The 337,367-nt window shown below is 66.4% G+C and carries 290 protein-coding genes, 5 tRNA genes, 1 other RNA gene, 1 pseudogene and 1 riboswitch (1 of these 298 only partly in view); of the genes and pseudogenes, 161 read left to right on the top strand and 136 right to left on the bottom strand.

Going from position 1 to position 337,367, the window contains the following annotated elements:
- The 12 genes from D9V32_RS05435 to nusB all read left to right on the top strand — a co-directional run.
- The coding region (locus D9V32_RS05435) for a ribosomal protein uS4 family protein (RefSeq protein ID WP_484197684.1) at positions 1–245 on the top strand (245 nt) is incomplete at its 5' end.
- Positions 246–429: 184 nt separating this feature from the next.
- Positions 430–633 carry a hypothetical protein gene (locus D9V32_RS05430; protein WP_121647871.1) on the top strand — a complete coding sequence of 68 codons (204 nt, stop codon included), beginning with the start codon at positions 430–432 and terminating at the stop codon, positions 631–633.
- Positions 634–675: 42 nt separating this feature from the next.
- Positions 676–3,336 (top strand): alanine--tRNA ligase, encoded by a 2,661-nt coding sequence (gene alaS, locus D9V32_RS05425; RefSeq protein WP_121647870.1) that lies wholly within the window; start codon positions 676–678, stop codon positions 3,334–3,336.
- Positions 3,333–3,812, top strand: coding sequence for a Holliday junction resolvase RuvX (gene ruvX, locus D9V32_RS05420; protein ID WP_121647869.1), 480 nt, complete (start codon positions 3,333–3,335; stop codon positions 3,810–3,812). Before alaS ends, ruvX begins: the two co-directional genes overlap by 4 nt.
- Before the next feature lie 2 nt (positions 3,813–3,814).
- A complete protein-coding gene (gene mltG / locus D9V32_RS05415; protein ID WP_183086188.1) occupies positions 3,815–5,239 on the top strand; it encodes an endolytic transglycosylase MltG in 1,425 nt (474 codons plus the stop codon).
- Positions 5,239–6,108 carry a shikimate dehydrogenase family protein gene (locus D9V32_RS05410; RefSeq protein ID WP_121647867.1) on the top strand — a complete coding sequence of 290 codons (870 nt, stop codon included), beginning with the start codon at positions 5,239–5,241 and terminating at the stop codon, positions 6,106–6,108. The genes mltG and D9V32_RS05410 overlap by 1 nt, the downstream gene beginning before the upstream one ends.
- Positions 6,109–6,196: 88 nt before the next feature.
- The gene (gene aroC / locus D9V32_RS05405) at positions 6,197–7,417 is read left to right on the top strand and encodes a chorismate synthase (RefSeq protein WP_121647866.1); all 1,221 of its coding nucleotides are present in this window, start codon (positions 6,197–6,199) and stop codon (positions 7,415–7,417) included.
- Positions 7,410–7,943 carry a shikimate kinase gene (locus tag D9V32_RS05400; RefSeq protein WP_245982065.1) on the top strand — a complete coding sequence of 178 codons (534 nt, stop codon included), beginning with the start codon at positions 7,410–7,412 and terminating at the stop codon, positions 7,941–7,943. Before aroC ends, D9V32_RS05400 begins: the two co-directional genes overlap by 8 nt.
- Positions 7,940–9,025 (top strand): 3-dehydroquinate synthase, encoded by a 1,086-nt coding sequence (gene aroB / locus D9V32_RS05395; protein ID WP_121647865.1) that lies wholly within the window; start codon positions 7,940–7,942, stop codon positions 9,023–9,025. Before D9V32_RS05400 ends, aroB begins: the two co-directional genes overlap by 4 nt.
- 19 nt (positions 9,026–9,044) lie before the next feature.
- On the top strand, positions 9,045–9,488 hold the full coding sequence (gene aroQ, locus D9V32_RS05390) for a type II 3-dehydroquinate dehydratase (RefSeq protein ID WP_121647864.1): 444 nt from the start codon (positions 9,045–9,047) through the stop codon (positions 9,486–9,488).
- A 106-nt stretch (positions 9,489–9,594) separates the two neighbouring features.
- The gene (gene efp, locus D9V32_RS05385) at positions 9,595–10,158 is read left to right on the top strand and encodes an elongation factor P (protein WP_030143464.1); all 564 of its coding nucleotides are present in this window, start codon (positions 9,595–9,597) and stop codon (positions 10,156–10,158) included.
- A gap of 2 nt (positions 10,159–10,160) precedes the next feature.
- Entirely contained in the window at positions 10,161–10,580 is a 420-nt protein-coding gene (gene nusB / locus D9V32_RS05380) for a transcription antitermination factor NusB (RefSeq protein WP_030143465.1), read from the top strand.
- Between the two features lie 75 nt (positions 10,581–10,655).
- Here the strand turns inward: nusB and D9V32_RS05375 are convergent, their stop codons facing one another.
- The gene (locus D9V32_RS05375) at positions 10,656–11,858 is read right to left on the bottom strand and encodes an aminotransferase class V-fold PLP-dependent enzyme (protein WP_121647863.1); all 1,203 of its coding nucleotides are present in this window, start codon (positions 11,856–11,858) and stop codon (positions 10,656–10,658) included.
- Between the two features lie 135 nt (positions 11,859–11,993).
- On the opposite strand from D9V32_RS05375, the gene D9V32_RS05370 reads away from it, so the two are divergent.
- On the top strand, positions 11,994–12,842 hold the full coding sequence (locus D9V32_RS05370) for a polysaccharide deacetylase family protein (RefSeq protein ID WP_121647895.1): 849 nt from the start codon (positions 11,994–11,996) through the stop codon (positions 12,840–12,842).
- 195 nt (positions 12,843–13,037) lie between these two features.
- Here D9V32_RS05370 and D9V32_RS05365 read toward each other — a convergent pair whose 3' ends face one another.
- Positions 13,038–13,952 carry an AraC family transcriptional regulator gene (locus D9V32_RS05365; RefSeq protein WP_121647862.1) on the bottom strand — a complete coding sequence of 305 codons (915 nt, stop codon included), beginning with the start codon at positions 13,950–13,952 and terminating at the stop codon, positions 13,038–13,040.
- A complete protein-coding gene (locus D9V32_RS05360) occupies positions 13,936–14,853 on the bottom strand; it encodes a 3-methyladenine DNA glycosylase (protein WP_121647861.1) in 918 nt (305 codons plus the stop codon). The genes D9V32_RS05365 and D9V32_RS05360 overlap by 17 nt, the downstream gene beginning before the upstream one ends.
- 177 nt (positions 14,854–15,030) lie before the next feature.
- On the opposite strand from D9V32_RS05360, the gene pyrR reads away from it, so the two are divergent.
- The 41 genes and pseudogenes from pyrR (at position 15,031) to D9V32_RS05160 (ending at position 65,764) form a co-directional block, all read left to right on the top strand.
- Positions 15,031–15,567, top strand: coding sequence for a bifunctional pyr operon transcriptional regulator/uracil phosphoribosyltransferase PyrR (gene pyrR / locus D9V32_RS05355; RefSeq protein WP_121647860.1), 537 nt, complete (start codon positions 15,031–15,033; stop codon positions 15,565–15,567).
- Positions 15,567–16,523, top strand: a complete 957-nt coding sequence (locus tag D9V32_RS05350; protein WP_121647859.1) for an aspartate carbamoyltransferase catalytic subunit — start codon at positions 15,567–15,569, stop codon at positions 16,521–16,523. The genes pyrR and D9V32_RS05350 overlap by 1 nt, the downstream gene beginning before the upstream one ends.
- The gene (locus tag D9V32_RS05345; protein WP_121647858.1) at positions 16,520–17,890 is read left to right on the top strand and encodes a dihydroorotase; all 1,371 of its coding nucleotides are present in this window, start codon (positions 16,520–16,522) and stop codon (positions 17,888–17,890) included. The genes D9V32_RS05350 and D9V32_RS05345 overlap by 4 nt, the downstream gene beginning before the upstream one ends.
- Positions 17,883–18,407, top strand: a complete 525-nt coding sequence (locus D9V32_RS05340) for a PH-like domain-containing protein (protein WP_121647857.1) — start codon at positions 17,883–17,885, stop codon at positions 18,405–18,407. Before D9V32_RS05345 ends, D9V32_RS05340 begins: the two co-directional genes overlap by 8 nt.
- Positions 18,404–19,561, top strand: coding sequence for a glutamine-hydrolyzing carbamoyl-phosphate synthase small subunit (gene carA / locus D9V32_RS05335; protein WP_121647856.1), 1,158 nt, complete (start codon positions 18,404–18,406; stop codon positions 19,559–19,561). The genes D9V32_RS05340 and carA overlap by 4 nt, the downstream gene beginning before the upstream one ends.
- Entirely contained in the window at positions 19,561–22,872 is a 3,312-nt protein-coding gene (gene carB, locus D9V32_RS05330) for a carbamoyl-phosphate synthase large subunit (RefSeq protein WP_121647855.1), read from the top strand. Before carA ends, carB begins: the two co-directional genes overlap by 1 nt.
- Positions 22,869–23,765, top strand: a complete 897-nt coding sequence (gene pyrF / locus D9V32_RS05325; protein ID WP_281272124.1) for an orotidine-5'-phosphate decarboxylase — start codon at positions 22,869–22,871, stop codon at positions 23,763–23,765. Before carB ends, pyrF begins: the two co-directional genes overlap by 4 nt.
- A gap of 54 nt (positions 23,766–23,819) precedes the next feature.
- Positions 23,820–24,749, top strand: coding sequence for a guanylate kinase (gene gmk / locus D9V32_RS05320; RefSeq protein ID WP_121647854.1), 930 nt, complete (start codon positions 23,820–23,822; stop codon positions 24,747–24,749).
- Between the two features lie 67 nt (positions 24,750–24,816).
- Positions 24,817–25,074 (top strand): DNA-directed RNA polymerase subunit omega, encoded by a 258-nt coding sequence (gene rpoZ, locus D9V32_RS05315; RefSeq protein ID WP_030143478.1) that lies wholly within the window; start codon positions 24,817–24,819, stop codon positions 25,072–25,074.
- 10 nt (positions 25,075–25,084) lie between these two features.
- Positions 25,085–26,287, top strand: coding sequence for a bifunctional phosphopantothenoylcysteine decarboxylase/phosphopantothenate--cysteine ligase CoaBC (gene coaBC / locus D9V32_RS05310; RefSeq protein WP_121647853.1), 1,203 nt, complete (start codon positions 25,085–25,087; stop codon positions 26,285–26,287).
- A 50-nt stretch (positions 26,288–26,337) separates the two neighbouring features.
- Positions 26,338–27,531: a methionine adenosyltransferase gene (gene metK, locus D9V32_RS05305; RefSeq protein ID WP_121647852.1), complete on the top strand. Its 1,194-nt coding sequence runs from the start codon at positions 26,338–26,340 to the stop codon at positions 27,529–27,531.
- Entirely contained in the window at positions 27,532–29,535 is a 2,004-nt protein-coding gene (locus D9V32_RS05300; RefSeq protein WP_121647851.1) for a primosomal protein N' family DNA-binding protein, read from the top strand.
- A 48-nt stretch (positions 29,536–29,583) separates the two neighbouring features.
- Positions 29,584–30,564, top strand: coding sequence for a methionyl-tRNA formyltransferase (gene fmt, locus D9V32_RS05295; protein WP_121647850.1), 981 nt, complete (start codon positions 29,584–29,586; stop codon positions 30,562–30,564).
- Positions 30,561–32,189: an RsmB/NOP family class I SAM-dependent RNA methyltransferase gene (locus D9V32_RS05290; protein ID WP_121647849.1), complete on the top strand. Its 1,629-nt coding sequence runs from the start codon at positions 30,561–30,563 to the stop codon at positions 32,187–32,189. The genes fmt and D9V32_RS05290 overlap by 4 nt, the downstream gene beginning before the upstream one ends.
- Positions 32,190–32,298: 109 nt before the next feature.
- Positions 32,299–35,118 (top strand): PT domain-containing protein, encoded by a 2,820-nt coding sequence (locus D9V32_RS16565; RefSeq protein WP_183086186.1) that lies wholly within the window; start codon positions 32,299–32,301, stop codon positions 35,116–35,118.
- Between the two features lie 401 nt (positions 35,119–35,519).
- The gene (locus tag D9V32_RS05280) at positions 35,520–36,602 is read left to right on the top strand and encodes a BMP family lipoprotein (RefSeq protein WP_121647848.1); all 1,083 of its coding nucleotides are present in this window, start codon (positions 35,520–35,522) and stop codon (positions 36,600–36,602) included.
- Between the two features lie 127 nt (positions 36,603–36,729).
- Complete coding sequence (locus D9V32_RS05275) at positions 36,730–38,265, top strand: ABC transporter ATP-binding protein (protein ID WP_121647847.1); 1,536 nt, start codon at positions 36,730–36,732, stop codon at positions 38,263–38,265.
- On the top strand, positions 38,262–39,716 hold the full coding sequence (locus D9V32_RS05270; protein ID WP_245982063.1) for an ABC transporter permease: 1,455 nt from the start codon (positions 38,262–38,264) through the stop codon (positions 39,714–39,716). The genes D9V32_RS05275 and D9V32_RS05270 overlap by 4 nt, the downstream gene beginning before the upstream one ends.
- A complete protein-coding gene (locus tag D9V32_RS05265) occupies positions 39,713–41,044 on the top strand; it encodes an ABC transporter permease (RefSeq protein ID WP_121647845.1) in 1,332 nt (443 codons plus the stop codon). Before D9V32_RS05270 ends, D9V32_RS05265 begins: the two co-directional genes overlap by 4 nt.
- 2 nt (positions 41,045–41,046) lie before the next feature.
- Entirely contained in the window at positions 41,047–41,454 is a 408-nt protein-coding gene (locus tag D9V32_RS05260) for a cytidine deaminase (protein WP_121647844.1), read from the top strand.
- A 111-nt stretch (positions 41,455–41,565) separates the two neighbouring features.
- Positions 41,566–42,870 (top strand): thymidine phosphorylase, encoded by a 1,305-nt coding sequence (locus tag D9V32_RS05255; protein ID WP_121647843.1) that lies wholly within the window; start codon positions 41,566–41,568, stop codon positions 42,868–42,870.
- A gap of 57 nt (positions 42,871–42,927) precedes the next feature.
- Positions 42,928–43,695, top strand: a pseudogene (locus D9V32_RS16610) (serine/threonine-protein kinase); the annotation flags it as partial.
- A 166-nt stretch (positions 43,696–43,861) separates the two neighbouring features.
- Complete coding sequence (locus D9V32_RS16605; protein ID WP_342772567.1) at positions 43,862–44,698, top strand: FtsK/SpoIIIE domain-containing protein; 837 nt, start codon at positions 43,862–43,864, stop codon at positions 44,696–44,698.
- A complete protein-coding gene (gene eccCb, locus D9V32_RS05245) occupies positions 44,626–45,801 on the top strand; it encodes a type VII secretion protein EccCb (protein WP_342772568.1) in 1,176 nt (391 codons plus the stop codon). The genes D9V32_RS16605 and eccCb overlap by 73 nt, the downstream gene beginning before the upstream one ends.
- A gap of 67 nt (positions 45,802–45,868) precedes the next feature.
- Entirely contained in the window at positions 45,869–46,987 is a 1,119-nt protein-coding gene (locus D9V32_RS05240) for an adenosine deaminase (protein WP_121647840.1), read from the top strand.
- A gap of 120 nt (positions 46,988–47,107) precedes the next feature.
- Positions 47,108–47,770, top strand: a complete 663-nt coding sequence (gene rpe / locus D9V32_RS05235) for a ribulose-phosphate 3-epimerase (RefSeq protein ID WP_121647839.1) — start codon at positions 47,108–47,110, stop codon at positions 47,768–47,770.
- Between the two features lie 130 nt (positions 47,771–47,900).
- Positions 47,901–48,164: a phosphoribosyl-ATP diphosphatase gene (locus D9V32_RS05230; RefSeq protein ID WP_121647893.1), complete on the top strand. Its 264-nt coding sequence runs from the start codon at positions 47,901–47,903 to the stop codon at positions 48,162–48,164.
- A 49-nt stretch (positions 48,165–48,213) separates the two neighbouring features.
- Positions 48,214–49,053 carry an ATP phosphoribosyltransferase gene (gene hisG, locus D9V32_RS05225; RefSeq protein WP_121647838.1) on the top strand — a complete coding sequence of 280 codons (840 nt, stop codon included), beginning with the start codon at positions 48,214–48,216 and terminating at the stop codon, positions 49,051–49,053.
- Positions 49,054–49,062: 9 nt separating this feature from the next.
- Entirely contained in the window at positions 49,063–49,827 is a 765-nt protein-coding gene (gene hisF, locus D9V32_RS05220; protein ID WP_121647837.1) for an imidazole glycerol phosphate synthase subunit HisF, read from the top strand.
- A complete protein-coding gene (hisI, locus tag D9V32_RS05215; protein WP_121647836.1) occupies positions 49,824–50,213 on the top strand; it encodes a phosphoribosyl-AMP cyclohydrolase in 390 nt (129 codons plus the stop codon). The genes hisF and hisI overlap by 4 nt, the downstream gene beginning before the upstream one ends.
- A 62-nt stretch (positions 50,214–50,275) precedes the next feature.
- Positions 50,276–51,814 carry an anthranilate synthase component I gene (locus D9V32_RS05210; protein WP_121647835.1) on the top strand — a complete coding sequence of 513 codons (1,539 nt, stop codon included), beginning with the start codon at positions 50,276–50,278 and terminating at the stop codon, positions 51,812–51,814.
- A complete protein-coding gene (locus D9V32_RS05205) occupies positions 51,811–52,539 on the top strand; it encodes a Trp biosynthesis-associated membrane protein (RefSeq protein WP_121647834.1) in 729 nt (242 codons plus the stop codon). Before D9V32_RS05210 ends, D9V32_RS05205 begins: the two co-directional genes overlap by 4 nt.
- Positions 52,540–52,626: 87 nt before the next feature.
- Positions 52,627–52,857: a DUF6704 family protein gene (locus D9V32_RS05200; RefSeq protein ID WP_121647833.1), complete on the top strand. Its 231-nt coding sequence runs from the start codon at positions 52,627–52,629 to the stop codon at positions 52,855–52,857.
- A gap of 2 nt (positions 52,858–52,859) precedes the next feature.
- Positions 52,860–53,630 carry an indole-3-glycerol phosphate synthase TrpC gene (gene trpC / locus D9V32_RS05195; protein WP_121647832.1) on the top strand — a complete coding sequence of 257 codons (771 nt, stop codon included), beginning with the start codon at positions 52,860–52,862 and terminating at the stop codon, positions 53,628–53,630.
- 5 nt (positions 53,631–53,635) lie between these two features.
- Positions 53,636–54,850 carry a tryptophan synthase subunit beta gene (gene trpB, locus D9V32_RS05190; protein WP_121647831.1) on the top strand — a complete coding sequence of 405 codons (1,215 nt, stop codon included), beginning with the start codon at positions 53,636–53,638 and terminating at the stop codon, positions 54,848–54,850.
- A complete protein-coding gene (gene trpA / locus D9V32_RS05185) occupies positions 54,847–55,635 on the top strand; it encodes a tryptophan synthase subunit alpha (protein ID WP_121647830.1) in 789 nt (262 codons plus the stop codon). Before trpB ends, trpA begins: the two co-directional genes overlap by 4 nt.
- 54 nt (positions 55,636–55,689) lie before the next feature.
- Entirely contained in the window at positions 55,690–56,649 is a 960-nt protein-coding gene (gene lgt / locus D9V32_RS05180) for a prolipoprotein diacylglyceryl transferase (protein ID WP_121647892.1), read from the top strand.
- A 113-nt stretch (positions 56,650–56,762) separates the two neighbouring features.
- On the top strand, positions 56,763–61,610 hold the full coding sequence (gene gltB / locus D9V32_RS05175; RefSeq protein ID WP_245982061.1) for a glutamate synthase large subunit: 4,848 nt from the start codon (positions 56,763–56,765) through the stop codon (positions 61,608–61,610).
- Positions 61,603–63,060 (top strand): glutamate synthase subunit beta, encoded by a 1,458-nt coding sequence (locus tag D9V32_RS05170; RefSeq protein WP_121647829.1) that lies wholly within the window; start codon positions 61,603–61,605, stop codon positions 63,058–63,060. The genes gltB and D9V32_RS05170 overlap by 8 nt, the downstream gene beginning before the upstream one ends.
- A 47-nt stretch (positions 63,061–63,107) precedes the next feature.
- A complete protein-coding gene (pyk, locus tag D9V32_RS05165; protein ID WP_121647828.1) occupies positions 63,108–64,550 on the top strand; it encodes a pyruvate kinase in 1,443 nt (480 codons plus the stop codon).
- A gap of 104 nt (positions 64,551–64,654) precedes the next feature.
- Positions 64,655–65,764 carry an N-formylglutamate amidohydrolase gene (locus tag D9V32_RS05160; protein WP_121647827.1) on the top strand — a complete coding sequence of 370 codons (1,110 nt, stop codon included), beginning with the start codon at positions 64,655–64,657 and terminating at the stop codon, positions 65,762–65,764.
- A 61-nt stretch (positions 65,765–65,825) separates the two neighbouring features.
- On the opposite strand, the gene D9V32_RS05155 is transcribed toward D9V32_RS05160, so the two are convergent.
- The 4 genes from D9V32_RS05155 to D9V32_RS05140 all read right to left on the bottom strand — a co-directional run bounded on the left by D9V32_RS05155 (position 65,826) and on the right by D9V32_RS05140 (position 71,560).
- Entirely contained in the window at positions 65,826–68,693 is a 2,868-nt protein-coding gene (locus D9V32_RS05155) for an ABC transporter permease (protein ID WP_183086185.1), read from the bottom strand.
- 46 nt (positions 68,694–68,739) lie between these two features.
- Positions 68,740–69,465 (bottom strand): ABC transporter ATP-binding protein, encoded by a 726-nt coding sequence (locus tag D9V32_RS05150; RefSeq protein ID WP_121647825.1) that lies wholly within the window; start codon positions 69,463–69,465, stop codon positions 68,740–68,742.
- Positions 69,462–70,067, bottom strand: coding sequence for a PadR family transcriptional regulator (locus D9V32_RS05145; RefSeq protein WP_121647824.1), 606 nt, complete (start codon positions 70,065–70,067; stop codon positions 69,462–69,464). The genes D9V32_RS05150 and D9V32_RS05145 overlap by 4 nt, the downstream gene beginning before the upstream one ends.
- Before the next feature lie 131 nt (positions 70,068–70,198).
- Positions 70,199–71,560, bottom strand: coding sequence for an anaerobic C4-dicarboxylate transporter (locus D9V32_RS05140; RefSeq protein ID WP_121647823.1), 1,362 nt, complete (start codon positions 71,558–71,560; stop codon positions 70,199–70,201).
- A gap of 255 nt (positions 71,561–71,815) precedes the next feature.
- Here D9V32_RS05140 and D9V32_RS05135 point away from each other — a divergent pair, with 255 nt between their 5' ends.
- The 12 genes from D9V32_RS05135 to D9V32_RS05080 all read left to right on the top strand — a co-directional run bounded on the left by D9V32_RS05135 (position 71,816) and on the right by D9V32_RS05080 (position 89,296).
- The gene (locus tag D9V32_RS05135) at positions 71,816–74,491 is read left to right on the top strand and encodes a helix-turn-helix transcriptional regulator (RefSeq protein WP_147440396.1); all 2,676 of its coding nucleotides are present in this window, start codon (positions 71,816–71,818) and stop codon (positions 74,489–74,491) included.
- Positions 74,488–77,154, top strand: a complete 2,667-nt coding sequence (locus D9V32_RS05130; RefSeq protein WP_121647821.1) for a helix-turn-helix transcriptional regulator — start codon at positions 74,488–74,490, stop codon at positions 77,152–77,154. Before D9V32_RS05135 ends, D9V32_RS05130 begins: the two co-directional genes overlap by 4 nt.
- A gap of 273 nt (positions 77,155–77,427) precedes the next feature.
- Complete coding sequence (locus D9V32_RS16560; RefSeq protein ID WP_121647820.1) at positions 77,428–80,691, top strand: hypothetical protein; 3,264 nt, start codon at positions 77,428–77,430, stop codon at positions 80,689–80,691.
- Positions 80,692–80,781: 90 nt separating this feature from the next.
- A complete protein-coding gene (locus D9V32_RS05120) occupies positions 80,782–81,372 on the top strand; it encodes an alternate-type signal peptide domain-containing protein (RefSeq protein ID WP_121647819.1) in 591 nt (196 codons plus the stop codon).
- Between the two features lie 71 nt (positions 81,373–81,443).
- Complete coding sequence (locus D9V32_RS05115; RefSeq protein ID WP_121647818.1) at positions 81,444–82,205, top strand: hypothetical protein; 762 nt, start codon at positions 81,444–81,446, stop codon at positions 82,203–82,205.
- A gap of 2 nt (positions 82,206–82,207) precedes the next feature.
- A complete protein-coding gene (locus tag D9V32_RS05110; protein ID WP_121647817.1) occupies positions 82,208–82,798 on the top strand; it encodes a signal peptidase I in 591 nt (196 codons plus the stop codon).
- Positions 82,795–83,589: a hypothetical protein gene (locus D9V32_RS16195; RefSeq protein ID WP_121647816.1), complete on the top strand. Its 795-nt coding sequence runs from the start codon at positions 82,795–82,797 to the stop codon at positions 83,587–83,589. Before D9V32_RS05110 ends, D9V32_RS16195 begins: the two co-directional genes overlap by 4 nt.
- 206 nt (positions 83,590–83,795) lie before the next feature.
- Positions 83,796–84,923: a serine hydrolase domain-containing protein gene (locus D9V32_RS05100; protein ID WP_121647815.1), complete on the top strand. Its 1,128-nt coding sequence runs from the start codon at positions 83,796–83,798 to the stop codon at positions 84,921–84,923.
- 37 nt (positions 84,924–84,960) lie between these two features.
- Entirely contained in the window at positions 84,961–85,563 is a 603-nt protein-coding gene (locus D9V32_RS05095; protein ID WP_121647814.1) for a TetR/AcrR family transcriptional regulator, read from the top strand.
- Between the two features lie 227 nt (positions 85,564–85,790).
- Positions 85,791–87,197 (top strand): C40 family peptidase, encoded by a 1,407-nt coding sequence (locus D9V32_RS05090; RefSeq protein WP_121647813.1) that lies wholly within the window; start codon positions 85,791–85,793, stop codon positions 87,195–87,197.
- Between the two features lie 108 nt (positions 87,198–87,305).
- Positions 87,306–88,553 carry a pyridoxal phosphate-dependent aminotransferase gene (locus tag D9V32_RS05085; protein ID WP_121647812.1) on the top strand — a complete coding sequence of 416 codons (1,248 nt, stop codon included), beginning with the start codon at positions 87,306–87,308 and terminating at the stop codon, positions 88,551–88,553.
- A gap of 185 nt (positions 88,554–88,738) precedes the next feature.
- Positions 88,739–89,296 (top strand): hypothetical protein, encoded by a 558-nt coding sequence (locus D9V32_RS05080; protein ID WP_121647811.1) that lies wholly within the window; start codon positions 88,739–88,741, stop codon positions 89,294–89,296.
- Here the strand turns inward: D9V32_RS05080 and D9V32_RS05075 are convergent.
- The 4 genes from D9V32_RS05075 to D9V32_RS05060 form a co-directional block, all read right to left on the bottom strand.
- On the bottom strand, positions 89,293–92,646 hold the full coding sequence (locus tag D9V32_RS05075; RefSeq protein ID WP_121647810.1) for an ATP-binding protein: 3,354 nt from the start codon (positions 92,644–92,646) through the stop codon (positions 89,293–89,295). The two genes, D9V32_RS05080 and D9V32_RS05075, sit on opposite strands and share 4 nt — an antisense overlap.
- Positions 92,643–93,398, bottom strand: a complete 756-nt coding sequence (locus D9V32_RS05070; RefSeq protein WP_121647809.1) for a DUF4194 domain-containing protein — start codon at positions 93,396–93,398, stop codon at positions 92,643–92,645. Before D9V32_RS05070 ends, D9V32_RS05075 begins: the two co-directional genes overlap by 4 nt.
- Complete coding sequence (locus tag D9V32_RS05065; RefSeq protein ID WP_121647808.1) at positions 93,395–94,948, bottom strand: DUF3375 family protein; 1,554 nt, start codon at positions 94,946–94,948, stop codon at positions 93,395–93,397. Before D9V32_RS05065 ends, D9V32_RS05070 begins: the two co-directional genes overlap by 4 nt.
- Positions 94,949–95,058: 110 nt before the next feature.
- Positions 95,059–95,421, bottom strand: a complete 363-nt coding sequence (locus D9V32_RS05060) for a hypothetical protein (RefSeq protein WP_121647807.1) — start codon at positions 95,419–95,421, stop codon at positions 95,059–95,061.
- A 93-nt stretch (positions 95,422–95,514) separates the two neighbouring features.
- On the opposite strand from D9V32_RS05060, the gene cmtR reads away from it, so the two are divergent.
- Positions 95,515–95,889, top strand: a complete 375-nt coding sequence (gene cmtR, locus D9V32_RS05055) for a Cd(II)/Pb(II)-sensing metalloregulatory transcriptional regulator CmtR (protein WP_121647806.1) — start codon at positions 95,515–95,517, stop codon at positions 95,887–95,889.
- Positions 95,890–95,891: 2 nt separating this feature from the next.
- Complete coding sequence (locus tag D9V32_RS05050; protein ID WP_425461995.1) at positions 95,892–97,940, top strand: heavy metal translocating P-type ATPase; 2,049 nt, start codon at positions 95,892–95,894, stop codon at positions 97,938–97,940.
- A gap of 103 nt (positions 97,941–98,043) precedes the next feature.
- Here D9V32_RS05050 and D9V32_RS05045 read toward each other — a convergent pair whose 3' ends face one another.
- Together D9V32_RS05045 and D9V32_RS05040 are read right to left on the bottom strand one after the other, a co-directional pair.
- Positions 98,044–98,997 carry an alpha/beta hydrolase gene (locus D9V32_RS05045; protein WP_121647805.1) on the bottom strand — a complete coding sequence of 318 codons (954 nt, stop codon included), beginning with the start codon at positions 98,995–98,997 and terminating at the stop codon, positions 98,044–98,046.
- A 36-nt stretch (positions 98,998–99,033) separates the two neighbouring features.
- Positions 99,034–99,465, bottom strand: a complete 432-nt coding sequence (locus D9V32_RS05040; RefSeq protein WP_121647804.1) for a YybH family protein — start codon at positions 99,463–99,465, stop codon at positions 99,034–99,036.
- A gap of 130 nt (positions 99,466–99,595) precedes the next feature.
- Here D9V32_RS05040 and D9V32_RS05035 point away from each other — a divergent pair, with 130 nt between their 5' ends.
- Together D9V32_RS05035 and D9V32_RS05030 are read left to right on the top strand one after the other, a co-directional pair.
- Positions 99,596–100,423 (top strand): MerR family transcriptional regulator, encoded by an 828-nt coding sequence (locus D9V32_RS05035; RefSeq protein ID WP_121647803.1) that lies wholly within the window; start codon positions 99,596–99,598, stop codon positions 100,421–100,423.
- 230 nt (positions 100,424–100,653) lie between these two features.
- Positions 100,654–101,214, top strand: a complete 561-nt coding sequence (locus D9V32_RS05030) for an HdeD family acid-resistance protein (RefSeq protein ID WP_121647802.1) — start codon at positions 100,654–100,656, stop codon at positions 101,212–101,214.
- Positions 101,215–101,287: 73 nt separating this feature from the next.
- Here the strand turns inward: D9V32_RS05030 and D9V32_RS05025 are convergent, their stop codons facing one another.
- The gene (locus D9V32_RS05025; RefSeq protein WP_121647801.1) at positions 101,288–102,055 is read right to left on the bottom strand and encodes an SDR family oxidoreductase; all 768 of its coding nucleotides are present in this window, start codon (positions 102,053–102,055) and stop codon (positions 101,288–101,290) included.
- 202 nt (positions 102,056–102,257) lie between these two features.
- Here D9V32_RS05025 and D9V32_RS05020 point away from each other — a divergent pair, with 202 nt between their 5' ends.
- The 6 genes from D9V32_RS05020 (at position 102,258) to D9V32_RS04995 (ending at position 107,374) form a co-directional block, all read left to right on the top strand.
- The gene (locus D9V32_RS05020) at positions 102,258–102,728 is read left to right on the top strand and encodes an NfeD family protein (protein WP_121647800.1); all 471 of its coding nucleotides are present in this window, start codon (positions 102,258–102,260) and stop codon (positions 102,726–102,728) included.
- Between the two features lie 44 nt (positions 102,729–102,772).
- Positions 102,773–103,798 (top strand): SPFH domain-containing protein, encoded by a 1,026-nt coding sequence (locus D9V32_RS05015; protein WP_121647799.1) that lies wholly within the window; start codon positions 102,773–102,775, stop codon positions 103,796–103,798.
- Complete coding sequence (locus tag D9V32_RS05010; RefSeq protein ID WP_183086184.1) at positions 103,791–104,573, top strand: glycerophosphodiester phosphodiesterase family protein; 783 nt, start codon at positions 103,791–103,793, stop codon at positions 104,571–104,573. Before D9V32_RS05015 ends, D9V32_RS05010 begins: the two co-directional genes overlap by 8 nt.
- A gap of 252 nt (positions 104,574–104,825) precedes the next feature.
- Positions 104,826–105,191 (top strand): RNA polymerase-binding protein RbpA, encoded by a 366-nt coding sequence (locus tag D9V32_RS05005; protein WP_121647797.1) that lies wholly within the window; start codon positions 104,826–104,828, stop codon positions 105,189–105,191.
- A 140-nt stretch (positions 105,192–105,331) separates the two neighbouring features.
- Entirely contained in the window at positions 105,332–106,495 is a 1,164-nt protein-coding gene (locus D9V32_RS05000; protein ID WP_121647796.1) for an NAD(P)/FAD-dependent oxidoreductase, read from the top strand.
- A gap of 15 nt (positions 106,496–106,510) precedes the next feature.
- Entirely contained in the window at positions 106,511–107,374 is an 864-nt protein-coding gene (locus D9V32_RS04995; protein ID WP_121647795.1) for an RNA polymerase sigma-70 factor, read from the top strand.
- Here the strand turns inward: D9V32_RS04995 and D9V32_RS16365 are convergent.
- The 4 genes from D9V32_RS16365 to D9V32_RS04975 form a co-directional block, all read right to left on the bottom strand.
- Positions 107,371–107,937: a type II toxin-antitoxin system PemK/MazF family toxin gene (locus tag D9V32_RS16365; RefSeq protein WP_121647794.1), complete on the bottom strand. Its 567-nt coding sequence runs from the start codon at positions 107,935–107,937 to the stop codon at positions 107,371–107,373. The genes D9V32_RS04995 and D9V32_RS16365 overlap by 4 nt on opposite strands.
- Before the next feature lie 219 nt (positions 107,938–108,156).
- Positions 108,157–109,416, bottom strand: coding sequence for an ammonium transporter (locus D9V32_RS04985; protein WP_121647793.1), 1,260 nt, complete (start codon positions 109,414–109,416; stop codon positions 108,157–108,159).
- A 171-nt stretch (positions 109,417–109,587) separates the two neighbouring features.
- Entirely contained in the window at positions 109,588–110,619 is a 1,032-nt protein-coding gene (locus D9V32_RS04980; RefSeq protein ID WP_121647792.1) for an NADP-dependent oxidoreductase, read from the bottom strand.
- A gap of 11 nt (positions 110,620–110,630) precedes the next feature.
- Entirely contained in the window at positions 110,631–111,023 is a 393-nt protein-coding gene (locus D9V32_RS04975) for a DUF1304 domain-containing protein (RefSeq protein ID WP_121647791.1), read from the bottom strand.
- An 87-nt stretch (positions 111,024–111,110) separates the two neighbouring features.
- Between D9V32_RS04975 and D9V32_RS04970 the strand changes: the two genes are divergently transcribed.
- Positions 111,111–111,716, top strand: coding sequence for a TetR/AcrR family transcriptional regulator (locus tag D9V32_RS04970; RefSeq protein WP_121647790.1), 606 nt, complete (start codon positions 111,111–111,113; stop codon positions 111,714–111,716).
- Between the two features lie 75 nt (positions 111,717–111,791).
- Here D9V32_RS04970 and zapE read toward each other — a convergent pair whose 3' ends face one another.
- A complete protein-coding gene (gene zapE / locus D9V32_RS04965; RefSeq protein ID WP_121647789.1) occupies positions 111,792–112,841 on the bottom strand; it encodes a cell division protein ZapE in 1,050 nt (349 codons plus the stop codon).
- A 156-nt stretch (positions 112,842–112,997) separates the two neighbouring features.
- On the opposite strand from zapE, the gene D9V32_RS04960 reads away from it, so the two are divergent.
- From D9V32_RS04960 to D9V32_RS04950, 3 genes are read left to right on the top strand one after another with little or no spacing between them, the layout of a single operon-like run.
- Positions 112,998–113,921, top strand: coding sequence for a sulfurtransferase (locus tag D9V32_RS04960; protein WP_121647788.1), 924 nt, complete (start codon positions 112,998–113,000; stop codon positions 113,919–113,921).
- A 42-nt stretch (positions 113,922–113,963) separates the two neighbouring features.
- On the top strand, positions 113,964–114,407 hold the full coding sequence (locus D9V32_RS04955) for a SufE family protein (protein WP_121647787.1): 444 nt from the start codon (positions 113,964–113,966) through the stop codon (positions 114,405–114,407).
- The gene (locus tag D9V32_RS04950; protein ID WP_121647786.1) at positions 114,400–115,122 is read left to right on the top strand and encodes a dihydrofolate reductase family protein; all 723 of its coding nucleotides are present in this window, start codon (positions 114,400–114,402) and stop codon (positions 115,120–115,122) included. Before D9V32_RS04955 ends, D9V32_RS04950 begins: the two co-directional genes overlap by 8 nt.
- Before the next feature lie 94 nt (positions 115,123–115,216).
- Here the strand turns inward: D9V32_RS04950 and D9V32_RS04945 are convergent, their stop codons facing one another.
- Positions 115,217–116,398 (bottom strand): alpha/beta hydrolase family protein, encoded by a 1,182-nt coding sequence (locus tag D9V32_RS04945; protein ID WP_121647785.1) that lies wholly within the window; start codon positions 116,396–116,398, stop codon positions 115,217–115,219.
- Between the two features lie 25 nt (positions 116,399–116,423).
- On the opposite strand from D9V32_RS04945, the gene D9V32_RS04940 reads away from it, so the two are divergent.
- From D9V32_RS04940 to D9V32_RS04905, 8 genes are all read left to right on the top strand, one after another.
- Complete coding sequence (locus D9V32_RS04940; RefSeq protein ID WP_121647784.1) at positions 116,424–117,041, top strand: DUF3000 domain-containing protein; 618 nt, start codon at positions 116,424–116,426, stop codon at positions 117,039–117,041.
- Between the two features lie 112 nt (positions 117,042–117,153).
- Positions 117,154–118,395, top strand: a complete 1,242-nt coding sequence (locus D9V32_RS04935; protein WP_425461999.1) for an HRDC domain-containing protein — start codon at positions 117,154–117,156, stop codon at positions 118,393–118,395.
- A gap of 74 nt (positions 118,396–118,469) precedes the next feature.
- Positions 118,470–119,666: a thiolase family protein gene (locus D9V32_RS04930; RefSeq protein ID WP_121647782.1), complete on the top strand. Its 1,197-nt coding sequence runs from the start codon at positions 118,470–118,472 to the stop codon at positions 119,664–119,666.
- A gap of 3 nt (positions 119,667–119,669) precedes the next feature.
- Entirely contained in the window at positions 119,670–121,802 is a 2,133-nt protein-coding gene (locus D9V32_RS04925) for a 3-hydroxyacyl-CoA dehydrogenase NAD-binding domain-containing protein (RefSeq protein ID WP_121647781.1), read from the top strand.
- Positions 121,803–121,988: 186 nt separating this feature from the next.
- The gene (locus D9V32_RS04920; RefSeq protein ID WP_121647780.1) at positions 121,989–123,143 is read left to right on the top strand and encodes an LLM class flavin-dependent oxidoreductase; all 1,155 of its coding nucleotides are present in this window, start codon (positions 121,989–121,991) and stop codon (positions 123,141–123,143) included.
- The gene (locus D9V32_RS04915; RefSeq protein WP_121647779.1) at positions 123,133–124,461 is read left to right on the top strand and encodes an LLM class flavin-dependent oxidoreductase; all 1,329 of its coding nucleotides are present in this window, start codon (positions 123,133–123,135) and stop codon (positions 124,459–124,461) included. Before D9V32_RS04920 ends, D9V32_RS04915 begins: the two co-directional genes overlap by 11 nt.
- 67 nt (positions 124,462–124,528) lie before the next feature.
- Positions 124,529–125,614, top strand: coding sequence for an FAD/NAD(P)-binding protein (locus D9V32_RS04910; protein ID WP_147440395.1), 1,086 nt, complete (start codon positions 124,529–124,531; stop codon positions 125,612–125,614).
- Positions 125,615–125,713: 99 nt separating this feature from the next.
- A complete protein-coding gene (locus D9V32_RS04905) occupies positions 125,714–126,226 on the top strand; it encodes an NUDIX domain-containing protein (protein ID WP_183086183.1) in 513 nt (170 codons plus the stop codon).
- Positions 126,227–126,294: 68 nt separating this feature from the next.
- Here D9V32_RS04905 and dxs read toward each other — a convergent pair whose 3' ends face one another.
- From dxs to dut, 5 genes are all read right to left on the bottom strand, one after another.
- Positions 126,295–128,250, bottom strand: coding sequence for a 1-deoxy-D-xylulose-5-phosphate synthase (gene dxs, locus D9V32_RS04900; RefSeq protein ID WP_121647776.1), 1,956 nt, complete (start codon positions 128,248–128,250; stop codon positions 126,295–126,297).
- A gap of 176 nt (positions 128,251–128,426) precedes the next feature.
- Complete coding sequence (gene acnA / locus D9V32_RS04895) at positions 128,427–131,177, bottom strand: aconitate hydratase AcnA (RefSeq protein WP_121647775.1); 2,751 nt, start codon at positions 131,175–131,177, stop codon at positions 128,427–128,429.
- Between the two features lie 250 nt (positions 131,178–131,427).
- A complete protein-coding gene (locus tag D9V32_RS04890; protein WP_121647774.1) occupies positions 131,428–132,201 on the bottom strand; it encodes a DUF3159 domain-containing protein in 774 nt (257 codons plus the stop codon).
- 95 nt (positions 132,202–132,296) lie between these two features.
- Positions 132,297–132,977: a DUF3710 domain-containing protein gene (locus tag D9V32_RS04885; protein WP_121647773.1), complete on the bottom strand. Its 681-nt coding sequence runs from the start codon at positions 132,975–132,977 to the stop codon at positions 132,297–132,299.
- Positions 132,974–133,432, bottom strand: a complete 459-nt coding sequence (gene dut / locus D9V32_RS04880; protein ID WP_183086181.1) for a dUTP diphosphatase — start codon at positions 133,430–133,432, stop codon at positions 132,974–132,976. Before dut ends, D9V32_RS04885 begins: the two co-directional genes overlap by 4 nt.
- A 37-nt stretch (positions 133,433–133,469) precedes the next feature.
- Here dut and D9V32_RS04875 point away from each other — a divergent pair, with 37 nt between their 5' ends.
- Positions 133,470–133,928 carry a DUF3093 domain-containing protein gene (locus tag D9V32_RS04875; protein ID WP_121647771.1) on the top strand — a complete coding sequence of 153 codons (459 nt, stop codon included), beginning with the start codon at positions 133,470–133,472 and terminating at the stop codon, positions 133,926–133,928.
- A 221-nt stretch (positions 133,929–134,149) separates the two neighbouring features.
- Here D9V32_RS04875 and D9V32_RS04870 read toward each other — a convergent pair whose 3' ends face one another.
- Positions 134,150–134,443: a DUF4193 domain-containing protein gene (locus D9V32_RS04870; protein ID WP_030143580.1), complete on the bottom strand. Its 294-nt coding sequence runs from the start codon at positions 134,441–134,443 to the stop codon at positions 134,150–134,152.
- Between the two features lie 201 nt (positions 134,444–134,644).
- Between D9V32_RS04870 and sepH the strand changes: the two genes are divergently transcribed.
- Entirely contained in the window at positions 134,645–135,856 is a 1,212-nt protein-coding gene (gene sepH, locus D9V32_RS04865) for a septation protein SepH (RefSeq protein ID WP_121647770.1), read from the top strand.
- 233 nt (positions 135,857–136,089) lie between these two features.
- Complete coding sequence (locus D9V32_RS04860; RefSeq protein WP_183086180.1) at positions 136,090–138,660, top strand: PT domain-containing protein; 2,571 nt, start codon at positions 136,090–136,092, stop codon at positions 138,658–138,660.
- A gap of 96 nt (positions 138,661–138,756) precedes the next feature.
- Here D9V32_RS04860 and D9V32_RS04855 read toward each other — a convergent pair whose 3' ends face one another.
- The 6 genes from D9V32_RS04855 to D9V32_RS04830 all read right to left on the bottom strand — a co-directional run bounded on the left by D9V32_RS04855 (position 138,757) and on the right by D9V32_RS04830 (position 145,997).
- Positions 138,757–139,770, bottom strand: a complete 1,014-nt coding sequence (locus D9V32_RS04855; RefSeq protein WP_121647769.1) for a LacI family DNA-binding transcriptional regulator — start codon at positions 139,768–139,770, stop codon at positions 138,757–138,759.
- A gap of 13 nt (positions 139,771–139,783) precedes the next feature.
- Positions 139,784–141,265, bottom strand: a complete 1,482-nt coding sequence (locus D9V32_RS04850; RefSeq protein WP_121647768.1) for a GH1 family beta-glucosidase — start codon at positions 141,263–141,265, stop codon at positions 139,784–139,786.
- Positions 141,266–141,289: 24 nt separating this feature from the next.
- Entirely contained in the window at positions 141,290–142,180 is an 891-nt protein-coding gene (locus D9V32_RS04845; protein ID WP_121647767.1) for a carbohydrate ABC transporter permease, read from the bottom strand.
- Positions 142,177–143,250, bottom strand: coding sequence for a carbohydrate ABC transporter permease (locus D9V32_RS04840; protein WP_425461998.1), 1,074 nt, complete (start codon positions 143,248–143,250; stop codon positions 142,177–142,179). The genes D9V32_RS04845 and D9V32_RS04840 overlap by 4 nt, the downstream gene beginning before the upstream one ends.
- 80 nt (positions 143,251–143,330) lie before the next feature.
- A complete protein-coding gene (locus tag D9V32_RS04835; RefSeq protein ID WP_121647889.1) occupies positions 143,331–144,605 on the bottom strand; it encodes an ABC transporter substrate-binding protein in 1,275 nt (424 codons plus the stop codon).
- A gap of 219 nt (positions 144,606–144,824) precedes the next feature.
- Positions 144,825–145,997 (bottom strand): alkaline phosphatase family protein, encoded by a 1,173-nt coding sequence (locus D9V32_RS04830; protein WP_245982059.1) that lies wholly within the window; start codon positions 145,995–145,997, stop codon positions 144,825–144,827.
- Between the two features lie 89 nt (positions 145,998–146,086).
- Here D9V32_RS04830 and D9V32_RS04825 point away from each other — a divergent pair, with 89 nt between their 5' ends.
- Positions 146,087–148,768: a DNA gyrase/topoisomerase IV subunit A gene (locus D9V32_RS04825; protein ID WP_121647764.1), complete on the top strand. Its 2,682-nt coding sequence runs from the start codon at positions 146,087–146,089 to the stop codon at positions 148,766–148,768.
- A gap of 107 nt (positions 148,769–148,875) precedes the next feature.
- Here D9V32_RS04825 and D9V32_RS04820 read toward each other — a convergent pair whose 3' ends face one another.
- Complete coding sequence (locus tag D9V32_RS04820) at positions 148,876–150,957, bottom strand: DNA gyrase/topoisomerase IV subunit B (protein WP_121647763.1); 2,082 nt, start codon at positions 150,955–150,957, stop codon at positions 148,876–148,878.
- Between the two features lie 173 nt (positions 150,958–151,130).
- Between D9V32_RS04820 and D9V32_RS04815 the strand changes: the two genes are divergently transcribed.
- Complete coding sequence (locus D9V32_RS04815; protein ID WP_121647762.1) at positions 151,131–151,355, top strand: DUF7455 domain-containing protein; 225 nt, start codon at positions 151,131–151,133, stop codon at positions 151,353–151,355.
- A gap of 136 nt (positions 151,356–151,491) precedes the next feature.
- On the opposite strand, the gene D9V32_RS04810 is transcribed toward D9V32_RS04815, so the two are convergent.
- The 9 genes from D9V32_RS04810 to D9V32_RS04770 form a co-directional block, all read right to left on the bottom strand.
- A complete protein-coding gene (locus D9V32_RS04810; protein WP_121647761.1) occupies positions 151,492–151,968 on the bottom strand; it encodes a hypothetical protein in 477 nt (158 codons plus the stop codon).
- Positions 151,969–152,351: 383 nt separating this feature from the next.
- On the bottom strand, positions 152,352–152,777 hold the full coding sequence (locus D9V32_RS04805) for a peptidase inhibitor family I36 protein (protein ID WP_121647760.1): 426 nt from the start codon (positions 152,775–152,777) through the stop codon (positions 152,352–152,354).
- A gap of 111 nt (positions 152,778–152,888) precedes the next feature.
- On the bottom strand, positions 152,889–153,701 hold the full coding sequence (locus tag D9V32_RS04800; protein ID WP_147440394.1) for a hypothetical protein: 813 nt from the start codon (positions 153,699–153,701) through the stop codon (positions 152,889–152,891).
- Positions 153,702–153,748: 47 nt separating this feature from the next.
- Entirely contained in the window at positions 153,749–154,108 is a 360-nt protein-coding gene (locus tag D9V32_RS16635; protein WP_425461997.1) for a peptidase inhibitor family I36 protein, read from the bottom strand.
- 223 nt (positions 154,109–154,331) lie between these two features.
- The gene (locus D9V32_RS04790; RefSeq protein WP_121647757.1) at positions 154,332–155,051 is read right to left on the bottom strand and encodes a type 1 glutamine amidotransferase; all 720 of its coding nucleotides are present in this window, start codon (positions 155,049–155,051) and stop codon (positions 154,332–154,334) included.
- Positions 155,048–156,358 carry a Mur ligase family protein gene (locus D9V32_RS04785; RefSeq protein ID WP_147440393.1) on the bottom strand — a complete coding sequence of 437 codons (1,311 nt, stop codon included), beginning with the start codon at positions 156,356–156,358 and terminating at the stop codon, positions 155,048–155,050. The genes D9V32_RS04790 and D9V32_RS04785 overlap by 4 nt, the downstream gene beginning before the upstream one ends.
- Complete coding sequence (locus tag D9V32_RS04780) at positions 156,342–157,565, bottom strand: RNA polymerase sigma factor (protein WP_121647755.1); 1,224 nt, start codon at positions 157,563–157,565, stop codon at positions 156,342–156,344. The genes D9V32_RS04785 and D9V32_RS04780 overlap by 17 nt, the downstream gene beginning before the upstream one ends.
- A gap of 300 nt (positions 157,566–157,865) precedes the next feature.
- A complete protein-coding gene (locus D9V32_RS04775) occupies positions 157,866–159,200 on the bottom strand; it encodes an MFS transporter (protein ID WP_121647754.1) in 1,335 nt (444 codons plus the stop codon).
- 111 nt (positions 159,201–159,311) lie between these two features.
- Positions 159,312–160,250, bottom strand: coding sequence for a proteasome assembly chaperone family protein (locus D9V32_RS04770; RefSeq protein WP_121647753.1), 939 nt, complete (start codon positions 160,248–160,250; stop codon positions 159,312–159,314).
- Between the two features lie 142 nt (positions 160,251–160,392).
- Between D9V32_RS04770 and D9V32_RS04765 the strand changes: the two genes are divergently transcribed.
- The 4 genes from D9V32_RS04765 (at position 160,393) to D9V32_RS04750 (ending at position 165,629) form a co-directional block, all read left to right on the top strand.
- Positions 160,393–161,889 (top strand): leucyl aminopeptidase, encoded by a 1,497-nt coding sequence (locus tag D9V32_RS04765; RefSeq protein WP_121647752.1) that lies wholly within the window; start codon positions 160,393–160,395, stop codon positions 161,887–161,889.
- A 92-nt stretch (positions 161,890–161,981) separates the two neighbouring features.
- Complete coding sequence (lpdA, locus tag D9V32_RS04760; protein WP_121647751.1) at positions 161,982–163,355, top strand: dihydrolipoyl dehydrogenase; 1,374 nt, start codon at positions 161,982–161,984, stop codon at positions 163,353–163,355.
- Positions 163,356–163,407: 52 nt separating this feature from the next.
- Positions 163,408–164,811, top strand: a complete 1,404-nt coding sequence (gene sucB / locus D9V32_RS04755; protein WP_121647750.1) for a 2-oxoglutarate dehydrogenase, E2 component, dihydrolipoamide succinyltransferase — start codon at positions 163,408–163,410, stop codon at positions 164,809–164,811.
- Positions 164,812–164,921: 110 nt separating this feature from the next.
- Complete coding sequence (locus D9V32_RS04750) at positions 164,922–165,629, top strand: DUF4191 domain-containing protein (RefSeq protein WP_121647749.1); 708 nt, start codon at positions 164,922–164,924, stop codon at positions 165,627–165,629.
- A 241-nt stretch (positions 165,630–165,870) separates the two neighbouring features.
- Here D9V32_RS04750 and D9V32_RS04745 read toward each other — a convergent pair whose 3' ends face one another.
- Together D9V32_RS04745 and D9V32_RS04740 are read right to left on the bottom strand one after the other, a co-directional pair.
- The gene (locus D9V32_RS04745; protein ID WP_147440392.1) at positions 165,871–166,203 is read right to left on the bottom strand and encodes a hypothetical protein; all 333 of its coding nucleotides are present in this window, start codon (positions 166,201–166,203) and stop codon (positions 165,871–165,873) included.
- Positions 166,204–166,441: 238 nt separating this feature from the next.
- The gene (locus D9V32_RS04740) at positions 166,442–166,879 is read right to left on the bottom strand and encodes an RDD family protein (RefSeq protein ID WP_121647747.1); all 438 of its coding nucleotides are present in this window, start codon (positions 166,877–166,879) and stop codon (positions 166,442–166,444) included.
- Positions 166,880–167,017: 138 nt separating this feature from the next.
- Between D9V32_RS04740 and glnA the strand changes: the two genes are divergently transcribed.
- The 3 genes from glnA to D9V32_RS04725 all read left to right on the top strand — a co-directional run bounded on the left by glnA (position 167,018) and on the right by D9V32_RS04725 (position 171,534).
- A complete protein-coding gene (gene glnA / locus D9V32_RS04735) occupies positions 167,018–168,442 on the top strand; it encodes a type I glutamate--ammonia ligase (protein WP_121647746.1) in 1,425 nt (474 codons plus the stop codon).
- 130 nt (positions 168,443–168,572) lie between these two features.
- A complete protein-coding gene (locus D9V32_RS04730; protein WP_245982058.1) occupies positions 168,573–169,238 on the top strand; it encodes a TIGR00645 family protein in 666 nt (221 codons plus the stop codon).
- Between the two features lie 166 nt (positions 169,239–169,404).
- Positions 169,405–171,534, top strand: coding sequence for an APC family permease (locus D9V32_RS04725; protein ID WP_245982057.1), 2,130 nt, complete (start codon positions 169,405–169,407; stop codon positions 171,532–171,534).
- Positions 171,535–171,587: 53 nt separating this feature from the next.
- Here D9V32_RS04725 and D9V32_RS04720 read toward each other — a convergent pair whose 3' ends face one another.
- From D9V32_RS04720 to D9V32_RS04700, 5 genes are all read right to left on the bottom strand, one after another.
- Positions 171,588–174,155, bottom strand: coding sequence for a DEAD/DEAH box helicase (locus D9V32_RS04720; RefSeq protein ID WP_121647745.1), 2,568 nt, complete (start codon positions 174,153–174,155; stop codon positions 171,588–171,590).
- 122 nt (positions 174,156–174,277) lie between these two features.
- Entirely contained in the window at positions 174,278–175,591 is a 1,314-nt protein-coding gene (locus tag D9V32_RS04715; RefSeq protein ID WP_121647744.1) for a cutinase family protein, read from the bottom strand.
- Between the two features lie 253 nt (positions 175,592–175,844).
- Positions 175,845–178,850, bottom strand: coding sequence for a bifunctional [glutamine synthetase] adenylyltransferase/[glutamine synthetase]-adenylyl-L-tyrosine phosphorylase (locus D9V32_RS04710; protein ID WP_121647743.1), 3,006 nt, complete (start codon positions 178,848–178,850; stop codon positions 175,845–175,847).
- Between the two features lie 2 nt (positions 178,851–178,852).
- On the bottom strand, positions 178,853–180,208 hold the full coding sequence (locus tag D9V32_RS04705; RefSeq protein ID WP_121647742.1) for a glutamine synthetase family protein: 1,356 nt from the start codon (positions 180,206–180,208) through the stop codon (positions 178,853–178,855).
- Positions 180,209–180,326: 118 nt separating this feature from the next.
- Positions 180,327–180,512: an SPOR domain-containing protein gene (locus tag D9V32_RS04700; RefSeq protein ID WP_121647741.1), complete on the bottom strand. Its 186-nt coding sequence runs from the start codon at positions 180,510–180,512 to the stop codon at positions 180,327–180,329.
- Between the two features lie 33 nt (positions 180,513–180,545).
- Between D9V32_RS04700 and map the strand changes: the two genes are divergently transcribed.
- Together map and ppgK are read left to right on the top strand one after the other, a co-directional pair.
- Positions 180,546–181,421, top strand: coding sequence for a type I methionyl aminopeptidase (map, locus tag D9V32_RS04695; RefSeq protein WP_121647740.1), 876 nt, complete (start codon positions 180,546–180,548; stop codon positions 181,419–181,421).
- A complete protein-coding gene (gene ppgK, locus D9V32_RS04690; RefSeq protein WP_121647739.1) occupies positions 181,418–182,173 on the top strand; it encodes a polyphosphate--glucose phosphotransferase in 756 nt (251 codons plus the stop codon). The genes map and ppgK overlap by 4 nt, the downstream gene beginning before the upstream one ends.
- Before the next feature lie 57 nt (positions 182,174–182,230).
- Here the strand turns inward: ppgK and rnpB are convergent.
- From rnpB to D9V32_RS04675, 3 genes are all read right to left on the bottom strand, one after another.
- Positions 182,231–182,592: RNase P RNA component class A (gene rnpB, locus D9V32_RS04685), an RNA gene on the bottom strand.
- 82 nt (positions 182,593–182,674) lie between these two features.
- Positions 182,675–183,430, bottom strand: coding sequence for a zinc ribbon domain-containing protein (locus D9V32_RS04680; protein WP_121647738.1), 756 nt, complete (start codon positions 183,428–183,430; stop codon positions 182,675–182,677).
- Positions 183,431–183,467: 37 nt separating this feature from the next.
- Positions 183,468–184,286, bottom strand: a complete 819-nt coding sequence (locus tag D9V32_RS04675) for a Nif3-like dinuclear metal center hexameric protein (protein ID WP_121647737.1) — start codon at positions 184,284–184,286, stop codon at positions 183,468–183,470.
- Between the two features lie 195 nt (positions 184,287–184,481).
- Between D9V32_RS04675 and D9V32_RS04670 the strand changes: the two genes are divergently transcribed.
- From D9V32_RS04670 to D9V32_RS04660, 3 genes are all read left to right on the top strand, one after another.
- Positions 184,482–184,919 (top strand): acyl-CoA thioesterase, encoded by a 438-nt coding sequence (locus tag D9V32_RS04670; protein ID WP_121647736.1) that lies wholly within the window; start codon positions 184,482–184,484, stop codon positions 184,917–184,919.
- Positions 184,920–185,087: 168 nt separating this feature from the next.
- Positions 185,088–186,677: a GH39 family glycosyl hydrolase gene (locus D9V32_RS04665; protein ID WP_121647735.1), complete on the top strand. Its 1,590-nt coding sequence runs from the start codon at positions 185,088–185,090 to the stop codon at positions 186,675–186,677.
- Between the two features lie 83 nt (positions 186,678–186,760).
- Complete coding sequence (locus D9V32_RS04660; protein ID WP_121647734.1) at positions 186,761–187,996, top strand: ROK family transcriptional regulator; 1,236 nt, start codon at positions 186,761–186,763, stop codon at positions 187,994–187,996.
- Between the two features lie 85 nt (positions 187,997–188,081).
- Here D9V32_RS04660 and D9V32_RS04655 read toward each other — a convergent pair whose 3' ends face one another.
- Positions 188,082–189,410 carry an enolase C-terminal domain-like protein gene (locus D9V32_RS04655; protein WP_121647733.1) on the bottom strand — a complete coding sequence of 443 codons (1,329 nt, stop codon included), beginning with the start codon at positions 189,408–189,410 and terminating at the stop codon, positions 188,082–188,084.
- A 167-nt stretch (positions 189,411–189,577) separates the two neighbouring features.
- On the opposite strand from D9V32_RS04655, the gene D9V32_RS04650 reads away from it, so the two are divergent.
- From D9V32_RS04650 to D9V32_RS04630, 5 genes are read left to right on the top strand one after another with little or no spacing between them, the layout of a single operon-like run.
- On the top strand, positions 189,578–190,966 hold the full coding sequence (locus tag D9V32_RS04650; protein ID WP_183086179.1) for an ABC transporter substrate-binding protein: 1,389 nt from the start codon (positions 189,578–189,580) through the stop codon (positions 190,964–190,966).
- Positions 190,967–190,969: 3 nt separating this feature from the next.
- The gene (locus D9V32_RS04645) at positions 190,970–192,007 is read left to right on the top strand and encodes a carbohydrate ABC transporter permease (RefSeq protein ID WP_121647732.1); all 1,038 of its coding nucleotides are present in this window, start codon (positions 190,970–190,972) and stop codon (positions 192,005–192,007) included.
- On the top strand, positions 192,007–192,909 hold the full coding sequence (locus tag D9V32_RS04640; RefSeq protein ID WP_220700652.1) for a carbohydrate ABC transporter permease: 903 nt from the start codon (positions 192,007–192,009) through the stop codon (positions 192,907–192,909). The genes D9V32_RS04645 and D9V32_RS04640 overlap by 1 nt, the downstream gene beginning before the upstream one ends.
- Before the next feature lie 8 nt (positions 192,910–192,917).
- On the top strand, positions 192,918–193,787 hold the full coding sequence (locus D9V32_RS04635; protein ID WP_121647731.1) for an NAD-dependent epimerase/dehydratase family protein: 870 nt from the start codon (positions 192,918–192,920) through the stop codon (positions 193,785–193,787).
- Positions 193,780–194,679, top strand: a complete 900-nt coding sequence (locus D9V32_RS04630; RefSeq protein WP_147440391.1) for an aldose epimerase family protein — start codon at positions 193,780–193,782, stop codon at positions 194,677–194,679. The genes D9V32_RS04635 and D9V32_RS04630 overlap by 8 nt, the downstream gene beginning before the upstream one ends.
- Positions 194,680–194,759: 80 nt before the next feature.
- On the opposite strand, the gene D9V32_RS04625 is transcribed toward D9V32_RS04630, so the two are convergent.
- The 3 genes from D9V32_RS04625 to D9V32_RS04615 all read right to left on the bottom strand — a co-directional run bounded on the left by D9V32_RS04625 (position 194,760) and on the right by D9V32_RS04615 (position 196,598).
- Positions 194,760–195,356 (bottom strand): short chain dehydrogenase, encoded by a 597-nt coding sequence (locus tag D9V32_RS04625; RefSeq protein ID WP_121647729.1) that lies wholly within the window; start codon positions 195,354–195,356, stop codon positions 194,760–194,762.
- A gap of 95 nt (positions 195,357–195,451) precedes the next feature.
- The gene (locus D9V32_RS04620) at positions 195,452–196,144 is read right to left on the bottom strand and encodes a YceI family protein (RefSeq protein WP_121647728.1); all 693 of its coding nucleotides are present in this window, start codon (positions 196,142–196,144) and stop codon (positions 195,452–195,454) included.
- Between the two features lie 76 nt (positions 196,145–196,220).
- On the bottom strand, positions 196,221–196,598 hold the full coding sequence (locus tag D9V32_RS04615) for a winged helix-turn-helix transcriptional regulator (RefSeq protein WP_121647727.1): 378 nt from the start codon (positions 196,596–196,598) through the stop codon (positions 196,221–196,223).
- Between the two features lie 126 nt (positions 196,599–196,724).
- Here D9V32_RS04615 and D9V32_RS04610 point away from each other — a divergent pair, with 126 nt between their 5' ends.
- Positions 196,725–197,369 (top strand): NAD(P)-dependent oxidoreductase, encoded by a 645-nt coding sequence (locus D9V32_RS04610; RefSeq protein ID WP_121647726.1) that lies wholly within the window; start codon positions 196,725–196,727, stop codon positions 197,367–197,369.
- A gap of 77 nt (positions 197,370–197,446) precedes the next feature.
- Here D9V32_RS04610 and D9V32_RS04605 read toward each other — a convergent pair whose 3' ends face one another.
- Complete coding sequence (locus D9V32_RS04605; protein ID WP_121647725.1) at positions 197,447–198,097, bottom strand: TetR/AcrR family transcriptional regulator; 651 nt, start codon at positions 198,095–198,097, stop codon at positions 197,447–197,449.
- Between the two features lie 130 nt (positions 198,098–198,227).
- On the opposite strand from D9V32_RS04605, the gene D9V32_RS04600 reads away from it, so the two are divergent.
- Genes D9V32_RS04600 through D9V32_RS04585 form a run of 4 tightly spaced genes read left to right on the top strand, consistent with a single transcriptional unit; the run spans position 198,228 to position 204,579 of the window.
- Positions 198,228–199,559 (top strand): extracellular solute-binding protein, encoded by a 1,332-nt coding sequence (locus tag D9V32_RS04600; RefSeq protein WP_121647724.1) that lies wholly within the window; start codon positions 198,228–198,230, stop codon positions 199,557–199,559.
- The gene (locus D9V32_RS04595) at positions 199,556–200,503 is read left to right on the top strand and encodes a carbohydrate ABC transporter permease (RefSeq protein WP_121647723.1); all 948 of its coding nucleotides are present in this window, start codon (positions 199,556–199,558) and stop codon (positions 200,501–200,503) included. Before D9V32_RS04600 ends, D9V32_RS04595 begins: the two co-directional genes overlap by 4 nt.
- A complete protein-coding gene (locus D9V32_RS04590; RefSeq protein WP_121647722.1) occupies positions 200,500–201,453 on the top strand; it encodes a carbohydrate ABC transporter permease in 954 nt (317 codons plus the stop codon). Before D9V32_RS04595 ends, D9V32_RS04590 begins: the two co-directional genes overlap by 4 nt.
- Before the next feature lie 48 nt (positions 201,454–201,501).
- Positions 201,502–204,579, top strand: coding sequence for a glycoside hydrolase family 2 TIM barrel-domain containing protein (locus D9V32_RS04585; RefSeq protein WP_121647721.1), 3,078 nt, complete (start codon positions 201,502–201,504; stop codon positions 204,577–204,579).
- 175 nt (positions 204,580–204,754) lie between these two features.
- Here the strand turns inward: D9V32_RS04585 and D9V32_RS04580 are convergent.
- Positions 204,755–204,827, bottom strand: a tRNA-Val gene (locus tag D9V32_RS04580).
- A 142-nt stretch (positions 204,828–204,969) separates the two neighbouring features.
- Positions 204,970–205,425: a peroxiredoxin gene (locus tag D9V32_RS04575; RefSeq protein ID WP_121647720.1), complete on the bottom strand. Its 456-nt coding sequence runs from the start codon at positions 205,423–205,425 to the stop codon at positions 204,970–204,972.
- A 195-nt stretch (positions 205,426–205,620) separates the two neighbouring features.
- Here D9V32_RS04575 and aceE point away from each other — a divergent pair, with 195 nt between their 5' ends.
- Both aceE and D9V32_RS04565 read left to right on the top strand, forming a co-directional pair.
- Entirely contained in the window at positions 205,621–208,347 is a 2,727-nt protein-coding gene (gene aceE, locus D9V32_RS04570; RefSeq protein WP_121647719.1) for a pyruvate dehydrogenase (acetyl-transferring), homodimeric type, read from the top strand.
- A 14-nt stretch (positions 208,348–208,361) separates the two neighbouring features.
- Positions 208,362–209,561, top strand: coding sequence for a PucR family transcriptional regulator (locus tag D9V32_RS04565; protein WP_121647718.1), 1,200 nt, complete (start codon positions 208,362–208,364; stop codon positions 209,559–209,561).
- Here D9V32_RS04565 and D9V32_RS04560 read toward each other — a convergent pair.
- Complete coding sequence (locus tag D9V32_RS04560; RefSeq protein WP_183086178.1) at positions 209,558–210,232, bottom strand: NAD(P)H-dependent oxidoreductase; 675 nt, start codon at positions 210,230–210,232, stop codon at positions 209,558–209,560. The two genes, D9V32_RS04565 and D9V32_RS04560, sit on opposite strands and share 4 nt — an antisense overlap.
- Before the next feature lie 86 nt (positions 210,233–210,318).
- Positions 210,319–211,611 carry an MFS transporter gene (locus tag D9V32_RS04555; protein WP_342772565.1) on the bottom strand — a complete coding sequence of 431 codons (1,293 nt, stop codon included), beginning with the start codon at positions 211,609–211,611 and terminating at the stop codon, positions 210,319–210,321.
- Positions 211,612–211,694: 83 nt separating this feature from the next.
- On the opposite strand from D9V32_RS04555, the gene D9V32_RS04550 reads away from it, so the two are divergent.
- The 5 genes from D9V32_RS04550 to D9V32_RS04530 all read left to right on the top strand — a co-directional run bounded on the left by D9V32_RS04550 (position 211,695) and on the right by D9V32_RS04530 (position 215,936).
- A complete protein-coding gene (locus tag D9V32_RS04550; RefSeq protein WP_121647715.1) occupies positions 211,695–212,261 on the top strand; it encodes a TetR/AcrR family transcriptional regulator in 567 nt (188 codons plus the stop codon).
- Positions 212,262–212,338: 77 nt separating this feature from the next.
- Complete coding sequence (locus tag D9V32_RS04545) at positions 212,339–213,274, top strand: ACP S-malonyltransferase (protein ID WP_121647714.1); 936 nt, start codon at positions 212,339–212,341, stop codon at positions 213,272–213,274.
- Complete coding sequence (locus D9V32_RS04540) at positions 213,271–214,275, top strand: beta-ketoacyl-ACP synthase III (RefSeq protein WP_121647713.1); 1,005 nt, start codon at positions 213,271–213,273, stop codon at positions 214,273–214,275. The genes D9V32_RS04545 and D9V32_RS04540 overlap by 4 nt, the downstream gene beginning before the upstream one ends.
- A gap of 80 nt (positions 214,276–214,355) precedes the next feature.
- Positions 214,356–214,604, top strand: coding sequence for an acyl carrier protein (locus tag D9V32_RS04535; RefSeq protein WP_030143644.1), 249 nt, complete (start codon positions 214,356–214,358; stop codon positions 214,602–214,604).
- 90 nt (positions 214,605–214,694) lie between these two features.
- Positions 214,695–215,936 carry a beta-ketoacyl-[acyl-carrier-protein] synthase family protein gene (locus D9V32_RS04530; protein WP_121647712.1) on the top strand — a complete coding sequence of 414 codons (1,242 nt, stop codon included), beginning with the start codon at positions 214,695–214,697 and terminating at the stop codon, positions 215,934–215,936.
- Positions 215,937–215,996: 60 nt separating this feature from the next.
- On the opposite strand, the gene D9V32_RS04525 is transcribed toward D9V32_RS04530, so the two are convergent.
- Entirely contained in the window at positions 215,997–216,476 is a 480-nt protein-coding gene (locus tag D9V32_RS04525) for a DUF3145 domain-containing protein (RefSeq protein ID WP_121647711.1), read from the bottom strand.
- 210 nt (positions 216,477–216,686) lie between these two features.
- On the opposite strand from D9V32_RS04525, the gene D9V32_RS04520 reads away from it, so the two are divergent.
- On the top strand, positions 216,687–217,280 hold the full coding sequence (locus D9V32_RS04520; RefSeq protein WP_121647710.1) for a PadR family transcriptional regulator: 594 nt from the start codon (positions 216,687–216,689) through the stop codon (positions 217,278–217,280).
- A gap of 46 nt (positions 217,281–217,326) precedes the next feature.
- Here D9V32_RS04520 and D9V32_RS04515 read toward each other — a convergent pair whose 3' ends face one another.
- The 4 genes from D9V32_RS04515 to D9V32_RS04500 all read right to left on the bottom strand — a co-directional run bounded on the left by D9V32_RS04515 (position 217,327) and on the right by D9V32_RS04500 (position 220,575).
- Positions 217,327–217,986: a hypothetical protein gene (locus D9V32_RS04515; protein WP_121647709.1), complete on the bottom strand. Its 660-nt coding sequence runs from the start codon at positions 217,984–217,986 to the stop codon at positions 217,327–217,329.
- Between the two features lie 109 nt (positions 217,987–218,095).
- Positions 218,096–218,169, bottom strand: a tRNA-Ile gene (locus D9V32_RS04510).
- Between the two features lie 74 nt (positions 218,170–218,243).
- Positions 218,244–219,500: a glycosyltransferase gene (locus D9V32_RS04505; protein ID WP_245982054.1), complete on the bottom strand. Its 1,257-nt coding sequence runs from the start codon at positions 219,498–219,500 to the stop codon at positions 218,244–218,246.
- Positions 219,501–219,648: 148 nt separating this feature from the next.
- Positions 219,649–220,575, bottom strand: coding sequence for a DMT family transporter (locus D9V32_RS04500; protein WP_245982052.1), 927 nt, complete (start codon positions 220,573–220,575; stop codon positions 219,649–219,651).
- 43 nt (positions 220,576–220,618) lie between these two features.
- On the opposite strand from D9V32_RS04500, the gene def reads away from it, so the two are divergent.
- A complete protein-coding gene (gene def, locus D9V32_RS04495; RefSeq protein WP_121647707.1) occupies positions 220,619–221,185 on the top strand; it encodes a peptide deformylase in 567 nt (188 codons plus the stop codon).
- A gap of 87 nt (positions 221,186–221,272) precedes the next feature.
- Here the strand turns inward: def and D9V32_RS16555 are convergent, their stop codons facing one another.
- Together D9V32_RS16555 and D9V32_RS04490 are read right to left on the bottom strand one after the other, a co-directional pair.
- Positions 221,273–221,398 (bottom strand): hypothetical protein, encoded by a 126-nt coding sequence (locus D9V32_RS16555; protein WP_281272123.1) that lies wholly within the window; start codon positions 221,396–221,398, stop codon positions 221,273–221,275.
- A 53-nt stretch (positions 221,399–221,451) separates the two neighbouring features.
- Positions 221,452–221,526: transfer RNA gene (locus tag D9V32_RS04490), tRNA-Asn, on the bottom strand.
- 204 nt (positions 221,527–221,730) lie between these two features.
- Between D9V32_RS04490 and D9V32_RS04485 the strand changes: the two genes are divergently transcribed.
- Positions 221,731–222,846, top strand: coding sequence for a magnesium and cobalt transport protein CorA (locus D9V32_RS04485; protein ID WP_121647706.1), 1,116 nt, complete (start codon positions 221,731–221,733; stop codon positions 222,844–222,846).
- A 69-nt stretch (positions 222,847–222,915) separates the two neighbouring features.
- Here the strand turns inward: D9V32_RS04485 and D9V32_RS04480 are convergent.
- The 5 genes from D9V32_RS04480 to dusB form a co-directional block, all read right to left on the bottom strand.
- Positions 222,916–222,987 (bottom strand) — tRNA-Asn (locus tag D9V32_RS04480).
- Between the two features lie 81 nt (positions 222,988–223,068).
- Positions 223,069–223,794, bottom strand: a complete 726-nt coding sequence (locus tag D9V32_RS04475; RefSeq protein WP_121647705.1) for an ATP-binding cassette domain-containing protein — start codon at positions 223,792–223,794, stop codon at positions 223,069–223,071.
- 3 nt (positions 223,795–223,797) lie between these two features.
- Positions 223,798–225,771, bottom strand: a complete 1,974-nt coding sequence (dnaG, locus tag D9V32_RS04470) for a DNA primase (RefSeq protein ID WP_121647704.1) — start codon at positions 225,769–225,771, stop codon at positions 223,798–223,800.
- Positions 225,772–225,886: 115 nt separating this feature from the next.
- Entirely contained in the window at positions 225,887–227,125 is a 1,239-nt protein-coding gene (locus tag D9V32_RS04465; protein WP_245982048.1) for a deoxyguanosinetriphosphate triphosphohydrolase, read from the bottom strand.
- Complete coding sequence (gene dusB / locus D9V32_RS04460) at positions 227,118–228,272, bottom strand: tRNA dihydrouridine synthase DusB (RefSeq protein ID WP_121647702.1); 1,155 nt, start codon at positions 228,270–228,272, stop codon at positions 227,118–227,120. The genes D9V32_RS04465 and dusB overlap by 8 nt, the downstream gene beginning before the upstream one ends.
- Positions 228,273–228,404: 132 nt before the next feature.
- Between dusB and cyoE the strand changes: the two genes are divergently transcribed.
- On the top strand, positions 228,405–229,358 hold the full coding sequence (gene cyoE / locus D9V32_RS04455) for a heme o synthase (RefSeq protein ID WP_183086177.1): 954 nt from the start codon (positions 228,405–228,407) through the stop codon (positions 229,356–229,358).
- A gap of 57 nt (positions 229,359–229,415) precedes the next feature.
- On the opposite strand, the gene D9V32_RS04450 is transcribed toward cyoE, so the two are convergent.
- A complete protein-coding gene (locus D9V32_RS04450; RefSeq protein ID WP_121647700.1) occupies positions 229,416–230,222 on the bottom strand; it encodes an isoprenyl transferase in 807 nt (268 codons plus the stop codon).
- Complete coding sequence (gene recO / locus D9V32_RS04445; RefSeq protein ID WP_121647699.1) at positions 230,219–231,013, bottom strand: DNA repair protein RecO; 795 nt, start codon at positions 231,011–231,013, stop codon at positions 230,219–230,221. Before recO ends, D9V32_RS04450 begins: the two co-directional genes overlap by 4 nt.
- Before the next feature lie 138 nt (positions 231,014–231,151).
- On the opposite strand from recO, the gene D9V32_RS04440 reads away from it, so the two are divergent.
- Positions 231,152–231,907 (top strand): trimeric intracellular cation channel family protein, encoded by a 756-nt coding sequence (locus tag D9V32_RS04440; protein ID WP_245982046.1) that lies wholly within the window; start codon positions 231,152–231,154, stop codon positions 231,905–231,907.
- Here the strand turns inward: D9V32_RS04440 and D9V32_RS04435 are convergent.
- The 15 genes from D9V32_RS04435 to hrcA all read right to left on the bottom strand — a co-directional run bounded on the left by D9V32_RS04435 (position 231,904) and on the right by hrcA (position 247,598).
- Positions 231,904–233,484, bottom strand: a complete 1,581-nt coding sequence (locus tag D9V32_RS04435; RefSeq protein WP_147440390.1) for an SIR2 family protein — start codon at positions 233,482–233,484, stop codon at positions 231,904–231,906. The two genes, D9V32_RS04440 and D9V32_RS04435, sit on opposite strands and share 4 nt — an antisense overlap.
- Before the next feature lie 111 nt (positions 233,485–233,595).
- A complete protein-coding gene (locus D9V32_RS16185; protein ID WP_183086176.1) occupies positions 233,596–233,760 on the bottom strand; it encodes a hypothetical protein in 165 nt (54 codons plus the stop codon).
- 181 nt (positions 233,761–233,941) lie between these two features.
- Complete coding sequence (leuA, locus tag D9V32_RS04430; protein ID WP_121647696.1) at positions 233,942–235,702, bottom strand: 2-isopropylmalate synthase; 1,761 nt, start codon at positions 235,700–235,702, stop codon at positions 233,942–233,944.
- A 199-nt stretch (positions 235,703–235,901) separates the two neighbouring features.
- On the bottom strand, positions 235,902–237,368 hold the full coding sequence (locus D9V32_RS04425) for an ABC transporter permease (RefSeq protein WP_245982044.1): 1,467 nt from the start codon (positions 237,366–237,368) through the stop codon (positions 235,902–235,904).
- The gene (locus tag D9V32_RS04420) at positions 237,365–238,126 is read right to left on the bottom strand and encodes an ABC transporter ATP-binding protein (RefSeq protein ID WP_121647695.1); all 762 of its coding nucleotides are present in this window, start codon (positions 238,124–238,126) and stop codon (positions 237,365–237,367) included. Before D9V32_RS04420 ends, D9V32_RS04425 begins: the two co-directional genes overlap by 4 nt.
- Before the next feature lie 142 nt (positions 238,127–238,268).
- The gene (locus D9V32_RS04415) at positions 238,269–238,958 is read right to left on the bottom strand and encodes a response regulator (RefSeq protein WP_121647694.1); all 690 of its coding nucleotides are present in this window, start codon (positions 238,956–238,958) and stop codon (positions 238,269–238,271) included.
- Positions 238,955–240,223 (bottom strand): sensor histidine kinase, encoded by a 1,269-nt coding sequence (locus D9V32_RS04410; protein WP_183086175.1) that lies wholly within the window; start codon positions 240,221–240,223, stop codon positions 238,955–238,957. Before D9V32_RS04410 ends, D9V32_RS04415 begins: the two co-directional genes overlap by 4 nt.
- A gap of 65 nt (positions 240,224–240,288) precedes the next feature.
- On the bottom strand, positions 240,289–241,218 hold the full coding sequence (gene era / locus D9V32_RS04405; RefSeq protein WP_121647692.1) for a GTPase Era: 930 nt from the start codon (positions 241,216–241,218) through the stop codon (positions 240,289–240,291).
- Between the two features lie 58 nt (positions 241,219–241,276).
- A complete protein-coding gene (locus D9V32_RS04400; protein ID WP_121647691.1) occupies positions 241,277–242,602 on the bottom strand; it encodes a hemolysin family protein in 1,326 nt (441 codons plus the stop codon).
- A gap of 51 nt (positions 242,603–242,653) precedes the next feature.
- A complete protein-coding gene (ybeY, locus tag D9V32_RS04395; protein ID WP_121647690.1) occupies positions 242,654–243,115 on the bottom strand; it encodes an rRNA maturation RNase YbeY in 462 nt (153 codons plus the stop codon).
- Positions 243,112–244,134, bottom strand: a complete 1,023-nt coding sequence (locus D9V32_RS04390; RefSeq protein WP_121647882.1) for a PhoH family protein — start codon at positions 244,132–244,134, stop codon at positions 243,112–243,114. Before D9V32_RS04390 ends, ybeY begins: the two co-directional genes overlap by 4 nt.
- A gap of 88 nt (positions 244,135–244,222) precedes the next feature.
- On the bottom strand, positions 244,223–244,576 hold the full coding sequence (locus D9V32_RS04385) for a histidine triad nucleotide-binding protein (protein ID WP_121647689.1): 354 nt from the start codon (positions 244,574–244,576) through the stop codon (positions 244,223–244,225).
- A gap of 58 nt (positions 244,577–244,634) precedes the next feature.
- Positions 244,635–245,378, bottom strand: coding sequence for a 16S rRNA (uracil(1498)-N(3))-methyltransferase (locus D9V32_RS04380; RefSeq protein ID WP_121647688.1), 744 nt, complete (start codon positions 245,376–245,378; stop codon positions 244,635–244,637).
- 2 nt (positions 245,379–245,380) lie between these two features.
- On the bottom strand, positions 245,381–246,481 hold the full coding sequence (dnaJ, locus tag D9V32_RS04375) for a molecular chaperone DnaJ (RefSeq protein ID WP_121647687.1): 1,101 nt from the start codon (positions 246,479–246,481) through the stop codon (positions 245,381–245,383).
- 94 nt (positions 246,482–246,575) lie between these two features.
- Entirely contained in the window at positions 246,576–247,598 is a 1,023-nt protein-coding gene (gene hrcA, locus D9V32_RS04370) for a heat-inducible transcriptional repressor HrcA (protein WP_121647686.1), read from the bottom strand.
- 233 nt (positions 247,599–247,831) lie between these two features.
- Here hrcA and D9V32_RS04365 point away from each other — a divergent pair, with 233 nt between their 5' ends.
- On the top strand, positions 247,832–248,782 hold the full coding sequence (locus D9V32_RS04365; protein WP_121647685.1) for a DUF4870 domain-containing protein: 951 nt from the start codon (positions 247,832–247,834) through the stop codon (positions 248,780–248,782).
- Positions 248,783–248,851: 69 nt separating this feature from the next.
- On the opposite strand, the gene D9V32_RS04360 is transcribed toward D9V32_RS04365, so the two are convergent.
- The 6 genes from D9V32_RS04360 to D9V32_RS04335 are packed head-to-tail and all read right to left on the bottom strand — an operon-like array spanning position 248,852 to position 254,754.
- Entirely contained in the window at positions 248,852–249,838 is a 987-nt protein-coding gene (locus D9V32_RS04360; protein WP_121647684.1) for an LLM class flavin-dependent oxidoreductase, read from the bottom strand.
- Complete coding sequence (add, locus tag D9V32_RS04355; RefSeq protein ID WP_121647683.1) at positions 249,835–250,869, bottom strand: adenosine deaminase; 1,035 nt, start codon at positions 250,867–250,869, stop codon at positions 249,835–249,837. Before add ends, D9V32_RS04360 begins: the two co-directional genes overlap by 4 nt.
- Positions 250,866–251,660: an amino acid ABC transporter ATP-binding protein gene (locus D9V32_RS04350; RefSeq protein ID WP_121647682.1), complete on the bottom strand. Its 795-nt coding sequence runs from the start codon at positions 251,658–251,660 to the stop codon at positions 250,866–250,868. The genes add and D9V32_RS04350 overlap by 4 nt, the downstream gene beginning before the upstream one ends.
- Complete coding sequence (locus D9V32_RS04345) at positions 251,657–252,574, bottom strand: amino acid ABC transporter permease (protein WP_220700651.1); 918 nt, start codon at positions 252,572–252,574, stop codon at positions 251,657–251,659. The genes D9V32_RS04350 and D9V32_RS04345 overlap by 4 nt, the downstream gene beginning before the upstream one ends.
- A 3-nt stretch (positions 252,575–252,577) precedes the next feature.
- Positions 252,578–253,861, bottom strand: coding sequence for an LLM class flavin-dependent oxidoreductase (locus D9V32_RS04340; protein WP_121647681.1), 1,284 nt, complete (start codon positions 253,859–253,861; stop codon positions 252,578–252,580).
- A 2-nt stretch (positions 253,862–253,863) separates the two neighbouring features.
- A complete protein-coding gene (locus tag D9V32_RS04335) occupies positions 253,864–254,754 on the bottom strand; it encodes an ABC transporter substrate-binding protein (RefSeq protein WP_121647680.1) in 891 nt (296 codons plus the stop codon).
- A gap of 189 nt (positions 254,755–254,943) precedes the next feature.
- On the opposite strand from D9V32_RS04335, the gene D9V32_RS04330 reads away from it, so the two are divergent.
- The 4 genes from D9V32_RS04330 (at position 254,944) to D9V32_RS04315 (ending at position 260,073) form a co-directional block, all read left to right on the top strand.
- Positions 254,944–256,128 (top strand): LLM class flavin-dependent oxidoreductase, encoded by a 1,185-nt coding sequence (locus D9V32_RS04330; RefSeq protein ID WP_121647679.1) that lies wholly within the window; start codon positions 254,944–254,946, stop codon positions 256,126–256,128.
- Positions 256,129–256,353: 225 nt separating this feature from the next.
- On the top strand, positions 256,354–257,391 hold the full coding sequence (locus D9V32_RS04325; RefSeq protein WP_121647678.1) for a substrate-binding domain-containing protein: 1,038 nt from the start codon (positions 256,354–256,356) through the stop codon (positions 257,389–257,391).
- Between the two features lie 76 nt (positions 257,392–257,467).
- Positions 257,468–258,991, top strand: coding sequence for a sugar ABC transporter ATP-binding protein (locus tag D9V32_RS04320; protein WP_121647677.1), 1,524 nt, complete (start codon positions 257,468–257,470; stop codon positions 258,989–258,991).
- Positions 258,992–259,041: 50 nt separating this feature from the next.
- Positions 259,042–260,073: an ABC transporter permease gene (locus D9V32_RS04315; protein WP_220700650.1), complete on the top strand. Its 1,032-nt coding sequence runs from the start codon at positions 259,042–259,044 to the stop codon at positions 260,071–260,073.
- Positions 260,074–260,150: 77 nt separating this feature from the next.
- Here the strand turns inward: D9V32_RS04315 and hemW are convergent, their stop codons facing one another.
- The 3 genes from hemW to lepA form a co-directional block, all read right to left on the bottom strand.
- Complete coding sequence (hemW, locus tag D9V32_RS04310) at positions 260,151–261,374, bottom strand: radical SAM family heme chaperone HemW (RefSeq protein ID WP_121647879.1); 1,224 nt, start codon at positions 261,372–261,374, stop codon at positions 260,151–260,153.
- A complete protein-coding gene (locus D9V32_RS04305; RefSeq protein WP_121647676.1) occupies positions 261,371–262,024 on the bottom strand; it encodes a DUF1990 domain-containing protein in 654 nt (217 codons plus the stop codon). The genes hemW and D9V32_RS04305 overlap by 4 nt, the downstream gene beginning before the upstream one ends.
- A gap of 121 nt (positions 262,025–262,145) precedes the next feature.
- Positions 262,146–264,002, bottom strand: coding sequence for a translation elongation factor 4 (lepA, locus tag D9V32_RS04300; protein WP_121647675.1), 1,857 nt, complete (start codon positions 264,000–264,002; stop codon positions 262,146–262,148).
- A 324-nt stretch (positions 264,003–264,326) separates the two neighbouring features.
- Here lepA and rpsT point away from each other — a divergent pair, with 324 nt between their 5' ends.
- Entirely contained in the window at positions 264,327–264,596 is a 270-nt protein-coding gene (gene rpsT, locus D9V32_RS04295) for a 30S ribosomal protein S20 (RefSeq protein ID WP_121647674.1), read from the top strand.
- A gap of 117 nt (positions 264,597–264,713) precedes the next feature.
- Here the strand turns inward: rpsT and holA are convergent, their stop codons facing one another.
- Positions 264,714–265,754 carry a DNA polymerase III subunit delta gene (gene holA / locus D9V32_RS04290; RefSeq protein WP_121647673.1) on the bottom strand — a complete coding sequence of 347 codons (1,041 nt, stop codon included), beginning with the start codon at positions 265,752–265,754 and terminating at the stop codon, positions 264,714–264,716.
- Positions 265,755–265,940: 186 nt separating this feature from the next.
- On the opposite strand from holA, the gene D9V32_RS04285 reads away from it, so the two are divergent.
- The 3 genes from D9V32_RS04285 to D9V32_RS04275 all read left to right on the top strand — a co-directional run bounded on the left by D9V32_RS04285 (position 265,941) and on the right by D9V32_RS04275 (position 270,418).
- Complete coding sequence (locus tag D9V32_RS04285) at positions 265,941–268,274, top strand: sensor histidine kinase (RefSeq protein WP_121647672.1); 2,334 nt, start codon at positions 265,941–265,943, stop codon at positions 268,272–268,274.
- Positions 268,271–268,951 (top strand): response regulator transcription factor, encoded by a 681-nt coding sequence (locus D9V32_RS04280; protein WP_121647671.1) that lies wholly within the window; start codon positions 268,271–268,273, stop codon positions 268,949–268,951. Before D9V32_RS04285 ends, D9V32_RS04280 begins: the two co-directional genes overlap by 4 nt.
- Before the next feature lie 183 nt (positions 268,952–269,134).
- Complete coding sequence (locus D9V32_RS04275; protein ID WP_121647670.1) at positions 269,135–270,418, top strand: thioester domain-containing protein; 1,284 nt, start codon at positions 269,135–269,137, stop codon at positions 270,416–270,418.
- 64 nt (positions 270,419–270,482) lie between these two features.
- Here the strand turns inward: D9V32_RS04275 and D9V32_RS04270 are convergent, their stop codons facing one another.
- The 5 genes from D9V32_RS04270 to D9V32_RS04250 all read right to left on the bottom strand — a co-directional run bounded on the left by D9V32_RS04270 (position 270,483) and on the right by D9V32_RS04250 (position 275,535).
- On the bottom strand, positions 270,483–271,448 hold the full coding sequence (locus tag D9V32_RS04270) for a linear amide C-N hydrolase (RefSeq protein WP_121647669.1): 966 nt from the start codon (positions 271,446–271,448) through the stop codon (positions 270,483–270,485).
- Between the two features lie 45 nt (positions 271,449–271,493).
- On the bottom strand, positions 271,494–272,597 hold the full coding sequence (locus D9V32_RS04265) for a baeRF11 domain-containing protein (protein ID WP_220700649.1): 1,104 nt from the start codon (positions 272,595–272,597) through the stop codon (positions 271,494–271,496).
- Between the two features lie 157 nt (positions 272,598–272,754).
- Positions 272,755–273,759: a hypothetical protein gene (locus D9V32_RS04260; protein WP_121647668.1), complete on the bottom strand. Its 1,005-nt coding sequence runs from the start codon at positions 273,757–273,759 to the stop codon at positions 272,755–272,757.
- Positions 273,747–274,904 carry a sensor histidine kinase gene (locus D9V32_RS04255; protein ID WP_183086173.1) on the bottom strand — a complete coding sequence of 386 codons (1,158 nt, stop codon included), beginning with the start codon at positions 274,902–274,904 and terminating at the stop codon, positions 273,747–273,749. The genes D9V32_RS04260 and D9V32_RS04255 overlap by 13 nt, the downstream gene beginning before the upstream one ends.
- Positions 274,888–275,535, bottom strand: coding sequence for a response regulator transcription factor (locus D9V32_RS04250; RefSeq protein ID WP_220700648.1), 648 nt, complete (start codon positions 275,533–275,535; stop codon positions 274,888–274,890). Before D9V32_RS04250 ends, D9V32_RS04255 begins: the two co-directional genes overlap by 17 nt.
- A gap of 343 nt (positions 275,536–275,878) precedes the next feature.
- Between D9V32_RS04250 and D9V32_RS04245 the strand changes: the two genes are divergently transcribed.
- Together D9V32_RS04245 and D9V32_RS04240 are read left to right on the top strand one after the other, a co-directional pair.
- Positions 275,879–276,280, top strand: coding sequence for an SHOCT domain-containing protein (locus D9V32_RS04245; protein WP_121647666.1), 402 nt, complete (start codon positions 275,879–275,881; stop codon positions 276,278–276,280).
- 4 nt (positions 276,281–276,284) lie between these two features.
- Positions 276,285–277,358, top strand: coding sequence for a DUF998 domain-containing protein (locus D9V32_RS04240; protein ID WP_121647665.1), 1,074 nt, complete (start codon positions 276,285–276,287; stop codon positions 277,356–277,358).
- 1 nt (position 277,359) lies between these two features.
- On the opposite strand, the gene D9V32_RS04235 is transcribed toward D9V32_RS04240, so the two are convergent.
- The 8 genes from D9V32_RS04235 to D9V32_RS04200 all read right to left on the bottom strand — a co-directional run bounded on the left by D9V32_RS04235 (position 277,360) and on the right by D9V32_RS04200 (position 290,960).
- Positions 277,360–279,966: a ComEC/Rec2 family competence protein gene (locus D9V32_RS04235; protein ID WP_121647664.1), complete on the bottom strand. Its 2,607-nt coding sequence runs from the start codon at positions 279,964–279,966 to the stop codon at positions 277,360–277,362.
- Positions 279,963–280,799 (bottom strand): ComEA family DNA-binding protein, encoded by an 837-nt coding sequence (locus D9V32_RS16435; protein ID WP_121647663.1) that lies wholly within the window; start codon positions 280,797–280,799, stop codon positions 279,963–279,965. The genes D9V32_RS04235 and D9V32_RS16435 overlap by 4 nt, the downstream gene beginning before the upstream one ends.
- A 143-nt stretch (positions 280,800–280,942) precedes the next feature.
- Positions 280,943–283,453, bottom strand: coding sequence for a leucine--tRNA ligase (gene leuS, locus D9V32_RS04225; RefSeq protein ID WP_121647662.1), 2,511 nt, complete (start codon positions 283,451–283,453; stop codon positions 280,943–280,945).
- Between the two features lie 171 nt (positions 283,454–283,624).
- Positions 283,625–285,064, bottom strand: a complete 1,440-nt coding sequence (locus D9V32_RS04220; protein WP_121647661.1) for an anthranilate synthase component I family protein — start codon at positions 285,062–285,064, stop codon at positions 283,625–283,627.
- Between the two features lie 43 nt (positions 285,065–285,107).
- Positions 285,108–286,835 carry a thiol reductant ABC exporter subunit CydC gene (gene cydC / locus D9V32_RS04215; RefSeq protein WP_121647660.1) on the bottom strand — a complete coding sequence of 576 codons (1,728 nt, stop codon included), beginning with the start codon at positions 286,833–286,835 and terminating at the stop codon, positions 285,108–285,110.
- Positions 286,832–288,511, bottom strand: coding sequence for a thiol reductant ABC exporter subunit CydD (cydD, locus tag D9V32_RS04210; protein WP_121647659.1), 1,680 nt, complete (start codon positions 288,509–288,511; stop codon positions 286,832–286,834). Before cydD ends, cydC begins: the two co-directional genes overlap by 4 nt.
- A 13-nt stretch (positions 288,512–288,524) precedes the next feature.
- The gene (gene cydB, locus D9V32_RS04205) at positions 288,525–289,535 is read right to left on the bottom strand and encodes a cytochrome d ubiquinol oxidase subunit II (RefSeq protein WP_121647658.1); all 1,011 of its coding nucleotides are present in this window, start codon (positions 289,533–289,535) and stop codon (positions 288,525–288,527) included.
- 15 nt (positions 289,536–289,550) lie between these two features.
- A complete protein-coding gene (locus D9V32_RS04200) occupies positions 289,551–290,960 on the bottom strand; it encodes a cytochrome ubiquinol oxidase subunit I (protein ID WP_121647657.1) in 1,410 nt (469 codons plus the stop codon).
- A 253-nt stretch (positions 290,961–291,213) separates the two neighbouring features.
- Here D9V32_RS04200 and D9V32_RS04195 point away from each other — a divergent pair, with 253 nt between their 5' ends.
- The 3 genes from D9V32_RS04195 (at position 291,214) to D9V32_RS04185 (ending at position 294,102) form a co-directional block, all read left to right on the top strand.
- Positions 291,214–291,879: a DedA family protein gene (locus D9V32_RS04195; RefSeq protein WP_121647656.1), complete on the top strand. Its 666-nt coding sequence runs from the start codon at positions 291,214–291,216 to the stop codon at positions 291,877–291,879.
- A 60-nt stretch (positions 291,880–291,939) separates the two neighbouring features.
- The gene (locus D9V32_RS04190) at positions 291,940–292,971 is read left to right on the top strand and encodes an App1 family protein phosphatidate phosphatase (protein ID WP_121647876.1); all 1,032 of its coding nucleotides are present in this window, start codon (positions 291,940–291,942) and stop codon (positions 292,969–292,971) included.
- Positions 292,972–293,058: 87 nt separating this feature from the next.
- Entirely contained in the window at positions 293,059–294,102 is a 1,044-nt protein-coding gene (locus D9V32_RS04185; RefSeq protein WP_121647655.1) for an FUSC family protein, read from the top strand.
- Here the strand turns inward: D9V32_RS04185 and D9V32_RS16180 are convergent.
- On the bottom strand, positions 294,099–295,094 hold the full coding sequence (locus tag D9V32_RS16180) for a helix-turn-helix domain-containing protein (RefSeq protein WP_183086172.1): 996 nt from the start codon (positions 295,092–295,094) through the stop codon (positions 294,099–294,101). The two genes, D9V32_RS04185 and D9V32_RS16180, sit on opposite strands and share 4 nt — an antisense overlap.
- A 588-nt stretch (positions 295,095–295,682) precedes the next feature.
- A complete protein-coding gene (locus tag D9V32_RS04175; RefSeq protein WP_121647653.1) occupies positions 295,683–296,072 on the bottom strand; it encodes a YchJ family protein in 390 nt (129 codons plus the stop codon).
- A 75-nt stretch (positions 296,073–296,147) separates the two neighbouring features.
- Here D9V32_RS04175 and D9V32_RS04170 point away from each other — a divergent pair, with 75 nt between their 5' ends.
- Together D9V32_RS04170 and pnuC are read left to right on the top strand one after the other, a co-directional pair.
- A complete protein-coding gene (locus D9V32_RS04170) occupies positions 296,148–296,867 on the top strand; it encodes an SOS response-associated peptidase (RefSeq protein ID WP_121647652.1) in 720 nt (239 codons plus the stop codon).
- 74 nt (positions 296,868–296,941) lie between these two features.
- Positions 296,942–297,070, top strand: a riboswitch (FMN riboswitch).
- A 70-nt stretch (positions 297,071–297,140) separates the two neighbouring features.
- Positions 297,141–297,836, top strand: coding sequence for a nicotinamide riboside transporter PnuC (pnuC, locus tag D9V32_RS04165; protein WP_121647651.1), 696 nt, complete (start codon positions 297,141–297,143; stop codon positions 297,834–297,836).
- Positions 297,837–297,845: 9 nt separating this feature from the next.
- Here the strand turns inward: pnuC and D9V32_RS04160 are convergent, their stop codons facing one another.
- On the bottom strand, positions 297,846–298,175 hold the full coding sequence (locus tag D9V32_RS04160; protein WP_121647650.1) for a thioredoxin family protein: 330 nt from the start codon (positions 298,173–298,175) through the stop codon (positions 297,846–297,848).
- Between the two features lie 120 nt (positions 298,176–298,295).
- On the opposite strand from D9V32_RS04160, the gene D9V32_RS04155 reads away from it, so the two are divergent.
- The 8 genes from D9V32_RS04155 (at position 298,296) to D9V32_RS04120 (ending at position 308,180) form a co-directional block, all read left to right on the top strand.
- Positions 298,296–299,279 (top strand): diaminopimelate dehydrogenase, encoded by a 984-nt coding sequence (locus D9V32_RS04155; protein WP_121647649.1) that lies wholly within the window; start codon positions 298,296–298,298, stop codon positions 299,277–299,279.
- 296 nt (positions 299,280–299,575) lie between these two features.
- Positions 299,576–299,665: a K(+)-transporting ATPase subunit F gene (gene kdpF, locus D9V32_RS04150; protein WP_121647648.1), complete on the top strand. Its 90-nt coding sequence runs from the start codon at positions 299,576–299,578 to the stop codon at positions 299,663–299,665.
- A complete protein-coding gene (gene kdpA, locus D9V32_RS04145) occupies positions 299,665–301,326 on the top strand; it encodes a potassium-transporting ATPase subunit KdpA (protein WP_121647647.1) in 1,662 nt (553 codons plus the stop codon). Before kdpF ends, kdpA begins: the two co-directional genes overlap by 1 nt.
- The gene (kdpB, locus tag D9V32_RS04140; RefSeq protein WP_121647646.1) at positions 301,326–303,458 is read left to right on the top strand and encodes a potassium-transporting ATPase subunit KdpB; all 2,133 of its coding nucleotides are present in this window, start codon (positions 301,326–301,328) and stop codon (positions 303,456–303,458) included. The genes kdpA and kdpB overlap by 1 nt, the downstream gene beginning before the upstream one ends.
- Before the next feature lie 27 nt (positions 303,459–303,485).
- Positions 303,486–304,073, top strand: coding sequence for a potassium-transporting ATPase subunit KdpC (gene kdpC, locus D9V32_RS04135; RefSeq protein ID WP_121647645.1), 588 nt, complete (start codon positions 303,486–303,488; stop codon positions 304,071–304,073).
- The gene (locus D9V32_RS04130) at positions 304,074–306,599 is read left to right on the top strand and encodes a DUF4118 domain-containing protein (RefSeq protein ID WP_121647644.1); all 2,526 of its coding nucleotides are present in this window, start codon (positions 304,074–304,076) and stop codon (positions 306,597–306,599) included.
- A gap of 64 nt (positions 306,600–306,663) precedes the next feature.
- Complete coding sequence (locus tag D9V32_RS04125; protein ID WP_121647643.1) at positions 306,664–307,353, top strand: response regulator; 690 nt, start codon at positions 306,664–306,666, stop codon at positions 307,351–307,353.
- 83 nt (positions 307,354–307,436) lie between these two features.
- A complete protein-coding gene (locus tag D9V32_RS04120; protein WP_121647642.1) occupies positions 307,437–308,180 on the top strand; it encodes a TetR/AcrR family transcriptional regulator in 744 nt (247 codons plus the stop codon).
- 86 nt (positions 308,181–308,266) lie between these two features.
- Here D9V32_RS04120 and D9V32_RS04115 read toward each other — a convergent pair whose 3' ends face one another.
- From D9V32_RS04115 to D9V32_RS04105, 3 genes are all read right to left on the bottom strand, one after another.
- Positions 308,267–309,271 carry a sugar phosphate isomerase/epimerase family protein gene (locus D9V32_RS04115; RefSeq protein WP_121647641.1) on the bottom strand — a complete coding sequence of 335 codons (1,005 nt, stop codon included), beginning with the start codon at positions 309,269–309,271 and terminating at the stop codon, positions 308,267–308,269.
- Between the two features lie 33 nt (positions 309,272–309,304).
- Positions 309,305–310,444 (bottom strand): Gfo/Idh/MocA family protein, encoded by a 1,140-nt coding sequence (locus tag D9V32_RS04110; RefSeq protein WP_121647875.1) that lies wholly within the window; start codon positions 310,442–310,444, stop codon positions 309,305–309,307.
- Between the two features lie 102 nt (positions 310,445–310,546).
- Entirely contained in the window at positions 310,547–311,623 is a 1,077-nt protein-coding gene (locus D9V32_RS04105; RefSeq protein ID WP_121647640.1) for a substrate-binding domain-containing protein, read from the bottom strand.
- Between the two features lie 288 nt (positions 311,624–311,911).
- Between D9V32_RS04105 and D9V32_RS04100 the strand changes: the two genes are divergently transcribed.
- Together D9V32_RS04100 and D9V32_RS04095 are read left to right on the top strand one after the other, a co-directional pair.
- Positions 311,912–313,435, top strand: a complete 1,524-nt coding sequence (locus D9V32_RS04100; RefSeq protein ID WP_121647639.1) for a sugar ABC transporter ATP-binding protein — start codon at positions 311,912–311,914, stop codon at positions 313,433–313,435.
- A gap of 50 nt (positions 313,436–313,485) precedes the next feature.
- Entirely contained in the window at positions 313,486–314,553 is a 1,068-nt protein-coding gene (locus D9V32_RS04095; protein ID WP_121647638.1) for an ABC transporter permease, read from the top strand.
- Between the two features lie 70 nt (positions 314,554–314,623).
- Here the strand turns inward: D9V32_RS04095 and D9V32_RS04090 are convergent, their stop codons facing one another.
- Positions 314,624–315,010, bottom strand: coding sequence for a winged helix-turn-helix transcriptional regulator (locus D9V32_RS04090; protein WP_121647637.1), 387 nt, complete (start codon positions 315,008–315,010; stop codon positions 314,624–314,626).
- Between the two features lie 109 nt (positions 315,011–315,119).
- On the opposite strand from D9V32_RS04090, the gene D9V32_RS04085 reads away from it, so the two are divergent.
- Complete coding sequence (locus D9V32_RS04085) at positions 315,120–315,509, top strand: nuclear transport factor 2 family protein (RefSeq protein ID WP_121647636.1); 390 nt, start codon at positions 315,120–315,122, stop codon at positions 315,507–315,509.
- Between the two features lie 16 nt (positions 315,510–315,525).
- On the opposite strand, the gene D9V32_RS04080 is transcribed toward D9V32_RS04085, so the two are convergent.
- Positions 315,526–316,590, bottom strand: coding sequence for an alpha/beta hydrolase (locus D9V32_RS04080; protein ID WP_245982042.1), 1,065 nt, complete (start codon positions 316,588–316,590; stop codon positions 315,526–315,528).
- Positions 316,591–316,802: 212 nt separating this feature from the next.
- Between D9V32_RS04080 and D9V32_RS04075 the strand changes: the two genes are divergently transcribed.
- Positions 316,803–318,374 (top strand): MFS transporter, encoded by a 1,572-nt coding sequence (locus tag D9V32_RS04075; protein WP_245982040.1) that lies wholly within the window; start codon positions 316,803–316,805, stop codon positions 318,372–318,374.
- Between the two features lie 72 nt (positions 318,375–318,446).
- On the opposite strand, the gene D9V32_RS04070 is transcribed toward D9V32_RS04075, so the two are convergent.
- Positions 318,447–318,935 carry an Lrp/AsnC family transcriptional regulator gene (locus D9V32_RS04070; RefSeq protein ID WP_121647634.1) on the bottom strand — a complete coding sequence of 163 codons (489 nt, stop codon included), beginning with the start codon at positions 318,933–318,935 and terminating at the stop codon, positions 318,447–318,449.
- 62 nt (positions 318,936–318,997) lie between these two features.
- Between D9V32_RS04070 and D9V32_RS04065 the strand changes: the two genes are divergently transcribed.
- Complete coding sequence (locus D9V32_RS04065; protein WP_220700647.1) at positions 318,998–319,867, top strand: AzlC family ABC transporter permease; 870 nt, start codon at positions 318,998–319,000, stop codon at positions 319,865–319,867.
- Positions 319,864–320,196, top strand: a complete 333-nt coding sequence (locus D9V32_RS04060; RefSeq protein WP_121647632.1) for a branched-chain amino acid transporter permease — start codon at positions 319,864–319,866, stop codon at positions 320,194–320,196. Before D9V32_RS04065 ends, D9V32_RS04060 begins: the two co-directional genes overlap by 4 nt.
- Positions 320,197–320,221: 25 nt before the next feature.
- On the opposite strand, the gene D9V32_RS04055 is transcribed toward D9V32_RS04060, so the two are convergent.
- Together D9V32_RS04055 and D9V32_RS04050 are read right to left on the bottom strand one after the other, a co-directional pair.
- The gene (locus tag D9V32_RS04055) at positions 320,222–321,052 is read right to left on the bottom strand and encodes a phosphatase PAP2 family protein (RefSeq protein ID WP_121647631.1); all 831 of its coding nucleotides are present in this window, start codon (positions 321,050–321,052) and stop codon (positions 320,222–320,224) included.
- 121 nt (positions 321,053–321,173) lie between these two features.
- Positions 321,174–321,929 carry an SDR family NAD(P)-dependent oxidoreductase gene (locus D9V32_RS04050; RefSeq protein WP_121647630.1) on the bottom strand — a complete coding sequence of 252 codons (756 nt, stop codon included), beginning with the start codon at positions 321,927–321,929 and terminating at the stop codon, positions 321,174–321,176.
- 250 nt (positions 321,930–322,179) lie between these two features.
- Here D9V32_RS04050 and D9V32_RS04045 point away from each other — a divergent pair, with 250 nt between their 5' ends.
- Genes D9V32_RS04045 through D9V32_RS04035 form a run of 3 tightly spaced genes read left to right on the top strand, consistent with a single transcriptional unit; the run spans position 322,180 to position 324,547 of the window.
- Positions 322,180–323,040, top strand: a complete 861-nt coding sequence (locus D9V32_RS04045; RefSeq protein WP_121647629.1) for an aldo/keto reductase — start codon at positions 322,180–322,182, stop codon at positions 323,038–323,040.
- A 12-nt stretch (positions 323,041–323,052) separates the two neighbouring features.
- Positions 323,053–323,721 carry a TetR/AcrR family transcriptional regulator gene (locus tag D9V32_RS04040; RefSeq protein WP_121647628.1) on the top strand — a complete coding sequence of 223 codons (669 nt, stop codon included), beginning with the start codon at positions 323,053–323,055 and terminating at the stop codon, positions 323,719–323,721.
- Positions 323,699–324,547, top strand: a complete 849-nt coding sequence (locus tag D9V32_RS04035; protein ID WP_121647627.1) for an oxidoreductase — start codon at positions 323,699–323,701, stop codon at positions 324,545–324,547. Before D9V32_RS04040 ends, D9V32_RS04035 begins: the two co-directional genes overlap by 23 nt.
- Positions 324,548–324,653: 106 nt before the next feature.
- On the opposite strand, the gene D9V32_RS04030 is transcribed toward D9V32_RS04035, so the two are convergent.
- Positions 324,654–325,679 (bottom strand): LysR family transcriptional regulator, encoded by a 1,026-nt coding sequence (locus D9V32_RS04030; protein ID WP_121647626.1) that lies wholly within the window; start codon positions 325,677–325,679, stop codon positions 324,654–324,656.
- Positions 325,680–325,753: 74 nt separating this feature from the next.
- On the opposite strand from D9V32_RS04030, the gene D9V32_RS04025 reads away from it, so the two are divergent.
- A complete protein-coding gene (locus D9V32_RS04025; RefSeq protein ID WP_121647625.1) occupies positions 325,754–326,590 on the top strand; it encodes an aldo/keto reductase in 837 nt (278 codons plus the stop codon).
- Between the two features lie 267 nt (positions 326,591–326,857).
- Here D9V32_RS04025 and D9V32_RS04020 read toward each other — a convergent pair whose 3' ends face one another.
- The 11 genes from D9V32_RS04020 to D9V32_RS03970 form a co-directional block, all read right to left on the bottom strand.
- Positions 326,858–329,173, bottom strand: coding sequence for an Ig-like domain repeat protein (locus D9V32_RS04020; RefSeq protein WP_121647624.1), 2,316 nt, complete (start codon positions 329,171–329,173; stop codon positions 326,858–326,860).
- A gap of 385 nt (positions 329,174–329,558) precedes the next feature.
- A tRNA-Ala gene (locus tag D9V32_RS04015) sits at positions 329,559–329,634 on the bottom strand.
- Positions 329,635–329,726: 92 nt separating this feature from the next.
- Positions 329,727–331,166: a GH1 family beta-glucosidase gene (locus D9V32_RS04010; protein ID WP_121647623.1), complete on the bottom strand. Its 1,440-nt coding sequence runs from the start codon at positions 331,164–331,166 to the stop codon at positions 329,727–329,729.
- Complete coding sequence (locus D9V32_RS04005) at positions 331,153–331,530, bottom strand: tautomerase family protein (RefSeq protein WP_121647622.1); 378 nt, start codon at positions 331,528–331,530, stop codon at positions 331,153–331,155. The genes D9V32_RS04010 and D9V32_RS04005 overlap by 14 nt, the downstream gene beginning before the upstream one ends.
- A gap of 54 nt (positions 331,531–331,584) precedes the next feature.
- The gene (locus D9V32_RS04000) at positions 331,585–332,547 is read right to left on the bottom strand and encodes an aldo/keto reductase (RefSeq protein WP_121647621.1); all 963 of its coding nucleotides are present in this window, start codon (positions 332,545–332,547) and stop codon (positions 331,585–331,587) included.
- Entirely contained in the window at positions 332,540–333,310 is a 771-nt protein-coding gene (locus D9V32_RS03995) for a VOC family protein (RefSeq protein WP_121647620.1), read from the bottom strand. Before D9V32_RS03995 ends, D9V32_RS04000 begins: the two co-directional genes overlap by 8 nt.
- Positions 333,311–333,404: 94 nt before the next feature.
- Positions 333,405–334,649, bottom strand: a complete 1,245-nt coding sequence (locus tag D9V32_RS03990; RefSeq protein ID WP_121647619.1) for an ROK family transcriptional regulator — start codon at positions 334,647–334,649, stop codon at positions 333,405–333,407.
- Entirely contained in the window at positions 334,646–335,098 is a 453-nt protein-coding gene (locus D9V32_RS03985) for a type 1 periplasmic-binding domain-containing protein (protein ID WP_147440388.1), read from the bottom strand. Before D9V32_RS03985 ends, D9V32_RS03990 begins: the two co-directional genes overlap by 4 nt.
- A gap of 79 nt (positions 335,099–335,177) precedes the next feature.
- Positions 335,178–335,966 carry a carbohydrate ABC transporter permease gene (locus D9V32_RS03980; protein WP_121647617.1) on the bottom strand — a complete coding sequence of 263 codons (789 nt, stop codon included), beginning with the start codon at positions 335,964–335,966 and terminating at the stop codon, positions 335,178–335,180.
- Complete coding sequence (locus tag D9V32_RS03975) at positions 335,959–336,981, bottom strand: carbohydrate ABC transporter permease (protein ID WP_245982035.1); 1,023 nt, start codon at positions 336,979–336,981, stop codon at positions 335,959–335,961. Before D9V32_RS03975 ends, D9V32_RS03980 begins: the two co-directional genes overlap by 8 nt.
- Positions 336,981–337,367 carry the 3' portion of an ABC transporter substrate-binding protein gene (locus D9V32_RS03970; protein ID WP_121647616.1) on the bottom strand. The gene runs 987 nt beyond the window's last position, so 387 of the gene's 1,374 nt are visible here — the last part of the coding sequence; the start codon falls outside the window, past its right edge — the gene reads right to left on this strand; the stop codon is at positions 336,981–336,983. The genes D9V32_RS03975 and D9V32_RS03970 overlap by 1 nt, the downstream gene beginning before the upstream one ends.

Here is a 337,367-nt window from a genome sequence, read left to right as displayed (position 1 = left end):
TGGACCGCCCGTCCTTCCGCGTGAAGCCGGGTCAGACCATCCACGTCAAGGAGAAGTCCGAGGCTCTTGAGGTCTTCCAGGTTGCTGCCGCTGGCGGTCACCAGGATGTCCTGCCCAAGGTTCCGGCCTACCTGGACGTAGAGATCGACAAGCTGCAGGCTCGCCTGGAGCGTCGTCCGAAGCGCGCTGAGGTCCCCGTGACCTGTGAAGTACAGCTCGTTGTTGAGTACTACGCAGCCCGCTAACTAGTACCCATACACCTCTTGCGGGGTCACGGTTTACCGTGGCCCCGCTTTTGGTACCCGGGATTTCTTCCCGCAATCTCTACACACGGACGCGACGTGCAGCGTTTGATCCGCGTATTGCCATCTCCGCGCACTAAGATTGTGGGGTGGTTGCCCACTCACCCTCATGATTTCGGAGATTCAAGTGAAAAACTTCCTCATTTTTCTCGCGGGCATTGCCGCGGGATTTGTTGTCGCCCACGAGGTGAACAAGACCACCCGCGGTCGTCGGTTCTTTACCGAGCTCGACGGCCGGATGCGCGAGTTCGGTGACATTGTCGCCGACTCGTACAAGCTGCGCGAGGCCGAGCTTCGCGAGGACAGCGACGTCAGTACCACCACCAAATAAGTCGTCGGACCCTTCCCACCCCAACGACAGTAGAACGGACCCATGAAAACCGCCGAAATTCGCAAGCGCTGGCTCAACTTCTTCGCCGAGCGCGGCCACACCGTAGTTCCCTCCGCCTCGCTGATCAGCGACGATCCGACGCTGATGTTCACGGTGGCCGGCATGGTTCCGTTTGTGCCCTACTTCACCGGGCTGATTCCCGCCCCGTTTGACCGCGCCACGAGCGTGCAGAAGTGCATCCGCACCTCGGACATCGAGGAGGTCGGCAAGACCCCGCGTCACGGCACCTTCTTCCAGATGAACGGCAACTTCTCCTTCGGCGACTACTTCAAGAAGGACGCCATCACGTTCGCCTGGGAGTTCCTGACCGGCAGCGAGGAGGATGGCAAGCTCGGCTTTGACCCGAAGGACCTCTGGGTCACCGTATACAAGGACGACGACGAGGCCATCCAGTACTGGACCGAGATCGCCGGCCTGCCCGCCGAGCGCATCCAGCGTCTCGACGCCGACACCAACTACTGGTCCACCGGCCAGCCCGGCCCCGCCGGCCCCTGCTCGGAGATCTTCTTCGACCGCGGCCCGGCCTACGGTATCGACGGCGGCCCCGCCACCGACGACGACCGCTACGTCGAGATCTGGAACCTCGTGTTCATGCAGTACCTGGTTTCGGACGTCAAGTCCAAGACCGAGTTCACCATCAAGGGTGAGCTGCCCAAGAAGAACATCGACACCGGCATGGGCTTGGAGCGCGTCGCGTTCATCAAGCAGGGCGTCGAGAACATGTACGAGATCGACGAGGTGCGTCCGGTTCTGGACCGCGCCGCCGAGCTCTCGGGCCGCGCCTACGGCGTGAACCACGAGGACGACGTGCGCCTGCGCGTCATTGCCGATCACGTGCGCTCCTCCCTGATGCTGATTACCGATGGCGTGACGCCGTCGAACGAGGGCCGCGGTTACATCCTGCGTCGCCTCCTGCGTCGCGTGGTACGCGCCATGCGTCTGCTGGGCTACGAGGCCGCGAGCTTCCCCGAGCTGTTCGCGGTGTCCCGCGATGCGATGAAGGCCTCCTACCCGGAGATCGAGACCGACTGGTCGCGCATCTCCCGCGTCGCCTTCGCTGAGGAGGAGACCTTCCTCCGCACCCTCGCCGGCGGTACCGAAATCCTCGACGCCGCACTCACCGAGACCAAGGCGGCCGGAAACACCACCCTGAGTGGCAAGACCGCGTTCCTGCTGCACGACACCTTCGGGTTCCCGATCGATCTGACCCTCGAAATCGCCGAGGAGGCCGGCCTCCGCGTGGACCGCGCGGTGTTCGACCAGGCGATGAGCGAGCAGCGCTCGCGCGCCAAGGCCGATGCCAAGAACAAGAAGGGCCACCTGGCCGATCTCTCCGTGTACAGTGACTTCCGCGCGCAGGGCGAGACCGACTTCCGCGGCTATGACGAGCTGATCACCGGCTCGAAGGTCATCGGCGTCATCGTCGGCGGTGCCTCGGTACCCGCCGCGAAGGCCGGCGAGACCGCCGAACTGATCCTCGCCGAGACCACCCTGTACGCCGAATCCGGTGGTCAGGACTCGGACCAGGGCCGCATCGTGGGCTCGAGCTTCGAGGCCGAGGTCCTGGATGTCCAGCGTCCGGTCAAGGGTCTCGTGAGCCACACCGTACTGATCGATCAGGGCACCGTCGCCGTCGGGGACGAGGCCACCACGATCGTGGATGCCGACTACCGCCAGAGTGCCGCTCGCGCCCACTCCAGCACGCACCTCGTGCACGCCGCGCTGCGCCAGACCCTCGGCCAGGACGCCCACCAGTCGGGTTCGTACAACAAGGCCGGCTACATGCGTCTCGACTTCTCCTGGAACCAGGCCCTCTCGGCCGAGACCAAGAGCGAGATCGAGGACATCGCCAACGACGCGATCCTCGGTAACCACGAGGTCATCACCCGCGTGCTCGGCCTCGACGAGGCGCGCGAGCTCGGTGCGATGGCGCTGTTCGGCGAGAAGTACGGCGACCGCGTCCGCATGGTGGACATCAACGGTGCCTGGTCGCGCGAGCTGTGTGCGGGAACGCACGTGCGTTCCTCGGCCGAAATCGGTCTGGTGAGCCTCATCAGCGAGTCCTCGGTCGGCTCGACCAACCGCCGTGTCGAGGCCCTTGTGGGCCGCGAGGCGTTCCGTGAGCTGGCCGCCGAGCGTGCGCTCGTGCAGCAGATCACGGGCAGCCTGAAGACCCCGCGGGAGCAGCTGCCGGAGAAGATCCAGGAGCTCGTCACCGGTCTGAAGGCTGCCGAGAAGAAGATCGCCGGTTTCGAGGCCAAGGCCCTCGCCGAGAAGATCCCCGCACTGATCGAGACCGCCCAGGTTGCCGGTCAGGTTCGCGTGATCGCCCAGAACCTCGGTTCGGTCGCCTCGGGCGACGATGTGCGTTCGCTCGTGACCGGTGTGCGTGAGCGCCTGGGTGCCGAGGCCGCCGTGGTGGCCCTGGCCGCCGAGGTCTCCGGCCGTCCGGTCATCATCGTGGGCACCAACCAGGCCGCTCGCGACGCCGGTGTGGCTGCCGGTGCGCTGGTCAAGCTCGCGAGTGGCGTGCTCGGCGGCGGTGGCGGCGGAAAGCCGGACCTCGCGCAGGGCGGTGGTCAGGACGTCTCGGCGATCCCCGCCGCACTGACCGCGATCACCGAGCAGATCGGACGCGCGTGACCCACGAGGGTTTCCGCCGCGGTGTGCGGCTCGGTATTGACGTGGGCAAGGCCCGCATTGGGGTAGCCCGCAGCGACCGCGACGGTCTGTTGGCTACCCCGGTCGAAACCGTGGCACGCGCCGAGGATGGCAGTGACATCGCGAAGATTCGCGAGCACATTGCCGAGCTGGAACCGCTTGAAATCGTGGTGGGGTTGCCGCTCTCGCTGAGCGGCGACCGCACCCCCTCGACCGAAGACGCCGTGGGATTTGCCGAGGCGCTCGCGCGCCTCGGCACCCCGGTGCGCCTGGTCGATGAGCGCCTCTCCACCGTCACCGCCCACGCGGCGATGCGCGGGGTGGGACGCTCCCAAAAGAAGTCGCGCGGGGTGATCGATCAGGTTGCGGCCGTGATCATCCTGCAGCACGCCCTGGATACCGAGCGCGGACGGGGCAGCGCCCCCGGAGAACCGGTGCTCGTCAACGAAGGAGCCTGACGGTGACCGACCCCCAGAACCACAAGTTCCCCGAGCGGCTCGTGCCGGGCGATCAGCCCGAGCACGAGGCCGCCGCGGGGCAGCCCCCCATTTCCCCCGGAGAACACGAGACGGGCGACCACCTCAGTGCCGCCTTCTCCGAGCTCACCGGCGAGCTCAACCGCGATGCGATCGCGGAGCACGAACGGGCCCTCCTCCAGCCCGAACCCATTCTTCCCGCGCCCACCAGCCGGCGTGAGGCTCGCGAGCAGGCACAGATTGCCGAGACCCGGGCGCAGAGACGCGCCGAGGCCGAGGCCGCCCTGGCTCGCCATACCGAAACCGCGAAGAGCACCGCAAAGAGCTCCGCAAAGCCGCGCCGCCGCGGCCGGCGCGCCCTGATCATCACCTCGATTAGCGTCGTGGTGGTGGCCGCCCTGGTGGGCATCGGCGCGGTCACGCTGGGCCCGGTGATCGGGCCCCTGATCGATCGGTTCTCCTCGTTGGACGTCAAGGACTATGACGGTGACGGCACCGGCCAGGTCACCGTGACCATCGCCGATGGTGACAACGGTACCGCGATCGCGCGCACGCTCTACAAGTCCGGCGTGACCGCCTCGGTGGACGCCTTCTATCAGCTCCTGGTGCGGGGCGGAAACGAGCCGGTCTTCCACCCGGGTCTCTACTCGATGCGCAAGGAAATGAGCGCGGTTTCCGCGCTTGCGGCGCTGCAGAACCCGGGAAACCGCCTCGAGGGTGGGCTGCTCGTTCGCGAGGGCGATACCGGACACACGATCCTGCCCGGCCTGGCGGATGCCCTCAAGGTGCCGCTGGCCGAGGTTGAGGCCGCCGCCGCAAACCCGGCGTCATTCGGCCTTCCCGCCGACGCGCCGACCCTCGAGGGCTGGTTGTCTCCGCGCACCTACACGTTCCCCGCGGGCACCACGCCGACGAAGGCCCTGCAGACCATGGTGGATCGCACCAAGCGGTCGCTGAACGAGGCGGGTGTGCCCGCCGATCAGTATGAGCGCGTTCTCACCATCGCCTCGATCATTCAGCGCGAGGCGCGGCAGCCGCAGGACTTCGCAAAGGTTTCGCGGGTCATTCAGAATCGCCTCGCCGCAAACATGAAGCTGCAGATGGACTCCACCGCGCAGTACGGTACCGGGCAGAAGGACGGCTCGGTCTGGTCCTCGGCCGAGTCACTGCGGGATCAGAACGACTGGAACACCTATGAGCGCCAGGGGCTGCCGATCGGTCCGATCAGCAACCCGGGTGACGATGCGATCGTCGCCGCGGTATCCCCGGCCGAGGGCGACTGGCTGTTCTTCGTGACGATCAACCTCGATACCGGCGAAACCGTGTTCACCACGAACGATGCCGACCACACCGCGGCGGTCAAGCAGCTGCGCGACTGGTGTTCGGCAAACCCGGGGAGGGGCTGCTAGTGGCCCCCGTCAACCTCGCGGTATTTGGCGCGCCGATCGAGCACTCCCGCTCGCCCGAGCTGCACCGCGCGGCCTACGCCCGGCTGGGGCTCGATGACTGGGCCTACGGCCGCCGCGAGGTGCACGAGGCAGAGCTTGCCGAGATCGTGCACGCGCGGGATGAGAGCTGGCGTGGTCTCTCGCTCACGATGCCGCTCAAGGGTGAGGCGTTTCGCCTGGCCGGTGTCCGCGATGACGAGTCGATTCTCACCGGTGCGGTCAACACGCTGCTCTTTCTGCCCGGCGAGGACCCCCGCGGGTACAACACGGATATCGCGGGCATTGCGCACGCGGTGCGCGGGGTCGTAGGGGAGTCAGTGCTGCCCCAGGGCGGCGTCGACATCCTCGGTGCCGGTGCCACCGCCGCGAGTGCGCTGGTAGCCTCCGCCCGGCTGGGAGCCACCCACGTGCGCGTGTTTGCCCGTACGCCGGAGAAGGCCGCACACCTCGAGCCGATCGCGACCCACCTCGGAATCGACCTCACGGTGGCGGGGTTTGACGCCTTCGCGGCCTCCGCTCGCACGAACCTGGTGATCTCCACGCTCCCGGGCGGGGCGGAATCCGGGATCATGTTCCCCGCGGAACTGCGCGCGAGAACCGTGCTGTTTGACGTCGCGTATTCGCCCTGGCCCAGCGCGCTCGCGAGCGAGTGGGTCGCCGAAGGCGGTATCGTGGTGAGTGGACTGGAGATGCTGGTCCGTCAGGCGCTCGTCCAGGTTCGGATTTTTGTGGGACACGATCCCGCCCTCCCGCTGCCGGATGAGCCCGCGGTCCTCGCCGAGATGTATGCGGCGGTGGGGCTGCGGATACCCGTGGCGCCCACCCCCTAGCCAGCGGTTTTTCGCCGGAGTGCACACCCGTGCCCCGGCCCAAGATGTTGATGCGCGGCCCCCGCGCGACTATGGAAAGATAGGTGCCATGCTTCGTTGGCTCACCGCCGGAGAGTCTCACGGCCCGGAACTGATCGCAATCGTTGAGGGACTGCCCGCCGGCGTCCCCGTCTCGATGGACGCCATTCGGGCGGACCTCGCCCGCCGCAAGCTCGGCTATGGACGTGGCTCCCGGATGAAGTTTGAGGCCGACGAGCTGCACGTTTCCGGTGGCGTTCGTCACGGGTTCACCCTGGGTGGCCCGGTTGCGCTGCGCGTGGGGAACACCGAGTGGCCCAAGTGGACCGAGGTCATGAGCCCCGAGCCGGTCGAGCTCTCCGACATGTCGCGGGGTCGCGGTGCACCGCTGACCCGCCCGCGCCCCGGTCACGCCGACCTGGTGGGCATGCAGAAGTACAACTTTGACGAGGCGCGCCCGATCCTTGAGCGCGCGAGTGCCCGCGAGACCGCGGCCCGCGTGGCCCTCGGTGCCGTGGCTAAGTCGTTCCTGAACGAGCTGGGTGTTGAGCTGGTCTCACACACCATCGCGATCGGTCCGATCCGGGTTCCGGACGGCACCGCCCTGCCCCTGCCGGGCGATGTTGATGCGCTGGACGCCGATCCGCTGCGCTGCTTCGACGCCGAGACCTCGGCGAAGATGGTCGCCGAGGTGGATGACACCAAGAAGAACGGCGACACCATCGGTGGCGTTGTTGAGGTGCTCGCCTACAACCTGCCGCCCGGGCTGGGCTCGCACGTGCACTGGGACCGTCGCCTCGACGCCCAGCTGGCACAGGCCATCATGGGTATTCAGGCCATCAAGGGTGTGGAGATCGGTGACGGTTTCGAAACCACCCGTCGGCGCGGTTCCGCGGCCCACGATGAGCTGTTCATCGAGGACGGCGTGATCGTGCGCTCGAGCGACCGCGCGGGCGGCATCGAGGGTGGCATGAGCACCGGTACCGTGCTGCGCGTGCGCGCCGGCATGAAGCCGATCGCGACCGTGCCGCACTCGCTGCGCACCGTCGACACCGCGACCGGCGAGGCCGCCGGGGCCCACCACCAGCGTTCGGACGTCTGTGCCGTGCCCGCCGCCGGCGTGGTGGCCGAGGCCATGGTCGCACTCGTGCTCGCCAACTCGGTGCTGGAGAAGTTCGGTGGCGACTCGATCGTTGAGACCCGCCGCAACCTCGACGCCTACCGCGCACACCTGGCCGCGAACCTGCACACCGCCGACGCCTCGAACGCGGAGCTCGCCGAAGGTGAGTAGCGAGCAGTCCGTGCCGGGGGATGAGCAGCGTCCGCTGACCATCGCAATGGTGGGGCCGATGGGTTCGGGCAAGACGAAGATCGGTCGCCGCCTGGCGCGCGATCTGGATCGTCCGTTCATCGATACCGATCAGCGCATCGTCGCCCAGCACGGCGAGATCGCCGCAATCTTTGCCCGCGTGGGCGAGGAGGGTTTCCGCGCGATCGAGCGCGAGGTCGTGGCCCAGGCCCTGAGTGAGCCCGCCGTGGTGTCGCTTGGCGGAGGTTCGGTACTGGATGCCGACACCCGGGCGACCCTGCGCGAGCTTCCCACGATCTACCTGACCGTTTCCGAGCGCGTGGTGCGCGGCCGTCTGCGCGGGGGCAAGCGCCCGCTGGTGCAGAACGACCCCGACGCCTGGTCACGCATTTTCAACGAGCGTCGGGCCCTGTATGAGGAGGTTGCGAGCATCCGCTTCGATACTTCCGCCGGACACATCACCGCCCTGGGTGGCAAGATCGCCGCCTGGGCTAAGGAGAACTCATGAGCACGTCCGAACCCACCGTGATTCCCGTTTCGTCGCCGCAGGGTGACTACTCGGTGTTCATCGGGCGCGACATTTACGCCGGCATCCCCGCGGTGCTGGGTGATGGCGTGCAGAAGGTCCTGATCGTGCACCCGCCGACCCTGGGGGCCCGCGCGGCCGAGTTGCGCGAAACCCTGGCCGCTAACTACCAGGTTCTGCTGGCCGAGGTGCCGGATGCCGAGGCCGCGAAGCGTGTCGAGGTGGCGGCGTTCTGCTGGCAGATCCTCGGCCAGGCAGACTTTGCCCGCACCGATGCCGTGATCGGTTTCGGCGGCGGCGCGATCACCGACCTCGCCGGTTTCGTGGCGGCCACCTGGCTGCGCGGCGTGAAGCTCATCTCGCTGCCCACCAGCGTTCTCGCCATGGTGGATGCCGCGGTGGGGGGCAAGACCGGAATCAACACCAACGAGGGGAAAAACCTGGTGGGTGTGTTCCACGCACCCTCGGCCGTCTTCGCGGACCTCGCGGTGCTCGATACCCTGCCGCGTAACGAGATCCTGACCGGCTTTGCCGAGATCGTCAAGGCCGGGTTTATCTACTACCCGGAGATCCTCGACATCATCGAGGCTGACGTGTTTGCCGCGACGAACCCCGAGACCGCCGAGTTCCGCCGGGTTATCGAGCTGTCGATCGACATGAAGGCGCGCGTTGTGGGAGAGGACTTCCGTGAGGCGGGCCTGCGCGAAATCCTCAACTACGGCCACACCCTGGGTCACGCCATCGAGCATGCCGAGCGCTACCAGTGGCGTCACGGTGCCGCGGTGGCGGTGGGCATGGTTTTCGCCGCTGAGCTTTCGCGTTTGGCCGGCCGCCTGTCGGATGAGGCCGTGGACCGCACCCGTCGCATCCTTGACTCGCTGGATCTGCCGACCACCTACCCGGTGGGCCGCTGGGCCACGCTGCTGGCCACCATGCAGCGCGATAAGAAGGTGCGTGCTGGCATGCTGCGCTTCATCGTGCTGGATGACATCGGCAAGCCCAGCGTACTGACCGCACCGGAAACCTCGCTGCTGTTCGCCGCATATCAGGAGATCGGGTCCTAGGATCCGGTAGTCTGCGATCATGACGCGCATTCTTGTCCTCAATGGCCCCAACCTCAACCGCCTGGGCTCCCGCCAGCCCGAGGTGTACGGTTCGGGTACCCTCGCCGACCTCGAACGCATCCTGAATGAGGATGCGCCCGAGGGCGTCGAGATCGATCTGCGGCAGAGCAACTACGAGGGTCAGCTCGTCGAGTGGATTCACGAGGCCGTCGATACCGGTACCCCGGTGATCCTCAATGCGGGTGCCCTCACGCACTACAGCTTTGCGCTGCGCGATGCCATCGCGCTGCTGAAGGAGCCCGGAGTGCCGCTGATCGAGGTGCACATTTCGAACGTGCACGCGCGCGATGAGTTCCGTCACACCAGCGTGATTTCGGCCGTTTCGACCGGTGTGATCGCCGGTTTTGGTTTCGATTCGTACCGCCTGGCCCTCGTCCAGCTGACCGCGTTCTCGGGCCGCTAGGCGAGCCAGCGCGCGCCGTTCTTTGAAGGTTCATGGCGCGTCTACTAAGATGGGTGGGTCGGTCGCACCCGATCGTACCTTTTTTAACTGAACGGAACCGCTTTTCATGGCATCTACCGCTGACATCAAGAACGGCGTTGTCCTCAAGATTGACGGACAGCTCTGGACCGTAATCGACTTCCAGCACGTCAAGCCGGGCAAGGGTGGCGCGTTTGTGCGCACCAAGATGAAGAACGTCGTCTCCGGCAAGACCGTTGACAAGACCTACAACGCCGGCACCAAGATCGAGCTCGAGAGCGTCGACCGCCGCGACTTCACCTACCTGTACGCCGATGGCGACGCCTATGTCTTCATGGACGCCACCGACTACGACCAGATCAACGTTCCCGCCGCCGTCGTGGGCGACGCAGCGAACTTCCTGCTCGAGAACCAGGCCGTCACCATCGCCCTGAACAACGGCAACCCGCTGTACGTTGACCTCCCCGCCTCCGTGGTGATCACCATCACCCACACCGACCCGGGCCTGCAGGGCGACCGTTCCACCGGTGGCACCAAGCCGGCAACCATCGAGACCGGATACGAGATCCAGGTCCCGCTGTTTGTTGAGAGCGGCACCCGCGTCAAGGTAGACACCCGCACCGGTGACTACCTGGGCCGCGTGAACGACTAGTAGTGAGCGCCAGAACTAAAGCCCGCAAGCGGGCACTCGATATGCTGTACGGCGCGGACGTCCGCGATCAGCCGATCCACGTGATCCTGACCGCCGAGGCCGCGCGCGCCGCGCACGAACCCGCGCGTGAAGCATCGTGGCTGTACGCTCGCGAGATCGTGGACGGCGTGTTTGATCACGCCGCCGAAATTGACGAGCAGCTGGAAACCTACGCGCAGGGCTGGACCCTCGCCCGGATGCCCGTGGTGGATCGTGCGATCCTCCGCATCGGCGTCTGGGAGATGCTGTTCAACCCGCAGGTGCCGGTCGCCGTGGCGATCGACGAGGCCGTGGAGGCCGCCAAGCAGTTCTCGACGGATGACTCCGCCGGGTTCGTGAACGGCCTGCTGGGCAAGATCGCCCAGGCAAACGCCGTCAGCTAGCACCCCGTACACAAGCGGCGGGTGACACGTGAAAACGTGTCACCCGCCGCTTGTTGTTGATGGGGGAGGCTAGCGTTAGCGTGACCACTCCACCAGCAGCGGAATCGCCCGCTCGATGAGGGCGTCGAGGTCGGCCGGGGTCGTATACAGGTGGATCGAGAGGCGCACGTAGCCGACGCCGCGGAAGCTGGTGAAGGAGCACTCGATGCCGGTGGCGGCATACAGGCGTTCGCGCAGGCCGTCGGCCTCCTCGCGGGTGGCCCCGAGCGTGCCAGGCAGGCGTACGAGACGCATCGAGGGGGCGGGTGAGGCCACCCGCGGTCGTGCCGCGCCCTCGACAACGGGCTGCATCGCGGCGGCGACGATCTCCGCGGCGGCCTCGGCCCCGGTCTCCATCGCGGCGCGGGCCTGATCCCAGCCGAAGGTGTGTTCGATCCACTCCGCGGCGATCGGTGCGGCCAGGTACGGCGTGATGTCGAGGGTGCCCTGCATGTCGAAGCGTTCGGGATAGGGGAGTTCCGAGTGCCAGGAGTCGATCAGCGGCCAGAGGTCGTCACGGTCCTCGGCGGTCGTGACCAGCAGTGCTGAGCCGCGCGGGGCCGCGGGCCACTTGTGCAGGTTGCCGAACCACCAGTCGCCACCGGCGACCCGGGCGGCATCCGCGATGAGGCCGGGGGCGTGTGCGCCATCCACCAGCACGCGGGCGCCGTGCCGATGGGCGAGGGCGGTGATCGCGGCGGTGGGGAAGAGTCGGGCCGTGGCGGAGGAGATCTGATCCACCACGATCAGGCGGGTGCGCGGACCGATCGCCGCGGCAAACGCCGCCAGGACGTCCGCATCGCCGGCGTCCAGCGCGATCGCGACGGTGGTCACGCGTGCCCCCGTCCGCCGCGCCAGGCGGTGGGCGCCGAGCGTCACGGCACCATAGCCGTGATCGGTGACCAGGATCTCATCACCCGGCGAGAGCCGGAGCGCGTTGAACACCACCGTGGCCCCGGCCGAGGCATTGGGCACAAACACGGTGTCACCCGGGTCGGCCCCCACGAAACCGGCCACGCGTTCCCGCGCCTCCCGGGTGCGTGCGGGCAGATGCGGGAACCAGCCCACGGCACTCTGATCCGCCTCCACCTGCAGGGCCCGCTGCGCGGTGATTACCGGGTCGGCAACCGCGCCGAACGAGCCATGATTGAGCGGTACCACCCCGGGGGCGAAGGTCCACGCATCGCGGGCGAGGGAGCCGTCACGAAGGGTGAGGGCGGTGAAAATGGGCTGGGTCACGGTGACTCCCGAGTATGACGGCGATCGCGCGGGTCCGCGACTCATCTTCGACGATGGTAGTGCACCCGCGACACGATAACTGAGGATTTCCTTGAGATGACGGAGAGTCGAATCGTGGCCGCCTACGCTCATACCATGCGAACCACTTCCGCCCTGTCCGTTGCCGGGGTCCTTGCCGCGGTGCTTCTGGTCACCGGCGGTTGCGCGGTACATCCCGATGGCTGGGATGCCTCACCCTCCGCCTCCGCGAGCACTCCGTCCTCGCACGGTGCATCACACTCACCGTCGCAGTCTCCGAGCGGTTCGCCGTCGGGGGATCCCTCGGGCTTGCCGAGCGCACAGCTCCCGCTGCCCACGACGAAGGTGCCGCTGCCGCCGGGAACCCTGACCGGGCTGCCGAAGGGCGGAAACTACCTCGCCTGGACCGTGGATGACGGCGCCGATCCCGAGGTGGTGGACGCCTATGTGGACTTCGCAAAGCGCACCGGCACCCGACTGACATTCTTCATCAACGGGCAGTATCCGTCCTGGACCAGGGTCGCCGACAAGCTGCGACCGCTGGTGCAGTCCGGCCAGATCCAGATCGGCAACCACACCTGGGATCACCCGGCACTCACCAAGATCAGCGACCAGCAGATCAGGGATGAGCTCACGAAAAACGACGAGTTCATCGAAAAGACCTTCGGCGTGAGTGCCAAACCCTACTACCGCCCGCCGTTCGGCTTCCACAATGCGCACACCGACGCCGTGGCCGCGAGCATCGGCTACACGGTGCCCGTGCTCTGGTACGGCTCGCTTTCGGACTCGGGACTGATCACGCCCGACCAGGTGGTGAGCTTCGCAAACCAGTGGTTCCTCCCCGGCCACATCGTGATCGGCCACGCCAACCATGCGCCCGTCACTCAGGTATTCGACCAGCTGGAGAAGATCGTGCAGGAGCGAGGACTCCGTACCGTCACGCTGCGCGATATCTATCAGAGCTAGCGCCGGCATCGGGACAGGGGCCTGAGAGCGGGCATCCGCGGCGATGCCGCTCGGGTGGGATGCCCGCCCGTTCTAGGGCTGTGAACCTCACTATCCTGTCTAGCGGCCACCGGCACCGCCCCGCCCGGTCGTTGCGCGAATCGGCAGCGTCCCTGCGCGAAGTGACCGTTCGGTGTGCGCTGGAGGTGGCACCCGCTAGTCGCGTAGCGCCCGAAACAGGGCCGACTCCGAACCGAAGCCGGTCGCGTGGGCAACCTCGGCCATGCTCAGCGCGGGGTTTGCGAGCCGCAGCGCGCGGGCTTCGCGCACGCGTACGCCGCGCACGATGCCGCTGACGGTCTCGCCGCGGCGGGTGAACTCGGCCTGCAGGGTGCGGGGCGCGACCCCGAGACGCCGCGCGATCTCCGCCGTGCGCAGTGCCTGCGAGTGATACTCGACGGTGATCAGCTCGATCGCGCGGGCATACGGATCACGCGAGTCGGGAGCATCGCCGCTGATCATGCGCACCAGCGAGCGGGTGACCTCCTCGGCGATCAGGCGCAGTGGGGCGGTGTGCGCGGCCTGCTCGGGATCCACCGCGAACAGCCCCGTCGTAAACGCGAGGATCGGAGCGATGAGCGAGGGATCCAGCGGTGGAACGCAGTCGCTCTGTGCGGCGGCCGGGATGTCCGCCACCAGCCCCGCGGGGAGGCTGATGTAGAGCACCTCATTATCGGTGTCCAGTACGTCGATCCAGAGCGGCTCGGTACCCGGGGGAACGTAGTAGAGCCCCGGCTCGCGGGCGAGCACCACGCCGTCCGTGCGAATGCTCATCCGGCCGCCCAGAATGACGATGATCGCCGCGCGGTCCACCGACTGGGAGTCCCGCGGCCACTCCATCCGAATGGCGGGCATTGCGACGCGCACAAAGCTCAGCTGCGGAAACTGGGCGAGACGCAGCCGAAGCGGTGCGTTGTCATCCAGCTCATGCAGCACAATGTTTGCCGCACGCAGGTAGTTGGCCAGCGCGGTGTTGGCCGCGAGAGCCCGCGAGCCGTGCACGGTCAGACGAGCGGCGAAGAAATCCAGCTCATCAAACGTGCGGGCCCACGCCTCACGCCGACCCGACACGCACGCCCCCGTCGGTGGCCCGCGCCGCCGCGATCACCGCGAGGACCCGCTCGCGCATCGCGTTCGAACGCTCGGTGAAACCGCGCTGGGCGCGCACGTACTCGGCCTTGCCCGCATCGGTTTCGATGGCTACGGCCGCATGCCCGTAGGAGGACACGTCATACGGCGAGGCCTGCATGTCCAGGGTGCGGATATCCCGAGCCAACTCAAACGCGTCGAGCAGCAGTTCGCCCGGCACGAGCGGGCCAAGCTTCGCGATCCACTTGTACAGGTCCATCCCGGCGTGTAGGCACCCGGCCTGCTCCATCTCCGGCTGGTTTTCACGGGTGAGGGAGAGCCGGTTGAGCGGCTCGGCCTCCGGGGTAAAGAACCGGTAGGCGTCAAAGTGTGAGCAGCCCACCCGGTGAGACTCCACCACGGCGTCGGTTTCGGCAGGGGTGAGGCGCAGCGGCACGGCCGAGTGGCGAATCTCCTCGGGATCCTGCTTATAAACCATGGCCCACTCGTGCAGCCCGAAGCAGTCGAAGCGCGCGGCGCGCTCCTGCGTGCGGGTCAGCAGGAACTCGACAAAGTCGATCAGGCGCGCGCGATCACGCAGCAGTGAGGCGGTGTCCACCGTGATCGAGCCATCCCCGAGGCGCACATAGCGGGTGGGGAGCTCGCGATTCTCGGGCCACTCGATCGACACGCCCACGCCCGGATGCCAGCGACGCAGGATGCTCGGCTTGATCGGGTAGTAGGTGAACAGGAAGTCCTCGATCGCGTGCTTTTCGCCGCTCTGCCTGCGCGCACGCCACCCCTCGGTGAGGGCATCCGCGCGCAGCTCATGAGCGCGCTCGCGCTCGGTCTGCGCGCCGGGAGCGAGGCGCGCCGGTGCGGAGGCATCGAAAACGGTGGGCATCCCTCGAGTCTACGCCGCCACCGGGGGCATAGCGCGCGCGATGCCGGGGGAGTGGACGATGTTCCACCGCGCCTGGCCGGGTGTGCGCTGCGAGAGATGCCGCGCGGTGCTAGGGTAGAAACGTTGTACACCAGTCAACCTTTAAGATCGTCCAGAGAGGCGAAGAAGGGAGGCCTCATGAGTGCACGAATCGTGCTCCAGCAGGCTGACATTTCCCGGGCGCTTACCCGTATCGCACACGAGATCCTCGAATCCAACCGTGGCGCGGGTGACCTCGTTCTGCTCGGTATTCCCACCCGCGGCGTGTACCTCGCAGCCCGCCTCGCGGCGCTGCTTGAGGAGTTCTCCGGGCAGGAGGTTCCGGTCGGTTCGCTCGATATCACCATGTATCGCGACGACCTGGGCCGCATCCCGACGCGCTCGCCTCGCCCCACCAGCATTCCCGCCGGCGGCATCGATGGCAAGACCGTGATCCTCGCCGATGACGTGCTCTACTCGGGCCGTACCATCCGCGCCGCCCTCGACGCCCTCGGCGACATCGGTCGTCCCCGCGCCGTGCGCCTGGCCACCCTGGTCGATCGCGGCCACCGCGAACTGCCCATCCGGCCCGACTTCGTGGGCAAGAACCTGCCCAGCTCGAAGTCCGAGCGGATCAACGTCGAGCTCGTCGAGATTGACGGCGAAGACCGCGTGACCATCGGGGAGACCCTCTAGTGCGTCACCTCCTGGACACCCGCACCCTCTCCCGCGCCGATGCCCTCAACATCCTGGATGTCGCCGAGGACATGGCCGACACCCAGCTGCGCGAGGTCAAGAAGCTGCCCACGCTGCGCGGCAAGACAGTGGTGAACCTCTTCTTCGAGGACTCCACCCGCACGCGCATCTCGTTCGAGGCCGCGGCCAAGCGCCTGAGCGCCGACGTCATCAACTTCTCCGCCAAGGGCTCCTCGGTCTCCAAGGGCGAAAGCCTGAAGGACACCGCCCAGACCCTCGCCGCAATCGGTGCCGACGCCGTGGTCATCCGTCACGGGGCCTCCGGGGCTCCGCACACCCTGGCCGCCTCCGGCTGGATCGACGCGGGCATCCTGAACGCCGGCGACGGCACCCACGAACACCCCACCCAGGCGCTGCTGGACGCCTTCACCATGCGCCGCCGCATCCACGGTGCCGGTGCCTCCCGCGGCCGCGACCTCGACGGCGTGCACGTCGTGATCGTCGGCGACATCCTGCACTCGCGGGTTGCGCGCTCAAACGTCTGGCTGCTCGCTAGCCTCGGCGCGCAGGTCACCCTAGTGGCGCCTCCCACGCTTCTCCCGGTGGGAATCGAGGGCTGGCCGGCCACCGTTTCCTACGATCTGGACGTCGTCCTGGCCGAAAACCCGGACGTCGTGATGATGCTGCGCATCCAGGGTGAGCGCATGCACGACGCATTCTTCCCCAATAGTCGAGAATATTCCCGGCGTTGGGGGCTGGACGATGAGCGTCTGGCCCGCCTCACAGGCGATAGCATTGTGATGCACCCCGGTCCGATGAACCGCGGCCTGGAGATCTCCTCCGGCGCCGCAGACTCGCCGCGTTCGACGGTGCTTGAGCAGGTGTCGAGCGGTGTGTCCGTCCGGATGGCCGCCCTGTACCTGCTGCTCTCGGGAGAACGCGAGGACCAGCGATGATCACCCCCACTCCCACTACTTCGAAGGACACCGCCGTGCAGAACGAGACCTACCTGATCCGTGGCGCGCGCCTGTCCTCCGGCGACACCACCGACCTCATCCTGGAAAACGGCGTCATCGCCGAACTCGGTATCGGCCTGAGCCGCGCCGGTGCCACCACGGTCGAGGCCGAGGGCCTGATCGCACTGCCCGGACTGGTAGACCTGCATACCCACCTCCGCGAGCCCGGCTTCGAGCACAGCGAGACCGTCCTGACCGGCACCCGCGCCGCCGCCTCCGGTGGCTACACCACGGTGTTTGCGATGGCCAACACCTCCCCGGTGGCCGACACCGCCGGCGTGGTGGAGCAGGAGCTCTCCCTCGGCGAGCAGGCCGGATACGCCCGCGTCCAGCCGATCGGTGCGGTCACCGTGGGCCTCGCCGGCGAGCGTCTCGCCGAGCTGGGTGCGATGGCCGAGTCGCGTGCCAAGGTGCGCGTCTTCTCGGACGACGGCCTCTGCGTCTCCGACCCGCAGCTCATGCGCCGCGCGCTCGAATATGTCAAGGCGTTCGACGGCGTCATCGCCCAGCACGCCCAGGACCCCAAGCTCACCCCCGGCGCACAGATGAACGAGGGTTCGGTCTCGGCCGAGCTGGGACTGACCGGCTGGCCGGCCATGGCCGAGGAGTCGATCATCGCCCGCGACGTTCTGATCGCCGAGCACGTGGGTTCACGCCTGCACATCTGCCACCTCTCCACCGCCGGTTCGGTCGAGGTGATCCGCTGGGCCAAGGCCCGCGGCATCAACGTCACCGCCGAGGTCACCCCGCACCACCTGCTGCTCACCGAGGAGCTCGTGCGCTCCTACGATGCGCGCTACAAGGTCAACCCGCCGCTGCGCCGCGCGGAAGACGTGCTGGCACTGCGCGAAGCCCTGGCCGATGGAACCATCGACATCGTCGCCACCGACCACGCACCGCACCCGGCCGAGGCCAAGGAGTGCGCGTGGGCCGAGGCCGCCAACGGCATGGTGGGCCTCGAATCCGCGCTCAGCGTGGTGCACGAGTCCATGGTTGAGACCGGCCTGATCGGCTGGGTCGACGTCGAGCGCGTCATGTCCCGCACCCCCGCCCAGATCGGCCGCATCTCCGGCCAGGGCCTCGCGATTGCGGTGGGCAACCCCGCCGAGATCACCCTCTACGACCCCGCCGCCCGGTCCGACTTCGCCGTCGAAGACCTGCGCGGGCGCTCGATCAACTCCCCATACCTCGGCACCAGCCTTCCCGGCCGGGTCGAGGCCACCTTCCACCGCGGATACGCCACGGTGTTCGGTGGGGAGCTGGTACCGCTCGAAAGAATCCAGGAACTGGTGGCGGCACATGCCTAACCCTCTCGTCCCCACGCTGATCATCATCGCCTTCCTCATCGGCCTGTTTGTGCTGATGTGGCTGGGCTGGCGAAAGCGATCGCGACGAGACGGGGGAATCACCCTGAACAGCGTGATTCCCGATAACCTCACCGAGCTCGCCGCCGCCGACGCGTTCTACGTGGCCTCCACCCGGCCCGGCGCCCCGCTGGAAAGACTCGCCCTGAGCGGCCTGTCCTTCCGCGCCCGCGCCCGGATCACCGTGAATGCGGAGGGAATCCTCCTGGCCGCGCGAGGTGAAACCCCCGTGTTTTTCGCCCCGGACACCGTGTACGGCGCACAGACCGCCACCTGGACGATCGACCGAGTGGTCGAACGCGACGGTCTGATCGTGATCGCCTGGCGCTCACCCGAACAGGACGTAGACAGCTACGTGCGGGTGATTGACCAGACCGACCACGCCAACATTTTGGCCGCGATCGCGAAGATCGCCGCCGCCCCCACTCCCACCCCCACCGAGAGCGAGATTTCAGCATGACCAACACCGCATTCGGCTCCGCCGAACCGGCCGTCCTCGTCCTAGAAGACGGCACCCGCTTTGAGGGTGCCGCCTATGGCAAGACGGGCACCACCCTCGGCGAGGTTGTTTTCACCACCGGCATGTCCGGGTACCAGGAAACCCTGACCGACCCGTCCTACGCCGGTCAGATCGTCGTGATGACCGCCCCGCACATCGGCATCACCGGCGTCAACAAGACCGACATGGAATCGGATCGGATCTGGGTCTCCGGATACGTCGTCCGCGACCCTTCCCGTCGCGTCTCCAACTTCCGCTCGGAGGGCACCCTCGACGACAACCTGGTCGAGGATGACGTCGTCGGAATCTCCGGCATCGACACCCGCGCCCTGACCCGCCACATCCGCTCGGCCGGATCGATGCGCGGCGGAATCTTCTCCGGTGCCGACTACTCGAGCGACGCCGAGGCTCTCGTGGCCGCGGTGAACGCGGGGGAGCAGATGGCCGGCCTCAGCCTCTCGGCCACCGTCTCGACCACCGAGAACTACACCCTGCCCGCCACCACCGAGCGCATTGGCTCGATCGCCGTGCTCGACCTCGGTGTGAAGCGCGCGACCCTCGGCTACCTCGCCGACCAGGGCTTCGACGTCATCGTCGTCCCGCAGAACATCACCCCCGATGGCCTGCTGGCCCTGAAGACCGACGCCTTCTTCTTCTCCAACGGACCCGGCGACCCCGCCGCGGCCTCCGGCCAGGTCGAGGTGCTGCGTGCGGGTCTGCGTGCCGGCCTGCCCTACTTCGGTATCTGCTTCGGCAACCAGCTGCTCGGTCGAGCCCTCGGCTTCGACACCTACAAGCTGCCCTTCGGCCACCGCGGCATCAACCAGCCCGTGCTCGACAAGGCTACCGGCAAGGTCGAGATCACCTCGCAGAACCACGGATTTGCCGTGGACCTGCCCATCGAGGGCTCGCACGAGTCTCCCGAGGGCTTCGGCAAGGTCGAGGTCAGCCACTACAGCCTGAACGACAACGTCGTGGAGGGCCTGCGCTGCCTGGACATCCCGGCCTTCAGCGTTCAGTACCACCCGGAGTCTGCGGCCGGCCCGCACGACGCCCACTATCTTTTTGCACGTTTCCGCGAGGTTGTTCTCGCCGGTAAGGGAGAGTCCAAGTAATGCCCAAGCGCGACGATATTAACTCCGTCCTCGTCATCGGCTCCGGCCCGATCGTTATCGGTCAGGCCTGTGAGTTCGACTACTCCGGCACCCAGGCGTGCCGCGTGCTGCGCGCCGAGGGAATCCGGGTGATCCTGGTCAACTCGAACCCCGCCACGATCATGACCGACCCCGACTTCGCCGACGCCACCTACGTCGAGCCGATCACCCCCGAGGTCATCGAATCGATCATCGCCAAGGAGCGCCCCGACGCCATCCTGCCCACCCTCGGTGGCCAGACCGCGCTGAACGCCGCCATTCAGCTCGACGAGCTGGGCATCCTGGAGAAGTACAACGTCGAGCTGATCGGCGCCAAGATCGAGGCCATCCAGAAGGGTGAGGACCGCCAGCTCTTCAAGGAGCTCGTGATCGAGGCCGGTGCCGACGTCGCCCGCTCGCACATCGCCCACACCGTGGAAGACGCCATCGAGTACGCCAAGGACCTGGGTTACCCCCTGGTTGTGCGTCCGTCCTTCACCATGGGAGGCCTCGGCTCGGGCTTCGCGTACACCGAAGAGGAGCTCATCCGCATCACCACCGACGGTCTGCAGTCGAGCCCGACCACCGAGGTCCTCCTGGAGGAGTCCATCCTCGGCTGGAAGGAGTACGAGCTCGAGCTCATGCGTGACGGCAGCGACAACACCGTTGTGGTCTGCTCGATCGAGAACGTCGACCCCGTGGGTGTGCACACCGGTGACTCCATCACCGTGGCCCCGGCCCTGACCCTCACCGACCGTGAGTACCAGCGCATGCGCGACATCGGTATCGACATCATCCGCTCCGTGGGCGTGGACACCGGTGGCTGCAACGTGCAGTTCGCCATCGACCCCTCCAACGGCCGCATCATCGTCATCGAGATGAACCCGCGTGTCTCCCGCTCCTCGGCCCTGGCCTCGAAGGCCACCGGCTTCCCGATCGCCAAGATCGCCGCGAAGCTCGCCATCGGCTACCGCCTGGACGAGATCCCCAACGACATCACCAAGGTGACCCCGGCGAGCTTCGAGCCGACCCTCGACTACGTCGTGGTCAAGGTTCCCCGCTTCGCATTCGAGAAGTTCCCGGCCGCCGACGCCACCCTGACCACCACCATGAAGTCGGTGGGTGAGGCCATGGCCATCGGCCGCAACTACACCACCGCCCTGCAGAAGGCGCTGCGCTCGCTCGAGAAGCGCGGCTCCTCCTTCCACTGGGGTACCGAGACCCGCTCGGCCGAGGAGCTGCTGACCGTGTCGGCCACCCCGACCGATGGCCGCATCGTCACCCTGCAGCAGGCACTGCGCGCCGGCGCCACCGTGGAGCAGGCCTTCGAGGCCACCGGCATGGACCCCTGGTTCATCGACCAGATCGCCCTGATCAACGACGTCGCCGACTTCGTTGCCGGTGCGGACGAGCTGACCGAGTCCGTCCTGGCCCAGGCCAAGGACCACGGCTTCAGCGACGCCCAGATCGCCGAGCTGCGCGGCCTCACCGAGGCCGAGGTTCGCGGAATCCGCCACGGTTTCGGTCTGCGCCCGGTCTTCAAGACCGTCGACACCTGCGCCGGCGAATTCCCCGCCCTCACCCCGTACCACTACTCGAGCTACGACTTCGAGACCGAGGTGGCACCGTCCGACCGCAAGAAGGTTGTGATCCTCGGATCCGGCCCGAACCGCATCGGCCAGGGTGTGGAGTTTGACTACTCCTGCGTACACTCCTCCTTCGCGCTGCACGATGCTGGTTTTGAAACCATCATGATCAACTGCAACCCCGAGACCGTGTCCACCGACTACGACACCTCGGACCGCCTGTACTTCGAGCCGCTGACCCTTGAGGATGTCCTCGAGGTCATCCACGCCGAGAGCCAGTCCGGCGAGCTCGTGGGTGTCGTCGTGCAGCTCGGCGGCCAGACCGCGCTGGGCCTCGCCCAGGGTCTCAAGGACGCCGGTGTACCGATCCTCGGCACCACCCCGGAGAACATCGACCTCGCCGAGCAGCGTGGCGAGTTCGCCCGCATCCTCGACGAGGGTGGCCTGCTGGCTCCCCGTAACGGCATCGCCCACAACGTGGAGGAGGCCATCGAGGTCGCCGAGAACATCGGCTACCCGGTGCTCGTGCGCCCGAGCTTCGTGCTCGGTGGCCGTGGCATGGAAATCGTCTACTCGACCGACGCCGTGCGCGACTACTTCGTGCGCCAGGAGGGCCAGGCCCTCATCGGCCCCGACCACCCCCTGCTGGTGGACCGCTTCCTCGACGACGCGATCGAGATCGATGTGGACGCTCTCTACGACGGCAATCGCCTCTACATCGGTGGCGTCATGGAGCACCTCGAGGAGGCCGGTATCCACTCTGGTGACTCGTGCTGCACCCTGCCCCCGGTGACCCTGGGCCGCGCCCAGATCGACCGCGTCCGCGAGGCCACCGAAGCCATCGCCAAGGGCGTGGGCGTCCGCGGCCTGCTGAACGTTCAGTTCGCCATCAGCGCCGGTATCCTCTATGTCCTCGAGGCAAACCCCCGCGCCTCGCGCACCGTACCTTTCGTCTCCAAGGCGCTCGGTATCCCGCTGGCAAAGGCCGCCTCGCTGCTCATGGTGGGCAAGACCATCGATGAGCTGGTCGAGGAGGGCATGCTGCCCGAGGTCGACGGCTCGCGCGTTCCGCTGGACTCCCCGGTCGCCGTGAAGGAGGCCGTGCTGCCCTTCAAGCGCTTCCGCACCAAGGAGGGCAAGGTCGTGGACTCCCTGCTCGGCCCGGAGATGCGCTCGACCGGTGAGGTCATGGGTATCGACCGCGACTTCCCGCGTGCCTTCGCCAAGAGCCAGGCCGCTGCCTCCAGCGCCATTCCGCTGAGCGGCACCGTGTTCGTCTCGGTGACCGATGAGGACAAGCGTGCGATCGTGCTGCCCGCCCTGCGCCTGCAGGAGCTCGGCTACGAGCTGCTCGCCACCGAGGGAACCGCCGAGATCCTGGTCCGCAACGGCATCCAGGCCCGCACCGTGCGCAAGCACAGCGAGGGCTCGGTAGACGGCGACCCCACCATCGTGGACCTGATCAACGCCCGCAAGATCGACGTTGTGATCAACACCCCCTCCGGTTCCAGCGCCCGCGCCGACGGCTACGAGATCCGCGCCGCCACGGTGGCCGCGGACAAGCCGCTGTTCACCACCATCGCCGAGCTGTCCGCCGCGGTGTCCTCGATCGAGGCCATCCGCAACGGCTTCGAGGTGCGTTCGCTGCAGGACTACGCGATCGATCGCGCCGAGCGCCTCGCGGCCTCGGCTCCGGCCTCCGCGTGAGCGCGGCCGTGACCCCCGGTGGCGAGGGTAACCTCGCCGCCGGGGGCTTCGGCCAGCGTCTGGCGGATGTGTTCGCCAGCCGCGGCCGCCTGTGCGTCGGCATCGACCCGCACTCGTTCCTCCTGGAGCAGTGGGGCCTCGCCGACAGCGCCGCGGGCGTGCGTGAGTTCGGCCTGCGGGTGGTCGAGGCCACCGTGCAGGGTGGTGCCGGCATCGTCAAGCCGCAGGTCGCGTTTTTCGAGCGCTTCGGGTCCGCCGGCTACGCGGCTCTTGAGGAGGTCATTCAGACCGCGCGTTCCGCGGGCATTCTGGTGATCGCCGACTGCAAGCGCGGAGACGTCGGCACCTCGGTTGAGGCCTACGGTCAGTCGTGGATGGCCGAGGGCTCACCGCTCGAATCCGATGCGATGACCATTAGTGCATTCCAGGGTGTCGGATCGATTTCGAAGCCCATGGAACTCGCCCGCGAGCGCGGTAAGGGCCTCTTCGTGCTGGCCGCCACCTCGAACCCCGAGGGGCGCGCGATCCAGCGCGCCCGCGTGGGGGATGACGGACCGCGCGTCTCCCGGCAGATCGTGGATGAGGTTGCAGCCTGGAACGCCGCCGAGAGCGGCCCTTATGGCGGTGTGGGCCTCGTTGTGGGCGCCACCCTGAACCTCGCCGACTTTGACCTCGCCTTTGATGTGGCCCCCGAGCCCGCACTTCCGATCCTCGCCCCGGGGTTCGGAGCGCAGGGCGCACGCCTCGCCGACACCCGCGCCATCTATGGACCGCTGGCACCCGGTGTGATTGTTTCGGCGTCGCGCAGCGTTCTTGGTGCTGGACCAGGTAACATCACGGGAGCAATTGTTTCTATGACCCAGGAAATCGCCGTGGAGTATGACCGTGCCTAGTACGACCCCGCATCGGCCTCGCCGAGTAGCCCACCGCTCGAACGTGGTACCCGCATGAGCGCCGCCGAGAACGCCGCGGTCACCCGCGACCTGCCCGAGGTAGACCGCGTCGCGGCCTCCCGTGCGGCCGTTGCCGCGCGTCGTGCCCGCGCCGCGGTCAAGGCGGAGATCGCGGCCGGTGCCCGTCGCCCGCTCGACGTGCTCGCGCGCGCCACCGAGGAGACCGAGGGTGTCGAGGGGCGCCTGCGCATCACCGACTTCCTGCTGGCGATTCCGGCCATTGGCCGCACCAAGCTCGGCCGCATCCTGGAGGAGCTGAGCATTTCCCCGGCAAAGCGCCTGGGCGGCCTCGGCCGTCACCAGCGCGTGCGCCTGGAGGAGTTCCTGCACGCCCGCGAGTCGATCGGACGCCACCCGGTGAGCCGTCTGCTCGTGATCGCCGGCCCCACCGCCGTCGGTAAGGGCACCGTGGTGCGCCACATTCGCGAAAACTACCCGCAGGTTCAGTTGTCAATTTCGGCCACGACCCGCGACCCGCGTCCGGGCGAAACCCACGGTGTGGACTACTACTTCGTGGACAACGCCGAGTTCGACTCGCTGATCGAGCGCGGCGAACTCCTCGAATACGCCACCGTGCACGGCACCCACCGCTACGGCACCCCGCGCGGCCCGGTACGCGAGGCCCTGTCTCGCGGCACCAGCGTGATCCTGGAGATCGACATTCAGGGCGCACGCCTCGTGAAGGCCGCCATGCCCGAGGCTGCACTGGTGTTTTTGCAGCCGCCGAGCTGGGACGAACTGGTGCGCCGACTGACCGGTCGAGGCACCGAATCCGCGGAGGAACAGGCGCGCCGGCTCGAGACCGCCCGCACCGAATTAGCCGCGGCGGACGAGTTCGATTATCAAATTGTCAACGGTGAAGTCGCCGAAGCGGCGGCCGAGGTCGTAGACTTGATTCAGCTTCGCGGTGTCGCCGCGCGCTGATCCGCGCCCGCCGCACCGTTCACCACCGCGCTAACCCCGCGTAAACCACACGAGGAGTGTGAACCACATGGTTGAAAAGCCCAAGGGAATTATCGATCCGTCGATCGACGACCTGCTCACCAAGGTCGAGTCCAAGTACGCTCTGGTGATCTTCGCCTCCAAGCGCGCCCGCCAGATCAACGACTACTACACCGATCTGCACGAGGGCTCGCTGTTTGACAACGTTGGTCCGCTGGTTGACTCCACCATGGAGGACAAGCCGCTGTCGATCGCGATGCACGAGATCAACGAGGACAAGCTCACGATCAAGCCGATCGCCGAGTAATCACCTCCCAATGACCTCCGCGCTCAACATTGTTGTCGGGGTAACGGGCGGCATCGCTGCGTATAAGGCAGTCGGTGTCGTCCGTTTGTTGGTTCGTGCGGGGCACCGTGTTCAGGTCATCGCGACCGAGCACGCGCTGAACTTCGTGGGTGCACCCACCTGGGAGGCAATCTCGCGCCAGCCGCTGGCCACCGATCTGTACACCGACGTGTCCGAGGTGCGCCACGTGGCCCTGGGCCAGCGTGCCGACCTCGTGATCATCGCTCCGGCCACCGCCAACACCCTCGCAAAGCTGGCTGCAGGCATCGCGGATGACCTCCTGGGCAACACCATTCTGGCGACCCGTGCGCCCGTGCTGGTGGCCCCGGCGATGCACACCGAGATGTGGCAGAACCCGGCGACGGTCGCCAACATCGCGACCCTGCGCGAGCGTGGGATTCACATCGTGGGCCCCGAGAGCGGTCAGCTGACCGGCACCGACAGCGGCCCCGGCCGGATGAGCGAACCGGAGGACATCGTGGACGCCGGGCTCGGCCTCGTGCCCGATGCCGCCGGTGACCTGCGCGGAAAGCGCATCCTGATCACCGCGGGCGGCACCCGCGAACCCCTGGACCCGGTGCGGTACCTGGGTAATCGCTCGAGTGGTAAGCAGGGCATCGCGCTGGCCACCGCCGCGCACCTGCGCGGCGCGGAGGTGGAACTCATCACCGCGAGCGTTGATGAGACCCTGCCGAACCACGTGCCCGGCCACGGCGTGCAGACCGCCGCCGAGCTTCAGCGCGCGGTGCACGAGGCGCTGCCGCGGGTGGACATCGTGATCATGGCCGCCGCCGTGGCGGATTACCGCCCGGTGCAGGTCAGCGAAACAAAGATCAAAAAGGAGGAGCGTGGAGACACGCTCACCCTCGAGCTCGAAAAGAACCCGGACATCCTGGCGGGCCTGCCGGCGCTGTCTCGTCCCGAGCAGATCATCGTTGGATTTGCCGCCGAAACCTCGCGTGACCGGGAACACCTGCTCGAGCTTGGCCGAGCCAAGCTCGCGCGCAAGGGCTGTGACTTCCTCTGCCTGAACGCCGTGGGCTGGAACGACGGCTTCGGCGCCGACCGTAACACGGTCATCATTCTGGATGCCACCGGCACTATAGTTGGTGAGGCCTCCGGTACGAAGCGTGAGGTGGCCGATGCCATCCTCACCGCCGTCACCGCCGGCTAACATCCACTCGCGATTTTTATAGTCTCGCAGCACCTTTGAGGAGTACCACCATGACCGATTTGCGCCTGTTTACCTCCGAATCCGTGACCGAGGGTCACCCGGACAAGATCTGTGACCAGATCTCCGACTCCATCCTGGACGCCCTCATCACCGAGGATCCCACCGCCCGCGTGGCCGTGGAAACCCTCGTCACCACCGGCCTGGTTCAGGTCGCCGGTGAGGTCACCACCTCCGCCTACGTGGAGATTCCCGCCATCGTCCGCGACGTCATTCTGGGAATCGGCTACAACAGCTCCGAGACCGGCTTTGACGGCGCCTCCTGCGGCGTGAACGTCTCTATCGGCGCGCAGTCTCCGGACATCGCCCAGGGCGTCGACACCGCATTCGAAACCCGCGAGGGCACCAGTGCCGACGCACTCGACCTGCAGGGTGCCGGCGACCAGGGCATCATGTTCGGTTTCGCCACCACCGAAACCCCGCAGTACATGCCGCTGCCCAGCTGGATCTCGCACCGCCTCGCCGAGCGCCTCTCCGAGGTGCGCAAGAGCGGCGAGCTCGACTACCTGCGCCCCGACGGTAAGACCCAGGTCACCATCGGCTACGAGGGCATCATCCCGCGCACCGTCGAGACCGTTGTGCTCTCGACCCAGCACCGCGACGAGGTCACCACCGAGCGTCTGCGCCGCGAGGTGGAGGCCCTGGTCATCGACCCGGTGCTCGCCGAACTCGACCTCGACACCTCGGGTCGCAACACCCTGATCAACCCCACCGGTCGTTTTGTGATCGGTGGCCCGATGGGCGATGCCGGCCTCACCGGCCGCAAGATCATCATCGACACCTACGGCGGAGCCTCCCGCCACGGTGGTGGTGCGTTCTCGGGTAAGGACCCGTCGAAGGTGGACCGCTCGGCCGCCTACGCGATGCGCTGGGTCGCGAAGAACGCCGTGGCCGCCGGCTTCGCCGAGAAGCTTGAGGTTCAGGTTGCCTACGCCATCGGTAAGGCGGCACCCGTGGGTCTGTACGTTGAGACCTTCGGCACCAACACCATCCCCGAGGAGCGCATCGTTTCGGCGATCCGCGACGTCTTTGACCTGCGCCCCGGCGCGATCGTGCGTGACCTCGACCTGCTGCGCCCGATCTACCGCCAGACCGCGGCCTACGGTCACTTCGGCCGCGAGCTCCCGGACTTCACCTGGGAGAAGCTTGACCGGGTCAGCGACCTGCGAAGCGCCGCCGGAATCTAAATGACCTCGGCCAGCATCGCCAGGGTGCTGATCGACTCGCCCCTGCCCCAACTCGACCACCCGTTCGACTTCCGGATTCCGCCGGAACTCGCGGGGGTCGCGCTGCCCGGCGTGCGGGTCGTGGTGCCCTGGCGATCGCTGAAGAACGGTGCGGCCGGCTACATCGTCGAGGTCACGAGTGACGCGGAGTTCTCCGGGAAGCTCAGTGACCTTGGCGAGGTCGTGTCACCCGCGCGGGTGCTCACCCCCGAGGTGTGGGCGCTCGCGCGGCGCGCCGCCGACCGCGCCGCTGGTTCAGCCAACGGGATTCTCCGGTTGGCGATTCCTGGCCGCCAGGTGCGGGTGGAGCGCGCGTGGATCGCCGAGCATGAGGAGCGCGGCGCCGACGTGGCACCGGAAACCCCGCAGGTGAGTGCCGTGCCGATCACCGGGTACCCGGACACTCTGGCGGCTGCCCTGGCCGCGCACGAGCGCATCGCGCTGGATGCCCTGCCGGGTGTGCTGCCCGGCCCGCAGGAGGCTCCCGTGGGACGCTGGGCCATTACCCTGGCCGAGGCGGCGCTGGATCGCTATGCGGCGGGGGAGAGCGCGATCCTCGTGGTACCCGACTATCGGGATCTCGATCAGCTCCTGCTCGCCCTCGAGGACCGCGTACCGATCGTCGACATTCTGCGGATGGATGCGAAGCAGCCGAACCCCGACCGCTACCGCGCCTTTCTCGCGGCGCTCGAACCGCGCCCGCGGATCATCATCGGCAATCGCTCGGCGGTTTACGCGCCGGCTCACAACCTGGGGCTGATCGCCCTCTGGAACGACGGCGATCCGCTGCACGCCGAGCCGCTCGCTCCCTATGTGCACGCCCGGGACGCGGCGCTCATTCGTCAGGAGCAGTCCGGTGCCGCGCTGGTGTTTGCCTCGCACTCGCGCAGCGTCGAAACGCAGCGCCTCGTGGAGATGGGCTTTGTGCGGCCGCTGGATCCCCAGCCGCGCCAGCGCCCCAAGATCATCGTGACCGAGCAGCAGGACCAGGGGGAGGGCCCGGCCGCCGCCGTGCGCATCCCCTCCGCCGCCTGGCGTACCATCGCCGAGTCTGTGAAGGAGGGGCCGGTGCTGGTGCAGGTGGCGCGCCCGGGATACGCCCCGATGCTCTCCTGCAAGCGCTGCGGTGACGCCGCCCGCTGTACCGCCTGCCATGGCCCGCTCGGGATTCCCGCGCGTGGTGCCGCCCCCGCCTGTACGCTCTGTGGGCACCTGGCCGCCGGATGGGTCTGCGCGACCTGCGAGGGCACCGAGTTTCGCCTGGTGACCCGCGGAACCGGACGCACCGCCGAGGAGCTCGGCCGCGCGTTTCCCGCCACCACGGTGATCGTGGCCGACGGGGAGAAGACCGTGCTGACGGTGCCCGATCGCCCCGCCCTGATCGTGGCCACCCGCGGTGCCGAACCCATCGCTCACGGCGGATATCGCGCCGTGCTCCTGCTGGATGGCGACCGCATGCTCGCCGCCGAATCCCTGAGCATTGCCTCGGACTGCCTGCGCTGGTGGTCGCACGCGGCGGCCCTCGCCGCCCCCGGTGCCACCGTGCTGCTGGTGGGCGTGGGTGGGGAGCTCGCGCGCGCGTTTGCGACCTGGAATCAGGCGGAGTTTGCGAGCGCCGAGCTCATCGACCGCAAGGCCCTGCGTTTTCCTCCGGCCGTACGCCTCGCGACGATCACCGGGCAGGATGACGCGATCCGCGATGTCCTCACGAGCCTTCAGGGCCTGCCTCCCGGAGACATCCTGGGGCCCGTCCCGGTGATTCAGGAGGAGACGGGGCGGCCCAGCGGGGAGTCTCGCGCTGTGGTGCGATTCGACTTTGCCGCGGGCACCCGGGTGGCCACCGAGCTGCGCGCCGCGGTGATCGAGTACGCGACAAAACGCCGTGCCCCGCGCGCGGGTGCGCGTCCGGCCCGCCCGGCCCCTACACTTAAGGTTCGGTTTGATGACCCGGAGATCCGCCTGTAGCGGCCCCGCATCACACCCCGCAGCGCAACTAGACCAGGAGTTTCAACCGTGAAGATCATTTTCGCCGGCACCCCCGAGGTGGCCCTGCCGAGCCTTGAGGCTCTGCTCGCGGGCCCACACGAGGTGGTGCACGTCGTGACGCGGCCGGATGCTCCGCTGGGCCGCAAGCGCGTGCTCACCCCCTCGCCCGTGGCGGCCCGCGCCGAGGAGGCCGGCGTGCCGACCACCCGCGCCGCGCGGCTCGGTGGCGAAACCGGTGAGGCCCTGGCCGCGATCGAGGCCGACCTCGGCGTCGTTGTGGCCTTTGGCGGTCTCATTCGCGAACCCCTGCTCTCCTCCCCGAAGCACGGCTGGATCAACCTGCACTTCTCGAAGCTGCCCGCCTGGCGCGGGGCCGCGCCCGTGCAGCACGCGCTGATCAACGGTGACACCGAAATCGGCACCGATATTTTCCGTCTCGTTGCCGAGCTGGATGCGGGGGAGATCATCGCGAGCGAAACGCACGCGGTGGCCCCCGACATCACCGCGGGCGAGCTCCTTGCCGCGCTGGCCGAGAGCGGTGCCGCGCTGCTGGCACGCACCGTGGACGCCATCGCCGGCGGCAGCGCCGTCTCCGCCGTGCAGGTGGGGGAGCCCTCCTTCGCCGGCAAGCTCGGCCTGGAGGACGCCTTCCTCGCCTTCGATGCACCCGCAGCCTCGATCTACGGCCGCTACCGCGGCGTGACCCCGGAGCCCGGTGCCTTCACCCTGGTGGACGGCGCGCGCTTCAAGATTCTGCGTGCTGCCCGCGCCGACCTGGCCGCCCAGCCGGAACCGATCGCGCTGGCCGCGGGCGAGATTCGCCTGGTGGGCAAGCGCGTGCTCGTAGGGTGCGCCGATGGCGCGCTTGAGCTCGTTCGGGTTCAGCCCGCGGGCAAGCAGGCCATGGATGCCGGCTCCTGGTGGCGCGGCCTTGGCGCGAGCCCAACGCCCCGGGCCGCGCTTACCACCGACACTTCTGCAACTTCTACCGAGGGGGAAACCCGATGAGCGAGTACGACGGACGCCCAGGCGGCACCCCCGAGGGCCGTGGCCCCGAGCGACGCGGCCCCCGCGGTAACGGCCCCGCCCGCCGTGGACCGGGAAGCGGATCACCCGAGCGCTCGGGCAACGGTAGCGGCGACCGCCGCGGTTCCGCGGGCGAACGCTCTGGCAACGGTGAGCGCCGCGCACCCCGCGGTGGCGGTCAGCGTCGCCCCGGCCATGCCCCGTCACGGGATGATCGCGCCGGGGACGCCGTCCAGCCCGCCCGCCGGGTGGCCTACGACGTGATCGTGGCCGTGCGCGCCGATGACGCGTACGCCAACCTGCTGCTGCCCACCGCGATCCGCCGGGCCGCGCTGTCCTCCGCGGACGCGGGCCTCGCCACCGAGCTCTGCTACGGCAGCCTGCGCCTGCGCGGCTACTACGACCGCGTGATCGAGCTGGCCGCCAACCGCGCCGCCGATCAGATCGACCCCGAAATCCTCGACGTCCTACGCCTCGGCGTCCACCAGATCCTCGGCACCCGCGTGGCCGCGCACGCGGCCGTGAACGAGTCGGTGTCGCTGGCCCGCGAGGTGGGATCGCGCTCCTCCACCGGTTTTGTGAACGGCGTGCTGCGCGCGATCACCCGTGCCGAGCCCGAGGAGTGGCGCGAGCGCGTCGCGGCCTCGGCAAAGACCGAGGATGAGCGCCTGAGCCTGCTGCACTCGCACCCCGAGTGGATCGTGCGCTCGCTGCGTCAGTCGCTGCGTGCCGAGGGCCGCGGCGACGAGCTCGAGGCCGCCCTCGCGGCCGACAACGAGGCCCCGAAGGTGACCTACATCGCCCTGCCCGAGCGGGCCGAGCGCCCGGCCGTGGCCGAGGCATCCGCCTACTCTCCGCTCGCGTTTACGCTCGGCGGGGGAGACCCCGAGGCCGTGATTCGCGCGGCGAGCGGCCTGATTCGCGTGCAGGATGAGGGCTCGCAGCTCGCGGCCCTCGCACTGAGCCGTGCCCGGGCGATTGAGCCCGGTGAGGCCTGGAGCGACCTGTGTGCCGGCCCCGGTGGCAAGGCCGTACTGCTCGCGGCGGAGGCCCTGAACTCGGGTGCGACGCTGCTGGCCAACGAGGTGGTCCCGGCCCGCGCGGAGCTCGTGCGCCGCGCGCTGGCGGTACTGCCCGAGGAGGTCGAGGTCAGCCGTTCGGATGCCCGCGACTGGGGCGAGCGACACCCACAGGCCTTCACCCGCACGCTGGTGGACGCGCCCTGCACCGGCCTCGGCGCGCTGCGTCGCCGGCCCGAGGCGCGCTGGCGCAAGACCCCGAAGGACCTTGCCGAGCTCGGCGTGATCCAGCTCGATCTCGTGCACTCGGCGGTTGCCGGCACCGCGCCCGGCGGGCTGCTCGCCTACGTGACCTGCTCGCCGCACATCGCCGAGACCCGCGGTGTCGTGACCGAGATTCTGCGCCGTCACCCGCACGTTACCCTGCTCGACACCCAGGCGATCCTGGCCGAAATCACCGAGAGCCCGCTGGATCTCGGCGAAGGCCTGATCGTGGGCGAGGGCTCCACCGTGCAGCTCTGGCCGCACCGCCACGGCACCGACGCGATGTTCATCGCGCTGCTGCGGGTGGGGGAGCGGGCGAGCTAGCGTTCGGGCCCCGGCGCGGAGAAAGCACGCGCAAACTGTTCCGGGTCGATTAACTAGGTAAGGTTAGGCTATGCTTAACCGTCCCCCGTTATTTGACCCGGAAGCTACCGTGCCAATTTCTCGTACACTCTCCGCGTGGAGCGCCGCCGGCGTGTCCCTCGCACTGATCGCCGGCGGGGTGGGTGCCGTCCCGGCACTCGCCGCACCCGACGACATCACCCCCGTTTCCACCGCCACCCTCGAGTGGGGGGTCAACGCGGTTTCCCAGGGCACCAGCAACAGCGGTGCCTGCTCGTACTTTGTCGCCGGCATCGCCAACGGCACCGACGCCGACTATCGCTCGGTGGAGGGCAACGTGACCCTCCTCAAGCGCGGTGCCAGCGATGAGGCGCTCCGGGTCACCCGCGAGAACCGCTGCCTGCCGATGATGGGGGAGGACTCCCGTCAGCGCGCGCTGTTTACCGCCGGAACCGGGCAGTACAACGCCACCACCGGTGAAGCGCACATCGCCTGGACCGGTGCCTTCACCGTGTACTCCTACGGCGGCCTGGTGCCCTGGTACGTCAAGGATCCGGTACTCGATGTTGATGCCGCCGGTCACGGTGTGATCCGGGCAACCCTCGGCGGTTCGGCCGGAGACCCGGGCGGATCGGGCGCGATCACCCCGCTGACTCCGGTGAAGAACGCGACCATCCTTGAGCTGGACAACGTCAGCATCGCGGGCAATACGATCACCTCGACCCCGCGCTATGCGGGCGTCGACTACTTCCCGCTCAACGACCCCAAGAACCCGGCCTCCGGTCGCAGTGCCACCTCGGCGATTTCGCCCGCCACCAAAGCTGGAAATCCCACCGGGTGGGGTGCCTGGCCCACCGACATGGTGGACTTCCACTACCGCTCGGGTCTGACCACCTACTGGCACTCCAGTGGTGGATCGGGCGATGCGAAGAAGGTCCCCTACGGCGTGACGCTGCACCTCGCCGGCGGGCTGCCCGACTATGCGGACATCCAGCCGATTCGTATCACCCAGCAGCCGCGTGACGTGCAGGCGCTCACCGGCGACACCGTGACGCTGACGGCCGCCGCGACCACCAACGTCCCGATGACCTACCGGTGGCAGTCCGCCCCGAGCTGGCTGGGACCCTGGACCGACCTTGAGGGGGCTACCGAGCCGACCCTCGTGCTCCCCGATCTCAAGAAGGGGAACAAGACGTCCTATCGCCTGCAGGTGAGCGCCGGTAAGCTCACCGCCAATACGCGCGAAGCGACCGTGGAGGTGCAGGATCCCGTGGCCCCGGTCGAAGACCTCACGCCCCGGGAGCGCGTGGTCTATGCCGGCCAACGTGCGTTCGTTACCTCGGGCTTCTCGGGATACCCGACGCCCACCTACACCCCGCAGCTCAGCCGTGATGGTGGTGCCACCTGGGTCAACGTCCTTCCCGGCGATGGTCTGCTCGATTCGCGCGCGATGATCGTCGAGGCCGTGCCCGCCGACTGGGATGGCACGCGCTACCGCACCATCGCAAGCAACGGCGTCGGGCCGGGAGTTGCGAGCAGCGTGGGTGGGTTCACGGTACTGCCGGTTCCGGCTACCCCGACCCTGCGCCTGAACGTGGAGTCGCACCCGGTCGGTTCGACCTTTGACGTCACCAAGCTTCACAACATCGACGTGGTTGGTGCGGGCTTTGGTGCCCCCACCGGCGAGCTGGTCTTTGGCATCGTGCCGACGGCCGAGTGGAACGCCCGTGGAGCCGACTACCTCGCCACGAACGCGATCAACCGGGTCGAGATTGGCCCCGGTTGGAACATCACCAACGGCTACTTCGATCGCACCCTTCGCCCCGCGGCGAACTCCCTGACGCCCGGAGTGGACTACTCGGCCGTGCTTCTGAGCGCGACCGCGGGAGATCGCAGCCTGGACGCCGCGATTGCCCTCCCCACCGGCCCGATCACCGCGCCGGTCGTGACGACTCAGCCCAGGAGCGTCGTGGCTCCGGTTACCCCGGCCTCCGGCGCGGCCGAGGCCGTGTTTACCGCGGGGATTACCTCCTCGCCGCTGCCCACGCTGAACTGGCAGCGCAGCGTGAACGGGGGAGCGTGGGTCGACCTCGCGGCCTCCGGCCCGCAGCTGCGCGTGGCGTACACCGCCGCGAACTCCGGCGACCGCTACCGGGTGGCCGCGCGCGTGGGATCCGAGCCCACCGTGTACTCCGAGCCCGCAACCCTGACCGTGGGTAACGCCGCGGCGATCACCGGGCAGCCCGCGGCACCGACCGGCACCGTAAAGGCTGGCGATGAGGTGGCGCTCACCGTTGCTGCCCAGGGAGATGGCCTCACCTACCGCTGGGAGCGCCGTGCGCCCGAGCTGCGCCTGCGCGGCCTGGCATCGCTGTGGTCGGCCATCCCCGGCGCCGATTCCGCCACGCTGCGCTTCACCGCGTCGCAGGCGGATTCCGGAGCGAGCTTCCGCGCCGTCGTGTCCGGCACTGTCCCGGTGCTTCCGGGTGGCGACGAGTTCTCGGTGACCACCGCGCCCGTGCTGATCACCGTGGGTGCGGTCGTGGATCCGGGTACTCCGTCGGAGAAGCCGAGTGAGCAGCCGACCGAGAAGCCCACCGAGAAGCCGACCGAGAAGCCCACCGAGCAGCCGACCGAGAAGCCCACCGAGAAGCCGAGTGAGCAGCCGACCGAGCCGGGTACCCCGACCGATCCGTCGAGCCCGGAAACGAGCCCCACTGAGACGTCGAGCCCCGCTGAGACGTCGGTTCCCGGTGCGACAGCGGAGGGCACCTCATCGGCACAGCCCGGTTCCGACGGGGGTCTCGCCCACACCGGAGCCGCTCCCGTACTGCCGCTTCTGGGAGCAGGTGTGCTGCTCGCGCTGGGTGCACTGATCGCGGCTCGCGCACGCCGTCGCAGCGAGGCGTAACCACCCCGCCTGACCGCGCGATTGAGCCACCGTGCTCGTGTGTGACATCGAAAAACGCATCGCCCCCGGAATCATGATTCCGGGGGCGATGCGTGTTTAGGGTGGCAGCTGAACCAATCCCGAGTGCGGGCTAGGCGAACGCTGATAATTTCCCAAACACCTGTGAGTGTCCCCCAAGAGGACGACACGCCGAGGAGGGTCAGATTTTATCGAGGGTGGGACGTTATGCGTTTTACGCTCAAAACTCCCGAGAATTCGCCGGTTGTCCACTCACCGTCCATAGCACGGATGTAACACTTATGTTTCGGGCTCGGAGATAGGGTCCACTATGCGCGAAACATTAGGTAACGTTTGGCACAGACCCTCGCGATCGGCGAGGACGCATTCTGGAGGTCTAATCCGTGACTATTTCCGTTCGTAAGGCGGCAGCCGCAGGTATTGCCGGACTGGGAGCAATCGTGCTTCTCGCCGGTTGTGGCCAGGCGCCCAGCAAGCCTGCTGAGGGCGGCGCAGCCGACAGCAAGTTCCTGCCCTGCATCGTTTCCGACTCCGGTGGGTTCGACGACAAGTCGTTCAACCAGTCGAGCTTTGAGGGCCTGACCGAGGCCGCTAAGAAGCTGGGGGTGAAGTACAAGGACGTACAGTCGGACAAGGACGACGACTACGCACCCAACATGACCAGCCTGGTAGACCAGAACTGCTCGATCATCTTCAGCGTTGGCTTCAAGCTCTCGGACGCCACCAAGGTTGCCGCGACCGCCAACCCGAAGACCCACTTCGTAACCCTCGACGACAACCAGGTTGACCTGCCCAACGTCAAGCACATGATCTACAACACCGCCGAGGCCTCCTTCCTCGCCGGCTACACCGCCGCCAGCTACTCGAAGACCGGCGTTGTCGGCACCTTCGGTGGTATGCAGCTCCCGACCGTGACCATCTTCATGGATGGCTTCGCCGACGGCGTGAAGTACTTCAACGAGCAGAAGGGCAAGGACGTTCAGGTCCGCGGCTGGGACGTTGACGCACAGAACGGTTCGTTCACCGGTGACTTCAAGGCCAACGACACCGCCAAGCAGGTTGCCGCCGGTCTGATCGAGCAGAACGCCGACGTCATCATGCCCGTGGGTGGCCCGGTCTTCGAGTCCGCCATCACCGCGATCAAGGACTCCAAGAAGGACGTCGTCATGATCGGTGTCGACGCCGACCTGTACGAGACCGCTCCCGCCGCCAAGGAACTGTACCTGACCTCGGTTCTGAAGCAGATGAAGTCCGGTACCGACTCCATCGTGACCGAGGCTGGCAAGGGCAAGTTCGACGCCACCGCCTACATCGGCACCCTGGCAAACGACGGCGTTGGCCTGGCACCGTTCCACGACTACGACAGCAAGGTTGACCCCAAGCTGAAGGAAGAGCTGGAAACCATCAAGAAGGGCATCATCGACGGTTCGATCCCCGTCGTCTCGCCCTCCTCGCCGAAGAAGTAATTTCGGCACGTAGTACAGCCGCGTCCGGGGGAGCGAAACACCATTCGTTCCCCCGGGCGCGTGCCCCGTTATTCGGCCAGACCCCGGCCAATTTCGCCTAGTACCTCGCTGTACTGAGAAGGACAGAATGAAACTCGAACTTCGCGGGATCACCAAGAGATTTGGTAACTTCACCGCAAACGACCGGATCAACCTCGTGGTTGAGCCCGGCCAGATCCACTGCTTGCTCGGCGAAAACGGCGCCGGCAAGTCCACCCTCATGAACGTACTGTACGGCCTGTACCAGGCCGACGGTGGCGAAATTCTCCTGGACGATGAGGTTCAGGAATTTGCCGGTCCCGGTGACGCCATGCGTGCCGGCATCGGCATGGTGCACCAGCACTTCATGCTGGTACCCGTCTTCACCGTCGCCGAAAACGTGATCCTCGGTCACGAGCAGGCCGGTTTCGCCGGTGTGCTCAAGATGAAGGAGGCGCGTCAGCGCGTCCGCGATATCTCCGCTCGCTTCGGGTTCGATGTGGACCCCGACGCACGCGTGGGTGACCTGCCCGTGGGTGTGCAGCAGCGCGTGGAGATCATCAAGGCGCTGTCTCAGGATGCCCGCGTCCTGGTCTTCGACGAGCCGACCGCCGTGCTGACCCCGCAGGAAACCGACGAGCTCATGGCCATCATGCAGCAGCTGCGCGCCGAGGGCCGCTCGATCGTCTTCATCACCCACAAGCTGCGCGAGGTGCGCGAGGTCGCCGATGCGATCACCGTGATTCGCCTCGGCAAGATCGTGGGCGAAGCAGAACCGACCGCGAGTAACGCCGACCTGGCCGCCCTCATGGTGGGCCGCTCGGTGGACCTCACCGTGCACAAGGAACCGGCTCAGCCCGGTGCCGAGGTGCTGCGCGTCGAGGGTCTCACCGTGCTCGATGAAAACGGCCTCAAGGTGGTCAACGACGTGTCCTTCAATCTGCGTGAGGGCGAGATTCTCGCCATCGCCGGGGTGCAGGGCAACGGCCAGACCGAGCTCACCGAGGCGCTCCTCGGCCTGCAGAACAAGGTGTCCGGAAGCATCACGCTGAACGGCGCCGAGATCCTGGGCCGCAGCGTGCGCACGATCCTGGATGCCGGAGTGGGCTTCGTTCCCGAGGACCGCAACCGCGACGGCCTGATCGCCGAGTTCAGCATCGCCGAAAACCTGATGCTTGACCGCTCGACCGGTGAGCCCTTCGTCAAGGCCGGCAACGTGCAGCGCGCGTTCCGCGATGAGTTCGCCACCGAGAAGCGCACCGAGTTCGACATCCGCTCGGGCGGTATTAACTCCCTCGCGAGCGAGCTCTCCGGTGGAAACCAGCAGAAGGTTGTGCTCGCTCGCGAGCTGAGCCGCGACCTCAAGCTGTTTGTGGCCGCGCAGCCAACCCGCGGTATCGACGTGGGTTCGATCGAGTTCGTGCACAAGCGCATGGTGGCCACCCGCGATGCGGGCGTGCCCGTGATCGTGGTTTCTACCGAACTGGACGAGGTGGTCGCGCTCGCCGACCGCATCGCCGTCATGTACCGGGGTGAGATCGTGGGCATCGTGCCCTCGAACACCCCGCGTGAGGTTCTCGGCCTGATGATGGCCGGCGAACGCCACACCGAAGCCCCCGAGGCCGCCCACGAGGTGACCGCGTGAACGAGGAGCCCATGAACCCCGAAAACGAGGCGGAGCAGCCCGCTACCCGCGCCGAGCGTCGCCGCCAGGAGGCCGAGCACGCGCACGAGATTGAGGAGGCCGTGGTGGCCGCCCTCGAGACCGAGCCGGTGCCCAGCGAGGCCGTATCGGCGCCCGTAGGTGGCGCTCCGGTTGCCGCCGCCGCCGCGACCGCAACCGCAACGAAGACCGCGGCACCGGCCGAGGCGACGCCCGGCGAGGAGGAGCCCGCCTCCAACCGCGTGCTGCGCGAGATCATGAACGGCCCGGTCGTTCTCTCGTTCCTGGCCGTGCTGATTGCCTTCATCATTGGCGGCATCATGATCGCACTGACCAATGATGAGGTACAGGAAACCGCCGGGTACTTCTTCGCTCAGCCCGGAGACTTCTTCGGTGCCGTGTGGACCGCCGTGTCCGGTGCCTATGGCTCGCTCTTCCAGGGCGCGGTCTACAACTTCGGTAAGGACGACTTCGCCACGGGCATTCGCCCGCTGACCGATACCCTCACCTACGCAACACCGCTGATCGCGGCCGGTCTCGGCGTGGGGCTCGCGTTCCGCGTGGGCCTGTTCAACATCGGTGGCCGCGGCCAGATGCTGGTGGCCGCCGCGGCCGCCGGCTGGGTGGGTTTCTCCTTCCCGATGCCGATGTGGATCCACCTCCCCGTCGCGATCCTCGCGGGTCTCGCCGCCGGTGCGATCTGGGGCGGTATCGTCGGCTTCCTGAAGGCGCGCACCGGCGCGCACGAGGTGATCCTGACGATCATGCTGAACTACATCGCGTTCTACCTGATCTCCTTCATGCTGCGCACCCCGGGCCTGCTGCAGGCACCCGGTTCGGTCAACCCGAAGTCGCCGGCCATCCTGGAATCCGCGGTGCTGCCGCTGATTCTCGGCCCGAACTACAAGCTGCACCTGGGCTTCATCATCGTCGCCGTCGCAACCGCCGGTGTCTGGTGGCTGCTCAACCGCTCGAGCACCGGTTTCCGATTCCGCGCGGTGGGTACCAACCCCAACGCCGCCCTGGTCGCCGGTGTCAACGTGAAGAACACCTACGTGTGGGCCATGGCTCTCGCCGGTGGTCTGGTTGGTCTTGCCGGTGTGATGCAGATCCTCGGCACCACGCCGGACGGTATGACCTCCGGTATCGACGCCGGTATCGGCTTCGACGCCATTACCGTGGCTCTCCTCGGACGCTCGCGCCCGTGGGGCATCTTCGCCGCCGGCATCCTGTTCGGTGCGTTCAAGGCCGGTGGTTTTGCGATGCAGGCCTCCGAGGGTGTCTCGGTGGACATCGTGGGCGTCGTACAGTCGCTCATCGTGCTGTTCATCGCCGCGCCCCCGCTGATCCGCGCCATCTTCTTCATTCCCGCACCGGACGGCAAGCTGACCCGTCGCCCGCTGCGACGTAACTCTAAGGCGGTCTCGGCATGAGCGAGCAGCAGAGCAACACCCAGACCGTAACCCCAGCGGCGGATGCCGCGATAAGTGAGGTGCTGGAAAAGAAGGAACTGCGTAGCTGGAAGGCTGCGATTGCGCTGGCGCTGTTCAGCGTGGTCTCGATCATCCTGTTCGTGGTGTTCCCGCGTCACGGCCAGACCGGTTTCCGCTGGTCCGGTGCTGACGACCTGATCACGCTGCCCACCTGGCACGTCGATGCCGCGACCACCGGCACCGTCGTCACCATCCTGCTCGTGCTCCTCACCGCCCTGGTGGTGTGGGTCACCCTGCAGACCGGCCGTCTGGCTCCGCGCACCCGCCGCCTGATCACGACCGCCGCGGTCATCGTCTTCGCCCTGGCATTCATGGTGGCCTTCCTCGCCTGGGCGATGGTGGGCAACAACGTTCCGGTGACCGGCCTCCTGCTGGGTACCGTGAGCCTCAGCGTGCCACTGATCTTCGGTGCCATGGGTGGCGTAATCTCCGAGCGTGTGGGCGTGGTCAACGTCGCGATCGAGGGCCAGCTGCTCGCCGGAGCATTCTGCTCGGCGATGGTTGCCTCGCTGACCGGCAGCCCCTGGGCGGGCCTCGTGGCCGCAATGGTCGCCGGTGTGCTGGTGAGCTTCGTGCTCGCTGCCTTCGCGATCAAGTACCTCGTTGACCAGGTCATCGTGGGTGTGGTGCTGAACGTGCTCGTCACCGGCCTCACCTCGTTCCTGTACTCCTCGGTACTGACCAAGGACGCCGAAACCCTCAACACCGCGCCGCGTCTGTCGCCGGTCGCGATCCCGGGTCTCAGCGAGATTCCCGTGATCGGCCCGGTGCTGTTCAACCAGTCGGCCCTCGTCTACGTCATGTACGTGGTTGTTGCGCTGGTCTTCCTCGGTCTGTTCAAGACTCGCTGGGGCCTGCGCCTGCGCGCCGTGGGTGAGCACCCCAAGGCCGCCGACACCGTGGGTATCAACGTGGCCCGCACCCGCTTCTGGAACGTCTCGCTCGCCGGTGCCATCGCCGGTCTGGGTGGTGCCTACTTCACCCTGGTGTCGGTGGGCTCGTTCCAGAAGGAGATGGTGGCCGGTGCCGGATTCATCGCCCTCGCTGCGGTGATCTTCGGTCGGTGGGACCCGATCCGCGCTACCCTGGCCGCCCTGCTGTTCGGTTTCGCATCGAACCTGCAGAACGTCCTCGCGGCCGTCGGTTCGCCGGTGCCGAGCGAGTTCATGCTCATGCTGCCCTACCTGGTCACCATCCTCGCGGTGGCCGGCCTGGTCGGTCAGTCCGTCGGCCCGGCGGCGTCCGGCAAGCCCTACATCAAGGGATAGTGATGTCTGACGCCATCGATTGGGATGCCCTGCACGCGCACGCCGTGGCCGCCATGGAGCGCTCCTACAGCCCGTACTCGAAGTTCCCGGTGGGCGCCGCGGCGATCACCGACAGCGGCCGGATCGTCTCCGGCTGCAACATCGAGAACGCCAGCTACGGGGTGACCCTGTGCGCCGAGTGTTCGCTCGTTTCCGACCTCATCATGGGCGGTGGCGGCAAGCTCGTCGCCTTCGCCTGCGTGGACGGAAACGGCGCCGTGCTGATGCCGTGTGGCCGCTGCCGCCAGCTGCTCTTTGAGCACTCGGCCGAGGGCATGCTGCTGAACACCCTCTCCGGCATTCGTACCATCGACGAGGTTCTGCCCGACGCCTTCGGCCCGCGCACCCTCGTGGAGTACGCCGGCGAGTAGCCATCACCACCACAATTTCACAGTGCCTCACAGCGGCGACCCGACACGATCGGGCCGCCGCTGTGTGGCATCCAGTCCCCGGAAAAACCCGGAACACACAAAGGAGTGAGCATGACCATCCCCAACGCCGTCGAGGCCTTTGACGCCGTAGACCTCATCCGTCAGAAGCGCGATGCGGGCACGCTGGACACCGCGCAGATCGACTGGCTGATCGACGCCTTCACCCGCGGCTACGTGGGTCAGGAGCAGATGGCCGCGATGGCCATGGCCATTTTCCTGAACGGCATGGACCGCCGCGAGATCCGCGACCTTACCCACGCGATGATCAACTCGGGTGAGCGGATGAGCTTTGAGGGACTGGGCAAGGTCACCACCGATAAGCATTCGACCGGTGGGGTGGGGGACAAGATCACCCTGCCGCTGATGCCGCTCGTGGCCAGCTTCGGTGTGGCCGTACCCCAGCTCTCCGGCCGTGGCCTCGGCCACACCGGCGGTACCCTCGACAAGCTCGAGGCGATCCCCGGCTGGCGTGCCGATCTCGAACCCGAGGAGATGACCCGCCTGCTGCGCGAGGTGGGCGGCGTGATCTGCGCGGCCGGCGCGGATCTCGCGCCCGCCGATAAGAAGCTCTACGCGCTGCGCGACATCACCGGCACGGTGGACTCCATCCCGCTGATCGCCTCGAGCATCATGTCGAAGAAGATTGCCGAGGGCACCGCCTCGCTGGTTCTCGACGTCAAGTTCGGTGGCGGTGCCTTCATGCGCGACTTCGATCGTGCCCGCGAGCTCGCCCAGACCATGGTGGATCTCGGCCGCGACTCGGGCGTCAACACAACCGCGCTGCTCACCCGGATGGACACCCCGCTGGGCCTCGCGATCGGCAACGCCAACGAGGTGCGGGAGTCCCTTGAGGTGCTGGCCGGTGGCGGCCCCGCCGACATCGTGGAGCTCACCGTCGCACTCGCCAAGGAAATGCTTGCCCTGGCCGGACAGCCGGACGCCGACGTGGAGGCCGCGCTGCGCGACGGCCGCGCGATGGACACCTGGCGTGCGTTCGTGGCGGGTCAGGGTGGCGATCCCGATGCCGCGCTCCCGGTTGCCCGCGAAACCCACACAGTGTACGCCGAAACCGCGGGTGTGCTGACCCGACAGGACGCCCTGCCCTTCGGCATTGCCGCCTGGCGGCTCGGTGCCGGTCGCGCGCGGGCACAGGATCCCGTGCAGCACGCCGCCGGCGTCGACCTGCACGCAAAGCCGGGGGACACCGTGCGGGTGGGCGACCCGCTGTTCACCCTCGCGGCCGATGAGCCCGCGCGCTTTGAGCGCGCGCTCGAGGCCGTCGAGGGTGCGTTTGAGATCTCCGCGGACGCCGCGGGCTGGACCCCACCCGCGCTAATCGCCGAGAAGATCGGCTAGCCCAGACACCCTTTCCTCGGCCTGTTTTTGGGCTCGGAGCACCGCCCGCGACGCTTGATGCGACGCGGGCGGATGCGTTTAACGGCGTATGGCGGCGACCGGCTTCGCTGCCGTGGAAAGATTGCGGCTGCAGCCCGCGCAGCGCATTTCCGGGGAGCCAGGATAAGGCTTCGGAGTTTGTGCTCCTCACCTTCGAAGGAGAATCTGGTGTCAACCCGCACTCCGAGTAGCCCTCCGGTAATACCCGGCTATAGTTATGTTCGCCCGCTAGGCTCCGGCGGTTTTGCCGAGGTATTCCTCTATGAGCAGGACATGCCACACCGGGTAGTCGCGGTGAAGGTGTTGAACGGTGTGGGCCACACCGATTCCACCCGACGCCAGTTCGAGGCCGAGGCCGACGTGATGGCGCGCCTCAGCGTGCACCCGTCGATCGTCTCGATCTATCAGGCGAGTATCTCCGCCGATGGCCGGGCGTACATCGCGATGGAGTACTGCCCGGACTCGATGCGCTCGCGCATGCGCGGCAGCACCCCGCTCACGCTCGAACAGATCCTCGATGCCGGGGTTCGCCTCGCGGGCGCGCTCGAGACCGCGCATCGCAGCGGTGTGCTGCACCGGGATCTCAAGCCGTCGAACGTGCTGGTCACGACGCTCGGGCGACCGGTACTCGCCGATTTTGGCATCGCCGAGGTGCGCGGGGCGGTGGATCCGGGCACTCAGATCGCGCTGTCCTATCCCTGGGCAGCCCCCGAGGTGGTGGACACCCGGGTTTCCGGTACCGTCAGGAGTGAGATTTGGTCGCTCGCGGCGACCATCTACACCTTCGCGGCCGGCCGGTCACCCTTCGAGGCCGCCGACCGGGCGGGGAATACCCGGGAAAAGCTCGCTGCTCGCCTCACAGCGGCTCGAGGAGCACCGCCTCAAGGGGCTCGACACCTATCTCTCGTACCGTGTCGGTCTGCGCACCTTCTCCGCGGCCGAGTCCCGCAGCGTGCTCGGTGTTCCCGACGCCTACCACCTGCCGAGCGAACCCGGCGGGGGATACCTCAAGGCGAACACCGACGAGATGGTGCAGTTTCGGGCGGCCTACGTGTCCGGCCCGCCCAAGGCGATCAAGCGTCAGGTCGAGACCGCCGCCGACGGCTCCCCGGCCGCGCCGGTGCGCATCAGCGCATTCACCGCGGCGCCGGTACTGATCGAGGAGCCCGAGGAGGTGGAGGGAATTGAGGAGGCCGTCCCCGCCGAGGGCGCGGCCGAGGGTGCGCCGCCCGAAAAGCGCAGCACGTTTGATCTCGCGGTCGAGCGGATGTCGCAGAGCGGCATGAGCGCGCACCAGGTGTGGCTCCCGCCGCTCGAAATTCCGCCCACCCTCGACGAACTCATGGGCGAACTCGTGGTCAGTTACGAGCTCGGGCTGCACTCGCCGAGCTGGCGTGCGGTGCACCCGCTGACGGTGCCGCTCGGCATCGTCGACGTCCCGCTCGAACAGCGTCGAGACACCCTCACCGTGGATCTCTCCGGCGCGGCCGGGCACCTCGCGATCGTCGGCGGACCGCTCTCGGGCAAGAGCACGCTCGCACGCACCCTGGTGGCCGCGCTCTCGCTGCGCCATACGCCGCTCGAGGTGCAGTTCTTCGTGATCGACTTCGGCGGGAGCTTCTCCGGCATGCGCGACCTCCCGCACATTGCCGGCCTCGCGACCCGCACCGAGGCCGATATCGTGCGGCCGGCGGGGCCGATGACGGCTACGGCGACATCTTTCTCATCATCGACGGAATCGGCACCGTACGCAGCGACTTCGAATCACTCGAAACCCCGATCCAGCTGATCGCCGCCCGCGGCCTCAGCTACGGCGTGCACGTGGTGATCACCGCGGGGCGTTGGCTTGAGGTGCGCCCGAACCTGAAGGACCTCCTGGGCTCGCGAATCGAGCTACGACTCGGCGACGCGGCCAATTCCGAGGTGGATCGGAAGGCCGCCGGAAACGTCAACGCGGACCGCCCTGGCCGAGGTCTCGCCCCCTCGGCGCTGCAGATGCTCACGGCACTGCCGCGGGTGGATGGCGACCCGGATTCGGGCAGCCTCAGCTCCGGCGTCGACGACCTCGTGAACAAGACGGCCTCGGCCTGGGTGCGCGAACCCGGCCCCAAGCTGCGCCTACTTCCCGAACTGCTGCCGATGGAGCAGCTGCACCAGCACCCCGCAACACACCCCGCCCTGCTGCAGCTGAGCGTGGACGAGGCCTCGCTCGAACCCTTCGGCCTCGACCCACGGGCCGAACCGCACCTCTTCCTCTACGGCGACTCCGGTTCGGGAAAGTCGACGATGCTGCGCGGCTACATTCGCGAGATCGTCCGGCGCTATCGGCCGGGGGAGGCGCGGATCTTCATGATCGACTATCGTCGGGCAAACCTCGGCGAGATTCCCGAAGAATACCTCGGGGCGTATATGACCGGTCACGAGCAGACGATGGCCTCGATCTCGCAGCTGGTCGAGTTCTTCCGAGGCCGGCTTCCAGGACCCGACGTGACCGCCGACCAGCTGCGCGCCCGCAGCTGGTGGAGCGGCTCGGAGGGCTTCGTGCTGATCGACGACTACGACCTGGTCGCAACCTCCCAGGGCAACCCCGCGGCCCCGCTCTCGCAGCTGCTCGCCCAGGCGGCGGACGTCGGGCTGCACGTGATCGTGACGCGGCGCTCCGGCGGAGCCTCCCGCGCGGCCTACGATCCCGTGCTGCAGGGCATGACCGACCTCGGCGTCACCGGCATCCTGCTGAGCGGAAACCCCGAGGAGGGCCAGCTGATCGGCAAGATCAAGGCGATGCCCGCCGTGCCGGGCCACGCACAGGTCATCAGTAGGGAGCGCGGATACTTCATCGCGCAGCTCGCGCACTCGGCGACCCTCCACGAAATGGAGAGCGGCACCGACTAGCGTCATACGCACCGGGACCGGCGGGTCTCGGTGCGTGCGCGCGGGGGAGCGCAACTAGACTGAGCGGGTGACTAAGACTACTGTTCCCTCCCTCGACGGCGTCGACCTGGCCCGTCTGCCCAAGGTTTCGCTGCACGATCACCTCGACGGCGGCCTGCGGCCCCAGACCATCATCGATCTCGCCCGCGAGATCGACCTCGAACTCCCCGCCGACAACGCCGATGACCTCGCACAGTGGTTCCTCGACCAGTGCAACGCCGGCAACCTGGTTGACTACCTCAAGACCTTCGACCTCTCGACCGCGGTCATGCAGAGCGAGGCCGGTCTGCGCCGCGTCGCGCACGAGTTCGTGCTCGACCTCGCCGAGGACGGCGTCATCTACGCCGAGATCCGCTGGGCACCCGAGCAGCACCTGACCCGCGGCCTGAGCCTCGACCAGGTCGTGGAGGCCGTTCAGGCCGGCCTGGAAGACGGCGTCACCGAGGTGCGCGAGTCCGGTCGCGACATCGAGGTCGGTCAGCTGATCACCGCGATGCGTCACGCCGACCGCGCCCTCGAAATCGCCGAGCTCGCCGTGCGTCACCGCGACCGCGGAGTATCCGGATTCGACATCGCCGGTGCCGAGGATGGTTTCCTGCCCTCGCGTCACCGCGAGGCCTTCGACTACCTGGCCAAGAACTTCTTCCCGGTCACCGTTCACGCCGGTGAGGCCGCCGGCCTCGAGTCGATCACCTCGGCCATCTTCGACGGCCGCGCCCTGCGCCTCGGTCACGGCGTGCGCCTCGCCGAGGACGTCACGGTCGAGCGCAGCGATGACGACGAGGTCTACGTCAACATCGGTCGCCTGTCCGAGTGGGTCCGGGACCGCGAGATCGTGCTCGAACTGAGCCCCTCCTCGAACATGCAGACCGGTGCCGTGGCCGCCTGGGGTGACGAGCTCGAGGACCACCCGTTCGACATGCTGCACCAGCTCGGCTTCCGCGTCACCGTGAACGTCGACAACCGCACCATGAGCGGCACGAGCCTTACCCGTGAGCTCGGTCTGCTGGTGGAGACCTTCGGCTACGATCTCGAGGACCTCGAGACCTTCCAGCTCAACGCCGCTGCCGGCGCCTTCCTCCCGCTGGAGGACCGCGAGTACCTGGTCGAGCAGATCCAGGCCGGCTTCGACGCCGTTCGCGAGTAGTTCCCCGCACCACGCTTGGCCGCCGTCACACCCGTGACGGCGGCCGTTGCCGTTTCCACCCGGAGTGTGGCACCGGCAGGGTTGACGGGAACCACCCGGCGCTGACGATAGGCTGGATTCATGACAGTCCGGATCAACCCGAGTATTCTTTCCGCCGATTTTGTGAACATGCAGGCGGACCTTGAGCGCATTGCCAACGCCGACTTCGTGCACGTCGACGTGATGGACAACCACTTCGTGCCGAACCTCACCTTTGGGCCCCAGATGGTCCGCCGCATCCAGGACGTTTCGCCGGTGCCGCTCGACATCCACCTGATGATCAGCGACGCCGACCGCACCGCCCCCGAGTACGCCGAGATCGGTGCCGCCTCGGTCACCTTCCATGCGGAGGCCGCCGAAAACCCGATCACCCTCGCGCGTCGCCTGCGAGACATCGGATCGCGGGCGGGCATCGCGCTGAAGCCCGGCACCCCGATCGAGCCCTACCTTGAGCACCTGGACGAATTTGACCAGATTCTCATTATGACCGTCGAGCCCGGTTTCGGTGGTCAGTCGTTCATGGCCGACATGATGCCGAAGCTTGCCGCACTCTCGGCCGAGGCGAAGCGCCGCGGTTCGAACGTCTGGCTCCAGGTGGACGGCGGCATCGCCGAGTCGACCATCGCGCAGGCCGCCGAGGCCGGCGCCGACACCTTCGTGGCGGGCTCCGCCGTGTACGGTGCCGACAGCCCCGCGCTCGCTATTGACGCGCTGCGCGACCTCGCCGCCGCCCACCGCCACTAGCGGGAGGCCGATCCTCGATCGGCACCGAGCAATACCGGCACACTAACGTGCGTGAAATCCGGGCATATTCCCGCCGGAAACCGGGCTCCGCGGTCTTCGCGGGGCCCGGTCACCTAGTAGTGTGAACCTCGTGAAGAATTTCGACACCCTGTTTACCGAACTGACCCAGAAGGCGCTGGAGCGCCCCGAGGGTTCAGGAACGGTGGCCGAACTCGACCGTGGCATCCACGGCATCGGCAAGAAGATCGTGGAGGAGGCGGCCGAGGTATGGATGGCCGCCGAGTTCCAGAGCAATGATGACGCCGCTGAGGAGATCTCGCAGCTGCTCTACCACCTGCAGGTGATGATGATCGCCAAGGGCCTGACCCTGGAGGACGTGTATCGACATCTGTGAAGCCCCCGCTTCACCCTCGATACCCACTTTCAATCAAAAGGTTCCCCCAATGCTGAGAATTGCCATCCCCAATAAGGGATCGCTGTCCGAGACCGCCACCCTGATGCTCGCCGAGGCCGGCTACGCGACCCGTCGCGACCCCAAGGAGCTGCACCTCGTCGACGCCGAAAACGACGTTGAGTTCTTCTTCCTGCGCCCCCGCGACATCGCGACCTACGTGGGCTCCGGTGCCCTCGACGTCGGCGTCACCGGCCGCGACCTGCTGCTCGACTCGGGCTCGGACGCCCGCGAAATTGAGCCGCTGAACTTCGGCGACTCCACCTTCCGTTTTGCCGGCCCCGCCGGGAAGTTCAGCGAGCTGAGCGACCTCGAGGGCGTACGCGTGGCTACCAGCTACCCCGGCCTCGTGGGCGACTTCCTCGCCCAGCACGGCGTCACCGCCCACCTCGTGAAGCTTGACGGCGCGGTGGAGTCCGCGGTGCAGCTCGGCGTGGCCGACGCGGTGGCCGACGTGGTCTCGACCGGTGCCACCCTGCGCAAGGCCGGCCTCGACATCTTCGGCCCCGTGATTCTCGAATCCACCGCCGTGCTCATCCGCTCCGAGATCGAGCAGCCTGGTCTCGCGACCCTGCGCCGCCGCCTCGAGGGCGTACAGGTGGCCCGTCAGTACGTGCTGATGGACTACGACCTGCCGCTGTCGCTGCTGGATGAGGCCACCGCCATCGCCGGTGGACGTCAGTCGCCGACGGTCTCGCCGCTTCGCGAGCCCGAGTGGGTCGCCGTGCGCGTCATGGTGCCCAAGCGTCGCACCAACCAGATCATGGATGCCCTCTATGAGCTCGGTGCGCGCGCCATCCTGGTCAGCGCGATCCACGCCGCTCGTCTGTAGGGGAGCATCATGTCTCTTGCTACCCGCGTAATCCCGTGTCTCGACGTGGCGAACGGCCGCGTCGTCAAGGGCGTGAACTTCCAGAACCTGCGTGACCAGGGCGACCCGGTTGAGCTGGCGGCAAACTACGCCGCCCAGGGTGCGGATGAGATCACCTTCCTCGACGTCACCGCCACGGTGGACGGCCGGGCCACCACCTATGACGTGGTCACCCGCACCGCCGAACAGGTGTTTGTCCCGCTGACCGTGGGCGGTGGTGTGCGCTCCGCCGAGGATGTCGCCCGCCTGCTCGGCTGCGGTGCCGACAAGATTGGCGTCAACAGCGCGGCCATTGCCCGTCCCGAACTGATCGGCGAGATCGCCGATCGTTTCGGCGCGCAGGTCGTGGTGCTGTCCCTCGACATCAGCCGCGACGCATCGGCTCCCTCCGGATTCGTGGTCACCACCCACGGCGGCCGAACCAAGACCGAACTCGATGCGCTGGCCTGGGCCAGCGAGGCCATCGAGCGCGGCGCCGGGGAGCTGCTGGTTAACTCGATCGACGCCGACGGCACCCGCGATGGCTTTGATCTTGAGCTGATTCGCGCGATTCGCAAGATCTCCCACGTTCCGGTGATCGCCTCCGGTGGCGCCGGTGAGCTCGCCCACTTTGCCCCCGCCGTGCAGGCCGGGGCCGATGCGGTGCTGGCCGCCAGCGTGTTCCACACCGGTCTGCTGACGATCGATCAGGTGAAGGGCGCTCTCGCGGCCGAGGGAATCGAGGTGCGGCGATGAGCGGCGTCGTGACGCTGAACACGTCGAGCCCCGAGGCCGTCGCGGCGAGCGTGACCTACGACGAGCACGGACTCGCCCCGGCGATCATTCAGGAGGTGGGCACTGAGCGGGTGCTCATGCTCGGATACGTCAACGCGGAGGCGCTGCGGCGCACCCTGACCGAGGGGAGGGTCACCTTCTGGTCGCGATCGCGCCAGGAGTTCTGGCGAAAGGGAGACACCTCCGGCCACGCGCAGTATGTCCGGGATGTCAGCGTTGACTGCGACGCAGACACCCTGCTCATTCGCGTCGTGCAGATCGGAGCCGCCTGTCACACCGGCTCTCACTCGTGTTTTGATGAGCGCACGGTACCGGCGATTTCGGGTCAGGTTCCCGAACGCCCCTAGCCACGTGCACAAACGCCCGCTAGCCTCAAACACAGGCGCGGCGCGAACCCTCGGGAGTTTTGATGAGTAACAGTATGTCCGGCACCACCACCCGTGCCGACTTCGATGCGCTGAGTGCGGCCGGCGCGCACCGGGTCATTCCGGTGGCGCGGGAGATCTTTGCCGATGGGGAAACCCCGGTCGGAATCTACCGCAAACTCGCGGCCGATCGCCCCGGCAGCTTCCTGCTGGAATCCGCCGAGCAGGGCGGCATCTGGTCGCGCTACTCGTTTATCGGCGTCGACTCCTTCGGCGTCCTGACCGAGCGTGAGGGCGCAAGCCACTGGATCGACTACGACCTCTCGGTCGAGCGCGCGTTTGGCGACAACCTGCCCGCGGCGCCGCTCGATGCGGTCGACGCCTTCTACCAGCGCTGGGCCGGCCCCCGCATCGAGGGCTTCGCGCCGCTCACCGGTGGCCTCGTCGGGTTCATCGGCTGGGAGGCCATCCGTCAGATCGAGAACCTGCCGGATGCCCCGCCGCGCGAAATCCCGGTGCCGGACCAGGCACTCAGCTTTGTCGAGAGCCTCGCGGTGTGTGATCACCGCTCGGCCACCGTGCGCCTGATCGTCAACGTCCTGCTGGATGATGACCGAGACGGCGATGCGCGCTGGGCGGCCGCACAGGCCAAGCTGGATGCGCTGCAGTCCGGGCTCGCTCAGCCCGCCGAGGCCTGGCTCGCCGAGGCCGACTTCAGCCTGGTGGCGGAGCCCACCCACCGCACCGACCCGCAGGACTACCTGGACGGCGTGCTCGCCTCCCAGGAGTACATTCGCGCGGGCGACATCTTCCAGGTGGTGCTCTCGCAGCGCTTCGACCTGGAGTGCAGCGCAAACCCGGTGGACGTCTACCGGGTGCTGCGCGCGCTCAACCCGAGCCCGTACATGTACCTGTTTGCGCTGGAGGACGCCGATGGTCGCGCCTTCCACGTCGTGGGCTCCTCGCCCGAGGCGCTGGTGAAGTCGGAGGAGGGCCACCTCATCACGCATCCGATCGCCGGATCGCGTCCGCGCGGTCGCACCCCGGAACAGGATGCCGAGCTCGCCGACGAACTCCTCGCGGATGACAAGGAGCGTGCCGAGCACCTGATGCTCGTGGACCTCTCCCGCAACGACCTCGCCAAGGTCTGCACTCCGGGTACCGTCGAGGTGACCGAGTTCATGCGGATCGAGCGTTTTAGCCACATCATGCACCTGGTGTCCTCGGTCGAGGGCACCCTCCGGCCGGAGGCGAGCCCGGTGGATATCTTCCGCGCCACGTTCCCGGCGGGCACGCTCTCGGGGGCCCCGAAGCCGCGCGCCCTGGAGATCATCGACGAACTTGAGCCCGCCCAGCGCGGTGTCTACGGGGGAGTCGTGGGCTACTTCGGCCTCTCCGGAGACACCGACCTCGCCATCGCGATCCGCACCGCCACCATCGTGGACGGCGTGGCACACGTGCAGGCTGGTGGCGGACTCGTCGCCGACTCGGTACCCGAACTCGAGGCGGCCGAGAGCCGAAACAAGGCCGCGGCACCGCTGCGTGCGGTCGCCATTGCCAACACCCTTGCAAGGATTTCATGACTAGCGCAACACCGAACGACCACGCCGAGACTCCGCAGGATGCCGAGGTGACTGCTGCTGACGCAGCGACCGCTGATGCATCGGGCGCCGAGGCGGCGACCGCACTCCGCACCAAGCGTGCACGCGGGTTGAAGAACCGGGCGTTGCTGCTCCTGCTGGTCGCCGGCGGGCTGGGCCTGCTGGCCTGGACCCAGACCTGGGTCACCCTCACCGTCCTGATCCCGAGTGGCGGAAGCCGCAGCCTCGAGGTTGCCGGTTCCGTCGCGGCCCCGGCGCTCACCGCCCTCGCGCTGTCGCTGTTAGCCCTGGCCGGCGCGCTGTCGATCGCCGGCTACGTGTTCCGACTGATCATGGGTGCCCTCGCGGTCATCCTCGGCCTGTGCATCGCGCTGGAGACCTCGATGGTGCTGCTGAACCCCGGGGCTTCCGCGGGGGCCGCCGTGACCGAGGCCACCGGTATCGCCGGTGCCAACTCGATCGCGACCGTGACCACCTCCTCGACCGTCACGTTCTGGCCGTACCTGGCCCTGCTGGGTGCCGCCCTCGCGGTGTTCACCGGTTTCCTGGTGATTCTCACCGCGAAGCACTGGCCCGGTGCCGCCGGCCGTAAGTACCAGGTCACCCCGCGCGTGCGCATCGACGAGGACGGCGAAATGCCCGACGCGGTGGACAGCTGGGATGATCTGACCCGCGGGGATGACCCCACGGCTCCGGCCGCCCGCTAGCCCGCATTGATTTTGGCACCCGCGTGGGTGCACAAGCCCCCGGCGATCCCCGATAGGATGGATCCGCCCATTCGTTTAAGGAGTTTCATGAGCACCGACATTTCCGATCCCGGACACGGACACTCGCCCGCCGCCTGGACGGCCGTCATCATCATGCTGGCAGCATTCACCCTCGGCACCGTCGCCTTCTGGTTTGAGCAGGCCTGGCTCGTCTGGGCCTCCGCCGGCCTGATCGCCGTGGGTGCGCTCGTAGGCTGGATCCTGTCGAAGGCCGGTTGGGGCGTCAAGGGCCCCAAGTACGTCGCCAAGAGCCACTAGGCATGCTCGCCGACCTGATGGCGGGCGCGGCGGCGGATGCCGTCGAACGTGAGCGGCTAAAGCCGCTCGAGCAGGTGCGCGCCGAGGCGCTCGCCCGCCCGGCCGCGATCGATGCCCTCGCCGCCCTGGCCCCGAGCGATCGGGTGAAGATCATCGCCGAGGTCAAGCGCGCGAGCCCCTCGCGCGGTGACCTCGCCGAGATCCGTGATCCCGCGCAGCTGGCGGTCTCCTATGAGGCCGGCGGCGCGAGCACCATCAGCGTGCTCACCGAGGGGCGGAAGTTCAAGGGGTCGCTCGCCGACCTCGAGGAGGTTCGCCGTTCGGTCGCCCTGCCAGTGCTGCGCAAGGACTTCATCTCGAGCCCGTACCAGGTGTACGAGGCCCGTGCGGCGGGTGCCGATCTGGTGCTGCTGATCGTTGCCGCACTGGATGATGCCGAGCTCGCCTCGCTGAACGCGCTCATCACCGAGCTGGGCATGACCGCCCTGGTGGAAACGCACAGCGAGGAGGAGCTGCACCGTGCGCTCGCGCTGGGCGCACAGCTGGTCGGCGTCAACGCGCGCAACCTTTCCACGTTCGAACTCGATCGTGACCTCTTCGGAACCCTCGCCCCGCAGATTCCCGCGGGTGTCATCCGGGTGGCAGAATCGGCCGTGCTCTCGCCGGCCGATGTCCGTCACTACCGCGATGCGGGGGCCGACGTGGTCCTGATCGGCGAGGCGCTCGTCACCGGAGACCCGGTCGCGACCCTCACTGAATACCTGGCGGTTTAACCCCTATGACGGATCTTCGTTCCGAAACCGGACCGTACTTCGGTGCGTTCGGTGGTCGCTATTCCCCCGAGTCGCTGATCGCGGCCCTCGATGAGCTCACCGAGGCGTGGGAGAGCGCCCGGAACGACGAGGCCTTCCTCGACGAGTTCCGTGCTCTGCTGCGCGACTATGTGGGTCGTCCCTCGATCATCACCGAGGTGCCCCGGTTCGCCGAGCACGCCGGTGGTGCCCGCATCATCCTGAAGCGCGAGGATCTGAACCACACCGGTTCGCACAAGATCAACAATGCGCTCGGTCAGGTGCTGCTCACCAAGCGCATCGGCAAGACCCGCGTGATCGCCGAGACCGGTGCCGGTCAGCACGGTGTGGCCACGGCCACCGCCGCGGCGCTGTTTGGTCTCGACTGCGTGATCTACATGGGCGAGGTCGACACCGAGCGCCAGGCGCTGAACGTCGCCCGGATGCGCCTGCTGGGTGCCGAGGTTGTTCCGGTGAAGACCGGTTCGCGCACCCTGAAGGACGCCATCAACGATGCGATGCGTGACTGGGTGACAAACGTCGAAAACACCAACTACATCTTCGGAACCGTGGCGGGCCCGCACCCGTTCCCGGCGCTCGTGCGCGACCTCCAGAAGGTCATCGGCGAGGAGGCGCGCCAGCAGGTCCTCGACCTGACCGGCACGCTGCCCACCGCCGTGACCGCCTGCGTGGGCGGGGGATCGAACGCGATGGGTATCTTCCACGCGTTCCTCGACGATGAAGACGTTGCGCTGTATGGCTTCGAGGCCGCCGGTGAGGGCGTCGACACCCCGCGGCATGCGGCAACGATTACCAAGGGTCGCCCGGGTGTTTTGCACGGCGCGCGCTCGTACCTGCTCCAGGATGAGGACGGCCAGACCATCGAGTCGCACTCGATCTCTGCCGGTCTCGACTATCCCGGTGTCGGCCCCGAGCACTCGTGGCTGGCCGATCTCGGCCGCGCGCAGTACCGCCCGATCACCGATGCCGAGGCGATGGAGGCCTTCCGCCTGCTGAGCCGCACCGAGGGCATCATCCCGGCGATCGAGTCCTCGCACGCGCTGGCCGGCACGCTCAAGCTCGGCCGTGAGCTCGGCCCGGATGCCACCATCCTGGTGAGCCTCTCCGGTCGTGGCGACAAGGACATGGAAACCGCGGGTCGCTACTTCGACCTGATCGACGAGGGAGCCACGCAGCTGTGACCCAGGTACACGACACCCTCGCGGCCCTGCGCCGCGACGGCTCCGGGGCCCTGATCGGATACCTTCCGGTTGGATTCCCCGATTTCCAGACCAGCGTGGACGCCGCGGTTGCCATCGCCGAAAACGGCGTGGACATCATCGAGCTCGGCGTCCCCTATTCGGACCCGGTGATGGACGGCGCGGCCATCCAGGCCGCCACCGTGCAGGCGCTGGCCGGCGGGTTCAAGCTGGCCCACGTCTTTGAGGCGGTGCGCCAGATCCGCGCCCGTGTGGACGTCCCCGTGCTGCTCATGACCTACTGGAACCCCGTGATTCAGTACGGTCCCGAGCGCTTTGCCGACGATCTCCTGGCCGCCGGTGGTGCCGGACTCATCACCCCGGACCTCATCCCGGATGAGGGGGCCGACTGGCTCGCCGCCTCGGACCGCACCGGCCTGGAGCGCATCTTCCTCGCGGCCCCGAGCTCGAGCGATGAGCGCCTGAAGACGGTGTCCGATCTCAGCCGCGGCTTCGTGTACACGGTCTCCACGATGGGCATCACCGGTGCCCGCAGCGAGATGGATGGCGCGGCGCGCGCACTGACCACCCGACTGCGTGCGGCGGGGGAGAACTTCGCCTGTGTGGGCCTCGGTATCTCGAGCGCCGAGCAGGTTCGCGACGTGCTGAGCTACGCTGATGGCGCGATCGTGGGTTCGGCCCTGGTTTCGGCTCTTGCCGAGGGTGGCGTTCCCGCCGTGGCCGCAAAGGCCGCGGAACTCGCCACCGGTAAGAGCGAGTCGAAGTAGAATTATCCGCGCCGCCAGGCGTATCTGAAGAAAGGCGTGACCCGGGTGATTTCCCTGAGTATCCCCAGCCCCGAGATTAACTCGTTTAATATCGGGCCCGTAACCATCTACTTCTATGCCCTGTGCATCATGGTGGGTATTATCGCGGCCGCGTTCCTCGTGAACCGTCGCCTGACCAAGATGGGTGCCGAGCCCTGGGTCGTGCTGGATCTGATTCTGCTGACCGTGCCCCTCGGCATCATCGGCGCACGAATCTTCCACGTGCTCACCCACCCGAACGACTACTTCTACCCCGGAGCGAACCTCTGGGAGGTCTTCGACATTCGAAGCGGTGGTATCGCGATCTTCGGTGCGCTGATCGGTGGTGCCGTGGGTGCCTGGCTCGGCTGCCGCTGGCGCGGACTGCGCTTCTGGGCGTTCGCCGACGCGCTGGCCCCCGGTCTGCTGCTCGCACAGGCATTCGGTCGCTTCGGCAACTACTTTAACCAGGAGCTCTTCGGCACCCCCACCGACCTGCCCTGGGGCCTCGAGATTGACTCCACCAACGCCGCCTGGCCGCTCGGCCTGCCCGCGGGTACCCTCTTCCACCCGACCTTCCTCTACGAGGTCATCTGGAACCTCCTGGGCGTGGCCCTGCTGCTGTGGCTGACCCGCAAGATTGCCATTGGCTGGGGCAAGCTCTTCGGCGTGTACCTCATCTGGTACGGTGCCGGCCGCGTGGTGTGGGAGTCGATTCGCATCGACCCGAGCGAAATTTTCCTCGGAGTTCGGGTAAATGTTTGGGCCGCTCTGCTCGCTCTGATCGTGGGAATTGTCCTGATCATCGTGCAGAACAAGCGCCACACCGGTCTGATCCCCTCGCCGTATGTGCCGGGTCGTGGCTGGAAGGACGCTGAAGCTGGAGTAGGATCTTCACACACCGATGTGGAGTATGTGGATACCACTGATCCCTCGGTTCCGGCAACGGCGCCGGTTGCTGAATCGGCCACAAGCCGGGACGGCGCAACCTCCTAACCCGCTCGGGTTCAGCCAAAACATACCCAGTTTTACCGCTTCGGCCCGGGACAGGTTAGACCTGCCCCGGGCCAATGGCGTCCCATCCCCTAAACTCTCCGTGAGGGTGATCCATGACGCAACACAGTCCCTATCAAAGTTTCTCCGCTGTTCCCCCGCAGCAGGGTCTCTACAACCCGGCCCAGGAAAAAGACGCCTGCGGCCTGGCCGCCGTCGCCACGCTGCGTGGCACCGCCGGTCACGACATCATCGCGCTGGCCCTGCAGGCGCTGCGTAACCTCGAGCACCGCGGTGCGATCGGCTCCGATGCCGGCACCGGTGACGGTGCGGGTCTGCTGAGCCAGGTGCCCGACGCCTTCCTGCGCGAGGTCACCGAATTCTCTCTCCCCGAGGCGGGGGAGTATGCGGTCGGTATGGCATTCCTGCCGCTGAACGCCGATGAGCGCGCCGCCCAGAAGGCCGCGATCGAGAAGATCGCCGCCGAGGAGGAGCTTGACGTCCTCGGCTGGCGCGAGGTTCCCACCGACCCCGAACACCTCGGTACGCTCGCCCGCGAGGCCATGCCCGCGTTTGAGCAGCTGTTTGTGCGCGTCCAGACCGAGATCGCTCACCACGCTCCCGAGCCGCAGCTGCACGAGCACTCGCCGATCGAGCCGGGCGCTCCCGAGGAGGTGCAGGAAACCCACAACCGTGCCGACCACGCTCCGATCGAGCCCGGCGCCCCCGAGAAGGACTTTACAAACCTCTCTGCAGTCAGCACCGCAACATCCTCGATCCCCACGATCGTCAGTTCCACCCCCTCGTCGAGCGCCTCGATCCCCACTCCCGCGCGCTCCGAGGATACTTCCACCGCGGCCCCCACGGCCGCCGCGCGTCCCGCCCGCCCGGATCCCCTTCTGCTGGATCGGCTGGCCTACCGACTGCGCCGTCGCGCCGAACACGAACTCGGCGCCTACTTCGCCTCGCTGTCGAGCCGCACCCTGGTCTACAAGGGCATGGTGACCACGCTCCAGCTCGAGCCGTTCTACCCCGATCTCTCGGATGAGCGCTTTGCCTCGAAGCTCGCCCTCGTGCACTCGCGCTACTCCACGAACACGTTCCCGTCCTGGCCGCTCGCGCAGCCGCTGCGCATGCTCGCGCACAACGGCGAGATCAACACCGTCGAGGGCAACCGCAACTGGATGCGTGCGCGCCAGTCGCAGCTCGCCAGCGACCTGCTGGGCGACCTCTCGCCCCTGCTGCCCATCTGCACCCCCGGTGCCAGTGACTCCGCATCGCTCGATGAGGTGTTTGAGCTGCTGACCCTGTCGGGCCGCTCGATCACGCACGCGATGACGATGCTGGTGCCCGAGGCCTGGGAGAAGAAGGCCGGGCTGGACGACAACCTGCGCGCGTTCTACGAGTTCTCCGCGCTGCAGATGGAGCCCTGGGACGGCCCCGCCGCCCTGACCTTCACCGACGGCACCCAGGTGGGCGCCACCCTCGACCGCAACGGTCTGCGTCCGGGCCGCTGGCTCGAGACCACCGACGGACTCGTGGTGCTCGGTTCCGAGATCGGCATCCTGCCGATCGAACCCGAGCGCGTGGCCCGCAAGGGTCGCCTGCGTCCCGGCCAGATGTTCGTGGTGGACACCGCCGAGGGCCGCATCATCGAGGACGCCGAGGTCAAGAAGGGTCTCGCCGAGGCCGAGCCGTGGGCCAAGTGGCTCGAGACCGAGCAGATCGGTCTCGAAGACCTGCCCGAGCGCGAGCACATCGTGCACACTGCCGCTTCGATCACCCGCCGTCAGCGCACGTTCGGGTACACCGAGGAGGAGGTGCGCATCCTGCTCGCCCCGATGGGACAGCACGGTGCGGAGCCCCTCGGCGCGATGGGATCGGACACCCCGATCGCCGTGCTCTCGGACCGCCCGCGCCTGGTGTTTGACTACTTCACCCAGCGCTTTGCCCAGGTGACCAACCCGCCGCTGGATGCCATCCGCGAGGAGCGGGTCACCTCGCTCTCGATCGGCCTGGGCCCCGAGCACAACCTGCTCGAGGACGCCCCCGCGCACGCCCGCCGCGTGATCCTGAAGTTCCCGGTGATCAACAACGATGAGCTGGCCAAGATCCAGCACATCGAGCCCGAGGACCTCTCGAGCGCGCCCGCCGAGCTCGCGGTGACCATCCGTGGCCTCTACCGCTTCGACCGCGGCGAGCACGCCCTGCGTGACCGCCTCGAGGAGATTCGGGACGAGGTCGACATCGCGCTTGCCCGCGGTGCCGAGTTCCTCGTGCTGAGCGACCGCGAGTCCACCAAGGACCTCGCGCCGATCCCGTCGCTGCTGCTGCTCTCGACCGTGCACCACCACCTGGTGCAGCGCGAGAACCGCATGCGCGTGGGCCTGATCGTCGAGGCTGGCGACGTGCGCGAGGTGCACCACGTGGCCCTGCTGATCGGCTATGGCGCGACCGCGGTCAACCCGTACCTCGCGATGGAGACCTGCGAGCACCTGACCCGCACCGGTGTGATCACCGGGATCACCCCGGAGCAGGCCGTCAGCAACGTGATCTATGCCCTGGGCAAGGGTGTGCTGAAGATCATGTCGAAGATGGGTATCTCGACCGTGTCGAGCTACGCCGGCGCGCAGGCGTTTGAGGCCGTGGGTCTCTCGCAGGAACTGGTGGACGGCTACTTCGGTGGTACCGTCAGCACCCTCGGCGGCGTAGACCTCGGCGTGCTCGCGGCGGAGACCATGTCTCGGCACACGAGCGCCTACCCGGACAACTCCGCCGAGCGGGTGCACGAGCGCCTAAACACCGGTGGCGAGTACCAGTGGCGTCGCGACGGTGCCCCGCACCTGTTCAACCCGGAGACCGTGTTCAAGCTGCAGCACGCCACCCGCACCCGCCGCTACGACATTTTCCGCGAGTACACCGCCCTGGTGGACGAGCAGAACGAGAAGCTGATGACCCTGCGCGGTCTGTTCCGCCTCGAGGGCCACGGGCGCACCCCGGTGCCGCTGGATGAGGTGGAGTCGGTAGCCGACATCGTGAAGCGCTTCTCGACCGGCGCGATGAGCTACGGCTCGATCTCCAAGGAGGCGCACGAGACCCTGGCGATCGCAATGAACCGCCTCGGCGCGAAGTCGAACACCGGCGAGGGTGGCGAGGACACCGAGCGTCTGCTCGACCCCGAGCGTCGCTCCTCGATCAAGCAGGTGGCCTCCGGCCGCTTCGGTGTGACCAGCATGTACCTGACCCACGCCGACGACATCCAGATCAAGCTCGCCCAGGGTGCCAAGCCCGGCGAGGGTGGTCAGCTGCCGCCGACCAAGGTGTACCCCTGGGTCGCCCGCACCCGTCACGCGACCCCGGGCGTCGGGCTCATCTCGCCGCCCCCGCACCACGACATCTACTCGATCGAGGACCTCAAGCAGCTCATCTTCGACCTGAAGCGCGCGAACCCGAGCGCCCGCATCCACACCAAGCTGGTCAGCCAGGCCGGTATCGGTGCGGTGGCCGCGGGTGTGGCGAAGGCGCTGTCGGACGTGATCCTCGTCTCGGGGCACGACGGTGGTACCGGTGCCTCCCCGATGAACTCGCTCAAGCACGCGGGTACCCCGTGGGAGCTCGGCCTCGCCGAAACCCAGCAGACCCTGATCCTGAACAACATGCGTGACCGCGTGGTGGTCCAGGTGGATGGCCAGCTGAAGACCGGCCGCGACGTCATCATCGGCGCGCTGCTCGGTGCCGAGGAGTTCGGTTTCGCGACCGCGCCGCTCGTGGTTTCGGGCTGCATCATGATGCGCGTCTGCCACCTCGACACCTGCCCGGTGGGTGTGGCCACGCAGAACCCCGTGCTGCGCGAGCGCTTCAACGGCAAGCCTGAGTTTGTGGTGAACTTCTTCGAGTTCATCGCCGAGGAGGTGCGCGAGTACCTCGCCGCCCTGGGCTTCCGCACGCTGGATGAGGCTATCGGCCGGGTGGATCTGATCCACGCCGGAGACGCCGCCGCACACTGGAAGGCACGGGGACTCAACCTCGAGCCGCTGCTCTACCGCCCCGAGACCGATCAGGCCCTGCGCGGAATCCGCACCCAGGACCACGAGCTCGAAGAGCACTTCGACAACCAGCTGATCGAGCACGCCCGTGCGGCGCTCGAGCACGGCGAGCCGGTGGCCATTGATCTGCCGATCAACAACACCGACCGCGCCGTGGGTACGATGCTGGGCCACGAGGTCACCCGCCGTTTCGGTGAGGCCGGGCTGCCGGAATCAACCGTCGAGGTGACGCTGCGCGGCACCGCCGGGCAGTCGCTCGGTGCGTTCATGCCCGCCGGTATCGCGCTGCGCCTGGAGGGCGAGGCCAACGACTACGTGGGTAAGGGGCTCTCGGGTGGTCTGATCACCCTGCGTCCGCCGCGTGAGGCCAGCTACCGTGCGGAGGAGTCGGTGATCGCCGGCAACGTGATCGGATACGGTGCTACCTCGGGCCAGATCTTCCTGCGTGGCATCGTCGGTGAGCGCTTCCTGGTGCGTAACTCCGGGGCCACCGCGGTGGCCGAGGGCGTGGGCGACCACGCACTGGAGTACATGACCGGCGGCGAGGCCCTGATTCTCGGCCCGACCGGCCACAACGTGGGTGCGGGTATGTCCGGTGGTGTCGCGTACATCTACCGGTTGAACCCGGAGGCGGTGAACCCCGACGCACGCCGTACCGGCGAACTCGGCATTCACCCGCTCGAGCCCGCCGATCAGGAGCGCCTGAACACGCTGCTCCGTCGCCACTTCGAGGCCACCGGCTCGCCGGTAGCCGAGGCGATCCTTGCGGACTTCGAGTCCGCATCCCGTGAATTTTCTAAGCTCGTACCGCGCGATTTCGCCGCGGTGCAGGCCACCCGTGCGGCGGCCGAGACCGAGGGTCTCGACCTGGACGGCGACGTGGTCTGGGAGCGCATCCTGGAGGTGACCCGTGGCTAACCCGCGCGGATTTATGGAGACCACGCAGCGCGAAACCGCTGCCCGCCGCCCCGTTTCGGTGCGCATCATGGACTGGAAGGAGGTCTACGACAAGCGCGATGGCGCGGTCGTGGCCCGCCAGGCCGGACGCTGCATGGACTGCGGTGTGCCGTTCTGCCACCAGGGCTGCCCGCTCGGCAACATCATCCCCGAGTGGAACGACCTGGTGCGCCGGGGCGAGGGCCACGCGGCCATCGAGCGCCTGCACGCGACCAACAACTTCCCGGAGTTCACCGGAAAGCTCTGCCCGGCTCCCTGTGAGAGTGCCTGCGTGCTCGGTATCAACCAGCCCGCCGTCACGATCAAGGAGGTCGAGGCCTCGATCATCCAGGATGCCTGGGACAACGATTGGGTGCAGCCCCAGCCGCCCGAGCGCATCACCGGCAAGACCGTGGCCGTGGTCGGGTCGGGCCCCGCGGGTCTCGCCGCCGCCCAGCAGCTGACCCGCGCCGGTCACACCGTGGCCGTGTACGAGCGTGAGGACCGCATCGGCGGCCTGCTGCGCTACGGCATCCCGGACTTCAAGATGGAAAAGGGCGACATCGACCGCCGCCTGGACCAGATGCGCGCCGAGGGCACCCGCTTCCGCGCGGGCGTCAACATCGGGGTGGATCTCACCTGGGAGGCCCTGCGCAAGCGCTTTGACGCCGTGGTCGTGGCCACCGGTGCCACCGTCCCGCGCGATCTGCCGATCCCGGGCCGCGAATTCTCCGGCGTGCACTTCGCGATGGACTACCTGGTGCCGGCGAACCGCGCGGTGGCGGGGGAGACTCCGGAGAACCTGATCGATGCCCGTGGCAAGCACGTGGTCATCCTCGGTGGTGGCGACACCGGTGCCGACTGCATCGGTACCGCGCACCGTCAGGGTGCCGCATCCGTGACGACGCTGGCCATCGGCAAGCAGCCGGGCATCACCCGCGGTGACGCTCAGCCGTGGCCGACCATGCCCACGCTGTTTGAGTACCAGAGCGCACACGAGGAGGGTGGCGAGCGCGAGTATCTGGTCTCCACCGTCGAGTTCCTGTCCGATGAAGATGGGAATGTGTGCAGCATTCGGGTCGCGGAGACGGAGTTTGTGGATGGACGGCGCGTCCCGAAGGCCGGAACCGAGCGTGAAATCCCGGCTGACCTGGTTTTCCTTGCCCTGGGCTTCACCGGGACAGAGGGCGACACGGTACGCGACCAGCTCGGCCTTCCGATTGCCACACAGGGTAACCTGGAGCGAGACAATGATTACCGGACCAACCAGCCCGGGGTCTTCGTTGCCGGTGACGCCGGCCGCGGTCAGTCGCTCATCGTATGGGCGATTGCCGAGGGTCGTGCGGCTGCCGCTGCGGTAGATCGCTACCTGGAAGGCACCAGTTCTCTGCCAGCTCCGGTGCACGCTCATGAGCGCGCACTCTCGCTGTAATCACCCCTGCCGCGGCATGTGCCGCAGAAGTTTGGAGCTCTATACCCATGAGACGCGCAAAAATTGTCGCGACACTTGGTCCGGCCACGAACACGTATGAGAACATTCGCGCGATCCTTGAGGCTGGCGTCAACGTCGCTCGGATGAACCTCAGCCACGGTGACTACTCGGTCCACGAGGCCGTGTACACCAACGTGCGCAAGGCCGCAGCGGATCTCGGTCACCCCACCGCCGTTCTTGTGGACCTTCAGGGCCCCAAGATTCGTCTGGGCAAGTTCGAGGGTGGTCCGTACGACCTCGCCGAGGGCGATGTGTTCAAGATCACGACCGACGACATCATCGGCAACAAGGACATCTCGTCCACCACGTTCAAGGGCCTGCCCGCGGACGTCAAGGTGGGCGACCCGCTGCTGATCGATGACGGCAAGGTTGGCCTCCAGGTCACCGCCGTTGACGGCAACACCGTCACCACCGTCGTGACCGTGCCCGGCCCGGTCTCGAACAACAAGGGCATCAACCTGCCCGGCGTTGCCGTGAACGTTCCCGCACTGAGCGAGAAGGACGAGGCGGACCTCCGCTGGGGCCTGAACCTCGGTACCGACTTCATCGCCCTGTCCTTTGTGCGTGACGCAGCCGACATCGTGCGCGTTCACGAGATCATGGACGAGGAGGGTCGCCGCGTTCCGGTGATCGCCAAGATCGAGAAGCCGCAGGCCGTGGACAACCTCGAGGAGATCATTGAGGCCTTTGACGGCATCATGGTTGCCCGTGGTGACCTCGGTGTCGAGCTTCCGCTCGAGGCCGTGCCGATCGTGCAGAAGCGCGCCATCGAGCTGTGCCGTCGCGCCGCCAAGCCGGTTATCGTCGCAACCCAGATGCTGGAGTCGATGATTTCGAGCCCGCGTCCGACCCGCGCCGAAACCTCCGACGTCGCAAACGCCGTCCTCGACGGTGCCGACGCGGTCATGCTCTCGGGCGAGACCAGCGTGGGTGCCTTCCCCGTGATCACCGTGGCCACCATGGCACGCATCGTGGAGTCCACCGAGGAGCACGGCCTGGAGCGCATTCCCGCTCTCGGCAGCAAGCCCCGCACCCAGGGTGGCGCCATCACGGCCGCCGCCGCCGAGGTGGGCGAGTTTGTTGACGCGAAGTTCCTCTGTGTGTTCACCGAGACCGGCGACTCCGTTCGCCGCACCTCGCGTCTGCGCAGCCGCATCCCCGTACTCGGCTTCACCCCGCTGGAGTCGACCCTGCGTCGCATGCAGCTGAACTGGGGTGTTGAGGGTCGTCTGATCGAGACCGTCACCCACACCGACGCCATGTTCGGCCAGGTGGACGACGCTCTGCTGGGCGAGGAAATCGCCGAGCAGGGTGACAAGGTTGTCGTCATCTCCGGTTCGCCCCCCGGAATCTCCGGTTCGACCAACGACCTGCGCATTCACCGCGTCGGCGATGCGGCGAACCAGATCGTTCCGGCGTACGAGAAGTAGCACGCCAACACCGCGGCCCCGGGGTTTTCCTCCGGGGCCGCGGTGTTTTTGCACCCCCGCCAGGGGGCTATTTTTGTGGGCGCGATCTCGGTAGTGTGCGGGCTATGACCTCCCGTGACGCCGCGCCCGTTCTCATTCCCGAAGGCACCGTATACACCGCCGAAGACATCACGTTCTGGGCGAATCCCGAGCGCCGTAGCCTCGATCAGGCGATCGCCGAGGCCGATGTGCTGGTGAGCTGCCCGCACTCGGGAGCGGCGATTCCGGCGGAGATCTCACCGTATCTGGCACCTGAGTTTACCCGGCGGTTGCAGTATGACTTTTCGGATGTGGCAACCTCGGCGATCGTGCGGCGCTGGGCGGAGATCGACCCGCGCATCGTGTACGTCGAGAACCCGCATCCGCGCCTCATCCGCGATCCGAATCGGGCGAAGCCCGAGGATCCCGCCGCGCTGCTGGCCGAGGCCATCGAGCGGGTGCGCGCGGCCGGGCCATATCAGCGGGTGGACCTCACCGGAGTGGACGCTATTCGCCCGGTGACGTTCTCGTTCTATCCGCTGCTGCGGGTGCCCGACACCGCGGCCGAGCTGAGTGAACTCACCCACACGTTTGCCCGGGTGGCAGAGCAGGGCCTCGGCGTATACGAGCGCACCCGGGACGACCTTACCGAGCGCTTTATCGCGGCCGCGTACGCGCGGGCCGCTCGTGAGGGCCAGGCACGCTTCACCCGGCTGTCGTTTCACGACACGATGAACACCACGACCACCCGGGAGGGGGCGGTGAACGTGGCACGTGAGGCGAAGGATCGCCTGCCCCGAATCGTGGCGCTGTCTAACCGGGGTGATCACGCGGGTAACCCGCGGCCCGAGGGGCCGGTCACCATGGATCCGGTGCGCATCCGCGTGCTCGCCGCCGCCCATCGCGAGGCCTTTGCCACCGAGCTGCCCGAAGACGTGGCGCTGAACCAGCCCTACCTCGGCAGCCAGGAGATCATCGCCGCGGGGGAGCGCTTTACCCGGGAGTATGACGCGCCGGATGCCGGCGTCCATCTCGACGCCGTACAGGCGGAGTTTCTGCGCGAATTCCTGCTCGGTAACGCCGCGGTATCCGTTCTACACGAGCCCGGCGAGGGCTGGATTACCGAGGATCCCGACCACATTGACGCCGTGGCACACGCCTGCCGCGACGCCTGGGACCGCTACCGCAGCGCCTAGCCCCGGGGACGACAGAACGTCCCCGCTCGCGGTGCGCGAGCGGGGACGTTCTGTGAGTCGCTTAGACCAGCGTCTGCCTCCGGGTCAGGGGCAGTGATCCGCGGGTGAGGAGCCAGGCGGCGAGTGCTCCCGCAAGGGGAACCACCGCGAGCAGGACACCAAACTGTACCCAGGGCACGACGAGCACGGCATCACGCGTGAGCGTAAAGATGAGGACCGCCGGTATCGCGCCCGCAATGAGTCCCAGTGCGGTGCCAAGGGTGGCCGTGAGGAGCGTCTGTGCGGCCGACACCGAGCGGCGGAGGCGGGTCGACGCACCCACCCCGGCGAGCGTCGCCTGGTCGGCGCGTCCATCGGCCAGGGCGAGGCCCGCGGTGATTCCCGCGGCGCTCAGTGTAATCAGGGCCGAGGCGAGAACGATCCACCACAGAACCTGCTGCAGGAAGGCGTTCGGCCCGCCTTCGATCCAGAGACTCGCGCCCTCGGCGAGCTGCTCAACCGCGGCCGTCATCCGGTCGCTCTCGGCCGTGGTCGGCATCTCCGCGAAGGTGAGGAGCTGGGTCACCGGAACCACCGTCATCCCGAGTTTCTTCGCGGTCTCGGGCGAGATGACGCCGTAGTAGGGAATGTCGACGTCGGGTTCCGCGACGCTCGCGGGGATAACATCTCCCGTGGAGATGTTCGGCTGGTATCCGGTGTAGAGTCCCGGGAATGCGGTTTCGCCGGCGATGGCCTCGACCTCATTGGTGTAGCGCACGATCGTTGCCGTGTTCTGCGCTCCGAGCATCGCCGGGCTGCTGAGCACGATCCCACCGTTACGCAGGGTCTCCTTCGCCTGGGCACCCGGTTCGCGGCCAAGAAGCGCGGCGAGATCGGACTCGTCGCCCACCGCGATCGCGGGCAGTCGGTTGATGGATCCGGGTCCGTGTGCCCCCGCACCCTGGCAGCGCCAGTCGGTGAGGTCCTTGGGAGAGCCGTCTCGTGCGATCTCGCAGCGATTTTCGTCTGGCCAGTACACGCTGAAGTTTTCGCAGGCGGTGGGATTGCCGCCGGCCTCTGCCTGGGCGGCAAAGGCGCAGGCGCGGTCGGGTTCGGGCCCGTAGAGCGTGTGAGAGGTGGGTGGGATGGCCACCGAGGCGGTCACTGCGGTGAGCACGCGCTCGGGGTCAACGCGGGTAACCCGGTCGATTTCATGGGTGGTGGGGGAGTACCGGTACTGTACGAGCTCGAGCGCCGCCTGATTCATATGCGCGTTCCAGTTGTAATTGCGCCGATCCTTCTCGGAGTTGCTCGCCATCGTCACCATGACGAGACTCGCGAGCATCGCGGCGGCCAGTACGGCCGCGACGGCGGGTGTCGCCCGGCCTCGGTTGCGCCCGGCGTCGCGAGCGGCCAGCCGCAGCGGTAGTGGCAGTCCGGCGGCACGCCGGGAGATCGCGTCGATCAGCGGTCCGGTCAGCACGATGAGCGAGGTTGCGAGTGCGAGTGCGCCGCCGATGCTGAGCGCCCACCAGAGTGAGCTGACGGCAGAGTCCTGGGGGAAGGGAGACAGCGTCAGCGTCAGCGCGACCATGCCTCCGAACAGCAGCAGGGCGATGATTCCGAAAATGACGCCGGCGATCAGCGCGCGACGGGTGGGGCCGGCCACCGTGCGCCCACCCTTTAGGGCGGCCAACGTGGCCTGCTTGGCGACCTGGCGGGCGGGGACGGAGGCCGCGACGAGCCCGGCCAGAAGCCCCACGATCACGACGAAGAGTGAGACCGGCCAGGCGATCTGCAGCGAGGCGAAGCGAGCGCTTCCCTCGGCCTGCGAGCCGAGGACCACGGCGACCCCGGCGGCCGTGCCCAGGGTTGCGCCGATGATTCCGCCAAGTAGGCCGAGCCAGATGCCGCTCGCGGTGACGACCTGTCGCAGGCTTGCGCTCTCGGCGCCGGAGGCCGAGAGCAGCGCGAGCTCGCGCTGCTGCCGGCGTGCACCCATGGCGAATGCCGCGCCCGCAAGCAGGCAGACCTCAAAGAGTGCGAGCACGCCCACCACGGCAATGAGGCCGGCAATCGAGAGGATTGTGACCAGGCGGTTGTCCTCGCTCAGGGTGGCTATCTCATCGCTGATCTCACCTCCCGTGGGCGGATTGATCAGGAGATCGCGGGAGGTGACCATGACGCCCTGTGCGTTGAGCGGGGCGGTATCACTCCAGGTGAGGGGGCGATCACCGACCAGGTAGACGGTGGTATCTGCGGGGTCGGTCCGGATCTCCGCGGGGACCTGATCCGGGGAGACAAAGAGTACCCGGGAGGAGTCATCCCGAGTCGCGGTGCGCAGGGTTCCCGTGACAACGACCGAGCCCAGCTGAGTCGAGAGCGTATCGCCGATTTTCCAGCCGCCGCTCTCGAGCAGCCCCGGGGAGACCAGCACCTCGTCGGTTCGTGCGGGTGCCCTGCCTTCGAGGAGCGTGTATTTGCCCGTGAAGGCTGGATTGAGGGGGTCCGTGGCGACGGTGGTCACGCTGACCGTCACGTCGTTTCGGGACATCGTGAGCGAGTACAGGTTCCAGGGGATTGCCGTGTATCCGGCCGGGGCGGCATCGATGGGGGGCGTGCGCTGGAAGTTTGGATCGTCGTCACCCGTGACTCCGGTGCCGCCCAGGTCTCCACGCGTGCCCTGATAGGCGTGTGCGTTGTTGACGTAGAACGGTGTCAGCCGGCCCTGGGTGGTGCCGAGCTCGGTGCGCGCCGTTTCCGCTCCCGAGGGGAAGGCACTCAGCGCCACGGTGCCCCCGAGAGCCACCCCGATGATGGGCAGCGCAATGAGGGCCACAATGAGGGCCGACCGGCCGCGATGCGCGCCGATGTCTCGACGGGCGATGCGGAGGCTCAACCGGGCGCGGCGAAGCCACCCACCCCGGGTGGGTTTCAAATCGAGTGACATGCTAGCGTGCCCCTCCGATGCGCTGAGTTCTGTGGATTCGCATGATCTAGGCGCTCCGCTCTGCAAGCAGGACCGCGGGGTCGCGCTGGGCGGCGGCCTGGTCGACGATGCGGCCATCCCGCAGGAAAACCACACGATCCGCCCAGCCCGCGTGGCGGGCCTCATGGGTCACCATGATCACCGCGGAACCAGCCTCCGCGCGCGAGCGCAGCACCTCGAGTACCTCGTCGCCGGTGGTGGAGTCGAGGGCCCCGGTGGGCTCATCGGCGAGGATCAGGCGTCGCTGACCCACGATGGCGCGGGCAATGGCCACGCGCTGCTGCTGACCGCCGGACATCTGGTCGAGGTAGCGGTCGGCGAGGTTGTCAATGCCCACCTGGCGCAGCGCGTCGTGCGCCTGGCGCTGGGCCTTGCGCAACGAGATGCCGTCGAGTTCACGGGGGAGGGCGACGTTCTCGAGTGCGGTGAGGGTGGGAATGAGGTTGAAGTCTTGGAACACATAGCCCACGGCGCGTCGGCGCAGTCGAGCGAGCTCGTTGATGCTGAGTCCACCGAGCGGGGTGCCCTCCACGAAGATCTCGCCCTCGGTGGCCTTATCGAGGCCCCCGGCGAGGGTGAGGAGGGATGACTTACCGGAGCCGGAGGGCCCCATCACGGCGACAAACTCGCCGGCGCTCACGGTGAGGCTGACGTTACGAAGCGCGGCGACCGAGTTGGCACCGGTGCCGTAGTGCCGGGACACCCCGGCGAGCTGCAGGATCTCGGTGCTCACCGCGCAACCTCCGCGGTCTCGGAGACGGAGGCGTGCGTCTGCGACCGCGTGGCGCGAACGATGGCGGCCCGCTTACTCAGCCAGCCCTCGCAGTGGTCGAGCCAGCGCACCTCGGCCTCGGTTTCGAAGATCAGGGCGTCGAGTACCAGGAGCCAGGCGGTGGAGTCTTCCGGGGCGTTCGCATCGGTGAGCTCGGCCGCGGCGGTGCGGCGCTGATGGGTATAGCCCTGCAGCACGGTGAGCGAGGCGGCACGCTGGGTCTGAATGATCGCGGTGACGTCGACCTCGGGCAGGGTCAGTGCGAGCGCGAGCTTGATTGCGAGCTCGTTGCGCGGCGGGTTCTGTCGAACAACCGGGGCGGCAAACCAGCTGGTGACCTCCGCGTGACCCGCATCGGTGAGGCGGTAAACCACGTGCCCATCGCCGTCGTCGCCATCGTTGATCACGAGCCCGTCGCGCTCCAGGCGGTCGAGCGTGGTGTACACCTGGCCGATGTTGAGTGGCCAGGTGGAGCCGGTGCGCTCCTCGAATTCGCCGCGGAGTTGATAACCATAGCGTGGACCCTCGCTCAGCAGAGCGAGGAGGGAGTGACGAATCGACATGTGATCCTCCAACCGGGCGCGAGCGCCGCGAGACAAACACGGCAGCCACTGCATACCGCGTATGTCTAAACATAGCTACTCGGTATGCAGTGGCGCAAGTGTTATGTCACCCTCGGTCGGAATGCGGGCCACTACCCCCAGAGCAGACCAAAAATCGCACCGGCGATAATGGTGAATCCGGCGAGCACCAGGGTGGGGACGAAGAATGAGTGGTCCACGAGTTTGGTACCGAGCTTGGTTGAACCGGTGTAGTCGAAGTTCGCCGCCGCGATCTGCGAGCCGTTGGTGGGAAGCAGGTAGATGCCGGCGAAGGCACCCGCCCACATGCCCGACAGGAGGCCGAGTGGAATTCCCGCGGCCAAACCAATGGGAACCACCGTTCTCGTGGCGGTGGACTGACTGGTGGTGAGCACACACACCAGGAAGATGCCGAGGGCGAAGATCCACGGCCAGTTGCCCACCCAGCCGCCGACGGTATCGGCGATGATCTGCTGGTGTGCGCCGAGGAAGGTGTCGGTGAGCCAGGCCAGACCGAACAGCGCGATCGCCGAAACCATACCGGCCTTGAATACGGTCATGGTCGGGATGTCCGCGACCTTCGGGCGAGCGATCAGCAGGATGATGGTACCCACGACAAACATCACGATCTCGATGATCGGGGTCATTGCGAGCGGTACCTCACCGGGCACGCCGTTCACGAGTCCCGGAACGACCGGTCGCAGATCCTTGAAGAGACCGAAGACCACGATCACGAGCACGCCACCGAGGAACACCAGCGCCGCGTTTCGGCCCTTCGTGGTGGGGGCGACATCCGCGTGGGTGAGCGCTCCGTCAGACTTTGGAGCCTCGAACTTTCCGGCCTTGATGTGAGCCTGGATTTCCGGGTCATCGGCGATATCCTTGCCGAGGCGAGAAACCACAAACGAGGCCAGCACGATGCCCACCACGGCGGCAGGGAAGGTGACCTTCACGATGTCGATGAGTTCGTAACCGTAGGCCGGGGCATCGGTGAGCGTCACCATCGCGGCCATCGCCGCCGACACCGGGCTACAGGCGAGCGCCACACCGGTGGCCACCACCGAGAGTGAGAGCGGCCGAGAGGGGCGAATGTTGTTCTTATAGGAGAGATCCTGGATGACCGGTAGCAGCGGGTACAGGATATTCGAGGTGCCGGCCCCCGCCGAAAACAGGAACGATACGAGCGGCGCCACCAGCGTGATCTGTTTCGGGCTGCGGGAGATGAGCTTTGCCGCGACGCCGACCATCCAATCGATACCGCCGGCCGCCTGCATCATCGAGGATGCCAGCACGACCGAGAGCACGATGAGCAGCGCATCGACCGGGGGAGACCCCACCGGTTCTCGGAAGACAAAGACCAGGACGGCGACGCCGGTGCCACCCCAGAGGCCGAGGCCCACGCCGCTCGATCGGGTACCCATGATGATGGCCCCGAGGACCACCAGCAGTTCTAAAACAAACGTGACGGCTTCCATAATCGAACCGGTTCCCTCCCCGAACGCACACCCAAAATGGGTGATTCTGCGCTCAGCATATACAGCGAGGCCCCCGCATGGCGCGGGGTAAATCAACCCAGAACGGGGAGGTGTGGGATATCGCGTTTGGGCCTAGTGTAGGTGGCGACCATCCCATTTTTGGCGGAACCACCCCTCCCGTCACTAAGGAGGTCAACCCGAACGCGGCCTTCCTTTACCCCAATCGAGGGAGGGCGCACACCCGAAGGATCACCGATGCGAACCCTTTCACCGCTTCGACTGCATTTCAGCTGGGACGCCCAAGCAGCCGATGTTGCCACCCATTTCGACACCACCCACACCGTACCCGCCGTCGTTCTTATCGGTCCAGCCGGGTGCGGAAAGTCCGCTATTGGCGGGCTCGTCACCGAGATGCTCGCCGATCGATTCGACATCGTCAACGTGCGCGGCGTCACGTTCGGAACCGAGAACGCCTACTTTGCGTTGGCGCACCTGATAACCGGCCCGCTCCAGGAGACGGACTCGCCGGTCGCGGTGCTGCGTCGCCTTGATGATTCCCTGCGGGCGCGCACGACCGGCCGCCCGGTCCTCGTGTACGTCCAGAACTTCGACCTCCTCGACCCGCAGAGCGCCGCGGTCCTCGCCACGCTCATGGGCGCGGGGGAGCACGCGTCCCTCATCACCTGCCACGAGGTGGAGGCTCAGCCCTCACTGATGGGGCCGATCGCCGCCGGGCTGATCGAACCTATCGAGGTGGCACCGCTCGGCACGCGCGTGGTGCTCGGCGCGCTCGAGAACGCCCTCGGCGGCACCGTACCGTTTCCGGTAGCCGAGCGTCTCAACCGGGCCGCCGGAGGAAACCCCACCCGGTTGCGTGTACTGGTGGAACAGACGCTGAGTGTCGACGCACTGACAAATCGCGATGGCGTGTGGGTTCTTGGCCGCGACGGCGTGCCCGAAACCTCGGTGCACGGGACGGGCGTACCGCTCACCAGCGTGTATGAGCTGCTGTCGGAACCCGAGCGAGAGGCGGCCGATCTGCTGGCCGTGTTTGATCGCATCCCCGCGCCGCTCATGATCGAACTGGTGGAGTGCGATGCCCTCACGTCCCTGGAGAAGGCCGGTGTTGTCACCTCGGGTGGTAATCCGCTCGCCTTTCAGCTGGTGACCAGCGCGATTACCGCGGCGTTTGCCGAGGTGCTTGCACCGGAGCGATTTCGCAGCATCTGGAATACGTTTCGTGACCGAGTGCGTGCGGCCGCGGGTGCGTTCGAACCCACCGCCGTCATGCGGGCCACCCGTGCGGGTATTCGGGTGGAACCCGCCGATACCTTTGCGGCGGCTCGGGCGGCCACTGGCCACCTGATGCCGCGGGTGAGTGAGCTCATGCTTGATCAGCTCGAACCGGGGTACCCCGGGGCGCTGCAGGTGCGCGCCGACAATGCGCGCCAGCGCGGCGATCTCGCGGCCGCCGAGGCGTTTGCCCTCGAGGAACAGCGCACGGCGATCTCGGTCGAGGCCCGGGCCAATACGTTCGCCTTCCTGTTCATCATCGCGCTCGAGGACCGGATGGATCTTGAACTCTCGGAGAGCCGTTTGTCCGCGATGGACGACTGGGTGCTGGGTGAGGCGCAGTCGTCCACGTATGCCCGTGGCCTGGCGCTGCTGTGCCGCCTCGTGATGTGTGCGCAGCGCGGGAACTGGCGGGAGATCATTGAACTCTCGCAGGGGCCCGACTTCCTGGTTGGACACGCTGATGTTCGCACCGTCAACGCGATGTTTGTGGCGGAGGCTCTGTGTACCACCGGGCGTCAGGTTGAGGGGATCGCGCTGGCGCGGCGGGTCTTTGCCGAGAGTATGACGATGCAGCCGCATCAGCTGCGAGGCGCGTCGATCATGGCGATGTGGCGCATCCACCTGCTGCGCGGCGAGTGGTTCGAGTGTCAGCAGCTCGCGCGCGAGCACCGCAACCGGTATCCGGAGCGCACGGACCACTCGGTGGCGATGGAGGAGCTCGCGGATGCCTACATCGTGCTGCTGCAGGGGCGAAACGAACGGGCCGAACGGCCGACACGTGCCGCTCGTGGCCTGTTTGCCCACCTTGACGGGGCCGCGGGATCCCGGGTGGGAGAGGTTTTCGGGCCGGCGGTGCCGAACGGCGCGTCGGGTGCCGCCCCGGAGGACGCCGCCGCCGAGGAGGGCGGTGAGCTTCCCCGTCCGATCCGGTTTATCGGGCAGGTGCTGATCTCGCGAGAGCACTACGATCGGGTTCCGCTGGCCGATGCCGTTGCCGGCCACATCCGCGTGGCGGATGAGTTTCACCTGCGCGGTGAGTACGGGTTTGAGCTCTTCGCGATCGCGAATCTGCTGCGGGTACTGCTCCGCCAGGACGCCCATGTGCTCGTGCGTGAGCGCGATCTCGTGCAGCGTGCGCGGCGCGTGATCCGGCGGGCGTTGACACACAACGACGGCCCCCTGGCCAGCGTGTGCGCCGCCTTCTCGGCGGCCCTGGCTAAGGACGGCCCCGCGGCGGCCAGCACCGGGCTGAGGCTCGGGGAGGCCCTGGGCCTTGGCGGGTTCATCCTTCGTGAGGATTCTGCGGGAGCCCCGGAAACCCGGGCCTCGGAGGGCTCGTCGAGCGAACCGGATGGGCTGTCTGAGCGGGAGCGTACGGTGTTCATCGCCCTGCGGGATGGGCTTCGAAACCGCGAGATTGGGATGCGTTTGGGGATCTCCGCACGCACGGCGGAGGGCTATGTTCAACGCCTCTACCGTCGCCTCGGTGTGCGTTCGCGAACCGAGTTGTTCGCGCTGTATCCGCCGAGCGAGGGTGCGCTGCCGATCGATCTCTTTGGTGGGGTGGGTGCGGATCCCGAGATGCCAACGGGGGCCGGTAGCGTCACACCGATTCGGCCGGAGCGTACGGGATGATTCGCCCGATTCGTCCGGAGGAGGCGCTGCCGCGCGGTGCGACGATCGTCCGCGATCGCGCCGTGGCGGCCCTCGGTATGCGCGCGGGCGCCGGAATCTGCCTGGTCTCTCCGGGCGGCATCGGCCTCCCGGATCTTGCCCGCGACGTGTGCGCGGCCGCGGATCTAAAAAACAGCGTGCGCGTTATCGGTAATGGGCGGATGACCGCGGTGCCACTCGGCGCGTTGGCCCCGTACCTCGGTCCGCTCGCGGGGGCGGCGGAACCAAACCTGCTCACGGCCCTCGGCGGCTTTCGCGGGGAGCTGCTGCGCCGCGCCGATACGCACGGCATCGCGATCGTGGTGGAGCAGGCCGAGCTGCTGGACCCGGCGAGCGCCGCCCTGCTGGCACAGGTGTCCGCGGAGCCGGAGATCAGCCTGATCATCCTGACCCCGGATACGGCCTGGTTGCCGAGGGACCTCCGAACCCTGCTGATCGAGGGCCAGCTGGTGGCGATCGAAAACTCCCCACTCAGCACGAGTGAGGTGGCCGAGTACGCGACCGCGCGGCTCGGGGGAATCGTGCCCTGGATCGTGGCGGACACCCTCGTACGGGTGGGGGGCGCGTTGCCGCAGACACTCGATGCCGCGCTTCAGGAGAGCGTGCGTGTGGGTGCTCTGGTGTGCCTGGATGGCGTCTGGCGGTTTACGTCCGAGCCGCGGCTGGGCTCCACCAGCGTGTGGCAGCTGCGCGGGTTGATCGCGCAGTTTGGTGCCAACGAGTCGGACGCCCTGGTGGCCACCGCCCTCGCGCACGCAATACCCACTCCCGTGCTGGTTTCCCTGTTCGGTAGTGGTGCGGTTGCGACCCTGCGCGGCACTGGTTTGCTCGTTCCCACCGTCCGGACCGAGCCCAGCGAGAGCGGCGTGGAGACCCTCACGATCTCCTCGGCGCTGGTGGCCGTGGTGCTTCGTGAATCGGCGTCGCTTACCGTGAGCCGCGCGCTATGGCGTCGGGTGTACCCGCTGCTGCCGCTTCCGGATGACGCGGGAACCACCCTGCGCTATGCTCAGTGGGCGCTGGAGTGCGGGGGTGAGATGGATTCCCAGGGCCTCACCGTGCTGGCTACCCTCGCAAACCGTGCCGATCGGCCAGCGCTTGCGCTGCACGCGGTGGCCCTTGACTCGACCCGTCCGCGGCCGGCCGCGATTCAGGTTCAGCGTGCCCGCGCACACTTCTATCTCGGTGAGATTGGCTCGGCGTTTCAGGTGGTTGAGGAGGCCCTCGAGGGGGAGTGCTCACCGGCCGATCTGCAGAGATTCACGAGCCTCCTGGCACACATCTACAGCACGACCGGGGTGGGGCGCTCCGAGGTTGATGCGGCGATCGCACGGTGGGCGGCCGCGGGGGAGGACAACGGGTACTACTCCGTTCTTGCGGCCCGGGCTACCGGGCTGACGCGTCCGCTACACGCGGTTTTTGGCGGTGACTATCGCGCCGCGCAGGCGCTCTCCCTGCCGCTACTCGACCTGACCGGTCAGATCGCCGCTGAGTCGCTCCTGCTGGACCTGATCATCGGCGAGATCGTGGCGATCAACGGAGATCTTGCGGGCGGAATCGCTCGGCTTGAGGGGTCCCTCGCGCGTATCCTGCGCGCACCCGACCTCGCCAATTACGGCGCGTTTGTCGTGACCCGTCTGGTGCTGCTCCAGTGTTTTGCGGCCGACTGGGATCGCATCAACAGTGTGCTCGAACAGGTGACCGGGGAGACCAACGGTTGGATGGTTCGTCAGGCGATCGTGGTCGAACTGATGCGGGCAACCCAGGGGCTGCAGGAGGCCGATCTCGAGGCCGCGATGATCCATGCCCGCGCGGGGGTGGCTCTCGCACGCGAGCGGGATCCCGAGCGCATTCGTCCGGTGGTGCTGGCCTATGCCGCCTACCTCTCGGTGATTCGCGGGGAACACGATGCGGCCGAGGCCTACCTGACCGAGTTTGCGACCCTCGACTATGACGGTGCACCCATCGTGGACGGTGTCGCCCGCTCCTACGTGGCCTTTGCGCGGTGCACACTGGCCGGCGACGGCAATTTCGAACCCCTCTGGGACACCGCTCGGGCGGCGGATCGACTCGGTCACTATCCCGCACGCGTGCAGGCGCTGCTCATGCTTCTACGAGTGGGGGAGTCCGCGGCCGTACCCGAACTGCGCGAGCTCACCGAGGGGGCGGCTGATCCGGTGGGCCGCATGGCTCACCTGATCTCGGTGGGGTTGACGACGGGCCGTGCCGAGGACCACCTGGTTGCCGCAGAGCTGGGGATCGAGCTGGGCCAGCACTACCTGGCGGCGGCCGCCCTCACCCGCAGCTTTCTCGAACTGCGCGCACGGCCCGACCGGGTGCTGCATCGCCGTGCACTCGGTGTGCTTGCGCTCCTGCCACCGGGTGCCCGCCTCCTCGACCCGATGCTCGACGAGATGAGGGAAACCACCGTGCTGACCGAGCGTGAGCGCGATATTGCCCGCCTCGTGGCCCGCGGGATGACGAGCCGCGAGATTGCCCGGCACCTCTCGCTGTCGGATCGCACGGTGGATGGGCACGTGCAGCGGGTGCTGATCAAGCTGGGGCTCAATTCACGCGAGCGTCTGCAGGACGCGATCGGCGATATACCGGCCACCGCGGGCTAGCGTCGCGACAGAAACGGCGGGGCGTCTTCACGTAGTTGAAGACGCCCCGCCGTTTTGTTTGCGTAGGTTCAGGCCCCCTTAAGGGGGTCTACGTGGGCGGGGTACGTAGTGATCCACGTAGTTCCGAGCACAAAAACGCTGTTTTCCACGTAGGTTCCTGAATTTTTACCGTATTAATCGCGTAGCAATACGCATGGCGCCGGGCGAATCGGCTTTTTAGAGTCGACCCAGATGTGCACTCCCCGCACACACGAATCTCGTAAGGATCGTTCGGTGAAGAACTCGAAACTCAGGCTCACGACCGCTATCACGGTCGCGTTCGCCCTGCTCGTGGGCGGCGGTGCGTCGCTCGGCGCCTACGCCGCTTCCGGCGTGAGCGCGCCCGATGCGTCCCCGAGCGCGGACGCCACTGCGGAGGCCCAGGACGCCGCACTCGCCACCTCATCCGTCGTCGCCGACGATGAGACCACCGCGGGCGCGAAGGCACCGACGGTCGCTGAGGTCGAGGGTGAGGCTCCCGCTGCGGCCGAGACCCCCGCTGGCGAGGGTGCCCCCAAAGCCCCCGCTTCACAGCAGCCCACACCGACCGTCGAGACCCAGGCGCCGGCGGCACCGAAGCCGACCGTCGAGACCCAGGCGCCGGCGGCACCGAAGCCGACCGAATCCGGGGCAGCCGTGCCGCAGGTAGCGGAGACTGAGGAGCCCGACTCCCGGGTGGCCACGGATCCCGCTGCGCACGGCGGCGCTCTCGACGCCGGGGCCACCGGACTCGAGGCTCAGGCTGCCCAGTCGGCGGTCGCCGCGGCACTGCCCCCAGGCGTTCGCTCTCGAATTAGCGTCCAGGTAGGTGGAACCCGGGGCGTCGGCGATGCCGTTGGCCCGCAGGCCGGCGTCAGGTTGAAACTCGTCACAAACACTAGGGTTAGGTGGTTTATCTCCTCCCAGGATCGCCCCACCGACACGAGTCTCGGCACCTGGGCAACCTGTGTTTCAAACGCTCAGGGCGTGTGCACGATAGACGTTCCCGCGACCTTCTCGGTACCCAGCGATCAATTTCCCTGGATCCGGGTGGATTCAACCCCGGCGGGTGTGTTTGTGATCGATCCGCTCCGAATCGAAAGCCCGAGTTCACTACTTCCCGCGGACACCACGGGGTATGCCTTCCAGCTTCGGAGTGCAGATTTTGTGTCGGGTGCTGAGACCGTCTATCCCCGCACCTCGCAGATCTCACCCGACTCGCGTTACGGCAGCATCGGCAGTCTGCAGACGAGCCTGGTGAACCCGCCGTTGGCTGCTAAGTGCGGCCTCAACATTGGGTTGCTTGTTGACCTCTCCTCCTCGCTCAACAACGAGCAGAAGGCTCTCCGAACGGCAACCAGCGGATTTGTGACCGCTCTGACCGGCACACCGAGCAAGATTGGAGTGTGGACCTTCGGGACACTATCGCCAGTCAACACCTCCAATAACGCCCATATTCCACTGACCAGCGTGGCCACCGCGGCCTCGGCGAAGACCATTACCGATCGGGTGGCGGGTTTCACCGTTCCCTCGACCGGGCAGGGAACGAACTGGGACGCCGGGCTCCGCGAAATCGCGTCCGCGGCAAATAACCTCGACCTCGTCTTGGTTCTGACCGACGGCGCACCCACGTACCGTCTCTCCGGCGGTGCCGCCGTCGGGTCTGGTAACAGCACAACGTTTGCCGAGATTGAAGCCGCCGTAGCCTCGGCCAACGCGGTCAAAGCCAAAAACACCCGAATCGTTGCACTGGGAATTGGCGGGGGCTTCGACGCATCTCTGCCGCAGAACCTGCAGACGATCAGCGGCACGGTTTCCGGGTCGGACTACCTCACGGTCACCGACTACACCGCCCTGCAAAAGCAGCTTAAGGACATCGCCGGCGCACAGTGTGATGGCACCGTAAACGTGACCAAGCAGGTCACCGCGGTGCAGGGTACCAGCGGAACGGCCGCCAACGGATGGACGATGTCCGTGGACGACGCCGAAGCAAAGAAGGTATCACCCGCCTCCGGGATCACCAGCGGAAATGGTTCGGCAACCTTCCGAGTCGCCGACCTCGGTGCCAACGGCACCCGTGCGATCACGATCAAGGAGACCCAGCAGACCGGATACGAACTGCAGAAGCAGGGTGCCGCAAACGCGGTCTGCACCCGTGCCGACACCGGCGCGAACGTGGCCGTGACCAACGCGGAACCGAACGGCTTCACCGTCTCGGCAATTGCCAACACCTCGGTGAACTGCACGATCATCAACTACCAGATCCAGCAGGCCTCGGTGAAGGTGACGAAGACGTGGAAGGTCAACGGCACCACGTTCGAAAACGGCTCGCAGCCCTTCGGCGCCGCGACCTACGTCATCGACGGCGGAACGCCCTCCGGCGAATTCGGAACAATCCGCACGGGATTCCGCGCGGGACAGAACATCTCGCTGACCGAGCCCGCCCCCACGGGCACCCCCAGCGGGTGCACGTACCAGGGCGTGACCGGTAATGGTTCGAAGACCCTCGTGGCCGGCCTCAACACCTTCGAGCTCGTCAACTCCTACACCTGCGTGACCACCCTGACCCTCAATAAGAAGGTCGTGGGCGGAACCGCCGCACCCGGCGACTTCACCCTGACCGCGACGCCGGGAGGCTCGGTCAAGACCGGCAACACGGTAAACGTGGCCCCGGGCAAGATCGTGCTCTCCGAGAGTGGCGGCCCGGTCCAGTACCGTGCCGCGGTAAAGCCCGGGGTCACCCTGGTACCGAACGCCGTCGGCTCATGGGAGTGCGTGGACTCCACCACCGGAACCGCGGTAGCCATTACCGACCGCGACAACGGCGCTAACGGCCAGGTTGAGGTGCGCTACGGCAACAAGATCAGCTGCACGGTGACGAACGAGGCCGCCCTTCTCGTGCTGCAGAAGTTCGTGCAGAACGGTCTCGATACGACGGCTGTTCCGGCTGACTGGACCCTCACCGCGACTCCGGTACCCCAGGAGGGTGCCCCCACCGTGCCGAACGTCTCGACACCGGGTTCCACCACGGGAACGTCCAAGCTGATCGCCTCAAACCGCGCGTACAAGCTGACCGAGTCCAGCACTAAGCACGCCGGTACCTACCTGCGACTCTCGCTCACCTGTAGCACGGACGGCGTCACCTACGTCGCGCCGGTGAATGACACCGTGACGGTATCCGCCGGTCAGCAGGTCACCTGCAGGTTTGTCAACGCGGCGAAGCCCGCGCTCAGCATCCAGAAGATCGGATGGGACCCGGTGGCCGTCACCAAGGATATCGGCCCCAAGCCGACCACCCGGGTCGACACCTCCCAGCCCAGCCCCTCCGACCGGATCGTGCAGTGGACCTACCTGGTCACCAACTCCGGAGCGATCGGGGTGGACGGTGTCACCGTCGTGGATAACCGCCTCGCGATTGATGCCGTAACCTGCCCCACCGCGAACCTCCGCAACGGAACGTACTTCCTCGAAGCCAAACAGTCAATGACCTGCTGGGCCTCGGGAAGACTCACCCCCTAGTTTTCTTACCCGGAACACCCGAAACCCGTTTGACCTGAAACACCCGAAACACCACCCAAACTCTGCATCACCCTAAACAAAGGAACGAACATGAAATTCTCAACCCGTGGAATCGTGGCCGGCGCGCTCGGCCTGGGCCTCCTCGCCGGTGGCAGCACCTTCGCCCTCTGGAACGCCAATACCGTGGTCGACGCCGGACAGATTGAAGCCGGTAACCTCGGCGTGCAGGCCGTCGACAACGTCCTGTGGGTAGATGCCTCGCCCGAGCACGCATCGCCGGTGACCATCGACCCGGCCGACTTCCGTACCGTCCCGGGTGACAAGCTCGAGCGCACCCAGGACCTGACGGTCACCCTGGTGGGAGACAACCTCAAGGCCGATCTGCTGGTGACCTCCTCCGCGCTGACCTTCACCGGCCTGCCCACCCCGGCACCGGCCGCGGCAATTACCGGCACCTACACCCTCATCGGTAAGAACGGTGCCGCAGTTTCGACGCCGACCGCCCTCGGTCAGCCGACCACCCTCACCGTGGACAGGGCTGCGGCGAAGGACTCCACCGCTACCTCGGCCACCTACACCGTGCGGATCAACCTGGGCTTCGCGGATGTTGACGGACTCGTGTTCGCCAACGCCAAGGCAGCCCTCGGCGACGTTACCTACAAGGTCACCCAGGTCCGCTAACAAGCTCCACCCGCTTCGGCGGGGCACTCCCACCCCGCCGAAGCACCCTCCCCCTTGAAAGGCCATGACCCATGAAACGCACTCTCGCCGCCGCCGTTGCCCTGGCTGTTGGGGCCACGCTGGGCACCGCAGGCGCCGCTACCCTGGCGTTGTGGTCACAGCAGACCTCCGTCAGCGACAGCCTCACCATCGGCTACTCGGCCTTCGCCGTGAGCAACCCCGACGGACAGTTCAGCGTCAAGGCCCCGGCACCCCGGGCTACCGTGAGCTGGAACTCGCACACCGCCGCCGAGGGCGACCCAATCGCCGCCCTCAAAACCCGCGCCACCTCCACCGCGGTGATCCGCATCGACGGCACCTCGCAGGGAAACCGCGGACTCTCGTACACCATGCGTGCCCCCACGCTGACGGGCAGCGATACCTCGCTGTTGAGCACGGCCACAGTGCGCATCGTCGCCTCCGCGAGCGCTGCGGGCTGCGTCACCGCACTCGCAGCCGACTCCGGCACCCTCTACAGCGGTACCCTCTCCGGTGCCAGCTTCGTCTCGCGTCAGCTTGTCTCCTCCGCATACAGCACCGCGGAGTGGTCGGCACCGCTGACCGAGTACCTGTGCCTGAAGTTCACCCGGCCGGCCGACACCGAATCGGTGTACACCAACACCGGCACCGCCACCGGAACGTTTGTGAACCCCGAAACCGGTGCTGTCGAGCCGCTCTCCGCCACGAGCGACTGGAGCGCACCGATCGGCTTCGCAACCACCGCCTATGAGGGCCAGTTCGCGCTGAACTTCACCTACGGCCTCTTCCGCGGCACGTTCGTCCCGGGAAGCTGATCATGACCACCCTGACCGAGCCCGAAGCCCCCGCCGCCACCGCGGCGACGGGGGAGGGCAGCACGCCCGGGCGCGGTCTCGGCCGCCAAATCTGGTGGTGGGTGTGCACGCTCGTGGTGATCGTACTGGCCGTGATCAGCGCACTCGTCACCGTCATCCCACTGATTTTCGGAGCGGTCCCGCTCACCGTGTTGACCGGGTCGATGCGGCCCGGGATCCAACCCGGAGACGTGGTGGTGTCGGCCCCGGCCTCCCCGCACGACCTGCGATTGGGTGACATCGTCACCTTCCAGCCCGAGTCGGATGACCCGACACTCATCACCCACCGCATCATCGCGCTCAGCGACGGAGACGCCGGCGTCCAACTCATCACCCGCGGTGATGCCAACTCGGCCGATGACCCACAAATCCTCGCCGAACAGGTGCGCGGCCGCATGCTCTACGTCGTGCCGAAGGTCGGATACGTCACCAACATGGTCAGCGGAGACCTCCGCGGCCCGCTCGTCACCATCGCCGGATTTGGCCTCGTCGGATACGCGGTCTTTACGTTTGTGCGCCGTCCCCGAGGCGCGTCTGAAAGGAACACACCATGAATCGCAGGTCCATCGTCGCAGCCCTCACCGGGGCCCTGGCGTTCGCGGTGCTGACCCCGGCGCTGCCCGCCTTCGCCGCGGACGAAATCGGGCTCGCCTGGGACGGCAACTCTGGCTATGCCAGCCAGCTGGACCGCCCGGTCTTCCAGACCCCGCGCGTCGTACCGGGGGACTCCGGCCAGCGCTCGTTCGTGGTGCGCAACCAGGGTGAATCCGCCGGCACGCTCGTTGCGGAGATCGTCAACGTTCGCCTCACCGGCAACCCCGAGGACGAGTACTACCGCGACTTCACCGTGAACGCCTACTCCGCGGCCGAGCTCTATGGCAAGGACACCCGCATCCTCACCGCGAACCTGCAAAAGGGTGCCAGTACCACCATCTCGCTCGGCTACGACTTCCCGGTGGAAGCCACCTCGGGCAACTACCCCAGCGGATCAGACAGTGCGGTGTCCGTAGCGTTTGATGTGCGGCTCACGATCTCGGGATCAAAGGTGCCCGACAATCCCACCAGCTCACCGACGCCGCCGGTGTCCCCCTCGCCGACGCCGCCGGTGTCCCCGTCGCCCACCCCGCCGGTGTCACCCTCGGCAACCCCAACGCCCTCACACACCCCGGGTGATCCGAGCGAGCCCCCGGTTGCGCCGCCCGTGACCCAGCCCAAGCCCCCGATCCTGGTGCACACCGGTGCCGGTGGTTGGGCAATGTGGGTCGCCATCGGTGGGCTTCTCGCGGCAACGGGCCTGTTCATCCGTCGAAGCGCGCAGCGAAAGAACGCCGAGAACGGATCATAAGACCACCACACCCGTCCCGTGGTCGTCATGGGTCCCGGGACGGGTGTGGATGTGAGTGCAGGGTGTCTGGCTTCGGGGCCGGACACCCTGTCGTTTTAAGACATCGAGGCAAATGCCGGAACGGGAATCGATGCGGGTTTAGGCTGGGCAGATACGCGCGTCTCGCCGCCACAAGCGGGTGCCGCGCCCGCAGCTCAGGGAGACACATGGCCACCGCCACAACACACACATCCTCGATCGCCCCCGACCCCGCACGCATCACCGCGATCCTCGCCGAAACCATGCGGGATCCAGCGCTCCACGGCGTGCCGGGCAGGATTCCCGGATCGGCGCTCGCACTCGCCGGTCGCACCGCCGGCGGCGAGCGGGTCGACTTCCTGCACGGAACCACCGCCCTTGCGGACATTCCGAACGCAATCTCCGCACCGCTCGGGCCCGAACACCGCTTCGACTTCGCCTCGCTGTCCAAGCTGTTCGTCTCGGTGGCCGCACTCAGCGTGGTTGACTCCGGCCTCATCGATCCGCACGCGCCGCTACGAGAAATTGCACCGGTTGCCTCGGGCCCCGGATCGGAACGGCTCACCCTGCTTAACCTGCTCGCTCATGATTCGGGGCTGCCCGCAAACACCCCGTTCTGGCACACCGATCCCACGCCCGAGGCACTGTGGAATAACGTACTCACGATGCCGCTCGTTCGTGAACCCGGGGCCGCACACGAATACTCGTGCATCGGATACAACATCCTGGGGTACATTCTCGAGACGGCAACAGGCCAGGGGTTGGCTGAAATTATGTCCACCCGAGTCCTCACTCCGCTGGGTACCCGCAACACCGGATACGGCCCGATCGATCCCGCCCGGGCGGTTGCCACCGAGGTGCAGGGGGAGCGCGGCCTCGTTCAGGGCAGCGTGCACGATGAGCTCTGTTTTGCCCTGGGGCGACCGAGCGGAAACTCCGGTCTCTTCGGCACTGCGGAGGATGCCCTCGCGCTGGGGCTCATGATCGTGGAGGGTGGCCGGGGTGCCCGGGGTCGGGTGCTGAGCCCCGACTCCGTCTCGCTGCTCGGTACCCCGCGGATCTTCGGGGAGAACGCCGCCGGCAGGTTTGGTCAGGCCGCCGGGTTCCGGGTCCGCGATGCCGAGTTTATGGGCGCGGTCCCGGGCCTCGGACACACCGGTTTCACCGGAACCATGCTCGTGGTTGACCCCGAACACGGCAGTGCGGTGGCGCTCCTCACCAACCGAGTGCACCCCGGACGCGCCCGAGCCAACGTGTTCCCCCTGCAGCGAATGGTCAGTGAACTCGTGTGCCTGCCCGGGGGAGAGGTGGAGTAAGCGGAGGGGGAGGTCCACCGTGCGCTAGACTGAGGGGATGACCGCCGAAACCCCGCAGCCCCGCCCGCTCCGCGCCGATGCCGAACGCAATCGCGCCATCCTGCTTTCGGTGGCGGGCGAGCTCTTTGCGGAGAACGGCACCGGGGGTTCCCTCGAGGATGTGGCGCGGCGAGCGGGCGTCGGAATCGGCACGCTCTACCGTCGATTTCCCACCCGCGACGATCTGATCGTCGCGCTGTATGCCGAGCAGCTCGCGCACTTCGCGGTCATCCTCGGTGACGCGGTGCGATTCGCCGATCAGGACGCCGATCGCGCATTCCGCGCCTTCGTGCACTACAGCATCGAGCTGCAGTCCGCGGATCGCGGGTTCTCCGACGTCATTCTGGACGGATATGACGCCCCGCGCGTCTTCCGTGACGAGCACGCTGCGATCCACGCGGGCATCGCCGAGCTCTTCCGTATTGCGCGCACAGCCGGCGCGCTGCGCCGCGATGTGTCTGATGCCGACTTCCCGCTGGTGCTGCGTGCCACCGCCCACCTGGGCGGCGCGCCGGAGCGCTCCGATGAATTGGCGCGGCTCGCGGGCCTTTTGATTTCAGCCCTGACCGGGGATTCCGCAACTCCGCTTCCGGAGCGCTAGTAATCAACCCCAGGAGGGGCACGTCCGCTTATTCTCGTATGGTGACACGCCGTCACTCGCCGCGGCAGCAGAATCTTTGTGGCCGTGTCGGAAAATCGGTGTTAGCCTGACGAAGCGGCGACTCCGCCGCGAACCGTTTACACCCCTCCGTTCCTGGGGGATGTGGCGGGGCGGCCTCCGCATAGCGCCGGCCGCCGTGAACCTTTTTGGGGAAGTGAATCACGGTTATGGGTTTTACCAAACGCTGTGCAACGGTGGGTCTCGCCTTTGCACTCACCCTCGGTGGGGTGGGGCTCGCGACTCCGGCACTCGCCGATCCCGGCGCACCGAGCGCGCCCTCCTGGGCTGATGTTGCCGCCGCGCGAAACGATGTCGCACAGTCCGAGGCCGAGGCCACACGAATTCAGGGTGTGCTGCAGCAGCTGAGCGACGCCGCCGATTCGGCAAACATCGCGACCCAGCAGGCGGGCGAAAAGCTTCAGGTCGCCCGACAGAAGGTCGACGAGGCTCAGGCGCGGCTTGATGATCTCGCCTCCCGACTTGCGGCCGCGAAATCCGATGATGAGCGTGCACGCCACGGCCTCGGTGCCGTGATCGCGCAGTTCGCGCGGGCCGGCGGAGGCAGCGGCGTGAGCGCCGCACTCCTGAGCGGCGCCGGCAGCGGCGACGACCTGCTGTATGAGCTGGGCACCATGGAGAAGCTCTCCGGCACCCAGGCGGCACTGCTGGATCGAGCAAAGCAGACGAGCAACCTCGTTGAGTCGATCGAAAAGCAGGCGCAGACCGCTAAGGACGAGCACGTCACCGCGCAGAAGGCGGCCGATGCCGCATACACCGCGGCCACCGAGCGTGCCGCAGTCGCACAGAAAGCCGTAGACGACGCCACGGTACAGTCGGCCACGCTCAACGCTCAGCTCGCGTTCCTACAGGATCGCAGCGCCAACCTCGACACCGCGTACGCGGCTGCCCAGGCCGAGGCCGCACGCTTGCGCGCCCTCGCCGAGCAGGAAGCCGCCACACGGCCGCCCGTCGTAGCCCCTCCCGTAACGCCACCCGCCACGGGCGGCGGTAACACCGGCGGCGGCAACAGCGGTAACGGCAACACTGGTGGCAACAACGGCGGCGGCAATAACGGTGGTGGCAACGGGGGAACCGTGACCCCGCCCGTGGTCAAGCCTCCCGTGGTGAAGCCGCCGGTCACCCAGCCGGGTACCGGCGGAGGCTCCCCGGTCGGTCCGGCCAGCGCCGCGGCCAGCGCCGTGAACTTTGCTTACGCGCAGCTCGGCAAGTGGTACGTGTTCGCCGGTGAGGGCCCCGACGTGTGGGACTGCTCGGGCCTCACGATGATTGCCTACCGACAGGCCGGCATCAACATCGGCTATCACACCGTGGGTGCGCAGTACCGCCAGATGACCGCCGTCGGCCGTCTCGTGCCGCGCTCGAATGGCCTGGTTCCCGGCGACCTGCTGTTCTACTCGCCGGGTGGAAACACCAACAGTCAGATCATGTACCACATGTCCATTTACGTGGGTAACGGCCAGATGATCGAGGCCCCCGAGCCCGGCAAGAAGGTTCAGCTGGTACCGGTTCGTACGCGCAACCTCGTGCCGAACGTCGGGCGCCCGGCCGGATAGGCACTCGGCACATCATTCAATTCGCGACGCCGGATTGGGAATATCGTTTTGAACACGAAACGGTTCCCGATTCGGCGTCGCGGCCGTGTACGGGCGTATAGTGGCAGTGTGTCTGATCCAGTAAAGCCGACGCGTACGCCGCGTCCCATCCTGCAATCTGCCAAGTTGGCAAACGTCCTCTACGACATCCGCGGCCCGGTGCACGAGCACGCCGCCCGACTGGAGGCCGACGGACACAAGATCCTGCGGTTGAACATCGGCAACCCGGCACCGTTTGGTTTCGAGGCGCCCAGCGCGATCGTGCGCGACATGATCGCAACCCTTCCCGCCGCGAGCGGATACTCCGATTCCCGTGGAATCCTCTCCGCCCGCCGCGCGATCTTCAACCACTACCAGGTGCGCACAAACTTCCCCACGTTTGACGTCAACGACATCTACCTGGGCAACGGAGTATCCGAGCTCATCACGATGACCCTGCAGGCGTTCCTGAACCCCGGTGACGAGCTGCTGATTCCCTCGCCGGACTACCCGCTGTGGACCGCCTCGGCGACCCTGGCCGGTGGCAACGTCGTGCACTACAACGCGCTCGAGGATCAGGGCTGGGAGCCCGATATCGAGGACATCGAGTCGAAGATCACCGACCGCACCCGCGGCATCGTGGTCATCAACCCGAACAACCCCACCGGAGCGGTGTACTCCAAGGAGGTGCTCACCAAGCTTGCAGACGTCGCACGCCGTCACGACCTGGTGATCTTCGCCGACGAGATCTACGACCGCATCCTCTATGACGAGGCCGAGCACATCTCCATTGCCACCCTGGCACACGATGTTCTCTGCCTGACCTTCAACGGCCTCTCGAAGACGTACCGCATTGCGGGCTACCGTTCGGGCTGGGTCATCATCACCGGCCCGCGTGACCGCGCGGCCTCGTTCATCGAGGGCATCTCGCTGCTCTCGAGCATGCGGCTGTGCGCCAACGTGCCCGCGCAGTTCGCGATCCAGGCCGCGCTCGGCGGGTATCAGAGCATCGATCCGATGCTCAAGCCCGGTGGCCGCCTCTATGAGCAGCGCCGCGTTGCGGTCGACATGCTGAACGCCATCCCCGGTGTCTCGGTGGTCGCGCCGCAGGGTGCGCTCTATGCGTTCCCGCGTCTCGACCCCGAGGTGCACCACATTCATGACGACGAGAAGTTCGTTCAGGATCTCCTGCTCAAGGAGCACATTCTTGTGGTGCAGGGCACCGGCTTCCACTACCCGCATCACGACCACTTCCGCGTGGTGACGCTGCCGGGCGTGGGAGACCTCGAGGTTGCGCTGGAGCGTCTGGGCAACTTCCTGTCCTCGTATCGCCAGTAGTTCTCCTCTTGCTAGTAGCCGCCAGCACGGTGAAGCGCGTGCCCGCCCGGACTTTTTTCCGGGCGGGCACGCCGCATTTCGCGGCATTGGGCCGGGGGAGTGCTCGCTGTTAGGGTTGAAGGTGCGCCCGGGCCCATCCGGGCGTTTTTGTGTGTGCGGCATCCGCACCCCTCCGGAGGTTTCCCGTGACCGATTCTCGTTTCCCCGCGCCGCGCGCGGGAATGCTCGTGCAGCCCGAACCCGACACCCCGATTCGGCCGCGCTCATTCTTCGCCTTTCCCGAGCCGGATACTCCGGCACACGATGGTTCGAACACCGCTTCATCACCCGACGGGCTTCCTGAGCCGGACACCCCGTCGGATGCCACCGCCGCCGAGCTCGACTCCCTGCGCGAGAGCATCCATCGCGACATAGACCCGCACATTCAGCTTCTCCTGCGCCCCCACGAGCACCAGGTCATTCTCGACCTCATACAGGTTCCCTACCCGCTGCGCGGTTCCGGCCTTGCCAACCGCGCACTGCACGCGCTGTGTTCCCGCGCCGATGCCGCCGGATGGGAGCTCGCCCTCGAACCCCACCCCGCCTTCGGCAGCGACACCGAACGCCTCGCCCGCTGGTACGGCACCCACGGTTTTCGCCTCGAGGAGCCGGGCATGACCGCCTGGATGCATCGACCCCCACGCACCCGAAACGGGTGCGCGCCGAAGCGCACACCCGTCTCGGTCCGTTCCGGACTCGGCTAAGCCGCGTCGGCACCACCGGTCGACGCGATCTCGGCCACGAAGGACAGCCCGCTGGCGTTGTTCTTCGTCATCGAGAGCATGCGATCCATATACGGTTCGAGCGCGGTGACCTTGTCGAGCGGTGCACCCACGATCAGCTGGAAGCCGAGGCCCTGCCAGGCGGCCACCGCGCGGCCGGCAAACTCGGCATCGGACTTCACAAAGCCCTCATCGAGGAACACCGGGGCAAAGCGTGGCCGGGTGCGTGACTCATCACCCAGCTGGAAGCGAAGCGCCGCGCCCACGATGAACGCCACGAGCTCCTGCGACTCACCACCACTCTTTCCGCCGAGAGAGGAGTAGGTGCTGACCTCGACGCCCTCGACCGTCTGACGGACCGCGGTGATTTCGACGTGGCGACGCACGTCGAGGAGGTCGTCCCGCTGGCCATCGGCGCCGTCGCGCAGGAGGTCCATGAACGCCCGCAGCCGGGTGAAGCGCTCCTGTGCCGCGGCGTCATCCAGCGGATCACTCGATCCGGCCGAGAGATCGCGCAGTTCGCGTCGGAACCGCGTGACATCCTCACCGTGCAGCCGGCGCAGGGCGATCTTGAGGCGATCGCGACCGGCGCCAAACGGCAGGGTCGAGAGAATGTCGTTGACAGGATCGAGCCGCTCTTCAATGGCCTCGATCGCGCCATCGAATGCGCCGCCGAGGGGCACGAGGTCCTGTCCGCTCCACTCGGAGAGCCGGCGGGTCCACTCCTGACGACGATCGTGCAGGCCCGTGGTAATGATGGTGTCCAGGATGTCCCGGTAGCCCTCGGCGGAGTCGACCCCGGTGCCGAGGTTGGGGTCGGGCCAGCGATCCTGGTAAATCCTAAACGCGGTTTCCAGCGCGGAGGTCGCCGTGGCGGCCGCCTCTCGGGCCTGCGCGGACTGCGCCCGCAGGCGTTCGCCCAGGCGACGCACCCCGGAATCAAACGCGGCTAAATCGGTGCCGCCTCCCACATTCGCGAGCTCGGCATCCAGACGCTCGGCGTGTTCGGGTGCGAGCTCCGCGCTGCTCACGCGCTCCCAGGCCTCGGCGAGGGCGTCCTCACGATCGACCAGCCGTTCGTGTTCGGCCGCGAGCTTCGTCCCCGCGTCCTCAGCGAGGAAGCGCTCACGCTGGGCCGCATCGCGTTCGACACGCAGGCGGGTCTCCTCATCGCCCAGGCTGCGCAGCACGTCACTGTCGGCGAGGACGCGCTCACGCTCGGCCGCGAGATCGGCGAGGGCGGTATCCACCGCGGCCACGTCGATCGTGGACCAGCGTGCATCACGCACCACACGGTGCGCGTCACGGTGCGCGCGCAGAACGGTCAGTGCCGCACGCTCGGCGGAAATCTCGCCGACGAGATCGGCGAGGCGGGCATCAAGCACCGCAACCTCGGCTTCGATCTGCGAGAGCCGCGCGGTGTTCGAGAACCCGATGATCGGGCGCACGCTGTTGTCTCCGTGCGCACCGCGGTTGCCATCCCGGGTCTGGCCGCTCGGGGCTACCCGGCGGCCGCTGCCCCGAAGCTCGCTCACCGACTCGACACACAGGGCGTCGGTGTGGGCGGCGCGAACGCGATCCTGGACCCAGTGGGCGTAGGGCGAGTCCTGGAAGACAAGCTTGCCGGAGATCATCTCCGGATTTCCCTCCAGCTCGGTGAAGGGTGCCGCGGCCACGCCCTCGAAAACGATGCGGGTCGACAGCTCGACGTCATCGATGCTGCGGGAGAAGGCGTCCAGGTGCTCCTCGTTCACCACGAGAATGCGCGAGATCGGCCCCAGGGTCACCTCGGCGGCGGTGCGCCAGCGCTCCTCGCCGGAGGCGAGATCCATCAGCTCGGCCACGAAGGGCAGATCCTCGGGGTTTAGCCCGCTCGCCTCCGCGAGTGCGAGCCGCGCCTGGTGCAGGTGCGGCGGAACCAGGCCGGTGCGTCCGCTCAGCGAGGTGACCTCATCACGCAGTGCACGGCGATCCGATTCGAGCGGGTACTGGTCGCGCCCGAGGGCGTTGATGCGGTCCTCATGCTCCTGCTCGCGCTCCGTATACGCGGCGAGGAATGTATCGGCGGCATCCTGAGCGGCGGTGAACTCCACCGCGGAATCGGGAGCATCGCCCAGGGTGGAGACGCGGCCGGCGAAGGCGTCCCGCTCGAGGGCCACCTGTTCGCGACGGTGCTCGAGGGCGGTGCGCTGCTGACCGAGATCCTCGAGGATATCGCCGCCATTTTCGCGCTGCTGGCGCTGGATCGTGGCGAGGCGCGAGGCCAGGCCATCCTCAAACTCACGCGCCGTCGCAATGCGTTCGCGGGCCGTGCGGCGGTCCGCCGCGTTGACGGTGGTGGCGGTTTCGAGGAGCTCACGCTCGGTGCGCACCCGCCACAGGTTGAACGCCGTGGCGCCCTCCTGATTGACCCCGAACGTGTCGATCGTGGCCTCCTCGATGCGCGCATTGGAGAGGTCGCGCATCAGGGCAGGCACCTGGGCCAGTACCGTGGATTTCTGATCCTCGGTCACCATCGCCTCATAGGATTTTTCGAGGTCGGCGAAGTGTGCGAGGGCGGTATCCGCGGCCTCAAACGTGGTCGGGCGCTCCAGCACCATCGACTTATATAGCCCATCCACCGTGCGCACCTGCTGGCCGGCCTGGATGCGCGCGAGCAGGCGCAGCGCCTTCGAGCCGTCGCCGCCGGCACCGATGCCGAGGCGGGTGTGCAGCTTCTGGGCAAACTCCAGATACGTTCCACACACCTGGATGCCGGGGGCGACGCCGCGCAGCGCGCGACGGTCGAAACGGCTCTCGGCGATGGTTTCGAGGGTGCGCAGATCAAACTCGCTGTCAAGCACTGCCATCTTCATCGACACGCTCGCGGATGCCGAGGCACCGCGCGGCACAAAGTACGTGCGCAGCACGGTGAAGCGGCGCGCGTTGTCGTCCACGAAGGTCATCGCGATCGCGCCCCAGGTGGACGAGCTCTCGCCGCGCAGCACGCGATCGAGCATGGCCCCGGTCTCCGGATCCCGGCGGGAGTCGGTCTTGCCCAGGAGATACGAGAGCAGGTTGCGCTGGTCCGCGCCGCGGGCACGGCCGGTGGTGGCGTCGTTCGAGGCGCCGTTGAACGCGGTGTCCGACGGCATCATCAGGGCGAGGTAGGCGTCGAGTAGCGTGCTCTTTCCACTGCCCGATGCGCCCGAGAGCAGGGTTGCGGTGGGGGAGAGGGGAATCGCGTGATGCCCCTGGAACCCGCCCCAGTTGACCACCTGGAACAGCTCGGCACGCCACTGCGTGGTGCCCTCGGTGGCGCCGTCAATGTGGAACAGGGGTGCGTCGCTCACTTGGTGCTCTCCTCGGCGTCTTCGTCTTCTTCGTTATCGTCGGCGATTTTCTCCGCGGACGCATCGCTTTCGGCGTCCGTGACGACGGTCGGCTCCTCTCCGAGCCCCTCCGGTTCGCCGCCGCGCGAGCGGAACCACTCCAGCAGCTCGGTGAGGCGCTCGAGCGGCAGCAGCACCTCGATCACCGGCGCGATCCGGAAGCGGTCGGGATCATCGGTCCGCAGCAGAATCTGGGCCCGTACCATCGACTCGACCGCCTTATCCGCCTTGCGGGCGTCGCCGGACTGATCGGTCGAGTAGGCCGGACGGAACTGTGCGATCCGGCCGAGCATCTCCTCGCGGCCCACGTGCACGCTGTCGCGACCATTGCCCCGCTCGCTCCGGAACCGTCCGCGCAGGAACACCAGGAGGATCGTCTCCTCGCGGGTGTAGGCGGTATCGCGCAACAGCGTCGGGAAGCGCCCACCCTCCTCGGGCTGGGCCTGACGCTTGAACGCCACCTCGGCCGGGTGATCGATGTGGAGGTCGAGGAACAGGTCGTTGAGGCGGGAGCGCAGCACGGTCTCCGAGGCGAGCAGCGTCTTCCACTCGCGCGGGTGGTCGGCGGCGCTCAGGTAGCGGCCGCGCAGCAGCGTCACAAGCGCCCGGCGCTGGGCCAGGTCGAGTCGCCCCTCATCGCCCTCGAACAGCGAGACGGTTCCCTCGGGGTCAACCTCGGGTACGCCATCCTCGATCACGGTTTCTCGGGTCATGCGTGGGTGTCCTTCTGCGCGGTGCGGGCGGGGGAGTTGCCGGTTTCGGCGTGTTCGAATATCTGTTCGATATGGTCGAGTGCGTCCCGGGCGGCGGCATCCACGCGTACGCGGGGCACGCGGAAGGCACGGCCGGTCTGGTCTGGTCGCACGGTGTGGAACTCATCGTAGGCATCCGGATCGACGGCGATCTCGGCCTGAGTGAGCAGGTGCAGCAGGCCGAAGATCTCTACCGGGCGCCGGAGATCCGGGCTCAGCGTATTGAAGAGATCGCCGAGTGCCGCATCGCCCTCCGTGGCCTGCGCCGCCGTGGTGATGGCGGTACGCACCTCGTCGAGGTACGGGCCGCCCTGGGTGCGAATGATGTCAAACTCGGGGGCGGCCGGAGCCTCCTCGCCGCGATCTTCGAGCGGGGGCGGCGGGGCGGCGGCGAGGGGATCCCAGAGCCGATCGCGCAGGTGTGGGGTGTGCGGTACCTCGGGGAGGAGCTCGACGGGAACGCTGGCCCGCGGGCCCGCGGTGTGCATCCAGGTTTCGAGTTCGCGGCCGAGGGCGCGCAGTACCGCATCGAGTTCGCGGTCGCGCACGTGGTCGTGATTTTCGATGTGTTCACGCAGCGTGGCGGTGAGGCGGCGGCGCTGGGAGAGCACGTCGTCGATGCCGGTGCGCAGGATGGCGACGGTTCCGCGGAAATCGCGTCGCGCGGTCGATCCGAGGCCCGCGGCAAACGGGTGGTCGAGGATGACCTGAATATTCTGGCGCAGGGCGCTCAGGAGTTCCTCGTTGCGCAGCAGGGTAAAGGCACCCTCGAAGGCGCGGCCCTCGGCGGTGGCCCCCATCAGCTCGTCCGTCTTTGCGAGGTACTCGTCGAGCACCTCGCCAATCGGGCGCTCCTCGGCGCGGAAATCGCTGATGATCTGGCGGTGCATGGCCGCCACGGACTCCTCGACGCGCTTGAAGTCGCTCGGGAGCTGGCCGATGAGGTCGATCAGGTTCTGATACCCCTCGTACATGCGTTCGTTTCCGGCCGCGGGCACCTCACCGCCGGCGCGCAGGCGATCGCGCTCGGCGGTGAGTTCGGCGATGCGGTCATCGAGTCGCTGGATGCGCGTGCTCGGGTCGGGGTCAGCCTCGGTGGCCCAGTGCTGCACCGAGTCGAGGATGGTGGTGAGGCGGGACTCACTGATCAGTGCGCGATCCTTCGCGAGGGAGTCCACGAGCGCGAGCGCCTCGAGTGCGTGCGAGGTGAGGGAGTAGCGCTCCTCGCCCTCGGCGTCGCTCGAACGAAACAGCCAGCGATCATTCATCCACTGCACGCACAGTGAGCGCCCGGTGCCCTGCGGCACCTCCTCGCCGAGGGCCACGAGCTCCTGGAGAAGCGTATCCACCTGGACGTGCAGGCGTTCCGCGTGGATGCTCTGGCGCTCGCGGCTGAACGTGGAGCGGAAGATCGTGAGCACGAGGGGTGCCCACTTGCGGTCCAGGAGCCTGAGTGTGGGCTTATCAAAGGACTCGCGAACCCGCGCTAGCTCTCGCAGTACGTCACTCACCCGTGTCGTTCCTCCCGTGCTTTTCGGCTCACGCGTCGCGTGGGCGAACCTCCATTGTCTCGCACGTTACCGATTCGACACGATCTCGCCACCCGGTGGCGCTGGTAAACCTAGCGTCGAACGCGTCGGGTCAGCTCTCGTCGCGTCAGGAAGGAGGGCAGGTGGAGGCCGCGAGCGGTCACCCAGAGGCCAGCGATGAGGCCGAGGAGGGATCCGCCCCACACCACGATGCTCATGCGCTTCGTCAGCTTGTAGTGGCGATTTTCCCCGATCGCATGTACGGGCCCGCGCTGCGCGAGTGATGCGCCCAGGATGGGTGCGGAGGTGGCCGGGCGAGCGTGCGAGGCGGATGCCTGCTGGGCAATCGTCGACTGCGCGTGTGCCGGCAGTGCCGGAAACTGTGGGGCCAGGACCAGGGCGGCACCGAGGGTCAGAGCGGAGAAATATGAGCTGATGTGGCGTCGGGTTTTCACGGCGTCCTTCACTGTGTGGATGCACATACACTACACACTGGTGTGACCGTCAACAACTCGCCAATAGGTCAGCCTGTGCTGTATAGTCAGTGCATGCTGACATTAGCCTCTCGCCTCGACGTCATGAACCGCCTGGGCCGCGCCATGGCCGACCCGACTCGCTCACGCATCCTGCTCGAACTCATGTCCGGACCCGGGTATCCCGGCAAGCTCGCGGTGGATCTTGGCCTCACCCGCACAAACGTCTCAAACCATCTCGCATGCCTTCGGGGCTGCGGCATCGTGGTGGCGGTACCCGAGGGGCGCGCGACGCGCTACGAGATCTCCGACTCCCATATCGCGAGCGCTCTTGCGAGCCTGTTCGAGGTCGTGCTCGCGGTGGATGAGGGCCAGCCCTGCACGGATGCCGGCTGCACCGAGCCGGGGTGCTGCTCGGAACCCGGCTGCTGCCAGGCCGAGGAGTTCTAGCGGTGGCCGATGCCTGCTGCGGCGGAGATCGCTCCACCGATGTGCCGCTCCTCGACGTCTCGGGAGGCGAGTCGGCGCAGGATCGTTCGGCGTTCCGCGCCGAACGCGAAGCCCCCGTCGCCTGGTGGCGTGACAGTGCTGTTCAGCTACCCATCGCTTCGGGTCTCTGCCTTCTCTCCGGGTGGGCGCTTGCACTCTTCGGAGCCGAGGTGGCCGCACTCATCCTGCATGGTTTCTCCCTCTTCTTGGGGGCATACACGTTTGTGCCCGGGGCGCTGCGAAGGCTCGCGCGTGGCCGCCTGACGGTTGGTCTTCTGATGACGATCGCCGCCGTGGGGGCGGTGCTGCTCGGCCACATCGCGGAGGCCGCCGCACTCGCCTTCCTCTTTTCCCTCGCCGAAGCGCTTGAGGATCGTGCGATGGATCGCGCGCGCCACGGTCTCGGTGCACTGCTCGACCTTCTCCCGCGTACGGCACGGATATTACGCGATGGAATGGAACGCGACGTTCCAATCGAGGAAGTCCTCGTGGGTGACGAGCTTGTCGTTCGCCCGGGGGATCGCGTCCCGACGGACGGCGTTCTCCGGCAGGGGAGCGGCGGTATTGATGTGTCTGCAATCACCGGCGAGTCGATCCCGGTGGCCGTTGCTCCCGGGGACACGATCGCGGCCGGTTCGATCAACGGCGGTGCGGTACTTCGAATCGAGGCCACGGCGGCGGGCACGCACAACTCACTCACCGAGATCGTCGAGCTGGTCACCGCCGCCCAGGAGCGCCGGGGTGAGCGCGCGCGAATTGCCGACCGCATCGCCCGCCCACTGGTGCCGGCCGTGCTGATTCTCTCCGCGCTGGTGATCGTCTTCGGTTTCATCGTGGGGGAGCCGCTGTTCTGGACCGAGCGCGCGCTCGTTGTCCTGGTGGCGGCCTCGCCCTGCGCCCTCGCGATCGCCGTGCCGGTCACCGTAATCTCGGCGATCGGTGCTGCCAGCAAGCTCGGACTGATCGTCACCTCCGGGGCCGCGTTCGAGCGACTCGGTGTCGTGCGGCGCGTGGTTTTTGACAAGACCGGCACCCTGACGCGAAATCGTCCCGAGGTTGTGCGCATCGAGTCCGCCCGCACGGAGGAGATCCTGCCGCTCGCCGCGGCGCTCGAGGCGCACAGTACCCATCCGCTCGCCCGGTCCGTCATCGAGGCATTCGAACACGCGTTCGAACACTCGTTCAGTGCGCCGGAATCTCGCGAATCCGCAGCCGACGCGGCGGAGCGGAGCCGCAAGGCCGCGCCCACCCTCACGGTTGCCGACGTGGTTGAGGAGCCCGGCCATGGTATCGCCGGACGCGTTGACGGCAGGAGCGTGCGGGTCGGCAGCGCCCGCTGGCTCCTGGGGCCGGAGGCGAGGCGAGTCGATTTCTCCGATGCAGCGACCCGGGCCACGGCGAGCGATCTCGCACGCGGGGGTATGAGCGTGATCGTCATCGAGGTGGACGGCCTCGTGGCCGGTATCCTCGGCATCCGCGACGAGCTTCGGCCCGAGGCGGCGGAGACCGTCGCGCGGCTGCGGGGGAGCGGCATCGAGGTCGCGCTCCTCACCGGCGACGGCGAGCACACGGCGCGCGCCCTGGCCGACGAGGCCGGGATTACCGACGTGCGATTCCAGCAGCTTCCGGTGGACAAGGCGAACGCGATCGAGGGTTTCCGTCGCGATGCGGTCACGGCCATGGTTGGAGACGGCATCAACGATGCACCGGCACTCGCTACGGCCGACGTGGGGATCGCGATGGGCGAGACGGGTTCGGCGGCGGCGCTCGAATCCGCGGACGTCGCCTTCGTTGGCGCCGATCTGCGACAGATCCCGCGGGCGCTGCTGCACGCAAGGCGCAGCGTGCGCATCATGACCGGCAACATTCTGCTGGCGCTCGCGATCATCGTGGTGCTCGTGCCGCTCGCGCTGGGTGGTGTGCTGGGGTTGGCGGCCGTGGTGCTCGTGCACGAGGTGGCCGAGGTGCTTGTGATTCTCAACGGGCTGCGTGCCGCACGCGTGCGGCGCTGAGGGGCAAGAGGATACCCACGCCGTGAAAGTAATCATTGGTTCACTGGATAGTGAACCAATGATTACTGACCCGGTTCCGGAGGAATTTGTCGGCGTGGTCGGGTTAGATATTCGTGATGGCGCGGACCCGATCTGCCATGGCTCGGCGGGCGATGTCGGAGTCGGGGACGAAGCGTTCGAAGCCGTGTGGTGCTCCGGGGTGGACGTGGAGTTCGATCGGTACGCCGTGCCGGGCCAGCCGGGCCGCGTAGGAGATGTCTTCGTCGCGGAAGATGTCGAGGTCGCCGACCTCGATGTAGGCGGGGGCGAGGCCGGCGAAGTCGGTGAGGCGTGCCGGTGCGGCTATTGGTGACACGTCTTCGGTGCTGATCTCGTTGCCGAGGAGCGTTGCCCAGCCGGTGTAGTTGTTGTCGTACCCCCAGGTGAGGAGATCGTCCGGGATGACGCCGGGGGTGGTGTTACGGTCGTCAAGCATTGGGTAAATCAGGATTTGCTTCGCGATCGGTATGTTCCGGTCGCGGGCGAGGATTGCGGCACCCGCGGTGGGGCCACCCCCTCCGCTATCGCCCATGAGCGCGATCCGGCCGGGGTTCACGCCGAGGTAGGGCGCGTGTTCGCGGAGCCAGATCAGCGCACTGTAGACGTCTTCGGCCATCGCCGTACTGGTCGGTGCCTCGGGGGCGAGACGGAGATCGACGGACAGGAACGGGATGCCGCTGTGGGCGACGTACCACGCGACGACTTCGTCGTACAGGTCGACGCTGCCCCCGAGCATCCCTCCACCGTGTACGTACACGACGGCAGGCCCCGGGGTTTTTCCGGTCTTGGCGTACCAGCGCAGCAGCAGCGTGGTCTCACCGTCGAACGTCTCGGTGGCGAAGTCGGTGGTGGTCACGTCGGTGACGATGGGGGAGAGGGTGGCCATGTATGCCTGACCGGCGTTTGCCGAAGCGCGGACGGCCTGCCAGTCTCCGCGCACGGGGCGTGGGGCATCCGCAGATCCCCGCTTTAGTTCGGCCAGTGCGGGTGCAAGCTCGGGGTCAATTTCATATTTCATGATCGGATCTTTCGATGTCTGGGGCGTTGTTCGGTCTCAGGCGGTGGTGATGATGCCATCCCACGCTCCGCCCGCGGGCACCGAGGCGTGCTGATGGATGAGCACCCACCCGCTGTCCCGACGCTCGAAGCAGTCGGTTTGGCGGGAGATGACCTGCCGACTGGAGCCGTCCTTGAGCGCGAGGGCGGTGCGTTGCACGGTGCACACGATGCCCATATCGCCGTTGATCGAGGCATCCAGCTCGAGGATGTCGACCGTGCAGGATTCGAATGTCGCGAACGTGTCATCGAACAGCTTCTGTGCCGGTGCGATGCCGCGGGAGGCGAACGGGACGATATCGAACCACAGTGCGTCGGACGCCCAGTGTCGGGTGCTCTGCGCCCCGCTCATCGACGTGGCCATCTCGTCGACGATGCCGATCAAGGCGTCTTTGTCCTGCTGCGCACTTGCGCGCTCTGTCGTGGTCATGGTGTTGTTCCTTCCATTCGGCAGTCCGAGTGACCGCCTCTGAAACGAGTCTCGGGTGTGCCATCAGGGGAGATGCAAGAGGCATTTTTCTGCTGGTATCTCCCCTTGGGGGAGGTGACATACTCGAGGTATGACGGCTTCCTTGGCGATCGGGGACTTCTCCCGCGCAACGCACCTGAATATTAAGACGCTGCGCCATTACCACCGGATCGGGCTCCTCGTCCCCGCCCATGTGGACCCGGACACCGCCCACCGGCGATATGACACCGACCAGATTCCGACCGCCCAGGTCATCCGCCGACTCCGCATGCTCGACATGCCGCTGGAAGAGATCCACCGCCTGATCACGACAAGCGATCTGACCACCCGGAACCGACTCATCACAGACCACCTCGCACACCTGGAGGCGGAGCTCGCCCGCACACAGGACGCGGTGGCGTCGCTGCGGGACCTGATCGAACCAGCCCGCGGCAATCAGCCGGTGAGCATTGGACATCGGCGTCAGCCTGCCACGCCGGCCGCCGCGATCAGCGCAGTGATCGATGTCGTGGATGTGACGGGCTGGTATCAGGGTGCCCTCGGCGAGCTGCACGCCCTGCTCGCCGTCCAGAATATCCCGCCCGCCGGGCCTGGAGGCGCGATCTACTCCACCGACCTGTTCACCCACGGCCGCGGCGAGGCCATCGTGTTTGTGCCCTGCGATGGCGAACTGAGACCGACCGGACGAGTCGTGCCCCTTATGGTGCCGGAGACAGACCTCGCCGTAGCTGAGCACCGCGGCCCGCACACCGGCGAGATCGATCACATCTACGGCGAACTCGGCGCGTACATCGGTGATCACGCGATCGGGGTCGACGGTCCCATCCGCGAGTACTACCTCGTCGGCGCACACGAGACCGCCGACGAGAACCGGTGGCGCACCGAGATTGGCTGGCCCATCTTTCACACCGGAGCGTGAGTCAGCCGACCCAGCTGACCCAGCTGCCCGGCAGGGGGAGCTGTCCGTGATCGACGTATGTGCAACTTTCGCACATCAAATACCCATTACTTGACATAATGCACATTATCGGTTGTTTTATACAGTATCTCGAAATCGCCTCGATTCCGCGGAATCACGCCACACCAACTCCGATTGCGGGAGAATGAAAGCGTACATACACCGCCGCATGTAACCGAGAGGATCCGATCATGACCGACAGACTCGTCATCGACACCCGCGCACTGCCCGAACGCGCGGTGAATGGAATTCGTGTTGGGCTCGGCGTCACCGGAATTATCGGCGTCCTGGTCGGAATCCTGATTCTCGCACAGCCCGGTGCCGCGCTGATTGCCGTCGGATGGCTTTTTGGCCTGTACTTCATCGTGGCCGGGATTGTCCGCCTGGCTGCCTCGGCCATGGCCACCAACTCGGACACCGCATATCGCATTTCCGGTGGGATCCTCGGTCTGCTCCTCGTCGCCAGCGGTATCTACACGCTGGGAAATCCGGTGTTCGGTGCCTCCGTGCTCGCCGCCGTCATCGGAATTGCCTGGATTATTGAGGGCATTGCCGCACTCACCGTGCGCAGCAACGATCGCTCCAAGTGGTTCGGCATCCTCTATGGCGTCCTGAGCATCGTGGCCGGCATCGTGGTGCTGTTCATCCCACTCACCACGGCCGCATTCCTGCTGGTCTTCGCCGCGGTGTTCATTATTATCGGCGGCATCGTGCAGATCGTCCAGGCGTTCCTCTTTGGTCGCCATCGCTAGCACTCCCCCAAAATGCACAAAAATCCCGCATTCACTATGAATGCGGGATTTTTATTGCGTTTATGCGGGCTGGCTACTCGCCCGAGCCGAAGCTGCCGGTGTCGCCCACGAGGCGGGTGTTGTCGGCGGGTACGGGCTCGACGGCGGCCAGGGCCACCTCGGCGGCGAACTCGGCCACGTTGTAGAGCTTGCCGGCCTGCTCGCGACGCTCGGCGATGGCACCCGGGTTCAGGCGGTCAAGCAGGGTCGCGGTGATGGTGCCCTCGATCATGTCGCCGGACACCACGACGAAGCCGATACCGGCCTCGGCCAGGGCGGGGATCTGCTCGCGCAGGGCATCCTCGCCGGCGCGCTTGGACAGCGCGACGGGCTCATACTCGGGCATGGTCGGGGTCTGGCGGATGAAGTGTGCCTGGTGGCTGGTCACGAAGACGACGCGCGAACCCTCGCCGAGCAGCGACTTGGCGCTCTCCAGCACGTTGAGCTGGGCGTCGCGGTTGAGCAGCAGGGCGTAGTTCTCGGCCATACCGGACTCCATACCACCCGAGGCGTTCAGCACCAGGATGTCCAGCGAGCCGTACTCGGCGCGGATGGTGTCCATCATGCCGGCGACCGATGCGGGATCGGTGAGGTCGGCACCCACGGTGATGGCGGTGCCACCGGCCGCGCGGATCTGCTCGGCGAGCTTGACCGCACGAGCCTCCTTGTTACGGAAGTTAATCACCACGCGTGCACCGGCCTCGGCAAAGTAGCGAACCGTGTCCGCGCCGACCCCGCGAGAGGAACCGGTGACGAGGACGTTTTTGCCGGCGAGGCTGCCCGGGGCGAGGATTTCAGACACTGTGCGTTGCTCCTTGAGGGGTGCGAAAAACGGAAGGGGCCAACGGGCCCGGAGTCGACTCTAGCAAAGACGACATCTCCCCCAGGGCGTACACACGCGCAAATAGCGGCCAACTGCCGCACTAATTCACGGTTCCCGGCCCGTGAACTGGTAGGTTGTGAGCAAGAGTTTTCGCCCACACCCCGAAAGGTATTGGACGACCATGGAGATGATCACCCCGTACATCTGGATCGCCTGGCTTGCGCTGATCCTGATTTTTATCATCATTGAGATGCTGACCCTCGAGTTCACCTTCCTGATGCTCGCGATCGGTAGCTTTGTCGGCTTGCTCAGCGGCATTCTGCAGGTTGAGTGGTGGGGTCAGATCATCATCGCCGGCCTCGCTGGCATGCTGCTCATTTTGCTGGTGCGCCCTCCCCTGCTGCGCGCCCTGCAGCGCGGTGCAGACCCCACCAAGACCAACCTCGAGGCCGTTCTTGGCCTCGGTGGCGTGGTTCTGGAAACGGTCAGTGCCGGCACCGGTCTGGTGAAACTCGCCAACGGAGAAACGTGGACCGCTCGCACGGTCGCCGATGGCCCGGGCACCGCCCTGGAGCCGGGCACCTCCGTTACCGTGGCGCTGATCGAGGGCGCCACCGCCCTCGTGCGCCCAGACGCGACTCCCCCCGCTTAGGGATACGCCACCCTGGCGTATCCGAAGAGAACAAGAGGAACATCGTGAACGACGACGTATCAATCGGTGCCATAGTCGGCATCATCGCCCTGATCGCTCTGGTGATCTTTGTCCTGGTGGTGATCGCCCGCGCCGTGCGGATTATCCCGCAGGCAAGCTCGGGCGTGGTCGAACGCCTCGGCCGCTACCACAAGACCCTGGAGCCGGGCCTCAACATCCTGGTCCCCTTCATCGACCGCCTGCGCCCGCTGATCGACATGCGCGAGCAGGTCGTCTCCTTCCCGCCGCAGCCCGTCATCACCGAGGACAACCTGGTTGTCTCGATCGACACCGTGGTGTACTTCCAGGTGACCGACGCCCGCGCTGCGACCTATGAGATCGCCAACTACCTGGGCGCGGTCGAGCAGCTCACCACCACGACCCTGCGTAACGTTGTGGGTGGTCTGAACCTCGAGGAGGCCCTGACCAGCCGCGACAACATCAACGGCCAGCTGCGCATCGTCCTCGACGAGGCCACCGGCAAGTGGGGCATCCGCGTGGGACGCGTGGAGCTCAAGGCCATTGACCCGCCCCTGTCGATCCAGGACTCCATGGAGAAGCAGATGCGTGCCGAGCGGGACAAGCGTGCCGCGATTCTGACCGCCGAGGGCACCAAGCAGTCGGCGATCCTCGAGGCCGAGGGTCTGCGTCAGTCCGAGATCCTGCGCGCCGAGGGTGAGGCGCAGGCCGCCGTGCTCCGTGCAAACGGTGAGGCCGAGGCGATCCAGACCGTGTTCGCCTCGATCCACGCCGGTAACCCGGACAACAAGCTGCTCGCCTACCAGTACCTGCAGACCCTGCCGAAGCTGGCAGACGGCTCGGCAAACAAGTTGTGGATCGTGCCCTCCGAGCTCACCGAGGCCCTCAAGGGCATCGGCGGTGCCTTCACCCCGAAGAGCAACCCCGAGCCGGATGCGCCGAGTGCGCCCGGTGCTCAGCCCGCTGCGGCCCAGGCCGCCGGAGTAGACGTGGCCGCAATCGCCGCGGCACTCGGCTACACGAAGAACGAGGCTGACAAGTCGGGTGAGTAAACCCTCCCCCGCCTACTTCGCGACGGCCAGACCGCGGGTGCTTGCGCACCGCGGCCTGGCCGTCGCTTCTGGCGTGGCCGAAAACACCGCCGAAGCCTTCGCCGCCGCGCTCAGGGCGGGCGCGACCCACATCGAGTCGGACCTGCGCGCCACGGCCGACGGCGTTGCCATTCTTCACCACGATGCCACCTTCAGGCGCGCCCGAGACGGTCGACGAGGCCGAGTCTCGGCGCTGACCCTTGCCCAGTTGCGCGACCCCGCCGAGGGCCCCGTGCACCGCATCCTGACGCTGGAGGAGGCCCTCACGGAGTTTCCCGAGGTGCCGTTCAACCTGGACCTGAAATCCGCCGACGTCGTGGAACCCGCCGTGCGGATGATCCGCAACATGGATGCACGCACGCGTATTCTGCTGACCTCGTTTGGGGAGTCCCGCCGGCGCGCGGCCGTGGACGCGCTCTCCCCCATCGCCTCCTCGCTCAGCCTTCCGAGGGTGCTGCGCCTCCTGGCCGCCCACGCCCTCGGCCTTACCGGCGCATTCGATCGCGCGATCGCGTCCGCCCAGGCGGTCCAGATGCCCTATCGGGTCGGGCCCCTGCACCTGGTTACTCCGCGGCTCCTCACAAAGCTACATGCGCGCGGTATTGAGGCCCACGTGTGGCCCGTGAATTCCGTTGCCGAGATGCGCACGGTCATGGCGTTGGGGGTTGACGGCGTGGTCACCGACCGCACCGATTTGACCGGCCCGCTGGCCCGCGAACCGCGCTCCGAGTACTAGCCGGCCCGGTTTCGAGGTCGGCATTTTGCGCCGCGAGTGACCCCGGCCCCGCCAATCCCATCGCCTCGACGGCGTCATACCCTGCGTGTTCTCAGGCTTGCGCGAAAATTGCCTCGGACCGGGCACATTATTTCGGCCACGACGCTGTTGCTGGACACCGAGTACGAGTAAGGTGTGGGGAACCGATCGACGTTCATAGTTTTTTCAGGCTAGACCGGTATAAATGGCAAGCACGCGAGAGGAGACCACACAATGGCAGATCGCAGTTTGCGCGGAATGCGCCTCGGGGCCCAGAGCCTTCAGAGCGAAGAGGGAGTTGTATTCTCAGATCGAGAACGATACATCTACCTCTGCCCTAAGTGCGGGCATGAAACAGCACTGGTGTTTGCGGCCGAGGCCGAGGCACCCGACACCTGGGAGTGCCGCAACTGCGGCGAGGCCGCGGTGTTGATGGTGGGCACCGAGCCCATCGAACTCGAGCCCAGCGAGGCCAAGCAGGCACGTACCCACTGGGACATGCTGCTCGAGCGACGCTCACGCGAGGAGCTTCAGGTGCTCCTCGACGAACGACTGGACTACCTCCGCGAACGTCGCGGACAGAAGAAGGTCGGCGCGTAGCCTCGCATCCGGTTCACGAAACGAATTCATGGGGATGTCCTCTCGGACATCCCCATTTTTTGTGCCCGCGCGCGCAGAGTGTCACACTTCTGGCTCGAGCGGTGTCTCATGGTTAAACAGTTCTTAACGATGGGATCTTCATGTCGGTACCAACACGGGTGCTCATTCTGGGAGCCGGCTATGCCGGGCTCATGGCCGCGAACAGGATCGCCGGTCGGTTCGGTGAGGCCGAGCACGTCACGATCACCCTGCTGAATCCGGTGGCCGATTTTGTCGAGCGGATACGACTCCACGAGCTTGCGGCGGGGACCCGAGAAACCGCAGTCGTGCCGATGTCGTCGCTGCTTCACGAGCGGGTAGACCCGTTCCGAGGAACTGCCGCGCGCATCGATGCCGAACGCCGACTCGTGTATCTCACCGAGGGTGGCGAACCCCTCGCCTACGATGTTCTGCTCTACGGCGTGGGAAGCGTCCAGGGAGGCGAGAGTCGCCCGGATGGTGCCCTGACCCTGCGGGACCCCGCGGAGGCGCGGCGCGTACGCGAGCGGCTCTCTTCGCTCGCCGCTGGTTCGTGTGTAACGGTCATCGGGGCGGGCCTCACCGGGATTGAGTTGTCCACGGAGATCGCCGAACGCCACCCGCACCTGCGGGTACGCATCCTCACCCGCGGCACCGCCGGTGACGACCTCTCCCCCGCGGGAAAACGTTCGCTACTGAGGAGAATGCGCGCGCTGGGAATCGAACTCGCCGAACACACCGAGGTGTGGGCAATCGATGATCGGCTCCTCACCCTCGCCGACGGCCGCACCCTTCCCTCCGCGTGCACGGTGTGGACGGCGGGATTCTCGGTTCCCGATCTCGCCCGCGCGAGTGGGCTTCCCGTCGATGAGAGCGGCAGACTGCTGGTTGACCAGACGCTCACCTGCACGCAGTACCCGACGGTGTTCGGCGCCGGCGACGCCGTACGCGCACCACGGGAGGTGGCCGGTCAGCTGCGGATGAGCTGCGCCGCGGCACTGCCCATGGGAGCTCACGCGGCGGACAGCATCATCGCCCGTATGACCAGGCACGAACCGACCGCCCTCTCGGCGGGCTTTGTCCTGCGCTGTGTGAGCCTGGGGCGACGCGCGGGTCTCATCCAGGGTGTGTACGCCGATGACCGCGTGCGCCGGATCGTTCTGCGGTGCCGCACCGCTGCCCTGCTGAAGGAGCGCGTGTGTCAAATGACGCTCTCCTGGATTCGAGGTGAGCGGCGTCGCAGCGGCTCCTTCACCTGGCCCGCGGGCCCCGGCACAACGCGGTAGCGTAGCAGCGTAGATATCGCCGAGGTTTTTGCCGAGCACCGTTCGCTCCTCTTCACCATCGCCTACGAGATCACCGGTTCGGCCAGTGACGCCGAGGACGTCGTGCAGGAGAGCTTTCTGCGGTGCCGCGAGCTCGATCCGGAGAGCCTCCGCAACCCTCGCGCATACCTTGCGCAGACGGTCACCCGGCAGGCACTGAACGCCCTGCGGTCGGCGCAGCGCCGCCGGGAAGACTATGTGGGACCGTGGCTCCCCGAACCGCTGCTGACCGCGCCGGACATCGCCCAGAACGTGATCCTCAGCGAATCGCTCTCCTTCGCGATGCTGGTGGTGTTGGAAACACTCTCACCGGAAGAGCGCGCGGTATTTGTGCTGCGTGAGGTATTCGACTTTTCCTATCCGGAGATCGCCGAGGCAACCGAACGCTCCCTCGCGGCGGTACGCCAGATCAGCAGTCGGGCGCGCGCCCACGTGCGCGCACGCCAGCCGCGCTTCGACGTGGACGCGAAGCGGAAACACGACGTGGCCGAACGTTCCCTCATGGCACTCCAGGGCGGTGATGTGCAGTCGCTCATGGATGTGCTCGCCCCGGGTGCCGTGCTGCTCTCGGACGGCGGCGGACGGGTGAGCGCCGCTCGTAAACCCGTGTTGGGTGCCGACAACATCGTGCGCTTCCTGCTGGGCATCGCCCAAAACCCGTTGCCGGACATGCGAATCGAGCGGGCGGTGGTCAACGATATGCCCGCCGTTATCGTTCTCAGCGGCGACCGGGTGGACCTCGTGGTGCTGGTGGAGTCCCGGGATGAGCGGGTCAGCGCCGTCTATCTGGTGCGCAACCCCGACAAGCTCGGGGCGGTGTCACGCCGAGACCGTGGCTAGCGCCAGCCATAGCGCTTGCGGAGCGCCGAGGCTACGACATTGAAGTTCTTGTGGTCGAGGCTCGACGCCTCGCGGCGCATACCTCCGGGCTTCAACCGGAAGACGCGGTCCAGGTTGGCCCAGCTGGGGCGTCCCTGACTGTCCCACGGGCCGGCCCCGATCGGCACAAAGTCAGACTGCCCGGAGTGCGCCTTCGAGGTCAGCTGAATCGCAAGCACATCTCCCCCGCCGAGGGTTGCCACCACGAGTACCGGGCGATCCTTACCTCGGCCGTCGTTTTCCTCAAACGGGACCCAGGTCCAGACAATCTCACCCGGATCGGCATCGCCGTCACGGTTGGGAGCATAGGTCATCGTGACGTTGCCCACCCGGTGAGCGTCGACCTCTCGGGTCGCCTGCGGGCCGGTCTGACCGGGGCTCGGAGCCTCGGTGCCGGGGCGTGAGCCACCACCCGGTTTACTCGCTCCGGGTTTCCCCGCACCCGGACGTGTGGGCTGGCCGGGCTTACTCGGGCCGGACAGGACGGACAGGATCTCGCGCAGGATCCGGAGGAACGTATTCACGCTCCTACGCTAGTGCACAGCTCTTCCGAGCAACAGGATCCCCGTTCGCGTGCCGCTCACGCACCCACGGATACGGCAGCGGGGCGTCTCGGCGCGCGGCTGGTGCCCCGCGAATACACCGAAGGGCCGGATCTGCTTCAGCAGATCCGGCCCTTCGGATGGTGGGAGAAGTGTCGCGCCGGGCCCTCCCCTTGAAGACCCGGCGCGAGTCTGGGGAACCTACAGGCTGTGAGCCGAGGTTGCGGTGGTGACGGGGTTCAGCGCGTAGCCGTCCTCCCCGTGAACCACGTTGTCGACGCCGGCGATCTCGTCCTCGTTGGTGACGCGGAATCCGATGGTCTTCTGGATGATCCAGCCGATCACAAAGGCCATCACGAAGGAGTAGATCAGGACCGCGAAGACCGCGATGGTCTGCACGACCAGCTGGCGGAAGTCGCCGCCGACGAACAGGCCGGTACCGGTGGCGAAGAAGCCGAGGTACAGGGTACCGATGAGGCCACCGACGAGGTGGATTCCAACGACGTCGAGGGAGTCATCAACACCGATCAGGAACTTCAGCTCGATGGCGACGGCACAGACGGCGCCGGTGATGAGGCCGAGGATCAGGGCCCAACCGGGGGTGAGGTTTGCGCAGGCCGGGGTGATGGCCACGAGGCCGGCAACGGCGCCCGATGCGGCACCAACCGAGGTGGGCTTGCCGTGACGGATCTTCTCGATGATGAGCCAACCGATGATGGCGGCCGCGGTGGCACCGAGGGTGTTGATGGTGATCAGACCGACGTTCTTCAGGCCGTTCAGCCACTCGGCACCGGCGTTGAATCCGAACCAGCCGAACCAGAGCAGCGAGGCACCGATGAGGGTCAGCGGAACGTTGTGCGGCTTCATGATGCCGGGCTTGAATCCGACGCGCTTGCCGAGGATCAGGGCGAGGGCCAGGGCTGCGGCACCGGCGTTGATGTGAACGTCGGTTCCACCGGCATAGTCGATAACCTCGATGCCGGACTCCTTACCGAACAGCGCGGTGCCGAGGTTCTGGATCCATCCACCACCCCAGATCCAGGCGGTCACCGGGAAGTACACCACGGTTGCCCAGATACCGGCAAAGATCATCCAGGAGCCGAAGCGAGCCCGATCGGCGATTGCACCGGAGATCAGGGCCACCGTGATGATTGCGAACGTGGCACCGAACGCGACGCCGATGAGGTTTTCGTTGGCGTGGGGGGCCGAGGCGAGCCCGCTCAGGCCGAAGTCGTTGAGTGGGTTACCGGCGAACTGTCCGGGGTTGTCCACGTGGGTCATGTTGTAGCCGTAGAGAATCCAGAGCCCGCCGATCAAGCCCATCGAGCCGAAGCTCAGCATGAGCATGCTGACGACGCTGGTGATCTTTACGAGGCCGCCGTAGAAAAAGGCGACGCCGGGGGTCATCACGAGCACGAGTGCCGTGGCAATGATGCCCCAGGCGAGGGATCCGGTGTCCATAAGCTTTCCTAACCGTCTGGGCCCCCATCGGGAGTGGAGGCCGTGCGATTAGTTTGGCGAGTTCTCGTTTCCGGAACCGGCGCCGTTTCGTTTCGAACGTGTTACACGACAACGCCACCGGTAAACAAAATGTTTCGTCACCGATGGCGTCGTCGAGTAAAACGGGTGTGGCTAGGCGTCTACGCGCACCACCATCTTGCCGATGTTCGCACCGCGCAGCAGGTCAATAAACGCCTGCGGGGTGTTCTCAATGCCCGCAACCACGGTCTCGTCGTAGACGATCTCGCCGGCGGCGAACCACTCCCCCATTGCCTGGGCAAATGCGGGTGCCGCTGCGACGTGATCACCGAGGGTGAAGCCGCGCAGGGTGATGCTCTGTGTGATGATGCGGCTCATGTTTCGGGGGCCCACGGCGGGCTCAGTGGTGTTGTACTCGGCGATAGCGCCGCACAGCGCGGCACGTCCACCGCGTCGGAATGCGCCGATTGCCGCCTCAAGGTGTTCACCGCCCACATTGTCGAAGTAGACGTCGATACCCTCGGGGGCGGCCGCGGCGAGCTGCTCCGCCACGGGGGCGTCATCGGTGTAGTTGAACGCCGCATCGAAGCCGTATCGTTCGGTGAGGAGTGCGACCTTTGCGGCCGTGCCAGCGGATCCGATCACCCGTGATGCACCCATGAGGCGCGCGATCTGTCCGGCGGCGGTGCCCACCGCACCGGCGGCACCGGAGATGAAGACCACATCGCCGGGCTTGATCGATGCGATATCGCGCAGGCCCACAAACGCGGTGAGGCCGGTCATGCCGAGGATGCCGAGCGAGGTGGACAGCGGGACGCCGGGGATCTCCGCGGCGCGGCGGAACGAGGCGGCTGGGCCCTGTGCCACCGAGCGCCAGCCAAAGTCGTGGCTGACCGCGGTGCCCACGGGCAGCTCGGGAGCGTTGGATTCAACGACGTGCCCGACGGCTCCGCCGGTGAGTGCCTCGTTCAGCTCAAAGGGCGCGACATACGACTCCCCGAGGTTCATCCGTCCCCGCATGTAGGGGTCCACCGAGACGAAGCGGTTGGCGACGCGCACCTCTCCCTCGGCCAGCGGCGGCAGGGTGCGCTCAACGCGACGGAAGGTGTCGGCGGTGGGCCATCCCACGGGGCGCTCGGCCAGGTGGAATTCGATGGTGGTGGCGGGGATGGGCGTGGTGTTCATGTGTACTGCCTTTAGCGAATTACGAGAGCGATGATGGTGAAGATGAGTCCGAGCAGCGGCAGGGTTCCCTGCGTGATTGCCGCGCGGGCCTTGGAGCGGTCCGACAGAAGAAGGACCATGGCCGCCGCGAACATCGAACCGATGCCCACGAAAATGAGGGCGAGGCCTACGGCTTCGCCACCGGCGAAGACGAAGGCGATGCCCACATAGACCACGATCGCGAGGAACAGGTTGTAGAACCCCTGGTTGAACGCCAACGGCTTGGTAATCTCGGCAACCTCGGCACTCTCGATGCCGAAGGTGGCGCGTACGCGCGGCGTGGTCCAGCGCAGGGACTCCATCACGAAGATGTAGCAGTGCAGGATGGCCGCGAGGCCGGCGAAGATCAGTCCGGTGATGAGCATGATGTGGGGTTCCTCACGATGGATAACAGGGTTCGTGAAATCAGCGTACAATATTTCTGAACCGATCGTTTCAGAAAGTGGAAAATAATGGCCCGATCCCGTGAATTCGACACCGCGGCCGCCGTGCGCGCCGCCCGCGACCTGTTTTGGGCGGTGGGATACGACGTCGCCTCCATCAGCGACCTCGAACGCGTCACGGGGCTGTCCCGCTCGAGCATCTACCAGGCCTTCGGCAATAAGCGCGGGCTGTTTGATGCCGCGGTCGAGGACTACCTCGAAGACATCGTGGGGCCCCGCCTCGCTCCCCTGCTGGACGGCCAGGCCGACGGCGTGCGCCGCTACATCGACCAGATGGGTGCCTCCCTCGGGGCCATGGAGGCCGGGGATCCCCGCTTCGGCTGCATGCTCGTGCGGGCCGGTGCCGGCCTCGGCAGCCGCGATGCGGACGCCGCCGCGGTCGTCGCGGGCTACCGCCGCCGAGTCGAGGGGGCAATAGCGACGGCCCTGGGAGTGGATGCACGTGCCGCGGACATCGCGGCGGATGTCACACACCGGGCCACCGTCGTGACCGGGCTGATCGTGAGCACGATGCTACTCGCACCGGTAGATCTCGAGGGTGCGCTCGCCATTCTTGCGGCCGCGAGGGTGGAGGCGACGCCCCCGCGGGCGATGCGCGCCTCGGTCGCCGCATAGGTGGCCGCAGGGCCCGCACCAAAAAAAAGTGGCCGGGAGCGATAATTCGCTCCCGGCCGCTTTCGGCGTACTCCGCTACCGCTGGACGCCCGCCGCGTGGGTCAGCGCGATCATGCGCGAGATCGCACGCTGATACTTCTTGCGATAGCCGCCCTCGAGCATGCCGTCGCCGAAGATCTGATCGAGCGCGATGCCGGTGGCCACGATCGGCACCTGTGCGTCATAGACACGGTCGATGAAGGCCACGATCTGCAGCGCGCGAGTCTGATCGGTGAGTTCGTGCACGTCGCGCAGGCCGAGGCGGGAAATGCCCTCGATCAGGCCCGCATAGCGTGACGGATGCACGGTCTGCAGGTGGGCGAGCAGCGCATCGAAGGTGTCATCGGAAACCTCGGCATTATCCGCGAGCCCGGCGGTGAGGGCCGCCGAGTATTCCGCGCCGGAGGTCACGATGCAGGAACCGGTGACCGCGCGGCGACGGTAATCGGTGCCGTCGATACGCAGGGTGCGGAAGTGCGCCGACATCGCCTGGATTTCGCGCAGGAAGTCCGCGGCGGCAAACCGACCCTCACCGAGGGCACCCGGCGGGGTGTTCGAGGTCGCGGCTATGCGGGTGCCGGAGGCCACCAGTTCGCCGAGCAGCCGGGTCATCAGCATAGTGTCGCCCGGGTCGTCGAGCTCAAACTCGTCGATGCAGATGAGCGTGGCACCGGTCAGGGCCTGCACCGCCTGCTGATATCCGAGGGCGCCCACCAGGGAGGTGTACTCGATAAACGTGCCAAAGTACTTGCGCGGTCCCGGCGCACGGTGCCACAGCGAGGCGAGAAGGTGGGTCTTACCCACACCGAATCCGCCGTCGAGATAGATGCCCGGCTGCCCCACCGGTGCCTTCTTCTTACGGCCAAAGAGGCCGCCCCCGCGCTGAATGCCGAAGGAGTCCGCGAACTCGGTCAGGATCGTCACGGCCTCCGCCTGGCTGGCGAAGTCCGGGTCCGGACGGTAGGACTCAAAGGTCGCATTAGCGAACTGCGGCGGCGGCGTCAGGCCCGCGATAATCGCGTGGGCGTCGCTGCTCGGGGTGCGTTCGGTCAGGCTGACGCGGCGCTGCGTGGATGCTGCGGTCATGGGTGGGCTACCTCGTGTGTCGGATTCTTGCGCCACCCTGATGACAAGCGGAGAAAAGGTGCGTACATTCAAAAGGTGGGGCTTCGGCTCCTAGCCTAACCCCACGAAGCTATCCGTCCGGACCGGCCCGCGCCGGTTCACAGCCGAGGGGACCCCGTGACATTCGCATTTGATACCTCCGATCCGAAGTTTGCCGACTACGCCCACCCGGGCAAACTGGTCTCCACCTCCTGGCTGGCCGAACGCCTCGATGAGCCCGGCCTGGTCGTGGTCGAATCCGATGAGGACGTCCTCCTGTACACGGTCGGGCACATCCCCGGCGCCGTGAAGGTCGACTGGCACACTGAGCTCAACGATCCCGTCGTGCGCGACTACCTGGATGGCGAGGGTTTTGCCGAGCTCCTGTCCCGCAAGGGCATCTCCCGGGATGACACCGTCATCATCTACGGCGATAAGAGCAACTGGTGGGCCGCCTACGCCCTCTGGGTCTTCACCCTGTTTGGCCACCCCGATGTTCGCCTGCTGGATGGCGGCCGCGATAAGTGGATCGCCGAGGGCCGCGAGCTCACCACCGAGGTGCCCGAGCGCATCGAGACCCGCTATCCGATCATCGAACGCGATGACCACACCGAGCGTGCCTTCCGCGATGACGTCATCGCCCACCTGGGCAGCCCGCTGATCGACATCCGCTCACCCCAGGAGTACACCGGTGAGCGGGTTACCCACCCGGACTACCCGGAGGAGGGCGTCCTGCGCGGCGGTCACATCCCCACCGCCCACAACGTGCCCTGGGCCCGCGCCGTGGGTTCCGATGGTGGCTACCTGGCCCGGGGAGAGCTCGAGGCTATCTATCGCGGCGAGCTGGGCCTCGCCCCCACCGAGTCGGTCATCACCTACTGCCGGATCGGTGAGCGCTCCAGCCACACCTGGTTCGCCCTGCGCTACCTGCTCGGTTTCCAGGCGGTCCGCAACTACGACGGCTCCTGGACCGAGTGGGGCAACGCCGTGCGCGTACCGATCGTGCAGGGCACCGAGCGCGGCACCCGACCCGCCCGCGGTGAGCGGCAGACCGCGCACTAACCCCGCGGTGCGGCGGGCGCGCGACTGGCATAATGGATTCCCATGACCGATAACGCGCTGCCCGCCGCGCTCGCCGAGATCAGCGAGGACTTCCTCGACCTCGACGAAAACTCGCGGCTCGAACTCCTGCTGGACTTCTCCCGAGAACTTCCCGCCCTTCCCGAACGCTATAGCGATCACCCGGAGGAGCTGGAGCGCGTGGCCGAGTGCCAGTCCCCCGTATTCATTCGCGTCGAACTCGATGCGGATCAGCGTGTTCAGATGTTCGCGACCGCACCGCAGGAGGCACCAACCACCCGCGGGTTTGCCAGCATCCTGGTGCAGGGTCTCTCGGGGCTGAGTATCGAGGAGGCCCTGGCCGTGCCGAGCGACTACTCACAGCGTCTCGGGCTCGCTCGCGCCGTCTCGCCCCTGCGTCTGGCGGGCATGACCGGCATGATCCGTCGTGCCCAGCGTCAGATCCGCGTGCTGGCCGGGCATGAGTAGTCTCACCGAGCTGCTGCCCGCCAGCGGGGAACGCATCGACCCGGCGCTGCCCGAAGCCCGGGAGTGGATCGCCCGGCGCTACGCGCTCGCCGGGGACACCTGGACCGCCGTCAACATGATCACCACCATGAACGGTTCTGCCGCGGGTGAGGACGGCACGAGCGACACCATTTCAAACCGGGTGGATCGCACCATCCTCTCGGTGATTCGCGATCAGGCCGACGCCGTGCTCGTGGGGGCCCAGAGCCTCCGCGCCGAGGGCTACACGATTCCGCGACGCGCGATGCTCGCCGTACTGACCCGTAGCGGCGACCTCGGCGATGTGCCGGACAACGAGGGCGCACGCGAGCGCCTGATCGTCCTGTGCCCCCAGGCGTCGGTGCCCAAGGTGACGGCGCGGATGGACGGCCGCGTACACGCCGTGATCGGTATCAACGCCGCGGACCCGAGCCCCGCACAGATTCTGCAGACCCTCGCCGAGCACGGGCTCACCCGGGTGATCTGCGAGGGCGGCCCGACCGTGACCGGAAGTTTCCTCGCCGCGGGAGCGATCGATGAGATCTTCCTGACCGCTGCCCCCAGCGTCGTATTGCCCCCGCAGCCGGTGTTTGGACAGGCCGAAAAGCTCGTCACTCGCTACACGCTGCACGGTCTCATGCTGGACGATGAGGGCACGCTCTACCAGCGGTTCCGGCCTCGGCCGGCCGTGGACTAGGCCCGAAGCCGGTGCGGCCGAAAAGCGAGAGGGGCGTGTCACCATCAACGGTGACGCGCCCCTCTCGCGTTCCTGGCGCTGCTTGGCTGCGGTTTTACGGGTGCTGGCGATCGAGCCAGTCACGCACGCGGGTTTCCCAGCGTTCGCGATCGAAGTTCCAGAGCTTGGTGTGACGCGCGACCGAGAAGATCTCCAGGTCGACGGTGTCGGGGCGCTCGGCGGCGAGTGCCTGCGCGGCGTTCGCGGGCACCACATCGTCATCGGTACTCTGCAGGATCAGTGTGGGGATGCGCAGCTCGGCGGCCCGCGCGACGAGGTTCAGATCGTCGAGGCGCACGGGGGCTTCCAGGCCGGTGATGCGGCGTGCCCAGTTCGCGCCGATCAGGTGGACCGCGAAGTCGCGCACTGCGCGTGGCAGCCGGCGCTCGCGCGCCTGGAAGCTCAGCACGTCATGCCAGTTGATCACCGGGGAATCCAGCAGGAGCGCGTGGACGTCGCCGTGGTGTTCGCCGTTGAGGACGGTCTGCAGCGCAATCGCGCCACCCATCGACCACCCCATCAGCACGATCCGGGCATCGCTGCGGGCGCGCACCCAACCGAGGGCAGCATCGACATCGGCCCACTCGGTTTGACCGAGGCCATAGCGACGGTCGGTACTGAAGGGTGCATCGCCGTCGTTGCGATAGGTGAGTAGGAGCACGTGGTACCCCGCGGCGTGGGCGGTCGGCACCGCACGCAGGCCCTCGCCGCGACGGGTACCGCGGCCGTGCACCACCACGAGCCAGGGGGCATCCGCACTGGCGTCGGCCGAGGGGATCAGCCAGGCCGGTGCGATACCGCCCTCCACGGGAATTGCGACGTTCTCCCACTGTTCCACCACGGCTGCGGGCTCGGCATCGACCCAGCCGGTGAACCGGCCGTGCCCGTGACCCACCACTCCGCGCAAATCCTGGACGGGGAGCTCGCGGGTAACGGTCTTCTCCCCCACCTCGAGCACCTCGCCGATCCGAATCAGACGCTCGGGGCGGCCGTACCAGATTCCGTACTGCCCGGGCAGTACGGTGAAGTCCGTGCGACCGAGCACGATGGTGCCCGCGACCTCGTTGATGCCGAGCACCGGGGTATCCGGAGCATCCGGGCCGGGTGGGGTTAACACCTCGCGGGCCATGATGGCCGAGACGGCGGCGATCCCGGCGGCAACGACGGCGGTGGTGGCCGCAACGGCGGTCAGGGGCAGGAGAAACGCGCGGCGTTCGGCGCGGCGTGAAGGATTCATAGCCAACTAACTCTAGTCTGCAAACGTGACTGATTCGGTAACGGATGATCTCGTCCCGGCGGACTTTGTCCGGGCCCGCGACGCCATCCGGAGTGTGAGCCTACGCCCCGAACTGCGGGTACAGGAGATTGCCGCGCCGGAGCGTCTTGCGCCGTATGCGCTGGCGCTGGCCGCGGATGTGCTTCCCGCCGCGCAACGGGGCGGATTCGAGGCCCACGCCTCCGACTCCGAACACGGCGCTGGCCGCTTTGTCCTCTTGTACGATCCCTCCGCCCCCGAAGCCTGGGGAGGGGCCTTCCGAATCATCTGCTTCGCTCAGGCCCCACTCGAGCCCGAGCTCGGAGTGGACCCGTTCATGGCCGGCGTCGCCTGGTCTTGGCTCATGGATGCCCTGGAGGCCCGGGACGCGCAATTTGGCGCGGCGAGCGGTACCGCCACTAAGGTAATCTCGACGGGTTTTGGTGAGCTTGCGAGTGCCGGAGACGGCACCCAGCTCGAACTGCGCGCCTCTTGGACGCCACACAACGCCGAACTCGGCGCCCACGTAGAAGGCTGGGGAGATCTGCTGTGCCTGCTGGCCGGCCTGCCCCCCACCGAAGAAGGAGTGACCATGATTGGCCGTCACAGAGGAACTCGTGGCTGAGCGATCCAGACGAGCATCCGCTCCCGCGGGAAACACCGCGCCCGGATCGGCCACCACCCCCGAGGTTGCGGCCACGCCCACATCCGGTGCGGGTGCCGCACCGGTGGTCTCGGTGTCCGCCACGGCCGCCGCAATCGCTGCAGTGGGCTCGGCGGAGGCCGGCTCGCGCCGCGTCATCGACACCCCGCGCGCCTATGCCGAATCACTGAGTCTCCTGGCCGCCGGTCACGGCCCCGTTGCCGTGGATGCCGAGCGGGCCTCGGGCTACCGCTACTCGCAGCGCGCCTACCTGATTCAGGTGTTCCGCCGCGACGCGGGCATGTTCCTCTACGACCCCATCGCCCTGGGCTCGCTGCACGAGCTTCAGGCCGTGATCGGGGATGCCGAGTGGGTGCTGCACGCCGCGAGTCAGGATCTCGCCTGCCTGCGCGAGGTGGGGCTCGACCCCTCCCAGATTTTTGATACCGAGCTTGCCGCGCGCCTGCTCGGCATGCCCCGCGTGGGTCTCGGTTCCGTGGTGGAGAACCTGCTGGGGATACACCTGGCGAAGGAGCACTCGGCGGCCGACTGGTCGACCCGTCCGCTCCCCCAGTCCTGGCTCGAATACGCGGCGCTCGATGTGGAACTTCTCGTCGATCTGCGTGACGAGGTTGAGAAGCTGCTCATCGCGGCGGGAAAGACCGAGATTGCGCGGCAGGAGTTTGCGGCCGAGCTGAACAAGCCCGCCCCCGCCGCCAAGATTGATCCGTGGCGCAAGCTCTCGGGAGCACCTAGTGCGCGCAATAGGCAGATTCTTGCCGTGGCGCGTGAGCTGTGGACGGCCCGCGACACCCTCGCTCGTCGACGTGACGTGGCACCCGGCCGCCTGGTACCCGATGCCGCCCTGCAGGCGGCGGTCAAGGCCAACCCGAAGACCCGCGCGCAACTCGCCGGGATGCGGGCGTTCACCGGGCGGGCGAGCCGCACCGAGCTGAACACCTGGTGGTCCGCGATCGAGCGCGGGCAGAACGAAACCGATCTGCCGCCGTTGCGCATCCACACCGATACCCTGCCGCCCATTCGGGCCTGGGCCGAGAAGAACCCCGAGGCGGATCACCGCCTGCGGGTCACTCGACCGCGCGTCGTGGCCCACGCCGAGGCACGAGAGATGCCGGTGGAGAACCTGCTGACCCCGGAACTGCTGCGCCGAATCGCCTGGCACCCGCCGGTTCCGCTGACCACCGAGGCCGTGGCGGATCAGCTCGCGGCCCTCGGCGCCCGCCCGTGGCAGGTTGAGGAAACCGCACAGCTAATCCGGGATGCCTTTGTAGAAGCTCCCCAAATTGTGCTGGAAGACGACGGCGGGGCTTCGTAGGAAATCACACAGGGGTAGCAGCCTCCCAGACGCCTTCCCTAGGATCGAATCAATCGATTCCTCTAGGAGGCAGTGTGGCCAAGAAAAACGACGTTTACTTCGTCGATGGAACGCGAACCCCGTTCGGACGTGCCGGTGAAAAGGGCATGTACTGGAACACCCGGGCCGATGATCTCGTGGTGAAGGCCATGATCGGTCTGCTTGAACGAAACCCCGGGGTTCCCGGGGAACGCATTGACGATGTTGCGATCGCGGCCACCACCCAGCAGGGCGACCAGGGGCTCACCCTGGGGCGCACCGCGGCGCTGCTCGCGGGCCTGCCGACCACGGTACCCGGCTATGCGATTGACCGCATGTGTGCGGGTGCCATGACCGCCGTCACCGCGCTGGGCGCGGGGGTGGCCTTCGGTGCCTACGATCTGGCGATCGCCGGCGGTGTGGAGCACATGGGGCGTCACCCGATGGGCTTCAATGCCGATCCCAACCCGCGCTTCCTCGCGGAGAAGATCGTGAGCCCGGACGCCCTCAACATGGGTATCACCGCGGAAAACCTGCACGATCGCTTCCCGAAGCTCACCAAGGAGCGTGCCGACCGCTTTGGCATGCGCAGCCAGCAGAAGGTAGCCGCCGCCTACGCAAACGGCAAGATTCAGCCGGACCTGGTACCGATTGCGCTGCGCAGTGACGCGGGCTGGGGCCTCGCCGACACCGATCAGGGTATGCGTCCCGAAACCACCCTCGAGGGCCTCGCCTCGCTGAAGACGCCGTTCCGCCCGCACGGCCGTGTGACCGCCGGCAACTCCTCCCCCCTCACCGACGGTGCCACCGTGAGCCTGCTCGCGGGCTCCGAGGCCGTGCATCAGCTGAAGCTCACCCCGAAGATGCGCATGGTGAGTTTTGCATACGCCGGTGTTGAGCCCGAAGTGATGGGGCTCGGCCCGATCCCGTCCACCGAGAAGGCTCTGGCCAAGGCCGGCCTCAGGATCGAGGACATCGGCCTGTTCGAGCTGAACGAGGCGTTTGCCGTGCAGGTGCTCAGCTTCCTCGACCACTACGGTATCGGCGATGACGACCCGCGGGTCAACGCCTGGGGTGGGGCCATCGCGCTCGGTCACCCGCTGGCCGCCTCCGGTGTGCGCCTGATGATTCAGCTCGCCGCGCAGTTCGCCGAAAACCCCGGCGTGCGCTACGGCCTCACCGCTATGTGTGTGGGCCTCGGCCAGGGCGGCACCGTGATCTGGGAAAACCCGAACTGGAACGGAAAGAAGTAGATTATGACCGACTACTCCACCCTTGACTTTTCCCCGCTGCTCGAAGCGTCTCAGGACGAGGTGATCACGCACAGCTTTGTGCGCGATGTCACCCTGCCCTCGGGGAAGACGCTCGCGCTCATTACGCTCGACAACGGCCGCGATCACACCCGCCCCAACACCTTCGGTCCGGCCACGCTGCTCGAACTCGGCGGTGTCCTGGACGCCCTGACCCTGCGCGCGAGTGCCGGTGAGATTGCCGGTGTCGCAATCACCGGTAAGCCGTTCATTCTGGCGGCGGGTGCCGATCTCTCGAAGGTGGGCGATCTCAACAGCCGCGAGGTTGCGAGCCTGCTCCCCCGCCTCGGTCACCACGTGTTTGGCAAGCTACACACGCTCGGTGTGCCCACGTTTACGTTCATCAACGGCCTGGCGCTCGGCGGCGGGCTGGAGATCGCACTGAACTGTGACTACCGCACGGTGGATGCGAGCGCGGCCGGCATCGGTCTGCCCGAGGTCTTCCTGGGCCTCATCCCGGGATGGGGCGGCTCCTGGCTGCTGCCGAACCTGATCGGCATCGAGAACGCCCTCACGGTGATCATTGAGAATCCCTTGAAGATGAACCGCATGCTGCGGCCGGCCCAGGTCATTGAGCTCGGTGTCGCGGATGTCAGCTTTGGCTCGGCCACGTTCATCGAGTCCTCCCTCGCGTGGGCATCGGGCGTGATCGAGGGCACCACAAAGGTCGCCCGCCCGCACACCCCCGGAAAGCTGGAACGCCTCGCGAAGTGGGACATCGCGCTCGGTATTGCGCGCAAGACCCTGGAGTCAAAGATCGGTACCGAGCCGGTGGCTCCCTATCTTGCCCTCGACCTCATCAAGGCGGCGAAGTCGGTCTCTCGCGAGGAGGGCTTTGCACTCGAGGACGAGGCGCTCACGACCCTCATCGCGGGCGATCAGTTCCGAGCATCGATCTACGCCTTCAACCTGGTGCAGAAGCGCGCCAAGCGCCCGGCCGGTGCGCCAGATAAGGAGCTCGCCCGCCCGGTACGCAAGGTCGGCGTGATCGGTGCCGGCCTGATGGCCAGCCAGTTTGCGCTCCTGTTCCTGCGCCGCCTGCGAGTGCCGGTGGTCATCACCGACCTCGACCAGGCACGGGTCGACAGGGGTGTGGAGCACATCCGCGCCGAGATTCGAACCCTCGCTGAGAAGGGGCGAATTGGTGCCGACGAGGCGAACCGCCTGGGCGCCCTGATCCACGGCACGACCGATCGCTCCGAGTTCGCCGACTGCGACTGGGTGATCGAGGCCGTATTCGAGGAGCTCGAGATTAAGCAGAACGTCTTTGCCGACTTCGAGCAGATCGTCCGCGAGGACGCCATCCTCGCGACCAACACCTCCTCGCTCTCGGTTGAGCAGATCGGGGCGAAGCTCGCTCACCCCGGGCGCCTCGTGGGCTTCCACTTCTTCAACCCGGTAGCGGTGATGCCGCTGATCGAGGTGGTCAAGGCTCCGGCTACCGACGATGCCACGCTGTCCACCGCAATGGTGACCGCGAAAAACCTGCGTAAGAACGCGGTCATCACCCGCGACACCCCGGGCTTCGTGGTCAACCGCGTACTCGCCGTGCTGCTGGGTGAATCCATGCGTGCGGTGGATGCCGGAACGAGCTTTGCCACCGTCGACGCCGCGCTCGCGCCCCTGGGCCTCCCGATGGCTCCGTCGGCCCTGCTGGATCTCGTGGGGCTCAAGGTGGGTGCCCACGTGCTCGACACGCACCACAACGCCTTCCCCGAGCGCTTCTACCGCTCGGAGAACTTGCACAAGCTGGCCGACTATGGCACCCTGCTTGAGCGAGACGGCAAGGGCAAGGTGAAGGGCTTCGACAGGGGCGCGCTGAAGCTCGTGAGCGGCGGCAAGAATCCCGTGACCGAGGCGGAGATCCTGCGCCGGGTGCAGGACGGCCTGGCGAACGAGATCCACCTGATGCTCGAAGACGACGTCGTGCACGGTGCCGAGGACATCGATCTGTGCCTGATCCTGGGTGCGGGTTGGCCGTTCATCGATGGCGGCATCACCCCCTACCTGGACCGTGTGGGGGCGAGCGAACGCGCGTTTGGTGCGACGTTCCACACACCGCAGATCCGCGGGCTGTAGCCCGTTCCGCCTCGGCACCTCGTAGCCGCCAACGCGCCCCCGAACGCACCTGCGTTCGGGGGCGCGTTGTGTTCGCGTATCGTCAATGTTGGCGAACGTCCAGCACGTGACGTCACATGAATTAGCGTGCCGTCATCCGCGTTCACCGACCTGCCAAACGCGAGTGGATGGGCCTAGCGTAGGCCCATGACCGCTCCCACCCCCACCCCAACGGGCCGCCCTCCGTTTGTCGCCGGCCTGGTTCTCGACACCGGTGCGCCGCTCGCGCCCGGCACCCCGTCAGATACGCGTTTTGACCGCTCCTACTGGGCGGGTCTCGTACACGCCGCCGAAGCCGGAGGGTTTGACCAGGTGGTGATCGCCGGCGCGCCCTCGGCGGCAAACGGCGGGTTCGATCCGCTCCTCCTGGCCTCCTCGCTGGCACCGCTGACCACCCGCATCGCACTCGTCCCGGAGATCGTAACCGGCGTGCGCGAACCGTTCCATATCGCGGCGGCGGTGCAGACACTCGACCATCTGAGCCGTGGCCGGGCCGGTTGGCTCGTGTCTCCGGGCCCCGCGGGCGCGGGCGGCTATCTGGAGGACCTCGCTGACGCTCGGGAGACCGTCGAGGCCGCACGAGCGCTGTTTGACAGCTGGGAAGACGACGCCGAGATCCGGGACGTTGCCACCGGTCGCTATATCGATCGCGAGCGGGTGCACGACGTCGAGTACGCCGGCACGCGGTTCAGCATTCACGGTGCCTCCTATGTGCCCAGATCGCCCCAGGGCAGCCCGCCGGTCTTTGTACGAATCTCGGCGCTGCCGAGCGCGGGGGCGACGGGCGCGCGCGAGGCACGCGCCGAGCGAGAGTTTGCCCGGGCCAGCGCGGACACCATCATTGTGGACGCCACGGGTCTGAACGTCGCCGGCTTGGACGCCACCGGCGTGGACGTTGCCGAGCCGGAAGCGAGCGCCGGCCACCGGGGTGCCGCCGGTGTGGTGGAGGCCCTGATTGCCGACCTGCGGGGAGCGGCCGATGCGTCCGCGCCTACGGCGGCCCCGCGCATCCTGGTGGAGGTGACTCCCCCGCATGATCCCGCAGACCTCGTTGCGTTTGCCGAGACCGTGGCGGGCTGGTACCGGATCGGAGCGGCCGGCGTGCTGCTGCGCCCGTCGCTCCTGCCCGCAAGCCCGGCGGACCTGGAAACCCGCCTCCTGACCGAACTCTGGGCACAGGGACTCCCCGCGCCACAGACCGGCGATCAGGTGCGGCTGCGCGCCCTGCTCGGCCTGGCATCGGCAACCAATCGATTTGCCGCAGCACGAAACGAAAAGGCAGGTGTCTCGCTTGAGCGCTAGTCCCACTCCCCGCCGCCAGGTTCACCTCGCCGGCCACTTCCCCGGCGTCAACCACACCACGGTGTGGTCCGATCCCACCGCGGGCAGCCAGGTAGATTTCGACTCCTTTGAGCACCTGGCCCGCACCGCCGAGCGCGGCCTACTCGACTACGTGTTCCTCGCCGAGGGGCTGCGTCTACGCGAGCACAAGGGAGCGATTCACGACCTCGACGTGGTGGGCCGTCCGGCCTCACCGGCGCTACTGGCCGCGCTCTCGGCGGTCACCGAGCGCATCGGCCTCGTGGCCACCGTCAACTCGACGTTTAACGATCCGGCTGACCTCGCCCGCCAGTTTGGCACCCTGGATGCCCTCTCGAGCGGCCGTGCGGGCTGGAACGTCGTGACGAGCTCGGAGGAGTTCTTCGGGGCGAACTTCCGTCGTGGCGGGTTCCTGCAGAAGGGTGACCGCTACGATCGCGCCTCGGAGGTGCTGCGTGCCGCCGCGGCGCTGTGGCGGGCTGCGCCGGGTTCCGAGGTCTCGCTGCGCGGGGCGCACCTGCGTCTGGATCACGTGGCCGCCGTACACCCGGGCCCGCAGGGAGCCCCGGTGATCGTGCAGGCGGGCGACTCCCCCGACGGACGCGACTTCGCCGCGGCCCACGCCGAGGTGATCTTCTCCCCGCATGCGGATCAGGATGCCGCCGCCCGGTACGCCGCCGACCTGACGACCCGCCTGGAGCGTGTGGGTCGTGGGCGGGAATCCCTGCGCATCCTGCCCGGTGCCACGTTTGTGCTGGGCGACACGGAGGCGGAGGCCCGGGAGCGATCCCGCGAGGTGGCGTGGGCGCAGGTAAGCCCGCAGACCGCGATCGCGACCGTGGAGCGCATCTGGGGCCTCGACCTCACTGACTACGATCCGGAGGGGCCACTCCCAAGCGGCGAGCCCGCGGAGGATGAGCTGCGCCGCGGTCAGGCCCCCGACGTCGGGCAGCGCCGTCAGATCGCGGCGGCCTGGCGTGCCCGCGCCGAAGCGGAGGACCTGAACCTGCGCGAAACGGTGATCGCGACCACCTCGCGACACACCCTGGTGGGCACGCCCGGTGCGGTTGCCGAACGCATCGCGGCCAACGTGGCGACCGGGGCTGTCGACGGCTACGTCCTGGTCCCACACCTACAGCCCCACGGGCTCGATGAGTTTGTGGACCGGGTCATTCCCGAACTGCAGGAGCGCGGCGTGTATCGCACGGAATATCCGGAGGGGCGCACGCTGCGAGACATTCTGGACCTCCCCACACCCCCGCTGCTGAGCGGCGAGCCCTGGGCGACGGTGTCCCGCTAACCAGCGGCGTAGAGTCCGCATCGCATCGCATCGCATCGCATCGCATCGCATCGACGAAAGGTACCCGGTGTCTCCGTCTCCACACACCCCGCGCGCCCCTCATGAGTTCACATCCGCGCCGGCAGAGGGGTACGGCTCCCGACTCGTGGACGTCGAGATCCCGCCCGCGGACATCGTGTTGGTGGACGTCGAGATCCCGCCCGCGGACATCGTGTTGGTGGGCGCGGGGCCACGGGGCATCATGATTCTCGAGCGGATCCTCGCCTGGCACGCGGCGCATCATCCCGCACCGCTGCGCATCACCCTGGTCGACCCGTTCCCACCCGGGGCGGGTCGCCTGTGGCGCGAGAGAGACCTGCTCGATCAGGCCGTGACGGAGTGCGCCGCGGCAATCACCGTGTTTACCGATTCTTCCTGCCACATTCGTGGGCCGATTCGGCCCGGGCCGAGTCTCTCCGAGTGGGCTGCCGGCACCCGCAATTCCGCCCCCAGGCTGGGCCCGGAGGCCGAGGACCCGACCGTTCAGGAACTCGCCTCCCTGACCGGTCGCAGCGTCCCGAGCCGCCGCCTCGTGGGGCGATACCTGACCTGGTCATATCGAGAAATCCTGACCAGAGCGCATCCACGCGCCCGGGTGCGCTGGGTGCGTGGTGAGGCGGTGGCACTCGCTGCGGCACCGGAAATCCCGGGACGACTGCCGCGGCGGCACCGCGTGGAGCTTCTGGACGGCCGCGCAATCGACACCACGACGGTGCTGTTCGCCGTGGGCAGCCTCGGGTCCAACTCTCGGCCAGCGCGTGATGGGCATTCCGTGCCCGGCTCTCACTCCGTTCGGGATGCACTTCTTCGGCAGCTTCTTGACGCCGGATTTGCCCGGCCGAGCGCAGCGCTACCGGGCACCTCGCAAAGAACGACGCTAGTCGCCAGCGCCGCCGGACACCTCCTGGGCCCGTTCGCTGACTCCCTGTTCGCCGCGGGACAGGTGGCCGAGGCACTCCCGATGGATCCCCTCGTCCGCCCCCACACTGACTCTCCGGCGCTCAGGTACGTGGATGCGGTGGCTGAGGCGGTTTTGGCTTCGCTCACCGCCACCCCGGCAGAGTCCCTGGGTGGCATTCGTTCCACACGCCCCGCGGCATCGCTCCACGTCTGATGGACGCCGTGCGACTAACCTCGGGGCATGGACACCTCCTCGCCCCGCCCGATCCTTCCACGCCGAGTCGCGCGACGAACGGTATATGACAATCCCTGGATGACGGTGATCGAAGACCGGGTTCGGTTTACAGATGAGCCTGTTGGGGTCTACGGAATCATCGAGAAGCCCGATTTTTCCCTGGTGGTCCCGGTCCGAAATGATTTGCTCTGCCTGATCCGTCAGTACCGGTATCCCACCGCCCGGTGGGGCTATGAGTTTCCCCAGGGTGCCGTTCATGCCGTCGCCGTAGACGCGGAAGGCATGCCTGAGCCCTCGGCCGTTGCGCTCCTGGAACTGCGCGAGGAGGCGGGGCTGTACGCCTCAGAGCCGACACCGCTGGGGTCGCTGCACGAATCCTCGGGCCTCACCTCGGCCATGTGCCACATCTTTGTCGCCGAGGTCACCGAAGAAGCTGAGCCTGCGCCCGAGGCGACCGAAACAATCTCCGGACGCACCTGGGTCTCGGTGGCGGAGTTCTGGGAACACGTGGCCGCCGGGGAGATCACGGACGCGGTCTCCATCGCCGCACTGGGCCTCTATCAGGCACGGGTCCAGGCCCGGGCAGAATAAATCTGCCCCTCACAAAAACCGCGGCCCACACTCACCGTGAGTGAGTGTGGGCCGCGGTGCTGGAGGGCCTATGCGCCGGTTACCGCGTCGAAACCCGGGCTGGTAGCCGGGTGCGGGTCCTCGCCGTCCGGCCGGGCAACGGGAATGCGGCTGCCGAGAACCTGGGCGACGACGTCGCGGGCGATCTGCTGGCCGGTGAGGCCGGCGTCGGTCAGGACCTGCTCGCGCGAGGCGTGATCGATGAAGACGTCGGGCAGGCCGAGTTCGTCCACGGCGGTGTCCACGCCGGCCTCGCGCAGGCGCTGACGGATACGCGTGCCGATACCGCCCACGCGCACGCCGTCCTCGAGGGTGATAACCAGGCGGTGGGTTCGAGCGAGCTCGACCACGTCATCGTTTACCGGCACGACCCAGCGCGGGTCAACCACGGTGGCGCCAATGCCCTGCGCCCGCAGGCGCTCGGCGACGTCCAGCGCAATGGAGGCCATCGAACCGACGGCGACGATCAGGACGTCCTCGCGGTCACCCTCGGCCAGCACGTCCACGCCGCCCTTGGTGCGGCGCAGGGCCGCGATGTCCTCGGGGGCGGAGCCCTTGGGGAATCGGATCACGGTGGGGGCGTCATCAACGGCTACGGCCTCGGCCAGCTCCTCACGCACGCGGATGGCGTCACGCGGGGCGGCGATACGAATGCCGGGAACCACCTGCAGGATCGAGAGGTCCCACATGCCGTGGTGCGAGGGGCCGTCAGGCCCGGTCACGCCCGCGCGGTCCAGCACGAAGGTTACGCCCGCCTTATGCAGGGCAACGTCCATCAGGATCTGGTCAAACGCACGGTTCACAAACGTTGCGTACATTGCGACCACCGGGTGCAGGCCGGCATATGCGAGGCCCGCCGCGGAGGTGACCGCGTGCTGCTCGGCAATGCCCACGTCGTGGACGCGGGTGGGGAATCGCTCGGCGAAGGCGTGCAGACCGGTGGGTCGCAGCATCGCCGCGGTGATCGCCACGACCTTCTTGTTGCGGGTGCCCTCATCGAGCAGGGCATCGCTGAAGACGCTCGTCCAGCTGCGCTGCGAGCTGGTGCTCAGCGCGAGACCGGTCGCCGGATCGATCTTGCCCACGGCGTGGAACTGATCGGCCTGGTCATCGAGGGCGGGCTGATAGCCGCGTCCCTTCTCGGTGATGGCGTGAACGATCACCGGGGCACCGTAGTTTTTGGCCTGGGTGAGCGCCTCCTCCATCGCGTGCAGGTCGTGTCCGTCAATCGGACCGATGTACTTGATGTCGAGGTTGGAGTACAGCGCCTCGTTGTTGCTGGCGCGGGAGAGGAACCCGTGGGTTCCGCCGCGCACGCCGCGATACAGCGCGCGACCGGGCGAACCCAGCGCCGAGAAGAAGCGCTCACTGCTGCGACGCAGCGAACGGTAGCTCTTGCGGGTACGCACATCGTTCAGATAGCGGGCCATGCCGCCAATGGTCGGCGCGTAGGAGCGGCCATTGTCGTTGACCACGATGACCATGCGACGGGAGTTGTCGTCGGTCATGTTGTTGAGGGCTTCCCAGGTCATTCCGCCGGTCAGGGAGCCGTCGCCAACCACCGCAACAACGGTGCGGTCGGACTGACCGGTCATTTCAAAACCGCGCGAGATGCCATCCGCCCAGCTCAGCGAGCTCGAGGCGTGCGAGGACTCCACGATGTCGTGATCCGACTCGGAGCGCTGCGGGTAGCCGGCCAGGCCCCCACGCTCGCGCAGCTTACTGAAGTCCTGACGGCCGGTCAGAAGCTTGTGCACGTACGACTGGTGCCCGGTGTCGAACACGATCGGGTCATTCGGTGAGTCGAAGACGCGGTGGATCGCGAGGGTGAGCTCAACAACGCCGAGGTTGGGGCCGAGGTGGCCGCCGGTGAGGGCAACCTTGTTGATCAGGAACTCCCGGATTTCCAGGGCTAGAACCTTCAGCTGTGACTCGGTGAGACCATCGAGATCGCGGGGGGATGCAATCGTCTCAAGAATCGTCATGGTACTCCTTCGCTGTCTGCCGACACGGGGGCGGCGGCGTGGATCGGACAGCGTCCGAGGCACAGACATAGTTTAGGCGATTCCCTCCAATTGTGAGAGGGAGACGCGCGCCGAAAACGAAGCCGGTCCCGGAAGCAGCGCGAGGCTGCATCCGAGACCGGCTCAGAAACTACTGATTAGCCAACGAGGCTGCGCAGCACGTACTGCAGGATTCCACCGTTGCGGTAGTAGTCTGCCTCACCCGGGGTGTCGATGCGAACCACGGCGTCGAACTCAACCACGGCCTTGCCCGCGGCCGAGAACTCACTCGGGACGGCGGTGACGCGGACGGTCTTCGGGGTGGTGCCACTGTTGAGCTCCTCGATACCGGCGATCGAAACGATCTCGGTACCGTCAAGGCCCAGCGATTCGGCGGTCTCGCCGACCGGGAACTGCAGCGGGACAACACCCATACCGATCAGGTTCGAACGGTGGATACGCTCGAAGCTCTCGGTGATGACGGCCTTCACGCCGAGCAGCGAGGTGCCCTTGGCGGCCCAGTCGCGGCTGGATCCCGAACCGTACTCCTTGCCACCGAAGATCACCAGTGGGGTGCCGGCGGCCTGGTAGTTCTGCGAGGCGTCGTAGATGAAGGACTGCGGGCCACCCTCCTGGGTGAAGTCGCGGGTGTAGCCACCCTCAACGTCGTTCAGGAGCTGGTTGCGCAGACGGATGTTCGCGAAGGTACCGCGAATCATGACCTCGTGGTTTCCACGGCGCGAACCGTAGGAGTTGAAGTTTCCACGCGAGACACCGTGCTCGGTCAGGTAGCGACCGGCCGGGGTGTCGGCCTTGATGGCACCGGCGGGGCTGATGTGGTCGGTCGTGACCGAGTCGCCCAGCTTTGCGAGTACGCGAGCGCCCACGATGTCGGACACCGGGGTGGTCTCCATCGTCATGCCCTCGAAGTACGGGGGGCGACGCACGTAGGTGGACTCATCGTCCCACTCGAAGGTCGCGCCATCCGGGGTGGGCAGCGAACGCCAGCGCTCGTCACCCTCGAAGACACCCGAGTACTGCTTGTTGAACATGTCGGTGTCGATGGACTCATCGATGACCTTCTGGACCTCTTCAGCGGCGGGCCAGATGTCCTTCAGGAACACCGGGTTGCCGTTCTGGTCGTCGCCCAGGGAGTCGTTCTCGAAGTCGAAGCTCATCGAACCGGCCAGTGCGTAGGCGATGACCAGCGGCGGGGAGGCCAGGTAGTTCATCTTGACGTCGGGGTTGATGCGGCCCTCGAAGTTACGGTTACCCGAGAGCACGGCGGTGACGGCGAGGTCATTCTGGTTGACGCCGGCCGAGATCTCCTCGAGCAGCGGACCGGAGTTACCGATGCAGGTGGTGCAGCCGTAACCCACGAGGTAGAAACCGAGGTCTTCGAGGGACTCGGTCAGACCGGCCTTGTCGTAGTAGTCGGTGACAACCTTCGAACCCGGTGCCAGGGTGGTCTTGACCCACGGCTTGGCCTTCAGACCCAGCTTGCTGGCGTTGCGCGCCAGGAGTCCGGCGGCCATCATGACCGAGGGGTTCGAGGTGTTGGTGCAGGAGGTGATCGCGGCAATCGCGACGGCACCGTGGTCGATGGTGAAGGACTCGCCATCGGCGAGGGTCACGGTGGTGGGCTTGGAGGCCGCCGCCGGTGCCGGGCTGGTCAGCGCGGTGGCGAGCAGCTCGTCGGTGCTGAGCTCGGCCGGCTGTGCGTATACCGGCAGGTCGTTCTCGAACTGAGCCTTGGCGGCCGAGAGCTCGATGCGGTCCTGGGGGCGCTTCGGGCCGGCGATCGAGGGCACCACGGTGGCCAGGTCGAGCTCCATGTACTCGGAGTACACGGGCTCGTGGTCGGCGTTGTGCCACAGACCCTGGATCTTCGAGTAGGCCTCCACCAGGGCAACCTGCTCCTCGCTGCGGCCGGTGAGGCGCAGGTAGTCGAGGGTCACGTCATCGATCGGGAAGACAGCGGCGGTCGAGCCGAACTCGGGGCTCATGTTACCGATGGTCGCGCGGTTTGCCAGCGGAACCTGGGCCACCGAGGGGCCGTAGAACTCCACAAACTTGCCCACGACACCCTGCTTGCGCAGCATCTCGGTGATGGTGAGCACCACGTCGGTGGCGGTCACGCCGGCGGGGATCGCGCCGTTGAGCTTGAAGCCGACCACCTTGGGGATCAGCATCGACACGGGCTGGCCGAGCATTGCGGCCTCGGCCTCGATGCCACCTACGCCCCAGCCGAGCACGCCCAGGCCGTTGACCATGGTGGTGTGCGAGTCAGTACCCACGCAGGAGTCCGGGTAGGCCTGGAGTGCGCCGCCGACCTCGCGGGTCATGGTGACGCGGGCCAGGTGCTCGATGTTGACCTGGTGCACGATTCCGGTGCCCGGGGGCACCACCTTGAAGTCGTTGAACGCGGTCTGGCCCCAGCGCAGGAACTGGTAGCGCTCACCGTTGCGCTCGTACTCGATCTCGACGTTGCGCTCGAAGGCGTCCGACTGACCGAAGAGGTCGGCGATGACGGAGTGGTCGATGACCATCTCGGCCGGTGCCAGCGGGTTGATCTTGGTGGGGTCGCCACCGAGGGCGGAGACGGCCTCGCGCATGGTGGCGAGGTCGACGATGCAGGGCACGCCGGTGAAGTCCTGCATGACCACGCGGGCCGGGCTGAACTGGATCTCGGTGTTGGGCTCCTCAGTGGGGTTCCACGATCCGAGGGCCTCGATCTGGGACTTGGTGACGTTGGCACCATCCTCGGTGCGCAGGAGGTTCTCCAGGAGGACCTTCAGACCAAACGGGAGCTTCTCATGTCCCGGGACGGTGTCGAGGCGGAAGATCTCATAGTCGGTTCCCCCGACGGTGAGGTTCTGCTTCGCACCAAAGCTATTGACGGTAGACACTACGCGTTCTCCTCTGGCTAGACAGGCGCGCCCGCACCTGCGTTCACGGACCCTTCTCCCCCGCCGCAACAGCCGGGGTGGAGGCGCCTCTGCTCGCATGTTCGCTACGTCGCGACTAAGGCTGTCCTTATTTATCTTGATGTCGAGATAATTCTATCAGTATTCCGACGCGGTGTCGCTCACATCCGTGCGCGGCGTGTGGGCAAAAGACCGCGACGCCCGCCGGAAACCGGGCGGGCGTCGCAACTTGTTAGCGGCTATTTGCCGAGGATTCCTCGGCCGTTTGTCCACGTCGATAGACCGAGCGCACCACCAGCCAGGTCAGGACGAGAACTGGCGCGTAGAGCGGGAGCCCCATGGCGATCCGGGTCAGCCCCAGGGCCGCCACGTTTCCGGCGAAATAGAACGGCAGCTGTACCGCGAGACGGGCAACGAACATGCCCACCCAGGCCAGCGTCAGCCAGGTGAAGACACGGCGCTTGAGGCGATCATGACGCCAGGCAACGCCATCGCCCATCAGGTAGCCGGCGAGTACGCCGATCAGCGGCCAACCGACCGCGACCGAGATCAGCAGACCCAGAGCGTATCCCGAGTTCACATAGAACCCCAGGACGAAGTTGTCCTCGGCACGGCCGGTGGTGAGGGCCAGCACGGCCGAGGCGACCACACCCACCAGTCCGCCGATGGCCGCGGTGACCGGGGTCTTCCCGATGATGCGCGCGATGGTTGCGATCACCGCGAGCCCCACGGCCACGCCCGCGGCCCAGGGCAGGCTCTGGGTCAGGGTGAAGACGATCACAAACAGGAGCCCGGGCACGACGGCCTCGATGATGCCCCGCACGCCGCCGATGGCGCCGAGCAGCGCGGCACCGGTGTTTCCCCCGCCTGAGGCGAGGGCACCGAGCGAGGACTTCGCGGCAACCTGCGCCAGCGTCTCACCCAGCTTCGGCGAGATTTCCTCCTCGGCCGGCGTCGCGGCGGAATCCTGAGATTCGGGCGGGGTGGGTGGTTCGGGCGTTGCCATCAAAACTCCTCGGGCGGTGGTGCTAAACGAAAAACGCGGCGGCCTCGGTATCGCTACCCAGGCCGCCGCACGGTGGATCGATCGACCCGCGGGACCTACTCGGTTCCCGGAGCCACCGGCATCTTGAGTGCCAGCAGGTCGCGCGGGGGCATCGGCGTGCCTCCACGCACAACCACGACGCTGCGGAAGAGATCGTCAATCGCGTCGATGGCCTCGGTGTTACCCGCCTCGGCACCGGCGCCGGCGATAACGCCGCGCAGGAACCAGCGCGGGCCATCTACGCCCACGAACCGGGCGGCGCGGGCGCCACCGGGGTTTTCGGCGGTGACCTGGCCGGGCAGGGTCGCGAACAGCTCGGGGCCGAGGGCGGTAGTCACCTCGCGGACCTCGCCGCCCTGGCTCTTCAGCCCGGCGGTGATCTGCTCCCGGGTCTCGTGCCACAGACCGGCGCTGCGCGGTGCGGCGAATGCCTGTACCTGCAGGGTCGATCCGGCATAGTCGAGCCCGACGGCGATGATGCGCTGGGTGGATTCCTCAACCTCGAGACGGAGGTTCAGGCCCTCACGCGGCAGAATCTTCACGCCACCGAGGTCGATGTAGGGGCGAACCGGGTTCGCCTCGCTCTCGTCATACGGGCCGGCTTCCACCCGGTCGGCGGGGGCGGACTTGGCGTCCACGGCCTCCTCGATGACGTCTTCCGCGATGATCTCCTGGCTATCGGTGGTGGTGTCCACGATGTCCGAGGTTTCGTCGGCGTTCTTCTTTTTCCTGATCATGCCTGTGCTCCTGTCTGAGGAAGACCATACCCGGTCGACCCGAATCCTGTCTCGCCGCGTTCGCTCTCGGGTAACACATCCACGGGAATGAAGCGTGCCTGGGCGACCGGCATGATGATGATCTGGGCGATCCGGTCGCCCACCGCGATACTGTATGACGCCTGCGAATCGGTGTTCAAGAGAATCACCTTAATCTCGCCGCGGTAGCCCGCATCGATTGTTCCCGGGGAGTTGACAACCGTGATGCCGTGCTTGGCCGCAAGGCCGCTGCGCGGGACCACAAAGGCCGCGTGTCCCTCCGGGAGGGCAATGGAAACGCCGGTACCCACGAGCGCCCGCTGGCCCGGGGCCAGCGTGACTGCCTCGGCGGACACCAGGTCGGCACCCGCATCGCCCGGTTGCGCATAACGCGGGGCTTCTCGGGCGATAATAGGAACATCAACACTTTCGGTCACAGATCGAGGGTAATGCACATCGATGAATGATTGAGACATGACCCAGTATCACGAACGACTTTTCCCCGCCCCCACGGTCTTTCTGGCCACCGCCCTGGTGATCCCCGCGAGCATCCTGGTGTTCTTCCCGATCTCGATTGTGGTCGGCTTCGTGGTCGCCGCGGTCCTGTATCTGGGCTCAACGGCCCTGTTCCTGATCATGGCACCCACAGTGTCGATCGAGGACGGCGTGCTGCGCGCGGGCCGCGCCCGCATTCCCGTGGATCAGCTGGGAACGCCGGAGGTATTCGTTGGCGAGGCCGCGCGCGCCGAGCGGGGGCCGAACCTGAACGCACGGGCCTACCTGCTGCTCAACGCCTGGGCCCACCAGGCCGTGCGCGTGCCGGTGCTCGACGAGGGCGACCCCACGCCGTACTGGCTCATCTCGACCCGCCGGGCCGCCGAGCTCGCGGCGGCAATCACCAGCGCGGCCGAGGAGCGGGCGGCGAACGTTTAGTTCACGTTTGCGGGGTTTTTTCGCTTTTCATTGCGATGCGACACCGAGAACGTCATATTGCGTCTTCACATGATGCTTCGTATGTAATTTCGTAACTCGACCGCAAGACCGAGAAAAACGATCAATTACGAGGAAACGGCCGCTGCGAATGATTCGCAGCGGCCGTTTTGTGCGCCAGGCCCGGCCCGAGTGGGGCCGGGTTCACCCCGAAGGGATGAGGCCTAGGCGGCACACTCCACGCATACCGGGCCGAGCTTGGTCTCGTGATCAATCTGGGAGCGGAACTTCACCAGGAAGCAGCTCACACAGGTAAATTCATCTGCCTGCGGGGGCAGAACGACCACATCGAGGTCGAGGTCCGAGAGGTCGGCACCGGGCAGTTCAAAACCACCGGGGTTGTCCGCGTCCTCGTCACCAACGGCGCCCGAGAGCTTGTCCGGCACACGCTCCTTAAGCGCTTCGATCGATTCGGAATCGTCGTCGCTTTTGCGGGGTGCGTCGTAATCCGTTGCCATGTTCTTCCACTTCTCTTCGCCTAAACCGATCAGGATCGGCGGCGATAGTTTGCAACAATCCGCGAGCAATAGCAAACCGAGCACCGGCTTTTCCCAGGCTTTTATCGGGATCACGCGCCGCGCCCGCGAGTTTACGCGAATAGTTCGGCATCCATGGCACCATGGTTCTCAGGATTTACGACGCCGAAAGAGGCAGTGCACATGCAGGATTTGAAGGTAGTTGGCATCGAGGATGGCGTCCTCATCGCCGCGACGGAAAACGGAGATCGTTACCGCCTGGAGATCGACGAGGAGCTGCAATCTCAGCTTCGCCGCATGAAGGCCCCGCTCGCCGCCACACCAAAGATTCGCCCCCGCGAGGTGCAGGCACACATTCGAGCCGGGCTCTCCGCGGAGGAAATTGCCGAGCTCACCGGCGCCGATGCGGAGTACGTCCGCCGATTTGAAGGTCCGATTCTCGCTGAGCGCGAACACATGGTTGCCGCGGCCCTGAGCGTGCCCGTGGTAGCCGCCTCCGTCCCCGGTACCGAGGAGGGCGAGGCCAACTTCGGTACGGCCATTCGCGCCCGGCTGGAGTCCCTCGAGGCCGAGGGCGAGCGCTGGACCAGCTGGAAGGACGCCGAGGAGGGCTGGATCGTGAAGCTCTCCTTCACCGCACAGCGGGTCGAGCACGATGCTCGCTGGAGTTTTGATCCCAAGCGACACGTGCTGAGCCCGCACAACAGCGAGGCCGTGACCCTGTCCAAGCAGGGCGATATTGCCGCACCCCTGATTCCCCGCCTGCGTGCGGTTGAGCCCTCGGCTGATCCGAGCGAAGCCCGCTTCAGCACCGATGCGTTCGAGACCGGAGTTATCGCGCCGGCGGCGCCACAGACGTCCCCGGAAACGGCCCCTGAGAGCTCTCTCCCAACCCTTTCCCGTCGAAACGAACCCGCGCACGCGGTGGAGTCTTCCCGGCGCGGTGTCAACGCCGCAGCGGATGCCGCCATCAACCGCGCGGAGGATCGCGGCGATGAGGGCAACCAGCACACCGCCGATCTCCTGCAGGCACTGCGCAAGCGTCGCGGTGAGCGCGAGAACCGCGCCGAACGCGAGTCTCGACTCGAGCAGGATCAGCGTCGGGTAGAGCCCGCGGAAGACGCGGACACCGGCTTTGGTCTGCGCCCGGTCGATGTGCCGCTGGAAAACTTCGAAACCCTGACCGGCGAGGTCCCGGTTCAGGACTCCCCCGAAGCCCACCTCTCCCCCGTGCGTCCGGTAGCGGACCCCGAGGACACTCGTGCCTTCACCCCGGCCGAGACCGAGAGCGCACACGCGGATAACTCCACCGGGGCCATCCGCAACCGTCGCGGACGAAAGGCGATGCCCTCCTGGGATGAGATCGTCTTCGGTGCCCGCACCGAGGAAGACTAGCACCGAGGAAAACTAGCACCGAGGAAAACTAGTACCGAGGAATCCTCAAGGGCTCCGATCCCAAACACACAGCCCGTCCCGTGCCGCCGCACGGGACGGGTTTTTTGCGTGCTCCCCCATTCACGGGTCACAAAAATTTACTTGTTGACAGGTAAGTAAGTAAATCGGTAGCGTACGGGAATCGACGCCGATGTCGATGTTTCACCCCCGTGAAAACGTTCAAAGGAGAACACATGAGCCGACGATTGTTGCGCCGTTTTTCCGGCGGCCACCCGGCCACCGCAACTACCGCCATCATCGCGCTTGCCGCCGCAGGAACAATCCTTGCGGCTCCCCCGGCCCAGGCTGCATCGCCGGATTTCGGACCCAACGTCACGATTTTTGACGAGAATTGGAGTACCGAAGACATCAACGCCGCGCTTCAGGCGGCATCTCACGAGGACGAGTTCAGCCTCAAACGCCATCAGTTCTTCTTCGCCCCGGGCACGTACGGCAGCGCTGGCGACCCGGGACCAAGAGACATCATCAATTCCGATCTGGGGTACTACCAGTCCGTGTCAGGTCTTGGCGCCTCACCCGATGATGTCCGCATCAACGGGGCCATTCACGTGGAGCCCGTCGTCACCTGCCCGGGCAGCCCGTGGGACTGCCAGCAGCCCGGATCGCTCACACGCTTTTGGCGTTCGATGAGCAACCTGTCGTTCAACCCGATTCAGGAGCCAGTGGGCGAAGACATCACGCGGCCATTCCCCGCAGGGGTTACCGACCCCGGAAGCATGCGTTTCGCGGTATCGCAGGCCGCACCACTGCGCCGGATACACGTTGAGGGTGACCTCACGGTATTCGGCCGTTTTGGAGAGTATGCCAGTGGTGGGTATCTCGCCGACAGCAAGATTGATGGCACGGTATTTACCGGCTCTCAGCAGCAGTGGTTCACCCGCAACTCCAGCGTGGGCGCGTGGGATGGTGGCGTCTGGAACAACGTGATGTCGGGCGTGACCAACGCGCCCGCAACCAACTTTGGAACGCCCAAGGGCGCAGGCGTCGGCGTCGACACCACGATCGACAAGACCCCGATCTCTCGTGAGATTCCATTCCTGTACCTCGATGGCGACGAGTACCGCGTGTTCGTCCCCAAGGCTCACACCAACACCACCGGCGTGAACTGGTCGGTGGGTGCCGATGCCGGTGACTCGCTGAACATCGACACCTTCTACATCGCCAAGAAGGGCGACACGGCGGCATCGATCAACTCGGCCCTCGCCGCCGGCAAGAACCTGCTGCTCACCCCCGAGGTGTACTTTCTCGACGCACCGCTGAAGGTCACCCGCGCAAACACCGTCGTGCTCGGGCTCGGATATGCCTCGCTGGTTCCGCGCGACGGTACCGCAGCAATCGAGATCGGCGACGTTGCCGGAGTGAAGCTCGCGGGTATCACCGTGGACGCCCACACCAAGAACTCCGATGTTCTCGTGCAGGTGGGCCCGCGCGACGCCACCGCGGCCGATGCCGCGAACCCCACCACCCTCTCGGACGTGTTCATCCGCGTGGGTGGACCGTGGGCGGGCAACGCCACCACGTCGATCGAGGTGAACTCCCCCAACACCCTGCTGGACCACATCTGGGCCTGGCGTGCCGACCACGGTGACGGCGTTGACTGGCACACAAACGTGGGCGACCACGGCGTCATCGTGAACGGTGACAACGTGACCGCGACCGGTCTGTTCGTGGAGCACTACGGCAAGAACCAGGTGATCTGGAACGGCAACAACGGCCGGACGATCTTCTACCAGAGCGAACTCCCCTATGACCCGCCCACCCAGGCGGACTACATGGACGGCGATCGTAAGGGCTTCTCGTCCTACCGCGTGGCCGATTCGGTCACCTCGCACCTCGCCCAGGGTCTCGGCGTCTACTCGTTCTTCGATGACACCCGCAACAACGGAAACGAGATCTTCGCCGAGAGCAGCATCGAGGCACCGCGCAATCCAAACGTGCGCTTTGAATCGCTGACCTCGGTGTACCTCAACGGAACCGGCGGAATCAACCACGTCATCAACGACCAGGGCAGCATCGTCAAGGCGGGACCCGGATTCCAGACCGCGCAGATCGTGTCCTACCCGCCGGCGGACACCACCGCACCGCGCCTCAGCGTGAGCGCCAACCCCTCCCGCCCGGGCCCGGACGGTTTCTACACGTCGAAGGTCACCCTCACCGTGACGGCGACCGACGACTTCCTCCCGGCACCGACCGTGCAGTACCGGTTCCTGAACGACACCGCACGGGCAGCCGGGGAGACGGAGTGGCTGACCGCCCAGGGACCGATCGTCCTGGGCAACGGTTCCCACTCGGTCGAGATCCGTGCCGTGGATGGTTCGGGCAATGTCTCGGACGTGGTGAGCTGGTCCGGCCTGGTCCGAGTCCCGACCGACGACGGTGGCGAGCTGCCGACGTCTTCGCCCTCCCCCTCGTCGAGCGTCCCCACGAGCCCGACTCCGACCCCGTCAAACAGTGTCCCCACCGATGGTGGGACGCCCACGACGGAGCCGACCTCGGGTACTTCGGAGCCGACGGTAGAGCCCACCTCGGGCACTACCGAGCCGACCGTCGAGCCGACCTCGGGCACCACCGGTCCCACGGACTCGCCCTCGGGCTCGCCGACGGTGATCGCGACCGACGATCCCGATGGTGAACTCCCCGGCACCGGGTCCAACGGCGTTCCGGCGCTGCTGGCCGCCCTGATGCTGCTGGCCGCCGGGCTCGCGGTGGGTGCCGCACGGCGCGCACGTGCACTGCGCAGCTAACGCCGTGTAGCTACACATTCGCGGCATCAGTCCAGCCGCGGTAACACCACAGCCGGGGTGGAATCAGATTCCACCCCGGCTGTGCTGGCGCGTGTACTAGGCCGATTCCCGGATGACCAGCTCGGCCGGAACGACCGTGCCCTTCTCGGGTGACTCCCCGGCCAGAATCTCGAGGAGACGCTGCGCAATCATCTCGCCCTGCAGCGCCGAGGGCTGACGCACCGTCGTGAGGGTGGGGCTCACCTGGGTGGCCACTGAGGAGTCATCGAAGCCCACCAGTGGGACGTCCTCGGGCACCCGGATTCCCGCTCGGCTGAGCGCCCTCAGGGCACCGCGTGCCATGAGATCGCTCGCGACAAAGAGGGCGTCAAACTCTCCACGCGCCAGGAGACGCTCCATCGCGAGTTCGCCGCCGCGCTCCGAGAAGTCACCCTCCTCAACCAGGCTCTCCGGCAGCCCCGCGGCGGTGAGCTCCTGACGGTAGCCGGTGAGACGATCTCGCCCCGCGGGCATGTCCTGCGGCCCCGAGATTGCGGCGATGCGTGTGGCCCCGCGCCCGATCAGGTAGCGGGTGGCCATCCGGCCGCCCTCGGTGTTGTCGATGTCGACAAAGTAATCTTCGCTGGTGTCGTGGGTGCGATTGGGGCGCCCGCCGAAAACCACGGGAAGCGAATCGGCGATGCGATTCACGAACTCATCGCCCGAGTGGTGAGAAATGATGATTGCGCCATCGACGTTTCCGCCACGCAGATAGGCGGTGGTGCGATCGCCGGCGGTGTCCGAGGCGATGAAGATGTTGAGCACATAGCCGGCCTCGGTGAGTTTGTGGTGCACGCCGGAGACCACCGTGGCGAAGAAGGGATCCCCGAAGAAGCGGCTGGTGTCCTCGGGAACCACCAGCGCGATGGCCCGGGTTTGCCGGCGTACGAGGCTGCGTGCCGCCTGATTGGGCACATAGGAGAGCTGCGCGATGGCACTCTCCACCGCCTCCAGGGTGGCCGGACTGACCGCGGTGGACCCGTTGATCACCCGGGAGACGGTGGAGCGCGAGACTCCGGAGAGGGCGGCAACCGCTTCGAGCGTGACCGGTGATTGTGCGGGGCCCACCACGGTGCCTCCTAGATCAGTGCGTGGGAAGGTACAGCGGGACGCCGGTGTACCTCGGAACCGCCAGGGTGCGGTTGCGAATGATACGACGATACTCCAATGCGCTGTCCTTCAACACGCGTTCCTGAGTGTCGTAGTCGACCCGCACGATTCCGAAGCGCTTGTGGTATCCCCACGCCCACTCGTAGTTGTCCATCAGCGACCAGTAGAAGTATCCCCGCACATCCACTCCCGCGTCGGCGGCGTCGAGCACGGCGCCCAGGTGCGAGCGCAGAAACGCGCTGCGCTCCACGTCGTGCACGCGGGTTACGCCGTCTTCGACCGAAACCTCATCGTCGTAGGCGGCACCGTTTTCGGTAACGAAGAGCGCGGTTCCCGCCTCACGTGCGTAATCGGCCCAGACACGGTTCAGCACGCGGGTCAGTCCCTCGGGCTGCACCTCCCACCCCTGCCCGGTTCGTGCCAGACCGCGCTCATACGGGTGGATGTCGGCCGGTGCCGGCCAGGGGGCGCGGATGGCACGCTCGGTGGGGGCCTCCAGCTCGATCGGCGGCACCGCCGGAGCGGTGCCCGCCACGTACTCACCCTGGTAGTAGTTCACACCGAGGGTGTCGATCGGGGCGGCGATCGTCTCGAGGTCTCCGTCGTGGATCGCCGCCTCGAGGCGGGCAAAGGCCGTCGGCTCCTCGGCGCGGATGTCCTCGATAATGTCGGCCGGATAGGCCCCGCGGAACAGCGGATCCAGGAACCAGCGGTTGAACTGTCCATCCAGCTTACGTGCGGCATTCCGGTCGGCCACTGAGGAGGAATCCACCGGGTCGGCCACGGTCAGATTGAGCGTAATACCGAGGTTCAGGGATTCGTCCCGGGCGCGCAGCTCGCGCACCACCTGGCCGTGTGCCAGCAGGAGGTGGTGCGCGGCCAGAAGGCCCTCGCCCACGTCCTGATGTCCGGGCGCGTGCGCTCCCGCAATGTGGCTGAGGAAGGATGAGCACCAGGGTTCATTCAGGGTCGCCCACACGTTAACCCGGTCACCCAGGACATCGTGAACGGAGAGGGCGTACTCGGTGAAGCGATCCACCGACTCGCGCGAGGTCCACCCTCCCCGTTCCTGCAGCGCCTGCGGCATATCCCAGTGATACAGGGTCAGCCAGGGCAGAATGTTCGCCTCCAGCAGCTCATCGGTCAGCCTGCTGTAGAAATCGAGCCCCGCGGGGTTCACAGAACCCGCGTCGGGGCGCACCCGCGACCACGAGGTCGAGAACCGGTACGACTCGAGGCCAAGCTCCCGCATCAACGCCACGTCCTCGCGATACCGGTGATAGTGATCGCAGGCCACATCGCCGTTATCGGCATTGATGACCGCCCCGGGAACCCGAGCAAAGGCGTCCCAGATGGATGCGGTGCGCCCGTCCTCGAAGGCCGCACCCTCGATCTGGAAGGCGGCAGTGGCCGCCCCAAACACGAAGTTTTCGGGGAATGAACGTGGAGTTGACATGGTGTTTTCTTTCTCGAGAAGGGACTAACCCTTGACCGCGCCGGCCATGATGCCACTCACCAGCTGCTTGCCCGTAAAGACAAACAGGATCAGCAGCGGAATGGTCGAGAGCAGCACGCCGGCGAGCACGATCGAATAGTCCACAAAGTGATTCGACTGTAGCAGCGACAGGGCTACCGGAAGGGTCGGGTTTTGACGGTCCAGCACGATGAACGGCCAGAAGAAGTTGTTCCAGGCGGAGATGAATGTGAACAGCGCCAGCATTGCCGCAGCTGGGCGAGCGGCCGGCAGGCCCACGGTGAGGAACGTTCGGAACGAGCTCGCGCCATCCACCCGCGCGGCTTCGAGGAGCTCGTCGGGCACGGCCTGACGAAGATACTGGGTCATCCAGAACACCCCGAACGCGCTGGTGAGCGCGGGAACGATGATCGCCCCGATCGATCCCGTCCAGCCCAGGTCGCTGAACAGGATGTACAGCGGCACGACGCCGAGCTGGGTGGGTACCGCCATGGTGCCGATCACGAAGATCAGCAGAATGTTGCCCCCGCGGAAGCGGAGCTTCGCGAAGGCCCAGCCGGCCAGGGTGGAGAAGAACACGACCGAGAGTGCGATCAGCGCCGAGCTGTAGAACGAGTTCCACAGCGCCTTCCAGAAGTTCACCGCGGGATCGTTGATCACGGTGAGTGCGTTGTCGATGAAGTTGCCGCCGGGGATCCAGGAGGGGTTACGAACGCTCTGCGCGTCCCCGGAGCCGATCAGGAACGACCACCAGAACGGGAAGAGGCTGCCGGCGATCATGGCGCCGAGTACGCCGTACACGATCCAGCCCGGGCGGGATCCGCGCACCGCCCGTCGTCGACGGGGCGAGCGTACGGGGGTGCCGGAACCGGCGGACACTACGGGTGATGCGGTCATCGCTTGACCTCCGAATCGGTGGGCTGAGACGCCCGAGGGGCGGTCGAGGCGGCGAGATCACGCGCGATGATGCGGCGTTCGCGGCGAGTGGGCGGGCGGTGTCCACCCTCGTCTCGCACCAGGCTGCGGGTCACAAACAGGTTGATGACACCGATGAGCAAAATGATGATGAACAGGATCCACGCGAGCGCGGCGGCGCGGCCGAAGTTCCACTCCCCCCACCCGATGTTGTAGAGGTAGAGCGAAATCGTGAGCCACTGATTATTGGCACCGCCGGTGCCGAACTGGTCGTACATGCGTGGCTCATCAAAGATCTGTAGGCCACCGATGGTGGACGTGATGATCACGAAGATCAGCGTCGGCTTGAGGCTCGGCAGCGTGATCGAGAAGAACTGCCGGATCGGGCCGGCACCGTCCACGGTGGCTGCTTCGTAGTAGTCGCGAGACACGGCCTGCATGGCGGCGAGCAGGATCAGAATGTTGTATCCGGTCCAGCGGAAGTTCACCATCGTGGCGATCGCAATGTGGCTGAAGAAGGCGTTTGAGTGCCAGGGAATCGGCTCGAGGCCGATGGTCTGAATCAGGGTGTTGATGATGCCGTAGCGGTCACCAAACATGTTGCTGAAGATCAGGGCGACGGCCACCGGAGCCATCACGTAGGGCACCAGGACGCCCATCCGCCAGAAGGTCTTGGCGCGAATGTTTTTGTCCAGGAGCGACGCGATGAATACCGCAACGATGAGCTGCGGCACGCTCGAGAGCAGGAAGATGCTGAAGGTGTTGCGCAGCGCGATCCAGAACTTCGGCTGGCTGAGCACGTAGGCGTACTGTTCGAACCCGATGAACTCGCCGGAGTTACGCACGAGATCCCACTCCATGAAGGAGATGACCCCGGTGAACGCGATCGGGAAGAGGCCGACAACGGCAAACAGGATGAAAAACGGCGAGATGTAGAGATAGGGGGAAAGCTTGAGATCCCAGCGCGAGAATGCCCCGCCAAAACCGACGCGACGGGTGCCGCGGCGGCGGGATTGGGCGCCGTGTGGCGCGGTAGTAGTAGAGGACACGATGCTCCTAGGCCTGGGGATGGGTAGACGCGAACGCTGCGGGGTGGGGTGCGTGGCTACACGCACCCCACCCCGCATCCGCGCTACTTGAGGGCCTTGACCTCGGAGACCCACTGCTTCCAGGAGGTGTCGGCGTCCTGCGTGCCCTCCTCGACCCGGGTCAGTGCCTTCTGCATGGCGTCATTGATCTGGAAGTACTTCTCGCCCTTGAACGGGGAGACCGAGACCGCCTTGGCACGCTCGGAGAAGATCGACCCGATCGGGGCGTTGTTGAAGTACGCGTTGGTGGCCTCCAGGAGGGTCGCATCGGTCAGCGCCTCGTTCTGGCTCGGGAAGTTCCCCGAGTTGCCGAAGGCCTTGATCTGCTGCTCCGGAGCGGTCAGCCAATCGGCGAGTTCCTGAGCGGCGGCGACGTTCTTGCCCTTGGCGGGGACGGTCAGGTACGAGCCACCCCAGTTTCCGCCGCCACCGGGGAACACGTTTGCGATGTCCCAGCCGGTGACGTTCTTCGCGTTACCCTCGATTACTCCGAGCATCCATCCCGGGCAGAGCATGGTCGCGAAGGCACCGTCTGCGAGTCCGGCGTTCCAGTCGTCCGACCACTGGCCGAGCTTGGCCGACTGTGTCTTGCTCGCGGCCAGGACCTCGTCGTAGATCTTCTTGACGTCGGCGTTATCGGTGGCGATCACGTCGCCGTTCTTCGGGTTCTCATAGGCCGCCTCGACCTGGTTGATCATGCCCTGGTAGGTGCCGCCCGCGGAGTCGAAGAATGCCTTACCGGTCCTGGTGCTGTACTCGTTGCCGATTTCGAAGTACTTGTCCCAGCCGCCGGTGAGCAGCGCGGTAACCTCGGCCCGGTCGGTGGGCAGGCCGGCGGCGGCGAACAGATCGCTGCGGTAGCAGATGGCCTCGGGGCCGATGTCGGTGCCGTAGCCGATGAGGTTCTTGTTTGCATCGGTTGCGGCGTCGACCTTCCACCCGAGCCAGCGGTCGTGCAGCTTCTCCGGTACCGGGGCCAGCATGTCCGAGTACTTCATCACCTCGGGCAGCCAGTCGACCTCGATCGCCTCGATGTCCGCGAGGCCGGACTTGCCGAGCTTTTGGAAGTAGTTGGCACGCGCGTCATTGCTGGTTGCCGCGCGGTTGTGCACAACCTTGACGTTCGGGTGCGCGGCGCTGTACTCCTTCAGCAGCGCCTCGGTGTAGCCGAAATCATTGAAGGTGGCAACGGTCAGGGTCACCTCTCCGTCACCGCCGCCCGCGTTGTTGTCCGAGCCTGAGCAGCCCGCCAGGACGAGCGCCGCTGCCGAGGCGAGGGCTACCGCACTCGCGCCCTTTCGGAAAGCACTGATGTTCACAATCACTCCTTTGTGTTGGTGGGGTGAGCGAGGTTCCGCTCGGATTGGTGCGCGTGGGAGCGCTCCCAATCAATGCTCGCCACACTATGGGAACGCTCCCATGCGCGTCAAGTTTTTCGCGGAGAACGTCAGTGTGCCGCGAAATTGCGGGGGTTTTACGGCGTGGCGAACACCGCTGAACCAGATGCGGTCAGCGGTGCGGTGGTGCGCGGGTGAGGGCTAGCCGCGACCGGGTGGTGCCCAGGCACCGAGGGTGATCCAGGGCACCAGCACCTCGTCCTCGGTGAGCGAGCCGTGCTGGCCCACCATGCCGCGAGAACTCTGATCCGAGGGGCGCGAGTCGTAGTAGGCAATGCGCTTGCGTGCGGCCACCAGAACGTCACCGATCCGCGGTTCCACCTCCGGATCAACCGGGCCAAACAGGCCGGCCTCGATGGCCTCGTCGCGGGTGAGTACCCAGGAGCGCTCCCCCTCGGTTTCGCGCCAGCGGGCGACGGTCGCGGCCCGGCGCTCGGCGCCGGCATCCTCGGTGAAGTACAGGTGTCGCATGCGCGGTTCCCCGCCGATCAGCCCAATGCCCGCGATGAGCTCCGGGTCGCGATCGAACAGGATGTGGGCGTGCTCGGGAACGTCCACGATCCCGTGATCCGCGGTCAGCGCGATGCCGACCTTCGGGCCCACGCGGCCATGCAGCTTTCGCACCTCGGTATCGAGATCCTCGAGGGCGGCGAGCCAGCGATCGTGGGCCACACCGTAGCGGTGCGCGATCTGATCCAGCTCGGGGACGTACAGGTACACGAGAGCCCCGGGGGTCGCGGCCAGGCTCGCGGCCCGGTCGAAGCGTTCGGCAATCCGATCGGCGGGCACGTATGTGGCGCCGCGAAGGATGGCCCGGGTCATGCCGCTCTCGGCATAGCGGCCGGTCCCCACGGCCGCGGGGTGCAGACCCTCGCGGCGCGCACGTTCAAACAGCGGCTCGACCCGCTGCCAGATCTCGGGTTGCATGTGATCGTCCCACCCGGTGAGCCCGTTGACGATGCGGCCCCGCTCAATATCGCGCATCTCGTAGCCCACGAGACCGTGCTGACCGGGCCAGGCGCCGGTGGTGATCGCGGTGAGCCCCGCGGCCGTGGTGCTCGGAAACACCGACTGCAGCGTCGGGAACTTCATCGCCGTGAGAAAACGGGCGTAGGGCTTGGCCGCACGCAGCTGCTGGGCGCCGAGGCCGTCGACCACAATCAGGATCGTGGACTCCACCGGGCGCAGGGGGATTCCCGGGAGTGTCCGGGGGGTCTGCAGGGCCGTTTCTGGGCGCAGAGAAGCGAGCAGATTCGGCAGGATATCGGCTTGGCTGCGGGAATCGTCGGTGCGTGTCGGTAACATTGAGACCATCGGGATAAGTCTGCCATATCCGGTACGATTCACCCGATACCCCGTCCGCCCTCGCGCCACCCTTCCGCGCGGCCATCCGAAACTCAGGAATGACCCGAAAAGACACCTCTGCGGCCAGCCCCGCTCCCGCCGAACGCATCCTCGACGTTGACGTCACCGAGGAAATGGAGGGCTCCTTCCTCGAGTATGCCTACTCGGTGATCTACTCGCGCGCCCTGCCGGACGCACGGGACGGTCTGAAGCCGGTGCAGCGCCGCATCCTGTACCAAATGGCAGATATGGGCCTGCGTCCGGATCGCAACCACGTGAAGTCTGCCCGCGTGGTGGGCGAGGTGATGGGAAAGCTGCACCCGCACGGTGACGCCCCCATCTACGACGCCCTGGTGCGCCTGGCGCAGCCGTTCACCATGCGGCTGCCCCTGATCGACGGCCACGGGAACTTCGGCTCCCTGGATGACGGCCCCGCGGCACCGCGTTACACCGAGGCGCGCCTCGACGCCACCGCCCTGGCAATGACCGAGAACCTCGACGAAGACGTCGTGGACTTCATTCCCAACTACGATGGCGCGCTCATGCAGCCGGATGTCCTGCCCGCCGCGTACCCGAACCTGCTGGTCAATGGCGGTAGCGGTATCGCCGTGGGTATGGCTACCAACATGGCCCCGCACAACCTGATCGAGGTGGTGGGTGCCGCCCGTCACCTGCTGGAAAACCCAAAGGCCACCCTCGAGGACCTGATGGCGTACGTGCCCGGTCCGGACCTCCCCACCGGCGGCACCATCGTGGGTCTCGCCGGTATCAAGGATGCCTACGCCACCGGACGCGGCGCCTTTAAGACCCGCGCTCGCGTGAGTATCGAGAACCTCACGCCGCGCAAGAAGGGCATCGTCGTCACGGAGCTCCCCTATCTGGTGGGCCCCGAGCGCGTGATCGAGAAGATCAAGGACGGCGTCAACAATAAGAAGCTCTCGGGCATTTCGGACGTCACCGACCTCACCGACCGCACCAACGGACTGCGTCTGGTCATCGGTATCAAGACCGGGTTCAGCCCCGAGGCCGTGCTCGAGCAGCTCTACCGGTTCACCCCGCTGGAGGATGGCTTCAGCATCAACAACGTGGCCCTGGTTAACGGTGGCCCGCGCACCCTCGGGCTGCGCGAGCTGCTGCAGGTCTACGTTGATCACCGCATTCAGGTGGTCACCCGTCGGTCGAAGTACCGCCTCGCGCGCCGTAAGGAACGCCTGCACCTGGTGGAGGGTCTGCTCGTCGCGATCCTCGACATCGACGAGGTCATTCAGGTTATTCGCGCCAGTGATGACTCCGAGATCGCGCGCAAGAAGCTGCAGGAGGTCTTTGACCTCTCGAAGATCCAGGCCGAGTACATCCTTGAGCTGCGTCTGCGCCGCCTCACGCGGTTCTCCCGCATGGAGCTTGAGACCGAGCGCGATGAGCTGCGTGCGCAGATCGCCGAGCTGGAGAAGCTGCTGGGCAGCACCCGTCGCATCCGCACCCAGGTTTCGAAGGAGCTTGAGGCGGTCTCCGATAAGTTCGGTACGCCGCGGCGCACGATGCTCACCGAGGCCGCCCCGAGCATTGCGGGTAACTCGCGTAAGAAGGCCGGCGTGGTTCTCGAGGTGGCCGATGTTGCCTGCACGATCTTCCTGAGCGCCACCGGCCGTGCCCTGCGCGTGGATCGCCCGGCGGGCGAGGACACCACCATCACCGCGCCGCCGCGCCGCGCCAAGCACGATGCCATCATGTCGGTGCTCGAGACCACGAGCCGCACCGAAATCGGTGCGGTCACGAACCTCGGTCGTCTGATCCGTTTCTCCCCCATCGATCTGCCGGCCGTGCCGTCGGCCTCGATCCACCTCACCGCGGGTGTGAAGATCTCCGACTACATCGGGCTCACGAACAAGAAGGAGCGCGTGCTCGCGCTCGTGGATCTGGGCAGTGAGCGCCCCGTCGCCCTGGGTACCGCGCTCGGCGTGGTCAAGCGGGTCACCGCAAACGCCTGGCCGAACAAGCCGGAGTTTGAGGTTGTCGCGCTGAAGCCCGGCGATGAGGTTGTGGGTGTGACCCAGGCCGCCGAGGACGACGAACTGATCTTCGTGACCTCGGATGCCAAGCTGCTGCACTTTGTGGCCTCGTCCGTTCGCCCGCAGGGTGCACCCGCCGGAGGTATGGCCGGTGTTGCGCTCGTGGGTAATGCACGGGTGCTGTTCTTTGGCGCGGCGCCGCACGCCGAGGAGATCATGGTCACCACGATCTCGGTGGCCGAGGGCACGATTCCGGGCACCGACCCCGGCCGCGCGAAGACCTCGACGTTTGCCGACTTCCCCGCGAAGGGCCGCGCCACCGGTGGTGTGCGCGCCCATGCCTTCCTGAAGGGCGAGTCTCACCTCGAGCGTGCGTGGGTGGGCCCCGGCCCGGTACGGGCACTGTCGAGCGAGGGGTCGGCTCGTCCGCTGCCCGAGCCGGTGGGGCGTCGCGATGCCTCCGGCGCCGCGCTGGAGCAGGTGGTCACCTATCTGGGTCGGGCCATCCAGCCGGATTCCGGTTCGGGTGCCGCCGCTGAGGCTCCCGGTACGGATTCTGGTCCGCAGGACGGACCCGCCGGCGCACCGGTTTTCGAGGATTCCGACGTGATTCGCATCCCGGCGCGTGCCTCGAAGGCTCCAGCGAAGCCGCTGGGCCTCGATGATGACGGTGTGCTCGCGGTGGAAACCGTGGAGTCCGTGGCCCTGGATCTGGACCTCGATATCGAGTAGCGCGTTACCGACGCGCACCGGGTAGCGAAAGGCCCCGATTCCCTTCTGGGAAGCGGGGCCTTTTGCCGGGACTGGTTTCAGCCGAGTGGGTGGCGGCCTTGCGCGGGCTAGACGTCGATGCGGTCGCGGCTGAGGTCGGCCGAGTGCTCCACGATGAAGTCCTTACGCGGGGCAACGTCGCTGCCCATGAGGAGCTCGAACACCTTCGAGGCGCGTTCGGCATCGCCCATGCGCACGCGGCGCAGCGTGCGACCGGAGCGCTCCATGGTGGTCTCCGCGAGCTGATCGGCATCCATCTCGCCGAGGCCCTTGTACCGCTGAGGGTCCTGATAGCGCTTGCCCTGAGCCTTGAGCGAAGACAGCAGGTCGTGGAGCTCCTGCTCGGAGTAGGTGTAGATCGTCTCGTTGGGTTTGGAGCCGGGGTTGATCTGCACCACGCGGTGCAGCGGGGGCACGGCGGCGTAGACGCGGCCGGCATCGATCATGGGGCGCATGTAGCGGAAGAAGAGCGTGAGCAGCAGGGTGCGAATGTGGGCGCCGTCGACGTCGGCGTCGCTCATGATGATGACCTTGCCGTAGCGTGCGGCGTCGAGGTCGAAGCTGCGGCCGGAGCCGGCGCCGATGACCTGGATGATGGCCGCGCACTCGGCATTGGAGAGCATGTCGGACACCGAGGACTTCTGCACGTTGAGGATTTTGCCTCGGATGGGCAGCAGTGCCTGGTGCTCGCTGTCTCGGGCGTTCTTGGCGGTGCCGAGCGCGGAGTCGCCCTCGACGATGAAGAGCTCGGAGGTTTCGACGTCGTTGCTCCGGCAGTCGACCAGCTTGGCGGGCAGAGAGGAGGACTCGAGGGCGTTCTTTCGGCGCTGAGTCTCCTTGTGGGTGCGTGCGGAGATGCGCGACTTCATCTCGGCGACGACCTTGTCGAGCACGAGGGAGGTCTGGGTTTTGTCGTCGCGCTTGGTGGAGGCGAAGCGCTCCTTGAGCTGACCGGTGACCACGGAGGCCACGATGGCGCGCACCGCGGGGGTACCGAGGATCTCCTTGGTCTGGCCCTCGAACTGCGGCTCGGCGAGGCGGACGGTGAGGACGGCCGTGAGACCGGCCAGGACGTCGTCCTTATCGAGCTTGTCGTTGCCCACCTTGAGGCGGCGGGCGTTGGCCTCCACCTGGGCGCGTAGGAAGCGCAGCAGGCCCTGGTCGAAGCCGGTCTGGTGCGAGCCGCCCTTGGGGGTCGAGATGATGTTGACGAAGCTGCGCATGACGGTTTCGTAGCCGGTACCCCAGCGCAGGGCGATGTCGACCGTGCACTCACGCTCAACCTCGGTGGGGACCATGGCACCGCCGTCGGTCAGCACGGGAACGGTCTCGGTGAATGTCGAGGTGCCGGTGAGGCGCCACACATCGGTGATGGCGGCGTCCGGGGCGAGGTGATCCACAAACTCGGAGATGCCACCGTCGTACTCGAAGGCGTGGTGGGCAGCCTCTTCCCCACGGGCGTCTTCGATGATGATGCCGAGACCGGGGATGAGGAAGGCCGTCTGCTTGGCGCGACCGATGAGGTCGTCCATCTGGAAGTCGGCACCCTTGGTGAAGATCTGCTGATCGGCCCAGTAGCGCACGCGCGTACCGGTCTTGGCCTTGGCAACCTTGCCCACCGCACGCAGCGCGGGCTCACCGAACTCGGTGAACGGCGTAAACGGGGCATCGGGGGTGGGTGCGCCCTCGTCTTCGAAGACACCGGGCACGCCGCGCTTGAAGGACATCTGCCAGGTCTTGCCGCCGCGGTCTACCTGGACGTCAAGGCGGGCGCTCAGGGCGTTGACCACCGAGGCACCCACACCGTGCAGACCACCGGATGCGGCGTACGAGCCGGAACCGAACTTTCCACCGGCGTGCAGCTTGGTAAAGACAACCTCGACACCGCTGAGCCCGGTCTTGGGCTCGATGTCTACCGGGATGCCACGGGCGGTGTCTCGCACCTCGACCGAGCCATCCTGGTGCAGGAGAATGTTGATCTTGGTGCCAAAGCCGGCGAGGGCCTCATCCACCGAGTTGTCGATGATCTCCCAGAGGCAGTGCATGAGGCCGCGGGAGTCGGTGGAGCCGATATACATACCGGGTCGCTTCCGCACCGCCTCGAGGCCTTCGAGAACGGAGAGGTGGCGCGCGGAGTATTCGGTGGTCACAGGGATAAATTCTACCGAAAACCCCCGACATTCCGCGCAATCGACACGTTGAGGGGTTCCTGAGCGTACGCGCCTAGCGAAATTGCCCCGGATCGGAATGAATTTACCCGGTGACGTGGTTGGATAAGACGTGAGGCCGAACGATTGGCCTCCTCACCGGTCAGGAGGAAGAAATGACACAGATCACCGAAAGCGCTCCGAGCGTGGTGGACGCCCCGGCACTGACCGCGGCCGATCGTTGCGACAGCTGCGGCGCACAGGCCTACGTCCGGGTCACCCTTGCAAGTGGCGAGCTCATGTTCTGCGCTCACCACGGTAAGAAGTACCAGGAAAAGCTCAGCGCCGTTGCCTCGAACTGGCACGACGAGAGCGCCCGCCTCAGCGAGGCCCGCGCCTAGGGCTCGCCCTGCACTCGCCGGCACCGCTGCAACGGTTCCGCCGCGAGTCCCCAATCCACGCGTCGCCGCCCGGGTTTCCGGGCGGCGACGCTTTGGTGTGGGCGGCCGAGTGGCCGGGGCCGCTGCCCTGCGGCGCTCAGTACCCCTCGGTGATGATCGTGCGGGCCTTTTCCACGATCTCGCGCGCCTCCGCCTGGTGGCGCAGCAGCGCGCCCTCGTTGCGCGCGATGAAGCGTGACTGGACCTCGGCCTCGAAGTCCACGATTCTCTGCATCGTGCCGAGCCGTTCCTTGCAGGCGGTGTCAATGATGGCCTGCCGAATCAAGACTTCGGCGTCACCGTCAAAATCAATGATCGGAGACAGCGTCGCCCGGTCCGGATCCGGCACGAGCCCGGCCTCGGTGATGCACCCGGCCCACTTCTCCCACTCGTCCCGATACACGCCACTGGCTAGCAGCGCCCGATACGACTCGTCCATGCCACGATCCACCAGGGACAACTCCGTCTCGGTATAGATGCCCATGGAGGGGAGCTTCTCGCTCTGGGTCTCGCCCGAGCAGCGTTTCTCCGCGCGGTCCCATTCGGGCCCAAGCTGCGCTATTGCGTCACCCATCTCGTCATATCCAGCGTCGGGGAGGTTATAGCCTCGGCTCTCTGCAACGCGCGGGGCCCACACTCCATACGTGCGGGTATCGTGTAGTGGATAATCCGCCGGATTTTGTTCGGCGAGCGGCGACGGAAACCCGCGTTCGGCCAGGCATCGTGCAACAAGAACCCTGTTTGCGTGGGACACTGTCCAGTACTCCTGCCAGGACATCGCGTACCTTTCAAGCGGCAGGACAAAAGTTCCGTTTTCCCAATCAAGAACAACCGGTTCAACAACGGCGGCTCTGTTCGCGACAACACAACCGCTGAGTATTGTGAGGACTGCTACCGCGCCAAAGACGTGTCCGAGCCCCGCAGCAGTCCGCGTTTTCCCGCGGCGCGGGCGGGCCTTCATCGCGTGTAGAACCAAACCGAGTTGATCGAATCGTTTCGGACGTCCGGCCAGTTGAAGAACCCCGCGCTGCCGGATTTCTGTACAAACAGTCGACCTGTGAAATTTGGTTCACTCCACCATCCGATATCGCGGGGGCCGTTGTTTGCGACGGAAGAAATCACGTTGTGGAATCCCCGCAGAGGCCCGGTGCTTCGGCTCCAACTGCCAAACGCTCCCTGGAACTGTCTGTCGGTCCAGGCGCAGGCGAGCCTGCCGTTGCACTGCGCGATCGAGGCGTTTGCCGGCGGGGCGGAAACCGGGATAGCCGTGTAGAGTGCGCCCGCGGTGAGCCCGGTCACGATCAGCGCGATGATCCGATTCATCCGCGGTCGGCGAAGCGGCGGTCCAGCTCCGGCGGTGGGGGCGGCGATACCGTGCGGCATGGTGTCTTCCTTTCGGTTGGGTGCCGAAAGCACACCATCGAAGGCTGACGACCCACCCCAGTAACGCCCGTAATGCGCTGGGATCTCGGAACACTATCTCAGCGTTCGCGGCTAATACCCCGCTGCGATGATCGCCCGGGCCTTTTCCACGATCTCGCGCGCCTCCGCCTGGTGGCGCAGCAGCGCGCCCTCGTTGCGCGCGATGAAGCGTGACTGGACCTCGGCCTCGACGTCCACAATCTTCTGCATGGTTCCGAGCTGTTGCTTACAGGTGGTGTCGATAATGGCCTGCCGAATCAGCACCTCCGGGTCGCCCTCGAAATCGCTGATCGGAGACAGCGTCGCCCGATCCGGGTCCGGTACGAGCCCCTCAGCCGTGATGCATTCGGCCCACTTCTCCCACTCGTCCCGATACACGCCACTGGCCAGCAGCGCCTGATAGGACTCGTCCATGCCACGATCCACCAGGGAAAACTCCATCTGGGTGTAGACACCCATTGTAGGAAGTCGGGCACCCTGCGTTTCACCCGAACAGCGCTTCGATGCACGCTCCCACTCTGGCCCCAGCAGCTCCCGTCGCTCCGCCAAGACGTCACCGTAGAACGATGCGGGAGGATCGTAGCCGCGATTTTCAGCAACCCGTGGTGCCCATACCCCGTACGTACGTGTGTCGTCCGGCGGCAGAAGCGTCCAATCGACCTCGGCAACGGGTGAGGGATAACCTCGGTCTGCAAGACAGCGGGCAATCATAACCGCGTTGGCCTGAAAAACCGTCCACTGGTCCTGCCAACTCATTGCGAACTTCTCCAGCGGAAGCGTGAAGATTCCGTTCTCCCAGTCAAGAACGACCTTCTCGACCACGGGCGGCTTTGCCGAGGAAATGCACCCGCTGAGCAGACTCGTGATCGCTAGGGCAACTGACACGCGCATTAGCCGACTAGTCGAGCCGAAGCGTCGCGAGATTCTCATGCTTAGTAGAATCGGACAGAGTTAAAAGAGTCATTTCTTACGTCGGGCCAGCCAAAATAGCCCGCGCTCCCGGCAGCCTGCATGAACACTCGTCCACGATAGTTTGGCTGGCTCCACCAACCAATTTTCACGTCACTGTTGTTCGCGACCGATGAGATTACATTGTGGAATCCCAGTAGCGGTCCTGTGGTGTGTCGCCAGTGTCCAAAAGCACCGCTGAATTGCCTATCGGTCCATGCACACGCGAGCCTGCCGTTGCACTGCGCGATCGAAGCGTTTGCCGGCGGGGCGGAAACCGGGATAGCCGTGTAGAGTGCGCCCGCGGTGAGCCCGGTCACGATCAGTGCGACGATCCGGTTCATGCGCGGCCGGCGAAGCGGCGGGCCAGCTCCATCGGTGGGAGCGGCGATCCTGTGCGGCATGGTGTCTTCCTTTCGGTTGGGTGCCGAAAGCACACCATCGAAGGCTGGCGACCCGCCCCAGTAACGCCCGTAATCCGCTGGGAGCTCAGAGTGACGCACCGGCGCACAAAAACGCCGTCCGGCGGAAATCAAGGTTCCCACCGGACGGCATTTAAGAGCGAAGCTAGCGCGGAAGCTTACCGATCAGGATCTCGCGGGCGAGATCGATGGTCTGGTCCAGCTCATCGTGCTTCTCGTTCTTCACGTAGGTGTCACCGGTACGGGCAACAGCCAGGGAAATGAGGTGATCGGCGAAGACCGGGTTCAGCACCAGCGCGGGGCCGTGCAGGTGCGTGCCATAGGCGTTGCCCACCACCGCGCCTTCCAGGCCGCCGCCATTACCAAAACCGTTGCGCACCGCACCGATGGGTGCCACGCCCTGGGCGAGGGTGGTCACGGCCGAGTGGTTCTCGGTACCGATCAGCAGACCGAACTGCCCGTCGATACCAAACGCCTCGGTCACGATTCGGGCGGCGGTGGCATCGACGGTGACGTCGAACACCCCCACGCCCTCAATCACGGTGTCCGCATCGAGTTTGATCGAGTTACCCAGCAGGTGGAACCCGGCACCGGCGGCCAGGAAGACCACACCCGCCTTTGCCCACTCGCGCAGCTGCTCGGCGATCTTCGCAAACTCCGGAGCCAGGGCGCGCTGGGCGCTCGAGGAGCCGGTGCCCACCACCACGATGTCCGGCAAAATGCCGAGGGCATCGCCCTGGTTATAGGTACGCTGCTCAACCTCGATGCCGGCGAGCTCCAGGCGGTGTGCAAGCGCACGCCGGTTCCCGGTGTCGCCGTTCAGGGCGAGGTCATTGGAGAAGAGTTCAAGAATGGAGACGGTCACGAGGCCGCACCTGCTTCCAGGTCCTTATAACCCAGGTACTTCCGGGTTGCCATCATCTGGTCGTAGTCGAGGAAGAACGTGTGTCGTCCGCTCGCCGGGCGGGGCCCATCGAGCACCGCCTGCACGGCCTCGGTAACGTCCGGAATGATGCGGTCAAAGGTCTTGCCCTCATAGGCCAGGCGGGTCGCGACAAACGCGCCCTTCGGGCCCGAGATGACGTCCACATGCTTGATCTTCGAGAGGTCGGCGTTGTACAGCCAGGAGGGATCGTAAGACGACTCATCGTAGGCAAACAGCACCGAATCCGGCTCGTAGGTGAGCGAGTCGAGGTTCAGCTGAAGCGACGCGAGGTTCTTCAGCATCAGGATCTCGACCTCGCGGTCACCCACGGTCATGATCTCGCCACGGCCGTAGACGGTCTTACCCGCCTGGACGGCCTTCAGCGCCACGGTGACATCGAAGCGCTCACCCAGGGTGTGCGCGGCGAGGGTCAGCGTGGCCGCGACGTCAACCGCGTAGTGCAGTCCACGGCTCGGCATGGTGATCGGGTAGTCGACCCCGCCGAAGCGAATGACCGCCTCGTTGCCCGCGGCCGAGACAACCTCGGCCACCGGGTGTGCACCGTTAGCCGATGCCTCGATCTCCGAGTAGTCACGCGCTGAAGCCTGACCGTGCGGGGCGGAGGCCAACGCCTCGGGGGTCGAACCGAAGTACTCCACCCGGTGCTTGCCGCCCTGCTCGAGCTCGGTACCGAGCTTCGCCAGGAAGTTGTCATCACGGTTCAGCGCCACGTAGCCATCCACCGCATGAGCGATGTTCCGGAACATGGTGGCCACCCGATCGGGCTCGCCGAAGCGATAGATCTGGTCAACCAGGAGGTTCAGAATCACCGCGGCGCGCGGACGCAGCTGCTCCGCGATCACCACACCGTAGCCCTCGTCGATCTCGAGGATTGCGATATCGGCGTCCAGACGACCGGTCAGCGAGGTCTCCTTGAGCAGTGCCGAGGCAATGCCCTGGGGCATGTTGGCACCACTGGGGTTCGTGAACACCCTGAGGCCGTGTGCGCGCACAACGTCGGTCATGATGTTGGTGGTGGTGGACTTCCCGTTAGAACCCAGGATGAACACCACGCCGTGCGGGAGGCCTGCGGCCACATCACGCATGACGTTGGGGGCGAGCTTCTGCACCACGACACCCGGCAGCGCGCTACCGCCCCCGCGCAGACGGGTCGCGAAACGCGCGGCCCGTCCGGCGAGAATCGGCAGGACGTACTTCACGCCGCCCGGCTTACTCAAGGTAGTCACGCAGCGACTGCGAACGAGACGGGTGGCGCAGCTTGGCCATCGTCTTCGACTCAATCTGACGGATCCGCTCGCGGGTCACACCGAAGGTGTCACCGATCTGGTCGAGCGTCTTCGGCATACCATCGCCCAGACCGAAGCGCATCCGGATCACGCCGGCCTCACGCTCGGAGAGGGAGTCCAGCAGCGACTCGAGCTGCTTCTGCAGCATCGTGAAGCCCACGGCGTCGGCGGGAACAACGGCCTCGGTGTCCTCAATGAGGTCACCAAACTCGCTGTCGCCGTCTTCACCCAGCGGTGTGTGCAGCGAGATGGGCTCGCGGCCGTACTTCTGCACCTCGATGACCTTCTCCGGGGTCATGTCGAGTTCCTTCGACAGCTCCTCGGGGGTGGGTTCGCGGCCGAGGTCCTGCAGCATCTGGCGCTGAACGCGGGCCAGCTTGTTGATGACCTCAACCATGTGCACGGGGATACGGATCGTACGAGCCTGGTCGGCCATCGCGCGGGTGATCGCCTGACGAATCCACCAGGTGGCATACGTCGAGAACTTGAAGCCCTTGGTGTAGTCGAACTTTTCGACCGCACGGATGAGGCCGAGGTTACCCTCCTGGATGAGATCCAGGAACTGCATTCCACGACCGGTGTAGCGCTTTGCGAGCGACACCACCAGACGGAGGTTTGCACCGAGCAGGTGGCTCTTGGCACGCTGGCCGTCCTTAGCCACCCACATCAGCTCGCGCTTGAGCTGCGGGGTCATGCCGTCGGCCTCGTTCGCGAGCTTGTCCTCCGCGAACAGGCCGGCCTCGATACGCATCGCAAGCTCGACCTCCTCAGCGGCGTTCAGCAGCGCGACCTTACCGATCTGCTTGAGGTAGTCCTTGACCGGGTCGGCCGTGGCTCCGGTAATGGCGGCCGAGTAGACGGGAACCTCGTCCTCGTCGTCCTGAGACGAGAGCACCAGGGCGTCCTGGGGAAGGTTCTCGGGAATATCCGACTTCTTATCGGTTTCTTCCTCCTCAGCACCCTCCTCAATATCGGGTGCGTCGAGAACCTCGTCGACGGCATCCTTCTTCGCGGCGCGCTTGGTCGCCGGCTTCTTTGCCGGTTCGGCCGCGGCGGCCTTCCTTACGGGTGTTTTCCGAGTCGCCGCTGCGGGCGCTGCAGTTTTCGCTTCGGTCTCTTCCGAAGCCTGCACTTTCTTGGTTGCCATGGAGGCACCTTTCAGTCTCAGGACCGGGTATGTGGAATCCCCCACCCGCTCCTAAGCCACGATAGTTTTCGGACATTACTAGGACCCATGTCAAGTCCTCACGCGATGCGCAGCAATTAAGCCACCTCACGTTCGGTCAAGAACGGGTCCTTACCCTCCATTATGCCATGCTTTGACACACACTTTTGCCACGGGGGCTTGCGCCACGGGCGAAACATGGGGTAGACGTGAAAGGGATTCCCCCGACATCACTAAAAAGAACCGAAATTACGCGGCTTTTATTCCCCAGATGGCCCGAAACTAGGCGTCATGATCGTCGCGACCATCTTTCTTGCGCAGACGTGCAACAAGCGCCACCCATACCGGTCCGACTTCGATTCCATCCTCGGAGAGCACGCTGCGTGTGCGTCGACGAGCCCGGAACAGCATGATCACACCGAACGCGATCACCACGAACTGAATGATCATCGCAAACCGGAACGAGTGCAGCGAGTACACCGCCGAGGGCGGCCCGCCATGGCCGCCCACGAAGTCGAGGATCACACCCATCAGGAACATGATCACGAAGCTCGCGCTGAACCCGCCGACGTTCACCAGCCCGTTAGCGGAACCCAGCACACGCGAGGGGTTGTAGGTGCGCGCGAAGTCGAACCCGATCAGCGAGCCCGGGCCACCCGCGCCCATGGCAACCAGCATGATGATGACGAGCCACAGCGGCGGCTCCCCCGGCCACAGAAGTACCGCGGCCCAGGCGATCGCGATGGCGAAGACCAGACCGAGCACGATATTGCTCCGGCGGTAGGGGTATCGGGCACTCAGAAGACCGAGAACCGGGCCGATCGCGATACCGGAGAAGACCACAACCAGCAGCATGGCGGCCGCGAAACCCTCGGTATAGCCCAGTCCATAAACCATGAACGGGATGCCCCACAGGAGGGAAAACACGGTGCCGGGAGACTGGGTGGTGAAGTGCGACCAGAACCCCAGCTGGGTTCCCGGTCGGCGCAGCGCCAGACCGAGCTCGCGCACCGACTGGCCCCAGGTACCCACGGGCGGCGGCACCGGAGCGTCGCGCGGGCGGTCGCGCACGGTAGCCAGCACGAGTACCAGGGCCAACACACACAGCGCGGCCGCACTCAGGAACGCCGGGCTCCAGCCGAAACGGTGCAGCACCCAGGCAAAGGGCAGGGCGGAGAGCACCTGGCCCAGCTGCCCAATATTGCCGATCCACTGCGAGAGCTGCGGCACCCACTTGCCCGTAAACCAGGACGAGATGAGGCGCAGTACCGATACAAAGATTGCCGCATCACCGGCGCCCACCAGGATGCGGCCGAGCACCGCCACACCCAGCTGATCGGCCAGCGCGAGGATGACCTGACCCGCCGTCAGGAAGATCAGACCGAAGATGATGAGAACGCGTGGCCCCAGGCGGTCGATGAGCACGCCAACCGGAACCTGCATCCCCGCATAGATGACGAGCTGCATGACGGCGAGCGTGGAAAAGGCCGCGGCGGTTGCGTCGAAGCGTTCTACGGCGGAAACCCCGGCCACACCCATGGTGGCGCGCTGCAGGACGGCAACCATGTAGGCCAGGGCGCCGATCCAAAAGACAATCCAGGATGTGCGCGTATTCACTACGCCAGCATATCGGGCGTCTCGTATCGATTCGATGCGCCCCGCCCGGCAAAAGACCGGGGGCCGCAACGAATAGTTTTCGCTGCGGCCCCGCGTCTCAATACTCGCGCGCTACTCGGTCGGGGTGTCCCGATCGAAGGGATCGCCGTCCTCCGGACGGGCGGCGAGGAAGCGTTCGAGCTCGGCGGCGATCTCATCGGCCGAGGGCAGGGAGCCGTCCATCGCGACGAACGGCGATGCGGGGTGATTCGATTCCATGTAGGAGTCGTAGCGCTCCTCGAGCGTGGCGACCAGGCGGCGCAGCTCATCGTTGCCCGCAACCTGCTCGTTCAGTCGTTCCACGAACTCGCGGGCGGCATCGCGCAAACCATCGGTGGGCAGGATCAGCCCGGTTGCGGCCCCGATGTACTCGATCGCGGCGGTCAGGGCCTCGGGGTACTGGGTGTCACTCAGATAGTGCGGGGTGAGCAGGGCGAGGCCGGCCACCGCGAGACCGTGCTCGGCGAGGCGGAACTCCAACAGGTGCAGCACGTTCGCCGGGAGCTGGGTCTGCGGGCGCCACACGGTCAGGGACTCGATGAGGTCTGCCCGCGTACCGCTCACGGTCACGCCGATCGGGCGGGTGTGCGGCACGGGCATCGGGACCGCGTGCATCCAGGTGGTGCGGGCGATCGCAAACGTATCGATAAATCCGGTGATTTCGCGAACGAATCCCTCCCATTTAAAGTCGGGCTCATAGCCGCTCAGCAGGAGGAAGGGTTGCGAGAGTTCGTCGTGCACGAGGGTCAGTTCGAGGCGCGGCGCAACGTAGTCCGAGAGGTGATCCTCGTCGAACACCGCGAGCGGGCGGCGCGCGCGATAGTCGAGCAGGGTGTCGTTATCGAAGACCGCAACGGTGCGGGCGTCGAGGTTTTCACGCACATAATCGATGAACTGCGACGAGGCGTTGCCCGCATCCGAGTAACCCGTGAGCGCAACAACCAGATCGAGCCCGTGCGGGACCTCTGCGGGGTCAATCAGTAGGGAGGAGAGTCGGTCGGAGGATGCCATGGATCAACTCTACGGCCGAGATCCGGAAGGAACCTCCGTTTTTAGCGTCGGGCGCTTTGCCAGTAGCGAACAGTGCACAAACGCCACATCCACGCCACGCCATGACGGGCAAAACCCGGGGCGGTGGGCATAGCATGGAACCATGACCGTTCCCGTTCTGAATATCTCCTCCACCCCGGCCGTTTCGGCCACCGGTACCGTCCTCGTTCTGGGGGCCATCGGCTCCGGAACCGATGTGCGTCTCTTCGCGCCCGAGGGCTTTGACGCCGTTGCCGAACTGATCGCCCCGCTCGGTATCACCGGTGCCGCGGATCGCCTCGTGCGTCTGCCCGCCGTGGCTGGCACCGCCGATTCGATCGCCATCATCGGTCTCGGCGGCGAGCCGACCACCGACCGCCTGCGCTCCGCAGCCGGTTCGGCTGTGCGCCAGCTCGCCGGTACCGAGAGCGTGACCATTGCGTTCCCGGTCACCACGACCACGGACCTCGAGGCCGTGACCGAGGGTGCCGCCCTGGGTGCCTACTCCTTCATCGACTACCGCGGCGCCACCCAGGCCGAGCAGAAGCCGAACGTGAAGAACGTCACCGTCTCCTCCGAGCTGGGCGACTCTGCCGAGCGCGATGCGATCATCGCCCGTGCGGGCGCCGTGGCCGAGGCCGTCGCCCTCACCAAGGATCTCGTCAACACCCCCGCCAACGACATGTACCCCGAGAGCATGGTTGCCGCCGCCGTTCAGGCCGGCGAGAACCTGCCGCTCGAGTTCACCGTGTGGGACGACGAGGCGCTGCGCACCGATGGCTTCGGTGGCCTGAGCGGAGTTGGCCAGGGGTCGACCCGCGGCCCGCGCCTGCTGAAGATCAGCTACTCCCCCGAGGGCGCCCAGAAGCACCTCGCCCTCGTGGGTAAGGGCATCACCTTCGACACCGGTGGACTCTCGCTGAAGCCCGCGAACTCGATGCTCGGCATGAAGTTTGACATGGCCGGCGCCGCGGCCGTACTCGGCACCCTGACCGCCGCCGCGGAGCTTGGCCTCCCCATTCGCCTGACCGGCTGGCTCTGCCTCGCCGAGAACATGCCCTCCGGTTCGGCCATCCGCCCCGGCGACGTCATCACCATTCGTGGCGGTCGCACCGTCGAGGTCACCAACACCGACGCCGAGGGCCGCCTGGTCCTCGCCGACGGCCTGGTTGCCGCCGGTGAGGAACAGCCCGACGCAATCGTCGACATCGCCACCCTGACCGGAGCCGCCCTGGTCGCCCTCGGAGACCGCTACATGGGTGTACTGGGTGATGACGACCTCGTCCAGGATGTCCTCTCCGCATCCACCGCCGTGGGTGAGCCCGCCTGGGCGATGCCGATGCCCGCCGAACTGCGCGGCATCCTGAACTCTCAGGTTGCGGACATCATGAACGCAAACGTGAGCAACCGCAACGGCGGCATGCTCGTAGCTGCGCACTTCCTGAAGGAATTTGCGACCCCGCGGGCCGATGCTCCAGACACCACGATCCCCTGGGCACACCTGGATATCGCGGGTCCCGCCGACAACGGCGGCGGCGCGTACGGATTTACCGGTGCCGGCGCAACCGCCTCGGGCGTGCGTCTGCTGCTTTCGCTTGCCGAAGAATATTCGCGTAGGTAGTAAGGTTCTTATGGTGGCCTTTACCACCTCGGCGAGCCACACAATGGTCTCGCACAAACAGCTCAATTCAAGACTCATGAGGGAGTAGCTCAGTGACGGAGCAGAATTTTGACATCGTCGTACTCGGCGGTGGAAGTGGAGGCTACGCGGCGGCCCTGCGCGCAAGCGAGCTCGGCTTCTCGGTGGCACTGATTGAGAAGGACAAGGTCGGTGGCACCTGCCTGCACCGCGGCTGCATCCCGACCAAGGCGCTGCTGCACGCGGCCGAGGTCGCCGATGTAACCCGCGAGGCCGCGCAGTTCGGTATTTCCGCAACCCTGAACGGTGTGGACATGGCCGGCGTGACCGCCTACCGCGAGAACATCATCTCGAAGAAGTACAAGGGCCTCCAGGGCCTGGTGAAGGCTCGCAAGATCACCACGATCGAGGGTGAAGGCCGCCTGACCGCTCCCAACACCGTGCAGGTCGGCGACCAGACCATCGTGGGTAAGCACGTCGTGCTGGCCACCGGTTCCTACAGCCGTTCTCTGCCGGGCCTGGAAATCGGTGGTCGCGTGATGACCTCCGAGCAGGCACTCGAGCTGCCGTTCGTCCCGGGATCCGTCGCGATCCTCGGCGGCGGCGTGATCGGCGTGGAGTTTGCGAGCGTCTGGAAGTCCTTCGGCTCCGACGTGACCATCATCGAGGGCCTGCCCCACCTGGTTCCGAACGAGGACGAGGCAATCTCGAAGGGCCTCGAGCGGGCATTCCGCAAGCGCGGCATCAACTACTCGCTGGGCATTCGCTTCCAGAGCGTTACCCAGCACGAGAACGGTGTTGTTGTCACCCTGGAAGATGGCAAGACCATCGAAGCCGAGATCCTGCTGGTCGCCGTGGGCCGTGGCCCCGCCACCGCAAACCTCGGTTTCGAAGAGGTTGGTGTCACCATCGATCGCGGCTTCGTGATCACCAACGAGCGCCTGCAGACGAACATCCCGAACCTCTGGGCCGTGGGTGACATCGTTCCGGGCCTGCAGCTCGCACACCGTGGTTTCCAGCAGGGAATCTTTGTCGCCGAGGAGATCGCCGGTCTGAACCCGGTCATCATTGAGGACGTCAACATCCCCAAGGTCACCTACAGCGAGCCCGAGGTTGCCTCGGTTGGCCTGACCGAGGCAAAGGCCAAGGAGCAGTACGGCGCCGACTCCATCACGAGCTACGACTACAACCTCGCCGGTAACGGCAAGAGCGAGATCCTCGGTACCGCGGGTAACGTCAAGGTTGTTCGCGTGAACGACGGCCCCGTGGTCGGCGTGCACATGATCGGTGCCCGCGTGGGCGAACTGATCGGTGAGGCACAGCTCATTGTCAACTGGGAAGCACACCCGGAGGACATCGCGCCGCTGATCCACGCGCACCCCACCCAGAATGAGGCACTGGGCGAGGCGTTCCTGTACCTCGCTGGCAAGCCGCTGCACACCCTGTAGTACGCACCGATACATCCGCACACACAATTTTAGGTTTTAAGGAGACAAGGTCATGAGTGAATCCGTGGTCCTGCCGGCCCTGGGCGAAAGCGTCACCGAGGGCACCGTTACGCGTTGGCTGAAGAACGTTGGCGATCAGGTAGAGGTAGACGAGCCGCTGCTCGAGGTTTCGACCGACAAGGTTGACACTGAGATCCCCTCGCCGATTGCCGGCGTTATTGAGGAGATCCTCGTTGAGGAAGACGAAACCGTCGAGGTTGGCGCCGTCCTGGTAAAGATTGGCGATGGCTCGGGTGCAGCTGCTCCCGCCACCCCCGCCGCAGAGGCACCGGCCGCCGAGGCACCGGCCGCCGAGGCACCGGCTGCCGCCGCACCGGCCGCGCCGGCTCCCGCCGCAGCCCCCGTGGCCGCGGCTCCGGTAGCTCCGGTTGCTGCCGCACCGGTCGCCGCCGCACCCGTGGCACCGCCGCCCACCGCTGCCGTCACCCCGGTATCGGTTCCCGCAGCAGCCCCGGTTGCTCCGGCTGCCGCCGCTCCGGCAGCTCCCGCCGCACCCGCCGGTGGCAACGGCTACGTCACCCCGCTGGTTCGCCGCCTGGCACAGCAGCAGGGTGTTGACCTCGCTACCGTCGTCGGCACCGGCGTCGGTGGACGCATCCGCAAGGAAGACGTCCTGAGCGCGGGCACCTCGGCTCCGGCCGCATCGGCCGCGGCCGCTGCCCCGGTTGTTGAGATCTCGCCGCTGCGTGGCACCACCGCAAAGATGAGCCGTCTGCGCAAGGTTGTGGCCGAGCGCGCCGTTGCTTCGCTGCAGCAGACCGCCCAGCTGACCACCGTTGTTGAGGTTGACGTCACCAACGTTGCCATCCTCCGCGACAAGTTCAAGGGTGAGTTCCTGGAGAAGACCGGCGCGAAGCTCTCGTTCCTGCCGTTCTTCGCCCTGGCTGCCGCCGAGGCACTGCGTCAGTACCCCGTCATCAACGCCACCGTTGACGGCGACAGCATCGTCTACCCTGCCACCGAGAACATCTCGATCGCCGTGGACACCGAGCGTGGCCTGCTGACTCCGGTCGTGCGCGACGCCGGTGAGCTCTCGCTGGCCGACCTGGCCACCGAGATCGGTGACCTGGCCGCCCGCACCCGCGACAACAAGCTGACCCCGGACGAGCTCTCGGGCGGTACCTTCACGCTGACCAACACCGGTTCGCGTGGCGCACTGTTCGACACCCCGCTGGTGTTCCTGCCGCAGAGTGCCATTCTCGGCACCGGTGTCGTCTTCAAGAAGCCGGCCGTGATCTCCAACGGTGGTGTCGACTCGATCGCCATCCGTTCGAGCGTCTACCTGGCTCTCTCGTACGACCACCGCATTGTTGATGGCGCGGATGCAGCTCGCTTCCTCACCACCATCAAGGCACGCCTGGAGGCCGGAAACTTCGAGGGTAACCTCGGAATCTAAGGCATTCCACACCGGTAAAGGCCGGGGCTTCCACACGGAGGCCCCGGCCTTTACCGTTTCGTGCGCTGATGGCGTACACGCGGGGGCGCAACAACCGGTATCCTGGAGTCATGGCACGTAAGGAAAAGCCCGCAAAGGCGCAGAAGGAACCCGGCCGCTTCAAACAGATGTGGCAGGTCTTCCAGATGACCCGCCGCTACGACTCCACCGTCGTCTGGTTGATGGCCCTCGGACTCATCGGCGGTATCGCCGTCGGTCTGGTCATGGCCCTGTGGCTCGCCGGTGGCAGCGTATTTGGTCTCGTTCTCTGGCTGATCGCCGGTCTGTTCGCCGGTGTACTCATCGCCATGATCATCCTGGGTCGACGCGCCGAGCGCGCCGCCTACGGGCAGATCGAGGGCCAGCCCGGTGCCGTGGGCGCGATTTTTCGGAGCTCGCTCCCCCGCGGATGGCGCGGCGAGGAGATGCCGGTGCACGTGAATCCCCGCACCCAGGATGCCGTCTACCGCGCCGTTGGTCGCGGCGGTATCGCCCTGGTAGCCGAGGGCCCGCAGTCTCGCACCAAGCGTCTGCTGGATGACGAGCGCCGCAAGGTGTCGCGCATTCTGCCGAACGTTCCGATCAACACCTACTTTGTGGGCCCGGATCCGGACTCGGTGCCGCTGCACCAGGTTCCGAAGACCCTGCGTAAGGTAAAGAAGAACCTCACCAAGCCCGAGGTTATCGCCGTGAGCAACCGCCTGGCCTCGCTCGGAAACAACCTGCCGATCCCCAAGGGCGTTGACCCCTTCAAGGTTCGCCCGCAGCGCGCCCGCTAACCCCCTTCGTCACAAAACCGCCTCCCGGACTATCCGGGGGGCGGTTTTGCGTGCGCGTAGTGTATGTCGAAATTCGGAGGCAGTTAGGACGGATTTGCCTCCACCGAACTCGAGTGCACACGGCGCTCATTCACAACGTGAAAACGGTTTCGCCAAACCTCAGTCATTGAAAACCGTCACCACGAAGCGCCCAGAGACGGATTTTCATCGGACTGGATCTTGCAGCGTAAACGAGAGCGACCTAAAGCAAAGCATGGGCTTTCACAATTTCAGTCAACGCAACGGATCCGATCCAGGTGGAGAAAATGAGAGCAATCAAATTGAGCACCAAGGCAGTGGAGGAAAATGCGTTGAGCTGGTAACTCTTGCCCCACGGAAACGAAAGCATCAAGGTGATGAATGAGACCCCAAAGAGCACGAACGTCATTACGTTCGATGTTATGAACTCATACGCACTCGAGAATTGATCCCCGGTAAACGCAAAGCGTATTGCAATTCCGAAAGTGAGTGCAATGGCAACGAGCAGCAGGGCAACGTAGGATGCCTCACAGCGAGCGAGCTTATCCGTAAACACGTTCGGAGTATGTTTATGAAAGTCGCAATCTGTGCAGCCGCAGGTGGGGACTTTATCGAGATCGTTTTTCGTCATAAGAAAGCAATTTACAGGGAATCAGTCGCAGACATTTCACCTGTATCTGCACTCTTTAATAGAACTGCGTTTCTAACCTGTTGGGCATGAGGCCAACTCAAACCGTGTAAAAACGTTTGTGGGCCGAGGCTGCTCCCGGAGCCTCGCCCGAAGCTTTTAAGGGCTAGCCGCGGGTACGAATGAGTACGGTGCCGGCGACCTTATCGTGGAAGCCGCGCTGATCCGAGTCCCACACCAGGGCGGGAACCACCAGGAGCAGCAGCAGGGTGCGCAGCGCGGGCTTGCCGAAGCCGATCCAGCCGCCCTCGCCGAGACGCACGAGGTGCAGGCCCATGATGCGGTGGCCGATGCTGCCGCTCAGCGTGGGAATCGCGAGGAGCTGCAGGACTCCGAAGGCGACGTGCGTCCACAGCGTGCCCGGCGGAACGCCGAACGGGAGCAGGACCGCCGTGGCGATTGCCCAGTCGATGCAGAGCGCTGCAAATCGCCTTCCGACACGCGCGATACTCCGCGGGCCCTGTTTTGGGAGCCCCAATCGCTCACCGGGGTACTTACTGGGTTCGAGTTCACCAAAGGTGGTGGGCCGTTTTTCACCTGACACACCTCAAGTTTACGGTGGGTAGACTCGTAACATGCCCGAAACATGGGTGACACCATCGGGAAATGACCTGTTTGTACGCTCGAACCAGGATGTTCCCCCTGCCATCCCCCTCTGAACCAAATTTTGGAGCTCACGTATATGTTTACTGATTCAGCCGAGGTGCTTGCGTTTATCAAGGACACGGACGTCAAGTTCGTGGACATTCGATTCACCGACCTTCCCGGTGTCCAGCAGCACTTCAACATTCCGGCCGCGACCGTCGACGAAGACTTCTTCGCCATTGGCCAGCTCTTCGACGGCTCGTCGATCCGTGGTTTCGCGAACATCCACGAGTCGGACATGCAGCTGATTCCGGATGTCACCACCGCCTACATCGACCCGTTCCGCAAGGAGCGCACCCTGATCCTGGTGTTCGACATCTACAACCCGCGCAACGGTGAGCGCTACTCGAAGGACCCGCGTCAGATTGCCCGCAAGGCCGAGGACTACCTCGCCTCCACCGGCATCGCCGACACCGCCTTCTTCGCCCCCGAGGCCGAGTTCTACATCTTCGACGACATTCGTTACGAGTCGAAGCCGCAGGGTTCGTTCTACTCGCTGGACTCCGATGAGGCCGCCTGGAACTCCGGTCGCAAGGAGGAGGGTGGAAACCTCGGTAACAAGACCCCCTTCAAGGGCGGCTACTTCCCCGTCAGCCCGGTAGACAAGCACGCCGACCTGCGCGACGACATCTGCCTCAAGCTGATCGACGCCGGCCTGATCCTCGAGCGTTCGCACCACGAGGTCGGCACCGCCGGCCAGGGCGAGATCAACTACCGCTTCGACACCATGGTCCACTCGGCCGATGACATCCTGAAGTTCAAGTACATCGTCAAGAACACCGCCGAGCAGTGGGGCAAGACAGCAACCTTCATGCCGAAGCCGATCTTCGGTGACAACGGTTCGGGTATGCACACCCACCAGTCGCTGTGGCTGAACGGCGAGCCGCTGTTCTACGACGAGAACGGCTACGGCGGTCTCTCGGACACCGCTCGCTGGTACATCGGTGGTCTGCTGAAGCACGCCGGCGCAGTGCTGGCCTTCACCAACCCGACCGTCAACTCCTACAAGCGTCTGGTTCCGGGTTACGAGGCTCCGGTCAACCTGGTGTACTCGGCCGGTAACCGCTCGGCCGCGATCCGCATCCCGATCACCGGTACCAACCCCAAGGCAAAGCGCATCGAGTTCCGCGCACCCGACGCCTCGGGTAACCCCTACCTGGCCTTCGCCGCCCAGCTGATGGCGGGTCTCGACGGAATCAAGAACCGTATCGAGCCGATGGCCCCCGTGGACAAGGACCTCTACGAGCTGCCCCCGGAGGAGGCCAAGGAGATCCCCCAGGTTCCCGCGAACCTGGAGGCAGCCCTGACCGCCCTCGAGGAGGACCACGAGTTCCTGCTCGCCGGTAACGTCTTCACCCAGGAGCTCATCGAGACCTGGATCGGCTACAAGCGCAAGGTCGAGATCGAGGCGCTGGCACTTCGTCCGCACCCCTACGAGTTCGAGCTGTACTACGGCGTGTAATCCGTCCGCCTCAGCGCTGAAACCCCCGGAGAGCCCAGCTCTTCGGGGGTTTCGTGTGTCTGCGCACCCAGACCATTGCCCCTAAGATAAGTCTGATCGATTCACGATCCCCGACCCGAGGAGTTTTTCCGTGACCGACCATACCGTCACTCCCCCGCGCCCAACCACCAAGCGTAATCCGGCCGGCATCAACACCATGTCGTACCTTATTTTCGCGAGCCGCTGGATCCAGGCACCGCTCTACCTCGGCCTCATCATCGCCCAGATTGTCTACGTCTACGTCTTCGGTGTCGAGCTGTGGCACCTCATTCAGCACGTCATCACCGATGGCTCGCACATCGACTCGAACCTCATCATGCTCAGCGTGCTGGGCCTGATCGACGTGGTCATGGTGGCGAACCTGCTGATCATGGTCATCATCGGTGGCTACGAAATCTTCGTCTCGCGGATGCGCCTTGACGGGCACCCGGACGAGCCGGACTGGCTCTCCCACGTCAACGCCAACATGCTGAAGCTCAAGCTGGCAGTGGCGATCATCAGCATCTCCTCGATCCACCTGCTCAAGACCTTCATCGAGATCGGAAAGCTCTCGACCGACGGTCGCGGGCTGGGTGATACCGAGAGCGCGATCCTCTGGCAGGTGCTCATTCACCTCGCCTTTATCGTCTCGGCCATCGCCCTCGCGGTGATCGACAAGATGCAGCACTCCTATCAGGCCGCGCTGTCGCACTCCCCGGAGGCCGTGGCGCTTAACACCCCGGCGGACGCTCGTATTCCCGCGGAAAACCGCGGCTAAACACATTCACCCGCGCCTTTCGACGCGAAACCCCCAGCGGCCCGCTTTCTTCGACCTTGCCGAGAAGAAAGCGGGCCGTTGCGCATGCCGCGGTTTCCGGGTGCATAATGTACGAGGTAATCTTCCGGCGCACCCGTCGGAGGACGTTTTTATTGGGGAGCACAGCGTGCATAACGAAGTTTCGCCGGGCGATCAACGCTCAGCTAAACGCATCCTGCTCGGCGATCCACTGCCGACGGACAAACTCGAGGGCCAACTGCTCTCAAAGCGACTGGCCCTGCCCATCTTCGCCAGCGATGCCCTCTCCTCGGTGGCGTACGCCCCGCAGGAACTGCTCATGATCCTGATGATCGGTGGCCTCGCGTTTCTCTCGCTCGCCCCCTGGATCGCCGCCTGCGTGGTCATCCTGCTGCTCGTGGTGATGCTCAGCTATCGCCAGCTCATCAAGGCCTACCCCTCGGGAGGTGGCGACTACGAGGTGGCCCGCAAGAACCTCGGTGAGACCGCCGGCCTGACCGTGGCCGCCGCCCTGCTGGTGGACTACGCGCTCACCGTTGCGGTATCGATCGCGTCGGGCGTGGACAACATCATCTCGGCCCTGCCCTTCCTCAACGAGTGGCGCGTCGAAATGGCCATCGGCTTCGTCGTGATCCTGGTCGCGGTCAACCTGCGTGGCGTCTCCGAATCGAGCAAGCTGTTTGCGCTGCCGACCTATATCTTTGCCGGCTCGGTGTTCCTCATGATCGTGGTGGGCTTCACCCGCATGCTCCTGGGAGATGCCCCGGTGGCCGAGTCTGCGTCCTACACCGTGCAGGGTGAGAGCCTGACTCAGGCCGCGATGGTCCTGCTCGTCCTGCGCGCCTTCGCCAGCGGTTGTAGCGCCCTCACCGGCGTCGAGGCCATCTCGAACGGTGTCCAGGCGTTCCGCCTGCCGAAGATCCAGAACGCCCAGAAGACCCTGGTGGCCATGGGCGGCATCGCGATCGTCCTGTTCGCCGGCCTGACCGCCCTCGCGCTCACCACCGGAGTGCACTACGCCGAGAAGCCCTGCGATCTGCAGGGCTTTGCCGATTGTGCCTCGACCCCGCAGCGCTCGCTCATCGCCCAGGTGGCCTCGGCCACGTTTGGCGACGGCAGCTTCCTGTTCTTCCTGGTGCAGGCCGCAACCGCCCTCGTGCTGCTCCTCGCGGCAAACACCGCGTTCAACGGCTTCCCGATGCTCGGCTCGGTCCTGGCTCGTGACGGGTACGCACCCAAGGCTCTGAACACCCGCGGTGACCGCCTGATTTACTCGAACGGCGTCATCATCCTGGGCCTCGTCGCGATCGGCATCCTGCTGGTCTTCCAGGCGAACCTCACCCAGCTGATTCAGCTCTACGTGATCGGTGTGTTCCTCTCCTTCACCCTCGGCCAGATCGGCATGGTCAGGCATTGGCTGCGCGTGCGTCGCGAAAACGGTAAGACGCCGGGATCGATGTCCGGCCTGCTGATCAATGGCCTGGGCGCGTCCCTGACCCTGATCGTGCTGCTCATCGTAACCGTCACCAAGTTCACCCACGGTGCCTGGGTCGTCTTCGTGATCATGCCCATCCTGGGCCTCCTCATGGCCGGCGTGCACCGCTACTACCGCGACGTGGCCGAGGAGATCCGGGTGGATCCCGAGGTGCGCTTCGGTTCCGATGGCGACCTCGCCGTGGTCCTGGTCGGCCGCCTCGATAAGCCGACGCTCAAGGCACTCGACTATGCGCGAGCCGCCAAGCACGATCGCCTGATCGCTCTGCACGCCTCGATTGATCCCGAGCGCAGCGCAAAGCTCAAGGCCGAGTGGGACGCCCTGGATCTCGGCATCGAGATCTCCTGCATTCCCTCGCCGTACCGAGACGTCGCCATTCCGGTGTCGAAGTTCATCAAGCGCGACCGCGCCGAAAACGGCCCCGAGGTCATCACCGTGTACATGCCCACCTACATCGTGGGTCACTGGTGGGAGCGCCTGCTGCACAACCACCGGTCGCGGCAGATCCAGCAGCGCCTCCTGCTCGTGCACGGCGTGACCGTGAGCCTCGTGCCCTGGTTGCTCGACTCCTCGGAGATGATCTACGGCCGCCGCTCACGGCCGCTGCCCGGCGACGCCCGTCGCGGCCTCCCGCAGCGCCCGCAGCCGGTCCGACCGGCGGGTGCTCGGGTGTCCAACGGCGCAATGCGTCTGCCCGAGGGTGCGACGCCTCCGCCGCGCGAACCGGGGGCCGACACGGTGGCGAACACCACGGTACCCGACCCCGATTCACCCACGAAGTAAACGCGAAACCCGGTGCCCTGAGAAATCAGGGCACCGGGTTTTCTGCTGAGCGATTAGCGGCCGAGGACGGGGCCCACGGCGGTGACCCGCACCACGGCCTCGCCGGCCTCTACGGACTCGGCCAGCAGGATCTCGGCGGAGATCCCCCAGTCGCCATCGCCCTCGGGGTCCTCGAACACCTGACGTACGCGCCAGACGCCATCGGTCTCAGCGGGGCTCTGGTCCACGGTCAGGAGCTGCGGCCCGCGGGCGCTCGGGCCATCGCCCAGCGAGTCGTAGTCCTCGTAGTAGGCGTCGATGGCCTCCCGCCAGGCGTCGGCGTCGAAGCCGCTCGAGCCGTCCAGCTCACCGAGCTCCTCGAAGCGATCGCGTGCGGCCAGCTGCACCCGGCGAAACATCTCGTTGCGGATGAGCACCAGGAAGGCACGCGGGTTCGAGAGGATGTTGCGCGGTGCCGGTGGCAGCGCCTGAGCAGAGGCGGCGTGCTTCTCGGGGTCCGGGTGGGCGAGTTCCTCCCACTCGTCGAGCAGGCTGGAGTCGACCTGGCGTACCAGCTCGCCGAGCCACTCGATGATGTCGCGCAGCTCCTCGCTCTTGGCCTCCTCGGGAACGCTCTGGTTGATCGCGCGGTAGGCATCGGAGAGATAGCGCAGCACGAGGCCCTCGGAGCGCGCGATCTTGTAGTAGCTGACGTACTCGGTGAAGGTCATCGCGCGCTCGTAGAGGTCACGCACCACCGACTTCGGCCGCAGCTCGAAGTCGCGCGCCCAGGGGCGCTCCTTCGCATACATTTCGAAGGCAGCATCAAGCAGCTCGGCGAGCGGCTTCGGGTGGGTGACCTCCTCGAGGAGCTCCATCCGCTCGTCGTACTCGATACCCTCGGACTTCATCGAGTTCACGGCCTCGCCGCGGGCAAGGAACTGCTGCTGGTTGATGATGGGGCGCGGGTCATCCAGCGTGGACTCGATGACCGAGATCACGTCGAGCGCGTGGGTGGGTACTTCGGGGTCAAGCAGTTCGAGCGCGGCGATCGCGAAGGGTGAGAGCGGCTGGTTGAGCGCGAAGTTCGCCTGGAGATCCACGGTGAGGCGGTACTGGATGGTGCCGTCCTCCTCGGTGAACCGCTCGATGATTCCCGCCGAGACCAGGGTGCGGTAGATCTCGATGGCGCGACGTGCGAGCTCGTACTGACGGGCGCGCGGTTCGTGATTGTCAAACACCAGGGAGCGCACGCGGGCAAAAGCATCCCGGCCGTGGGCCACCACGTTGAGGATCATCGAGTGGGTGATCTCCATGTGGCTCACGAGCGTCTCGGGCTGCGCCTCGATAATGCGCTCGAAGCTCGCCTCACCCCAGGACACAAATCCCTGTGGCGCCTTTTTACGAATGATCTTGCGCTTCTTCTTGGGGTCGTCGCCGGCCTTCTGAATGAGCTTGAGGTTTTCGATCTCGTGCTCGGGGGCCTCGAGCACCACGTCACCCGCGGTATCGAAACCGGCACGGCCGGCGCGGCCAGCGATCTGGTGGAACTCGCGGGCCTGCAGTTGGCGCATCTTCACGCCGTCATACTTGGTCAACCCGGACAGCAGGACGGTGCGAATGGGCACGTTGATGCCCACACCGAGGGTGTCGGTACCGCAGATCACCCGAAGCAGACCGCGCTGGGCAAGCTGCTCAACGAGGCGTCGGTAGCGCGGCAGCATACCCGCGTGGTGCACACCGATGCCCATCCGGACCAGGCGAGACAGGGTCTTACCGAAGCCGGTGGTGAAGCGGAAGTCGCCGATGGCCTCGGCGATCTCGTCGCGCTGCTCGCGGCTCACGATCTTGACGCTGGTGAGCGACTGCGCGCGCTCGGCGGCCGCGGCCTGAGCGAAGTGCACCACGTAGATGGGCGAGCGGCCGGTGTGCAGCAGCTCCTCGATGGTCTCCTGCACCGGGGTCTGCACGTAGCTGTAGTGCAGCGGAACCGGGCGCGTGGCACCGGTGACCTCGACGGTGTCGCGGCCGGTGCGGCGGGTGAGGTCCTTCTTGAGTTCGGTCACGTCACCCAGCGTCGCTGAGAGCAGCAGGAACTGGGTGTTCGGCAGGGTCAGCAGCGGAACCTGCCAGGCCCATCCGCGGTCACGGTCGCCGTAGAAGTGGAACTCGTCCATGACGACCTGGCCGATGTCGGCGTCCGAGCCCTCGCGCAGCGCCTGGTTCGCCAGGATCTCGGCGGTGCAGCAGATGATGGGCGCATCCGGGTTTACCGCGGAGTCACCGGTGACCATACCCACGTTTTCGGCGCCGAAAGCCTCGACCAGCGCGAAGAACTTCTCGCTCACGAGGGCCTTGATCGGTGCGGTGTAGTAGGTGCGTTCACCCGCCGCGAGAGCGGCGAAGTGCGCCCCCATGGCGACGAGGGACTTCCCCGAGCCGGTCGGGGTGGAGAGAATGACGTTTGCCCCGGAGACGAGCTCCATGAGCGCCTCCTCCTGCGCGGGATACGGGGTAATGCCGCCGGTGGTGGCCCAGTCGAGGAAGGACTCGAAGACGTCATCGGCACTGGCCTTCGCCTCGTAGAGCGCATCGACGCGCTCGGTGAGGCCGGGCCGGGAGGGTACTGCGGAGGAGGACATGCCCCCATTCTCCCAGAACCCGCGGATTGCCCGCACGCGCCGTACCGGGCGCGCGCGACACCGACGCGCATCCGCGTGAGATACGCGCGGTTCGCGAGGGGTCCTCGGCACCTACGGAGTGCCTAGCAGGCGTCTCCGCGGGTTTCCGGGTGCCGATCGTCGATGATCAGTGGCGCGGCACCTGCGCTCTCGGCGACCGGATCGCCCCGGCACCCCCGAATCTGGTCGTTCTGGGTGGGCAGGGTGGGTGCGGCATCGTTCTGCGCGAAGATGCGCACCGTCTTGCTCAGGATGATCTGGCCGATCCCGTGACCGGTCATCCGGACGCTCACGGTGTGATCCCCTGGCTCGGTGAAGGTGAGTACCAGACCGGGCCCGGAGTCGGCCGCGTCGAAGAATCCGTCGCCATCAACGTTGTACTCGTAGTGCACCAGGTCCCCCGGCACGCCCGCGTTCGCACCGAAGAGCATCGGTACGCCCGCGACGCCAGCCGCGGCCGAAGCAAGCGACGGCGTGGCCGCGGGGTTGGGGCCGGGGCGCTGTGCCTCGCCCCAGAGCTTCGCGGCGAGGCCGGCGAGCTCCTGTCCCTTGACGGAGCCCTCCTCGCCCTCGAGATAGTTGAGGTGTGGTTCCGGGGCCGCCATCAGTGCGCCGAGCCCAAAGAGCCAGCTGTAGCTGCACACGGGATCGCCAATATGGCAGAGCGCCGACTTATAGCCGGCGAAGTCGTAGAAGGTGTCGACGTCGGCGCGGGTGTTCTCGCCCATCCACCAGCGAATGATGCCCTGACCCGTGGTCTGTCGTTCGTTCCCCGCAGCGCCCGGCTGCTGGTAGGGATCACCGAAGGTCATCACGGCACTGACCAGCCCGGGCATGGTCTGGGCGAGCGTGCGCGCGGCCATCGCGCCCTGGGAGTAACCCACCGCAATGTACCGAGTGTGGCACCCCTCCGGTTGGGTGGCGGCAAAGGCGTCGATGACCTTCTGGGCATAGTGCGCGCCATGGGTGGCGGAGGTCATCATGTCACCAAAGATGGACGGCCGCGCCTCGATCGGCACCGCCGTGTACCCCTCGGTTTCGGTTCCCCCCACCCCGAGAACCGGGACATCGGCGACCGAGAAGCCCGCCGGCCAGCTACCGGAGCGTGGGCTCCGCCCAAATGCGTCAACCAGGCGGGCGAGGGTCGGGCCCTCCCAGCCATTCGTCTCCACATCGGTACCCGGATAGCGCGTGCTCGCCCCGGCAAGGGTCGTGGTGCCCGGCACCACGTTCTCCTCGCCGCTGCCGCGGAAGGCGAGAATCGCTACCGGGGTGCAGGCCTCGGTGGGGCGCAGAGTGTATGCGGAAACCGGCACGGCAGCCGCGGCCACCGGAGCGAAAATTGCGGGCAAATTGAGCGCACCGAAGAGCACGACGGCCACCGTTGCGAGCCGCATCGCCGCAAGAGCAAACCGACTCCTGCGGAGCGCCCCGCCTACCCCCAGGTTTGGGGTGCCTCCGTTTTTCCCAATATTGGGATGCGGGGCTCCACTCGGGCGCGTCACATCTCGCGGGCTCGCCAAAAACACTCGTGGCGCTGCGGACGGGTGCGGGGGGAGCACGAGGGTGGTCTTTCTGCTGGAAGATGCGTTCGGGCGCACTGCGCCAGGAGGCACAGCCGGTGTTGCAGGGTGAAGAAATTAAAGCTGACTAGGTATTTTCCCCTACCGAATCGTAGAAGAGGTGTTCAAAAACGACTCGGGATCGGCGGGTGATGCGCAGATAGTCCTGTTCCAACTCTCCCGCCGCACCGCCCGGATACTCCAGTATTCGGGCGATTCCTTCGAGCTGATCGCGATCTCGCGGCAGAACGTCGGTGGTGCGATTCAACCACAGTGTCATGGCCGAGCGCACCCTGGATGCGAACAGCCAGGCCTCCCTGAGCTGCTCCGCGTCATCGGTCGACACAAAACCGTGCGCCTCGGCGGCGCTCAGCGCATCGAGCGTGCTCGTGGTGCGCAGCTCGGGAATCTCCGCGGCGTACTCGAGCTGTACGAGCTGGGTGAACCACTCGACGTCACTGAGTGACCCTCGCCCGAGCTTGACGTGGCGGGTGGGGTCCGCACCCTTGGGAAGACGCTCCCCCTCGACCCGGGCCTTGATTCGACGCACCTCGCGCAGTTCGGTCTCGGCGATACCCGTCGGATAGCGGACGGTGTCGGCAAGCGCGGTGAAGTCGGCGCAGAGATCGGCATCCCCGGCGATCGGGCGGGCCCGCAGCAGCGCCTGTGCCTCCCAGGTGAGGGACCATCGGGCGTAATACGCGCGATACGAGTCCAGGGAGCGCACCAGGGCACCATTTCGACCCTCCGGGCGGAGGTCGAGATCGAGATCGAGCGGCAGCCGGGCATCCGTGCTGAGGCGCGACATTTCGCTCGCGATTCGACCCGCCGCGCGCGCGGCGCGCTCGGGATCGAGTGCCGCGGCGCGATAGACGTAGATGACGTCGGCATCGGAGCCGAAGCCCAGCTCTCCCCCGCCGAGGCGGCCCATCCCGATGATCGCGAACTCCAGCTGGGTGGCATCGAGCCCCTCGCCGCGGCGCGCGACATCGAGCAGACCCTCGATCGTGACCTCGGTAATGGAGGTCAGCCCGCCCGCGACCGTGCGTACGTCACACACGCCGAGCACGGAGGCGAGGGCCAGTCGCAGAATCTCACGCCGGCGCACACGCAACACCGCGCGGGACGCCGGTTCGGGTTGCTCGTTTCGGCTGAGGATCGCCTGCACCTCGGCCCGCAGTGCCTCGCGGGGCCGCGGGCGCATCAGGTCATCGGATTCCAGCCAGGCGGCCGCCTCGGGGAAGCGATCAAGGAGCTCACCGATGAAGCGTGATCCACTGAGAACGCGGGTGAGTCGTTCGGCGACACCCGAGGAGTCGCGCACCATGCGCAGGAACCAGTGTGTGCCACCGAGCGCGTCGCTCAGGCGGCGGAAGGCGAGCAGACCGTAGTCGGGGTCGGCGCCGTCGGCGAGCCAGCGCAGCAGCACGGGCAGCAGGTTGCGCTGGATCGCCGCACTGCGAGAGATACCGTTTGTGAGGGCCGCAATGTGCCCGAGGGCACCCACGGGATCACGGAAGCCGATGGCCGCGAGACGCGCACCCGCGGCGGCCGGCGACAGCCGCGCCTCCTCGGCGCTGAGCTCGGCCACGGCCGCGAGCAGCGGCCGGTAGAACAGCCGCTCGTGCAGCTGACGGACGCGCTGCTTGGTGGCCTCCCAGCGGCGCACCAGGTCGCCCCCGGAGGCCGCGAGGCGCGAGCCACGCGCCAGGATGCGCAGGGCGTCCTCCTCGCGCGGCATCAGGTGCGTGCGACGCATGTGTTGCAGTTGAAGTCGGTGTTCCAGGACGCGCAGCAGCCGGTAGTCCGACATAAACTCGCCGGATTCCTCGCGACCGATGTACCCCGCATCGGCGAGGGCACGCAGGGCCGCTACCGTGCCGCCCACGCGGACGCTCGCATCGGTGGCGCCGTGCACGAGCTGCAGCAGCTGCACGGTGAACTCGATATCGCGCAGGCCGCCCGGGCCCAGCTTGAGCTGGAACCCGACGTCCTCCGAGGGGATATTCGCGGTCACGCGCTCGCGCATGCGCTGCACGGACTCCACAAAGTTCTCCCGGGCCGAGCTCTCCCAGATCAGCGGATCGATGACCTCGTGATAGCGGGCACCGAGTTCGGCGTCTCCGGCCAGATAGCGATGCTTGAGCAGCGCCTGGAACTCCCAGCTCTTCGCCCAGCGCTCGTAGTAGGCCAGGTGGGAGTCGAGCGTGCGGACGAGCGCGCCCTGCTTGCCCTCGGGGCGCAGGTTGGGGTCGACCTCCCAGAGCGCGGGTTCGAGGGCGCTCTCGGAGATGCTGCGCATCACGATGGTGGCCAGGCGGGTGGCGATCACGATGGCCCGGTGGTTATCGATCTCCGATTCCGGCTGCGCTTCGGCGACGTAGATGACGTCAACGTCACTCACGTAGTTGAGTTCCCCGGCACCGGCCTTTCCCATCCCGATGATGGCGAGGCGGGTGGCCCGCACGTCATCCCGGGGAAAGCGGGGTAGCTCACCGGCAGGATCGGAGGCTACCGCGCGGGCGATGGCCAGCGCGGCCGAGAGCGCGGCACTGGCGGCATCCGAGAGGGCGGCGGCCACGGCATCCAGTACGTCACGGGGGTCCTCGGCGAGGGTGTCCACCGCGACGATGCGCAGCACCTCACGTCGATACGCGATGCGCAGGGCCGACACCGCCTCCCGCTCGGGGAGGGCGGAAAAGCCGTCCTCTGCGCGCACCGCCTCGTGGAGACGGCGCAGCATCTCGGGGGCGGTGGGAACCCGCAGCGCCGGTTCGGCAAGCACCCCGAATTCCTCAGGGTGCCGCAGCAGGAAGTCCGTGAGGCCACGGGACACACCCACCGTGCGGATCACCGCGCCGCGCCACTCCGGGTCTGCGGCGATCGCGCCGAGGACTGCGGGGTGGGTTTCCCCAAGACGCAGCAGCGTCTGCAGCGCCTCATCGGGATCCGCGGCCGCGGCGAACTCCTCAAGCGCCTCCGGCGTGACCGGCCAACCGAGCTCACCCAGCCGACCGAGGAGGTCACGTGCGGAGGTGAGACTCGAAAAGCCGATCCGTGCGAGCTGGCTGAGGCCGGTTGCCGGACGCGCCACCGCTACAGAATTTCGATGTTCTTAGCGAGCTCGTACGGGGTCACCTGAGCGCGGTACTCGTCCCACTCCTGGCGCTTATTGGCCAGGACGTAGTTGAACACCTGCTCGCCGAGGGTTTCCGCGACGAGTTCGGAGCGCTCCATCAGCGTGATCGCACTGTCGAGGCTCGAGGGCAGCGGGTTGTAGCCCAGCGCGCGGCGCTCGGCATCCGAGAGCGACCACACGTCATCCTCGGCCTCCGGCGGCAGCTCGTAGCCCTCCTCGATTCCCTTGAGACCCGCGGCCAGCAGCAGCGAGTAGGCCAGGTAGGGGTTCGCCGCGGAGTCGATTGCGCGGTACTCAACCCGGGCGCTCTGGCCCTTGTTGGGCTTGTACAGCGGCACGCGCACGAGGGCCGAGCGGTTGTTGTGGCCCCAGCAGGCGTAGCTCGGTGCCTCGGCCAGGTTGTTGCCGCTCACGCCACCCCACAGACGCTTATAGGAGTTCACAAACTGGTTGGTCACGGCGGTGATTTCGGGCGCGTGGTGCAGCAGGCCGGCGATGAACTGGCGACCCACCTTGCTCAGCTGATACTGGGCGCCGGCCTCGAAGAACGCGTTGGTGTCGCCCTCAAACAGCGACATGTGGGTGTGCATGCCCGATCCGGGCTGGTTCGACATCGGCTTGGGCATGAACGTGGCGTACACACCCTGCTCGATCGCGACCTCCTTGACAACGGTGCGGAAGGTCATGATGTTGTCGGCGGTGGCGAGGGCGTCCGCGTAGCGGAGGTCGATCTCGTTCTGACCGGGGCCGGCCTCGTGGTGGCTGAACTCCACCGAGATGCCGAGGTCTTCGAGCATCCGGACCGAGCGGCGACGGAAGTCGTGCGCGGTGCCACCGGGCACGTTGTCGAAGTAGCCGGCCGAATCGACCGGAATCGGGCCCTCGGGGCCGATCTGTGCCGACTTCAGCAGGTAGAACTCGATCTCCGGGTGGGTATAGAAGGTAAACCCGCGATCGGCGGCGTGCGCGAGGGCGCGCTTCAGCACGTTGCGCGGGTCGGTGTCGGCGGGCTGGCCATCCGGTGTGGTGATGTCGCAGAACATGCGCGCGGTGGGGTCCTGCTCGCCACGCCAGGGCAGGATCTGGAACGTCGAGGGGTCCGGGTGGGCGAGCAGGTCGGATTCGAAGCGTCGCGACATGCCCTCGATTGCGGAGCCATCAAAGCCCAGGCCCTCGGTGAAGGCACCCTCGACCTCGGCCGGTGCGATGGCCACGGATTTCAGCGTACCCACGACGTCGGTGAACCAGAGGCGCACAAACTTTACGCCGCGCTCTTCGATCGTTCGCAGTACAAAATCGCGCTGCTTATCCATGGGCTCCTCTTTCCTGCGACCAGGCGCACTTACTGTCTCTAGGCTACTGGGTCACGCCGTGCGCGTGGAATGCCTCGGCGGGTGTTTTGCCGAGCCGAAACACGCTGTTTACATCGGGTCAGTCGTTCTCGGCGTCCTCACGTGCCCAGCGCTCGGCGTTGGCCCGGAGCTTATCCATCGCGTGGGCAGCTTCCTCCTGGGTTTCAAAGGGGCCCACACGATCGGCGGCGGGCGAGACGAATCCCTGCTCCACCGCGCCGGTGCGCGTGTTGTACCAATACTGGGTTGCCGGGTCGGTCGCCATTGTTCCTCCTAGATCAGGGCCTAGACTGATCCTATGCCTCAGGACTCCCACGGAAACCTTATTCCCGGTATCGTCTCGCCGCAGCGCTCGGTGCCCGCACATATTCCACGGCCCGAATACGTCGGGAAAACCGCCCCGGCGACGTTTACGGGGTCTGATGTTTACTCCCCCGAGGACGTCGAGCGCATTCGTCGCTCGGGCCGTCTGGCCGCCGACGCGATCGCCCTGGTTGAGGAGCACGCCGTACCCGGCGTCACGACCGACCGGCTCGATCAGATCGCGCACGACTTCCTGATCGCCCACAACGCCTACCCCTCGACGCTGGGCTACCGCGGCTACCCGAAGTCACTCTGCAGCTCCCTCAACGAGGTGGTCTGCCACGGCATCCCGGATGACACCGTGCTGCGCGACGGCGACATCCTCAACATCGACATCACCGCCTACCTGGACGGCTTCCACGGCGACACCAACCGCACCCTGCTCGTGGGCAACGTTGCCGAGGAGACCCGCCTGCTGGTCGAGCGCACCGAGGAGGCCCTGCGCCGCGGCATTCGCGCGGTGGCACCGGGCCGCGAGGTCAACGTGATCGGCCGCACCATCGAGGCCTACGCCAAGCGCTTCGGCTACGGCGTGGTGCGCGACTACACCGGCCACGGTGTGGGGGCCGCGTTCCACTCCGGGCTGATCATCCCCCACTACGACTCAGCGCCGCGCTACGCGGATGTCATGGTGCCCGGCATGGTCTTCACGATCGAACCGATGCTGACCCTCGGCGGTATCGAGTGGGATCTCTGGGCAGATGACTGGACGGTCACGACCCGAGATAAGAGCCTCACCGCCCAGTTCGAACACACGCTTGTGGTCACCGAAACCGGTGCCGACATCCTGACCCTGCCGAGCGCAAAATGAGCGCCGCGCACGCCGTCGGAATCGACATTGGCGGAACCGGAATTAAGGGCGGCATCGTCGATCTGGCATCGGGCGAGCTGATCAGTGACCGGGTCAAGATCCTCACCCCCGAGGGCGGCCGGCCCGACGACATCATCGAGACCGTGGCCGAAATCATCTCGCGTCTGGGCGCGGATGCCGCATCCGGCCCCCTCGGCGTCGCATTCCCCGCAATCGTGCGCGGGGGTAAGACGATGTCGGCCGCAAACGTCTCCAAGGAGTGGATCGGGCTCGACGCCCACGCCCGCTTCGGTGAGGCCCTCGGTCGCCCACTCACCTTCGTGAACGACGCCGATGCCGCCGGCTTCGCCGAATCGGAGTTCGGGGCCGCACGCGGTGAGAAGGGCCTCAGCCTCGTCATCACCCTCGGCACGGGTATCGGCGCCGGTGCCGTGTTTGATGGCGCGCTGATCCCGAACTTCGAACTCGGCCACCTCGAAATCGACGGCCACGATGCCGAAACGCGCGCCTCCTATCGCGCCAAGGAGCGCGACGACCTCGACTGGGCGGAATGGGCCGAGCGCCTGCAGCGCTACTTCGAGACGCTGGAGTTCCTCTTCTCCCCCGACCGCATCATCGTCGGCGGCGGCGTCTCCAAGCACCACGAGGAGTTCCTGCCGCTGCTGAAGCTGGACACCCCGATCATGCCCGCGGTGCACCGCAATAAGGCCGGCATTCTGGGGGCCGCGGCCTTTGCAGCCCGCGCGCACTAGAACCGCATAAACGCCGCGGCCCCACCGGAAGGTGGGGCCGCGGCGTTTTAAGTGATGGGAATGGGCCGACTATTACGCCGGGTTCTGTCCCGAGGGCAAGCCCTCGTGGGCGACCATCTATCTAGGCCCGCCGTTGCCGACGGGCTCAAGCAATCTACCCGGAAACGGGACGAGCAGCCCCATGGTTTCCTGTCTGATCTTGCTCCAAGCGAGGTTTACCAAGCCGGCCGGGTCACCCCGGTCGCTGGTGGGCTCTTACCCCACCGTTTCACCCTTACCCCCGGAAAACCGGTGGCGGTCTATTCTCTGTTGCACTGTCTCGCGGGTTACCCCGGGTGGATGTTATCCACCGCCTTGCTCTGTGGAGCCCGGACGTTCCTCGTCATCGTTACCGATGCCGCGATCGCCTTGCCGACCCATTCGTTGCCAGTCTAGCGCGGCACCCCGCGACGGCCGATTCGAGGTCGGCGCGGCGCGGCGCACCCGAGGGCGAGAACCGAACTAGGAGGCCTGCGGACCCCAGAGGCCAGACTCCTCGGTGCGTACCATGATGGCCGAGCACTCGGGGCACTGCAGCACCTCGTCGAGGCCGGCGTTACGCACGGCCTCAAGCTCATTGCCGGTGGAGGCGATCTTGCAGGCACCACAGGCACCCAGGCGGAACAGGGCGGCACCCACGCCACCGCGCACACGCACCCGGTCGTACAGGGCGAGCAGCGGCTCGTCGATACCGACCACGAGGTTGCCACGCAGGTTCTCCTGCTCGGATACTGCTTCGGCGATAACCTCGAGTGACTCATCGCGGCTGGCCTCGACGGTCTCGATCTGGCCGGAGATGACCGACTCGGCCTCCCGGCTGGCATCCAGCACGCCCTGGGCCGCTTCCACGGCCTCCATGCTGATTAGCTGCGCCTCGTCCAGGACGCTGCGACGAACGCGCAGCGACTCGAGCTCGGCCTGAATGCCGCTGAGAGCCTGCGGGTTACTGCTGCCGGACTCGATCAGCGCGTTGTCGCGTGCGATGCGGGCATCCACGACGGCGGAGTCTGCCTCGAGGCGATCCAGCTCAACCCGTACGTCCTCAAAGGTGCCAAGGTCGCGCGCAAGGGTACCGCGGGCGGCATCCCGGTCAGCCTCGAGGGAAGCGAGCGCGGCCAGTTCGGGCAGGCTGTTACGACGGTGACCGAGCTTGATGATCTCGGCGTCGATGGTCTGCAGTTCGAGCAGTTTGGCTTGCGCGGCGGCGGTGGCTTTCACGGGTTCTCTTTCGCTGGTGAACGGGGTGTGGGACGCGTCACTGGGTGACGACGAAGTCCCAGGGGTCAGTACGGAGGTCGCTCACGGTCACCGTGAGCTCGGGGAGGGCGGCGCGGAGCTGGGCGGCAGCGGCGTCAAGCCACAGCCACTCGCTCGCCCAGTGCGAGGTATCGATGAGGGCGGGGCCGGAGCCCAGCAGCGCCTGCTCGCGTGCCTCGGATGCCGGATGGTGGCGCAGATCGCTGGTGATGTAGAGGTCGGCGCCGCGCACGGCGGGCTCCCCCAGCAGCGAGTCGCCCGCGCCGGCGCACAGCGCCACGGTACGGATCTCACGATCGTACTCGCCGCTGGCCCGGATTCCCGTGGCGGTGGCGGGCAGGATCTCGGCGAGCTCGCGTGCGATCTGGCCGAGAGTCTTCGGCTCGGGCAGCGTGCCCACGCGGCCAATGCCGCGTTCCGGGGTTTCTCCCGGGAGAATCGGCGCGGTACGGGTCAGGCCGAGGCGATCCGCCAGGATCTGCGAGGTACCGGCCTCGACGACGTCGGCGTTCGTGTGGGCGGCCAGGAGCCCGGCACCACCACGAATCAGCGTGTGAATCACCGCTCCCTTATAGCGGTCGGCGGCCACGGAGGTGACGCCGCGCAGCAGGAGCGGGTGGTGCGTGATCAGCAGCTGGGCGCCTACGGCAAGCGTTTCGGCGGCGGTTTCGACCACCGGGTCCACCGCGAGATGTACCGCAGACACGGCCTCGCGGGGGTCGCCGGCGATCAGGCCCGAGGCATCCCAGGAGGATGCGCCACTGGCCGGCCAGAGGGATTCGGCCACGTCGAGGATGTGCTGCAGTGTGTAGGTCACGTCTCCAGGATACGGCCTCACGGGCATCCCCCGCTCCGACCATGCCGAGAACCCGGGCGAGTGCCCTCCTCGCGCGTTCGACACACCCGCGGTTTTGCGCACTGCGAACCACTCAGCACGCGGGTTTAGGATTGGTGGACGTAGCGACCAGCGCCGTTCCCTGCTTCCCGTACCCCCGAACCGGAAGGAGGAGCAATGAGCTCCGATCACGAAATCAATTTCCGCACCCGCAAGTGGGTGCGTCCCGAAGATCTCAACGCGAACGGCACCCTGTTTGGCGGCAGCCTGCTGCGCTGGATCGATGAGGAGGCCGCGATCTACGCGATCCTCCAGCTGGGCAACCACCGCGTCGTCACCAAGTTGATCTCGGAGATCAACTTTGTGAGCTCCGCCCGCCAGGGCGACATCATCGAGATGGGTCTGCGCGCCACGCATTTCGGCCGCACCTCGCTGACCATGCGCGCCGAGGTGCGCAACATGTTTACCCGCCAGTCGATCCTCACCATCGAAAAGATCGTGTTTGTGAACCTGGATGAGACGGGCACCCCGGTGCCGCACGGCTATGACACGATCACGCTGAACCGCGATCGCCTTCCGCACGGGATCAGCCCCGCGGATATCGTCACCGTCTAGCGGCACCCTCCCGTGTGGCCTCCGAAGCCTGGCTTCGGAGGCCACACGTGTTTTCGAGGTTCGGGAGATAGTAAATCCTTTTGATTTACTATAAAGTGGCATCAGAGCCCGAGCCCGGTATCCGGCGCTCGCCCGCACCGTCCACATCACCGTCGAAAGGACCCCCGCGTGACATCCCCCCTGATCCTCTCCGGCAACGCCGCCGCCCCGGGAACCCCGCTGCCCCACTACTGGAGCACCGTCGTCGGTGCCGGCCGTGCCAACGAGGGCCTCCGCGCCGACTGGCAGCGCCAGCTCGCCGAGGCGCGAGACTCGGCAGACTTTAGATACATCCGATTCCACGGTCTGTTCCACGACGACATGTTCGTCTACACCGAGCGCGAGGATGGCACCCCGGTCTTCAACTTCCAGTACGTCGATGCGCTGGTCGACGCCCTGCTCGAGATTGGCATTCGCCCGTTCGTTGAACTGGGATTCAGCCCGCGCGCACTCGCCCGCGAAACCGAAACGGTGTTCTGGTGGGGTGCGCACGGCGCACCGCCCACCGACACCGCCCGCTGGGCCGAGCTCGTGGATCGCCTCCTGCGCCACTGGATTCGACGCTACGGCCTCGCCGAGGTGCGCACCTGGTACTTCGAGGTCTGGAACGAACCCAACCTCTGGGGCTTCTTCCACGGCACCCGCTCCGAATACTTCGACCTGTATCGGGTGACCGCGGAGACCATCAGGGCGATCGACTCCGAGCTGCGCGTCGGCGGCCCCGCCACGTCCAACTTCGTACCCGACACCCGTTTTGACGGCGAAAAGGAGGACTTTGGCGCGCAGATCGTTGCCGGGCGTGACGACCTCGACACACTGGACTGGCGGCCGGTCTGGCTCGACGCCTTCCTCGATTACTGCGTTGCCCACAACCTCCCGGTCGACTTCGTCTCTACCCACCCCTACCCCACCGACTGGGCACTCGACGAGCACGGGCAGGGCGAAAAGCTTACCCGCGGGGTCGACGCGACACCGACCGACCTGGCGACCATCCGCCGCATCGTGGACGAGAGCGCGTATCCACAGGCCGAGATCCACCTCACCGAGTGGAGCTCCTCCTCCTCGCCGCGGGACCACACCCACGACACGGTGCCGGCGGCAACGTTCGTGGTACGCACGATCCTGCACTCGCTCGGCACGGTCGACTCGCTCGCCTACTGGGCCTTCACCGACGTGTTCGAGGAGGGCGGTGCCGGGGACGAACTCTTCCACGGCGGATTCGGCATGTTCACACTGCCGGGCATTCCGAAGCCCACCATGCACGCCTATCGCCTGCTCAACGGCCTGGGCGACGAGCTGATCGAACGCACCGACGGCACGCTCCTCAGCCGCGATTCAACATCCGGGCTCCTGAGTGCGATCGTCTACCACTATCCGAGTGAGCAGCCCAAGTCGATTCCCGCCTCGTTTGATTCCCGCGAGGTGGCCGACGCCAACGGCCGCATCGGCGCGCCCCGCACCCTGAACGTGCGCCTCGAGGGACTCACCCCGGGTGCCCGGTTCGAGATCGAAACACTCGACCTTGAGCACGGAAACGCGATCGGCGAGTGGCGCAGGCTCGGTGAGCCCGCAGCCCCCACCCGCGAGGAACTCGCACTCATCAATCGCGGCGCGCGTGCCACCGCGATGAACACGGTTTCTGCCGATGAGAGTGGTATTCTCGCGAGTGAATTAGAGGTTTCCCCCTGGGCAATTGTTGCACTGAGACAACTACCCTAGGTTCGCGTTCGACGTGTGGGTGGCGACAGAGCCGCCGCCACCCACACACCCCGCACTCTCTCCCGGAAGGACCCCCGCCACACATGGCCAGACCCCCGCACCCCACCGAACAGTCGCCGGTCTCCGCGCGCCGCGGCACCAACCTGCCGCGGCTGAAGAACTTTAACGAGTCGGTGGTTTTGGATTCGCTACGCCGCGCCCCGGACGGGCTCAGCCGGGTGGAGCTGGCGAGCACGAGCGGGCTGTCGGCACAGACGGTGTCGAACATCTGCCGCAGACTGATAGATCAGGGCGTGATCCTGGACGAGGGCACCGTGGTGCCCTCGGCCGCGGGCGTGGGTGGCAAGCGCCGCACGCTGCTCCACCTCAACCCCGACGCCTACTTCGCGATCGGCGTGCACCTTGACCCCGCGGTCGCGACCGTCGCGATCCTGAACGTGACCGGCTCCGTGCTCGCCGAGCGTCGGCACCCGATGCACGATGTGAGCGAGCCCGATCGTGTGCTCGCCGATATCGCCCGCCTGGTGGAGGAACTCATCACCAACTCGGGTGTTCCGCGCGACCGGATCCTGGGTCTCGGCGTGGCCGCCCCCGGCCCGATCGACCTGGAATCCGGCGTCATCATCGATCCCCCGCAGCTGCGCGGCTGGGGGCGGGTTCCGGTGCGCGAGCGCCTGGCCGAGCTCACCGGCCTGCCGGTCATCCTGGATAAGGACGTGACCGCCGCGGTGATCGCCGAGCGCTGGGCGGCCGGGCCGGCGGCGGCCGACGCCGATACGTTCGTGTTTTTCTACATCGGTACGGGATCGGGAATGGGGCTCGTGGTCAATGACACCGTGCTGCGCGGGGTCTCCGGAAACGCCGGCGAGGTCGGTGGCCTGGACGCCTCCTGCACGACGCGTGACCTGGCCGAGGAGGGCGTGCGCCGGGGTGTGCTCACCGGGCTGACCCTGCCGGTCTCCCCCACCGAGGCCGAGGATGCCCTGGCCGAGCTGGTGCGCATCGCCCACGATGGCGATGCCGAGGCCCGCGACATCATTGACGGCTGGGCGCGCCGCGTGGGCCGCGGCGTCGCGGCCGCCGCCACCCTGGTGGACGCTCCGCTGATCATCTTCGGCGGCCCCGCCTGGACCCTGCTGGCCGAGCGCTTCCTGCCCATCGTGCGCGACATCGTGGATGCCTCGCCGTTTGTCGAGAAGACCCGCGAGACCGTGGTCACGACCAGTGCCCTCGGCGACGCGGTGGGGGCGATCGGTGCCGCGTCGCTCGTGCTCGACACCCTGCTGTCCGTCCAGCCGCAGTCGCTCGTGCTGCAGTAGCGGCCCTCCCGCGCGCTTCACGAAACGGCCCCGAGTCAGGTGAACACCTGATTCGGGGCCGTTTCGTGTCCCGGTGGAGCCTGCGCTACGGACGTTGCGCGGCACCGTCCGTAGCGCGCAGCAGCGCCCAGCGGTCATGCTGTCCGGGGGCGGTGACCGGGTATTTGCGAGCGGCCGCCTCATTAAAGTCCACGCCCAGTCCGGGCTCTGTGCTCGGGTACAGGACGCCTTCGCGTGCCACCGGAGCGCCCGGGAACACTTCGAGGGTTGCCTCCCGGAACCCGGCGGCCTCCTGTACGCCAAACGCGTGCGAGGAGACGTTCATGGCCACGTTTGCCGCCTGGCCGAGCGGGCTGACATCCCCGGGGCCGTGCGGTGCCGAGCGCACGCCAAACAGTTCGGCGGCCGCCAAAATTTTGCGCGTGGTCGTCAGGCCGCCCAGGGTGGGGATCCGCAGCCGCGCGAAGTCGATGGAGCGGGTCGTAAACAGGCGGGTGTACTGCGAGGCCTCGGTATAGAGCTCACCCACCGCGAGCGGAGTGGACCCGGCCAGGCGCATCTCGGCAAAGTGATCAGCATCCTCGGGGGCGAGCAGGTCCTCCACGAAGAACAGGCGCGCGGGTTCAATCTCGGCCATGAAGCGTCGTGCCTGCGCCGGGGTCAGCCGCTCGTGCGAGTCGTGCAGCAGCTCGACGCCATCGCCGACCAGCTCGCGAATTTCGGCGAGGACGCGCGGCACGTGGTGCAGGTAGGAGAGTGAGTCCCAGCGATCCTCCCGCAGGTGGCGGCGGCGCTCCTCGGCCGCGTCCTTGGCCGCGGTGCCGTAGGTGTCGGTTCCGGGCACGGCCACCTGAACGCGCACGTGGCGATAGCCGCGCTCGGTCGCCGCGATCACCTTATCGGCGATCTCCCGGGCGGTGAAGCCGTCGACGTGCGTGTAAGCGGAGGCACCATCACGGGCGCGGCCTCCGAAGAGGTCGTGCAGGGGCAGGCCCGCGCGCTTCCCGGCGATATCCCAGAGCGCAACGTCGATCCCGGCCAGGGCATTGTTGGCAATGGAGCCGCCGCGCCAGTAGCCGCCGTTGAGCAGCAGGCGGTGGATGTCTTCGATGTCGGCGGCCGGGCGGCCGATAATCATCGGGGCCAGGTAGTCATTAACGACGGAGGCGATCGCGAGGGTGCGCTGGGGGTCACTCGAGCAGCCCAGGCCGTACAGCCCGGGCACGTTCGTTTCAACCCGCACGATGACGTAGGGGCACCCCTGCGGGGCGGTGAGGAAGGTGGTTACGCCGGTAATGCGCACGGTGTCATCGGCATCGATGAGGCCGGTATCCCAGGGGGCGCGGGCGAGGACCACGCCGTCCTCGGGTTCGGGGGCGGTGAGGGCGAAGGGGAGATCGGGCGAAGTCGTCATTGTCTAGCATTCCGTTTCGGGGTTGTGGCTGCTCTGCCAGGGGTCGAGGAAACGAGTCTCACACGGATTTTCGAATCCGCGTTGACACAGTCTATCAAATTGATTTAGATTCGTCATGTGTTCACCAACGAGGGTGAACATCGACCCCCAGCGAAAGGCACCACACAGTGAAAAGACATCGGAGTCTCACACGAACAGCGGCTCTAGCCACCACACTCGCCCTCGGCCTGACCCTCACCGCTTGCGCCTCGGGTGGCGGCGATGCGGGCTCGGGTGACGACAAGCCCCTCACCCTCTGGACCTTCAAGCAGACCCACGCCACCGCGCTCGAAAAGACCGCCGAGGACTTCAAGGCAAAGACCGGCATCACCGTCAAGGTCCAGGCCATCACCCCGGATGACGCGTTTGTCACCAAGACCCAGGCCGCCGCCAAGACCGGCGACTTCCCCGACCTCCTCGAGGTACACTCGCGCGGCGAAGACTTCACCTTCGGCGCCGCCGGCCTGCTGGAAAACCTGGCCGACAAGATCACCCCCGAGTGGGACAAGAACTACCTCGAATCGGTGCGCAACGAGGGCACCGTCACCGCGGCGGACTTCAAGTCCTCGCAGGAAACCGGCTCAAAGATCGCCGGTGTCGAGGAGGGCCAGCGCCTGAGCGTACCGCTCACCATCGGCACCTTCGGCATCGTCTACGCCAACAAGGAGCGCCTGGCCGCCGCCGGCATCACCGAGGCACCCAAGACCTGGGAAGACTTCATCGCCGCGCTCGACGCGGTCAAGAAGACAAACCCCGACAACGGTGGCGTGACCATCGGCCTCAAGTCCCCCTCGACGGGCCTGGAATGGCTCATGCAGCCGATGGGCTTCGGCGAGCTGGGCAAGGAGCCGTTCGAGGCGCTGTTCAAGGACGATAAGTCCAAGAACTGGAGCTCGGCAAACGGCACCAAGGTGCTCTCCGAGTACAACAAGATCACGCCGTACTGGATGCCGGGATCGCAGACCCTCGACATCGATCAGGCCGACCTCAGCTTCGCGCAGGGTAAGTCCTCCTTCCTGGTGGGCGGCACGTTCACCCTGTCGTTCCTGCACCAGAACGGTTTTGACACCGACAACCTGATGACCTTCCCGGTACCGCCGCCCGCCGACGGTGCCGTCACGGACCTCGCCCTGGCACCGTTCTCGCTGACCGGCCTCTCGCTGTCCTCCGCCAGCAAGAACAAGGACGCCGCCCTGAAGTTCATCGAGTTCGTCTCCGAGCCCGAAAACGCGAAGAAGTTCTCCACCAATGCTCTGGACCTCGCACCGGTGGATCTCGGCGCTGACCCCTCCACCGAGGTCGGCCCCGTGCTCGGCGCGATGATGGCCGCGTTCGGCGAGGCCGGACCGAACACCTACAACCCCGGAGACACCTCCTACCGCCCCAACCAGTACGACCCGGGTGACGTCGGCGCCCTGCTGATGAACATGACCCCGCTCGCCCAGACCGACCCGGCACAGACCGGGGCAAAGATGGCGGAGCTCATCGACTCCTACTGGGCCACCCAGAAGGGCTAAACAATGACCAGCCACGTTACTCCCGACTCCGCCGTGCGCGGGGTCGGGAGTGACGGGGATCGTCTCGATCCCCGCCACTCCCCCACGCCGCCGCCCGCCGCGGCGACCCCCGCACCGCGCCCGACGAAGCGGGCACGCATCCGCTACAACCGCACCGAATCCCGCTGGGGATACGCGTTTGTGGCGCCCGCCCTGATCCTCTTTGCGATCATGGGCATTTACACCATCGGCTACGGACTCGCCCTGAGCTTCGCGCGCTGGAACGGCTTCAGCCCGAACTGGGAGTGGGTCGGATTCCAAAACTTCACCGATCTGCTGTTCGGGAGCAAGACATACGCTCCGCGCGTCCAGGCGGCGGCGCTCAACACCCTCTGGGTGTGCATCGCCGTCCCCGTGCTCACCATCGCGGTGAGCTTCCCGCTAGCGATCATCCTGAACTCCGCCAAGCGATTCCAGGGGATTCTGCGCTCGGTTTACTTTGTTCCCTACGTCACCACGGGCATCGCGGTATACCTCGCCTGGCAGTACATTCTCGAACCCAACGGCGCCATCAATGCGCTGCTGAAGGCGCTCGGGCTCGGTTCGCTCAGCCAACCGCAGGGGTTCCTCGGCAACCCGGATACCGCGCTGCCCACCCTGATCATCGTGCTCGTGTGGTCGGCCGTACCGGTCGCGATGCTGCTCTACCTGACCGGGCTGCAGTCGCTTGACACCTCGGTATTTGAGGCGGCAACGCTCGACGGCGCAGGCTGGTGGCGCACGAACACCGCCATCGTGTGGCCGCTGCTGCGCGCCACCACCGGCATCGTGTTCCTGCTGAACCTGCGTGACGCCCTGCAGGGCTTCCAGATCTTCCTGATCATGACCAACGGCGGCCCCGGCAACCACACAAACGTGCTGGGCCTCGAAACGTATCGCCTCGCATTCCTCTCCGAACTCGCCCCCACCCTGGGTCTTGCGAGCGCCCTCGGCTGGATGCTGTTCCTCGCGGCACTCGCGATCGCCCTGATCAACCAACGACTCGAGAAGAGGGCCCAGTAGTGGTAGACCTCGCCCCCGCGCCCACCGCGCGCCGCGCCCCCGCCGCCTCACCGTATGCGCCAAAACCCTGGTACACCCGGGTGTTCTCACTCAGCGGCAAGACCGTGGTGGGGCTCATCCTCGCGCTGTATGCGGTGGTCAGCCTCTACCCGTTCGCCTACATGGTCTCGGCCGCGTTCAAGACCACCGACGAGGTGAACGCGGGCAACAACCTGATTCCCGCCAATCCGACCTTCGACACCCTGATCGATACCTGGAACCGACTGCACTTCTTCGACTACTTCCTGAACAGCCTGCTGGTCACCGGTGCCACCACCCTCGGCGTCATCGTGATCTACTCCTGCGCAGCCTACGCATTCTCCGTGCTGCGTTTCCGCGGCAAGACGCTGCTGTTCCGCCTGTTCCTGGTGCTGCTGTTTGTGCCCGGTGTGGTGACGCTGCTGCCGGTCGTGATGCTGGAAAACGAGATGGGGATTCTCGGCACCCACCTGGGACTGATCCTGCCTTTTATTAACGGTTCGGCACCCCTGGCCATTCTGCTGCTCACCAACGCGTTTAACGCCGTCCCCGGCGATCTGCGCGAGGCCGCCCGCGTGGACGGTGCCGGGGAGCTGCGAATCTTCTCGCGAATCTACCTGCCGCTCGCGCGGCCGGCCCTGATCACGATCGCGCTGCTGACCGCCATCCCCACCTGGAACGAGTATCAGCTGACCCGCGTCTCGCTGAACGACCCCACCCGCTACACCCTTCCCATTGCCCTACAAAGCCTGCAACAGGGCGACACGGTTCAGTACAACACGCTCATGGCCGCGGCCCTGATCGTGGTGATTCCGATCATCATCCTGTTCTTCAGTCTGCAGCGCTACTTCGTAAACGGCCTCGTTGGGGCCGTGAAAGGTTAGGAACCTTCGTGACAACTCCCACTCCCACCCTCGTTATTACCGGTGCCGCCGGCGGAATCGGCGGCCCGGTTGCCCGGGCGGCCCTCGACGCCGGTTATCGGGTCGTCGCGGCCGATCGTGCCCCGTTTGACCTGCCCGGTGCCGCGGCCACCGTGGTGGGCGATCTGCGCGAGCAGGGCGTCGTAGACGAGCTGTTCGACGCCGCCGGCGATGACGTATTTGCGGTGCTGCACCTCGCGGCGATTCCGTCGCCGGGCCAGTTTGACGATCATGACACCCTGGTTCGAAACGTTTCCTCTGCCTACCGGGTACTCGGGACCGCCGGGGAGCGCGGGGTACGCCGAATCGTTGCCGTGTCGAGCGCCTCGGCCGTGGGCTTTGCCTGGGCCGACCGCGACCTCACGCCGGCGTACCTGCCGGTGGATGAGGACCACCCCATCGTGGTGGTCGACACCTACGGACTCTCCAAGGTGTTTATGGAGCAGATCGCGGCTTTTACCGAGCGTCGCTGGCACGTGCCGACGATCACCCTCCGCTTCCCCTTCGTCGGCACCGGCGATCGGCTGCAGGTTCGGCTGGACGAGATGGCGCAGTCGCCGGCCACGGGCAGCCGTGACCTGTGGGCCTGGGTGGACACCCGGGACGCCGTGACCTCGATTCTGCGTTCCGCCGAGGTGCCCTCCGCGGGTGCCGTCGTGCTCAACGTCTCCGCACCGGACACCATGTCCCCCTGGCCCACCCGCGAGATCGTGGCGGCGGCGTTCCCCGGGCTCGAGGTGCCGGATACGGTGGCCGAGTACGGCGGGCTGTACGACACGTCCCGCGCGGCGGAGCTCCTGGGCCTGACCGACTACCACGGCTGGCGCACCGGTGCCTAGCGCACCGGCCGAGCGGGTGAGGGAAACCCCGGCACACCTCGCGGCGCTCGTGCCCGCAGCGCTCGGACATCTCGCGCTGACCGGCACGGCGCTCACCGCGAGCGTCGATCCGGTCGGCGCGCGGCTAGATTCGCTGGTGTTTAGCCGCGGTGATCGCGAACCGGTCGAGGTGCTCTTCCGCCGCGAGGCGGAACCCGATCGTGAGGAGGACGCCCCCGGCTCCAACGGGCAGTGGCACCGCCGCTATCTGGGTGGCTGGCACACCCTCGTGCCGCACTCCGGTGACGAGCGGGTCGTGGACGGTATCGCCCAGCCCTTCCATGGCGAGGCCGCCTGGCGTACCTGGGAGGTGCTGTCGGTTTCACCCGCGAGCGTTCGGCTGGGGCTGACCCTCGACAGCGTCCCGATTCGGCTTGAGCGAGAGTTCGGCATTACCGGCTCCACGCTTGTTATCACCCAGCGCGTGAACTCCCTGGGTGTTCGGCCTCAGCCCATCAGCTGGGCGGAACACCCGGCGTTCGCACCGCCGCTGGTGGGGCCCGGGCTCACCGTGACGCTCGGCGATACCCCGCTTCCGCTCCACATACCCGCACCGCCCGCGGCTCACGGAGCCTTTGCCGCGTACGCGACCGGGGGCCGCGGCATCGCGGAGCTCGATAACCCCGAGGCCGGCCTTCGGGCAACCCTCACCTGGGATGCCGAACTCTTCCCCTACGCATTTGTCTGGCAGGAGCACCGACTCTCCCAGGGCTCGCCCTGGCATGGGCACACCGACGTCCTGGCCCTGGAGCCCTCGGTAAGGCCCTACGATCCCGAGGATGAGCGTCTGGGCCCCCTGGTCATCCAGCTGGGTGAGACGGTGGAAACCACGTTTGCGCTGAGCCTCAACTGAGCACTCTCACAACAGAAGCCGGTCGACCTCCCTCGGGAGATCGACCGGCTTCGGCGTTACGCCCGGGGGCGTTCGGCTGTCTACCAGCCCGCGCGCAGTACCCGGCCGGTCTCCTGGCCGGACACCGCGCGCAGAATGCTCTGGGCAACCTGTGCCGCGGGTGCTATCGGATAGCCGGCGAACGGACCGTCATACTGCGGCTCATCACTCACGAGTGAGGGGCTGACCACGTTGATGCGGATGCCGCGCGGCAGCTCGGGCGCGGCACCGGCCACGAACCCGTTAACCGCGGAGTTGATGGCCGAAGCGGCGGCTGAACCGGGCACCGGGTGATCGCTCAGCAGGCCACTCACCAGGGTGAACGAACCACCGTCCACCAGGTGGGCGGTGCCGCGCTGAACCACCTCCACCTGGCCCAGGAACTTGCTGGCCAGACCGGCCTCGAAGTCTTCCCGGCTCAGGTCGGCCAGCGGCGCGAAGGGCACGGCGCCGGCGAGCACCACGATGGCCTCGAAGGGTTCATGCGTCGAAAACAGTGCGTCCAGGGTTTCCGGGCGGGTGATGTCCACCGCGGGTTCCGAGCCGCGGCTCACCCCGAGGACGTCGTAGCGCCTGCTCAGCGTCGCCACAGCAGCGCGCCCAATTTCACCGGTTGCCCCGATCACCAAAACAGTCATGATTCTTCCCTCCCGTTGCCGCACGAAGTCGTGCACGTGGTGACTATAACCGCGGGAGAGCACCGATATTCCGAGTGTGACCGCGTGTTTCGGCCCTAACCGTGGGACAGCTGCAGCAGGAACTCGACGCTACCCGCGGGTTCCACCTTCACGAATCCGAGGCTCGGGGCCTCCATACCAAAGTCGGCAAAGGTGATCGGAATGGATCCGGCGATCTTCGCGGTGCTGCCGTCGAGCCCCGCGGTTACGGTGGCGGTCACGTCTCGCGTCTTTCCGGCGAGTTCCAGCGTGCCGGTCACCTGCACCGAGTGTTCCCCGGTCGTGGCGTTCGTCGGCAGTGCCACGGGCGAGGTCAGCGTGAAGGTGGCGGTGGGGTGGGCATCGGCAAGCACCACGTTGTTGCGGAAGTAGTTGTCACGCTGGGCGGAATCGGTGGCAATGGAGCTCACATCGACGTTCACTGTTCCGGCGGTGATGCCGGTGCCGGTGACCTCGACAGATCCGGTGACCTCCGAGGTGCGTCCGGTCACGGTCACGTCGGTGCCGTTCAGAACCTCCTTCACCCGGTATCCGGCGGTGGAATCCTTGGCGACGTTCCAGGTACCCGCGAGCTGATCGGGCGTCAGGGTCGAACCGCCGAGGGCGCCGATCGCGGCCGTGGGTTCGGCGGAGGGTTTCGCGGCAATGTTGTCGCGGTAGAAGGTGGGGCCGACGGCGAAGGCCACACCGCCGAGCACGAGTGCCCCGCCGACAATCGAGGCGAGGATGATGGCGGACTTCTTTTTCACGAGGACTCCCGGGTCGAAACGGTGGTGATACCTGATCGTGCCCGATCTTGATGTCGGTGAGCTGTGAAAACGCCGACTATGCGACGTTCACCGCGGCGTCGTCATAGACGTCACGGGCACCCTCGATGTCCGCCATGTACTCCCGCGCCCAGTCTTCCAGGGCGCGCAGCGGTTCACGCAGGGTCTGGCCAACCGGCGTCAGGGCGTATTCAACCCGTGGCGGCATTTCTGCAAAGACGGTGCGTCGCACGAGCCCGTCGCGTTCGAGCCCCCGCAGCGTCTGGGTGAGCATCTTCTGGGAAACCCCGTCTACCCGGCGCGCGATCTCGCCAAAGCGCTGTGGCCCCTCACCGAGTGCGCCCACGATCAGCACGGTCCAGCGATCTCCGATGCGGTCGAGTAGCTTTCGGGTCGGGCAGTTTCGGTTGTACGGGTCATACGGAAGATGCGTCATCTTTTGTCTCTTTCGGCGGAAAAGTCATGGTTACCGCAAAGTGCCTACTTCCCAAGGTCGCTTTACTCTCCTATCGTAACTAATGCGGGGCTGACCACGGTGCCCGCACAGCGAAAGGACATCCTCATGACTCAGATCACCATCCTTGGCGGCACCGGATACGCCGGCGGCCACATCGCACGCGAGGCGGCAACCCGCGGCCTGACCGTGCGCGCACTCTCCCGCAGCCTTCCCGAGGCACCCGCCCCGGATATCGAGTACGTCGCGGCCGACGTGCAGGATGATGCAGCGCTGGACGCCGCGATCGCCGGCACCGAGACACTCGTAGTTGCCCTCTCCCCGCGCGGAGACCAGGCGGGCACCATCGCCCCGCTGATCGCCCGCATCGCGGAGAAGGCCGATGCCGCGGGCGTTCGCCTCGGCGTCATCGGCGGGGCAGGCTCGCTGCTGGTTGCCCCCGGCGGAATCCGCGTGGTTGACACCCCGGAGTTCCCGGATGCCGTGAAGCCCGAGGCCTTCGAGATGGGCGAGGTTCTCGAAAACCTGCGCCGCTCGCCCGAGTCGCTGAACTGGTTCTACGTGAGCCCCGCCGGCGGATTTGGAGCCTGGGCCGAGGGCGAAAAGACCGGCACGTTCCGCGTGGGCGGCGACGTCCTCCTCGCCGATGCCGAGGGAAAGTCCGAAATCTCCGGCGCCGACTTCGCCCAGGCCGTCGTGGACGAGGTCACGACCCCGACCCACAACCGCGCCCGCTTCACCGTGGCCTACTAGGCCGCAGGGTTACGAATGCCGCGATTCGGGAATGGTCCCGGATCGCGGCATTTGTGTTGGGCGCATGCACCCCGGCCTTACTCCGCCTGGCCGGCCAATGAGCGACCGGAGTACGGGCGCAGTCCCTCAGGCATGCCCTCATCGGTAAACAACAGCGCAAGATAGCGCCCCAGAACATCCGGGACACTCACCCCGGGAGCACCCAGCAGCCACTGCTGCTGGGTGCCATCCCAGAGGGCGACGAGCGCGGAAGCGGCACCGGATGGGTCGACGCCCGGGCGAAGCTCCCCGGCATCGGCGTGGCCCTGGAGAATCTGTGCGTAGAGAGTGTGCACACGCTCAAGGCGCTCCTGAAAGTACTCGCGAGCCGGATGATCCTGAGTGGTCGCTTCTCCAAGGAGCACCGAATACAGCTCAACGGGACCGCGGTTCGATTCGTTTTCTCGGGCAAGGCCCACCACCATGGATGAGATGTCTCCGGAAATCACGAGATCATCGGCGCGCACATCACGTTCGATCAGGACGGCACGCAGGAGTGCCTCCTTGGTGGGAAAATGATGCAGCAGACTTGACTGCCCCATTCCGGCACGATCGGCGATTTCCTGAAGGGTGCCCGCCCGGTATCCGCGCATCCGGAAGACCCACTCGGTCGCAGCGAGAATTTGGCTGCGTCTCTCGACACTCTTCGCGTAGGGGCCACGTGGACCACGCTTCTTCGGGACAGTCATGCGGTCATTTTAGCGCGAAGTTCAATTTTGCTTTACGAAAACCGTGCGCTTACTCGAATTTAATGTTAGCCTCGATTCGTTCCCGGCCGGAACAACCCGAACCGGCCGCCCACAGTGAAGTGGAGAAACTATGGTTGAACTCACCCGAAGGCACCTCGTTGCGCTCGGCTTCGCCGGATTGGGCACCGCACTACTCAGCGGTTGCACCACACCCGGTCAGCTCGGACGCGGCGGTGCCCTCAATCCCTCCTCCCCCGAGGTCGTTACCCTGAACTACTGGACCTGGCTCAAGGATATGCAGCCGGTCGCCGATATCTGGAACCGCAACAACCCACACATTCAGGTGCGCGTCACACCGATCCCACAGGGAAATAACGGCGGATACCAGAAAATGTATGCGGCCCTCGCGGCCGGGGGCGGGCCGGATCTTGGCCAGGTGGAGTACCGCAACATCCCCGAGTTCCTGCTCGCGGGCGGCCTCACCAACATCGCGGACGCCGGCGCGCTGGCGCTCAAGCCCCGCTACGATCCGACGCTCTGGCAACAGGTCAGCTTCCTCGACGGTGTCTACGCGCTCCCCCAGGACTCCGGACCGATGGCCCTGTACTATCACCGACCGCTGCTCGAATCCGTGGGGGCAACACCACCCAAAACCTGGGAGGAGTGGGCGGAGATCGCCGTCGAACTGCGCCAAAAAAGGGCCTGGATGGACTGCTTCTCCCTCTCCGATGCCGGCCCCTTCATCTCCTATGCGACCCAGGCAGGTGCCCGCTGGGTCACGCCGGAGCGTGATGGCTGGCGGGTGAATCTCCTCGATGAACCCACGCTCACCGTGGCACGGTTCTTCGACCGGGCACTCGATCGAAAGCTCCTGCTCACCGAGTATGGGCCATTCTCGCCACCCTGGTTCGCCGCGGCCGCCGCCGACCGTATCGCGAGCGTCACGAGCGCGAGCTGGGCCGACGCGATCATCGCCGATATTCAGGGCGGTGCCGGCAAGTGGGGCGTCGCCCCCATGCCGCGCTGGGGACACACCGGCTACGGATCGAGCGCGCTCGGCGGCTCGACGGTGGGCGTCCTCGCGCACGGGAAGCATCCGCGCGAGGCAGTAGAGTTCGCCGCCTGGCTCACCTCGGAGCGCGCGGGCATCGACGCCGAAATCTCCCGCGGCATCGGCTGGTCACCAACCCCCGACTACATCGGTGCCGCACGCAGCAAGCCCGCTCCCTTCTTCGGCGGGCAACGCTATAACGAGGAGATCATGATTCCGGCTGCGGCCGATCAGAACCCCGACTGGAGCTGGTGGCCAATCACCCAGCAGTCATTCAACATTTTGGCCGATGAGTTTCGCAAGAAAGCCGCCGGGCAGAGCCTCGTTGATGGGCTGCGCTCGGCGGAGAGGCTGATTATCCGGGCGATGCGCAACAAGGGCCTCACCGTACACACGGGGGCGGCATCATGAGCGTCAACGGAACCGCCGCGCCACGTATCGTACGAACCCGGACCCGCACCCTGCCCCGCCTCGGACGCCCCACGAGCCGCGCGCCCTGGCTTCTCCTCGGCCCGTTCCTCGCGTTGTTTGTGCTGACCTTCGCCCTGCCGATCATCATGGCCGTGGTGAGTAGCTTCCAGCGGGTCGAGCGAGCCGGGCTCTTCGGCGAAGCCGGGGAGAGCACCGTGTTTGCGGGCTTCTCGAACTATGCACAGGCGCTCGAAGACTCAAACTTCATCACCTCGATCGGCCGGATGCTGCTGTTCGGCATCGTCCAGGTGCCGGTCATGATCGCGCTGTGTACGCTCCTGGCCCTGCTGCTCGAATCGGCATCTGCACGCTGGCCCGGGCTCTTTCGTGCCGCATACTTCCTGCCGTACGGCATCCCCGGAGTGATCGCGACGATTCTCTGGTCGTTCCTCTACACGCCCGGGCTCAGCCCGCTGCTCGACGCGGCACAGGTGGTCGGGGTCGAGATCAACCCGCTCGGCTCCGAGCTCGTACTCTGGTCGATCGCAAACATCGTCACCTGGACATACACCGGGTACAACATGCTCATCGTGATTGCCCAGTTGAAGTCGATCCCCGGGGAACTCTATGAGGCTGCCCGGCTGGACGGCGCGGGCCCGGTACGAATTGCCCGCAGCATTCAGCTGCCGCTGATCCGGCCCGCGCTGATGCTCACCACCGTGTTTTCGATCATCGGGACGCTGCAGCTCTTCGCCGAGCCCCAGGTTCTCGCGAACTCCTCCACCGCGATCGATAGCGGGTACACCCCGAACCTCGCCGCGTACACAAACGCGTTCGCCTATAACAACTACGGCGTTGCCGCGGCCCAGGCGGTCCTGATCGCCGTGATCGCGTTTACCCTCTCCTTTACCTTCCTTCGCCTCTCGAATCGAGGTTCGCGATGACCACCACACCACAGACGCCCACGGCTCAGCTCAGCACGCCGCACCCGGCCAGCCACGACCCCGCCGCCGGCGCTCGCCGAAGCCGTGCGCGCGCCGGAGGTTCGCCGGGGGCCACGAATCCGGCCCGGCAGGTTCTGGTTACCGGCATCCTCGTGGTCGTGGCCCTGTACTTCCTGGTGCCCGTCTACTGGGTCATCGTGGCCGCGAGCAAATCCAGCAGCGACCTCTTCGCCACACCCGGATTCCTGTTTTCCGGGCAGGTGCAGCTCTGGCAGAACATCCAGCAGGTCTTTACCGCCGGGGACGGGATCTTCGGCCGCTGGCTACTGAACTCCGTACTGTACGCCGGGGTGGGCGCGCTGATCGCGACCTACCTCGCCGCGGCCGGCGGCTACGCCCTCGCAAAGTATGCGTTCCGCGGGCGCGACACGATCTTTGGGGTCATCCTCGGCGGTGTCCTGGTGCCCGGCACCGCGACCGCCCTGCCGCTCTTCCTGCTCTTCAGCTCGCTGGGGCTCGCGAACACCTACTGGGCGGTGCTGCTGCCCTCGCTGGTGTCCCCGTTCGGACTCTTTCTCTGCCAGGTGTACGCCCGCACCACGATCGATGACGGCCTGCTCGAGGCCGCCCGCCTCGACGGGGCGGGCGAACTGCGTATCTTCCACACGGTGGGGCTGCGCATCCTGACGCCCGCACTCGTGACGGTGTTCCTGTTTCAGCTGGTCGGAATTTGGAACAACTACTTCCTGCCGCTCGTGATGCTCTCCGACGAGAAGCTCTACCCGGTCACGCTCGGGCTGCAGAACTGGAACAGCCAGGTGAGCCGCCTGCCGGAGTTTTACGAGCTCACCACCGCGGGGGTACTGGTGTCGATCATCCCCCTCGCGATAGCCATGATTATCCTCCAGCGCTTCTGGCGCGGGGGCCTCACCGAGGGCTCCATCAAGTAGCTCGCCGCCCGCACACCACATCGATCCACAACACACCAAGGAGTTCCCATGACACTCGCTTCGGCGCACCCCGTCCCGATCCCGGGCCGCGATCTCGTCTCGAGTCGCGCCCCCTCCGGGGGTGCCGTACGCCCGGCACGCGCGTGGTTGCGCTCCGATGCACCGACGCTCAGCCTCAACGGCGAGTGGGCGTTCAGGCTGTTGCCCGCGGCGGACCCGCGGGGAGAGGCGGTGTCGAGCTTCGCGCAGCCGGAGACCGACACCTCGGGGTGGGGACGCATCTCGGTGCCCTCGAGCTGGGTCCTCGGCGAGCGCGCTCAGGGCTCTCCGATCTACACCAACGTGCAGTATCCGTTCCCGCTTGATCCGCCCCACGTACCCGACGAGAATCCGACCGGCGACTACCGGCTCGATGTCGAGTTGCCGGCGGAGTTTCTGGACGAGGCGCGTACCGAGGCGATCGTGCTGCGCTTTGATGGCGTGGAGTCTCTGGCGCGGGTGTGGTGGAACGGGCACGAGGTGGGTCACTTCTCGGGCTCTCGCCTCGCGCATGAGCTCGACATCACGGAGCTGGTAACCGCCGGACGCAACGTCCTCGCCGTGCGCGTGCACCAGTGGTCGGCCGCGAGCTACCTGGAGGATCAGGATCAGTGGTGGCTGCCCGGAATCTTCCGCGACGTCACGGTTACCGCGCGTCCGCGGGGCGGCATCGAAGATCTCTGGCTGCGCACCTCGTGGTCGGCGGGTATCGGCACGCTGCGCCCCGAGGTTGTGGCGAGCGCGGAGTCGTTCCCCCTGCGTCTGAGCATCGAGGAGCTCGGGATTACCGCGGAGTGGGGTACCCCGCAGGATGTGCGCCCGCTGAGTATCCCGGCCGAGGCGTGGTCGGCGGAGTCTCCGAGGCTGTACACGGCCGTAGTCAGCGCGCGGGGAGAGACGATTACCCAGCGCATCGGGTTCCGCAGCGTTGAGATTCGCAGCGACCAGCTGCTCGCCAATGGCCGACGCCTGGTGTTTCGCGGGATGAACCGCCACGAGGCGCATCCGGATCGCGGGCGGGTATTCGATGAGGCGCACGCTCGCGCGGATCTCATTCGGATGAAGCGGTTCAACGTGAATGCCATCCGCACGAGCCACTATCCCCCGCATCCGCGCCTGCTCGATCTCGCGGATGAGCTGGGGCTCTGGGTGATGCTGGAGAACGACCTCGAAACCCACGGGTTTGAAGTGGCCGGGTGGCAACATAACCCGAGCGATGATCCGGCCTGGCGCGAGGCTTACCTCGATCGTATCGAACGAATGTTCGAACGCGATAAGAATCACGCGAGTATCGTGATGTGGTCGCTGGGCAATGAGGCCGGCACGGGCGCGAATCTCGCCGAAACCGCGGCCTGGCTGCACCATCGCGATCCGGCGCGGCCCGTGCACTACGAGGGCGACTATGCGGGGCGCTACACGGACGTCTACTCGCGCATGTACGCCTCGGTGCCCGAAACCGAGTCGATCGGCGCCGATGTCACGTCGGAGCTACTGGGGTGCACCCCGATCGAGGCGGCTCGGCAGCGCACAAAGCCGTTCCTGCACTGCGAGTACGTGCACGCGATGGGTAACGGCCCGGGGGCGATCGATCAGTACGATGCCCTGGCGGATCGCTATCCGCGCCTGCACGGCGGTTTCGTGTGGGAGTGGCGCGATCATGGCCTGCGCACGCGCACGCCGGCGGGCACGGAGTATTTCGGCTACGGCGGGGACTTCGGTGAGGAGGTGCACGATGGCAACTTCGTGATGGACGGCATGATCTCCTCGGACGACGTCCCCTGCCCCGGGCTGTACGAGTTTGCGGCGGTGATGGCACCGGTACGCATCCGGATCGGGGAGGAGGGGGAAACACTGACCCTCACCAACCGTCGCCACACGCTGGACACCGCGGACATCGTGCTGCGCTGGTCCCTCACCGAGCAGGGAATCGAACGGGCCGCGGGGACCTGGCCGATTCCCCCGGTGAGCGCGGGCACCACCTGGGCGGCGATCGCGCCTCCGGAACTCAGCGCGGCACTCGGTGCGACACTGGCGCGCGCCGGCAGCTCGACCGAGCGCTGGCTCACGGTCACCGCCGAGCTCGGCGCAGATACCCCCTGGGCACCCGCGGGGCACATCCTGGCCACCGCGCAGCAGCGCCTCGACGGCGTGATCACCCCCGAACCGCCTGCGGCCCCGATCCGTGACTGGACCCCCGGCCTACCCGAAGCGCACGCGCTGGGAATCGCCACGCTCGCGGATGGAGCACTTCAGAGCCTCGCCGGGGCGCCCGTATCGGGCCCCACGCTCTCGCTGTTCCGTGCGCCCACCGATAATGACCGCGGAAGCGCCCAGGGCAGCCTGGACGTTGCGGACCCCGTCCTCAATCGTGGTCTGGGCGTGGATGCACCCCCGCACGCCGATACCTGGGCGGCGCACCGATTGCACCTGCTGCGCGCTCGCCGCGTGGAGGGTGAACACGCACCGCGCGCGCTGCGCGTTCTTGAGCGCTACGCGGCCCCGGCCTCACCCGAGGCCATGAGGATGCACACGCGCTGGGAGGAGGTGCCGGGTGAGCCCGAAGCCGTCCTGCTCAGCGTGGATATCGCGCCGGATTCGGGATGGGATCTCACGCTCCCGCGAATCGGCATCCGGCTCGAGCTTCCGGGGGATGTCGATCACGCCCGCTGGTTTGGCACCGGCCCGCACGAGTCCTATCCGGATTCGCGCAGTGCTGCCCGGGTGGGCACGTTTGAGGCACCCCTCGACGAGCTAACCGTGCGCTACGCCCGCCCCCAGGAGAGCGGACACCGCGCGGAACTGCGCACACTTGAACTGCGGCGCGGCGGCACCCCCTGGCTCTCACTGACCGCGATACCGGATTCGGCGGGCCGGCTCCCCGGGTTCGGTCTGTCTCGCTGGAGCGCCGAAGAGCTTGCGCGGGCCGCGCACTGGCACGAACTACCGCCCTCGAATCGCGTGTTCCTCACACTCGACGCGGCGCACTCCGGGGTGGGCTCACGAATCTGCGGGCCGGATATCTGGCCCGCCTACGCGGTGCGGGCCGAGGCGCGCACCATCCGGGTGGTGCTGCGCCCGGCCACATAGACTCCGCACGCCGCCGAGCTGGGCATACCCGTCCACTCGGTGGCGTGCGGATCGCAGGGGGAACCAGAACGGCCGTCATCGTTTCATTCCGGTGGCGGCCGTTCGCCCGGGCGGAAACCGGGCGTGATGAAAACAAAAAACCGCCACCCAATTTCTTGGGTGGCGGTTATATTTGTGGGCCCTACCGGGATCGAACCGATGACATCCACGGTGTAAACGTGGCGCTCTACCAGCTGAGCTAAAGGCCCTTCGTCGCCGTAGCAACAAGATTTACAATAGCAGGATCACGCGGGGCAGAACCAATTCGGCGCGCAGCCCGAGCGCGTCGCCCCGGAATTCCGGGGATTTTGAGCCCGGTCGAAGATCGCCTCTCTTGCGTGTCGTGGGACGCTAGAGGAGGCTCAGCGCCTCACGGTACCGCTCGATCGCGCGCGGCTCCCCCGCGGCGGTCATGAAGGCGTCGCGGATCACGCCGTCGATGCCGATCACGAAGGTGGCCCGTTCGGCCACCCCGCGGGACTGATCAAACACCCCGTACGCCGCCGCGACGTCGCCATGCGGCCAGAAGTCGGACAGCAGCGAGAACGCGTAACCGGCGTTATCGCCCCAGGTGCGCAGCGCCCACTTGGAATCCACCGTGACAATGAGCACCTCGGCGTCGTGGGCGGCAAAATCGGCGGCGTTATCGCGCAGCGCATCGAGTTCACCGGTGCAGATCCCCGAGAACGCGAGGGGTACGAATACCAGCACCACGGGGCGTCGATCCCGGAAGTCACTCAACCGAATCTGCTCGCCGTACTGATTCGGCAGCTCGAAGTCGGGTGCGGGCGAATCAATTTTGCGCATCTTTTTCCCTTGTTCACCGCGGATTCACTAGGTTCAGCCTAGCCGAGCATAAAAAACCCGTCCCGCGAATCACGGAAATGCCCTCCGGGTCGCTAGGCTTGGAGGAAACGTGCACAACCTTTGTATCCCAAATGCTGCGCGCGCTTAAACCCACCATATGTTCGGCACGATCTGCCATGAAAAGAAAGGTCGACGGTGACTGTAAACGACCAGGACCCGTACTCCGTCAACAACTTTGACGTCGATCCGGAAGAAACCGCCGAGTGGCAGGAGTCCCTCGACCAGCTCGTCCACACCCAGGGCCCCGCCCGCGGTCGTGACATGATGATGAGCCTGCTCAAGCGCTCCCGCGACCTCCAGCTGGGTGTCCCGATGGTTCCGACCACGGACTACATCAACACGATCGCACCCGCGAACGAGCCGGAATACCCGGGTGACGAGGCCATCGAGCGTCGCTACCGCGCGTGGAACCGCTGGAACGCCGCGATGACCGTGCACCGGGCACAGCGTCCCGGCGTCGGTGTCGGTGGACACATCTCCACCTACGCGGGTGCCGCAACGCTGTACGAGGTGGGCTTCAACCACTTCTTCCGCGGCCAGGACCACCCCGGCGGCGGAGACCAGATCTTCTTCCAGGGTCACGCCTCCCCCGGCGCGTACGCACGTGCGTTCCTCGAGGGTCGCCTCACGACCAATCAGCTGGATGGCTTCCGTCAGGAGAAGTCGCACGCCGGTGGGGGCCTCAGCTCCTACCCGCACCCGCGTCTGATGCCGGACTTCTGGCAGTTCCCGACCGTGTCGATGGGCCTCGGCCCGATCAACGCGATCTACCAGGCACAGGCCAACAAGTACCTCACCAACCGCGGCATCAAGGACGCAGCAGACCAGCAGGTCTGGGCCTTCCTCGGCGACGGCGAGATGGACGAGGTCGAGAGCCGCGGTCAGCTGCAGGTCGCGGCGAACGAGGGCCTCGACAACCTCAACTTCGTGATCAACTGCAACCTTCAGCGCCTCGACGGCCCGGTTCGCGGTAACGGCAAGATCATGCAGGAGCTCGAGAGCTTCTTCCGTGGTGCCGGATGGAACGTCATCAAGGTTGTCTGGGGTCGCGAGTGGGATGACCTCCTCGCTCGTGACGGCGAGGGTGCCCTCGTCAACCTCATGAACGAGACCCCCGACGGCGACTACCAGACCTACAAGGCCGAGTCCGGTGCGTTTGTGCGCGAGCACTTCTTCGGTCGCGACCCGCGTACCGCCGCCCTGGTGGAAAACTACTCGGACGACCAGATCTGGGGCCTCAAGCGCGGTGGCCACGACTACCGCAAGGTCTACGCAGCCTTCAAGGCCGCGAGCGAGCACAAGGGCCAGCCCACCGTGATCCTCACCAAGACCGTCAAGGGTTACGGCCTCGGCCCGACCTTCGAGGGCCGCAACGCGACCCACCAGATGAAGAAGCTGACGCTCGAAGACCTCAAGCTCTTCCGCGACGCCATGCAGATCCCGATCACCGACGCGGTGCTCGAGGAGAACCCGTACCAGCCGCCGTACTTCCACCCCGGTGAGAACGACGAGGCCATCGAGTACCTGCACGAGCGTCGTCGCGCCCTCGGCGGATACCTGCCCGAGCGTCGCAGCAAGTACACCCAGCTGAACCTCCCCGAGGACGATGCCTACCGCATCGCCAAGAAGGGTTCCGGCAAGCAGGAGATCGCCACCACCATGGCGTTCGTTCGACTGCTCAAGGATCTGCTGCGCGCCAAGGACTTCGGCAACCGCATCGTCCCGATCATCCCGGATGAGGCCCGTACCTTCGGTATGGACGCCTTCTTCCCGTCGGCAAAGATCTACAACCCCAACGGCCAGCACTACACCTCCGTGGACCGCGAGCTGCTGCTCGCCTACAAGGAGTCCCCGCAGGGTCAGATCGTGCACGTGGGCATCAACGAGGCCGGCGCGCTGGCCGCGTTCACCGGGCTGGGTACCACCTACGCCGTCAACGGTGAGCCGCTGATTCCGTTCTACGTGTTCTACTCGATGTTCGGATTCCAGCGCACCGCCGACGCCATCTGGGCCGCCGGCGACGCGATGGCTCGCGGATTCATCGTGGGTGCCACCGCCGGACGCACCACGCTGACCGGTGAGGGTCTCCAGCACGCGGACGGCCACTCGCCGCTGCTCGCCTCGACCAACCCCGCCGTGGTGTCGTATGACCCCGCCTACGGATATGAGATCGGACACATCGTGCGCGATGGTCTCGAGCGCATGTACGGCGGAAAGCACGTTGACCCCAACGTCATGTACTACATCACCGTGTACAACGAGCCCTACGTACAGCCGGCCGAGCCGGAGAACCTGGACGTCGATGGCCTGCTGAAGGGTATCTACAAGCTGCGTCAGGGCGGCGAAGGCGGAGTCAAGGCTCAGCTTCTCGCCTCCGGTGTGGCACTGCCCTGGGCCCTCGAGGCTCAGGACCTGCTCGCCACCGACTGGGGTGTGTCCGCCGATGTCTGGTCGGTCACCTCGTGGTCCGAGCTGCGTCGCGATGGTCTGGCCGCGGAGGAGCACAACTTCCTCTACCCGAACGAGGAGCCGAAGGTTCCCTACCTGACCGAGAAGCTCTCCGGAGCCGAGGGTCCGTTCGTGGCCACCAGCGACTACATGCACGCCGTCGCCGACCAGATCCGTCAGTTCGTCCCGGGTGACTACGCCACCCTGGGTGCCGACGACTTCGGCTTCTCGGACACCCGTGCGGCAGCGCGTCGCTACTTCAAGATCGACAGCCACTCGCTGGTTGTTCGCACCCTGGAGCAGCTGGCCAAGCAGGGCAAGATCGACCGTGCCCTCGTGGGCCAGGCGATCGAGCGCTACCGTCTGCTGGACGTAACCGCTGGCACCACCGGCAACGCCGGCGGCGACGCCTAAGCGGCCAACACCAGATGAAGGAGCGTACCAAGGCAGAGACCCTGGCCTGGCTGCGTCGGATTTCCGGCGAGCTGGCCACGGTCACCCTCGGCAAGCTTGAAGAGGACCTGCCCTGGTACGCGGAGATGCCGCCCGGGCGACGATCGGCCGTTGGCCTCGTCGCCCAGGCGGGCATCACCTCCTTCATCTCCTGGTACGACGATCCCCGGTCTACCCCGTGGATCGCGGCCGACGTGTTCGGGGCGGCTCCGCGTGAGCTGCTGCGATCCGTCAGCCTGCAGCAGACGCTGCAACTGATTCGCATCACCGTCGAGGTGGTGGAGGATCGCGTGAAGAGCGGCGGACAGGGCCTCCGCGAGGCCATCCTGCTGTACTCCCGCGAAATCGCCTTTGCCGCGGCCGACGTCTACGCCCGCGCCGCCGAGGCGCGCGGCCTCTGGGACGCCCGCCTCGAAGCCCTCGTGGTGGACTCCATCCTCGCCGGCGAGGCCGATGACGAGCTGCCCAGCCGCATCGCCGCCCTCGGCTGGCACGGCCACGGTGAGGTCGCCGTCCTGGTGGGTACGACTCCCCCGCAGCTCGACGTCGATCACCTCCGCCGCGCCGCGCGCCACATGGCCGCCGACGTTCTCATCGGCGTGCAGGGCGGCCGTCTCGTGCTCGTGATCGGGCGCTCCACGCCGCGCGATCAGATTCCGGATGAGGAAACCATCGGCACCTCTCCGGCCAAAACATTCTTTGAAATCGCGGGCCAGCTGGCCCCGATGTTTGGTACCGGCCACCTGGTGCTCGGCCCCGAGGTGGGCACCCTCGTCGAGGCTTCCCGCAGCGCCCGCGCCGCGCTGGCCGGCTTCGCCGTGGCGCGCTCCTGGCGTAACGCCCCGCGCCCCGTCGCGGCGGATGACCTCCTGCCCGAGCGCGCCCTCGCCGGCGACCCCATCGCCCGGCAGACCCTCATCGAGAAGGTGTACCGCCCGCTGCAGGCGCACTCAAACGAACTGGTTCTCACGCTCTGGTGCTACCTCGATAACGGCCGATCCCTTGAAGCCACCGCCCGCGAGCTGTTTGTGCACCCCAACACCGTGCGCTATCGCCTCAAGCGCGTCTCCGAGGTCATCGGCTGGGACGCCACCGGCGCGCGCGAGGCACTCATCCTGCAGTCCGCGCTCATACTCGGCTCCATCGGCGAGCCCGAGCCCCGGCGCAAGCGCTAGTTCTCGTTCTCGTTCTCGTTCTGACTCAAAGGCTTTCGCAAGTGCGCCGAGTCGCGCAGTCGCGCGTACCGCTGCTCAATGCGCCGAAGAACGCGCTCACGTGATTGCGCGCCTCGCTGAGCCGACCGGTCAATGACGATCGAGGAGAATCGGCGGATACCGATCAGTCGGAACGTTCCCCGCCCGAGGATGCGCGTGGCCGGTTGCCCAAACCATGCCCGATACAGGGGCGTGGGAGTGTGCAGCACCTGAATCACGCTCACGCCGCGCAGTCTTGTGAGCAGACGTGTGGGGAGCGAACCGGGCTTTTCCTCCTCGAATGCATACCCCTTGGTGAGTACGCGATCAAGGAAACCCTTTGTGAGGGCGGGCATTGCCATCCACCACACGGGGAAGATCAGCACGAGATGATCGGCGGCATCCAGCCGGGCCTGCAGGGCAAGCACATCGGCGCGGGGTGCGGCCCTGGTGCGCCAGGCCCGCAAATCCTCGGCGTTCAGCACCGGATCGAAGCCCTCGCGGTGGAGATCGAGCACGTCGGTGGTGTGCCCGCCACGGTGCAGGCCGGCGAGTACGCGGTCAAGCGCGGCGGCCGCCAGGCTGCGCTCGTGAGGAACGTTTCGGCCGGAATCGGCACCGTACGGGTGATCAAAAATGATGAGCGCGTGCACGGGCAATCTCCTCGAATCGTGGTGGTCCTCGCCAGTATGCCCCACGGATTCAGAATCCGTGGGGCAGTGACGCAGAAAGACGGGGGCTAGTGCCCGGGCGCGGGCTCCACGTCTGCCCGCGGGCACACCGCGGGTGCCAGCACCACCGCGACCGCCACCACGGCGAGCACCACGATCATGGCCGAGCGCAGGCCATAGTGCTCGCCAAGGAAGCCGAGCATCGGCGGGCCCACGAGGAACGCGATGTACCCGGTCGTGGCCACGGCGCTCACGCGGCGTGCGGGGTCTTCCCCGGGCTCACCCGTGTCGCCGGCCGCGGAGATGGTGAGCGGGAAGCCCAGTGACGCACCGAGGCCCCAGAAGAAGACGGCGATACCGGCCACCACGGGGTTGTCCACAAACACCACAATGGCGATGCCGAGGGCTCCGGCAACGGCGCTCGCGCGCACCACCGCCACGCGGCCGAAGCGGTCAATCACGGCGCCGCCGGCGAACCGGCCGATGGTCATCGCCAGGGCGAAACCGGCAAACACCAGCGAACCCCAGGCCGGGTCATAGCCGTGGCCATCCACCATGAGCAGCGGCAGCCAGTCGTTCGCGGCGCCCTCCGCGAGGGCCATCGCGAGCACGATGGCGCCGATGATGAGCAGGCGGGAGTCCTTCCACAGCGGTCGGCGTACCGGGTAAACGGTCGCGATGCTGCCGGTCTCGGTGGTGCCACGCTGACGGCCGAAGCCGCTCGGTACGTAGCGAATGCCCCAGGCGATGGGGATCAGGCAGATCGCGGCGATGATCGCCATGTGCGCGGGCACGGGGAAGTCGATCGCGGTAAAGAGGATGCCGAGGCTCGCGCCGACCACGGTACCGAGCGAGAACGCGCCGTGCAGGTAGGGCAGGAAGGAACGGCCGGAGAGCCGCTCGACCTCCGCACCCTCGACGTTCATCGCGATCTCCGCGAGCCCCTGACCCGCACCGAATACCGCGAGGCCGATAAACGCGCCGATACCGCTACCGAGCAGCACGCCACCGCCGATGAGCGCGACTCCCCCGACGATGAGCAGCAGGCCCAGCAGGGTGACGGGCTTGGTGCCCAATCGTCGCACGAGCGGAGCCGAACCGAGGATACCCGCCATCGAGCCGATCGACAGGCCAAAGAGAATGAGCCCCATCTGCGCGGTGGAGGCCTCCAGCTGATCGCGTACCGCGGGGGTGCGAGTGATCCAGGAGGCGAGGGAAATACCGGGGATGAAGAAGAAGGCGAGGAGGGCGAGGCGGCGGCGGGCCAGGTCGCGCGAAACGGGCGCGACCGAGGTCGTGGCGGAGGTCATCGAGGGATCCTTGTGGGGCGAGGCGGCGGGGTGACGGCGGCTGTGGCGCACCGGACACCGTGAGGTGTACAAGCGTACACCTATCGGACACGTGCGGTAAAGTGTCCGAGAAGACCACGATCAAAGGACCATGGATGGCCGTCGCCCACCGCCCGAAAGATCCCCAGCGCCGCGAGAAGATCATCGCCGCCACCCTGGACGTGATCGCCGAGCACGGCATCTCCGGCACCACCCACCGTCGTATCGCCGCGGCCGCCGAGGTGCCCCTCGGTTCGATGACCTACTACTTCACCGGCTTGGAGGAACTCCTCACCGAGGCGTTCATGCTGCTCGCGACCACCACGTCGGCGCGCTACGTCGAAATCCTCGATGCGGCCACCACCCGGGCTGAGGCGCGCGAGGCCATGGTCGAGATCATTACGGGCGACATCTGGGAGACCCCGCGCACGCTGACCCTCAGCTACGAGCTCTACGCGTTCAGCATCAAGAATGAGCGCGTACGCGAGGTGATTCGGCACTGGATGTCGCAGAGTCGCGTGGCCATCGGCCGCCACTTTGACCCGATGACCACCTATGCGCTCGACGCCGCGATCGAGGGTCTCACCATCCACCGCTCATTCCAGCCCGAAATTACGTTGGATATGGTGCGCGAGATCGTGGATCGGCTCACCCGAAACGATGCTCCCACGGCGAGCCTGTAGGACTCCACCAAACAAATTTCGATTTTTTATGAGAGAGTCAACACCGAAAGCGGCCCAACCCTTGGCAAGATAGAGGGGTGATTGTACTTGTGTGTCCCGGACAGGGATCTCAGACCCCCGGCTTCCTGACCCCCTGGCTCGAGCTCCCCGGCGCTCGCGAGCAGCTGGAGCGCTACTCCGCAGCCTCCGGCGTCGACCTGATCGAGCACGGCACCGTCTCGGACGCCGACACGATCCGCGACACCGCCATCGCCCAGCCGCTGATCGTGGCCGCGAGCCTGCTGGCCCTCAGCGCCCTGCGCGACGCCGCACCGGATGCCGCCATCGGTGGCGTCGCCGGCCACTCCGTGGGTGAGATTGCCGCCGCAGCCGCCACCGGCGTTCTGAGCGACACCGACGCCCTGACCTTCGTGGCCGCCCGTGCGCGCGCCATGGCCGCCGCGGCCGCCGTCGTGCCCACCGGCATGAGCGCGGTCCTCGGTGGTGGCGATGAGGTTGTCGAGACCGCTGCCGCCGCCGTTGGGCTCTCCCCCGCCAACTACAACGGTGGCGGACAGATCGTCGTCGCCGGAGAGTTTGACGGCCTCGAGGCCCTCGCCGCGACCCCGCCCGCCGGTGCACGCGTGATTCCGCTGCAGGTGGCCGGCGCATTCCACACCCGCTACATGGAATCCGCCCGCGAGACCCTGAAGTCCGTGGCCGCCGAGGTCACCCCGGCAGACCCCACCCTGCCGCTGTGGACGAACAACGACGGCCGCCAGGTCACCTCCGGTCAGGAGTTCCTCGACCTCCTGGTCACCCAGGTCGCCTCCCCGGTACGCTGGGATCGCTGCATGGAATCCTTCGCCGAGGCCGGTATCACCGGCCTGATCGAGCTGGCCCCCGCCGGCGCCCTGGTGGGTCTTGCCCGCCGCGGCCTGAAGGGCGTCCCCACCGTAGCGATCAAGTCCCCGAGCGATATTGCCGCAGCCGTCGAGCTGCTCACCGCACACGCGGAAGGAAACGCATCATGACCCGTCCCCAGCTTCGTCAGTCCACCGGAGTCCCCTTCACCCGCATCCTCGGCATGGGTGCGGCCCGCGGTGACCTCGTTGTCCCCAACTCGGAGATCATCGAGCCGATCAACTCCTCGGATGAGTGGATCCAGCAGCGCACCGGCGTGATCACCCGTCACCGCGCCTCCGCCGATGTCCTCGCGATCGACCTCGCCACCGAGGCCGCGATGGAGGCCGTTGCGAACGCCGGCATTGAGCCGAGCCAGGTTGACCTCGTCATCATCGCGACGATCAGCAACGTGCAGCAGACCCCCTCGATGGCCACCGTCGTCGCCGACCGCATCGGGGCAAACCCCGCCGCGGCCTACGACTTCAACGCCGCCTGCGCCGGTTACGCCTACGCCGTAGCCCAGGCCGACGCCCTCATCCGTGCCGGTGCCGCACACTACGCCGTAGTCGTGGGTGCCGAGAAGCTTTCGGACATCATCGACCCCACCGACCGCAGCATCTCGTTCCTGCTGGGTGACGGTGCCGGTGCGGCCGTGATCGGCCCCTCGGAGTACCCCGGCATCGCCGCAACCGTCTGGGGTTCGGACGGCGCAAACGCCGACAAGGTGGGCATGAACGCCACCCTGATCGAGTACCGCGACGGCAAGGCACCCTGGCCGACCCTGCGCCAGGAGGGCCCCTCGGTCTTCCGCTGGGCCGTCTGGGAAATGGCCAAGGTTGCCCGCGAGGCCCTCGAGGTTGCCGGCATCACCGCCGATGACCTCGCCGCCTTCATCCCGCACCAGGCAAACATGCGCATCGTGGATGAGTTCGCGAAGCAGCTCAAGCTTCCGGAGTCGGTGATTATCGCCCGCGATATCGCCACCACCGGTAACACCTCGGCCGCCTCTATCCCGCTGGCGGCTCACCGCCTGCTGCAGGAAAACCCGCAGCTTTCCGGCGGATACGCCCTGCAGATCGGTTTCGGAGCCGGTCTCGCGTTTGGCGCACAGGTGGTCGTACTTCCGTAGCCGTCGGCACGTTATTGCCGCAAACCCGTGTGATTCGAATACACTGTACGACGGTCACTCGATATTCAAGGAGAAAAATAATGGCACTGTCCACCGAAGAAGTACTCGCCGGCCTGGCTGAGCTGGTCAACGACGAGACCGGTATCGCCGCCGATCAGGTGGCTCTGGAGAAGTCGTTCACCGACGACCTCGACATCGACTCGATCTCGATGATGACCATCGTGGTCAACGCCGAGGAGAAGTTCGACGTGAAGATTCCGGACGACGAGGTCAAGAACCTGAAGACCGTCGGCGACGCCGTCAGCTTCATCGTTTCCGCTCAGGCGTAAGTCCCTCGGGAATTGCTCAGGCCCGGCCACAGGCCGGGCCTGATCTGCCCACACCCCCCTTTCTTTTATTCTGACGAAAGAGTTCATCGAATGACCAAGCGAATCGTCATCACCGGTATCGGCATCACCAGCCCGCTCGGTGGCACCACCGACGAAACCTGGACCAACCTTCTGGCCGGCGCATCCGGAGCCTCCCCCCTCGAGCAGGAGTGGGTTGAGCAGCTCGGACTTCCGGTCACCTTCGCCGCTCAGGCCGCTACCAAGTCCGCCGACGTTCTTGCCCGCCAGGAAGTTAAGCGCCTGGACCCCTCGAGCCAGTTTGCCCTGACCGCCGCGCGTGAGGCGTGGGCGGATGCCGGCACCCCCGAGGTTGACCCCGAGCGTCTGCTCGTCGACTGGGCCACCGGAATCGGTGGCGTCTGGACCCTGCTTGACGCCTGGGACACCCTGCGCGAAAAGGGCCCGCGTCGCGTGCTCCCCATGACCGTTCCGATGCTGATGCCCAACGGCCCCGCCGCCGCCATCGGCATGGACCTCGGCGCCCGCGGCGGCGAGCGTACCGTCGTGTCGGCCTGCGCCTCGAGCACCGAGTCCCTGGCCAACGCCTATGACCACCTGCAGCAGGGTCTCGCCGACGTCGTGATCGCCGGTGGATCCGAGGCCGCGATTCACCCGCTGCCCCTGGCCTCGTTTGCCGCAATGCAGGCGCTGTCCAAGCGCAACGATGACCCGAAGATTGCCTCGCGCCCCTACGACGTCGACCGTGACGGATTCGTGCTGGGCGAGGGTGCAGCCGCCCTCATCGTCGAGACCCTGGAGCACGCCCTCGCGCGCGGCGCCAAGATCTACGCCGAGCTGCTGGGTGGCGCCGTCACCTCCGACGCGTACCACATCACCGCTCCGGACCCCGAGGGTACCGCAGCAGCGCGCGCAATGCGTGCCGCGGTCGAGAACGCCGGTTACTCGCTGGATGAGGTGGGCCACATCAACGCCCACGCCACCTCGACCCCGGTCGGCGACATCGCCGAGTACAACGCGCTGCTCGCCGTCTTCGGCGACCGTCTCTCGGAGATTCCGGTCACCGCGACCAAGGCGTCCACCGGTCACCTCCTCGGCGGTGCCGGCGCGATCGAGGCCGCGTTCACCGCGAAGGCCCTGGCCGAGAAGGTCATCCCGCCGACCATCAACCTGGACAACCAGGACCCGGCGATCCCGCTCGACGTCGTGACCGAGCCGCGCCCGCTGGGCGATGAGCCCGTGCTCGCGATCTCGAACTCGTTCGGCTTCGGCGGACACAACGCCGTGGTGGCCCTGCGTACCTACGTGGCGTAGTCTCCCCCACACAAGAGTGCGGCCCCGATCACTGATCGGGGCCGCACTCTTTTTTCCGCCCTAGCCAACGCGGTGCAGCCAGGTGACGCGCCCCTGCTCCCCCGCATCGCGGAAGACGTCGAGCTCCCGATCCCAGGAGGATCCGAGAAGCTGCTCGATGCGCTCGTGGAGGCGATGGGGCTGATCCACGGCCTCGGCGAGGGCGAGTCGCAGTCGGTTTTCACTGACCACCACGTTGCCACCGGCATCGATCTGTGCGGTGTACATGCCCTGGTCGGGTGTGAACATCCAGCGGTGGCCGTCGCAACTGGGGGTGGCATCCTCGGTGACCTCAAAGCGCATCTGATCCCAGGCGTGGAGGGCGGAGGCGAGGCGTGCCCCGGTACCGGGTGCGCCGCTCCAGGAGAACTCCGCGCGCAGCGCACCACGCTGCACTGGCTGATCCGACCAGTCGAGGCCGAGCGCACGACCAATAACGCCTCCGACCGCCCACTCGATGTGGGCGCGGAAGGCGCGCGGCGCGGAGTGGATGAATACCATCCCCCGGCCCTCTATTCCTTTGTTTTGCCCGGACACGAGATTCCCTTCGTTTGTGGTGATGCGTCTTCCCCAACGCACCCAAACGGGATTTCCTGTGCCCACCGGACCCAACAGTGCCATTATGTGCAGATCCCCGCGAAAGCCGCAAGCATTTTCGTATGGCCTTCCCTATACTCGGTAGAAGATAACCGTAACGAGGGAGGGAGCCAGATGTCCGTTCGGGGTTCGCTGATCGCCATTCTGACCCTCGGTCCGGCCTATGGCCTCCAGATTCGCGATGAGCTGATCGCTCGCGCCCCGCACCGCGCGGGCATCAACGTGGGCCAGATCTACGGCACGCTGGATCGCCTCCTCACCGGTGGCCTCGTGCGGTCCGCGGGCCTCACCGATGACGCACTCCCGCTGTACTCGCTCAGCCCCAGCGGCTGGGACGCCGCCGCCGAGTGGATGCGCAGCCCCGAGCGCCCAGACAACCCGGACTGGGCAGACATGCTCGACCAGCTTCTCGTCACCGCCTCCCTCCCGGACAGCGAGGACAGCGTCCGTGCTCTCCTGGTCGCCTATCGCGCCGCGTGGAGTGCCTGGGCGGACACCGATGATACCGCCGATACCGCGGCCAAGACCGAGCGAGCCTCCCTCTTTGTCACCGCGGCCCGAACGGCGCAGACCGCGGCCGCCCTGGACTGGCTTACCCGCGTGGGCCCCGAACTGGCCTCGGGCCGTGCGCTGGTGCGCAGCGCCCGCCCAGCACGTCCGCGCCGTGGACGCAAGCCCGCGAGCACACTCCACGCAGACTCCGAGTAGCGGCACACCGGAGCCGAGCGGATCGCGCCACGGGGATCAGACGGGTCTAGCTGGCCACACAGTATTCGCGCGCGGCCTGCTGGGCGGGTGCCGAAGCGGTGGCGGGAAGGGTGAGCGCGCAGTCGATGATTCCGAGGTCGTCGGTCCCCCAGGTCGCATACGAGACCGGATAGGTCTTGCCCGGTTCGTTCTGACAGGTGACGGTGAAGCTGTGGTACTCGCGGCTCTGCGCGTAGTAGCCCAACAACCCCGGGGTCTGCGCGGTGCCCGCGAGGATCTCGGCGAAATTCGTTCGGTTGGGTGTTCCCGATTCGCGCACCGGAATGGGCGACTGATCGGATATCGCATCGTGCACCTCATTCATGTTCACCCAGCTCACCTCGTCACTCCAGATCAGGGCGGACTCGGTTGACTCCTCCCGGAGGTGCTCACGCACTCCGGGCGCACTGAAGCCGTCCACGAGCACGAGCGTGGGCTCATCGACGCTCGTGCCCTCGGGCGTCACGGTGGGGTCGGCACAGCGAGCGCCGACATCCGAGGCCACGGTGGCAATCACCTCGGGCAATGAGAGTTCCGCACTTTTCGCATCACCGTTGGTGGCCGTGCACCCGGTGAGAACGAGCGCGAGCGCTCCCAGTGTCACGGCGAGTGGGGCGAGGACGGATGAGCGCGGAGTTACCGAACGTTCGGCACGGGAGGGGAGCATCCCCTCAGCGTAGTGGCACCTCGGCTGCGGGGGCGCGCACCACCCTCGTACTGGGGGCACGTCCGTGCTGGCAGCCTCAGGAAACCGGAGGCACGCTGAACGGAAAAAGTAGGGCGGGCGGGACTTGAACCCGCGATCGTTCGGTTATGAGCCGAATGCCTTAACCAGCTTGGCTACCGCCCCAGGTTGCGTCCCCGAGGGAACACAACGGTCCCATCCTATCGCTCGGATACCCGGCGACACGACGAGCGAATCGGCTAGTCGGCCGACTGCTCCGCACCGATTTCGGTGACCGGGTCCACGACGTCCTCGCCGAGGTACAGGGCCTCGAACGTGTTGAGGGTGCGGTCGATGTCGTGCGGGGCGATCAGGCGCAGCGAGGCGTTCTTGAAGGCGTCCAGCTTGTCAGCGTCCGCGGTGAGAACATCGGTGAGCTTCTCGGCGAGGTCGGCCACGTTTCCAGGCTCGAACAGGTGACCGTTCTCACCGTCGTGCACGAGGTGCGGCAGCGCCATCGCGTTGGCCGCCACCACCGGCAGCGCGGTGGACATGGCCTCCATCGTCGCGATGGACTGCAGCTCGGCAATCGAGGGCATCGCGAACACTGTGGCGTCGGTGTAGGCCTGACGCAGCTCCTCGTCGGTCACGTAACCGGCGAAGTGCACGCGATCGCCAAGGCCCAGCTGCTCGACGAGCTCCTGCAGGGCCTTCTTCTGGTCTCCGCCACCGATGATAGTGAGCTTGGCGTCGAGGGCCGGATCGAGGCTTGCGACGGCGCGAATCAGCACGTCGATCTGCTTCTCACCGGTGATGCGCCCCACAAACAGGATGCGGTTCTCGGTGCGCGGGGCAAAGCTCGGTGTGTAGCGCGAGGAGTCGATACCGCAGGAAATGGCGTGAACATCGCGGATCGCGGTGTTGCGCTCGAGGAAGTCGGCGGCACGGCGGGTCGGGGTCGTCACCGACTCCGCACGGCCCAGCGCGCGCTCTGCCAGGCGCCAGGCCCAGGCGATGAGCTGCTTCTGGAATGCCTGCGGCACCATCGTGAACTCAAGCATGTTCTCGGGCATGACGTGGTTGGTTGCGACGATACGGATGCCGCGCTTCTGCGCCTGCACCGAGAGGCCGCGGCCGATCACGAAGAACGACTGCGAGTGCACCACATCGGGCTTCAGCTCGTCGAGGATGCGCGCCGCGTTGCGGTTGATCGTCCACGGCAGGGCAAAACGCAGCCAGTCGTGCGGGTACCAGCGGAAGCTAAACAGCCGGTGCACGGTCATGGTCTGACCCTCGTGGGGCTCCTGCCAGGTGCCGTGCCGGTAGGACGCGGCCGGGGCGACGACGTGCACGTCGTGCCCACGAGCAACCAGGCCGGCGGCGAGGCGTTCGGTGAATCGCGCCGCTCCGTTCACGTCGGGCGAGAACGTGTCGGTGCCGATCACGATACGCAGCGGCCGCCTTGCCGGAGTCGTCTCGGCGGGGAGCTCGGGACGGTTTTCGGTTGAGTCGGTCAAGTTTGAAATGCCTCCGTGATTGCCGGTGCTAGCCCGGACTGCTGAGGCGAAACTACCGCCTCGGGTCGCTCCATTCTACCCGGAGCCATACAGAATCTGAGCGTATTGCGCGCATGTAGCCGCCACAGATCACTCGCTGGGATGATTTTTAATCGGTGACCTGCGGGTGATGCCGGGCGAGTTGGAACACTCCCCACACCGCGATGGCACCGGCCACGACGAATCCAATGATGGCCCAGGGCGGCGCGCCATCCGCCTCGCCCAGAACGATCACGGCGATCGCGACGGCCACCATCGGGTCCACCACGGTGAGACCGGCGATGACGAGATCCGGCGGGCCGGAGGCGTAGGCGTTCTGAACGAAGTAGGCACCGAGTCCGGTGCCGGCGAGCAGACCCACGACGCAGAGGATGGTGAGCCAGTCGAAGTCCTGCTGCTGAACCCGGCTGATCACAACCTTCGCGAGGGTCGCGACAAAACCGTAAACGACGCCCGCGGAGATGATGTAGAAGAGCGCACGGGCACGGGTGCGGAAGATCGCAAACATCGTGCCGAGGAGCGCAAGCACCACGGCCAGCGTGATCAGGATCGTGATCAGCTTCTCGTTCGTTACGGGCTTTTCCCCGCTGACCGAGGCCGCAATCCCGACGAAGAGGCCGATTCCGAGCACACAGGCGGCAATCGCGATGATGCCCGCGCGGGTCATCTTCACCCTGGTGACCCGGGAGTTCACGATCGCCGTGACAACGAGCGCGATGGCACCGAGCGGCTGCACCAAAATCAACGGTGAGAACGCGAGCGACACCAGCTGGAAAACGATCGCGAGCCCCAGCATGAGCGTGCCGATCACCCAGGACGGGCGCATCAGGAGCAGCTTGAGCTGACCGAAGTTGAGCCCATTCTTCCCGGTGCCCTCGGTGGCGTCATCCACCTTGTTGACGCCGCGGTGCTGGAACTGCGCACCGAGCGACAGGAACACGGCACCCACGATCGCGATCGGAACACCGATCATCTGCGTCGGGTTTTGGAAGGTCTCCAAACTGACCTCGGTCAGGAAATCTTGTACGGGGCTCACCCAATCAGCCTAGCGCGCCGCGTGGCATAGATAGGGTAGTGCCATGGCTATTCTTCCCATTTGCATCAAGGGCGAGCCGGTGCTGCACACCCCCGCCGCCCCGGTGACCGAGTTTGACGAGGCTCTGCGTACCCTCGTCCAGGACATGTACGAGACGATGGATGCGGCACCCGGCGTGGGTCTTGCCGCCCCCCAGGTGGGCGTGGGCCTGCGACTCTTCGTCTACAGCTACGAGACACCCGAGGGCGAGCCGTGGCGCGGCGTCGCGATCAACCCGACCCTGCTGATCTCCCCCGCCGAGCCCGGCGAACCGGATGAGGACATCGAGTCCGAGGGCTGCCTCTCGTTCCCCGGTGAGCGTTTCCCGCTGCGACGCGCCGAGCGGGCCGTCCTGACCGCGGTGGATCTCGATCAGAACCCCGTGCACCTCGACGTCACCGGCTGGCGCGCACGCATCCTGCAGCACGAATACGACCACCTCGACGGCTACCTGTACGTGGACCGTCTCGGCCCCGGCGACTGGAAGACCCAGGATCGCCTCACCCGAAAGTACCGCTGGGGTGTTCCCGGCCTCAGCTGGACGCCGGGCGAAGACGACATCGACGCCTAGCCCTCCCCCAACACAAAACGCCCGCGCGCTTGGTGGCTTTTCGAAGCCATCGAGCGCGCGGGCGTTTTCGCGTAGTGGTGACGGGGGCTAGGTCAGGGTGTTCACGAGCCATACGACTCCGACCAGCGCAATCAGCCCGATCAGCGTGTATCGCACGGCCCCGCGGGCCACCCGGGCGGCGCGACGGGTGCGCTCTTTTTCGTAGTCGCTCATCTGTTCCTCCCGGATAGCAAAATACGCGCCGGGATGACCCGGCGCGTATTTGTTGGCTCCCCGACTTGGATTCGAACCAAGGACCTGCCGGTTAACAGCCGGCTGCTCTGCCGCTGAGCTATCGAGGATTACGGCGTCCGCCCGGAGGCGGTGTTTGCTACGTGCATTACTGTACTACACGCTCGATGCGCGCTTCAATTCGGACGCTCATCATGGCGTGTCTCCGGTGTTTCCGCGGGTGCCACCCGGCGGGATGCACGGGCCAGAACGCGGCTAAGCTGGCCGAGGAGAATGCAGACACTCCGCCCATCGGATTCACGAGCGAGGTACCCATGTCAAATCGCGACAGCGAGGAGCCTTCGCGGCGCCGCAACCCCCTCTTTCACCGGCGCAACACCCCGGCACAGCCCACCGCCGCACCCTCATCGCGGCGCACCCGGTACGTGGTGGATGGCCTTCTGCGCCCCACTCCCGAGGACGTCACCGTGGCCGAGGCACTGGTCTTCGCCGACGCCGCGCCGAATCGCATCGCCCTGACCCTCTTCCCCGCCCCCACCGCCGGCGATATCGATGAGATTGCGGACGCCTGGGATCTCCATCCGCTGCTCGTTGAGGATCTCCAGCATGCGGGCCAGCGACCCAAGCTCGAACGCTACGGAGATGTGCTGTTCATGGTGGTGCGCTCCGCCCGCTATGACGATGCGGCCGAGGATGTCGACTTCTCCGAGTTTCACGTTCTGGTGCGCCCGCACGCCATTGCGGTGCTCTGCCAGGATGGCCGCTGGATCGACGGCACGGATGAGGCGGCCATCGCAAGTGACCCCTCCGATATTGCCGACCGCGGTGGCCGCACCCTGCTGGATGACGGGCACCTGCTGAGTCTGGGGCCCGAGGCGGTGGCCTATCGCCTCCTGGACGCCATCGTGGACGGCTACACACGCGTGCTGCGCGGCCTGGCGATCGATAAGGAGCAGATCGAACGCCAGGTCTTCTCCGGTGACTCCTCGGTTGCCGAGCGGATCTACCGCCTCAGCCAGGAGGTCATCGATCTGCAGCACACCACGTCATCCATGACGGATGTTCTCGCGGAGCTCCGACGAGGTTTTGACCGCTATGAGGTGCCCGAGCCCCTGCAGGCATACCTGCAGGACGTCGCCGATCACCTCGCTCACGCTACGACGCGCGTGACGGAACTGCGCGAGGCGCTCTCGCAGATCCTCAGCGTCAACGCGACGCTGGTTGCCCAGCGCCAGAACGAGGACATGAAGAAGATTTCCGGCTGGGCCGCGATTCTCTTCGCGCCCACCCTGATCGGCGCGATCTACGGCATGAACTTTGACCACATGCCCGAGCTGCACTGGGCATTCGGCTACCCGCTCGCCCTGGGCTCGATGGCGCTGTTCGGCCTGATTCTCTACGTCATCTTCCGCGTCAAGAAGTGGATGTAGGCGTGGCGGGCTGAGCCCGGTTTTTGGGTACTAAAAAGCCCCGGGAAGGTGGAGCTTCCCGGGGCTTAGCTCCCCGACTTGGATTCGAACCAAGGACCTGCCGGTTAACAGCCGGCTGCTCTGCCGCTGAGCTATCGAGGATGATGCCTGCTGGCGTGTTACTACTGTAGCAGCGTCCCGCGGGCCGAACGAAATCGTGTGCAGCTCGGGCGATTCGTGTCGCTAAACGCGCGCCGCGCTCCACCCCACGGGTGTTCCACGCTCCAGCACGAGGGTGTGTGCGCCGAGTTCGGCCGCGAGGGAGTCATCGTTACTGACGAGGACGACACCGCCACCGTGTGCGCGCGTGCGGGCCACGGCGGCGGAAACGACGGCGCGCACGGTGGGGTCGAGCCCGGCGGTGGGTTCGTCGAGGATCAGCAGCCGCGGTTCGCGGGCGAGTTCGCCGGCCAGGGCGATGCGGCGCCGCTGGCCGCTGGAGAGTTCGGAGGGGAAGCGGTCGAGCACGGAGAGTGGGAGGTGCACGGCATCCAGGAGCTCGGCGATGCGGGCACCAACCGCGGGATGGTCGAGCACGGGAGTGTGATCGAGAATGACGGCGGCGAGCCCCTGGGTGATGGTGCGGGTGGCAAACAGGGCCTCGTCACGCTGAGCGAGGTACCCAATGTGGGTGCGTGCGTCGCGCCGTGCGCGCTGGCCGAACCCGGTCAGCGGGGCACCGAGCACGCGCGCGGCTCCCCCGCTCACCCGCGGTGCCGGCTTCGGATCGGCGCGCAGGCTGAGTGCGCGAGCGAGCGTGGATTTCCCCGCTCCGGCGCCGCCGGATACCAGCAGAGTCTCCCCCGCACGCAGCGTAAGACTCACCCCTGATACCGCTCGATGCGCCGAATGGCCGACGCGTGCCGGATAGCTGAGCGAGAGGTCTTCGAGGGCAAGCAGGGAATCCACGCGTTACTCCGATCGTAGGGCGCGACGTTCGGCCTCGAGGGCCATCAGCTCGGTCTGGACGGCACGGTATGCCTCGCGATCCTGCGGGTCGGTACGCTGCAGGCGCCCGCGCAGCTCATGCGACTGGCGCAGGAGATCGCGATCGATCAGGGCGGTGGTGATGCCGTGCACGTAGCCGCCGAGATCATTCTCTCCGCGCTGCGGGATCGGCGCAATCGCGAGCTGCTCCACGAGCGTGCGAATGGGCACGGGAACGGTATCGGCCACGGCTCGGAACCAGTCCGGCTGCCCGAAGCGGTCAAGGGTCGCGGCGATCCCGTCGCGCACGATGGCGAGGGCGGGGTTGATGAAACCGGTGTGCATCGCTCGTGCCACCAGCTCAACGGGGATTGTGCTCGGGTGCTGGAGCACGGCCATCAGGGCGTCGCGCTCGAGTCGGGTCACCGGGTCGGAGGGCAGATCGCGCAGCGAAACGGGCGGTTCGTCGAGGATGATGACCTCGGCCGAGCCCGGCTGGCCCGAGACCTCGGTCTGGGCCGCCGCAGCATTCGCGGACGCGGTCGCGAAGGAGCCCAGGCCAGAGCCCTCGGCCACGCGCGGTGCGGACGCCCGTTCAATCGGACGCGCACCGCCCGCGTGGGAGCTCTCTCCCCCGCGGCCCGGACGCGCCCGCGCGACGGCGGACTGTACCTCGGGGAGATCCATACCGAGCTGACGCGCGAGCACCCGCGTATAGCCGGGGCGAATCGCGGGGTCGCGAATCTCGGCGATCACCGGCGCGGCCACGCGCAGCGCACCCACCCGACCCTCGACGCTCTCGAGGTCGTATTCGGAGAGTAGCTGGCGGATCACAAACTCGAACATCGGCTCCTTGTTTTCGAGGAGCGCGCGCACCGCGGCATCACCGCGCGCGAGGCGGAGGTCGCAGGGGTCGAGGCCATCGGGAGCCACCGCCACGTATGTCTGGGCGGAGAAGCGCTTTTCCTCGGCAAAGGCGCGCATCGCGGCCTTCTGTCCGGCGGCGTCCGGGTCGAAGGTGAAGACCACCTCACCGGTGCCGGAGTCATCACCCATGATGCGCCGGATCAGCCGGATGTGCTCCACGCCAAACGCCGTACCACAGGTGGCCACGGCGGTGGTGATGCCGGCCAGGTGCGCGGCCATCACGTCGGTGTAGCCCTCCACCACCACAACCTGGCCGCCGCGCGAAATGTCGCGCTTGGCGAGGTCGAGACCGTAGAGCACCTGGTTCTTGTGATAGACCGCGGTCTCCGGGGTGTTGAGGTACTTCGGGCCCTTGTCGTCCTCCAGCAGGCGGCGCGCACCGAACCCGATGGTCTGGCCGGTGACATCGCGAATGGGCCACACCAGGCGGCCGCGGAAGCGGTCATACACGCCGCGATCACCCTGGCTGACCAGGCCCGCCGCGAGGAGCTCCTCCACGGTGAAACCCTGCGCCTTGAGCGCGTTGGTCATGCGATCCCAGCTCTTCGGGGCAAAGCCCACGCCGAAGTGCTCGGCCGCGGCCGGATCGAACCCGCGTTCACCGAGAAATTTCCGGCCCGGCTCGGCATCCGGCGCACCGAGCTGCTCGCGGAAGAACACGCCCGCGGCGTTGTTTGCGGCGAGCAGACGCGCGCGCTGCCCGTGATCGGAGCGGCCGCTGCCACCCTCCTCGTACTGCAGCACGATGCCCGCGCGGGCAGCCAGGCGCTCGACGGCCTCGCTGAAGGACACGTGATCGATCTTCTGCAGGAACGAGATGGCGTCGCCGCTCTCGCCGCAGCCGAAGCAGTGGTAGTAGCCCAGCTGGGGGCGCACGTGGAAGCTCGGGCTACGCTCATCGTGGAAGGGGCACAGGCCCTTCATCGAGCCCACGCCGGCGGACTTCAGGGTGACGTGATCTCCCACAATGTCCGCGATGTTTGTGCGCGACTTTACCTCGTCGATATCGCTCTGTCGGATCAGTCCTGCCATTACCCCAGTCTAGTCCCGACCCCCGTCACTCGCGCCCGTGGCGCGCGCCCCGCGCCGCCCCAGTCCGGGGATGCGGAGTACCCCGACCCGAAACGTTCGCGCCGGGGCGAGCAGGCTATCCGAGTCGCTCGAACCGGCTGATCGCCGCCTGGTCGGTCAGGCTCGCCACCTGATCCACCACGACACGGCGACGGGCCGCGTCATCCGCGGCCTCGGCCCAGTCGGCCGCATAACCGGTGTCGAGCAGCTCCGGGCCACGCTCGTAAATGGTTTCGGCCAGCGCGGTCAGGATCTCCCGCTGCTGGCGATAGATCGGCTGGCGGCTATCGCGGCTCATCACAAACGCCGCCACGATGCCCTTGAGCACGGCGATTTCGGCCGCAATCTCGTGCGGCACCACGACGTCGGCATTGAAGCGAATCAGGCTCTCCGCGGGGAACGCCTCGCGCGTGGCGACGGTGGCCGCCCCGGCAAAGCGGCCGATCATATCGCTGGTGAAGGTCTTGAGTCGGCCCTGGGCGGGGCGGGAGCCGTCCCACTCGGTGAGCCAGCTGGGTACCGCACGCACCCGCTCGAAAGCGGCGCCGAGATCATCGATGCTGAACTCATCGCCGGCCCACTCACGCACCTTGGTCAGGAGAACGTCGTGGCCCGCGCGGGAGGCGAGCAGGGCGGGGTCGATGTACTCGCCCACCACGGCGTCCTCAAAGTCGTGCACGGAGTACGCGATGTCGTCCGAGAGATCCATGACCTGCGCCTCGATGCAGCGGCGGCGGTCGGGCGCTCCGGCGCGCAGCCACTCGAACGCGGCCGAGTCGTCATTGAAAAACCCGTACTTCGCGCGTCCACCCGGATCAGCCACCGCGTGCGAGGCTGGCCAGGGGTACTTGCAGCTCGCATCGAGGCTCGCCCGGGTGAGGTTCAGTCCGTAGGCGCGGCCATCAGCGCCAAACACCTTGGGTTCGAGGCGGGTCAGGATGCGAAGGGTCTGGGCGTTGCCCTCGAACCCGCCGATCTCCCCCGACCAGTCGTTCAGCGCGCGCTCGCCGTTGTGCCCGAAGGGCGGATGCCCGAGGTCGTGGGCGAGGCAGGCGGTGTCGACGACGTCGGGGTCCAGCCCGAGCGCGAGCCCCAGCTCACGTCCGACCTGCGCCACCTCGAGGGAGTGGGTCAGGCGGTTGCGCGCAAAGTCGAGCCCCGCGGTGGGGCTCAACACCTGGGTCTTCGCGGCCAGGCGGCGCAGTGCGCTGGAGTGCAGCAGCCGGGCGCGATCCCGCGCGAAGTCCGATCGGTGCGACCGGTGGGTTTCGGGGAACCAGCGCTCGGTGTCGGACTCCGAGTAGCCGCTAGCCACCGCTGGTGTCTCCGGCACCCTCGGTCAGACGCTCGCGCTGGTCGCCCTCGAGCTCACGGGAGTTCAGCCAGTTCTCCGGCAGCACGACGCGCTTCGGGCTGCCGGCGCGGCCGCGCTGACCCTCGGCACCCTCGGTGGGGTACGGGGCATCACCCAGACGCTCAACCAGCTCGTCCACCTCGGCGAGGCTCGATACCAGCGCGAGTGCGCTGCGGATCTCGCTGCCCACCGGATAGCCCTTGAAGTACCAGGCGACGTGCTTACGGATGTCGCGGCAACCGCGCTCCTCACTCTCGAAGAACTCGGACAGCAGCTCTGCGTGCCGGCGGAACGCCTGAGCCACCAGCGCCAGGCGCGGGCGGTGACGCTCCTCCGAACCGGTGAAGGCGGCGGCGAGGTCGCCGAACAGCCAGGGGCGGCCGAGGCAGCCACGGCCCACCACGACGCCATCGGCGCCGGTCTCGCGCATCATCCGCGGGCCGTCCTCGCCGCTCCAGATGTCTCCGTTGCCGAGCACCGGAATGCTGGTCACGGCTTCCTTGAGGCGGGCAATGGCGGACCAGTCGGCCTGACCGGAGTAGAACTCGCTCGCGGTGCGGCCGTGCAGCGCTACCGCGGAGGCGCCAGCGGCCTCGGCGATCCGGCCGGCATCCAGATAGGTGAGGTGATCGGCGTCGATACCCTTGCGCATCTTCACCGTCACCGGCAGATCGCCGGCTCCGCGCACGGCGGACTCCACGATGTCCTGGAAGAGGTCAAGCTTCCAGGGCAGGGCCGAACCGCCGCCCTTGCGGGTCACCTTGGGCACCGGGCAGCCGAAGTTGAGGTCGACGTGATCGGCGAGCCCCTCCTCGGAGAGAATCTTGACGGCCTTGTAAACCGTGGGGGCATCCACGCCGTACAGCTGGATGCTGCGCGTCTTCTCGGACGGGTGGTGCGTGATGAGACGCATGGTCTCCGGGGTGCGCTCGACCAGCGCACGCGCCGTGATCATCTCGCTCACGTACAGGCCGGCACCGTATTCGCGGCACAGTCGACGAAACGCGGTGTTAGTAATTCCGGCCATCGGTGCCAGAACTACGGGCACGTCGAGGGCCAGGCTGCCGATACGCAGCGCGGGGGCGGGAGCAACAACTGAAGTGGACATCGCATCAATTCTCCCAGACAATCCCGTGAGCGGCGAATGCGGCACCCGGTTCGCCTCCCAGAACGTCATCCAGGGTTCACAGCGCCGATATACTGGAGTTTGCTATACGCGCTGATCGGAGCTTTTTCTCGTATGACCCTGCACGGCCCCACCCCTGCTTTTCACGCCGGTTCCGACGGAACCGACGCGGCACTCGCGTCTCGTGCCCAGGGGGGTTCCCTCCGTGATCGGATCACCCTCTACTACACGCTGACAAAGCCGGGCGTGCTGTACGGAAACGTGCTCACCGCGGCCGCCGGCTTCCTGCTCGCCGCGCGCGGGCAGGTAGACCTCTGGCTTTTCGCCGCCCTGATTATCGGCACCACCCTGGTCATCGCATCCGCCTGCGTGCTCAACAACGTGCTGGATCGCGACATCGACACCAAGATGGAACGCACCCGCAAGCGCGCCACCGTGAGTGGCGGGGTGGGCGTTCGCAACGCCGTCATCTTCTCGATCACCCTGTTCGTGATCGGCAACGCGATGCTCGTGGCCTGGACCAACTGGCTCGTCGTGGTCGTGGGGCTCGCCGGTTTCGTGGTCTACGTGGTGTTCTACGGCATGCTCTCCAAGCGCCTCTCGATCCACGGAACCCTCGTGGGCAGCGTCTCCGGTGCCGCCCCGATCCTCGCCGGCTACGTGGGCGTGACCGGGGCAATTGACGCCTCGGCCATCCTGGTGTTCGCGATGCTGTTCTTCTGGCAGATGCCCGAGTTCTACTCGATCGCGATCTACCGTAAGCACGAGTACGCGCAGGCCGGCATTCCCGTGATCTCGGTGGTCAACGGCGTAAAGAACACCAAGACCCAGATCTTCTGGTACACCCTCGCGTTCGTGATCTCCACCCTGCTGCTGCCGGTGTTTGGCCACGTGGGCATCGTCTACACCGTCGTCATGGGCGTCCTCGGCCTGTACTGGGCCTGGATCGGCCTCGTCGGCTTCCGCGCCAAGGATGACGACGCCTGGGCGCACCGCATGTTCCGCTTCTCGCTGATCATGATCATGGCGCTGTGCCTCATGCTCGCGATCGGCCCGATCCTCCCCTAGCCCTCACGCAAAAGCCCCGCCCCCGAACGATCTCGGGGCGGGGCTTTTTGCGCGGTACTAGGCGGGCTTCGGGGTGTCGATCGCGCCGCCGAAGCGACGATCGCGACCGATATAGATCCCGATGGCCTCCCAGAGCTGTTCGCGAGAGAAGTCCGGCCAGAGCGTGTCGAGGAACACCATTTCGGCGTACGCCGACTGCCAGAGCATGAAGTTGGAAGTGCGCTGCTCCCCCGAGCTGCGCACGAACAGGTCAACATCCGGCATATCGGGCAGGTAGAGGTGCTTGGCGATGGTCTTTTCGGAGATCGAGCCGGGCTTGATCTTCCCAGCCTTCACGCCCTCGGCGATCTCGCGCACGGCATCGGCGATCTCGTTACGCCCGCCATAGTTCACGCACATGGTGAGTGTGAGCGTGGAATTCGTCTTTGTCAGTTCCTCGGCGTACTTCAGCTCCTTGATGACCGAGCCCCACAGCTTCGGGGTACGGCCCGCCCAGCGCACGCGCACGCCCCACTCGTTGAGCTGATCGCGGCGGCGGTGCAGCACGTCGCGGTTGAAGCCCATCAGGAAGCGCACCTCATCCGGGGAACGCCGCCAGTTCTCGGTGGAGAACGCGTAGACCGAGAGGTGCTTGACCCCGGCCTGGATCGCGCCGGCCACGACGTCGAGCAGGGCCGCCTCCCCCGCCTGGTGGCCCTGCACGCGCGGCAGGCCGCGAGCGTTGGCCCAGCGGCCGTTACCGTCCATCACGATCGCCACGTGCTCGGGTACACCGGCCGTGGGGAACGCGGGCGGGTAGATTCCCGTCCAGTCGATCGGGCGGTAGGGCACCGCATCGCGGTGGGTAAAGGGCTTCGGGGTCATGCGGTTGCCTTCGGTGTTGTGGGCGCGGGCCCGGGGGAAACGCGGGTGGTGGGTGCGTTGTGGGTGCGCGAGCCGTCGATGTGGTCGAGCGCGCGCAGGCTGCGATCCAGGTGGAACTGGGTGTAGGCGGCGACGATTCCGCTGGCGCGGGCCTGGATGTTCTCGGGGGCGTCCTCGGTAAGATCCCAGGCTCCCGCGAGCAGGGCGATCAGCAGCTCGCGGGTCGCGGTATCGAGGATCGCCGCCCCCTGGGGCGCGCAGTCCGAGCACACGGCCCCGCCAACCTGCACCATGACGCGTTCGTGCGGGCCGGGCTTGCCGCAGCGCGCGCAGTCATAGAAGCTCGGGGCCCACCCGGCAATCGACAGGGCACGGAGCAGGTACGAATCAAGCGTGAGCGTCGGGCTGTGTTCGCCACGCGAGAGCGAACGCAGCGCCCCCACCAGCAGCAGGTACTGACGCGGCGCGGGATCGGACTCGGTGAGCCGCGCGGCAGCCTCAACCATCGCCGTGGCGGCCGTATAGCTCGCATAGTCGGCCACGATCTGGGCACCGTAGGACCCGAGGGTTTCGGCCTGGCTGATGGTGTCAAGAGTGCGGCCCTCGTAAAACTGAATGTCCGCGACCATGAAGGGTTCGAGGCGCGCCCCGAACTTCGAGCCGACCTTGCGCACTCCCTTGGCCACCGCGCTGACCTTGCCGTTGTTGCGGGTGAGGAGCGTGCAGATGCGGTCCGCCTCGCCCAGTTTGTGGGTGCGCAGAACCACTGCCTCATCACGGTAAATTGCCATCACTTCCATTATCGGTCACGCGGGTGTTTCCCCGTGACAGCGCGGGGCATGTTCACACGATCCATTCGGCTCTGCCGTCCGGCGTCACACCCGCCGTGTCCCCTGGCACCCGGGCCGGAGTGCGTGTTAGATGGATCTGTGACCCCTCTGTTTGTGATTCCGCTGTGGCTCGACCTCACCGCCGTTGGTATCGGCGCGGTGCAGGGCGCGATGTTTGCCGCACGGTTTCGCGAAAACCGCCTCGACCTGCTCGGGGTCGCGATCATCGGCCTGGTGATCGGGCTGGGCGGCGGTCTCGCCCGCGACCTCCTGATCAATCAGGTACCTGCGGCGCTGAGTTCCAACTGGTACCTGCTCACCGCTACCGGTGCCGCGTTTGTGGGCATGCTCCTGCTGCGCGTGTTCACGCGCATGAACGCCATCATCATCACCCTCGACGCCCTCACCATCGGCATGTTCGCGGCCCTTGGCTGCGCGAAGGCCGTGGCCGCGGGCCTCCCCGAGGTGCCCGCGGTGTTTGTGGGCGTCATCTCGGCCGTCGGCGGCTCGGTGGTGCGCGACATGATGCTGAACCTCCCCATCGCACTGATGCACGTCGGCTCCCTCTACGCGGTAGCCGCTGGAGCCGGAACCGTCTTCATGCTCGCCGCGATGCACCTCAACGTCCCGATCGTCTGGGCCGCCGTGGGCTGCGTCCTCATCACCACCGCGGTACGTCTACTCTCGGTACGCTTCGGCTGGAGCCTCCCCGAGCAGCGCGCGCTCAGCTCCTGGGCAACCTGGCGTCGCCGCGACTCGGATCCCTCGGGTGCGGGTGCGGTCGCCGCCACTGGCGGCCCGGCAGCGCGCGCCGACTCCGGTTGGCGACGCTGGCTCCCGCGCGTGCGCCGCTAGTCCTCTCGCGTCGCCTCACCCTCGTCGAGAAGGGGTGGGCCCTCCGGGGACACCAGCATTCGCCCGACATCGCGGAGCATCCCCAGGATGGTTTCATAGTCGGCAACGCTCAGCGCCGGCTTTGCGAAGCTCGCTCGCGAGCGTCCAGCCCCATCGCGTGGATGTGTGGAGGCCAGGGTCAGCACGCCAACGGGCACCGTTCGTGAGACCTCGAAACTCTCAAAATCCACCTCCACATCGTGCGTGATCGGGACCGTGAGGAATGACTTCCACCGACTCGCCTGATCGGAGTGTTCCAGATCGCCAAGGCCAAGCAGCAGTGGTTTACCCACCGTGAACGCACGCACCGATGCGACGTTGGTTGGGAAGACAATTCGCTCGCGACGCAGGGCCTCCTGCGCGTAGAGCGGCCCGGTGGAATTTGCATAGTGTGTCAGGTGACGATTGTCTTGTGAAACCGATGGATTGATCCGTATCCAGGCTTCTAGCCGCAAGACCTCGCCCCGGTTGAGGAGGTCGCGACTGCGAAAGAAATCGCTGACGTTGGCGAGCATCGCGGCGAGGAGCTGATGGTGTGCGTCGTGGTCCTGATGCCAGGGTGCCGTACTCCACTCGGACCACCACGAGGCAAGTGCGTGAGAATAGCTCGCCCGCGGCACGTAGGACTCGAGTGCCGTGCGGGCATTCAGCACCTTGCACACCCTGAGCTCTTCAACAAACTGAGCGATATTCGAGAACGTATCGGCAACGAGGACGTCGATGCCCAGGTGCAGGCCGCGGCGAATCGCGAAATCCGCACCGGACACTTTCTCGGCCGGAGTATCGCCGAGGGGGGTCAGGAGCGCCACCTTAACCGGAGACCGTTCCCGCCATCTTCCGATCGCATCCGCCTGGAACAGCGCCTCAATCAGCGGTGCATCGCTCAGGCTGGCACCGACGGAGAGGAATGCGGATGCCTCGGTGAACTGAGAAACGAGGAACTGCACGGTCTGGTTTCGGGTGCGTGAGTACGAGCTCTCCGAGAAGACAATCTGCCCCGCCGAGGCACCGGAGCTGTCCACCCGCCCGTGAATGTGGTGGATGTAAATGGTGCCCGCACCGTTTTGTGCGGCGCGCTGGGTGAACGGTTCGGACTCCGCTCCCACAATGTTGAGCACCACCCCGGGAATATCGTCCTTGGGTGTCGCATTCTGGTAATAGTCACGGATAAGTTCGTGAATTTGGCGATCAATATAGTCGTCATAGTTGGTGGTCACGATCGAAATATCGTCGCCGAGACCCGCCGTGAAAACGGCCAGCTCCGCCACATTCTGCAGCAGCCGTCCCTGACTCCAGCCGTGCTGTTTATAGAGAACCCTGTGCAGAATCGGCCGCATAAAACCCGTTTCGGTGGACCGCGACGCCCGGCCCGCCTCGACAACCACCGATGCCTTCTGCGCGGGGTCTAAATCGGGCCGCGCGAGGGCTCCGGCAATGGCTGCATCGGTATCGTGGTCACGATTACGGCGCCCGCGAACCACGTCAAACACCTCGGAGACCAGTTCGCTCCACCCCAGTCCGGTGCGGTCTCGGGTCACGCCCGCGCCGCAGTACACCACCAGCGTGTTCTTTTCAGCGAGTCTGCGCAGCGCTGAGTGGGTCCCCTCAGACCGAAGAAACGGCTCCTCCGGGCCCCCTTTCGCCACGGACTAGCCGACTGCGAGACGAGGGCGTGTCGATGCGTGCGAGTCTGCGGACTTGCGGTCGGAGACGCTGGGAGTGCTCAGTACCGAGCGAGCGGCGCGAATACGGCGTTCCTTGGCATCCTGACGCACCTTTTCGCCACGTTCACGCGTGTTTGACTTCGTCACCATGGGTGCAACTCCCCTCTCCGTAGCATTCGTTACCCCTTCATCCTACTCGGCTTTAGTCCGGGGTGCCCGGGAATCTTTCCGGTGGGTCCCCGCCCTCCTCTGACGTGCGGATTTTTCCGTCAGATGCCAGGAGCCCGCACCGTGTCGGTGCGGGCTCATGGTTCAGCGGACGCCGTCCGGACTAGGCGTTCACCAGTTCTGGCTCGGCGTCCACGTGCGAACGCAGTGCACGGTTCACGCCGGACACGATGGCCTTGAGTGAGGCGGTCGAGCTGTTGGAGTCGATTCCAATGCCCCAGAGGCGCTGGTCGCCCACGCGCAGCTCCAGGTAGGAGGCAGCGGCGGCGTCGCCACCGGCGCTGAGAGCGTGCTCCACGTAGTCGTACACCTCGACGTCGATGCCCTGGCCGGCCAGGACGTTTACGAACGCGGCGATCGGGCCGTTTCCGGTGGCGGTCAGGTCGGTCACGGCATCGCCGTCACGCAGGGTAGCGGTGAGCTCGGTCGCGCCGTCACGGCTGGAGGTGTGGGTGTCGCGCAGTTCGAAGCGGCCCCACTTGGCGGCGGCATCGGCGGCGGGCAGGTACTCGTCCTGGAAGATGTTCCAGATGTTTTCGCTGGTGAGCTCGCCACCCTCGGCATCGGTCACCGACTGCACGACACCGGAGAACTCGATCTGCAGCTTGCGCGGCAGATCGAGGCTGTGGTCGGCCTTCAGCAGGTACGCCACACCACCCTTACCGGACTGCGAGTTCACCCGGATCACGGCCTCGTAGGAGCGGCCCAGGTCCTTCGGGTCCACCGGCAGGTAGGGCACGGCCCAGACGATGTCGTCCACACTCTTACCCTGAGCCGCGGCATCCACGGCCATGGCCTCGAATCCCTTCTTGATCGCGTCCTGGTGCGAACCGCTGAAGGCGGTAAAGACCAGATCCCCGGCCCACGGGCTGCGCTCGGGCACCGGCAGCTGGTTGCAGTGCTCGGCCGTACGCTTCACGCGGTCGATGTCGGAGAAGTCGATCTGCGGGTCGATTCCCTGGGTGAACATATTGATGCCCAGGGCAACCAGGTCGACGTTTCCGGTGCGCTCACCGTTACCGAACAGGCAGCCCTCGATGCGGTCGGCTCCGGCCAGGTAGCCCAGCTCGGCCGCAGCGATCGCGGTACCGCGATCGTTGTGCGGGTGCAGCGAGATCAGCACGTTCTCGCGGTTGTTGATGTGGCGACCCATCCACTCGATCGAGTCGGCGTAGACGTTGGGGGTCGCCATCTCGACGGTCGAGGGCAGGTTGATGATGACCTTGCGCTCGGGGGTCGGGACGAAGACCTCGAGCACGGCGTTGACCACCTCGACGGCGTACTCCAGCTCGGTGCCGGTGTAGCTCTCGGGCGAGTACTCGTAGTAGACATCCGTCTCGGGGATGGTCTCCTCATACTTCTTGCAGAGCTTCGCGCCGTCCACGGCCAACTTGGTGATCGCGGCCTTATCGGCGCGGAACACCACCTCACGCTGCAGCACCGAGGTCGAGTTGTACAGGTGAACGATGGCCTGTTTCGCGCCCTTCAGCGACTCATAGGTGCGGGCGATCAGGTGTTCGCGCGCCTGGGTCAGGACCTGAATGGTGACGTCGTCCGGGATCGCGTTTTCTTCGATCAGGCTGCGGACGAAGTCGAAGTCGGTCTGGCTGGCGCTCGGGAACCCGACCTCGATCTCCTTGTAGCCCATCTCGACCAGCAGGTCGAACATGATGCGCTTGCGCTCGGGGCTCATCGGATCGATCAGGGCCTGGTTGCCATCACGCAGGTCGACCGCACACCAGCGCGGGGCCTGGGTAATTTCCTTGCTGGGCCAGGTGCGATCGGGCAGATTCACGTTGATCTGCTGGGAGTACGGAACGTACTTGTGGATCGGCATGGCCGAGGGCTTCTGGTTGTTCTTCATTGCGGGAATCTCCTCAAAAAATCGTGGGTGAAGCCAACAAACGCCGCGACGAGAGGGGCTTTATCTAAGCCTCGTCGCGGCAGCTAAGAAGCAGACCCGCAAAGAACACGCGTTCAGCCTAGCACCAAATCGGGACGCGTCGGGCCCGAGCGCGAGCACGTTTGCTCACACTCGGGCCCGGCCGGAACCCCCGCCAGCCCTAGTCTGCGCTGAGCGCCGCGACCGCGCTCCCCCGGGTCGCATGACGTGACGGAGCGAGAGATGCGAGCACGCCCACGGCCAGCGCAAGGCCCAAAATCGTGCCGATTACCGCCCACGGGATGGTCGGGACCACGAGGCCCTGCCCCAGCTGCGCCCCGAGCGTCGCCTGTGCCCCGGCCCATCCGTAGAAGATTCCCAGCAGCACCCCAAACACCGTGGATGCCAGGGTCATCTGCAGGGATTCGGCCACGATCATTCGGCGAATCTGACGCGTCGTAAAACCGAGGGTGCGCAGCAGCCCGAGTTCGGGCCCACGCTGAATCACGCCGAGCGCGAGGTTGTTCACGAGCCCCACCGCCGCGATGAGTGCCGAGAAACCAAACAGCCCCGAGAAAATGGCCAGCGTCATCGTGAGGACCTGGTCCATCTCCGCGGCGTACTCCGGATGCTCGTCGCCAATACCGAGCATCATCTGCACGTAGGTCGAGGAGGCCACCGCGAACATCGTCACGAGGGTCACGCCGATCACCACGCCCACCATACTGCGGGCGCTGCGCTCGGGGTAGCGCACGGCGTTGGCCGCGGCGATTCGCCCCACCGGGCCGCGCCCGAGCAGCCCTCCGGTCAGGCGAAGCAGCGCCGGCATCAGGACCGGAGACACCATCACGACACCCGTAAACGAGACGATGCCCCCCACCAGCCCCACCAGCACACCCAGCGGGCTGGTGAGCCCCAGGACCACGCCACCGGCGAGTGCCACCAGGCCGGACACCAGGAAGAGTGCGGCAAACACCCGGCGTGCGCCGGACATACGCCGGGTGGGATCAGCGGCAGCCACGCCGAGGGCCTGGATGGGCGTCACCTGCCCCACCCGCTGAGAGCCGGCCCAAGACGACAGGAATCCCATCGCGATCGTGACCGCGGTCGGGGCGATCAGCAGCGGATCCGCGACCGTGTAGGTGGCCTCGGGCAGCACCCCGCCGGCCACCAGGGCGGGTACGATCACCAGTCCCGCCACAAACACCACGGCCGTGCCCAGCAGGGCTCCGATCGCCGCCACCACGAGCCCCTCGCGGGCAATGCCCAGTCGCAACCGAGACGAGGCGGCACCGATCAGCCGGTACAGGGCAATTTCGCGAATGCGGCCGGCGATCACCGTGGCGACGGTGTTTGCCGTCACCACCGCCGACACGTATACGGCGATCGCGAAAAACACCGACGCGACCACGAGCACGGTGATCTTCACCGAGTCCTTCGAGGACAGGCTGTTCGCGGTGATCGCGTCCGCCATGACCCCGGTCCCAATCACCAGCGCGGCACCAAATGCGCCCGAAAGCGCCGCAACGATCAAACTCGCCCGGTAGTCGCGCAGGCGCATGCGCGCGAGTCCGGCACCGCCACGTCGCCCGCCGGCCCGCGCCGCACGCACGGGGCGCTCGCGGACATCCGGAGCCTGGACGCTCACGCCGCGGCCTCGAGGGAGAGCATGAGTGCCGAGACCTCGGCGGCCGAGGTGCGGCCGATATCGTGCCGGATCGAGCCGTCGGCGAGTACCAGAATACGATCGGCGTAGCTCGCCGCCACCGGATCATGCGTCACCATCGCGATCGTCTGTCCGAAACGCGCGCAGGCATCGGCCAGCAGGGCGAGCACCTCACGGCTCGTGCGTGAATCCAGCGCACCGGTGGGCTCATCGGCGAAGATGACGTCCGGTCGCGTCGCGAGCGCGCGAATGATCGCCACCCGCTGCTGCTGGCCACCGGAGAGCTGATGCGGTCGGTGCTCGAGGCGCTCGGCGAGCCCCAGGCTCGCACACAGGCCCTCGATCCACTCCCGATCGGCCGCGGAGATGCGCCGCCCGCCCAGCTCGAACGGCAGCACAATGTTTTCCCAGGCGGTGAGGGTGGGCACCAGATTGAACGATTGAAAGACGAAGCCCATGCGCTCACGCCGAACGAGGGTGAGCGCCACGTCATCAAGGGTGCCGATCTCGGTGTCGCCGAGCCAGACGCGCCCCGCGGTCGGGGTGTCGAGGCCGGCCAGAATGTGCATCAGGGTCGACTTACCCGAACCGGAGGGGCCCATGATCGCGGTGAATCTCCCGCGCTCGATATCGAGGCTGACCGCGTCGAGCGCGATCACCGAGCCGGCACCGGTGCCGAAGGTTTTGGAGACGGAGTCCAGGCGAGCCGCGCGGGCGGTCTGAGTGGGTGCAGTGGTCATGGTTTCAGGTTAGGAAACCCGACCGTATCGGGGCATCGCGCCAGCGGTGGAACCGTCATCATCCTCCCGGGCGATCCCCGGGCTCGGCGCATGCGCACGGAGGATGACGACACCCTGAACGCGCGGAGGCCTGTACTCCGGGCTAGCGAGCCGCGGCGTCTCCCCCGGGCTGGTTCAACCCGTGCTCATAGGCAAAAACCACCAGCTGCACGCGATCGCGCAGCGAGAGCTTCGCGAGGACCCGGCTGATGTGGGTCTTCACCGTCGCCTCACTCAGGAACTCGTGGGTCGCGATCTCGGTGTTGCTGAGGCCCGCGGCGGCGAGGTGGAATATCTCCGTCTCGCGGCCGGTGAGGGTCGAGTAGGACTCGGGCACCGCTCGACGCGGCGGCGCGGCCGATACCGAGCTGAAGAGATCGTGCACCGCTCCCGGCGCAATGACGGCGCTGCCGGCATACACGGTGCGGATCGCGGCCAGCAGAAACTCCGGCTGGGTGTCCTTCAGCAGGAACCCGCTCGCCCCGATGCGCAGGGCTCGTGCCGCGCCCTCGTCGAGGTCAAACGTGGTGAGCACCACGATCTTCGGTGCCGGCTGACCCAGGCGATCGGCCTCCTCGAGAATGGCGGCTGTGGCGGCAATGCCGTCCATCACGGGCATGCGCACGTCCATCAGCACGACGTCGGGTCGAGTGTCGCGCACCAGCACGATGCCGTCCTGGCCGTCGGCCGCCTCCCCGGCGAACTCCAGGTCGGCCTGGGAGTCGATGAGCATCTTGATTCCGGCACGGAACAGTGCCTGGTCGTCTACCAGGGCGACACGAATCGCGGTCATGGGGTGTCCCTTCGAACGGCGGATGAGCGCACCGTGCCCGCGGGCATGTGTACGTTCACCACAAAATGATAGGCATTGGCCGGGCTGGGCCCGGTGAAGTTTACGGATCCCCCGGCGAGGGCTGCGCGCTCCTGCATGCCCGGCAGGCCGTGCCCGCCACCGCGGGAGGGTGCCGCGGGGTTTGGCGGGAGGGTGGCGTTATCGATCTGCACGGTCAGCGCGTCCGCGCGCCAGTGGAAGTGCAGCAGCACCGGGCTGCGACGATCGCCGTGACGCAGTGCGTTTGTGAGCGATTCCTGCACGATGCGGTAGAGCGCAATCTGCTGGCCGGTGGGCAGCGGGATCAGGACCCCGGATTCGAGGTAGTGCACCTCGAGGCCGGTCGAACGCATCTGTTCGATCAGACCACCGAGGTCGCTGAGCACAGGCTGCGGGCCATCGCCCTGGCTGTGCCGAAGCTCGCTCAGCAGCAGGCGCACGTCGGTCAGCGCGCTGCGCGCCGTGCCCGCCACGGTTTCGAGGGTGCCGCCCAGGGCGTCGGCATTCCCGCGGTGCACGTAGCGCGCGCCATCGGACTGCGCGATGATCACCGCGAGCGAGTGAGCCACGACGTCGTGCATGTCGCGGGCGATGCGGTTGCGCTCCTCGAGGGCAAACATCGCCTGCTGCGCGGCCATCTGCTCGCGCTCGGCGAGGTAGCGCTGCCGCCCCTCCGCCCGGGCACGACGGCCCGTGCGTACCAGCAGACCAACCGTCCACGACAGCGCCAGCACCACGACGGCCGCCACCGAGGCCAACGTGCCAAACAGGATGACGGTACGGGTGCCCGCCTCGATGCTCTCGGAACCCCCAACGAAGTTTTCCTTCATCAGGATGTACGCGGTGTAATAGCCCGCGAGAATGCCGCCGAGAACCGCCGAGGCGAGCCCCCACCAGCGCGCGTGCCGAACCCCATACGCGCCCGAGGCAAACAGCACCGCCGGAATCGCGGCGTTCGAGAGGTTGGGAACCATCCCAGCGCCGAGCTGAACGATCACTCCCACCCAGGCGATCATGAGCGCCAGCCCGGGTGAGAGACGACGCAGCGCGAGTGCCGACACCATCGACACCACCAGGATCACCCCGGGGACGCCGTCGCCATAGACGAGCGGCACCACCAGGGCACCAAACACCACCGCGACGACGAGGTCGACGACGAGTTGGATGCGGGTGAGCTGACGGAACACGAAGCCCACGCTACCGGGCCATACCCACGTGCGCGCCATTCTCACCCCCTTCCCACGGCAAGATCAGTCTGGAGATGTATGCGATCCCTCCAGAGTCGGGCAGGCTAGAAGCCGAGACGACCCAGCTGGTTCGGGTCGCGCTGCCACTCCTTGGCCACCTTGACGCGCAGCGACAGGAACACCTTGCGGCCGAGCAGATCCTCGATCTGCTCGCGGGCGACCTGGCCAACCTCGCGCAGGCGCTGGCCCTTGTTGCCGATGATGATGCCCTTCTGGCTGTCACGCTCGACGAAGAGGTTCGCGTAAATCTCGAGGAGATCCTTGTCCTCGCGCTCGATCATCTCGTCCAGGGTCACGGCCAGCGAGTGCGGCAGCTCGTCGTGGACGCCCTCAAGGGCGGCCTCGCGAATGAACTCGGCGATGCGATCCTCGTCGCTCTCGTCGGTCACGGCCTCCTCGGGGTACAGCGCGCCACCCACGGGCATGAGCTTGATCAGCTCATCGGTCAGCACATCGAGCTGGTCGTCGGTCACGGCGGAAACCGGGATGATGAGGTCCCACTGACGCAGCTCCTGCACGGCGAGGAGCTGGCTCGCGATGCTCGCGCCACCGGTGGTGTCCACCTTGGTGACGATCGCGACCTTCTTGGCGCGCGGGTAGAGGTCGAGCTGCTCGCTGATGAAGCGGTCACCCGGGCCAAGCTTTTCGTTGGCCGGAAGGCAGAAACCGATGACGTCGACGTCGCTCAGGGTGTTCTGCACGAGGTCGTTCAGGCGCTGACCCAGCAGGGTGCGCGGTCGGTGGATACCGGGGGTATCGACGATCACGAGCTGGCCGTGGTCGCGGTGCACGATGCCGCGGATCGCGCGACGGGTGGTCTGCGGCTTGGCGCTGGTGATCGCCACCTTCTCGCCGACGAGTGCGTTGGTCAGGGTCGACTTGCCCACATTGGGGCGGCCCACAAACGAGACGAAGCCCGAGCGGTACTTCGGGAAGCCGCCGCGCGGCTTACGGGTGGGTTCTTCGGTGGTCATGCTGTGTCCTCTCCACGCGGGTGCGCGGTGTGATCGGGGTGGGTGGGCGGCGTGAGGCTCAGGAGTCTGAGCCGGGGCCGTCCGAATGCGTGGGAACCGAGTCGGCGGGGCCGCCCTCGGCGGGGGTATCCGCGGATACCCGAGAGACGAGGACGGTGGTCACGCGGCCGCGACGGCCCTCGGTGCGCTCGGCGGTGAGCGAGAGACCGGCAACGCGGGCAACCGAGCCCACCTCGGGCAGGCGGCCGAGCGCCTTGGCAATCAGTCCGCCGACGGTGTCGACGTCCTCATCCTCGAGTTCCTGATCGAAGATCTCGCCGAGCTCATCCACCGGCAGGCGGGCGCTGACCCGGAACAGGCCCGGGGAGATCTCCTCGATCTCATCGCTCTCGGAGTCGTACTCGTCGGAGATATCACCGACGAGCTCCTCGATGATGTCTTCGAGCGTGACGAGACCGGCGATTCCGCCGTACTCGTCCACCACGAGCGCGAGGTGGTTCGATTCGAGCTGCATGCGGCGCAGCAGATCGTCGGCCTTTGCGGAGTCCGGCACGAAGCTCGCCGGGCGCGCGTGATCGCGCACCGCGAGTTCGCGGGCGGCATCCTCCCGCTCGTGGGTAATGCGGGCAATATCGCGCAGGTAGAGCACACCGACGATAACGTCGGCCGAGCCATCGATCACCGGAATCCGCGACACCCCGGTACTCAGGAACAGGCTCATCGCCGCGTTAACCGAGGTTTCGGCCTCGATGGTGATCATGTCCGTGCGGGGCACCATGATTTCGCGAGCGATGGTGTCGTTGAACTCGAAGATCGAGTGAATGAGCTCGCGGTCGTCCTCCTCGAGGACGTCGAGCTCGGTAGCCTCATCCACCATCGAGAGCAGCTGCTCCTCGTTGTTGAACGTCACCGCGCGCGAGGTGCCGGGGGTCACGCGGTTACCCAGGTGCACCAGGGCATTGGCGAGCGGACCGAGCAGCACGCGCACGGCGTGCAGCAGCGGCGCCGAAAAGCGCAGCAGGCCATCGGCGTGGAGGCGCCCAACGGTACGCGGGCTCGCGCCCACCAGAATGAAGGACACCACGGTCATCATGAGCGCGGAGATCGCCAGCGCGAGCCAGAAGTTATCGAGGCGAGCCGAAATCTCCAGCGTGATCAGCACGGCGGCCGTGGACTCAGCCATGATGCGGATGAACGCCAGCGCGTTGAGGTGGGCACCCGGATCAGCGGCGATGGCGCGCAGCGAACGAGCCGATCGAGCGTTTTCGGCGAGTTCCAGGATGTCGCTGCGCGACTTTACCGAAATCGCCGCATCACCGGCGGCCATGAGCGCGGCAAACGCCACGAGGAGGAGTGCGACCAGCGCGGTCAGCAGTTCGCTCATGCGTGGCTCCACCCCGAGTGAGAGGCGGCTATGTGGGCACTCATCGGCGGCCTAGGACCGTCGCTCCTGTACGTGGAATCCCAGCAGGATGTCGCGCTGAATACCGAACATCTCGCGCTTCTCCTCGGGCTCGGCGTGATCGTAACCCAGCAGGTGCAGGATGCCGTGGGTGGTGAGCAGCAGCAGTTCATCGAGGGTGCTGTGGCCGGCGGTCTCGGCCTGAGACTCAGCCACCTGCGGGCAGAGCACGATGTCGCCGAGCAGGCCGGCGGGGGTCGGCTGTTCCGGGGTGCCGGGGCGCAGCTCGTCCATCGGGAAGCTCAGGACGTCGGTGGGGCCGGGCTCGTCCATCCACTGCACGTGCAGCTGTTCCATCGCGGCCTCGTCTACGGCGACGATGTTGAGGTCCGCCTCCGCACTGACGTGCATTGCAGACAGCGCGAACTCGGCCAAGCGCAGCAGCGCGGCCTCGTCGATCTGCACGGCGGACTCGTTGTTAAATTCAATGCTCATGAGCTGGTGCCCCTCCTGGGGTTGCGGCCGCTCGGGCCGCCTGTTCCGGTGCGCTTTTCGGCGCGCTGTGCGAATTCTGCGGCACGATCTCGCTCGTGCCGGGCGGCCGCCTGACGGGCATCGTAGTCGCCGTAAGCGTCCACAATGTGACCCACCAGGCTGTGGCGGACAACGTCATCACTGGTCAGGGTCGAGAAGTGGATGTCCTCCACCTCACCGAGCACCCGCTGGGCAACCCTGAGGCCGCTCAAGCCGGTGCCGAGGTCTACCTGGCTAGCGTCTCCCGTGATGACCATCTTCGAGTTGAACCCCAGCCGAGTGAGGAACATCTTCATCTGTTCGGGGGTGGTGTTCTGGGCCTCGTCAAGAATCACGAACGCCTCGTTCAGCGTGCGACCACGCATATAGGCGAGCGGGGCGACCTCCACGGTGCCCGCGGCCAGCAGCTTCGGCACGGTCTCCGGGTCGAGCATGTCGCCCAGGGCATCGTAGAGCGGGCGCAGGTAGGGATCGATCTTGTCGCTGAGCGTTCCGGGCAGGAACCCGAGGCGCTCCCCCGCCTCCACGGCGGGACGGGTCAGGATGATGCGCGACACTTCCTTGCGCAGCAGCGCCTGCACCGCCTTCGCCATCGCGAGGTAGGTCTTGCCGGTACCGGCGGGACCGAGGCCGAACACGATGGTGTACTCGTCGATGGCGTCCACGTAGTCGCGCTGACCGGCGGTCTTTGGCCGCACGGCCTTGCCCTTGCTGGACACGATGTTTTGACCGAGCACGTCACTCGGACGCTGCTCGCCATCGGCGATGATCTTGATCGACTCGGTGACGTCACCGGGAGCGATCGTGTGACCACCCTGCACGAGGGCGATCAGCTCGGAGATGAGTTCCTCGACCCGAGCCACGTCGTTGGGAAGTCCCGACAGGGTGACCTCATTGCCGCGTACGTGGACATCCACCGAGGGGAATCGCCCCTCGATCGTGGCGAGTAGGCGGTCCTCGGGGCCGAGCAGGTGAACCATCGCGACCCCGTCGATCGGGATGCGGCGTTCGATGCGGGTACCACCGGCCGGAATCTCTCCCTCGGGAGCGGGCCCGGCCGAATACGCGTTAGGCACCAAGTCGCCCCTCTTCCAGCTTGCCGGACAGCACGTGCGCGTGCACGTGGAAAACGGTCTGGCCCGCGTTGGCACCGGAGTTGAAGACGAGTCGATAGGAGCCATCGGCGAACTCGTTGGCGATGTTCTGGGCGAAGAGCACGAGCTCGGCAAGGAGCTCGGGATCGGCGGCGGCCAGTTCGGCCACAGTTACATATTCCTCGGTTTTGGGCACCACAAGGATGTGCACCGGTGCCTGCGGTGCGATGTCACGGAAGGCGATCAGGTGATCGGTTTCAGCGACGATGTCGGCGGGAATCTCGCGGGCGATGATGCGGCTAAAGATACTCGGCTCGGTGGCTGTCATGGCTCCATCCTAGCGATCCAGGTGAACACACGGGGTGTGCGCGCCGAAGAATTCGTCACTACCAACGCCCTAACAGTGCGGTAATCACCGACAGTGCGGCGGGCCCGGCGGTCGAGGTGCGCAGGATGGTATCCCCCAGCACAACCCGGTGGGCACCGGCGCGCTCGAGCGTCTCGAGCTCACGCGGGGAGATTCCACCCTCGGGGCCAACCACGAGCACGATCGGCCGTTCATCGCTGGCCGCGCGAGCCCGCACGTGCGCGGTCAGGGCTACCGGACCGGTCGGGTCGAGAATCAGCACCTCGTGATCGGCGGTCAACGCGGCCACCCCGGCGAGATCCAGCAGATCGTGCACGTGCGCCAGGTGCGGCCGGATCGACTGCTTCGTGGCCTCGCGGGCGATCGTGGCCCAGCGGGCGCGCCCCTTGACCCTCTTCTGTGCATCCCAGCGCGAGATGCTGCGCTCGGCGGCCCACGGATACACCGCGGACACACCCAGCTCGGTCGCGGCCTGCACGGCCATCTCGTCACGGTCCCCCTTGGCGAGCCCCTGAACCAGAATCAGTTCGGGGGTCGGCAGTGGCACCTGACGCACCTCGATGGCCTCGGCCTCAAGGAGCCCCGGGGACGACTGGGTGACGCGCGCGAGCACCCGCAGTCCGGCCCCGTCGCCGAGGAAGATCTCCTCGCCCGGACGAATACGGTTGACGGTCACGGCATGCTTCGCCTCCGCACCCTCGAGGGTGACGGTGTCGCCGACGGCGGGTGCCGCGGAAAACTCACGCAGAAAGAGACTCGACATGGCTATCCGCGCAGCTTGTCGCGCAGCTTCGCAAAGAGACCCTGCTGGAACTCGCCCAGCGCCGCGGTCTTATCCTTGCGCTTCGATGCGAACTTCTCGATCAGCTCACGCTCGCGGTGGTCAAGCTTGGTCGGTGTCATCACCTGGATACCGATCCGCAGGTCGCCACGGCCGTGGCCGCGCAGCTTGGTAATACCCCGGTCGCGCACGGTGATCACGTCCGAGCTCTGAATGCCGGGCTTGATCTCTACCTCAAGCTCGCCATCGAGGGCCGAAATGGTGGTGGTCGAGCCGAGAATCGCCTCGGTCATCGGCACCTCAAGGGTGCACAGCAGGTCGTCGCCGTTGCGGCTGAAGACGTCGTGGTGTCGCACCTTCATTTCCAGATAGAGGTCACCGTTGGGGCCACCGGCGGGGCCGATCTCACCCGAGCCGGGCATCTGCAGGCGCAGGCCGGTCTCGACACCGGCGGGGATGTCCACCGAGACGGTGCGGCGGGCACGCACGCGGCCCTGCCCCTGGCAACCCACGCAGGGGTTCGCGATGATCGTGCCGTATCCGCGGCAGGAGCCACAGGGTGCCGAGGTCATGACGTTACCCAGCAGGCTGCGAACTGCGCGCTGGATCGAGCCGGAACCGTGGCAGATATCGCAGGTAACCGGCTGCGTGCCGGGCTGGCAGCAGGAGCCCTGACAGGTCTCACAGAGTACCGCGGTGTCGACCTCGAGGTCGCGGTGGGTGCCGAAGATGACCTCGCCGAGGTCTAGCTCGACCCGCAGCAGGGCGTCCTGCCCACGCTCGCGACGCGACTTCGGGCCGCGCTGCTGACCACCGCCGCCAAAGAACTGCTCGAAGATGTCGCCAAAGCCGCCGAAGCCGGCGTCACCGCCGCCCTGACCGGTCTCGCCGCGGTCATAGCGTGCACGCGCATCGGGATCGCCGAGTACGTCATACGCGTGGGTCACGAGCTTGAAGCGTTCCTGGGCATCCTCGGAGGGGTTCACGTCAGGGTGCAGCTGGCGAGCCAGCTTGCGGTAGGCCTTCTTAATCTCATCAGCCGATGCGTCCTGCGAAACGCCCAGTACCTCGTAGTGGTCAGCCACCCGTGATCCTCCATGGTGGCGACGCCGAAGCGCCGCTCAAGTTGTCTGTGTGTTGTCTCATGTCTGACACGGCAGGTGAGTGCCGCGCCAGGGGTTAGTTCTCGCCGAGCTGGCGAGAAAGATAGCGGGCCACGGCGCGAACCGAGGCGATGTTGCCCGAATAATCCATTCTGGTGGGTCCGAGGACCCCGAGGCGCGCAATTTCGCCCGCAGAGGAACGGTAGTTGCTCGCGACGATCGAGGTTTCCGACAGCCCGAAGGGCTCGTTCTCCCGGCCGATGCGGGCGGTGATGCCGAGGGTGTCGATCTGCATCTCACCGAACAGGCGCATTAGAACCACCTGCTGTTCGAGGGCCTCGAGCACCGGATAGATGCTACCGGCGAAGTCCTCCTCGCTGCGCGCGAGGTTTGCGGTGCCGGACATCACCAGGCGATCCTGGCGGTACTCGGCCAGCTGCTCGGTCAGCGCATCACAGATGCGATCGACCAGGCCGGGATGGCCGGGCAGGCCGAGCGCACGGATGCGCTCGAGCGCGCGGGAAGCATCGGCAACACTCTGCCCGAGGAGTTCGTGGTTGATGCGGATCTTGAGGTCGTCAAGGTCGGATGCATCGAGCGGCGCGACGAGTTCCACGGTGCGCTGCTCGACCCGGCCGTTGTCGGTGATCAGAACCACCAGCAACCGCACATCACCCAGCGAAACAAGCTCGACGTGGCGCACCTGGGCGCGGGCAAACGAGGGGTACTGCACGATCGCCACCTGATTGGTGAGCTGCGACAGAAGCCGGACGGTACGCGACAGTACGTCGTCGAGACCCACGCCGTCGCCCAGGAACTCCTGGATGGCACCGCGCTGAGCGGAAGAAAGCGGGCGCTGCTCGGCGAGGTGGTCTACAAATACCCGATAGCCCTTATCCGTGGGCACGCGACCCGAGGAGGTGTGCGGGGCGTGGATGAGCTCCTCATCTTCGAGCTGCGCCATATCGTTACGAATCGTGGCGGCGGATACCCCGAAGGCATGACGCTCCACAATGCCCTTCGAGCCCACCGGCTCGCGGCTGGAGACGTAGTCCTGAACGATAGCGCGAAGGACGGCGAGACCGCGTTCGGAAACCATCGAACACCTCCCTCTTCTGCCCCAAACCTTTGGAGCGACGCCACCGGACGGGATCGAGAGCCATTCGCGGGGAACTAGCACTCGACACCACTGAGTGCCAATTCTACCGCTCGGCAAGGACAAGAGCCAATCACCGCCGCGCCTCGTCCAGGGTTAATGTGCGACAAAATATGGGTGATACCCCGTAACAAGGCATATCAAATTGCCCCCATCGGGGCTATTCTGTAGCCACTATGAGCGAGAATACTGGATCACACCCGGATAACCCGGAGGAGAACGCCGCCGAGGACGCCATCGTCGACACCCCGGCCACGCACGCCACCCACGGTGGCGAGTCCGTCGCGCCGGACGCACCCGGCGCACCCGATGTCTCCGCGGCACCCCTCGGCTCCGAGACGCCGCCGGCACCGGAGATTCCGGATGCCCCGAGCCTGCCGGGTGCCCCGAGTGCGCCGACCTCGCCCGAGACACCGGGTGTACCCGGAGCGCCGGTTCCACCGCCCGCACCGCCCGCTGGCCCGGACGAGGGCGCGCATGCGGCGCCCCAGCAGCCCGCGGCCCACCCGGGTGCCGCACAGCCAGGCCAGGAATACCCGCCGGCCGCACCGCAGGGTGTGCCGCCGCAGTTCGGCGCTCCTGGCACGCAGGCCCCCGGACAGGGATACCCGCAGGGTGTCCCGCCGCAGTTCGGTGCCGGCCAGCAGGCACCGGGCTATCCCGCGCCGGGTCAGCAGACCGGCTACGGCCAGCCCGGGTATCCGCCGCCCGGCGGCGGCTACCAGCAGCCGGGCTTCCAGCAGCCCGGTGGCCAGTATCCCGCGAGCGTTCCCGCCGTGCGCCCCCTGACACCGGAAAATGATCGGCTGTGGGGTTCGCTGTCGCACTTCGCCGGTATCTTCAGTTTCCTTCCGGTTCTGATCATCTGGCTCGTTCTGCGCGATCGAGGACCGTTCGTCAACCAGGAGGGTAAGGAGTCACTGAACTTCCAACTCTCGGCCTGGATCCTGATTGTCGCGCTTCAGATCGTCGGAACGATCACCTCGTTCATTGGCATCGGCGTCATTCTGCTCTTCCTGTCTGGACCGGTCTACATCGTGGCCATCGTTTTCGCGATCGTTGGCGGAGTCAAGACCTCCTCGGGTGCACCCTACCGATACCCGCTGACCTACCGCTTCATCAAGTAGGCGTAATACAGCGAACCGGCCGGCCCCAGTGGGGCCGGCCGGTTTTCTGCACCCGGGGCGGTGCCGCGTCTATGCGCTGGCGTAGCGACTGGGGCGATGGGCGATCCCCAGGCGTTCGGAGAGCGTGGGGGCGTCGGCAGCCGGTTCGGCCTCCCAGCTCGCCAGCAGTTCCGCGGCAACCGCGCCGCTCGCGCGCAGCTCTACGCCGTCCACACCCGGATGATTGCGCCAGGCCAGAAGGGCGGCTCGAGCCCCCGATACGACATCAGCAGCGGCCAGCTCAATGCTCACCACAATGCGGGTGGGGGCTGCCGCCACGGCGGCGATTCCCACAGCCAGCGCTGCCACGGCGTTCACGGCATCCTCCACCAGCTCGGGCTCAACGAGGAGTACGTCGGCACGGGTGTCCGTGGCCTCTCCGGCCAGCGCGGCCGTCAGCGAGTGAACATCGCGTACCCGGACAAACACCGGCGGCTGCCCCTGCGGCGGTCGCGGAGTGATCAGTGGGCCACGCACACGGAAGTACGTTCCGTCGTGATCAATCGAATGAACGCGCGCGCTGTCCACGTACTGCCCGCTCTCGCGATCACGAACGGTGGCACCGTCCTCCCACGAATCCCAGAGTTCACGTAGCACCCGGGTGAACTCGGAGGCCTGTTCGGCCCGTTCGGCCACACCGAGGGTGTGAGCGGCGGGATAGAGACGGTCACCGAGCGCGGTGGCCGCCGAATCCAGCGCGACACCCGCCCGTCCGCCGGACAAAAAGTCCAGCGTCGCAATCTGCTTGGCCGCGTGAAATGGTTCCGCATAGTGGGTGGCGATGCCGGGAACGAGCGCGATCTGGTCGGTCTTGCGGGCAAGAAACGCGAGCGCCTCCCCCGCATTTGCGTGCGGAGCACCGTCGGCGGCGCGGGCGAACGGATCATCGAGGCTGAGGAAGTCGAAACCGAGTCGGTCCGCATCGCGGGCGATGCTCACCAGCACGGCAATATCCGCACCGGTTTCGCCGAGCGAATCGTCCGTGAGGGCGAGCCCAATCAGCGATGCCGCGGTCACCGCGTCACCTCAACACCCACCCGAGCGGGGCTCTCGCTCCACGCGGCGGCGCCGATCTGCCGCAGACGCTCCGTGATCTCTGGGCCACCCACCTGCCCGAGCACGCCGGCATAGTAGAGCCCGCGGGCGCTGGCACCGGCGGCGAGTGCGATGTCGTGCTCGCGGCCGAGGTCGGTGCCAAACATGGCCGGATCATCGGTATTCACGGTGACCGGAACCCCGGCCGACACCAATCCGGCGATTGGATGATCGGCGATATCGGTGATGACCCGGGTGCGCAGGTTCGAGGTGGGGCACACGTCGAGCACGATGCCGCGCTCGATCAGCTCGGTGGGCAGCGTCGGGTCCTCAAGCGCACGGAAGCCGTGGCGGATACGATCGGCACCCAGGAGATCGATGGCCTCGCGAATTGAGTGCGCGCCATCGTCCTCGCCGGCGTGCGGAACCGATGCCAGGCCGCCATCGCGGGCCACCCGGAACATGTTCGTGAACTTGCTCGTCGGGGCCGCGCGCTCGCGACCGCCGAGGCCGATGCCCACGATGCCGCGATCGCGGTATCGCACCGCATCACGCACGATCTGCTCGCTGAGCTCGGCGGGCCGATTGCGGTCCACGTCCGGGGTCAGGCGCACGAGGACGCCGGTCTCCTCATAGGCCTCCTGAATGCCGTCCGTGAAGCCGGTGAAGAGGGCGTCGGGGTCGATACCGCGCACGTAGTACTGACCGGGTGAAAAGATCCCCTCCAGATACACGGCGCCGTACCCTGCGGCTTCGCGGGCGTAGTCCACCACGACCCGGCGGAAGTCCTCCGGCTGGAAGAGCACGTCGGTGGTGACGTTCCAGACGTCGATGAAGTGGTTGAAATCGGTGAAGTTGTAGAAGCTTTCGAGCTCTTCCAGGCTCGCCACCGGCAGGGTTACGCCGTTCTTGGCGGCGAGCTCGAAGAGCGTAGCGGGGCGGACGGACCCCTCCAGATGAACGTGGAGTTCGATCTTGGGGGCCAGGTCTGCGGCGGGGGTGACGGAGGTCATCCGATGGACTCCTTGGTACTGGGGATTGCGGAGGGGGCGCTCTCCGGATGGATCATGCTGGCAACAAACTGCCGTGTTCGTGGGTGCTGCGGGGTGTCAAGAATCTGACCGGGCGTGCCCTGCTCCACGATCTCACCGGCACTGAGGAACACGATGCGATCGGCGATGGTGCGGGCAAACTGCAGCTCGTGGGTGGCGAGGATGAGGGTGAGACCGAGCTCGCGTAGCTCGCGGATGAGCGCGAGCACCTCCCCCACGGTTTCGGGGTCGAGCGCGGAGGTCACCTCGTCGAGCAGGATCACCTCGGGCTCGGTCGCGAGCGCCCGCAGGATGGCCACGCGCTGCTGCTGACCGCCCGAGAGCCGGTCCGGATACTCGTCCGCTTTGTCCGCGAGGCCGAAGCGAGCGAGCAGCGCACGAGCCTTGGCATCCGCCTCGGAGCGCGAGAGCTTACCGAGCTTGCGCGGTGCCAGCGTGATGTTCTGCAGCACGGTGAGATGCGGGAACAGGTTGAACTGCTGGAACACCATGCCCACACGGCGGCGCACGCTATCGCGCCCGCCCCGCCCGGCGTCGCCGGACACCGGTTCGCCGTGCACGAGGATCTCCCCCGCGAGGCTCTCCTCAAGCAGGTTGATGGTACGCAGAAGGGTGGACTTCCCGCAGCCGCTCGGACCGATCAGCGCCACAACCTCGTGTGGGGCCACGTCGAGCGAAATGTTTTTCAGGGTGAGGTGAGAGCCGTACGCCTGCGAGAGATTGCGGATACTCACCGCGGCGACGCCACTCATACGGCACCACCCATCCCACGTCGCAGCTGGGCGCGACGCAGCAGGTGGTCGGTGAGGCGGGTGAGCGGAATGGTGATGCTCACAAACAGCACAGCGGCCACCAGGTAGGAGGTGAAGTTGAACGTGGTGGCCGAGTACGCCTGAGCGGCGCGCGAGGCCTCCATCGGGCCGATGACCGAGATCAGGGCGGTCTCCTTCTGCAGGGCAATGAACCCGCTCATGAGCGGCGGCACGACCCGGCGCACCGCCTGCGGAAGCACGATGTACCAGAGCGTGCGGCCGTGACCGAAGCCCAGGGCGCGCGCTGCGGCCCGCTGGCTGGGATGGATCGACTCGATGCCGGCCCGGTAGGTCTCGGCGGTATAGGCGGCGGAGGTGAGCACGCACCCCACCGCACCCCAGAACAGCGGCGAGGAGCTCAGCCCCTCGATGCGCAGGGCCGGGATCCCCATGCCGAGCATGAGGATGACCAGGATCGCGGGCAGCCCGCGAAACAGGTCGATGTATCCGATCGCGAAGGCGCGCAGCGGGAAGAACACCGGCGAGGACAGGTTGCGCAGCAGCGCCAGGCCGAGGCCCACGACCAACACGATCGGTTCGAGGATGATGAACAGGATCACGTTGAGCATGAAGCCGTCCCACACCTTGGGGAACGACAGCACGAAGTGCTCGGGGCTGAGGAACGCCCCCTGGAAGGACTCCCAACCGGCCGAGGAAGACAGCCCGATGCTCAGCACCGCGAGCAGCACAACGGTACTGACCGTGGCGATGAGGGAGGATCGCCGCACGTCGCGGCGCTTCCACCACGGCGGGCGGATCAGCAGCGCGGACAGCTCGTCATCGCTCAGCTTCGGCGGGCCGGGTCTCCCCACGGGCGGGGTGGCCGGCGGGGCCACCCGATCATCGATACTCACGTGCTATCCCCTCTCGGCGAGGTGATCGTGAATCGTGCTCCCCGCGTATTCGGTGCGATACACGCCGAGTTCCTGAAGCTCGGGGATGACCCGGTTCACAAACGCATCGAGTCCGCTGGGCACCACCGAGGGGTTGACCACGAAGCCGTCGGCGGCTCCGGTCTGAACCCAGTGGTTAATCTGATCGGCCACGCTCTTTGGCGTACCCACGAAATCACGTCGCGCGCGCACCTCACCGAGGAGCGCCCGGGTGGAGAGGCCACGCTCACGCTGCAGGGAGCGCCAGGACTCCACCAGGACGCGGGCATCGCGTTCGCCGCCCACCTGTCCGCGCGCATAGCGGTCGGCGTGCTCCCAGTCGGGATCCTGGGTGGGCAGCGGGCCGTCCACGTCGAAGTCGGTAAGGTCGATTCCCCAGACCTCCTCGAGCAGGAAGACGGCGACCTTCGGGGTGACCTCCTGCAGACGCCAGTCGGCGGCGATCTCACGCGCCTCGGCCTCGGTATCACCGAGCACAAACGAGGTACTGGGCAGGATGATGAGGTCATCGGTGCGACCGGCCGCGCGACGACGGGTGCGGAGATCCTCACAGAACTCGCGGGATCCCTCGATGCTGCGGCGTCCGGCGAAGATCACGTTCGCGTGGGCCGCGGCGAGATCACGGCCCTCGGGGGATCCGCCGGCCTGGACGATCGCCGGACCGTTTCCGGGCAGCGCGGCGATGCCGCTCGCGGCCTCGCCGCCCGACCAGATTCGTGCGGTTTCGGCGAGGAAGGCATCGGCCTGCCGGTAGCGATCGGCATGGGCAACCATGCGCCCGGGCCGGAAGTTCGCGGAGGCACCCACACCGAAGCTCGTGTGCGAGGTCACGACGTTCCAGCCGGCGCGGCCGCCCGAGAGGCGGTGCAGCGTGGCCAGGCGCGTGGCGACATCTGCGGGGTCGGAGAAGGTGGTGCCGATGGTGGCGACGAGCCCGATCCGCTCGGTCTCGGCGGCGAGGCCGGCGAGCACCGTCAGCGAGTCGGGCTTATCGAGGATCGCGTGCTCCACCACGCGGCCGCGGTGTTCCTGGAGCCAGTTGGCCTCGGCGAGGAAGACGAAGTCGAAGAGACCATGCTCGGCGCTCTGAGCGAAGCGGCGGAAATCGGAGAACTCGATCTGGCTGCCGGCCTCGGGGTGACCCCAGAGCGTGTGGTGGTGGTCATTGGGGTAAAACGCACCGAGGTGCACCCGGCGCAGGTTTGCGCCGGATGCACTCTCGAGTGGGGATTTTTCTGGTGTTGCCATTATTACTGGGTGTACTCCTGTACCTCGGCGGGCAGCGGCAGCCACTCCTTTTCGAGGGCGTCGATCTTACCCTCGCTGCGCAGCTGAGAGAGGGCCTCATCCACTGCGGGAACCAGGGGGCTGTTCAGGTCGAAGACGAAGCCCATGCCCTTGCTCACGCCGTTGTCTTTCAGCAGGCCGGCGATCTTGAGGTCCTTGAACTGGTTCAGCACAACGTTCTGACCGATCTGGAGGTCCACCACGATGGCGTCAACCTGGCCGTTTTCCAGGGCCTGGGTGCTCAGTGCGACGGTGTCGAACGAGAGCACGTCCTTGGGCTTGATGGTCTGCGTGATGTAGCTGTCCTGGGTGGTACCGGCCACGGTTCCGAAGCGGTACTTGGCGAGGTCGGCGACGCTCTTTGCCTCGAGGGCCGGCGAGTTGTCCTTGGTGATCACGACGCTGCGGGAGGTGTAGTACGGGTCACTGAACGACACGGCCTTGGCGCGCTCGTCGGTGATGGAGACCTCCTGGGTGTAGAAGTCAAAGTCCTTCGGGCCCGGGGTGAACGAGGCCGCGAATGCGGTGTAGCCCCACTTCACCTGGTCCTTCTTGAAGCCGAGCTTTTCGGCCACCGCGTAGGTCAGTGCGCTCTCGAAACCCTTGCCGTTGTCCGGGGTGTTGTCGATGAACCACGGGGACCATACCGGATCGTCCACGTGCACGGTCAGGGTGCCTTCCTTCACGAGCTTCAGCTTGCTCGGGTCGCCGATGCTGACGGTCTCGGATGCCGAGGAGGAGGGCTTGGCCTCGGGAGCCGCGGACGAGGAACACGCGCTCAGCGTCAGGGCGGCCAGGGCGGTCATCCCGATCAGCGCCAGTGCGCTGCGGCGGCGAATACGTGAGTGGGTCATGCGGGCTCCTTAGGTGATTCCCCTCGCGATGCGTCGGCCGGGGTGGGGCCGCCTCCAGGGAGGAAGGGGGGATGGCATCACTTTAGGAATCTCTTCGAAGTTTTCATCATCGGTGACGTTATGTCACGCAACATTGCGCCGTGTGACGGAGGGGTATTGTGTCGCGCCCGGGGTTGGGAGGATGTCTGAATGACGTCTTTCCCCACGGCCGCGGGTGCGCACGCATCGGCCGACACCGCAATCCCCCTTTCGGTACTTGACCTCGTCCTCATTTCGGAGGGCGGGAACGCCGCGAGCGCCCTTCGCGAGGCCGTTGTGCTCGCCCAGACGGTCGAGTCGGCCGGGTATCGCCGCTACTGGGTGGCCGAGCACCACCTGTTTCCGGGCGGCGCGGGATCGGCCTCATACCTGCTGACCCCGACCATCGCGCAGGCCACCTCGGCCCTTCGCGTGGGCACCGCCGTCATCATCGTGGACAACCACACTCCGCTGCAGGTCGCCGAGATTGCCGGGACCGTCGCGACCCTGACCGGGCGTCCGTTTGACCTCGGCATCGGCCGCGGCGGCCCCACCGCGGATCAGGTGGCGCGGGGTCGACAGACCAACGCCGCGCTTGAAGCCGGCACCGTACAGCCCGGCCCGGTCGGCGAGCACCGGGTGGATGACGGCGTGGTCATTCCCTCCTGGGTCGTGGCACCCTTCATCGATGTGCGCGCCGAGCTCAATAATCGTCTGCTCAACCGTTACCCGGGCAACCCGACCGATTTTGGCGAGCAGGTGGATGACATTCTGGGCTTCCTCCGCGGCACGTTTACCCCGCCCGAAAACGTTCCCGTCACGGCCACTCCCGCCGAGGGTGCCGACGTGGAGGTCTGGGTCCATGGAAGCTCCGCGGGGGTTTCCGCCGAGGTCGCCGGTGCCAACGGTCTGCGCTTCGGGGCGAACTATCACGCGCTCCCGCAGAACATCCTCGCAACCGTCCAGGCGTATCGTGATGCCTTCGTGCCCTCGGCCGAGCTCGCTGAGCCCTACGTCGCCGTATCGGTTGACGTCCTCGTTGCCGACACCGATGAGGAGGCCCAGCGACTGGCGAAGCCGTTCGAGCGCTGGCTGCACACGATTCGCACCACCTACGTGGGCACGCCCTACCTGAGTCCGGAAACCGATGCCGCGAATCCCCTCACGGCGGAGGAGGCGCTGCTGGTATCGGATCGAGTCGCCAGCCGAATCGTGGGCTCCCCCGAAACCGTCGTTTCGCGCCTGAAGGCGCTGCGTGATGCCACCGGTGCCGATGAGTTTGTGATCACGACCCAGGCGCACAGCCTCGCCGTTCGCGAGCACTCTTACCGCCTGTTGTCTGAGTTCTGGCGCTAGGCCAGCGCCGCACAGGTCACGAGGATCGCGGCCGCATCACCCGGAAGGGGGATGTGGCCGCGATCGTCGTTTTGTCCGGGTATGCCGCCGTTTCCTTATTCCGGATGCCGCGGGCCCGCCGTAGCCTCGCAATACGGTCTTCCACACGGAGCGATGTTGCTCCCGAGGCGATCGGAGATCTGGGACCGGCAACGAGGCCGGCCCGCACACAGCAAAGGAATCGTCATGCTCAACAGAACTCACGGAAGATCCCGCACCGCCCTGGCACTCGCCGGTGCCGGGCTCCTACTCGGCCTTACGGCCTGCTCCTCGGGAATGGACGCACCCACCGAGGGTGCCGCCGGCGGGGGCACCAAGGACGGCCCCATCACGATCGCGTACCTGCAGAAGCAGGGCGATCAGCAGTACTTCGTCGATGAGGCCGAGGGAGCAAAGGCCGCGGCCAAAGAGCTCGGCAATGTCTCCATCAAGGTGGTCAACCTCGGCGTAGACGCCAACAAGGCAATCAGCGAGATGGACTCGGTCATTGCTCAGAAGGTGGACGGCATCATCATCGTGGTCCCCGATCAGCAGATTGGCCCGCAGGTGCTCGATGCCGCGAAGACCGCGGGCATCCCGATCATGGCCTCCGACGATGTCATCAAGGACGCCTCGGGTAAGGAAGCGCCCTTCGCGGGCTTCGACGGCACGGCGATGGGCACCAAGGTGGGCGAGGAGGCCGCGCGCCTCTACGCCGCCTCCGGCTGGACCGCGGACAACACCCGCATCCTCTCGGCCGGGAAGCTCGACCTGTCGGTATGCACCCAGCGCATGGACGGTGCCGAGGCGGCCTTCGCCAAGGCCGTCGGAGCGGACGGCCCGCAGGTCATCAAGATCGGCACCGACAACTCCGCCACCGATGCCCAGAACAAGGCCGGTGCCACCATCACCGCCAACGCGGGAGTGAAGAACTGGGTGGTCTGGGGCTGCAACGATGAGAGTTCGACCGGCGTGGTGACCGCGCTGCAGAACTCCGGCGTTGCGCCGGCCGACATCAACGGCGTGGGCCTCGGTGCCTACCTGGCCTGCAAGGACTGGTCCGCGGGCCAGACCACCGGCAACAAGTCGGCACTGTACATTTCCGGTGTCGAGGTCGGTAAAGCCGCGGTGAAGTCCATGGTGGACCTCCTGCGCAACGGCACCGCGCTGCCGCCAGCATCGATTGCCAACACGGAAATCGTGGACGCGAGCAACTGGCAGGAAAAGGGCGTCGCCTGCACCTAGGCCGCTGCCCGGCGGGGCCGGTTTCCGGCCCCGCCTCCCCCATCGCACACACCTTCACCGTCGAAAGGAACGCGCCATGAGCGCACACGCGTCCACCCTCACTCCGCCAGTTTCCGCCGGGCAGGTGGTGTTTAGCGCCACCGATATCGCCAAGAGCTTCGGCCCGGTGGCCGCCCTCTCCGGAGTCAGCATCGAGCTGCGCGCGGGCGAGGTGACCGCCCTGATGGGCGAAAACGGGGCCGGGAAGTCGACCCTGCTCAAGATCATTACCGGCGACTATCAGCCCGATTCCGGCGTCCTCTCCCTGCACGGTGCCGAGACCCGGTTTGCCGAACCGCGTGAATCACGCACCTCGGGGATACGGGTAATCGCCCAGGAGCCCGAGATCATCCCGCACGTGAGTGTGGCAGAGAATATCTTCGTGGGCCTGCTGGGCGCTTCCGGGCCCGTGTTTCGCCGCCGGGCGGTGCTCGAGCAGGCCCGGGAGGCCCTGGCCGAGTTCGGGTTTGCCGGAGTCATCGCCGCCGAAACCCTCGGCAGTGAGCTCTCGGCCGCCCAGCGCCAGATCGTCGAAATCATGCGGGCGGTTGTGGATCGTCCCGCGGTCATCTGCTTCGATGAACCCACCTCCTCGCTCGGTGAGGAGGAGGTTGAGATCCTCTTCCGGCTGATTCGTCGGCTGCGCGCCGAGGGCATTGCGATCGGCTACGTCTCGCACCGGATGAACGAGATTTTCCAGCTCGCCGACGCGATCACCGTGCTGCGGGATGGCAAGCTGGTGGGCACCAAGCGCACCGAGGATACCGATCATGACGACCTGGTGCGCATGATGGTGGGCCGGGATCTCTCCCAGATGTTCCATCGGGAGGCCATCGACCCCGGCGACACGGTGCTCGAGCTGGCCGGAGTCAGCAACGAGTTTGTGCACGATGTCTCACTCACAGTGGCCGCGGGCGAGGTGGTCGGCATCGCCGGTCTCGTCGGTGCCGGCCGCAGCGAGCTTCTCAAGACCATCGTGGGCGACTTCCGAGTGGAGTCTGGCACGCTGAGCATGGGCGGGACCGCGGTGCGGTTCCACACCCCGGCGGACTCCATCGCCGCGGGCATCGGGTTTGCCCCGGAGGAACGCAAGGCCGAGGCGCTGATCATGCACCGCTCGGTGCGCGACAATATCGCCCTGGCCGTGCTCAAGCGCATCTCCCGCTTCTCGTTTGTCAGCTCCGCGCGCGAGGACGAACTGGCCGAGGGATACATCAAAAAACTCGGCATTCGCACCCCGAGCGATCGCCAGCTGGTGAAGAACCTCTCCGGCGGCAACCAGCAGAAGGTGGTGCTCGCGCGCTGGCTCTCCACGACCCCGCGCCTCCTGCTGCTCGATGAGCCTACCCGCGGCGTGGACGTGGGTGCCAAGGCCGAAATCTACGCGATCATCGATGAGCTTGCCCAGCAGGGCGTCGCGGTGCTCGTGGTGTCGAGTGAGCTGCCCGAAGTGCTGGGGCTCGCCGATCGCATCTACGTCATGGCCGGCGGCCGGGTGACCGGGGTACTGCCCCGCGCCAACGCCACCGAGGAGGCAATCCTCGCCCTCGCGATGGACTAGCCGTCGCTCCCCCACTCTTCCCCGCTTGATCCTCAGGAAGGAGGCACCTCGTGCCTACCCCCACCCTCAGTAAGACCCCGCCTGTCGTCGACGTCGTTCCCGGCACCCCCGGCGTATTCCGCCGCTTTCTCACCGCAATGGGCGTGCAAAACGTCTCGCTGCTGATCGCCATCGCGTTTGTGGTGCTCGTGATCGGCAGCCAGAATCCGCTGTTCTTCACCGTGCCGAACCTCAAGGTGATCGGCACCGCGATCGCGATTTCGGGCCTCCTCGCGGTGGTCCAGACCCTGGTGATCATCATGGGTGCCCTCGATATTTCGGTGGGCTCGATCGCCGGGCTCGCCTCGGTAACGAGCGCGATGATCTTCACCTCGGCCGGGCCCTTCATCGGTGTGGTCGGGGCGGTCGGTATCGGCCTGCTATGTGGCCTGCTGAACGGCTGCATCATCGTGTTTGGCCGTGTCAATCCGGTCATCGCGACCCTCGCCACCCTCGCGGCGTATAAGGGCATCGCGCAGCTGATCTCCGATGGCCGGGCGCAGGGCTACACCGGTGCCGACCCGTTCTTTGTGTTCCTCGCCCGCGGTAGCGTGCTCGGCATTCCCACGCTGATCTGGATCCTCGTGGTCATCGCCCTCGGCGTGCACGTGCTTCTGCGATACACCACGATGGGCCGCAACATCTACGCGGTCGGTGGCAACGATGTGGCCTCACGCCTCGCCGGCATCAACATCAACCGCTACATCCTGGGCATCTACATGATGACCGGTGCGGTGGCCGCCCTCGCCGGTATCCTGATCACCGCGCGTACCGGGTCTGGCCAGCCGGTATCCGGTTCCGAGGGGCTTGAACTCGAGGCCATCACCGCGGCGGCCCTCGGTGGCGCGGCGCTCAAGGGCGGAAAGGGCACCATCGCCGGAACCATCCTCGCGGTAATCCTGCTGGGTATCCTCACCAACGGTATGACCCTACTCGGGGTCAACTCCTTCTGGCAGAACGTCGCCAAGGGTGGCCTGCTGGTGCTCGCCGTGGTGCTGCAGCAGCTGCGCTCGGGTGAGCGCCGGATCGGCCTGCCGGGCTAGCCCTGCGTCAATACAAAACCGGGGTGCGTTTTCACGCACCCCGGTTCTTGTGTGTTTGACGGCTAATAGCCCCGGTATTAACCGACGAGCGCGCGCACCACGGCGTCGGCGAGGAGCCGGCCGCGGAGGGTGAGCTGCAGGCGGCCGCGCAGCGCGGCGGGGCCCTCGATCAGACCGTCGGCGATGAGGCGGGGAATCTCGCGGCGGGCCTCGGGCTCAAGACCGGCGATGGCGATGCCCTCGGCGGTGCGGGACTCCAGCAGGATACGCTCCATCTCGCGGGTTTCGTCATCCAGAACCTCGCGGCCCAGGCCGGGCGAGATGCCCTCTGCCATACGCTGCGCGTAGGCGGCGGGGTGCTTGACGTTCCACCAGCGCACGCCACCGACGTGGCTGTGGGCACCGGGGCCGATCCCCCACCAGTCGGCACCCCGCCAGTAGGCGAGGTTGTGCCGCGAGCGGGTTTCGGGAGACACCGACCAGTTGGAGACCTCGTACCAGGAGAATCCGGCGGCGGCGAGGGCCTGATCGGCGTACTCGTACATGTCGGCCTGGAGGTCCTCGTCAGGTTCGACCAGCTCACCGCTGCGGATCTGCCGGTGCATTTTGGTGCCCGGCTCCACGATCAGTGAGTAGGCGGAGATGTGGTCGGGGCCGTAGCTGAGGGCCGCATCGACGCTGGTCTGCCACTGTTCGAGGGTTTCGCCCGGGGAACCGTAGATCAGGTCGACGCTCACCTGCAGGCCCACCTTCTTGGCCCACTCCACCACGAGCGGAACGCGCTCGGGGGTGTGGCTGCGATCGAGGGTCGCGAGGGTTTCCGGTACCGCGGACTGCATGCCGAAGGAGACGCGGGTGAATCCGGCATCCTTCAGGGTCTGCAGGTACTCCTCATCCACGGAGTCCGGGTTGGCCTCGGTGGTGATCTCGGCGTTCGGGGTAAACCCGTGGGTGTCGCGCACCGCGTGCAGCATGCGTGCGAGGTCGTTCGCGGGCAGCAGCGTGGGCGTGCCGCCACCAAAGAACACGGTGTCTACCGGGCGCGGCGCGACGCCGGCAGCATCGAGCACGCGTCGGGAGAACGCCACCTCGGCGATGGCCTCATCGGCATAGTCGACCTGCTTGGCGCCGCGCAGCTCGGTGGCGGTGTAGGTGTTGAAGTCGCAGTATCCGCAGCGCACCCGACAGAACGGGACGTGCAGGTAAAAGCTGAAGGGGCGCTCGGCACTGCCGATGCTGGCGCTCGCGGGCAGGGCGCCGTCGGTGGGCGCAGGATCGCCCAGGGGAAGTGCGCCCATCAGGCGTTCGGGCTCGCCCAGGTGGGCGAGAGTGCGCGCAGGTACGCGGTGGCGATGGCGCGGCGGCGCGCGCTTCCGAGTACCGGGAATGCCCGATACTTTGCCCCCACCGGGCGCATGAACGAGCGCACGGTAAACCACACGGAGTCGTCTTCTCGCACCTCGACGGTGAAGGATTCCTCGCCGCTCATCCGGGCGTTCGAAACCGTGCCGAAGGCGAACGACATTGAGTTCTGGTTTTCGACCAGGTACACCACGCGAATCTTTGACTCGAGGTTGTATCGACCGACCCGGCCGCGCAGCTTGGCGGTGGTGCCGGCGTCGAGGAACGGGGTGCCGTCCGGCGCGAAGCGCTGCTCGCTGTGTCGACGGTTCGGTGCGACGGCGTTGCCCTCGTCATCGAACTGGATGCCGGTGTACTCGTTTCCGCTACCCGGACGAATCTCGGACACGTCGATTCCGGCGTCGCGCTGGGCGCCCCAGCTCAGCAGGGTCGCGACGGCGGCCTCGTAGCGTTCTCGACCGCTGCCCAGGCGAATGCTGTCCTCCGCGGGAACAAAACCCTGCGGCGGGTACTGCATGAGGTCGGCGGCCTGAGTGGCGCCAACCGCTGCGTAGTCGACGGGCTGGTCTTCGAAATTGCTGCGGCGCATCCCCTGCTTCTTTTCTGTCTGCTTCGATCCGCGATCAGTTCTGGGCCACCGGAGGGCGTAAATACGCCGTTCCGGGCGGCGGGTAGGTTTCAGTCTAACCCGACCCCGCCGCCGGAAGGCGTTACTTCTTGCCCTTACCGGTTTCGGTTTCTCCGGACAGCGCGGCAATGAAGGCCTCCTGGGGCACCTCAACGCGACCCACCATCTTCATGCGCTTCTTGCCCTCCTTCTGCTTTTCCAGCAGCTTGCGCTTACGGCTAATGTCACCGCCGTAGCACTTTGCGAGGACGTCCTTACGGATGGCGCGGATGGATTCGCGGGCGATGATCCGGGCACCGATGGCGGCCTGGATCGGCACCTCAAACTGCTGACGCGGGATCAGCTTCGAGAGGCGCTCGGTCATCAGTACGCCGTACGCGTAGGCGTTGTCGCGGTGCACGATGGCGCTGAAGGCGTCCACGGCCTCACCCTGCAGGAGGATGTCGACCTTCACGAGATCGGCTTCCTGCTCACCCGAGGGCTCGTAGTCGAGCGAGGCGTAGCCCTGGGTGCGGCTCTTGAGGTGGTCGAAGAAGTCGAACACGATCTCGGCGAGCGGCATGTTGTAGCGCAGCTCGACGCGGTCTTCACCGAGGTAGTCCATGCCGAGGAGCGAACCACGACGGCTCTGGCACAGCTCCATGATGGTACCGACGTAGTCCTTGGGCGCGAGGATGGCGACGCGCACCATCGGCTCGGAGACCGAGTTGATCTTGCCGGTGGGGAACTCGCTCGGGTTCGTCACCGTGACGACCTTTTTGTCCTCGGTGGTGACCTCGTAGATCACCGAGGGTGCGGTGGCGATGAGGTCGAGACCAAACTCGCGCTCGAGGCGCTCGGTGATGATTTCGAGGTGCAGCAGGCCGAGGAATCCACAGCGGAAGCCGAAGCCCAGCGCGACCGAGGTCTCGGGCTCGTAGTTCAGCGCGGCATCGGAGAGCTTGAGCTTGTCGAGGGCCTCACGCAGGATCGGGTAGTCCGAACCGTCGATCGGATACAGACCCGAGAACACCATGGGCTTCGGGTCGGTGTAGCCGGGCAGGGCCTCGGTAGCGGGCTTCTGCGCGTGGGTGATCGTGTCACCAACCTTGGAGAGGCGAACGTCCTTCACACCGGTGATGAGGTAGCCCACCTCGCCGACGCTCAGACCCTTGGAGGGTACGGGCTCGGGCGAGGAGACACCGATTTCCAGGAGGTCGTGGGTGGTGCCGGTGGACATCATCTGCAGGCGCTCACGCGGCTTCAGCGTGCCGTCCACCATACGAACGTAGGTGACCACGCCGCGGTAGGCGTCGTACACCGAGTCGAAGATCATTGCGCGCGGTGCGGCATCCACGTTGCCTACGGGGGCGGGGATGTCGCGAATCACGCGATCCAGCAGCTCTTCGACGCCCATGCCGGTCTTGCCGGATACGCGGAGGACATCCTCGGGCTTGCCGCCGATGAGGTTGGCGAGCTCGAGCGCGTACTTGTCCGGGTCGGCGGCGGGGAGGTCGATCTTGTTCAGCACCGGAATGATGGTGAGGTCGTTCTCCATCGCGAGGTAGAGGTTCGCCAGGGTCTGGGCCTCGATGCCCTGGGCGGCGTCGACCAGGAGGATGGCACCCTCACAGGCGGCCAGCGAACGGGAAACCTCATAGGAGAAGTCGACGTGACCGGGGGTGTCGATCATGTTCAGTGCGTAGGACTGGCCCGCGTCATCGGACCAGGGCATACGTACGGCCTGGCTCTTGATGGTGATGCCGCGCTCGCGCTCGATGTCCATGCGGTCGAGGTACTGCGCGCGCATGTCACGGTTGGCAACGATGCCGGTGATGCCGAGCATGCGGTCTGCAAGCGTCGACTTTCCGTGGTCGATGTGCGCAATGATGCAGAAATTACGGATGAACTCCGACGGGGTACTCGCCGGCTCTAGGGCCTTTACAGCTTGGGGGCTCACGCGTTCCTCTGGTTGTTAATGGTCACTGATAATGGGACTGCTCAAAAGTTTGGTGCCGGATTTCCGGGCGCGGACGCACTGGTCCTTGCGGCCATTCTCCCACGAAAGAAGCTGCGGGGGCGAATGCGCACCGCCGCGCTCCCCTCTGATGTTGCCGGTTCCGCCAGGTTTCGACGCGCCACGGGGTCACGGTTGGGCGGGATTGGCGAGAACTGATAGACTCGGGTCTTGACTTGCGTGCGGAGTATCCACACGAAACAGTCGGACGGCGCCCTCTCTCGCTAACCGACACTCCCATTCGGAACAAACGAAAGACTAACTAAAGTGGCAAACATTAAGTCGCAGATCAAGCGCATTGGTACCAACAAGAAGGCTCAGGAGCGCAACAAGGCCGTAAAGAGCGAGCTGCGCACCGTCGTCCGCCACACCCGTGAGGCTGTCCTCGCCGGTGACAAGGACCTCGCCGTTTCGACCCTGCGTACCGCTTCGAAGAAGCTGGACAAGGCCGTCAGCAAGGGTGTTCTGCACAAGAACCAGGCTGCGAACCGCAAGTCGGCTCTGGCCAAGCAGGTTGACGCACTGCTCGCCAAGTAATTCTGCTTTCTAAAATCCCCGCTCTCTTCGGAGGGCGGGGATTTTTGCTGTGCGCGGATAACAAATCGGCCGCTCTCCTGATGGGGAGAGCGGCCGAGCGTATCCAGAGTATGGCGGCTAGCGGGCCAGGCTGCGCCCGCGGCTCGCGATCGCGGTAACCATGCGTTCGAGGGCGAACAGCGGGTCTCCCCCGGCACCCTTGACGATGCCGTCGGTTTCGGCGATGAGGCGGATGCAGGTGCCGAGGGCGGCGTCGTTCCAACCGCGGAGATCGCGCTTAGCGCGGTCGATCTGCCAGGGGGCGAGGCCGAACGCGCGGGCCATCTGGTTGCTCGGCACGCGGGCCGAGCTCACCTTGGCCATGGTGCGCATCTTCATCGCGAAGGCCGCGACCATGGGTACGGGGTCGGTGCCGGAGTTGATGGCCTGACGCAGGCCCAGCAGGGCCTCACCGGTGCGTCCGGCGATCGCGAGGTCGGCCACCGCGAAGGCCGAGACCTCGGCGCGGCCACCGTAGTATTCGGCGACGGTCTGTTCGGTGATGGCGCCGGTGGTGTCGGCCATCAGCTGGGTGCAGGCGGCCACGAGCTCGGCGAGGTCACCGGAAAACGCCGACACGAGAGCACGGATGGCATCGGGGCGGGCCTTACGCCCGGCGGTGGCAAACTCAGCGGCCACGAAGTCGATCTTCTCGGCATCCTTCTTGAGCTCGGTGCAGACCACCTCAATGGCGGTGCCCTGAGCCGCACGAATGGCATCGAGTAGGCGCTTTCCGCGCACACCACCGGCGTGCCGCAGCACCACGGTGGCACCCTCGGCGGGGTTTTCGAGGTACGAGATGGCCTCGGTCAGGAAGATATCGGAGCACTTCTCCACCGCATCGATGCGCACAAAGCGCGGCTCGCCAAACAGCGAGGGGCTGGCGACGGTGGCAAGCTCACTGGCCACGTAGGTGTCGGCGGTGAGTTCACTGAGCTCGAGGCTCGGATCCTCCGCACGGAGCAGATCACGCAGCAGCCGAATGGAGCGGTCGGCGAGGAAGCCCTCGGTGCCGCTCACCAGCACGACGGAGGCGGGGCGAATCTGGTTCCACGCAAGCTGTGGGATTGCGGCATTCGAAGCCGTCTTTGCTGCCGTTGCGCCGCGGGCTGCCGCCACAGTGTCCTCCGTTTCGCGATCGGGAGCCGGAGGGCTCCAACAATCGTCCTCCCCCAGACTACCGGCTCCCCCAGACAGCGGTTCAGGACAGGCCGTACGCGCCACCACACGCATCGCGTCCTCCCCGGCCACACGGAGTCCCTATACTGATCGAATCACCATGGCAGCGAGACGAATCGGGTAGGAATGCACGTACTGCGCTCTCTGGGCGTGAACACCGGTATCTCCACCGCTGCCGGCCTCACCCCGGCGAATCCAGGAGGGGCCACCCGAACCCTTCTCACCTCCATCTCGCGCGTCGTGCTCGGTGCCGCGGCGGTCTGGCAGTCGGTCATGGTGCTCACCACCCTGGTGTCGCTGGGTCTCGGCGGGTGGCCGGCTGCCCTCGCGCAGGCCATGGTCGGAGCCATCGCGCTGCTCGCCATGCGCTCACGACGCCTCTGGCGCGCGATTCCCCTGGCAATGTTCGCCGCGGGAACGCTCAGCTACGTAGCCAGCGGGGACGTGGAGTCCTCACTCGTCTTTGCCGCCTGCTGGCAGATCAACTTCGCCTCGTGCTTTGCCGGGCTGCTCCTGCTCCGCCGCTCAACCATTGGGCTCGTCGCGGGCTCAGCCCTCGGGACCGCCGCGGTCATCGTGGTGTTTCTGCCCGACTGGGGCGTCCAGCTTCCGGTGTCCATCGTGGTCACCCAGTGCTCCATCATTATCGCGATCCGACTGGGAATCGCCGGGCTCCTCCGGCACGCGGACGGGGTGGAGCAGAGCGTTCGGGCGGCCGACGGGGCCGCACTCCGCAACGAATCGCTCCGCTTTCAGAGCCAACGTCTCGCCGAGGACTCCCGCGTCCTGCACGACACCGCAATTAACACCTTTGCCGCAATTGCCAGCGATAGCACCAGCACACACACTGCCGCACGGGTGCGGGAGCAGTGCGCGCGAGACGTCGACCTCCTGGACGCGCTCCGCGGCACCCGCGCCCGCGAGGACTCCGCGCGCCTGCACGATGTTTTCACCCAGCCCGCGCTTTCCACACGGCGTGAGGGCATCGACGATTCGGAGATCATTCGGATCGAGTCGCAGCTCTCTCAGCCAACCATCGCCGCGATTGTGGGGTGCGTGCGTGAGGCCGTCACCAACGCGGCAAAACACTCGGGCGCGCCGCATGCCACCGTTGAGGTGACCCGCAGCGCCACGGCGCTCCGCATCGACGTGAGTGATGACGGCGTCGGATTTGAGGCGGGCTCGGCCAACATTCGCGGAATTGGTGCCTCGATTCTTCAGCGCGCTCAGGATCACGGGTTTACCGCCGCCGTACACGGAACACCGGGAGCGGGCACCCGGGTGATCCTGAATATAGATCTCGCACCACCCACCGATGACACGGCGCTCCTCCCCGAGGTCGGCGACCCGTCCACCTCGGCCCGCGCCGTGCACCTGCGGTCGGGGGCCTACTGGGGGCTCGGCGTGACGATGGTGAGCGTGGTTCTGGCCCTCGCCGGTGCCACGGATGTGGACTACGCGCTGGTGCCCATGATCGGGCTGATGTTCGTCTCCCTGGGCCTCACCCGCGTGCCCGCTCTGCGCCGCGGCCGAGTCCTTCTTCCGCTGATCCTCTCGCTCAGCACCGTCGTGGTATTCCTCCTCTCCGCGCGGGCAACCACGTTTGGGCTCGTGGGTGCCGTGCACTGGCAGGCGCTCGCGGCCACCGGCCCATTTGTGCTGCTCCTGGCTCACGTGCGCCAGCGGCGCTGGGCCGTCCTCGCGGCCTCGCTGTGGGGGTTCGTCGTTGTTGCCGGGGCGGCGGCCGTCCTGCCCGTATCGGCAACGGCGGCGCAGATCGTGATCATCGCCGGGGTGGTGGGGCTGGGGTTTTCCTCGGTCTGGGCTCTCTTCCAGGGTTTTGTCACCCACCTGGCCGGGGTCGAGGCGACATCTCGGCGCGACGCACTCGCCCTCCGGCTGCGCGGGGCGCGGGAGATTGCCGCCCAGGAGGGATACCGGCGCTGGATGGACGCGGGCCTCGACTCCGCCCTCACCCTGCTCCGCGGGATTCGAGACGGCGTGCTCCGCCCCGAGGCGGCCCCCACACGCGCGGCATGTGACGAGGAGGAACGCTACCTGCGCCAACTCGTCCAGATCAACCCCGAGCTGGTGTACCTGAGCGCGGTACTCATGCCCCTGCCCGGTCGCGCACGCGAGCGCGGGGTCCCACTCGCCCTGCGTCTCGGTGATCGCGATGCACCGGGTGAGCGGGAGGCCCTCACCATCGCGGAGCTCATCGACGCTCAACTGCGTGTTCGGCCCGCCACCGGTACGCTGTCGGCTACGATCTTTCCGGTGGAGGGCGGCCTACGCCTCACCCTCACCGGCCCCGATCTCATCCTTCCCGAGATCCCGCAGGCCGAGGTTCACCACCGCCGTCTCGGTACCGTCGATTTGGCCGAGATCACCTTCACCCCCACCCCCTCGCCCCCATTCGGCGCGGAGTCCCCCACCACGTCTGCAGAAAGGCCGGCATGAGCGAGCAGGACACGAGAATCGCCCGCGTTGCCCTCGTGGAGGATCACCTCCTCCAGCGCACCCGCACGGAGGAGATCCTCTCCCGAACCGGCGAGTACCGCGTGGTGTTCAGCGGGCCAACGGCTCCGGATTTTGTGCGCTGGGTGGAGTCCGTGCCGCGCGAGGAGCGGCCGCACCTCCTGGTTCTCGACCTCATGGTGGATCGTCAGCCCAGCGTGAGCCCCGCGCAGGTCGAGAAGATGGTACGAGCGGGTCTCACGGTACTCGTACTCTCGGCCCTCGCCTCGCCCGTGCTGGTGCGTCAGGTGTTACGCGCGGGTGTGGCCGGCATCGTGGGCAAGCGCGACAGTGAGGACGACATCCTCGCCGCGGTGCGCGCGGTCCTCGCGGGCGAACAGTGGATGACCACCGAACTCGCCACGGTCATCGCCGGCGACCCCGAGCGTCCCGCACTCAGCGTGCAGGAGGAGCGGGCGCTGGTCCTGTACGCCTCCGGCCTCAGCATTGAGGAGGTGGGCACCGCCATGAACATCGGCCGAGAAACCGCCAAGCAGTACCTCGACCGGGTGAAGAAGAAGTATGCGGGGGCCGGTGTCTCCGTGCGCACCCAGCTCGACTTTGGGCGGGTGGCCTGGGCGGAGGGCTACCTGGATCCCTCGCTCCCGCAGGCCCCCTAGTCGCCCCTTCACCCCCCTTCCTTCTCGTCACTTCGGTGCGCAAAGACCCCTGCGTGGGGGTCTTCTCACCCAGTGTTCACCCACCACACGGCGAATTGTCAGTATTCTTTTGCTGTCCCACCCTCCCGAGCGCAACAACGGTGTATTCACGCGCTCCCCCGTTCGCTTTGAAGGAGCCGCTCCATGGCAACCACACCCCGCCGAACATCGCGCCGGCTCGCCAGCTGGCTCGGAGCCGCACTGCTCGCCCTCGGCGCAGTCGCCGCCCCCACGGCGGCGCTTGCCGCTGGCACACCCGGTGGCCCCGCCACGACCGGCGATTCCGTCTACGTTGGTAACCGAGTTGGCTACTCCGGCACCGGAATCTTCCCGGTGTGGTTTGCCGGGGCCCCCACCGGAGACACCCCGGATGCCTGGGCTTACTGCGTCGAGCACGACGTGGACGCCCGCAACGATGTCACCGGAACCATTGGAAACCTCAACGCGTTCCTCGGCATCAACTACTTCACCAACCCGGCCGTGCAGAACAGCGTGCAGTGGGTCCTCACCCACGGGTTCCCCACCCTCAGTCTGACCGATCTGGAGAAGGCCGTCGGCATCAGCAACCTCGCAAAGAACGATGCCATCGAGGCCACCCAGTACGCGATCTGGCGCTATACCGACCTCAACTTTGACGCCAGCTGGCGCTGGGAGACTCCGAATTCAGAGGCCGTCTACTGGTATCTGGTGAATGGCGCCAACGCACACCCCGGCCCCGTCGAGGTAGCAGCACCCGCCACCGCCTCGATCACCGGCCCGTCCGCCTCGCCGCGCGCCGGCACCATCGCCGGACCGTTTGTTGTGCGCACAAACCAGGCCACGGCCCGGGTCTCCGCGGGCGAAATTCAGCTGACCGACGCAGCGGGCGTCGCGATTGACGCGGCGAACGTTCGCGATAACCAGGCCGTCTACCTGGACCTCCGTGAGCGGAAGACCGCCGGCACCACGGACGTCACGGTGTCCGCAACCGCGAGCGGCCCCACCGGCCAGATCGTCTCGGTGCCCCTTCCGGAAAACAGCGTCCCGACTGCCGAAGAGCACGCGCAGACCATTATTCTCACCCGGGCCAGCGATTCCGCCTCGACCGCAAACCTGGCCGTTTCGTGGTCTGCGGTGAAGGTGACGGACCCGACGGTGGCCCCGACCGAGTCGTCGAGCCCGTCCGGCCCCCCGACCCCCGGTTCCCCCTCGCCCTCCCCGACCAACACCGCTCCCTCCCACACGCCCTCCCCGGGCACGCCCGGCAGCACCCCGAACGAATCGGGTGCGCCGGGCACCCCGGAGGGCGGCCAGACCCCCGGTACCGGAATTGAGCTTCCCCACACCGGTGCCTCCGCACCCGGAATCGTCGCCGGCATTGCAGCCCTCCTGCTACTGCTCGGAGCCGCGGGTGCCCTGACCCGTCGTCGCACACAGCGCAACGGCTAGTTCCAACACCGAAAAACGCCCTGCCCTCCGTATACGGAGGGCAGGGCGTTTTTCACGATCGGAGTTAGAACGGGCGTGCGACGTCGGTGAGGTGCTCGCCAACCTCCCCGGAAAGCGTCACATCGTCCGGATTCAGGGCGCGGACCGGGGCACCCTCGGTGAAGTCGCACCGGTCCAGGTCCAGCCAGAAAAGGTTGGGGGCTGTCGTCAGCTCGAAATAGTATCGACGAGCCTCGAGGCTCACGACGGTGCGATACTCGGTGTTGTAAAGCCCGAAACCCTCATACGGTGCGCCGAAGGGAATGGAGACGTTGCGGGCGATTGCCAGCACCCCCGCCACCGCCCCACGCTCATCGCTCGGGTGCGGCAGCAAGTCGGTGAAGTAGGACGCCCGCTGAAAGCGCGCTTCGGGATTGACGTTGCCATCGAGCGGCGACCGATCATTCGGTGCCGAAAAATCCTGTTCGAGGAGAATCCGCAACTGCTCCTGATACGGCGGCTCGTTAGTCAACACGGTAAATCGGCGATCACGGTGAATGCTCACGACCCCGCCCAGAACCTCGATAATGGCCGAGTCTCCCGAGGCATCCTCGATCGCCAGATGGGTGGACGCCCGATGCCCGTGGGCCTCAACCATAACCAGCTGCACCTCACCGAGCAGCAGCACCGCCTCCTCAACGGTGGCCGCCATGTCCAGCAGATACTGCGCCCAGAGGTGCACACCAAGTGCCGGCCGGGCCACCGCACGGTCACCAAAATCTGTGTCTTCGAGGTAGAGCAGGTGCGCGGCCAGGCCACGCTCATTGACGCCGTCTGCGGTTCCAACACCGTAGATGGTGGTGATTACCGATCCGTAACGGGAGGTCCAGACCAGGCCGTTTTCGGTGATTTGTTCCCCGCCAATAATGGCACCGTCGTGTTCAAGACCGCGGGGCAAAACGAAAATCTGCGGGAACGTGGAGTCCGGCCAGTCCATAGTGCGCGCCACCACAAACGGCGACGAGCGGTTCCAAAAGATTCGAGTACACATGATTTCTCCTTAACTGGGATGGCCCGCTGCGTGAGTAGCGGAGTTTCAGATGGCAAAACGCAAAATGCCCGCGGCGGCAACGCCCACCGGGAGATCCGCGGCCCGAACGGCCAACACGCGACCGTTACCCGCAAGAACACGGCGAGCCAGCTCTTCAAGCACGTCGTGCTCGGTGTCCTGAAGCAGCAGGGCACCCGAGTCATCAATCGTTCCGCGCACCTCGGCATCCATATCAACGGTCAGAACGCCGATGGCACCGTTGCTCGCGGCCCGCGCAAGATCACTCAGGTCACTCAGCGCGCGACCGCTGCTCCGTCGACTGTTGAAAACATCCTGCAGATCGGCACGTTCGGCGTCATGCAGGCGGTCAAGGATGGAGCGTGCAGCGGTGGCAAGATCGGCGGCACTCACCTCGTCGGGATTACCCGGAATAACCTCCTCGGCCAGCGCATGATACCCGCTGAGGTTGCGATAGATGCTCGCCAGCGGCTCGGCGGCCGCAATGATCAGGGGCAGCGAACTCCCCGTAAGCAGGGGGCGCAGCGCGTGATCGACCGCCCGGGCAAACTGCGTGAGACGCACCTTCCGCCCCTCATCGCCCTGGATCCGGCCATAGGCCGACCGTCCACCAATCGAGCGCAGCCCGACGGCCTCGGCAGCGCTGCCGGGAAGCTCGGAAACCGGAACCTCCCGCGCCGGCGCGTCCGCGGAGACCTCCACCAGCCGGGCACCGTTTTGAGAGAGCGCGAGAACGTAGGCCGCCTGCGGAAACGTGACGGCCCGCAGCAGCGGAGTGATGGTAAACCGATCGGTAACCGAAACATACTCGGTGAGCTCATTCGGCAGCCGAAACTCGATGATTCCCGTCGGAGTCGCGAAAACCGCGAGACTTCTCCCGACATGTGACCAAAAATCGGGATCATTGAGAAGCGCGTCGAGCCGTTCGTCCAACTCCTGTCGCGCATGTTCATCCTCGGCGAGACGCCCCACCCGCTCAAGCGCGCTCTCAAACAGCCCTCGGGCGCGAAGCCGATTTTCCTCCGCATGCGCCGGAATCGGGTTGGTAGGCATATAGATGCTCACGCTGAGATTCTCGCGCGCCGCCGCAATACGCTCGATATCGGTCGGGGTTGGCATATCGATGTGCACGGTGATCCTCCTGGGCTATCGCGTTCGATTTGTCACCGACTCTACGAGCGAACCGGGCGCGCGAAACGCCCCCTACCTAGGGGATTCACCCGGACCACACCACACCACCGCCACACATCCAACGCCCAGGGGATTCACCACACCGCACCGCAGCCGATCAGCCGCGCGAAAGGATCGTCCCCGAAGCGGAGAGCAGTATCTGTTCCGAGCCCGCCCCACCCTGCAGTACAACGCTGAGTGCCGAGCGTCTTCCGCTCGGCAGGCTGCGAACCGTGACCCTGCCCGCGGTGACCTCTCGCACCAGTTCGACGACGGCTTCGGCCAGGGTGTCGGTCATCCCGCCACCGACCGTCGGCTCCCCCAGCACAACCACCGTCACGCCGCGATCACGCAGCAGCGCAAACGCGGCGACCAGGGCCGGATGCTGAAGGTGAGGTGCCCGAATCCGGTCCCGGATCGCGGCCTCCGTACGTACAAGCGCGACGCGCATAGCGGCATCAATCGGCGTTCCTCGAACGATCTCCTCGAGCAGGGGTGCTACCTCGGCGCGAATCTCGGCGAGTTCCCGGCGCGAGATGCGCACGGCCTCATCCGCCGCCGCCGCATTCTCCGCGGCTCGGGCGGCCACGCTGCGATGATCACGCTCCCGCCGCACGATCAGTTGCAAGCCCATCCGCCACGCCGCAGCGGCTACCACGCATCCGATCGGTACCCCGAGCAGCACGGCAAACTCCCCCGCGGTCGCTTCCCGGGCCACACCCCAGACGGCGATGCCGCCGATCACGAGCGTGCTTCCGATCGCCCCGACGCGCGGATTACCGCGCGGTATGACAAACCCGACGAGGTATGCGGCAAAGTACAGCAGCTCGGTTGCGGCGGGATCCGGTGCGCGGAGGAGCGTCACCGCCACCAGGTAGAGTGCCGATATCACCAGCATCGTCGAGCGCGCGGCCGTGAGCGGTAGCCGCCCGGGAGTGGTGAGCAGCAGGCATCCGACCAGAGCTGCCGCATACGCCGTTGCATTTATGGGGTCGAGCGGGCTGAAGTCGCCGTCCATCAGCCCGAGCCACACGTTGCAGGCCCAGACGAAGAGAAACACCCAGCGCGCCTGCTTCGATCCGAGGCCGCCCGACTGCGTATGCGCGGGGATTACCTCGGCCACGAGATCACCACCCGGGTACCTCGTTCGGGCAGTGAGGTGACCCGCGCTTCCCCGCCAACCTCGGCCATTCGACGAACGATGCTCTCCCTGATGCCCAGCCCGTCGTGTGGGTGTTCGGGATTGAATCCCCGCCCATCATCAGAAACTCTGATCTCCACCTTCCCCTGGCCGAGCAGGACCTCGACCGACCTGGTTGCGCCGTCTCCGGCGTGGCGAATGCTGTTACGCAGCGCCTCCGCGGCGGCCAGGGTGGCGGCGCTCGCAACGTCCGTGGGGATCGACCCGGCCCCCAGTTCGGCCCGCAACTCGACCCGATCATCGATTCGCCGCAGATCGAGAGTCATGACGTCATAGGCACGCTCGAGTGTAAGCGTCGGCGTAGCCTGGTGCGGTGCACCATCGGCGGGGTCGTCCAGGGCCGAAAGTGCCACCGCCGCCGTGCGCTTCAACACCATCGGGGGCACGCCCTCGGTCTGAATTGCCGCGGCCATCGCCGAGAGCACCTCATCGTGAATTACCCGGGAAACCCGCGCATGCTCACGCCCCCGCGCGCGGGACTGCGCCTGATGTTGCCGTTGGCGATGCATCTCTCTCTCCTGCATACGCAGCCGTGTGAGCTGAGCAAACACCGCCAGAAAGATGACCACGTAGAGGACGTTGCCGAGCTGAATGGGGGTTTCTCTCAGCACGATAAACGGAACGGTTCCGAGGAAGAGCAGGCTCGACAGCGCCGGAGTCGCTGAGATCAGGAGGGAGGCACAGACCGCCGCTACCGGGCGCAAAGACAGGAGCAGCATGGCGACCATGGGCGGTTCGAGCGTCGAGATCCACGATGTGACCGTCGGCTCATTCGGGGAGATCATCGCGGGCACCCACAGAAACTGCAGCGTCGTATAGAGCGGCGGAAGTACCCGGCAGAGCGCCCGCACAACACCGATGGGGAGGACGAGAGCCCCCGCGGCGAGCACAATGATGCCGGCAATAATTACGAAGCCGCCGGCATTCCACCAGGGCTGCCACAGCGCCAGCTCATCAAATCGGAAAATCGCCTGGTCGAGGAAAACGACACAGCCGCCGATCGCAAACAGCCAGCTCAGTGTTCGCTCAATGCCGACATCGGTCTCGGTTTTAGGCCTGAATATCATCGCTCGCGGAGAGCAGCCCGTCCTCAAGGGCGCGCAGGTGCAGGTCAATCTTCGTGGGTGCGGCGCGGCCCGCCTCCGCATACTTCGCGCGGATGCGACGAATGTGATCGAGCACGGTTTCCCGCGAGATATACAGCAGCGAGGCCACCCTCTCAGCGGTTTCTCCCGCGGCATAGTGCCCCAGCACTTCGGCCTCCCGAGGCGACAGATGGACACGTACAAACTCGGGATCGAAATCGATGGCGGCGGCCCAGTCGGCCGAGGCCACAACCTCACCCCGGATCATCGAGCGCACCGCGCCGACGATATCCGCGGGGAGCTCCGACTTTCGAATCATGCCGGCCGCACCGGCCCGCGCGGCTTCACGAATCAGCGAGGGGCGATCGCCGGATGTGTAGACCAGGATCGGCACACCCAGTTCCGATATTCGACGGATGTTTTCGGATGGCGTGCTCTCATCCGCGAGCTTCAGGTCGAGTAGGACGCCGTCAAGATACTCGCCGTGAGACATCAGTTCCGGGACCGTCGTGGCCGTCGCCGTCACGATCATGTCGGGTTGCGCGTTGAGGATCGAGACCACCCCGAGCATCACGGCTGGGTGATCATCGATGATTCCGATTCGCGCGCGCACGTCCGATGTCCCTTCGTCCTGGTGTGGGCCCCACCGCCGACCCGCAGAAACGACAGGCTCAGTGGGCTATTTGGCGGTTGATGCCTGAAATCATATCCCAACGCGGGACCGCCGTTACCGTGCCCTCATGCCCGCCCGGCCCCCATACCCAGGGGATTTTCCCTCGCCCGGGGGCGCGCCGCGATGTGAGGAACCGAAATCCTGCCGGAGGGCCGTTCCCCGCATCTAGGGGCCACATTATTTGGTGGGTTCGGAGCGCACTCGAACTAAATATGCTCGGGATCACCTCGATTGGGCATCACCCGCCCACGGCGTTCGAGGGTCATCTCATAAGGAGTATTGAATGTCTTTCTGGTCGACGATCTGGGACACCATCTGGTGGTTCATCACGATCTTTGTGTTCATCGCCTACCTCATGGCGCTGTTTTCAATCATTGGAGATCTGTTCCGTGACCGGAAGCTCAACGGCTGGTTCAAGGCCATTTGGTTTGTCTTCCTCATCTTTGTGCCGTTCCTCACCGCGCTGATCTACCTGATTGCGCGCGGCTCCGGTATGGCGGAGCGTTCGGCCGCGGTGCAGCGGGATGCGGAGCAGGCGGCGACCACCTACATTCGTTCCGTGGCCGGGGTCTCACCGACCGCCGAAATCGCTCAGGCGAGGCAGCTCCTGGACTCCGGCTCGATTAACCAGGGCGAATATGACGCGCTGAAGGCTCGTATTCTGGGCGACTCCGCCGTACGCTAATCGCGTGAACAACTTCGAACCCTCGGCGGCTGCGTCGGCTCGGCCCGACGCGGCCGCCTCGGCCGTGCGCACCGAGTCGCGTGCGCTCTATGCGGCACTCACATCTGCGGTGGTCGGCGGCGTGCTCGGCCTCGTGCTGGGCCTGACCCGGCCGCTTCCGCTCGTCGGCGAGTGGTCTTTCGGCAACCTGGCGGCGATCGCCGCGGGGCTACTCGGAGCTGCCGCGGCGGCCACCGGTTACGCCCTGGCACGCCGTTCCCCCGGCCAGGAGTGGCGACGCGAGGTGCCATCGCCGCTCACCATCGTGAGCTTCAGCGGCGTGGTGATCGTTCACGGCCTGCTGGCATCGCTCACGACGCTCGCGACTTTTCTCCTCCTGGGCCGAGGATTTATCGGGCTGATCCTTGATCCGTTCTGGTCCGTGCTCCTCATGGGAACGACCACCGGGCTCACCGCCTGGATCATCACCCTCTCGGTCTCTCGTCTCACCACCGTGCGCATGTCGAGCCTGCTCATGGCGTTTGTTGGGCTGGGCACCCTGACCTCGATGGTCACCGCATCCGATCCCGACTGGTGGCGCACGCACTTCAGCCATCTCGGCACCTTTGGTGACCTGTCAAGCCTGCTGTTCAACGGCACCCTGATTGTGGGTGGCCTGATGGTGACCGCTTTCGCCATCTATGTTTCAAACGACATGCGACCCCTGGTCGACGCGGGCCAGCTGCGCAGCCGCACGAGCCCGCGAACCGTCGCGCGCCTCTTCATCGTTATGGGAGTAATGCTGGCCGGCGTGGGAATCGTGCCCGTGCACGTCAGCCTCCTCATCCATAACGTCTGCGCTTCGGGCATGGCCGTCGCGTTCGGTGCGCTCCTGATCAGTGGCCCTCGGGTACTCGCGGGCATGCCCCGGGCCTATTTTGTCGCCTCCTGGTTGTTCCTGGCCGCAATGCTCGTCTCCGTCGCGCTGTTCGCGATGGGGTTCTTCGGTTTGACCGCGTTCGAGATTCTGGTCTTTGCCATGGTCTTCGGCTGGATGGCCGTATTCATCCGTTTCCTTGCCACCGCGAGGCCCGACTAGGTCACTTTCCGCGTTCCATTCCGACGTACGAGAGCCGTGGCCCATCGGGGGTGTTCAGGATCAGTACCGTGCCGTCGATATCGGTGCGGCCCGTTCGTACGTTGCCGCGGGCAAGGACCTCGATGATCTCGCGTCGCGGGTGTCCGTAGCCGTTGCGGGCGCCCACCGAAATCAGCGCGAATCGCGGGCGAATGGCGCGGTAGAGCTCGGGATCCTGATCGGCGCTGCCGTGGTGGGCCACCTTGACGATGTCCGTTCCCGGGGCCAGACCCCACTCGGTGAGCACGGGGAGGAGCATCGATTGGGCGCCCGCTCCCAGGTCGGCGAGAAATACCGCGCTCATGCCCTCGCCGCGAAACCCCCACACCACGCCGGCATCGTTCGGGCTCATATCGAGGCCGGGCAGATCACCGGATGTGTGCCCGGCACCGTTCTGCTTCGCGGGTACCGCGCGCGGTGCCGGAGGCCAGAACACGTTCCAGCGCAGGGTGCCGAGGGTGCCGGAATCCCCCTCGCGGGCGACCGTCGTCCCGGCCCCGAGGGATCTCGCCGTCTCGACGTTTCCCGGTGTGCGCGGTGCCGCGATGAGGGCGGTGTCCACGCGTCCGGCAATCGCTGAGATGCCACCGGCGTGGTCGGCATCGAAGTGGGTGAGCACAAACAGGTCGATGCGGGACACCCCGAGGAGGGACAGGCAGCCCGCGAGGACCTCGGGATCCGGACCGGCATCGATCAGCGCGGTCCTCCCCGAAGAGCGCACCAGGATGGCATCTCCCTGTCCGACATCACAGGCGGCAATGGTCCAGCTCCGCGGTACTCCCGCACGGGCGAGGTGGCCGGGCAGGATCGCGATGGCCGTCACCAGGGCGAGCGTCATGGCCAGGGACACTCCCCAGCGCAGCCGCCGGGCTCGGTGGAGCAGCAGTCCCAGCAGCAGTGCCGTGACGAGCAGGAGACACAGCGCGCCAACCAGACCGGGAAGCCAGGGCAACTGAGTACCGGGCAGCGCCGAGAGGGTGCGCGCGACCGCGATGATCCACGCTGTCGGCAGCCAGGCGACCCAGGCGAATGCGATACCCGCCGGCAGCCAGAGTGCCTGGGCGAGACAGGCGAGCAGCCCGAGTACCGTGGCGATGGGGGCCGCCGGTGCCGCCAGAAAGTTTGCCGGTATCGCGGTCAGGGATATTTCCGGACGCAGCAGGATGAGAATGGGACCGCAGGCGAGCTGAGCGGCGAGCGGCAGCGCCAGCGCGAGTGACAGCCAGCCGGGGAGCCACCGCGAAAGGAGTGCTGTGAGGGGCGCGCTGAGGAGCAGGATCCCGGCGGTAGCCGCGACGGAGAGCGCGAATCCAAAGTCTCGGGCGAGACCCGGATCGATGAGGAGCAGGAGGGTGGCGGCCGTGCACAGCACGGGGAACCCTCGCCCAGGCCGGCCGCCAATCAGGAAGATGAGCACGATGGTGGCCATGACGGCGGCGCGCAGGACGCTCGGATCCGGACCGACGAGCAGCACAAAGCCGCCGAGTGCACCCAGTCCGATGGCGATGCGCAGGCGCCGTCCGGCACCGAGCAGCGCCGCGAGCCAGGAGGCTCCGGCGATTACGACCGCACAGTTTGCCCCGGACACCGCGACCAGGTGGGTGAGCCCGGTATCGCGCATCGCCTGGTCGAGGTCTTCCGGTAGCTCCGAGGTTTCTCCGATGGCGAGGCCAGGCAGGAGCGTCCCGGAGCTGCCGGGCAGCGGTGCCGCGGCACGCACGAGCCCGATACGCAGCCCGTCGAGGCCGTCCGTCAGGAGTGCGAGGGGCGTGCGTTCGCCGGCCTCCGGTAGCACGCGCTGTGAGCGGGCGGATACCCAGGCGATCTCGCGGGTGCCCGGATCCGTGGGGCGCACCGTCGCGTCGATCTCCAGCGCGGTACCGGGCCGGACGGAAGCAAGGTCTGCGGCGATCAGGAGAACCGGGACGTCACTCGGTTCGCCTCGGACGGTCTCGGTGCGCGCCGCCACGAGCCAGCGAGGTTCCCCGGAGAATCCCGGGGCGAGCGTGCGAGGACGCCCGGATGTCCGTACGTTGAGGGCGAACGATGGAGCGCCCGCGGGTGCTGCCGCGTAGCCGTCCCGGGGCGGTAGCGTCTTGCGGCCATCTGGGAGCTCCGATAGAAGGGTGGTGAGCGCATCCGATGCGCTGTGTGCCGCCTCGGCCGCGATCGTGAGGCTACTCGCCGGGGCGACGAAGACCAGTGTCGCGACCACAGCCGTGCGGATGATGCGCCGCACGCTCGCGAGATCTTCTGCCTCGAGCTCCCGCCCCTCAGGAGCGCTCACCTCGCCCATGGCACGCGTTCGTCGCAGGCGGTTTCTGCCTCGCACCCATCCGATCGCCATCGCGAGGACCGCGACCGTGCAGATTCCGATCGCAACTAACTCGGCGGTACGGGCCGAGGCGAGCGGTAGCGCGAGGCAGATACCCCACACGGCGATCAGGGCGGGGAGAAGCCGTGTTGCCCCCGGGAGCCGCCCCGGGTCGAGGAGGCCCCAGAGATTCCGCTCGCCGATACTCGCTCGGCGCGCGAATCGGGCCGGTCGCGAAGTTTTGTGCCCACTCACAGACTCACTTTCTCGCGCAGTGAGGCCATCATTTTTGGACCAAACCCGGAAACTCGACCGAGATCGGCAACGCTTCGGAACGGCCCGTTCTCCGAACGCCACTCGATGATGCGTGCCGCCAGCGCGGGGCCTACCCGCGGAAGGGTTTCGAGCTGCACCGCGGTGGCGTTGTTCAGCGATACCTTTTGAGGTACCGCGCCGCCGGCCGCCGTATCGCCACCCCCCAACGCGCCAGCCGCACCAGAGTTTCCAGCCGCACCGGTGTTTTCGGAGGGACCAGCCACGGGCTCCCCCATCGCGGGTACGCGCAGCTGCTCGCCGTCAACGAGCTTGCGAGCGAGATTGACCGCGGCGATGTTCGCCTCAGGAAGGGGGCCACCCGCCACCCTGACGGCATCATCGAAACGCGCGTTAGTGGCCATCCGATAAAGCCCCGGAGCCGAGACCGCCCCAACCACGTGCACCATGAGCGCATCTTCGGGCTCGGCCCCGCTCGGTACCACCGAAGACGGCGCTGTCGATGTCTCCGACCCTGGCCCCTCTCGCAGTAACTCTGACTCCGCTTCCAGAACCGGCGCACCCACCTCGGGGTCTCCTGCCGCGGCCGTAGCGGAGTCGAGTGAGCGAAGAACGAATACCCCGCTGGCCAGTGCCACGACGAGCGCGATGGCGAGGAGAATGCGATGCGTATCTGAAAGGCGCCACCAGAGCTCTCGGAGGCGGAAGAGGAGAGCTCCGACGCGTGAGGGAGGTACGCCCTCGGCCGTTTTCAGATCGGTGCCGAAGCTCGTGGTGTCGGGCGGATTTTGGTGGGGATTGAAGGGAGCGGTCATGAGATCTACGCTAGGCGGGGCGAGGGCGGAGTGCTCGGATGGCGGGGAGATTGTGGAAAGGCACGAAGGCTCATTGGGTTGTGGAGCGTGCACAACGGGGCGGCCTCCCCGCAGGAAGACCGCCCCGTTGTGATGAGCGAGTACTACGCCTTGATCGCGATGTTCACGAGCTTGGGCTCGCGCACGATGACCTTGACGATCTGGCCCTCACCGATGGCGCGCTTGACGCCGTCGGAGGCGAGGGCGATGGCCTCGAGGTCGGCGGCGGAGATGTCCGGTGCGACGTCCACGCGGTCGCGCACCTTGCCGTTGACCTGGAAGACCGCGGTCACGGAGTCGGCCACGAGCAGGCTCGGGTCGGCATCCTTCCAGCGCACCAGTGCAACCGGGGCAGGGAAGCCCAGGTTGGACCACATGTCCTCGGCCGCGAACGGCGCGAAGATGTTCAGGGCGGTGGCCAGGACCTCGGCGGCCTCGCGTACGGCGGGGTCGCCGGCACCGGGGCCCGAGTCGATCGCGCGACGGGTCACGTTGGTGAGCTCCATCAGGCGGGCGACAACCACGTTGAACTTATACGACTCGATCAGCGCGGGGGCGTCGGCCAGGAAACGGTGGGTTTCGCGGCGCAGCGCACGGTCACCGTCATCGGCAATGCTGCCGGACGGGGTGGTGACGTCCTTCGAGATGCGCCAGGCGCGGGCGAGGAACTTGGCGGCACCGGCCGGGGAGACATCCGCCCAGTCGATGTCGTCCTCGGGCGGGCTGGCGAAGGCCATGGTCACGCGCAGGGCGTCGGCACCGTAGGCGTCCAGCTCGCCGGCGAACTCCACCAGGTTGCCCTTGGACTTGCTCATCTTGGAGCCGTCCATGAGCACCATGCCCTGGTTCAGCAGCGCGGTGAAGGGCTCCACGAAGTCAACGTAGCCGAGGTCGTGCAGCACCTTGGTGATGAAGCGCGCGTAGAGCAGGTGCAGGATCGCGTGCTCCACACCACCCACGTAGTGATCAACCGGTGCCCACTTCTTCGCCTCGTTGACGTCGAAGGCCACCTCATCCGAGTTGGCGGACAGGAAGCGCAGGAAGTACCAGGAGGAGTCCACGAAGGTGTCCATGGTGTCCGAGTCGCGCTTGGCAGGCTTGCCACAGGTCGGGCAGGGCACGTTTACCCAGTCTTCGGCGGCACCCAGCGGGCTCGCGCCCTTGGCCTGCAGGTCGAGGCCCTCGCTCTCCGGCAGCCGCACCGGCAGCTCGGAGGCGGGCACGGGAACCTCGCCGCAGTCACCACAGTGGATGATCGGGATCGGGGTGCCCCAGTAGCGCTGACGCGAGATTAGCCAGTCGCGCAGGCGGTAGTTCTTGGACGCGTGACCGAGTCCGCGCTCCTCCAGGTCGGCGATGATCGCGGGGATCGACTCGGCCTTGGTCAGGCCGTCGAACTTCCCCGAGTTGATCATCTTGCCGGCGCCGGGCAGCGCGATGCCGCTCTCGGCCGGGTCGACCACGGCATCCGCGCCGTCAACCGGCTCGGTCTCGACCACGATGCGCACGGGCAGGTCGAAGGCCTTCGCGAAGTCGAGGTCACGCTGGTCGTGCGCGGGCACGGCCATGATCGCGCCGTGACCGTAGTCGGCCAGCACGTAGTCGGAGATCCAGATCGGCAGTTTCTCGCCGTTAACCGGGTTGATCGCGTAGCGGCCGGAGAACAGACCGGTCTTCTCGCGGTCGGTGGCCTGGCGCTCGATGTCGTTGGCCTTCTTGACCTCTTCCAGGTAGTCCTGGAACTTCATTCGGGTCTCGGCGTCGGCCTCGGCCACCAGCTCGGCGGCGAGGTCGGCATCCGCCGCGACCACCATGAAGGTGGCACCGAACAGGGTGTCCGGACGCGTGGTGTACACGGTGATCGGCTCGGCACGACCCTCGATCTCGAAGGTAACGTCGGCACCGTTCGAGCGGCCCACCCAGTTGCGCTGCATGCTCAGCACCTTGGACTGCCAGCCCTCCTCCAGGAGGCTCAGGTCATCAACCAGGCGGTCCGCGTAGTCGGTGATCTTGAAGTACCACTGGTTCAGCTTCTTCTTGGTGACCAGTGCGCCACAGCGCTCACAGCGGCCGTCCACAACCTGCTCATTGGCGAGCACGGTCTGGTCGTTGGGGCACCAGTTGACCGGGCTGTCCTTGCGGTAGGCCAGGCCCTTGTTGAACATCTCGAGGAACAGCCACTGGTTCCAGCGGTAGTACTCGGGGTCGCTCGTGTGAATCTCGCGGCTCCAGTCGAAGGAAGTCGCGTAGCGGCGGAAGGAGGTCTTCTGCTGCTCAATGTTCTGGTAGGTCCACTCGCGCGGGTCGATACCGCGCTTGATGGCAGCGTTCTCCGCGGGCAGGCCGAAGGAGTCCCAGCCGATGGGGTGCAGCACCGAGAACCCCTGACCGCGCCAGTAGCGCGCGAGCACGTCGCCCAGCGCGAAGGCCTCGGCGTGCCCCATGTGAAGGTCTCCCGAGGGGTACGGGAACATGTCCAGCACGTACTTGCGCGGTGCATCAGCGGGAACGTCGGCCGTGTTAAACGGCGCAAGCTTGTCCCAGATCCCCAGCCAGCGGTCCTGGATGGCGGAGAAGTCGTACTTCTCGTCGATGTTGGGCTCGTTGGTGCTCACAAAACTCTCATTCTCAAGCGATTTCGGGCGGCCCGGGGCGATGCTCGGTAGCCACTCACGTGAAGGACACACGGCTCTCGGCAGAGAACACGTATCCGTCTAGGTTACCGCGTCTTGGGGTCTCTCGGGTGCCGCGCACCGGGCTCGGCGCGAACCGAGCGGGCACCTGCGCTACGCGGGCTCGGCAACGCCCAGCACGCGCAGCAGCGCCCGGGCCTTCAACAGCGATTCGGCATACTCCCGCTCCGGGTCCGACAGGATGGTGATCCCGCCCCCGGCACCCACTCGGGCAGCGCCCGGCTCCACCAAAATGCTGCGGATAATCATCGACAGTTCGAGGGGGCCGCGCGCGTCCCGATAACCAAACGCCCCCGCGTAGGCACCGCGCGGGCCGCGCTCCAGCGCGGCAAGGTGCAGCATCGCGCGGTGCTTCGGTGCGCCGGTCATCGAGCCCGCGGGGAAGGCGACGCGCAGGAGGTCACCGACCTCCACCTCCGGGCGCAGCACTGACCGCACGGTGGACACCAGCTGGTGCACCTGGGCGTAGGTTTCCACGACGTGCAGTTCGGAGACCGTGACCGAGCCGAGTTCGCTCACCCGGCCCAGGTCGTTGCGCATGAGGTCCACGATCATCAGGTTCTCGGCGCGCTCCTTCTCATCCGCGACCACCTCGGCGGCCAGCAGGGCGTCACGCTCGGGGTCGGCATCACGGCGGCGCGTACCCTTCACCGGACGGGTGGTGACGACCCGTGCATCGTCCACCGAGAGAAAGGTCTCCGGGCTCGAGGACACCAGCGCTGAGTCGCCGAATCGAAGGTAGCCACCGCGATCGGTGGGGCTCAGCGCGCGCAGGCGAAGATAGAGCGCCAGCGAGTCGAACTCCCCGGTGACCGTGACCTCGTTGGTCAGGCACACCTGGTACGCCTCGCCCGCGGCGATGAGGGTGCGGCAGCGTTCCACCAGGGTGCGATACTCGGCTGCGCTGTGCCGCCAGTGGGCGGTGCTCGACTCGGCGGTGGGCAACTCAGCGGCAGGCAACTCAGCGGCAGGCTCCTCGCCGAGCCCGGCGAGGAGCGGGTTCCCCACGGAGCGCTCAACCGGGCTGGCCCAGCGCGGATCCTCCGCCAGGTCTTCGCGCTCAATCAGCGTGACGGTGCGCGCCGCGTGATCAAATGCGAGCAGGCGATCGGCCAGCATCCAGCCGGCATCCGGCAGCGCGGCGGGCCGGGAATCGGCCGCGGGTGCCCCCACCAGCTCTGCACCATACTCGTATCCGAGGAATCCGATCCATCCGCCACCAAATCCGGGCACGTCCGCGGCCGTTACGGCCGCGCCCTCGAGCACGGATTCCAGCACCGCGTGAAGGTCGGGCAGGCTGGCGTCGGGCGTCAGGGTCTGTGCCACCGCATCGCCGGCGTGCACCAGCACGGAGTTCGTGGGGCGATGCGCCGTCGCGACCGTACTCGCGATTCCGAGGTAGGTAGGGCCGCTGGTCGCGCCGGCACCGGCGTCCAGCCAGAATCCGAACCGCTCCTCGGCGAGGAGGCCCTCGGCCACGCGTGCGGGGTCGCGCCACTCCGGCAGCACGCGGGCTCGATAACGCAGGTTCACCCTCGTAGTTTAGCGAGCCCGGCCGGGGCCGCCGAACCCGGCACTAGCGTGCCGAAACCAGCGCACCCGCCTCGATCCGGAGTCGGCGGTCGAACAGGTCACCGGCCACATCGGCGTGGGAGATCAGGATTACCGTGCGTCCGTGGGCGCGTGCCGCGTTGACGAGGTCGGCGATCAGCGCGGTCGCGAGGTCTCCCTCCACGCTCGCCGTGGGCTCATCCAGCACGATGACGGGGAACTCGTGCAGCAGGGCTCGCGCAAGGGCGAGGCGCTGGGCCTGACCGCCGGAGACGAGCGCACCGCGCTCCCCCACCCGGGCCGAGAGGCCTCCGCGCTCGCGCATCCAGTCGCCGAGGCCCACCTGATCGAGGATCACCTCGAGATCCCTATCGGTGGCGGTGTCGTGGGCAAACAGGAGGTTCTGGCGGATGTCCTCGTCAAAGAGGTAGGGCACCTGCTCACACAGCCCGATCTCGTTACGAACGGTATCGGGGTGCAGATCGCTGAGCTCAACCCCCTGCAGCCGAATCGAACCGCTGTAGTCGATGAAGCGCACCAGGGCGTGGGCCAGGGTGGTCTTTCCCGCACCGCTCGGCCCCTCGATCAGCAGGCTCTCGCCCGCGCCGATGCTGAGGGCATCGATGCGGAGCGCGGGTTCGGTGGCACCGGGGTGGCGGATGGCCACGTTCGAGAGCGTCAGCAGGTCGGCATCGGCCACCGGCACCAGCTCGGTCAGCCCCACCTCGGCGGGCACATCGGCCACACGCTCGGCGTCGGTGGCGTTCGCGATGCGCTCGGCGCTCGAGCGCACCTGACGCCAGGCACCGAGGGCCAGCGGAACGTTCGCGACCACCTCAAAGACGGCGAGGGGCACGAGTGCGAGAACCGCGAGGCCCGGGCCCGAAAGTCCACCCTCCTGCAGCACCGGAATAGCGCTGATCATCGCGATCGCAATCGCGACACCGGTGAAGAGTGCGATGGCGGCCGCGGCGATACCCGTGCCGCTGGCGCGCTTGACCAGGGAGTTCGTGAGGGCCCGATCCGCGGCATCGACCCGGGCGCGTGCCGCTGGTTCAGCCCCGTAGGCCACGAGCACGTCGAGCGCGCCGAGGTAATCCACCAGGGCATCGAGCAGCGTGGCGCGCTGCGGGGCGAGCGAGCGCTCGGCCCGGGCGGCAACCACGCTGATCGCCCAGGCACTCAGCGCGAAGGTCAGGATGAGCGCGAGGGCGAGGCCGAGCGCGGCCCCCGGCGAGAGGAACGCGACACCCACGACGGCGACGATCGAGACGCCCAGCGCGGTCAGCAGTGGCTGAATGACACGGAGACCGAGGTTCTGCATCTCGTCCACATCGGAGACCAGCGTGGAGAGCAGGCTTCCTCGACGCGAGCGGGCGAGCCCGGCCGGGGCGATCGGGAGCAGGCGTTCAAGCAGCCCGACCCGGACGGTTTCGAGCTGCCGGAAGGCCGCCTCATGGCTGAACAGGCGATCGAGGTAGCGGAAGAATGCGCGGCCCAGGGCGAATGCGCGGACGCCCACGATCGCCATGTTGAGGTACATGATCGGCGGCATCTCGGATGCCCGGGTGATGAGGTACGCGCTGCACGCCATCAGCGCCACGGTGGAGAGGGCCGATCCGATTGCGGCCAGGAGCCCACCGGTCGCGTATTTTCCGCGCGGGCGGGCGGCCCGCAGCACGTCGCGGGTGGTCACCGCGGTGCGCGTGGGCGACGTCGTCGCGGTGGCTGCGGGGTTCAGGGTGTCGCTCATGCGTCGACCTCGATCGTCTCGGCGGCGGACACGGATACGGGTGTCAGGGAGATGCGGGCGTCGGCCCCGGAGAGGAAGGCCTGACGGTGGCTCAACACCAGGACGCTCACACCCGTCGCGGCCAGGGCGCGCAGGTTCTGGACGAGTACGTCCTCGGTGGCGTGGTCCAGGGCCGAGCTCGGCTCATCCAGGATGAGCACCGCGCAGTTTCGGCGGCGCTGCCGGTACAGGGCTCGGGCGATGCCCACCCGCTGTGCCTGGCCGCCGGAGAGACCGGCACCGGCCACACCCAGGTCGCGGGCGGGGTCGAGATCGGTCGCGGCGGCGGTTTCGAGGGCCCAGGCCAGGGTCTCCGGATCGGGAACGTCATCGCCCAGGGTCACGTTTTCGGCGATGGTGCCGGCGGTGAGGCCCGGGCGCTGCGGCGACCAGGCGAGCCAGTCGCGCTCCCCCGCGGGTACGCCACGGAGAGAAGCGCCGTCCCGGGTGATCTCACCGACGTAGTCGGTGAATCCCAGCAGTGCACCCACGAGGCTCGACTTGCCCACGCCGCTCGGGCCCGAAAGCACGGTCAGGGTGCCGGGAGCAACGGTCGCGGTCAACGGTGCGTGCGCGAGCGGGGCGTCCGCCTCGTGCTGGGCGCGCACCTCGACGAAGGCGATGCCCGGCGTCGCGGAGTCGGCGGATGCCAAGACCGCGCGAGCGGCACCCTCCGGCAGCACGGCAGCCGCATCGAGGATCTCGAAGGCGTCCTCGGAGGCTGTCACACCCTCGGCTGCGGCGTGGAAGTTGGTGCCGACGTTGCGCAGCGGGAGGAATACCTCCGGAGCCAGCAGCAGTACAAAGAGTCCCACGGAGAGGACCATATTGCCCTCGACCAGGCGCAGACCGATCCCGACCGCAACGATCGCAACGGCGAGGCTCGACGCCAGTTCCAGCACAAAGCCGGAGAGGAAGGTCACGCGCAGCACCTTCATGGTGGCGCGACGGTAGTCGGCGGTAATGGTGCGCATGCGGTCGGCCTGGCGGTGCTGGCGACCAAAAATCTTGAGGGTGGCGAGGCCACCGAGAAGGTCAACAAAGCCGCGCGAAAGCTTCCCCAGGGTGTCCCACTGGTTGCGCTGGATCGACTGGGTGGCCCAGCCCACCAGCGCCATGAAGAACGGAATGAGCGGCAGGGTGACCACCACGACGATGCCCGACACCCAGTCCTGCCACCAGATGACCACCACGAGGATCGGGGTGACCAGGGCGGTCAGGATCAGCTGCGGGAGGTACTTGGCGAAGTAGTCGTCCAGGGCGTCCATGCCGCGCCCGGACAGCGTGGCCACGCTGATAGACCCGCGACGGGCCAGCCAGCTCGGACCAAGCTTCCGCGTGGCGTCGAGGATCTTTCCGCGCAGCTCGGCCTTAACCCGGCCGGCCGCGCGCATCGAGAGCGTCTCGCTCGCCCACACGGTGAGCGCGCGAACCGCAGCGACCCCCACCAGCGCGCCGAGCCACGGGCCGAGGACAGAGAGCGAGTCTCCATCCAGGGCCCCGGTCACGATCCGGGTGAGAACGGCGGCAAAGCCGATCACACACGCGGTCGTGACCAATCCAATCAGTGTCTGAGCCGCGAGGAAGACGCGGATTGAACGGGCATAGCGCAGCAGGCGGGGGTCAAGCGGACGCATCGTGAATTGGACCCTAGTGGGCCGCGGCCTCGATCGTCGCGTGGGTAATCCGCTTGCGGAAGACCCAGTAGGTCCAGCCCTGGTAGAGCAGGATCAGGGGCAGGGCGATCACGGCAACCCAGGTCATGAACTCGAGCGTGTAGGCCGAGGAGGACGCGTTCTCGATCGTCAGGCTGTTGGTGGCCGGGTCGATGGTCGAGGGCATCACGTTCGGGAACAGCGTCACGAACAGGGTCAGCACGGCGGCGGCGACGGTCACGGCGACGGCGGCGAAGCTCAGTCCCTCCTTGCGGAGGTAGTTGAGGGCAACGGCACCGATCAGCGCTACCGCGGCGATGGCCGAGCAGACGATCGTGGCGAGTTTGAACTCGGACATGATGATCGTCCAGACCAGGAAGCTGGCCGCGACAACGATGGTGATGATGCCCACCTTCACCGCGAGCTTCTGGGCCCGAGCGTGCAGCTCACCGTCGGTCTTCAGCAGGATGAAGTACAGCCCGCTGAGGAAGAACAGCAGCAGCGTGGTGATACCGCCGAGCAGCGCGTAGGGGTTCAGGAGGTTCCAGAACCCACCCACGTAGTCGAACTTCTCGTTCAGCGGGACACCGCGAACGACGTTTGCGAATGCGACACCCCAGAGCAGGGCCGGGACAACCGATCCGACAAAGATCATGGTGTCGAACGCGCGCTTCCAGCTCTCGTGCTTGCGCTGGTGGCGGTACTCGAACGAGACACCGCGCAGAATCAGCGCAATCAGGATGAGGAAGAGCGGCAGGTAGAACCCGGCGAACAGTGTGGCGTACCACTCGGGGAACGCCGCGAACAGACACGCACCGGCCACGATGACCCAGGTCTCGTTGAGATCCCATACCGGGCCGATGGTGTTGATCAGAACGCGACGCTCAGAGTCTTTCTTCCCGAGGAAGGGCAGCGAGATGCCGACACCGAAGTCGAATCCGTCGAGGATGAAGTAGCCGATGAACAGGGCACCGACGATCCAGAACCAGAGAACTGCAAGATCCATAATGGTTTCCCTTACCTAGTAGACCGTCGCGGTGGGCACCGGGGTGTCCGAGCCGTCATCTGCGGTTTCCACCGGTGCGGGACCGGCGACGGCTGCCTTCTTGATGAGGCCGAACTCCACCACGGCGAGAGCACCGTAGACGATCGTGAATCCGATCAGGGAGATCAATACCTGCACACCGGTGAGCTCGGGCGATACGGCGTCCTCGGTCTTGAGCAGACCAAACACGATCCACGGCTGGCGACCCATTTCGGTGAAGACCCATCCGACGGACATCGCGAGCAGCGAGGCCGGGAAGGACCAGATGGCGACACGCCAGACCCAGCGCTTGGGGCTGCGACCCTTGCGGGTGACGAACAGACCGACGGCGGCGACGAGCATGTGGTACAGGCCCAGACCGATCATCCAACGGAACGCCCAGTAGGTGATCCAGATGGTCGGCGAGTAGGTGCCCGGACCGAACTTGGTCGAGTAGGCGGCCTGGAGCTCGCGGATACCCTCAACCGTTCCATCGAACGAGTGGGTGGACAGCAGCGAGAGCAGGTACGGCACGCGGATGGAGAACAGCTCGTGCTGGCCGTCCGGCGTTCCGAAGGTGAAGATCGAGAACGAGGCGTCAGCACCGGTGGCGGTGTTGTAGAGCGCCTCGGCGGCGGCCATTTTCATCGGCTGGGTCGCGACCATGGCGAGCGAGAGCTGGTCACCGAAGAACATCGTGGCCGCACCGGCACCGAGCATGGTCCAGAGACCAAACTTGAGGGCCGGACGCATGGTGTCGAGGTGCTGGTTACGCGACAGGTGGTAGGCGGCAACCGCGACGATCAGACCGGCACTCACCATGAAACACGCGGCGATGGTGTGCGGGAATGCGGCGAGGGCCACCGGGTTGGTGAGCAGGTCACCAATGCTGGTGAGCTCGGCGCGCCCCTTTTCGGCGTTGATCTGGTAGCCAACCGGGTTCTGCATGAACGCGTTGGCGGCGATGATGAAGTAGGCAGACAGGGCGGTCGCGAAGGCGACGCACCAGATCGAGGCGAGGTGGAGCTTCGGCGAGAGCTTATTCCAGCCGAAGATCCAGACGCCGATGAACGTGGCCTCGAAGAAGAACGCGAGCAGACCCTCCAGCGCCAGCGGGGCACCGAAGACGTCACCCACGAAGCGGGAGTAGGTGGACCAGTTCATACCGAACTGGAACTCCTGCACGATACCGGTGACCACGCCCATGGCGAAGTTGATCATGAAGATCTTGCCGAAGAACTGGGTGAGCTGCAGGTAGTGCACCTTGCCGGTCCGGTACCAGGCGGTCTGGAAGATGGCAACGGTGGTTGCCAGACCGATGGTCAAGGGGACAAACAGGAAGTGATACACGGTGGTGAGACCGAACTGCCACCTGGACAGTATCAGCGGATCGAGAATTTCGTTCATGTCACAAACGCTCCTGGTTTACGCAAGACGACTACGTGGACTAAGCGACCGTCAGCTCCGTGCAGGGAGGTAATTCCTGTGGTGAGACCTGTCTTGTTGACCCTCACACTAGCATGTTTTGACCCTGTGGTCTGACCACACGTTTCGCATATTAACCGACACGGTGTCGCAATCCCCGAAATGGGTGCCACCGCTCCCCCTCATTGGGTGACGGATTCATCTACAGCGGGGGTAACTGCCGTAGATTAGGGGAGTGAACGATTTCCTCGGCGGACTTCTCGACCTCGTCCAAAGCGTTGACCCGGTACTGCGCACGCTTCTCGCGGGCATCGGGATGATGCTCGAAACCAGCGTGCTGGTGGGACTCATTGTGCCCGGGGACACCATAGTCATTGTCGCCTCCACGGCTGTGAGTGGGCCGGTAGAATTCGTGTCCATGGTCCTCGCGATCATCGTTGGCGCTCTCCTTGGCGAGTCCATCGGCTTCTGGCTCGGGCGCACGTTCGGCCCGCGCATTCGGCGCAGCTGGATCGGCCGCCGCATCGGCGAAGACAATTGGCGGCGCGCCGAAAACTACCTCGATCGCCGCGGTGGCATCGCCGTTTTCCTCTCGCGTTTCCTCCCTGTCCTCCACTCCCTCATTCCCCTGACCGTGGGAATGAGCCGGATGACCTACCGTCGCTTCCTCGCCTGGACCATCCCGGCCTGCGTAATCTGGGCGCTCGCCTACGTGGGTGTGGCCTCCGCCGCCGCCGGAACGTATCGGCAGCTCGCCGATCAACTGCACGGTGCCGGATACATTTTTGTGGGCATCATCGCCGTGTTCCTGCTGGCCGTCTACTTGATCAAAAAGTTCATCGGGCGACGCGAGGCTGCGCATATTGACGGCACCGACGCACCGGAGGACGACAAAGCATGACAGAATTGGTCCGTGCCCACGCCTGACCATGACGACACCGCACGTCACTCCCCCTCCGCGATGGTCTCGGCTACCATTCATCGCGCCGCCAGAATTGACGACGCCATTCTGGCCTGGCGCGAACGCCGCGGGCGTAAGCGTGGCTGGCGCGGAACGGTGGTTCCCTACACCGGTTATGGTTCGACCACCTGGGTGCGCGTCCTCTGCCGTGTGCTGCTGAGCCGCGGCACCGAGCACCCGCAGACCCTCGAGCAGAACTCCTCGCGCCGCATTCGCGGCTGGCGCTCGTTCATCACCGTTCCGGTGGTGGATGCCGAGGTCATCGTGACGGTAGCCGGCGTTGAGCACCGCCTGAGCGCCGATCGCGGCGGTCTGATTGACGCGGTGATCCCCGCCGAGCTTGCTCCCGGCTGGCAGCGCATCACCCTGGCCACCGAGGGTTCCGCCCCGGTTCCCGCCGACGTTTTTATCGTGGATCCCGCCGCACGCTTTGGCGTGATCTGCGATGTGGACGATACGGTCATGGTCACGGCGCTGCCGCGTCCGCTCGTGGCCGCGTGGAACACCTTTGTCTTGGATGAGCACGCGCGGGTCCCCGTTCCGGGTATGGCCGTGTTCCTGGATCGCATGGTGCACGCGCGGCCGGGCTCCCCCATCATCTACCTCTCCACGGGTGCGTGGAACGTTGCGCCAACGCTGAATCGCTTCATGTCGCGCAACCTCTATCCGGCCGGAGCGCTGCTCCTAACCGACTGGGGCCCCACCGTGGACCGCTGGTTCCGCAGCGGACGCGACCACAAGGTGCAGAATCTTGATCGTCTGGCGAGCGAGTTCCCGAACATTCGGTGGCTGCTCGTGGGCGACGACGGCCAGCATGACGAGGACCTCTATCGCGACTTCTCTCAGGCTCACCCCGGGCAGGTACGGGCGATTGCGATTCGCCGAATGTCTACCGGCGAGGCCGTGCTTGCGGGTGGCCGTAGTCGGCACGACGATGCCGAAGATACCGAGAGCGACGGCGTGCTGCGCCTGTCGGCTCCGGATGGCGCGGGCCTGCTCGCGCTGCTGAAGAACGCGCACCTGCCGGACTAGTCCCCGGCCGCGCATCAGGAGCGGGGTGACGCGACCTTCGCGACACGCCCCGGTAGCACGCAGGTGGCATCGGCTACTCTAAACAGCATGCGGCTGACCTCTTTGATTCGTACGAGTGCGCGCATCCCCCTGCTCCAGGCGCTCAAGACGTCGATTGCAACGGTGGTCGCCTGGTATGTAGCCTCGGCAGTATTGCCCTCACAGATGCCGGTGTTTGCGGCGGTGGGTGCGCTGCTCGTGGTGCAGCCGAGCCTGCACCAGTCGGCCGGTAAGGCGATCGAGCGCAGCATCGGCGTTGTTGGCGGGGTGCTGATCGCGACCGGGGTGAACCTGGTTTTTGGTCTGCAGAGCTGGGCGATCCTGCTGGCCATTGTGCTCTCGATCATGGTGGCCTGGGCGTTCCGGCTCTCCCCGGGCTCGTCGAATCAGATCCCGATTAGCGCAATGCTGGTGCTTTCGATCGGGGCGGCGACGCCGGACTATGCGTGGCATCGAATCCTGGAAACCCTCATCGGTGTCGCGATTGGTTTTCTGATCAACGCGGCGATCGTTCCACCGGTGATTCTGGCACCGGCACAGCGTGAGGCCGCCCAGCTGGCCGAGGCCGTGGCGGCGCAGCTGGACGAGTTGGCGGCGGCCCTGCCGGCAAAGCAGACGCGCGCGCAGCTCGATTCGCTGATGATTTCGGCGCGGCTGCTTCGTCCGATGCGAGACAAGGCACTCGCGGCGATTCGGTTGGGTGAGGAGTCGCTAACGCTGAATCCACGGCGGAGCAATCATCGGGATCGCCTGATGGAAACGAAGGCTCTGATTCAGACCCTGAGCGCGCTCACAAACCGCGTGGTGGGTATGAGCCGCGCGTTCCACGATCACTATGACGATGACCTTGGTGACGAACCCACGGTGCGCGCGATCGCCCAGGAACTCTCGCGCGCGGCGCACGATCTGCGCCTCCTCGCCGATGCTCGCATCATTGACGGCCGCGACCCCGACCTCTCGGTTCCGGTGGAGGAGCCACTCCTCACCGCGCCGATTACGGTGCACAAGCCAAACCCGCTGCACTGGATCCTGATCGGCTCCCTCATGGAAGACCTTCGCCGCGTCCGCGAGGAGATCACGGGCGACGCCTAGTGATCCGCTATCGAATCCGGCCTCGCGTCGAGCCACGTGTGCGGGTGATGCGCGGCGAGCAGGGCCGGTAGCTCGGCGTGGTCCGGGTGCAGGGGCGCATCCCACGGAATACAGCCGAGTTTCTGCCCCCAGGCCGATTCTTCCGCGAGTTCGCTGAATGCCCGGTCCAGGTGTGCCCATCGGTGGTCTCCGCGCAGCTGGCCCGCGCCATCGGTGCGATTGATCCCCTCGGGCAGCGCATCAAATAGTTCTGGTGTGTTTCGGGGAATTGTTGGCGCACGGAGCACGGTCGCCCCGAAAATCGGCTCGTCGATATACGGCCCGGTGCACCCAAACGGGAGGCCTCCGCGCTGGATTCTGACCGAGAGGTGTCGGCAGCGTTCCCTCACCGCTGCCGCGTATGCCCGATTCTCGCCGATGGTAATCATCACGCGGATATCGAACTCGGAAAACGGCGGAATGGTGTGTAGCGGGCTCGCGTTCGGGATTCGGATCCACTGGTCGAGGTCGTGGTGCGTCCAGTCGTCCATAACGCTCGCAACCGCGGCCGCCTGCCGTGGCGAGAAGTATGGGGATTGCACCCACGGGATCGAAAACATCTCCTGCCCGAGGGGATCCGATTGGGAATCCAGGTGCACCCCGTCGCCCCGCCCCAAAACCCGCTCACACGCGTGCCGAGTGCGCGCACTCACACTGCCCGGATCGCCCTCAAAGCGTCGCCAGGTCGCCACACTCACCGACGCTCGCCGCGCAGCCTCGGACTGCGACAGCCCGAGTTCCACGCGCGCTTCCCGCACATCCCCCATCTGCGTGATCGTATCCGCCCGACGACGCATCCCCCGCCACACCGAGGCTTCAGGGACATCCCGGACAGCCGACTCCCGCTCCGTTTCCGGTTCCCGTTTTGGTTCCTGTTCCCGTTTCGGTTCCGGTTTCGGTTCCCGGTCCCGGTCATGTTCCCGGTCCAGGTCCCGGTCGAGGAATGGAACCAACAGGATTCTCCCGAGAATCCCCCCCTCAGAAAACCTTGCCCAAAATGACTACTCAATGAGCACTCATGACCATCCCCGCGAGACCTGCTGACGGAAAACCCGACCAGGTCTCCACTGACTTAGCTCTTTGAGCACTTTTTGATACCTCAAATTCAGCTTGTAAATCGACGCCCCCCGTTCTGAACGTCATGCCTCCGCTCACCGATACGAGGGAACGAGACAAACACAAAACCGGACCAAACTGGGTCTTTTGAGGCGGCCCCAACTTCAGGCGGCCCTATCTTGAGGAGCACCTGTCTTGACACACCGTTGACGATTCAAACCGGCTCTGCCGTCGCGTCATGCCACCGTCACGGTAAGCCACCGTCACGGTTTGCCGCCGACCAGGATTACCCGGCGAAACTCCGCATCTTGAGCAGTCATTGAGTAGTCAAAAAGACCATCAAAGATCGACCCCACCCTCTGACAGTCCCCATCCGTTCACCGGATACGGCGGGTACCACGTACGCGGCCACCCGGATTGATAGCGGGCAACACAACCGGCATGCGCACGAGGCTCACACCAGGGCCGGGCGTGCGGGGCGCGGGTTAGGGGTGGGTGGGGTCGGCGTCGCGGTAGTACCAGCGGCCATTTTCTCGGGTGAAGTGGCTGCGTTCGTGCTGGGTGCCCTTGCCATCGGCGGAGCGGTAGTAGGCGGTGAACTCCACGGTGCCGACACGATCGAGGGGGCCGCCGGCACTGGTGCCCTCAATGTCGAGGCGATACCAGCGAAGGTCGGGATCAAGCTCGAGCGAGCCTGGACGGGTGTGCGGGTGCCAGGTGTGCAGCAGGTAGTCCACATCGCCCACGGCAAACGCCGAAAAGCGCGAACGCATCAGGGCTTCGGCCGTGGCCGCGGGGGTTCCGGCATGGGCACGACCGCAGCACTCACCATAGGCGAGGCCACTCAGGCAGGGGCAACGGTGTGTGGGGTCCATGAGTCCAGTCTCCCACGCCACCCGCAGCCGGGGCTAAAATCACAGGCAACGGGCACCAACAGACTGGAGATCATCATGTGCGGAAGATTCGCGATGGACGGTGAGATCAACGACATGATTGTTGAGTTCGTCGAGGAAACGGGGCGTGCACCCGCCGACTGGCGTCCGTCGTGGCAGCCATCCTGGAACATCGCCCCCACACAGGACATCCCGGTCCTGCTCGAAGCCACCCGGCCCGAGCTGAACCGCGAACTCCGCTTCGAAAACGCATCCTGGTCGCTCGTTCCCCGCTGGTCAGAAACGCTGCGCCCTAAATTCCCCACATTCAACGCCCGGATCGAAACCGCCGCCGAAAAACCCACGTTCAAAAACGCCGTCAAACACCACCGAGCCGTGGTGTTTGCCACCGGATACTTCGAGTGGCACACCGAGAACGGCGTCAAGGTGCCCTACTTCATCCGGCCCGCCTCGGGAGAGATCACCGCGTTCGCCGGGCTCTACTCCTGGTGGCCGGACCCCGCCCTTCCGGAGAACGACCCCGCCCGCTGGCACCTCACCGCCACCATCCTGACCCAGCCCACCGCCCCGGGTCTCGCCGAAATCCACGACCGCAACCCCGTCTTCCTCCCCCGCGATCTGTGGCTCCCCTGGATCGACAGCACCGTCGCCGGCGACGCCGCCCTGCTCGGCACCGTCGCCGAAGCCGGCGCGCGCTGGGCCGAAGACTTCCGCATCGATCGGGTCGGCCCGGTACGCGGAAACGGCCCCGAACTCATCGCGCCCACCGCCGCCTAGCAGAGGCCGAGCCCGCGTCAGATTTCACTCCGAGTCACCCGGGAACAATTCGGCAAACACCCGCGTTAGACTGAACGAGTGCTCCGGGGTCGGTGTAATTCCGAACCGGCGGTGATAGTCCGCGAACCCCACGGGAAACCGTGGGGCCGAATCGGTGAAATTCCGATACCGACAGTGAGAGTCTGGATGAGAGAAGCACGCTTTGGTGATTGTTGACGTTTAACATCCCTTGGTATTTCCCCCGCAGTTTCGCACGCGGAAGGAGAAAAACCATTGAACATCATCACCTGGCTCTTTGACGCCCAGCTCCACATCGGATCCCAAACGATCCTCTGGCGCGAAATCGTCGGCAACGTCTTCGGCCTGATCTGCGCGATCGGCGGCATGCGCCGAAAGTCCTGGGCCTGGCCCGTCGGCATCATCGGCAACCTGCTTCTGCTCACCGTGTTCCTCGGCGCGGTATTCCACACGCCGAACCCCACGAACCTGCTCGGTCAGGCCGGCCGACAGATCATGTTCCTGATCGTTGCCGTTTACGGATGGATTCGCTGGCACCAGAACCGCGGCGGTCAGGCCACCGCGATCTCCCCGCGCTGGGCGACCGGAAAGCAGCGCATCTTTCTCGTTGTCGCGCTTATTGGCGGTACGGCCATCCTGACCCCGGTCTTCCGGGCACTCGGATCATTCGAGCCCGTCTGGGCCGACGCCTGGATCTTCATGGGCTCACTCCTCGCCACCTACGGCATGGCGCGCGGATGGGTTGAGTTCTGGCTGATCTGGGTCGCGGTGGATGCCGTCGGCGTGCCGCTACTGGTCAGCGCCGGATACTACGCCTCGGCCTTCATGTACCTGTTCTACGGCGCATTCACGCTGATCGGGTTCTTCGTCTGGTGGCGCATCAACCGCGTCGAAACAGCCGCCCGCGCGCTCCTCGACACCGACTCGGCCATGCCCGTCCTGCGCGGCTAACGAGCGCGGCTAGCAGGCGCCGGAATTCCGCACCTCGATGAGAGCCCCGTCGATATCGGCGGCGGTCAGCACATCGGCGCGCGAATATACCAGGTGTCCGGAACGGTAGATCAGCGTGGTCGGGATCGAGCGCACACCCAGTTTCTGGGCGAGCTCGGGCTCGGCCACGGTGTCTACCGAGCCGTAAAAGACATCGGGGTGCGCCGCCGAGGATGCCCGAAACACATCGGCAAAGGCCAGACACGGGCCGCACCAGGCCGCCCACAGGTCAAGAATGACCAGGCGGTTGGATTCGAGGACGGATTCGAAGGTGTCAGTGGTCACCGGAGTTACGGACATACCCCCATGCTAAACCCGCCCGGGGTGCACGAGCGTTCATCCCGGCCACGCCGAAACCGCCGCTGCGCTAGTGTGGGGTTTCGTTTATCTGGCAGCGCCACGGCGCAGTAAGGGAGCAGCATGACACAGCGCATTCGAGTCGGCATCGTCGGATACGGCAACCTCGGCCGCGGCGTCGAGGCCTCACTGGCGCTGAACCCGGACCTCGAACTCGTGGGTGTCTTCACCCGGCGCGATCCCGCGACCCTCACGCCCGCGCGCCCCGAAACCCGCGTCTTCGGTATTGACGCCCTGGACGGCCTCGAGGACCAGATCGACGTCCTCATCCTCTGCGGCGGATCCAAGGACGACCTCCCGATCCACGGCCCCGAGCTCGCCGCCCGCTTCAGCACCGTCGACAGCTTCGACACCCACGCCCGCGTCCCCGAGTACTTCGAGGCGATGAACGCCGCGGCCTCCGGCGAGCGCGTCGCCATCATCTCGGTGGGCTGGGATCCGGGCCTGTTCTCGATCAACCGCCTGTACGGTGAGGCGATCCTGCCCGAGGGCGACACCCACACGTTCTGGGGTCGCGGGCTCAGCCAGGGACACTCGGACGCCATCCGACGCGTACCGGGAGTGGCCGCGGGCGTGCAGTACACGATTCCCTCCGAGGACGCCATTGCCCGCGTGCGCTCCGGCGAGCGCCCCGCGCTCTCCACGCGGGACAAGCACGCGCGTGAGTGCTTCATCGTCCTGGAGGAGGGCGCAAACGAGGACGAGATTCGCGAGACCATCGTGAGCATGCCGCACTACTTCGACGAGTACAACACCACCGTGAACGTGATTACCGCCGAGGAGTTCGCGCGGGAGCACAGCGCGATGCCGCACGGCGGGTTTGTGATCCGCAGCGGGGAGTCCTCCCCCGGGACGGCTCAGGTGATCGAGTACCAGCTCACGCTCGCTTCGAATCCGGAGTTCACCGCGAGCGTGCTCGTGGCGTATGCCCGGGCGGCAGCGCGCCTCGGTGCCCGCGGGCAGTTCGGCGCACACTCGGTGCTGGATATCGCGCCGGCGCTGCTGTCTCCGGAGACTCCCGAGGCGCTGCGCGCACGGCTGCTCTAGAACGCGTTCGAACACGTATTCGAACACCCGTTCGACAGACCGCCTCCGTCACCGACGGGGGCGGTTTTTTGTGCGCGTTAAGAGCGCGTTAAGAAAGCGCAGTGGGGCGTCAGGACGGCGTTAAGACGCTCCATACACGGGGGTAACCCGCGGTTACCTAGAGAAGCACCCCCGCCCGAACGGTTCGGGAACGGGGTTCCGTCTCGGGAGATACTCGTGTTAGACATCCTCTTTATCGGCCTCACCCTCGCGTTCTGCGCGCTGTGTGCCTGGGCCGCCCGCGGAATCGAGAAGCTATGAGCCTCGACTCCATTACCGGACTCGTTCTGATTGTCCTCGCCCTCGGCTATCTGACCGTTGCTCTGCTGCACCCGGAGCGTTTCTGATGGCCGCCCTTATCCCGGGGATCCTGCAGATCCTGCTCGTGTTTGCCGCCCTGGCGATCAGCTATCGCCCGCTGGGCGACTATATGGCGCGGGTGTTCACCACGACCTCGCACTGGCGGGCCGAACGCGCGATCTATCGCCTCGGCGGAATCAACCCCGATGCCGAGCAGGGTTGGCGCTCCTACCTGCGCTCGCTGCTGTGGTTTACGCTGGTTTCGCTCCTGCTCCTGTACCTGATCGTGCGCACCCAGGCGTTCCTGCCCTTCTCGGGTGGGCACACCGGGCTGACGCCGGATCAGGCGTGGAACACCGCGGTCTCGTTTGTGACCAACACCAACTGGCAGTCCTACAGCGGTGAGGCCGCGGTCGGCGTGACCGTGCAGGCCGTGGGCCTCGCGGTACAGAACTTCCTCTCGGCCGCGGTGGGTCTTGCGGTGGCGGTGGCCCTGTTCCGTGGCCTCGCCCGCACGGGTACGGCTCAGCTGGGCAACTTCTGGACGGACCTCGTGCGCGGAAGCGTGCGGATCCTCCTGCCGCTGTCCACGGTCTTCGCGATCGTACTGCTGGCCGGTGGCGTGATCCAGAACCTCGCCGATCCGGTCACCGTCCACACCCTGGGCGGCGCGGTTCAGCACATCCCCGGTGGCACGGTGGCGTCTCAGGAGGCCATCAAGAATCTGGGGACCAACGGTGGCGGCTACTTCAACGCGAATGCCGCACACCCGTTCGAGAACCCGAGCGCCTGGACCAACCTGCTGCAGGTGTACCTGATGCTCCTGATCCCGGTGGCCCTGACCCGCACCTTCGGCGTGATGATCGGCAGCAAGAAGCACGGCTACGCGATCCTCTCGGCCATGGGCATCCTCTACATCGGTTCCCTCGTCGGTGTCGTCGCCTCCGAGCTGGTCAACGCCAGTGGAGCCCTGCACGCCGCGGGTGCCGCCCTGGAGGGAAAAGAGCTGCGCTTCGGCGTGATCGGCTCCGACCTCTTCGCGGTGAGCACCACGATGACCTCCACCGGCGCGACCGATGCCGCCCACTCGAGCTTCACCCCGCTGGGTGGCGGCCTCCTCGTCCTGAACATGGTTCTGGGTGAGATCTCCCCCGGCGGTGTCGGCTCGGGCATGTACGGCATGCTGATGATCGCGATCCTCTCGGTCTTTATTGCCGGCCTCATGGTGGGACGCACCCCCGAATACCTCGGAAAGAAGATCGGCCCGAGCCAGATGAAGCTCGCCTCGCTCGCCATCCTGGTGATGCCGGCCACCGTCCTGATCGGGACCGCGATCGCGTTCTCGCTGCCCAGCGTCCGCGCCTCACTCAGCACCACCGGGCCACACGGCCTGACCGAGCTGCTGTATGCGTTTGTCTCGGCCGCCAATAACAACGGTTCGGCGTTCGCCGGGCTCAGCGCCAATACACCGGTGCTGAACGTCATGCTCGGCCTCGTGATGCTGATCGGCAGGTTCCTCCCGATCATCCTGGTGCTCGCCCTCGCCAGCTCGTTTGCCGAGCAGCGCCGCGTGCCGGATACCGCCGGAACCCTGCCCACCCACCGTCCACTCTTCATCGGCGTCATGGCCGGTGTGGCACTCCTGGTGTCCGCACTGACCTTTCTGCCGGCCCTCGCGCTCGGCCCGATCGCAGAGGCGCTCGGATAATGACCACCCCCACCACAGAAACAACCTCGGATCCTCTAGGGAGCACCGTGTCCACGTCCACCACTACCTCAGCCAAACCGTCCGCGGCGGCCACCGCCCGCACCTCCGGCGGTGCGTTCAGCCTCCGCCAGATGGTGTCCTCCATCCCCGCCGCCCTGCGCAAGCTCGACCCGCGCATCATGATCAAAACCCCGGTCATGTTCCTGGTCGAGGTGGGTGCCGCCTTCACCACCGTGATGGCGATCATCAGCCCGAGCCTGTTCGCCTGGGGCATCGCCATCTGGCTCTGGCTCACCGTGGTCTTCGCCAACCTCGCCGAGGCCGTGGCCGAGGGGCGCGGCCGGGCCCAGGCCGACACCCTGCGCGCCGCCCGCACCACCACAACCGCCGCGCGTCTCGACGCCGGCGGCCACATCGAGATCGTGCCCGCAACCGCGCTGCGCCGCGATGACCGGGTGCGCGTTCGGGCCGGAGAGGTCATCCCCGGCGATGGCGACGTCATCGAGGGTGCCGCCACCGTGGATGAGTCCGCGGTGACCGGTGAATCCGCCCCGGTGATCCGTGAGTCCGGCGGTGACCGCTGTGCCGTGACCGGCGGCACCCGGGTGCTCTCGGACACCATCATCGTGCAGATCACCAGCGAACCCGGCGAGACCTTCCTCGACCGCATGATCGCGCTCGTGGAGGGCGCCACCCGGCAGAAGACCCCCAACGAGATCGCGCTGAACATCCTGCTGGCCGTGCTGACCATCATCTTCCTGCTGGTGATTCTGAACCTGCAGCCGCTGGCGATCTTCTCCGGCGCCCGGCAGTCGCTCATCGTCCTGACCGCGCTGCTGGTCTGTCTGATCCCCACCACGATCGGCGCGCTGCTCTCTGCGATCGGTATCGCCGGGATGGACCGCCTGGTTCAGCGCGGCGTGCTGGCCCGCTCGGGCCGCGCCGTTGAGGCCGCCGGGGACGTCAGCACCCTGCTGCTGGACAAGACCGGCACGATCACCGAGGGTGACCGCAAGACCACCGGCCTGCTGCCCGTGACCGGCGTGAGCGCCGATGACCTGGCCCGCGCCGCCCGGCTCTCCTCCCTCGCCGACGAAACCCCCGAGGGCCGCTCGGTGGTGACCTTTGCCGAGGAGCGGTTCCCCGAGCAGAGCGCCATCGCCGCCCCCGACGAGGCCGAGTTTGTGCCCTTCCAGGCGAAGACCCGGATGAGCGCGATTGTGCTGCCCGACGGTGAAAAGATCGTCAAGGGTGCCACCAACGAGGTCCTCGCCTGGGTGGAGTCCCATGGGGGTACCGTACCCGCCGATGCCCGCACCATCGCCGATGAGGTCTCCGCCGGGGGCGGTACCGCCCTGGTGGTCGCGACCCACACCCCCGAGAACCCGGCGCGGGTGCTCGGCGTGATCCGGCTCTCGGATATCGTCAAGGCAGGCATGCCCGAGCGCTTCGCCCGGCTGCGGGCCATGGGTATCCGCACCGTCATGATCACCGGCGATAACCGCCTCACCGCCCAGGCCATCGCGGCCGAGGCGGGCGTGGACGACTTCCTCGCCGAGGCCACCCCGGAGGACAAGCTCGCCCTGATCCGTCGCGAACAGGAGGGCGGCCACCTCGTCGCCATGACCGGTGACGGCACCAACGATGCTCCGGCCCTCGCCCAGGCCGACGTGGGTGTCGCGATGAACACCGGCACCTCCGCCGCCAAGGAGGCGGGCAACATGGTCGACCTCGACTCGGACCCCACCAAGCTGATCGAGATCGTTGAGATCGGTAAGCAGCTGCTCATCACCCGTGGCGCGCTCACCACTTTCTCGATCGCGAACGACGTGGCGAAGTACTTCGCGGTGATCCCCGCCATGTTCGTTGCCGCGTTCCCCGGGCTTGCGGCGCTCAACATCATGGGCCTGCACTCCCCTGAATCGGCCATCCTCTCCGCGGTGATCTTCAACGCCCTGGTCATCATCGTGCTCATCCCGCTGGCCCTGCGCGGCGTGCGCTATCGCCCCCAGGCGGCAGCGAAACTGCTCGGCCACAACCTGCTCGTGTTTGGTGTGGGCGGGCTGATCATCCCCTTCCTCGGGATCAAGGTCATCGACCTCATCCTGACCCTCATCCCCGGCCTCAACTAAAAACGATCCGATCTAAGGCTCACGAACATGTCTGCATCCTCCTCACTGCGCTCCTTCGGGACCGCGCTGCGCACCCTCCTGGTACTCACGGTCATTCTGGGTATTCTCTACCCGGCGGCCATCCTGCTGGTGGGACGGGCCATGCCCGCGGCCGCCGACGGTTCCCTCATCTCAGATCACGGCACGGTGGTGGGGTCCTCCCTGATCGGGCAGGACTTCACCGGCGACACCTGGTTCCACCCCCGTCCCTCAGCCGGGAAGTATGACGCCCTGAACTCCGGTGCCTCCAACCTCGCCCCCACATCGACGGATCTGGCCAAGCAGATCAGTGATCTGCGCGCCCAGGTGGCGAAGACCGAGAACGTGGATCCCGCCGCGGTTCCCGCCGATGCACTCACCGCCAGCGCGTCGGGCCTCGACCCGGACATCAGCCCGGAGTACGCTCGGCTACAGAGCGCACGCGTCGCCGCCGCTCGTCACCTCCCCGAGGAGACCGTGGCACGCCTCGTTCGCAAACACACCGAGCAGCCCCTGCTGGGCTTCATCGGAACACCCACCGTCAACGTGCTGGAGCTCAACCTGGCACTCGAACACGCCGCAGGAAACGAGGGATAAATGAGTGAACGCGTCGCCCGCGGCGCCCTCAAGGTCTACCTCGGTTTCGCGCCGGGCGTGGGAAAAACCTTCACCATGCTGAAGGATGCCCACGACCGGCACGCGGCCGGGGTCGACGTGGTGGTGGGGCTGATCGAGGACCACGGCCGCGAGCGCACGCGTGAGCTGCGAGCGGGCATCCCAGCGGTCCCGCTCCGCACCGTGTCCTACCGCGGCGGCACCTTCGAGGAGCTGGACGTCGAGGCGATCCTCGCGCGCAAACCGGCGCTGGCCATCGTGGATGAGCTCGCGCACAGCGTGGTTCACTCGGAGGGTACGTCAGGCGGCGCGGAAAAGCGCTGGGAGGAGGTGCAGACACTGCTCGATGCGGGCATCAATGTCTACACCACCCTCAACATTCAGCACCTCGAATCCCTCAACGACGTGGTGACCGCGATCACCGGCATCACCCAGCGCGAAACCATTCCGGATCGCGTGCTGCGTGCCGCCGACGAGGTGGAGTTGGTGGACCTCACCCCGGATGAGCTGCGGGCCCGCCTCGGTGCCGGGCACGTCTACCCGGCAAACCGGGTGGATGCCGCCCTCGCCAACTACTTTCGCATCGGCAACCTCACGGCACTGCGCGAACTCGCCCTGCTGTGGCTCGCCGATCAGGTGGATGAACTGCTGGAGAAGTACCGCAGCCAGAAGAGCATCAACACCACCTGGCCCGCGCGCGAGCGGATCGTGGTGGCCGTGACCGGCGGCCCCGAAACCGAGACCCTGCTGCGCCGCGGGGTGCGCATCGTGGGCCGGATCGCCGGGCGCGAACTCCTCGCGGTGCACGTCATTCAGGATGACGGGCTGCGCGCCTCCGATGCCACCGCCCTCGCTCGCGCTCGCACGCTCGTGGAGGAGCTTGGCGGCACCTGGCACACCGTGGTCGGCGAGGACCCGGCGAAGGCCCTGCTCGACTTTGCCCGCTCGGTCAACGCCTCGCAGCTGGTGCTCGGTGTGAGCCGATCGGGCTGGCTGCGCCGTCTGCGCGGCCCCGGCATCGGCTCCCGCGTGATCGCCGCCGCCGGCAACATCGACGTCCACATGGTGACGCACCAGGCGGCCGGCGGCCGGCGCGAACAGCGCGTGCGGCGTGGTGCCGCGCTCACCCGTTCACGCCGCATCGCCGGGTGGATCGCCGCGCTCATCGGCCCCGCCCTGGTCACCGCGCTCTTTCTCAGCTTCGGCCCGGGGGCCACCTCGCTCAGCCTGACCCTGCTCGGCTACATCACCCTGGTGGTGTTCGTCGCGCTGCTCGGTGGGTTCTGGCCCGCGATCACGAGCGCCCTGGTGGGCACCGCCCTGGTCAACTGGTTCTTCACCCCGCCGGTGCACACGCTCACGATCTACCAGAGCGAAAACGTGGTCGCGCTGGTGCTGTTCCTCCTGGTGGCCGCCGGGGTAGCCCGGGTGGTGGACCTCGCCGCGCGACGCACCACCGAGGCCGCCGCCGCCCAGGCTCAGGCCGCGCTGCTCTCAGAGCTGGCCGGCGGCGTGCTCCGAGAGGGTGCCAGCGTGCAGTCCCTCCTCGACAGCCTGCGCGAAACCTTCAGTCAGGATGCCGTAACCCTCGCCCTGCACGATCCCGAACCCACCGGGGCCGACACCTGGCAGGCCGTGGCCACCTCGGGCCCCGCCTGCAAGGGTCCGGGGGCCGCGACCAGCACGATCCGGATCGACCGCGCGCACGCCCTGCTGCTCGTGGGGCCACCGGTTTCGGCCTCCGATCAGCGCGTGCTCGAGGCCTACGCCGGCCGCCTCCTCGGGGTACTCGCCCAGGATGAGCTCGAACGTGCGCGGGTACAGGCCCAGGAGCTGGCGGCCGGCAACTCGATTCGCACCGCACTGCTCGCCGCCGTCTCCCACGATCTGCGCACCCCGCTGGCCGGGATCAAGGCCGCCGTATCGAGTCTGCGCCTCCCGGACGTCCAGTTCAGCGCCGAGGACGAGGAGGCGCTGCTGCACACCATCGAGGACTCCACCGACCGGCTCAACACGCTGGTCACCAACCTGCTCGACATGAGCCGGATTCAGGCCGGCGAGATTCGACTCGAACAGGCCCCGCTCGAGGCCACCGATGTGGTGGCCGGTGCCCTCGCGGCGCTGGCCGGATCCCCGGAAATCTCTCTGTCGATCCCCGAAGACCTCCGCCTCCTCGGCGACTACGGGCTGCTCGTGCGCATTCTCGCGAACCTGCTGGACAACGCTCGCGGCCACGGGGCGGGTGCCGGTGTGGGCGTCTCCGGTGGCCGGGTCGGCGACCGGGTCGAGCTGCGCGTGATCGATCATGGCCCCGGAATCCCGCACGGCGATCACGACACCGTCTTCCGCCCGTTCCAGCGGCTCGGCGACGCCCCGGCCGGAACAGGAATCGGTCTGGGACTCGCCGTGGCGCGCGGCCTCGCCGAGGGAATCGGTGGCACCCTGGAGGTGGAGGACACCCCCGGCGGTGGTGCCACCATGGTGCTCGCGCTTCCCGCGGCGCCCTAGCCTCGCCAGTTCAGGCCCCACCCCGCACTCGCCATCACCCACGCTTCGCAGAGAGGAGCACACCGTGAGCACCGTACTCGTGGTTGAAGACGACGCCAACATTGCCCGAGCCCTCCTGGTGAACCTGCGAGCCCGCGGATATCGGGCGCTTCACGCACCCGACGGCACCCGCGCCCTCGATCTGGCGGCCCACGAACACCCCGATGTGATCCTGTTGGATCTCGGGCTTCCCGATGTGAGCGGCCTCACGGTGATCCGCGGGATCCGCGGGTGGTCGCGCGTCCCGATCCTGATCGTGTCCGCCCGCCAGGAGTCCGCGAGCAAGATCGAAGCCCTCGACGCAGGCGCCGACGACTACGTGACCAAGCCGTTCGCGATGGACGAACTCCTCGCGCGGCTCCGCGCGGCCCTGCGCCGCGGCACGCCCGAGCAGGCGGAAGCCGCCATCACCACGGCGGACGGCCGACTCGAGATCGACCTCGCCGCCAAGCGTGTGCGGGTCGCGGGCACGCCGGTGAGTCTGACCCCCACCGAGTGGCTCCTGGTGGAGCAGTTCGCCCGAAACCCTGAGCGCCTGCTCAGCCAAACCGAGCTCCTCCACGCGGTGTGGGGGCCGGAATACGGGCGCGAAACCAACTATTTGCGGGTGTACCTCTCCCAGCTCCGGCAAAAACTCGAGGTGGATGGCTCCCGTCCGCGCTACCTCATCACCGAGCTGGGAATGGGCTACCGATTCACCCCGAGCGCCCCGTGAGACTCGGCATACGCGGGTGTCTCCGGGGAAACCCGCGGGTTACCATCTACTAAACTGAGACAGCCCCACGAAAGGAGCCGTCCATGACGAGGAATCGACTCCCCCAGACCGAAACCCCGGTCACCCCCACCAGCGAGGTTGATGCACACGAGAGTGGCCTCACCGAGACCGGTGCCGCCGGCATGCGGCGCGCACCGCGCCAGGAACGCAGCGAAAAGCGCGTTGCGCTCATCCTGGACACCTTTGCCCGCCTGGTTGATGACGTCGGCTATGCCCAGGTTTCGCTCTCGCTGCTCGCCCGCGAGGTCGGAATGTCCGGCCCCGGCATCTACCGCTACTTCGATGGTCTCCCCGCCGTCGCCCGCGCCCTTGCGACCCGCAATCAGGAGCGCGCGTTTAACGTCGTGGCCGCCCGCCTGGCCGGCAGCCTCGAAGCCGACTGGGACATCGCGATCACCCGCGTGGTCGAGTCCTACGCCGAGTTCTTCCGCACCGAGCCGGGGTTCCGCTGGCTGCGCCTCGGTGCCTCGATCGATCACGACATGCAGAACACCGGTGAAACCAACCGGATGATCGTGGCCCGCCGCATCAGCGAGCTCTTCACCGCCGGCTTTGCAGTGGCCCCGCGCCCCGACTTCACCCAGCACGTCGAGGTCGCCGTGGAGATTACCGATTCGCTGATTTCACGCGCATTTGAGATCTCCCCGGATGGCGATGAGTTCTTCATCAGCGAAACCGCCCGCATGGTCGTCAGCTACATCGGCGAGTACATGGAGCGTAGCCGCCCCGAGGGAGCCACGCCTCCCCCTCCGCGGGACCCGAGCTAAAACTCACCCCGCAACACGACAACGACGGCCGGATCGCCTTCCCCAAGAATCCGGCCGTCGTTGCTGTATGTGGCGCGTGGGTGCCGCTAGCTCTTTGAGCTGAAGGCCGCATCAAATGCGGCATCCGGAGCGGCGAACGCGTTGCGCTTCACGAACTCAAGCGCCTCGGGAGCGCCGAGCAGGCGATCCATTCCGGCGTCCTCCCACTCGATCGAGATCGGACCCTCATAGCCGATGCTGTTGAGCGCGCGGAAGCTCGCCTCCCAGGGCACGTCTCCGCGGCCGGTCGAGATGAAGTCCCAGCCGCGGCGGAGGTCCGCCCAGGCAAGGTGCGAGCCGAGACGGCCGTTTCGACCGTTACCCACGTTGAGCTTGATGTCCTTGCAGTCCACGTGATAGATGCGGTCGGAGAACTCGAGGATGAAGCTCACCGGGTCGAGTTCCTGCCAGATGAAGTGGCTCGGATCCCAGTTCAACCCGAAGGCCTCGCGGTGCCCGATGGCCTCGAGCGTGCGCTTGGTGGTCCAGTAGTCGTAGGCGATCTCGCTCGGGTGCACCTCGTGGGCAAAGCGCACGCCCACCTCGTCGAAGACGTCCAGGATCGGGTTCCAGCGCGCGGCGAAGTCGGCATAGCCGGCATCCACGAGCTCCTGCGACACCGGCGGGAACATCGCCACGTACTTCCAGATCGACGACCCGGTGAAGCCCACCACGGTCTTTACGCCGAGCTTTGCCGCGAGACGTGCGGTGTTCTTGATCTGTTCGGCCGCACGCTGGCGCACGCCCTCGGGGTCGCCATCGCCCCACACCTCGGCGCTCAGGATGTCCTCGTGACGGGCATCGATCGGGTCATCACACACGGCCTGACCGGTGAGGTGGTTGGAGATCGTATAGACCTTCAGGTTGTACCGCTCGAGAATCGCGAGACGATCGGCAATATAGGCGTCATCGTCCCAGCGGGTGGTGTCGAGGTGGTCGCCCCAGCAGGCGATTTCGAGCCCGTCATACCCCCACTCGGAGGCGAGCCTCGCCACCTCTTCGAAGGGCAGATCGGCCCACTGGCCGGTGAACAGGGTGATCGGTCGGGTCATGCTAACTCCTCAGAAATAGTCGATTGGGGGCGATCAGACCGCGGACCACACGCTGTCGCGTGCGGCACTGGTTTCGATCGCGGCGAGTACGCGCTGCACCTGGGCACCCGCGGTGAACGAGGGCTCGGGCTGCACCGCGGCGGCAATGGCCTGCACGAAGTCACGGGCCTGGTGTGAGAATCCGTGCTCATAGCCGAGCATGTGTCCGGCGGGCCACCAGGCGCCGATATAGGGATGCTCGGGTTCGGTGACCAGCACGGTGGTGAACCCCTGGCTCGCGGAATCGGCCCGGGCGTCATAGACACCGAGCTCATTCATGCGCTCCAGGTCGAAGGAGATCGCCCCCGCCGAACCGGACACCTCGATGCGCAGCGCGTTCTTTCGGCCGGTGGCGAAGCGGCTCGCCTCGAAGGTGCCGAGGAACCCGGCGTCAAAGCGCGCGTTGAACAGTGCAACATCGTCCACGGTAACGGTGCCCCAGGCATCACTGGCCGTACCGGTGAATCCGGAGGCATCCTCGAGCAACGGGCGCTCGGCCACGATGGTCTCCAGCGTTCCCGAGACCCGGGTAATCGCGGAGTCGGTGATGTACTGGGCCAGATCGATGGCGTGGGCACCGATATCGCCGAGCGCTCCAGAGCCCGCGTGCTCCTTCTGCAACCGCCAGGAGAGCGGATCGTTTTCATCGCGAAGCCAGTCCTGGAGGTACGCGGCGCGTACCTGACGCACCTCGCCGATCCGACCGGCACGCACGAGGTCTCGGGCGAGGGTCGCGGCGGGGACGCGACGGTAGGTGAAACCCACCATCGCAAAGATGCCCTCGGCACGCGCGGTCTCGGCCGCGGCAGCCATGGCTTCAGCCTCGGCCGGGGTATTGGCGAGCGGCTTTTCACACAGCACGTGCTTGCCGGCCGCGAGAGCGGCGATCGCGATTTCCGCATGGGAGTCACCGGGGGTCACGATATCCACGATGTCGATATCGTCCCGGGTGATCACCTCCCGCCAGTCGGTGGCGGATTCCGCCCAGCCCCACTTTTCGGCGGCGGCGGCGGTGCGTTCGGAATCTCGACCGACCAGCACGGCCATCTCGGGGGTGGCATCAAGATCAAAAAAGCGCGGGGCCACGCGCCAGCCCTGGGAGTGGGCGGCACCCATGAAGCCGGCACCGATCATGGCCACGCGAAGTGTACGGGGAGAGGATGACACTGTTGAACCTTTCGAGTGGGGAGGCGCGCGACACCGCGAGGGGCGGTGCCGCGCGCCGGAACGACCGAACTAGGAGGCGAATGCCGCCCCGATGTAGGTGTCCACGTTGTCCTTGGTCACGACGGGCGCGTCCAGAACGATACGGTTCGGCACACCCTGGGTGACCAGCTCGCCGAAGGGCAGACCCTTGACGATGAGTCGAGCCAGGGCGATACCGTCGGCCGCCTGGGTGGAGGGGTAAATAACGGTGGCCTTCAGCACACCCTTACCGCTCTTGATGTCCTCCATCGCGTTCTTCGAGCCGGCCCCACCGACCATGAAGAACTCGTTGCGGTTTGCTGCTTCGATGGCCGCGTTGACGCCGATACCCTGGTCGTCATCGTGGTTCCAGATGGCGTCGATCTTCGGGGCCGCGGCGAGCAGCTGCGAGGTTGCCGCCTCGCCGCCCTGCACGGTGAAGTCGGCCGCCACGCGGTTGTTGACCTTCAGGCCACAGTCCTTCAGGGCGTCCTCAAACCCCTGGCTGCGATCCTTGGTGAGCGGCAGGCTGTCGATACCGGCGATCTCGGCAACCACGGCGTCGCTCTTCCCCTTGAGCTCGGTGCAGATGTAGGTACCCGCACTGACACCCATGCCGTAGTTGTCACCGAGCACGGTCGAGCGCGCGGCGAACGTGCTGCTGAACTCACGGTCGACGTTGATCACCGGAATGCCCGCGTGCATGGCCTTGACCGCGACATCCGTGAGCGCGGCACCGTCCGTGGGCAGCAGGACGATGGCGTCGACCTTGTCGTTGATGAACGTCTCCACCTGGCTGATCTGCAGGCTGGCATCGTTCGTGCCCTCGGCGACGATCAGGTCAACATCGCTGAGCTTCTTGGCCGCATCAAACGCGGCGGTGTTGATGGCACCGAGCCATCCATGGTCGGCGGCAGGGCCCGAGAAGCCGATGCGAACCTTGCCGCCGGCACCGGTGCCGCCGCCCCCGTCGACGCTGCCGCCGGCGGTGGACTCTGCGGTGTTGGTGTTGTCGGAGCTTCCCGGCTCCGGGGTTCCCGAGGAGCATGCGGTGAGCAGCCCCACGATAGCGAGCGTGGCGCCCGAGGCGATAAGGAGTTTACGGCGCTGTAAACGAGATGCGAACATCGGTGGTACCTCCGGTAGGTGAGTGATTACTGCGACTGGTGCACAGGACGTCGCACTCGTCGACCGGGTAGGGCGGAACTACCTCGTTCCCCCGCACGACGACTTTGACGTTCCATGCAACATATCAGGCCGCGAGCGAATCCGCTACGCCCCGGGCAGGGCACGTAGGCGCCGAACTTCTGCGCCGTATTCACACGGGGTTCGCGCGAATAACATATGCCGATTGTCAACATAAGTCCCCCAAACGCGTCGTGCACACGGGAGTGAAACTACTGTTATGTTGCGTTTATGATCAATGACGACCATGCCACCGAACCACTGCTCTCGGTGCGTGCCCTCAGCAAGGAGTTCTCCGGAGTCCGCGCCCTCGCCGGCGTAGACCTCGAGGTGCTGCCCGGCGAGGTGCACTGCCTGCTCGGCCAAAACGGCGCCGGGAAATCCACGCTCATCAAGACCCTCTCCGGCACCTACCGGCCGGATGGCGGCACCATCACCTGGGCCGGCGAGCCCTTCGCCGTATCCTCCCCCATCGAGGCCATCACCCTCGGCATCGCCACGATGTACCAGGAACTCGACGTTGTGGACGGCCTCAGCGTCGCCGAAAACATCTTCCTCGGCCACGAAAAGGCGCGCGCCGGAATCACCGATCGCCGCACGACGCACCGGCTCACCCGTGAACTGATGACGAGACTGGGGCATCCGCAGATCCATCCCGGCACCGAGGTGGGTACCCTCTCGGCCGCGAACAAGCAGATCGTGAGCATGGCTCGCGCGCTCTCGCACAACGCCCGCCTCATCATCATGGATGAGCCCTCCGCGGTACTCGATTCCGCCGAGGTGGAAAACCTGTTTCGGGTCGTGCGCGAGCTCGGTGCCGCCGGCATCGCGGTGATCTATATTTCACACCGCCTCGAAGAAATTCGCCAGATCGGGCATCGAATTTCGGTCATCAAGGATGGCCGCTCGGTGGCCAATAATCTGCCCGTGGAAACCACCCCAACCAGCGAGCTGATCCGGCTGATGACCGGCCGCGAGGTAGCCAGCGTATTCCCGACCAAACCGACCCTCGACGCCTCCGCACCGGTGGTTCTCGAGGTCGAGAATCTGGAACTTCCGGGGGTGTTTAGCGGGGTCGATCTGACCGTGCGATCCGGGGAGATTCTCGGGCTCGCGGGGCTTGTCGGCTCGGGCCGATCCGAGATCCTGGAGACCATCTACGGCGCGCGTCGCGCGGACTCGGGTCGCGTGCGTCTCGGCGGCAAGACGCTGCCGGCAGGCTCGGTCCAGGCCGCGGTGGCCGCGGGCATGGGCCTCTCCCCCGAGGAGCGCAAGAGCCAGGGGCTCATCCTGGATGAACCGATCTACCGAAACGTGACCCTCGCGAGCTTCCCGCGATTTGCCCGTGGCGGTCTCCTCAACGAGGGCGTCGAACGGGCACGCACGCGGGAACAGCTCACCGCCCTCGAGCTGCGCCCCGCGGACCCCGATCGCGTGACCCGCACCCTCTCCGGCGGAAATCAGCAGAAGATCCTGCTCGCCCGCTGGCTCCTGCACGGCACCCGGGTGCTCCTGCTCGACGAACCCACCCGCGGCGTCGACGTGGGCGCACGCGCCGAGATCTACGCGCTCATCCGCGAACTCGCCGACAGCGGCACCGCGGTGATCGTGGTCTCCAGTGAGATCGACGAGGTACTCGGGCTCTCCGACCGCGTGCTCGTGGTCGCCGATGGCCGAGTGCTCCACGACGGGCCCGCCGACGACCTCACCGAATCGGCCGTACTCGACCTCGTAATGTCCGGCGTCGCCGCCTAACCCCCTCCTCCCACCAACGCTTCCCCATCCCCCTCGAAAGGACCTCAACGATGAGTGTCTCACCCACCCAGACCGGCGATCATGCCGTGACTCGAAAAAACCCTCTCGCGCTGCTGTTTAGCGGCTCCAGCGGAAGATCAATCGGGCTCGTTATTGCCCTGCTCGTGCTCGTACTGGTGGGCATCATCACCGCCGGCGACCGCTTCGCCAACATCGGAAACGTGCTGGTGATCCTTCGCCTGGCCTCCATCATCGGCGTGATCAGCATCGGCATGACCTTCGTCATCACCGCGGGCGGTATTGACCTCAGCGTCGGCTCCGTCCTCGGCCTCACCAGCGTCGTGGCCACCCTCTCCTGGGTGCAGGCGTTTGCGGATCAGTCCTCCTGGATCGTCATGGTCCTGATCGCCCTGCTGGTCGGCGTCGCCGCCGGATTCGTGAACGGGGTGGTTATCGCATACGGCGGGGTGGTCGCGTTTATCGCGACCCTCGCGATGCTCGTCGCGGCCCGCGGGCTCGCCGAGCTCCTCGCCAATCGCAATACCCAGGTACTCAACGTGGCCAGCTTCAAGGCGGTCTTCACCGCGAACTTCCTGGGCATTCCCGTACTGATCTGGATCTTCGCCCTCGTGGTGGCCGGCGGCTGGTTCCTGCTCAACCGCACCACCTTTGGCCGCCGCACCATCGCCGTGGGCGGCAACGCGGAGGCCGCGCGCCTCGCCGGCATCAACGTCAAGCGCCACACGATGTACCTGTACGCACTCGCCGGCCTCACCGCGGGCATTGCCGGCGTCATGATGCTTGGCCGCACCACGGCGGGCACGTCCACGCACGGAACGCTCTACGAGCTCGACGCGATCGCCGCCGTCGTCGTGGGCGGCACGCTCCTCGTGGGCGGTCGCGGCACCATCATGGGCACCGTTCTCGGTGTGCTGATCTTCTCGACGCTGACGAACGTGTTCACCCAGAACAACCTCTCGACCTCGGTTCAGGCCATCGCCAAGGGTGCGATCATCGTGATCGCGGTAATCCTGCAGCAGCGCCTCGCGAACCGCGCCCCGAAGAAGAAGGATCCCGAAGCGCCGGCACCCGTGGTGGCGCCGTCACGGCGCGCATAACCTTCGCTCCGCGAGAAAGCGGCCGGACACCACGGTGACCGGCCGCTTTTCTGCGCCCCGCGCATGCGCGCTAGGCCGCGGAATTGACGCCGGCTCGGGGGTCCGCGCCGAGAATCGCGTCATCCTCTGCCGCGTCGTAGCGGTCGCGATTTTCGAGCACCACCTCGATGTGCGACTCGGCCCAGGTCTGGAGCGCCCGCAACGGCTCCTCCAGCGATTCGCCCAGCGGGGTGAGCGCATAGCGCCCCTCCGAGCGCTCGAGCATGCCGTCGCGTTCGAGGGCGCGCAGGGTGTCCGTGAGCACCTTCTTGCTGATGCCCTCAACGTGGGAGTGCAGCTCCCCGAAACGCTTGGGGCCGGAAACCAGGCTGATCACGATCATCGCGGTCCACTTATTCGCGATCTGCGCGAGCGAGGTGCGGGACGGGCAGCTCCGGGAAAAGATGTTCCACTCCATGCGGCTCCTCGGGTCGTGATGGCAATGCTATCCGCGAGCGCGCGGTTACGGTGAGGTAACCACGCCCGCGGTGGGATAACGGTAGTACATCACATCCTAGGAGGAACCCATGAGCATTCCCGCCGCCTACCAGCGCTACGAAGACGCCCTCGCCACCGGCGACATGGCCGGCCTTGCCGCCGCCCTGCACCCGAGCGCCGTCTGGCACCAGCCCGGCACCAACCCGCTCTCCGGAGATCACGTCGGACCGGATGCGATCCTCGCCCTGCTCGGCGGCTTCATGGAGCGCAGCCAGGGCAGCTTCGCGCTGCGCACCGAATCCCGGATGGTGAACGGCGACACCGTGGCCACCGCCGTGTCGTTCTCGGCACAGCGGCCCGGCCGCACCGACCTCACGATGGGCGGCATCGACATCTTCCGCATCGCCGATGATCGCGTGGCCGAGATCTGGCTCTTCAGCGCAGATCAGGACGCCGAGGATGCCTTCTGGCAGGACTAGCGCGCGACCTCGGCCGCTAGTCCGAGACCGCCGCTCGGGCGGGGTCCGGTAGCGCCGCCACCAGCGTGTCCACCGCCCGCGCGAGCGCAATCCCCGAGGTCTTACCCACGCCGGTCGCATTCACAAACGCGTGAATGTGACCGGCTTCGAGCTGGCGGGTCGTGGGTACCCCCGCGGCCTCGAGCCGGTCGGCGTAGGCCAGGCCCTCATCGCGCAGCACGTCGAAACCAGACACCGCAACGTGTGCGGGCGGCAGACCCGAGAGCTCGTGCGCGTACAGCGGGGAGACCCGCGGATCCTCGGCATCGCCGTGCGCGCCGAGGTAGTGCCCCCGATACCAGTCCATCTGTTTTTCGGTGAGGAAGTACCCCTCCGCAAAGAGTTCGTAGGAGCGGTGCTTACGCGCCAGATCGGTCACCGGAAAGAAGAGAAGCTGGTAATCCGGCCCACCGGAGGGGTCACTCCGAGTTTCGAGGCAGGTCACCGCTGCCAGGTTTCCACCCGCGCTATCCCCCGCCACCGCGATCCAGGGCTCGACGTCCTCCGCATCGGGCACGACGTCCCGCACCCAGCGGAAGGCATCCACCGCATCGGTGAGCCCGGCGGGGAACGGAGCCTCCGGGGCGAGCCGGTAGTCCACCGCGATCACCCGCAGGCCCGAACGCGCGGCGATAAACCGGCACACCGAATCACCACTTTCCAGGCTTCCGACGACCCAGCCGCCGCCGTGGAAATAGACCACGGTTCCGGCGCACGGGCGGTCCGGGTGCGCGCGATACACCCGGGCGGGAATCTCTCGCTCGCTCCCGGGGATGAGAATATCCTCAACGCTCGCAACCTCAATCCGGGCCCCGAAAATGCGCGCCTCGGAATCGATCTGGGCACGCGCCCGATCCAGCGGCAGGTCCTCGAAGCTTGCGCCGGGGAGGGCCCCGAGCAGTCGCAGCGCCATCTGCACCTCGGTGGTGAGACGCTGGCCGTCGATCTCGATCGGTCGACCCGCGAGGAGTCGCTGGAATCGCTCGGGGGCGGATCCCAGCGCGTGGATGACGCCACGGGTGAGGCTTTCCTGAACGCTCATATCCTTCATTTCCGCGCGGCGTGACACACAGCCTTCGACGTGCGTCCCGTGCGCCAGTGCTCGGGTGGGGTGCCTCCACCGTAGCGAGATCGCCGTCGACACACGCACCCCAGAACACGGGGTATAGCGCAAGCTGAACACTCGGCAAACGCCCAAGCCGATGGCCCCCGAATGGCCGCGGCGACACCGGCGTGACCACTAAGCTGAAACGTGTGAGTGTTTCCCCTTCCCCCGCACAGGATTCCCTGTTTTCCCGCCGTTTTTTGAGCGTCACCCTGGGTGCCTGCGCCCTCGTTTTCCTGGGCGCATTTGAATCGATGGCGGTGACGACGATCATGCCCGTCATCAGCGCCGATCTGAACGGCCAATCGCTCTACGCGCTGGCCTTCGCGGGGCCGCTGGCCACCGGTGTAATCGGTATGGTCACCGCGGGCAACTGGGCCGACCGTTCGGGACCCACCCGCCCCCTTCTCGCGGCCGTCACCGTGTTCACCATCGGCCTGATCGCCTCCGGACTCGCCACCGCGATGTTCCCATTCCTGCTCGGACGCCTCGCCCAGGGCATGGGCGGCGGCGCGATTACGGTGGCCCTCTACGTGATGGTGGCGCGTGCACTGCCGCCGCGCCTCCACCCGCCGATGTTCGCCTGCTTCTCGGCCGCCTGGGTGCTTCCCTCACTGGTGGGGCCGGTCATTGCCGGCTTCATCGCCGACACCTGGAGCTGGCACTGGGTATTCCTCGGGGTGGTGGTACTCGTGGTGTTCGCGATGGCACTGGTCACCCCCACCCTGCGCCGCCTCTCGACCACCGAGCACACCCGTCTCGGTGCGGACGGCAGCGTTCCCGAACGCGCGGCCTGGGACATCCCGCGCATCCTCTGGGCCACCCTGGCCGCCGTATCGGTGCTGACGCTGAGCCTCGCCGGCGAGCAGGGCACCGGCGGACTCATCATCGCGGTGATCGCCCTGGTCATCGGCCTCATCGCCGTGCGCCCGCTCCTCCCCGCCGGGGTGCTCGGCCTGCGCCGCGGACTCCCCGGCGTGATCCGCATGCGTGCGGTGGTCGCCGCCACCTTCTTCGGTGCCGAAATCTACGTGCCGTACCTCCTGATCGAGCACTACGACTTCTCCCCCACCGCGGCCGGCTTTGCCCTGACCGGTGGTGCCGTCAGCTGGGCGGTGGGATCGGCCCTGCAGGGTCGCCTCGGTGATCGCCTCCCCAACGCCGTTATCGCGCGCAGCGCCCCCATCATCGCCTTCATCTCGATCGCTGCCCTCTTCGTGGTCGCGCTCCTGCACCTCTCCCCCTGGCTCGCGCTCGGTGCCTGGACCCTCGCGGGGCTCGGCGTGGGCATGCTGTACCCGCGCCTGGGTGTGCTCACGCTCGCGCACTCGACCCCCACCAACCAGGGGTTCAACTCGGCGGCGCTCACCATCGCCGACTCCTTCGGTAGCGCGATCTCCCTCGCGATAGCCGGCACCCTGTTCACCTCGATGCTGATCGGCGGGGTCGGCCCGTTCCTGCTGGTCTTTGCCTTCACGGCGGTGCTCGCCCTCGCCGCGCTCGCGATCTCCTCGCGCATGCTCGGTGGCCTGCCCGCACGCGCGGAAACCGCCCACACCGAGCCGATCACCGTGGCGGCCGCGGATCCGCACACCGGCCCGATCACCCTCATCAGCGCCGAGGAGGTTGCGGTGCACACCGGGACCATCACGATCGTGGCCCCGACACACCCCGACGAAACCCCGGCCGAGACTCGAGACCAGGGAACCCCCGACGCCTAGCGCGAGCAGAACGACAAAACACCGCGAGCCGGCCTCCCACTGGGGAGACCGGCTCGCGGTGTATTGCGGGCCCTACGGCTCGAACGAGCGCGCATCCCCCTCGGGAGTCTGATCGGTGAACAGCTTCATCGTGAGGTGGGAGTCCACCCGGGTGACCGGGGACAGCGTCGAGAGCTTCGAGGTGAGAAACATCTCGTAGGCATCCGAATCGGATACCGCAACCCGAATGTAGTAGTCCGGTCGACCGAACATGCGGCGCAGCTCCACCACCTCGGGCATCGCGATCACATCCTGCTCAAACTTCTCCATCGTGACCCGGTCATTGACGCCGATATCCACGGCCACGACCACCTCAAAGCCGCGCCCCATCGCGGTGTAGTCGACCTGAGCACCATAGCCGGAGATAATCCCGGCCTCCTCCAGGCGACGAACCCGGCGCAGGCACGGGGGCGGCGTCAGGCCGACGCGCCGAGCCAGATCTACGTTTGACATTCGACCGTCTCGGGCCAACAGTAACAATATCTCTTGATCGATCGCATCCAGGGCTGGTTTGTTGCTCATAATGACTATTCTACGTTCACATTGGGTACAAAATAAGCCACGATTCTTCCTAAAATTGCGTTGTGTCCAGTGAACCCGTACCCCAGCCCCGGCGTGGCGATCGTACCCGTGCCCGCAGAGGTCGGGCGCGTCGCCCACTCACCCCGCACACGGGCGGTGCCAGCGACTGCGAGGCCACCGATATGCGCCCGAGAAGCGGGCTGCTGGCGACCAGTCGTCGCACCGAGCTCAAGCGCGCATTCTTTGACTCCGCCGGGGCCGGCGGAGCCCTCTTTCCACTGGGACTCGCCTTCGGGCTTCTGGTCTCCCAGGCCGGCCTTGACTGGTGGTGGGCCACGATCTTCACCGCCATTGTCTACGCGGGCTCGCTCGAGTTCATCCTGGTGGGTCTCGTGGTGGTTGCGGCACCGCTCAGTACCATCGCGCTGACCGCCCTGGTGGTGAACGTGCGGCACGTCTTCTATGCGCTCTCGTTCCCCATCCACCGTGTGCGCTCGCGTCCAGCCCGGTTCTACTCGGCCTATGCACTGACCGATGAGGCCTACGCCATCACGACCGGGCGGCCCGGGGAAAACTGGACCGGCACCCGCATCGTGGGTATTCAGCTGCTGTGCCAGGCGTACTGGGTGCTCGGGGCCACGATCGGAGCCCTCGCCGGCGACCGCCTCGGGCTTCACCTGCCCGGGCTCGAGTTCACGCTCACCGCGCTGTTCGTGGTGCTCGCCATCGAGGCGTACCGTGCCCGCCGCGATATGCCCACGGCGATCATCGCCCTGCTCTCGGGCCTCATCGCCCTGCTGCTCTCGCCCGAGCACATGCTGCCGATTGCGATGACCCTGCTGACGGTCGGGCTGCTCGCTCGCTTTGCGCTACGCCAGCGGCGGCGGCGCGGTAATGCAGCGGACGCCACCGAACACGGGGGCACCCGATGATCGACCCGGGCTACCTTGCCGCCACCGTTCTCGTCGCCGGCGGGATCACGTTCGCGCTGCGCGCGGTGCCGCTCCTCGCGGTGGTTCCGCTGCGCCGCAGCGCCGCCGTACGCTTTCTCGCCGATGAGCTGCCCGCGGGGATCATGATCGTTCTGGTGCTGTACTGTCTGCGCGATCTCAGCCTCACCGAGCTCTCGCCCACGCTACCCACCCTCATCGCCCTGAACGTGACGATCGCGCTGCAGGTGTGGAAGCGCAACGCGCTCCTGAGCATTTTTGCGGGAACCGCGGTGAACGTCACGCTGCTCTCAACGGCGTTCCCGGTCTAACGCGGCCGCGGAGCCTTCCGGCCGGCTAGGCGGTTCGCGTGCGCGCGGGGATGCGCAGCAGCGAGGCCAGGGCGAGCGCCCAGACGGCCGCGCCACCCCCGGCAATCTGGCCGGCGAGGAGGATGCGCTCGTTGACCCCGGCTCCGAGCCCGGCCATGCCGACAACCAGGGCCACAACAAACGCGAGGGTGCCCAGACCCATGAGCAGGGCCCGCATCCGGCGCAGGCCGGGGGTTGCGGGCGGGACCGGCCCCCGCGCGGGCCTGATCACGGCACCGAGTGCCAGCGTGCCGAGCGCGAGGGCAAACCCGCCGAAGACGTCGCTCGGGCGGTGCCAGCCGTACGCGAGGAGCTGCGCACTGATCGTGATTAGGAGGGGCGCACCGAGCAACATGACGATCCACCGCCCGGTGGAGGGCAGCACGATCAGGAGGGTCATGATGAGCACGGAGACCACGGCCGCATGACCGCTGGGGAAGGAGTTTCCCGGGTTTTCGAGGTGAAACTCGGGGCGCTCCAGGAACACATTTTTCAGGGCCTTGGCCGACACCACCGCGACGGCAATCGCCGCCAGGGCGTGGACGACTCCGCCAACGCCCGATCGAAAGAGCGCGATGATGGCGATCAGGACGGCAATCACAGCGATGCTCTGCAGGCTCACCCAGTCCAGCGGGGGCGGTACGTCGCTCGTGAGGTTGGAGGCACGAAGGAGGGCATTCTCGGCTCGCTGACCGGCATCGTTCTGCACCCCGAGCACGTATGCCGCAGTGAAAACGGCGGCCGCGACGAGAAGGACAAGGACGGCTCGTCCACGCGCACTGACGCGCGTTCTTGATCGGGACGAAGAGGGAGACATATCAAATACTTTCGGAACGACCGGGGTCGGAGATCACGGGAAGACTCTAACCCTATGACAGACACCCTGGGAGTTCCGGGACCGCCCCGGGCCTGAGGATCAGCCCGGGGCGAACATCTGGCTAACGGGCGCTATAGCCACCGTCAACGAGGTGGGTGCTTCCGGTAACAAAGCCCGCGGCATCGCTCGCGAGGAACACCACCATCTGGGCCACCTCCTCTGCGCTCGCGAGGCGCCCCATGGGGTGCAGCGAGACGAGGGCCGCATAGCTTGCGGCGTTGGTGACCTTTTCGATCATCGGGGTGTGTACGTAGCCCGGGGCCACGGCGTTGACGCGTACGCCGGTCGCGGCGTTCTCGAGCGCCGCCGACTTGGTCATACCCACGACGCCGTGCTTGGCGGTCACGTAGGCGGAGGCGCCGGCCTGGCCGACGGTGCCGAGGATCGATGCGAGGTTCACAACGGCCCCGCCACCGTGGGCGGCCATTGCCGGAATCTGGGCGCGCATGCCGGTGTAGAGCGAGTCGAGGTTGATGCTGATCACCCGGTGCCAGTCTTCCGGAGTGTACTGGGTCAGCGGCGCGGAGGGGCCGGAGATGCCGGCGTTATTGATGGCAATTCCGAGCGGTGCCATCTCCTCGGCGACACGTACCGCCTCGGTGCCCCAGTCGGAGCTGGTGACGTCGGCGACCAGGACGGCCGCGGTGCCTCCCTGCGCGCGAATCTCGCCTCGTACGGCCTCGGCCGCGGCCCTGTCGCGGTCGACCAGGACGACCGATGCCCCGTTGGCGGCGAGCAGCTCCGCTACCGCGCGACCGATTCCCATTCCCGCTCCGGAGACGATCGCCGAACGGTGTGCCACATCATACGTAGCCATGATTTCCTTCCCGGGCCGGCGAACTCCTCGCCTGGCCCATCCCGAGACCATACGCCCCGGCCGCAACGCCTCCGGTGACGATGCCTGAATTGCACTATTTGGTGTCGCGTGGTTCACATTTTGTTCGCGCGTGGCTCAAAACCCTTGGTATTTCGGGGTTTTTTGCGTTCGCTCACCGCGAATCTGCGGGGATTGACTTCGATGTGCGATGAATTAAACTGAACGTACAGTTCAGTTCTGAAAGGACACCATGTCAACACCACACGCAGCCGGTTCGGGCACCTTCCTTCTCGGCGGCGACCTCCCGGTCACCCGACTCGGATACGGCACCATGCAGCTCACCGGCCCGGGAGTCTGGGGCGAACCCGCAGACCCGGAGACCGCGATCGCCGTACTTCGCCGCGCGGCCGAGCAGGGCGTCACCCTCTTTGATACCGCGGATTCATACGGCCCGAGCGTCACCGAGCGCCTCCTCCGCGAGGCGCTGCATCCGTATCGCGACGACATCGTGATCGCGACTAAGGCCGGTTTCACACGCCAGGGCCCGGGCGAATGGACCATGCTTGGGCAGCCCGCCTACCTGCGTCAGCAGGTAGAAATGTCGCTGCGAATCCTCGGGCTCGAGCGCATCGATCTCTTCCAGCTGCACCGCATCGACCCCGCTTTCCCCCTGGCGGATCAGCTCGGCGTGCTGAGCGACCTTCGAGCAGAGGGTAAAATTCGGCACATCGGGCTGTCCGAGGTGAGCGTCGAGCAGCTGGTGGCCGCTCGCGAAATCACCCCGATTGCCTCGGTCCAAAACCTCTACAACCTGAGTGATCGGAGCGCCGAGGCCCTCCTGGAGTACTCCGAGGAGCACGGAATCGGATTCATCCCCTGGTTCCCGCTCGCCACCGGCAAGCTCGCCGGCGCGGAGAGCCCACTCGCCCAGATGGCCGAGGCTCACGGTGCCACCCCGGCTCAGCTCGCGCTCGCCTGGCTCCTGCACCGCTCCCCCAGAATGCTGCCGATCCCGGGCACATCCTCGCTGGCCCACCTCGATTCGAACAACGCCGCCGCGAACATTAGCCTGGATGCGGACGAGATGGCCGCACTCTCGGCTCTGAGCTAACCCGGAGGAAGCATGCCCACGCCCCCACCCGCCGAAACACCCGAGGGAATTCAGTGTCACCCCACGGGGACGCGCAGCGACCGCATTCACGAATCGGTGCTGCGCGCGACCGAGGAGATTCTGACGGAGGGTGGCTATCCGGCGGCAACCGTCGACGCGATTGCCGCCCGGTCGGGCGTGAGTAAGGCCACCATCTATAAGCACTGGCCCTCTCGCACCGCTGTTGCCGCCAAGGCGTTCGGCCGGCTGATGGCACACGCCCTGCCGCTTCCCGATACCGGGGACAGCGCGCAGGACCTCATCGAGCAGGTGCGCAGGGTCAGTGCGTTCTACGCGAGCGACCTCGGAGCCGTTTTTGCCCAGCTGCTGGCCGCCTGTGTGGATGATCCCACCGGCGCCGCGTATTTCCGCGAGTACTTCCTGGGTGCCCGGCGTGCGGCGATCGCCGAACTCTGGCAGCGCGCGCTCGACCGCGGCGATGCCGACCCCACCATACCGATCGACGACGTCATCGACATCCTGTTTGGACCGCTGATTTTCCGCCGCCTGACCGGCCACCACCCCCTCGACGAGGCCTCCGCCACCACCCTCGCGCGCAACGCGCTGAGCGGTCTCTTGCCGGCGACACCCGCGAGTACCCATCACACTAAGGATTCTCATGTCACACACCATTCTGATTAGCGGTGTCAGCGGCGGCCTCGGCCGATCGTTTGCCACCGCCGCGCTCGCGGCCGGCCACACGGTCGTCGGCACGCTGCGCCGCCCCGAGCAGGTTACCGAGTTCGAAGCGCTCGCCCCGGGTCGCGCGCACGGCATCGTCCTCGACGTAACCGATACCGCGGCGATTGCCCCGGCCATCGAGCGGGTCGAGCGCGAGGTTGGCCCCATCACCGCCCTGGTTAATAACGCCGGATACGGCGTCGAGGGTGCCTTTGAGGAGACGCCGCTCGAGACCGTGCGTCAGCAGTTCGAGGTGAACGTTTTCGGCGTGATTGAGCTGACGCGCGCGGTACTCCCCTTCCTGCGATCACGTCGCGCCGGACACGTGGTGTTCATCACCTCGATGGGTGGGCTGCGCGCCTTCCCCGGCCTGACCGCCTACAACTCGACGAAGTACGCCGTGGAGGGCCTCGCCGACGCCCTGCGGCAGGAGGTCTCCGGTTTCGGAATCCACGTGACCAGCATCGAGCCGGGCGGGTTCCGCACGAACTGGGCCGGATCGTCAATGACGCGGGTGCCCCGCAGCATCGCGGACTACGACACCCTGATGGATCCCATCCGCGAGCACCGCAATCGCGCGAGCGGCAACCAGCTCGGAAACCCCGATTCCGCCGGCACCGCGCTCCTGAAGGTTCTGGATGCCGAGGTACCGCCGGCCCACCTCATGCTCGGCTCGGATGCGCTGCGTCTGGTTGACGAAGCCCGGGCCGAGTTCGCCGCGGAGGCAGCGGCCTGGCGCGATGTGAGCGTCTCGACGGACTTCGCCGACGGTATTACCCTCGGCTAGTTCCCCCATATGGCTCAGGCCACTCATGCCGCCCGGCATGAGTGGCCTGAGTTATTGCTACGGGGGCTCGACCGCGAGCTACGCCGCGTCTAAGTCGGTGCCGCGCCTAGGCGTCAACCCGTTCGGCCGCGGTGAGCGCGCGGGGTACCTCGGGGGCCGTCTCGATCGCAGCACTGCCGGAGCGGGCGAGCATTCGCGCCGCATACTCGCGGTGCGCGTGTTCGGGGGTGCAGTGCTCGGGCAGGCAGCGGCCAGATTCGAGCAGTTCAAGGAGCAGGTTGGCCGGCACGGTTCGATGATCGGACGCGACGGTCGCGGTGATGGCCGAGACGGTCCAGTCCGCGGTCGCGGCGTCCGGCAACGGGCGCACGATGAGCTCGCGAGCCTCCGGCTTGCCGATCACGTGCTCGGGCACGATCGCGATTCCCATGCCTCGGCCGACGAGCTCAAGAAGCGCGTGCACGTCGTTGACCGTGCAGCGCACGCGCCTGTTGACGCCGTGGGCGGCAAGCACCTCGTCGTTCAGCGTTCGGACGCCCCAGGAGGGCGCGAAGTCCACGAAGTCCACACCGGCCAGGTCGTCCCAGCCTGGTTCGGACACCGCGGAAAGGGGGTGATCGGCGGCGTGCAGGATGACCAGGGTCTCCTGACCCAGCACCACGCGCGGAAGCGAGCCGAGGTGACGCGTGGCCGCAACAAACGCGACGTCAACCGCACCGGTGCGCACCTTGCCCACGAGCTCATGCGAGCCGGCCTGGACGAACTCGGTTTCCACGAGCGGGTAGCGGCGGTGGAAGCGGTCGAGCACGGCCGCGATGTCCACGAATCCGAGGCACTGCTCGGCACCGATGCGCAGCGATCCGGAAACCTGGTGTGATGTTTGAATCACCGCATCCCGTGCCCTCGCCGCCTGTTCGAGCATCAGTCGGGCGTGCGGGATGAGCGCAAGGCCCGCTTCAGTGGGTTCGACACGCCGCGAGGTGCGATCAAAGAGCGGGGTGCCGAGCTCCTGTTCGAGGTTGCGGATCGAGGAGGAAAGCCCGGACTGGGAGATCCCCGAGGCCTCGGCCGCCCGCGTAAAATGGCGCTCATCGGCGAGGGCGACGAGGTGTTCCAGCTGACGTAAATCCATGTATTTGTTCCACTTCTCAAAACCATCAGTATGAACTGTTGGACTTCTAGATTATCTCTTTCTAGGCTGGGGTCATGAGCACTCCTACTATCTCCCTGAATTCTGGACACTCGATCCCCCAGCTCGGCTTTGGCGTCTTCCTGGTGCCGGCCGACGAGGCCGAAAAGGCCGTTACCGAGGCGCTTGAGGTGGGCTACCGCCACATCGACACCGCCGCGATCTACAACAACGAGGAGGGCGTTGGCGCCGCAATCGCGAAGAGCGGCATCGCGCGCGATGAGCTCTTCATCACCACCAAGCTGTGGATTGACCACCAGGCCGACGAGCTCCCCCATGTCGCGATCCGCACGAGCCTCGACAAGCTCGGCCTCGACTATGTCGACCTGTACCTGAGCCACTGGCCGGCCCCGAAGAACGACTCGTTCGTCAACGCCTGGACCAAGATGATCGAGATCCGTGACGCGGGCCTCGCCCGCTCGATCGGCGTCTCGAACCACCTGCCCGAGCACCTGGACGCACTCGTGGCCGCAACCGGTGAGGTGCCCGCGATCAACCAGATCGAGCTGCACCCCGCATTCCAGCAGCGCGATGTCCTCGAGTGGGCCGCCGCGAACGGCACCCACATTGAGTCGTGGGGCCCGCTGGGCCAGGGTAAGTACCCGCTGTTCGAGATCCCCGCGGTGGCTGCCGCGGCCGCGGCTCACGGCGTTACCCCGGCTCAGGCGGTCATTCGCTGGCACCTGCAGAAGGGCTTCATTGTGTTCCCGAAGTCGAGCCGCAAGGAGCGCATGGCCGAGAACTTCGATGTCTTCGGCTTCGAGCTGTCCGACGCCGAGGTCGCCGCCATCGACGCCCTCGACCCGCTGGACAACTCCGGCCGCGTTGGCCCGAGCCCGCTGGACGTCAACTAGTCGCGCGTAGCCACAGACAAGACCGCCGCCTCCCGCAGGGGAGGCGGCGGTTTTGTGTGATGCGCGGGTGTCAGTAGGCCCGATCGGTGGCGGTAGCGGGCACGGATGCGCGGGTGAAATCTTAACGGAACTGCGCGGAGCACCGTTGGCGCTCGCACCCACCGTCCCACACTCACCCGCACCCGATCGCGTGCGATGAGAGGACGCTAATAGGTGGGGCCTGGCGACACGTTCGTCACCCGACCTCACCGCTCGCCCCGTGAGACCCTATGAATTGCGTGAGCGCTCTTCGTGTCGACGCCCTACCCGCAAGCCAACTCCGAGCAGAAGCGCGAACGCTCCAATCGCGACGCCGAGAGGCACACCGGTCGCACCGGTCTCGGGGAGGCCCTTGCCCGGGTCGGTTCCGGGGTTGGTTCCCGGGTCAGTCCCGGGATTAGTCCCAGGGTCGGTTCCGGGATCAGTCCCGGGGTCGGTTCCGGGGTCGGTTCCGGGGTCGGTTCCGGGGTCGGTTCCGGGATCGGTCCCAGGATCGGTCCCAGGATCGGTCCCGGGATCGGTCCCGGGGTCAGTTCCGGGATCGGTCCCAGGATCGGTCCCGGGATCGGTCCCGGGGTCAGTTCCGGGTTCGGGAACCAGGATCTCAGTTGAGCTCGTGCGATTCGAGGACGCACCCACAGCAACAATGGTGTGCTTTCCCGCCGCGACCTCCGGAAGAGCAAACGTGAATACGGCAGATCCCACCTCGTCGGCCACGACGCATCCGAGCTCAATCGGATCAGAGTGGAGGGTGAGGTTGATGGTCTCATGAGGTAGGAAACCAGCCAGGTTGATCGTGAGCTTATCGCCGACCCCTGCGGTCGCCTTGTTCACGACAGCCGCCGCGGTTCGCGCCTTCACCGACAGAGCTACACCGTCAGACTCCGAAGCCTGATGATTCTCGTCTCCCGAGTAGATAGCGACGAGCTGGCTGGTGCCGGCGGTAAGGTTGCTCAGCGGCAACGTAGCCCTTCCCGCGGCCAGGGGTGCCGAGCCGACGACCGTCGGACCGTTCCTGAGAGTCACTGTACCTCCCGGTACCGTTCCGTGGGCCGCGGCAACGGACACGGTCACCGAGGCGCTGTCACCCTCAATCAGCGCAGCGGGGGTGACGGCGACCGATGTGCCAGACGATGCCTTACTCGTGGTGGCAGATGCCGTGGCGCTCAGCGCGACCTCTACCGGGGTCTGCACAGTTGCGGTGACCGGGAAGCTTCCCACAGGCTTTACACCCAGGTTCAACGTCGCCGTTCCGGATGCACCAACGGTCGCGGTGCCCAGCGAATCGTTTGCGGAGTCGGTGAAGACGATCGAACCGGTGATCGGGTATCCGTCTGCTCTCACGAGCGTGGCCTTGGCCTCGGCCTCCTGCCCGTAGGAGACGGATGAGGCGGTGGCGCTCAGGGTGACACTGGCAATGACAGAGACGTTTCCGTTACCCGAGTTCGGTACGTAGAACGAACCGCCCTGCTGCGGATCCAGCACACCCCAGAAAGCGAGATTTCCTACGGCGATTGTCCGGGCAGCACCCGCATCGGCGGGCATCACGGAGACAAAGGACTTCGTCTCTGACGGGAAGACCTGCGTGACGACCAGCGCCGTACCATCCCTGAGCACGTCGACCGAGAGCGGTAAGAGTGTGTCAGCATCCACGGCTCCGAGAGCTTCGCTGCGAATGATTTCGGCCGTCGCCCATCCGTTGGTGGAGGAGAACCACGACACGGCGTTGTTGTCAGAGCTGGCGATAACAGCCGCTCCGGTTCGCGGGTCCACACCGATTCCCGTGGGGGCATCGATGACCGGGAAGGTGCCGATGACGGCTGCGGGGTTAGCCGCTGTATCGATCACGGTGACGAGCTTCGCGTATTCGCTCGCGATGAAGAGCAGGTTGCGGTCGTTGTCGATCGCGCTCGTTGCCCCTGCTGTGACGACGGACGACAGCGTCTGAACGACATTGAGCTTATCGGCGCCGTCCGCGCGTCCGAGGATCGACACCGTATCGCCGCTCAGGTTGACGACGTAGGCGCGTCCATCCGCTCCCACCTCGACCTTTTGAGGGTTCCCCCCGACCTCGACGGTGGGAGGCAGCGACGTCGAGGTGTATGTCACATCGGGATCAACCACGGAGACGAACCCATTCGTGGTGTTGTGGACGACGTACACGGTTCCCCCGACGGGCGAGACGGCCGCATCGAGCGCGTAGGTTTCCCCGTCCAGTGGAATGGTCGACGCCGTTCCATTCCTCAGGTTGAGAACGGAGAGGCTCGGGGTGTCATCCTTCTGGTCATCGGCCAGGTACAGTCGGTCACGAGTGGGATCCACCGCTCCGCCCTGCAGCCACGTTCCCGCGGTCGTCTGCTTATAGATGCTCGGCCGCGCCACTTCGGCGAGCGTGGATGCGGTCGACGACGGTGTGGGTACCGCCGCCGCGCCATCGGAGGTCAGGACAGCGCTGGCAACGGGAATCATGATGAGTGCCGCGGTGGCGACCGCTGCGAGATGGAAGTTTGCACGGAAGTATGGCCGTGTCAGGGTAGGGGGCATGTGTGGGATCTCATTCTGGATAAAACAGCGGGTATCCACAGCTATTCGTCGTCAAAATACAGTTCACGACAAAGTAGTACGATTGTCTCGTTCGTGCGGCTGGCCAAACACTAGCGGAACGCGGGCGTCGGCGCCACAGTTTCTTTATGCACCTCGGACCAACATCCCTTTGGGGAACTTTTCGCCACCGAAAACGGCGGGGACACCCTCACGACGGGCGCAACCCTCGAGATGGCCTGCAGTACGACCCGGGCCGCAGCAACGCGCCACAGGGACCCAGAAACACCAAAAGCCGCCCCGAAGGACGGCTTGGGTGAATGATCTAGATTATTGCGTGACCCGCTAATCGGAACTCATGAGTACACCGAATGCGGTACGCCATTTATGGTGGATCTGAGGGGACTCGAACCCCTGACCCCCTGCATGCCATGCAGGTGCGCTACCAGCTGCGCCACAGACCCAGATTTCCTCGGCGATCTCTCGCGCTTGGAACTCTTATAGCTTAGCGCACCGTCGGCGACGATCTCCAATCGACGTCGCCGACGGCGCGTCGCTAGGCGCTCTCGACCGGTGCGGCAGGCTCCCGCTCCGCGAGGAAGTCAGCGAGCCAGCGGGCGCTGTCCTTGAGGATGCGCTCCTGGGTGTCGTAGTCCACGTAGACCAGTCCAAAGCGGCGCTGGTACCCCCACGCCCACTCGAAATTGTCCAGGATCGACCACGCGGTGTATCCACGAAGCGGCAGCCCCTCGGAGATCGCGGCGAGACACGCATCAACGTGCGCGGCGAGGTACGCGGTGCGCTCCGGATCATGCACCCGGCGCTCCCCCGCCACACTCACCACCTCATCCGCATACGCCGAACCGTTCTCGGTCACGTACAGGGGCAGGTCGCGGGCGTACCCGTGTGCCTGGCGCAGGACATCCACCAGGCCATCGGGATGGATCTCCCAGCCCATCTGCGTGCGCGGCGCAGCGGTCCCCACGAATCTCACGCCCTCGCTTCCGGGATAGGCGCTGGCCTCGGGGGTCGAGGCCGTCCCCGAGGGGTCAGTGCCCGCGCTCGTGACGGTGGCCTCGGCACCGGCGACGGTGTGCCGACTGTAGTAGTTGATGCCCAGGAAGTCGAGGGGCGCCGCGATGGTTTCGGTGTCCCCGGGGCGCACGAGTCGGTCCTCCCATCCCGGATCGACCGCGTCCCGCAATACGTCCTGCGGATACTGCCCACGAAAGAGCGGTTCCAGGAACAGCCGATTGCTGAGCCCATCAATCCGGCGCGCCGCATCGAGATCGGCCGCCGTGTCACTCGCCGCCCGCACCGAGTAGAGGTTCACGGCGATTCCCACGCGAGCATCCGGGGCGGCCGCGCGAATAGTGGCGGTGCCCAACCCGTGGCCGAGCAGGAGATGATGCACCGCATCGAGTGAGCGTGCACCCTCGGTCCGGCCCGGGGCGTGCACGCCACTCGCATAGCCGAGAAAGGCCGAGCACCAGGGCTCGTTGAGCGTCATCCAATCCCCCACGACATCGCCCAGCTCGGTCGCTACGATGCCCGCAAACTCGGCAAACCTCGCCGCCGTATCGCGGGCCAGCCACCCTCCCGCATCCTCCAGGGGCTGCGGGAGATCCCAGTGATAGAGGGTCACCCAGGGCGTGACTGCCCGCTCCCGCAGCGCCTCAGCAACCCGGCGATAGTGGTCGAGGCCCGCTCGGTTGATCGCACCGCGCCCGTCTGGTTGAATGCGCGACCATGACAGCGAGTACCGGTAGCCGTTGAGCCCCAGCCCCGCCATCAGGTCGATGTCCGCCGCAAATCGATCAAAATGCTCGATCGCTACCTCACCCGTGGACCCATCCGCAATCGTTCCCGGGCGGGCGGCAAACGTATCCCAAATGCTGGGGCCACGCCCCTCGCGTGCGACGGCCCCCTCCACTTGATAGGCCGCTGTTGCCGAGGACCACACAAAATCCGCGGGGAATTCGCTACGCCGCGACATCGCCGGAGTCAATCTCGGGGGCGTGCCAGTCACCATCGCCGTTCTCGGTGATCGCGATCAGCAGGTTGTCCCGCTTGAAGCCGAGCGCAGCGAGCTTTTCCACCACCAGGGCGCTGGCGCGCTGCTTCTGCTCCGGGGTGTACCCGTTGTACGCGAGGATGCGGATAAAGATGATGTCGGTGCGCTCTGCGTTCGGGAAGGTCCGACTATAGAAGAGATCGCCCTCATCGTGCAGGGTGAAGATCTGGAAGAGGTCATCCGCGGGGAACTCCCAGCCCTCCACGAGTGCAGAGTGGATTGCCGCGCTCATCTCGGTGCGACGATCGGCGAGTGGGCGGTGCATGTCTACGGTTACCAGGGGCATCAGGGTTTTCCTTTGTTCGTTGTCAATATGAGTGTTGCTGTCATCGGGTGGTGACTATGCGTGAGGCGCGGCATCAAGCCAGTGCCGAGAATCCGGGAGGAGGGCGTCGAGTTCTTGCCAAAACTCCTCGGGTCGATCCAGGGAGGCGGCGGCGATGGCCCCTGCAATGCGTTCGGGTTTTGAGATGCCCACGATCGTGGTGGCGAATCTCGTGTCACGCACGGAGAATGCCACGGCAGCGGTTGCCAGATCGGTGTCCCAGTTGGCGCAGACCCGTCTCATCTCGGCAATGGCATGCAGTGTCTCCGGAGAGGCCGGGCGGTAACCGTAGTCGGTGCGGGTTCCAGTAACGTCCGCGAGAATTCCCCCGCCCAGGACGGCAGCGTTCACCACCCCCACGCCCAGCTCCCGTGCGCGGTCAACCAGTCCGTTCGCGCTGCGATCCACGAGGGTGAAACGGTTGTGAACGAGGAGAACCTCAAACATGCCGAGCTCAAGATATCGAGACATCTGGTGCACGTCTCCCCCGGCGAGTCCTATATGTCCAACCTCTCCGCGCTCGCGCGCGTCCACCAACGCCTCAATTGCACCGCCTGGCCCGGCAATCTCCGCAAAGTCGAAGTACTCCGGATCATGGAGGTGCACCATCGGGAGCACCTCCACGCCCAATCGTTCTCGACTCTCTGCGAGGGAGCGACGGACGCGATCCGCACTGAAATCGCGATCGAGTGCGTCAACCTTGGTCATCACCAGCACATCGTCCGGCAGACCACCCTGCTCCGCAATGGCGATACCGATGCGCCGCTCACTCTCGCCCTGCGAGTATCCGTTTGCCGTATCAATGCTGCGAATCTCGCTGGCGAGAACGGCACGTACGAGATCAATCCCCGCGCGCTCACTCACCGCGTACCCGAAGTTTTCGGGCATACTCCCGAGCGGTCCCCCGCCGAGGGTCACCGGGCTGACCAGCAGCCCGGTAACCCCGAGGGGGCGTGGCGTCCAGCCCTGGCTAGGCATCGGCCGGGACGAATCGCAGGCCGTTGGTGTCCGCATAGACGCGTACACCGGCGGCTTCACCCACCTCGGTCGCGGACGCACCCGCCGCACCCTCGATCTCCATGGCGAGGAATCCGGGCGCGTTCACCTGCGCCTGGGGCACGCGCTTCTCCGCGCGGTCGAACGTGAAGATTTCCAGGGTGCTGTCGCCCCCGCGTAGATACGTGATTTCGAAGCCGCGGTCATCGCTCGGCTGGTGAATCCCGCCCATCACCGTGTAGCCGTGCGCGGCGAAGTGCGCGGTCGTCGCGGCGAGGTCCTGCACCGTTTCGGCCACGTGATCAAACCGGGCGCGCTCCGGCACCCCCATGCCCCAGTCGGCATCCACGGCGGCCTGATTGAAGATCTCGTGGTATCGCAGGTCACCCTCCACCAGCTCGACCAGCGTGCCGTCGGGGTCGAAGAAGAAGGTGATGCGAACATCGCCCTCGGCGTTGATGGGCTCCAGCTGGAAGCGCACGCCAGCACCCTTCAGCTCGGCCACCCGCTCGTCGATGTTAGCCACCTTGAAGCCAAAGTGGCGGAAACCGGTCTGCAGGTCATCCGGCACCCAGCCGGAGATCTCCGGCTGGGTAATCGCGACAAGACGCAGGGTCGCGGTCACGAGGTCAAGGGTTGCCTCCGTCTCGCTGCGGGTGATCAGCTCAGCGTCAAGAAATCGGGTGTAGAAGTCGATCGATGCGTCGATGTCGTTCACATTAAGAATGATGGATCGAATGGCCACAGTGCCACTCCTTTCGGTGTTTTGGGCAGCGCCCAGGCACGACGAACGTCGCCGTGTGGAATGAGGGAAAATTGAGGGAACGCGAGCCGTGGAGCTAGCGCGCACCCGCCGGGGCGAGGGCATCGCGACCGGCATTCACGTGCGGGGTCAGCACATGCTGGAGGGCGAGGCTCGCCGCTCCGATTGCGGCGGCGTCAAGCCCCGGATCGGAGAGCTCCACCCGTACCCCGTGAACCGCGCGTGTGCGCGCGCAGCGCGTCAGTGTGGATCGTATCTCGCGTGCATAGATCTCGCCGATTTCGGCAAAACCAGGGCCGGAGAGATAGAGGCGATCCAAATCGAGCACGTTGACCACCGCGAGCACGGCGGTTGCGACAGCGCGCGCGGCCTGTTCGATCAGGGCAACGCTGCGTGGTTCACCACCGGCAGCGGCGCGGGCAATACGTTCAAACGCCTGGCGGGAGTCGCCCCCAACCTGCGTGAGTCCAAGGTCAGCGGTCAGCTCGGAATCGACGAGCGCCCGCGCAACGATCGCCCGCGGTGCCGCCAGCATTTCCAGACATCCGCGCGCTCCGCACCAGCAGTCGGGGCCGTCCAGAGAGAGTGGCATGTGCCCGATCTCACCCACGTTTGAGGAGCTTCCGCGCACCAGCGCGCCACCCATCATCAGGCCCAGGCCAAATCCGTTTGACATGTAGAGGCTCGCAAAATCCTGTGTGGCCGGGATCCGACCGACCCAGAATTCACCGAGCGCGGCGCAGGCAGCGTCATTGTCCCGCACCACTAGAAGCCCGGTTTGTGCCTCGAGGGCCTGCGCCACCGCGAACGACTCCCACTCGGCCGCCGTCACCGACAGACCCTCGCCCCCGCCACGGATGTCGAGTCCGGCACCAGCCACACCGATGCCCACCACCTTATCCAGCGGAATCGAGAGCTCGGAGAGCACCTGCCCCACCTCGACCGCGATACGCGCGATGACATCGCTCGGCGCGGCACCCGCGATGCCGCGACTCACCAGCCGCCCCACAACGCTTCCCCCGAGATCGGTGACCACATAGCTGAGCCGGGCATCGTCCAGGGAGAGCCCCACCGCGTATCGAGCGCCGCGATTGAGCTCGAGAAGGCTCGGGCGCTTGCCCCCGCTGGAGTCACCGTATCCGGTCTCGATAATGAGGCCGGCATCAATCAGCGTCTTCACAAAGCGGGTGATCGAGGTCGCGGTGAGGCCGGACATCTCGGCCAGCTCGATGCGACTCACGGTGCCGCTCGAACGAACCAGATCAAGGATCGCGCTGCGGGTGTTCTCCGAGGATGGCCCCAGGGGGCGGACGACGCTCATGATGTGCTCCTCTGATCATGGTCTGCTTCAACGCTCAGCGTGCGGGCGGCGTCACCGCGCACCGCGGCCAAAACCTGCTCACCCAGTAGGCCGCCGGTTTCACGTCCGCGATGTGCGGACGTTTCGGCATCGGCGGTCACGGCCATGACCGCCGGATATCCGACCGCAAAATCGCCACGAATGATTCCCGCGTGCGGGAGCCCCAGGGTGTTCAGCAGCACGATGCGCGGGTCATCGGCTACCGCATCCAACAGCGCGACCCCCTCGATCATCGACTCGGGCCGCGCCCACAGGCGATACAGCTCTGTCTCGTGAGCCACATCGCGCACCACGCCGGTCACCAGCGAAAATCCTGCCAGCAGGAGGGGCTGCGCGAGTGAGCGCATGAGGCGTTCAATCTCGTGGTCTCCCGCCCGTTCGGCCGGCACCACCACTCCGATTCCTCGCATCACACACCTCCCATTTTCTGCTTCGTTTTACCGTAGTCGGTTCGCGTCCGTGAACCATGACGACGCGACTGCGGAGACACTATTTGATCGCCCCCGCGGCCATGCCGCGCTCGAACTGCTTCTGCAGCAGGATGTACGCCACGATCGTGGGGATCGCAGTGACCACCGCGGCCGCCAGCACCTTGGGAATATCGTCGTTGTACTGACGCTTGAAGAACTCCGGAAGCAGGGTCACAACACCCATGTCGTCGTTGATGAGGAACACCTTGGGCAGCAGGTAGGAGTTCCAGGCATTGATCAGCACCAGTACAACCAGCGCTACCGCGATGGGCTTCGCCATGGGGACCAGAACCGACCAGAACAACCGCCAGGTTCCGGCGCCGTCGAGGCGGGCAGCCTCAAAGAGCGTGTCGGGAATGCCATCGATGAAGCCGCGGGCAATCAGCACGGTGAACGGGATCTGCAGCGCCGCAATGGGAAGAATCACCGCCCAGAACGTTCCCAGCAGGTTGAGGGCCACCGCGGTGCTATACAGCGGGGCAATCAGCACCACCTCGGGCAGGGTGAGGGCCGCCATCAGCATCCAGAAATAGACCTCCTTGCGCCGAATGCGCAGCTTGGAGAACGCGAATGCGGCGGCCAGGGTGGCCAGGTAGATGATGATAATCGAACCACCCGCGACGATCGCGGAGTTGAGGAAGAACCGACCAAAACCCGGGACCGCGAGGACGGCCTCGTAGTTGCCCCAGCCGCGTCCCTCCAGGGACTTCGCAACCATCGAGTAGATCGGAATCAGGAACGGCAGGACTCCCAGCGTTACCGCGAGCTGGAGGCCCACGCGTGAGAGAACGGTGCGGGTTTCAAACATTGCGCTCCTCCGAAACTGCGCGACGTCCCCGGCGCGGACGGGCAGCGGCGCGCTCACGCGAGCTGCGCTGAACAATGATGGACGTGGCCACGGCGATGAGCATCAGAATGATGGACAGCGCGGAGGCATATCCGAGGTCCCGGCTGGCACCCGAGGTCTCGGAGTAGATCATGGTGCCGAGGAACTCCGAGGAGTGGGCGGGGCCACCCTGGGTGATCAGCCACACGCTGTCAAACAGCTTCAGCGCGGTGATCAGGTTGAGGATCGCGAGCGAGATCGTGATCGAGCGCACGTTCGGCAGCACGAGTGAAAACAGGATGCGGAAGTTTCCTGCGCCATCGATGCGACCCGCCTCGAGCATTTCGGGATCAATCTGCGTCATCGCCCCGAAGTAGAGGATGAAGCCAAAACCGATCGATCCCCAGCAGCCCACGAGAATCACGACGAGCAGCGAGGTGGTCGACTGTCCGATCCAGGACTGGGCCAGGTCCCCCAGACCAATTGCCTCGAGGATGCGGTTGAGCGTACCGTCGGACTGCCATACCTGAATGTGTGCCGGTGCCATGGTTGCGGGGGCCACCACGATGGGGATCACGATGATGACCTTGTACACGTTGGCCATGATCACCCGCGAGTGCATCGCGGCGGCAAACAGGACACCACCGATCACCTGCACGGTAAAGACCACCACGAAGTAGATCACCGTGTTGCGAATGGCCATCCAGAAGACGGGGTCGCTGAAGATCTCGGTGTAGTTGTCGAGTCCGACGGGCTTGAGGTGCTGCCGTCCGCCGCCCCAGCTGAAGAAGGAGAGGAAGCCGGAGTAGGCGATGCTGTAGTAGATGAGACCGACCGAGATGATGAGCGCCGGCAGGATCCACATGAATCCCGAGGGCAGCAGGCCGCTCGCCCCGCGACGCTTCCGCGGGCCGGTGGCCCGGGACGGGCGCGACTGCTCACGATCCGTCCCGGTCACGGCTGCACGCTCACGCATGCGAATACTGGTGTTCGACACTATTTGGTTCCCGCGGTGCTGGCCTCAGAGGCGTCCTGGAGCTTCGCCGCAATGTCCGGGATGGACTCCGAAAGGGTTGGGTCGAGCACCCGCTGGATGGCCACAACGATGCCGTGCAGCGACTTTTCGGTAGCCTGCCACTGGCGGGTCTGGGTGGTCGCGGTGCTGTCGGCGATCAGGGTCTCGATCGCGGGCTGCTGGACGGACTTGTCCACCAGCGAGATCGCGTTCCAATCGGGCTTGACGCCCTGCAGGCCGGGCAGCAGGTCGAGCGCGTTCGCGACGTTCTGCTGGCCCTTTTCCGACATGGTCATCCAGGAGACGAAGGTCTTAGACGCGGCGATGTTTTTGGAGTCCTCGGCGATTGCGAGACCGTAGTCCACCTC

Origin of the sequence: Mycetocola tolaasinivorans (assembly GCF_003667565.1) — a bacterium.
In the GTDB taxonomy this organism is placed as follows: domain Bacteria; phylum Actinomycetota; class Actinomycetes; order Actinomycetales; family Microbacteriaceae; genus Mycetocola; species Mycetocola tolaasinivorans.
This window is presented reverse-complemented; position numbering and strand designations above follow the sequence as displayed.

Bases quoted from the DNA above. Each gene is read 5' to 3' on its own strand.
- D9V32_RS04830 (WP_245982059.1), bottom strand. From the start codon at position 145,997: ATGGTCTCAATGTTACCGACACGCACCGACGATTCCCGCAGCCAAGCC.
- D9V32_RS04525 (WP_121647711.1), bottom strand. From the start codon at position 216,476: ATGGTATTCATCCACTCCGCGCCGCGCGCCTTCCGCGCCCACATCGAG.
- D9V32_RS03990 (WP_121647619.1), bottom strand. From the start codon at position 334,649: ATGAGCGTCGTCCGCCCCCTGGGGCCATCCTCGGAGAACACCCGCAGC.
- D9V32_RS05345 (WP_121647858.1), top strand. From the start codon at position 16,520: ATGATCACCCCCACTCCCACTACTTCGAAGGACACCGCCGTGCAGAAC.
- leuA (WP_121647696.1), bottom strand. From the start codon at position 235,702: ATGAAGAACAACCAGAAGCCCTCGGCCATGCCGATCCACAAGTACGTT.
- trpC (WP_121647832.1), top strand. From the start codon at position 52,860: ATGCTCGCCGACCTGATGGCGGGCGCGGCGGCGGATGCCGTCGAACGT.
- D9V32_RS04020 (WP_121647624.1), bottom strand. From the start codon at position 329,173: ATGCCCCCTACCCTGACACGGCCATACTTCCGTGCAAACTTCCATCTC.
- D9V32_RS04875 (WP_121647771.1), top strand. From the start codon at position 133,470: ATGACCCAGTATCACGAACGACTTTTCCCCGCCCCCACGGTCTTTCTG.
- D9V32_RS04030 (WP_121647626.1), bottom strand. From the start codon at position 325,679: ATGGATTTACGTCAGCTGGAACACCTCGTCGCCCTCGCCGATGAGCGC.
- D9V32_RS04595 (WP_121647723.1), top strand. From the start codon at position 199,556: ATGAGCGTCAACGGAACCGCCGCGCCACGTATCGTACGAACCCGGACC.
- D9V32_RS04390 (WP_121647882.1), bottom strand. From the start codon at position 244,134: ATGGTTCACCTGCTCGGCCCCGAGGACCGCCTACTCGCCACGATCGAG.
- D9V32_RS04520 (WP_121647710.1), top strand. From the start codon at position 216,687: ATGTCCGTTCGGGGTTCGCTGATCGCCATTCTGACCCTCGGTCCGGCC.
- D9V32_RS04660 (WP_121647734.1), top strand. From the start codon at position 186,761: ATGGCCAGACCCCCGCACCCCACCGAACAGTCGCCGGTCTCCGCGCGC.
- rpe (WP_121647839.1), top strand. From the start codon at position 47,108: ATGACAGTCCGGATCAACCCGAGTATTCTTTCCGCCGATTTTGTGAAC.
- kdpA (WP_121647647.1), top strand. From the start codon at position 299,665: ATGGCCGCCCTTATCCCGGGGATCCTGCAGATCCTGCTCGTGTTTGCC.
- D9V32_RS05110 (WP_121647817.1), top strand. From the start codon at position 82,208: ATGACCACCCTGACCGAGCCCGAAGCCCCCGCCGCCACCGCGGCGACG.
- D9V32_RS04105 (WP_121647640.1), bottom strand. From the start codon at position 311,623: ATGTTCGCATCTCGTTTACAGCGCCGTAAACTCCTTATCGCCTCGGGC.
- D9V32_RS04175 (WP_121647653.1), bottom strand. From the start codon at position 296,072: ATGGACCCCACACACCGTTGCCCCTGCCTGAGTGGCCTCGCCTATGGT.
- D9V32_RS04980 (WP_121647792.1), bottom strand. From the start codon at position 110,619: ATGAACACCACGCCCATCCCCGCCACCACCATCGAATTCCACCTGGCC.
- dxs (WP_121647776.1), bottom strand. From the start codon at position 128,250: ATGACGATTCTTGAGACGATTGCATCCCCCCGCGATCTCGATGGTCTC.
- coaBC (WP_121647853.1), top strand. From the start codon at position 25,085: ATGACCTCCGCGCTCAACATTGTTGTCGGGGTAACGGGCGGCATCGCT.
- D9V32_RS04110 (WP_121647875.1), bottom strand. From the start codon at position 310,444: ATGATCGGTGCCGGCTTCATGGGTGCCGCCCACTCCCAGGGCTGGCGC.
- D9V32_RS04305 (WP_121647676.1), bottom strand. From the start codon at position 262,024: ATGCGCCGCAGCAATTTCGAAGACCAGCCCGTCGACTACGCAGCGGTT.
- D9V32_RS16185 (WP_183086176.1), bottom strand. From the start codon at position 233,760: ATGGTGACGAAGTCAAACACGCGTGAACGTGGCGAAAAGGTGCGTCAG.
- D9V32_RS03985 (WP_147440388.1), bottom strand. From the start codon at position 335,098: ATGCGAGGAATCGGAGTGGTGGTGCCGGCCGAACGGGCGGGAGACCAC.
- D9V32_RS05155 (WP_183086185.1), bottom strand. From the start codon at position 68,693: ATGTCACTCGATTTGAAACCCACCCGGGGTGGGTGGCTTCGCCGCGCC.
- D9V32_RS05030 (WP_121647802.1), top strand. From the start codon at position 100,654: ATGACCGACAGACTCGTCATCGACACCCGCGCACTGCCCGAACGCGCG.
- D9V32_RS04985 (WP_121647793.1), bottom strand. From the start codon at position 109,416: ATGGACACCGGATCCCTCGCCTGGGGCATCATTGCCACGGCACTCGTG.
- D9V32_RS05000 (WP_121647796.1), top strand. From the start codon at position 105,332: ATGTCGGTACCAACACGGGTGCTCATTCTGGGAGCCGGCTATGCCGGG.
- D9V32_RS05290 (WP_121647849.1), top strand. From the start codon at position 30,561: ATGAGCGAGTACGACGGACGCCCAGGCGGCACCCCCGAGGGCCGTGGC.
- kdpB (WP_121647646.1), top strand. From the start codon at position 301,326: ATGACCACCCCCACCACAGAAACAACCTCGGATCCTCTAGGGAGCACC.
- D9V32_RS04005 (WP_121647622.1), bottom strand. From the start codon at position 331,530: ATGCCCCTGGTAACCGTAGACATGCACCGCCCACTCGCCGATCGTCGC.
- cmtR (WP_121647806.1), top strand. From the start codon at position 95,515: ATGCTGACATTAGCCTCTCGCCTCGACGTCATGAACCGCCTGGGCCGC.
- carB (WP_121647855.1), top strand. From the start codon at position 19,561: ATGCCCAAGCGCGACGATATTAACTCCGTCCTCGTCATCGGCTCCGGC.
- D9V32_RS04170 (WP_121647652.1), top strand. From the start codon at position 296,148: ATGTGCGGAAGATTCGCGATGGACGGTGAGATCAACGACATGATTGTT.
- D9V32_RS04245 (WP_121647666.1), top strand. From the start codon at position 275,879: ATGTCTTTCTGGTCGACGATCTGGGACACCATCTGGTGGTTCATCACG.
- D9V32_RS04670 (WP_121647736.1), top strand. From the start codon at position 184,482: ATGAGCTCCGATCACGAAATCAATTTCCGCACCCGCAAGTGGGTGCGT.
- D9V32_RS04825 (WP_121647764.1), top strand. From the start codon at position 146,087: ATGACCCGAAAAGACACCTCTGCGGCCAGCCCCGCTCCCGCCGAACGC.
- D9V32_RS04485 (WP_121647706.1), top strand. From the start codon at position 221,731: ATGTCAAATCGCGACAGCGAGGAGCCTTCGCGGCGCCGCAACCCCCTC.
- D9V32_RS16555 (WP_281272123.1), bottom strand. From the start codon at position 221,398: ATGAGCGACTACGAAAAAGAGCGCACCCGTCGCGCCGCCCGGGTGGCC.
- pyk (WP_121647828.1), top strand. From the start codon at position 63,108: ATGAGACGCGCAAAAATTGTCGCGACACTTGGTCCGGCCACGAACACG.
- D9V32_RS04365 (WP_121647685.1), top strand. From the start codon at position 247,832: ATGAGCGAGAATACTGGATCACACCCGGATAACCCGGAGGAGAACGCC.
- D9V32_RS05135 (WP_147440396.1), top strand. From the start codon at position 71,816: ATGCGAACCCTTTCACCGCTTCGACTGCATTTCAGCTGGGACGCCCAA.
- D9V32_RS04280 (WP_121647671.1), top strand. From the start codon at position 268,271: ATGAGCGAGCAGGACACGAGAATCGCCCGCGTTGCCCTCGTGGAGGAT.
- D9V32_RS05160 (WP_121647827.1), top strand. From the start codon at position 64,655: ATGACCTCCCGTGACGCCGCGCCCGTTCTCATTCCCGAAGGCACCGTA.
- D9V32_RS04000 (WP_121647621.1), bottom strand. From the start codon at position 332,547: ATGCCTAGCCAGGGCTGGACGCCACGCCCCCTCGGGGTTACCGGGCTG.
- glnA (WP_121647746.1), top strand. From the start codon at position 167,018: ATGTTTACTGATTCAGCCGAGGTGCTTGCGTTTATCAAGGACACGGAC.
- D9V32_RS05140 (WP_121647823.1), bottom strand. From the start codon at position 71,560: ATGGAAGCCGTCACGTTTGTTTTAGAACTGCTGGTGGTCCTCGGGGCC.
- pyrR (WP_121647860.1), top strand. From the start codon at position 15,031: ATGAGTGCACGAATCGTGCTCCAGCAGGCTGACATTTCCCGGGCGCTT.
- D9V32_RS05095 (WP_121647814.1), top strand. From the start codon at position 84,961: ATGACCGCCGAAACCCCGCAGCCCCGCCCGCTCCGCGCCGATGCCGAA.
- efp (WP_030143464.1), top strand. From the start codon at position 9,595: ATGGCATCTACCGCTGACATCAAGAACGGCGTTGTCCTCAAGATTGAC.
- D9V32_RS04095 (WP_121647638.1), top strand. From the start codon at position 313,486: ATGAGTGTCTCACCCACCCAGACCGGCGATCATGCCGTGACTCGAAAA.
- D9V32_RS04860 (WP_183086180.1), top strand. From the start codon at position 136,090: ATGAGCCGACGATTGTTGCGCCGTTTTTCCGGCGGCCACCCGGCCACC.
- D9V32_RS04320 (WP_121647677.1), top strand. From the start codon at position 257,468: ATGAGCGCACACGCGTCCACCCTCACTCCGCCAGTTTCCGCCGGGCAG.
- gltB (WP_245982061.1), top strand. From the start codon at position 56,763: ATGACGCAACACAGTCCCTATCAAAGTTTCTCCGCTGTTCCCCCGCAG.
- D9V32_RS05370 (WP_121647895.1), top strand. From the start codon at position 11,994: ATGCGAACCACTTCCGCCCTGTCCGTTGCCGGGGTCCTTGCCGCGGTG.
- D9V32_RS04450 (WP_121647700.1), bottom strand. From the start codon at position 230,222: ATGACCCCGAAGCCCTTTACCCACCGCGATGCGGTGCCCTACCGCCCG.
- D9V32_RS05040 (WP_121647804.1), bottom strand. From the start codon at position 99,465: ATGACCACGACAGAGCGCGCAAGTGCGCAGCAGGACAAAGACGCCTTG.
- D9V32_RS04770 (WP_121647753.1), bottom strand. From the start codon at position 160,250: ATGGCATCCTCCGACCGACTCTCCTCCCTACTGATTGACCCCGCAGAG.
- D9V32_RS05275 (WP_121647847.1), top strand. From the start codon at position 36,730: ATGAAACTCGAACTTCGCGGGATCACCAAGAGATTTGGTAACTTCACC.
- D9V32_RS04045 (WP_121647629.1), top strand. From the start codon at position 322,180: ATGTCAACACCACACGCAGCCGGTTCGGGCACCTTCCTTCTCGGCGGC.
- D9V32_RS04590 (WP_121647722.1), top strand. From the start codon at position 200,500: ATGACCACCACACCACAGACGCCCACGGCTCAGCTCAGCACGCCGCAC.
- D9V32_RS04130 (WP_121647644.1), top strand. From the start codon at position 304,074: ATGAGTGAACGCGTCGCCCGCGGCGCCCTCAAGGTCTACCTCGGTTTC.
- D9V32_RS05265 (WP_121647845.1), top strand. From the start codon at position 39,713: ATGAGCGAGCAGCAGAGCAACACCCAGACCGTAACCCCAGCGGCGGAT.
- aroQ (WP_121647864.1), top strand. From the start codon at position 9,045: ATGACGCGCATTCTTGTCCTCAATGGCCCCAACCTCAACCGCCTGGGC.
- D9V32_RS04625 (WP_121647729.1), bottom strand. From the start codon at position 195,356: ATGACTGTTTTGGTGATCGGGGCAACCGGTGAAATTGGGCGCGCTGCT.
- D9V32_RS05205 (WP_121647834.1), top strand. From the start codon at position 51,811: ATGACTAGCGCAACACCGAACGACCACGCCGAGACTCCGCAGGATGCC.
- cydB (WP_121647658.1), bottom strand. From the start codon at position 289,535: ATGGATCTTGCAGTTCTCTGGTTCTGGATCGTCGGTGCCCTGTTCATC.
- D9V32_RS04920 (WP_121647780.1), top strand. From the start codon at position 121,989: ATGACCGCTCCCACCCCCACCCCAACGGGCCGCCCTCCGTTTGTCGCC.
- D9V32_RS04805 (WP_121647760.1), bottom strand. From the start codon at position 152,777: ATGCCGCACGGTATCGCCGCCCCCACCGCCGGAGCTGGACCGCCGCTT.
- D9V32_RS05070 (WP_121647809.1), bottom strand. From the start codon at position 93,398: ATGACCCGAGAAACCGTGATCGAGGATGGCGTACCCGAGGTTGACCCC.
- D9V32_RS04420 (WP_121647695.1), bottom strand. From the start codon at position 238,126: ATGACCACTGCACCCACTCAGACCGCCCGCGCGGCTCGCCTGGACTCC.
- D9V32_RS04190 (WP_121647876.1), top strand. From the start codon at position 291,940: ATGGTCTCGGCTACCATTCATCGCGCCGCCAGAATTGACGACGCCATT.
- def (WP_121647707.1), top strand. From the start codon at position 220,619: ATGGCTATTCTTCCCATTTGCATCAAGGGCGAGCCGGTGCTGCACACC.
- D9V32_RS05045 (WP_121647805.1), bottom strand. From the start codon at position 98,997: ATGAAATATGAAATTGACCCCGAGCTTGCACCCGCACTGGCCGAACTA.
- D9V32_RS04255 (WP_183086173.1), bottom strand. From the start codon at position 274,904: ATGATATTCAGGCCTAAAACCGAGACCGATGTCGGCATTGAGCGAACA.
- D9V32_RS05120 (WP_121647819.1), top strand. From the start codon at position 80,782: ATGAAATTCTCAACCCGTGGAATCGTGGCCGGCGCGCTCGGCCTGGGC.
- D9V32_RS04185 (WP_121647655.1), top strand. From the start codon at position 293,059: ATGCGGCTGACCTCTTTGATTCGTACGAGTGCGCGCATCCCCCTGCTC.
- D9V32_RS04285 (WP_121647672.1), top strand. From the start codon at position 265,941: ATGCACGTACTGCGCTCTCTGGGCGTGAACACCGGTATCTCCACCGCT.
- D9V32_RS04970 (WP_121647790.1), top strand. From the start codon at position 111,111: ATGGCCCGATCCCGTGAATTCGACACCGCGGCCGCCGTGCGCGCCGCC.
- D9V32_RS04550 (WP_121647715.1), top strand. From the start codon at position 211,695: ATGGCCGTCGCCCACCGCCCGAAAGATCCCCAGCGCCGCGAGAAGATC.
- D9V32_RS04815 (WP_121647762.1), top strand. From the start codon at position 151,131: ATGACACAGATCACCGAAAGCGCTCCGAGCGTGGTGGACGCCCCGGCA.
- D9V32_RS16195 (WP_121647816.1), top strand. From the start codon at position 82,795: ATGAATCGCAGGTCCATCGTCGCAGCCCTCACCGGGGCCCTGGCGTTC.
- D9V32_RS04765 (WP_121647752.1), top strand. From the start codon at position 160,393: ATGACCGTTCCCGTTCTGAATATCTCCTCCACCCCGGCCGTTTCGGCC.
- D9V32_RS04850 (WP_121647768.1), bottom strand. From the start codon at position 141,265: ATGTCAACTCCACGTTCATTCCCCGAAAACTTCGTGTTTGGGGCGGCC.
- D9V32_RS05100 (WP_121647815.1), top strand. From the start codon at position 83,796: ATGGCCACCGCCACAACACACACATCCTCGATCGCCCCCGACCCCGCA.
- D9V32_RS04160 (WP_121647650.1), bottom strand. From the start codon at position 298,175: ATGTCCGTAACTCCGGTGACCACTGACACCTTCGAATCCGTCCTCGAA.
- D9V32_RS04325 (WP_121647678.1), top strand. From the start codon at position 256,354: ATGCTCAACAGAACTCACGGAAGATCCCGCACCGCCCTGGCACTCGCC.
- D9V32_RS05200 (WP_121647833.1), top strand. From the start codon at position 52,627: ATGAGCACCGACATTTCCGATCCCGGACACGGACACTCGCCCGCCGCC.
- D9V32_RS04350 (WP_121647682.1), bottom strand. From the start codon at position 251,660: ATGAGTGGCGTCGCCGCGGTGAGTATCCGCAATCTCTCGCAGGCGTAC.
- metK (WP_121647852.1), top strand. From the start codon at position 26,338: ATGACCGATTTGCGCCTGTTTACCTCCGAATCCGTGACCGAGGGTCAC.
- D9V32_RS05360 (WP_121647861.1), bottom strand. From the start codon at position 14,853: ATGCCCACCGTTTTCGATGCCTCCGCACCGGCGCGCCTCGCTCCCGGC.
- rpoZ (WP_030143478.1), top strand. From the start codon at position 24,817: ATGGTTGAAAAGCCCAAGGGAATTATCGATCCGTCGATCGACGACCTG.
- dnaG (WP_121647704.1), bottom strand. From the start codon at position 225,771: ATGGCAGGACTGATCCGACAGAGCGATATCGACGAGGTAAAGTCGCGC.
- sucB (WP_121647750.1), top strand. From the start codon at position 163,408: ATGAGTGAATCCGTGGTCCTGCCGGCCCTGGGCGAAAGCGTCACCGAG.
- recO (WP_121647699.1), bottom strand. From the start codon at position 231,013: ATGGCAATTTACCGTGATGAGGCAGTGGTTCTGCGCACCCACAAACTG.
- D9V32_RS05255 (WP_121647843.1), top strand. From the start codon at position 41,566: ATGACCATCCCCAACGCCGTCGAGGCCTTTGACGCCGTAGACCTCATC.
- D9V32_RS04120 (WP_121647642.1), top strand. From the start codon at position 307,437: ATGACGAGGAATCGACTCCCCCAGACCGAAACCCCGGTCACCCCCACC.
- cydC (WP_121647660.1), bottom strand. From the start codon at position 286,835: ATGAGCGACACCCTGAACCCCGCAGCCACCGCGACGACGTCGCCCACG.
- kdpF (WP_121647648.1), top strand. From the start codon at position 299,576: ATGAGCCTCGACTCCATTACCGGACTCGTTCTGATTGTCCTCGCCCTC.
- D9V32_RS05005 (WP_121647797.1), top strand. From the start codon at position 104,826: ATGGCAGATCGCAGTTTGCGCGGAATGCGCCTCGGGGCCCAGAGCCTT.
- D9V32_RS04600 (WP_121647724.1), top strand. From the start codon at position 198,228: ATGGTTGAACTCACCCGAAGGCACCTCGTTGCGCTCGGCTTCGCCGGA.
- D9V32_RS04155 (WP_121647649.1), top strand. From the start codon at position 298,296: ATGACACAGCGCATTCGAGTCGGCATCGTCGGATACGGCAACCTCGGC.
- D9V32_RS04780 (WP_121647755.1), bottom strand. From the start codon at position 157,565: ATGGCAACCAAGAAAGTGCAGGCTTCGGAAGAGACCGAAGCGAAAACT.
- D9V32_RS04810 (WP_121647761.1), bottom strand. From the start codon at position 151,968: ATGGGTGACGCAATAGCGCAGCTTGGGCCCGAATGGGACCGCGCGGAG.
- D9V32_RS04585 (WP_121647721.1), top strand. From the start codon at position 201,502: ATGACACTCGCTTCGGCGCACCCCGTCCCGATCCCGGGCCGCGATCTC.
- D9V32_RS04715 (WP_121647744.1), bottom strand. From the start codon at position 175,591: ATGCGGCTCGCAACGGTGGCCGTCGTGCTCTTCGGTGCGCTCAATTTG.
- ppgK (WP_121647739.1), top strand. From the start codon at position 181,418: ATGAGCGCCGCGCACGCCGTCGGAATCGACATTGGCGGAACCGGAATT.
- D9V32_RS05035 (WP_121647803.1), top strand. From the start codon at position 99,596: ATGACGGCTTCCTTGGCGATCGGGGACTTCTCCCGCGCAACGCACCTG.
- aroC (WP_121647866.1), top strand. From the start codon at position 6,197: ATGCTTCGTTGGCTCACCGCCGGAGAGTCTCACGGCCCGGAACTGATC.
- D9V32_RS05115 (WP_121647818.1), top strand. From the start codon at position 81,444: ATGAAACGCACTCTCGCCGCCGCCGTTGCCCTGGCTGTTGGGGCCACG.
- D9V32_RS04945 (WP_121647785.1), bottom strand. From the start codon at position 116,398: ATGAATCCTTCACGCCGCGCCGAACGCCGCGCGTTTCTCCTGCCCCTG.
- aroB (WP_121647865.1), top strand. From the start codon at position 7,940: ATGAGCACGTCCGAACCCACCGTGATTCCCGTTTCGTCGCCGCAGGGT.
- D9V32_RS04535 (WP_030143644.1), top strand. From the start codon at position 214,356: ATGGCACTGTCCACCGAAGAAGTACTCGCCGGCCTGGCTGAGCTGGTC.
- D9V32_RS04905 (WP_183086183.1), top strand. From the start codon at position 125,714: ATGACGGTGATCGAAGACCGGGTTCGGTTTACAGATGAGCCTGTTGGG.
- kdpC (WP_121647645.1), top strand. From the start codon at position 303,486: ATGTCTGCATCCTCCTCACTGCGCTCCTTCGGGACCGCGCTGCGCACC.
- D9V32_RS04720 (WP_121647745.1), bottom strand. From the start codon at position 174,155: ATGTCCTCCTCCGCAGTACCCTCCCGGCCCGGCCTCACCGAGCGCGTC.
- map (WP_121647740.1), top strand. From the start codon at position 180,546: ATGCCTCAGGACTCCCACGGAAACCTTATTCCCGGTATCGTCTCGCCG.
- D9V32_RS04400 (WP_121647691.1), bottom strand. From the start codon at position 242,602: ATGAGCGAACTGCTGACCGCGCTGGTCGCACTCCTCCTCGTGGCGTTT.
- carA (WP_121647856.1), top strand. From the start codon at position 18,404: ATGACCAACACCGCATTCGGCTCCGCCGAACCGGCCGTCCTCGTCCTA.
- add (WP_121647683.1), bottom strand. From the start codon at position 250,869: ATGACCTCCGTCACCCCCGCCGCAGACCTGGCCCCCAAGATCGAACTC.
- D9V32_RS04410 (WP_183086175.1), bottom strand. From the start codon at position 240,223: ATGGCGCGCACGTGGGTATGGCCCGGTAGCGTGGGCTTCGTGTTCCGT.
- hrcA (WP_121647686.1), bottom strand. From the start codon at position 247,598: ATGGTTTCCGAACGCGGTCTCGCCGTCCTTCGCGCTATCGTTCAGGAC.
- D9V32_RS05210 (WP_121647835.1), top strand. From the start codon at position 50,276: ATGAGTAACAGTATGTCCGGCACCACCACCCGTGCCGACTTCGATGCG.
- ybeY (WP_121647690.1), bottom strand. From the start codon at position 243,115: ATGAGCATTGAATTTAACAACGAGTCCGCCGTGCAGATCGACGAGGCC.
- gmk (WP_121647854.1), top strand. From the start codon at position 23,820: ATGAGCGCCGCCGAGAACGCCGCGGTCACCCGCGACCTGCCCGAGGTA.
- D9V32_RS04975 (WP_121647791.1), bottom strand. From the start codon at position 111,023: ATGCTCATCACCGGACTGATCTTCGCCGGCCTCGCGGCCATCCTGCAC.
- D9V32_RS04070 (WP_121647634.1), bottom strand. From the start codon at position 318,935: ATGAGCAACAAACCAGCCCTGGATGCGATCGATCAAGAGATATTGTTA.
- D9V32_RS04575 (WP_121647720.1), bottom strand. From the start codon at position 205,425: ATGCGCAAAATTGATTCGCCCGCACCCGACTTCGAGCTGCCGAATCAG.
- D9V32_RS04615 (WP_121647727.1), bottom strand. From the start codon at position 196,598: ATGACGCATCTTCCGTATGACCCGTACAACCGAAACTGCCCGACCCGA.
- hisI (WP_121647836.1), top strand. From the start codon at position 49,824: ATGAGCGGCGTCGTGACGCTGAACACGTCGAGCCCCGAGGCCGTCGCG.
- D9V32_RS05130 (WP_121647821.1), top strand. From the start codon at position 74,488: ATGATTCGCCCGATTCGTCCGGAGGAGGCGCTGCCGCGCGGTGCGACG.
- D9V32_RS04040 (WP_121647628.1), top strand. From the start codon at position 323,053: ATGCCCACGCCCCCACCCGCCGAAACACCCGAGGGAATTCAGTGTCAC.
- D9V32_RS05260 (WP_121647844.1), top strand. From the start codon at position 41,047: ATGTCTGACGCCATCGATTGGGATGCCCTGCACGCGCACGCCGTGGCC.
- D9V32_RS04335 (WP_121647680.1), bottom strand. From the start codon at position 254,754: ATGACCCACTCACGTATTCGCCGCCGCAGCGCACTGGCGCTGATCGGG.
- D9V32_RS04925 (WP_121647781.1), top strand. From the start codon at position 119,670: ATGACCGACTACTCCACCCTTGACTTTTCCCCGCTGCTCGAAGCGTCT.
- D9V32_RS04055 (WP_121647631.1), bottom strand. From the start codon at position 321,052: ATGTCTCCCTCTTCGTCCCGATCAAGAACGCGCGTCAGTGCGCGTGGA.
- dusB (WP_121647702.1), bottom strand. From the start codon at position 228,272: ATGTCCACTTCAGTTGTTGCTCCCGCCCCCGCGCTGCGTATCGGCAGC.
- D9V32_RS04380 (WP_121647688.1), bottom strand. From the start codon at position 245,378: ATGTCGAGTCTCTTTCTGCGTGAGTTTTCCGCGGCACCCGCCGTCGGC.
- D9V32_RS16635 (WP_425461997.1), bottom strand. From the start codon at position 154,108: ATGAACCGGATCGTCGCACTGATCGTGACCGGGCTCACCGCGGGCGCA.
- D9V32_RS04385 (WP_121647689.1), bottom strand. From the start codon at position 244,576: ATGACAGCCACCGAGCCGAGTATCTTTAGCCGCATCATCGCCCGCGAG.
- D9V32_RS04885 (WP_121647773.1), bottom strand. From the start codon at position 132,977: ATGATCAGGAAAAAGAAGAACGCCGACGAAACCTCGGACATCGTGGAC.
- D9V32_RS04750 (WP_121647749.1), top strand. From the start codon at position 164,922: ATGGCACGTAAGGAAAAGCCCGCAAAGGCGCAGAAGGAACCCGGCCGC.
- D9V32_RS04035 (WP_121647627.1), top strand. From the start codon at position 323,699: ATGTCACACACCATTCTGATTAGCGGTGTCAGCGGCGGCCTCGGCCGA.
- D9V32_RS04115 (WP_121647641.1), bottom strand. From the start codon at position 309,271: ATGACCCGACCGATCACCCTGTTCACCGGCCAGTGGGCCGATCTGCCC.
- D9V32_RS04270 (WP_121647669.1), bottom strand. From the start codon at position 271,448: ATGTGTACTCGAATCTTTTGGAACCGCTCGTCGCCGTTTGTGGTGGCG.
- D9V32_RS04515 (WP_121647709.1), bottom strand. From the start codon at position 217,986: ATGCTCCCCTCCCGTGCCGAACGTTCGGTAACTCCGCGCTCATCCGTC.
- D9V32_RS04200 (WP_121647657.1), bottom strand. From the start codon at position 290,960: ATGAACGAAATTCTCGATCCGCTGATACTGTCCAGGTGGCAGTTCGGT.
- D9V32_RS04090 (WP_121647637.1), bottom strand. From the start codon at position 315,010: ATGGAGTGGAACATCTTTTCCCGGAGCTGCCCGTCCCGCACCTCGCTC.
- hisG (WP_121647838.1), top strand. From the start codon at position 48,214: ATGCTGAGAATTGCCATCCCCAATAAGGGATCGCTGTCCGAGACCGCC.
- D9V32_RS04100 (WP_121647639.1), top strand. From the start codon at position 311,912: ATGATCAATGACGACCATGCCACCGAACCACTGCTCTCGGTGCGTGCC.
- D9V32_RS03980 (WP_121647617.1), bottom strand. From the start codon at position 335,966: ATGTTTGAAACCCGCACCGTTCTCTCACGCGTGGGCCTCCAGCTCGCG.
- D9V32_RS04050 (WP_121647630.1), bottom strand. From the start codon at position 321,929: ATGGCTACGTATGATGTGGCACACCGTTCGGCGATCGTCTCCGGAGCG.
- D9V32_RS04845 (WP_121647767.1), bottom strand. From the start codon at position 142,180: ATGACCGCATCACCCGTAGTGTCCGCCGGTTCCGGCACCCCCGTACGC.
- era (WP_121647692.1), bottom strand. From the start codon at position 241,218: ATGACCACCGAAGAACCCACCCGTAAGCCGCGCGGCGGCTTCCCGAAG.
- D9V32_RS04950 (WP_121647786.1), top strand. From the start codon at position 114,400: ATGAGTAGTCTCACCGAGCTGCTGCCCGCCAGCGGGGAACGCATCGAC.
- D9V32_RS04080 (WP_245982042.1), bottom strand. From the start codon at position 316,590: ATGAGCGTTCAGGAAAGCCTCACCCGTGGCGTCATCCACGCGCTGGGA.
- D9V32_RS04870 (WP_030143580.1), bottom strand. From the start codon at position 134,443: ATGGCAACGGATTACGACGCACCCCGCAAAAGCGACGACGATTCCGAA.
- zapE (WP_121647789.1), bottom strand. From the start codon at position 112,841: ATGACCGCAGCATCCACGCAGCGCCGCGTCAGCCTGACCGAACGCACC.
- D9V32_RS04085 (WP_121647636.1), top strand. From the start codon at position 315,120: ATGAGCATTCCCGCCGCCTACCAGCGCTACGAAGACGCCCTCGCCACC.
- D9V32_RS05090 (WP_121647813.1), top strand. From the start codon at position 85,791: ATGGGTTTTACCAAACGCTGTGCAACGGTGGGTCTCGCCTTTGCACTC.
- D9V32_RS05020 (WP_121647800.1), top strand. From the start codon at position 102,258: ATGGAGATGATCACCCCGTACATCTGGATCGCCTGGCTTGCGCTGATC.
- D9V32_RS04890 (WP_121647774.1), bottom strand. From the start codon at position 132,201: ATGGCAACGCCCGAACCACCCACCCCGCCCGAATCTCAGGATTCCGCC.
- cydD (WP_121647659.1), bottom strand. From the start codon at position 288,511: ATGCGTCCGCTTGACCCCCGCCTGCTGCGCTATGCCCGTTCAATCCGC.
- trpB (WP_121647831.1), top strand. From the start codon at position 53,636: ATGACGGATCTTCGTTCCGAAACCGGACCGTACTTCGGTGCGTTCGGT.
- D9V32_RS04275 (WP_121647670.1), top strand. From the start codon at position 269,135: ATGGCAACCACACCCCGCCGAACATCGCGCCGGCTCGCCAGCTGGCTC.
- D9V32_RS04010 (WP_121647623.1), bottom strand. From the start codon at position 331,166: ATGTCGCGGCGTAGCGAATTCCCCGCGGATTTTGTGTGGTCCTCGGCA.
- D9V32_RS04955 (WP_121647787.1), top strand. From the start codon at position 113,964: ATGACCGATAACGCGCTGCCCGCCGCGCTCGCCGAGATCAGCGAGGAC.
- D9V32_RS04415 (WP_121647694.1), bottom strand. From the start codon at position 238,958: ATGACCGCGATTCGTGTCGCCCTGGTAGACGACCAGGCACTGTTCCGT.
- sepH (WP_121647770.1), top strand. From the start codon at position 134,645: ATGCAGGATTTGAAGGTAGTTGGCATCGAGGATGGCGTCCTCATCGCC.
- D9V32_RS05145 (WP_121647824.1), bottom strand. From the start codon at position 70,067: ATGTCGATTCGTCACTCCCTCCTCGCTCTGCTGAGCGAGGGTCCACGC.
- D9V32_RS04540 (WP_121647713.1), top strand. From the start codon at position 213,271: ATGACCCGTCCCCAGCTTCGTCAGTCCACCGGAGTCCCCTTCACCCGC.
- D9V32_RS04060 (WP_121647632.1), top strand. From the start codon at position 319,864: ATGATCGACCCGGGCTACCTTGCCGCCACCGTTCTCGTCGCCGGCGGG.
- alaS (WP_121647870.1), top strand. From the start codon at position 676: ATGAAAACCGCCGAAATTCGCAAGCGCTGGCTCAACTTCTTCGCCGAG.
- D9V32_RS04610 (WP_121647726.1), top strand. From the start codon at position 196,725: ATGACTCAGATCACCATCCTTGGCGGCACCGGATACGCCGGCGGCCAC.
- D9V32_RS04330 (WP_121647679.1), top strand. From the start codon at position 254,944: ATGACGTCTTTCCCCACGGCCGCGGGTGCGCACGCATCGGCCGACACC.
- D9V32_RS05340 (WP_121647857.1), top strand. From the start codon at position 17,883: ATGCCTAACCCTCTCGTCCCCACGCTGATCATCATCGCCTTCCTCATC.
- D9V32_RS04655 (WP_121647733.1), bottom strand. From the start codon at position 189,410: ATGACGACTTCGCCCGATCTCCCCTTCGCCCTCACCGCCCCCGAACCC.
- D9V32_RS16435 (WP_121647663.1), bottom strand. From the start codon at position 280,799: ATGACCGCTCCCTTCAATCCCCACCAAAATCCGCCCGACACCACGAGC.
- D9V32_RS04530 (WP_121647712.1), top strand. From the start codon at position 214,695: ATGACCAAGCGAATCGTCATCACCGGTATCGGCATCACCAGCCCGCTC.
- hisF (WP_121647837.1), top strand. From the start codon at position 49,063: ATGTCTCTTGCTACCCGCGTAATCCCGTGTCTCGACGTGGCGAACGGC.
- D9V32_RS04700 (WP_121647741.1), bottom strand. From the start codon at position 180,512: ATGGCGACCGACCCGGCAACCCAGTATTGGTACAACACGCGCACCGGC.
- cyoE (WP_183086177.1), top strand. From the start codon at position 228,405: ATGACCCTGCACGGCCCCACCCCTGCTTTTCACGCCGGTTCCGACGGA.
- D9V32_RS05300 (WP_121647851.1), top strand. From the start codon at position 27,532: ATGACCTCGGCCAGCATCGCCAGGGTGCTGATCGACTCGCCCCTGCCC.
- D9V32_RS04025 (WP_121647625.1), top strand. From the start codon at position 325,754: ATGAGCACTCCTACTATCTCCCTGAATTCTGGACACTCGATCCCCCAG.
- D9V32_RS04605 (WP_121647725.1), bottom strand. From the start codon at position 198,097: ATGACTGTCCCGAAGAAGCGTGGTCCACGTGGCCCCTACGCGAAGAGT.
- D9V32_RS04705 (WP_121647742.1), bottom strand. From the start codon at position 180,208: ATGGATAAGCAGCGCGATTTTGTACTGCGAACGATCGAAGAGCGCGGC.
- D9V32_RS04645 (WP_121647732.1), top strand. From the start codon at position 190,970: ATGACCAGCCACGTTACTCCCGACTCCGCCGTGCGCGGGGTCGGGAGT.
- D9V32_RS04340 (WP_121647681.1), bottom strand. From the start codon at position 253,861: ATGGCAACACCAGAAAAATCCCCACTCGAGAGTGCATCCGGCGCAAAC.
- D9V32_RS04565 (WP_121647718.1), top strand. From the start codon at position 208,362: ATGAAGGAGCGTACCAAGGCAGAGACCCTGGCCTGGCTGCGTCGGATT.